The 461,373-nt window shown below is 72.4% G+C and carries 359 protein-coding genes, 2 tRNA genes, 1 pseudogene and 1 riboswitch (2 of these 363 running past the window's edge); of the genes and pseudogenes, 207 read left to right on the forward strand and 155 right to left on the reverse strand.

What is annotated here, in order from left to right; genetic code table 11:
• On the reverse strand, positions 1-1,563 hold the 5' portion of the coding sequence (locus O0S08_RS14800; RefSeq protein WP_269039783.1) for a response regulator. 432 nt of this gene lie to the left of the window's left edge; only the first 1,563 of its 1,995 coding nucleotides appear in the window; it begins with the start codon at positions 1,561-1,563; the stop codon falls past the left edge of the window.
• Between the two features lie 126 nt (positions 1,564-1,689).
• Here O0S08_RS14800 and O0S08_RS14805 point away from each other — a divergent pair, with 126 nt between their 5' ends.
• The 4 genes from O0S08_RS14805 to O0S08_RS14820 all read left to right on the forward strand — a co-directional run bounded on the left by O0S08_RS14805 (position 1,690) and on the right by O0S08_RS14820 (position 4,353).
• On the forward strand, positions 1,690-2,304 hold the full coding sequence (locus O0S08_RS14805; RefSeq protein ID WP_269039784.1) for a biliverdin-producing heme oxygenase: 615 nt from the start codon (positions 1,690-1,692) through the stop codon (positions 2,302-2,304).
• The gene (locus tag O0S08_RS14810) at positions 2,301-2,954 is read left to right on the forward strand and encodes a cobalamin B12-binding domain-containing protein (protein WP_269039785.1); all 654 of its coding nucleotides are present in this window, start codon (positions 2,301-2,303) and stop codon (positions 2,952-2,954) included. Before O0S08_RS14805 ends, O0S08_RS14810 begins: the two co-directional genes overlap by 4 nt.
• Positions 2,951-3,661: a hypothetical protein gene (locus tag O0S08_RS14815; protein WP_269039786.1), complete on the forward strand. Its 711-nt coding sequence runs from the start codon at positions 2,951-2,953 to the stop codon at positions 3,659-3,661. Before O0S08_RS14810 ends, O0S08_RS14815 begins: the two co-directional genes overlap by 4 nt.
• A gap of 173 nt (positions 3,662-3,834) precedes the next feature.
• Positions 3,835-4,353 carry a GNAT family N-acetyltransferase gene (locus tag O0S08_RS14820; RefSeq protein ID WP_269039787.1) on the forward strand — a complete coding sequence of 173 codons (519 nt, stop codon included), beginning with the start codon at positions 3,835-3,837 and terminating at the stop codon, positions 4,351-4,353.
• A gap of 105 nt (positions 4,354-4,458) precedes the next feature.
• Here the strand turns inward: O0S08_RS14820 and O0S08_RS14825 are convergent, their stop codons facing one another.
• Entirely contained in the window at positions 4,459-4,749 is a 291-nt protein-coding gene (locus tag O0S08_RS14825; RefSeq protein ID WP_269039788.1) for a hypothetical protein, read from the reverse strand.
• Between the two features lie 505 nt (positions 4,750-5,254).
• On the opposite strand from O0S08_RS14825, the gene O0S08_RS14830 reads away from it, so the two are divergent.
• Together O0S08_RS14830 and O0S08_RS14835 are read left to right on the forward strand one after the other, a co-directional pair.
• Positions 5,255-7,708, forward strand: coding sequence for an acylase (locus tag O0S08_RS14830; RefSeq protein WP_269039789.1), 2,454 nt, complete (start codon positions 5,255-5,257; stop codon positions 7,706-7,708).
• Between the two features lie 5 nt (positions 7,709-7,713).
• The gene (locus O0S08_RS14835) at positions 7,714-10,152 is read left to right on the forward strand and encodes a hypothetical protein (protein ID WP_269039790.1); all 2,439 of its coding nucleotides are present in this window, start codon (positions 7,714-7,716) and stop codon (positions 10,150-10,152) included.
• A 27-nt stretch (positions 10,153-10,179) separates the two neighbouring features.
• On the opposite strand, the gene cutA is transcribed toward O0S08_RS14835, so the two are convergent.
• Positions 10,180-10,512: a divalent-cation tolerance protein CutA gene (gene cutA, locus O0S08_RS14840; protein WP_269039791.1), complete on the reverse strand. Its 333-nt coding sequence runs from the start codon at positions 10,510-10,512 to the stop codon at positions 10,180-10,182.
• Between the two features lie 149 nt (positions 10,513-10,661).
• Here cutA and O0S08_RS14845 point away from each other — a divergent pair, with 149 nt between their 5' ends.
• A complete protein-coding gene (locus tag O0S08_RS14845) occupies positions 10,662-11,252 on the forward strand; it encodes a hypothetical protein (protein WP_269039792.1) in 591 nt (196 codons plus the stop codon).
• Positions 11,253-11,343: 91 nt separating this feature from the next.
• On the opposite strand, the gene O0S08_RS51045 is transcribed toward O0S08_RS14845, so the two are convergent.
• Entirely contained in the window at positions 11,344-12,873 is a 1,530-nt protein-coding gene (locus O0S08_RS51045) for a c-type cytochrome (protein ID WP_276082597.1), read from the reverse strand.
• Positions 12,874-13,062: 189 nt separating this feature from the next.
• Between O0S08_RS51045 and O0S08_RS14855 the strand changes: the two genes are divergently transcribed.
• From O0S08_RS14855 to O0S08_RS14870, 4 genes are all read left to right on the forward strand, one after another.
• Positions 13,063-14,496 carry an FG-GAP repeat domain-containing protein gene (locus O0S08_RS14855; RefSeq protein ID WP_269039793.1) on the forward strand — a complete coding sequence of 478 codons (1,434 nt, stop codon included), beginning with the start codon at positions 13,063-13,065 and terminating at the stop codon, positions 14,494-14,496.
• A gap of 172 nt (positions 14,497-14,668) precedes the next feature.
• Positions 14,669-15,271 (forward strand): hypothetical protein, encoded by a 603-nt coding sequence (locus O0S08_RS14860; RefSeq protein WP_269039794.1) that lies wholly within the window; start codon positions 14,669-14,671, stop codon positions 15,269-15,271.
• Between the two features lie 22 nt (positions 15,272-15,293).
• Entirely contained in the window at positions 15,294-15,998 is a 705-nt protein-coding gene (locus tag O0S08_RS14865; protein ID WP_269039795.1) for a hypothetical protein, read from the forward strand.
• Between the two features lie 25 nt (positions 15,999-16,023).
• Complete coding sequence (locus O0S08_RS14870; RefSeq protein WP_269039797.1) at positions 16,024-17,487, forward strand: ATP dependent DNA ligase; 1,464 nt, start codon at positions 16,024-16,026, stop codon at positions 17,485-17,487.
• Between the two features lie 82 nt (positions 17,488-17,569).
• Here the strand turns inward: O0S08_RS14870 and O0S08_RS14875 are convergent, their stop codons facing one another.
• The 4 genes from O0S08_RS14875 to O0S08_RS14890 all read right to left on the reverse strand — a co-directional run bounded on the left by O0S08_RS14875 (position 17,570) and on the right by O0S08_RS14890 (position 22,935).
• Complete coding sequence (locus O0S08_RS14875) at positions 17,570-18,346, reverse strand: SDR family NAD(P)-dependent oxidoreductase (protein ID WP_269039798.1); 777 nt, start codon at positions 18,344-18,346, stop codon at positions 17,570-17,572.
• A gap of 475 nt (positions 18,347-18,821) precedes the next feature.
• A complete protein-coding gene (locus tag O0S08_RS14880; RefSeq protein WP_269039799.1) occupies positions 18,822-20,192 on the reverse strand; it encodes a hypothetical protein in 1,371 nt (456 codons plus the stop codon).
• Positions 20,193-20,311: 119 nt separating this feature from the next.
• Positions 20,312-21,232 (reverse strand): hypothetical protein, encoded by a 921-nt coding sequence (locus tag O0S08_RS14885; RefSeq protein ID WP_269039801.1) that lies wholly within the window; start codon positions 21,230-21,232, stop codon positions 20,312-20,314.
• Positions 21,233-21,240: 8 nt separating this feature from the next.
• A complete protein-coding gene (locus O0S08_RS14890; RefSeq protein ID WP_269039802.1) occupies positions 21,241-22,935 on the reverse strand; it encodes a serine/threonine-protein kinase in 1,695 nt (564 codons plus the stop codon).
• 251 nt (positions 22,936-23,186) lie between these two features.
• Between O0S08_RS14890 and O0S08_RS14895 the strand changes: the two genes are divergently transcribed.
• The 4 genes from O0S08_RS14895 (at position 23,187) to darG (ending at position 27,159) form a co-directional block, all read left to right on the forward strand.
• The gene (locus O0S08_RS14895; protein WP_269039803.1) at positions 23,187-23,954 is read left to right on the forward strand and encodes a hypothetical protein; all 768 of its coding nucleotides are present in this window, start codon (positions 23,187-23,189) and stop codon (positions 23,952-23,954) included.
• 9 nt (positions 23,955-23,963) lie between these two features.
• Entirely contained in the window at positions 23,964-25,295 is a 1,332-nt protein-coding gene (locus O0S08_RS14900; protein WP_269039804.1) for an FG-GAP repeat domain-containing protein, read from the forward strand.
• A gap of 165 nt (positions 25,296-25,460) precedes the next feature.
• Positions 25,461-26,108, forward strand: coding sequence for a type II toxin-antitoxin system toxin DNA ADP-ribosyl transferase DarT (darT, locus tag O0S08_RS14905; protein ID WP_269039805.1), 648 nt, complete (start codon positions 25,461-25,463; stop codon positions 26,106-26,108).
• A gap of 7 nt (positions 26,109-26,115) precedes the next feature.
• Positions 26,116-27,159 (forward strand): type II toxin-antitoxin system antitoxin DNA ADP-ribosyl glycohydrolase DarG, encoded by a 1,044-nt coding sequence (gene darG, locus O0S08_RS14910; RefSeq protein ID WP_269039806.1) that lies wholly within the window; start codon positions 26,116-26,118, stop codon positions 27,157-27,159.
• A 59-nt stretch (positions 27,160-27,218) separates the two neighbouring features.
• On the opposite strand, the gene O0S08_RS14915 is transcribed toward darG, so the two are convergent.
• The 4 genes from O0S08_RS14915 to O0S08_RS14930 form a co-directional block, all read right to left on the reverse strand.
• Positions 27,219-27,521, reverse strand: a complete 303-nt coding sequence (locus O0S08_RS14915; protein WP_269039807.1) for a hypothetical protein — start codon at positions 27,519-27,521, stop codon at positions 27,219-27,221.
• A 1,393-nt stretch (positions 27,522-28,914) separates the two neighbouring features.
• On the reverse strand, positions 28,915-31,179 hold the full coding sequence (locus O0S08_RS14920) for a hypothetical protein (RefSeq protein WP_269039808.1): 2,265 nt from the start codon (positions 31,177-31,179) through the stop codon (positions 28,915-28,917).
• A gap of 122 nt (positions 31,180-31,301) precedes the next feature.
• Positions 31,302-33,080 carry a YsnF/AvaK domain-containing protein gene (locus tag O0S08_RS14925; protein ID WP_269039809.1) on the reverse strand — a complete coding sequence of 593 codons (1,779 nt, stop codon included), beginning with the start codon at positions 33,078-33,080 and terminating at the stop codon, positions 31,302-31,304.
• A 6-nt stretch (positions 33,081-33,086) separates the two neighbouring features.
• The gene (locus tag O0S08_RS14930; protein ID WP_269039810.1) at positions 33,087-33,263 is read right to left on the reverse strand and encodes a hypothetical protein; all 177 of its coding nucleotides are present in this window, start codon (positions 33,261-33,263) and stop codon (positions 33,087-33,089) included.
• Positions 33,264-33,450: 187 nt separating this feature from the next.
• On the opposite strand from O0S08_RS14930, the gene O0S08_RS14935 reads away from it, so the two are divergent.
• Entirely contained in the window at positions 33,451-34,020 is a 570-nt protein-coding gene (locus O0S08_RS14935) for a hypothetical protein (protein ID WP_269039811.1), read from the forward strand.
• Positions 34,021-34,281: 261 nt separating this feature from the next.
• On the opposite strand, the gene pssA is transcribed toward O0S08_RS14935, so the two are convergent.
• Complete coding sequence (pssA, locus tag O0S08_RS14940; protein ID WP_269039812.1) at positions 34,282-35,178, reverse strand: CDP-diacylglycerol--serine O-phosphatidyltransferase; 897 nt, start codon at positions 35,176-35,178, stop codon at positions 34,282-34,284.
• A gap of 123 nt (positions 35,179-35,301) precedes the next feature.
• On the opposite strand from pssA, the gene truA reads away from it, so the two are divergent.
• Both truA and O0S08_RS14950 read left to right on the forward strand, forming a co-directional pair.
• Positions 35,302-36,174, forward strand: a complete 873-nt coding sequence (truA, locus tag O0S08_RS14945; RefSeq protein WP_269039813.1) for a tRNA pseudouridine(38-40) synthase TruA — start codon at positions 35,302-35,304, stop codon at positions 36,172-36,174.
• Positions 36,175-36,184: 10 nt separating this feature from the next.
• Positions 36,185-37,009 carry an SDR family NAD(P)-dependent oxidoreductase gene (locus O0S08_RS14950; RefSeq protein WP_269039814.1) on the forward strand — a complete coding sequence of 275 codons (825 nt, stop codon included), beginning with the start codon at positions 36,185-36,187 and terminating at the stop codon, positions 37,007-37,009.
• Positions 37,010-37,078: 69 nt separating this feature from the next.
• Here the strand turns inward: O0S08_RS14950 and O0S08_RS14955 are convergent, their stop codons facing one another.
• The gene (locus O0S08_RS14955) at positions 37,079-37,489 is read right to left on the reverse strand and encodes a hypothetical protein (RefSeq protein WP_269039815.1); all 411 of its coding nucleotides are present in this window, start codon (positions 37,487-37,489) and stop codon (positions 37,079-37,081) included.
• Positions 37,490-38,079: 590 nt separating this feature from the next.
• Positions 38,080-39,222, reverse strand: coding sequence for an FG-GAP repeat domain-containing protein (locus tag O0S08_RS14960; protein WP_269039816.1), 1,143 nt, complete (start codon positions 39,220-39,222; stop codon positions 38,080-38,082).
• A 70-nt stretch (positions 39,223-39,292) separates the two neighbouring features.
• Here O0S08_RS14960 and O0S08_RS14965 point away from each other — a divergent pair, with 70 nt between their 5' ends.
• The gene (locus O0S08_RS14965; RefSeq protein WP_269039817.1) at positions 39,293-39,877 is read left to right on the forward strand and encodes a Uma2 family endonuclease; all 585 of its coding nucleotides are present in this window, start codon (positions 39,293-39,295) and stop codon (positions 39,875-39,877) included.
• Positions 39,878-39,983: 106 nt separating this feature from the next.
• Positions 39,984-40,667 (forward strand): class I SAM-dependent methyltransferase, encoded by a 684-nt coding sequence (locus O0S08_RS14970; protein WP_269039818.1) that lies wholly within the window; start codon positions 39,984-39,986, stop codon positions 40,665-40,667.
• 86 nt (positions 40,668-40,753) lie between these two features.
• Here the strand turns inward: O0S08_RS14970 and O0S08_RS14975 are convergent, their stop codons facing one another.
• The 4 genes and pseudogenes from O0S08_RS14975 to O0S08_RS14990 all read right to left on the reverse strand — a co-directional run bounded on the left by O0S08_RS14975 (position 40,754) and on the right by O0S08_RS14990 (position 46,159).
• Positions 40,754-41,764 (reverse strand): winged helix-turn-helix domain-containing protein, encoded by a 1,011-nt coding sequence (locus O0S08_RS14975; RefSeq protein WP_269039819.1) that lies wholly within the window; start codon positions 41,762-41,764, stop codon positions 40,754-40,756.
• Between the two features lie 206 nt (positions 41,765-41,970).
• Positions 41,971-43,272 (reverse strand): citrate synthase, encoded by a 1,302-nt coding sequence (locus tag O0S08_RS14980; RefSeq protein ID WP_269039821.1) that lies wholly within the window; start codon positions 43,270-43,272, stop codon positions 41,971-41,973.
• 1,376 nt (positions 43,273-44,648) lie between these two features.
• A pseudogene (locus O0S08_RS51285) lies at positions 44,649-44,957 on the reverse strand (DUF167 domain-containing protein); the annotation flags it as partial.
• Complete coding sequence (locus O0S08_RS14990; RefSeq protein WP_269039822.1) at positions 44,954-46,159, reverse strand: alanine racemase; 1,206 nt, start codon at positions 46,157-46,159, stop codon at positions 44,954-44,956. The pseudogene O0S08_RS51285 and the gene O0S08_RS14990, both read right to left, overlap by 4 nt.
• Before the next feature lie 101 nt (positions 46,160-46,260).
• Here O0S08_RS14990 and O0S08_RS14995 point away from each other — a divergent pair, with 101 nt between their 5' ends.
• The 6 genes from O0S08_RS14995 to O0S08_RS15020 all read left to right on the forward strand — a co-directional run bounded on the left by O0S08_RS14995 (position 46,261) and on the right by O0S08_RS15020 (position 54,688).
• Positions 46,261-48,081, forward strand: coding sequence for a hypothetical protein (locus tag O0S08_RS14995; RefSeq protein ID WP_269039823.1), 1,821 nt, complete (start codon positions 46,261-46,263; stop codon positions 48,079-48,081).
• A gap of 421 nt (positions 48,082-48,502) precedes the next feature.
• On the forward strand, positions 48,503-50,458 hold the full coding sequence (locus tag O0S08_RS15000) for an FG-GAP-like repeat-containing protein (RefSeq protein ID WP_269039824.1): 1,956 nt from the start codon (positions 48,503-48,505) through the stop codon (positions 50,456-50,458).
• 88 nt (positions 50,459-50,546) lie between these two features.
• Positions 50,547-51,254, forward strand: a complete 708-nt coding sequence (locus O0S08_RS15005; protein ID WP_269039825.1) for a hypothetical protein — start codon at positions 50,547-50,549, stop codon at positions 51,252-51,254.
• A gap of 408 nt (positions 51,255-51,662) precedes the next feature.
• Positions 51,663-52,331 (forward strand): response regulator transcription factor, encoded by a 669-nt coding sequence (locus tag O0S08_RS15010; RefSeq protein WP_269039826.1) that lies wholly within the window; start codon positions 51,663-51,665, stop codon positions 52,329-52,331.
• Positions 52,328-53,491, forward strand: a complete 1,164-nt coding sequence (locus O0S08_RS15015) for a sensor histidine kinase (RefSeq protein ID WP_269039827.1) — start codon at positions 52,328-52,330, stop codon at positions 53,489-53,491. Before O0S08_RS15010 ends, O0S08_RS15015 begins: the two co-directional genes overlap by 4 nt.
• Before the next feature lie 75 nt (positions 53,492-53,566).
• A complete protein-coding gene (locus O0S08_RS15020; protein ID WP_269039828.1) occupies positions 53,567-54,688 on the forward strand; it encodes an efflux RND transporter periplasmic adaptor subunit in 1,122 nt (373 codons plus the stop codon).
• 76 nt (positions 54,689-54,764) lie between these two features.
• Here the strand turns inward: O0S08_RS15020 and O0S08_RS15025 are convergent, their stop codons facing one another.
• The 8 genes from O0S08_RS15025 to O0S08_RS15060 all read right to left on the reverse strand — a co-directional run bounded on the left by O0S08_RS15025 (position 54,765) and on the right by O0S08_RS15060 (position 65,254).
• The gene (locus O0S08_RS15025) at positions 54,765-55,832 is read right to left on the reverse strand and encodes a hypothetical protein (RefSeq protein ID WP_269039829.1); all 1,068 of its coding nucleotides are present in this window, start codon (positions 55,830-55,832) and stop codon (positions 54,765-54,767) included.
• A 90-nt stretch (positions 55,833-55,922) separates the two neighbouring features.
• Complete coding sequence (locus tag O0S08_RS15030) at positions 55,923-56,855, reverse strand: hypothetical protein (RefSeq protein WP_269039830.1); 933 nt, start codon at positions 56,853-56,855, stop codon at positions 55,923-55,925.
• 92 nt (positions 56,856-56,947) lie between these two features.
• Positions 56,948-57,514, reverse strand: a complete 567-nt coding sequence (locus O0S08_RS15035) for a hypothetical protein (protein WP_269039831.1) — start codon at positions 57,512-57,514, stop codon at positions 56,948-56,950.
• A gap of 259 nt (positions 57,515-57,773) precedes the next feature.
• The gene (locus O0S08_RS15040; RefSeq protein ID WP_269039832.1) at positions 57,774-58,844 is read right to left on the reverse strand and encodes a tetratricopeptide repeat protein; all 1,071 of its coding nucleotides are present in this window, start codon (positions 58,842-58,844) and stop codon (positions 57,774-57,776) included.
• Between the two features lie 375 nt (positions 58,845-59,219).
• Positions 59,220-61,316 carry a sensor histidine kinase gene (locus O0S08_RS15045; RefSeq protein ID WP_269039833.1) on the reverse strand — a complete coding sequence of 699 codons (2,097 nt, stop codon included), beginning with the start codon at positions 61,314-61,316 and terminating at the stop codon, positions 59,220-59,222.
• Positions 61,317-61,674: 358 nt separating this feature from the next.
• A complete protein-coding gene (locus O0S08_RS15050; RefSeq protein WP_269039834.1) occupies positions 61,675-63,294 on the reverse strand; it encodes a sensor histidine kinase in 1,620 nt (539 codons plus the stop codon).
• A gap of 165 nt (positions 63,295-63,459) precedes the next feature.
• Positions 63,460-64,434 carry an electron transfer flavoprotein subunit alpha/FixB family protein gene (locus O0S08_RS15055; protein WP_269039835.1) on the reverse strand — a complete coding sequence of 325 codons (975 nt, stop codon included), beginning with the start codon at positions 64,432-64,434 and terminating at the stop codon, positions 63,460-63,462.
• Position 64,435: 1 nt separating this feature from the next.
• Positions 64,436-65,254 (reverse strand): electron transfer flavoprotein subunit beta/FixA family protein, encoded by an 819-nt coding sequence (locus O0S08_RS15060; protein ID WP_269039836.1) that lies wholly within the window; start codon positions 65,252-65,254, stop codon positions 64,436-64,438.
• Positions 65,255-65,510: 256 nt separating this feature from the next.
• Here O0S08_RS15060 and O0S08_RS15065 point away from each other — a divergent pair, with 256 nt between their 5' ends.
• The 4 genes from O0S08_RS15065 (at position 65,511) to O0S08_RS15080 (ending at position 68,691) form a co-directional block, all read left to right on the forward strand.
• Positions 65,511-66,446 (forward strand): DsbA family protein, encoded by a 936-nt coding sequence (locus O0S08_RS15065; RefSeq protein WP_269039837.1) that lies wholly within the window; start codon positions 65,511-65,513, stop codon positions 66,444-66,446.
• A gap of 67 nt (positions 66,447-66,513) precedes the next feature.
• Positions 66,514-67,464, forward strand: coding sequence for a homoserine kinase (locus O0S08_RS15070; protein ID WP_269039838.1), 951 nt, complete (start codon positions 66,514-66,516; stop codon positions 67,462-67,464).
• A gap of 214 nt (positions 67,465-67,678) precedes the next feature.
• Positions 67,679-68,167, forward strand: a complete 489-nt coding sequence (locus O0S08_RS15075) for a hypothetical protein (protein ID WP_269039839.1) — start codon at positions 67,679-67,681, stop codon at positions 68,165-68,167.
• A gap of 17 nt (positions 68,168-68,184) precedes the next feature.
• Positions 68,185-68,691 (forward strand): hypothetical protein, encoded by a 507-nt coding sequence (locus tag O0S08_RS15080; protein ID WP_269039840.1) that lies wholly within the window; start codon positions 68,185-68,187, stop codon positions 68,689-68,691.
• A gap of 74 nt (positions 68,692-68,765) precedes the next feature.
• On the opposite strand, the gene O0S08_RS15085 is transcribed toward O0S08_RS15080, so the two are convergent.
• Entirely contained in the window at positions 68,766-69,260 is a 495-nt protein-coding gene (locus O0S08_RS15085) for a hypothetical protein (protein ID WP_269039841.1), read from the reverse strand.
• A gap of 465 nt (positions 69,261-69,725) precedes the next feature.
• Entirely contained in the window at positions 69,726-70,904 is a 1,179-nt protein-coding gene (locus tag O0S08_RS15090; protein WP_269039842.1) for a DNA polymerase III subunit, read from the reverse strand.
• A 116-nt stretch (positions 70,905-71,020) separates the two neighbouring features.
• Here O0S08_RS15090 and O0S08_RS15095 point away from each other — a divergent pair, with 116 nt between their 5' ends.
• Both O0S08_RS15095 and O0S08_RS15100 read left to right on the forward strand, forming a co-directional pair.
• Positions 71,021-71,722 (forward strand): PspA/IM30 family protein, encoded by a 702-nt coding sequence (locus O0S08_RS15095; RefSeq protein WP_269039843.1) that lies wholly within the window; start codon positions 71,021-71,023, stop codon positions 71,720-71,722.
• Between the two features lie 57 nt (positions 71,723-71,779).
• On the forward strand, positions 71,780-73,558 hold the full coding sequence (locus O0S08_RS15100) for a hypothetical protein (protein ID WP_269039844.1): 1,779 nt from the start codon (positions 71,780-71,782) through the stop codon (positions 73,556-73,558).
• Between the two features lie 347 nt (positions 73,559-73,905).
• Here the strand turns inward: O0S08_RS15100 and O0S08_RS15105 are convergent, their stop codons facing one another.
• Positions 73,906-74,685 carry a hypothetical protein gene (locus O0S08_RS15105; RefSeq protein WP_269039845.1) on the reverse strand — a complete coding sequence of 260 codons (780 nt, stop codon included), beginning with the start codon at positions 74,683-74,685 and terminating at the stop codon, positions 73,906-73,908.
• An 84-nt stretch (positions 74,686-74,769) separates the two neighbouring features.
• On the opposite strand from O0S08_RS15105, the gene O0S08_RS15110 reads away from it, so the two are divergent.
• Positions 74,770-75,930, forward strand: a complete 1,161-nt coding sequence (locus tag O0S08_RS15110; protein ID WP_269039846.1) for a DUF7305 domain-containing protein — start codon at positions 74,770-74,772, stop codon at positions 75,928-75,930.
• Positions 75,931-76,100: 170 nt separating this feature from the next.
• Here O0S08_RS15110 and O0S08_RS15115 read toward each other — a convergent pair whose 3' ends face one another.
• Positions 76,101-77,894, reverse strand: coding sequence for a DUF2330 domain-containing protein (locus O0S08_RS15115; protein WP_269039847.1), 1,794 nt, complete (start codon positions 77,892-77,894; stop codon positions 76,101-76,103).
• 291 nt (positions 77,895-78,185) lie between these two features.
• Here O0S08_RS15115 and O0S08_RS15120 point away from each other — a divergent pair, with 291 nt between their 5' ends.
• From O0S08_RS15120 to O0S08_RS15145, 6 genes are all read left to right on the forward strand, one after another.
• Positions 78,186-78,464: an integration host factor subunit alpha gene (locus tag O0S08_RS15120; RefSeq protein WP_096333509.1), complete on the forward strand. Its 279-nt coding sequence runs from the start codon at positions 78,186-78,188 to the stop codon at positions 78,462-78,464.
• Between the two features lie 10 nt (positions 78,465-78,474).
• Positions 78,475-79,089, forward strand: coding sequence for a MerR family transcriptional regulator (locus O0S08_RS15125; RefSeq protein ID WP_269039848.1), 615 nt, complete (start codon positions 78,475-78,477; stop codon positions 79,087-79,089).
• Between the two features lie 205 nt (positions 79,090-79,294).
• A tRNA-Pro gene (locus O0S08_RS15130) sits at positions 79,295-79,368 on the forward strand.
• Between the two features lie 122 nt (positions 79,369-79,490).
• The gene (gene surE / locus O0S08_RS15135; RefSeq protein ID WP_269039849.1) at positions 79,491-80,300 is read left to right on the forward strand and encodes a 5'/3'-nucleotidase SurE; all 810 of its coding nucleotides are present in this window, start codon (positions 79,491-79,493) and stop codon (positions 80,298-80,300) included.
• Between the two features lie 28 nt (positions 80,301-80,328).
• Positions 80,329-80,901 carry an adenine phosphoribosyltransferase gene (locus O0S08_RS15140; RefSeq protein WP_269039850.1) on the forward strand — a complete coding sequence of 191 codons (573 nt, stop codon included), beginning with the start codon at positions 80,329-80,331 and terminating at the stop codon, positions 80,899-80,901.
• Positions 80,902-81,310: 409 nt separating this feature from the next.
• Positions 81,311-82,522 carry a patatin-like phospholipase family protein gene (locus O0S08_RS15145; protein ID WP_269039851.1) on the forward strand — a complete coding sequence of 404 codons (1,212 nt, stop codon included), beginning with the start codon at positions 81,311-81,313 and terminating at the stop codon, positions 82,520-82,522.
• Between the two features lie 168 nt (positions 82,523-82,690).
• On the opposite strand, the gene O0S08_RS15150 is transcribed toward O0S08_RS15145, so the two are convergent.
• The 4 genes from O0S08_RS15150 to O0S08_RS15165 all read right to left on the reverse strand — a co-directional run bounded on the left by O0S08_RS15150 (position 82,691) and on the right by O0S08_RS15165 (position 89,014).
• Entirely contained in the window at positions 82,691-84,685 is a 1,995-nt protein-coding gene (locus tag O0S08_RS15150; RefSeq protein ID WP_269039852.1) for a squalene/oxidosqualene cyclase, read from the reverse strand.
• A gap of 716 nt (positions 84,686-85,401) precedes the next feature.
• On the reverse strand, positions 85,402-86,511 hold the full coding sequence (locus O0S08_RS15155) for a HEAT repeat domain-containing protein (RefSeq protein ID WP_269039853.1): 1,110 nt from the start codon (positions 86,509-86,511) through the stop codon (positions 85,402-85,404).
• 729 nt (positions 86,512-87,240) lie between these two features.
• Positions 87,241-87,606, reverse strand: a complete 366-nt coding sequence (locus O0S08_RS15160) for an Mpo1-like protein (RefSeq protein ID WP_269039854.1) — start codon at positions 87,604-87,606, stop codon at positions 87,241-87,243.
• Positions 87,607-88,549: 943 nt separating this feature from the next.
• A complete protein-coding gene (locus tag O0S08_RS15165; protein ID WP_269039855.1) occupies positions 88,550-89,014 on the reverse strand; it encodes an NUDIX domain-containing protein in 465 nt (154 codons plus the stop codon).
• A 62-nt stretch (positions 89,015-89,076) separates the two neighbouring features.
• On the opposite strand from O0S08_RS15165, the gene O0S08_RS15170 reads away from it, so the two are divergent.
• The 3 genes from O0S08_RS15170 to O0S08_RS15180 are packed head-to-tail and all read left to right on the forward strand — an operon-like array spanning position 89,077 to position 92,088.
• On the forward strand, positions 89,077-89,589 hold the full coding sequence (locus O0S08_RS15170; protein ID WP_269039856.1) for a DUF507 family protein: 513 nt from the start codon (positions 89,077-89,079) through the stop codon (positions 89,587-89,589).
• Positions 89,589-90,395: a hypothetical protein gene (locus O0S08_RS15175; RefSeq protein ID WP_269039857.1), complete on the forward strand. Its 807-nt coding sequence runs from the start codon at positions 89,589-89,591 to the stop codon at positions 90,393-90,395. The genes O0S08_RS15170 and O0S08_RS15175 overlap by 1 nt, the downstream gene beginning before the upstream one ends.
• 13 nt (positions 90,396-90,408) lie before the next feature.
• Positions 90,409-92,088, forward strand: coding sequence for an acetate--CoA ligase family protein (locus O0S08_RS15180; RefSeq protein WP_269041963.1), 1,680 nt, complete (start codon positions 90,409-90,411; stop codon positions 92,086-92,088).
• A 338-nt stretch (positions 92,089-92,426) separates the two neighbouring features.
• Here O0S08_RS15180 and O0S08_RS15185 read toward each other — a convergent pair whose 3' ends face one another.
• The 4 genes from O0S08_RS15185 to O0S08_RS15200 form a co-directional block, all read right to left on the reverse strand.
• Positions 92,427-94,217, reverse strand: coding sequence for a HEAT repeat domain-containing protein (locus O0S08_RS15185; RefSeq protein WP_269039858.1), 1,791 nt, complete (start codon positions 94,215-94,217; stop codon positions 92,427-92,429).
• A gap of 406 nt (positions 94,218-94,623) precedes the next feature.
• Positions 94,624-95,595 (reverse strand): TerC family protein, encoded by a 972-nt coding sequence (locus O0S08_RS15190; protein ID WP_269039859.1) that lies wholly within the window; start codon positions 95,593-95,595, stop codon positions 94,624-94,626.
• A gap of 12 nt (positions 95,596-95,607) precedes the next feature.
• A complete protein-coding gene (locus O0S08_RS15195) occupies positions 95,608-96,129 on the reverse strand; it encodes a hypothetical protein (protein ID WP_269039860.1) in 522 nt (173 codons plus the stop codon).
• Positions 96,130-96,168: 39 nt separating this feature from the next.
• Positions 96,169-96,987: a competence/damage-inducible protein A gene (locus tag O0S08_RS15200; protein ID WP_269039861.1), complete on the reverse strand. Its 819-nt coding sequence runs from the start codon at positions 96,985-96,987 to the stop codon at positions 96,169-96,171.
• Between the two features lie 131 nt (positions 96,988-97,118).
• On the opposite strand from O0S08_RS15200, the gene O0S08_RS15205 reads away from it, so the two are divergent.
• From O0S08_RS15205 to O0S08_RS15230, 6 genes are all read left to right on the forward strand, one after another.
• Positions 97,119-98,123 carry an aspartate carbamoyltransferase catalytic subunit gene (locus O0S08_RS15205; protein WP_269039862.1) on the forward strand — a complete coding sequence of 335 codons (1,005 nt, stop codon included), beginning with the start codon at positions 97,119-97,121 and terminating at the stop codon, positions 98,121-98,123.
• A gap of 19 nt (positions 98,124-98,142) precedes the next feature.
• Positions 98,143-99,333, forward strand: coding sequence for a glutamine-hydrolyzing carbamoyl-phosphate synthase small subunit (gene carA, locus O0S08_RS15210; protein ID WP_269039863.1), 1,191 nt, complete (start codon positions 98,143-98,145; stop codon positions 99,331-99,333).
• Between the two features lie 68 nt (positions 99,334-99,401).
• A complete protein-coding gene (locus O0S08_RS15215) occupies positions 99,402-100,115 on the forward strand; it encodes a hypothetical protein (RefSeq protein WP_269039864.1) in 714 nt (237 codons plus the stop codon).
• A gap of 79 nt (positions 100,116-100,194) precedes the next feature.
• Entirely contained in the window at positions 100,195-102,054 is a 1,860-nt protein-coding gene (locus tag O0S08_RS15220) for an OPT family oligopeptide transporter (protein WP_269039865.1), read from the forward strand.
• A 105-nt stretch (positions 102,055-102,159) separates the two neighbouring features.
• On the forward strand, positions 102,160-103,818 hold the full coding sequence (locus tag O0S08_RS15225; protein WP_269039866.1) for an NAD(P)/FAD-dependent oxidoreductase: 1,659 nt from the start codon (positions 102,160-102,162) through the stop codon (positions 103,816-103,818).
• A 592-nt stretch (positions 103,819-104,410) separates the two neighbouring features.
• Complete coding sequence (locus tag O0S08_RS15230; RefSeq protein WP_269039867.1) at positions 104,411-105,790, forward strand: IS1182 family transposase; 1,380 nt, start codon at positions 104,411-104,413, stop codon at positions 105,788-105,790.
• Between the two features lie 293 nt (positions 105,791-106,083).
• On the opposite strand, the gene O0S08_RS15235 is transcribed toward O0S08_RS15230, so the two are convergent.
• From O0S08_RS15235 to O0S08_RS15245, 3 genes are all read right to left on the reverse strand, one after another.
• Positions 106,084-106,728 (reverse strand): M23 family metallopeptidase, encoded by a 645-nt coding sequence (locus O0S08_RS15235; RefSeq protein ID WP_269039868.1) that lies wholly within the window; start codon positions 106,726-106,728, stop codon positions 106,084-106,086.
• 236 nt (positions 106,729-106,964) lie between these two features.
• Positions 106,965-108,332: an FG-GAP repeat domain-containing protein gene (locus O0S08_RS15240; protein ID WP_269039869.1), complete on the reverse strand. Its 1,368-nt coding sequence runs from the start codon at positions 108,330-108,332 to the stop codon at positions 106,965-106,967.
• A 306-nt stretch (positions 108,333-108,638) separates the two neighbouring features.
• Positions 108,639-109,616 carry a hypothetical protein gene (locus O0S08_RS15245; RefSeq protein ID WP_269039870.1) on the reverse strand — a complete coding sequence of 326 codons (978 nt, stop codon included), beginning with the start codon at positions 109,614-109,616 and terminating at the stop codon, positions 108,639-108,641.
• A gap of 105 nt (positions 109,617-109,721) precedes the next feature.
• Here O0S08_RS15245 and O0S08_RS15250 point away from each other — a divergent pair, with 105 nt between their 5' ends.
• The 6 genes from O0S08_RS15250 (at position 109,722) to O0S08_RS15275 (ending at position 115,778) form a co-directional block, all read left to right on the forward strand.
• Complete coding sequence (locus O0S08_RS15250; RefSeq protein WP_269039871.1) at positions 109,722-109,877, forward strand: hypothetical protein; 156 nt, start codon at positions 109,722-109,724, stop codon at positions 109,875-109,877.
• Between the two features lie 173 nt (positions 109,878-110,050).
• On the forward strand, positions 110,051-110,485 hold the full coding sequence (locus tag O0S08_RS15255; RefSeq protein ID WP_269039872.1) for an acyl-CoA thioesterase: 435 nt from the start codon (positions 110,051-110,053) through the stop codon (positions 110,483-110,485).
• Between the two features lie 27 nt (positions 110,486-110,512).
• Positions 110,513-111,562 (forward strand): NAD(P)H-dependent glycerol-3-phosphate dehydrogenase, encoded by a 1,050-nt coding sequence (locus O0S08_RS15260; protein ID WP_269039873.1) that lies wholly within the window; start codon positions 110,513-110,515, stop codon positions 111,560-111,562.
• A gap of 259 nt (positions 111,563-111,821) precedes the next feature.
• Positions 111,822-113,414 carry a serine/threonine-protein kinase gene (locus tag O0S08_RS15265; protein ID WP_269039874.1) on the forward strand — a complete coding sequence of 531 codons (1,593 nt, stop codon included), beginning with the start codon at positions 111,822-111,824 and terminating at the stop codon, positions 113,412-113,414.
• Between the two features lie 101 nt (positions 113,415-113,515).
• Entirely contained in the window at positions 113,516-114,229 is a 714-nt protein-coding gene (locus O0S08_RS15270; RefSeq protein WP_269039875.1) for a hypothetical protein, read from the forward strand.
• Between the two features lie 370 nt (positions 114,230-114,599).
• On the forward strand, positions 114,600-115,778 hold the full coding sequence (locus O0S08_RS15275) for a coproporphyrinogen-III oxidase family protein (RefSeq protein WP_269039876.1): 1,179 nt from the start codon (positions 114,600-114,602) through the stop codon (positions 115,776-115,778).
• 532 nt (positions 115,779-116,310) lie between these two features.
• On the opposite strand, the gene O0S08_RS15280 is transcribed toward O0S08_RS15275, so the two are convergent.
• Together O0S08_RS15280 and O0S08_RS15285 are read right to left on the reverse strand one after the other, a co-directional pair.
• Positions 116,311-116,994 carry a hypothetical protein gene (locus tag O0S08_RS15280; RefSeq protein WP_269039877.1) on the reverse strand — a complete coding sequence of 228 codons (684 nt, stop codon included), beginning with the start codon at positions 116,992-116,994 and terminating at the stop codon, positions 116,311-116,313.
• 623 nt (positions 116,995-117,617) lie between these two features.
• Entirely contained in the window at positions 117,618-118,316 is a 699-nt protein-coding gene (locus tag O0S08_RS15285) for a pirin family protein (RefSeq protein WP_269039878.1), read from the reverse strand.
• An 85-nt stretch (positions 118,317-118,401) separates the two neighbouring features.
• Here O0S08_RS15285 and O0S08_RS15290 point away from each other — a divergent pair, with 85 nt between their 5' ends.
• The 6 genes from O0S08_RS15290 to O0S08_RS15315 all read left to right on the forward strand — a co-directional run bounded on the left by O0S08_RS15290 (position 118,402) and on the right by O0S08_RS15315 (position 126,779).
• Entirely contained in the window at positions 118,402-119,526 is a 1,125-nt protein-coding gene (locus tag O0S08_RS15290) for a LysR family transcriptional regulator (protein WP_269039879.1), read from the forward strand.
• 81 nt (positions 119,527-119,607) lie between these two features.
• Positions 119,608-120,675: a hypothetical protein gene (locus O0S08_RS15295; RefSeq protein WP_269039880.1), complete on the forward strand. Its 1,068-nt coding sequence runs from the start codon at positions 119,608-119,610 to the stop codon at positions 120,673-120,675.
• A gap of 87 nt (positions 120,676-120,762) precedes the next feature.
• Positions 120,763-121,332, forward strand: a complete 570-nt coding sequence (locus O0S08_RS15300; RefSeq protein ID WP_269039881.1) for a nucleotide exchange factor GrpE — start codon at positions 120,763-120,765, stop codon at positions 121,330-121,332.
• Between the two features lie 6 nt (positions 121,333-121,338).
• Entirely contained in the window at positions 121,339-123,174 is a 1,836-nt protein-coding gene (dnaK, locus tag O0S08_RS15305; protein WP_269039882.1) for a molecular chaperone DnaK, read from the forward strand.
• A gap of 19 nt (positions 123,175-123,193) precedes the next feature.
• The gene (locus O0S08_RS15310; protein WP_269039883.1) at positions 123,194-124,279 is read left to right on the forward strand and encodes a DnaJ C-terminal domain-containing protein; all 1,086 of its coding nucleotides are present in this window, start codon (positions 123,194-123,196) and stop codon (positions 124,277-124,279) included.
• A gap of 580 nt (positions 124,280-124,859) precedes the next feature.
• Positions 124,860-126,779 (forward strand): WD40 repeat domain-containing protein, encoded by a 1,920-nt coding sequence (locus tag O0S08_RS15315; RefSeq protein ID WP_269039884.1) that lies wholly within the window; start codon positions 124,860-124,862, stop codon positions 126,777-126,779.
• A 278-nt stretch (positions 126,780-127,057) separates the two neighbouring features.
• Here O0S08_RS15315 and O0S08_RS15320 read toward each other — a convergent pair whose 3' ends face one another.
• The 5 genes from O0S08_RS15320 to O0S08_RS15340 all read right to left on the reverse strand — a co-directional run bounded on the left by O0S08_RS15320 (position 127,058) and on the right by O0S08_RS15340 (position 135,771).
• A complete protein-coding gene (locus tag O0S08_RS15320; protein WP_269039885.1) occupies positions 127,058-127,756 on the reverse strand; it encodes a hypothetical protein in 699 nt (232 codons plus the stop codon).
• A complete protein-coding gene (locus tag O0S08_RS15325) occupies positions 127,753-128,352 on the reverse strand; it encodes an MYXO-CTERM sorting domain-containing protein (protein ID WP_269039886.1) in 600 nt (199 codons plus the stop codon). The genes O0S08_RS15320 and O0S08_RS15325 overlap by 4 nt, the downstream gene beginning before the upstream one ends.
• 280 nt (positions 128,353-128,632) lie before the next feature.
• Entirely contained in the window at positions 128,633-131,320 is a 2,688-nt protein-coding gene (locus O0S08_RS15330; RefSeq protein WP_269039887.1) for a hypothetical protein, read from the reverse strand.
• Positions 131,317-132,357: a hypothetical protein gene (locus tag O0S08_RS15335; protein WP_269039888.1), complete on the reverse strand. Its 1,041-nt coding sequence runs from the start codon at positions 132,355-132,357 to the stop codon at positions 131,317-131,319. The genes O0S08_RS15330 and O0S08_RS15335 overlap by 4 nt, the downstream gene beginning before the upstream one ends.
• Before the next feature lie 687 nt (positions 132,358-133,044).
• Complete coding sequence (locus O0S08_RS15340) at positions 133,045-135,771, reverse strand: trypsin-like peptidase domain-containing protein (protein WP_269039889.1); 2,727 nt, start codon at positions 135,769-135,771, stop codon at positions 133,045-133,047.
• A gap of 656 nt (positions 135,772-136,427) precedes the next feature.
• Here O0S08_RS15340 and O0S08_RS15345 point away from each other — a divergent pair.
• A complete protein-coding gene (locus tag O0S08_RS15345; RefSeq protein ID WP_269039890.1) occupies positions 136,428-136,952 on the forward strand; it encodes a hypothetical protein in 525 nt (174 codons plus the stop codon).
• A gap of 96 nt (positions 136,953-137,048) precedes the next feature.
• Positions 137,049-138,563 (forward strand): hypothetical protein, encoded by a 1,515-nt coding sequence (locus O0S08_RS15350; RefSeq protein ID WP_269039891.1) that lies wholly within the window; start codon positions 137,049-137,051, stop codon positions 138,561-138,563.
• Positions 138,564-138,733: 170 nt separating this feature from the next.
• Here O0S08_RS15350 and O0S08_RS15355 read toward each other — a convergent pair whose 3' ends face one another.
• Complete coding sequence (locus O0S08_RS15355; RefSeq protein ID WP_269039892.1) at positions 138,734-140,374, reverse strand: serine/threonine-protein kinase; 1,641 nt, start codon at positions 140,372-140,374, stop codon at positions 138,734-138,736.
• Positions 140,375-140,470: 96 nt separating this feature from the next.
• Between O0S08_RS15355 and O0S08_RS15360 the strand changes: the two genes are divergently transcribed.
• Entirely contained in the window at positions 140,471-141,373 is a 903-nt protein-coding gene (locus O0S08_RS15360) for a hypothetical protein (RefSeq protein ID WP_269039893.1), read from the forward strand.
• A gap of 87 nt (positions 141,374-141,460) precedes the next feature.
• A complete protein-coding gene (locus O0S08_RS15365; RefSeq protein ID WP_269039894.1) occupies positions 141,461-141,877 on the forward strand; it encodes an inorganic diphosphatase in 417 nt (138 codons plus the stop codon).
• Between the two features lie 207 nt (positions 141,878-142,084).
• Here the strand turns inward: O0S08_RS15365 and O0S08_RS15370 are convergent, their stop codons facing one another.
• From O0S08_RS15370 to O0S08_RS15390, 5 genes are all read right to left on the reverse strand, one after another.
• The gene (locus O0S08_RS15370) at positions 142,085-142,828 is read right to left on the reverse strand and encodes a hypothetical protein (protein ID WP_269039895.1); all 744 of its coding nucleotides are present in this window, start codon (positions 142,826-142,828) and stop codon (positions 142,085-142,087) included.
• Between the two features lie 9 nt (positions 142,829-142,837).
• Positions 142,838-144,418 (reverse strand): hypothetical protein, encoded by a 1,581-nt coding sequence (locus O0S08_RS15375; RefSeq protein WP_269039896.1) that lies wholly within the window; start codon positions 144,416-144,418, stop codon positions 142,838-142,840.
• Positions 144,419-144,457: 39 nt separating this feature from the next.
• A complete protein-coding gene (locus O0S08_RS15380; RefSeq protein WP_269039897.1) occupies positions 144,458-145,873 on the reverse strand; it encodes an Ig-like domain-containing protein in 1,416 nt (471 codons plus the stop codon).
• A gap of 77 nt (positions 145,874-145,950) precedes the next feature.
• Positions 145,951-146,781, reverse strand: a complete 831-nt coding sequence (speE, locus tag O0S08_RS15385; protein ID WP_269039898.1) for a polyamine aminopropyltransferase — start codon at positions 146,779-146,781, stop codon at positions 145,951-145,953.
• A gap of 120 nt (positions 146,782-146,901) precedes the next feature.
• Positions 146,902-149,067 (reverse strand): hypothetical protein, encoded by a 2,166-nt coding sequence (locus O0S08_RS15390; protein ID WP_269039899.1) that lies wholly within the window; start codon positions 149,065-149,067, stop codon positions 146,902-146,904.
• A gap of 297 nt (positions 149,068-149,364) precedes the next feature.
• On the opposite strand from O0S08_RS15390, the gene O0S08_RS15395 reads away from it, so the two are divergent.
• From O0S08_RS15395 to O0S08_RS15405, 3 genes are all read left to right on the forward strand, one after another.
• Entirely contained in the window at positions 149,365-151,167 is a 1,803-nt protein-coding gene (locus O0S08_RS15395) for a phospho-sugar mutase (RefSeq protein WP_269039900.1), read from the forward strand.
• Positions 151,164-152,480, forward strand: coding sequence for a carboxypeptidase-like regulatory domain-containing protein (locus tag O0S08_RS15400; RefSeq protein ID WP_269039901.1), 1,317 nt, complete (start codon positions 151,164-151,166; stop codon positions 152,478-152,480). Before O0S08_RS15395 ends, O0S08_RS15400 begins: the two co-directional genes overlap by 4 nt.
• Positions 152,481-152,665: 185 nt before the next feature.
• On the forward strand, positions 152,666-154,540 hold the full coding sequence (locus tag O0S08_RS15405; protein WP_269039902.1) for a serine/threonine protein kinase: 1,875 nt from the start codon (positions 152,666-152,668) through the stop codon (positions 154,538-154,540).
• 147 nt (positions 154,541-154,687) lie between these two features.
• Here the strand turns inward: O0S08_RS15405 and O0S08_RS15410 are convergent, their stop codons facing one another.
• From O0S08_RS15410 to O0S08_RS15465, 12 genes are all read right to left on the reverse strand, one after another.
• Positions 154,688-157,366, reverse strand: a complete 2,679-nt coding sequence (locus tag O0S08_RS15410) for a VIT and vWA domain-containing protein (RefSeq protein WP_269039903.1) — start codon at positions 157,364-157,366, stop codon at positions 154,688-154,690.
• A gap of 144 nt (positions 157,367-157,510) precedes the next feature.
• Entirely contained in the window at positions 157,511-157,942 is a 432-nt protein-coding gene (locus O0S08_RS15415; RefSeq protein ID WP_269039904.1) for a hypothetical protein, read from the reverse strand.
• A 74-nt stretch (positions 157,943-158,016) separates the two neighbouring features.
• Positions 158,017-159,909 (reverse strand): hybrid sensor histidine kinase/response regulator, encoded by a 1,893-nt coding sequence (locus tag O0S08_RS15420; protein WP_269039905.1) that lies wholly within the window; start codon positions 159,907-159,909, stop codon positions 158,017-158,019.
• 337 nt (positions 159,910-160,246) lie between these two features.
• On the reverse strand, positions 160,247-162,046 hold the full coding sequence (locus O0S08_RS15425; protein WP_269039906.1) for a Na(+)/H(+) antiporter subunit D: 1,800 nt from the start codon (positions 162,044-162,046) through the stop codon (positions 160,247-160,249).
• Positions 162,039-162,284, reverse strand: coding sequence for a hypothetical protein (locus O0S08_RS15430; RefSeq protein WP_269039907.1), 246 nt, complete (start codon positions 162,282-162,284; stop codon positions 162,039-162,041). Before O0S08_RS15430 ends, O0S08_RS15425 begins: the two co-directional genes overlap by 8 nt.
• The gene (locus O0S08_RS15435) at positions 162,281-163,858 is read right to left on the reverse strand and encodes a monovalent cation/H+ antiporter subunit D family protein (protein WP_269039908.1); all 1,578 of its coding nucleotides are present in this window, start codon (positions 163,856-163,858) and stop codon (positions 162,281-162,283) included. Before O0S08_RS15435 ends, O0S08_RS15430 begins: the two co-directional genes overlap by 4 nt.
• Entirely contained in the window at positions 163,855-165,375 is a 1,521-nt protein-coding gene (locus O0S08_RS15440) for a monovalent cation/H+ antiporter subunit D family protein (protein ID WP_269039909.1), read from the reverse strand. Before O0S08_RS15440 ends, O0S08_RS15435 begins: the two co-directional genes overlap by 4 nt.
• A complete protein-coding gene (locus tag O0S08_RS15445; protein ID WP_269039910.1) occupies positions 165,368-165,826 on the reverse strand; it encodes a cation:proton antiporter subunit C in 459 nt (152 codons plus the stop codon). Before O0S08_RS15445 ends, O0S08_RS15440 begins: the two co-directional genes overlap by 8 nt.
• Positions 165,823-167,031: a Na(+)/H(+) antiporter subunit B gene (locus O0S08_RS15450; RefSeq protein WP_269039911.1), complete on the reverse strand. Its 1,209-nt coding sequence runs from the start codon at positions 167,029-167,031 to the stop codon at positions 165,823-165,825. The genes O0S08_RS15445 and O0S08_RS15450 overlap by 4 nt, the downstream gene beginning before the upstream one ends.
• A complete protein-coding gene (mnhG, locus tag O0S08_RS15455) occupies positions 167,028-167,339 on the reverse strand; it encodes a monovalent cation/H(+) antiporter subunit G (protein WP_269039912.1) in 312 nt (103 codons plus the stop codon). Before mnhG ends, O0S08_RS15450 begins: the two co-directional genes overlap by 4 nt.
• Positions 167,340-167,341: 2 nt before the next feature.
• Entirely contained in the window at positions 167,342-167,605 is a 264-nt protein-coding gene (locus O0S08_RS15460; protein ID WP_267708687.1) for an MrpF/PhaF family protein, read from the reverse strand.
• A complete protein-coding gene (locus O0S08_RS15465; protein WP_269039913.1) occupies positions 167,605-168,081 on the reverse strand; it encodes a Na+/H+ antiporter subunit E in 477 nt (158 codons plus the stop codon). The genes O0S08_RS15460 and O0S08_RS15465 overlap by 1 nt, the downstream gene beginning before the upstream one ends.
• 251 nt (positions 168,082-168,332) lie before the next feature.
• Between O0S08_RS15465 and O0S08_RS15470 the strand changes: the two genes are divergently transcribed.
• From O0S08_RS15470 to O0S08_RS15480, 3 genes are read left to right on the forward strand one after another with little or no spacing between them, the layout of a single operon-like run.
• Positions 168,333-170,915, forward strand: a complete 2,583-nt coding sequence (locus tag O0S08_RS15470) for an endonuclease MutS2 (RefSeq protein WP_269039914.1) — start codon at positions 168,333-168,335, stop codon at positions 170,913-170,915.
• A 32-nt stretch (positions 170,916-170,947) separates the two neighbouring features.
• Positions 170,948-173,602 (forward strand): signal peptide peptidase SppA, encoded by a 2,655-nt coding sequence (sppA, locus tag O0S08_RS15475; RefSeq protein WP_269039915.1) that lies wholly within the window; start codon positions 170,948-170,950, stop codon positions 173,600-173,602.
• Positions 173,603-173,660: 58 nt separating this feature from the next.
• Positions 173,661-174,383, forward strand: a complete 723-nt coding sequence (locus O0S08_RS15480) for a TerB family tellurite resistance protein (RefSeq protein WP_269039916.1) — start codon at positions 173,661-173,663, stop codon at positions 174,381-174,383.
• Positions 174,384-174,498: 115 nt separating this feature from the next.
• Here O0S08_RS15480 and O0S08_RS15485 read toward each other — a convergent pair whose 3' ends face one another.
• From O0S08_RS15485 to O0S08_RS15515, 7 genes are all read right to left on the reverse strand, one after another.
• Positions 174,499-177,429 carry a M16 family metallopeptidase gene (locus O0S08_RS15485; RefSeq protein WP_269039917.1) on the reverse strand — a complete coding sequence of 977 codons (2,931 nt, stop codon included), beginning with the start codon at positions 177,427-177,429 and terminating at the stop codon, positions 174,499-174,501.
• 649 nt (positions 177,430-178,078) lie between these two features.
• Positions 178,079-180,697, reverse strand: coding sequence for a signal peptide peptidase SppA (sppA, locus tag O0S08_RS15490; RefSeq protein ID WP_269039918.1), 2,619 nt, complete (start codon positions 180,695-180,697; stop codon positions 178,079-178,081).
• On the reverse strand, positions 180,694-181,119 hold the full coding sequence (locus tag O0S08_RS15495) for a co-chaperone GroES (protein WP_269039919.1): 426 nt from the start codon (positions 181,117-181,119) through the stop codon (positions 180,694-180,696). The genes sppA (O0S08_RS15490) and O0S08_RS15495 overlap by 4 nt, the downstream gene beginning before the upstream one ends.
• Positions 181,120-181,187: 68 nt before the next feature.
• A complete protein-coding gene (locus tag O0S08_RS15500) occupies positions 181,188-183,539 on the reverse strand; it encodes a hypothetical protein (protein ID WP_269039920.1) in 2,352 nt (783 codons plus the stop codon).
• Between the two features lie 4 nt (positions 183,540-183,543).
• Positions 183,544-184,350 (reverse strand): DUF4159 domain-containing protein, encoded by an 807-nt coding sequence (locus O0S08_RS15505; RefSeq protein WP_269039921.1) that lies wholly within the window; start codon positions 184,348-184,350, stop codon positions 183,544-183,546.
• Positions 184,351-184,394: 44 nt separating this feature from the next.
• On the reverse strand, positions 184,395-185,075 hold the full coding sequence (locus O0S08_RS15510; RefSeq protein ID WP_269039922.1) for a CAP domain-containing protein: 681 nt from the start codon (positions 185,073-185,075) through the stop codon (positions 184,395-184,397).
• A gap of 114 nt (positions 185,076-185,189) precedes the next feature.
• Entirely contained in the window at positions 185,190-185,801 is a 612-nt protein-coding gene (locus O0S08_RS15515) for a CAP domain-containing protein (RefSeq protein WP_269039923.1), read from the reverse strand.
• A gap of 394 nt (positions 185,802-186,195) precedes the next feature.
• On the opposite strand from O0S08_RS15515, the gene O0S08_RS15520 reads away from it, so the two are divergent.
• Positions 186,196-186,741, forward strand: a complete 546-nt coding sequence (locus O0S08_RS15520) for an RNA 2'-phosphotransferase (protein ID WP_269039924.1) — start codon at positions 186,196-186,198, stop codon at positions 186,739-186,741.
• A gap of 284 nt (positions 186,742-187,025) precedes the next feature.
• Here O0S08_RS15520 and O0S08_RS15525 read toward each other — a convergent pair whose 3' ends face one another.
• The 10 genes from O0S08_RS15525 to O0S08_RS15570 form a co-directional block, all read right to left on the reverse strand.
• Positions 187,026-187,415, reverse strand: a complete 390-nt coding sequence (locus O0S08_RS15525) for a hypothetical protein (RefSeq protein ID WP_269039925.1) — start codon at positions 187,413-187,415, stop codon at positions 187,026-187,028.
• Positions 187,416-187,460: 45 nt separating this feature from the next.
• Positions 187,461-188,492 carry a 3-oxoacyl-ACP synthase III family protein gene (locus O0S08_RS15530; protein ID WP_269039926.1) on the reverse strand — a complete coding sequence of 344 codons (1,032 nt, stop codon included), beginning with the start codon at positions 188,490-188,492 and terminating at the stop codon, positions 187,461-187,463.
• 195 nt (positions 188,493-188,687) lie between these two features.
• Positions 188,688-190,199 (reverse strand): hypothetical protein, encoded by a 1,512-nt coding sequence (locus O0S08_RS15535; RefSeq protein WP_269039927.1) that lies wholly within the window; start codon positions 190,197-190,199, stop codon positions 188,688-188,690.
• A 198-nt stretch (positions 190,200-190,397) separates the two neighbouring features.
• Positions 190,398-191,471, reverse strand: coding sequence for a hypothetical protein (locus O0S08_RS15540; RefSeq protein ID WP_269039928.1), 1,074 nt, complete (start codon positions 191,469-191,471; stop codon positions 190,398-190,400).
• Positions 191,472-191,975: 504 nt separating this feature from the next.
• The gene (locus O0S08_RS15545) at positions 191,976-192,977 is read right to left on the reverse strand and encodes a FecCD family ABC transporter permease (protein WP_269039929.1); all 1,002 of its coding nucleotides are present in this window, start codon (positions 192,975-192,977) and stop codon (positions 191,976-191,978) included.
• Entirely contained in the window at positions 192,974-193,849 is an 876-nt protein-coding gene (locus tag O0S08_RS15550; RefSeq protein WP_269039930.1) for an ABC transporter substrate-binding protein, read from the reverse strand. Before O0S08_RS15550 ends, O0S08_RS15545 begins: the two co-directional genes overlap by 4 nt.
• 124 nt (positions 193,850-193,973) lie before the next feature.
• Positions 193,974-195,188, reverse strand: a complete 1,215-nt coding sequence (locus O0S08_RS15555; RefSeq protein ID WP_269039931.1) for a hypothetical protein — start codon at positions 195,186-195,188, stop codon at positions 193,974-193,976.
• A gap of 19 nt (positions 195,189-195,207) precedes the next feature.
• The gene (locus tag O0S08_RS15560; RefSeq protein WP_269039932.1) at positions 195,208-196,449 is read right to left on the reverse strand and encodes a hypothetical protein; all 1,242 of its coding nucleotides are present in this window, start codon (positions 196,447-196,449) and stop codon (positions 195,208-195,210) included.
• Positions 196,446-197,561 carry a TonB-dependent receptor gene (locus tag O0S08_RS15565; protein WP_269041964.1) on the reverse strand — a complete coding sequence of 372 codons (1,116 nt, stop codon included), beginning with the start codon at positions 197,559-197,561 and terminating at the stop codon, positions 196,446-196,448. Before O0S08_RS15565 ends, O0S08_RS15560 begins: the two co-directional genes overlap by 4 nt.
• The gene (locus O0S08_RS15570) at positions 197,558-198,541 is read right to left on the reverse strand and encodes a TonB-dependent receptor (RefSeq protein WP_269039933.1); all 984 of its coding nucleotides are present in this window, start codon (positions 198,539-198,541) and stop codon (positions 197,558-197,560) included. Before O0S08_RS15570 ends, O0S08_RS15565 begins: the two co-directional genes overlap by 4 nt.
• A gap of 408 nt (positions 198,542-198,949) precedes the next feature.
• Positions 198,950-199,181, reverse strand: a riboswitch (cobalamin riboswitch).
• A gap of 176 nt (positions 199,182-199,357) precedes the next feature.
• Here O0S08_RS15570 and O0S08_RS15575 point away from each other — a divergent pair.
• From O0S08_RS15575 to O0S08_RS15645, 15 genes are all read left to right on the forward strand, one after another.
• Positions 199,358-201,010 carry a hypothetical protein gene (locus O0S08_RS15575; protein ID WP_269039934.1) on the forward strand — a complete coding sequence of 551 codons (1,653 nt, stop codon included), beginning with the start codon at positions 199,358-199,360 and terminating at the stop codon, positions 201,008-201,010.
• A 190-nt stretch (positions 201,011-201,200) separates the two neighbouring features.
• Positions 201,201-201,632, forward strand: coding sequence for a tellurite resistance TerB family protein (locus O0S08_RS15580; RefSeq protein WP_224194965.1), 432 nt, complete (start codon positions 201,201-201,203; stop codon positions 201,630-201,632).
• Positions 201,633-201,720: 88 nt separating this feature from the next.
• The gene (gene rpoZ / locus O0S08_RS51055; RefSeq protein ID WP_276082599.1) at positions 201,721-202,281 is read left to right on the forward strand and encodes a DNA-directed RNA polymerase subunit omega; all 561 of its coding nucleotides are present in this window, start codon (positions 201,721-201,723) and stop codon (positions 202,279-202,281) included.
• Between the two features lie 24 nt (positions 202,282-202,305).
• Entirely contained in the window at positions 202,306-202,641 is a 336-nt protein-coding gene (locus tag O0S08_RS15590; protein ID WP_269039935.1) for a hypothetical protein, read from the forward strand.
• Positions 202,642-202,686: 45 nt separating this feature from the next.
• Complete coding sequence (locus O0S08_RS15595) at positions 202,687-204,201, forward strand: acetyl-CoA carboxylase biotin carboxylase subunit (protein ID WP_269039936.1); 1,515 nt, start codon at positions 202,687-202,689, stop codon at positions 204,199-204,201.
• Between the two features lie 89 nt (positions 204,202-204,290).
• Positions 204,291-205,922, forward strand: coding sequence for a CTP synthase (gene pyrG, locus O0S08_RS15600; protein ID WP_269039937.1), 1,632 nt, complete (start codon positions 204,291-204,293; stop codon positions 205,920-205,922).
• 214 nt (positions 205,923-206,136) lie between these two features.
• Positions 206,137-207,606 (forward strand): RNA polymerase factor sigma-54, encoded by a 1,470-nt coding sequence (gene rpoN, locus O0S08_RS15605; protein ID WP_269039938.1) that lies wholly within the window; start codon positions 206,137-206,139, stop codon positions 207,604-207,606.
• 96 nt (positions 207,607-207,702) lie between these two features.
• Entirely contained in the window at positions 207,703-208,356 is a 654-nt protein-coding gene (gene hpf / locus O0S08_RS15610) for a ribosome hibernation-promoting factor, HPF/YfiA family (RefSeq protein WP_269039939.1), read from the forward strand.
• Between the two features lie 65 nt (positions 208,357-208,421).
• A complete protein-coding gene (gene hprK, locus O0S08_RS15615; protein ID WP_096325960.1) occupies positions 208,422-209,453 on the forward strand; it encodes an HPr(Ser) kinase/phosphatase in 1,032 nt (343 codons plus the stop codon).
• Between the two features lie 2 nt (positions 209,454-209,455).
• Positions 209,456-210,334, forward strand: coding sequence for an RNase adapter RapZ (gene rapZ, locus O0S08_RS15620; RefSeq protein WP_269039940.1), 879 nt, complete (start codon positions 209,456-209,458; stop codon positions 210,332-210,334).
• Entirely contained in the window at positions 210,327-210,755 is a 429-nt protein-coding gene (locus O0S08_RS15625) for a PTS sugar transporter subunit IIA (protein WP_269039941.1), read from the forward strand. Before rapZ ends, O0S08_RS15625 begins: the two co-directional genes overlap by 8 nt.
• Entirely contained in the window at positions 210,752-211,027 is a 276-nt protein-coding gene (locus O0S08_RS15630) for an HPr family phosphocarrier protein (RefSeq protein WP_267708655.1), read from the forward strand. Before O0S08_RS15625 ends, O0S08_RS15630 begins: the two co-directional genes overlap by 4 nt.
• Positions 211,024-212,847: a phosphoenolpyruvate--protein phosphotransferase gene (gene ptsP, locus O0S08_RS15635; protein ID WP_269039942.1), complete on the forward strand. Its 1,824-nt coding sequence runs from the start codon at positions 211,024-211,026 to the stop codon at positions 212,845-212,847. Before O0S08_RS15630 ends, ptsP begins: the two co-directional genes overlap by 4 nt.
• A gap of 23 nt (positions 212,848-212,870) precedes the next feature.
• Positions 212,871-213,716, forward strand: coding sequence for an alpha/beta fold hydrolase (locus O0S08_RS15640; protein ID WP_269039943.1), 846 nt, complete (start codon positions 212,871-212,873; stop codon positions 213,714-213,716).
• A gap of 12 nt (positions 213,717-213,728) precedes the next feature.
• The gene (locus O0S08_RS15645) at positions 213,729-216,809 is read left to right on the forward strand and encodes a beta-propeller domain-containing protein (protein ID WP_269039944.1); all 3,081 of its coding nucleotides are present in this window, start codon (positions 213,729-213,731) and stop codon (positions 216,807-216,809) included.
• A 438-nt stretch (positions 216,810-217,247) separates the two neighbouring features.
• Here O0S08_RS15645 and O0S08_RS15650 read toward each other — a convergent pair whose 3' ends face one another.
• Entirely contained in the window at positions 217,248-219,275 is a 2,028-nt protein-coding gene (locus O0S08_RS15650; RefSeq protein ID WP_269039945.1) for a hypothetical protein, read from the reverse strand.
• A 165-nt stretch (positions 219,276-219,440) separates the two neighbouring features.
• Here O0S08_RS15650 and O0S08_RS15655 point away from each other — a divergent pair, with 165 nt between their 5' ends.
• Both O0S08_RS15655 and polA read left to right on the forward strand, forming a co-directional pair.
• Entirely contained in the window at positions 219,441-221,588 is a 2,148-nt protein-coding gene (locus O0S08_RS15655; RefSeq protein ID WP_269039946.1) for an SUMF1/EgtB/PvdO family nonheme iron enzyme, read from the forward strand.
• A 189-nt stretch (positions 221,589-221,777) separates the two neighbouring features.
• Positions 221,778-224,558 (forward strand): DNA polymerase I, encoded by a 2,781-nt coding sequence (gene polA / locus O0S08_RS15660; protein WP_269039947.1) that lies wholly within the window; start codon positions 221,778-221,780, stop codon positions 224,556-224,558.
• Positions 224,559-224,588: 30 nt separating this feature from the next.
• Here the strand turns inward: polA and O0S08_RS15665 are convergent, their stop codons facing one another.
• Positions 224,589-224,978 carry a hypothetical protein gene (locus tag O0S08_RS15665; protein ID WP_269039948.1) on the reverse strand — a complete coding sequence of 130 codons (390 nt, stop codon included), beginning with the start codon at positions 224,976-224,978 and terminating at the stop codon, positions 224,589-224,591.
• 63 nt (positions 224,979-225,041) lie between these two features.
• Here O0S08_RS15665 and O0S08_RS15670 point away from each other — a divergent pair, with 63 nt between their 5' ends.
• A complete protein-coding gene (locus O0S08_RS15670; protein ID WP_269039949.1) occupies positions 225,042-226,277 on the forward strand; it encodes a CCA tRNA nucleotidyltransferase in 1,236 nt (411 codons plus the stop codon).
• Positions 226,278-226,793: 516 nt separating this feature from the next.
• The gene (locus O0S08_RS15675) at positions 226,794-227,639 is read left to right on the forward strand and encodes a hypothetical protein (RefSeq protein WP_269039950.1); all 846 of its coding nucleotides are present in this window, start codon (positions 226,794-226,796) and stop codon (positions 227,637-227,639) included.
• A 395-nt stretch (positions 227,640-228,034) separates the two neighbouring features.
• Here O0S08_RS15675 and tsaB read toward each other — a convergent pair whose 3' ends face one another.
• Positions 228,035-228,775: a tRNA (adenosine(37)-N6)-threonylcarbamoyltransferase complex dimerization subunit type 1 TsaB gene (gene tsaB / locus O0S08_RS15680; RefSeq protein ID WP_269039951.1), complete on the reverse strand. Its 741-nt coding sequence runs from the start codon at positions 228,773-228,775 to the stop codon at positions 228,035-228,037.
• Positions 228,775-230,406, reverse strand: a complete 1,632-nt coding sequence (gene rseP / locus O0S08_RS15685) for an RIP metalloprotease RseP (RefSeq protein ID WP_269039952.1) — start codon at positions 230,404-230,406, stop codon at positions 228,775-228,777. Before rseP ends, tsaB begins: the two co-directional genes overlap by 1 nt.
• Positions 230,407-230,713: 307 nt before the next feature.
• Between rseP and O0S08_RS15690 the strand changes: the two genes are divergently transcribed.
• Positions 230,714-231,538, forward strand: coding sequence for a PA14 domain-containing protein (locus O0S08_RS15690; RefSeq protein WP_269039953.1), 825 nt, complete (start codon positions 230,714-230,716; stop codon positions 231,536-231,538).
• 88 nt (positions 231,539-231,626) lie between these two features.
• Here the strand turns inward: O0S08_RS15690 and O0S08_RS15695 are convergent, their stop codons facing one another.
• On the reverse strand, positions 231,627-232,910 hold the full coding sequence (locus O0S08_RS15695; protein WP_269039954.1) for a hypothetical protein: 1,284 nt from the start codon (positions 232,908-232,910) through the stop codon (positions 231,627-231,629).
• 54 nt (positions 232,911-232,964) lie between these two features.
• The gene (gene bioA, locus O0S08_RS15700) at positions 232,965-234,299 is read right to left on the reverse strand and encodes an adenosylmethionine--8-amino-7-oxononanoate transaminase (RefSeq protein WP_269039955.1); all 1,335 of its coding nucleotides are present in this window, start codon (positions 234,297-234,299) and stop codon (positions 232,965-232,967) included.
• 193 nt (positions 234,300-234,492) lie between these two features.
• On the opposite strand from bioA, the gene O0S08_RS15705 reads away from it, so the two are divergent.
• From O0S08_RS15705 to O0S08_RS15765, 13 genes are all read left to right on the forward strand, one after another.
• Positions 234,493-235,221, forward strand: a complete 729-nt coding sequence (locus tag O0S08_RS15705) for a hypothetical protein (protein WP_269039956.1) — start codon at positions 234,493-234,495, stop codon at positions 235,219-235,221.
• Positions 235,222-235,389: 168 nt separating this feature from the next.
• Positions 235,390-235,809: a hypothetical protein gene (locus tag O0S08_RS15710; RefSeq protein ID WP_269039957.1), complete on the forward strand. Its 420-nt coding sequence runs from the start codon at positions 235,390-235,392 to the stop codon at positions 235,807-235,809.
• Between the two features lie 22 nt (positions 235,810-235,831).
• On the forward strand, positions 235,832-236,254 hold the full coding sequence (locus tag O0S08_RS15715; protein WP_269039958.1) for a hypothetical protein: 423 nt from the start codon (positions 235,832-235,834) through the stop codon (positions 236,252-236,254).
• 3 nt (positions 236,255-236,257) lie between these two features.
• Positions 236,258-237,964 (forward strand): sigma-54-dependent transcriptional regulator, encoded by a 1,707-nt coding sequence (locus O0S08_RS15720; RefSeq protein WP_269039959.1) that lies wholly within the window; start codon positions 236,258-236,260, stop codon positions 237,962-237,964.
• A gap of 137 nt (positions 237,965-238,101) precedes the next feature.
• Positions 238,102-241,077: a tetratricopeptide repeat protein gene (locus tag O0S08_RS15725; RefSeq protein ID WP_269039960.1), complete on the forward strand. Its 2,976-nt coding sequence runs from the start codon at positions 238,102-238,104 to the stop codon at positions 241,075-241,077.
• On the forward strand, positions 241,074-241,541 hold the full coding sequence (locus tag O0S08_RS15730; protein WP_269039961.1) for a DNA-binding transcriptional response regulator: 468 nt from the start codon (positions 241,074-241,076) through the stop codon (positions 241,539-241,541). Before O0S08_RS15725 ends, O0S08_RS15730 begins: the two co-directional genes overlap by 4 nt.
• A gap of 32 nt (positions 241,542-241,573) precedes the next feature.
• Complete coding sequence (locus O0S08_RS15735) at positions 241,574-241,960, forward strand: acyl-CoA thioesterase (protein ID WP_269039962.1); 387 nt, start codon at positions 241,574-241,576, stop codon at positions 241,958-241,960.
• Between the two features lie 9 nt (positions 241,961-241,969).
• Positions 241,970-242,170: a hypothetical protein gene (locus O0S08_RS15740; protein ID WP_269039963.1), complete on the forward strand. Its 201-nt coding sequence runs from the start codon at positions 241,970-241,972 to the stop codon at positions 242,168-242,170.
• 13 nt (positions 242,171-242,183) lie between these two features.
• On the forward strand, positions 242,184-243,104 hold the full coding sequence (locus tag O0S08_RS15745) for a hypothetical protein (protein WP_269039964.1): 921 nt from the start codon (positions 242,184-242,186) through the stop codon (positions 243,102-243,104).
• 511 nt (positions 243,105-243,615) lie between these two features.
• Entirely contained in the window at positions 243,616-244,686 is a 1,071-nt protein-coding gene (gene argC, locus O0S08_RS15750) for an N-acetyl-gamma-glutamyl-phosphate reductase (protein WP_269039965.1), read from the forward strand.
• The gene (gene argB, locus O0S08_RS15755; RefSeq protein ID WP_269039966.1) at positions 244,683-245,516 is read left to right on the forward strand and encodes an acetylglutamate kinase; all 834 of its coding nucleotides are present in this window, start codon (positions 244,683-244,685) and stop codon (positions 245,514-245,516) included. Before argC ends, argB begins: the two co-directional genes overlap by 4 nt.
• 20 nt (positions 245,517-245,536) lie before the next feature.
• A complete protein-coding gene (locus O0S08_RS15760) occupies positions 245,537-246,751 on the forward strand; it encodes a M20/M25/M40 family metallo-hydrolase (protein ID WP_269039967.1) in 1,215 nt (404 codons plus the stop codon).
• Positions 246,752-246,803: 52 nt separating this feature from the next.
• Complete coding sequence (locus tag O0S08_RS15765; protein ID WP_269039968.1) at positions 246,804-248,090, forward strand: hemolysin family protein; 1,287 nt, start codon at positions 246,804-246,806, stop codon at positions 248,088-248,090.
• A gap of 126 nt (positions 248,091-248,216) precedes the next feature.
• Here the strand turns inward: O0S08_RS15765 and O0S08_RS15770 are convergent, their stop codons facing one another.
• Positions 248,217-248,684 (reverse strand): Smr/MutS family protein, encoded by a 468-nt coding sequence (locus tag O0S08_RS15770; protein ID WP_269039969.1) that lies wholly within the window; start codon positions 248,682-248,684, stop codon positions 248,217-248,219.
• A 496-nt stretch (positions 248,685-249,180) separates the two neighbouring features.
• Positions 249,181-250,623, reverse strand: coding sequence for an MYXO-CTERM sorting domain-containing protein (locus tag O0S08_RS15775; protein ID WP_269039970.1), 1,443 nt, complete (start codon positions 250,621-250,623; stop codon positions 249,181-249,183).
• A gap of 451 nt (positions 250,624-251,074) precedes the next feature.
• Here O0S08_RS15775 and O0S08_RS15780 point away from each other — a divergent pair, with 451 nt between their 5' ends.
• The gene (locus O0S08_RS15780) at positions 251,075-252,490 is read left to right on the forward strand and encodes a S1 family peptidase (RefSeq protein WP_269039971.1); all 1,416 of its coding nucleotides are present in this window, start codon (positions 251,075-251,077) and stop codon (positions 252,488-252,490) included.
• Between the two features lie 116 nt (positions 252,491-252,606).
• Here O0S08_RS15780 and ruvA read toward each other — a convergent pair whose 3' ends face one another.
• From ruvA to O0S08_RS15815, 7 genes are all read right to left on the reverse strand, one after another.
• Positions 252,607-253,236 (reverse strand): Holliday junction branch migration protein RuvA, encoded by a 630-nt coding sequence (gene ruvA / locus O0S08_RS15785; RefSeq protein WP_269039972.1) that lies wholly within the window; start codon positions 253,234-253,236, stop codon positions 252,607-252,609.
• Positions 253,233-253,736 (reverse strand): crossover junction endodeoxyribonuclease RuvC, encoded by a 504-nt coding sequence (gene ruvC / locus O0S08_RS15790; RefSeq protein ID WP_269039973.1) that lies wholly within the window; start codon positions 253,734-253,736, stop codon positions 253,233-253,235. Before ruvC ends, ruvA begins: the two co-directional genes overlap by 4 nt.
• Before the next feature lie 13 nt (positions 253,737-253,749).
• A complete protein-coding gene (locus O0S08_RS15795) occupies positions 253,750-254,496 on the reverse strand; it encodes a YebC/PmpR family DNA-binding transcriptional regulator (RefSeq protein WP_269039974.1) in 747 nt (248 codons plus the stop codon).
• Positions 254,497-255,049: 553 nt separating this feature from the next.
• Positions 255,050-257,302: an SF1B family DNA helicase RecD2 gene (gene recD2 / locus O0S08_RS15800; RefSeq protein ID WP_269039975.1), complete on the reverse strand. Its 2,253-nt coding sequence runs from the start codon at positions 257,300-257,302 to the stop codon at positions 255,050-255,052.
• Positions 257,303-257,344: 42 nt separating this feature from the next.
• On the reverse strand, positions 257,345-259,003 hold the full coding sequence (locus O0S08_RS15805; protein WP_269039976.1) for a hypothetical protein: 1,659 nt from the start codon (positions 259,001-259,003) through the stop codon (positions 257,345-257,347).
• 364 nt (positions 259,004-259,367) lie between these two features.
• Positions 259,368-260,387: an LLM class flavin-dependent oxidoreductase gene (locus tag O0S08_RS15810; RefSeq protein WP_269039977.1), complete on the reverse strand. Its 1,020-nt coding sequence runs from the start codon at positions 260,385-260,387 to the stop codon at positions 259,368-259,370.
• Between the two features lie 24 nt (positions 260,388-260,411).
• Positions 260,412-261,380, reverse strand: a complete 969-nt coding sequence (locus O0S08_RS15815; RefSeq protein WP_269039978.1) for an ATP-grasp domain-containing protein — start codon at positions 261,378-261,380, stop codon at positions 260,412-260,414.
• Between the two features lie 200 nt (positions 261,381-261,580).
• Here O0S08_RS15815 and O0S08_RS15820 point away from each other — a divergent pair, with 200 nt between their 5' ends.
• Both O0S08_RS15820 and O0S08_RS15825 read left to right on the forward strand, forming a co-directional pair.
• Positions 261,581-262,852: a BamA/TamA family outer membrane protein gene (locus O0S08_RS15820; RefSeq protein WP_269041847.1), complete on the forward strand. Its 1,272-nt coding sequence runs from the start codon at positions 261,581-261,583 to the stop codon at positions 262,850-262,852.
• Positions 262,853-263,045: 193 nt separating this feature from the next.
• Complete coding sequence (locus tag O0S08_RS15825; protein WP_269039979.1) at positions 263,046-264,134, forward strand: PAS domain-containing protein; 1,089 nt, start codon at positions 263,046-263,048, stop codon at positions 264,132-264,134.
• Between the two features lie 205 nt (positions 264,135-264,339).
• On the opposite strand, the gene O0S08_RS15830 is transcribed toward O0S08_RS15825, so the two are convergent.
• The 8 genes from O0S08_RS15830 to dacB all read right to left on the reverse strand — a co-directional run bounded on the left by O0S08_RS15830 (position 264,340) and on the right by dacB (position 273,840).
• Positions 264,340-265,089 carry a hypothetical protein gene (locus O0S08_RS15830; RefSeq protein ID WP_269039980.1) on the reverse strand — a complete coding sequence of 250 codons (750 nt, stop codon included), beginning with the start codon at positions 265,087-265,089 and terminating at the stop codon, positions 264,340-264,342.
• 109 nt (positions 265,090-265,198) lie between these two features.
• A complete protein-coding gene (locus tag O0S08_RS15835) occupies positions 265,199-265,924 on the reverse strand; it encodes a hypothetical protein (RefSeq protein WP_269039981.1) in 726 nt (241 codons plus the stop codon).
• A gap of 198 nt (positions 265,925-266,122) precedes the next feature.
• On the reverse strand, positions 266,123-268,030 hold the full coding sequence (locus O0S08_RS15840) for a sensor histidine kinase (RefSeq protein WP_269039982.1): 1,908 nt from the start codon (positions 268,028-268,030) through the stop codon (positions 266,123-266,125).
• Positions 268,027-268,722 (reverse strand): response regulator transcription factor, encoded by a 696-nt coding sequence (locus O0S08_RS15845; RefSeq protein WP_269039983.1) that lies wholly within the window; start codon positions 268,720-268,722, stop codon positions 268,027-268,029. The genes O0S08_RS15840 and O0S08_RS15845 overlap by 4 nt, the downstream gene beginning before the upstream one ends.
• 370 nt (positions 268,723-269,092) lie before the next feature.
• Positions 269,093-270,154, reverse strand: coding sequence for a diacylglycerol/lipid kinase family protein (locus O0S08_RS15850; protein WP_269039984.1), 1,062 nt, complete (start codon positions 270,152-270,154; stop codon positions 269,093-269,095).
• A gap of 473 nt (positions 270,155-270,627) precedes the next feature.
• Positions 270,628-271,197 carry a HEAT repeat domain-containing protein gene (locus tag O0S08_RS15855; RefSeq protein WP_269039985.1) on the reverse strand — a complete coding sequence of 190 codons (570 nt, stop codon included), beginning with the start codon at positions 271,195-271,197 and terminating at the stop codon, positions 270,628-270,630.
• Between the two features lie 48 nt (positions 271,198-271,245).
• Complete coding sequence (locus O0S08_RS15860; protein WP_269039986.1) at positions 271,246-272,310, reverse strand: DUF2167 domain-containing protein; 1,065 nt, start codon at positions 272,308-272,310, stop codon at positions 271,246-271,248.
• A gap of 39 nt (positions 272,311-272,349) precedes the next feature.
• The gene (gene dacB, locus O0S08_RS15865) at positions 272,350-273,840 is read right to left on the reverse strand and encodes a D-alanyl-D-alanine carboxypeptidase/D-alanyl-D-alanine endopeptidase (protein ID WP_269039987.1); all 1,491 of its coding nucleotides are present in this window, start codon (positions 273,838-273,840) and stop codon (positions 272,350-272,352) included.
• 161 nt (positions 273,841-274,001) lie between these two features.
• Between dacB and O0S08_RS15870 the strand changes: the two genes are divergently transcribed.
• The 3 genes from O0S08_RS15870 to O0S08_RS15880 all read left to right on the forward strand — a co-directional run bounded on the left by O0S08_RS15870 (position 274,002) and on the right by O0S08_RS15880 (position 278,014).
• Entirely contained in the window at positions 274,002-276,215 is a 2,214-nt protein-coding gene (locus O0S08_RS15870) for an MYXO-CTERM sorting domain-containing protein (protein ID WP_269039988.1), read from the forward strand.
• Between the two features lie 4 nt (positions 276,216-276,219).
• On the forward strand, positions 276,220-276,807 hold the full coding sequence (locus tag O0S08_RS15875) for a hypothetical protein (protein WP_269039989.1): 588 nt from the start codon (positions 276,220-276,222) through the stop codon (positions 276,805-276,807).
• Positions 276,808-277,021: 214 nt separating this feature from the next.
• Positions 277,022-278,014: an HTTM domain-containing protein gene (locus tag O0S08_RS15880; RefSeq protein WP_269039990.1), complete on the forward strand. Its 993-nt coding sequence runs from the start codon at positions 277,022-277,024 to the stop codon at positions 278,012-278,014.
• A 107-nt stretch (positions 278,015-278,121) separates the two neighbouring features.
• Here O0S08_RS15880 and O0S08_RS15885 read toward each other — a convergent pair whose 3' ends face one another.
• From O0S08_RS15885 to O0S08_RS15895, 3 genes are all read right to left on the reverse strand, one after another.
• Positions 278,122-279,423, reverse strand: coding sequence for a zinc ribbon domain-containing protein (locus tag O0S08_RS15885; RefSeq protein ID WP_269039991.1), 1,302 nt, complete (start codon positions 279,421-279,423; stop codon positions 278,122-278,124).
• A 661-nt stretch (positions 279,424-280,084) separates the two neighbouring features.
• Positions 280,085-282,184: a hypothetical protein gene (locus tag O0S08_RS15890; RefSeq protein WP_269039992.1), complete on the reverse strand. Its 2,100-nt coding sequence runs from the start codon at positions 282,182-282,184 to the stop codon at positions 280,085-280,087.
• The gene (locus O0S08_RS15895; RefSeq protein WP_269039993.1) at positions 282,181-283,530 is read right to left on the reverse strand and encodes a carboxypeptidase-like regulatory domain-containing protein; all 1,350 of its coding nucleotides are present in this window, start codon (positions 283,528-283,530) and stop codon (positions 282,181-282,183) included. Before O0S08_RS15895 ends, O0S08_RS15890 begins: the two co-directional genes overlap by 4 nt.
• Positions 283,531-283,811: 281 nt before the next feature.
• Between O0S08_RS15895 and O0S08_RS15900 the strand changes: the two genes are divergently transcribed.
• Genes O0S08_RS15900 through O0S08_RS15915 form a run of 4 tightly spaced genes read left to right on the forward strand, consistent with a single transcriptional unit; the run spans position 283,812 to position 287,473 of the window.
• On the forward strand, positions 283,812-285,149 hold the full coding sequence (locus O0S08_RS15900; RefSeq protein ID WP_269039994.1) for an FHA domain-containing protein: 1,338 nt from the start codon (positions 283,812-283,814) through the stop codon (positions 285,147-285,149).
• A gap of 1 nt (position 285,150) precedes the next feature.
• Positions 285,151-286,005 (forward strand): PP2C family protein-serine/threonine phosphatase, encoded by an 855-nt coding sequence (locus O0S08_RS15905; RefSeq protein WP_269039995.1) that lies wholly within the window; start codon positions 285,151-285,153, stop codon positions 286,003-286,005.
• Positions 286,006-286,027: 22 nt separating this feature from the next.
• A complete protein-coding gene (locus O0S08_RS15910) occupies positions 286,028-286,483 on the forward strand; it encodes a nucleoside deaminase (protein ID WP_269039996.1) in 456 nt (151 codons plus the stop codon).
• Between the two features lie 12 nt (positions 286,484-286,495).
• Positions 286,496-287,473, forward strand: coding sequence for an NAD-dependent epimerase/dehydratase family protein (locus O0S08_RS15915; RefSeq protein WP_269039997.1), 978 nt, complete (start codon positions 286,496-286,498; stop codon positions 287,471-287,473).
• Between the two features lie 183 nt (positions 287,474-287,656).
• On the opposite strand, the gene O0S08_RS15920 is transcribed toward O0S08_RS15915, so the two are convergent.
• The 4 genes from O0S08_RS15920 to O0S08_RS15935 all read right to left on the reverse strand — a co-directional run bounded on the left by O0S08_RS15920 (position 287,657) and on the right by O0S08_RS15935 (position 291,541).
• Positions 287,657-288,712, reverse strand: coding sequence for a hypothetical protein (locus O0S08_RS15920; RefSeq protein WP_269039998.1), 1,056 nt, complete (start codon positions 288,710-288,712; stop codon positions 287,657-287,659).
• 534 nt (positions 288,713-289,246) lie between these two features.
• Entirely contained in the window at positions 289,247-289,882 is a 636-nt protein-coding gene (locus O0S08_RS15925) for a hypothetical protein (RefSeq protein ID WP_269039999.1), read from the reverse strand.
• A 67-nt stretch (positions 289,883-289,949) separates the two neighbouring features.
• Positions 289,950-290,639, reverse strand: a complete 690-nt coding sequence (locus tag O0S08_RS15930; RefSeq protein ID WP_269040000.1) for an RNA polymerase sigma factor — start codon at positions 290,637-290,639, stop codon at positions 289,950-289,952.
• Complete coding sequence (locus tag O0S08_RS15935; RefSeq protein WP_269040001.1) at positions 290,636-291,541, reverse strand: carbon-nitrogen hydrolase family protein; 906 nt, start codon at positions 291,539-291,541, stop codon at positions 290,636-290,638. The genes O0S08_RS15930 and O0S08_RS15935 overlap by 4 nt, the downstream gene beginning before the upstream one ends.
• 213 nt (positions 291,542-291,754) lie before the next feature.
• Between O0S08_RS15935 and rimP the strand changes: the two genes are divergently transcribed.
• The 28 genes from rimP to glmM all read left to right on the forward strand — a co-directional run bounded on the left by rimP (position 291,755) and on the right by glmM (position 324,580).
• A complete protein-coding gene (gene rimP / locus O0S08_RS15940; RefSeq protein ID WP_269040002.1) occupies positions 291,755-292,420 on the forward strand; it encodes a ribosome maturation factor RimP in 666 nt (221 codons plus the stop codon).
• Between the two features lie 21 nt (positions 292,421-292,441).
• Positions 292,442-293,857 carry a transcription termination factor NusA gene (nusA, locus tag O0S08_RS15945; RefSeq protein ID WP_269040003.1) on the forward strand — a complete coding sequence of 472 codons (1,416 nt, stop codon included), beginning with the start codon at positions 292,442-292,444 and terminating at the stop codon, positions 293,855-293,857.
• A 1-nt stretch (position 293,858) separates the two neighbouring features.
• Entirely contained in the window at positions 293,859-294,272 is a 414-nt protein-coding gene (locus tag O0S08_RS15950; protein ID WP_269040004.1) for a YlxR family protein, read from the forward strand.
• Positions 294,273-294,275: 3 nt separating this feature from the next.
• The gene (gene infB / locus O0S08_RS15955) at positions 294,276-297,719 is read left to right on the forward strand and encodes a translation initiation factor IF-2 (protein ID WP_269040005.1); all 3,444 of its coding nucleotides are present in this window, start codon (positions 294,276-294,278) and stop codon (positions 297,717-297,719) included.
• A gap of 27 nt (positions 297,720-297,746) precedes the next feature.
• The gene (gene rbfA / locus O0S08_RS15960) at positions 297,747-298,175 is read left to right on the forward strand and encodes a 30S ribosome-binding factor RbfA (RefSeq protein ID WP_269040006.1); all 429 of its coding nucleotides are present in this window, start codon (positions 297,747-297,749) and stop codon (positions 298,173-298,175) included.
• On the forward strand, positions 298,153-299,175 hold the full coding sequence (truB, locus tag O0S08_RS15965) for a tRNA pseudouridine(55) synthase TruB (RefSeq protein ID WP_269040007.1): 1,023 nt from the start codon (positions 298,153-298,155) through the stop codon (positions 299,173-299,175). Before rbfA ends, truB begins: the two co-directional genes overlap by 23 nt.
• 135 nt (positions 299,176-299,310) lie before the next feature.
• Positions 299,311-299,580 carry a 30S ribosomal protein S15 gene (rpsO, locus tag O0S08_RS15970; protein ID WP_269040008.1) on the forward strand — a complete coding sequence of 90 codons (270 nt, stop codon included), beginning with the start codon at positions 299,311-299,313 and terminating at the stop codon, positions 299,578-299,580.
• 179 nt (positions 299,581-299,759) lie between these two features.
• A complete protein-coding gene (pnp, locus tag O0S08_RS15975; RefSeq protein ID WP_269040009.1) occupies positions 299,760-301,865 on the forward strand; it encodes a polyribonucleotide nucleotidyltransferase in 2,106 nt (701 codons plus the stop codon).
• Between the two features lie 4 nt (positions 301,866-301,869).
• Positions 301,870-302,322, forward strand: coding sequence for a dUTP diphosphatase (gene dut / locus O0S08_RS15980; RefSeq protein ID WP_269040010.1), 453 nt, complete (start codon positions 301,870-301,872; stop codon positions 302,320-302,322).
• A gap of 15 nt (positions 302,323-302,337) precedes the next feature.
• Positions 302,338-303,924, forward strand: a complete 1,587-nt coding sequence (locus tag O0S08_RS15985) for a protein kinase (RefSeq protein WP_269040011.1) — start codon at positions 302,338-302,340, stop codon at positions 303,922-303,924.
• Positions 303,925-303,967: 43 nt separating this feature from the next.
• Positions 303,968-304,960: a phosphoribosylaminoimidazolesuccinocarboxamide synthase gene (locus O0S08_RS15990; protein ID WP_269040012.1), complete on the forward strand. Its 993-nt coding sequence runs from the start codon at positions 303,968-303,970 to the stop codon at positions 304,958-304,960.
• A 157-nt stretch (positions 304,961-305,117) separates the two neighbouring features.
• Positions 305,118-305,483, forward strand: coding sequence for a phage holin family protein (locus O0S08_RS15995; RefSeq protein ID WP_269040013.1), 366 nt, complete (start codon positions 305,118-305,120; stop codon positions 305,481-305,483).
• An 86-nt stretch (positions 305,484-305,569) separates the two neighbouring features.
• Complete coding sequence (gene purF / locus O0S08_RS16000) at positions 305,570-306,958, forward strand: amidophosphoribosyltransferase (RefSeq protein WP_269040014.1); 1,389 nt, start codon at positions 305,570-305,572, stop codon at positions 306,956-306,958.
• Between the two features lie 13 nt (positions 306,959-306,971).
• Positions 306,972-308,121 (forward strand): peptide chain release factor 2 gene (gene prfB / locus O0S08_RS16005; RefSeq protein ID WP_269040015.1). Its coding sequence is split into 2 segments (ribosomal slippage): positions 306,972-307,058 and positions 307,060-308,121, totalling 1,149 coding nucleotides; the frame shifts between segments, so codons are not numbered across the junction.
• Complete coding sequence (locus tag O0S08_RS16010; RefSeq protein WP_269040016.1) at positions 308,118-310,187, forward strand: FtsX-like permease family protein; 2,070 nt, start codon at positions 308,118-308,120, stop codon at positions 310,185-310,187. Before prfB ends, O0S08_RS16010 begins: the two co-directional genes overlap by 4 nt.
• Positions 310,184-312,061 (forward strand): ABC transporter permease, encoded by a 1,878-nt coding sequence (locus O0S08_RS16015; RefSeq protein ID WP_269040017.1) that lies wholly within the window; start codon positions 310,184-310,186, stop codon positions 312,059-312,061. The genes O0S08_RS16010 and O0S08_RS16015 overlap by 4 nt, the downstream gene beginning before the upstream one ends.
• Before the next feature lie 158 nt (positions 312,062-312,219).
• Positions 312,220-312,921: an ABC transporter ATP-binding protein gene (locus O0S08_RS16020; protein ID WP_269041848.1), complete on the forward strand. Its 702-nt coding sequence runs from the start codon at positions 312,220-312,222 to the stop codon at positions 312,919-312,921.
• A 44-nt stretch (positions 312,922-312,965) separates the two neighbouring features.
• Positions 312,966-315,590, forward strand: a complete 2,625-nt coding sequence (gene bamA, locus O0S08_RS16025) for an outer membrane protein assembly factor BamA (RefSeq protein ID WP_269040018.1) — start codon at positions 312,966-312,968, stop codon at positions 315,588-315,590.
• Positions 315,591-315,812: 222 nt separating this feature from the next.
• Positions 315,813-316,325, forward strand: coding sequence for an OmpH/Skp family outer membrane protein (locus O0S08_RS16030; protein WP_269040019.1), 513 nt, complete (start codon positions 315,813-315,815; stop codon positions 316,323-316,325).
• Positions 316,326-316,348: 23 nt separating this feature from the next.
• Entirely contained in the window at positions 316,349-316,912 is a 564-nt protein-coding gene (locus O0S08_RS16035; protein WP_269040020.1) for an OmpH/Skp family outer membrane protein, read from the forward strand.
• A 139-nt stretch (positions 316,913-317,051) separates the two neighbouring features.
• Entirely contained in the window at positions 317,052-317,510 is a 459-nt protein-coding gene (fabZ, locus tag O0S08_RS16040) for a 3-hydroxyacyl-ACP dehydratase FabZ (RefSeq protein WP_269040021.1), read from the forward strand.
• Positions 317,507-318,145: a hypothetical protein gene (locus tag O0S08_RS16045; protein WP_269040022.1), complete on the forward strand. Its 639-nt coding sequence runs from the start codon at positions 317,507-317,509 to the stop codon at positions 318,143-318,145. Before fabZ ends, O0S08_RS16045 begins: the two co-directional genes overlap by 4 nt.
• A gap of 365 nt (positions 318,146-318,510) precedes the next feature.
• Positions 318,511-318,690 (forward strand): hypothetical protein, encoded by a 180-nt coding sequence (locus O0S08_RS16050; protein ID WP_269040023.1) that lies wholly within the window; start codon positions 318,511-318,513, stop codon positions 318,688-318,690.
• Positions 318,691-318,849: 159 nt separating this feature from the next.
• A complete protein-coding gene (locus tag O0S08_RS16055) occupies positions 318,850-320,238 on the forward strand; it encodes an FHA and sigma-54 interaction domain-containing protein (RefSeq protein ID WP_269040024.1) in 1,389 nt (462 codons plus the stop codon).
• A 21-nt stretch (positions 320,239-320,259) separates the two neighbouring features.
• Positions 320,260-321,234 (forward strand): dihydropteroate synthase, encoded by a 975-nt coding sequence (folP, locus tag O0S08_RS16060; RefSeq protein WP_269040025.1) that lies wholly within the window; start codon positions 320,260-320,262, stop codon positions 321,232-321,234.
• A complete protein-coding gene (locus tag O0S08_RS16065) occupies positions 321,228-322,220 on the forward strand; it encodes a diadenylate cyclase (protein WP_269040026.1) in 993 nt (330 codons plus the stop codon). The genes folP and O0S08_RS16065 overlap by 7 nt, the downstream gene beginning before the upstream one ends.
• Positions 322,217-323,215, forward strand: a complete 999-nt coding sequence (locus O0S08_RS16070; protein WP_269040027.1) for a YbbR-like domain-containing protein — start codon at positions 322,217-322,219, stop codon at positions 323,213-323,215. The genes O0S08_RS16065 and O0S08_RS16070 overlap by 4 nt, the downstream gene beginning before the upstream one ends.
• A gap of 9 nt (positions 323,216-323,224) precedes the next feature.
• Entirely contained in the window at positions 323,225-324,580 is a 1,356-nt protein-coding gene (glmM, locus tag O0S08_RS16075; RefSeq protein WP_269040028.1) for a phosphoglucosamine mutase, read from the forward strand.
• Between the two features lie 229 nt (positions 324,581-324,809).
• Here glmM and O0S08_RS16080 read toward each other — a convergent pair whose 3' ends face one another.
• The gene (locus tag O0S08_RS16080) at positions 324,810-326,168 is read right to left on the reverse strand and encodes a DUF1552 domain-containing protein (protein WP_269040029.1); all 1,359 of its coding nucleotides are present in this window, start codon (positions 326,166-326,168) and stop codon (positions 324,810-324,812) included.
• 31 nt (positions 326,169-326,199) lie between these two features.
• Positions 326,200-328,341 carry a DUF1592 domain-containing protein gene (locus O0S08_RS16085; RefSeq protein ID WP_269040030.1) on the reverse strand — a complete coding sequence of 714 codons (2,142 nt, stop codon included), beginning with the start codon at positions 328,339-328,341 and terminating at the stop codon, positions 326,200-326,202.
• A 190-nt stretch (positions 328,342-328,531) separates the two neighbouring features.
• Between O0S08_RS16085 and O0S08_RS16090 the strand changes: the two genes are divergently transcribed.
• Complete coding sequence (locus O0S08_RS16090; protein ID WP_269040031.1) at positions 328,532-329,545, forward strand: DUF4215 domain-containing protein; 1,014 nt, start codon at positions 328,532-328,534, stop codon at positions 329,543-329,545.
• 33 nt (positions 329,546-329,578) lie between these two features.
• Here the strand turns inward: O0S08_RS16090 and O0S08_RS16095 are convergent, their stop codons facing one another.
• Complete coding sequence (locus O0S08_RS16095) at positions 329,579-329,971, reverse strand: DUF423 domain-containing protein (protein WP_269040032.1); 393 nt, start codon at positions 329,969-329,971, stop codon at positions 329,579-329,581.
• Complete coding sequence (locus O0S08_RS16100) at positions 329,968-330,501, reverse strand: YfeK family protein (RefSeq protein ID WP_269040033.1); 534 nt, start codon at positions 330,499-330,501, stop codon at positions 329,968-329,970. Before O0S08_RS16100 ends, O0S08_RS16095 begins: the two co-directional genes overlap by 4 nt.
• 100 nt (positions 330,502-330,601) lie before the next feature.
• Between O0S08_RS16100 and O0S08_RS16105 the strand changes: the two genes are divergently transcribed.
• The gene (locus O0S08_RS16105) at positions 330,602-331,891 is read left to right on the forward strand and encodes a replication-associated recombination protein A (protein WP_371879546.1); all 1,290 of its coding nucleotides are present in this window, start codon (positions 330,602-330,604) and stop codon (positions 331,889-331,891) included.
• A gap of 326 nt (positions 331,892-332,217) precedes the next feature.
• Here O0S08_RS16105 and O0S08_RS16110 read toward each other — a convergent pair whose 3' ends face one another.
• Positions 332,218-332,520 (reverse strand): hypothetical protein, encoded by a 303-nt coding sequence (locus tag O0S08_RS16110; protein ID WP_269040035.1) that lies wholly within the window; start codon positions 332,518-332,520, stop codon positions 332,218-332,220.
• Positions 332,445-333,596, reverse strand: coding sequence for an FAD/NAD(P)-binding protein (locus O0S08_RS16115; RefSeq protein WP_269040036.1), 1,152 nt, complete (start codon positions 333,594-333,596; stop codon positions 332,445-332,447). Before O0S08_RS16115 ends, O0S08_RS16110 begins: the two co-directional genes overlap by 76 nt.
• 123 nt (positions 333,597-333,719) lie before the next feature.
• On the opposite strand from O0S08_RS16115, the gene O0S08_RS16120 reads away from it, so the two are divergent.
• The 7 genes from O0S08_RS16120 to O0S08_RS16150 all read left to right on the forward strand — a co-directional run bounded on the left by O0S08_RS16120 (position 333,720) and on the right by O0S08_RS16150 (position 342,950).
• Positions 333,720-334,454: a pyridoxine 5'-phosphate synthase gene (locus O0S08_RS16120; protein WP_269040037.1), complete on the forward strand. Its 735-nt coding sequence runs from the start codon at positions 333,720-333,722 to the stop codon at positions 334,452-334,454.
• 116 nt (positions 334,455-334,570) lie between these two features.
• Positions 334,571-334,816, forward strand: coding sequence for a (2Fe-2S)-binding protein (locus O0S08_RS16125; RefSeq protein WP_269040038.1), 246 nt, complete (start codon positions 334,571-334,573; stop codon positions 334,814-334,816).
• 64 nt (positions 334,817-334,880) lie between these two features.
• Positions 334,881-336,182, forward strand: coding sequence for an aspartate kinase (locus O0S08_RS16130; RefSeq protein ID WP_269040039.1), 1,302 nt, complete (start codon positions 334,881-334,883; stop codon positions 336,180-336,182).
• Between the two features lie 10 nt (positions 336,183-336,192).
• A complete protein-coding gene (locus tag O0S08_RS16135; protein WP_269040040.1) occupies positions 336,193-336,705 on the forward strand; it encodes a ComEA family DNA-binding protein in 513 nt (170 codons plus the stop codon).
• Between the two features lie 330 nt (positions 336,706-337,035).
• A complete protein-coding gene (locus O0S08_RS16140; RefSeq protein ID WP_269040041.1) occupies positions 337,036-338,817 on the forward strand; it encodes a DUF4215 domain-containing protein in 1,782 nt (593 codons plus the stop codon).
• 392 nt (positions 338,818-339,209) lie between these two features.
• Positions 339,210-340,988 (forward strand): DUF4215 domain-containing protein, encoded by a 1,779-nt coding sequence (locus O0S08_RS16145; RefSeq protein ID WP_269040042.1) that lies wholly within the window; start codon positions 339,210-339,212, stop codon positions 340,986-340,988.
• Positions 340,989-341,186: 198 nt separating this feature from the next.
• Complete coding sequence (locus O0S08_RS16150) at positions 341,187-342,950, forward strand: DUF4215 domain-containing protein (protein WP_269040043.1); 1,764 nt, start codon at positions 341,187-341,189, stop codon at positions 342,948-342,950.
• Between the two features lie 276 nt (positions 342,951-343,226).
• Here O0S08_RS16150 and O0S08_RS16155 read toward each other — a convergent pair whose 3' ends face one another.
• Entirely contained in the window at positions 343,227-347,285 is a 4,059-nt protein-coding gene (locus O0S08_RS16155) for a hypothetical protein (protein WP_269040044.1), read from the reverse strand.
• Between the two features lie 123 nt (positions 347,286-347,408).
• On the opposite strand from O0S08_RS16155, the gene O0S08_RS16160 reads away from it, so the two are divergent.
• The 15 genes from O0S08_RS16160 (at position 347,409) to O0S08_RS16230 (ending at position 361,135) form a co-directional block, all read left to right on the forward strand.
• The gene (locus tag O0S08_RS16160) at positions 347,409-348,392 is read left to right on the forward strand and encodes a YceD family protein (RefSeq protein WP_269040045.1); all 984 of its coding nucleotides are present in this window, start codon (positions 347,409-347,411) and stop codon (positions 348,390-348,392) included.
• A 119-nt stretch (positions 348,393-348,511) separates the two neighbouring features.
• A complete protein-coding gene (gene rpmF / locus O0S08_RS16165; protein ID WP_269040046.1) occupies positions 348,512-348,697 on the forward strand; it encodes a 50S ribosomal protein L32 in 186 nt (61 codons plus the stop codon).
• 3 nt (positions 348,698-348,700) lie between these two features.
• Positions 348,701-349,762, forward strand: coding sequence for a phosphate acyltransferase PlsX (gene plsX, locus O0S08_RS16170; protein ID WP_269040047.1), 1,062 nt, complete (start codon positions 348,701-348,703; stop codon positions 349,760-349,762).
• Positions 349,759-350,736 (forward strand): ACP S-malonyltransferase, encoded by a 978-nt coding sequence (gene fabD, locus O0S08_RS16175; RefSeq protein WP_269040048.1) that lies wholly within the window; start codon positions 349,759-349,761, stop codon positions 350,734-350,736. Before plsX ends, fabD begins: the two co-directional genes overlap by 4 nt.
• On the forward strand, positions 350,736-351,533 hold the full coding sequence (locus tag O0S08_RS16180) for a 3-oxoacyl-ACP reductase family protein (RefSeq protein ID WP_269040049.1): 798 nt from the start codon (positions 350,736-350,738) through the stop codon (positions 351,531-351,533). The genes fabD and O0S08_RS16180 overlap by 1 nt, the downstream gene beginning before the upstream one ends.
• A 58-nt stretch (positions 351,534-351,591) precedes the next feature.
• Positions 351,592-351,837, forward strand: coding sequence for an acyl carrier protein (gene acpP / locus O0S08_RS16185; RefSeq protein WP_269040050.1), 246 nt, complete (start codon positions 351,592-351,594; stop codon positions 351,835-351,837).
• A 9-nt stretch (positions 351,838-351,846) separates the two neighbouring features.
• Positions 351,847-353,085 (forward strand): beta-ketoacyl-ACP synthase II, encoded by a 1,239-nt coding sequence (gene fabF, locus O0S08_RS16190; RefSeq protein WP_269040051.1) that lies wholly within the window; start codon positions 351,847-351,849, stop codon positions 353,083-353,085.
• 7 nt (positions 353,086-353,092) lie between these two features.
• Positions 353,093-353,533 carry a ribose 5-phosphate isomerase B gene (gene rpiB, locus O0S08_RS16195; RefSeq protein WP_269040052.1) on the forward strand — a complete coding sequence of 147 codons (441 nt, stop codon included), beginning with the start codon at positions 353,093-353,095 and terminating at the stop codon, positions 353,531-353,533.
• Between the two features lies 1 nt (position 353,534).
• Positions 353,535-354,146 carry a transcriptional regulator NrdR gene (gene nrdR, locus O0S08_RS16200; RefSeq protein WP_269040053.1) on the forward strand — a complete coding sequence of 204 codons (612 nt, stop codon included), beginning with the start codon at positions 353,535-353,537 and terminating at the stop codon, positions 354,144-354,146.
• On the forward strand, positions 354,143-355,378 hold the full coding sequence (gene ribD / locus O0S08_RS16205; RefSeq protein WP_269040054.1) for a bifunctional diaminohydroxyphosphoribosylaminopyrimidine deaminase/5-amino-6-(5-phosphoribosylamino)uracil reductase RibD: 1,236 nt from the start codon (positions 354,143-354,145) through the stop codon (positions 355,376-355,378). Before nrdR ends, ribD begins: the two co-directional genes overlap by 4 nt.
• Before the next feature lie 60 nt (positions 355,379-355,438).
• Positions 355,439-356,182: a riboflavin synthase gene (locus O0S08_RS16210; RefSeq protein ID WP_269040055.1), complete on the forward strand. Its 744-nt coding sequence runs from the start codon at positions 355,439-355,441 to the stop codon at positions 356,180-356,182.
• 9 nt (positions 356,183-356,191) lie between these two features.
• Positions 356,192-357,352 carry a 3,4-dihydroxy-2-butanone-4-phosphate synthase gene (ribB, locus tag O0S08_RS16215; protein ID WP_269040056.1) on the forward strand — a complete coding sequence of 387 codons (1,161 nt, stop codon included), beginning with the start codon at positions 356,192-356,194 and terminating at the stop codon, positions 357,350-357,352.
• Entirely contained in the window at positions 357,345-358,652 is a 1,308-nt protein-coding gene (gene coaBC, locus O0S08_RS16220) for a bifunctional phosphopantothenoylcysteine decarboxylase/phosphopantothenate--cysteine ligase CoaBC (RefSeq protein ID WP_269040057.1), read from the forward strand. Before ribB ends, coaBC begins: the two co-directional genes overlap by 8 nt.
• Positions 358,653-359,577: 925 nt before the next feature.
• Complete coding sequence (locus O0S08_RS16225) at positions 359,578-360,279, forward strand: uracil-DNA glycosylase (protein WP_276082602.1); 702 nt, start codon at positions 359,578-359,580, stop codon at positions 360,277-360,279.
• Positions 360,280-360,484: 205 nt separating this feature from the next.
• A complete protein-coding gene (locus O0S08_RS16230; RefSeq protein ID WP_269040059.1) occupies positions 360,485-361,135 on the forward strand; it encodes an HU family DNA-binding protein in 651 nt (216 codons plus the stop codon).
• A 135-nt stretch (positions 361,136-361,270) separates the two neighbouring features.
• Here the strand turns inward: O0S08_RS16230 and O0S08_RS16235 are convergent, their stop codons facing one another.
• Positions 361,271-361,855, reverse strand: a complete 585-nt coding sequence (locus O0S08_RS16235; RefSeq protein ID WP_269040060.1) for a hypothetical protein — start codon at positions 361,853-361,855, stop codon at positions 361,271-361,273.
• 325 nt (positions 361,856-362,180) lie between these two features.
• On the opposite strand from O0S08_RS16235, the gene O0S08_RS16240 reads away from it, so the two are divergent.
• Positions 362,181-362,774: a TetR/AcrR family transcriptional regulator gene (locus tag O0S08_RS16240; RefSeq protein ID WP_269040061.1), complete on the forward strand. Its 594-nt coding sequence runs from the start codon at positions 362,181-362,183 to the stop codon at positions 362,772-362,774.
• Here the strand turns inward: O0S08_RS16240 and amrB are convergent.
• From amrB to O0S08_RS16255, 3 genes are read right to left on the reverse strand one after another with little or no spacing between them, the layout of a single operon-like run.
• Complete coding sequence (gene amrB / locus O0S08_RS16245) at positions 362,746-364,029, reverse strand: AmmeMemoRadiSam system protein B (RefSeq protein ID WP_269040062.1); 1,284 nt, start codon at positions 364,027-364,029, stop codon at positions 362,746-362,748. The genes O0S08_RS16240 and amrB overlap by 29 nt on opposite strands.
• Before the next feature lie 2 nt (positions 364,030-364,031).
• Positions 364,032-365,720, reverse strand: a complete 1,689-nt coding sequence (locus O0S08_RS16250; protein ID WP_269040063.1) for a hypothetical protein — start codon at positions 365,718-365,720, stop codon at positions 364,032-364,034.
• 28 nt (positions 365,721-365,748) lie between these two features.
• On the reverse strand, positions 365,749-367,113 hold the full coding sequence (locus O0S08_RS16255) for a hypothetical protein (protein WP_269040064.1): 1,365 nt from the start codon (positions 367,111-367,113) through the stop codon (positions 365,749-365,751).
• 81 nt (positions 367,114-367,194) lie between these two features.
• Between O0S08_RS16255 and queA the strand changes: the two genes are divergently transcribed.
• Positions 367,195-368,238, forward strand: coding sequence for a tRNA preQ1(34) S-adenosylmethionine ribosyltransferase-isomerase QueA (gene queA / locus O0S08_RS16260; RefSeq protein WP_269040065.1), 1,044 nt, complete (start codon positions 367,195-367,197; stop codon positions 368,236-368,238).
• An 82-nt stretch (positions 368,239-368,320) separates the two neighbouring features.
• Here the strand turns inward: queA and O0S08_RS16265 are convergent, their stop codons facing one another.
• From O0S08_RS16265 to O0S08_RS16290, 6 genes are all read right to left on the reverse strand, one after another.
• On the reverse strand, positions 368,321-369,034 hold the full coding sequence (locus O0S08_RS16265; protein ID WP_269040066.1) for a nucleotidyl cyclase domain-containing protein: 714 nt from the start codon (positions 369,032-369,034) through the stop codon (positions 368,321-368,323).
• A 458-nt stretch (positions 369,035-369,492) separates the two neighbouring features.
• Positions 369,493-370,488, reverse strand: a complete 996-nt coding sequence (locus tag O0S08_RS16270; protein ID WP_269040067.1) for an undecaprenyl-diphosphate phosphatase — start codon at positions 370,486-370,488, stop codon at positions 369,493-369,495.
• Between the two features lie 355 nt (positions 370,489-370,843).
• Positions 370,844-372,589: a GTPase HflX gene (hflX, locus tag O0S08_RS16275; protein ID WP_269040068.1), complete on the reverse strand. Its 1,746-nt coding sequence runs from the start codon at positions 372,587-372,589 to the stop codon at positions 370,844-370,846.
• 34 nt (positions 372,590-372,623) lie between these two features.
• Complete coding sequence (locus tag O0S08_RS16280; RefSeq protein WP_269040069.1) at positions 372,624-374,381, reverse strand: response regulator; 1,758 nt, start codon at positions 374,379-374,381, stop codon at positions 372,624-372,626.
• 147 nt (positions 374,382-374,528) lie between these two features.
• Positions 374,529-374,906, reverse strand: coding sequence for a response regulator (locus tag O0S08_RS16285; RefSeq protein ID WP_269040070.1), 378 nt, complete (start codon positions 374,904-374,906; stop codon positions 374,529-374,531).
• 159 nt (positions 374,907-375,065) lie between these two features.
• Positions 375,066-377,696, reverse strand: a complete 2,631-nt coding sequence (locus O0S08_RS16290) for an AAA family ATPase (RefSeq protein ID WP_269040071.1) — start codon at positions 377,694-377,696, stop codon at positions 375,066-375,068.
• 95 nt (positions 377,697-377,791) lie between these two features.
• On the opposite strand from O0S08_RS16290, the gene O0S08_RS16295 reads away from it, so the two are divergent.
• Positions 377,792-378,127, forward strand: a complete 336-nt coding sequence (locus tag O0S08_RS16295) for a (2Fe-2S) ferredoxin domain-containing protein (protein ID WP_269040072.1) — start codon at positions 377,792-377,794, stop codon at positions 378,125-378,127.
• Between the two features lie 221 nt (positions 378,128-378,348).
• Here O0S08_RS16295 and O0S08_RS16300 read toward each other — a convergent pair whose 3' ends face one another.
• Together O0S08_RS16300 and O0S08_RS16305 are read right to left on the reverse strand one after the other, a co-directional pair.
• Positions 378,349-378,861: a biopolymer transporter ExbD gene (locus O0S08_RS16300; RefSeq protein WP_269040073.1), complete on the reverse strand. Its 513-nt coding sequence runs from the start codon at positions 378,859-378,861 to the stop codon at positions 378,349-378,351.
• A 171-nt stretch (positions 378,862-379,032) separates the two neighbouring features.
• Positions 379,033-379,512 carry a cupin domain-containing protein gene (locus tag O0S08_RS16305; RefSeq protein WP_269040074.1) on the reverse strand — a complete coding sequence of 160 codons (480 nt, stop codon included), beginning with the start codon at positions 379,510-379,512 and terminating at the stop codon, positions 379,033-379,035.
• A gap of 356 nt (positions 379,513-379,868) precedes the next feature.
• Here O0S08_RS16305 and O0S08_RS16310 point away from each other — a divergent pair, with 356 nt between their 5' ends.
• Positions 379,869-380,858 (forward strand): hypothetical protein, encoded by a 990-nt coding sequence (locus O0S08_RS16310; RefSeq protein ID WP_269040075.1) that lies wholly within the window; start codon positions 379,869-379,871, stop codon positions 380,856-380,858.
• A 68-nt stretch (positions 380,859-380,926) separates the two neighbouring features.
• Here O0S08_RS16310 and O0S08_RS16315 read toward each other — a convergent pair whose 3' ends face one another.
• The 8 genes from O0S08_RS16315 to O0S08_RS16350 form a co-directional block, all read right to left on the reverse strand.
• Positions 380,927-383,170, reverse strand: a complete 2,244-nt coding sequence (locus tag O0S08_RS16315) for a chloride channel protein (protein ID WP_269040076.1) — start codon at positions 383,168-383,170, stop codon at positions 380,927-380,929.
• Positions 383,171-383,956: 786 nt separating this feature from the next.
• A complete protein-coding gene (locus O0S08_RS16320) occupies positions 383,957-386,074 on the reverse strand; it encodes a S9 family peptidase (RefSeq protein WP_269040077.1) in 2,118 nt (705 codons plus the stop codon).
• A gap of 209 nt (positions 386,075-386,283) precedes the next feature.
• Complete coding sequence (locus O0S08_RS16325) at positions 386,284-387,153, reverse strand: sugar ABC transporter permease (protein WP_269041849.1); 870 nt, start codon at positions 387,151-387,153, stop codon at positions 386,284-386,286.
• 310 nt (positions 387,154-387,463) lie between these two features.
• A complete protein-coding gene (locus O0S08_RS16330) occupies positions 387,464-389,767 on the reverse strand; it encodes an extracellular solute-binding protein (protein WP_269040078.1) in 2,304 nt (767 codons plus the stop codon).
• A gap of 354 nt (positions 389,768-390,121) precedes the next feature.
• On the reverse strand, positions 390,122-391,195 hold the full coding sequence (locus O0S08_RS16335) for an ABC transporter ATP-binding protein (RefSeq protein WP_269040079.1): 1,074 nt from the start codon (positions 391,193-391,195) through the stop codon (positions 390,122-390,124).
• A gap of 7 nt (positions 391,196-391,202) precedes the next feature.
• Complete coding sequence (locus O0S08_RS16340) at positions 391,203-393,167, reverse strand: alpha-amylase family glycosyl hydrolase (RefSeq protein ID WP_269040080.1); 1,965 nt, start codon at positions 393,165-393,167, stop codon at positions 391,203-391,205.
• Positions 393,168-393,189: 22 nt separating this feature from the next.
• Positions 393,190-394,818, reverse strand: coding sequence for a carbohydrate porin (locus O0S08_RS16345; protein WP_269040081.1), 1,629 nt, complete (start codon positions 394,816-394,818; stop codon positions 393,190-393,192).
• A gap of 57 nt (positions 394,819-394,875) precedes the next feature.
• On the reverse strand, positions 394,876-395,184 hold the full coding sequence (locus O0S08_RS16350) for a hypothetical protein (protein WP_269040082.1): 309 nt from the start codon (positions 395,182-395,184) through the stop codon (positions 394,876-394,878).
• Positions 395,185-395,279: 95 nt separating this feature from the next.
• Between O0S08_RS16350 and O0S08_RS16355 the strand changes: the two genes are divergently transcribed.
• The 3 genes from O0S08_RS16355 to O0S08_RS16365 all read left to right on the forward strand — a co-directional run bounded on the left by O0S08_RS16355 (position 395,280) and on the right by O0S08_RS16365 (position 399,770).
• The gene (locus O0S08_RS16355) at positions 395,280-397,418 is read left to right on the forward strand and encodes an alpha-amylase family glycosyl hydrolase (RefSeq protein WP_269040083.1); all 2,139 of its coding nucleotides are present in this window, start codon (positions 395,280-395,282) and stop codon (positions 397,416-397,418) included.
• A gap of 334 nt (positions 397,419-397,752) precedes the next feature.
• A complete protein-coding gene (locus O0S08_RS16360; RefSeq protein WP_269040084.1) occupies positions 397,753-399,132 on the forward strand; it encodes a cytochrome P450 in 1,380 nt (459 codons plus the stop codon).
• Between the two features lie 32 nt (positions 399,133-399,164).
• Complete coding sequence (locus O0S08_RS16365; RefSeq protein ID WP_269040085.1) at positions 399,165-399,770, forward strand: TetR/AcrR family transcriptional regulator; 606 nt, start codon at positions 399,165-399,167, stop codon at positions 399,768-399,770.
• 1,394 nt (positions 399,771-401,164) lie between these two features.
• On the opposite strand, the gene O0S08_RS16370 is transcribed toward O0S08_RS16365, so the two are convergent.
• Both O0S08_RS16370 and O0S08_RS16375 read right to left on the reverse strand, forming a co-directional pair.
• The gene (locus O0S08_RS16370; protein WP_269040086.1) at positions 401,165-401,764 is read right to left on the reverse strand and encodes a hypothetical protein; all 600 of its coding nucleotides are present in this window, start codon (positions 401,762-401,764) and stop codon (positions 401,165-401,167) included.
• Positions 401,765-402,069: 305 nt separating this feature from the next.
• Positions 402,070-402,954: a LysR family transcriptional regulator gene (locus tag O0S08_RS16375; protein ID WP_269040087.1), complete on the reverse strand. Its 885-nt coding sequence runs from the start codon at positions 402,952-402,954 to the stop codon at positions 402,070-402,072.
• Positions 402,955-403,050: 96 nt separating this feature from the next.
• On the opposite strand from O0S08_RS16375, the gene O0S08_RS16380 reads away from it, so the two are divergent.
• From O0S08_RS16380 to O0S08_RS16390, 3 genes are all read left to right on the forward strand, one after another.
• Positions 403,051-403,968 carry an NAD-dependent epimerase/dehydratase family protein gene (locus O0S08_RS16380; protein ID WP_269040088.1) on the forward strand — a complete coding sequence of 306 codons (918 nt, stop codon included), beginning with the start codon at positions 403,051-403,053 and terminating at the stop codon, positions 403,966-403,968.
• Positions 403,969-404,303: 335 nt separating this feature from the next.
• Positions 404,304-406,346, forward strand: a complete 2,043-nt coding sequence (locus tag O0S08_RS16385; RefSeq protein WP_269040089.1) for an alpha-amylase family glycosyl hydrolase — start codon at positions 404,304-404,306, stop codon at positions 406,344-406,346.
• Between the two features lie 366 nt (positions 406,347-406,712).
• Positions 406,713-408,713, forward strand: a complete 2,001-nt coding sequence (locus O0S08_RS16390; RefSeq protein WP_371879539.1) for an alkyl/aryl-sulfatase — start codon at positions 406,713-406,715, stop codon at positions 408,711-408,713.
• Positions 408,714-408,777: 64 nt separating this feature from the next.
• Here O0S08_RS16390 and O0S08_RS16395 read toward each other — a convergent pair whose 3' ends face one another.
• The 5 genes from O0S08_RS16395 to O0S08_RS16415 form a co-directional block, all read right to left on the reverse strand.
• Positions 408,778-409,764: a lysylphosphatidylglycerol synthase transmembrane domain-containing protein gene (locus O0S08_RS16395; RefSeq protein ID WP_269040091.1), complete on the reverse strand. Its 987-nt coding sequence runs from the start codon at positions 409,762-409,764 to the stop codon at positions 408,778-408,780.
• 294 nt (positions 409,765-410,058) lie between these two features.
• On the reverse strand, positions 410,059-411,120 hold the full coding sequence (locus O0S08_RS16400; RefSeq protein ID WP_269040092.1) for a lysylphosphatidylglycerol synthase transmembrane domain-containing protein: 1,062 nt from the start codon (positions 411,118-411,120) through the stop codon (positions 410,059-410,061).
• 619 nt (positions 411,121-411,739) lie between these two features.
• Complete coding sequence (locus tag O0S08_RS16405; RefSeq protein ID WP_269040093.1) at positions 411,740-412,054, reverse strand: YfhL family 4Fe-4S dicluster ferredoxin; 315 nt, start codon at positions 412,052-412,054, stop codon at positions 411,740-411,742.
• A 126-nt stretch (positions 412,055-412,180) separates the two neighbouring features.
• The gene (locus O0S08_RS16410; RefSeq protein WP_269040094.1) at positions 412,181-412,597 is read right to left on the reverse strand and encodes a roadblock/LC7 domain-containing protein; all 417 of its coding nucleotides are present in this window, start codon (positions 412,595-412,597) and stop codon (positions 412,181-412,183) included.
• A 26-nt stretch (positions 412,598-412,623) separates the two neighbouring features.
• Positions 412,624-413,883, reverse strand: a complete 1,260-nt coding sequence (locus tag O0S08_RS16415) for a hypothetical protein (RefSeq protein WP_269040095.1) — start codon at positions 413,881-413,883, stop codon at positions 412,624-412,626.
• A 146-nt stretch (positions 413,884-414,029) separates the two neighbouring features.
• Here O0S08_RS16415 and O0S08_RS16420 point away from each other — a divergent pair, with 146 nt between their 5' ends.
• The 8 genes from O0S08_RS16420 to O0S08_RS16455 all read left to right on the forward strand — a co-directional run bounded on the left by O0S08_RS16420 (position 414,030) and on the right by O0S08_RS16455 (position 423,881).
• Complete coding sequence (locus tag O0S08_RS16420) at positions 414,030-415,202, forward strand: hypothetical protein (RefSeq protein WP_269040096.1); 1,173 nt, start codon at positions 414,030-414,032, stop codon at positions 415,200-415,202.
• Positions 415,203-415,208: 6 nt separating this feature from the next.
• Complete coding sequence (locus O0S08_RS16425; protein ID WP_269040097.1) at positions 415,209-417,677, forward strand: TonB-dependent receptor family protein; 2,469 nt, start codon at positions 415,209-415,211, stop codon at positions 417,675-417,677.
• 40 nt (positions 417,678-417,717) lie between these two features.
• Entirely contained in the window at positions 417,718-418,200 is a 483-nt protein-coding gene (locus O0S08_RS16430) for a PepSY domain-containing protein (RefSeq protein ID WP_269040098.1), read from the forward strand.
• A gap of 18 nt (positions 418,201-418,218) precedes the next feature.
• The gene (locus O0S08_RS16435; protein ID WP_269040099.1) at positions 418,219-419,139 is read left to right on the forward strand and encodes a spermine/spermidine synthase domain-containing protein; all 921 of its coding nucleotides are present in this window, start codon (positions 418,219-418,221) and stop codon (positions 419,137-419,139) included.
• A gap of 25 nt (positions 419,140-419,164) precedes the next feature.
• On the forward strand, positions 419,165-420,187 hold the full coding sequence (locus O0S08_RS16440; protein ID WP_269040100.1) for a hypothetical protein: 1,023 nt from the start codon (positions 419,165-419,167) through the stop codon (positions 420,185-420,187).
• Positions 420,188-420,314: 127 nt separating this feature from the next.
• Positions 420,315-421,169 (forward strand): hypothetical protein, encoded by an 855-nt coding sequence (locus O0S08_RS16445; RefSeq protein ID WP_269040101.1) that lies wholly within the window; start codon positions 420,315-420,317, stop codon positions 421,167-421,169.
• 421 nt (positions 421,170-421,590) lie between these two features.
• On the forward strand, positions 421,591-422,220 hold the full coding sequence (locus tag O0S08_RS16450) for a hypothetical protein (RefSeq protein WP_269040102.1): 630 nt from the start codon (positions 421,591-421,593) through the stop codon (positions 422,218-422,220).
• A 422-nt stretch (positions 422,221-422,642) separates the two neighbouring features.
• A complete protein-coding gene (locus O0S08_RS16455; RefSeq protein ID WP_269040103.1) occupies positions 422,643-423,881 on the forward strand; it encodes an aminotransferase class V-fold PLP-dependent enzyme in 1,239 nt (412 codons plus the stop codon).
• Between the two features lie 310 nt (positions 423,882-424,191).
• Here O0S08_RS16455 and O0S08_RS16460 read toward each other — a convergent pair whose 3' ends face one another.
• On the reverse strand, positions 424,192-424,788 hold the full coding sequence (locus O0S08_RS16460) for a hypothetical protein (protein ID WP_269040104.1): 597 nt from the start codon (positions 424,786-424,788) through the stop codon (positions 424,192-424,194).
• A gap of 95 nt (positions 424,789-424,883) precedes the next feature.
• Complete coding sequence (locus O0S08_RS16465) at positions 424,884-425,240, reverse strand: Spx/MgsR family RNA polymerase-binding regulatory protein (RefSeq protein WP_269040105.1); 357 nt, start codon at positions 425,238-425,240, stop codon at positions 424,884-424,886.
• A 208-nt stretch (positions 425,241-425,448) separates the two neighbouring features.
• Here O0S08_RS16465 and O0S08_RS51155 point away from each other — a divergent pair, with 208 nt between their 5' ends.
• The 3 genes from O0S08_RS51155 (at position 425,449) to O0S08_RS16480 (ending at position 431,341) form a co-directional block, all read left to right on the forward strand.
• Positions 425,449-426,909 (forward strand): OmpA family protein, encoded by a 1,461-nt coding sequence (locus O0S08_RS51155; RefSeq protein ID WP_269040106.1) that lies wholly within the window; start codon positions 425,449-425,451, stop codon positions 426,907-426,909.
• Positions 426,910-426,988: 79 nt separating this feature from the next.
• Entirely contained in the window at positions 426,989-429,880 is a 2,892-nt protein-coding gene (locus tag O0S08_RS16475) for an AMP-binding protein (RefSeq protein ID WP_269040107.1), read from the forward strand.
• Between the two features lie 516 nt (positions 429,881-430,396).
• The gene (locus O0S08_RS16480; RefSeq protein ID WP_269040108.1) at positions 430,397-431,341 is read left to right on the forward strand and encodes a pirin family protein; all 945 of its coding nucleotides are present in this window, start codon (positions 430,397-430,399) and stop codon (positions 431,339-431,341) included.
• Between the two features lie 92 nt (positions 431,342-431,433).
• Here O0S08_RS16480 and O0S08_RS16485 read toward each other — a convergent pair whose 3' ends face one another.
• Both O0S08_RS16485 and O0S08_RS16490 read right to left on the reverse strand, forming a co-directional pair.
• On the reverse strand, positions 431,434-433,383 hold the full coding sequence (locus tag O0S08_RS16485; RefSeq protein WP_269040109.1) for an ATP-binding protein: 1,950 nt from the start codon (positions 433,381-433,383) through the stop codon (positions 431,434-431,436).
• 104 nt (positions 433,384-433,487) lie between these two features.
• Entirely contained in the window at positions 433,488-434,441 is a 954-nt protein-coding gene (locus O0S08_RS16490; RefSeq protein WP_269040110.1) for a serine/threonine-protein kinase, read from the reverse strand.
• A gap of 357 nt (positions 434,442-434,798) precedes the next feature.
• Here O0S08_RS16490 and O0S08_RS16495 point away from each other — a divergent pair, with 357 nt between their 5' ends.
• Positions 434,799-438,728 carry a serine/threonine-protein kinase gene (locus O0S08_RS16495; protein ID WP_269040111.1) on the forward strand — a complete coding sequence of 1,310 codons (3,930 nt, stop codon included), beginning with the start codon at positions 434,799-434,801 and terminating at the stop codon, positions 438,726-438,728.
• Positions 438,729-439,263: 535 nt separating this feature from the next.
• Here O0S08_RS16495 and O0S08_RS16500 read toward each other — a convergent pair.
• Positions 439,264-439,337: transfer RNA gene (locus O0S08_RS16500), tRNA-Met, on the reverse strand.
• Positions 439,338-439,610: 273 nt separating this feature from the next.
• Here O0S08_RS16500 and O0S08_RS16505 point away from each other — a divergent pair.
• From O0S08_RS16505 to O0S08_RS16550, 10 genes are all read left to right on the forward strand, one after another.
• Positions 439,611-440,792 carry a thiolase family protein gene (locus tag O0S08_RS16505; protein WP_269040112.1) on the forward strand — a complete coding sequence of 394 codons (1,182 nt, stop codon included), beginning with the start codon at positions 439,611-439,613 and terminating at the stop codon, positions 440,790-440,792.
• A 38-nt stretch (positions 440,793-440,830) separates the two neighbouring features.
• Entirely contained in the window at positions 440,831-441,727 is an 897-nt protein-coding gene (locus O0S08_RS16510; RefSeq protein ID WP_269040113.1) for a 3-hydroxybutyryl-CoA dehydrogenase, read from the forward strand.
• 4 nt (positions 441,728-441,731) lie between these two features.
• Positions 441,732-442,526 carry an enoyl-CoA hydratase/isomerase family protein gene (locus tag O0S08_RS16515; RefSeq protein ID WP_269040114.1) on the forward strand — a complete coding sequence of 265 codons (795 nt, stop codon included), beginning with the start codon at positions 441,732-441,734 and terminating at the stop codon, positions 442,524-442,526.
• Between the two features lie 20 nt (positions 442,527-442,546).
• Positions 442,547-443,692 carry an acyl-CoA dehydrogenase family protein gene (locus O0S08_RS16520; RefSeq protein ID WP_269040115.1) on the forward strand — a complete coding sequence of 382 codons (1,146 nt, stop codon included), beginning with the start codon at positions 442,547-442,549 and terminating at the stop codon, positions 443,690-443,692.
• Between the two features lie 108 nt (positions 443,693-443,800).
• On the forward strand, positions 443,801-444,346 hold the full coding sequence (locus O0S08_RS16525) for a hypothetical protein (protein ID WP_269040116.1): 546 nt from the start codon (positions 443,801-443,803) through the stop codon (positions 444,344-444,346).
• Between the two features lie 98 nt (positions 444,347-444,444).
• The gene (locus tag O0S08_RS16530) at positions 444,445-445,611 is read left to right on the forward strand and encodes an acyl-CoA dehydrogenase family protein (protein WP_269040117.1); all 1,167 of its coding nucleotides are present in this window, start codon (positions 444,445-444,447) and stop codon (positions 445,609-445,611) included.
• Positions 445,612-445,681: 70 nt separating this feature from the next.
• A complete protein-coding gene (locus O0S08_RS16535; RefSeq protein WP_269040118.1) occupies positions 445,682-446,275 on the forward strand; it encodes a hypothetical protein in 594 nt (197 codons plus the stop codon).
• Between the two features lie 4 nt (positions 446,276-446,279).
• Positions 446,280-447,653, forward strand: a complete 1,374-nt coding sequence (locus tag O0S08_RS16540; RefSeq protein WP_269040119.1) for a class I SAM-dependent RNA methyltransferase — start codon at positions 446,280-446,282, stop codon at positions 447,651-447,653.
• Between the two features lie 55 nt (positions 447,654-447,708).
• Positions 447,709-448,785, forward strand: coding sequence for a DNA polymerase III subunit delta (gene holA / locus O0S08_RS16545; RefSeq protein ID WP_269040120.1), 1,077 nt, complete (start codon positions 447,709-447,711; stop codon positions 448,783-448,785).
• 150 nt (positions 448,786-448,935) lie between these two features.
• Entirely contained in the window at positions 448,936-449,553 is a 618-nt protein-coding gene (locus O0S08_RS16550; RefSeq protein ID WP_269040121.1) for a hypothetical protein, read from the forward strand.
• A 222-nt stretch (positions 449,554-449,775) separates the two neighbouring features.
• Here O0S08_RS16550 and O0S08_RS16555 read toward each other — a convergent pair whose 3' ends face one another.
• Positions 449,776-450,285: a hypothetical protein gene (locus tag O0S08_RS16555; RefSeq protein ID WP_269040122.1), complete on the reverse strand. Its 510-nt coding sequence runs from the start codon at positions 450,283-450,285 to the stop codon at positions 449,776-449,778.
• Between the two features lie 249 nt (positions 450,286-450,534).
• On the opposite strand from O0S08_RS16555, the gene O0S08_RS16560 reads away from it, so the two are divergent.
• The 7 genes from O0S08_RS16560 to O0S08_RS16590 all read left to right on the forward strand — a co-directional run bounded on the left by O0S08_RS16560 (position 450,535) and on the right by O0S08_RS16590 (position 457,183).
• Positions 450,535-450,855, forward strand: coding sequence for a PilZ domain-containing protein (locus tag O0S08_RS16560; RefSeq protein ID WP_269040123.1), 321 nt, complete (start codon positions 450,535-450,537; stop codon positions 450,853-450,855).
• Positions 450,856-450,884: 29 nt separating this feature from the next.
• Positions 450,885-451,613, forward strand: coding sequence for a sigma-70 family RNA polymerase sigma factor (locus tag O0S08_RS16565; RefSeq protein ID WP_269040124.1), 729 nt, complete (start codon positions 450,885-450,887; stop codon positions 451,611-451,613).
• A 206-nt stretch (positions 451,614-451,819) separates the two neighbouring features.
• The gene (locus O0S08_RS16570) at positions 451,820-451,969 is read left to right on the forward strand and encodes a hypothetical protein (protein WP_269040125.1); all 150 of its coding nucleotides are present in this window, start codon (positions 451,820-451,822) and stop codon (positions 451,967-451,969) included.
• 110 nt (positions 451,970-452,079) lie between these two features.
• The gene (locus tag O0S08_RS16575; RefSeq protein ID WP_269040126.1) at positions 452,080-452,565 is read left to right on the forward strand and encodes a hypothetical protein; all 486 of its coding nucleotides are present in this window, start codon (positions 452,080-452,082) and stop codon (positions 452,563-452,565) included.
• Between the two features lie 25 nt (positions 452,566-452,590).
• On the forward strand, positions 452,591-455,050 hold the full coding sequence (locus O0S08_RS16580) for an Hsp70 family protein (protein WP_269040127.1): 2,460 nt from the start codon (positions 452,591-452,593) through the stop codon (positions 455,048-455,050).
• Positions 455,051-455,093: 43 nt separating this feature from the next.
• A complete protein-coding gene (locus tag O0S08_RS16585; protein ID WP_269040128.1) occupies positions 455,094-455,462 on the forward strand; it encodes a hypothetical protein in 369 nt (122 codons plus the stop codon).
• A gap of 242 nt (positions 455,463-455,704) precedes the next feature.
• Positions 455,705-457,183, forward strand: coding sequence for a hypothetical protein (locus tag O0S08_RS16590; protein WP_269040129.1), 1,479 nt, complete (start codon positions 455,705-455,707; stop codon positions 457,181-457,183).
• A gap of 447 nt (positions 457,184-457,630) precedes the next feature.
• On the opposite strand, the gene O0S08_RS16595 is transcribed toward O0S08_RS16590, so the two are convergent.
• Complete coding sequence (locus tag O0S08_RS16595) at positions 457,631-458,074, reverse strand: GNAT family N-acetyltransferase (protein ID WP_269040130.1); 444 nt, start codon at positions 458,072-458,074, stop codon at positions 457,631-457,633.
• 170 nt (positions 458,075-458,244) lie between these two features.
• Between O0S08_RS16595 and O0S08_RS16600 the strand changes: the two genes are divergently transcribed.
• On the forward strand, positions 458,245-460,050 hold the full coding sequence (locus tag O0S08_RS16600; RefSeq protein WP_269040131.1) for a serine/threonine-protein kinase: 1,806 nt from the start codon (positions 458,245-458,247) through the stop codon (positions 460,048-460,050).
• An 85-nt stretch (positions 460,051-460,135) separates the two neighbouring features.
• Positions 460,136-461,373: the 5' portion of a hypothetical protein gene (locus O0S08_RS16605; protein WP_269040132.1), read on the forward strand. 1,033 nt of this gene lie beyond the right edge of the window; the window shows 1,238 of its 2,271 coding nt (coding positions 1-1,238); its start codon is at positions 460,136-460,138; the stop codon falls past the right edge of the window.

The raw sequence follows: 461,373 nt of genomic DNA on the forward strand, positions 1-461,373 counted from the left end.
CAGCTTGCGGATCAGCTTGTCCTCGTCGACCGGCTTGAGCCAGAACTCGTCGGCGCCGAGGGCCCGCGCCCGCGACTCGCGGTTCATCACCGTGCACACCAGCACCGGGATGTCGTTGGTGGCCGGGTCGCGCTTGACGTCGGCGAGGAAGGTCCAGGTGTCCTCGCGCTCGAGCATGACGTCGAGCAGGATCGCCGAGGGCCGCACCGTCTTGAGGATCGTCCGCGCGTCCTCGGTGGTGCGCGCCGGCAGCACCTGGAAGCCGGCCATCGACAGGTAGCGCTCGTAGACGAACACCGAGGTGCGGTCGTCCTCGACCACCAGCACCGGCGCGCGGGTCGGGTCGGGCGTGCGCGCGGCGAGCTCGAGCTGGCGGAACGCGTCGATCTCGGCGTGCTCCAGCGGGATGGTGAGGCAGAAGCTCGAGCCGACGCCGGGCGTGCTCTCGAGCTCGATGCGGCCGCCGAGCGCCCCGGCCAGCTTCCGGGCCAGCGGCAGGCCGAGGCCGGTGCCGGTCGCGGCGTGCTGGAGGGCGCCGTCGATCTGCACGAACTCCTCGAAGACCCGCGCCTGATCCTCGGGCGCGATGCCGATGCCGGTGTCCTCGACGACCACGCGCAGGTCGTCGCCGTCCACGAGCCGCGCGGACACGCGGACCACGCCGCGCTCGGTGAACTTCAGCGCGTTGGCGATGAGGTTGCGGAGGATCTGCCCGAGCTTGCCCTGGTCGGTCTCGAGCTCGACCTCGGGCGCCGGCTCGAACACCAGCTCGACTGCCTTCTCGTCGCGCACCAGCGGGCGCATGGTGCCGCGCAGCGCCGCCCAGAAGTCGCGCAGGGCGAAGCGGGCGGCCCGGATCGGCAGGTTGCCGGCGTCGAGGCGCGACAGGTCGAGCATGTCATTGATCATCCGCGACAGCTCCTCGGCCGAGTCGCGGATGAAGGCGACCTGGGTCTGCTGCTCCTCGTTGAGCGGGCCGTCGGAGGCCGACAGGAGCAGGCGCGACAGGCCGAGGATCGAGTGCAGCGGGGTGCGGAACTCGTGGCTGACGCCGGCGACCAGGCGGCTCTTGATCTCGGCCGAGGTGCGCAGGCGATCGGCGTGTTGCTCGAGCTCGGCGTGCAGCGCCCGGATCGCCTTGTTCGACTCCTCGAGCCTGGTCTTCTGCCGCGCGAGCTGGCGGTTGAGGGTGACGATCTCGTGGACGGAGCGGGCGGCCTCGTGGAGCGAGTCGGCGTAGTCCTGCGACAGGAGGCTGCCGAGCAGGGCGACGCGACCGTCGACCGGCCGCGCCGAGAACGACACGGTGACCGGCTTGCCGCCGAGCACGAGCGCGACCTCCCACGCGGTCACCGGCTCCTCGGCCGCCTTGCGCAGCAGGTCGGTCCACTTGTCCTCGCAGCCGGGCACGACCGCCGCGCCGAGGTTGGTCGCCGCTCGCAGGCCGTGCTGCTGGGCTCGCGAGTCCGCCCAGTCGATGCGGCCGTCGTGCGTCACGATCAGCGCGAGCTCGCGGCTGAGCGCTTCGAACGTGGCTTCGAGTGTGGAGGGCGTCGCGTGCATACGGCTGAGCGCGGAGGCTCTCCCCTGTTTGGCCCATACACAGGCTCGCGTCGACCCACGAGGGAAAAATGTTAGGTAAGTCACCCTCGGCTTGACCCGGCGCCGAGAGCGGAGCACGGTGGGATCGTGATCGCCGGCCGCGAACCACTTCGCCGGCTCAAGGAAGACACGGCCGATCTCCACCAGCAGGCGGAGGTCCACGTGCGAATCCTCGACGCCGACGCGACGCTCACCGACTACCGCCACTACCTGGCGGCGATGCTCGGCTACCACGAGTCCGTGGAGGAGCTGCTGGCGGCGCACGAGGGTCTGCGCGCGGTCGGCTTCGACGCACCGCGGCGGCGCAAGTCGCCCATGCTCGCGGCCGATCTCGGGGCCCTGGGCGAAGACCCCAGGGCGGTCCCGCGATGCGGTGCGCTGCCGCGGGCGACCTCTCTGGCGCGCGCTCTCGGGGTCGCCTACGTGATCGAGGGTTCGACGCTCGGCGGCCGCTACATCCTCGCCAAGCTGCCGCCGCCGCTCGCCGCGCTGCGCGGCCAGGCGACGGCGTTCCTGGCCGGCTACGGCGCCGAGACGGGCGCGTACTGGCGGGCCTTCGCGGCGATCGTCGCGAGCGCCGTGGTCACGCCGGCCGACGAGGCCGAGGCGGTGGCCGGGGCCCGCGAGACGTTCGAGCGCTTGATCGGCTGGCTGGCCCCGCGGACGCGGGCGGCCGGGGCTTTGTGGCGGGAGGCGTCATGACCCCGGCGCTGCAGCAGCTGCGCGAGTGTTACCTGCGGGCCCAGCTGGCGGGCGACCGCCGCGAGGCCGTGCGATTGGTGCTCGAGGACGGCCTCGGCGCCGGGGCGCAGATCGACGAGCTGCAGACGCACGTCATCCGCGCGGCGCAGGACGAGATCGGCCGGCTGTGGCAGCTGAACCGCGTCAGCATCGCCCAGGAGCACATGGCGACCGCGATCTCGCATATCTCTCTGGCGGCGCTGTTCGAGCGCGCCACGCCGAAGGCGGCGCTCGGCAAGACCGTGGTGCTCGCGTGCGTCGAGGGCGAGCTGCACGAGCTGCCGGCGCGCATGGTCGCCGACGCGCTCGAGCTCGAGGGCTTCGACGTGCGCTACCTGGGCGCCAACGTGCCGACCGATGATCTCGTGGCGGTGATCCGCGACGAGCAGCCGGATCTGATCGGCCTGTCGGTGACGATGAGCTTCAACGTGCCGGCGCTGCGGGCCGCCGTCGCCCGCGTGCGCGAGGTCAGCGACCGACCGGTGTTCATCGGCGGGCACGCGACCCGCTGGTCGCCCGGCCTCGCGCGCGAGCTCGACGTGGCGCAGGCGGGTGACAGCGCGGCCGAGCTGGTGGCGACTGCGCGCCGCCTGGTGGAGGTCGAGCCGTGAACCGCCACGAGGCCCTGATCGGCCAGCTCGAGGCGGCCCGCGATCGCCTGACCGAGCGCGTGCTCGAGGAGATGTACGCCGACCCGTTCTGGCGCGAGCGCTTCGGCGAGCGCGCCGACAAGCACGGCCGCCAGGACGGTCGCTTCCACGTGCAGTACCTGCAGCAGGCGCTGGCCGAGGGTGACCCCGCGGTGCTGCAGAACTACGCGCGGTGGTTGCAACAGGTGCTCACGGCCCGCGGCATGTGCACGCTGCACCTCGCCGAGAACTTCGAGCGCCTGGCCATCGCCATCAGCCACGAGCCGTGGGCCGATCGGCAGGCCGCGGTCGATCTGCTGCGGGCCGCCAAGGCGGCGCTCGCGTACAGCGACGGGCTGGCCGGCGAGGTCCAGCACCGCTGCGACACGATCGTCCTGGGGGCGGCGGTGGCGCTGGCGGGGGCCGGCGACGACGAGCCCCTGCAGGTCGCGGAGCTCGCCACTCTGGTGTCGTACTGCGCCGACGCGCTGGCGCTGGCCTCGCCGCAGGTGCTGGCGAACCACGTGGCCTGGCTCGGGAGCTACTTCGACCGCCACGGCCTCCCGCGGGCGCGGCTGGTCCGCCGCCTCGAGGCGATCCGCACCGCCTTCGAGCAGCAGCTCCCCGGTCGGGCGGCGCTCATCGAGCTGTTCGAGCCGGCGCTGGCGGCGGCGAACCGCAGCGATTGATGTGGATGATGGGACATGTTCGTGAGGACATGTCTGATTCGCCATGCACGCCGGGTCGACGCGCGACGGCGGGGGCTCCCGGGACCCGGGCGGGGTCTGCGAGGGAGGCCTGTCGTCGCCATGGGTCGCCCGACGCCTACGCGAGAGCAGCGTGACGTGATAAGAGGGACGTCATGGGCTCGGACGCGCCTTCGATTCGACACGCACGACCGGAGGACGCTCCGGGGCTCGCGGCCGCCGAGCGGGCGATCGCGCGCGTGCCGGGGATGCTGGCGTCGAGGCCCGAAGAGATCGACGACGACGCGGTTCGAAGGATGATCGTCGACCTCGAGGAGCGCGGCCGCGGCATCTATCTCGTCGCCGAACGCGCGGGCACGATCGTCGGGCACGCGCTCCTGGAGCCGCTCTCGCTGGCGGTGACGGCACACGTGGTCCGCCTGACGATCGCCGTGCACGAAGGGCACCAGAGCCAGGGCGTCGGGAGGGCCCTCATGAACGAGCTCCTGCGCTGGGCGCGGTCGGACCCTCGCGTCGAAAAGGTCGAGCTCCAGGTGCGCTCGTCGAACGATCGCGCGCTCGCGCTGTATCGATCGCTCGGGTTCGTCGAAGAGGGGCGCAAGACGCGGCGCTTGAAGATCGGGCCGAACGCGTACATCGACGACGTCTACATGGCGCTGTGGGTCGGTCCGTAGCGCGTCGACGTCGGTGCGTCGCGAGCCGGTCCAGGGCCCTTGAATTCGCTTCCTCGCGCGGTGCGGCGCGACAGGCTGCGGGGCCGCCGTCATCACTGTTCGGCCTCAGCCGGGGCAACCGTCCTCGTCGTTCTTGCCGTCGATCGTCTCCGGGTGCAGCGGGCACTTGTCGTCGGTGCCGTGGATCCCGTCCCGATCGGGGTCGGTGTCCTTGCATGCATCGTGGGTGCAAAGGACGGATTCGGCGGGAGGGTCCACGGTCGCCGGCGCGCTCGCGGCGGGAGCGACCGGCGCTGCGGGAGGACGCGCGGCCTCCTGGGGGGCGCGGGCACAGGCGGCGAACGCGAACCCGAGCGCCAGCTCGACGAGGATGTTGCGACGGGGACAATGGTTCATGGCCGGTTCCAGAGTACCGAGCCCGGCGCGTTCGATCGATCTCGGCGGCGGGGTTCCTGCGTTCGGTGGAGAGCCGGGCGCACGTCACGGTCAGGCGCGTGACGACACGCTGAAGCGAGTCCATTCGCGGCCGCTCCATTGCGCGGTCTGTCTCACTGTGCTGATTCCGCGAGACATTCCATTGGGCGGCGCGCTTGTTCGTCGATGGGGCCGAGGGGCCCGACACGTTCGTCGACCTCGGGCCGGGACCTCCCGACCGCGAGCACCGCGACGCCCGTCGAGGCGCGGCCCGGCCGTTCGGCGCCCCCGAACCTCGCCTGGATCTCGCGTGAGGAACCGAGGCATGGGGGGCGCCGGGCGGCCTGCTCGCGGCCGTCCGGCCGCGCCCGGGGGTCGATGCACGGGAGCTCGCGGCGTCGGCCGCCGCCTCGCAGCGATGGCAGCCCGGGCCGGCGAGGGCGCCGCGCTTGCGCCGCTCTGCGGCGGCGCGTTAGCCTGGCGGGCGATGTTGCGCAAGCTCGCCGTCCTCGCGCTCGCTCCGCTGTTCGCCTGCGGTTCGACCACCGCCACCACCACCGAGACGGACGGCTCGAGCTCGACCGGCGACAGCGACACCGCGGGGACCACCGGTGAGCCGGCGTATCGAGCGACGATCCGCCGCACCAGCTTCGGCGTCGCCCACGTCCTGGCCGACGACCTCGGCAGCGCGCTGTTCGGCCAGGCCTATGCGTTCGCGCAGGACCACGCGTGCACTCTGGCCGATCAGATCGTCAAGGTCCGCTCCGAGCGCGCCAAGTACTTCGGCCGCGGCAGCGGCGACGCGCACCTGACCAGCGACTTCGCCTATCAGGCGCTCGAGGTCGGGCTGCGGGCGCAGCGGATGTGGGACGCGGCGCCGGCCGAGGTCCAGACCGCGATCGAGGGCTACGCCGCGGGGTACAATCAATACCTGCGCGACACGCCGCCGGGCGAGCTGCCGTCCGACTGCGCCGGAGCGCCGTGGGTGAAGGAGATCGAGGCGCTCGATCTGGTCCGCTACTACGTCGACCTCGGCCTGCTCGGCAGCGGCAATCAATTGGTCGGTTACATCGGCACTGCGCAGCCCCCCGGGGTGCCGTCGAGGATGCCCGGCGGGCCGCTCGCGGGCCTCGGCACGCTGACGAGCGGCGGCTTCGGCAGCAACGGCTGGGCCCTCGGCGCCGACAAGACCGCGAGCGGCGGCGGCATCGTCGTCGCCAACCCGCACTTCCCGTGGACCGGCGAGCTCAAGCTGTGGGAGAGCCACCTGACCGTGCCGGACGAGCTCAACATCTACGGCGTCGGCCTGATGGGCGTGCCCGGGGTGCTGATCGGCTTCAACGACGAGCTCGGGTGGACGCACACCTTCTCGGCGGGCACGCGCTTCACGTTCTACAAGCTGACCCTCGACCCGAACGACCCGACCGCCTACCTGTACGATGGGACATCCCGGCCGATGACCGCCAAGACCTTCGAGGTCGAGGTCGCGGGCGAGGGCAAGGTGTCGCGCACGCTGTGGTACAGCCACTACGGGCCGATGCTCAACGTCGACCCGATCGGCTGGTCGACCGACGTCGCGCTGACCTACCGCGACGCCAACATCGAGAACCCGCGGCTCATCGAGCAGTTCCTCGGCATGGACCGGGCCAAGAGCCTCGATGAATTCAAGCAGGTGTATCAGACGGTGCAGGGCATCCCGTGGGTGAACACCATGGCCGCCGACAAGCACGGCGACGCGTGGTACGCCGACGCCTCGGCGACCGCGCAGATCAGCGACGCCGCGATCGCCGGCTGGCAGGCGGCGATCGAGGACGACTTCCTCACCGGCCTCCTGTATCAGCAGGGCGGCCTGGTGGTGCTCGACGGCAGCGACTCGACCTACGAGTGGCAGGACAGCGGAGACGCGCGCGCGCCGGGGCTGGTGCCGTTCTCGGGCGTGCCGCAGCTCGCCCGCCGCGACTTCGTGTTCAACGCCAACGACTCGTACTGGCTGGCCAACCCGGCCGAGCCGCTCGAGGGCTTCTCGCCGCTGCACGGGTCCGAGCGCGCGCCGCAGTCGCCGCGCACGCGGATCAACGCGATGCTGCTGCAGAACGACCCGCGCTTCCCGGTGGCCGGCGACGACGGCAAGTTCTCGCTGACCGAGGTCAAGGCGGCGATCCAGGGCAATCATTCGCTGACCGCCGACCTCGTCCTCGACGACCTGCTGCAGCGCTGCGACGCGCAGCACCTGATCGAGGTCGCCGGCGCCACCGTCGACCTGCGCACGATCTGCGAATTGCTCGGCGCGTGGGACCGCCGCTTCAACCCCGACAGCGTCGGCGCGGTGCTGTTCCGCGAGTACCTGGCGGCCTACGGCGCCGACTCGGTGCTCGACCGCGGCTCGCTGTTCAACGCGCCGTTCGACCCCGAGGACCCGGTCCACACGCCGCACACGCTCAAGGCCCCGGCCGAGGGCCAGGTCGACGGCGCCCTGGTGGCGCTCGGCGAGGCGGTGATCAACCTCAAGACCGCCGGCGTGCCGCTGTCGGCCCCGCTCAAGCAATTGCAGCGAGCGCCGCGCGGGAGCGTCGAGATCGGGGTGCACGGCGGGTTCGCCAAGGAGGGCATCGCCAACGTGGTCGGCTACAACGCGGGCCTCAACTCGACGCTGCTGCCCAAGGTCTACCGGCCGGAGACGGTCGACGGCACCGCGGGTCTGACGGAGCGCGGCTACGTGGTCAACTACGGCTCCTCGTTCGTGATGGCGGTCGAGTTCGGGCCCGACGGGCCGCAGGGCGAGGCGTTCCTGACCTACTCGCAGTCGGAGGACCCGCGCTCGCCGCACTTCCGCGACCAGACCGAGCTGTTCTCGCGCAAGGAGTGGCGCCCGCTGCTGTTCCGCGAGGCCGACATCGCCGCCGACCCCAACCTGCACGAGACCGTGGTCGAGGGCGGGTGACGCCGATGCGCGCGTTCTTCCTCTACGCCGGGATCGCTCTGGTCGCGGGCTCGACGCTCGCGCTCGAGATCTTGCTGACGCGGATCACCAGCGTGATCGCGTGGTACCACCTGTCGTTCTTCGTCATCGCCCTGGCGATGCTCGGCATGACCGCCGGCGCGATCTACGTGTTCATGCGGCCAGGTCGCTTCGGCCAGGCGATGGTGGTCCGCCGGCTCGCCCGCAGCTCGGCGCTGTACGCCGCGCTGGCGCCGCTGGCGGTCGCGTGGACGATGTCGGGGCCGCTCCTGCCGGTCATCGACCTGATGGGCTTCTTCGCCCTGCTCGGCTTCGGCGCGGCGCTGGCGGTCCCGTTCGCGGCCGCCGGGGTGGCGCTGACGCTGGCGCTGACGCGGACCGGCCTGCCGCCGGGCCGCGCCTACGGCTGCGACCTGCTCGGCGCGGCGGCCGGCTGCGGCCTGGTGATCCCGCTGCTCGACGCGGTCGACGCCGCCAGCGCGGTGCTGGTGGTCGGCGCGATCGCGGCGCTCGGTGCCCTGGCCTTTGCGACATGTGACGAAGACCCTGGCGAAAGGCGCAGGTCCCTCGGGACATGCGGCGCGCTGGCGCTGGCGCTGCTGGCGTTCGCCGGCTTCAACGCGGCCGCCGAGGCGCCGCCGCTGCGCCCGGCGTGGGTCAAGGGCGTGCGCGAGGACCCGCGCGAGTTCATGCACGTGGCCTGGAACACGCACTCGCGGGTCACGGTGGGCACGCAGATCGCCCTGCCGCCGTACCTGTGGGCGCCCGGGCGCAACATGCCGCTGGAGGCGCGGGCGCCCATCCAGCAGCGGGTGCTGAAGATCGACGGGGCGGCGGCGACGCTGATGGCCGAAGGGGCGGCCTCGGACCACGCGTACCTCGACTGGGACCTCAGCACGTTCGCCCACCGGCTGCGCCCGCACGGGCCGGCGGCGGTGATCGGCGTCGGCGGCGGCCGCGACGTGCTGGCGGCGCTGCGCACCGGCCACTCGCCGGTGGTCGGGGTCGAGCTCAACGCGGCGATCGTCGACCTGCACCGGCGCTCGATGGCGGACTTCTCGAGCATCGCCGCGCGCCCGGGCGTCGAGCTGCACACCGACGAGGCGCGCAGCTTCTTCTCGCGCGACCGCCGGCAGTACGAGGTCATCACGATGTCGCTGATCGACACGTGGGCCTCGACCGGGGCCGGCGCCTACAGCCTGTCGGAGAACGGGCTGTACACGGTCGAGGGCTGGCTGGTGTTCCTGCGCCGCCTGGCGCCCACCGGGGTGTTCACCGTGTCGCGCTGGTACAAGAAGGAGTCGCCCGGCGAGACCGCCCGCATGCTGGCGCTGGCGATGGAGGCGCTGTGGCAGCTCGGGGTCGAGGAGCCGCGCGCGCACCTGCTGCTGCTGCAGGTCGAGAGCGTGGCCACGCTGCTGGTCTCGCCGACGCCGTTCACCGCCGCCGACCTCGACCTCATGCAGCGCGAGGCGGTCCGGATCGGCGTCAACATGGTGCTCACGCCGCGCCGCCTGCCGGCCCAGCCGCTGCTCGCCGAGCTCGGCGCGATCGAGGACCGCGCCGCGCTGTGGCAGTGGGCCGAGAACCAGACGCTCGACCTCACGCCGCCGACCGACGACCGCCCGTTCTTCTTCAACATGTTGAAGCCCGGGACCTGGCTCGAAGGACAGGAGGACGTCAGCGAGCTCGACCTCGGCTTCCTCGGCAACCTGCAGGCGACCCAGACGCTGGTCTACGCGACGCTGGTCAGCCTGCTGCTGACGCTCGCGGCGCTGCTCGGGCCGCTGGTGGCCCGGCGGCGGCCCGAGGAGGCGCGACCGGCCGAGCCAGGGGCGCGCGCGCTGGCGCCGGCGACCCTGGCGGCGGCGCTGGCCTACTTCGCGCTGATCGGCCTCGGCTTCATGTTCGTCGAGATCGCGCTGCTGTCCCAGGTCGGGGTGTTCGTCGGCCACCCGACGCTGTCGCTGGCGGTGGTGCTCGGCGGCATCATCCTGTCCGCGGGCGTCGGCAGCCTGCTCAGCGGCAAATTGGCGGTCGAGCGCGGCGGGGCGATCGCGTGGCTGTTCCCGCTGATCCCGGCGCTGATGGTGGTGGCGGCCCGGCTGGCGACCGGCCCGGTGACCGAGAGCTTCGCCGGCGCCGAGACCTCGGTGCGCGTGCTGCTGTCGATCGCCCTGATCGCCCCGCCCGCGCTCGGGATGGGCATCTGCTTCCCGCTCGGCCTCCGCCTGGTCGAAAGGGCAGGCGGCCACGCGGTCACGCCGTGGCTGTGGGGCATCAACGGGGCGTTCGGCGTGTGCGCCAGCGGCCTGGCCCTCGGGACATCCATGACGTGGGGCATCTCGACGACGATGGCCGTCGGCGCGGCCTGCTACCTCGCGCTCGTCGCCTGCGCGCGCAAGCTCGTGCGCGCGAGCGCGTGACGGGACGGGCCCCCTGTTTCTCCTCGCTCAACCCGGCCGGGTCACTGCGCGCAGCCACTGCAGGTAGGGCTCGCCGCAGGCGCTCGGCTGGAGGGCGACGACCTTGGGGACCGAGTAGGGGTGGACCTCGGGGATGGCCGCGTAGAGGGCGTCGAGGCGATCGGGGGTGGTCTCCAGGACGACGAGGGCCTCGTCGTCGCTGCAGATCCGGCCCTCCCACCAGTAACGCGAGCGCACCAGCGGGACGATGTTGCCGCAGCCGACGAGGCGCCGCTCGAGCAGCTCGAGGAGGATCTTCTCGGCCTGGTCGGGAGGACAGGTCATGAGGATGACCTGGATGTCGGGGGCGCCGCCGTGCATGGGTCGAGTTTAGCGCATCCGGGAGGATGACTCGTCGCCCCGGGACGCGTCCGGGACGCAGCGCGCGCGGGGATCCTCGGCGACCGCGCCGCTCCGGAGGCCTGGACGGGGACGCCCGCGAAACCGCCCCGCGGAGGAGCGGCCGAACCATGACCGCGATTCATCGGCGAGGCGCGAGCGGGATGATGGCGGGGAGAGAGGCGCTGGGAGCGATGAATCGGCGCGGCGAGGTCGCCGGGGCGGTCGCCGGGACCGCCGCCGATCTCTCGCGCTTGCCGGACGAGCACCCTCGTTCATTCTGCACGGTCGAGCCGCGTGCGGCCCACGTGCGCTCGAGAAGGAGGAGTCCGATGGCAATGCATAGCTACCTCGTCACCAACGGGGTGCCGATCCGGCGATCCGTGGGGGAACACCAGGTGATCTTCATCGAATGGAGCGACACCGTCGAGCTCGACGGGATGAAGCGAGTCATGATCTCGTCCGACGTGTCGGGGAGCGGCGGAGTGATCGTCGACAACGATATCATCGTCAATGGACGGCGAATCCCCAAAGGGTTCGATTCGACCTTCGCGGACCCGATGAAACGCCTCGGCCAGCCGGTGGAGGCAGCGTACGCGCCGATCCCAGCCGTCGATATCACGGGCGACATGCGGCACGACCGACGCGTCTACGTCCAGTTGGTCGATTTCGGCTATACCTACGGCAGCTCTCGGCTCTATGTGGTCGTCCTGACGGATTAGGCGGCGGACGGAAGTCGAGCCGTTCTTCCTCGGCCTCCGTCGGAATGAGAGGACCGCGAGCGCGGACGAGGGTCGCGCGCCGGTCCCATGCTCACAGCGTCTTGAGGTACTCGATCACCGCGGCCCGGTCGCTCGCGCTGAGCGCGTCGCCGAAGGTGTGGCCGCCGTTGCCGTAGCCGGGCTGGGTGGTGTCGTAGATCTTCTTGCGGACGTCGGCCGAGGGCTCGCCCGCCTGGCCGTGGTCGAGCGCCTGGTGCTGCCAGCCGAGGTTCGCTGGATCGTAGTCGGTCGATTCGTGGCTGCGCGTCCAGTAGGTCGGGCGCGAGGGGCTGTCGAGCAGGGCGGCGACCGTCGGCACCGAGCCGTTGTGCAGGTACGGCGCGGTCGCCCAGATGCCGTCGAGCGGCGGCGCGACGTAGCCGACCTGCGGCTCCAATCGAGACACCTCGCCGTAGAACCCGTCGTTGAACCAATCGACGTAGCGACCGGCGAATTGCGAGGCGTCGGTGGAGAGCGCGGCGTCGGTGCCGATGACGTCGAGGTCGACGAGCAGGTTGGGGTAGGTGTCGCTGTCGCCGTAGGTGCCGTGGCAGCCGCTGCAGGTGGCGGCGAACACCTCCGCGCCGGCGGCCGCGAGCTCGGCGTCGATCGCGAACGGATAGGCGGGCGCCTCGATGGTCAGGATGTAGGCGCGGATGTCGGGGAAGTACTCGTCGATCGCGCGCGCCTCGTCGATGTCGTCGGTGCACAGGGTCGACGCGGCCATCATCGTGCGGGCGTGGTCGCCCCGGCCGGCGCCGACGTAGAACATCGCGTGCTTCTTCTTCATGTGCCACCACGGCGGGACATCGACCGGGGTGACGACGACCGGCGGCAGGTCGAGCAGCGGCTCGTCGAACCATTCCATGGTGTCGGGGTCGCGGTGCGAGAACAGCACCGCGGCGATGTTGTCGGCCGGGTTGGCGCCGAGCGTGAGCGTCTGGGTGTACGGCTCGACGGCGTTCAGGCGGGCGACGAAGCGCTGCAGCTCGGCCTTCTCGGCCGGGTCGTCGAGGAGCAGGTCGGCCAGCGCCGCGCTGCCGCCGACCTTGACCGTGAAGTCGCCGCTGGCGTTGCCGAGGCCGACGAACAGCTTGCCGTCGATCTCGCCGGCGTGACATTGTAGGCAGTTGGCGCTCACGAGCTCGACCCCGCTGGCGCCGACGAAGGCGGTCTTGTCGTACGGCAAGGTCGCGTTCTTGCCGTCGCGCCCGGGCAGGCGCAGCGCCTCGGGGGCGTCGGTGAACACCTGCGAGTAGGCCGTCCAGGGGATCCCGCAACTGACGTAACCATTGTTGACGAGGGCGCGATAGCCCTCGTCGGGATCGCCGTCGCGCTGCGGGTCGGCGGGGATCGGGCGCAGCCCGTCGGTCGATTTGCCGGTGGTCGATGTGCCGGTGGTCGACGTGCCGGTGGTCGGCGCGCCGGTGGTCGGCGTGCCGGTGGTCGATGCGCCGGCGCCGGTGGTCGGGGTCCCGGTCTCGCTGCCGGCCGCCTCGCTGCCGCCGCCGGTCGTCGCGGCAGGGCTCGCGCACGCGAGGGGGAGGGCGCACGCCAGGGTGATGGAGAGGGGCCGGGGCATGGTCTCATCGTAACCGGATCTAGCGACCGACGCGACGCGACGGGAGACTTCGGAGCGCGATCGACATGGCCTTTCGGACATGTCAAGTCAGGCGCCGGGGCCGGCCCGCGGGCGCGCATTCTCGCGCGATTCCTGGATGGTGTGCCTCCGCGGTTGCTGACCCGAAACCGTCGCGGCTACTCTGGGCTCATGAGGCGATGGTTTGGTCTGGGAGTTGGGGTGGTGGTGGCGTGCGGGCCGACGCCGCCGCCGGAGAGCGACACCGACGGCGGCAGCTCGAGCGCGGCGACCACCGGCGGCGGGTCGATGACGGGCGGCGGGCCGACTTCCCCGCAGCCGAGCACCGATCCGACGATCACGACGGCCGCGCCGCCGACGACGGGCGCGGTGACGACCGAGATCGATCCGCCGACCACCGGCCTCGAGACGGCCACGGAGCCGCCGACGACCTCGAACACCTCGACCACCGGGACGACGGGCGAGGAGTGCGTCGACGCGAGCGGATGTCCTCCGGGACAGGTGTGCATCGCCGGCGCCTGCGTCGGCGTCGCGGAGGTGCCGAGCTGCGACGTGCCGTCGGTGGTGACGACGATCGTCCCGCTGATGCATCTGCCGACGTCGCTGGTCGCGGCGGACCTCGACAGCGACGGCGACGTCGACATCGCCGTGGGGGCGCCGGCGATCTCGGTGATCGAGGTGCTGTTCAACACCGGGGTCAAGGACTTCGTCACGAGCGAGCTGATCGCGCTGGTGCCGGCGACCGGCGACCTGCAGCTGGCCGCCGGCGACCTCGACGTCGACGGCGACACCGACCTCGCGATCGCGCAGGAGGTGGCGAGCGACGTCAACGTGCTCGTCGGGGAGGCCGGGCTATGGACGGTGAAGCCGAAGCTCGACGCGCAGAGCGGGACGCGGCGCGTCTGGTTCGCCGACGTCGACATCAACGGCAGCGTCGGCGGTGACCTGGTGACGATCGGCGAGTCGAGCCCCACGATCGGCACGTGGATCGGCGACGGCTTCGGCAACTACCAGGCGGGGCCGTCGTTCGACCTGCCGGTGTCGCTGGCGGTCAGCGTGGTCGACGCCTCCGGCGACGCGCTGTCGGATCTGGTCGGGCCCACGAGCCTCGACGGGTTCACCACGGTGCGCGTGTTCTCGCGGATCGACGGTGCGGGCTTCGAGGAACAGGCGACGCTCACGGCCGGCGGGACCGTGATCTCGCAGGCGCTGGCGGGAGAGCTCGACAACGTGGTCAGCCGCGAGATCGTCGCGTTGACGCAGGACGACGTCGGCGGCCTGGTGGCGGTGTGGCGGGCGCCGCAGCCCGGTCAGTGGGAGGCGGCGCCGCTGCTGGCTCGAGCGCCGGCGAGGTTCACGGGCGGCCTCCTGGCCGACGTCAACGACGACACCTTGCTCGATCTGGTGGTGGTCGGCGAACAGGCGACGGTGTCGGTGATGTTCGGCGGCGGCGACGGTTCGTTCTTCTGCGAGCACACCTTCGAGCTGCTGGCGCCGGCGCCTCGCGAGCTGCTGGCGGTCGGCGACGTCGACGGCGACGGTCGCCTGGAGATCGTCGCGGGCGCGCCTGATCTGAAAGAGATCCAGGTGATCGCGACGCTGTGATGGTCGTCGCTCGATTGCGCGTACAAGGATGCGGATCGGCTCGTGGCTGCCGACGTCGCAATGTCGATGGGCACTAATGAGCAGCGCGAACTCGCGCTGCGAATTTGCTCGGCTTGACACGGCTGCGCGGCCGGTCGGATAAGGCTTGGCGGCCGTTGCGGCCCTCGCACTTATGGCGAAACCGATCATCGTCACCTGGGGCGGCGTGCAGTCGACCTTCGATCACGAGAAGCTCGACCGCGCCAAGCTGTACGGCAAGCGTCAGCGGCAGATCCTCGACCCCCACGAGCAGCGCTGCGAGCGGGCCGAGCTGTCGCGCGACGGCACGCTGCTGATCCGCTCGGGCATGACCGCGCAGGGCTACTTCGACGAGGGCAACGCGTGGATCCCGAACGGCAAGCTGGTCGGGCTCGACGCCGACGGCAACCCGCTGCCGCACATCGGCAGCACGCTCGGCGAGCCGCAGAAGCTCGAGGGGCCGGTCGATCCGGGCGAGCTGCTCGACCTGGCGGTGCGGTCGGTCTACACGCTCGACCCGAACGGGCTCGACCCCAAGCTGGAGGGCGAGCTGCGGGCGGGCAAGGTGTTCCGCTTCGTGTTCTGCTACCGCGGCGGCTACGACACCGAGCTGGCCTACCTGGTGTGCAACGCGGGCGCCTACTTCGCGCTGGTCGGCTCGCCGGCGGTGAGCGAGTGGTGCGAGCTGCAGACCACCGTGGCCGACGATCCGGGCGGCGACGACGACGGCGACGAGCTCGACTTCGAGATGTTCTGAGGGACAGGTCAGGGAGACAGCCATGCGCAAGATCCAGCTGATGAACGAGGAGAAGCGCGACGCCACGCTCGCGCTCGAGTCGGTCAAGGAGAAGCAGGGGCCGGTGTCCGGCGTGCCCGGCAAGAAGCTCGAGTTCCGCCGCTACCTGGCGACCACCGAGGCCGGCACCTACGCCAAGCTGAGCGGGCAGCCGGGCGACCTGGCGCAGGCCCTCATCGACGGCGACCCGGAGATCGACATCGAGCAGGTCGGCAAGCAGGTCGGCGACACGCAGACCGTGTTCCTGTCGAGCAAGGGCGAGGTGCTGCACGCCTCGCCGAAGCTGGTCGACGTGCTGTTCGGGCCCGACGGGGCCGAGCGCGAGCGCAAGCCGGCGGCCGACATCCCGGCCAACACCAACGAGAAGGAGTCGCCGGTGCGGTTCACCCCCCGGCGCCTGCCCAAGGCCGAGGTGGTGACCAAGTTCGCGTTCCGCCGCACCATCCAGATCAAGCACGTCGACGGCCTCAGCTTCGACTTCCTGTTCAAGATGGCGAAGGAGCTGCACGACAAGGGCGAGATGGCGCTGCTCGGCGCCGGCAGCAAGGGCCGCGACCCGCTGATCTTCCAGGAGAACGGCACGCCGTACCGCGGCTTCCTCGAGGGCCGCGTCGACGGCCAGAAGTACAAGCTGCTGCTCCACCTCTCGAACCTCGAGCTGCGCGCCCCGGGCGCGGCGGCGACCTGACCTTTCGGACAGACTGGAGATTGTCATGAGCCTGTTCTCCACCGACAGCGCCCGTCCGCTCGGCAAGGGCAAGCAGAGCCCGGCCGGCAGCCTGCTCGATACCGAGCTGGCGGCCATGTTCCGCAACTACAAGCGCGCAGTGGCCGGCAGCTACCGCGCGCTCCCCTTCGAGGACCTGCAGCGCGGGGCGGTCCCGTCCGGCGCGCTGCAGGTGTCGCCGAAGATCGACGGCGAGCTGTGGTTCCTCGTGCTCGACGAGCAGCAGGCGATCCTGTGCTCGCCGACCGGCCGAGTGGTCTCGGGCGACGTGCCGGTGCTGCTCGAGGCCAAGGCGGCGCTCGGGCGCAAGCAGGGCCGCACGGTGCTGGCGGGCGAGCTGTTCGCCGCCAAGGCGCCGGGGCAGGGCCGGCCGCGCGTCGGCGACCTCGGGTCGGCGATGGGCGGCGAGGCGCAGGCGCAGGTCGAGCGCATGGCGTACTTCGCGTTCGACGTGCTCCACGGCGGCGACGCCGAGGCGCCGCAGCGGCCGCCGCTGTACGTCGACCGCCTGGCGCTGTGCCAGCGGCTGCTGGCCGGCGGCAAGCGGCTGCAGGCGATCAAGACCGAGCAGGCGACCAGCGCCGACCAGGTGATGCAGCGCTGGAACGAGTGGGTCGAGGGCGGCAAGGGCGAGGGCCTGGTCGTCCGCACCGCCGACAACCTGGTCTTCAAGCTCAAGCCGACCATCGACATCGACGCGGCGATCATCGGCTACACCGACAGCTCCGACGAGCCCGAGGCGGTCGGCTCGCTGCTGCTGGCGATGATGCGCGACGACGGCCAGTTCCAGGTCATCGGCGCCTGCGGCAACATGCCGACCGAGCAGCGCAAGGAGTTCTACCGGCAGCTGTCGGGCAAGAGCATCGCGTCCAACTACCGCTACGCCAACAGCAAGGGCGCGCTGTACCGCTTCGTCCCGCCCGAGACGGTGATCGAGGTCAAGGTCACCGACATCCAGGGCGAGGACTCGAGCGGCGACCCGATCCTCCGCATGGTGCTCGAGCACAGCCAGCCCGGCTGGCGCACGATCCGCGAGATGCCCGGCGTGTCGATCCTCCACCCGGTGTTCTCGCGCGTCCGCAGCGACAAGACCGTCAACCCGGTCGACATCCGCGTCGCCCAGGTGCTCGAGCGGGTCCAGATCGACAGCCTCAACAAGAAGGCCGAGCGCCTGGTCCTGCCGGCCTCCGAGGTGATCCGCCGCGAGGTCTACGCCAAGAGCGCCAAGGGCCAGCAGGCGGTCCGCAAGCTCGTCATCTGGCGCACCAACAAGGAGAAGGCCGACCCCAACTACCCGGCCTTCGTGGTCCACTGGACCGACTTCTCCGCCGGCCGCAAGACCCCGCTCGAGCGCGAGGTCCGGCTGGCGCCGACGCTCGGCGAGGCGCTCAAGATCGGCGACGACATGGTCGCCGAGAACATCAAGAAGGGCTGGGACAAGGTCGGCTGAGCGCCTGACCGCGAGGGCATGTCCCTCCGGGCATGACACGAGGGGCAGGTTCTTCGGGACCTGCCCCTTCGTTCATGTTGGGTCAGGCGGTCTCGCCGCCGTCGATCGCCAGCGCCTGGCCGGTGACCCCGCCGGCGGCGCGGCGGGCCAGCCAGGCGACCAGGTCGGCGACCTCGGCCGGGCTGCGCAGCCGGCCCTGCGGCGAGAAGCGGGCCAGGGCCTTGCGGGCCTCGTCCTCGCTGCGGCCGGTGGTCGCCTGGATGTTGCGCGCGGCGTCGGCGACGATGTCGGTGTCGGTGAAGCCGGGGCAGACCGCGTTGACGGTGACGTCCTTGCTGGCAAGCTCGACGGCGAGGGCCCGCGTCCAGCCGAGCAGGCCGGCCTTGCTGGCCGAGTAGGCGGCCGTGTACGCGTAGCCCTTGACCGCGGCGGTCGAGGCGACGTTGACGACGCGGCCCCAGCCCGCCGCGAGCATGCCGGGGACGAGGGCGCGGGTGAGGACGAACGGGGCGGTGCAGTTGAGCTCGAAGAGGCGGGCCCAGTCGTCGTCGCCGGTGCGCGCGAGCGGGGCCGAGTGGGCGGCCCCGGCGTTGTTGACCAAAACCTGGACGCGGCGTCCGAGCTGTCCCTCGAGACCTGTCACTTCGGCCAGGAATGACGAACGGGAGGCGGGGTCGCCGAGGTCGACGGCGAGGAGGTGAGCGCCGTGGGGGAGCGAGAGCTCGGCCTGCACGCGCTCCAGGGCGTGGCGGTCGCGGCCGGCGAGCAGGAGGGTGTGGGTCGGCGCGAGCGCCTCGGCGACGGCGCGACCGATGCCTCGGCCGGCCCCGGTGATGAGCGCGAGCGGTGCGTTCGACATGCGGGGGAGTGTAGCCGCGGGCGAAGCGGCGCGGGGCCGCGGCGGCGACGTCGGCTCACGCGCGGGTGATTCGACGGCCAGCGGCGCCCCGCAGGACCACCGGGGACAGGCCAAGCCCCCGGCGAGCACGACGCGACGGGCGGGCCGCTCGAGCACGAACGCGTCACGACAGTGCAGGCCACGCCCGGCGAGCATCGACGCGTCGGCGGCAGCTCGAGCACAACGAGGCACGGACGCTGCGCCGGTGCTGCCCGTGCATCGGTGAGCACGGCGCGTCGGCGGCAGCTCGAGCACAACGAGGCACGGACGGCTGCGCCGGTGCCGGGCATCGGCGAGCACGGCGCGTCGGCGGCAGCTCGAGCACAACGAGGCACGGACGGCTGCGCCGGTGCCGTGCATCGGCGAGCACGGCGCGTCGGCGGGAGCTCGAGCACAACGAGGCACGGACGGCTGCGCCGGTGCCGTGCATCGGCGATCACGGCGCGTCGGGCGGCAGCTCGAGCACGAACGCGATGAAGTGGCGCATCGCACCGTCGGTCCCGCGGGCCTGCGTGAACGCGAGGTCGACCGCGAGCGGCGCGACAGCGGGGCGCACGAGCTGCAGCAGGGCCGCGAGGTCGCGGCTGGAGGCGAGGCCGCTGTAGAACTTGCGGGTGGTGGTCCAGCGGGCGGCGATCCGGTCGACGCCGGGCTTGAGGGTCGCCATCGCGGCGTCGTCGGGTCGGGTTCGCAGAGCGTCGAGGATCGCCGCGAGTTCGCCGGCGGGCGCCGGTCGCTCGCGCAGGGCGGGCCAGCGCTCACGCATGAGCGCGAGCACGAGTTCGCGGCCGGCGGCGGGTGTCAGGGCCTGGAAGCGACGCAGGACGCGGAGCGCGACCCCGGCCTCGCGCGGACCGACCGGCGCGGCGGCGACCTGGACGATCGCCGCGTCGGGCTCGAGCAGCGCGTGGAGCTCGAGCGGGCGATAGCCGAGCTCGGTCGCCGCGTCTTCGACGGCGATCGACCACAGAGCGCTGCAGCGGGCCCGATCGGTGACGTCGACGCCGTCCACCGCCGGCGGGATGGCGGCGCAATCGCCTGGATCGCCGGTCTGCGCCAGCGGCGGACGACCGAGGCGGCGCCGGGCCTCGGCGACCGCGAGGGCGAGGGACGGCGCGGCGACGTCGACGAGGCCCGCGCCGTCGCCGAGGCGCACGCGCGCGGCCGGGCCGGTGCTGCGGCCGACGACCAGGGCGAGCTCGAGGTCGGCGGCAGTCGCTGATGGATCGAGGGCGAGCGCGAACCGGCCGTCCTGCAGCGGGACGTCGCGCACCTCGACGCCGGCAGGAGTGGCCTGGTACAGGCGCAGGGCGTCGGCCTGCACGAGCAGTCGGCCGGACAGCTGGGTCGCGCCGGCCCGGGGCAGCGCGAGCTCGACGGTCCGGCGGGCGGCGACGAGGAGGAGCGCCCCGGCGGGCAACGAGGCCGTGCCGAGCGCGATCGGGTCGTCGCCGGGCAAGAGTTTCGTGAGCTCGGCGAGCGCTGCGTCGACGCCGTCGGGCTCGACGATCCGCGCGTCGACGACCAGCAGCGGCGAGCCGCAGGCGATCGGGAGCCGGTGACGATGCGCGCGTGGGTCGAGCCGCGGCGAAGCGTCGAGGAGACCGGCGGCGACGCAGTCGAGCGCGGGATCGAAGACGAACGGCCGCGACGCGAGCATCGCAGTCTCGAGCGGTCCATGGGCGGGGCGGACGGCGACCGCATAGTCGGGCGGCGGGGGCGAGTCCGAAGGCGGGGGTGGCTCGACGGACGTCGCCCGACTGCAGGCGGCGAGGGCGAACAGGGCGAACAGGAGCTCGCGGCGCATCGCGGCGGAGGATCGCACGGAGCCGGGGCGGGCGACAACGGGAGGCCGGCGGTCGAACATGGCTGTCCGATCGGTCATGTCCGATCGGCCAGCAGCGGGCCGCACCTCCGGGGACGAGCTCAGGTCTCGCGCTCGACGGCGTCGAGGACGATGCGCGGGCCGAAACCCTCGGCGTAGCTCTCGTCGGCGAGGTCCCACGCCAGCGCGTACTCCTGCGCGCTCACTCGCGCCGACCTGGCCAGCCACCAGAGCAGATCGTCGCCCCAGTTCGCCGGCGGTTCGGGGGGCATCGCGTCGGGATCGGCGAGCGTCCGCGCGGCGGCCCCGGCGGCGTAGAGCTCGAACCATGGCGAGACGTGGCGCGCGGGCCGGGCGATCCACCCCGTCAGCAGGGTCTGCAGGCGAGCGTGGTCGGCCCGGCGATCGGCGGCGGTGCGCGGTCGCCAACCGAGCGGGGCGATCGCGGCGGCCACGTCGGGACGAACGACTCCCTCGCTCGCGCTGCAATAGAACGGGAGGTAGTTCTCGCCGCGGCCGCGCAACGCGGCCACGACCGCGCCGGCGTTGCGCAGCGAGCACTGGAAGCGGACGCCGGCGGGCCCGAGCCAGGTCATGTTGCCGAGGGCGGCGTACAGCGCCCGGGCGAAGTCGAGGTCGGTGAGGGCGAGCGCGACGTCGATGCTGCCGGCGAGCGCGAGCTCGAAGAAGGTCACGACCGTTCGAGATGGGTCCGGTACGAAGCGCGCCGGTCCGTCGCCGGCGAACGCGAGCGCGCCGCCGATGAGGTCGTGCGGGAGCGACACCACGGCCCAGGCGGTCGCCTCGTCGGCGTCGGGTTGCAGGTCCTCGAGCACGCGGGTCGCGGTCGCCGGGGTGCCGTCGGGCAGGACGATCGGCTCGGCCCGGCGGGCGACGCCGCGGAAGTAACTCACGACGGTCTCGCCGCGCCGGCGCTGCCATGCGAGCGGGCCCTGCCACGCGTCGCCGTCACCCGGGTGACCTGGATCGGGCTCGTCGTCTCGCAACAACTCGAGCGCCATGACGGTGCCTACTTCTTGAACGGCGAGATCAGGTCGGGCGAGGTCGTCGGCTTGGGCTCGGCCTTCGGCTTCGGCGCGGGCTCGGCGGCGGGCGGCGGCGGCGGCTCCGCTCTGGTCTCGGGCTTCTTGCTGCCCTTCTTGGCGGTCGGCTTGCCGGGGTGCAGCGGCTCGAGCGCGACCGCGACGGTCCGGTTCTCGCTGGGGACGAGCTTCAATCGGGTCTCGGCGCGGCCCTCGGCGCGCAGGCGGAGGACCCGTTCGGCCTCGCCGCGCGGGAGGAGCAATCCGTGCGGATCGGCGGTATGGCCGAGCAGCGCGCCGTGCTCGTCGAGGACCTCGGCGGCGACGCCGGCGGTGTCGATCCGGACAGTCACGGTCGAGAACGCCGGCGCGATCAGGTCGGGCGCGGGCGGCGGGGCCGGTGGGGTGGGCACGGGGGCCGGCGGGGGCAGCGGCAGCAGATCCGGCGAGCTGGCCACCGGGGCATGTTCCTTGGGACCTGTCCTTTCGGCGCTGTCCGAAGGTTCAGATTTCGTGAACAGCACGAGCGCGCCGGCGGCCAGGACGGCGCCGGCGAGACCGGCGACGAGGGCGAGGTTCCAGCGGCGGCGGGGCGGCGGGGCGAACGGGGCCGGGAAGGCCGGCGCGGTGGTCTCGGGCAGGGTCGGGCGCGACGGGCGGTCGGCGCCGCGGAACTGCATCGGCGCGCCGCGGGCCGGCTTGGCCTTGAGGGTCTCGGGGACCAGCTCGGGGGCGAGGCCGGCGTCGACGCCCTTGAGCGCGACGGCCAGCTCGTCCATGGTCTGAAACCGCAGGTCCGGGTCCTTCTGCAGCGCCTTGAGGACCACTGCCTCGGCAGCGGCGGGGATGTCGGCCTGCGGCGCGACGTCTCGCGGTCGCGGCGGGGCGTCGAACATGTGCTTGTTGAGCAAGCCCATGAAGGTGTCGGCGATGAAGGGCGGCTTGCCGGTGAGCAGCTCGAACAGGATCACGCCGACGGCGTAGATGTCGACGCGGTGGTCGTGGCGCTCGCCCTGGGCCTGTTCGGGCGACATGTACTCGGGCGTGCCGAAGATCATGCCGGTGCGCGTGAGCGCCTGGCCGACCCCCTCGTCGGGGTTTTGCAGCTTGGCGATCCCGAAGTCGAGGATCTTGATGACGTCGCGGCCGTCGCGGTCGAGGCGGAAGCAGTTGCCCGGCTTCATGTCGCGGTGGACGATCCCGCGGGCGTGCGCGGCCTGGAGGGCGCGGCACAGCTGCAGGGCGATGTCCCGCACGCGCGGCCACGGCAGCGGCGCCTCGCGCCGGATGACCGCGGCCAGGTCCTCGCCCTCGAGGTACTCCATGACGAAGAAAGCGGCGCCGCCCGCGGTCTCGCCGAAGTCGTGGATCTCGATCACCCCGTCGTGGTCGATCGCGGCGGCGGCCCGCGCCTCTCGCAAGAACCGCTCCTTGAGCTCGGGCTTGTGCGCGTACTCGGGGGCGAGGATCTTGATCGCCACCTTCTTGCGGATGAGCGCGTGCTGGGCCAGGTACACCGAGCCCATGCCGCCGGCGCCGAGCAGCCGCTCGATGGTGTAGGTGCCCTTCAGCAGATCGCCGATCCGCGGGTCCTTGCCGGGCGCGGCGGGGCCGGGATCGTCGGGGCGGAGGGTCTGCGCGGCGGCGTCGCTCGGCAGGGTCTTCGCAGTCGGCTCGGACATCGCGGCTCCGTGCGCGCGCAGGCGCCGGCGGTTCAGTGTGGCACTGTCGGACCGCGGTCGTGAAGGTCGGGCGGCGCCGGTGCGCACGTGCGGTCGATAACGCGCGGCGCGAACGCAGGTCGCTTGTCGCTGCTTCGCCGGTGGTGGTAGCGTCGGTCGTGCTCTCGCGCGGACGGACGCGTCGAAACGGCCGAATTCCCGCGCTGGCGCGCTGCTGTCGGCTCGCCGCCGCGATCGCCGGGTGCCTCGCGGTGGCCGCCCCGGCGACCGCGCGCCAGCCCGAGGCCGCGCCGGCCGCCAGCGACGAGGCCGAGGCGCAGCGGCTGTTCGAGGAGGGCTCGAAGGCCTACAACCTCGGCAAGTTCGACGTCGCCATCGCGCGGTTCGAGGCGGCGTACGAGCTGAGCCACGCCGAGGCGCTGCTCTACAACCTCGGCCAGGCCTACAGCAAGCGCTACGAGCTCGAGCCCGACCCGGCCTACCTGCGCCAGGCGCGGGTGCTGTTCCTCAACTTCGCCAAGATCGCCGAGGCCTCCGGCGGCGACAGCCGCGACGCGCGGGCCCATGTCGCGGCGATCGACGTCCAGCTGGCCGGGCTGGGCAAGGCCGAGGCCGAGCCGCAGCCCGAGGGGCCGGCGCCCGCGCCGGCGCCCGCGCCCGAGCCGCCGGCGCCGAAGCAGCCGTACCGGCCGCGGGCGGCCGGGATCGCCGGCTACGCGCTGATCGGCGGCGGCCTGGTCCTCGGGACAGGTCTGGGCGCGCTCGGGCTCGTCAGCGCGGCGCGGATCGACGAGCAGCGGCGCGACGAGTGGCAGTACGTGCCGCTGTCGGCCGCGCGCGAGCAGCAGTACGCCGACAGCCATCAATCCGCGCGGGCGCTCGCGTTCGCCGGCATCGGGGTCGGCGGCGCGCTGCTGGTGACCGGCGTCGTGCTGGTCGCAGTCGACGCGGCGCGCGGCGGCAAGGCCGGACCGCGGCGCGCCCAGCTGCGCCCCGGCGGCCTGGCGGTCGCGTTCTAGCGGAGGTCCATGCGCGCGCGCTTCGTATCGCTCCCCGTCGCCGCGATCGCCGTGGCCAGCTGCTTTCAGGTCGAGCCGTTGCCCGATTGCGGTGACAGGGCCGGCGAGGACGGCCTCCACACGCCCCACTACCTGTGCATGCCGCGGGCCGGCGAACCACTGCAGATGCCCGTGGCGCCGCGCCGGCTGCTGCGCGGCGACTTCGACGACGAGGGCGTCGACAACGACTTCGCCGTCCTCCTCGACCTCGGGCGCATCCAGATCCACACGACGCGCGACCAGAAGACGAAGCTGAGCGCCGAGCTCGAGATGGACGGCCAGATCGAGGCGATCACCGCGGCGCGCTTCTTCGACGGCGGCGAGCACGGCGACGACCTGCTCGGCGTCACCGCCGGCAAGCCGATGAGCGGCACCGCCGGCAAGGTGTTCGGGTTCCACAACGGCGGCGACGTGTTTGCGCTCGCGGTGAAGGAGCAGTTCGAGGCGGCGACGCTGTTCCCGTGGGGCAACTGCCCGGCGCCGAACAGCATCGAGGCGCCCGAGGTGGTCGGCACGAACCAGGCGGCCGGGCTGGCGATCGGCTGCGATAGCGGGCCGCCGCCGGAGGGCAAGCCCGAAGAAGAGCCGCTCGACGGGATGGTGGTGAAGGCCGACAGCGGGGTGCTGTTCGCGGCGCAGAAGCGGGGGGGGCTGCAGATCCCCGAGCTCACCGGCGTGCACGCGGTCAACGTCGCCCAGCTCGACGGGCTCGCCTTCGAGGACATCGTGTTCGCCCACCGGCCGATCGACAGCGAGCACGAGTCGCTGGCGGTCTACCTGGTGCAGGAGGACGCGTTCGGCGGCCAGCCCCAGGATCCCGAGCGCCTCGACATCCCGCTCGCGCGCTACGATATCCGCCGCGTCCTGCTCGACGATCTCGACGGTGACGGCGATGTCGACCTGGTCGCGGTGCACCCGGCCGCCCGCGGGCTCTCGGTCGTCCGTCAGCGCCGCAGCGAGCCGCTGCTGTTCGAGGACCCGCAGTACTTCGACGTCGGCCAGGAGATCCGCGACGCGGTGCTCGGCGACTTCACCGGCGACGGCGAGGTCGACATCGCCGTCGCCCACGACGTCGACGGCACCGGCCTCAACGGGGTCAGCGTCCTGATCCGGACCCCCGACCTGACGCCCGGCCAGGTCGACTACGCGCTCGCGCCCGCGGGCGAGGTCAGCGGCGAAATCGTCGACCTCGAGCCCCTCGACTACGACGGCGACGGCCGCATCGACATCGGCGCGGTGCTCAAGGTCGGCAGCGAGGGGCGGGTGTTCTTCTGGCTCAATCGCTCGCCCGCGGGCGGGTGAGGGACCGTGAGCTGTCCGATCGGCCAGGTAATCCGTGGTGTGAGCACCTCAGTCCCCAGTCGCGGTCGAGCATGGTGATGCGGGAGCAAACGCACAGCTTGTCGGCGCCGCACCCGTTATCGTGCGAGGGACGCCGCTCGCTGCTGCGGGCGGCGAGACCATGGCATGGCTGTTCTGTCCGCACGGCCGAAGATCTATCACATCACGCATGTGGAGAATCTCGCGGGGATTCTCGACGCAGGCGTGTTGTGGTCCGACGCTGCGATGATCCAGCGTGGCGGACCCTCGGCGACGATCGGGATCTCGAAGATCAAACAGCGGCGGCTCGAGCTGACGATCCCCTGTCATGCGCCGTGCACTGTCGGCGAGTTCGTCCCGTTTTACTTCTGTCCGCGCTCGGTCATGCTCTACGTGATTTCAAAGCGCTATCATCCAGAGCTCGCATATCGTGGCGGCCAGGAGCCGATCGTGCATCTCGAGGCTGACGTGCACGAGGTTGTAGCATGGGCGCGGCGCGCGAGGCGCCCATGGGCCTTCAGCCGTTCGAACGCCGGCGCCCGCTACGCAAGCTTCAGCGCAGACTTGTCGCAGCTCGGCGAACTGGACTGGGATGCGGTGCACGAGCGGAATTTCCAGGATCCGGCGGTCAAGGAAGCCAAGCAGGCCGAATTCCTGGTCCACGATTCGTTCCCGTGGACCCTGATCGAGCGAATCGGGGTCCACGACAAGGCGATCTACCACAAGTGTGCAACACTTCTCGCATCGGCGGGGCACAAGCCACGCCTCGAGCTCCAGCCTGGCTGGTATTACTAGAGGCTCCATGATCACGCATGTTCAGGGCGACATCTTGCGAGCGGACGCGGAGGCGCTCGTCAACACGGTCAACTGCGTGGGCTTCATGGGCCGTGGGATCGCCGCGCAGTTCAGCCGCGCCTATCCCGGCAATCTCAAGGCGTACGAAGCGGCATGCAAGCGGCAAGAGGTGCAGCCTGGGCGCATGCTGGTTTATGCGACCGGGCAGCTGATGAACCCGCGTTACATCATCAACTTCCCGACGAAGCGACACTGGCGGGGCAAGAGCCGGATCGAAGATGTCGAAGCGGGGCTGGGGGCGCTGGTCAGCGAGGTTCAAGGCCGCGGGATCCGCTCGATCGCTGTCCCTCCGCTCGGCTGCGGTCTGGGAGGTCTGTCGTGGGACGATGTCCGGCCGCGGATCGAACGAGCTTTCGCCGACCTTCCGGATGTTCGTGTGCTCGTGTACGGACCGGCCGGCGCACCCGCTGCGGACGTGATGGCCCGTTCTGTCTCGGTGCCGAAGATGACCTCGGGTCGCGCGGTGCTCATCGGGCTCATGCACAGCTATCTCGCCGGCTTGATGGAGCCGTTCATCTCGCTCCTCGAAGTTCACAAGCTGATGTACTTCGCGCAGGAGGCCGGTGAGGAGCTGCGACTGCGCTACACCAAGGCGACGTACGGGCCCTACGCCGAGAACCTGCGCCACGTGCTCAAGCATATCGAGGGGCACTTTGTGTCGGGATACGCGGACGGGGGGGATGCCCCCGACAAGCTTCTCGAAATCGTCCCGGGCGCGATCGATGACGCCAGGCGGTTCCTCGCGAGTGCGCCCGCGACGAACGCCTTGTTCGAGCGTGTGGTCGAGCTCGTCGAAGGGTTCGAGACGCCGTTCGGCATGGAACTCCTGGCGACTGTGCACTGGGTCGCAACTCGGGAAATGGCGACGGGAGCAGACGCGGCGATCGAGCTCGTCTACCGCTGGAACGCGCGCAAGCGGCGCTTCAGCGAGCACCAGATCCGCCTCGCTTGGGATACTCTGGCAGGCAAGGGCTGGCTGCGCGCCGCTTAGCCGGGATAGGTCCTATTGGACATGGCCTTTGGGACATGCCCGATCGGACAGTCGCCCGCTCACTTCTTCGAGAAGCGCGAGCCGATGGCGAAGCCGAGCATCAGGGGGACCAGGCCGAGGACGACCGCGACGGTGGCCCAGCCGGCCTCGGTCAGCTTGGCGCTCTCCGGCGGCTGGTAGTAGTCGCCCTGGGTCTGAAGCAGGCTGCAGGTGCTGCTGCTGGTGTCGAGGCGCCCCGTGCGGTTGTCCTCGGTGGTCTTGGTGCAGGGGAAGATGTCGAAGTGCGAGTTGCTGGCGACGAACCAGGCGCCGGCGACCAGCACGAGGCCGAGGATGAGCTTGAGGGGGGTCGGGCGGAACATGGCTCAGCGGTACCGCGGCGGTCGCGGGACGGTCAAGCGACCTCCGATGCGGCGGGGGGTCAGAATGTCCCGAGGGACAGGTAACGCTGTTATCCCGGCGTGGCCAGCAGCACCAGGTCGCGGAGGGCGACGTGGGCGTCGGGGAGCTCCGGATCGACGACCTCGACGCGGAGCTGCGGGGCCCGGCTCGGCAGGACCACCGGCGTCGGCGGCGAGTGCCAGGCGCCGTCGTGGCTGTCGGGCGGGTCGAGCTCGAGCAGCGTCACGTCGTCGGCCAGCACGCGCACGCGGCCGACCGGGCTCAGGCGGACGCCTCGCAGGGTGACTGCGAGGGTGATCGACGTGGCGCTCGGGACATGTTCGATGGGGAAGGTCAGCGGGGTGCCGGGGCGGACCACCAGCGCTGGGCCGTCGAGCTCGCGGGCGGGGTCGAGGCCGGCGCGCAGGCGGGTGAGGGCCCGGCCGGGGGCGAAGCGGGCCGGGGTGACGCGGTGGCCGAGGTCCTGCGGCGGGCTGTAGGTGCGGGTCCAGGCGGGCGTGCGGTCGTCGGGGCCGCGGTCGGGGCCGAGCAGGCGGACCTCGGCGAGGCCGCCGTAGGGGCAGGTGAGGTCGTCGCGCGGGCGCTGGCTGCCCCACAGCTCGACGCGGCGCGGCGGGGTGGCGAAGGCGATCGGGCCGAGAGTGTCGCGGGCGCGGGCAGGGCCGGGGCCCGGCGGGTCGAGGGGGACGGTCCGGCCGTCGACGACGACCCGCCAGCCGGGGGTGTCGCCGCCGGGCTGGGCGACCAGGACCAGCGAGCCGGGGCCGTCGCCGGGCGGGAGGTCGAGGACCAGCGGGTGCTCGACGTCGAGACACGTCTGTCCGTCGGGCAAGTAATAAGAGGACAGGTTCAAAGGGCCAGGTCCCTCGGCGCGGCCGTTGTCGATCCGCCAGCTGCGGACGGCGGCCCGGCGGGCCGGGTCGACGCGGACCTCGAGCAGGCCGACGCGCAGGTCGGTGCGGGTGACGCGGTCGGGGATCCGCTCGTCGACGGGGGTCAGGCGGTCGAGGTAGAGCTCGGCGAAGGCGACCGGGCGGGCGACGAACGGCGGCGGCAGGAGGTCGTCGACGAGCGCGAGCGGGGCGGCGGCGCCGGGGAGGCGCAGCGGGTGGGTGGCCTCGCCGAGCAGGAGGTAGACCGGCGGCGGGGGCTCGCCGCCGGCCGCGGGCCCGGCGACCAGCAGCTCGTGCAGGACGGCGTAGGCGGCCTCGCGGCTGCGGTAGGGCAGGACGGTGCGCCCGTGGCCGAACGCGAGGGCGCCGCCCAGCTGACTGAACACGTGGACGTGGTGCCAGCCCTCGCCGCCGGCCAGGACGACCGCGCGCTCCGGCAGCTCGGCGGCGAGGTCGTCGATCATCCGCTCGGCGCCGGCGAACTCCTGCAGGCGCGTGGCCGGGGCCCGCAGGTACGGCAGCGCCTGGGTGGCCAGCAGGCCGAGGCCGAGAGCGAGGCTGACCCATCGGGCATGTCGCTTGAGACCTGTGCGTTCAGACAGGAACCGATGGACAGAAGCGAGGGCGAGCGCGGCCAGCAGGCAGGCGGCCGGCAGCAGCTCGGGCACGAGGTAGCGGCCGTAGTAGTAGAGGCCGGCCTGGGGCAGGTTGCGCTGGGCGTAGAGGGCGAGCGCGGTGACGGGGAAGGTGGCGAGCGCGAGCAGCCAGACGCTGGTGGCGGTGGCGGTCGGGCGCAGGCGGCGAAGGCGACCAGGCCGAGGCCGGCGGCGATCAGCAAGGGGGCGCCGAGCAGCGGCAGCGCCGGGTCGAGCCGGCTCCACGGCGGACCGGGGGCCCATCGGAGCCACCAGGCGAGCGCGGCCAGAGCGGCGAGGCCGGCGAGGATCAGGGGGAGGCGGCGGACGCGGCCGCGGACGAGGTCGAGGGCGGCGTCGAGGGCGAGGTAGACGACGATGCCGCCGAGGCCGAGGACGACTGCGCCCGCGGGCGACAGGCCGGTGACGGGGCCGAGCTGGCGCTTGAACTCGTCGTGCAGGTACGGGTAGCCGGTGGCGAGGTGGAGCGCGAGGCTGGCGAGCAGGAGCCCCGAGAGCAATGTCGGAGCGGACATGCGCCGAAGGTCAGGTTCGGTGCGCAGCCACAGCACGACCAGCAGCGCCGGGGCGGACAGCCACAGGTTGCCGCGGACGAAGCCGGCGAGGCCGAGCAGCAGGGCGGCGGTGAGCTCGCGGCCGTGGGCGACGTCGCCGAGAGTCGAGGCGGAGGCGGCGGCGCCGGCGAGGCGGGCGGTCGAATCGGGGGCGCCGCGAGCGGTCGAGTCGAGCGCGGTGATTCTCGGGTCGCGTGGGTCGGAGGTCACTGCGACGCGCGAGGTCGAGTCGAGGGCCGCCAGCGCGGCGTGCAGGCCGGTCCGCCGGATGCTGCGGTCGGTGGCGTCGGCGGGGTCGCGCGTGCTCGAGTCGGCGGAGGCGTGGCGGCGGGGCGATTGAAAGTCGTCGGTGGGGCGCGTGCCGGAGGCGTGCCCGCGGGTCGGCTCGGCGACGTCGGTGGTGTTGGCGAGGTCGCGCGCGCTCGCGGCGTGCCCGCGGGTCGGCTCGGCGACGTCGGTGGTGTTGGCGAGGTCGCGCGCGCTCGCGGCGGGCCCGCGGGTCGGCTCGGCGACGGCGGTGGTGCCGGCGAGGTCGCGCGCGCTCGCGGCGGGCCCGCGGGTCGGCTCGGAATCGTCGGTGGCGACGGCGGGGTTGCGCGCGCTCGAGTCGGCCGAATTGCCGGACGCGATCCCTTGGGCTCGCTGCGCGTCGGTGCTCGGGGCGAGGCCGCGGGCGAGCGCCAGGGCGGCGGCCAGCAGCAACAGGCCGGTGAGCGACTCGGTCAGCGGGGTGCGGGCGGTCCAAACGGCGATCGGCGACAGCGCGAACAGGCCGGCGGCCAGCCACGAGGCGCCCGCGCGCGGCCACAGGCGCTCGCCGAGGGCCCACAGCGCGAGCGCCGAGAGGACGCCGGCGAGCGGGGCGACCAGTCCCATCGACCATGGCCCAAAGACCAGGCCGAACAGCGCCAGGAGCGACGGATGCAGGTGCAGGAACTGCGGCACGACCTCGCCGGCGTCGCGGCGGGTGAGGTAGAAGCCGGGGCGGTAGGCGCCCTCGTAGCGGCCGACGCGGGCCGGGCTGCGGTCGGCGTGGTAGAGGCCGAGGATGTCCCCGGGGCCAGGTCGCAATTCGGCCTCGGCGCCGGCGCGGGCGAGCACGGGGTCGGTGTGGCCGGTCCGGCCGGTGCGCAGGGTGTGGCGGGCGCGGAGGACGTAGGTGCCCTGATCGCGGCCGCCGAGGTCGGCGGGGATCGGCGGCCAGCGCAGGGCGGCGGCGGCCAGCAGCAGCGCGGTCAGGCCCGCGGCTCGCGGCCAGCAGCGGGTCCGGCGACGCGTGGGTCCTCTCTGTCCCCAGGGCCAGGCGAGCACCGCGAGCGCGATCGCGGTGAACGAGAACGACGGGGCGGAGAAGATGCCGGCCACGGCCAGCAGCGCGGCCAGCAGGCCGAGGCCGCCGAGGCTCAGCGCGGCGACCAGGGCGATCGACTCGGCGCTCGCCAGCGGGCCGCCGCGGACCTGCCAGCGCCGCGCGAACGCGACGACGACGGCGGCGAAGGCGATCACGGGCGGCACCGCGCGCGAGGATAGCGAAAAAATCCGCGCCCCTGGCGGGGCGCGGATCGGAGCGGACATGTTCTTTCGATCATGTCCGGCGAGGGCCCGGCCTATCGCCGCAACCCTCGCGGGTAAGCGGGTCAGCCGCCGGACGCGCGCCGCTTCTGGCCCTGCGGCGGCGGCGGCGGCGTCGGCCGGTTGGTGGTCGAGGGCTGACCGGTGCCGGTGCCGGTGCCGGTGCTCGCGACCTTGTGCATGGGCGTGGTCGACACCGTCTTGGCCGGCGTCTGCTCCTCGACCACCTCGACGTCGGTGCGCCGCACCTTGTCGCGCACCGTCTCGGTGTGCGTCTCGACCTCGCGGCCGACCACGACCTCCTCGACCACGCGCGCCTCCTTGGCGACCACCGCCTCCTCGGCGTACTCGGTCATCTCGACCGACGACTCGCGGAAGGCGTTCATGTCCTCGCCGGTGGCCGGGCGGTCGACGGGGCGGCGCTTCACGGTCACGTGCTCCTCGCGCAGGCTGACCTGCTCCTCGACCGGGCGCTCGCTGACGTGCGCGTAGATCCGGACGCGGCCGTGCTCGATGACCCGCTTGCCGACCAGCAGGTCCTCCTCGACGACCTTCATCTCCATCGAGGTGTCCTTGAAGTGCGGCTGCTCCGTCCTCTGCTGCGCGCCGGCGGCCTGTGGGGTCTGCCGCGCGGCGCCCGTCATGCCGGCGGTCTCGCTCGGTCGCTGGGTCTGCGGCGTCTGCTGCTGCTGCCCCCGCATCGTCGCCCCGGTGGCGGCCGGCTGGGCGCGGTAGGTCTGCCGCTCGCGCTGCAGCTGCTCCATCGTGTAGGGCTTGGCCGTCGGTTCGAAGCCCCCCTTGTAGCCGGTCGAGTGGAAGTGCTCGCGGCGGCGGTCGACGTCGACCGCGCCCGAGCCGCTCATCATCGACGCGACGTCGGCGGCCCGCTCGTCGGAGGTCTGGACCAGCACGAGGGTGCCGCCGCGGCGCACCGCCTCGGCGTAGAAGTGGGCGTCGTGCTCGGGCACGCCGGCCTGGGTCAGCGCGCCGACCAGGCCGCCGAGCGCGGCGCCGGCGGCCGCGCCGACGCCGGCGCCGGTGAGGGCCGCCAGCAGCGGGCCGGCGGCGACGATCGGGCCGATGCCGGGGATGAAGATCGAGCCGATGCCGGCGAGGAAGCCGAGCACGCCGCCGACGCCGGTGCCGACGATCGCGCCGGTGCCTGCGCCCGTCTTGGCGCTCTCGGCCATCGCCTCGTGGCGCCCCTCGGCCGGATCTTTGTCGAGGTTGATCGGGATATTCTCGAGGTTGTTGGCGATGACGCTGACGTCCGCGCGATCGATGTTGCGCTTGAGCAAGGCGGTGACGATCGCCTGAGCGTCGTTGAAATCATCGAACAGGCCGATGACGGTTTTCATGGCGGCTTCTCCTGGGGTGGTAGGGTTGTGGGTGATAGAGATCGCCTCGGAGCGGAGGCGCATCGTCTGCTGCTCGTGCAAGTGCACGCGGTGGACGCGGACGTGCAGCTCCTCGCGGAGGACGAGTTGCTTCTGCACGACCACGACCTCCTCGTGGATCGGCAGGATCATGGTGTCGCCGTCGTAGCGGACCGGCACCGGCGCCTCGACCGGGCGGCCCACCGGGACCCGCCAGCTGACGACGTGCTCCTCGACGCCGGCGAGCTCGACCGGTTCGTCGCGCTCCTCGACGGTCTTGTCGATGCGCACGCGGCCGTGCTCGCGCACGCGGGTGCCGACCCGCAGCCGCTCCTCGAGCCGCGGGATGACGGTCTCCTCGCGCGGGCCGGCGAGCGTGCGCCTGTCCTCGGGGACATGAGGCTCCCCCGCGCCGGGGCTCGGCGCGTCTCTGTCCCCGGGGACATGTTTGGGCGGCGGGGTCGTCATCGTCGGTCATCGCGCGGCGAACACGTAGATCAGGACGGTGGCGACCAGCAGGACCACCATCGCGGGGAGGACGACGGGGGTCAGCCACGGCGCGCGCGGGGCCGAGGGCTCGGCGGCCGCGTGCGGGGTCCGCTGCTCGAGCAGCTGGGCGCTGGACGGAGATTGAGTGCCGAGCTTGGGCATCGCGCTGCCTCGCCTCGGGCGGGTCGTCCTGGCGCGAGGTCCGCGGCCCGGCTCCGAGGCCCCTTGCTTGTGGGCCCGGTCGCGACACGGCGCCAGCGAGCGGGTGTGCGAAGCTTCGGCCGACGTCCGCCGTGACGGCGCCACGCGGACCGGACCCAGCCGATGCGAGATCCTCTATGCTGCCGCCGTGCTCCCGCGGACCCTCATGGTGGTGGCGATCGCGGCCGCGGCGGTCGTGTCGGCGCTGGCGAGCCCGGACGCGACCCGCGAGGTGCTGGCCAAGGAAGGGCCGGCGGAGCACGCGTCGCACGCCGTGCTGGCGGCGGCGGTGGTGGCGTGGGCGCTCGCGGGCCGGAGCGCGGGCAGGCGAGCGGTGCCGCTGGCGATGGCGGGGTTCCTGGCGCTGGTGCTGGTCGAGGAGATCGACTGGGGCAGCGTGTACGGCTGGACGGCCGCCGGCGAGCGGGTGGCGGCGGTGTTCGGCCACCGCAACATGCACAACGCCGCCCGCGGGTCGTCGTACCTGCTGTTCGCGCTGCCGCTGGTCGGTTATTACCTGGCCCCGGGGACAGGTCGATGGCTCGGCCGGCTCGCGCCGCTCCGCGACGAGCGGTGGGCGTTCGCCGCCGTCGCGGCGCTGTTCGTGGCCGGCAACATGTCCGCGGCGTGGGAGCGCGCGGCCCAGGAGCTGCTCGAGCTGCTGCTGTACGCGCTGCTGCTGGCGACCGGCCTGCGGCTGGCGCGGCGGGCTGGTTGAAGCGGCAGGTGCGGAGACAGGACCGAACGGTCAGGTGGTGCTGCGAGTCGGCGCGTGGACCTGGCCGATGGGGCAGGCGGTGAAGCGGCGCCGCGAGGCCCGGGAACCTGGCCGAAGGGACATGCCGTGAGCGGTGCAGCCAGGGGACCTGGCCGAATGGTCAGGTGGTAAGATCGCGCCGCGAGCCGGCGCCTGAACCTGGCCGAAGGGGCAGGCGGTGACGCGGCGGGGGCGAGGCCGCGAGCGGACCTGGCCGAAAGTTCAGGCGGTGGCCACGCCCTCGGGGCCGGGCGTGGCGCGGGCGGAGGCCTCGTCGTCGATGCCGAGCTCGGCGAGGACCTCGGACTCGCTGGCGACCTCCTCGGTCGGGGCGGGCGCGAGGGCCTGGGCGCGGGCGGCTCGCAGGCGCTCGACCCGGCCCTTGCGCAGCAGGTACATCTCCTCGATGAGGCCGAGAGTGATGTAACAGCCGACCAGCAGGATGAGCACCGCGGGCCGGGAGATCCGCACGGCCACGAGCACCCCGCTGGCGAGCAGCAGGCCGACCACCGCGGTGGTCCGCTTGGTCAGCTTGAGGTCCTTCATCGAGCGGAAGCGGACCCGGCTGATCATCAAGTAGGACAGGACGGTGACGAGGGTGGCGACGAGGATGTGATTGGTGGTCTGGTTGATGCCGATGGCGTGGAACGCCATGACGGTCGAGATCAGCACCGTGGCGGCGACCGGGATCGGCAGGCCGAGCATGTACTTGCCCGGCTTCTCGTCGATGGCCCGCAGCGACAGGACGTTGAAGCGGGCCAGGCGGAAGGCGCCTCCGGCGACGAACAGGAAGGCGATGAAGAGGCCGGCGCGGCCGAAGCCCTCGAGGCCCCAGCGGTAGATGACGAGGCCGGGCGCGACGCCGAACGTGACGAGGTCGCTCAGGCTGTCGAGGTGGAGGCCGAGCTCCGACTGCGTGCGCGTGAGCCGGGCGATCCGGCCGTCGGCGGCGTCGAAGAACAGGCCGAGCATGATCGCCAGCGAGGCCTTGTAGAGCGCGTCGCTGCCCCCGCCCTCGTCGCTCAGCCGCGCGCACACCGAGATCGCGTAGAAGCCGCAGAACAGGCCGGTGAGGGTGAACAGGTTCGGCAGCAGGAAATAGGTCTTGCGGAAGTCCATCGCCGGGGGCCTTCGAGGGTAGCAAGAAATCGCGCGCGGGGCGCTGCTTTCGACCGCCAGGTGCCACGAATGTCGAGTTCAGTTGACAGGTCGCCGGGGGCGGTCGATGGTGCGGCCGCGCTCATGACGCTGCTGCTGCGGCTCGCCTACGACGGCACCGATTTCCACGGATTTGCCCGTCAGGAGGGCACCAGGACGGTGCAAGGCGTGCTCGAGGCGGCGCTCGCGGAGCTCTACCAGGGGCCGCTGCGGACGCGGGCGGCCAGCCGCACCGACGCCGGGGTCCACGCATTGGGCCAGCTGGTGGGGTTCGAGCCGACGCTCCCGATCCCCGAGCGAGGCGTGGTGCTCGGACTCACGAGCAAGCTGCCGCGCGACGTCGGGGTGCTGGGCGCGTGGACCTGCGAGTTGCCCGATGGCCGGGCGGTCGACCCGCGGTTTTACAACGACGGCAAGACCTATCGCTACCGGATCCGCTGCACCCCGCACCGCGTGCCGACCACCGACCGCGGCGAGTGGCACCTGGCGCGGCCGCTCGACGTGGCGGCGATGCAGGCGGCGGCGGCGGCGTTCGTCGGCGAACACGACTTCGCCGGCTTCCGCGCCAGCTCGTGTCAGGCGCAGACGACGGTGCGGACGATCCTGGCGGTCGAGGTGGCGGCGGCCACCCCGGAGGAGCCGGCCGGGCTCAGCACGGTGGCGGCGAGCGACTCGCCGGCGATCGTGACTGTCACGGTGCGCGGCGAGGCGTTCTTGCAGAACATGGTGCGCATCATGGTCGGGACGCTGGTCGAGGTCGGGCTCGGGCGGCGAGCGGCGGGCCAGATCGCCGAGCTGCTGACGCGGCCCGATCGCCGCCGCGCCGGTCGCACGGCGCCGCCGCAGGGGCTGACTCTGGTCGAGGTCCACTGGCCCGATCCGTGGCCGCCCGCCGACTGGCAGAGCCGCGCGCGCCGCCCGGACGAGGAGCCGCAGCCGCCCGCCGATCTGGTGTAGCGTGCCGCGCATGACGCTCTCCTTCGACAAGCCGGTGCGCGCGGTGGTCACCGGCGCGGGTGGCGGCCTCGGCCGCGCGTTGTGCCTCGAGCTGGCCCGTCGCAACGCCCGGATCGTGGCCGCCGACATCGACCTCGCCGGCGCCGAGGAGACGGCCGCGATGGTCGAGAAGCTCGGCTGCAAGGCCCACGCGCGCGCCTGCGACGTGGCCCAGCGGACGGCGGTGGCCGAGCTGGCGGACGCGACGTCGTCGCTGCTCGGCGGGGTCGACCTGCTGATCAACAACGCCGGCGTGGCCACCAGCGGGCCGGTCGACGCGATCCCCCAGCAGGACTGGGAGTGGATCATGGGCGTCAACCTGTGGGGCGTGATCTACGGCTGCGAGCTGTTCGTGCCGAAGATGCGCGCGCAGGGCCGCGGCCACGTGATCAACGTCGCCTCGTCGGCGGGCCTGCTGTGCACGCCGACGATGGCGCCCTACAACGTGACCAAGGCCGGGGTGGTGGCGCTGTCGGAGACGATGGCGGCCGAGCTGGCGCCGGCCGGCATCGGCGTGACGGTCCTGTGCCCGACGTTCTTCCGCACGCGGATCATCGACGCCGGCCGCCACCACGGCGAGAACAACGGGGCGCGGCGCGCGGGCAAGCTGATGGACCGCGCCAAGCTGCAGGCGCCCGAGGTGGCCCGCTTCGCCCTCGACGCGGCCGCCGCCGGCACGCTCTACGCCCTGCCGCACGCCGACGGGGCGTGGCTGTGGCGGCTCAAGCGGCTGGCCCCCGAGCGCTTCTATCAGAAGCTGGTGCCGCGCTTCTTCGGCAAGCCGGCCGGCAAGTAGCGTGGACGGAGGGACATGTCCTGCGGGGCATGTCCTGTGGGGCATGCTCCGAGGGGCATGCCCGAACGCTCAGCCGAGCGAGAGCACGCCGTGGATGCCGATCGCCATGACGATGACGATGGCGGCCAGGACCAGGACCGTGCGCTGCAGCGAGAACACGCGGGTCAGCTCGCGCAGGGCGTCGAGCAGGTGGGTGATGTCGTCGCCGCTGGTGTCGACGACCCGGTTGAAGGCGTCGACCGCCCGCTGCAGCCACAGGCCGATGAGCACGAACACGACGGCCTCGGCGAAGTCGCCGAGCGCCGGGCCGATGGCCGCGCGACCCTGGGTGACGAGGCCGGCGATCCCGAGGATCAGGACGAAGGCGCCCACCGCCAGCGAGGCCGCGGCGACGAACCGCATGGCGTCGACCAACTGACGGATGATGACGTTCTCCGGGGCCGAGAACTCGTAATTGCGGGGGGAGCTCGAGGGGGGCATGGCGCGGCCAAGGGTATCAGCGGCGGCCGGGCGCGCGAAATTAGCGAGGCGCCGGCGAGCGGGCCCAGGCGGAGGCAAGAGGCCGCGGCGGCGGGAGAGGGCGGTGACGCGGAGACGGCGGCGAGGGTGACCGGCGCGACGCGTCAGGCACGGCGCGGCGAGCGGTGCGACGCTCGCGGACAGCGACCCGATGGGCCACGCAGCCCGAGCGTGAAGCGGGAGGACCGACGCGGGGCATGCGACCGGGACTGCTGCGAGGCTGCACAAGGTCGTGAGCCCGAAGTGCAGCCGTTCGCCCTGCCACGGCCACGGTCGGCTTGATACGGCCACGCAGCGCCCGCTCATGAACCCGCTCCTCTGACCTCGCGACCTGCTCTTCATCCGTCATCCCAATGGACGTCGCGTGGCCGGTAGGACAGTCTCGGAACGGCGATTGGCCCTACCTGTCAGCTCAACGGGCCGGTAGGACGGCGCGCGGCTGGCCGAAAGGACAGCTTCGGAGCGGCGATCGCTGTCGAGGCCGCTCGAGCGTCGCGTTTTTTATGGGGGGCAGCTGCCAGGACCGCCGGCGACGCGCCGGTGACCCGCGGTCAGGGGCCGCTGAGGCGGATGGCGAGGCCGCCGTCGGGGAACAGGCCGGCGACGACGTCGGCCCGGCCGTCGGCGTTGAGGTCGGGCAGGACGACCTCGACGACCTCCGCGGGGAAGTCGAGCTGGACCGCGGCGGTGAAGCGGCCGTCGCCGACGCCGCGCCACAGGCCGAGGCGGTCGCCGTGGAACAGGACGGCGTCGAGGCTGCCGTCGCCGTCGAGGTGGGCGAGGGCGATCGGGCCGGGGCGCGAGCCGAGGTCGGTACGTGGCCCTTCGGACAGGTCGGGGCCGAGCAGCGGCGCGAGGGCGGCGGGGGCGGTGTCGAGGACGAGGACGTCGAGGATGTCGTCGTCGTCGAGGTCGCGCAGGTAGAGGCCGCCGGGGCGCAGGCCGGTGGTCATGGCGACGAAGGGCCCGACCACGCCGGCCTCGATGGTGGCCCGCGCGAGGCCGTCGCTGCGCTCCCACTCGGCGAGGACCAGCTCGACCGGGCCGTCGCGGCGCAGGCGGCCGGCGACGAAGCCCCCGGGCCGCAGGCCGTCGAGGCCGGGGACCACCGCGAGCTGCACGTGCGGCGGCGAGAAGCCGCCGGAGGCGTCGGCGCGGACGATGCTCAGGGCTGGCTGTTCGGACATGCTGCCGAGGACCAGCAGGTCGCGCCGGCCGTCGCCGTCGACGTCGGTGACGGCGGTGGTGCGGATCTTGACGCCGACGTCGACCTCGACTGCCGGCGCGAAGCCGCCGGCCCCGTCGGCCCGGTAGACGAACACGCCGGCGTCGCAGGTGGGGAACAGCAGGTCGGCGGCGCCGTCGAGGTCGAGGTCGCCGACCACCGGATAGGCGCTGCAGCCGGCGACCCCGACGTCGCGCGGCTGGCCCAGCCCGCCCTCGCCGTCGCCGCGCCGCAGGTCGGTGGTGATGGTGCCCGCCTCGGCGCCGACGACCAGGACGTCGTCGACGCCGTCGCCGTCGAAGTCGCCCGTGCGCAGGGCCAGTGGACTGTTGGCCTCGGACTGGACCTCGAGGACATGTTCATTGAAACAGATCTCGCCGTCGTGGTACTCGCCGTCGCCGCAGTCGTCGCTGCAGCCGGTGGATGCGAGCGCGGCGCCGAGAACGAGGACCACGATGCGAGTCGCCACCTCCGCAGGCTATCAGGCGCCGCGGCGACGGCAAGCGCGAGGTCCTGGAGGATGGTGTATGCTGGCGAACATGACCGCCGCGCCGAAGCTCGCCACCTACGCGGATCTGCTCGCCACGCCCGAAGACGTGAAGGCAGAGATCCTCGGCGGCGAGCTGGTGACGCAGCCGAGCGCGCTGTTCGAGCACAGCTACGCGCAGAGCGGGGTGGTGGACGGGTTGCGCGGGCCGTTCGATCGTGGGCGTGGAGGTCCGGGCGGGTGGTGGATCGTGGTCGAGGTCGACGTCCGGTTCACGGACCACGACGTGGTCCGCCCCGACGTGGTCGGCTGGCGGCGCGAAAGGTTGCCGTCGCCCTGGGGCAAGAGGCCCATCGACGTGGTGCCCGACTGGATCTGCGAGGTCCTGTCGCCCAGGGGGGTGCGGCGCGACCGCGTGTTCAAGCAGGAGCTGTACGCCAGGCACGGCGTGCCCTTCTACTGGCTGATCGACCCGGTCGAGGCCGTGCTCGAGGCGTACGCGCTCGAGCGCGGGCGCTGGGTGCTGACGGGGACGTACGACCGCAGCGCTGTCGCCCGCGTGCCGCCGTTCGAGGCGATCGAGCTGGTCGTCGCCGACCTGTTCATGCCCGAGCAGGCCGAGGAGTCGGAGGGCTGAGCGCGCAAAGTCATTGCGGCCAGGCCGCGGAGCCGATGACGGGAACCCCTCGGCGCGGCCAGACGATTCGCGGGAGCGCAGGACGTTCGAACGAGAGCGAGGGACGATGACGGGTACGGACGATGGTGGCCAGGCGGAGATCGAGGCGACCTACGACGCGGTCGCGCAGCATTACGCGGCCGAGTTCGCCGATGACCTGACGGAGAAGATCCTCGATCGCGCGCTGCTCTCGGCGTTCGCGGAGATGGTCGGTCGCGCGGCGAAGGTCGCCGACCTCGGCTGCGGCCCGGGCTTCGAGGCGCGCTTCCTCGCGGAGCTCGGCCTCGCGGTGACGGGGGTCGATCTGTCGTCGGCGATGATCGCCGAGGCGCAACGCCGGCACCCGAGTGTGGAGGGCCTCGACGTCGATTTTATCAAAGGGTCGATGCTGGGGCTGCCGTTCGGGGACGCTTCGCTGGCCGGGGCCATCGCCATCTATTCGGTGATTCACCTCGAGCCCGCCGCGCGGGCGCGGGCCTACGCGGAGATGGCTCGCGTGGTGCGGCCCGGCGGGACGCTGCTGCTGTCGGTGCACACGTCGGCGGTCGGCTTCCCGGCCGGATCGACCCGCCGCCTCGAGGATTGGTGGGGCCAGCGCGTCGGCCTCGACGGCCACTTTATCGCCGCGGAAGAAGTGATCGACGGGCTCGAGCGCGTTGGTTTCTCGATCATGGCGCGGCTCGAGCGCGGGCCGAGCACGTCACGCGAGTTTGCCAGTCAACGCATCTACCTGCTGGCGCGGCGGCGGTGACCCGTGCGCGACGGCGTGATCGCGTTCAGCGAAGGGGCGATCGACGCGGCGAATGGCGACTACGAGCCCGGACACGACTCGTTGTGCTACTGAAACAGACGATTGAACAGATCCTTGTCAAGCCTATGTAGGCCATCAGCGAACTGATTGACGAAGTACATGTCCGGGGAGAATCGCTGTGCACGCATACGGGTCTTGAAATCCGGTCGCTGCGGATTCAGGCTGAACAGGACGAAACCGATCCCGAACAGCATACACAGTGCATCGAGGCGATCCTGGTCCTCCTCTCCGATCGTCTCTGGCATGACGATATAGCTCTTGGTCGAGAAGAGGCGATAGGCGACGGCCTGCCCGAACGCGACGACTGGTGCCTGAGGCTCGATCTTGATCTCTGCCGAGATGATCTCGTGAGGAAATTTGATACGATCGGAAGGCTGTGATTTGTAGACACCGATGACGTCGGGAGTGCTCCACTTGGTGCGAAGCCCTGCTCCCCCGAGCGATTCGGCGACCGTGGCCTCCTGAAGGTCTCGCTCCAGAAAATCAGCGAAGGCGTCGTAGAACGACTCTTCGCGGATACGGGGCGTCGGCGCGGCGGGAGGATCGCGCTGGGCGGGCGCTGCTCTGATGACGGGTTTGAAGAGTCCACGAGATGGCTTCTCGATCTCGTCAGGGAACTGGGCGTCCAGGTTCCAGATCGACGCCTGTATCGTTTTCCTTTGGGTCTCTGGATATTGATCGAGAATCCGCGTCTGGAGTTGGCCGTAGCGGATGCCCTCCGGATGTTGTTTGATGAGTTGAATGGCGAGGGTCTTGATGCCGTGAACGCCGAGCTTCCGCGTCGCTATGTCCGACGTGGATTGTCCGCGGTTTTGCGCCGTTCTGAGTACGAAGTGGCCGGGGGCCGGGCAGACGAATAGAGAATCTGAGCCGGCTTCTTGAATGTGTAGGGTGAGGGCCGAGTGCAAGGTCTCGTTCGCCTTCGGACCTTCTGCGCGCCATAACCCATGCTGGCGAATACGGTTCAGTATCTCCTTCGACGCCAAAGGACCTTCGGCGTCGCGGAGAACAGCTTCCACCGCCTCGAGCAACTTCATTCCGCCACTCTATCACGCCGAGGATCTGCGCAGTCGGATGACCAGTAGCGCCCGGGCCCGCCGACCAAGGCGCGCTCCCGCTCTGCGCTGATAGTTAGGGTCGGTGTCAGAGCAAAGCCGACGGCTCAATGAGCCCGCCAAGGAGCAGAAAGGGCCCCGGCGCGGTGCGGCGGGGCCCTTTCGGCGATTCAGCGACGTGCGAGGGTTCAGGTCGCGGGCTTGGTGGCGCGCTCGCTCATCGGCACGTAGGGGCGGAGCTCGGCGCCGGTGTAGATCTGGCGCGGGCGGGCGATCTTCTGCTCCGGGTCCTGCAGCATCTCCTGCCACTGGGCCAGCCAGCCGGAGGCGCGCGGGATGGCGAACAGGACCGGGAACATGTCGACCGGGAAGCCCATCGCCTGGTAGATCATGCCCGAGTAGAAGTCGACGTTCGGGTAGAGCTTGCGCTTGACGAAGTAGTCGTCGTTCAGCGCGATCTTCTCCAGCTCGAGCGCGATCTCGAGGAGCGGGTTCTTGCCCGTAACCTCGAAGACCTCGTGCGCCAGCTTCTTGATGACCTTCGCGCGCGGGTCGTAGTTCTTGTAGACGCGGTGGCCGAAGCCCATCAGGCGGCCGCTGCCGTTCTTCACGCCGGTGATGAACTCCGGCACGGCGCCGACGCTGCCGATCTGCTTGAGCATGTGCAGCACGGCCTCGTTGGCGCCGCCGTGGAGCGGGCCGTAGAGGGCGGCCGAGGCGGCGGCCAGGCTGCAGTACGGGTCGGTCTCGGCCGAGCCGACCGCGCGGGCGGCGTTGGCCGAACAGTTCTGCTCGTGGTCGGCGTGCAGGATGAAGAGGATGTCGAGCGCCCGCTCGAGCACCGGGTGCGGCTCGAACCGCGGCTCGGCCATCCGGAAGATCATGTTGAGGAAGTTGCCGCAGTACGACAGCTCGTTGTCCGGGTAGACGTACGGCCGGCCGACGGCGTGGCGGAACGCCCAGGCCGACAGGGTCGGCATCTTGGCGATGATGCGGACGATCTGCTCGCGGCGGGTCCTGTCGTCGCGGACCTTCTTCGCCTCGGGGTAGAAGGTGGACAGCGCGCCGAGCATGCTGACCAGCTTGCCCATCGGGTGGGCGTCGAAGCGGAAGCCCTCCATCGACTTGCGGAGGAACTCGTGGACGAAGGTGTGGTGCGTGACCTCGTGGGTCCACTTGCGCAGCTGGGCCTCGTTGGGCAGCTCGCCGTGGAGCAGGAGGTACGCGACTTCGAGGTAGGACGACTGCTCGGCCAGGTCTTCGATCGCGTAGCCGCGGTAGCGCAGGATGCCCTTGTCGCCGTCGATCAAGGTGATCGCGGACCGGCACGACGCGGTGTTCATGAAGGCCGGGTCGTAGGTCATCAGGCCGAAGTCGTCGTCGGACGTCTTGATCTTGCGCAGCGCGTCGGCGCGGATCGTTCCGTCCTTGATCTCGATCTCGTAGGTCTTGCCGGTTCGGTTGTCGGTGATCGTCAGAGTGTCGGCCATGGAGAGCCTCCGGGGGACGCCGCCTTCAGTGACGGCTACATGGGAGCCAAGCTGGGAGCGAAGATCCACCAGCGATCGACAGCGCGATCGTCCAGGTCTCGGCCGCCAACCAGGAAGGTAACACCGGTCCCCAGGGTGATGGAATGGCCGCCGTTCACGCGGGTCGCAACGGTCTCGGTGAGCTCGACGGCGAGGTTTTTGCGATCGACCCGCCACCACTGGGCGGCGCCCTGAGCGTACACGGCCAGATCATCTGCGAAGAGCCGGGGATCTGCGAGCGGCGCGCTGAGGAGTGCGGGCCGCTCCTCGACCTCGGTGTTCCCTGTGGCGGGTGGAATGTTCAGCACCAGCGCGTCGCCGGTGGGCTGTCCGCCGCGCGACCCGCCCAGGCAGAGCAGCTGCAACGTCGCTTCTTCTTCATCTTCGCCGTCGTCGAGACGGATGCACTGGATGTTCGTCCAGTCGCCGACCGGCCCGAAGGCGTGGCCCCCGTCGGGGAAATACACCGCGGGTGCGTCGGCCTCGGCGCCGCCGACGAGCAGCAGGACCTCGTCGTCGCCGCGAGCCAGGCTGAGGAAGCGGGCCCCGGTGCGCGGACCGTCGAGCGACCCCACGGGGGCGAGGGCGATCACGCCTTTGTCGTCGGGCTCGAGCGAGAGAGCGACGAGGTCGGTGCGGCCTCCGCCGCCCGCGAGGTAGATGCGATCGCGGGCGGCGCCGACGACCGTGGCGGCGCCGGGCCGGGCGCCGGTGTCGTCGCCGGTGACCGTGGCGACCCCCCACACGTCGGTGCCGGGATCGTACATGGCCGCGCCGACCTCGTCGGCGACGCCGACCCGCCACAACCGGCCGCGCGCGTCGGCGATGAAGGCGCCGTCATCCGGCTTCGGCGGGTTCGTCAGGCGGGCGCCGAGCTCGATGTCGAAGTTGGTCTCGTTGAGCAAGGCGATGTCGCCGGCGCTGCTCATCAGCACCAGGCCGCGCCCGGGGGCGTGGACGGCCAGCAGGTCAGGGTCGGGCTCGGCCGCCTCGCCAGGGTAGACCGACAGGACCCCGGGACGGGCCAGCAACACCGCCAGGTCGCCCGGCGGCGACAAGGTCACGAACGGGACGCTGCGGCCCCACGCGAGCAATTCTGTCCCATCGGCCAGGTAGAGCGAAAGCGTGCGCTCGACGGCGTCGGGCTCGAACTCGAGCTCGACCTCGAACTGGGTGCCGCGGACGGGGTAGCTGACGAAGTAGGCGTCGGGGCCGAGCTCGAGCGCGAGGTTGTCGGCGCGATTGAGGTCGGCAGAGTCGTCGGGCAGGACGACGTGGACCGGGAACGGCAGCTCGGTGGTGCAGGCGCCGAGGCCGAGGCCGAGGGCCAGGAGCGCCAGGCCGAGCTTGCCGCGCGCAACGGCTGCGCTCAGGCCGGCGACGCGGACGGTCTTGCGCCGACCGGTGGCCCCGCGGGCGATTTCGAGCGCGCTCGCGGGGACCTCGAGGCGATCGGCCAGCAGCTCGCGCAAGGCCTCGTTGGCGGCGCCGTCGACCGGCGGGGCCGCGAGCTGAACCTTGAGGCGGCCGTCGTGGAGGCCGACGAGCTGGCTGCGAGCGGCCCGCGGCGCGACCAGGACGTCGAGCTCGCAGCCGCGAGCGTGTTCGCGGACCGGACCGGGCGAGGCGGGAGGCGATGATGTCATGCGGAGGTGTCCTGGCCGTCCGGGGCGAAGTAGAGGCGGTGGCCGGAGGCGCCGATGACCGCGCGGACGGGCGCTTCATTCCGGCCGAGCAGCAGACACTCGCGGTAGAGGTTGACCGTGGTGCAGACGTGGTCGGGGACCAGGAGGACTGCCGCGCCGAGGTCGGGGAGCGCGCCGTGCTCGCGCCGCAGCGGCAGGTGCTCCTCGGAGGGCGACAGCGGGACGAGGCCCGGCCAGGCCGGCAGCCGACAATTCGGGGCCGGACGGTCGGGGGCGATCGCCTTGCTGCCGGCGTCGAGGGTGACGCGATCGCTGCCGCGACTGATGACCCGGGCGAGCACGTAGGCGGCCTGGCGCAGGTCGAGCAGGTCGGCGGCAGGCTCGCTGCGGAGGTCGCTGAGGACGACGGTGCCAGGGGAGATCCGGTGGCGCCACGGACCCCCATTGAGCCGCGGGTGATCGAGGGCGGCCGAGAAGCTGTGGGTGCCCGAGGTGACGAGCTCGAGCGGATCGGTGCCGATGCAAGCAACCGCGGCGGCCAGGTCGCACAGCTGATCGTAGGCGACCGCGGCTTCGCGGGTCTGGCTCCAGGCGAGGTGACCTTCGTAGCCGTGCAAGCCGGCGACGCGAAGACGTGACAGCGACGCAAGGTCGGCGATCGCCTCGCGCCAGACGGACGGCGGGCTGCCGGTGCGGGCCATGCCGAGATCGACGTCGAGGTGGAGGTCGAGCGGGGCGGCGGCGGTGCGGGCCCACCCGTCCATCGCCAGGGCGTGCGCGGGGCTGTCGGCGAGGAGCTGGACGCGGGCGGCCGGGTGGGCGGCGAGCAGGCGGCGGGCGACGCGGAAGGCGGCCTCGTGCAGCGGGTAGGCGAGGAGGACGTCGAGGCTGTCCTCGCGGCCATCTTCGGCGGCTGTCTCGAGGAGCATCTGAAGCTCGTCGAGGGTGGCGCACTTGCAACGGGTGACCCCCGCGGCCCACAGGCGGCGGACCAGCGCGGCGGTCTTGAGGGTCTTGACGTGCGGACGCCAGCGGTCGGCGGCGCGACTGCCGAGGCCGTCACCACAACGACGCAACACCGCGGCGATGTTGTGGTCGACGGCGGCGAGGTCGACGACGAGGGCCGGGGAGGCGAGGCTCGGCAGAAGCGGGCCGAGGTCAGCCAGGATGGCCGCTGCGCGAGCTGCGTCGGGACCGGGCACGGCGGGAGTGTGCAGCACCGGTTCAGCCGAGACAAGGGAGCGCCGGCCACGGCCCGGCGGCCGCGTTGTACTGCGAGCCGAGGTGGGTTTACCCTCCGGTCATGCGCATGACGCCTCGCTTGCTCCCGGCCACGCTCCTGCTCCTCTTCGCCTGCGGTGACGACGGCACCATCACGTCGACGTCGGCCACCGAGACCGCCACCTCGACGGCGACCGTCGGCGCGACGATGAACCCGACCGAGACGACGACCGAGAGCGTGCCGACGACGACCGCGCCGACCGAGGGCAGCGGCACGGCCGACGACTCGACGACGCAGGTGTCGACGACCGAAGGCGTGTCGACGAGCGACGGGACGACGACGACGACGACGAGCGACGGGACGACGACGACGACGACGACGACGACGAGCGAGAGCGACAGCGAGACGACGACGACCACGACCACGACCGGCGACGGCTGTTCCGAGGAGGTGCCGGACCCGAACTGTACCGGGATCGACGAGGGCCTCATCTTCGTCTCGACCCCGCCCGACGGCGGCAGCGACCTCAACGACGGCATCACCCACGAGACCCCGGTCGCCACCCTCGCCAAGGCGATCGAGCTGGCGCTCGCGTGCCCGGACAAGTGCGACATCGTCGTCAGCAAGGGGACGTACCCGAAGTCGGTGACGCTGGCCTCGGGCGTGAGCCTCTTCGGCGGCTACACCCCGAAGTCGTTCATCTACGACCTGCAGGCCAACACGACGACGATCGTCGGCAGCGAGGCGAAGGCGGTGCAGGCGACGGAGCTGACCGAGACGGTGCGCTTCCACGGGTTCACGGTCGAGGGCAAGGACTTCGGCGATCAGGGGCAGACGAGCTACGCGCTGTGGGTCAAGGACTCGGCCGACGACCTGCTGCAGGTCGAGCGCTGCACGCTGAACGGCGGCGACGGCGGGGCGGGCACCAGCGGCCAGGCCGGCACGAAGGGCGACGACGGCGGGCTCGGCAGCAACGCGAGCGACGCGAGCGGCGGAGCCGGCGGCTCGTCGAGCTGCGGGGCCAACGGCGGCGGGGGCGGGTCGGCGAGCGACTGCGCCAGCGGCAAGGGCGGCGACGGGCTGGCCGGCGGCGATGCGACCCAGGGCGGCGCGGGCGGGATGAACGGCGCCAGCCAGTGCAGCCTCAACGTGATCAATGGCTGCGACGACAAGGGCGGCGCCGGGCTGCAGGGCAGCGCCGGCGACAACGGCACGGCCGGCAACGCGGGCTCGGCCGGAGTGGCGCCGACCGGCGCGTTCGATGCCAACGGCAACTGGTCGGGCACCAGCGGCGGCAGCGGCTCGCGCGGGTCTCACGGGCGCGGCGGCGGCGGCGGCGGGGCCGGCGGCACCGACAAGGAGCCGTTCACGTGCGGCAACACGACCCACCTCGGCGGCGGCGGCGGCGGCGGCGGCGGTGCGGGCTGCGGCGGCGCCTCGGGCGGTCCCGGCGGCGCGGGCGGCGGTTCGTTCGGCATCGTGGTGGTGAACTCGTCGATCCAGGTCTCGAACTCGCTGGTCAACGCGGGCAAGGGCGGCAAGGGCGGCAAGGGCGGCAACGGCGGCAACGGCGGCGTGGGCAAGGCCGGCGGGAACTTCGGCCTGGGCAAGAACAGCGGCGATCCCAGCGACGGCGGCGGCAACGGTGCCGTCGGCGCGAAGGGCGGCGACGGCGGCGGCGGCGGCGGTGCGGCCGGCGGCTGCGGCGGCGCCTCGATCGCGGTGGCTCGCGTCGGCGGCGGCTTCGTCGGCCTGGCCAACACGCAGCTGCAGGCCGGGACCCCGGGCGAGGGCGGCCTCGGCGGCGAGGGCGGCTTCGAGGGCAACGCCGGCGGCAAGCCGCAGGCGCCCGACGGCGGCGACGGCTGCCAGGGCGCGGAAGCCGACGAGCAGGTGTACTAGCTCGTTCGGACAGGTGCTCCGGGGCATGGCCTCGGGGGCAGGTCCTCGAGGGCAGGTCCTCGAGGGCAGGTCCGAAAGGGCAGGTCAAAGACGGCGGCCGGCGCTTGAGCGCGGTCGCCGTCGTGTTTGGGCGCCAGGTGGGTGCCGGAGAGCTTGGGCGCGGCTCGCGGAGGCTGGCTTGTGGGACAGGTGAGGCGCGCTCTCGGGGGCGGCAGGGCGTGTGCGTTGGCGCGGCGCGGAGTCCGCGGCGGCTGGCCGGAGGGACAGGTCGGTGCGAGGCGGGCGAGGGCGTGATTCGAGATCTCGGCGCTCGCCGGCGCGCGGGTGGGCGGGTGACCTGGAGGGTGGGCGGCGCCGGGCGGCGGGCCGCCGGGACCGTGACCGGTTGCGCGGGTGCGTCCGGTCAGGCATCGCAAGGCGGGTGAAGAGGTGGGTCCGGAGCGCCGGGCGGCCGTCCCGGGTCGCTGCGCTGGCGATCGCCGCGCTCGTGAGCGGCTGCGAGCGGCCGGCGCTGATCGCCGACGACGGGTTCTGCGGCGGCGAGGCGCCCGAGGTGCTGGTGGGAGGGGGGCTGCGGCTCGCGGGCGATATCTTGTTGCCTTCAGGACATGTTGAAGAAGACATGTCTGAAGGGACATCGTACCGCAGCGCGGTGAAGTGCCGCGGGACGCTCGACCGCGCGTGGGACGTCGGCCGCAAGCTCGACCTGTCGTACTGCCTGGGCGAGTTCGCCGACGCGACGCTGGAGGCGCGCACGCGGGCGGCGCTGGTGCTGGCGACGGCGCAGTGGGAGCGGGCGTCGGGGGTGAACTTCATCCACCGCGCGGAGCTCGACGGGACGCCGGGCTGCGCGGCTCCGGAGCAGGTGGCGTTCACGGTCCGCCAGGGGGCGGCGGCGGAGTGCGGCGAAGGCGGGTGCCCGCTGGCGTCGGCGTCGTTCCCGGCGACGGAGCCGGAGGACGAGGGGGCGCGGCTGCTGGTGTGGCCGGACGCGCTGGTGAGCGAGATGTACTCGCCCGAGATGGTGGTGCTGCACGAGCTCGGTCACCTGCTGGGGTTCGTGCACGAGCACTCGCGGTTCGAGCAGTCGCGGGAGATCTGCGTCGACGCGGCCTCGACCGAGTTCCGCGGCCTGACGTACCCCGACCCGGCGTCGGTGATGGGCGACGCGCGCTGTCCGGGGATCTCGGCGGACAGCAAGCAGGGCCGGCTGTCGCGCGGCGATCGCCTGGGAGCGTCGATCCTGTACGCGCTGCCGCGCTCGCGCGTCGATGTCGACGGCGACGGCCGCGAGGACGTGGTGTGGTTCCAGCCCGGCGGCGAGACGTACGAGGTGTGGTACGGCGCGCCGGCGGGTCGATTCGTGCGGCGGGCGTTCAGCCTGTGCTCGCGCGACGGTCCGTGCCCGAGCCGGGCGCCGCGCTCGTGGCGACCGGTGGCGCTCGCCGGCGCCGACGGCCGGACCGAGGTGCTGATGTTCGGGCCGGAGGAGATCACGGACGAGCTGTGGCAGCCGCCGGCGGAGGGCCGCGGGGGGTTCGTGCGCAGCCGGATCGAGGCGCCGGGCAGCGCGGCGCCGATCGTCGGGGCGTTCGCGGCCGACGGCGGCGACGCGGTGTGGTGGTGGCGGCCCGGCGCGGAGGTCGACGCGCGGTGGGTCTGGCGCGCGGGCGACGGCGAGAACGAGCCGCTCGACGACCGCTTCGCGGCCGGCTACGGCTGGCCGCTGGTCGGGCTGTGGACGCCCGGCGGCGGGTCCGGGGTGCGCCGCAGCCAGGTGCTGTGGCTCGACGCGCAGCGCTTCACGGTCGACCTGTGGGCGTTCGGACATGACTCGGAGGACATGTTGCAGCGGTCAGGTCTTCCGGCCTGCGGGCTGCGCCGCGGCGACGAGCAGGTCGGACGCGTCGGCGACTTCGACGGCGACGGGGTCGACGAGGCGCTGTGGTGGGACCCGCGCGCGCAGGCGACGGTGCGCTGGCACCCCGACCGGCTGTGGGACGCGGACGGGAGCTGCGCGCCGTCCGGCTGGTCGCGCGGCGAGGGCGCGGGCGACCTGCTGGCGCGCGTCGAGGTCGGCGACTTCGACGGTGACGGAGCCGACGACGCGCTGTGGTGGACGGCGGGGCCCGACCGGGCGTGGTTGTGGCGGCTGGTCGGCCCGGCGAGCGAGCAGGTGCCGGCCCCGACGCCGCCGTCCGAGGCGACGGCCTGCGTCGGTGACTTCGACGGCGACGGCTGCGACGACGTGGTGTGGCACGCACCCCACGCGACGGCGCAGCTGTGGCGGGCGCTCTGCGCGGGAGAGATGCGCTTCGAGGCGATCGAGATCGCGGCGGGGCCGGTCGGCGGGTATCCGATCGGTTGCGGGGGGTGAAGGCGGGGATACGCGGCTGACCGAGTAAAACCGAGCGTGGCCGATGGCTCGCTCGCGTTCACTCGCGCGGGGGGCTAGGATCGTGGCGATGTCGTTCGCCGCGCTCGTGGTCGGGGGCACGCTCGTCGTCGGACAGGCGGTCGGGCTCGGCGAGCCGTCCGGGTGCGCCGCGACTGCGATGATCGCCGGCGCCAGGGCGAACGTGCCCGTCACCGCTGATTCGCAGCAGCGGCTGGCCCGGTTCGACGCGGCGAGCGCGTCGGCGCAGGCCGCCGAGCGGGCGACCGATCGGCACGAGCGGCGGAAGCGTTGCGCCGATGCGTTGCTGGCCTACGCCGACCTCGCGCCCGAGGTCTACGGACGAGAGCGCGGCGAGAGCGAGGCGAGCCGCGCGAGGCAGCTCGCGGCGGCAGCTTCGCTCGGGGTCGACGCGTACGTCTCGCCGCGCGCTCCGCTGCCCGCGCCGACGCCGGAGCAGCAGTGGGAGCGACGCCGTCGCCGCCTCGTGGGTCACACGGCGGCGTCCGGAGTGTTCACGGGCGTCGGTGTGGCGATGATGACCGTGCCGTGGATCGTCCTCGCCGCGTCCTGCCGCCCCGAGAGCTTCTGCGAAGGATACGGGGCGATCTGGCTGTCGGGGTTCGGCGCGCCGATCTTCGTCGCCAGCGTCATCCCGCTCGGGATCTGGGCGACGCGGCTGCACAGGCACCTGCGGGCGCGCCCTCCCGGCCTCGCCCTGTCCCGCGGCCGCGCGCGCCTCGAGCTCCACGGTTCAGGCCTCCGTCTCGATTTCTGATCCCGCTGCATCGGCGGAGATCGGCGCCGGAGGCTCCTTTCGTGCATGCGGCAGGGGAGCGGTGTGACGGTGCGTGCTGAGATGTCCTCGGGGACATGTTTGGCCATGAGGGCGTCGAGTCGCTCGCCGATCGCGTCGTCAGGGCGGGACATCACGTGTGTCTCTCGAGACAGGTTCATGTCGAGTCGTGCCAGGGCGAGATGGCGCGCATGTCCTTCGAGACATGTTGTTTCAAGACGTGCGATGAGGCGGGCGAGCGGGGGCGACGGAGATGTCCTTAAGGACATCTCCGTGCGCGACGAGGGCGAGGGCGGGGTCGGCGGCCAGGGGCGCGAGCGGACGGCTTAACGCGCTCTTAATCCGGCGGCCGCGGCGGGCGCCGGAACCGCGAGTACACTGCTGGGGTTCATGCGGATCTTGCTGATCGAGGACAACGAGCGGCTGGTGCGCGCGCTCGAGCAGGGCTTCTCGGAGGAGGGGATCGCGGTGGTGCACGCGCCCACGGCCGCGGCGGCGCTCGAGCAGTCGCGCGGGGCGAGCCTCGACGCGATCGTGCTCGACCTCGGGCTGCCGGACATGGACGGGATGGTGCTCCTCGAGCGACTCCGCGGCGAGCGGCTGCACATCCCGGTGCTGGTGCTGACGGCCCGCGACGCGATCGAGTCGCGGGTCGCGGCGCTCGACGCCGGGGCCGACGACTACGTGATCAAACCGTTCGAGTTCGCGGAGCTGCTGGCGCGCCTGCGGGCGCTGACGCGGCGGGCCGGCGGGCCGCGCTGGGCGGCGGTGGCCGAGGGCGAGGTGACGCTCGACGACGAGTTCGGGGTGCGCCACGGCGAGGTCCGGGTGGTGCTCACGCCGCGAGAGCACGCGCTCCTGGCGTATCTGTTGCGCCGACGCTTCGAGGTGGTGCCGCGGATCGACATCCTCCGCGAGGTGTTCGGCTACTCGCACGACCCCGGGACCAATGCGATCGATGTCCACCTGGCGCACCTGCGGCGCAAGCTGGCCGACCTGCCGATCGCGCTCGACACGGTGCGCGGGGCGGGGTTCCGCGCGCGGGTGACGGAGGCATGACGACGCCGCGCCGGCGCTCGCTCGGCCGCTGGCTGGGCTTCTGGATCGGCGCGTCGACGGCGCTGAGCCTGCTGGTGTTCACGGCCACTGCGGCGCTGGTGCTGTACGTGGACGAGCTGCGCGACGCGGCCGACGACGCGGCGGAGGTCGACGACGACGGCGGCGCGGGCGAGGTCGACGACGACGGGCCGGAGTCGATCGAGTTCCCGACCGAGACGCTGCTGGCGCAGGTGCTGGTGGCGTTCGCGATCGCGGCGCCGATCGGGCTGGTGCTGTCGATCGCGGGGGCGCGGTGGCTGACGCACCGGGCGACCGCGCGGATCGACGCGGTGATCGCCGCGGCGGCCCGCATGAGCGCGGAGGACCTGGGCGAGCGCCTGCCGGTGACGGGGACGGGGGACGAGCTCGACGCGCTGGCGTCGGCGCTGAACGCCCTGTTCGCGCGCATCGACGGCGGGATCGCGGCGCAGCGGCAGTTCGCGGCCGATGCCTCGCACGAGCTGCGCTCGCCGTTGACGGTGTTGTCGAGCACGCTCGAGGTGGCCCGGCGGCGCCCGCGTTCGCCGGCCGAGTGGGAGGACCTGGCCGACCGCACGCTCGACGAGGTGCGGCGGATGTCGGCCCTGGTGGAGGCGCTGCTGCAGCTGGCGCGCGCGAGCGGCGGGGTGAAGCGGACCCGCGTCGAGCTGATGGCGCGCCTCGACGGGCCGGTCCAGCGCTGGGCCGAGGCGGCGGCGCGGGCCGAGGTGAAGCTGGTGTTCACGGGACCCGACGAGCTGACGGCGCAGGTCGACCCGGACGCGCTCGAGATCGCCGTCGGCAACCTGGTGAGCAACGCGGTCGCGTACTCACCGCCGGGAGGGACCGTGACGTTGCAGGTGCATTGCGAGGACCAGGGGATCGAGGTCACCGTCGACGATCAGGGACCGGGGATCCCCGCGGGCGAACGCGAGCGGATCTTCGCGCCGTTCGTGCGCGCGACGGCACCCTCGGCCGATCGCACGCAGGGGCGCGCGGGGCTCGGCCTCGGGCTGGCCATCGCTCGCCGGCTCGTCGAGGGACACGCGGGGACGCTGTCCGTGGGCGAGGCGCCGGGCGGCGGGGCGAGGTTCACGATCCGGTTGACTCGCTCGACCGATCCGGGCTTTACCGTTTCTTAAACGGCGGAACAGGCGGCCGGCGATCCACAGTACTGAGAGCTCTGTATGCGAGGGATCTGGCCCCGAACTGCGCGAGTGACTGCCGGCCTGCTGCTGGGGCTGTCGGCGGTGGCCGGCTGCGGCGGCGGTGAGGCCGCGGGGCGGGAGAAGGCGGCGCCGCCCGACTTGCCGGTGATCCGCGACGGGGTGGTCGAGCTGCCGGCGGGTTACGCGGACCGGGTGGGGATCTCGGTCGCGCCGGCGCATTACGAAGATGTAAGGCCCGTCGTCCACGTGACCGGCGTGCTCGAGTTCGACGCCCAACGCCTGGCCGCGGTGGGTTCGCGGATCGCCGGGCGCGTGGCCGACGTCGACGTCATCGAGGGCAGCAAGGTCGAGGCCGGCGAGGTGCTGGGGACGATGGTCAGCGCGGAGCTCGGCACGGCGCAGGCGGACATCGCGGCGGTGGAGGCCCGGGTGCTGGCGGCCAAACGCGACGTCGAGCGCAAGCGCAGCCTGCTGGCCGAGGGCATCACGTCGCAGCGCGAGCTCGACCTGGCCATCTCGTCGGCGGCGATGTTCGAGGCCCAGCTGCGGGCGGCCCGGCAGCGGGTGGTGGCCCTCGCCAGCGCGCCCGCGAAGGGCAAGCTCGGGATCAACGCGCTGACCAGCCCGATCTCCGGCGACGTGGTCGGCGTGCACGTGTCGCGCGGGCAGGCGGTGGTGCCGAGCCACACTGCGTTCATGATCGCCGATCGCCGCAGCCTGTGGGTCCGCCTGTCGGTGTTCGAGGGCGAGCTGGTGCACGTGCAGGCCGGCGACCCGGTCGAGCTGACGCCGACCAACCACCCGGAGGAGGCGTTCGCCGGGGTGGTCGAGTTCGTCAGCGTGGGCCTCGATCCGATGACCCGCAGCGCCGAGGTGCGGGTGGTCGTCGACAACTCGTCGGGCAAGCTGCGCGCGGGTCAGGCGGTCCACGCCAACATCCGCCCGGCGTCGGCCCAGCGCCGCGCGGTGGTGGTCCCGCGCCAGGCGGTGATCCAGATCGACGGCGCGCCGATCGTGTTCGTGGCGATGAACGAGCGCACGTTCGAGATGCGCAAGGTGACGCTCGGGGTCGGCGACTTCGAGCGCGTCGAGGTCCGCGACGGGCTGCGGGAGGACGAGCAGGTGGCCGTGTCCGGGGTGTTCGCGCTCAAGGGTGAGCTGTACCGCTGAGGCGAACGTCAGGATATGTCCTCGGAGACATGCCCTTCGAGACATGCCGATGAGGGCATGTCGCAAGGGACATGCTCTAACCGACAGGGATGTGGACGCAGGCGTCGCCGAGGGTGGCGGCGAGGGCCTCGCCGACGATCTCGACGTAGCCGGCCTTGTCCTCGATGTCGCCCCAGATCGGCTCCTCGCCGAACGCCTTCATGAACTGCCACAGCTTCTGGTTCTCGGCCGGGACGCACTTCTTGATCAGGCCCGCGGTGAGGATGCAGGGGTCGCCGCCGCAGTCGGCCTTGGCGTCGCGGACCATGGCGGTGTAGGTCGACAGCACCTCGACCGAGGCGTCGGGGTCGTTGGTGAGGAAGAAGACGAGGAGGACGGCGTCCTTGTCGCGCAGGAAGCCCTCGTTGGCGCCGGCGTTGGCGGGGCCGGCGGCGTAGGCGGCGGCGGCGACCGGCATCTCGAGCGATGAGCCCTGCTCGCCGGCGGCCGTGGCGGCGCCGGTGAACCACGCCTTGAGCGGAGCGGGGTCGTCGTCGGTGTTGGTGGCGAAGTAGGCCATGCCCTCGTGGACGAACAGGCGGCCCTGCGAGCCGTTGGCGCCGTTGTTGCCGCTGGTCGGCGGGAGGTAGTAGGCGTCGATCGCCTCGACCTCTTCGGGGGTGGTGCCGATCTGGCACTGGGTGTTGCCGACCGGGCAGTTGTCGGGGCAGCAGGCCTGGCCGGCGCCGGTGCAGTAGAAGTCGGTGGTGGTGATGCCGACGTGGAGGTCGACGCTCTTCGGCAGGTTGGCGATCATGGCGTCGACGAACTGCGGGAACGCCTCGGCGAGCGCGCTCTGGTACTGCGCCATGGACTTCGAATTGTCGACGACGAACAGGACGTCGACGGCGCCGCAGCCGGGCAGATCCTCGTCGTCCGGCAGGTCGTACTTCTCGACGCCCTCGCTGGTGCCGGTGACCGACGCGCCGGTGGTGGTCGTGGTGGTCGTGCTGGTCGGCGGGACGACGAGGCCGGTGGTCGTGCTCCCCGTGCTCGCAGGCCCGCTCGGATCGCCGGCCTCGCTGGTGGTCTGGGTGGCGTCGCCGCAGGCGACGAGCGTGCCGAGAGCGAGGCCGCAGGCGGAAGCGAGGAGGCGGACGTGCACGTCGCGAGTATGGCGCGAAGGTGCGCGCGCGTCGACGCCCGCGGAGCGGCGGGGCTGCTTGCAGGCCGGACGGCGCGCGAGCTGCGGAGATCAGGGCGCAGGGGCGGGGGCAGGGGCCGGGCGCAGGGCCTCGGCGAGGCTGTGCAGGGCGGCGATCTCGGCCATGCCGAGGCGGACCTCGATGGTGACTTCGCGGGCGCTCTGGCCGAGGCTGACGCGGTCGAGGATCGCGGGCGGGATGCCGGCGCCGCGCAGGGCGTCGAACTGCTTCTTCAGCTCGGCCAGGGTGGCGCCGGCGACGTCCTCGCCGCGCATGCCGAGGGCGAGCTCCACGCCGAGGCCGTCGCGCAGGTCGAGGGCGCCGCGGACCTGCTCGAGGCCGGACAGGGCCGGCGCGAGCGAGACTGCGGCCCGCGTCGGGACCTGGCCCGCGAACCAGATCGGGCGGTCGGGGGCGACGCGGGCGACGAGCGGCTGCAGCGGACCTGTGGCCGCGCTGGGGCCGGTGCCGGCGCGCAGGGCGTCGAGCTGCTGGGACCAGCCCGCCGTGGCGAAGAGGAGGACGTCGGGCCCGACGATCCGCCCGCGCGCGCCGCCGAGGACGACGACCGGCTCGGGGCCGCTGGCGTCGAGCCGCAGGCCGCGATCGGGGAGCTGGCCTTCGAGACAGGTGATGCGCTCGCGGTCGCCGACGCCGTCGCCGACGAGGACGGCGGCGACGTCGACGCCGTTGGCGGCGACCGCGAGGTCGAGGCTGCGCAGGTTGTCGAAAGGGACGCGGCAGGCGGCCAGGGCGTCGAGGGTCTTCCGCGCGTCGGGGTCGGCGTCGAGGAGGGCGCGGTTCTGCTGCCACAGCGGGGCGGCGCGCAGGGCCTGCAGGTCGACGTGGGCGACCAGGCTGGCGTCGGCGGGCAGCAGGGTCAGCGGGTCCGGCCGCGCGGGCGCGGCCGGGCGCGAGCAGGCGAGGACGAACGCGAGCGCGAACAGGACCGACAGGCGGAACGAGCGCAGGACGCGGCGCATGTCCCGGTGATACTTCGCGCGGCCGGGCCGGTCAACCGCGGCGGCGGTGATGTGTCTCGTGGGGCATGTCCGAACGGACATATGATGCGGCGTCACCACGCCAGCGCCATGTCGCTGACCGTGACGTGGACGCCGTAGCAGGCGCGCGCGCCGTGGTCGGCCATCGCCCGATCGAGCCGGTCGGCGAGCGTGAACGGATCGCTGCCGGGGAGGATCGCGGCGCCCAGGCAGACCCCGCGGGCCGGGCCGACGGTGACGTCGCAGAGGCCGTATCCGAACGCGTGGACCGGCGGCTCGAGGATGGCGGGGCTGTCGAGGCGACGGCGCATGGCGGCGACCCGGGGCTCGTCGATCAGGAGCTCCGGGCCGTCGTGCTCCAGCAAGAGGGCGTCCCCGGAGACGCTGGCATAGAGCCGCCAGGTGCCGCGACGATCCAGGAGCCGGCCGTGCAAGTGCGCGGGCAGGCACCCGGCGGCGGGCGGGAGCGGCTGGGGCGGCGCGCTGCCGGCCGGGCCGACCGAGGCGGCGGCGGGCGGGAGCGGCTGGGGCGGCGCGCTGCCGGCGGGGCCGACCGAGGCGGCTGGGACGAGCGGCGCGACGGTGGCCGGCGGAGGTGAGCAGGCGAGGAGGACGAGCGCGAGGGCGAGGCGGTGGCGCATGCCCTGTCGAAGTACCGACCCAGGAGGTTTCGATCGGCGCGTCGGCGCAGCACGTCGACGAGAGAAGAGCTGAGCGCGGTGACGCATGCGTCCGTCGAAGTACCGAGCGCGGAGGTCTCGCTCGGCGCGCCCGCACGCGAGTCGAACAAAGGACGAGCACGACGTCGGGGTCCGCGCGGCGGGCCTCGGGTCGAGCGGACGTACGAGGTTCGGTGCTCGCGGCCTGCGCGGCGATGGGCCTCGGGAGGTCGCGCGAGCGTCAGCGCAGCCAGGAGCGGGTCGACTGGACGTGCGGGTGGTCGGCGCCGAGGAGGCGCTCGAGGGCCTCGGCGGCGGCGGCCATCTCGGCGGCGCCGACCGGGTCGCCGAGCTCGCGCAGAGCGGTGCCGCAGTTGAAGCGCGAGCTGACGGTCTGCCAGTGCTCGGAGCCGAGGACGCGCACGCGGATGTCGAGGGCCTGGCGGTAGTGATCGAGGGCGTCGCGGTGAGCGCCGCGGCCGTAGTGGACCTGGCCGATGGCGTTGAGGGTGGTGGCGACGCGGGCGTTGTTGTCGCCGTACAAGGCGCGCAGGCCGGCGAGGTTGCGCCGGAAGGCCTCGAGGGCGCCGTCGGGATCGCCGGCCCGACCGCGGGCGCGGCCGAGGTCGTGGAGGATCGCCAGGGTGTCCTCGTGGTGGGCGCCGCGGTGGGTCTCGGCGAGGGTGAGCGCGCGCTGGTAGTGGACCAGCGCCTCGGCGTACTGGTTCTGCTGGAAGAGGACCTGGCCGACGCCGACGATCACCGGGATCAATCGGCGATCGATGTCGGCGGCGTCGGCGGCGGAGCGCATCTGCTCGAGGCCGGTGAGGGCGGCGTGCAGGTGGCTGAGGGAGTCGGCGAAGTGACCCTCGGCGAGCAGGAGCTCGCCGATCGCCTGCTGGGTGCTGATGGTGCGCGCGTGGCCGGGGCCGAGGGCGCGCAGCTGGACCGTCAGGGCCCGCGTGTAGGCGGCCAGCGCCTCCTCGCGCTGGCCGGCGGCGAACAGGGCCAGGCCGAGGTCGAACAGGGTGTTGGCGGTGAAGATGTGGCTCGCGCCGAGCAGCTCGTGCTTGATCGAGAAGGCCTGCCGGTGGTGCGCGAGGGCGGCGTCGTGCTGACCCTGGGTGAAGAGGATCTGGCCGATCGCGCTCAGGGTGCTGGCGGTGTATGGGTGCTTGGCCCCGAGGACGGTCCGCTGCAGCACGAGCGCCCGGTTGTAGTGATCGAGGGCCTCTTCGAACTTGCCCTGACGCCGCAGCTCCTGGCCGACGGCGTGAAGGGCGATGGCGGTGTGCGGGTGTTCCTGGGACACGGTCCTCGCCGAGACAGCGCCGGCCAGTATAGTGGCTGGCCGCCGCGCGGCTCAACGCGCGAGCCTGCGCCGAATCGGCGCGTGATCGCGCGAGCGTGCGCGCGGGCGCGCGAAGGCGGACCGGAACGGACGCACGTCCGCGCGGCGCGCGGCGCGGGGCGGCATGGATGGTCGTTAGGACATGCCCTTCAAGACATGTTCTTTGGGGAATGTGCTCACAAGAGGTATCCGGGAGCACCTGTGTGCGCGTTGGGCGCGGCTGATAAATGCCTGGAAGACATGTCCTTCGAGGAATGTCTTTTCGAGCATGTCTATCGAGACATGTCCTGAGACGGGCCTAGCCGCCGCGCCGACGGCGGCCGAGGCCGGGGCGGCTCAGGCGGGCGGGGCGGTGCTGTCGGCGGCCGGGTGGGCGCGCTCGATCAGGGGGACGCGGCTGCGGGCCTCGGCGGCGGGCAGGTGGATCTTGAAGACCATGGCCTGGCCGACCTCGCGGACGTCGAGGCGGCAGCCCTCGATCTTGAGCAGGGCGTCGGCGATCGGCAGCTCGAGGCCGAGGCCGCGGTGGCCGGGCAGGCGGTGGAAGCCCTTGCGCGCGAGGCCCATCTGCTGCTCGCTGGCGGGCTTGAGCGGGGTGGTGACGTGGAGCTGGAGGCCGAGCGGGGCGTCGGGGTCGCCGCGGCGCAGCTTGATGTTGAGCGAGCCGGCGGTCAGGCGCTTGCCGGCGAACAGCAGCAGGTTCTCGAGCGCCTGCACGAGGTGGCGCGGGTCGATGTAGGCGGTCGGCAGGCCGGGCACGGCCTCGACGGTGTAGTTGAGGTGGTCGCCGCCGCGGTTGCGCGCCCTCTGCACGGCCTTGGAGATCAGCGGGGCCAGCGGGACGGGCTCGGCCTGCTTCTCGATCCGGCGGGCCTCGATGCGCGCCATGTCGAGGATGGCGTCGATCTGCTGCAGGAGGTCGCGGCCGGCGGCGGCGATCGTCTCGACCATCTCGCGCGTCTCGGCGTCGAGGGTGCCGTCGACGCCGCGCAGCAGCAGGGAGGAGAAGCCGAGGATCGAGTTGAGCGGCGAGCGCAGGTCGTGGCTCATGTTGGCGAGGAACTGGCTGCGCAGGCGGTCGGTCTCCTCGGCCTTCTCGAGCGCGACGAAGCGGGCGATGGTGGCCTCGTGCATGCGCGCGACCAGGGCCTCGATCGACTGCGAGAGCGCCTGCCACTCGGCGCCCTGCGGCGCGGGGGCCGGCTCCTCGGCGACCTGGGCGCGCACGCGGGCGAGGTCGCGTTCGCTGCGGCGGGCGTGCAGGCCGATCGCCAGCAGGCCGGCGAGCAGGGCGAGGCCGCCGGCGAGGACGAACGGGACGGCGTTGTCGACGGTGGCCCGGCGCATCGGCACGACCGCCCGCGCGCCGCCCCGCTGGACGGCGAAGCGGTCGAAGTCGCCGTCGCCGTCGGCGTCGAGGAGGCCGTCGTCACCTGGCTTGATAGACAGGTCGGGGCCGTAGACGGCGCCGCGCGCGGTCAGGACGGTGGCGCCCGGCGCCTGGGCGAGGCGACGGCCGAGGTCCTCCTCGTCGGCCGGACCGGCGACGTCGATCAGGCTCTCGGCGGTGCGCTGGGCGGCGACGATGGCGTCGGCGCGGGCGTGGGCGTGCAGCCAGAGGTGGGCGCCGAGCAGCGGAGCGGCGACGCCGGCGAGCAGCAGGAGGCCGGCCCAGCCGAGCCGGCCGGTCATGCTCGCGGGCCGATCGGCGAGCGGCAGCTGGGCGATCGGGCAGGCGAGGAGGTCGCCGCGCAGCGAACGGCGGGCCCAGTTGGCGGCCAGGGCGGCCAGCGGGGCCGCGATCGCGGTCCACAGGCAGGCGTGCGCGAGGGTGGTCGGCCAGGTCCACTGCAGCGGGTTGCGGGCGATCAGCGCGTCGCTGAGGGCGATGACGAGGAGGCCGCTGAAGACGGCGCGCGCGACCACCCGCGGGACCCGCTGCAAGGCCCCCGCGGCCTGCTCGACCTCGGACCGCGGGGCGACCCGCAGCAGCTCGTTGCGCTCGCGGGCGTCGAGCAAGGGGTGCAGCGGGACGGCGAGGAAGCCGAGCGCGCGCACCAGCCAGGCGCCGCCGACCGGCGCGGGCCGCCCGAGCTCCTCGGGCCGCAACCACCGCGCGGCCGGCAAGGCGGCGTAGACGGTGAGCAGGGCGGCGGTGAGGATGAAGAGGTGCGGGACGAGCAGGGCGAACAGCGGCCACGGAGCAGCCGCGCCGCGGCTGTCCCAGACGATCAGCGCCCAGGCGACGTCGAGGCCGACGGCGAGCGTGTAGGCCGCGGCGACGCCGGCGAGGACGTCGCGCTCGGCTCGCAGCCGCGTCGGCTGACCGGCGCGCGGGAAGCCGGGCGCGAGCTCGTCCACCTCGCGCGCGAGCTGGCCCAGATCCTCGGTGCTGCCCTCCCACTGCGACTCGGAGGCGCTGCGCTCGCTCACGGCCGCGCCTCCTCGCTCGCGCGCGATGTGGCGGCCGCGACGCGGGCAGTCGGTTCGCGCCGGTCGGCAGAGGGCGCTGTGCCTTCGGACAGGGATCCGTCGCGCGGGACCGCGGCGACGCGCGGCGCGGGGACGGATGACCCTTGGGGCATGCTCGAAGGGACAGCAGGCCTGGCGAGCGCGCGGGCAGTCGGTTCGCGCCGGTCGGCAGAGGGCGCTGTGCCTTCGGACAGGGATCCGTCGCGCGGGACCGCGGCGACGCGCGGCGCGGGGACGGATGACCCTTGGGTCATGTGCGAAGGGACAGCAGGCCTGGCGATCAGGAGAACTGTCTCGCGGGTCAGGTCGGGGCGGGCGCTCACGGGTCGACCTCTCCGCTCTGGGACGAGCTGCGCGGGCTCCAGAACCGCTGGCTGGCGCGGACGGCCTCCTCGGTCATGTCGATCGAGGCCGGCTTGCGCGGGGGGGTCAGCGGGAGCGAGAGGGTGAAGGTGGAGCCGCGGCCGAGGGTCGAGGTGACCTCGAGCGAGCCGGAGTGGTGGTTGGCGATGCTGCGGGCGATCGCCAGGCCGAGGCCGGTGCCCTTCTTGCGCTGGGCGAGGTTGCCGACCTGGCGGTACTCCTGGAAGATCTTGTCGATGTCCTCGGGGGCGATGCCGATGCCGGTGTCGGCCACGCGGATCAGCACGCGCCCGGGCAGCGGCTCGAACGTGGCCGAGATGATGATCGAGCCCTTCTCGGTGAACTTGGTGGCGTTCGACAGCAGGTTGTTGAGGATCTGGCAGATCCGCCGGCGGTCGCACACGAGCCGCGGGAGGTCGCCGGGCACCTCGGTGCGCAGCTCGAGGCCGGCCTCGTGCACCAGCGGCCGGTGCTGCCGCCACACCTCGTCGATCATGTCGGCCGGATCCTCGGAGGCGAAGTACAGCCGCAGCTCGCCCGACTCGATCATCGAGATGTCGAGGATGTCGTTGATGAGGCCGAGCAGCTGCATGCCGCTGGTGCGGATCAGGCGGATGTCCTCGCGCTGCTCGTCGGACAGCGGGGTCGACAGGCCCTCGAGCAGCAGCTGCGAGAAGCCGCAGATCGAGTTGAGCGGGGTCCGCAGCTCGTGGCTGACCGCGGCCAGGAACTCGGCCTTGGCCTCGGCGGCCTCGCGCGTCTGCAGCAGGGTCTCCTTGTAGAGGCGGTGCTCGCCGACGAGGTCGCGGCGCAGGCGCTCGAGCTCGCCCTGCAAGGCGCCGAAGCGGTCGACGCGGGTGACGACGAGCGGGCGGCTGCCGGCGGCGGTGTCGATGTTGACGCGGTCGAGCCGACGCGCGAGCGAGAGGACCTCGCCGCCGGTGTCGCGGGCGAACAGCTTGCCTGCGCGCGAGAACAGGGCGGTGAGCACGGCGAGGCCGAAGGCGGGCCACAGCTCGCGCGAGGTGGCCGCGGGCGCGGCGGTGGCGAGGATCCGTCCCATCGCCAGGAGGCCCGCCGAGCTGACTGCGCTGGCGAACAGCGAGCACCAGGCGGCGTGCGCAGTCTGGTGCTCGTCGCGGCCGGCCGGCCCAGGGTTGCCGCCGAGGTGCTGATAGCCGGCCATACACGCCGGCGCGAGCGCCAGCGCGACGCCCCACACGGCCGCCAGCACCGGTCCGAGCGAGGGCACCAGCTCCGGGACGCTGGTGGCCTGCAGAACGCTGCCCCACAGCAGCGGGACGGCGACCACCAGCGCGGCCGGCGGGGCGATGATGAAGGCCCGCACCGCGTCGCGCCCGGCGATCTCGACGGTACCTGTCCTCGTGGACAGGTAGACGGCGACCACCTGGACCAGCGCGACCAGACCGCCGACCACGGCGGTGGTGCGTCGCAGCGGCTCGTCGGTCATCCACGCCAGAGCGACCTGGGAGACGGCGAGCAGGACGATGCCGGCGATCAGGGCGATCGCGAGGGCGTACACGGTCTGCCGCCGCGATGCGGTCTGGCTGCCCATTGCTGCGGGCCGCGAGCGTAACATCCTTCGCACCGCGGCCGGGCGCAGGGCCGCGGCGCGGCAGCAGCAGGGACCCAACGGCCGCGGCCTCGGCCCTCACCCGCAGGGGTGAGGGGGCGAGGCCGCGCCGGTCGGACGACGATGCTCGGGGCGAACGCGCAGCGCTCAGGCCGCGCCCTTGCGGGCCTTGATCAGCTCGATGAGCCGCGGGACCGCCTCTTCCCACTTGGCGACCAGGCCGTAGTCGGCGACCTGGAAGATCGGGGCCTCGGCGTCCTTGTTGATGGCCACGATCGTCTTCGAGCCCTTCATGCCGGCGAGGTGCTGGATCGCGCCCGAGATCGCCACGGCGAAGTAGAGCTCCGGGGCGACGATCTTGCCGGTCTGACCGACCTGCAGGTCGGCGGGGACCATGCCGGCGTCGGTCGCCGCCCGGCTGGCGCCCAGAGCGCCGCCGAGCAGGTCGGTGAGCTGCTCGAGGATCTTGAAGTTGGCGCCCTCGCGCATGCCGCGGCCGCCGGACACGATGACCTTGGCCTCGGTGAGCTGCGGGCGCGACGACTCGGTCTTCTGCACGCCCTTGACGGCGGCGCCGCGGGTGTTGACGGCGGCGGCGGCGACGGCCTGGACGGGCGCGGCGCCGGCGGGCTGGGCGGGCTCGAACTCGGTGCCGCGCGCGGTGAAGAAGAACGTGCCGGCGTTGACCTTCTGGTCCTGGAGGGCGCGGCCGGCCGAGACCGGGCGGACGAAGGTGTCGCCCGACTTGACCTTGACGACCTCGGAGACGAGCGGCGCGTCGAGGATGGCGGCGGCGCGGGGCAGGGCGTCGCGCAGGGTCGACGAGGCGGTGCCGCCGATCACGCTGGCGCCGAGAGTGCGCGCGGCGTGGACGATGGCGTCGGCCCACGCCTCGGCCGTGAACGGCTCGAGCGCCGGCGCGGCCAGGGTGTGCACGGCGGCCGCGCCGTAGCCGGCGGTGGCGATCGCCTGGGCGGCGGCGTCGGGCTGGGCGCCGAGCACCAGCAGGTGCAGCGGCTTGCCGGTGGCGCGGGCGATCTCGGCCGCGCAGGTGATGCCGGGCAGGCAGTGCGGGCGCAGCTGGCCGCCGGCGGTTTCGAGGATGACGAGGACCTTGCTCATGTTAGATGACCTTCGCTTCCTTCGTGAGCTTCTCGAACAGCTCCTCGACGGTCTTGACCTTCTGACCCGCCTTGCGCGCCGGCGGAGCGGCGACGCCGACGACCTGCTCGTTGTTGCCGACGGCGACGCCGAGGTCGGACGGCTTCAGCACGGCGACCGGCTTGCGCTTGGCCATGGTGATGCCCTTGAGCGAGGCGAGCCGCGGGCCCTCCTGGTAGGCGTGGGTCGCCGGGGTCGAGCCGTTCTTGACGCTCTTCGGCAGGACGATGCGGAGGTCGACCGAGACGACCGCGGGCAGCGGGACGCGCTTGACCTCGACGCCGTCGTCGACCTCGCGGCCGACGGTCAGCGCCTTGCCCGCCTGGTCCCACTCGACGGTGGCGGCGAAGCTGGCCTGCGGGACGTCGAGGAGCCCGGCGACGCGCTGCGGCACCTGGCCGCCCTCGTTGTCCTGCGACAGCTTGCCGGCGATGAGGAGGTCACAGGCCTCCTTCTTGAACACGGCGGCGATCAGCTTGGACACGGTGGCGGTGTCGAGCTTGTCCGGGTCGGCGTCGACGATGACGCCGCGGTCGGCGCCCATCGCCAGGAACTGCGTGAGCTGCTGGCGCTGGCTCTCGGGGCCGATCCCGAGGACGATCACCTCGGCCAGCCGCTGCGTGCCGCCGACGACCTCGGCGAGGCGGAGGGCGGTCTCGATGGCGTACTCGTCGAAGGCGTTCGGGACCCACTTCGAGGCAGAGTAGTCGAGCCCGCCGCCCGCGAATTTCAGGCTCTCGTCGGGATCCGGGATCCGCTTGACACAGACCAAAATCTTCAAAAGGGACTCCTCCTGCGCGAGGCTGTATCGCCCGGGCTGGGAACCGTGTCAATGCGTCCGTACGAGTGAGTTTTTCCCCGAATGTGGAGCTTTCTCCGCGGTCATCCGCCGCAGCCGCGGTGTCCGGACAAAAGGCCGCGGCGGTCGGGGACGCTTGCGAGGCCGCGAGGCGTGCGTTAGCGTTGCGCGGCCAATTCTGCCGGACGCTGCGACCTTGCGGCGAACTCGCCGGCTGCGCCCGCCAGGATCGTCCGCGATGACCCGCTCCAAGTGCTCGCTCGCACCGCTGCTCCTCATCCTCTCGGCCTGTAGCCCCGCTTGCACCTCGGTGCCGGAGGCCGGTGCCCCCGAGAACAAGGGCGGGCCGGTCGCCGCGACCACCAAGGCCGAGGCGCCGCCGAGCGAGGTCACGCCGCCGCCCGGCGGCGAGATCACCGAAGCCAAGGGCGTCGACCTGTCGCGCCTGTCGGAGCCGCAGAAGACCAGCTTCTTCCAGCTCATCAACAGCGAGCCGTCGGCCTGCGGCAAGCCGCACAGCCTGGCCGTGTCGCTGCGCGACGACGCCGCCTGCCGCGACTCGCTCAGCGTGTCGCAGTTCATCGCCGACGCGCTGGCCTCGGGCGCCTCGCCGAGCGACATCAAGGCCAACATGGAGTACGTCGTCGGCGCGCTGCAGCCGCGCAAGATCGACATCGAGGGCCGCCCGGTCTACGGCAACGAGCGCGCGCCGGTGACGGTGGTGGTGTTCGCCGACTTCGAGTGCCCGCACTGCCGCGCCGAGGCGCCGGTGCTGCGCCAGGCGATCGACCAGTTCCGCGGCCGCGCCAAGCTGGTGTTCAAGCACTTCCCGCTGTCGGCCCACCCGCGGGCCAAGGTCGCCGCGATCGCCACGGTCGCCGCCCAGTCCCAGGGCAAGTTCTGGGAGATGCACGACATCGTGTTCGAGAACCAGACGGCCCTCTCCGACGCCGACATCCGCAAGTACGCGCAGAAGATCGGCCTCGACATGAAGCAGTTCGACGCCGACTTCGCCGCGCTCAAGGGCAAGGACCTGGTCGAGGCCGACCGCGCCGAGGGCGAGAAGCTCGAGATCACGGGCACCCCGGCGGTGTTCGTCAACGGCCGTTACTTCAACGAGTACATGTTCGGCGGCACGGTGGTCGGCTGGATCGACGACGCCCTGCGGCGCTGAGGCGAGCGGGGCGCCGGCCCGACCCGCGGCTTGACTTCGCACGGATCCTGAGCCTGACTCTTTGGACATGTCACGACCGCGACCATGGATCGAGGCGTTCGCGCCCGCGACGGTGTCGAACCTCGGGCCCGGCTTCGACTGCCTCGGCCTGGCGCTGCGGGGGCCCGGGGACCGCGTGCGCGCCCGTCGGGGCGAGCAGCCGGGCGTCGTGATCAGCAAGGTCGAGGGCGACGGCGGCAAGCTGCCGCGCACGGCCGACAAGAACACCGCCGGGGTCGCGGTCGCCGAGCTGCTGCGGCGCTTCGCGCCCGACGCCGGGGTCGAGCTCGAGGTCTACAAGGGCCTGCCGCTCGGCAGCGGCCTCGGATCGTCGGGTGCGAGCGCCTGCGCGGCGCTGGTGGCGGCCGACGCGGCGCTCGGCCTCGGGCTGCAGCCGACGCAGTTGGTCGACCTGGCCCGCGAGGGCGAGCGGGTCGCCTGCGGCGCGGCGCACCCGGACAACGTGGCGCCGGCGATCCTCGGCGGCGTGGTGCTCATCCCGCAGCTCGACCCGCTGCGCCTCATCACCCTGCCGAGCCCCGCCGACCTGTGGCTGGCGGTGTACACCCCGGGCTGCTCGGTCAGCACCGCCGAGGCCCGCGCGGTGCTGCCGGCCCAGGTGCCGCTCCAGGCCACCGTGCAGCAGGCCAGCCGGCTCGGGCTCCTGGTCCACGCGCTCCACTGCGGCGATCTCTCGCTGCTCGGCGAGGCGATCGTCGACGAGCTGGTCGAGCCCTGCCGCGCCCGCCTGATCCCCGGGTACCTCGACGCCAAGGCCGCCTGCTGTGAGGCCGGCGCCCTGGCCTGCAGCATCAGCGGCTCCGGCCCCACCACCTTCGCCCTGGCCGGCTCGCGCGGCCGCGCGGAGGCCATGCTCGCCATCCTCGAGGAGTGCTTCACCCTCGCCGGCGTGCCCGGCTCGGGCCTCGTCGATCAGGTCGGTCCCGGTGCGCGCGTGGTCTCGACGCTGCTGCACTGACATGTCCGCACGGGCATGTCTTGATGGTCATGTCGTGTAGGTCCTGTCGTCCAAGGCAGGACCGACGGCGCTGTCGGGATGATTTGTTTACGCCGTTCGCGTTTGACGCCGACGGCGGGCGTCTGTAGTTTGCCGCTCGTATGGCGCCGGCTCCGCCGGCCGGTGTCGACCCGCGATGCGTGTACGGCTCGAACGATTGCGCCCGGCCCGGTCCGTGTGGCTGTGGCTCAGCTTCCAGCGCTACGCGCTGCTCCTGGCGCTCGTCGCCGCGTCGCCGCTGGCGCTGACCTGGTGGCAGATGCCCGCAGCCTGGTGGGCCTGGTCGCTGGCGGCCGTGGTCGCGCTGCGCATCGGCGCGGTCGCGGTCGCGGTCGGCGGTCGGTGGCCGCGGAAGCTCCGGGCGCTGCGCGTGGCGACGCGACGCATCGAGCTCGGTCGCTTCGCGCCGGCGGACGTGCGCCGCTACTGCGGTGACCCGTGCTTCCGCGTGGTCGCCCGCGAGGCGCTGCGCCGGGCCGGGGTCCCCGCCGCGGAGGCCCGGCGGCTCGTCCGGGCCTACGCTCGCGAGCTGCGGATCGAGGCCTCCGAGCTCGTCGTCGTCGATCACGTCGGCGGGCAGATCCGCCGCGTCTCGGCCGGGCAGTCGACCGTCCTCTCGCTGCCGCCGCCTCCCGCTTCCGTCCTGTCACCTGACCACCCGTAGAAAGCGAAACACCCCCCATGAACATGCCGATGACCCAGCCGCAACCACCCCAGGGCCGACCGCTGTCGCCCGCCGCCCAGAAGATGCTCGCCGAGGTCGAGCTGCTGCCCGGGGAGGTGCTCCACTATTCGATCCAGGGCGACGGCTTTTTCCTGGGCTCCAACCCCCTCGTCAAGGCCGCCGCGGTCCTCAGTTCCTTTCTCACGACGATCACGGGCGGCCATATCCGGGTGTTCCTGTTCGTCACCAACATGCGGATCTTGCTGCTCGAGTCGCGGCAAGCGTTCTGCGGGTTCGCGCGGATCCGCAAGTTCAACGCGATCGCCCTCGCCTCGCTGGCGGAGGCCGGCAGCGGCAAGGAGACGCAGTGGTGCTGCATCCACACGCGCACGATCCACATCGAGTCGAAGACGCAGCGCTACACGATCGTGATCAAGCACCTCGACGACCGGGCGCTGCGAGAGTTCGTGCAGACCATGAGCACGGTCATGCTCGGCAACGCCTACGCGCGCACGACCACGTGAGCGCGCCGCGCGTGATGTGACTCCGAGGTCATGTCCTGCAGAGCATGTCCTTTGCGGCATGCTCGAACGGGCAGTCAGAAGGCGAGGCCGAGCCCGAGGCCGGCCCCGCGCGGCAGGGCGATCGGGCCGGCGGCCCGCAGCTCGACGCGGGCGGTCTGGCGGGCCTGCTTGAGCTTGTGCAGGCGGACCTGGCTGACCGGCCAGAGGATCGCCCCGGGCACGGCGAGGCTGAGGCCGGCGGTCAGCACGAGGGCGCCGCCGATGACGTCGACGTCGTTGTCGCGCTCGGCGGCGAGCAGGACGATGGCGAGGCCGGCGGCGCTCAGACCCAGGCCGGCGATGGAGAGGCCGATGCCGGCGCCGAGGCGGCGGCGGTAACGGGCACGGGCGAACTCGTAAAAGCCCTGACCGTCGCGGCGCTCGCTCTGGTAGTCGGTCCACACCCGCTCGAGATCGAGGCCGGTGCGGGCCTGGAGATCGCCGTAGACGACCGCCTCGTCGGCGGGCGCCGGCCCGGCGGGGGCGGCGAGCAGGAGGCTGGTGAAGACCCAGGCGAGGCTCGGCGACACACGGCCAGCGTACGCGAAGTCGGAGGAGGCCGCGCGACGCAGGCGGCCGCCGCTGAAACAGCGCTCGTGGAGTGAACTTCAGGGGCGGGGGCGACGGCCGGGTTCGCGCCGGACCGGCCGCGGACGCCGCCGAAGCCGGTGCTACCTCCAAAAGATGCCCAGGGGTGTCTGCGGGTCGGCGTGTCGTCTGCTTGCCCCGGGCGCCCGCTGCCGGGCGGGACCGCCGGCGAGTCCATCACGAGAACCGATGACATGTCCTTTCAGTCATGTCATCTCCGTCGCCGGTCTCGGGCGAGGCGGGTGCAAGCGCCTGGCCGAACGCAGAGGTCGCGCCGACGCGACGACGAGTGCGACTGCGGCTACGAACGGGGAGGCGCCGGGTCGGACGCCGGGCCTGACGCACTTCAGGACATGCCGTATGGGGCATGTCCCGAGGAGCATGCCCCTTCATGCATGTCGCAGCGGCTAGGTCCCGGAGAGCAGGGCGCTCTGCTCGAGCAGGCCCTGCTCGAGCATCAGGCGGACGTTGCCCATGCGCTCGATGCGGGCGCCGAGGCGCTGCAGGGCGGTGATGGCGGCGACCAGAGTGGCGGGGGCGACGGCCGGGGGCGGGGGCAGGCCGGGCAGGCCGGGGCGGCCGCGCAGCTGCTCGCGGACGTGGAGGATCCACAGCTCGACCAGGCGGCGCACGGCGGCCCGCTGCAGCGCGGGCGCGTCCTTCTTGCTCGCGCCGGCGGCCTTGTCGCCGTCGTCGCCGGCCTTGGCCGCCTTCTTGGCGGTCTTCTTCTTCTTCGCGCCGGGGGCCTCCGGCTCGGCCTCGGCGGGGCTGTCCTCGGGGACAGCTTCGCTCGGGGCGGTGGCGGCGGCCCAGGCCTGCCACAGCGGGTGGACGTCGCCGCCGAAGATCGCCGGCGGGCCGGCGCGCACGGCGGAGATGGCCTGCTTGACCAGCTCGAGGCTGCGCGCCAGCGACGGGTCGGAGGCCAGCTCGAGGGCCACGCCGGCGCTGCCCTCGGCGAGCAGCACCGCCATGTCGAAGCGCTCGGGCGGCGCGTCGGCGGCGCGGGCGTGGACGATGCTGCGGACGACGTCGTCGTCGAGGCGGCCGAGGCGGACCGGCAGCGAGCGGCTGAGGATCGTCGGCAGCACGCCCTGCAGGTTGGTGGTGAGCAGGGCGAAGTGGACCCCGGGGCGCGGCTCCTCGATGGTCTTGAGCAGGGCGTTGCCGGCGGCCTCGCCGAGGGCGTCGGCCGGGTCGACGACGACGAGGTAGGCGCGGCCCTCGTAGGGGGCGTGGGTCTGGCGGACGTGGCAGGCGCGGGCGGCGTCGACGGAGATCAGGCCGGCCTTGCTGTCGGGCACCAGCCAGTCGACGTCGGGGTGGTTGCCGGCGAGCACGCGCTGGCAGGTGGGGCAGGCGCCGCAGCCGAGGCCGGGGCGCTGCGGGCACAGGAGGGCGCAGCCGAGGCCGCGGGCGAAGGTCGCCTTGCCGACGCCGCGCGGGCCGACCAGCACGAGCGCGTGGTGCAGCTGGCCGCGGCCGAGCGCGCGCACCACGGCCGCCTGCGCCTGCGCGTGGCCGAGGACTCCGACGAGGCGCGAGCCGGGCTCGGCTCCGGGCGAAGGTGGAGGGTCGCCTGCCATCCGCGCGGCCTTGATAGGCGGTTACGCGGGCGGTTGCAAGGTCGGACGCGACAGGCGACGGCCCGCGCGCTAGACTGGGGCGACCGAAGGCGGGCGAGGCGCCCGCGAGGACGCGCATGTCGGAGAAACCGGGGCTGTTCCGCCGCCTGAAGAAGGCCATCCAGAGCACGCTGAACGACGCGGTCGAGGCCGTGTCCGACCCGGGCCAGGAGGTGGCCCTGATGCTCGACGACCTGGCCGAGAACATCCGCAAGTCGGAGCTCGACCTCAAGCAGTCGATCGTCGACCAGAAGATGATGGAGAAGAAGCTCGAGCAGCTGACGCGCGACGAGGCCGCGTGGCAGCGGCGGGCCGAGCAGGCGATCACGATCGGCGACGAGACGCTGGCCCGCGCGGCGCTGCAGCGCAAGGGCGAGCTCACGCAGGAGCGCCAGGCCACCGACGAGGCGCTGGTCCAGCAGCGCAAGCTGGTCGAGGACCTGCGCCAGGGCATCACCGACGCCAAGTCCAAGCTCAAGGCGCTGAACCTCCGCCGCGGCACCCTGATGGCCCAGGCCCGGGCCAGCAAGCAGAGCGGCGGCACCAGCACGATCCCCGGCGACGCCGGCGCGGGCGCCCGCATGGACGCGATCGAGAACAAGATCGCCCGCCTCGAGGCCCTCAACGAGGTCAGCGCCGAGGACATGGACGGCCGGATCCAGGAGGCCCAGATCGACGCCCAGCTGAACGGCCTCGGCGCCAAGAACGACCTCGACGACGCGCTGGCGGCCCTCAAGGCCAAGATGCAGGCCAAGCAGCTCGAAGAGGGCAAGAAGTAGGCGGTCCTCTCGGGCATGCCCGAACGGCCAGGTGTGATCGGGCAGGTCCCAAGGGGCATGTCCCCGAAGACATGCCCGCCCGGCGGGGCGGCCCTGCTGGCCGCGCTGGCGCTGCTGCTCCTGGCCGCGTTCCCCTACGCCGAGGCGACCCGCAACGCCAACGAGCGCCCGCGCCTGCTGCAGGCGGCCTCGCTGGTCGAGCGCGGCTCGTGGCGGATCGACGGCCTCGGCCTCGACCCCGGGCCCGACGTGGCCCGCGCGCCGTCGGGGGCGCTCTATCCCAACAAGCCGCCGGGGACCACGGTCGTGGCGGCGCTCGGCTACGCGATCGCGGGGGCGAGCGGGGGCGAGGGTGGCGCGGGCGACGTGTCCAAAGGGGCAGGCTCGCGCGATGGGTCCGGCGCGATCGCGGGCGGCAGGGATGGCCCGTCCAAGGCGCCGGGCGCTGGCGACGGGAGCGGCAGCGTTGCGGGCGGCGCGGACGGGGTGTCCAAAGAGACAGGTGCCCGCGACGTGGGCGGGGTGTCCAAAGAGACAGGTGCGCGCGGACCGACGCTGCGCGCGGTGACCTGGTGGGCGCGGCTCCTGGCCGGGGTGGCGCCGACTCTGGTGCTGTGCGGGCTGCTGTGGCGCTCGCTGGCGCCAGCGTACGGGGCGCGGGCGGCGGCCCTGGCGATCGGGCTGTACGCCCTGGCGACCCCGGCTGCCGCCTACGCGCACCTGCTCTACGGGCATCAGCTGGCGGCGTGCCTGCTGTGGGCGGGGCTGCTGGCGCTGGTGCGGGCGCGCGAGCAGACGCGGCCCGGTCTGGCGGCGCTCGGCGGGGTGCTGGCCGGGGCGGCGGTGCTGGTCGAGTACACCGCTGCGTTCGCCGGGCTGGCGGCGGCAGGGCTGGTGTTCGGGCTGCTGCGCGCGCGTGCGTGGGCGACTGCGGCGGCGGCGGCCGGCGGGGCGGCGGTGCCGGCGGGTCTGCTGCTGGCGTACCACGCGGCGGTGTTCGGCGGGCCGCTGAAGACGGGGTATCACCACAGCGCGACGGCGGAGTTCGCCGAGAAGCACGGCGAGGGCCTGCTCGGGCTGGTCGGGCCCAGCTGGCGCGCGATCGAGACGCACGCGCTGTCGCTGGCGTCCGGCTTGACCGGGTGGGCGCCGCTGTGGCCGCTGGCGGTGTGGGGGCTGTGGCAGCTGGCCCGGGGGACATGGGGAAAAGAACATGTCCTGAGGGGCAGGGTCGAGCTGGCGGCGTTCGCCGCCGTGCTGCTGGCGTGCGTGAGCCTCAACTTCGAGGGCGGCTGGCGGGTCGGGCCGCGCTACCTGGTGGTGGCGCTGCCGGCCCTGGCGCTCGGGTGGGCGGCCGTGGCGGCGCGCGCGCTGGCCGGGCCGCCGCGCGGGTGGGCGGCCATCCTGGGTCTGGGCGCGGCGGCGGCGCTGGCGAGCTGGTCGCTGATCGTCAACGGCCTGGCGGCCAACCTGTGGCCGCACTTCGACCTGACGAACGTGAATCAACCGGTCCCCGAGGTCCTGCTGCCGCTGTGGCGCGCCGGCTTCGCGCCCTACACGCTGACGGGGCTGCTCGGGCTGCCCGGGCTCGGGATCGGCTGGATCGTGGGGGCAGGGCTGCTCGGCCTGCTCGCGCTGGCGACGCCGCGTTCGCTCGGCCTGCGCGGAAGGATCGCGGTGCTCGTGGGGGCGCTCGTCGGCCTCGGGCTGGTGGCCGCGACGCAGGCGCTGCCGCCCCACCCGCGCGCGGCGGCGAACCTGCGCTACATCCAGAAGGTGTGGGAGCCGCAACGCCCGGGCGAGCCGGCGCCGAGCCGGCGGTTCTCGCTGCCCTGAAGGACATGTCGTGAGCGACATGTCTCATCGGGAAGCTATCGGCGCGCGCGGACGCGGACGGCGCCGAGGTCGGGGCGGCGGCGGTCGTCGAGGGTGAGGCTCGCGGGGACGAGGTCGAGCTCGGTCGACTCGATCGCGCGCCGCGTGCCGACCGTGCGGGTGCCTCGAGCCTGCCGAGGAACAGGTTGGCCATGACCTCGCCGCCGAGGTGCTGGACCAGCCGCGTAGGCGTCCTGCCCGCGGCCAGCAGGCCGATCAGGCCCACGCGGGTGTCATGTCCTGGTCGGTGAATCGCAGGGGCTGCAGCCGAGAGTGACGATGCCCTGGAACTCGTCCACGAGCGGCAGTCACGGGCGATGAATCGCTCGCAGATCACGAAGACCACGAACGAGCCGTGACGTCATCGTGGCATTCATCTCTCGATGCGAATCGTAAATAAGTATTCGAAGTGCCGATAATGAGGAATAGCTCGATGTGATGATCGAGGAAATACCTCGGCGGACATTCGGAGGTCCGCTCCATGTGGCAGGTGCGGCGGTGCTGGCGCGCGCGGCCTCGGAATCGAGCTCGTGTCGGGCCCGATCCTCCTCGGAGTCTGCCGATTGGACCGAGAGCAGGGAAAGATCGTGTTTTCCCCGGGAGAGATTCGCCTGGTGATGACGGTGTGTCAGGCGGGCGGCGCGCGAGTTCCTCGCGGGCAGGCGCGTCTGCAGGTGGGTCCTGCGATTGCAGCATTCACACGACCACGTGTCGCAGGCGCGGGCGATACGCGTACGTTGCGACGAGGACAGGTCCGCTGGCGCGTGGCCGGCGTCGTCGATACGCTGCGGAGATATGGCGAGACGCGGTGCGAGGTTGTTGGTGGCGATGGTGATGGTGGCCTGCGGCGAGTCCGGCGGGGACAGCGGCGGGACTGGGACGGGGCTCAGCGCCGGGACGACGATGACGGGCCCGACCGGCGCGCCGACCGGGACGGACAGCACGGGCACGGAGGTGCCGACGACGGGGACGACGGTCAGCGGCGGGGTCAGCGATTCGACCGGGACGTCGACCACGGGGCCGAGCACGGGCGAGCCGGGGACGTCGACGACGAGCACGAGCGCGGGCACGAGCACGAGCGTGGGCACGACGACGACCGGCGGCGAGACGACGGGGAGACGACGAGCGGGACCACCGGCGCGGTCGACTTCTGCGCGGGCGAGGGCGGGATCTTGCTGCCGGGCGACGAGGTGACGTGCACCGGCGACCTCGGCAAGAAGACGTTCTTGTTCGCGATCTGCTCGTGCAGCGGCCTGACCGCCAACAACAGCCTGAAGACCGATTCGTTCGACAGCAACGACCCGAACATGGTGCCGATGGACGGCGGGTCGGTCGGGGTCAACGGGCCGTACAGCGCGGCGTCCATGGTCGACATCGGCGGGTCGCTGTGGGTGGACGGGAAGATCCAGACGTTCAACACCCACGAGGTCGCGCAGCAGCTGAAGTGCAGCGACGACCTCACGGCGGGCTCGGCGTCGCACGTGGCCGACGACCTGTTCACCGAGGGCAACCTGTTCGCGCAGAACATGACCCTGACGATCGACGGCGACCTGCACATCCCGCCGAACAAGACCAACAACGGGGCGAAGGTGCTGGGGGCGACGATCAAGGAGCAGGTCGACGTCAAGACGCCGTGCGACTGCCAGGACCTGATCGACGTGCCGAAGATCGTCGGCGGGTTCATGCAGGACAACGACAACGACGCGCTGCCGATCGCGCCCGACGAGCTGGTCGGGCTGCCGCAGCCGAAGTCGGTCGAGCTGCCGTGCGGCCGCTACTTCTTCACGGCGATCGACAGCAACAGCAGCCTCGACATCACCCTGACCGGCCGCACGGTGATCGCCATCGCCGGCGACGTGCAGAACGCGGGGGCGTTCCACATCACTCTCGGGCCCGAGGCGGAGCTCGACCTGTTCATCGCCGGCAACGCCAATTTTAATAATGCGGCGACGATCGGCGACCCGAAGCGGCCGGCGGCGACGCGGATCTACGTCGGCGGGTCGTTCAAGTTCGCCAGCAACTTCACTCTCGGGGCCAACCTTTACCAGCCCAACGCGGTGTTCACCGCCAACAACATGTCGGAGATCTGGGGCGCGCTGTTCGTCGGCGGGCTGCAGCTGGCGAGCCCGCTGGTGGTCCACTACGACCAGGCGATCCTCGACCTCGACGGCTGCGACCCGCCCGACCAGGGCTGCGGCGACTGCCACGATTGCGCCAATCCGACCCCCGCCTGCACCGGTGACGGCACCTGCGGGCCGTGCATGGTCGACGACGACTGCTGCCCGCCGCTCGTGTGCGACGCGGGCGTTTGCAAGGCGATCATCCCGCAGTAAGCGTGTGGGGCGCGGAGGCGCGGGCGGTGGTTCGGCGACGCAGGGCGAGGCGTCGCGCGGGGATCGGCCTGTCCGCAAGGACAGGAGGCGTCCACGAGCGGCGAGGGCCGCGAGTGTGGGCGGGGAGCGCACGGCGATTGGTATGTCCGAAGGGACAGGCAGCATGTCCTTCAGACCCGGCGGCGGCGCGGGCGGACGGCGGCGAGGCCGAGCAGGGCGAGCAGCGAGGGGAGGGTCGGGGCGGTGCCGCGGCCGTCGCAGGCGCAGCCGCTGCCCTCGGCGCCGCCGACGTAGTTCGGGCTGCTGTCGCTCTCGGTCGAGTAGATGGTGGTGCCGGTGCTGTCGCTGCCGCCGGAGGGGTCGGGGCCGCTGGTGGGGCCGCCGGTGTCGCTGGTGGTGGGCGCGCCGGTGGTGCCGGACGGGGGCGGCGGCGGGTGCTGCTGGTTCCAGTCGGCCAGCAGCTGGTCGATGAGCGGGGTGTTGTCGACGAGCGGCTGGGGCATGCCGTCCATGACCATCTGGTCGACGTCCTCCTCCCACGGCATCTCGTCCTGGAACTGCGGCCACGGGTCGCCGAAGTTCATGTTGACCTGGCGGCCGTCGGGCAGGGTGACGACGGCGAAGTCCTCGCAGGAGATGTCGCGCTGGGCGATCCGGACGTTCGGGACGTCGGGGAGCTCGGGGTTCAGGAGGAACAGCGGGTCTTCGGTCATCTCGTTGGGCGAGATGGTGGTGTAGAGGCGCGTGAGGTACGGCCAGGTCTCGACCAGCGACTTGGCGTGCTCGGCCGGCTCGATCACGCGGGCCAGCAGATCCTTGGCGAAGCCGCTGCCGTCACCCCACGCCCCGAGGTCGATGTCGGCCTCGAAGCAGCTGAGACAGCTGTAGAACTGCTCGGGCGAGAGGCCGTTCGGCACCGGCAAGTAGGTGGCGAGCAGGCCCTCGACCAGCGGGTGGTTGAACTGACAGAAGAACTCGTCGCTGCAGTCGGTCAGGCCCTGCTGGTTGAGCTGGGTCATGACGTCGACCGCGGCCAGGCCGGTGAAGGGGTCGGCGTTCCAGGTGGACGAGTAGAAGTTGAGGGGCGAGAGGACGCTGCTGTCGCCGGCGAACTCGGTGACGAAGGCGTGGCCCTCGGCCATGAAGGCGTCGACGGCGAGGCTGACGACCTCCTTGTAATTGCCGCCGAAGTTGAGCCAGTCGATCTTGAGCGGATTGACGAGGACGTGGCGGTAGTTGGTGGGGATCGCCCGGCCGTCGCCGAGGCTGAAGGCGCGGATGTCCATGTCGTCGACCGCGGCGATCCGGGTCAGGCGGATCGGGACGCAGCCCTCGGGCTCGGCGAAGTTCAGGACGATCGGGTGGATGCTCTTGAGGCCCTCGCCGTTGTTGAGCTTGAAGGCGACGACGCTCTGGCCCTCGTCGAGGTACTCCTGAAGGATCGGCTCGGCGTTGGGGTCCTGCTGGTAGCCGTTGTCGCCCAGCCACTGCATGATGTCGCCGGCGTTCATGCCCGCGAGGACGACGACCTCGAAGGCGCCGACGGTCTCGATCTTCTTGACGTCGACGCCGGTGTCGGTGCCGCCCTCGGTGCCGTCGCCGGTGAAGGAGCCGCCGGAGGTGGTCGCCGGGAAGCCGCCGCTGTCGTCGCCGCAGAACTCGAAGCTGTCCTGCAGGCCGTAGGTCGGGACGGTGGCGTTCAGCAGCTCCTGGAACAGCAGCTCGCTGCCGACCGAGAAGGTGGGCACCTCGGGCAGCGGGATCAGCCAGGCGAATTGTTGGGCGTTGGTGTCAGGGTCGTAATTGATCTGGATGTGGACCTCGACCTGACCCTGGTCGATGACGAAGAGGATGTTCTCGCCGGTCTGGTCGACCGGCATGGCGTTGGGCCCAGGCTCGCAGACGGTGCCGCCGCAGGCGTCCGCCCGGCTCGGCGGCAGCGCGGACAGCAAAAGAGCGGTCAAAGGTAGGGCATAGGCGCAAGTCGATCGCAACATCGCCGCGATCGTCGCCCGTGGTCGCTGCCGGCGCAACCCTGCGGAGCGACGTTCTGCGAGGCTTCGCGGCGGCGGTTCACTCGTGAACAGGACGTCCCGGACGGGGGAGCGAGTCGCGCTTGCAAGGACGACTGCTCGTGCTCGGTGTGTGATGCTGCAAACAAGCGCGGCAGTTGAGTTTTTCACCCGCCCGGAGCTAGGTCCAAGGCGCGGCCGCCGGGCTTGCGCGGCGCCGAGTTTTTGCCAAAGATCCGCGCGATGACGAAGGCGGACATCATCGAGCGCGTATGCGAAGAAGTCGGCGGCTTCTCCAAGAAGGAGGCCGCCGACGTTGTCGAGGTGGTGTTCGAGCTGATGAAGAACACGCTCGCCGAGGGCGAGAAGATCAAGATCTCGGGGTTCGGCAACTTCGTCGTCCGCGCCAAGAACCCGCGTCCGGGCCGCAACCCGCAGACGGGCGTGCAGATCACGATCGACGCCCGCAGGGTGCTGACGTTCAAGCCGAGCAACGTGCTGAAGGCCGCGCTCAACGCGTAGCGAGACGGCGATGAGCGGCGCAGACGAGGACGCGGGACAGACGAGCCGGCGCAAGGCGGCGAGCGAGAGCGGCGCGAGCGAGGCCCCGGCCAAGCCGCGCGCGCGCGGGCGGACGAAGAAGGTCAGCGCGGCGGCGGGGCCCGACCTCGGGTCCGACAAGCTGTACTTCAAGATCGGCGAGGTGGCGCAGATCGTCGGTGTGCCGGCCTACGTGCTCCGCTACTGGGAGACCGAGTTCAAGGTGATCCGCCCGCAGAAGTCGCGGACGCAGCAGCGGGTCTACCGGCGCCGCGACGTCGAGACGCTGCTGAAGATCAAGCACCTGCTGTACGCGAAGAAGTTCACGATCGCCGGGGCGCGCCAGCAGCTGCGCCTCGGCGGCGACGCGGTCGAGATGGCGCCGCCCGCGAGCAGCTACCTGGCGTCGCAGTCGCTGGCGGCGCTGCGCGAGTCGCTCGACGAGATGATCGCGTGGGTCGAGAACGCCGAGACGATGGCGAGCACCGCCGCCGACCCGGTCGAGTTCATCCGCACACACGGCGGCGCCCGGGCCCTGATCGACGAGGCCGCGGCCGCGGGCGAGGCGCAGCCGCTGCTGCAGCGCACCGGCCGCGAGCCGCTGTGAGAGCCCCGCTCACGGCGGGCGGTGGGCGCCAAGGCGCCGAGGACGGCGCGTCCGCGGGCCCGGGAGGGCATCCGGAGCGCCCGGCGTGCGAGCGTCCGCCCGGGCGATCCGCGTCGGCCGGCGCGCTTCGTGAGTTTGCCGGCCGAGCCGGTGCGGCAGGGGGCTTGCCGGCGCGGGGCAAAGCACGTATACCGGCGCTCCGTTTCGGGGCGTAGCGCAGCCTGGTAGCGCACTAGACTGGGGGTCTAGGGGTCGGAGGTTCGAATCCTCTCGCCCCGACAAACGAGAAGAGCCGACAGGTTTCCCCTGCCGGCTCTTATTTTTTTGCGGTCTGTTCGCGGCGGGCGCTCGCGGGCTTTTCGCGGCCGGGCCGCCGGCTCGTCTGTGCTACAAGGCGCGGCGTGTCGCAAAGGCCGCTGATCCTGGTCACCAACGACGACGGCATCCTCGCGCCCGGGATCCTGGCCCTGGCCGAGGCGGTGGCGCCGCTCGGCGACGTGGTGGTGTGCGCGCCGGAGACCGAGCGCAGCGGCTCGTCGCACGCGATCACCCTCCACTCGCACCTGCGCGTCGACGAGGTCCGCCCGGGTTGGCACCGGGTCAACGGGACGCCGGTCGACTGCGTGTACCTGGCGTCGCTGCACCTGTGCGAGCGCCGGCCGGCCCTGGTCGTGTCGGGGGTCAACCCGGGCTATAACCTCGGCTCCGACGTGTTTTACTCGGGGACGGTCGGGGGCGCCGCCGAGGGCTTCATCCGCGGGGCGTCGGCGATGGCGGTGTCGGTCCACGCGCGCGAGTCGCCGCGGGTGGCGATCCCGGTGGTGCGGACGCTGGCCCGCATGCTGCTGGCCCAGCCGTCGCTCAGCCTGCTGAACGTCAACATCCCGTGGATCTCCCACAGCGCGCCGCCGCCGGAGGGGCCGCCGGAGGTGCTGGCGGAGGGGCTGCCGATCGTGGTCACGCGGCTGGGCGCGCGGCCCTACGTCGAGCAGGTCGAGCGGCGCCAGGACCCGCGCGGGATGGCCTACTTCTGGATCGGCGGGCCGCCCCGCGACGCCGGCGAACACGAGGGCGAGGACACCTGGGCGGTCAAGCGCGGCTTCGTGTCGGTGACCCCGCTGGTCCTCGACATCACGGCGCCCGATCTGTCACCGTGGCAGGCGATGCTCTCCGGCACGACCGTGCAGGTCGATCCGCAGAGCGAGCAGTAGAGCGAAGCGAGCAGTGAGGACCGAGACGATGCGCGAGAGCCTCGATTTTCGCATGTCCGAGTCGGAGCGCGCGGCGGCGCTGCGCGACGTCGGCAGCCTGATCCGCGGGGTGCCCGACTTCCCGTCGCCGGGGATCCTGTTCCGCGACATCACCCCGGTGCTGCGCGACCCGGGGGCGATGGCCGCGGCCCTGCGCCTCCACCTCGACGCGGTCGCCGACCTCGCCGGCTCGATCGACCGCATCGTCGGCGTCGAGTCGCGCGGGTTCCTGTTCGGCATGCCGATCGCCCACGCGCTCGGGGTCGGCTTCGTGCCCGCGCGCAAGCCCGGCAAGCTGCCCGCGGCCACTGTGACGCAGTCCTACGCGCTCGAGTACGGCGAGGGCACGCTGCACATGCACGCCGACGCGATCGACGCCGGCGACCGGGTGCTGCTGGTCGACGACCTGCTGGCCACCGGCGGGACCGCCAGCGCGGCGGCCCGGCTGGTCCAGCGCCTCGGCGGCGAGGTGGTCGCCAGCCTGTTCCTCATCGAGCTGCCGTTCCTGAAGGGGCGCGAGCGCCTGGCGCCGCTGCGGGTCGAGGCGCTGCTGCCCTTCTGAGCAGGTCCCGAGGGGCATGCTCTCGAGGGCATGCGCGAAAGGGCATGTGCGAAAGGGCATGTCCGTGAGCGCAGGCGATCCGTCTCGCCGCGGCGGGCCGTCCCTGTCCGCAGCTCGGCGGCAGCGACGCGCCCGAGGTGCAGGATGCGATGTTCGCGACCGGCGACCGGGGGCGCTGGCGTGGGGCCGCTGTCGCGGCCGGTCCGACCAGGAGACGCTCTGGTGCCATGCTGCGACGGGCGATGGCGGGGCGGCCGACTCGGGGCTCGCGGGCGCGCGGCGTGGGTGACGGCGATCGCACGCTGCGAGGGCTGACCCGCGGCAGGTGCCATACTGGGCGGTCGGGTGCGTCGCGGACGACGCCGGCGACGGGCTCGCAGCGGCCCATTCGGAGCAGACGGTCATGCCCTTGCCCAAGCCACCTCACACCGCGCTCGTGCTGTCGGCGGGCGGCGTGCGGGGCGCGTACCAGGTCGGGGTGCTCGACGGGCTGGTCGAGGTGCTCGGGCTGCGCGGGGCGAAGGGGCCGCCGATCTTCAGCATCTTCGCCGGGACGTCGGTCGGTGCGCTCAACGCCGCGTACCTGGCCGCCAACGCGCACCACGCCGATCACCGCGTCGCCGGGCTGGTGGACGTGTGGCAGCGGCTCGAGCTGCGCGACACCCTGCGCTTCACGCCGCTGTCGCTGTGGGGCTGGCCGTTCTGGCACCTGCCGGGGCGCTACGCGAAGTACGACAGCCGGATGTCGCCGTACGTGGGGCGCTCGCTGTTCGACCCGCGCCCGACCGAGCGCTTGCTGGGGCGCGTGATCGCGTGGGACCGGCTGCACGCGAACATCGACGCGTCGGTGGTCCGCGCGCTGACGATCGCGGCGCTCGACGTGTGCGACGGGCGGACGACGCTGTTCGCCGAGCTGGCGCCGGGGGTCACGCTGCGCCCGTGCCACACGCACCGGCGCACGCTGCTGAAGCCGATCGACGCCCAGCGGGTGCTGGCCTCGTCGGCGCTGCCGCTGGTGTACCCGGCGCGCAACATCGAGGGGCGCTACTACATGGACGGGGCGGTCCGCTTCGGCACGCCGATCGGCCCGGCGCTGCGGGCCGGGGCCGACCGGGTGATGGTCATCTCGCTGCTCGAGCGCTCGCCGGCGCCGGTGCCGATGGACGCGCCCGACTACCCCGGCTTCTTGTTCATGCTGGGCAAGCTCTGCAGCGCGCTGCTGCTCGACCCGGTCTCGCACGACATCGACAACCTGCTGCGCATCAACGAGATGTTCGAGGCGATCGACGAGGCGCTCGGCGCGGCGGAATTCAAGGCGGTGACGGAGCGCCTCGACGCGGCCGGCGACCTGCCGTACCGCCGGGTGCCCACTCTTGTGTTCAGGCCGAGCGAGGACATCGCGGCGCTCACCGCGGACTTCATCCGCCGCGACCTCGTCCGCTCGGGGATCGGACCGATCCGGCAGCTGCTCATCCGCGGCGTCAGCCGCTCTCACATCGCCCGGACGACGGAGCTGGCGTCGATCCTGCTGCTCGACGGGAGCCTGGCGACGCGGCTCATCGCGCTCGGCCGCCACGACGCTTTCGCGGCGAAGGACCGGATCCTCGAGTTCTTCGGGTGAGCCGCGGTGGTGCGGGACGAGCCGCGTCAGCCGGACACAGCTCAGGTGGGGAAGAACTCGGGCGTGCTCATCGAGAATGTTCGTGAGGACATGCTCGATCGAGCATGTCCTCATGAACATGGACGGCAGCGGCGCCCCACGCAGGCGGCGGGGCGAGCCGCAGCCGATTCACTCAGCGGCGCGGCCGAGGCGGCGGGCCAGGGCCCAGGCGGGGAAGATCTGGCGGTAGAGGTCGTAGTCGAGGACGGCAGTGTTGAAAAAGACGCCGCTGGCCCGCTCGCGCGGCCAGCTGCCGTCGGGCTGCTGGCGGGACTGCAGGTAGGCGATGGCGCGCTCGATCGCGGGCGCCTCTTCACCTGTCTCGGCGGCCATGAGCGTGAGGACAGCCCAGGCGGTCTGCGCGACCAGGCTCGGCTCGTGCGGCGGGAGCTGGACGTCGCGGCCGTCGAGCAGGCCCTCGAAGCTCTCGCCCCAGCCGCCGTCGGGTCGCTGGCGGCGGACCAGCCAGGCGACGGCGCGGCGGATCGCGGGGTGGTGGCGGGGGAGGCCGGCGGCGAGCAGGGCGTGGACGGCGAAGAAGCTGCCGTAGGTGAAGTTGATGCCCCAGAAGCCGAGCCAGCCGCCGTCGGGGTGCTGGGCGCCGAGGAGGAAGGCGACGCCGCGCTCGATGGCGGCGTCGACGTCGGCGAGGAGGCCGGGCGGGACGGCGTCGCCGAGGCGGGTGCGCGCGAGGGCGAGGCCGCGGACGCAGCTGGCGGTGCACTCGGTGTACGAGTACTCGAGCATGCAATTGCCGTAGATCTCGGCCGGGTTGAAGTGCTTGAGGACGAGGCTGCCGCGGCGCGGCTCGTAGGAGCCGAACCCGCCGTCCTCGTTCTGGCGGCGCAGGACGAACCGGATGGCGGCGAGCTGGCGCTCGCGCGGGAGCGGCTCGGCGAGCCGGTGATCGGCGCAGTGGATCAGGGCCTCGAGCGCCTCGGCGGTGCAGTCGCTGACGGGCCACGGGTGGCGCTCGTCGGCGAAGCCCCAGCCGCCGTCGGCGGGCTCGCGGTAGTGCTCGGCGCCGCCGGGGATGTCGCCGCGGATCTGCGCGGTCGCCAGCCAGGCGGCGGCGTCGCGGCCGAGCACCTGGCCGACGGGGCTGGTCGGGCCCTCGCACAGCGCCTGCAACAGGAAGGAGGTGTCCCAGATGTCGCTGCGGGCGCCGCAGATCCGCGCGCCGTCGACGTCGTCCTCCCAGAACCAGTACTCGAGGCCGCGGAAGGCAAGGTCTTGCTCGGGGTGGCGCGGGTCGTGGTGGTGCAGGGCGAGGTTGAACAGCAGGCCGTTGACGGGGCTGAGGCAGACGTGGCCGGTGCTGCGCAGCTCGAACAGGACGTGCTCGATGGCGCGGGCGAGGGCCTTCTTGCGCACGAGGCCGGGGGCGACGCGGTCGAGCGCCCGCATGGCGGCGAAGGCGGCGCGCAGGCCGGCACCTGGCGCTTCGTACAGATCGGTGGCAGCGATGTCGTCGCGGTGGGCGCGGAACGGGGCGCGGTCGTAGCCGCCGTCGTAGAGCTCGTCGCGGATGGCCCGAAGGACAGGTGAATCGGGGGCCTGGACGCGGGCGCCGTAGAGGTAGCTGAGCCCGAGGTAGATCAGGCGCATGTGGCAGTAGAGGCGGCGCGGGTGGACCGGCGCCGCGTCGGGCAACAGCCACATCTCGGGCAGGATCGGCTGGACGCACTGCCACGGGTAGAGGCCGAGGAGGGCCAGCCAGATCCGCCCCCACGTCGGGTTCTTCGTCACGCCGCCGTGGGCCCGGATCCACCGCAGCGCGCCGGCGGCCAGCGGGTCGTCCGGCGGGTAGTCGAGCAGGCGCAGGGCGACGTAGCCGAGCGTGGTGTGGAACAGCCAGCTCTCGCTGTCGGGGTGCATGCCCCAGCCGCCGTCGTCCCGCACTTGCCGCTCGAGCGCGAGGCGGATCCGCTGCCGTCGCACCGGGGCGATCGGCCGCCCGAGGACGTGACACGCGATCACGTACTGGCACACGAGCATCGGGTTCCAGATCACCTCGCCGCCGACTGCGCCCTTCTTCGCCTGCACGCCGCGGAGGTGCTGCAAGGCCCGCTCGTAGGCGTGGGCGAGGTCGCTGCGGGGATCGGAGACGGTGGCCGGGGTCACGAGGGGAGGGTGGCAAAGCGAGCGGCCAAGCGGTGTGCGCTGGATCGCAGGGCGCTCGGGCGAGCGCTCGGCTGCAGCAAGCGGCGAAGATGCTGCCGTCGACGGGGGCGCCGGCGTCGGTGGAGTGCGGCTCGTCGATGGACAGCGCGACCGTGGGCTCGAGCGCGGCGGACTGTGGGTGTGCACGTTCCTTGGGCGCGGTCATGGACCGCCGGATCCCCCGAGGTGAACCCGGACCCCTGAGACTCGGGCTGGAGCGCGAAGCGGATCCGTCCGCGGCAGCAGTCGGGCTCGAGGAAGTCGGTGGCGCAGGTCCAGGTCTGGCCCGAGCGGCGGAAGTCGTGCGAGTCGGCCGGCGGCGCTGCCAGCAGGCGGTGCAGCCCTCGTCGCAGTCGGGCCCGTCCGGGACGACCGAGAGCGTGTTCGCGCTGGCCTCGAGCGGAGCGCCGGTGCTGGACTGCTGAGGTCGAGGCGGCGACTGCCGGTCTGCCGGACGAGCCGGCCAGATCCGTGGCGACATCGGCTATGATCTTTAAGACATGTTCATAAGAACACGGCATTAAAGCCATGTTTTCATGGGCATGTCCTTGAAGGCGAGCTGGCGGGCGGCGACGGCCTCCCGGACGGGGGGCGACTGCGGGCGAGCTCGTCGACGGGCCGTGCGGAGCAGGACCTGGACGGGGTGCCCGCAGGGTCGTAAGGACATGTCGAAAAGGCTATGTCTTTTTGGGCATGTCCTTGAGGGCGAGCAGGGCGAGGGCGGCGCGGGCGTCGGCGACGGCCTCCTGGACGGCGGGGCGGCGGCTGCGGGCGAGCTCGTCGAACAGCGGCTGGCCGGTCTGCGGGGCCATGCGGAGCAGGGCGTAGGCGGCGCGGACGCGCATGACTGCGGGGGTGAGCCAGCCGCGGGCGATCTTCAGGGCCTGCGGGACGGCGGCTGGCGGGGCGGCGGGGCCGAGCGCGGCGAGGGCCTCGAGGGCGCGGCCGCGATCGTCCGAGCGCTGCAGGGCGAGCAGCAGGGGCGGGCCGCCGCGCGGGTCGCGGGCGGCGGCGAGGCCGAGCGCGGCGGCGAAGACGAGGTCGGCGGCGGCGCCGGGATCGGCGACCACGGCGGCGAGGCGGGCGCAGGCCTCGGGGCCGGGCGGGTCGAGCTCGGCGAGCGCGTGGACGAGGGCGAGGCGGACGTGCGGGTGCGACTCGCCGTCGAGGGCGGCGCACAGGGCCGGCTCGGCGGCGCGACCGGCGAGCTCGACGAGGCCGCCCGCGGCCTGGAACCGCAGGTCGGGCGCAGGGGCGCGGAGAGCGGCGGTGATCCGCGCGAGCGCGGCCTCATAGGTGACTCGGGACAGGTCGCTCGGGACATGTCCCGGAGGACGCAGGGGATGCGGCGCGGCCGGCGGGGCCTCGGCGAGGCGCGGGCCCTCGTGCTCGTCGGGCTTGAGGAGGTGCTCGGGGGCCGCGGCGAGGCCGAGGAGGACGCAGGTGATGGCGGCGCACTCGCGCAGGTAGCCGGCGTCGGGCCCGGGATCGGCGTCGCGCAGCCAGGGGTCGATGCGGGCGATGACGTCGGGCTCGCCGAGCTGACCGAGGCCGGTCGCGGCCATGGCCCGGATCGCCACGAGGGGATCCTCGAGCGCGGCGGTCAGGGCCGCGACCACGGCTTGGCCGCGCGGGTGGCCGCCGGCGAGGTGCAGCGCGGGCGGCGGATCGCCCAGCTCCGCCAGCAGGGCCGCCGCCAGGTGACGCACCGCGACGCTCCGCGACGTCGGGTCGGGCGAACGCGCGTCGCGCAGGGCAGCCTCGAGGGTGATGGGGAGCGACGGCATGGATTGGAAGGTGCGGTCAGGCCGGCTCAGGCGCCGGGAAGCGCGAAGAGCGGCGCGAGCAGGTCAGAAGGCGGGACGAGGCGGATCGGGCTGTCCTTGCGGACAGGCACGAGGACGAGGGGACGTGGCGGGCGAGCGGCGGAGCGGGCTGTCCTGGCGGACATGGGGCGAGGTCGGTCGTCCGGCGAGGGGGCGGGCTGTCCGTCGGGACAGGCATGAGGACGACGGCGTCGTGCGGGGCGAGCGGACAAGGGGCTGTCTTTGAGGACAGGCGGTGAGAGCGTCGTCCGAGCAGGGACGGAGCGGGCTGACCGCCGGGACAGACTGGACAGCCGGGGCGAGCGAACCGTGTGGGCTGGCCTTGAGGACAGGTGTGAAGGCGCGGAGGGGGCTGACCGTCGGGACAGGCGTGAGGACGACGGCGTCGTGCGGGGCGAGCGGGCGAGGGGCTGTCTTTGAGGACAGGCGGTGAGAGCGTCGTCCGAGCAGGGACGGAGCGCCGGGACAGACTGGACGGCCGGGGCGAGCGAACCGTGTGGGCTGGCCTTGAGGACAGGTGCGAAGGCGTGGAGCGGGCTGACCGCCGGGACAGACTGGATGGCCGGGGCGAGCGAACCGCGTGAGCTGGCCTTGAGGACAGGTACGAACGCGCCGGCGGGCGGGCCGGCGCGATCTCGCGGCCGCGCGGGGCGGGCTGTCCGCAGGGACAGGTCGCGGACGCGGGCCGTCTCAGGTGCGGGCGCGCTGGGGGGCGTCGGGGGCCGGGGCGGTGCTGCCGAACAGGCGGATCATCTCGCCGCGCATGCGCCCGGTGAGGCGGAGGCGCAGCATCTTCATGTCGCCGATGAGGGACCACAGCGGGTACTTGAAGCTGGCGGGCTTGTTGCGCTCGATGAAGAAGTGGCCGATCCACGCCGGGCCGTAGCCGATCACCAGCGCCAGCGGGAACAGGCTCCAGCGGCCGTGCCAGGCGATCCAGGCCAGGAAGAGGTAGGCGCTGCTGGTCCCGATGTAGTGCAGCGCGCGATTGACGGGGTGACGGTGCTCGCCGAGGTAGAACGGCCAGAACTCGGAGAAATCGCGGGGCGCGGGCATCGCCCCGACCATACGCCGCGGCCGGGCGGCCGTCACGCGCAGACGCGGAGGCTGGCCGAAAAGACAGGTTGTGCGCGAGATCGCCGGACCTGCAGGAGCCGGTGGCCCCGCGCGAGTGAACGCGCAGAGCGGGCCTCGCGCAGGGCCCTGGGGGCATGTGGCGCCAGGTCGACCGTCGTCCGCTCGCGGCCGTGGTGCGGCGACATTGTGCGCCGGGTGGGTAGAGGCGGCGAAGATGACCGCAAGGACAGGCGGAGCGCCTCGCCGCCGCGCTGGCGCCTGGGCGGGGACCGGCGGGCGACGGGCGGAGCCTCGCGGCCGCGCCGGGGCTCGCCTGACGCAAATGCCGGCGTGGTGGGGACCGGTGGGGCGGCGCGGGGAGGCGCGGGGGCTGGCGAGGATGACCGCAAGGACAGGCGGGAGTCGCCGCCGGGGGCCGCGCGGGCGCTCGCCCGCAGCAGTACGCCCGCGGGGGAGGACCTGCGGGGCTGCGCGGGGAGGGGCGGGGCCCGCGAGATGACCGCAAGGACAGGCGGGAGGCGCCGCCGGGGCCGCGCGGGGCTGACGTCGACCCCGCAGGCGGGAGTCGCCGCCGGGGCCGTGCAGGCCGACGTCGACCCCGCAGGCGGGAGTCGCCGCACGGGGCCGTGCGGGCCGACGTCGACCCCGCAGGCGGGAGGCGCCGCCGGGGCCGTGCGGGCTGACGGTCGACCCCGCAAGCGGGAGGCGCCGCCGGGGGCGTGCGGGCTGATGGTCGACCCTGCAGGCGCCGGGGCCGTGCGGGGCTGACGATCGACCTCGCAGGCGGGTCGGGACGCGCGGCGGGAAAGTTCGCCGCACTCGGGATCAGCGGGCGAGGCCGTCCTGGGACGCGTCGGCATGGCGCGTCGCAGGCGCACGACAGCGCGGGTGGCGGGGGACGGGTGGGGCCTGGTGGAGAGGCTCAGGGACGGATGGGGAGCGGCGGGGGCTGGATCCGTCCGGCGCGCACGTCGGCGATGAATTCGCGGTCGGCGGCCAGGAATTCGCCGACGGGGAGGGCGGCGAGATCGTGGGCGACGACCGCGGCGTCGGCCTCGAGGCGCAGGGCCGCGAGCCAGTCGGAGCCCTGCCAGGCGCCGGCGTCGACGTGGTAGACGATCAGCAGGACCTCCGGTCCGGGGCCGGGGTAGACGTGGTGCAGGACCTCGGCGACGGCGCCGATCGGCAGGTCGCCGGCGGCCGGACCCCACTCCTCGACGAGCTCACGCCGCAGCGCGGCGCGCGGTGACTCACCGGGCTCGACTTTTCCGCCGGGGAGCTCGAGGGCGCCGGCGCCGTGGCGGGCGCCGGCCGGACGGCGCTGGACGAGGAGGCGGTGGGGGCCGAGCCAGACGAGGCCGGCGGCGACGATGAGGCGGGGCTGCACGCCCGTGGTTGGTACCGCACCCTGGACGCTCGGAAAAGCTACGCCTATCCTCGGCCCACCCCATGCGTCTTTATTCAAGTAAGATCACGACGATCGTCGAAGCCGTGAACAAGACCCTGGTCGACGCGGGCGACCTCGAGGTCAGCGACCGCGAAGAGTTCAAACGGGATGTCGAGTCGATCCTCAAGGAGTACCGACGCAAGGACCGCGAGCTCACCGACCGGGCGAAGGACGAGCTCGAGCGGAAGAAGCTGGCCTACTCCGATCTGTTCAAGGTCAAGCGCTCGATGGCCGAGGAGCAGGACTTCGGGATCGGGGAAGAGGCCTTGAACTGGATCGCCAATCAGCTGCTCGAGCTGTTCATGCAGAGCAAGTTCGTGTCCGAGATCTACGCCGACGACTCCGTGATCCGGAAGAAGCTCAAGGAGATCCTCCGCCGCCACATGCAGGCCGACGAGGACCTCGACCGCGAGGTGCGGCGCCACCTCAAGCACCTCACCGAGAACACCTCCACGTTCGAGATCGAGTACCAGAAGCAGCTCGAGCTCATCAAACGGAAGCACGGTCTCGACTAATGGCTCATATCCTGGTCTACGCCCAGCGCACCCCGCAGGGGATCCATCCGGCCAGCGCCGCGGCCCTGTGCCTCGCCCGCGACATCGGCAGCGAGCGCGGCGCCACGGTCAGCGCGGTCTGTCCCGGCGACGCCGGACGCGCCGACCAGTTCGTCATCGGCGCGGTCAGCCGGTTCGGCGCCGACGGGCTGACGTTCCTCGGCCCCGCCGGCCTGCGGCCGCTGCAGGAGCGCCTGCACCCGCTGCTGGTGTTCGTGCCGCACACCGAAGAGGGCCTGGCCGCCGCGGAGACGCTCGGCGGCGCGGAGGCGCTGTGGCTGCAAGAGCCCGAGGTCGAGTGGGAGCGGCTGGCGTCGATCACCGCGATCGTCGCCGGCACGCTGCCGTGGTACGAGCTGCCGGCGATCATCGACGCCGAGTACGACAACGAGGCGAGCCTGGTCGACCTGCCCGAGTGGGTCGCCCGCCTCGAGCAACACAGCGGCCGCGGCCCGCTGCGTCACTTCGCCCGCGAGGACCTCGACCAGGCCACGCGCGCGGCCCTGGCGTCGATCGGCGCCAAGCCGGTCGGGCCGGAGTACCTCGACCAGCACACGGCCGGGACGCTGCTGTGGCTCGGCGGGGCCGACCAGCCGGTGCCCGAGGCGCTGGCCGCCCGCGGCCCGGGCGCCCGCGTGATCCTGTTCCCGGGCGAGGGCGCCGAGATCGACGTCAGCTGGACGCGCGCCGACTGGGTCCTGCCCGGCGCGTGGCCGGAGGCGGTCAAGCAGCTCCACAGCGAGCTGTGGAAGCCGGTCATCGTGTGACGGGCGCGCCTTGGTGACCGGTCCCGAACGAGCTGTCTCTTCGGCCAGGTCCGCCCTGCGGGCACTGCTCGCCGGCGAGGCGCTGGTCGGGGACGACGTCGGGGACGCGTTCGCCGGCGCGGGCGAGCTGCTCGGCGAGGCGGCGCTGGCCCGGCGCGTGCGCGAGCAGGGCGCGGCGGTGGTGGTCGCGCGCGAGCCGTCGCCGACGCTGCTGCGAGCGCTGCGCGAGCGACCGCCGGCGCTGCTGGTGATCACCGGGCCGGAGCTGCCGGCGGGGTTCACGTCGCGGACGCTCGGGCCGGCGGCGCAGCTGGCGATCGAGGCCGGAGAGCTGGTGATCGTCGGGCCCGACGCGGCGGCGCTGACCGGGCTGCGGGCCGCGTTCGCGGCCGCCGGGATGAAGCCGCGGCTGTCGCTGAGCCCGGCGCCGGCGTGGCTGCCGGAGTGGTTGGCGGCGCCGGAGCTGGCCGGGTGCCGCGTGGCCGGGATGGTGCCGGCGGCGAGCCTGCACGCAGGCTGGGCCCGCTGGGCCCGCAGCGCCGGGGCGCGCCAGGTGGTGGTGCCGCTCGGGGTCGAGGCGCCGCGCGTCGATACGCCGCGCCACCCGTCGCTCGGCCAGGCGGCGGCCGCCCACGCGCTCGAGCGCCTGACCGGGCCGGTGTTCCCGAGCCCGGGGGTGCTGGCGCTGCTGCTGGACGCGGAGAGCATGTCGCCGAGGACAGGTCCCTCAGGGCATGTCGCGGAGAGCATGTCCGAAGAGTCCGCCGCCGCGGCGCTGTGGCGCCAGGCCCGGCGGGCGCTGCCGCTGCAGGGCGACGACCAGGGGATGGAGGCGCCGCACCCGGGCCTGAGCCGGGGCGGGCCGGCGAACGCGACCACCGACGCGTTCCTGGCCCAGCGGGCGCTGCTCCGCCGCGAGCGCGCGGAGTCGCTGGTGCGCGCGGCCGCCGACGAGGTCGCGCCGTCCATCGATCCGGCCGCGCTGGGCCGGGCGGAGGAGGTGCTGCGCTCGGCCGGGCAGGCGCTGTCGGAGCACGAGAGCAAGGTGGTGCTGCGCGGGTTCGGCATCGAGGTGACGCGCCAGGCGGTCGCCGGCTCGGCCAGCGGCGCGGCCCAGTTCGCCGAGCAGATCGGCTTCCCGGTGGTGCTGAAGGCGGTCAGCCCCGACCTCCGCCGCAAGCAGGAGCTCGGGGCGGTGGTCCTCGACCTGACGACGTCGGCGGCGGTCCGCCGGGCCTACGCGACGGTCGTCGCCAACGTCGAGGAGCGGGCGCCGACGGCCCACCTCGACGGGGTGCTGGTGGCCGAGCAGATCGGCGAGGGCCTCGAGATCCACTGCGGCGCGGTGGCGCTGCAGAGCGGCGAGACGGCCCTGTTCGGGCGCGCCCTGGCCGGGCACCAGGAGGTGGTGCTGCGCCTGTCGCCGCTCGACCCGGCCGAGGCGATGCTGTTCGCCCAGGCGATCGTGGCCGGGGTGCCGCTGCGCCGCAAGGACGACCCGGGCCTGCGCGAGCTGGCCGGGCTGCTGCTCCGCCTCGACGCGCTGGTCCGCCACTTCGGGGCCGCCAGCGCCGACAGCGAGGGCCGGCTCGAGCTGGTCGACCTCAGCCCCGTGCGCCTGTGCGCCGGTCCCCGCGGCTACGTGACCCTCGACGCGCGCATCGTCCAGCGGGCGCATCTCGAGGGGCTGTAAGGCTGTACTCGGGGACATGCTCGAAGGGGCATGTCCCGTGGGGCATGTCCTGAGGTGGGGGGCGATGGGCGGGGGCGAGGCGCGTTGCATCTTCCAGGGTCGTCTCGACGGGCAGGAGGCGCGAGGTACAGCGGGGGCTTGTCTGGTCGGACCGGGATGCCGACGAGCGCATCTCCAGGGCACCGCGAGGAGCCAAAGGCGCGGTGGCATCGAAGGGCACGTCCGCGAGGAAAGGCAGGAGGCGCAGAGGACGCTCCGGCTCACATCAGGACATGTTCATGGGGGCATGCTTGAAGCGTAATGTCCAATGGGACATGTCTTTTTAGACAGACATTCGTTCAGCGCGGGCGGTCGTTGCGGCGCCAGCGGGCGTCCTGGGCGCTGAGCTCGCGGATGGTGGCGATGGCCTCGCGGACGGCCTCGCGGACCGGGAAGAACCGGCGGCAGCCGGCCTCGTCGCAGCGACGCTGCCCGTCGGGGGTGTAGGGGTCGCGCTGACGGGCGCGCAGGGCCGGCAGGGCGTCGCGGTGGCCGATCTTGCCGAGGGCGACGGCGGCGGCCTCGCGGGTGCCAGGGTCCTCGTCGCTGAGCCACTGCGTGAGCGAGCGGGCGAGCGGCGCCGACTCGTGGAGGCGCAGGGCCGTGTCGCAGCGCTCGCCGAGGCTGGCGACGTGGCGCGACCACTGGCTGCTGAAGCTGCCGAGGTAGATGCCGGCCTCGTTCGGGTCGCACGGGTCCCACGAGGGCCGATTGGCGACGGCGCCGATCGCCTCGAGCGCGCGCTGACGAGGACCGTCGGCCAGGTCCGGCAAGATGTGCCCGAGCTCGGTGAGGGCGGCGCGACCGGCGACGTCGGCCAGGCCCTCGATGGCGTGGACGCGGGCCTCCCAGGCCTCGGAGCCGCGACGACCGAGGCGAGCGAGGGCTGCGCTGCGCAGCGGCTCCGGCGTCCGCTCGAGCGCGGCGCGGAGCTCGGCGGGCTCCGCGTCGCGGCCGGCGGTGAGGAGGGCGCCGCGGTACATCCGCTGGACGTCGAAGCCGGCAGAGGCCAGGCGGGCGGGGCCGTAGTCCATGCTGTCGGGGGCTGGCTTCGGGACCATGTCCCGCGGGCCATCCACGTCGAGGAGCCGCTCGGGCACGGCGACGCGGCAGTCGCCGGCCCGCTCGGCGCTGCGGATCGCGCCGCGGACCTGCTCGCTCCAGCGGTACGAGACGCTGGTGCCGCACATGCCGCCGCCGGGGTCGGCGCGGCGGTAGAGCTCGCCGGCCAGAGCGGGATCGCCGAGCAGCTCGGCGCCGAGAGCGAGGTCGCGGAAGACGTAGGAGTAGCGGGCGCCGCCCCACGCCCAGTGGCTCTCCGCGCTGCCCTGGAGCGGGCCCGGGAAGCCGAGCCGGGCCAGGTAGGCGCGGCCGTTCTGCACGAGGCCGAGGACGTCGCCGCGGGCCCTGGCGTCGCTGGCGGCGGCGGCCAGGCGATCGTTCTCGGGATCGGGCGCGGCCGGGGTCAGCGGGCTGCCGGGGCTGGCCTCGACCGCGCCGCCGACGACCGGGCCGGCGTCGGTGACCGCGGCGAAGAAGTAGGCGAGGTCGTCGAGCTCGGCGGAGGTAGGCGCCTCGCCGCGGAGGACGCCGCCGTGGCGGCGGAGGACGGCGAAGTCGGCCAGGGCGAGGCGGGCGGCCGCGACCTCGGTGCGGGTCGGCGGGGCGCAGCGGGCCTTCGGGACCGCGTCGGCCATGGCGCGGGTGAGGATCGCCTCGAGGCTGCGCTCGGCGGAGTAGATGCCGATGGCCTCCAGGCGCAGGAGGACCGGCGCGTCGGCGGGCAGGCCGATCTCGCCGAGAGTGTCGAGGAGGTGGCCGGTGGCGGGCTCCTGGGCCAGCGCCGGGCAGGAGGTGGCGTTGCAGGCGGCGACCATGTCCTCGAGGACATGGACGACGTCGGCCCGCCCGAGACCCGCCGCGCCGGCCAGCTCGGCGCGGGTCTGCTGGCCCGGGTGGGCGAGCCCGGCCCGCTCGACCGCGGCCCGGGCGGCCTTCGCTGCGCTGTCCCAAGAGACCTGTCCCGAAGTGCTGGTCGATGCGGCGGCGGGAGCGAGGGCGAGGACGAGCGCGAACGCGGCGGGCGTCATGCCCGGTCAGACAGAGGCGCGGGGCGCCGGTTCCCGCGACGAAGCAGGCGCGTCTGCAGACGGTCCGCGGGGAGTGCAGGGACGCGCGGCGCCGGCGTGCACGAGGTCACGAGGTGACGCGGACACGGGCGCCGATGCAGGCAGCGGTGAAGAGGCATTGCCCGCGAAGCAGCGACCGAGATCGCTAGGCGAGGCGGGTACGAGCGGGAGTCGCCGTGGACTGATGCGGCGAACCCAGTGTATGCGCGCGAAGGACGGGCCTGGCTCGCCTTCGCCCTGGATTGCAGCCCCTGGATCGCCAGCGGCCGCGGGCCCCCGCGACGCGCAAGCCGCCGGTGCGCGACGCCGAGGGCGGCCGCGCATGTGCGAGGGGACATGTCCTCGCGGACATGCCCCTGCGGCCAGCCTACTTGTTCGCCTCGGGCGGGGCGCTGGGCGGGAACAGGAGGCTCAGGGTGATGGCGCCGCCGATCAGGACCGACACGACCCCGAGCGAGATGCCGATGGGGATGTGGAACGGCTCGATGTGGGGCGGGTAGCCGACGCCGAGCAGCATCTTGGCGCCGACGAACGAGAGCACCAGGCCGAGGCCGTACTTGAGCAGCCAGAAGCGGTCGATGACGTTCTCCAGCAGGAAGAACATCGCCCGCAGGCCCATGACGGCGCACACGTTGCTGGTGAAGACGATGAACGGGTCGGTGCTGATGCCGAAGATCGCGGGGATCGAGTCGAGCGCGAACACCACGTCGGCGGTCTCGACCATCAGCAGGGTGACGAACAGGGTCGTCACGTAGCGCTTGCCGTCGCGGCTGACGAAGAAGCGCGGGCCCTGGAATTCCTTGGTGACGCGGAAGTAGCGCTCGGCCCAGCGCTTGACCCAGTTGTCCTGGCCGGCCTCGTCGCCGTCGCCGCCCTCGCGCACGAACAGCAGGCGCAGGCCGGTGAACACCAGGAAGCCGCCGAACAGGTACAGCGACCAGGTGAACATCTCGATCAGCGCCAGGCCGGCGACGATGAAGATGCCGCGCAGGATCAGGGCGCCGAGGATCCCGGCGAACAGGATCCGGTGCATGTACTCCTGCTGCACCCGCATGTAGCGGAACAGCACGATGAAGACGAAGATGTTGTCGACCGAGAGCGCCTTCTCGATCACGTAGGCGCTGAGGAACTCGAGCGCCTTCTCCTCGCCGTAGGCGTGCCAGACCCAGCCGTTGAAGGCCAGGCTCAGCAGCACCCAGATGCACGACCACATCAGCGCCTCGCGCATCGACACGCGGTGCGGCTTGCGGTTGAAGAGCCCGAGGTCGATCGCCAGCAGGACGAGGATGCCGACGAGGAACGCGCCCCAGGTCAGGGGTGAGCCGACGGATTGAAACAAAGTGAGGCTCGCTCAGCTCGCGGGGGTCGTCTTGTCGGTGATCAGCGCCATCGAGTCGGCCTTGACCTGGATGGTCAGCTTGCGCGGCTTCGACTCGGCGTCGTAGCGCAGATCGACGAGCGTGCCCGTGAACGAGATCGGCAAATTGCGACCGAGCGGCCGGCCGAGCTCCTCCGTGGAGAAGATCCGGTAGTCGATGGTGATCTCGAACAGCACCGGCTCGGTGACGTGGGCGAAGGTCTCCCACGCGCCGTGCTCCGAGCCCTCGACGCCCGCCGCGAGGCCGTTGCCCGCCTCCGTGACCGCCTGCCCGCGGAAGCTGCCCGGCTTCTCCTGCAGCGACTTGACGAAGTCGTCGCGCTCCTGGGGCTTCATCGAGTTGAAGCTCTCCAGGTTCTTCTTGTTAAAGGTGAGGTCGGCGCCTTGCGGGTCGTACGCCGCGGGGAGCGCCAACAGGTCCTTCTTGGGCTGGCTGCACCCAGAGACGGCAAGCAATGCGCTGGTGAAGAAGAGCGCGGTCAGACTGCGGCGCATGGGCCGGAAGCTAGCACGGAACTTTCGGAGGAGGGATGGTCACAAGAGCGCACCGTCCGGCGGCACCGCCAGGACGGCCGCGTCGCCGAGCGCCCGGGCCAGCGCGGCCCGTGCGTCGCCCGCTCGCCCGGCATGCTCGCCGATGGCCTCAAAGGTCACGCGCACGACGCAGCGCAGCCGCCCGTCGTCGCCGCTCAGCCAGCGCGGATAGGACCCGATCTCGACGTCCGGATACTCGGCCACGACCCGGTTCAAGCTGGCCGCGAGGTCGGACTCGTCCATCTCCGTGTGCAGGGTCTCCAGCGCCCAACCACCGGCGTCGGGCAGCTCGCCGGGGATCTTCTCGAGCGCCTCGATCTTGGCCCGGCACAGCTCCGGGATGCCGGGCAGCACGTAGATCCGCCGCGCACTCGCCTGCGCACCCGCGGGCAGGTCGATCCGCATCACCGGCCAGCCGCGGGCGGCCGTCAGCGCGGTGCCCTCCGGCAGGTCGGCCATCTTCAGCGCGGCCTCGGTGATGCGCTCGCCGAAGTGGGCGCGCAGGGTCCGCTCCATGTCCGGGTCGCGCAGCAGCGGGCGACCGATCGCCCGCGCGATCGCCTCCATCGTCACGTCGTCGTGGGTGGGGCCGACGCCGCCGCTCGTGAACACCAGCGGCACGCGGCCGAGGAGGCGCAGCAGCGCCTCGCCGATCGCGCCGAGGTCGTCCTCGACGGTGCACATCTCGACCAGGCGGATCCCTCGCCGGCGCATCATCTTCGCCAGCTCGTGGCCGTTCTGGTCGCGGATCTTGCCGCTGAGGAGCTCGTTGCCGATGAGGAGGACGGCGGCGCTGGTGACGGTGGGTTCGCGGTCCATGGGGCCTCGTCGCAGGGTACCAGGAGTGACAGGCAGGTGAGCCAGGGCACCGCCGCGGTCCGGGCGCGAGGGGGTGCGCGGGTTGACGCGACGCGCAGGCCGGCGCTATCCCTCCGCGCCAGGTAGAGGCGATGCACCGCGCAGGCGACAGCGGCGACGGGGGCGCGGCAACGCGGCGGGGTCGTCGTCCCGGCCGCGACCTGTGCGAGATCGCCGACCTGTCGCCGGCAGAGGCCTGCGCCGTGCTCGCCGCCGCCACCCGCGTGTTGCCCCTCGCCGAGGGCACCGGGGCCCGCGAGCTGCCGATCCTGCGCGGGGCCCAGATCTTGAGCGTGTTCTCCGAGCCGAGCACGCGCACCCGCCTCAGCTTCGAGGTCGCGGCGCGCCGGCTCGGCGCCGAGGTCGTGCACTTCGTGCAGGACGCCGCCAGCTCGGCCAGCAAGGGGGAGAGCGAGCGCGACGCGCTGGAGAACCTCGACGCCATGGGCTTCGACGCGGTGGTCGTCCGCGACCGCCGTGACGGGGTCCCGCGCGCGTGGACCGAGGTCATGCGCGCCCGCGTCGTCAACGCCGGCGACGGCGTCAACGAGCACCCGACGCAGGCGCTGCTCGACGCGCTGACGATCCTCGAGGCGTTCGGCCGCGCGCCGGCGCAGGGGGCGATGACCGGGCTGCGCGTGGCCGTCTGCGGCGACGTCCGCCACGGCCGGGTCGCCCACTCCGATCTGCAGCTGTTCCGCACTCTCGGGGCCCAGTGCGTGGTCGCGGGGCCAGGCGACCTGGCGCCGCCCGAGCTGGCCGCGCGCCTGGGGGCGACGGCCGCGCCCACCCTCGACGACGCGCTGGCCGGGGCGGACGTCGCGGTGATGCTCCGGATCCAGCGCGAGCGCCTCGGCGCCGACGTGGCGATCCCCGACGCGGCCAGCTATCACGCGGCCTGGGGGCTGACGCCCGCGCGTCTGCGCCTGCTCGCACCCGGCGCGATCGTGATGCACCCGGGGCCGATCAACCGCGGCGTCGAGATCGCCGACGCGGTCGCCGACGGCCCGCACAGCCGGATCCTCCGCCAGGTCACTCTCGGCGTGGCGGTCCGCATGGCCGTGCTGGCGCGCGCCTGCGGGGTCGAGCTGCTCTGAAGAACATGTCTGGAGGACCATGACCCAAGCAACAGCCCGCCCCGATCTCGCCTCGCGTCCGCTCACCTCCGGAGGGCCCGCCGCGCGCCCGGGCGCGCTGGTCCTGGCCGACGGCCGGGTGTTCCGCGGGCTCGGCTTCGGCGCCGCGACCACCGTGGTCGGCGAGGTGGTGTTCAACACCTCGATGACGGGCTACCAGGAGATCGTCACCGACCCGTCGTACACCGGGCAGCTGGTGTGCCTCACCGTGTCGGAGGTCGGCAACGTCGGCGTCAACCCCGACGACGAGGAGTCGCGCGCGCACGGCTGCGCCGGCCTGATCGTCCGCGCGCTGTCGCCGGTGGTCTCGAACTGGCGCTCGCAGGAGGACCTGGGCAGCTACCTGGCGCGCAAGGGCCTGCCGGGGCTGGCCGAGGTCGACACGCGGGCGCTGACCCGCCACCTGCGCGACCGCGGCGCGGTGATGGCGGCGCTGTCGAGCGAGCACGACGACATCGAGAAGCTGCTGGCGCTGGCCCGCTCGGCGCCGTCGATGGAGGGCCAGGACCTGACCGGCCGGGTGACCACGGCGAAGTCGTACGGGTGGGACCAGCCGAGCTGGGAGCACGCGGCGCCGGCGGCCGACGTGCACGTGGTCGTGTGGGACTACGGGATCAAGCTCAGCATCCTCCGTCGCCTCCGCGACGCGGGCGCCCGCGTGACGGTGGTGCCGGCGAGCACGCCGGCGAGCGCGGTGTTGGCGATGCGGCCCGACGGGATCCTGCTGAGCAACGGCCCCGGCGACCCGGCGGCGGCGACGGCGGTGATCGCCGAGCTGCGCGGCCTGCTGGCGGCGCAGGGGCTGCCTCCCGTGTTCGGGGTGTGCCTCGGCCACCAGCTGCTGGCGCTCGCGCTCGGCGGCCGGACCTTCAAGATGAAGTTCGGACACCACGGCGGCAACCACCCGGTCCGCAACGAGGACGACAAGAAGGTGGCGATCACGTCGCAGAACCACGGCTTCGCCGTCGACCTCGAGTCGCTCGGCGCCGGCGCGGCGCTCACCCACCTCAACCTGTTCGACAGGACCTGCGCCGGCCTGCGCGTCCGCGGGCGCCCGATCGGCTCGGTCCAGTACCACCCCGAGGCCGGCCCCGGCCCCAACGACGCCACCGACCTGCTGGCCGGCTTCGTCGCCCAGGTCCGCCGCCTCCGCCGCGAGCGCGCCGGCTGAGGCGTGGCGGACAGGTCCGCGAGGACATGTTCGCAAGGGCAGGGCGTGAGGGACAGGGGTGAAGGGACATGTCCCGGGGGACAGGCGAGGACGGCGAGGCGGACGGCGCGAGGCCAGGGCGTGACGAGGGGCCTGTCCCCGAGGACATGGGGCGGGCGCGGCTGTCGGCGGCGCTCGACGAGCTCGGCGAGCGGGTGTTCGGCGGGCGCGACGGGGCCCGCAGGGCGGCGCCGCTGCTCGAGCGGTGGGACCGCGAGATAGGCGTGCACACGTCGCTCGACAGCGGCCACGAGGCGCTGGCGGCCGCGCGGGTCGACTGGGCCCTGTGCGACGCGGAGCCGCCCGGGGCCGCGCCCGGCGACACGTGGGCCTGGCGGGCGGCGACGGGCCGGGTGCCGGGGATCGAGCCGTCGCCGCTGTACCGCCTGCTGGCGACGACGCAGGCGGGGATCTTCGAGGTCTGGCCGGGGGCGCCGCTGCTCCTGCGCGATCGCCTGCGCGGGCTGTGCGTCCGCGTCGACGAGCCGGCGCCGTGGCTCGGCGAGTCGCGGCGGGCGGCCGCGCTGTGGGAGCTGCGTCTGGCCTTCGGGACAGGCGCCGCGTGGATCTGCCGGACGCCGATCGAGTACCCGCTGGCGATCGCGCCGCTGCTGCAGCGCGCCCACGAGGGCCACTGGCGGGCGCCGCAGCGGATCGACCTGACGCCGTGGCGCCGCCAGCGGCTCCGCTGGGCCCGCGACCGCCGCGGCGAGGACCCGCGCAGCTTCTTCTCGGGGCTGTGAGCGGCGCGCGAGGACCGGCGAGATCGGCGGGGTCCGGCTTCCGCCGGCGCGGGGACCTCTGGTATTGCTCGAGCTCGCCGTGACTGCCCCGACGAGCCAGCCCTCCATGCGCGAGTTCACGGTCCGGGCGGTCGTCACCGGCATCGCGCTCGGGGTCGTGTTCGGGGCCGCCAACGCCTACCTCGGGCTCAAGGTCGGGATGACCGTGTCGGCGTCGATCCCGGCGTCGGTGATGACCGTGGCGCTGCTGCGCGGGCGGGCCAGCCTGCTCGAGGCCAACCTGTCGCAGACGATCGGCTCGGCGTCGACGTCGCTGGCGACCGGCACGATCTTCACCATCCCGGCGCTGTTCCTGTGGGGCCTCGCGCCGCCGTTCTGGCAGATCGCGCTGCTGGCCCTGCTCGGCGGGGTGCTCGGGCTGGCGGCGATGATCCCGCTGCGGCGCATGCTGATCGTCGACGGCCACGGCGAGCTGCCGTACCCCGAGGGCCGCGCCTGCGCCGAGGTGCTGCGGGCGACGACCACCAGCGCGAGCGGCAGCGCGTGGATCTTCCGCGGCATGGCCGTCGGCGCGGGCATGAAGCTGCTGGTGGCGCTGCTGTTCGCGGTGCCGGGCGAGGCGGGCGCGGCGGTGCCGCTGTTGCCCAAGGCCGAGGTGGCGCTGGAGTTCGCGCCGGCGCTCCTGGCCGTCGGGTTCATCCTCGGCTATCGCCAGGCGGCGGTGGTGGTCGCCGGGGCGGTGGTTTCGTCGCTGGCCCTGATCCCGCTGATCGCGTGGATCGGCGCCGGCCTGCCCGGGCCGCTCTACCCCGAGCGCGAGCTGACGATCGCGCAGATGGACGCGTCGCAGATCTGGCGCCAGTACATCCGCTACATCGGCGCGGGGGCGGTGGCGACCGCGGGGATCCTGACTGTCCTCCGGAACATGCCCATGATGGCAGGTGCGTTCGTATCTGTCGCAAGGGGCATGCGCAAAGAGACAGGTGAAAAGGCGGCCGCCCGCGCCGCGACCGACCGCGACCTGCCGGGCGGGTTCATCGCCGCGGCCATCGCGGTGGTGATCGCCGCGGTCGCGCTGGTGCCGGGTCTGGTCGCCGGCGACCTCGGCTTCGTCGCCCGCCTGGTGTGCGCGCTCGGGGTGGCGGTGTTCGGCCTGCTGTCGGTGGCGGTGGCGGCCCGCATCGTCGGCATCGTCGGGGTGTCTTCGCAGCCGACGTCGGGGATCACTCTGGTGACGCTGCTCGGCACCGCGGCCGTGTTCGCGGCGCTCGGCTGGGACGACCTCGGGGCCCGCGCGGCGGTGCTGACCGTCGGCACCGTGGTGGCGGTGGCGACGTCGAAGGCCGGCGACATCTCGCAGGACCTGAAGACGGGCTACCTGGTCGGGGCGACGCCGGCGTGGCAGCAGCTCGGGCAGCTGATCGGGGCGGCGTGCGCCTGCTGGGTGGTGGCCGGCACGGTGCTGCTGCTGTCGAGCTACGGCTTCGGCGGCAAGGAGCTGGCCGCGCCGCAGGCGACCCTGATGAAGACGATCATCGAGGGCGTGCTGAGCGGCGAGCTGCCGTGGGGCCTCGTCGCCACCGGGGCCGGGATCGCGGGCGCGGCGATGCTGTGCGGGGTGTCGGGCCTGGCGTTCTCGATCGGGGTGTACCTGCCGATCGCGTCGATGCTGCCGATCTTCGTCGGCGGCTGCGTGCGCGCGCTGTCCGAGCGCGGCCGGCCGGCCGAGGGCGAGGCCCGCACCGGGATCCTCGCCGCCGCCGGGGTGGTCGCCGGCGAGGGCCTCGCGGGCGTGCTGGTGGCCGGGCTGGTGGTCGCGGGCCTGGTGCCGAAGAAGGCCCCGCCGCTGCTCGGCGGCGAGCTCGGCGAGCTGGCGACGCTGGCGCTGGTGCTGGCGATCTGCTTCTTCCTCTACCGCGGGGCGCGGGCGACCGCGTGAGGCTGCAGGTGCTTCAGGACATGTCCGGAGGTACAGGGGATGCGCGGGCGCGAGGAGCAGGACATGTTTGATGGGTCATTGCTCGAAGAGCAGGTCTGAGAGGACATGTCGGAAGAGTCATCCAGGGAAGGCGCGGTGACGGACGGCGCGGAGCTCGACGCGGTCGACGTGCTGGTGATCGGCGGCGGGCCGGCCGGCAGCACCGCGGCGGCGGTGATGGCCCGAGCGGGGCTGCGGGTGCTGCTGCTCGAGGCGGGGACGCACCCGCGGGCGCACGTCGGCGAGAGCTTGCTGCCGGGGATCATCCCGATCCTGGCCGAGATCGACGCGCTGGCCGAGGTCGAGGCCGCAGGCTTCGGCCGCAAGACCGGCAGCACCCTGTGGGGGTGGGGCAAGACGCCGCGCTGGGACCTGTGGTTCCACGACAGCGACGCGTACGACCACGCCTGGCTGGTCGAGCGGGCCCGCTTCGACGCGATCCTGTTCGCCGCGGCCGCGCGCGCGGGGGCGGTGGTGCTCGACCGGGCGGTCGCGCGGACGCTGCTGTGGGACGGCGAGCGGCTGGTCGGCGTCGCGTGGGAGCGCGCGGGGGCGCAGCAGGAGACGCGGGCGCGGCTGGTGCTCGACGCGACCGGTCAGTCGATGCTGCTCGGGCGCGCGAAGGACCGCCGCGAGGAGATCGCCGGGCTCAAGCACCAGGCGATGTGGGCCCACTTCACCGGCTGCGTCGGCGTGCCGCCGCCGCGCCACGAGCAGGCGCTGTTTTTGGCCGAGGCCGAGCGGTGGTGGTGGTTCTTCCCCGTCGGCGGCGGCAAGGCGAGCGTGGGCGTGGTGCAGCTCGACGCCGGCGAGGCCCGCGGGGCGCCGCGCCGCGACTTCGACGCGCTGCTGGCCGCGGCGAGCGAGCTGGGCCCGGTGCTCGGGCCGGCGGCGACGCGGGTGACGCCGGTCCGCCACGAGCGCGACTGGAGCTACCGCATGTCCGAAGTGACAGGTCCCGGGTGGATCCAGATCGGCGACGCGGCCGGCTTCATCGACCCGGTGCTGTCGACCGGGGTGCTGCTGGCGCTGCACTCGGCGTGGCACGCCGGCCGCACCGCGATCGCGGTGCTGAAGGGCGGCGCGGACGAGGCGAGCGCGCGCGCGAAGTATCAGGCCCACCACCGCGAGATGTTCGGCGACCTGCTGCGGATGGTCCGCTTCTACTACCAGCAGAACCTTTATCGCGACGACTACTTCTGGGAGTCGAAGCGGATCTTGCTGACCCGCGACACCGAGCTGAAGCCGCAGAAGGCGTTCGTGGTGCTGACCAGCGGGTTGGTGCAGAACCTGGCGCTCGACGAGGTGCGCGACGAGGCGACGGCGCGCCAGACGGCCCGCACGGAGGGCCAGGGGCGCGAGCTCGGCGAGGCCGGGGCGGACCGCCTCGGGTTCGTGTGCGTGCACCTGCGCGAGCGCGCGGCGGCGCCGGGGCAGGGCGACCTTTACCTGCTGATCGAGCCGCGCGACCCGGTGGCCCCGGCGCTGGCCCGCACCCGCAACTTCGACATCGGGGCGATCGCGCCCCGCCACGGCTCGGACCCGCTGCGCGTGCCGGCCCTGGCGCCGGCGATCCGCGGCTTCGTGGCCCTGGTGCAGGGGCTCGACGCGACCGCCGGCGCGACGCTGGCCGAGTTCTGGCGCGCGGCGCGGGGGCGCTTCGGGACATGGCTCAAGGAGCATGTCCCGGAGAACATGGCGCTGGTGCGCGTGTTCGGCGAGTGAGGCCGCCAGGCTCTTCGGACATGCTCTTTAGCACATGTCCGAAGGGCTAATGCCGCGACCGGGGCATTTCGAGCCTTCCTCGCGCCGGGATCCGGCAGCCTGGCGAGGCGCGAGGAGGGCGCATATCGGAACGCGGCCAGCGTGACGGAGAACAAGCGAGGAAGGGTCGAAACGCCCCGGTCGCGGCGCTAGGAGCCTGTCCAGGAAATCGCGCGTCCGAGGGCGCGGGGCCGTGGAGGGCTGGGTGACGGCGGGCACGGAGCGGCGGAGCGGGTCCCTCGCGACGGCGGGGCCCTCCCAGGCAACGTGCTCGGCGCCCTTGGGCTTCGATGGTGAGCTGTCGTTGAGGACAGGTTCGTTCGTGCTTCGCGGACGATGGCGCCTGCGCGCGGTTGCCTGCGGCCCCTCCCGCCTGCGTCCCACTCCGCCGCTCCGTGCCCGCCTGCGGAGAGCGTCGCGGCCCCGCTTGTCGCCGTGCGAGTTCATTCGCCCAGGCCATGAGCCCGGATGTCTCGAAGGACATGAGAATCCTTGCGACGAACCAACAATGTTAGCAGCTCGATTTCGCACGAAGGTGTTTCATGAAAGCGGCATGAGCAAGACATTCCGCCCGTGGGAGATCGACCAGCTCCAGCTCCTGCCGCCGTCCGTGCACGAGTTCGTGCCGGAGGGTCACGTCGCCCACTTTGTCCGGGAGCTGGTACGAGAGTCGCTCGACCTGTCGGAGATCTTCGGCGCGTACACAGAGGAGCGCGGGCAGCCCCCGTTTCACCCGGCGATGATGACTGCGCTGCTCCTGTACGCCTACTCGCAGGGTGTGTTCTCGTCCCGGAAGATCGCACAGGCGTGCGAGCAACGGGTCGACTTCATGGCCGTGACTGCGTGCCAGCAGCCGGATCATCGCACGATTAATGACTTTCGCCGGCGGCACCTCCCGGCGCTCGGCGGTCTCTTCGGCCAGGTTCTCCGGCTGTGCCAGAGAGCCGGACTGGTGAAGCTCGGACACGTCGCGCTCGACGGGACGAAGATCAAGGCGAACGCCTCGAAGCACAAGGCGATGAGCTACGCGCGGATGAAAGAGGTCGAGCCGCAACTCGCGGCCGAGGTCGCGCGGTGGTTCGCTGAAGCCGAAGACCTCGATCGTAGCGAGGACGACCGGCACGCTGATGGTCGCACCGACGAGATGCCGGCATGGGTGCAGAGCAAGCAGGAGCGCCTGGCAAAAATCCGTGCGGCGATGGCGGTGCTCGAGGCCGAGGCTGCCGCCGAGGCCGCCGCGCGTGAAGAGGACCGACGCGCAGCCGAGGAGGCCAGGGTTCGTGACGAAAAACGGCCGGAGCCGACTGTACCGCGGCCTCACCACATGGCTGATGGGACACCTTCCGACAAGGCCCAGCGCAACTTCACGGATCCCGAGAGCAAGTTGATGATGACCAAGGACGGCTTCGTGCAGGGCTACAACGCCCAGGCCGCCGTCGATAGTGCCTCCCAGGTGATCGTCGCCGAGATGGTGCTCGCCGAGCAGAACGACGTCCGTGCGCTCGCACCGATGCTCGCACAGATCAAGGCGAACACGGGCAGGCAGACGCGCGAACTGTCGGCCGACGCGGGCTATTGCTCGGAGGCGAATCTCCGCGAGCTCGGTCGCCGGCACGTCCGCGGCTACATCGCCACCGGACGGATCAAACACGGCGAGGGGAGCGCGAAGGGTCGCATTGGTCAGCTCCCCGGCACACAGGCCCATGACATGCGCATGCGACTCGCCCGCGCCGGATATCGGAGTCGCTATCGCCTGCGCAAGCAGGTCGTCGAGCCCGTCTTCGGCCAGATCAAGGCCGCGCTCGGCTTCGGCCGCTTCTTCATGCGCGGCATGAAGAAGGTGCAGCTCGAATGGCGGCTCGTCTGCACCGCTCACAACTTGCGCAAACTGCTGACCGCAATCGGTCGCGCCGCACTCGCCGCCGCTCGGTGAGCCTCCCGCGCGGCGACAAGCGGGGCCGCAACGCTCTCCGCAGGCGGGCACGGAGCGGCGGAGTGGGACGCAGGCGGGAGGGGCCGCAGGCAACCGCGCGCAGGCGCCATCGTCCGCGAAGCACGAACGAACCTGTCCTCAACGACAGCTCACCATCGAAGCCCAAGGGCGCCGAGCACGTTGCCTGGGAGGGCCCCGCCGTCGCGAGGGACCCGCTCCGCCGCTCCGTGCCCGCCGTCACCCAGCCCTCCACGGCCCCGCGTCTTCTGGCGCGCGTTTTCTCAGGCAGGCTCCTAGTACTCGACGTCGGTGTCGGCCTCGGCCAGGGCGGGCAGGCCGGGGTAGCCGTGGAGCGGGGCGCCGATGAGCCACAGCGGGTCGACGGCGAGCGCGCCGATCTTGACGGTGAGGTGGAGGTGCGGGGCCTCGCTGCGGCCGGTGTTGCCGACCAGGCCGAGGGCGGTGCCGCGGTCGACGGGCAAGCCGACGTGGACCAGGATGTCGTGCATGTGCCCGTAGTAGGAGGTGACGCCGAGGCCGTGGTCGACGATCACGAGGTTGCCGAGCAGCAGGTCCGGGCCGGCGAACGCGACCACGCCGGGGCCGATGCTGAGGATCAGGTCGCCGATGCCGCCGCGCAGGTCGAGGCCGCGGTGCAGCTTGGTGCCGATGCCCGTCATCGGGTTGGTGCGCCAGCCGAAGTACGAGGTGATGTGCGGGCTCTCGACCGGCCAGCCGAAGCGCAGGCCCGGACGCGCGGCCTCGATGCCCTCGGCGGCGAACGGGTCGCGCGGGGCCGGCGGCTCGGCCGGAGCGTCCGCCGCCGCCGCCGCGGGCTCCGTCGCCGCCTCGACCGCCGTCGCCGGCTCCTCGGCTTCTCCGCACGCGAGGACCGTTGCGAGGACGGCGAGCGAGGATGTCCGGAGGGACAGCGTCACGGCGCGCGCAGGCTAGCAGATCCGCGCGCCGCGGTCATCCCGCCCGAGCACGAGCTGCGCGCCCGATGCGAGGCACCTCTCGGAGTGCATGACCGGCTGCATGCGGAGCGCGGCCGCGGGATCAGGCATGAACCGGCGGGATCGACGGCCGCGGTGGGCGCCGCTCGAGCCGGTCGAGCGAGGCTCGAGCGGCTCGCCGCTCCGGCGTTTGTCCTCTCTCTCGGGTCGCACGCCGCTCAGGGCTCGTTGGTGGCGATGTAGTACCACTCGCCGCTCGAGCCGAAGACGCTGTTGGGGCCGCCTCCCGCGAAGTCGGTGATGAAGAACGGGTCACCCGCCTGCAGCGAAATCCCGGAAATGAGGTTGTGCTGGGAGAAACCGCCGGCGCCGTCGTTGCGGCGGACGATGATGGACTCCGCGCTGGCGGTGGCGATGTCGAGCCAGCCGTCGCGGTCGATGTCGCCGACGGCGACGAGGCTGGCGCCGCAGTTCACGAGGTGGCGGGTTCCGGCCGCGAAGCCGCCGTTCGCCTGGGTGTAGACGACGATCTCGCTGTTGTCGTCGCCGGTGTTGGTGGCCACGCCGACGAGGTCGCCGAGGCCGTCGCCGTCGAGGTCGGCGATCTCGAACTCGTGGAACGACAGCTCGGGCGGCTGGATCACGCCCTGCTCGGTCTGGACGCCGCCCGCGTGGCGGACGATCCGCGGCGAGCCGTCGGCGACGAACACGAAGTCGTCGCGCACGCCGTCGAGGTCGAGGGCGCCGAGGGTGTAGGTGGGCACGGGATCCGCGAGCACGGGGCCGGCGGTGGCGGCGAACATGCCGGCGCCGTCCCCGAGGAGCACGACGAGGTTGTCGACCCCGGGCTGGTCAGTGATGGTGACGACGATGTCGAGGTGACCGTCGCTGTCCCAGTCGACTGCGTCGAGGGTGAACACGCCGTCGCTGACGAGGACGATCCGGTCGTCGGCGAGGCCGCCCGCGCCGTCGAGCAGCAGCGCGTGGACGCTGAAGCCGTCCGGCCCGTGGGTGTGGGCGAGGACATCGACGACGCCGTCCTCGTCGAAGTCGCCGCTGGCGCGCAGCCGCAGCTCCGCGCCCGGGGACACCGGCCAGGGGTGCTCCGCGATGGTGTTGATCGCGAACAGGTAGTGCTGGCCGACGACGCTGTCGTCCTCGTAGGTCAGCAGGAGGTCGGCGCCGTCCTGGCCGTTGAGCTGCAAGGGCAAGCTCGAGGTGATGACGGGGCCCGGACTGCCGCCCTGGGACCCGACGAAGCAGATCTCGCCGAGCTGGTCGACGCCGTCGCGGCAGGTCGGAGGCCAGGTGTAGAGGAGCTCCGCGCAGCTGGCGGGCTCGCCGGTGGTGCCGGTGGACGAGTCGCTCGAACCGGCGGTGTCCGTGGTGGTGGAGGGCTCGGGCGCGCCGGTGCTGCCGGGGTCGGTGGAAGGATCGGGCGCGTCGGTGCCGGATGTGTCGGCGACGCCGGTGCCGTCGCTGGCGGTCAGCGGGGAGCAGTCGCCGATGCAGAGCTTGTTGTCGAACTCGCACGCGGGGAGCAGCGCGACGAGCGTGGTGAGGATCGTGAGCGGTCGAGGGTGCATGTTGGCCTTTCAGCGGTGAGTGCCGAGGGCGGCCGGATTCCGTGCGGTGAAATTCGAGGTCGTAGCGATCGGCTCGCGCTCGCGGTCGACGCGCTGAACCGCGAGGGCCCGTTCGCTGCACGCGGTGCGCTCGCGGAGCACGCGGTCCGCCGACGGTCCGATCGCTGCGAGGGGGCGCGCCTCCCCGCAGCGGGGTCGACGGCCCGCGGGGCTGTCGCCGAAGCATGTCTTCAAGGACATGCTTCAAGGAGAATGTTGTTCAAGGCATGTCGCCAGGAGCATGTCTCGGAAGACATGCCCGAGCGGTCATGCGGCGGCGGTGAGCAGCTCGAAGTCGACGAGCAGGCGCAGCAGGGCGGGGGAGACCTCGACGCCGAGGCCGCGCAGCTCGGCGAGCACGGCGCCGGTCGGGCGGCCGTCGAAGCGCGGCAGGAGGTCGAGGAGGGCGGTCGGCAGCTCGAGCGCGTCGGTGTCGAGGTAGGTGACGACGCGGCTGCGCTCGTCGCCGCGGTGCGAGACGCGGATCGTGCCGAGCTGGAGGGCGTCGGGCAGCGGCACGGTCAGGGCGGCGTGGGCGGCCAGGACGTCGTCGACCTGGGCCTCGATCGCGGGGCCGATGAGGGCCTGTACTTCGGACCAGCCGAGCGGCTCGACCAGCTCGGCGGCGCGGCGGAAGAAGTCGCCCTCGCGGCCCGCCCACCAGCTCCACGCGGCCTCGCCGGTGTCGTTCTGCGGGGTCTCCTCGAACAGGATCGTGCAGGCGCACCAGTGGCTGAGCTCGCGCTCGACGGCGGTGAGCAGGACCTCGAGCGCCTGCCAGAACCGCTGGCCGCGGGCGCCGCGGTCGTGCTTGCAGTACCAGGTGGCGCAGATGCCGTTGCGGTGGCGCCACACGCCGCACAGGCCGCCGGCCTCGCCGAGGTAGTAGGGGCAGAAGAGGGAAGGGTTGCGCCCGAATTGCTCGGCGGCCAGGATGTCGCGGTAGCGGTCGCGCTCGTCCTCGGTGGCGTCGAGGCCGTGCGGGGTGATGCTGCCCGGCTGCGCGGCCATGCGCCGCAAGAGCCGCTCGCGCCCGGCCAGCGAGCCCGCCTTGAGCGAGCCGCCGACGAGGTAGTTGGCCAGCGCCGGCACGTAGGTGCAGCACTTGGTGGCGTCGGCGAAGCGATAGCCCTCGGGCACGTGACTCTGACACTGCACGCAGTCGCTGCAGGTCGCGGCCTGTTCTTCGGGTAATGGCCCTCCGAGCAGGTCGGAGATCCAGCGGCCGTACAGCGGCGGGAGCATCGGCGGCGAGTCGGGCCGACGCTAGCACGCGCGCGCGAGCGAGGGCGCTCTACCACCACCCGCCGACCCTTGCGCGCAGGGCCGCCGCGCAGCTAGCTTCGCGCCATGGGTGGGGTGCAGGCGGGGCCGCGTCCGGCGGCGAAGAAGGTGTTCGATGTCGACGCGATCCGGCGGGTGCCCGGCGGGATCGCCTCTCACCGCGCGACGCTGCAGGTGCTGGGCCCGCAGACGCCGGGCCCGGCCGCCGAGGCGTCGCGCTGAGGCTCACGCCCGCGCCGGCGCCGCGACGGCGCAGGATCTGGCGAGCGCGAAGGAGACGGCGAGACGAGGCCGAGACGGGCCGGCGAGCGACGCGGCGAGCGCGGCGGGGACGAAGCGCGGCCGCGCGAAACGGCCGGTCGCGGCGCCGGGACCCGTGCTCTACTCGCGCCGCGATGACGGCGGACCTCACGGCGCTCCCGGGCGTGTTCGATCACCACCACACGGTCGCGCCCGAAGAGATCGACGAGCTCGACCACGTCAACAACCTCCACTACCTGGCGTGGACGCAGACGGCCGCGAAGGCCCACTCGATCGCGGTGGGCTGGCCGTTCGCGCGCTACCGCGAGCTCGGGGCGACGTGGGTGGTGCGCGCGCACGCGATCGAGTACCTCCGCCCGGCCCGCCTCGGCGACGCCGTGGTCGTCCGCACGTGGGTGACCGAGATGGGGAAGATCCACTCGCTGCGCCGCTACGAGATCGTGCGCTCCGAAGGCGGGGTGGTGCTGGCGACCGCCGAGACTCGCTGGGTGTTCGTCAAGATCGCCGGCCAGTCGCTGGCGCGGGTGCCCGAGGAGCTGCGCGCGGCGTTCCCGGTGGTCGCGCGCTGACGCGGGCGAGGTGTAAAACCAGTGGCGATGACGAACGCTCCCGCGTCCCCGCCGCCACCGACGGTCGCCGTGCTCGGCGCCGGCAGTTGGGGCACCGCGCTGGCCCTCCATTGCGCCCGCCGCGGGCTGCCCGTCCGGCTGTGGACCCGCAGCGTCGAACACTACGAGGCGATGGCCGCGGCCCGCGTCAACGCCCGCTACCTGCCCGAGTTCCCGTTCCCCGACAACCTCGCGGTCGAGCACGACCTCGGCCGCGCGCTCGCCGGCGCCGGCTTCGTGATCCTCGCCATCCCCAGCCACGGGCTCAGGGCGACGCTGCACCTGGTCCAGGCGGCCCTCGCCGAGCTCGCCGCGGCGGCGCCGCGGCCGTACTACCTGGTGGCCGCCAAGGGGGTCGAGATCGACAGCCTGCGGACCATGGCCGACGTGGTCCATGAGACATTGCCCAAAGAACATGCGGAGCGGATGGCGGTGCTCGGCGGGCCGAGCTTCGCCGCCGAGGTCGCGCGCGGGCTGCCGACGGCGGTGGTGATCGCCAGCGCCGACGCGGCGGCGGCGGCGGCGATCCAGCAGTGGATGCACGGCGACGGGCTGCGGGTCTACGCCACCGACGACGTCGTCGGCGTCGAGCTCGGCGGGGCGTTCAAGAACGTGATCGCGCTGGCGGCCGGCGTGTGCGACGGCGCCGGGCTGGGCCAGAACGCGCGCGCGGCCCTGATCACGCGCGGGCTGGCGGAGATCGGTCGCCTGTGCATCGCCCTCGGCGCCGATCCCGTGACGCTGTCGGGGCTGGCCGGGCTCGGCGATCTCGTGCTCACCTGCACCGGCGGTCTGTCGCGCAATCGCAGGGTCGGGCTGGCGCTCGGGCAGGGTCGGGCGTTGCAGGAGATCCTCGACGAGATGGGGATGGTCGCCGAGGGCGTCAACAACACGCTCAGCGCCCATCGCCTGGCCCAGCGCGAGCAAGTCGAGATGCCGATCACCCAGATCATGCACGCGATCCTCTACGAGGGCATGAGCGTGCGCCGGGCCGTGGCGGCGCTGATGCAGCGCGACCTGAAGCCCGAACGGGACTGACGCGCGGCCCGGGCCGTCGCGGCCGCCCCCTTGCCGTCGGCGGCGAAAGGTGGGTACCCGCCTACCAATGGGAGTGCGCGATCCCGGTTGCGGCCCGGGCGCAGGCCCAGGTCCTCATCGCGCGGGCCGCCGCGCCCGGGCCCCGCCGCCGGGATTTCGCCCGCAAGGCCGCGACTTTATCGCCGACGCCGCGGCCACCGGGCGCTAGAGGCCGCCGGGGCTTGGCGACAGATCGCAGATCCGTTAATCTGGGGCCGCCTTGAGCAACATTGAGCCAACGCCCTTCGGCGACAAATATGTGCTGGTCGAGCACATCGCTACCGGCGGCATGGCCGAGATCTATCGCGCCACGTACTCCGGCATCGAGGGGTTCGCCAAGGAGCTGGTGATCAAGCGGTTGCGCGAGGAGTTCGCCGAGCGGCCGAACGTCGTGCGCATGTTCCTCGACGAGGCCCGCGTCGCCGCCACGCTCACGCACCAGAACGTGGTGCACACCTACGACCTCGGCGAGATCGGCGGCGAGTACTTCATCGCCATGGAGCTCCTGAAGGGTCAGGAGCTGGTCGCGGTCCTGCGCAAGTCGGCCAAGACCGGGCTGCACCTGCCGCTTCAGATCTCGCTCGGCATCATCATGCAGGCCCTCGAGGGCCTCTACTACGTCCATTCGCGGGCCGACGACCGCGGGCGCCTGCTCGGGCTGTGCCACCGCGACATCAACCCGACCAACATCCACGTCGGCTACGACGGCACCTGCAAGATCGTCGACTTCGGCATCGCGGCCACGCGCGCGAGCGTGCAGGGCGGCGGCGAGGGCCAGTTCGCCGGCAAGCTGGCCTACATGGCCCCGGAGCAGGTGCTCGGCCACCCGATCGACGCGCGGGCCGACATCTTCGCGCTGGGCGTGGTGCTCTACGAGATGTGCCTCGGCCGGCGACTGTTCCGCGGCGCGGCCGAGGAGGTCGCCGAGCGCATCGTCGAGGGCGACATCCCGGCGCCGACGTTCGTCGACTCCGAGTTCCCGCCGGCGCTCGAGGCGATCATCATGAAGGCGCTCGAGGTCGACCCGGCCGAGCGCTACCAGAACTGCGACCACATGTTCCGTGACCTCGAGCGGTTCACGGAAGAGGCCGGCATCCGCAGCACGCCGCGCATCATCTCGAACTACATGTCCGAGATGTTCGGCGAGGGCGCGCCGGCCGAGGTCAACTACGACGACCTCTACGACGACCTCGCCGACGAGGCCCTCGACTTCGACCAGTTCGACCGCCTCGACACGCAGGCCGAGAAGGACGACGCGCCCGACTGGGCCAAGCCGGCGCAGTCCGACACGCGCAGCAAGAAGTCGATGACGATCGGCAACCTCGACGCGGTGCTCGCCGAGGCCCAGCGGCTGCAGCAGGTGCAGCAGCAGCAGCAACAGCAGGCCCAGCAGCAGGCGCAGCAGAAGCCGTCGACCGGGTCGGCGCCGACGACCCGCAGTCAGCGCGCGGCGTCCGAGGCGGCGGCGGTGGCCGGTGCCCGCCGCGCCCGCAAGCAGACGCCGTCGGCGCGGCACAAGACGGTGCCGCCGAGCGCCGCGCAGAGCATGGGCTCCGGGCCGCGCCGGCCGCCGACAGGGGCCAACCGCTCGCTGGCGTCGGGCCGCGCGCCGCTGGCGAAGCCGGGCGCGACGACGTCGACGTCGTCCGTGCCGGTGGTGGTGGTCGACCCGGGCGCGACGAGCACCACCTTCGGTCACGGCATCATGGCCGACCAGAGCAAGCGGGGCAGCGCGGCCATCACGTGGATCCTCGTGCTGTTCGGCCTCGGCGGGCTCGGCTACGTCGCGTACACGATGTTCTCGATGAAGTAAGACCGAGAAGAAGTTCCAGCGCGAGCCGACCGACGGGACGAGCCGAGAGCGGTCGGGGCGAGCGACACAAGAAGCGGGCGACGGGCGAGACGAGTAAGCCGATGCACAGCGTCGAGGTCCAAGGCAATCACACCTGGGGTAAGTTCTCTGCCTTCCGCGTGCTCGGCGATCACGAGCCGATGCCGGGGTTCCGTCTGGTGATGCAGTTCGCGCCGCGCCCCGAGGGCGTGGCCCGCCTGCTCGAGATGCGCGCTCGCGCCAACGACCCCCTCGACTCCGAGCTCGCCCGCCTCACCGTGCGCGCCGGCATCGGCCTGCTGCAGTCGCACAACGTGTCGTTCGCCTACGCCAGCGCCGAAGAGGTGGTGGCCCTGGTCCGCGCCGACGCGGTGTCCCGCATGGGCAGCTCCCTGGCGGTCTACGAGCAGCTGCTGTCGATGTACTCGGCCCGCCTGGCGGTGCTGCTCGGCGAGGAGCTGGTGGTCCACGGCCACATCTTCGAGTTCCCCGACATCGGCATCGCCCGCCGCGCCTTCGTGTCGGCGCAAGAGTGGCTCGAGGAGGCGACCCCGCTCCGCTCGTCCCGCCGCCTCGGCCTGCAGATGCGCGGCCTCGGCCAGCCGTTCCACCCGTCCAGCCTCGAGACCGTCGAGGCCCAGGCCGGCCTGCTCCGCTCGGCCGGCATCGACCTCGAGACGCTCCCCCACTGGTGGTGGCGCGGCGTGGCGGCCCGCTTCCGCTCGGACGGCGGCGTCGAGCTCTACGATGATGTCCCCCACGGCGCCGACTTCGCCGCGCTCGTCTCCGACGTGTAGCCAGCCGCGGGTCGGCCGCTGGGCTGGCCGATCGAGCAGGTCGTTGCGGACATGTCGATTCGGGCATGTCCCCTCGAGCATGGCGGTTCGGGCATGCCCTTCAGGGCAGCCCCGGCGGCGGGGCGCGGGACGCGGCGAGCTCCGGCTGCCGCGACCCGTCACGAGCCGGCGGACCGTGACACCCGCCGAGCCGAGGCACGACGGCCGGCTCGAAGCGGGCATGGCGGGGCGCGTCCGTGCGCTCTGGCTGCCGCGACTCGAGCCGAGTTCACCACCGCGACGGGCCGAGCCGAGCGCGCCGGAGCGACCGGCGGCGGCCGTCCGAGTCGAAGGCACGGCGGCCCGACCCGGCGCGCGGAGGAGGGCGTAGGTGCGCGGGATCTACGTGCACGTGCCGTTCTGCGCCCGGGCCTGCCCGTACTGCGACTTCGACTTCCAGGTCGGGCGCGCGCCGGACACCGAGGCGTTCCTCGCCGGGCTGGCGGGCGAGGCTGGCGGGCGGGCGCAGGAGCTGGCGGAATGGACAGGTCTTGAAGGACATGGCGATTCGGGCCTGTCTGAAGAGCCATGGTCGACGGTGTACCTCGGCGGCGGGACGCCGAGCCTGCTCGGGCCCGCGGGGCTGACCCGGCTCGGCAAGTGGCTGGCGCGCCGGTTCCCCGGCTCGGGCGCGCGCGAGTTCACGGTCGAAGTGAACCCCGAGCACGGCGATGCGGCGCTCTACGCGGCGGTGCGGGCGATCGGCGGCACGCGGGTGTCGCTCGGCGCGCAGAGCACCGAGGAGGAGGGGCTGCGCACGCTCGGGCGGGTCCACTCGCCGACGCAGGCGCTGGCGTCGATCGCGGCGGCGGCGGCGGCCGGACTGCGCGTCAGCGCCGACCTGATCGTCGGCTGGCCGGGGCAGACCGAGGCGGGAGTGCGCGCTGACGTCGAGCGCCTGACGGCCGCGGGCGCGGAGCACGTGTCGGTGTACGCGCTGACGATCGAGGCCGACACGCCGTGGCCGACTCTGGTCCGCCGCGGCAAGCGGCGCCTGCCGGACAGCGACCACCAGGCCGACATGCTGGCCGCGGCCGAACAGGCGCTGACGACGGCAGGGCTGCAGCACTACGAGGTGGCCAGCTACGCGCGCGCCGGCGCGGAGGCGCGGCACAACCTGCTCTACTGGACATGGCAGGACTACCTGGGGCTCGGCCCCTCGGCCCACTCGGCCCGCTTCTTCGCCGACGGCTCGGTGCTGCGCCGCGGCAACGTGCGCGGCCTGCCGGCGTGGCTGAAGGACCCGAGCGCGCCGGCGGAGGCGGAGCGATTGACGCCCGAGGCGGCGGCGAAGGAGGGGCTGTGGACCGGCCTCCGCGACCTCCGGGGGCTCGAGGTGGAGGCGTATCTGCGCCGCTTCCCGGCGGTGACGCACGCGTGGGTCGAACAACGCACCCGCCGACAGGTGGCACGCGGCAACCTCGAGTGGGCCGAGGAGGGGCAGATCTTGCGGATCGCGCCGGGCCGCTGGTACTGGCACGACGCGGTCGCAGCCGATCTGCTCGGGTGAGGGGGACGCGAGCTCGTCAGGCACGTCGAGCGGCCGGGGGCCAGCGCGTCGTGGCCTGGCTCGACGTGGGCGAGGCCGATCGGCGGATGGTACGAAAGGCATGTCCCATCGGACATGCTTCCGTGCCAGTTCTTGTGGGCGAGCTCGTCACGCGCACCGAGCGACGTGGACTCGGGTTCGTGGGGGTCGGCGGCGGATGGTGAAGTTGAAAAGCCCCCGATGACTGACACGCGGACGATGGTCAACGAGCGCCCTCGCCCGCACGCGGGCTGCCCGGCTTCAGCGTGGATCCCGGTTCCGCGTTCTGAACTGCGCCGGTACGAAAAGGCATGTCCCATCAGACATGCCTCCGTGACCGTGCAGGTTCTTGTGGGGCGAGCTCGTCACGCGCGCCGAGCGACGTGGACACGGGTTCGTGGGGGCGTGCTCGACGTGGGCGAGGCCGGGCATGTCCCATCAGACAGCCACTACGGTGTCCGTACCCGGACCTGGCTCCTCGATGGGACGTGTCCGTTAGAACATGACCGAAAGGTCACTCGGGCTTCGGCGGGTCGAAGCGCATCGACAGGGAGATGGCGTCGCGGCCGCCCTGTTCGGGCGGGGGCAGGGTGGTGGCGAGCAGCGACTCGCGGACGCACTCGAGCAGGGCGGGCTCGGCGATCTCGTTGCCCTTGCCGGGCTCGAGGGTGTTGACGACGCCGCCGATGTCCTCGTCGCCGAGGATCTCGAGGTCGAGCACGAGCATGCCGGCCAGGTCGGGGTGCTCCTCGCGGACGAGGGCGTGACACTCGTCGACCAGGGGCATGAGCTCCCGGCTGAGCACGCGGGTGAGATAGCCGTGGTTGCCGGTGCGGTCGAGGATGGAGTCGGCAGGCGCGTCGTCGGCTGCGGCACCGCGCGACTCGCCGGCGCGCGAGGGGTCGCGGGCGGTGGGCTCGGCAGCGGGGACGTGCGAGGCGGCCGCTTCGCGCGTGGCCATGGCGGCGGCGATCTGTCGCTGCATGGCCTCGCGCCGGGCGGCGCCGTCGCGCAGGCGCCGGGCTCGTTCGGGCTCGGCGTCGTCGAGCCGGGTCCGCCGCTCGGCGGCTTCGGCGACCGGCTGCGCGGACGCTGCCGCCTGCACCTCGGCCTCGACCGCGCGCGGGCCCGACCGAGTGAACCACCACGCGCCGAGGACGACGAGCACGACCAGGACGAGCGCGACCGACTTCCGCATGTTGCCTCGTCGGCGACTCTACGTCGCGATGAAGCCGATCTGACGCACGAGGTCGCCGGGGCTCCGTGCCGCGGGGCGACTGTGTTTGCGAGGGGCGTTACCGGTTCGTTCCGACGCCGGTGAGCTCGCGCGGCCGGGACCGTCGCGTGGACGTCGCGGGTGCCGATGCACGGCGGCGAGGGGCCGATGCCGACGGCCGGAGCGACGCCGAGGGGCGGGCTCGCAGTCGGCCTTCGAGGGGCAGTTCGCCGGCATGCACGTGTTCGCCGCCGGTGTCCGGCGTTGCCGAGCAACGGGAGGCTGGGGCCCCAAGGACCGAGCCAGCGGGGTTGATGGACAGTCGGGGTTCCGGCGCACGCGGGGACGTCTCGCTGACGCTGGAGTCGCCGTGCGCACCGCCGTTGCCCGGGTTCGGCCCGGAGTGACGGAGAGGATCGGCGATTTGGCCGAGTGTCCCGCGTGCGCGGGGCAGTTAAGGCTGGATCCGCCGCGAGGCCGGCCAGGCGGAGCGCCGAGCTGGGCTGAACCATAGAAAATGTCCTGATGGACATGCTCTTTGGAGAATGACCATCAGGACATGTATGATAGGGCATGTTCTTCAGGACATGCCCCTCGCGTGAGCCTTAGCCGAGGTCGAAGACCAGGACTTCGCCGCCGCTGGTGCCCTCGACGGTGACGGCGGGCTCGTTCGAGAGGGCGAGGGCGTCGCCGGCCTTGAGGTCGTGGCCGTTGACGCGAGCGGCGCCCCTGGCGACGTGGACCCAGGCGTGGCGTCCGGGCGCGAGCGGGAGCTCGGCGCGCTGGCCGGCGGCGAACACTCCGGCGTAGATGCTGGCGTCGGTGTGGATCGTGACGCTGTCGTCGCGGCCGTCGCCGCTGGCGACCAGACGCAGGTGGCCGTCCTTCTCGGCGGCGCCGAAGCTGCGCTGCTGGTAGCCGGGCTTGAGGCCGCGGCGCTCGGGGAGCAGCCAGATCTGCAGGAAGTGCACGGGCTCGGTGCGCGAGGCGTTGAACTCGCTGTGGGTGACGCCGGTGCCCGCGCTCATGACCTGCACGTCGCCGGGCCGGATGACCGAGCCGGTGCCCATCGAGTCGCGGTGCTCCAGGCCGCCCTCGAGCACGTAGGAGAGGATCTCCATGTCGCGGTGCGGGTGCGTCCCGAAGCCCCGGCCGGGCTCGACGCGGTCCTCGTTGATGACGCGGAGGTTGCGGAAGCCCATGTGCGCCGGGTCGTAATAGTCGGCGAACGAGAAGGTGTGGTGTGAGTCGAGCCAGCCGTGTTCGGCGTGGCCGCGGGAGTCGGCGAGGCGTTGGGTGATCATGACGGGCCCCATCATGGCCCGGGTTTTTATGCTGTAAACCGCTAAAAAACTGATGCCACCCATCAGTTCATGCGATACTTCGCGGATGATCGGGGAGGTCACGCTCGACCAACTGCGGGTCCTGATGGCGGTCGCGGAGGCCGGCAGCTTCTCGGCGGCGGCCAAACAGCTGCGCAGGGTCCAGTCGGCGGTCAGCCAGGCGATCGCCAACCTCGAGCGCCAGCTCGAGGTGGCGGTGTTCGATCGCTCGACGCGGGTGCCGACGCTGACCGAGCCGGGCAAGGCGATCCTGGCTGCCGCCCGCCGGGTCGCCGGCGAGGTCGACGCGCTGCGCGGGCTGGCGGCAGGGCTCGCGCGCGGGCTCGAGCCGTCGGTGTCGCTGTGCGTCGACGCGTTGTTCCCGTTGCGGGTGCTGGTGGCGCTGTGCCGCGAATTCGCGGCGGCGTTCCCGACGGTGGCGCTGCGCGTCGACACCGAGACGATGTCGGACGTGGCCGCGCGGGTGCTGGCGGGCGCGGCCACGCTCGGGGTGGCGGCGCCGATCGCCGTGGCGCCGGGGCTCGAGCGGCGGTCGCTGGCGCCGATCCGGATGATCGCGGTGGTGGCGGCAGGGCACCCGCTGGCGCGCATCGAGGGCAAGATCGCCGGCGCCCGCCTGGGCGAGCACGTGCAGGTGGTGCTGTCGGAGCGCGGGCCCGGCGGGGTGCCCGACCAGGCGGTGCTGTCGCCGCGGACCTGGCGGGTGGCCGACTTGCACACGAAGCAGGCGCTGCTGCGCGCGGGCCTCGGCTGGGGCAACCTGCCGGCGGCGATGGTGGAGGACGATCTGGCGGCCGGCCGGCTGGTGGCGATCCAGCCGGCCGCGTGGGCCGAGGACGAACACACGCTGCACCTGTCGGCGATCCACCGCGCGGACACGATCCTCGGGCCGGCGCATCGCTGGATCGTCGATCGGCTGGCGACGCTGTGCGCGGCCGAGACCGCGAGCGGGCCCGAGACGAGCACCGGCGAGGGCGCGAGCGGGTCGCAGGGCCGGGCGGAGAGGGCGAGCGAGGGCGCGAACAAGTCGGCGGGCCGGGGTCGCGTGGGAGCGCCGGGCAAGGGAGCGGCGAGCGAGGCCGGCATGGACGCGCGAGGGAGGCCGGGGTCAGGGCGCGCGGCGAGGAGGTCGAGCGCGGGCACGGCGAGGAGGGTGAAGTCGCCGAAGTGAGCGAGGCCCGGGCGCGGTCCCGCGGCGGGCGTGCGTGCGCCTGCTGGCGTCCGGCGACGAGACGAGGTAAATGCGGATCGAGTGGAGCTGAGCCCGAGACGCCAGCGGATCCTGTTCGCAGTGTGCCGCGAGTACATCGTCACCGGGCGTGCGGTGGCGTCGGGGGCGCTGGTTCAGGTCCACGGGCTCGAGTGGTCGCCGGCGACGATCCGCAACGAGCTGGTGGCGCTCGAAGAGGCGGGCTACGTGTCGCAGCCGCATCAGTCGGCCGGGCGCCTGCCGACGCCGCTGGCGATGCGCCTGTACGTGCGCTCGCTGGTGCGTCCGCCGCCGCTGCGCCCGGAGCTGCGCCGCGCGGTCGACGTGTCGCTGTCGGAGCCGGTGCACGGGCCCGAGAGCATGCGGGTGGCGGCGCAGGTGCTGAGCGAGGTGGCGAGCTGCGTGGCGGTCACGTTCGTCAGCGAGGACCGCGGCGGGAAGGTGTCGCAGGTCGACCTGGTGCCGGTGCAGGGCTGCCGGGCGATGGTGGCGCTGACTCTGGCGGGGATGCACACGCGGCTGCACCCGGTGACGATCGACGCCCGCTTCGCCGAAGGCGGGGGCCTGCTGCGGCTGCAGGAGCGGCTGCGCGGGCTGTGCGTCGGCAAGACGCTGGCCGAGGCGCGGGCCGAGCTGTCGCGGCTGTGGGCCGAACACGAGGCGCGCCTCGACCGCCTGCTGGCCGAGAGCCTGCGTATCGGCCTGTGGCTGTGCACGGCGGCGGCGCTCGATCCGTTGTGGGTGCAGATCGCCGGGCAACGCCTGCTGGCAGGTCAGAGCGACCAGACCCTGGCGCAGGTGCTGGCGCTGTTCGACGACTATCACGGGCTCGCCGAGCTGCTGTGTCAGCTGCTGCCCGAACACTCGCTCGAGCAGGCCCGCGCCGAGGTCCACGTGGCCGCGGAGCTGCGCCCGGCGCTGGCCGGCGTGGGGCCCACGGGGCCGTGCGTGCTGTCCGGCATGAGCCTCATCGGTTGCCGGGTGCAGCCGGTCGAGGACGGTCGCACCGCTGCGGTGGTCCTGCTGGGCTCGGACCGCATGGATTACGAGGCGGCGATCCCTCTGGTAGAATACGCCGCGCAAGCGCTGGCGGCGCGCACCAGCGAGTGATCCCTCACTGGCGGTTCGCACTCCGCGAATACGAGGTCGCGATTCGGGCTTGTCTCGCGCGCCCGCCGGCCTTAAAGCGGGAGCCGCATGAGCCAGGATCCACAGGAAGAGAAGGCGGACGGCGCGGGTGAGAACGGCAACGGCGCGCCCGTCGAGGCCGAGTTGGTCATCACTCCGGAGGAGCGGGCCGAGCTGGCCGAGGCCGAGAAGGCCGAGCTCAAGGACAAGTGGCTGCGCGCGCTGGCCGAGCTCGAGAACTACAAGAAGCGGACCCGCCGCGAGATCGACGACAACGTGTTCCGGGCCCAGCAGAACCTGCTGAACGCGTTCCTGCCCACGGTCGACAACCTCGGTCGCGCGCTCGATCTGGCGCGCGGCAACGAGCAGCTCCACAAGGGCATCCAGATGGTCGTCAACGACTTCATGAGCGCGCTGGGCCGCTTCGGCGTGGAGCCGGTGCCGAGCGTCGGCCACCCGTTCGACCCGGCCATCCACGAGGCGCTGCAGCAGATCGACACGCCCGACTTCCCGCCCGGCGTGGTCGCGCGCGAGTGGGAGAAGGGCTTCCGCCAGGGCGACCGGCTGCTCCGCCCGGCTCGCGTGGTCATCGCCGGCCCCGGCTCGACCGGCGGCAAGGCCGAAGGCCAAGCGTCGTAACAGCCGATGGCCGGTCCGCGACCGAGCCCGATCCTCGGCATCGACCTCGGCACCACCAACTCGTGCGCCGCGGTGATGGACGGCGGCGAGGTCCGCGTGCTCGTCAACGCCGAGGGCAGTCGCACCACCCCGAGCGTGGTGGCGTTCGCCGGCCAGGAGGTCCTGGTCGGCTCGCTGGCGCGGCGCCAGGCGGCGATCAGCCCGGCGACCACGATCTACGCGGCCAAGCGCCTGATCGGCCGCAGCTATTCGGCGGTCGCAGGGCTGCGCGCGCGGCTGACGTACGACCTGGTCCCCGGTGAGAACGGCGACGCGTGGATCGAGGTCGCGGGGCGGACGATCGCGCCGGCCGAGGTCGGCGCGCACGTGCTGGCCGCGCTGCGCGACGCGGCCGAGGCGGCGATCGGCCGGCCGGTGACGCGCGCGGTGATCACTGTGCCGGCCTACTTCGACGACGCGCAGCGCCAGGCGACCCGCGACGCGGGGGCGATCGCGGGGCTGCGGGTCGAGCGGATCGTCAACGAGCCGACGGCGGCGGCGCTGGCCTACGGACTGGCTGACCGAAAGGACAGGCCGCCGAAGATCGTGGCGGTCTACGACCTCGGCGGCGGGACGTTCGACCTGTCGCTGCTCGAGCTGCGCAGCGGGGTGTTCGAGGTGCTGGCGACCGCCGGCGACACGCTGCTCGGCGGCGAGGACTTCGACGCGGCGCTGGTCGACCACCTGGCCGAGGGGTTCCGGCGCGAGCACGGGATCGACCTCCGCCGCGACCGCCCGGCGCTGGTCAAGCTGCAGGACGCGGCCCAGAAGGCCAAGCACGAGCTGTCATGGTCGCTGGCGACGGACATCGAGGTGCCGTTCGTGGCGTCGTCCGGCGGGCGGCCGCTCCACCTGCAAGCGAGCCTGTCGCGGCTCGAGCTCGAGCGCCTGGTCCGGCCGCTGATCCAGCGCACGCTGGAGCCGTGCCGGCGCGCCCTGGCCGACGCCAAGCTGCGCGCGCGCGACGTCGACGAGGTGATCCTGGTCGGCGGCCAGACGCGCATGCCCCGGGTGGTCGAGGCGGTGGCGGAGTTCTTCGGCCGCGCGCCCAACACGTCGCCGAACCCGGACGAGGTGGTGGCCGTCGGCGCGGCGATCCAGGGCGCGGTGCTGGCCGGCGAGGTCGAGGAGGTGCTGCTGCTCGACGTGGTGCCGCTCGACATCGGCGTCGAGACGCAGGGCGGGGTGTTCACGCCCCTGATCCCGCGCAACACGACGGTGCCGACCCGCCGCGCGGAGGTGTTCGGGACGACGATCGACGGTCAGACGGCGGTCGACGTGCACGTACAACAGGGGCTGCGGGAGATGGCGGCCGACAACCAAACGCTGGCCCGCCTGCGCCTGTCGGGCATCGCCGAGGCGCCGCGCGGGGCGCCCCAGATCAAGGTGACGTTCGAGGTCGACGCCGACGGGATCTTGCACGTGTCGGCGCGTGAGCTCGGGGCCGACGCGGAGGTGGCGACGACGGTGCAGCCGGCGGCCGGGCTGACCCGCGCGCAGGTCGAACAGCTGGCCCGCGAGGCGGCGGCGGCCCGCCAGGCCGACGCGATCCGCAAGGACGCGGCGCTGCTGCGAAATCGCGCGGAGGCGCTGGCCTACGCGTGTGAGCGCGCAGCCGAGGGCCTGCCCGGGCTGCAGGCGTCGCAGCGGGCCGCGCTCCTGGCCGAGGTCGCCACGTTGCGCGAATTGCTCGCCGCGGCGGCGCCGGCGACGGCGATCGAGGCGGCCCTCTTGACCCTCGAGCGCTCCTCGCAGCAGATCTACGCGGCGCTGCTCGGCAGCGAATCCACCGGGAGCTCCTGACCTCGGGACCGAGAACTTCATGGCGCAGCACCAAGACCACTACGCCGTGCTCGGCGTGGCCTCCGACGCCACGCTCGACGAGATCAAGCACAACTATCGCCGGCTGGCGCTGGCCAACCACCCCGATCGCCACCCCGGCGACATCGAGGCGGAGGAGCGCTTCCGGGCCATCAGCACCGCGTACTCGGTGCTGAGCGATCCTGTCCAGAGGGCCAGGTTCGACACGCAGCGGCACCTGCCGGTCGGGCTGTTCGAGCAGCCGGTGACGATGCAGACCGCGCGCGACCTGCTGGCGGCGGTGGTCGGCGACGTGTTCGGCCGCCAGCGCCGCGAGCGTCGCCGCGGCCGCGACGTCCGCTACACGCTGACGGTCGACCTGGCCGAGGCGGCGCTCGGGTCGGAGCACGAGATCCAGTTCGAGGCGCTGGGGGCATGCGCCAGCTGCAACGGGACCGGCTCGAAGCCCGGAGGTCGGCCGCCGACGAGCTGCCCGCTGTGCCACGGCCGCGGCGAGGTCAAGGGCGAGGGCTTTTTGGCCCGCCACACCACGTGTGGCCGCTGCGCCGGCACCGGCATGGTCCAGCTCGATCCGTGCGAGACGTGCCGCGGCCGCGGGGCGCGGCGAGAGGCGCGGAGCTTCAAGGTCCGCCTGCCGCCGGGCACCGAGGGCGGGGCCGAGAAGGTGATCCAGAACCACGGCGAGCCCGGCCAGTTCGGCGGCGGCCCCGGCAACCTGCGCGTGACCGTCAGCGTGCGCCCGCACGCGTGGCTGCGCCGCGAGGGCCAGGACATCCACTGCGAGCTGTTCGTCAGCCCGGTCGAGGCGGCCCGCGGCGGCAAGGTGCCGGTGCCGACGCTCACCGGCTCGGCGCTGCTCGAGCTGCCCGCAGGGGTCGCGACCGGCGCCAAGCTGCGCCTGCGCGGCAAGGGCGTGCCCGCGGAGGGCGGCCGCCCCGGCGACCAACTGGTGACTGTGGTGGTCGAGACGGCCAACCTGTCCGCAGGGACATCCGCGGTCGGAGCCGCGCTCGACGGGCTCGAGCGCGCGCTGCAGAGCGAGCCGCAGGTGCTGCCCAAGCGCGCGGCCCAGCGCGGGCTGAAGTGAGGGGGTGTCCTTCGGGGCATGTCGATAGGGGCATGTTCGGATGGACATGCTCTTGGGAGCATGGCTTGATGGGCATGTTCCAGGGGACGTGCGGCGGCTCGCCGAGCGGCGCGCGCTGCCGGTGAACGAGGCCCTCGCTCTGCGAGCGCGGGTCGGTTCGCCGACCTGGGGTGCGCGGCCCGGTGAATGAGGCCCTCGCTCTGCGAGCGCGGTCGGTTCGCCGACGTGGGGTGCGCGGTCCGGTGAATGAGGCACTCGCTCGGCGAGCGCGGGTCGGTTCGCCGACGCGGGGTGCGGGGTCCCGTGAATGAGGGACTCGCTCGGCGAGCGTTCGTCGGTTCGCCGACGAGGAGCGGGCGACTCCGTGAATGAGGGACTCGCTCGGTGAGCGTTCGTCGGCTCGCCGACTCGGCGCGACCCCGTGAATGAGGGACTCGCTCGGCATGCACTGGCGCGACGGAGGCACTCGCTGGGCGCAGGCTCGGGTGAAAGTGCGCGGGGGCGCAGGGAGGGCGGCTCCCTCATCCGCTCGAGCGGCGCGGCGGGTTCCGCGGTACGCTGCCACATTAAAAAGGACGCCATGGCCGACGCGTTGCCAGACTTGATGGACCCGGGTGTGCTCGAGCGAGCTGCCGCTGACGGCGATCTCGACAGGCTGGTCGCCGGGTGGGCCGGGCGTCTCGCCGCCGCCGACGACAGCGCGCCGCGGCGGGCGGTGCTGGCGGCGCTGCGCGTGGACCTGGCGCTGATCGTGCGCGAGCCGGAGTTGCTGTTTCAGTGCGTGTACAACCGCGTGTACTGGCACGCGAGCGCCGAGGCGGCGGCGTTCTACGGCGAGGGGACCGACGAGGGGGCGCCGCTGCGGGCATGGGTCGAGCGCTGGCGGGCGGCGCGAGGGCGGCGCGGGCCGTGGGCGCGCTCGCTGCGGCCGCCGGAGTTTCCGCTGCTCGGGCCGCTGCGCGAGGAGTATCGCGGGGCGCGGCCGGGCGAGGGGGCGCCGGTGTTCTCGGCCGACGCGCAGGTCGTGGGGGGCGCGGGGGCGAGTGCGATCGCGTGGGAGCGAGCGACCGGCCGCGAGCTGTCGCCCGAGCTGGCGAGGCAGCGGCTCGGGGACCCGGGACCCGAGGTCGAGGTCCGGTTCGAGGTCCAGGCGTGGGGCCGGGCGCGGGTGTACGACCGCCAGAGCGGCGCGCTCCTGGTCGACCGCGACGTCGACAGCGACTCGAAGTTCGACTGCGCGATGCGCCTGGCCGATGGGACAGCCGTGGTGGTGGCCGGGTGGTGCGACGACTACGACGGGTCGATCGCCCGCATCGACCTCCCGGGCGCGAAGGTCCGCTGGCGCGTGCGGATCGGCGGGTCGATCCACGCGCTGGCGAGCGACCGTGCGGGGACGCTGGTGGCGGCGAGCGACGGGGCGGCGATCCACCTGCTCGATGGGACATCCGGGGCGACGCTGGCGAGCGCGCCGCTGGCGGCCCACTCGCTGGCGCTGTCGCCCGACGGGTCGACGCTGGTGACGCGCCACGAGGACGTGCTGCGAGTGTGGGACGTGGCGGCGCTGCGTCGCGGGCGACCGCTGCGGATCGGCGGGGCGCACGAGGGGTGGATCGACGCCGCGTTCTCGCCGGACGGGCGGCGGCTGATCACGGGGGAGCTGCTGTGCGACGGGCGCGACGGGCGGCTGATCGCGCGGCTCGACCTCGACGGGCCGGGCTACCTCGAGGGCGGACCACCGGTGGAGGGGCGCAGGCTGGCCGACGATCGCTTCGTCGAGATGGCGCCGGGGCGCGGGGTGGTGGTGTGGAACTCGCACGACGGCACGCAGCGGAGCGTCGACAGGAGCCGGCGTTACGGTCACACGCACACGATCGTCGTGTCGCCCGACGGCCGCTGGTACGTCAGTGGTCGGCGGCAGGCCAAGCCGACCGAGATGCGGCTGTGCGCGGTCGACGACGGCAGCGTGCGGGCGGAGCTCGGGTCGATCGCTCCGGACGGCGTCGCGTTCGCGCCGGACAGCCTTCGCTTGCTGGTCGCGTCGGGCGATGAGGTGATCGTGTGGAGCGTGCCGACGGGGACGCGCGCGGCGACGCTGCGGCATCCGGCTGCGGTGACCGGGGTGGGCGTGGCGTGCGACGGTCGCTGCGCGGTGACGGGGGCGAGCGACGGGGTGCTGCGGGTGTGGGAGCTGGAGAGCGGCGAGCTCCGAGGATCGCGCTTGCTCACGGCCGACGATCCGGTGCTTCGCTCGTACTCGAGCGGCGGCGAGGAGACAAGGGTCTGGCGTGCGACGCCGGAGGCGCTGGTGCGCCTGGAGGGCTGGCTCGGGTTCTCGCAAACGGGCCATGGCTCGACGCTGCGGCGGCGCGACGGGCTGACGGACATCGTCGCGGGCGGACGCGTGCGCGCGCGGGTGCCGGCGCAGGTGCGGCTGGTGGCGGCGCCGGACGGGTCGCGCTGGGCCTCGCGCGTCGATCACTTCGTGATCGCGGACGAGTAGCTCGGGTGGGTCCCCGAGCTCGTGCGGCGCTGGGCTTCCCGGGTGCTCGGGGACGAAGTGCTCGTGGCGGTTCGTCGAGCCCGTCGGAGGCTCGGGGCTTCTCGCGGCCAGGACGAGTCGCTCCGAAGTGGTGATGTTCATTCGCGCATGTCTTATCAGACATGTCCGTTTGAGCATTTCTCTCGGAGCATGTCCTTCAGAGCACGTCCGGTCAGGGCTTCGCGGCGAGGGTCAGCGGGAGGCCGAGCTCGTCGCGGAAGAACCGCTGCCACTCCCGATCAGGGCTTCGCGGCGAGGGTCAGCGGGAGGCCGAGCTCGTCGCGGAAGAACCGCTGCCACTCGGGGAAGACGCGCTTGTAGGCCTTCATCTGCTGGCGTTGGCGGCGCTCGGCGGTGGGGCCGGAGGCGGGCGGCTCGAAGTCGGGCCAGACCAGGATGTCGCCGCACTCGAAGCAGACGTTGACGCTGCCGACCGGCGCGTCGCCGGCGTAGAGCACCACTGCGTGGCGCGGGAAGGCGCACTTCGACACCTCGAGCTCGCCGCGAGTGGCGACGGTCCACTCCACCGCGCGCTCGGCCTGGGCCTGCGACAGCGGCTTGCGCTCGACGATGTTCGGGCTCCAGCCCTTCGTCGCCTCGTAGACGCGCAGCGGGACCCCGGGACCGTACTCGATGGGGTTGAAGGTGAACGCCTCGGCGCGATCCCAGGCGACGAACGGCCAGGTGCCGGTCGGTGTCGGCGGTGCGCTCGGCTCGTCGGTGGCGGCGGGCTCTGGCTGCGCCGAGGCGACAGGGTCGGGCGCGGGTGGGGCTGCAGGGTCGGGCGCGGGGTCGGGCGAGGCGTCGCCTGTGGGAGCGGGCGGTGTCGGCTCGGTCACCGGCGCCCGCGGAGCTTCACGCGGGGCGCAGGCGAGGAGGACGGCGGCCGCGACGGCGAGGCGAACGTGGGGCTCGTGCCCTTGCCGGGCGGCGTTCATGGCAGCCTCCGGGTGTCGCGTCGACGCCGGCGCACGAGGGCGGCGATCGCCAGGAGCGCGAGGGCCGAGGTGCCGGCGTCCGCGTCGGCGCTGCAGCTGCCGCATCCGCCCTTGCTGCCGCCGGTGTCGTCGCCGGTGCCGCTCGCGGTGTCGGCCGTGGCCGTTCCGCTGCCGCCGCTCGCAGTGCCGTCCGAGGTGGGGCCGCTCGCCGAGCCGCCGGTCGTCGGCTCGACCGCCGGCATGCAGAGCTTGATCGCCTGACAGGTCTCGTTCGCGGCGCAGGTGTCCTCGTCCTCGCACAGGGCCGAGAGCGTGGGCGTGGGCCTGGGCTCGCCGCCGCCGCCGCCGCACTCGACGCTGCCGATGCAGCCCTTGGTGTCCTGGCAGGTCGCACCGCCGGTGCACTCGGCGTCGGTGGTGCACTTGACCGGGCCGCAGAACGGGCCGCCGTGACAGGTGTCGCTTTTGGTGCCCGCCGGGCAGTCCGCCGGCGGCTGGTCGACCACGTCCGCGCGCGCCGTGCCGTGCAGCCAGAGGGACAGCGCGACGACGGCCCACCACGCTCGCGAACGGCCTTGCGTGCTCTCGCGTTGCATCGTCCCACGGTACCACCCAGCGATCGGCGACGACAACCACTCGTGACGGCCGGCGCGATCGCGCCCGGGACGATCGAGATGTCCTCGGGGACAGGCTCGCGAAAACGATCCGGCGCGAGGGGGAGGGTACGTCTCGAACTCGAGGAACGGCGATCGAGCCGCCGAGGACTGGTTCGACCTGCTCGACGAACAGCGATCGAGCGGGGTTCGCCCGCGTCGGCGTGTGTTCGCTGCCCGATGGGCAACGGTCTTGCTGCGAGCAGGCGCCGCCGCGTGAGCGTCAATACTCGAGGCGCACGCCGAACACCGGTAAGATCGGGACGCCGACGACGGTCTGGGTGCCGGAGTAGTCGGTGAGGTACCACAGGCCCTCGGCGTTCTGGCGGTTGTAGATGTTCTGCACGTCGAGGTACACCGAGACGATGCTGCGCGAGCGGATCCACGTCTTGTCGACGCGCACGTCGAGCTGGTGGAACACGGGCATGCGGGCGCTGTTGTACGGGCCGTAGATCGGCTCCGTGTACGAGAAGGCGCCCTCCGGCTTGACGCCGCCGACGACCGGGGTGAACGGCAGGCCGGTGACGAGGCGGAAGCGGCCGGCGAGCTGCCAGCGGCGCGGCAGCTTGACGCCGAGGACGGCGACGAGGTTGTGCCGCTGGTCGAAGTCGTTGGGGGCGCGCAGGGTGAGGCGGTCGTGGGCGTCGAAGGTGCCGGTGCGCGCGAGCATCAGCGTGTACGCGACCCAGCCGAACAGCCGGCGCGTCAGGTCGTGGCGCAGCATGACCTCGAGGCCGTGGACGACTGCGCCGGAGTCCGCGAGCGGCTGGCCGAGCCGGGTGACCAGGTCGGGGCGCCGGTTGTGGTCGCGGCGCCAGAAGCCGGTGATGTCGAGGCCGAGGCCGGCGGTGAGGCGGAGGTGGAGGTTGGCGCTGAGCTGGACGGCCTGCAGGAGGCCGAGGCGGCTGCGCGGGGCGGCGTCGATCCGCGGGTCGAGGTAGCGGAGCGCGCCGGGCAGGACGATCTGGTTGTCGAGGCCGAGGGCGTCGAGGGCGCTGAAGCTGGTGACGCCGGGGAAGTTTTCGACCGCGAAGAACGACGGCTGCGAGTAACGACCGGCGGCCAGCTGGAGGGCGACCCGCGGGTGCGGGGCCCAGCGGGCGAGCAGCCGCGGATCGATCGAGAACCTGGCCCCGCCGATGCCGGTGAACAGGCTGGCCCGAAGGCCAGGTGAGAAGGTGAAGCGGCCGGCGGTGAGGAGCGGGCTGACGTAGGCGCCGGTGGTGGTCGTGAGGCCGCGGGTGACCTCGTCGAACGAGTCGACGACGCCCTCGGGAGTGAGGACGCCCTGCGGCAGCTCGGCGTGGGTGCGCGTGCGGTGGCGATCGAGCTGGGCGTCGGCGCCGAAGGTCAGCTGGAACCGCCGCGACGGGCGCGTGGTGGCCTCGGCGCGCAGCAGGCCGACGACGTCGGTGCGGCGGCGGAGGAGCTCGGCGGTCTCGATGCCGCTGGAGTCGAGGCGCAGCGCCGGCGAGAGCAGGAAGTCCCACGGCCCGTGGCGCTTCTTGTAGACGAGGTCGAGGCGGTGAAAGCCGGCGCTGAGGGCGACGCCGCCGCGGTAGGAGTCGAAGCGGATGACGTCGCTGGCGCCGAGGAGGCGGACGGTGAGGCTCGCGCCGGGGCCGACCGGGTGATCGAAGACGACCTGGTAGTCGCTGTACTTGGGCCGCAGGTAGTCGTGGTTGAAGGCGAGCTGGCCGACGGCCCGGAGCGCGAGGTCGAGGTAGCCGCGCTGGGCGGCGATCATGAAGGAGCCGCGACCGACCGGACCCTCGACGAGCGCGCCGGCGGAGATCAGGTCGAGCTTGGCGTGGCCGTGCACGCCGTCGCGCCGGCCGACGCGCGGGGTGAGGACGACGATGCCGCCGGTGGCGTTGCCGTAGTTGGCGGCGAAGTTGCTGGGGACGTACTGCAGGCCGGACAGGGTGCCGGCGGGGACGATGCTGGCGAGGCCGGGGATGTGGAAGGCGCGCGGGACGGGGTGCTCGCCGAGGAACACCTGCGATTGATTGGGCGCCGCGCCGCGGAAGACGAGCAGGCCGAGGCCGCCGGGGACCCGCGCGGAGCCGGGCAGGTTCTGCAGGGCGCGCAGCGGATCGCCCTGACTGCCGGGCAGGGCGGCGATCTCGTCGGGCGCGAGCTGGACGCTGAAGGGGCTGGGCTTCGGCGCGCGCTCCTGGGCGACGATGGTGCGGTAGCGGCCTGCGCCCGCCGGTTGCAAGTAGATGACGGGGAGACGGCGGCGGCGCCAGAAGCCGGCGGGGGTCGGTTGCTCGAGGCGCTCGTGGCCGGCGGCGACGACGACGAGCTCGAAGTCGAGGGTCGGCAAGTCGGCGAGGACGAAGCCGCCGTCCTCGCCGGTGACTGCCGCGCGCGTCCACGCGGGGCCGCGGCGGGCGCGCGCGAACACCCGCGCGCCGACCAGCGGCTGACGCTCGCCGGCGCTGCGCAGGGTGCCGCGGGCTTCGAGGCGGCTGTCCGAAGGGACAGGTCGCGCGGAGGCGGTGTCACGGTCGCGGGGCTCGCTGCTGGAGGAGCTGGGGGGCGACGGGGCCGCGGACGGCGGACGGAGCTGGCGAGCGTGCGCGGTGACGGCTGCGCCCGGCGCCGGAGGGGCGCTCGAAGAGACAGGGGACGCGGGGGCCTGATGGTGGATGTTCGAAGGGACAGGTGCCGGCGGAGCTTGCTGGCGGATGTTCGAAGGGACAGGTGGTGACGGGCCCTGCTGGCGGATGTTCGAAGGGACAGGTCCTGGGCGGGAGGGCGCGGGTGGCGGCTGGATGTTCGAAGGGACAGGCCGTGCGGCGACCGACGCGGGGGGCGTCGCCGCGAGCTCCGCGTCGTGGATCGAAGGGACAGGGGAGCGGGCCACCGCCGGGGCGACCGCGAGGAGGAGGCCGAGGGCGATCATGGCGCGGGGCTGGCGTCCTCGACGACGAAGCGCAGGGTGGCGAAGGCGCGGCCCTGGCGCTGGTCGGACATATAGAAGTAGACGAGGATCGGCTCGGACTCGTCGGGCATGCGCCAGCCCGTCAGCATGTCGTTGTCCGGGTCACCCCGGACCTCGACCAGGCTGGAGATAGCGGTTCGGAATCGGATCGACTCGACATCAGGCGTCGCCTGCAGATGGTTCGGCTCGCCGGACACCGTCGAGAAGGCGTAGTAGCTCTGCTCGGAGTCGTCGGTGTACTGGAGTTGGAGAAATACGAAGCGCCCCGCCGGGACGTGCACGGTGTCGCCGGATTGCACGAGCTGGTCGACGAGGTCGCCCAGGCGCACGTACCTCACGCGGATGCCGGTGAGGACGGGATGGAAGTCGGGCGGCTCGTCGGCGAGGTCGGCGGGGGGATCCTCGACGGTATAGATGTTCGCCAGGGTGGGCACGGCGGTGAGCAGGCGGCTCCTGGGGCCGAGCTCGAGGAGCCGCTTCTGCACGAGGCATTGCTCGAGGTCGGTGCGCGGGATGGTGCGAAGTCGCTGCAGGCAGGTCTCGGCGTCGACGGTGCCGTCGCCGGTGACGCCCAGGACGCCGATGTAGCCGCGGAAGAACTCGTCGGCAGTGTAGGCGCCGCCGAGGCTGAGGCGGATCCGCTCGCCCTCGCCGAGGCGGCAGTTCTCGCGGCGCCCCAGCGGCAAGGGGAAGGGGCAGGCCGGGACAGGGTCGTCGCCGGGGAGGGAGCAGTCTCCGGGGCAGACGAACCAGATCGGCGGCGGGACGGTGACGCCGGGCGGGGTGGCGGTGAGCCACTGCAGCTCGAGGGTGTCGAGCGGGAGCGCCGAGGCCCGCACCCGATCCGCAGGGACGACGAGCTCGGAGGAATAACCGCCCGGCTCGACGACGCTGGCGACGATGCCCCACGGTATCGGGTGATCGACGAGCCACGAGGGGTGATCGTTGGGCACGCAGGCGCCGAGCAGGCCGACGCCGACGACCATCGCAATTCGCATGCGAGGTCAGCGTAGCGGGAATGAAGCGGCGAGGGAAGCGGTTGACCGTGCGCAGGCGAGGTGGAGAAGGATGTCCTGAGAGACAGGCAGAGCGCCGCGGGCTGGGCACGCTCGGACGCGGGGCGCCGCGACGTGCGGGGTGAGCGGGGGTGTCCCTCGGGACATGTCGATCTCGGCAGCCAGGGGAGATGTAGAGCGCGGCGCTGTGCGACCGAGTCGGTGCACGGCGAGAGACGAGGCCGAGGTCATGGATGTCCTTCGGGACATCGAGGGCGCGGCGGTGTGCGGCCGCGTCGGTGCACGGCGAGAGACGAGGCCGAGGTTCATGACGGTCCCTCGGGGACATGTGGAGCGCGGCGGTGTGCGCCCGCGTCGGCACGGCGAGAGACGAGGCCGCGGTTCATGAAGGTCCCTCCGGACATGTGATGGCGCCGTGTGCGACGGCGCCGGCGCAGGGCGGGAGACGAGGGGCGTTCCTGGGTGTCCCTCGGGACATGTGGACCGCGGCGGCGTGCGACTCGTCGGCGCACGGCGAGTCCGCGGTTCATGGATGGCCCTCGGGACATGTGCGGCACGGTGTCACGACGCTGCGCGAGAGACGAGCCCCGGAACAGGGGAACGCCTCGTGTTCGGAGCACGCCGCGCCGCTCGGAGCTTCTGTCTCTTGGGACAGGTTCCCTGCGGGCCTCAGCTGTGCTCGATGCGGATCCAGCCGTCGCGGGTGCGGCGGAGCTCGTAGGTCGGGAAGTACTCGAGGTCGAGGCGGAGGGTGAGGAGGTCGACCTTGCCGTCGAGGTCGACGGTCTTGAGGCGGACCGAGGCGCGGTCGGGCTTGCCGGCGACGGCGGCGAGGAAGCTGTCGATGTCGGGGGTCGGGCGGTCCTCGGCGGCGACGATCCGGCGGGCGGCGCGGAGGCGCGAGCGGCTGGCGGGCGAGCCGTACCAGTAGAGCGAGATGTACACGCCCTCGTCGGGGACGGCGCGCTGGATCAGCGCGGCGTGGTGCGGGGCCTGCAGCAGCGCGCCGGCCCAGTGGAGCACGCGGTCGGTGCCGCGGCCGTCGTCGGGCCGGGTCACGACCTCGAGGTCGAGCTCCACGCCGTCGCGCAGGAGGTGGACGGTGACCCGGCCGCCACGCAGCGACCGCTCGATCTCGCGGACCGAGGTGACCGCCGCACCACCTGCCCGCAAGACCAGGTCGCCGGCCTGCCAGCCGCGGGCGAACGCGGCCAGGCGCTGGACCACCAGCACCTGCCGCCGCAGCGGGTCGTGGCCCTCGAGCTCGGCGGCTGTCTCCGGGGTCAGGCCGCGATGGCGCGCCTCGGCGAGGGTGACGGTGCCGAACTCGACGCCGAGGTCGCAGACGAGCGGCGACTCGCCGCGGCGGAAGATCTCGACGGCCTCGGCGAACAGGTCGGCGGCGATGCCGTATTCGGCGACGCGGTGGTCCTTGCCGTCCTGGTAGGAGAAGCCGGCCCACAGCGCGAGGACGCGGGCCTCGCTGTCGACGATGGCGCCGCCGAGCGAGGCGGTGGCGCTGGTGAGGGAGATCCGCTCGAGGTTCATCGCGCGGAACCGCGGCGGGCGCGGCAGCGGCAGGTCGACGGCCTCGACGGCGGCGACGGCCGTGCTCTGGGCGAACACGCGGTGGCCCGACTTGAGCCCGACGAGCCACACCGGGTCGCCGGGGTGGAGCGGCCGCGGGGCGAGGTCGACGGCGCGGATCGGCGTGTCGCCGAGGAGGGCCGGGTCGTACGAGACGATGGCGTAGTTGTGATGCGGATGAAGGAAGGCGATCTCGCCGGGGATCTCGACCGCGCCGGCGACGGTGAGGGTGATGTCCGCGAGCGGGATCGGGACGGTGTTGCGGTCGACGAGCACGAGGCCGCGCCGGGCGTCGACGACGAGGCCGGCGCCGACGAAGCGGGTCGCGTGGATCCCATCGATCTTGTAGGGGATGTTGCAGGTGACCGTGACCAGCGACGGCTGGACCTGCTGCACGCGGACGTCGTCGGACGGGGGCAGGTTGGTGGTGACGGGCGTGCGTAGCGGCGGGGGCGGCGGGGGCGGGCCGTCGGTCGACGGCCAGCGACCGGAGGCGTCGTCGCGGGTCGAGCGGGTCATGGCGAACCACCGCCGATCCATGGTGACGACGGTGACGTGCTCGCGGGTCGGCTGGTCGAGGTCGATCCAGCGGACCATGAAGGGTGCCGCGTGCGGCAAGTTGCCGAGGACGGCCTCGGCGGCCGCCAGATCCGGCGTCGGCACGCCGGCGATGGCGCGGACGACGGCGCCCCGGTCGAGGTCGAGCGGCGAGAACAGGTAGCCGCTGTTGGCGAGGTAGACGCCGGTGAGCGGCACCTGGGGGTTGCGGGCCCGCTGGTACGAGAGGTCGTGGAGGATCGCGCCGCCGACCTCGAGATAGGTGCTGGGGGAGATGGCGTGGAGGTCGTGGACGCGGGCGCGGACGGTGAGCGGCCGGCCGCCGCGCTCGAGCTCGAGGGTGATGGTCTGGCCGACCGAGGCGTCGAGGCGCGCCTCGAGCGGGACGAAGCGCGGGATGAACTCGCCCTCGACGCGCAGGAGGATGTCCCCCGGCTCGAGCAGGCCGTCGGTGGCGCCGCCGGGGATCAGCTTGTCGACGATGAGGAGGCCGATCCCGCCCGGGTCGGCGGCGCGGCAGGCCTGCTCGGTCTCCGGGCGCAGGCCGAGGCGCGCCAGCTCGTCGAAGGGCGTATACGAGAAGGTCGTCATCAAGGTGCCGCGCGGGATCGGCTTGCCCGCTCGCAGCAGCTCGAAGGCGCGCAGCACCCGCTCCAGCGGGAGGAAGAAGCTCGAGGCGGCCTGGGTCCGGCTGCCGGCGTTGAGGGCGATGACGTCGCCCTCGATGTCGACCACCGGGGAGCCTGAAGATCCCCCTGTCGCACCACTTGCAGCTTGCAGGTAGAACGTATTGAAATCGTTGTACTTGCTCGACCCGTAGAGCGGTGCCGGGCGGTCGACGCGCGCGAGCGTGCCGGCGAGGATGGAGAGCTTCTCGCCGGCGTCGTTGCCGACCACGCGCAGCTCGGTGCCGACGAGGGCCTTGTCGGGGCGCAGGCGCAGCGCGGGCGGACGGATGAACCGCAGGGCCGCGGGGTCGTAGCGGAAGAAGCCGAAGTCGTGGACCGGGTCGCGGTAGACCGGTCGCAGCGGGATCTCCTCGTGGTTGAGGAACACCGCCTCGGCGACCACGGGGCCGGGCTGGACGACGTGGCGGTTGCTGAGCAGGAGGCCCTGTTCGGCGTCGACGACGAACGCGGTGGCCTGCGAGCTGCCGTTCCACTCGGTGTCGAAGGGGCGCGGGGCGTCGATCCGGACCGAGACGACGGCCGCACAGACGCGCTCCAGGCTCTCGCGCCAGGTCAGGGTCATGGCTGGAGCTTCGGATAGGGTCACGTGGAGCATCGTGGTAGCACTCGCGCCAGGGGGGGCGCAAAGGCGGTGATCCGGAGACTCGAAACTACATGATGTTTGTTGTCGTAAATATTTGAAACAATGCGATTAAAAATATACGGCCTGTTCAGTCGAGAAGACCGCGAATTCCGTCCGCTCCGCGGGCGGCACCGGGGTCGCGGCGGGGCGTGCGTCATTCACGACTGCGGGCGAGCGAGCCGAGCCGTCGCTCGCCTGGCGGTCGCGGTCGGGTGTCCGCGCGGACGCTCGGTCGAGGGCGACGCGGTGCGTGGCTGTCCCAAAGGTCATGTGGAGCGAGCTTGAGTCAGGCGAATGAAAGCGGCGCGGACGGTCGTCACCGAGGCCCTGCAGGCGGCGGAGAAGGCAGCTGGAGCGGTCTGTTCGCGGTTCGCCGTCTCGCTTCGCGGACTCCTTACTCACTGCGCACTCACCAACTACTGGGTCACTGCAGACGCTGCGCCTGTGCCAGTGATGACGCGTGGGTGCTCGCGGCTCCACTCGCCTGCGTGCGGCCAAAACCCGTGATGGAGGTCTCTGCGGGCCCAAGGACGCCATCTACGCTCGTGCTCGCTTTTCTCTTGACCCTCGGACTCGGCCGTTGGGATAAAGGCGCCATGATCTCGTGGCGTACGCTCGCTTGTTCCGTTTCCGTGCTGTGTCTTGCCCTTCCCGCGTGCGGGGACGATGGCGAGCCCGGTAGTAGCTTCGGCACGGCGAATAACAACAGCAACACGAACAACACCACGGATACGTCGAGCGGGACGGACACCTCGACCGGCGCGCCCGGCACGAGCTCCACGACCGGCGACCCGACGACCGGCCCGGATACGACCAGCACGACCGCGACGCCGACCACCAACGGGCCGACGACGACGCTGACCTCGACGACCCTGCCGGACACCACCACCACCGGCGATATCGACCCGTCGACGACGACCACCACGACCCAGACGACCGACCCGGCCGGCTGCGGCAACGGCCAGATCGATCCGAACGAGCAGTGCGACGGCGCCAACCTCAACGGGTTCACCTGCGAGTCGCTCGGCAACGCCGGTGGTTCGCTCGGCTGCGACCCGGTGACCTGCACGTTCGACACCTCGCTCTGCATGGGCAACAGCTCCAGCGGCACCTCCGGCTAGCCGCCGGGCTCGCCGAGGCTGAAATCGGCCCTGGACCCGAGATCCCCAAAACCGCGTACGCCCGGCGCAGCCGCCCTATTTGCGGCCTGCGCCGCGTTGTTTTTGTGGACCGCGCCGGGCCGGATTCAGTTCCCCGACGACGAGATCGTGTTCCAGACGACGGCGAGCCTGGTCGACCACGGCTCGCTCGCCATCGCCGGCATCGGCCATCGCACCGGTGAACCGCCCGGGCGACCGCCGGGGACCTTCGGCTGGGCCGAGGGCCAGGATGGTCGCCGCTACGGGTTCTTCGGCCACGGGCTGTCGCTGGTGGCGGCGCCGATGTACGCGCTGGCCCGCGTGACCGCGCCGGTGGTGCCGTTCGCCTGGACGCGCGCGGTCCGCTCCGACCACTTCACGTTCCATGTCCGCGAGGCCAGGTCGGACTGGTACCACCTGGTCGTCAGCCTGACGCACTGCTTCGTGACTGCGGCGACGGCCTGGCTGCTGGTCCGCTGGCTGGCGTGGCTGGGCTTCTCGGCGCGCGCTGCCCTGTGGACGGGGGTGGCCTACGCGACGGGGACGGCGGCGTGGCCGTACGCGCGCACGTTCCTCAGCGAGCCGCTCTCGGCAATGGTGCTGCTGGCCGCGGCCGTGGCCATCGCGCAGGCGCACGCGCTGCGCGCCGGCTCGCCGCGCGCGGCCGATTGCCGATTGTGGCTGGCCGGCGCGGCCGCCGGCTTCGCCGTCCACGTGCACGTGCTCAACCTGGTGGCCTGGCCGTGCCTGGCGGGGTACGCGCTCTGGCCCTTTGGGGCAGGTCTGAAAAGACATGAACTGAAGGGCAGGTTCTTCGGGACATGTCTGAAAGCGCTGGCGCCGGCGCGACGCGGGCTGATCGGGGCGGCGCTGCTGGCAGGGCTGGGCCTGGGCTCGTTGTTGCTCGGGCAGTGGCTGCGCTTCGGCGACCCGCTCGAGACGGGGCGCTTCGGTCACTACAGCGAGTGGACCTTCCCGTGGACGGGCCTGTGGGCGCAGATGGTCGCGCCGGGGCGGAGCCTGTGGCTGTACGCGCCGGCGGCGACGCTCGGGCTGGTGGGCCTGCGCGCGGCGCTGCGACGGGCGCCGGCGGCGACGTGGCTGGCGCTGTCGCTGCTGGCGACGCGCTGGCTGGTGGTGTCGGCGCGGACCGACTGGTACGGCGGATGGAGCCTCGGGCCGCGTCACCTGGTGCCGGCGATCCCGCTGCTGATGATCGGCTTCGCGGCGGCGGTCGAGGAGCTGCCGCGGCGGACGGCGGCGGTGCGCCGGCTGTTCTGGGCCGGGGTGGTCGCGAGCGCTGCGCTCACCGGCTGGCTGGCGACGCGATCGATCTTCGAGTGGATGATCGCGTTGACGAACGACCCTCGCTCGGCGGGGCAGGTGCTCGAGACGTCCCACTTCGCGTGGTCGGCCAGCCCGATCGCGGGGTTCTTCACGCTGAAGCCGGACGTGCTGGCGCTCGGGGCGGTGCGGCTTCAGCAAGCGGGACACCCGGGGATGTCGATCGGGTTCGGGATCGTGGCGCTGGTCGGGCTGGTGGCGGCCGGGCTGGTGGGCCGGGCGCTGTGGCGGGCACGCGCCGGGCGGTGAGCCGCGGAGGCGGAGGACGATGCCCGCGGCCGCAGGGCGAGCTGGCCCGAGAGACAGCCGGCGGGACGGATGCCGTCGAAGAGACAGATGACGGGGCCGGTGACGACGCTGGTCGGAGAGACAGGTGACGGGTCGGGGAAGAAGCTGGTCGGAGGGACAGGCGGGTGAGGTCAGCCGCTCTTGAACGCGTGGGTGTAGGTCTCGCCGGGAGTCCAGGCGAACTCGCTGCGGACGAGCTGGCGCAGGGCGCAGCTCTCGGCGTCGTTGTTCTGCGGGCCGAGTACCTTGGCCGAGCCAGGGATCAGGCGGCCGTCGGCGTCGGCCTTCCACTGCAGCTTGACGGTGTAGCCGAAGGCGCCGGCGCAGCGGCGGCGGATGGCCTTCTGGATCGCCGCGGGGCTGCCCTTCGGGAGGTCGCTGACGGCCGGCGATGCAGGCTCGTCGGGGCCGCTCGTCGCGGCGGCGGCGGTCGCCGGCTCGGCGTCGGCGCCGGTGGGAGGTTCGGTGGTCGCGGCCGCAGTCCGCGGCTCGGCGGGCGGTAGCTCGGCAGGAGCGGTCGGGCTGCGCGGCTCGGCCGGCGGCAGCTCGGTGGGCGCGGCCGGGACGGGCGGCGGCTCGGAGGATGCGGGCGCGGCGGCGACGACCGGCGGACCAGGATCGGCGGCGGCGTGGGCCGGCTCGACGGGGACGCCGGTGGGCTCGGCGGGCGGCAAGGAGCCGGCGCGCAGGCTGAAGAAGGCGAACAGGCCGAGGCCGAGCAACAAGGCGCCGAGCAGGGGGGCGCCGATGGTGAAGGAGATCCCGCGGGCGTCGCGGGTGACGGTCAAGATCGGGCCGCTGGCGCCCGGCGGCGTGGAGCCGGGGTCGAGGCTGACACCTGTCCCTGAAGCCAGGTGACGCAGGTCGGCGGCGAGCGCCTGGGCGGTCGGGTAACGCGCGGCGGGATCGTCGGCGAGGGCGCGACGCAAGATGGCCTGAAGGCCAGGTGGCACGGTGGACAGGGCGAGCTCCGAGGGACCGTCGCTGCCCAGCCGCATCGGCGGCAGCTCGCCGGTGAGGAGCTTGTGCATGAGCGCGCCGAGGGCGTAGATGTCGACGCGATGGTCGGCCGCGAGGCCGCGGTAGAGCTCGGGGGCGATGTAGCCGGGCGTGCCGAGCAAGGCGCCGGTCTGGGTCAGAGAGGCGTCGCCGCCCCGCGAGGCGCCGCCCACGACCTTGGCGAGGCCGAAGTCGAGGACCTTGATGTAGTCGGGGTCGTCGTCGCGGGTGAGGCGGAAGCAGTTGGCAGGCTTGATGTCGCGGTGGACGACGCCGTGCTTGTGGGCGGCCGCGAGGGCGCGGGCGATCTGCTCGCCGATGTGGACGACGCGCTGCCAGACGAGCGGACCCTCGCGCGTGACCGTGGCGGCGAGGTCCTCGCCCTCGAGCCGCTCCATGACGAAGAAGGCGGTGCCGCCGTCGGTCTCGCCGAAGTCGGTGATCTCGACGACGTGAGCGTGGGCGATGACCGAGGCGGCGCGCGCCTCCTGAATGAAGCGCTGGGCGATCCCGGGGTCGTCGCCGAAGCGCGGCTTGATGACCTTCACGGCGATCGGTCGATCGAGCATGAGGTGCGTGCCGGCGTAGACGGCCCCCATGCCGCCGGAGCCGAGGCGACGCTCGATGCGGTAGCGCCCGGCGAGGACTCCCCCGAGCAACGAGTCAGGCGCGTCGGCGCGGCGCGTGATGCCGGAGGCGAGATCGGTCGGGGCGTCGCCCTCGGCAGGAGTCGCCTGCGTGGGACCGGTGCCGTCGACGTCGTCGCCCGTCATGCGCCGAGTATAAAGGTGGGAGCGGCGGCGCCGGCGCGTCAGGTAGGGGCGGAAGCGACCGCTGCCTCGGGCGCCGAACTGGCCGATACTGGGGCGATGACGAGGCGCAGGGCGACGGCGCTGGCGTGCGCAGCGGCGCTGACGAGCGGTCAGGTCGAGGCGGCGAACCCCGCCACGGAGGCGCTGCGACGCGATCACGAGGGTTGTCAGGCGCTGCGCAAGGACGGTCGCAGCGGCGAGGCGGGGTCCTGCTTCGAGCGGGTGTACGTGGGCCTGACGGAGCTCGATCCGCGAGCGAGCCGCGACCTCTTCAATGTGCTGAGCGACACAGTGGCGGCGTACGAGCAGGCCCACGCGAGCGACGGCGAGACGGGCTCGATGTGCCGCGCGGCCGGGGTGGTCCGCGACTACCTCGAGCGGCCGCAGAAGGCGGAGGCGATCCGGCTCCGTCGCCGGGCGCTGGGGCTGGCCGACCGGATCGACCAGAGCCTGCGCGCGGCCAGCCAGGCGGCGGGTCGCGACGTGTGCGCCGATCCGCCGCCGCCGACCCCGACCCCGGAGGTCGAGAAGAGCCCGACGGGCGACGCCGCGCCGGCCGGCCCGACCACGCCGGCGCCGGCGCTGAAGCGGCTGCCGCCGCCTCGTCCGAGTCAGTGGCGGGGACAGACGAGCTGGGCGGCGCCGTCGGAGCCGTCGCTCGAGCTGCTGGCCGCGGGCTTCGGGGTGTCGATCGGCGGGGCGCTGACGTCGGCCGTGGGCGTGGGGCTGCTGCTGTACCGCGCGGAGTGCACGACGGCGACGCCCGACTGCTCCGACGCGGCGCTGGCGAGCTACCACGACGCGGGCTACCTGACTCTGGCGGCGGGGGCGGGGATCCTGGTGGCCGGCGCGAGCCTCCTCTTCGCCGACCGGGTGCAGGAGCGCAAGCGGCGGGCGGCCCGCGCGGCGCCGACGTTCGGGGCCGGGGGCGCCGGGATCGCGGCGTTCGGGCGGTTCTGAGGCGGACCGCAGGTGCTGCACTTCCGGACAGGAATGATGGGGCAGGTGAGAGTTGCGGGCGCGGCGGGGCTGGCGTAGACCTCCGCCGTGGACCTGCCGGAGATCGGGGCGCGCTGCCGGGTGACGATCGAGTACCCGCGCCTGAGCTTCGTCAAGCGCCGCAGCGACGGGCGGGTCGACTTCGTGTCGCCGCTGCCGTGCCCCTATAACTACGGACATGTCCCCGGGGTCATGTCCGGCGACGGCGACCCGCTCGACGCGGTGGTGCTCGGACGTCGCTTGCCCGCGGGGACCGAGGTCGAGCTGGCCGTGGTGGCGATCGTCGGCTTCGTCGACGCGGGCCAGGACGACCCGAAGGTGATCTTCAGCGCGACGCCGCTGACGCCGGCGCAGCGGCGCGGGCTCGAGCTGTTCTTTCGCGTGTACGCGCTCGGGAAACGGGCGCTGGCCGCGGCGCGCGGGGTCGAAGGGGCGACGCGGTTCGACGGCTGGCGCGCGGGGTGAGGCGGGCCCAGCGCGGGGCGCGGACGGGAATCACCTGTCTTTCAGGGCATGCGTGGAAGGACAGTAAGATCGGACTGCCACCGGCCGTCCGGCGCGGCGAGGTTCCCGAGGACATGCCGTCGCCGGGCTTCGCCGGCGTGATGCTTGGGGCACGCGAGAGCCGGCTGGCTCGGCATGTTCATTCCGCCATGTCCTTGGGGACATGTCTCAAGGTTTGGTGGCGGGCGCCTGGGGGGCGGCGATCGGGACCAGGCCGTCGCGGCGCGAGCCGGAGACCTCCTCGGGGGCGGCGATGATCTGGCGGAGCAGGCCGGCGACCTTGTCGTCGCTGCAGCTGGAGGTCTTCCACGCGAACATGCGGACGCCCTTCCACCCCGGCAGGAAGGCCCAGCGGTACTCGTTCTGCCGGGTCCAGAAGGCGCCGGGGACGTCCGGGACCGGGTCGACGGAGACGTTCGGGTCGGTGCGGCGCATGGAGTAGAGGTTGTCCTCGGCGGCCTTCTGCGGGGTGTCGCCGAGGATGGTGGCGATCCGGAACCACTGCGCCGGGCTGTTGGGCTCGGGCACGAAGTAGAAGCCGCAGCTGTTGTGGAACGACTCGCCGAGGTAGACCTGCAGGCCGCAGATCTCGGCGGCGGCCTTGCTGTCGAAGCCGAGCGTGTGCTCGCAGCACTTCGGGTTGGGCAGCTCGGGGGCGTAGAGGCGGCAGACGCCGTTGGTCTCGTCGGGGCGGCCGGTGCCCGGCGACTTCACGGGGTCGGGGTCGGGCTGCTTGGCCGCGCTCGGGGCGCTCTGGGCGGCGTAGAGGTCGCCGGTGTCCTCGACGACGCGCGGGTCGGACGGGGCCGGGTGTGCGCCGTCGACGGTCGGGGTGGGCGCGGGCGCCTGTGCTTGCGGACAGGCGGCGAGGAGCACGAGGGCGAACGGGGCGAGGCGCAGGCGGTGCGTCACGGGTCTCCTTTAGCGCGGCGCGGGCGGGGTGGCCAGAGCGGTGCAACGGACCGCGAGCGTTCGCCGGCGCCGGCGGCCCAGCGCGAGCACGACGAGCCAGGCGGGGCCGCTCGCGCTGACGCCGAGGTCGCAGCCCTGGGTCTCGGACAGGCCGCCGGTGTCGCCGGTGTCCCCGGTGTCGCCGGTGCCGTCGCTGTCGCCGGTGGTGCTGTCCGGATCTTCGCTGCCCTCGGGCAGGATCGTGAAGCGCACGCGGTCGCTGCCGGCGTTGCCGCCCTCGTCGCGGACGGTGACGAGGAGGTCGTAGGTGCCCGGCGGCGGGTTCTTGAGCCGCAGGTCGACGCGGATCGCCTCGTCGCTGAAGAGCGTCTGGCCGTCTTGCTGGATCTCCACGGCGTAGAACTGCGGCTCGAGGTCGTCGACGACGTCGCCGTAGAGCGAGAGCTCGACCGGCAGCACGTGGTACGAGCCGTCGACCGGGCTGGTGAGCTCGAGGGTCGGGGCGACGATGTCGGGCTGGGCCGGGCCGAACAGGTAGAGCAGCTCCTGGAAGGAGTTCTGGTAGCCGGTCTCGCAGAACATCTCGTGCACGAGGTTGCACACGCCGGCGGTCTCGACGAGGTCGGTGTTGGCGACGATCTTGTTGCACTGATCCTGGAAGTACGGCGTCGGCGCCTCGACGAACGGGTGCAGGTTGTCGAACGGGCTGTTGACGTGCTCGAGACCCCAGGTGTGCGCGGCCTCCTGCAGGATGATCGTGGCGCCGGTGTTCGAGCCCTGGAAGGCGCCGGCGAAGCAGGTGTCGTTGGCCCACAGGTTGCCGCAGTCGATGTACGGGGCGATGCCCGCGAAGTCCTGGGCGCCGATGTCGCCGTAGAGGACCATGGTGTAGCCGGGGTCGTCGGGCGGGCGCCGCCAGGTGGTGCGCACGCCGATCTCCCGCAGGTCCTTGCGCACCGACTCGATGATGGCGACCCGCCGCGCCTCGGTGCCGACGAACGGGCCGATGTAGCCGTCGAACAGGTCGGCCAGGGTGCTGCAGTCGTGGCGCGAGTCGTTGCCGCAGCCGCGCCGCAGGACTGCGCCGTCGAAGTTGACGTAGAGGGTGTGCGGGGTGCCGGGCTCGGCGGGCAAGGCGTCGAGGCCGCGGGTGGCCAGCGGCGGCGTGATGGCGGGGCGCAGCGGCTCGGCGGCAGGGCGGGCGGCGCGGTTGCGGAGGGACAGGTCGAGGGCTTCGGGGCCGGACGCGCCCGGCGACATGGCCTTCGGGACAGGCGACTGGGTGACCGTGGCCGCGCGCCGGAGGGTGCCTCGGGACAGAGCGCCGGCGGGCGAGCTTTCGTACATGTCCTCGAGGACAGGCGCACCGGAGGCCGAGGCGTCGGGGGCGAGTGAGCTTCGGGACAGGTCCTCGGGGACAGGTACGCCGGGCGCCGGGGTGCTGGGGGCACCTGGGCTTCGGGACATGGACTCGAGGACAGGTGACGCGGGGGCCGAATCAGCTGGCCTTCGGGACAGGGACGCGCCCGCGCCCGGGTCGCCGGCGCTGGCGAGCGCGGCGAGCAGGGCGGGGGCGAGGGCGAGGTTCACGGGGCCAGGGTACGCGGTTTGGCGGGGGCGCGCAGGGGGCTAGCCGCGGGCGCGCCGACGCCCCCGGGCGAGGCCGAGGAGGAGCAGCAGGGCCGGGGCGCCCGAGGTCGGAGCGAGGTCCGATCGGCAGGCGCAGCCGTCGTCGCCGCCGCTCTGATCGCCCGTGGTGGCCGAGTCCGTGACGCCGCCGGTCGCGCTGGTGACGCCGGTGGTGGGGTTGCCGCTGCCGCCCCCCGTGGTCGGCGCGTCGCCCGTGGTGTCGGGCTCGTCGCCGGTGGTGGTGCCGGGCTCGCCGGTGGTGGTGCCGGGCTCGCCAGTGGTGGTGTCCGGCTCGCCGGTGGTGCCGGGGACCGGCTCACCTTTGACCGTGAAGTGCACGGTGTCGATGGCCTCGTTCTTGTCCTCGTCGGTGACGGTGGCGGTGACGGTGTACTCGCCGGGGGCGAGGCCGGTGATCGGGAAGGTCAGATCGGAGGGGCTCGGCCACGAGGTGGGGTCGGTCTCGGCGGCGCTCGGGCCGTCGATCTTGAGCGTCAGCACGAGCAGCTGCGGGCTCTGGTTGTCGGCGGCGGTGAGCTTGAGGTCGAACTTGCCCTCGACCTCGGCGCCGTCAGCCGGGGCGGTGATCTCGAGCGTCGGCGCGGTCAGGTCGGGCGCACCGGGGCCGAAGATCTGGAGGAGCTCCTGGTAGCTGTTCTGGTAGTTGCTCCCGTTGCAGAACTGGGAGTGCTGGTTGGGGCACTCGATGTTGTTCTCGGGGACCGGCTCGTTGTTGTTGTCCAGGCGGACGATCTGGAAGCACTCGTCGACGTAGGTCGGATCGGGGACGCTCTGGGTGGTGGGGTAGAGGAGGTCGGACTTCGACTCGACGTGCTCGAGGCCCCAGGTGTGGGCGATCTCCTGCAGCACGGCCTTGGCGATGCCGGTCGGCGAGCTGGTGTAGTCGAGGGTGAAGCTGACCTCGCCGCCGTTGCCGTTGAAACAGTCGATGCTGGGCGCGACGCCGGCGAAGCCACCGCCGGGCGCGGGGTTCCAGTCGCCGATCATCTCCATGTCGTAGTCGCCGCTGGCAGGCCGGACGTCGGTGACGTGGATGTTGAACTTGCCGAGGTCGTTGCGCATGACCTGGACGACGGCGGCGCGTCGCCCGAGGTCGCCGCCGAACGGCAGGACCTGACCGTCGAAGATCGTGGAGCAGTTGTCCTGCGGGTCGTTGTTGCCCCAGCCGCAGAAGCTCATGTCGCCGCCGTCGAAGTTGGTGAAGACGATCCACTCGCCGGCCTGCACGGGCGGCTGCTCGAGGTCGGCGCCGAACACCAGCGGCTCGTGAAACGGCGAGGTGATCGGGATCGCCGCTGCGAGGTCATCGGGTTCGCCCGCCTCGGCCAACCCGGGCACGAACAACGTGGTCAGTACGAGGCAGGAAAGACGGGTGCGGGCGTTTTGACGGGCCATCGTGGCGACGGTACCAGACGGCCTCCAAAGCGACGCAGCGCGCGCTGCGTGTGTGTGATCACCCGTCGTCGGTGGTGTCAGTCGCCCTCAACGAGTCGCCGCACGAACTCGGGCAAGTTGAAGGCGCCGAGGCCGAGGCTCGGGCCGACGTAGCGCCCGGCGACCGCGGCGAGGCGCGAGGCGTCGAGATCGGTCAGGCGGAAGTCGTCGCCCGCGAGGGCGAAGGTCCAGCACCCGCTCGGATAGGTGGGGATGCAGCCGTAGTAGGCGTGAACCCCCTTGAAGACGCCGCGCAGCTCCTTGAAGACGCCGCGCACGGTGTCGGCGGCGTAGAACGGCGACTCGGTCTGGGCGCTGACGATGCCGCCGGGTCGCAAGGCGCGGCGCAGATCGGCGAAGAAGGCCCCGCCGAACAGTCCAGCCGCAGGACCGATCGGCTCGGAGCTGTCGACGAGGATGGCGTCGAAGCTGCCCGGATGGTTGCGGACGTATTCGACTGCGTCGGCGAACACGAGCTCGACGCGCGGATCGTCGAGGCGCCCGGCGACGGCGGGGATCCACTGCTGGCAGACGCGGGTGACTCGCTCGTCGATCTCGCACAGGACGACCCGCTCGACCCCGGGGTGTCGCAAGACCTCGCGCACTGTGCCGCCGTCGCCCCCGCCGACGACGAGCACGCGCCGCGGGTCGCGATGGATGCACAGCGGGACGTGGCTGATGAGCTCGTGGTACACGAACTCGTCGAGCTCGGTCAGCATGACCATGCCGTCGAGCATGAGCAGGCGACCGTGACCCCGCGTGTCGTAGACCTCGATGCGCTGGAAGGGGCTCTGCTCCTCGTGGACCTTGTCGGTGACGTGGAGGCCGATCGCGGAGAGGTCGTGGTAGTGCTCGTACAACCAGGGCATGGACGCAGGCTCGCTCGAGGGGGCGGTCAAAAAGGCTCCGGGCGGAGGCTGGGCCTTATAGCCCTGCCGCCGCCCGGGACTCAAGCCGCAGTCCAAGACCGCCGCCCGTGAGGCGCTGGATCAGTGCAGCCAGCGACCGCGACGCTCTTCCTCGGCGTCCTCGTCCGCCTGCTCGTCGGCGTCGGCCGCGGCCGCGCGGGCCTGGTCGCGCTCCCGCAGGAGGGCGGTGAGGATGAGGCCGAAGCCTGCCCCCCAGGTGAGGATCATGAGGGCGATCCAGTAGGGCGAGGCGTTCATGCCGTAGAGGAACGGCATGCCGGCGCTGTGCGTGAGGGCGACGTGGTCGACCTCGAGGCGGTAGACCAGCACGGCGAAGACGATCTGCAGGAGGAGCAGGGCGCCGCCCATCATGCCGATGCCGAGCTTGCCGTCACGCTTGCGCGAGGCGAGCAGCAGGGTGGCGACCGCGGTCTCGGCGATCAGCAGGACCTGCGTCAGGGTGGCGACCATGATCTCGCTCTGCTCGCCGGCGAGGCCGTTGCGCTGCATCACTGCGCTGTAGGCGAAGCCGACCACGAGCATGGCGACGGCGAGGACACCCTGGAACCGCAGGAAGGCGCCGCGGGCCTCGACGTGGCTCGGCACGGCGTGCGCGCGGGCCGGACGACGCAGGCTGGCGACCAGCAGCCACCCGAGCACCGGCAGCAGGAAGGCGCTGGCGAGGAAGGTGACGAGGTTGAGGCCGTCGAAGGTCTGCGTGTTGGTGCGCGACGAGAGGTCGAGCAGGGCGAGGCCCGAGCAACCGACGCACGCGAGCGCGAGCGCGATGCCCTCGGTCGGACGGAACAGCGGGGCCCAGGCCTGCTCGACGCGCCGGCGCCAGCTGAACAGGCAGATCGTGGCGAGCATGACCTGGGTGCCGACGGCGTAGGCGAGGAAGGAGGAGCCGAGCTCGGGGTCGCCGGCGGTCATGAGATCGGCGCTGCCGGGCAGGCCGGTGAAGCCGAGGACGCCGCCGAGGACCGCGGGCAGCGGGCCGAGGAGGAGGCCGGCGCTGGCGATGTTGGCGCCGACGAGCGCGGTGCCGAAGAGGCCGGCGCCGCCGATGCCGACGGCCATCAAGGCGCCGACGAGCAGGGCGTTGACCCGCTGGCCGAGCGCGTCGCCGAGGCCGATCGCGGTGAGATGCGTGGCGCCGGTGAAGAGCAACAGCAAGCCGAGCGGCAGCAGGAGCGGGCCGACGCCGACGGTGAGGCCGAGCAGGGCGAGCGCGGGCAGCAGCAGCAAGGCGCCGGCGACCATGGCGAACACGTTGGGCCCGACCGACATGGCGAGGGCGAGGTCACCCGCGGACAGGCCGGTCATGCGCAGGACGGGCAGGGTGCCGGCCTCGCGCTCGCGGGCGGTGTGCGTGGCGGTGACGACCGGGCCGACCAGCAACAACATGAAGGCGGCGAAGCCGAACAACACCGAGCCGATCAGCTGGCCGCGCTGGATGTCGGAGACCGGCGAACGGTAGCGGACCGACGGCTTCTGCAGCGCGGTGAACTCGGCGATCGGGTCGACGAGGCCGCCCTGCCACAGCGCGGCGCTCGGGTTCAAGACGGCCTCGGCGAGGGTCTTCAGGTCGCCCTGGGCCAGGTTGGCGAGGGTGTTGGAGATGTGCGGCAGGCCGCCCGAGCTCAGCACCCAGCCGGCGAGCTGGCCGCCGTCGCCGTACGGGTCGTTGTTGAAGAGGTCGGCCCACAGCGCCTGGCGATCGGTGCCGTTGGTGTCGATGGCGACCGAACCGTCGCGCCGCTCGAGGCGATCGATGCGGGCGCCGAGAGCGGTCAGCTGGCGGCGCTGGGCGTCGATCTCGCGGAGCAGCGGACCGGCGTCGCCGAGCTTGCCCTTGTCGACGTCGACCGCGAACGCGGCCGCCTGGATCGCGGCGGTGCGGGCCAGATCTTCGTCGCGCGTGGTCAGCGGGCGGAGATCGACGGTGGCGAGCAAGAGCTCGTGGAGGTCGCTGCGGCCGCCGAGGAGGTCGCCGCGCAGGTCGACGGCCTCGCGCTTCAAGATCGACTCGCCGCGGTCGAGGTTGCGGACGGCCTGCTCGACGCGGGCCCGCAGCTCGGTCAAGACGGCGATCCGCACGCGCTGCTGGGCCGCGAACTCGCGGTCGACGACGGCCTGCTCGCGGTCATCGAAGCTGCAGCGCGGCATCTGCGGGCCGTCGCACACGGCCCAGGCGTCTTCGAGGCCGATGGCGACCCGCACGTCCTGGGCGGCGGGGCTGTCCATGCGCGTCAGCGCGGAGGTCCCGAGCCATGTGAGGCCGCTGATCAGGGTCGCGGCGACCAGGGCCGAGGCGGTGCGCGACCGGAGGTCGCGGCGGAGGAAGGGACGAAGTCGTTGGGAGAGGGACCGCGTCGGGCTACGAGTCCCGGACGGTGGTGAAGGAGTACGAGGATCCTGGTTCGCCATAAACCCGCCTTGCGTGCTGGCCCGGACAACCGGCAGCCTTTGAGTGTTCCACAAAACGTAGGCGCGGCGCAGATGATTTCACTGGCGTGCATGTCGCTGAGGTAAGATCCGCCCGTGACCCCGAGCCCGAGCGCCCTCCGCCTCCCCGCTGATGTCGAGCGCACCCTGTCCCACTGGCTCTCCGAGCCCCGATTCGCCGGCGACCGCGAGGCGCTGCAGGCGCTGGTCGCCTCCTCCGAAGCGGGGTCGGCCGCGGCGCTGGCAGAGATCCTCGACGCCTTCTCCCAGGTGCTCCCGATCGGCACCGGCGGGCGCCGCGGCAAGGTCGGCCCCGGTCCCAACCGCTTTAATAAGGTAGTGGTGCGCGAAACAGCTCAGGGCCTGGTGCAGGCCATGCGCGCGGCCGGCGACACCCCCCAGGTGGCTGTCGTCTACGACACGCGCACCCACTCGCGGGACTTCGCGTTCGCGGTGGCCGAGCAGTGCGCGGCCGGCGGGGTGACGGTGATCCTCCTCGACGCGCCCAGGCCGACGCCCGAGCTGTCGTTCATGGTCCGCCGCCTCGGCTGCGGGGCCGGCGTGGTCATCAGCGCCAGCCACAACCCGCCGGAGGACAACGGCATCAAGATCTACGGGCCCGACGGCGCGCAGGTGCTGGGCGAGCGCGACGCGGCGCTGATGCGCGCGATCCTGTCGGTGCAAGAGTTGCCGGAGCTGCAAGAGGACCAGCGCAAGCTGATCCACGTGCTGCCGCCCGAGCGCGTGGTCGCCGAGGCGGACCCGCCGTACCACGCCTACGTGCTGGCGCAAGGCGTGGCGCCGCCCGACCTGTCGGCCGCGGGGCTGCGGGTCGCCTTCACGCCGCTGCACGGGGTCGGCCACACGAGCGTCTTGCCGGCCCTGCGCGCCCGCAAGATCGAGGTGCTGCCGGTCGAGCGCCAGTGCGACCCCGACGGCGGCCGGTTCTCGACGGTCCGCTCGGCCAACCCGGAGGCGCCGGAGTCGATGGCGATGGCGATCCAGCTGGCCGAAGAGACAGGTGCTCACCTGGTCCTGGCCACCGACCCCGACGCCGACCGCCTGGGCGCCTGCGTGCGCGGACGCGACGGCAAGTTCGTCCCCATCGACGGCAACCGCCTCGGGGTGCTGATGCTCGACCACGTGCTGGCGCACGCGACCATCCCCGAGAACGGGTGGGTGCTGACGACGCTGGTGACGACGCCGCTGCTGGCGACGATGGCGGCCGCCCGCGGGGTGATGGCGGTCGACGACCTGCTGGTCGGCTTCAAACACCACGCCGGCATGGCGGCCGAGCACCCGGAGCGCACGGTGGTGTTCGCCTGCGAGGAGAGCCACGGCTACAACCGCGGCGACGAGATCCGCGACAAGGACGGGTCGATCGCGGCGCTGCTGCTGGCCGAGGCGGCGGCGCTGGCCAAGCTGCGCGGCGAGACGCTGCTCGACGTGCTCGATACGATCTGGTGCCGCTTCGGCTACCACCGCGAGAAGACGCTCAACTACATGGCGCCGGGGCTGGCCGGGCGGCAGGCGATCGCGGCGCTCATGCAGGCGTGGCGGACGTCGCCGCCCGCAGGCTTCGCCGGCCTGACGACCCGCCGCTTCGAAGACCGGCTGCAGCCGCGCCACACCGGCTCGCCCACGCGCGACCTCCCGGGTGACGTGCTCAGCCTCGAGCTCGAGGGCGAGGGCGGCAAGAAGTGCCGACTGGTGCTGCGTCCGAGCGGCACGGAGCCGAAGCTGAAGATCTACGGGCTGGCCCGCAGCGCGCCCGGGATCGAGCCGGCGGCGTTGCCGGCGGTGGTGTCGCAGATCGACGGAGTGGTCGAGGCGGTGCTGGCCGACGCGCACGCGCAGATCGAGGTGATGATGCGGCCCTGGCTGGGTTCGGCTTCATGAGGCGTGCGGCGGTGGTCGCGGCGCTGCTGGCGTTGCTGGCGGCGCTGGCTGTCTGGCTCGGGACGCGCGAGCGCACGGCGTCCCGCCCGGGCCCGCGCAAGAACAGGTCCGCGACGGCGACGCAGGTGACGGCGGCGGTCGAGGGCGATGCGCCGGTCCAGGGCGTGGCGCGCCGGGCGGACGTCGATCGCAGCGGCCAGGGCGTCGTGCGCGGGCGGATCGTCGACCGCGACGGCGTCCCGGTGAGCGACGGCCGCGTCATCCTGCATTGCCTGGCGAGCGGGACGGACCGCAGCGCGCCGATCGACGGCGGCGTGATCGAGCCCGGGGCCGAGGGCGAATTCAGCGGCCCCGGCTGCCGCGGCGTCGTCTGTGCCGAGCTGCGGCACCCGACCCTGGTGCCGCGCGATCCGTGGGTGCTCGAGCCGAATCGACCGCCGGTGACGCTGGTCGCGCAGGCGCTGGGGCGCGTGGTCGGTTCGGTCAGCGACGGCGAGGGTCGAGCGGTGGCGGGGGCGCAGATCTGGGTCCGGCGCGGGGCCGACGACGATCCCGCGGCGCTGCCGCCGTTCACCTCGCGCAACACGGTCAGCGACGGCGAGGGCTTCTTCAGCTTCGCGCGGGTCGAGAAGCCGCCGTGCGATCCGTGCGGCGAGGCCAGCGGTCGCTGCGAACCGGGGGACCCGCGCGACGTGCCGACCTACGCGTCCCTGATGCTCATCGCCCGCGCGCCAGGGTTTCGCCCGACGGAGAAGGAAGTGTCGGTCGACGACGAGGAGGGCTGGCAGATCGTGCTGGCGCCGCCGCTGTCGCCGCTGCAGGGCACGGTGAGCGACGCGGAGGGGCGACCTTACGCGCGCGCGCGTGTGCTGGCGCGAGCGCACACGCGAGGCTACGAGGTGCACCAGGCGCGCGTCGACGGCGGGCAGTTCAGCCTCGCCGAGCTCGGCGAGGGCAGCTACGACCTGCGCGTGGTCCAGGACGGGGTCGAATTGGCGAACTCGGGCGGACACGTGGCCGGAGAGACGATCGCGCTGGTCGGGAACGTGCCGGCGCTCGGCCGCGCGGTGACGCTGGCGGTGGTGCGGCGCGGCAGCGACGAGGCGGTGGTCGGCGCGGTGGTCGACGGCGGGCCCTTCGCCGGCGCGCGCACGAGTGAGGAGGGCACGGTCGGCGCGGCCGACGTGTTGCCCGGGACGTACGCGCTCGGCGTCCGGGTGCGCGGGCTGCGTTCGCAACGGGGTCAGGTGACAATTCCCGATGACGACGCCGGCCCGTGGACGGGGCGGATCGAAGTCGACGACTCGCCGTAGACTCGTGGCCCGGCGGGCGGCGCGGAATATCTCCGCAGACATGTGTGCCGGCGGTTCGCGGGCGTCGGCCTGGCAGGTGGAAGGCGCGTCCTGCCTGAATTTGCGCGGGGGCACAAATTTGAGGGTGTGACCGGCTCGCGTTAGCCTTGGGGGCCCGGTGCTGCAGCGCCGGACAAGTTCGAATCATGGCGGATATCGAGAACGACGGCCTACTCAGCAACCCCAACAGGGCGATGATGTCGCCGCGCGAGGCCGCGGAGCAGCGCTGGGGCACGATGATCGCGCACCGCTATCGCGTCGAGGAGCTGCTCTCCTTCGACGAGATGGGGGCGCTGTACCGGGCCCGCGACACCGAACGCGGGGTCCCGTGCGCCCTGCGGATCTTGCCCGAGATCTACGCGCGCGACCCCGAGATCCGCGACCGCTTCCTGCGCGACGCCGAGGCGGCCCAGGTGCTGCAACACCCCAACATCATCGAGGTGTTCGGCACCGGCAAGCTCGACGACGGCGGCGTGTACTCGGTGATGCAGCTGCTCGACGGGCAGAACCTGCGCGCCGTCCTCGACGAGGAGCGACGCATCTCCGCCGGCCGGGCGGTCCACATCGCCAGCCAGGTCTGCCGCGCGCTGGGGACCGCCCACGACATGGGCATCATCCACCGCGACCTCAAGCCGAGCAACATCGTGCTCGTCACCCAGGACGGCGAGCTCGATGTCGTCAAGGTGCTCGACTTCGGCGTGTGCTCGCATATGGACAGCGAGCGCTCGGGCGTGTCGACGATCGACAAGCTGGTCGGCTCGACGGCCTACATGGCGCCCGAGCAGGCGGCCGGCGAGGAGGCCGACCCGGTCTCCGACATCTACGCGCTCGGCACGGTGCTGTTCGAGATGCTGACCGGGCGCCTGCCGTACACCGGCCGCAACGACTACGACATCATGATGAAGAAGGGCCGGCAGGAGGCCCCGCGCGTCGACGACCTGGTGCGCGACGTGCCGGGCGCGCTGGCCGACCTGGTGGCCCGCTGCCTCGCGCCCCGGCCCGAGAACCGGATCCGCTCGATGCGCGTGCTCGAGGTCGACCTGCTGCGCTCGCTCGACGCGCCGGCCGCCCCGCGCCCGCCTCGCACACCTGGCGATTCGGACAGGTCCGAAAGGTCCGCCGCGACGTCGCTCAGCTCCGGCTCGCTGATGCCACCGCCCGAGCCCGCGGCCGCGGTCTCGCACCCCAACATGCTGCTGGCCAGCGCGTCGATGAGCGCGCCGCGGCCGGCCCCGGAGCCGCGCACGATCACGGCGCCGGCGAAGGAGCACCCGCACGCATGGCTGTGGCTGGTCGGCGCCGGCTCGATCGCGGTGGTGCTGGTGCTGTTCGGGCCGCGCTTGTTCGGCCAGGCCGAGACGCCGCCGGACGAGCCGGCGGCGCCGATCGCGGTGACGCAGGACGTCGACGACTCGACGCCGCCCGAGCCGCCGAAGCCGATCGACCTGGCGATCCCGCAGGCGGTCGAGAACGTCGGCGACCCGCTGGTGCTGGCCGGGCGCGCCGACCTGGCGCTGGCCGAGGGCCGCTTCTGCCAGCCGTCCGGCGAGTGCCTGCGCGACTACCTGGCGGCGCTCAGGGAGATCGACCCGAAGCACGAGGCGCTCGAGCGGCTGACGCAGAAGATGCCGGCGGCGGCGCTCGACACCGGCAGGAAGGCGCTGACCGACAAGCGCTTCCACGACGCGGGCCAGGTGTTCCGCTGCGTGCAGGCGCTCGCGCCCGACACCGCCGGGGTGAAGGAGCTGCTGGCCGAGGCGCTGGTCGGCGAGGGCAAGATCCTGCGGCTGATGAAGGCCTGGGACGACCTGGTGGCGCTGCTCGAGGAGTACGACAAGCTCGGGGTCAAGCCCGGCTTCGACGCGCTGGTCCTCAAGGGCCAGGGCATGGCCGGCAAGGGCCGCTGGCAAGAGTCCGTCGACGCCTACTCGGCGGCCGCGAAGCTGCGGTCGAACGACAAGGACGTGAAGAAGGCGCTCGACGAGGCCAAGCAGCAGCTCAAGGCGGCCGGGAAGAAGTGAGCTGGTCTTCGGGGTATGTCCTCCAGGACATGTCCCGAAGATTCAATCACCCGTCGCGGCTCGAGCCGAACCGCTGCGGCGCGCGAGTCGGCGGGTGTTCGAGAGAACCATCGGACATGGTCGAGCGACCATGTCCGATAGTGCACGTCAGAACCGCATCCACACGCCGAGGTCGATCTCGACGGTGGTGCCCGGGGTGACCGCGCCCTGGACCCGCGGGTAGACGCGCTGGCGCAGGCAGGCGGTGAGGGCCGGGCTGAGCGCCCCGCGCCCCTTCACCTCCATGCGCGCGAGGCCGCCGGTGGCGGTGAGGTGGACGACGAGCACGAGCTTGCGGTGGACGCGGTAGGTGGTGCTGCCGGCGTCGAGGAAGCACTGGGCGAGCGGCTCGGCCTCCGCGCGCAGGAGGGCGCGCAGGCGGTCGCTCTCGGCCTCGCTGGCCCCGCGGACGGCGCCGATCCGGGCGCGCGCGTGCGTCTCGACGGCGACGAAGCCGCGGCCCGGGTGGCCCAGGGGGTCGGAGAGGAGGGGCGCGGCCGGGCGGGCGAAGTTCGGGGCTTGCGTGTGCTGGCCGTCGACGACGAAGCGCGGCTCGGCGCCGGTGCTGCCGCCGAGACGGATGGCGGCGGCGTCGCGGCTCGCGGTGGGCGACAGGTCGACGACCGCGGTGAAGTCGCGCGAGGTGCCGCCGACCGGGATGTTGCGGGCCTGGTCCAGGCGGATCTTCGTCACCTGGGCCGCGTCCGGGACGACGCGGCCGCCGTCCATGCCGGCGATCGCCTCGACCGGCTGGACGACCTCGACGGCGAGGCCGTCGATGCGGCGTGAGCGGTCGACTGCGACCAGGCTGGTGTAGGCGGTGACGAGGTGGTGCTGCAGGCCGAGCTGCAGGATGCCGCGACGTGCCTGTTGCTCGACGTCGGTCGAGGTGGTGGTCGCGCGGGTGAGGTCGAGCGCGCCGATCTGCTCGCGGGCCCACAGGCGCGCGAGCGTGCGGCTCGACTCGGCGCTGGCGACGACCTCGATCGGGAAGGTGACGGAGCGCTCGCCGGCGCGGGCGCGCAGGCGCAGCTCGGCCGGCGCGGCGCCGGTGTAGCGGCCGTGGACGACCAGGGGGTGGCTGGCCAAAAGGTCAGGTGGCAGCGAGACCGAGAGGTCGCGCGGCGCGAGGGTGCCCCAGTCGACGGTGACGTCGGTGAGCACGGGGGCGTCGATGATCCGCTCGAGCTGCTGGCCGGCCCGCGTCAGGTCGGCGGAGTGACGCACGTGCATGGAGGCGCCGTCGCCCGCTCTGGCCACGGCGCCGATCAGGTGGCTGTTCGGCGCCTCGCCGATGCCGACGCCGAACACCCGCGCGCGGCGCCCGTCGGCGCGCTGACGCTCGAGGAGCTGGCGGGCGGCGCGGGCGATCTCGTCCTCCTCGCCGATGTAGCCGTCGGTCATGAGGAAGACGTAGCGGTGTCGGCCGGCCTCGACCGGGCTGTCGAGCGCGGCGCTGACCCCCGAGAGCATCTCGGTGCCGCCGCCGGCGCCGAGGCCGTCGATGAAGTCGCCGGCCTGGCGGAGGTTGTCGGCGTTGGCGGGGCGCGGCTCGCCGAACAGCCGCGCGGTGCCGCCGGCGAAGGTGATGACGTCGAAGGTGTCGACCGGGCGGGCGCGGGCGAGGGCCTCGCGCATGGCGGCCTTGGCGAGGGCGAGCGGGGCGCCGTTCATCGAGCCGGACACGTCGACGACGAACAGGAGCTCGCGGCGGCCGACCGCCTGGTCGACGTCGAGGCGCGGCGGATCGACGACGAGGAGGAAGTGGCCGCCCGCGCCGTCACCTGGCCCGAGGAACAGCTTGGCGGTCGGCTGGGCGGCGGCGCTGCGGTAGCGGAGGACGAAGTCGCGGTTGGGGATCTCGTCGCGGCGGGCGAGGGCGAGGTGGAGACGGCCGTCGGCGGCGTGGGCGTCGACTGCGTGCGCGGGCGCGGCCCAGGCGGTGATCGGGGTCGCGGCCTCGGCGACGACCGCGATCGAGAGGTCGTGGCCGGTGCGCACGCCGTGGCCGAGGATCGGCGGGGAGATCCGCGAGGCGTCGGGGACGCGGGTGGTGTCGCTGCTGGTGCCGGCGCCGAGGTCGTTGCGCGCGAGCGGGGGGCCCGGGAGGTAGCGCGGACCGACGACCGTGGGGAACACGAACTCGTACTCGCCGGCGTCGTAGCTGAGGGTCTGCAGGTAGCGCAGCTCGACCTCGACGGCCTCGCCGGGCGGGATGTTGGCGAGCGACTGGGTGAAGACGTTGGGCCGCTCCTGCTCGAGCAGCGCCGCGGTGTGGCCGGCGTCGCGCGCCGCGAGGTACTCGGCCTGCGCTTGGCCGCGCTCGCGGATCTCGGCCTCGATCGTGCGGGCGCCGACGATCATCCGCATGTCGGTGACGGCGCTGTTCTCGGGCAAGGGGAAGGTGTAGATGGCGTCGAGCGCGGCGGCGTTGTCGTTGACGAAGCGCTGGCGGACGACGACCTCGGCGACGGGGCCCCGCAGGTGCGCCCGCACGTCGGTATGACGCAGCGGCAAGGCGACGCCGGCGTGCAGGAGCTGCGGGAGCGCGCCGGGATCGGTGTAGACGACGTCGCGCACCGCGTCGGGGTCGTCGGAGGTGATGGACGCCGGCGGCTCGCGCGGGACCTCGGCGCTGCGCACCGGGGCCTCGGCGCTGGGCACCGGGACCTCGACGTTCTGCCAGTCGGGCTCGGGCAAGAGCTCGGGGTACTCGACCGTGGTCGGGGTGTGACTGCAAGCGAGGAGGATGCCGAGACCGAACAGCGCGGACAGCCGGATCGTCATGATCCCGGGTGTAGCGCGTGGCGCCGGTGCGCGGCTCCGACTGCGATCGGACGATGGACGGGCGGTGGGACTCGGCGGTCTTGGAATGTCTATAAGGACATGTCTTTGAGAGCATGCCCTTTTAGACATTGCCGAATGTTTCGCTCACCAGAGGTGCCGCAAGACGTAGGCGGTGTTGCGCCCGTCGATCGTGTAGGGGAGCGCGCCCGGGCCGTCACCGAGCACCAGCGGCGGGCGGAGGAAGGGGGGCGGCCGCTCTTCGAGGCGGAAGCAGCCGCGGCGCTTGGTGAAGGCGGATAGCGGGTGATGGACGATGTCGTAGACCGAGACGTCGGGCGGACCGGGCTCGTACAGGGCGGTGCTCCCGCGCGACCCGGGAGCGCACGCGAGGAGGACCGACGGCGCGAGCCACAGGAGCTGGTGGACGGCGGCCGGCGAGGTGGACGGGTCGAGCTGGACGACGACCGGGCAGGCGGGTCTCGCTCCGCGGCCTGTCACCTGCCCCAGGCGCTCGTCGGGCGGCCGGGGCGCGGAGGACGGCGCGCAGGCGACCCAGGGCAAGAGCCACCGCAACATCGACCTCAGTGTGGTTCGCGCCGCGCGGGCGAGGTCCGGGCGGCGATCGGACCTCTGCGGCGCGCCACCAGCCGTCAGCCGGAGGACTTGGCGTGCACCAGCTCGTGGAGCATCTGCAGCAGCGCGTCGAGGTCGGGCGGCTTGCCGAGGTGGCGATCGAAGCCGGCTTCCCTGGCTCGCTGGCGATCCGCGGGCGAGGCGTAGCCGGTGAGCGCGACCAGCCGCGTCGAGCTCTGGGCCGGGTCGGCGCGGATGGCCCGCGCCACCTCGTAGCCGTCCATCCCCGGCAGGCCGATGTCGCAGACGACCACGTCGGGCCGGAGCGCTCGCACCTTGGCGAGCCCCTCGGGCCCCGAGTGAGCCAGGCAGACCTCGTGGTCGCCGAGCTCGAGGGCGTCCTTCAGGGTCTCGGCGGCGTCGAGGTTGTCCTCGATGACGAGGATCCGCCCCTGGGAGGCGTGGTTCGCCGGGTGACTTGTCGGCGCGTCGCTCGCCGGCGGCGCGATCGCGGGGAGGCGCACCGTGAACTCGGAGCCGCTGTCGGTCCCTTCGCTCGCGGCCCGGACGTCGCCGCCGTGCAGCTCGACCAGGCCCCGCACCAGCGCGAGGCCGAGGCCGAGGCCGCCGCGGCTGCGATCGAGGGTGGTGTCGGCCTGCATGAAGGGGTTGAAGAGGCGGGGCAGCATGTCGGGCTCGATGCCGATCCCGTTGTCGCGGATGTGGACGAGCACGTCGGCCTCGCGGGCCTCGACCGTTGCTCTGGCCCAGCCGCCGGGACCGGTGAACTTGGCCGCGTTCTGCAGCAGGTTGCCGACGATCTGCGACAGACGCGTGGGATCGCCGTCGACCCATGCGGGCCGGTCGGCGGGGACGAGCTCGAGCGAGACGCCGTTGCGCTCGAACACCGAGCGATGATCCTCGACGGTGCGGCGGACCAGCTCGTTCATCTCCACCGCCGTGCGCCGCAGCTGGATCTTCCGCCGGGAGATCCGGGTGACGTCGAGCAGGTCGTCGATGAGCCGCGTCATGTGCTCGATCTGCCGCTCGATCACTTGCTCGGCGCGGCGGGCTCGCTCGCTCCCCGGGGCCGCGCGCGAGAGGATGTAGAGGCTGTTCTTGATCGGCGCCAGCGGGTTGCGCAGCTCGTGCGAGAGCATGGCGAGGAAGTCGTCCTTGCGGCGGTCGGCTTCCTGCAGGGCCTCGGCGAGGGCGCGGTGGCGTTCCTCGCTGGCGCGCAGGGCCGCCTCGGTGCGCTTGGCGTCGTGGATGTCGGTCGAGGTGCCGTACCAGCGGACGATCCGGCCGGCCTCGTCGCGCACGGCCAGCGCGCGGCCGAGGAACCACCGATACTCGCCCGTGGTCGGGAACTTGAAGCGGTACTCGACCTGGTAGGGCTGGCCGGTGCGGACCGACTCGTACCAGACGTCGACGCAGCGCTGGCGATCGTCGGGGTGGAGGACGAGCAGCCAGTTGGCGTCGTCGACGTGCCCCTCGGGGACGCTGGTGAGCTCGTACCAGCGGCGGTTGTACCAATAGACGCTGCCGTCGGGCTGGCACGCCCAGACGATCTGGGGCATCGAGTCGGCGAGCTGCTGGAACTTCACCTCGCTCGCGCGCAGCGCCTCGAGCGTCATGCGGGTCTCGGAGGCCCGGCGCTCGGCCTCCTCGGCGGCGCGGGCGGCGGCGATCCGCGCCTCGACGTCACGCGCCCGGCCCGCGCGCAGCGAGCCGGACACGATGCTGATCACCGAGCCCGCGGCCAGGAACGCGACGAGCTGCAGGGCCTCTTCGCGGCCGGGGTCGCCGTCCGCGGCCAGCATCCACGCGGCGAGGCCCGTGGTCACCAGCGCGGTCGAGACCAGGGCGGGTGCGGCGCCCGTGACCTGCGCGGACAGGGACAGCACCGCGAGCGGCACGGAGAAGAAGATGCCGCCGAGCGGGCCGGCCAGCGCGAGGGCGAGGAGCACGGCCGCGGCTGCGGCGCTGATGGAGAGCGGCCAGCGGCTCGCGGGCTCGAGCCTCGCGCGCGCCGGCTGTTTCTCGCTGGGGGAACGGTCGCTGGTCGTCATCCCGACCTCGCGTCGACGACACAGGGTAATGCCACCCGCGGCGTCGTGCCGGTTTCCCCGGGGAGCGCCGAGTCAAGGCCGTGTCCGGGGAGCGAGCGGCCTCGACAGGGTCGACGTCGGCGCGAGCGGAGCGGCGAGATTCGGCGGATGTCCGAAAGGACAGGTCCGGGCCGAGCGCCGAGGCGTCGAGCTGCGGAGGTCGACGGCGCGGCGCAGCGAGCGGCGCGCCGGCGGCTCAAGCGGCGATGTAGCCGAGCACGAGGTAGACGAACAGGAAGCCGGTGATCACGACCATGGCGCCGCCGAGGCCCCACTCCTTGAACATGCGGGCCTCCTGCGGGGGCGAGTAGACGGTGTCCTTGGCCATCTGCGGCAGCTGGCCGAACAGGTAGTCGAAGAACTCGCGGAAGGCGAGGACGACGGGGCGCAGGAGGTGCTTCCACGTCCCGGGGAACAGCCGGCGGTAGAACCAGTCGGCGTCGAGGGTGATCGTGAGCGTGCGCTTCAGGACCGGTAGCAGGACGAAGAACGCCAGGCCCGAGAACAGCAGCAGCTGCAGCTGGTTGATGACGTGCGGGACGGTGTAGGGCGCGTAGAGGGTCTCGCCGGCGGCCGCGGGGAACGGGAGGATGGCGTAGAGCGGGCCGTAGAGGCCGGGGACGCCGAGGAGGATGCAGACCGCGGCGAAGAAGATCATCGCCGCGCGCATGTTCCACGGCGGGTCGGGCGGGCGCAGGCCCGAGTCCTTCTGGAAGAACACGAACCACGGGAACTTGATGCCGGCGTGCAGGAACACGCCCGCCGAGGCCGCGGTCAGCGTGAACCACGCGAGCGCGAGGTGCTGGTCGGCGGCGGCCTGGTTGATCATCGACTTGGTGACGAAGCCCGAGGTCAGCGGGAACGACGAGATCGCCAAAGCGCCGATGATGCCGCAGGTCATGGTGACCGGCATCGAGTGGTAGAGGCCGCCGAGGTCGGTGCACTTGCGCTTGCCGGTCATGTAGAGGACCGAGCCGGCCGACATCAGCAGCAGCGCCTTGTAGACGATGTGGGCGAAGGCGTGGGCGGCGGCGCCGTTGAGCGCCATGGCGGTGCCGATGCCGATCCCGCAGACCATGAACCCGACCTGGTTGACGATCGAGTAGGCGAGGATCCGCCGCATGTCGTTCTCGAGGATGGCATAAACGATGCCGTAGACCGCCATCAACAGGCCGACGTAGACCAGCAGCTGGGTGCCGGCGAACAGCAGCATCAGCACGTAGACTGCCGTCTTGGTGGTGAAGGCCGAGAGGAACACGGTGCCGCTCTCGGACGCCTCCGGGTAGGCGTCGGCCAGCCACGAGCCGAGCGGCGGGGCGGCGGCGTTGACGAGGATGCCGAGCAGGATCAGCCAGGCCGCGGCGTCACCTGTCCCGAGAGACAGCCCCTCGAAGCCGGCCGCGCCGAAGAAGTAGTGGTGCAGCGCCAGCGGGTCGGCCACGCCTGATGCTTGCAGCGCGAACACCTTGGCGAGGATGCCGGCCATCAGCAGCACGCCGCCGACGAAGTGGACCAGGGCGTAGCGGTAGCCGGCGCGCCCGGCCTCCTTGGTGCCGGCGCTCCAGATCACGGTGGTGGAGCCGATCGCCATCAGCTCCCAGAACAGGAACAGGCTGAGGATGTCGCCGGCGAAGGTGACGCAGATGGCCGAGCCGGCGTAGACGAAGGCGGCCGGCAGCTCGACGCGCCAGCGCCGGCCGCGTTCGCTGTCGAGGCCGGTGATCGGGTGGGCGAACAGGGCGCCGGCGAAGGCCATCACCGCGAAGATGGTGGCGAACACCTTGGTGGGCGGGTTGAAGGCCAGGACCGTGAGGTCGTACTGGCCCATGAACGGCATGGTGACGGTGAGGTCGTCGGGGATCGCCCAGATCGCCGCCAGAGTCAGCAGCGGCAGCAGCAGCGCGACGGCCGGGCCGAGCCCGCGGAGGAGCGGGAGCACGAGGCCGCCGAGGACCAGGATGATGCCCGGAGGAGGCAGGCCGACGGCTTCAGTCATCGTAGAAGGTGTCCTTCCGCTTCAAAACGAGGCCGATCACGAACTTCGACACCAGGACCATGACGGCGCACACGCCGAAGCCGTACCAGGAGTAGAAGCCGAACGTGCCGTCGACGCCGAAGTGCGCGTGGTGGTGCGGGTCCTTCATGACCCAAAAGTCAGCCAGCACCAGCAGCGCCAGCACGACCAGGGAGATGGTCCACAGCTTGCGAATGGTCCGAGGATCTTCGAGGCTCATGGCAGGCCGCTCCGGAGCTGGGTCGCCAGACCGATGGCGAGGTCGCTGTAGAAGAAGAACGCGATGGTGGCCGCGGCCGTGCACGACAGGGCGACGACGATCGGCCACGGGGCCTCGCCGTGGTCGTGGGCGTCGTGGCCGTGGTGGTCGGCGTGGTCGCCGAAGTCGCCGTCGGCCGAGGACTGGTGCGGCTCGCGGTGGTGCTTCGCCTCGGCGACGAAGAAGGCGCGGTAGACGATCGGCAGGAAGTAGGCGGCGTTGAGCAGGGTCGAGAGGATGACGACGATCAGGACGAACGGAGCGTCGGTCTCCCAGGTGGCCTGCAGCAGGTACCACTTGCTGACGAAGCCGGCGGTCGGCGGCAGGCCGATCATCGACAGCGAGCCGATGGTGAACGCGGCCATGGTGATCGGCATGCGCCGGCCGATGCCGTCGAGCTGGCTGATCTCGGTCTTGTGCGCCGCCGTGTAGATCGAGCCGGCGGCGAAGAACAGGGTGATCTTGCCGAACGCGTGGGCGGCGATGTGCAGGGCGGCGGCGGTGATCGACAGCGGCGACAGCAGGGCGGCGGCGATGATGACGTAGCTCAGCTGGCTGACCGTCGAGTAGGCCAGCCGCCGCTTGAGGTTGTCCTGGAACAGGGCGATGCAGGAGGCGATCAGGATGGTCGCGCCGGCGATGTAGATCAGCCACTCGCCCGCGCCGTAGCGGACCAGCACGGCCGGGCCGAACACGTAGACGATGACCTTGAGGACGGTGAAGACGCCGGCCTTCACGACCGCCACCGCGTGCAGCAGCGCCGACACCGGGGTCGGCGCGACCATGGCGGCCGGCAGCCAGCGGTGCACCGGCATCAAGGCCGCCTTGCCGATCCCGTACATGTACAGGACGAACAGGATGCCCAGAGTGGGCGCGGTCAGGCTGCCGTCGGCCAGCGCGCGCTTGAACACGCCGCCTGGCCGGAAGGTCATGTCGCCGCCGGTGAACACGTAGGTGCCGATGATGCCGGCCAGCAGGAAGCACACCGAGGTGACGACGAGGATCCCGAGGTAGGTGCGGGCCGAGCGGATGGCCTCGGCGGAGCCCTTGTGGGCCACCAGCGGGTAGGTGGTCAGCGTCAGCGCCTCGTAGAAGACGAACAGGGTGAACAGGTTGCCGGCGAAGGCGAGGCCCATGACGCTGGCGATCGCCAGGGCGAAGCACACGTAGAACCGGGTCTGGTTCTTCTCGTGGTTGCCGCGCATGTAGCCGATCGAGTAGATCGAGTTGAGGATCCACAGGCTGCTGGCGATCAGCGCGAACAGCATGCCGAGCGGCTCGACCTTGAGCTCGAGCCAGATGCCGGGCAGGACCTCGGCGATCTTGATCGCCGGAGCCCTGGCGAAGCTGGCCCAAAAGTCATCTGCGAGCACCGTCGGGGCGATGCCGGCGACCACCCACAGCAGGGTGCCGGCGGTCAGCAGGGTGACGAGCTCGCGCAGGTTGGGCCAGCGGCCCGCGAGCGAGATCAGCAGGGCGCCGAGCAGCGGGATGTAGACCGCCAGCAGCGGCGGGCTCACGTCGAGGTGGATCATGGGGCCCCTCCGAGCAGGCTCTTGGCGGCGCGCATGCTGATCTCGCCGGTGAAGGTGGCGGACACGCCGAAGTACACGCTGGCGCCGATGAGGATCCACATCGGCGCGACCATCGACAGCGGCGCCTCGGTGACGAGGGCGCTGTCACCCTCGGGCTCCTGGAAGTAGGCGGCCTCGACCACGCGCCAGGTGTAGGCGACGGCCAGCAGCGAGCCGACCAGGACGACCGCGGCGACCGGCCACATGTGCGGCGCCTCGAGGGCGCCCTGCACGAGGTACCACTTCGAGATGAAGCCGGCCGTCAGCGGGAAGCCGACCAGGCCGAGGCCGCCGGCCACGAACGCGGCCATGGTCAGCGGCATGCGCTTGCCGAGGCCGCGGACGGCCCGCAGGTCGCAGCGGCCGAGGCGGTACATGATCGCGCCGGCGGCCATGAACATGCCGCCCTTCATCATCGCGTGGTTGAAGATGTGGATGACCGAGCCGGCGACGCCGTGGACGTTGGCGAGCGCGAAGCCGGCGACGATGTAGCCGAGCTGGCCGACCGAGGAGTAGGCCAGCATGCGCTTGAGGTTGGTCTGGCGCACGGCGGTGACGCCGGTGACGAGGATGCCGGCGCACGCGGCGACGCTGAGGACCACGTTCGCCGGCATGGCCACGAACGAGAAGCCGACGCCGAAGATCGTGAACAGGAAGCGGAAGGCCATGTAGATGCCGACCTTCGTCGCCGTGGCCGACAGCAGGGCGCTGACGGCCGAGGGCGCGTAGGTGTAGGCCTTGGGCAGCCACATGTGCAGCGGGAACAGGGCCATCTTCAGGCCGAGGCCGCACAGCAGGAACGCGAAGGCGACCAGGACGGTGCGGTTGTGGACCGCGTCCGGCAGGGCCGCGAGGCGGTCGTGCATGTCCTCCATGTTGAGGGTGCCGGTGACCATCATCAGGTAACCGATGCCCAGGAGGATGAAGCTGGCGCCGACCGAGCCGAGGATCAGGTACCGCAGGCTGGCCGTGAGGGCCTGGCGGTTCATGTCCTTGCCCATGGCGATCAGCGCGTACACGGTCAGCGAGCTGATCTCGAGCAGGACGTAGACGTTGAAGGCGTCGCCGGTGACCGTGATGCCCAGGAGGCCGCACACCGCGAGGACCCACACCGCGTAGAAGAAGTTGTGGCGGTCCTGCGGGATCTCCTTCTCCACGCTCTTCTGGGCGTACAGCGTGGTGACGAACGCGACGCCGGCGACCGTGAGCAGGATGAAGGCGTTGAGCGCGTCGACGCGGTACTCGATGCCCCACTGGCGCGGCCAGTTGCCGAGCTCGTAGGAGATGAAACCTGTCTTTGCGGCCAGGACCTGCTGCATCAGCAGGACGGTGAAGTAGAACACCAGGCCGGTGATGAGGGTGGCCCACGCCCACGGGCCCTTGCCGCGGCCCATGGCGATCGTCAGGATCCCGCCGATCAGCGGGGTGGTGACGACGAGGACGGGGAGGTTGGGGACGATCTCGAACGCATCAAGCATGGTGATGCCCCTCCAGCTTGTGCTCGACGTCGTCGGCGGCGTCGACGACCTGGCCGCGCTGATAGTCGGCGCGCTTGTCGGCCTGGTCCATCGCCTCGATCTCGTCGTATTCGATGGTGCCGTAGGTGCGCTTGATGTTGATGATGAGCGCCAGCGCCACCGCGAGCACGCTGACGCTGACGACGATCGCCGTCAGGATCAGGACGTGCGGCAGCGGGTTGTCGTAGGGGCCCTCGTACTTCTGCGCCCCGTCGAGGATGGTGGTCCACACCGGCGCGGTGCCGCCGTCGATCACCGCCATCGAGATGTAGTAGAGGAAGATCCCCGTCTGGAACAGGCCCAGCGCGATCGCCTGCTTGATCAGGTTGGGCTTGGCGATCACGCCGTACAGCCCGATCATCATCAACAGGACGTAGATCCAGTAGTTGTAGATCCCGAGGGCACCGGTCACGTGGAGCGCTCCTCCGCGAGCTGATTGAAGATCGTGAGCATGACCATGCTGACGGTGATGCCGACGCCGTACTCGACGAGGGTCATCCCCAGCGACTCGCCGTCGCCCGGGAGAGCCGGGTTGAGCATCGAGTAGTCGAGGAACTTGCCGCCCAGCAGCATGCAGACCGCGCCCGTGCCGCTGTAGATCAGCACGCCCACGCCGGTGAGCATGTCGCTGACCGGCGGCGGGACCACGCGGTAGAGCGCGGCGCGGCCGAAGATGAGGGCGTAGAGGATGAACGCGGTCGCCAGCACCACGCCGCCCTGGAAGCCGCCGCCGGGGCCGAGCTCGCCGTGGGTGATGACGTAGAAGCCGAAGAGCAGGATGAAGGGGATCGACAGCTTGGCGACGACGCGGAGGATGACCTGGTCGCTCATCACTGCGCCGGGCTGCAGGTAGCCCTCGCGCCGCGGCCGACGCAGCAGGAGGATCAGGCTGACGCCGGCGGTGAAGATCACCGTGGTCTCGAACATGGTGTCGTAGCCGCGGTAGGCCGCGAGCAGCGAGGTGACCGAGTTCGGGACGTGGCCGTTGAAGTCGTCAGGCGGGTGGAGGTGATGGCCCGGCTCGGCGTGCGGCTCGTGGGCGGCGCGCACCTGCGGGACGATCAGGCCCTCGGTCTGCAGGATCGACCTCTCGCGCCAGGCGGTGTCCTTCGGGTCGTCCGGGATCGGGCCGGTGACCCGGCCGTCGAACCGCCGGTAGCGCTCGACGTCGAAGCCCTCGGGCGGCTTCTGCTTGCCGGGCGTGCCGTTCACGAAGCCGACGGTCTGGGCCATCATCTCCGGCACGCGGTAGTGATGGATCGGCGCCGCCGGGTCGCCGAAGCGCGGCATGTCGAGGGTGCCGTAGATCAGGGCGGCGCCGGTCAGGGCGGTGAAGATCAGGGCGGGGACGTGGAGCCGCTTCTTGATCGGCTTCTCCTCGCGGCCGACGTGGACCAGCGTGCCGATCAGGAGGATCGTGCTGATGCCGCCGCCGACGGCCGCCTCGGTGAACGAGACGTCCATCGAGTGCATGTTGACCCACACCAGCGCCATCAGGAGGCTGTAGATGCCGGTGAGGATCGAGGAGGCGTAGAGGCTGCGGACCTCGATGATCGCCACCGCGGTGGCGGTGACGAGGAGGAGGAGGAGGGTGTCGATGAGGACGACGGCGTTCACTGCCGGCCTCCTCGCGTCCACGGGGCCAGGCCGTCGAGGTGCGCGGCCTTGGTGATGGCGAAGGTGGCCGTGGGCGCGACGATCAGGAGGATGAAGGCGACCAGCATCAGCTTGACCTGCGTCAGCAGGTCGGGCGTGACGAACACGAGGCCCAACAGGATGAGCACCTGCGCCAGCGAGTCGGTCTTGCCGGCCGCGTGCAGGCGGGCGTAGAAGTCGGGGAACTTGAGGACGCCGTAGGAGCCGGAGAAGTTGATGACGCAGCCGAGCGCGAGCAGGACGGTACAGACGACTTCGTTCCAGTGCATGGCTAGTCGAGCCGACCTTTCTCGATGTACTTGAGGATCGCGATCGTGGTGATGAAGGTGATCAGCGCGTAGATGATCGCCATGTCGATGAACTCGGTCCGGCCGCTGATGTAACCGAGCAGGGTGACGAACACGATCGTCTTGGTCCCGATCGCGTTGGTGGCGAGGATCGTGTCGTAGACGGTGGGCCCGGCCAGCGCGCGGTAGAGCAGCATGAAGGCGCCGACGATCAGGACGACGGCGGTGATCAGGTAGATCGTGGACATCAACCGCCCTCCAGGCGCTTGCAGTGGCGCTCCATGTCACCCTCGATGAGGCCGTCCTCGCCTTCCTTCGTCAGCGAGTGGATAAGCATCTCGGTCTCGGTGACCTGCATGGTCACGGTGCCCGGGGTGAGCGTGATCGAGTTGGCGTAGGTGACGGTGACGAAGCCGGCGCGGGTGCTGTAGGGGATCCGCGTGAGGCGTGGATCGATGGGCATGTCGGCGGCCCAGATCCGCTTCAGCACGTCCCAGTTGGCGAGGAAGACCTGCCAGATGATGTAGGGGACGTAGAGCAGAAGCGCGCCGTAGTAGCGCGCGGGGGCGCCCTCGTCGTCGACCAGCCCCATCCGGCTCGCCATCCACAACACGAAGGCGATGCAGACGACGCCGCAGACGATCAGGAAGTTGTTGTGGAACTGTCCGGAGAGCAGCGCCCAGTAACCGGCCAGGAGGATGACAAGCGATAAGGCGCGCATCATCGGGTAACGTACCCTATCTCGTTTGCGCCATGCGTGCCTAGTCGAAAATTCGCTGCAGGCAAACCGTGACGCGGGCGACAGATCGCCGCGGCCGCGCGGCGGGCGGCGGGCGATTTCAGGCGCGACGTGTTCGCAAGCGACGCGCGCACGGAAGTCCCCGGCCGGGGAACGGGGCATAATCCGCGGCCGTGAACGGCCGGGACAATTCGCGATCCACTAAGACGAGCAAGAGCTCGCCGAACAGCCGCTCGGTGCTCGTGCACCTCGGCTGGCCGCTGCTCTGCGAGCGCCTCGCCGAACACCTGCGCACGCCGATGGCCCACGCGCTGCTGGAGGCCGAGGTCGCGGCGGAGCTGACCCAGAAGGCGTACGAGGCCGACGCGGCGCCGGTGCTGCGGCGGACGTCGGTGCCGGGCCAGGTGCGAACGCTGCTCGCCGAGCAGGACGGGCTGCAGGCGCTCCTGGCAGTGCAGGCGTCCCTGGCCCGCGAGTCAGGCGCGCCAGGGAATCTGGCGGACGCGCTGGGGGCTTTGACCGACATCTCCGACGCCGTCGTGCGCGCCAGCCGCGGGGTGATGCTGCTGCCGGCGGAACTGCTCGCAGCCCTGCGCCAATTGCAGGCGGTGAAGCTGTGCGTGGATCTGCACGCGCTGGTCGCGGCGGAGCGAGGCTATGCGAGCGATCCCGGGGTGCTCACTCTGGCGACACGGATCGGGGAGCTCCACCCCCAGCGAGATCTGGCGACTGCGCTCGGCCGCTCGATCGCCCCCGACGGCCCCGACGGCGAGCCGTGGGTGGTCGACGGCGCGAGCCCTGGCCTGCAGAAGGCCCGCCAGCGCGTGCGCGAGCTGAAGGCGTCGCTTATGAAGGCGGCGGGTCGCCTGGTCAAACAGACAGGTGTGGCGGAGGTGCTGCAGGACTCGTACTACACCGAGCGCGAGGGCCGGATCGTGCTGCCGGTCCGCGCCGACGCGTTCAACCGCCGCGGCTCGCTGACCGGCATCATCCACGACAGCAGCGCGACCGGGCAGACGCTGTTCGTCGAGCCTTCCGAGCTGATCGAGGAGAACAACTCGCTGCGCGCGGCGCAGATGCAAGCGGCGGCCGAGGAGCGGCGGGTGCTCGAGCAGCTGAGCCGCAGCGTCGGCCAGGCGGCGGCTCAGCTGCGCAGCAATCAAGGGCAGCTGATCGCGATCGATGCGATCCACGCGCGGCTGCGCTTCGCCGACGCGTACCACGGGGTGGCGCCCGAGGTCGGGGCGGCGCGCGCCAGTGAAGAAGAAGCGGCGATGGAGCGCTTCGAGCTGGTCGCCGCGCGCCACCCGTTGATGGTGCTGTCCGGGGTCGAGGTGGTGCCGAACGACATCGTGCTCGAGGTCGGCTCGGCGCTGGTGATCAGCGGGCCGAACGCGGGCGGCAAGACGGTGGCCCTGAAGACGCTGGGCCTGTGCACGTTGATGGCGCAGGCCGGCTTGCGCCTGCCGACGCGGCGACCGGCCCGGGTGCCGCTGGTGGGCGCGATCGTGACGGACGTCGGCGACGACCAGTCGATCTCGGCCAACCTCAGCACCTTCTCGGCGCACATGCAGCACGTGTGCGCGGCGCTGGCGGCGGCGCAGGTCGAGCCCACTCTGGTGCTGCTCGACGAGATCGCGGTCGGCACCGATCCGGAGCAGGGCGCGGCGCTGGCCGAGGCGATCCTGCTGGCGCTGACGGAGGCCGGGGCGACGGTGGTGACGACGACGCACTACGAGCGGCTGAAGCTGCTGGCGCAGCGGTTCCCCGGGCGCTTCGTCAACGCGTCGGTGGGCTTCGACCTCGAGAAGTTGATGCCGACGTTCCGCCTGCTGATCGGGGTGCCGGGGCCGTCGAGCGCGCTGACGGTGGCGCGTCGCCTGGGGCTGCCGGCGCCGGTGCTGGAGGTGGCGCAGGGGCTGCTCGACGAGGGGCGGCTGCGCGTCGACCAGCTGCTGCAGGAAGTGGTGGCGGAGCGCGACAAGCTGATCACTGCCCGGCAGGCGGTCGACCGCGAGCGGGCCGAGCTGCGCCGGCGCAATCAAGAGGTGGCGAAGCGCGAGGCTGCCGCGCTCGAGCAGGCGAAGAGCCGCAAGCAGAAGGCGTACGACGCGGCGTCGGCGGAGCTGCGGGCGCTGCACGCGGAGGTGGCCGAGCTGCGCAAGGCGGTGCGGAAGGCGGAGAAGGAGGGCAAGATCGACGCGGCGCTGGGGGCGGCCAAGGAGGGGCTGCAGTCCGGCCGCGAGCAGCTGGCGGAGCGCCGCGAGCCGGCGGCGAAGGCCCCGGGCGAGCCGCCGGTGCAGCTCAGCCCGGGCGACCGGGTGATGGTGGTGTCGCTCGGCAAGGAGGGCGAGGTGCTGGCGGTGAAGGGCGAGCGCGCGGTGGTGCAGGTCGAGGCGCTGCGGACGACCGTGCCGCTGACGGAGCTGCGCTCGCTGCGGGCGCCGGCGCGCACGCGCGCGAAGGTGAAGCCGAACGTGACGGCGCCGATCCACCGCTGGGAGGTGCCGGAGGCGCTGCCGTCGACGGCGGGGCAGCACTTCGGCGAGTCGGCGAGCGCGATCGAGGTGGGGATCGACAACAGCGTGGATGTCCGCGGGGCGCGGGCCGACGACGCGCTGCGGGCGATCGACCGCTTCCTCGACGAGGCGATGCAGAAGGACCGCGAGGTGGTGGTGGTGATCCACGGGCACGGCACGGGGGCGCTGCGCAAGGCGGTGCGCGAGTTCCTGGCCGAGCAGCCGTTCATCCGCCGGACCCGCCCGGGCATGCAGGCCGAGGGCGGCGAGGGCGTGACCGTGGTATGGGTTCAGCCGTGATGGCTGCTCGCCCCCGGTCGACCTGGTCGCCAGTGATTGCCCTGCTGGCGGTCGGCCTGGCGGCGACTGCCGAGGCGGCGCCGCCGGAGCCGGCGCCGTTCGGCGAGGGCGAGGGCCGTTCGCTGCTGCGCGACATCGACATGCCGCAGAGCCACGTGGCCGGCGAGGCCGACGCGGCGGCGGTGGCGGTCAATCCGGCGGCGATGGGCTTCCTGCGCGGGTTCAGCGGGGTGCTGGCCGGCAATTACACGCGCGCGGCGTCGCAGCGGCGCGGGGGAGGGTTCGGGGTGTTCGTGGCGGTGCCGCTGCAGCTCAAGCTGTTCGGGCAGAAGCTGGCCGACACCTTCCTGTCCCTCGGGGCAGGTTATCAGCGGCTGTGCCCGTTCGGCTGCGGGCGCCTGCCGAGCCAGGACTTCGTCGAGTGGTACCGCGACGACTGGTACCCGGCCGACCTCGACTACAACAAGTTGACGCTGGCGGCCGCGGTGCCGCTGATGCGCTGGGCCCCGGGGCTGTCGCTCGGCATCAGCTACGCGCGCACGTGGTCGGAGCACAACCTGTACGCGCAGCGGCTGCACCAGGCCGAGCTGTCGCTGGCGTACCACCCGAGCCGGGTGGTGGCGCTGGGGCTGGTGGCGCGGGCCATCAACACGCCGCGCGCGGGCCAGGACCTGCGGATCCCCGAGCCGCCGCGGCCGGCGCTCCTCGATCGCCGCCAGCCCTTCGAGCTCGACGCCGAGGTCGCGGTGCGGCCGATCAAGGGCTCGCGCTCGCTCGAGCTCGGGCTCGGGGCGCGCATCGTGCCGCTGCCCAACTCCGACCCGCGGTTCCACACCCCGGTGGTCTCGCCGCGCGGGCGGATCGCGGCGGGCGGCAAGAGCTGGCGGCTGTTCGGCGAGGTCGAGCGCTACTTCGTCAACACGATCGGCCAGCGCGAGGCGACCAATGCGGTGCGGGCGATGGTCGGGCTCGAGCTCGACTTTACCCACTTCGGCGTGGCGGCGGCGCCGGTGCTCGGGCCCAGCGGCGCCGAGGGCTACGGGGCGCAGGGCGGGGCGTTCAAGCTGCGCGCGTCGGCCGAGCGCTACGCGACGGTGGCCCAGCCGCCGCTCGAGGCGCTGCGCTTCGACGTCGACAAGTACGGCGGCGACCGCGGGGCGGGCCGGCTGATCGACGCGCTCGACAAGGTCTCGGAGCTGCGAGGCGCTCGCGCAGTGGTGGCGCTCGAGGTCGACGGCTCGAACAACGGCTGGGGCGAGATCGAGGAGATCCGCGAGGCCATGCTGCGGGTGCGGGCGCGCGGCGGGAAGGTGGTGGTGTACCTGCGCGGCGCGGGGCTCAAGGACTACTTCCTGGCGACCGCGGCGGACCGGGTGATTCTCCACCCGGGGGCGCGGCTGTCGATCGTCGGCATGCGCTCGGAGATTTTCTACTACGCCGAGCTGCTCGGGCGCCTCGGGGCCAAGGCCGAGTTCGTGCGCGCGTACGAGTACAAGTCGCGGCCGGAGCAGTGGGAGCGCAGCGGGCCGACGCCGGAGTCGGACGCGCAGCGGCGGCTGCTGCTGACCGACATCTGGAACCACGTGGTGCGGACGGTGGCGCAGGGCCGCAAGACGACGCCGGAGCAGGTGGTGAAGTGGATCGACACCGCGCCGCACACGGCCGAGCAGGCGCTACGGGCGGGGATGATCGACGCGGTCGGCTACGCCGACGAGCTCGAGGGCGAGCTCGAGAAGTGGCTGAAGCGCAAGGTGTCGCTGGAGGCCCCGAGCCGGCTGCCGGTGCATGACATGTCCTTTGGGCCAGGTCCGGCGATCGCGGTGGTCCACGTCGAGGGCACCATCAGCGACGGCGCGAGCCTGACCGTGCCGATCGTCGGCAGCGTGCTGGCCGGCGGCGACACTCTGGTGCGGGCGATCGATCGGCTGCGCGAGGACCGTCGGGTCAAGGCGGTGGTGGTCCGCATCGACAGCCCGGGCGGGTCGGTGGCGGCGTCGGACGACATGGCGCGGGCGCTCGAGCGGGTGGCCAAGCTCAAGCCGGTCGTGATCTCGATGGGCGACGTGGCGGCGTCCGGCGGCTACTACGTGGCGACCGCGGGCAGCTACATCTTCGCCGACGCGACCACCAAGACGGGCAGCATCGGGGTGTTCCGGCCCAAGGTCGACGTCTCGGGCGTGCTCGAGAAGTTCGGGGTCAAGGTCGAGTCGGTCGACTACGGGGCCCGCGCGGGGCTCTACACGTGGTTCAAGCCGTACAGCGAGGACGAGCGGGCGGCCGCCCAGGCGGGGGTCGACGCGAGTTATCAGGAGTTCACGGCGAGGGTGGCGAAGGCGCGCAAGCTGACCGCGGAGCAGGTCGACGCGCTCGCGCGCGGACGCGTGTGGAGCGGAGTGCGGGCGCGCGAGCTCGGCCTCGTCGACGCCTACGGCGGGTTGCGCGAGGCCATCGTCTACGCCCGTGAACAGGCGAAAATGAGGCCCGGCGAGGGCGAAGTGCGCCACGTCCCAGCGCCGCCGACTCTCGGCGACCAGATCAGCGCGCTGTTCGGGCTGAAGCTGCCGTCTCCGCTGGGCCTGGGGGAGTCGGGGCTGGTGTGGGTGTTGCGCCGGTTGCCCCCGAGCCTGTGGCTGGCCGAACGCCCGACCGAGCTGGCCCTGGCCGAGGAGACGCTCGTGGTCGAGTAGGCCGGCCGCCGCCCCGGTCGATCTGTTGTACCCTTCCGGGAGGCGAAAGAGAGGCAAGGTGGCGCTCACTTCCGAGCAAGAATGGATTTTGGTGGGCTGCGGGCTCATCGCCCACGCCGACGAGATCCTCGACATCGGCGAGTGGGACGAAGTGTTGCGCTACGTCGGCTCGGCGCTCAGCGAGCAGGACCAGATGATCTGGATGGAGATCCTGTCGCGCCAGGAGCAGCTCGAGCGCCGCTTCAACGACCTGCCGCCGCTGACCGACGAGGACAAGCAGGAGGACGTCCTGCGCCGCTGCTGGCAGATGGCCCTGGCCGACGGCACCGGCTCCGACGTCGAGGCGACCGTCCACGATCGCATCGCCCGCCGCCTCGGCGTCGACCTCGACGCCGTGGCGCGCCTGCGCGAGACCTGGACGCAACAGGCCCACCTCCGCGCGGAGCTGACCGTCGGCCTGGCGGCCATGTTCGTCAACCTCGACGGCCACCTCGACTTCCACGAGGCGATCCACTTCGACAACCTGCTCGAGCGCCTGCCGATCCCGGTCGGTCGCCGCGTCGAGCTGTCCGAGCTGCTGCACAAGCCGCCGAACATGGACTCGCTGGTCGAGCGCCTCTTGACCCTCGACCTCGGCGAGCGCGTGAAGGCGCTGCACTCGCTGGTGCCGATCCTCCGCGCCAGCCGCCGCGGCGGCCGCGAGCGCGAGCTGTACTTCGAGCTGTCCCGCCGGGTGCTCGGCTCGCAGACCGAGGTCGAGCAGCTGCTCGGCAACAGCTGAGAGCTCGGAGGCGCGACGAGGGGCATGTCCGCAGGGGCATGCCCCTCGATGCATGTGCGCTTCAGGGCATGCCCGAGCGGACATGTCGAAGAAGCCATGTCCGTTCGGACATGTCCTAGCGAGCGTACGGGAGCAGGGCGGCCGGGGTGACGACGTGGACCTCGCCGAGGGCGCGCAGGCGGTCGAGGTCGACGCGGCGGCGGTCGCCGAGGACGCTGATGATCGGGACCGCGCCGGCGAACTCGGTCAGGTAGGCCTGCAGGGCCTCGAGCTCGACGGTGCGGATCGTCTGCGCGGCGCCGAGGCGGGGGTCGCCGGGGTGGCCCAGGTCGAGCCACGACTGGACCCATCCGGGGCGCGAGCGCGGGGAGATCCGCTCGCTGGCGTACTCGCGCAGGAGGGCGAGGCGGGCCACCGCGACGCGGTCGGGGGCGAGCTCGGTGCGGCGCAGCAGGTCGAGCATCAGGCCGAGCGCGCCGCCGGCCTTGTCGCACTGGGTGCCGAGGCTGCCGATCAGGGCCGCGTCGTCGCCGACGCGGTCGCCGAGGTCGAGGTGCGCGCCGGCGTGGTAGGCGAGCCCGCGGGCCTCGCGGATCTCCTGGAACGCCATGCCGCTCATGTCGCCGCCGAGCACGTGTCCGAGCAGCTCGGCGCGCGGGCGTTCGCCGGCGGGCTGCGGCGGGCGCGGGAGGACGATGTCGATGCGGGCCTGGGCGACGTCCTTGTGGAGGAAGAAGATCGTCGGCGCGGTGACGCTGCGGTAGCGCAGGGCCGGCGGCGGCTCGACCGGCTTGCCCTCGCCCAGCGCCAGGGCGGCGGCGGCGACCTCGGCGGTGCGCGGGCCGAAGTACAGGGTGACGTGGGCGGCGTCGCGGAGGGCCCGCAGCTCGGCGACGAGCTCGGGGCCCCTGGCGCGCTTCAGCTGCTTGTCGCTCGGGCGGGTGAGCTCCGGCGAGGCGTCGCCGAAAGCGGCGTAGTCGCGCAAGGCGACCGCGAGGTCGTCGGGGTCGTCCTCCTCGTCGCGCCGGCCGCTGAGGGTGTTGGCGACCAGGTCGGCGAGGACCGCGTCGGTGAACACGGGGTCGGTGAGCCAGGCGTCGAGCAGCGCGAGGCTGGCGTCCATGTTGCGGTCGATGCCGGTGACCGTGATCTCGGTGCGGTCGGCGGCGACGTCGACGTCGATCTCGGTGCCGAGGGCGTAGAGGCGGCGCTGCAGCGCGGCGGCGTTCAGCGCCTGCTCGCCGTCCTTGACGCCGCTGCGGGCCAGCAGGTCGGCGGCGTGGCCGAGCAGCGGGCGGCGGCGGGTGCCGAGGTCGTAGCGGAGGACCAGGTTGAACAGCTCGCTGCGGTGGTTGCGGGCGGCGATGAGTGGCCCACAGGACATGTCCGAACGGACATAGTCGTGACCGGGCCGCAGGAGCTCGGCCGGCGGATCCTCGACGGGGCGGGCCAGGACCTCGGCGGCGTAGTGGCTCTGGCGCGTGGGGTCGATGGCGACCGGGGTGATCTGCGGCTTCGCGATCTCCGGCGGGGCGAAGCGGCCGCGGCGGCGCAGGACGACCACGACGTCGTCGGCGAAGTAGGTGCGGGCGACGCGGGCGAGGTCGGCCGGGGTGAGCGCGCGCAGGGCGGCGAGCCGGCGGGCGTGCTCGGGCCACGGGCGACCGCTGGTGTAGGCCTCGAGCATCTGCTCGACGCGGCGTTCGCCGTTCTCGAGGTCGTTCTGCTCGTCGATGCTGGCGTGGAGGACCGCGGCGTCGAGGTCGTCCTGGCCGATGGCGCCGTCCTTCGCGGCAGTGAGGACCTCACGCAGGAGCCGCTCGACCTCGGCCAGCGACTGGCCGTCGCGGGCGACGCCGGTGAGCGCGAGGTAGCCGCCCTCGTTCATCAGCGCGCCGTAGACCTCGGCCTCGGGCAGCCGCTGCGGCAGCACCAGGCGCGAAGCCACGAGGCCGCCGACGTCGTCGCCGAGCACCCGCTCGAGCGCGCGCAGGGCCGGCTCGTCGGGGTGTCCGATGGGTACTGTCCGAAAGGCCAGGGTGACCGACTGCTCGCCGTCGGCCAGGAGCTCGCGGACGACCCGGCCGCGCGGGCCGGCGAGGTCGCCGGGCGACGGCGGTGCGAGCGGCGCGGGCTGCCAGCCGGCGAAGGCCCGCTCGAGCGCCGGCAGGACGGTGGCGTCGACGTCGCCGGCGAGCAGGATGGCGGCGTTGTTGGGCAGGTAGTTGCGGCGGTGGTAGGCGACCATCTCGCCGTAGGCCGGGGTCTTGAGGTGCTCGGCGCTGCCGATGGTCGGCTGGGTGCCGTACGGGTGGCCGGGGAACAGCGCCAGGCGCATGGCCTCGTCGAGGCGATCGTCGGGCGCGTCGAGGCTCATGTTCTTCTCCTCGTAGACGGCCTCGAGCTCGGGGTAGAACAGGCGGAAGACCGGCTGGCGCAGCCGCTCGGCCTCGAGCTCGGCCCAGATGGCGAGCCGCCCTGACGGCACGTCCGCGTTGTAGACGGTCATGTCGTCGCTGGTGAAGGCGTTGAGGTCGGTGACGCCGAGCTGGGCGTAGAGGCGATCGACCTCGTTGGGGATCGCCAGCGCGGCGCAGGCCTGGGTGGCGCGATCGATTTCGGCGAGGATCTCGGCGCGCGCGGCAGGGTCGGCGGTGGCGGCCAGGCGAGCGTAGAGCTCGGCGATGGCGGCGACGTGCGGCGCCTCGGCCTCGCCGTCGAGGGTGCCGAGCCGCGCGGTGCCCTTGAACATCATGTGCTCGAGGTAGTGCGCGAGGCCGGTCGAGTGCGGCGGGTCGTGGCGGCTGCCGGCGCGGAAGGCGATCCACGCGGTGACCCGCGGTGCGGCGCGGTCGGTGCTGATGTAGACGGTGAGGCCGTTGCTCAGGCGGTGGATGGTGACGCCGAGCGGGTCGTCCGCCAGCGGCGTGGGCAGCAGCTCGGGCAGCCCGGAGCCGGCGAGGATCGCGGCGCGCTCCGGGTCGACGGCAGGGGCGGGCGCGGGCGCGGGGGCGGGGACGGGCGCGGGAGGTGTCTGTTCGAGCATGTTCGAAGGGGCAGGTGCGGCACGAGGCGGCGGGGCGGTCGACGCGTTGCAGGCGAGGAGGCAGAGGGCCAGGCTTGCGAGGCGCGTGCTCATGCGGCGGGTGCAGTGTGCGTCAGTGGCCGCGGGCGCGCCAGACGAAGGCAGTTGCGCGCGAGGGCGGCCCGGAGGCGGTTCGCCGAGGACCGCGCGCGGGCGGCGAGGGCGGCGCGGCTGCGATCCTCGCGCGGATGAAAGGTGAGCCGGCGCGGCTTCCTCCCCGTGGGTGCGCGGCGCGAGCTCGAGGGCTCCGCGCCGGCGCAGGTGGTCGCGGTGGCGTTCGCCGGCGATCGAGCGCGCGGGCCCGCGGGGCTGCAGGAGGCGCGAGGGATCGCGGCAGGCGAGGAAGACCTGGCCGACGGCGGCGAGGCAGGCGGCGCGCTGCGGCCCGGACAGGCCGGCGGGGAGCTCGTCGGCGAGTGTCGCGGGGTTGCAGGCGAGAGAGAAAAAGAGGCCGGCGAGGCGCTCCTCGCCGTGAGTCAGGTCGTCGGGCGCGACGACGCGGCCGTCGCGGCGCATGCCTGTGAAGGTGCACGTCGAACAGGAGGCCGCCGACGCCGAACTCCAGGTCGTGGAAGTCAGCGGCGGGGGTGACGTCGCGGGGCATCGAACGTCACTCGATCGTGTGCACGACCGGCATGAGGGCGCTCGGTTGATCTTGCGGGAGGAACAGCAGGCCCAGCGGGAGGCGGGCGAGCGCGGTGGTGAGGACGAGCGGGAGCGGGGGCTCGGCGTCGCGGCGGGCCTGGATCCGCCCGCGCAGGCCCTTGTCGCCGCGGTCGGGACCGAGCAGGTCGAGGACGAGGTCGACGAGGCTCTTGCGCGCGGGCAGGACGCGCAGCTGGAGGTCGCGGCGGTCGCCGACGCCGCTGCGCTTGCGCACGAGGGCGACGGCCTCGCGCAGGCCGCCGAAGGCGTCGACGAGGCCGAGCTCCTTGGCGTCGGTGCCGGAGTACACGTGGCCGCGGCCGAGCTCGTTCACCTGCTCGACGGTCTTGCCGCGCGCGTCGCCGACGCGCTTGAGGAAGAGGTCGTAGACGCGGCGGATCGAGGCGTCCATGCGGGCGCGCTCGTCGGCGCTGAAGGGGCGGTAGAAGCCGGTGATGTCGGCGTTCTTGCCGCGCTTGAAGGTGTGGGTGGCGACGCCGAGCTTGGCCAAGAGGCCGCTGACGTCGAAGTGCAGGCTGACGACGCCGATCGAGCCGGTGAGGGTGGTGGGCTGGGCGAACACGTGGTCGGTGCCGGCGGCGACGTAGTAACCACCGCTGGCGGCGACGTCGCCCATCGACACGACGATCGGCGGGCTCTTGCGCGGGTTCTTCTGCCAGGCCTCGTGCGTGCGCGAGACCTCGCGCCAGATCAGGTCGGAGGCGAGGGCGCTGCCGCCGGGGCTGTTGACGCGCAGGACGACGCCCTGACACGCGGGGTCGTTCCGCACGGCCCGCAGCTGGGCGACGATGGTGTCGGCGCCGGTGAACTGGGTGCCGAGCAGGGGGATCGTGCGGCTCTCGCCGTCGATGATAGTGCCCTCGACGAGCACGACGGCGACGTAAGGGGCGCTCGACCAGGTCCTCGGGTCAGGGGCGGTGTCGTCGAACTGGGCGAACTTGACGCGCGCGCCGACGGCGGTCCCGATCTTCTCGACGACCTGGTCGCGGTAGACGACTGCGTCGACGAGGCCGAGCTCCTCGGCCCGCGCCGGCCCGTAAGGGGCGTCGTCGACGAGGTCGCGGACCTGGGCGAGGCTGAGGCGGCGGGCCTGGGCGATGTCGTGGACGATCTGGGCGAAGGTGTCGTCGAGGATCGCCTCGCGCTGCTCGCGATCCTTGTCGGACGGACCTGTCCGCGAGAACATCTCGTGCGCGGACTTGTACTCGTCGATGTGGAGGGCCTCGACCTGGACGCCGAGCTTGTCGAGGAGGCCGCGCAGGTAGAAGCTGGTCGACTTCAGGCCGAAGGTGGCGAGCTCGCCGGCGGGGTTGAGGAAGACCTGCTCGGCGGCGCTGGCGAGGTAGTAGTCCTTGAGCTTGGTGTCCTCGAGGTAGGCGAAGACGTGGCCGCCGGCGTCGCGGATCCGCACGAGCGCGCTGCGGACCTCCTGCAGGCTGGCCCAGCCGAGGCCGGTGCTGCGCGCGTCGACGAGGAGGATGGTGCGCTTGCCGGCTTTCTCGGCCCGCTCGAGCCGCTGCAAGAGGCCGAGGAGCTGGCGCTCGCCCTTGATCGCGGAGAGGTCGACGCGCTCGACGTCGACGAGCCGCGGCCAGAACACCCGACCCTGGCGGGCGGTCGAGAAGCGGGCGGCGAGGCCGTAGCCGTCGAGGCCCTCGCCGAGGCCGGCGTGCACGCCGCCGCTGGCCTTGACGAAGTCCCAGGCGACCGCGAGCTGGACCGAACCGCGCACTGCCTTGTCGGCGCGCACGAAGTTGTAGGTCGAAGGATCGAGGGCGTGGACGCGGACCTGCTCGACCTCGGCGGCCAGCTCGAGGCCCTTCCAGCGCACGGCGATCCGGCCGCGCGGCATGGCGCCGAGGTTGTCCCACTGGCTGACCCGAAGGCCAGGTGCGTCGGCGCGGAAGCGGCCGCGCACGCCGCCCGCGAGCTCGAGGGTGCGGTTGCCGAGCGGCCGCACGGCGAGCTCGCCGATCAGCGAGAGCTCGCTGGCGAGGTCGCCGTAGGCCTGAAGATCGGCCGGGCCGAAGCGGGCGACTGCGCCGACCGAGGCGTAGTTGCGGAGCCGGAACAGGAGGCCGACGTCGAGGTCGGGGGCGCGCAAGAGGCCGCCGGCGCGCAGCCAGTGGACGCCGAGGCCGAACGCGGCGACCTTGCCGTCGCCGCCGGAGAGGGCCCACGAGATCTTGGTGACGTCGGGGTTGCGCGCGGCGAACGGATCCGGGAAGCCGCCGCCGAAGCCCGGCCGCAGCGCCTGCACGCCGATGCCGGTGGCGAGGCCGAAGCCGAGGTTGAAGCTCATGAAGCCGCCGAGGCCGCCGCCGCGGGTGAACGGGCTGACCGCGCGGTAGCCCATGACCACGAGGTCGAGGCCCCGCACCGCCGAGAGCAGCGCAGGGTTGAGCTCGACGCTGCTGGCGTCGCCCTCGCCCGAGTAGTCCTTGATCGGCCGATCGACGCCGTCGGAGGCGGCGCGGTCGAGGGCGCGCGGCTCCTGGGCGCGAGCTGTCCCGAAGGACAGGATGAGACCGAGGCTGCCGACGAGGGCGGCGCGGCGCTTCACTGCAGGTGATCCTCGGAGATGATGTCGACGATGGCGAGGACGTGGCGCACGCCGAGGATCCGCAGGCTGTCGTCCCACGGGACGGTGATGCCCTGATCCTTGGCGAACAGGACCTGGGCGCCGACGGGGATCCCGCTGACGTTCTCGCCGAGGTCGGCCTTGGGCTCGTCGTCGTCGTCGTCGTCGCCGTCGACCACGAAGCCGGGCTTGGGCATGGTCCGCGCGACCTCGACGACCTCGGCGAGCAGGGCCTCGCTGTGGCTGTCCTTCGCGCCGGCCGGGAGGAACAGCCCGGATTCGCTGCGATCGGGGCTCTTGATCACGCGCACGAGGACGCGCGGGCCGAGCGGTTGGATGTGCCGCGAGACCCGGCCCGGCGGGGCGCGGTCGTCGTCGGCGGGCGGCTTGCTGCGAGAGGGCATCGGCCCGGGACTTTAGCCGAGACGGCCGCGACAGTGCACGGGCCGCTGCCGGCGGCGCGCGTGCGCGTTCAGGCGAGGCCGATCCGGCGGCGCACGAGGACCTCGCCGCCGAGGCAGACCACGAGCAAGACCATGGCGATGCCGCCGCTCCACACCGGAATGTCGCGCCGGCTGTCGACGCGCTCGCGATCCTGGCGATCGGGGGCGAGCGGCGGCGAGGCGGGCAAGTCACCGCCGGCTGCGCGCAAGAAGCGGCCGCCGGTGGCCTCGGCGAGCCGCTGGAGCCGCTCGTCGCCGGGGCCGCTGGCGAGGCGGGTGAGCTCGCGGCCGGCCGCCTGGACGAGGAAGACGCGGCGCGCCTGCTGCGGGGCGGCGGCCGCTTCGTCGCCGCCGGCGCGCTGGGCCACGGCCTCGTAGGCGCCGACCGAGAGGCCGCCGCCGAGGGTCTCGCTGGCCCGCCCGAGGGCGTCGGTGGTCCATGTCCCCTGGGACAGGATGGTGACGGGGGCGTTGGGGTCGGCGCCGGGGTCGTCGGCGGCCCGCCCGAGTGGTTGCACGCGCCAGGCGACCTCGACGCCGGCCTCGGGGGCGTACGAGGGCGAGAGGGCGGCGGCCCGCAGCGTGATCGGGGCGCCCAGGAGGTAGGTGGGCCGGTCGGTCTCGAGCGTGAGGCGGTCGGCGGCGCTGTCGCGGAGCAGCCAGCGGATCGCGCCGAGCCACAGGAGATCGTAAGGACGGGCGCCGTCGACGATCGGGAGGTCGGCGTGGAAGCCGAGCCGCCAGCTGGCGCCGGTGCTGAGGACGAGGACGCGGCCGCGGCCGGGCTCGGCGATGGTGAGCAGCGGGCCGCCCGCGGGGTGACGCAGCAGGACGGCGCTGCCGATCTCGGCCTCGTGGCGGGCCAGCTTGGCCGGGTTGTAGCTGTCGAGCGGCGGCAGGGCTGACCAATCGGACAGGCCGCTGTGATCGATCCACGCGGTGATCGGGTGGCGGCGACCGGCGTCGGTGACCCCGGGGCGGAACGGCTCGGTGTCGAGGCCGGTGGGCACGCGCAGGTCGACCGGGACGACCGCCGAGAGCGCGGGCGCCGGGTAGTCGCCGGTGGCGAGGCCCATGTCGCCGCCGATCATCACCAGCGCGCCGCCCTCCTCGACGTAGCGGCCGATGTCGGGCAAGTAGCGGCCGACCTGGTGGTTGAGGGCGTCGAAGTTGTGGAGGATGACGAGGTCGAAGCTGCCGAGCTGCTCCTTGAACAGCTCGTCGGTGGGGAAGGCGATCAGCGACAGCGGGGCGAACGGGTCCTCGCGGTCGGCGTCGTCGGCCCCGCGCAAGATGTAGTAGCTGAGCAGCTCGACGTTGGGGTCGCGGCCGAGGAGGGTGCGGAGGGCCCGGACGTCCCAGTCGGGCCGGCCGGCGACGTGCAGGGCGCGGACCTTGTCGCGCAGGACCTTGACGACGAAGGCGCGGCGGTTGTTGTGCGGGCTGGCCTCGCCCTCGACCGGGCGCACCTCGATCTCGTAGACGAACTGGCCGACGCGGTCGGGCGCGACCTCGAAGCGGACGGTGGTCTCGCCGCCGGCGGGGGCGACGAACGGCTCGGTGGCGACGACCTGGCCGTCGCGGCGCAGGACGACCTCGGTCTTGACGCCCTCGAGGCCGTGGGCCTCGATGTCGGCCGAGAACTCGACGACGTTCTCGACGAAGGCGAACTCGCCGGCGCGCAGCTCGGTGAGCGCGAGGTCGACGAGGTGCGGGGCGCCGGCGGCGACGGTGGTGACGGGGACGCCGAGCTCGCGGGCGGCGAGGACCAGCGGATCGTCGGCGCCGCGGTCGGCGCGGTCGAACAGGCCGTCGGAGACGACGACGACGCCGGCGAGCGGGCGCGGGTCGACGGCGGGGTCGACCGCGGCGAGCTCGGCGAAGGCGCGCGTGAGGTCGGAGGCGGGGTCGCGGGCGGCGAGGTCGAGCGTGGCCTCGGCCTCGCCGGTGAGCCCCTCGCTGCCCTCGCCGAAGCGGCGCACCTGCACGGCCAGGCCGGCCTCCTTCCAGGCGGCGCGCGCGGGCTCGGAGCGGCGCCACAGCTCGCGCACGCGGTCGATCCGTCGCATGGCCTTTTGGCCAGCCGATTCCGAGTCGGCGACGCCCATGCTGGCGCTGTCGTCGACGAGCACGACCAGGCGCGGACCGGCGGCGCTGGTGGTCTCGAAGCTGAGCGAGAGCTCGAGCGCGACCGCCAGCAGGGCCAGGGCGCCGGCGCAGCGCAGGGCGAACAGGCCGGCGCGCAGGCGCGGGCTGACCCCGGGGACAGGTTTGCGGTAGGCCCGCGCGGCCTCGACGATCGCCAGGACGACGGCGGCGAGCACCAGCAGGAGGCCGAAGGGGCCGGGGACGTGGCCCGCGGTGATGCGCCAGCGCTCCATGGTCTCAGCGCCACCGCCGGTTGCGGAGCAGGGTCTCGACGTGGGCGCGGTCGGCCTTGTAATCGGTGCAGGTGGCGTAGAGGAGGATGTTGACGGCGAAGCGGAAGGCCCACTCGCGCTGGTCGGCGCCGCCGGGCACGCACGGCCAGGTGAACAGGCCCGACTCGCCGCGGGCCAGCGCGCCGCCGAGGTCGTTGCGGACCAGCAGGGCCTTGAGCCGGCCCTCCTCGTGGATCCCGAGGACATGGTCGAAGGTGCTGGTGCGACCGAGCGGGGTCTCGACGAGGTAGAACGAGCGGTAGAGGACGTGGTCGGCGGCGACGCGGGTGAGCGCGGCGCCCGGCAAGATCCGGCCGAGCAGGGCGGTGACGTCCTTCTCGAAGCCGAGGTCGGCGCCGCCGTCGGCGGAGTCGAACAGGATCATGCCGCCGAGGTCGAGGAAGCGGCCGAGAGCGGTCTCGGCGGCGGCGCCGAGCGGCGGCAGGCTGCCCTCGCCGGCGACGTAGAGGAACGGGGTGTCGAACAGCCGGCGCGAGTCGGCGGTGACGACGCTGGGCTCGCGCACCGGCTCGAGGCGGGTGCGCAGGCGCAGCTCGACGGCGAGCTCGCGCATCGCCCCGGGGCGTGGGTTCCACTTGCCCGGGTACTGCAGCTGCGGCAGGTCGACGGTGAGGACGGCGGTCGGCTCGCGGAACTCGTCGCCGACCAGCGGGCCGAACAGGCCGGGCTCCTGGGCGCGCAGGGGGCGGGTCGCGGCCGCCGCGCACAACCCGGCGGCGCCGGCGAGCAGGCTGCGACGGGTGGGAGGCATGGGTGGCGAGGATAGCACCGCGGCGGTGCGCGGGTCAGGCCGCTTCACGGGGTGCCGAAGGTCTGGGTCCAGTAGTAGGTGAGGTTGCCGGTGCCCTCGTAGAAGCCGACGCCGGTGTGCTGGTACTGCGGGTTCATGAGGTTGGCGCAGTGGCCGTCGCTGTCGAGCCAGCCCTGGACGGTGGTGGCGGGGTCGTCGGAGCCGGCGGCGATGTTCTCGCCGGCGGCGATCCAGCCGGTGTAACCGGCCTCTTCGATGCGGGCGAACGGATCCTCGCCGTCGGGGTTGATGTGGTCGAAGAAGCCGCGCTCGGCCATGTCCTGCGAGTGCTTGCGCGCGGCGCAGTGGAGCCGCACGTCCATGGTGAGCGCGGGGGCGGGGCCGAAGCTGCCCATGGTCCCGCAATCGGCCCCCTCGGCCCGCGCGGCGTTGATCCGCTCGAGCACCTGCTGCTCGCGCTCGATCCACGGGGCCAGCCACTTCTTGTCGGCGACCGTGTAGCAGTACGGGGTCATCCACGCCGGGTCCTCGGCGGCGCCGCCGGTCGTGTCGTCGCCGGGGCCCTCGGTGGGGTCGGCGGTCGGATCGGTGGTGGGATCCGCGGTGGGATCCGTGGCGCCTTGTTCGGTCGCGGCGCCGCCGTCGTCGCTGCAAGCTGTCCCGAGGAACATGGCTGAACAGACTTGCACGAAGAGACAGGTGAGCTGGACGCCGCGGACCGACATGCCGGCAGGGTAGCAGAGGCGCGCGCAGGACGGCCGGGCAACGGCGCGGCGCGGGTCGCGGAGCGGGCGAGCGCCCGCAGGGGACGCCTCGTCGGCCTCGCGGCCGCCGGGTCGTCAGCGCGGGGCCGCCAGGGAGAGCGTCCAGTAGGCGGCGCGCTGCGGCGCCTCGGCTTCCTTGGCCATGTAGGTGGCCTCGCGGCCGCCGACGCCGACGTCGGTGAGCTCGCGCGCGTAGAGCTGCCAGCAGCTGGTGAGGTTGTCGCGCCAGGCGGTGACGACGTCGGCGGCGTCGTCGAGCTCGTCGACCTCGTCCTCGGTGACGACCGCGACGACCTCGGCGAAGGTGGCGGCGGGGTACTCGAGGCTGCCGAGGCGCGCGCCGAGGCCGAGGCCGTCGGGGTCGACCGAGCTGACGTAGGCGCGCTCGATCATGTCGGCGGTGTGCAGGCGCGCGGCGCAGCGCAGGTTGGGGTGCATCCGCAGGGGCGGCGCGGGCGCGAACTGCAGCTCGCCGCAGCGGCCGCCCTCGGCCCGCAGCTCGTTGATCCGCGCCAGGACCTCGGCCTCGGCCTCGGCCCACGGCTCGGGCCACTCGCCGTCGGCGACCGGGTCGCAGGCGCGGAGATCGGGGACCTCGGGCGGGGACTCCTGCTCGGGCGGCAGCGGAGGGTCGCAGGCGAAGACGAGGAGCGCGCCGACGCACGTCCCGCGGAGCGCGGTGGCCATGGCCCGTGACGATAGCCGAAAACTCCGGCGCCGACGCCGTCAGGCGACCAAAGAGCATCGGGCCGAGCATGGCTCGACCCGATGGGGTGGTGCGGATGGCGGAGGGCTAAGTTAAGAAAAGGGCTAAGTTCGAAGGTAAGCCAGTGGGCAAGCCAAGTAAGCTAAGGCCGGGCGACTCGCAAAGAAGCGGAGGAAGCTGCTCGCCGCCCGTGCCAACCCAGGTTTGCAACGCCGGGGCCGAGCTCGGATGTGCTTGAAATGACATCGATTTGTAGTAGGCGCGGAGACCGGGCGGGAGATCGCGCGACGCCTGTGCCCGGGCGGCGGCCCGATCGCGCGACAGGCCTGTCAGGGGGGTTTGCTGCCGGCGCCGGATCGACGATCGTGACCGTCGATGGACGCGACCACGCGGGTCCGGCTCAGCAAGTTCCTCGCGCTGCACCTGCGCCACGACCCGGCCGGCCTCGGCCTCGAGCTCGAGCCCGGCGGCTGGGTGACGGTCGAGGCGCTGCTCGCCGCCTGCGCCCACAAGCGGCGGCCGATCTCGCGGGCGCAGCTCGAGGAGGTCGTGCAGTCGAGCGACAAGCAGCGCTTCGCGTTCGACGCGACGAAGACGAAGATCCGCGCCAACCAGGGCCACTCGGTGGCGGTCGACCTGCAGCTGGTGCCGACGACGCCGCCGCCGGTCCTGTACCACGGGACCGGTGAGGGGACAGTCGCGGCGATCCTTCGCGAGGGCCTGCTCAAGATGCGTCGCCACCACGTGCACCTGTCGGCCGACGCGGTCACGGCCCACAAGGTCGGCGCCCGCCACGGACGCCCTGCTGTGCTGCGCGTCGACGCGGCGGCGATGGCGGCCGCCGGGTTCGTGTTCTACCGCGCGGAGAACGGGGTCTGGCTCGTCGATCACGTGCCGCCGAGCTACCTCAGCGGGCCGTGACGAGCTCTCTCCGTACAGACGCCGCGAGCTCGGCCACGCCGGTCGAACGACGCCGACCGCGTCGCTCGTCGGCCCGCCCGAGCGCGACACCCGAGCGCGGCGCTCGCTCTGCGGGTCGTCACGCACCGCCGAGCTCGTCCGCCGGACGGGCCGCTTCGGAGGGGCGCGCGGGCCCGGAGAGCGCGCGGCCGGCGAGCGCCGCTCTCGAGGATCCCATCGGACATGCTCGAAAAGAAATGTCCGTCGAGACATGCTCATTCGGGCATGTCCCGGCGGACATTCGATCACTGCGGCATGTAGGCGTGGATCGTGTGCAGCCCGACGCCGCTGGCCGGGGCCGCCGGCGGGACGAAGAAGTGGAACTCGACGCTGCGGGCGACGGGCTCGACGGGGTCGGTCTCGGCGACGATCCGGGCTTCGTCGACGCGGCCCCGGGCGGCTCTCAACATGGCTTTTCGGACAGGCTCCGCGCGCGGGCCGACCAGGCGGAGGCAGAGGTTGGGGTTGCGCTCGAGCTCGGCGAGGGCCTGGACGAACGCGGGCGGCGGGCGGCGCGGCTGGGTCCGCGCCGGCTCGGCGCGGGCCTCGGGTCGTTCCGGCGGCGCCTGCGTCGTCGTCGTCGGGGCACACCCGAGAACGGCGAGGACGAGGAGCAATGCGGCGCGGCGTACCACGCCGTCACCTTGATCGGTTTTTAGCGGGATGGGGTGTGCATGCCCTCACCAGTCGGCGATAGCGGCGCCCCAGGTGAATCCGCTGCCGAACGCGACCATCGCGACCTTCTTACCGCGCACAAGGCGCCCGTCTCGCGCGCTCTCCGCCAACAGCAGCGGGATGGTGGCGGCGGTGGTGTTGCCGTAGCGCTCGATGTTGTGGGGGACTTTCTCTTCGGGGATCTGCAGCTGCTGGGCGATGAACTGGTTGATGCGCAGGTTGGCCTGGTGAAAGAAGAAGAGGTCGATGTCCTGCAGGTCGACGGACAGCGACGAGCAGGCGCGCATCAGCGAGCCGACCATGGCGGCGACGGCGTGCTTGAACACGACCTTGCCGTCCATCTGCGCCCACAACATGTCCGCCGGGACAGTGCCGCTGCGGTCGGGGTTCTTCGGCACGAACGGGCGCTGGCGGATGTCCCAGATCTTCTGGCACAGGACCTCGGCGAAGCGGCCGTCGGCGCCGAGGTAGACGCCCCGCACGCCGCGGTCCTCGTCGGTGGCGGAGACGATGACCGCGCCGGCGCCGTCGCCGAACAGCGACGAGACCGCGCGGCCCTCGGGCGAGAGGTCGAGCGCGGCGGAGTGGGTCTCGGCGCCGACCACGAGGACGTGGCGAGCCATGCCGGCGCGCACGTGGGCGACCGCGGTCGACAGGGCGTAGAGGAAGCCCGAGCACTGGTTGCGGACGTCGAGCGCGGGCACGAACTTGGCGTCGTCGCCCTCGCACAGGCCGAGCTTGCGCTGCAGGTAGACGCCGCTGCCGGGGAAGGCGTGCTCGGGCGAGAGGGTGGCGACGACGATGAGGTCGAGGTCGTGGGCGGCCAAACCGGCCTCCGCCAGGGCGGCGCGGGCGGCCTCGGCGGCCATGTCGGCGGTGCCGACCCCGGCCTCGGCGAAGCGCCGCGTCTCGATGCCTGTGCGCTGGACGATCCACTCGTGCGTGGTGTCGACGCCGAACTCGTGGATCAAGGCGTCGTTGCTGACGACCCGCGGCGGCACGTAGGAACCTGTCCCTGAGATGTAGGCGTTGACCACGGCGGGTCCTCCGGCGGCGCAGTCTAACACGCAGGTCCAACCCGGCCAGGTCGCGTCACGCGGTCGCGTTCGACCGGCGCTGCTCCGCTCTCGCGGGCCGCAGAGGCCGAAGCAACGCGTGTGTGCGCGACGAGCGTGGCGCCGCGTGACCGAAATATGACGGTCACGCGCGCGGCAGCGCCGGGGCGGCCGCGCTCAGTGCCCGCTGCGCGGGCCGCCGATCGTCATGCCGTCGACGCTGTCGAAGCCGTCGGGCAAGAACTTGCTCGGGTCGGGCGGACCGAACTGCTTCACGCCCTTCTCGGTGCACGGGTCGCAGGCGGTCTCGCTGAGGAAGTTCTGCATGACCTCGCCGCGGTGCGGGAGGAACACGAAGCGGACCGCGTCAGACAGCGGGAAGCGGGTGCCGAACGGACCCTCGGCGGTGAACTCCTCGCTGATGTGGACGAACCCGAGGCTCGGCTCCCACGGCAGGCCGTCGCCGAAGTCGAGGTTGTCGCCGAAGTTGTTGTGCTCGTGGCAGCCGGCGCACGACAGCGCGAGCGCGCGGTTCATGATGTTGTCGGCGGTCAGGCCGGGGAGCGTGATCGCGTCCTCGATCTTCTGGCGGAACGAGCCGCCGAGGCCGGACTGCAGGCGGTAGTTGTCGAAGTCGCCCTCGGAGTTGCTGGCGCCGGAGGCGAAGGTGCCGACGTCGGTGGTGAAGAACAGGTTGCTGCCGGCCTTCTCGAGGTTCGGCACCTGGCGCACGAACCACTCCTGGAACGCCTCGGCGCCCTCCCACGGCGAGTCGTCCTGGAAGAGCTCGGGGAACGGGTTGTCCTTCAGCAGCGTCGGCCGGATGCAGGCGAAGTTGCCGCAGTCGTGGACGAACTCGAACTGGCGCAGCTGCCAGGCGTTGGGCCCGTTCATGAACATGTTGGTGCGGATCTGGCCGCCCTTCGGGCCGTAGTTGTCGGCGTGCACGACCGGCCCGGCGCCGGCGGCGTCGACGAAGTAGAAGTCCTCCACGCGGTCACGGATCTCCGTGATGTCGTCGATCTCGCTGAGGTCGGCCCAGAACTGCACGATCGGCCGGCAGCCCTCGATGCCGCAGCTCGGATTCGGGTTGGGCAGCGCGGCCTCGAAGATGATGAGGTTGCGATCGTTGGGGTCGAACAGGCCCGACTGCTTGGCGAACACGATGCGGTACTCGCCGCAGTTGCTGCCGTCGAGCGGGGCGAGGTCGAAGCGGTTGAACACGCCCAGCGGGATGTACGAGTCGAAGTTGTTGGCCGGGTCGCTGAACGGATCGGTGTCGGCGAGCCGACCCTCGGGGCGCGGACAGGCGTGCGGGAAGGCGCCCATCGCCGGGCCGCCGTCGACGAGCTCGTCGTCGCAGTGGAAGGCGTCGGGGTGGACGCCGGGCTTCTCGTTGAAGAAGTCCCACCAGCGCTGGTAGAGCAGCGTCGGCGTGACCGCGGGCGCGGGGCTGGTGTTGATGATCTGCGTCATCACCCGGGTGAAGGTGAAGGGCTCCACCACCGTGAACTCGCTGAGGACGAGCGAGCGCCGCAGGTCGAGCTCGATGTCGTCGCCGCACAGCTGGCCGCCCTCGTCGGGGGCCGCCAGCGCGGCAGGTCCGGGCGACTTCGGCGACGGGTCGGGCTTCGGCTCGAGGCTGGCCGAAGGGTCACATCCCGCCGCGGCGACGGCCGCAGTCAACATCCATAAGTTAAGGTGCAACGTACGAGCGAGCACAGGCACAAGATAGCGGGCGCGCCGCCTGTCCGCCAGCGGGGACGGCGCGCGCCCACGAACGGGGGGGCCGCCGGGCAGGCGAACAGGGGGCCGTACGGGCCCAGGCGGGCCGGGCCGGGCGGCCGGGTCCGACCGGGGTCGGGTGCGCAGCCGCCGTCCGCGGCCTCACGAGCCGGTGCGCGCGATCTTCACCGGGTCCGGGGCGTCGACCGGGTGCTCGGCCCACTCGGCCTCCAGCTCGGCCCACAGGCCCATGACGACGGCCTCCTGGTCGGCCCAGATCTCGCCGCCCAGGCCCTTGCTCGGCTCGACGCCCAGCATCTTGAGGGTGACCGACTTGTCGGGGTCGAGCCCGAACTTGGCCGCGCGCGAGCGGAAGTACTTGCCCATGATGGCGGCCACGTTCTCGCTCTTGCTGGGGCACAGCTTGCCGCCGCTGACGGCCCGGTGCACGGTCTCCCAGGTCGCCCTGGTGGTGTGTTGATAGCGGCGGCCCGCGGCGTCGGTGCACTCGATGGCCGCTCCCGCCTTCTTGATCACGCGGACGACGGCGCGGCGGTAGACCAGGATGTCGACGATCGCGTCGCAGAGGACGCGGGGGTCGGCCTGGTTGTCCCACACCTGCGTGAAGTAGTTGGAGTTCATGCCGAATAGGCCGTAAGTCTGCCAGTGCTCGGGTTCGGCGTGATGCGGATTGCCCTCGTAGAGCTTGGCGGTCTTGCGCCACGCTTGTAGGCTGGCCTCCAGGTCAGGTGACAGGCGGTGCACGAGTCCTTGCTGCAGGCTCGACTCGCGCGCGGCGACCAACTGGAGCAGCTTGAGAAAATCGTCGCTGGCCTTGAGCCGCTTGACGACGTGGGCGAGCACGGCATAGGTCCGTTTCTGCTCGTTCCGCGTCAGTCGCGGGCGCTGGTCCTCGACGCCGTGAACGCACTGCCGGGGTAGGAACTGCTCGACCTGTGCGCGGTCGGCGGCGACCTGCGCGGCCTCGTCCGCGTCGGCTGCGACGGGCACAGGCGCCGGCGCCTCGATGATGCGGGTGGGCGCTCGCAGAACGTTGTCCAGGCGGCTCGGGGCGGTCCGTTCGACGCTGCCGAGGTCACCGTCGACGTCGTAGCGGTCGCCGTCGACGTCGTAACGGTCGTCGAGCCTGACCTCGTGGGCCGCTTCCGCGCTGGCCCCGTCGTCGAAGACGTCGGTGACGACGGCGACGATGTAGGCCAGAGCTGTCAGTTGCACCAATCTCATTCCGCAACACTCCTTCGTCTCCGCTGAGCTCGCTGAGGTGGTTCGGCGGCTTGGCTCATCAGGCCGACAAGAAGAAACCGAAAGCGGTGGTCCGTCCAGTGCGGGCGTGCAGGAAATTGCCGCGCGCACGAGCGTGCGGCCGCGTGGCTCGCGTGCATGTGCACGAGCGACCGGCGTGAGAATGTGACAGTCGCTCGTCTGTGTCCGCGCGTCGGCTTTGCTGCAGGCACAAGATTTGGACAGCGCTCTACGCGTGCACCCAAGATGTTGTATGTGATGCGACTTCGACGTCGCGCACATCAGCGCCGTGGTCTGAAAGCCGCACGCGTCGCGACGCGCCTCGAACACGCCGCACTCGCGCAGCGCAGGAACGCATGCTCTGGCTCAGACAAAGTCACTCAGATCGGCGTGCGCGTGCTGCGGTGCGGTCACTTGACCGCGTTCGATCGTACGACGCGCGGACACGCGACGACGATGCATGTGCAACCGTCGCGCTCAGCCAGCGAGCCCGCGCAGGCCTCGACGCCGCAACAACCACAAGAAGAACGGCGCCCCGACCAGGCTGGTGATCACTCCTGGAGGGATCACGACGCCGCTGGCCGAGCGAGCGACCGCGTCCACGAGGATGGTCGCGCTCGCGCCGACCAGCGCCGCCAGCGGGACGAGTCGGCGATGACCTGGCCCCGAGGACATGCGAGCGACGTGCGGCGCGACCAATCCCACGAACGCGAGTACGCCGGTCAGCGCGGTCGCGGCGCCGACGAGCAGGCCGACCGCGAGGACCACGAGCAGGCGGAGGCGCGGGAGGTCGACGCCGAGCGAGGCGGCCGCGTCGCTGCCGAGGTGGAGCGCGTCGAGGTCGCGGCGCAGCCACAGCGCGAGCGCGAGCCCGAGGCCGCAGGGGGGCAGAGCCCACGACAGGTGCGGCCAGCTGCGGCCCTCGAAGCTGCCCATCAGCCAGTAGACGACCTTGAGCCCGAAGTCCCACTGATGCGAGGCGAGGGCCTGGCACACGGTGATCAGCGCCGAGCACAGGGCCGCCAGCGCGACGCCGGCCAGCAGGAGGACCGCGAGGCTGGCCTGTCGCCCGGCGGCGGCGAGCAGCAGGCCCATGGCCGCGGCCGCGCCGACGGCGGCGACGACGGGGATCGCCCACAAGCCGGCGCGGTCGAGGCCGAACAGCAGGCCGACGACGGCGAACAGGGCCGCGCCCGAGCTGACGCCGAGGACCCCGGGATCGGCCATCGGGTTGCGGAACAGGCCCTGGCACAGCGCGCCCGCGGCCGCCAGGGCGGCGCCGACCAGGCCGGCCAGCAGCGCCCGCGGCAGCCGCAGGTCCCACACGATCGCGCCGCGCAGCCCGAGATCTTCGCCGAGCAGGCGGCGGCCGATCACGCCCAGCGCCTCGCCGAGGCCGATGTCCCCCGGACCTGTCCCGAGAGACACGAGCAGCGCGATCGGGATCGCGGCCGCGGCCACCCAGGTGGTGCGCGTCACGGCCGCTCCGCGAGCAGGCGGTCTTGCAAGATCTCCGCGGCCCGCGCCATGCCTTCCCCTGTGCTGGCGAGCGCGCGTCCGGGCACCGCGACGATCCGCCCGTCGCGCGCGGCCGCGGTCGCGCGCACCCCGGGCAGCGCGGCCACGGCCGCCTCGGCGGCGCGGCAGGCCGGGTCGTCGGGCTCGGGCGCGGGGCAGCCGGTGACGATCACCGGCGGGTCCCACGAGACCATCAGCTCCAGGGCCACAGGGACATGTCCTTCGAGACCTTTCTCTTTGGCCATGTTCGAAAGGCCAGCCACCTCGGCGACGTCGTCGAAGCTGGTGCCGCCGGCCGCCGCGTGGCCGTCGGCCCAGCTGACCGCCGCCAGGGAGGCGGCGGGCCGGCGCGCGGCGAGGCGGGCGAGGCGGGCGTCGAGGTCGCTTAGCAGGCGCTCGCCGGCGGCCGGGTCCTCGACCACCGCGGCGAGCCGGCGCACGTGCGCGCGGTAGTCGGCGAAGCCGGTGAAGCGGGTGAACTCGAGCAGGCGGACGCCGTGGCTCGACAGCAGCTCGCGCACCTCGGGCGAGGTGAAGCTGGCGATGATCGCCAGGTCGGGCTCCAGCGCCAGCAGCCCCTCGGAGGTGAGTGCGCGGCGCGGGACCGCGGGCGGCCACACGCCGGCGACCCCGGAGTAGCGGGGGTCGTCGGCAAGCGAGCTGACGCCGACCACGCGGGCCTGCGCCGCCGGGCCGAGCGCCCACAGCACCTCGTCGGCGAGGATCGTCTGCGAGACGATCCGCCGTGCGGGCGCGTCGCCGGCCTCGCGCGCCGGCGCGGGTGCACCTGTACAAGCAGACAGGGCGAAAAGGACAGCGAGGCCGCGCGCCACCGCGGGCAGTCTAGTGTCGCGCGGGCGGCATTTCGACCCCTTTTCGCCCGGCGTGACGCGAGCGCACGCGCGGCCTCGCGGGACCGTGTGCACGGGAGAACTCGTGGGCGCGGCGGGCATGGCGTCAGGGGATCGCCACCGCGGCGTACGGGGCGAGGCCGAGCGCGAGCGGGGCGCCGGGCAGCTGGGTCGGCGGGCTCTGGCGCAGGTCCCACGCGCGCAGGCCCGAGGCTCCGTGGGCGCGGTCGCCGAAGTAGAGGACGTCGCCGACCACCTCGAGGCTCTGCTCGACCGACTGCAGGCCGGCCGCGATCTCCACCAGCGGCTCGTCGCGGTCGAGGGCGGCGCGGAAGAGCGCCAGCTCGCTGAAGTCGACGCGGTAGGCCGCGAGGTAGATGTCGACCTCGCCGGGCCCGAGGTCGAACGCCTGCGGCTGGCGGTAGTCGGTCAGGCCGGCGGCCTGCAGGCGGGTGTCGGCGACCGCCCACTCGGATGTCCCGGAGGACAGGTCGACGCGCTCGAGCCCGGTGGTCAGGACCAGGGCGGTGCGGCCCGAGGCGTCGGCGGGGTCGAGGCGGAGCTGCCGGGCCCACGCGCCGCGCAGCGCCAGACCCTGGGCGCCCGGAGCCGCGGGCTCGAGGTCGTGGACCGCGCCGCTCGCCAGGTCGACGGCCGCCAGGCGCGCGTGCGGCTCGTTCGGCACCAGGCCGGCGTTCTGGTCGACGCGGTCGACTGCGACGAACAGCACGTCGCCGCACAGCAGGAGGTCGGAGGCCTCGGGGTTGCCGTCGGCGTCGGCCAGCGGGGACAGATCGATGCGCCCGGTGAGCGCGGGAGCTGTCCCATCGGCCAGGTCCCACACCTGCACCTCGGGGGCGCCGAACAGGCTGACGTAGCCGCGGCCGTCGGCGCCGACCACCAGCGCGTGCGGGTTGGCGCTGACGACCGCGGGATCCTCGGCGACGATCGCCCGCTGGGCCAGCAGGCGGAAGCCGTCGTCGGGGTCGAGCACGTCGAGCGCGTCGAGGCCGTAGCGGTGCAGCACGTAGGCGACGCCGTCGTAGTAGAACGGCTTGGCGTCGGTGCTGCCGACGGCGACGTCGGCGCTGGCGGTGAAGCCGTCGAGCGCGACGGTGCTGACCCCGCCCGTGGCGAAGTCGGTGGTGGTCATGAGCAGGCGGGTCGGCGCGGCCGCCTCGCCGACGCAGGCGCCGACCTCGCGCGGCCAGCCGGCGATCGGGGTCGGCGCGTCCGAGGCCGGCGGCAGCTCCTCGGCCGGCGCGCCGCCGACGTCGCAGGCCGCGACGACCAGCGCGAAAGTACAGGTGCGAACGGACATGTTCATGGAGACCTGTCTCTCAGGGCATGGGGATGAAGGTCCAGGGCGCGACCGCGGTCTTGAGGCCGTCGGCCTGCGTCTCGGCGCCGGTGGAGACGTCGTAGACGCGGACGCCCGGCTCGGCGGGGTCGGCGTCGCCGATCCACAGGCGGCCGTCGAGCTGCTCGAGCATCTTCTCGCCGGACTGCAGGCCCTCGACCACCTTGACCGGCGCGGCCGGCTCGCCGCCGTCGAGGCCGACCTGGAACACGGCGGCGGCCGGGAACTCGCCGTCGGTGGCGGTGAGGAAGATCGAGGCGCCGTCGGGCGCGAGCGCGAACGCCTGCGGGTCGAAGCCGTCGATGCCGGCCTCCGCCAGCACCTCGGGCGCGACCGCCCACTCGGATGTCCCACGGGACAGGTCGACGCGCTCGACGCCGGAGGTCAAGACCAGCGCGGTGTGGCCGCTGGCGTCGGCCGGGTCGCGGCGGAACTGCTTGGGGTAGGGGCCGAGCAGGGCGATGCCCTGGGCGCCGTCGGTCGCCTCGTCGAGGTCGAGGACGGCGCGGCCGGCGAGGTCGACGGCGACGAGGTAGCTCTTGTCGACCGGGGCGAAGTCGACGAGCCGCTGGACGCCGACGAACAGGACCCCGCCGCAGGCGAGCGCGACCCCGGCCTCGGGGCTGCCGTCGGCGTCGGCGAACGGCGAGAGGTCGATCTCGCCCTGCAGCCAGGCCGACGACTCGGCGGCGGAGAAGTCGTAGATCTGGACCGCCGGCGCGGCGAACAGCGGCACGTAGGCGAGGCCGTCGGCGGCGAAGGTGACGCCCTGCGGGTTGGGATCGTCCGAGGCGGGGTGGGTGACGTCGACCGAGCCGCGCTGCAGCCACTCGCCGGCGCGGTCGACCACGTCGATGCGGTTGAGGCCGAAGCGGTGGACCATGACCAGCCAGTCGGCGGTCGCGCCGAGGACGGTGTCGGTGGTCGCAGGCAGGATGTCGGCGGTGACCTGCATGTCGCCCATGGCGACGCGCCCGAGGCCCGCGGGGGCGACGAAGTCGTTGGTCACCAGCGCCAGCTGTTCGGCGGTCTCGAGGCCGAAGTCGCAGGGGGCGTCGAGCTCGACGACGATCGGTGCCTCACCTGTCGTCGGGGACATGTCCGTGGTGCCATGTCCTTCGGTGTCGGTGCCGGTGTCGGTGTCGCCGGCGGTGTCGCCGCTGGACGGGTTGCAGGCGGCGAGGGCGAGGGCGGTGGTGAGGAGGGCGGGGCGGCTGATCATGACGGTCTCTCGGTGGTTCGCGGGCGGCGCGGCGGCTGGAGATCGACGCGCAGGGTGGTCCAGAGGCTGGTGCCGGGGAGCGGGAAGAAGAAGAAGTCGCTGATCGGGACGGTCACCGGGGCGCTGCCGGCGACCGGCGGCTGCCAGGTAGCGACGCGCGCGCCGAGCAGGTTGCGGACCTCGAGGGCGAGGTGGATCCGCGCGAGCAGGTGCAGCTCGAGGAAGGCGCCGACGAGGGTGCGCGCGGGGACCTCGAAGCGGCCGCTCGGGTCGAGGAAGGTGCGCGCGGCGTGCTCGAAGGTGGCGCCGAGGCGCGGGATGAACTCGCGGCCGCGCAGGTCGTAGGCGTGGCCGGCGGCGACCTGCACGAACAGCTCGTGGCGCGGCCTGCCGGGCAGCGGCTGACCCCGCATCGACGGCTCGGCGCTGCCGTTGCGGGTGGCCAAGAGGGTGTAGTTGCCGCGCAGCTCGAGGTCGCCGTCCAGGAGGCGCAGCGCCGCGGCGGTCTCGAGGCCGGCGACGCGGGCGCGATCGAGGTTGGTCGGGCGCAGGTACGGGCCGGTCTGCGTCCACGCGATCAGGTCCTCGGACCAGGTGACGAACCCGGCCGCGTGGGCATAGAGGCTGGTGCGCCCGCGCGGCGTGCTGACGACGAGGCCGCCGTCGAGGCCGGTGCCGCGCTCGGGCCTCAGGCCCTCGTTGCCGACGGCGTAGCCGCGATCGCCGAACAGCTCGACGAGGGTCGGCGGCCGGAAGTAGCGGCCGGCGCTGGCGCGCAGGCTGATACCTGGCCGAAGAGACAGGCGCATCCCGAGCCGCGGCGAGACGCCGACGCTGGTGTGGTCGCGGCCCTCGTCGCTCTGCTCGCCCTGGCCGGCCGGGACGGCGAAGGCGCTGCGCAGGACGTCGAGGCGCACCGCCGGGGCCAGCTGCAGGCGCCCGCCGAGCAGCCGCTGGTCGAGCTCGAGGCCGAGGCCGCCGGCGATCCGCCTGCGGTCGGCGTCGCCGGTCGCCCCGAGCGGGCCGGTCGAGGCGGCGCGCTCGTCGACGCGGACGAGCTCGCCGCGGACGTCGCCGACCAGGCCGATCTCGGCGCCGCGCCAGACCGTCACGCGGCCGCGCGGCGAGGCGTAGAGGTCGAGCGCGCGCGTGCGCTGGTCGTCGCGGGCGAGGCCGATCTCCCCGGCCGGATCGCGGAAGCGGACCTGCTCCGCGAGGACGCCGAACACGCCTCGATATGTCCTTTAGACCAGGTCCGGCGGACCCTCGCGACCGTCCGCGCCGACACCGTCCCCAGCCGGGTGCGCCGCGCCTGGGCCCCGGTCGCCATGCTCGGCACGCCCTGCTCCTTGACGAACACCAGCTCCTGCACGCTGTAGCGCAGGCCGCCGACGCGGCCGTGAACGGCCACCTGGGTCAGGGCGCGGTCGTAGCCGTTGTTGAGCCGGCGATCGAGGCGGTCGTCGCTCGGGTCGAGCGGGGTCTCGCCGATGTTGTGGAACAGGAAGTCGCCGGCCGCGCCGGTGTAGCCGGCGCGCAGGTCGAGGCAGTGCGCCGGCGCAGATGTTTTTGGGGACATGCTTGATTGGACATGTCTCGAAGACCTGGATCGCAGCGGCACGCTGGCGCCGACGCGGGCCTCGCGGGCGGCGAACGAGCCGGCGCCGACGACTGCGCGCAGGCGCGGGGCAGGGTCGCAGCGGAGGTCGGAGCCGAGGTCGACCGCGCCGCCGAGCGCGGCCCCGCCGTAGGCGATCGGGACCAGGCCGCGGTAGATCGTGACCGCGCCGAGGGCGTCGAGCGGCAGATCGGCGAGGTTGACGACGCCGCCGCTGCCGGCCGACAGCGGCACGCCGTCGAGGAACAGCGCGACCTGCTGCGCCGACGAGCCGCGCAGCGACAGCGCCGAGTACTGCCCGAGCCCGCCGAGGCTGCGCACCGTGGCGCCGGCGCTGCGCGCGAGGATCTCCGGCAAGCCGTCGGCCGACCGCGCGCCGCGCTCGGCGGCCAGCTCGATCGCGGTGTGAAACCCCGGCCGCTGGGCGTCGAGGCGGCGCTGGGCGTCGAGGCCGTCGCCGTGTCCGGCGCGCACGACGGTGCGGTAGGGCCCGGCGAGGCCGCGACGGGGACGAGAGGCCGGCTCGGTGCGCGTCGGTTGCGGCGAGGCGTCGAGCGCAGGCGCAGAGCTCGAGTCACTGCGCCGCGCGAGGCGATCGGCCTCGTCGGTCGCAGGCGCGCGGGAGGGCAGCGCGCGAGCCGTCGGCGGACGCGCAGCGGCGCTCGGGATGACGACGAGCGCGGCGACGACGGCACGAACGAGGCCGCGGAGGCCCGGTATGAAGGGGGCGAGGGCGATGGCGAGTGACTCCCGTCTCACCAGGCTCTCGAGGGTCGAGAGCCGTCACGGCCGGAGCCGTGCGTGCGATCGCAGGAGCGGGGCCACGCCGAGCGCGCCCGAGGTCGAACTCCCGCGACCTCCCGCCGCGCGCCGATGCGGCGCGCGCGGACGTGGCACACGGCAGGTCTCCTGGCTCACGGGTCATCCTCGACCGGCGCCTTCCCACGGCCCATGGCCGCAGTGGTCCCCATGCGGGGTCGCCGGTCTCGTCGCCGTTTACAGTGGCGGGAGCCGCATCGGACTGGGTGTCGTCGACGTGAGTCGAAACACCGCACCGATTTCCCTCTTCGAACCGGGCTGGAGATCCAGCCCGACCGCGTGCGTGGATGGCTTGTCAAGCAGCGCGCCTCGGACCCGTTTCCGGCGAGGCGAGGGCCTTACTGCGCTTTCGGGCGCGCGATTGTCAACGGAGCGATCGCGCGCTGACTCACACATGCCGCACGCGCTTTCCCCGATTTGTCAGGGTTTTGCGAGTTGAGAGGCCAATAAAAAAAACGTAAGTTCCGAAACATGCTGCGCTCCTACATCGCCCTCGCGCCTCTCCTCTGCCTGTCGGTCGCGTCCGCGTGTTCGATCGACGTGAACATCTCGGGTACGGAAGGACCCGACACGGGCGTCTTGAGCGCCACCGACACCGACGCCGACCCGACCAGCGGCACGACCGCCGAGCCGACCACGGGCGAGCCGTTCGAGGCGTTCCCGGCGCGCGGGGGGATCGTCATCGACCGCGTCGAGGCCAACTCGGGCGTGGCCGTGGCGATCGGGAAGGACGGCGCCGAGGTGGGCGGGGCCGATCGCGTGGCCTACCTGCCGGCGCGGCGCGACACCCTGATCCGCGCCTACGTCAAGCTGCCCGAGGACTGGGTGCCGCGCGAGCTCGAGGCCCAGCTGAAGCTCAGCGGCGGCGGCGTCGACAAGGTCTACACGGCCAAGATGCTGGTCGAGAACGACTCCCGCGACTCGGACCTCACCAGCACCTTCTCGTTCGGCGTCAAGGCGGAGCACGTCCAACCTGGCCTCAAGTACAGCATCACTTTGTGGGAGACGGCGCCTGGCGCGGAGGACATGCCCGAGGGCGACGTGCCGCCGCAGTCGCCGCACAGCGGCAACGCCTTCGTCGGCATCGAGGACGCGATCGCCAACATGCGCGTCGTCCTCGTGCCGGTCGCCTACGACTTCGGCGGCTGCCAGGCGACGGTGGACGGCGCCGCGATCGAGGGCAAGTTCAAGCAGGCGCTGTTCCAGCAGAACGCGCTCGAGTCGCTCGACTTCACCGTCCACGAGCCGTACCCGGTGACCTTCGACATGACGCAGTACCAGGGTCTGTCGCGGCTCGTCAGCGAGATGAGCCAGCTGCGCACCGCCGAGGGCGCCGACCCGAACGTCTACTACTACGGCATCTTCGACAACTGCGGCGAGTGCATCGGCGGCGGCGACGGCATCGCCACCGGCTGCACCGTCGGCCTCGCCGCCGACATCACCGGGCCGGACAAGTCGGACGCCTCGCGTCGCGCGGCCGCGGGTCAGATGACGGGCAAGCCCGAGGACACCTTCGTCCACGAGATCGGCCACACCCAGGGCCGGCGCCACATCGAGTGCCCCGGCGGCAACTCGCAGGGCAACGACGGCACCTACCCGCACGCCAACGGCATCATCGGCGTGTGGGGCTTCGGCATCCAGGACATCCGCCTGCGTCACCCGAGCACGCACTCGGACTACATGAGCTACTGCGGCTCGACGTGGGTCTCCGACTGGCAGTGGAACAACACCTACCAGCGGATCCGGACCCTCAGCGGGTGGGACCTCGAGGGCGCGCCTGCGCCGGGTCACGATCACCCGGGCGAGGGCGGCCTGCTGCTCGGCGCCATCGACGACGGCCAGCAGATCTGGTGGACGGCGCCCGGCTCGCTCGGCGACGACGTCCCGCGCAGCGCCACCCACACCGTCGACTTCGAATTCGCCGACGGCACCATGCCGGTGGCCGCCCAGGTCAGCGTTCGTCCGCACGGCACCACCCTCAACATCGTCGCGCCGCTGCCGGCCGACTTCGATCAGCGGCAGCTTCAGGGGCTCACCTTGCGCGCGCCGGAGGGCGACAGCGCCGTCGAGCCGACCGCTGTCCGCTGGCTTCACCGCCCGGATCGCCTCAAGGCCGCCGAGTGAGTCCGCGGGTGACCGGCCGCGCGGCGCAGGAGATCTACTCCGCGCGCGCGGTCGCGGCGCGCGGTCCGCTCGCTGCCCGCACGCCCGTCCGCGTCGGCGCGGGCAGTGATTTTCAGGCCGACGACGCGCGGCCGCGCCGGCTATCCAGGGACCTGGACTTGGGTTAGCCTGGGCCGACTGGAGTAAGCGGATGCTCGACTTCCCGATCGCAGAGCTCATCACCCCCGAGGAGCAGGTGGCTGTCGCCCGCGCCGTGGCGATCATGGCATCCCGCGACAATCAGGTCTCCGACAGCGAGCGCCACTTCGTCGAGGAGCTGATGGGTCAGATGATGCTCCTCCCCGAGGAGCGCGACCTGGTCCGCCGCGAGTTCTCCCACCCGTCCGACCTGTCCAACGTGGCGCGGTCGGTCCAGCACCGCGAGGCGCGGATCTTCCTGTTCTACCAGGCCGTCTGCGCCGCCCTCGCCGACAACAAGATCGTCGACGGCGAGATGGAGGCGCTGCTGTTCCTGGCCGAGGCGTTCAACTTCCGCCGGGAGCACGCCACCGCCTTCATCGCCTGGGTCCGCGACACCCTCGACCTGCGCGAGCGCGGTCAGCAGCTCCTCATCGAGATGTGAGTCGCCGCGGATCCGCGGTTCGGCGGCCGTTCAGGCCGCCCGGCCGGGACTTGCGCCTTCGCCCCTCACCCCCCATACTCCGCCCCCCATGGCCCGCGTCACCGTCGAAGACTGCCTCGAGCTGATCCCCAACCGCTTCGCCCTCACGATCCTCGCCGCCCGTCGGGCTCGGGCGCTGCTGGAGGGCAAGGGCACCGCCCAGGTCGTCTGCGACAACAAGCAGGCCGTCACCGCCCTCCGCGAGATCGAGGGCGGCCAGGTCCGCTACCAGGAGCAGATCACCGGCGTCATGCTCGAATACATCGAAGAGCAGCGCCAGAAGCTCAAGCTCACCAGCAACGACAACACCTTCCTCGAGGCCGCGGCCTTCAGCGTCATCGAGGGCGAGGAAGAGTCGGAAGAGGGTGACACGATCCCCGAGCTCACGGCGGACTTCGAGAAGGTCGGCATGGCCCCCGAGACCACCGAGGGCGACGAGAACGTCGACGTCGAGGAGACCGAGACCGAGACCGAAGAGGCCACTGAAGAGGAAGAGGAGCTGGGCCCCGCGCCCGACCTCGACGACGCCGCCGGCCTCGAGGACCTCGACGACGCGGGCCTCGACGACGAGGAGCTCTCCGGCAGCGAGACCGAAGAGGACGACGAGTAGGCGAGTCGGCGGGAAAGAAGCCCCGTGCGTCCGTCCGGCCCGAACTCGCGCCGCAGCACCGCAGGGGTGCTCGCCGCGCTGTTCGGGCCGTTCGTGCTCCTTGCGCTGACCGGCTGCGTCGACAAGACGCCGCCGCCGCTGTGGCCGACGCCGCCGCCGCCGCCGATGGCCACGCCGATCGGCGTGCCCGAGCGGGCCGCGAGCGGCGGGGGCGGGCAGCCCGGCGAACATGAAGATGCGTCCATGAAGCCCGAGAGCGCGGCGCCTGCAGTCGACGCGCCTGCGGCTCACGAGCCCGAACGGTCGCCCGAGCAGCCGGGTGCGCTCGGTCCGTGGCAGCCCACGCGCACGCACCGGTGACGCCGCGGCGTCCGGCGTTTTGTGCTACCGATCCGGCGTTCCGTCATGACGCCGCCCTTTCGCAAGATCCTGGTCGCCAACCGCGGTGAGATCGCCCTGCGCGTGTTCCGGACCTGCGCCGAGCGTGGGATCGCCACGGTGGCCGTGTACAGCGACGCCGACCGCGACGCCCTCCACACCACGATGGCCGACGAGTCGGTGCACATCGGCGCCGCGCCCGCTGCCGAGAGTTATTTGCGCGTGGACCGGATCCTCGCCGCCGCCAAGGCCACCGGCGCCGAGGCCATCCACCCCGGCTACGGCTTCCTCAGCGAGCGCGCCTACTTCGTCGAGGCCTGCAAGGAAGCGGGCGTGGTGTTCATCGGCCCGAGCGCGCACGCGATGAACGTGATGGGCGACAAGGCCGGCGCGCGCAAGGCCATGCGCGAGGCGGGCGTGCCGGTGGTCCCTGGCTTCGACGACATCGCCGACGCCGAGCAGGCCGAGTCCGCGGCGCGCGAGATCGGCTTCCCGGTGATGCTCAAGGCCTCGGCGGGCGGCGGCGGCAAGGGCATGCGGATCGTGCACGAGGCGGCCGATCTGCGGCGGGCCTACGAGGGCGCCGCGCGCGAGGCCAAGGCCTCGTTCGGCGACGACCGCATGCTGATGGAGCGCGCGGTGCTCAGCGCGCGCCACGTCGAGATCCAGCTGATGGCCGACCGTTACGGCGAGACCGTCTACCTCAACGAGCGCGACTGCTCGGTCCAGCGGCGCCACCAGAAGGTCATCGAGGAGAGCCCCAGCCCGAGCCCGCAGATGACCCCCGAGGTGCGCAAGGCCATGGGCGAGGTGGCGGTGCGCGCGGCCAAGGCGGTCGACTACACCGGCGCGGGCACCGTCGAGTTCCTGTTCGAAGAGACAGCCAAGGGTCCGCGCTTCTACTTCCTCGAGATGAACACGCGGCTGCAGGTCGAGCACCCGGTGACCGAGGCGACCTGCGGGCGCGACCTGGTGTGGGACCAGATCCGCGTCGCCGCCGGCCAGCCGCTCGGCTACACCCAGGCCGACGTCGAGCTGCGCGGGCACGCCGTCGAGTGCCGCGTCTACGCCGAGGACCCGCGCAAGTTCCTGCCCTCGCCGGGCCTCGTGCGGCTGGTCCGCTGGCCGGTCGGCGCCAACATCCGCATCGACACTGCCGTCGCCTCGGGCAGCGTCGTGTCGCGCTTCTACGACCCCATGATCGCCAAGATCACCACCTGGGGCCCCGACCGCGCCGCGGCGCTGGCCCGCATGCGCGAGGCGCTGCGCGAGACGGTCCTCCTCGGCATCGAGACCAACCTCGCCTTCCACCTGCGCTGCCTCGACGAGCCCGACTTCCTCGCGGGCGACTTCTCGACCCGCTACATCGACAAGCACCCCGACCTCGTCGCCGAGCACGTCCCGAGCGACGCCGACGCGCGAGCGATCGCCGCGGCCGCCGCGGTGCGGGCCGCCGAGTCGCTGTCGCGTGCAGGTGCGTCGACTCAAGGCGGCGAGGCCGACGTGTCGGCCTGGCGCCGCTCGGCCCGCTGGCGCGGCTGACGACGCACGATCTTCGTGCACGTCGCGTGAGCTAGGCACGCGGCGACGACGATGGATCCGGGCGCGCTTTTTTGCCATACCACGGGCCCGTGGCAAGCAGTCGCGGGAAGCACACCAAGTTCATCTTCGTCACGGGCGGCGTGGTTTCGTCGCTGGGCAAAGGGCTGTGCGCAGCGTCGATGGGCGCGCTCCTCGAGGCGCGCGGGCTCAACATCGGCCTGCAGAAGCTCGATCCGTACCTCAACGTCGACCCGGGGACGATGAACCCGACCCAGCACGGCGAGGTGTTCGTCACCGACGACGGCGCCGAGACCGACCTCGATCTGGGTCACTACGAGCGCTTCGTCTCGCACCGGATGTCGCGCCACAGCAATTATACTTCGGGGCAGATCTACGAGGCCGTGATCCGCAAGGAGCGGCGCGGCGAGTACCTCGGGCAGACGGTCCAGGTCATCCCGCACGTGACCAACGAGATCCGCAGCTGCATCCTCGCGGCGGCGGAGGGGCTCGACCTCCTGATCGTCGAGATCGGCGGGACCGTCGGCGACATCGAGAGCTTGCCGTTCCTCGAGGCGATCCGGCAGCTGCGGCTCACGCTCGACCCGCGCGACACCGTGTTCGTCCACCTCACGCTGCTCCCGTTCATCCGCACCGCGGGCGAGCTCAAGACCAAGCCGACCCAGCACTCGGTGATGAAGATGCGGGAGATCGGCATCCAGCCCGACCTGCTGGTGTGCCGCTCCGAGCAGCCGATCAGCAAGGGCACGCGCGACAAGCTGGCGCTGTTCACCAACGTGCGGGCCGACAGCGTCATCTCGCTGCCTGACCAGGAAATCATCTACAAGGTCCCGATGGTGCTGCGGGCCGAGGGTCTCGACGACAAGATCTGCGAGATGCTCAACATCTGGAGCCGCGAGCCGCCGCTGGAGGAGTGGCGGCGGATCGTCGACACGCTCGAGCACCCGCAGCACCGGGTCTCGATCGGCATCGTCGGCAAGTACGTCGACCTCGCCGAGAGCTACAAGAGCCTGCACGAGGCGCTGGTCCACGGCGGCCTGGCGTGCAACGCCGCGGTCGACATCGTCTACGTCGACGCCGAGCAGATCCAGGCCTCGGGCGCCGAGGCGCTGCTCGGCGGGCTCGGCGGCGTCCTGGTCCCGGGCGGCTTCGGCTCGCGCGGCAGCGAGGGCAAGATCGCCGCGATCCGCTACGCCCGCGAGCGCAAGATCCCGTACCTCGGCATCTGCCTCGGCATGCAGATGGCCGTCTGCGAGTTCGCCCGGCACGTCGGCGGCATCGCGGGGGCCCACAGCACCGAGTTCGACCCCTCGCTCGACGGGGCCGTGATCGCGCTGATGGCCGAGCAGGAGGACGTGGCCGACAAGGGCGGGACCATGCGGCTCGGCGCCTACGACTGCGACCTCGCGCCCGGCAGCCTGGCCGCGCGGATCTACGGCCGCGGCCGGATCTCCGAGCGCCACCGCCACCGCTACGAGGTCAACAACCGCTACCGCGAGCGGCTCGAGGCCAGCGGGCTCGTGCTGTCCGGTCGTTCGCCCGACGGCACTCTGGTCGAGATGATCGAGCTGCCGCAGGACCGGCACCCGTTCTTCGTCGGCTGTCAATTCCACCCCGAGTTCAAGAGCCGGCCGACCGCGCCGCATCCGTTGTTTACTGCGTACATCGCCGCGGCTTTGCAGTACCAGCGCGAGCGCGCCTGAGGCCCTGGCGGCCCGCTCCGGGGCCCGCAAGGCCCCGGGTCGGCGCGGGGGATGGGTCGCCGGAGTCTGGGCGACGCCGCGGAAATCCCCGGCCAGTCACCGCGAGCGAGCGGCCGAGGTGGGTGCGGGGGGCACCCGCCTCGTCGCCGTTGGTTCCAGGTGTTGGCTCTGCTAAATTACTGGTTTAGCGAGGCGACGGACCATGGCACTTCAGATGCGCCAAGACCTGCGGATGAGCACGCAGCTCGTGATGACGCCGCAGCTCCAGCAGGCGATCAAGCTGCTTCAGCTGTCCCGTCCCGAGCTGGTCGACCTGGTGCGCAGCGAGCTGATGGAGAACCCGCTGCTCGAGGAGGCGCACGAGATCGGCACCAGCGCCGAGGAGCCGGTGAGCTCGGTCGAGCTGCAGGACGCGGTCGACGCGCCGCAGAACGAGCCGGCGCCGACGGAGCCGGCGAGCAGCGCCGAGGTCAAGGCCGACGAGGTCCCGAAGGAGGGCGCCGACTGGGAGGCCTACGCCGACTCGATGGAGTACATGCCGCCGTCGGCCGGGAGCGCGACGCGCACCAACAACGACGACGAGGAGGGGCCGTCGATCGAGGCGACCCTGACCCGCGCCGAGACCTTGGCCGAGCACTTGATGTGGCAGGTGCGCCTGTCCAACTTCGGCGAGACCGGCGAGGACGTCGCCGAGTACATCGTGCGCTGCCTGTCGCCGGCGGGCTACCTGCAGGAGAGCGCCCCGCAGATCGCGCGCAAGCTCGGCGTGTCGACGCTCAAGGTCGAGACGCTGGTGCGGAAGATCCAGCAGCTCGACCCGGTGGCGATCGGCTCGCGCAACCTCGCCGAGTGCCTGTGGGTGCAGGCCAACCACCCCGAGCACCCGGTCGAGGATCCGCTGGTGCGGGCGATCATCGCCAAGCACCTGCACAACCTCGAGATCCGCAACTATCAAGCCGTCGCCAGGGACACCGGCGAGGCGCTCGAGGAGGTCTACGAGGCCACCAAGGTGATCATGGGCATGGACCCGAGGCCGGCGCGGGCCTACGGGGTCGAGACGCCGCAGTACATCACGCCCGACGTCTACATCATCAAGGTGGGCGACGAGTTCGTGGTCACGCTGAACGACGACGGCCTGCCGCGGCTGCGGATCAGCGGGCTCTACAAGGAAGCCGTGGGCGAGCACCCGAAGGCCAAGGAGTACATCCACGAGCGCATGCGCTCGGCGCAGTGGCTCATCCGTTCGATTCAGCAGCGCCAGCGGACGATCGTCAAGGTCACGCGCAGCATCCTCAAGTTCCAGCGCGAGTTCTTCGAGCGCGGGCCGCAGCACCTGCGGCCGCTGATCCTCAAGGATGTCGCCGAGGACATCGAGATGCACGAGTCGACGGTCTCGCGGGTGACCACCAACAAGTACGTGCACACCCCGCAGGGCATCTTCGAGCTCAAGTATTTCTTCAACGCCGGCATCAGCCGCACCACCGGCGACGACCTCGCCAGCGAGGCGGTGAAGGAGCGGATCAAGAAGCTCATCGACCTCGAGGACGAGGCTCATCCGTACAGCGACCAGCGCCTCGTCGAGCTCTTGCAGGAGGAAGGCATCGACATCGCCCGCCGGACGGTCGCCAAGTATCGCGAGCAGCTCGGCGTGCTCTCGAGCGCGAAACGCCGTAAGCTCTTTTAAGCCCAATTTGCCTGGCCTTTCCTGGCCTTCCGGTCAGACAATCAATACGAGCCGGCCCCCTGCCGGAGCCAAACCCACCAAGAAGGTGCCCGATCGATGCAGACTCACTTCGTTTTCCGCCAGATGGAGTCTTCCACCGCCCTGCGCGGCTACGCCGAGGAGCGCCTCGAGAAGATCAAGCGCTACTTCGCCGAGCCGTTGCGGGTGAGCTGCACGTTCACCGTCGACAAGGTGATGCACATCGCCGCCTTCGACGTCACCCTGCGCAACGGCCTGCAGCTGCACGCGCAGGAGTCGACCGAGAACATGTACTCGTCGGTCGACATGGCGCTGGCCAAGATGGAACGACAGGTGCGGCGCTACAAGGCGCGGATCAAGCACCACAAGGGCAGTGAGGGCCGTTCGGCCAAGGTCCGCCTCGGGGTCATCGCCGCCGAGAGCATGGTCGACCAGATCGTCGAGGAGGAGGACGCCGCCGCCGAGGCCGCCGCGACCGTCGCCGCCCTCGCCAACGGCAACGGCCACGCCAAGCCGGAGTCGCGCCCCGTCATCATCCGCCAGACCGAGGTCACGACCGAGCGCATGACCGTCGACGGCGCCATCATGCAGATGAACCTGCTTCACAAGCAGTTCTACGTGTTCACCAACGCCGGGTCCGGCGAGATCAACGTCGTCTACGTGCGCGAGGACGGCAATTACGGCCTCATCGAGCCCAACGGGACCGAGGCCGAGGCCGCCGCCGCCACGTGACCGGCCCCGCAGCGCGCCCCGCGGGCTCGCGCCCGCCGGGCGGCCCCTGCTAGACTGCGCCCACCATGCGCAGAGACGCCTCGATCGAGGTCGGCAAGTTCCTCGACGCCGCCGCCGAACCGCTCCAGTTGACCTTGCTGTCCGACTGGGGCGAGCTCGACCGCAAGATCACGAGCATGCGGATCCAGAAGCCCGGGCTCGCGCTGTCCGGCTTCGTGAAGCACGTCTTCCCCGACCGGATCCAGGTCCTGGGGCTGACCGAGATCGACTACCTGCTCAGCTGCTCGCCGGAGCAGGCGAGGGCGGGTCTCGAGGCGTTCTGCAGCAAGCCGCTGTGCTGTCTCGCCATCTCTCGCGGCCTCGACCCGCCGGACTTCCTGATGGACGTCGCCCGCCGCCACGGCGTGCCGGTGCTGCGCAGCCCGCTGATGAGCTCGGTCTTCATCTCTCGCCTGACGCGCAAGCTCGAGGACCTGCTGTCGCCGCGCGCCACCATCCACGGCGTGCTGATCGACGTGCTCGGCGTCGGCCTGCTGCTGATCGGCCGCAGCGGCGTCGGCAAGAGCGAGGCGGCGCTCGACCTGATCCTCAAGGGCCACCGCCTGGTCGCCGACGACATCGTCGAGGTCTCGGTGCGCCCGCCCGACACGGTGTGGGGCGCCGCCCTGGAGATGCATCAGCACCACATGGAGATCCGCGGCCTCGGGATCCTCAACATCACCCACCTCTTCGGCGTCGCCGCGGTGCGCGACAACAAGAAGATCGAGGTCGTCGTCGAGCTCAGCGAGGCCCAGGAGGAGGACTACGATCGCCTCGGCACCGAGCCGCAGGTGTGGCCGATCCTCGGCGTGGATGTCCCTCTGGCCAGGATCCCCCTGCGACCCGGGCGCAACATCGCCTCGCTGATCGAGGTCGTCGCCCGCAACCAGGTGCTGAAGTTCCGCGGCCACGACTCGGCGCGCGAGTTCCAGGAGAAGATCAACGCCCGGATCGCCGCCAGCGCCCGCGGGGCCAACATCCGCGGGCCCGGGCCGGACGTGCCGGTGCCGACTCCGCGGGCCAGCTCCGGCGCCGTGCCTTCCCCCGAGGTCGAGTAGTCGTGGAACTGCTCGTCGTCACGGGCATGAGCGGGGCGGGCAAGTCGACCGCCCTCGCGGCGCTGGCCGACATCGGCTTCTACTGCGTCGACAACATCCCCGTGCTGCTGCTGCCGCAGCTCGTCGACGTCCTGGCCGCCGAGGAGGCTCCGCGGCGGATCGCCGTCGGCATCGACGCGCGCGAGGTCGGCCACCTCGGCGCCTTCGCCGGCGTCCACTTGCAGCTGGTCCAGGCCGGCCACCGCGTCGAGATCTTGTTCCTCGACGCCCCCGACGACGTGCTCGTGCGTCGCTTCGCCGAGACCCGCCGGCGCCACCCGCTCGGCGAGCTGCCCGACGCGATCACGGCCGAGCGCGCGGGCTTGCGCTCGTTGCGGGTGCGCACCACCGCGACCATCGACACCGGCGGCCTGCGGGCGCGCGAGCTCCGGCAGATGATCCGCGACCGCTACAGCGCCGCCTCGGTGCTGCACCTCGTGTTGACGTCGTTCGGCTTCAAGACCGGCCTCCCGAGCTTCGCCGACCTCGTGTTCGACGTCCGCTTCCTCGCCAACCCCTACGACGTCGCGGTCCTGCGCCCGCGCACCGGCCTGGACGCCGAGGTCGCCGCCTTCGTCCTCGGTCAGAGCGACGCCATGGTGTTGCTCGACCACCTCGAGGGCCTGCTGCGCTTCGTCGTCCCGCGCAGCGTGCGCGAAGGGCGCTCCTACCTCACCGTTGCGCTCGGCTGTACTGGCGGGCAGCATCGTTCCGTGGCCTTGACGGAAGCCCTCGCGCAACGGCTGTCCGCGGGCGAACCGCTGTCGCGGCCGCCGCCGCAGCTCATCATCCGCCACCGCGATCTCCCGGACGCGGCGGCCAAGGAGACGGTCCATGCCTGAAGCAGTCGGCATCGTCCTCGTGGGTCACGGTCGCAGCGCCAGCGCCTTGTTGGAGGCCGCGCGCGGCGTGTGCGGCGAGGCGGGTCTGGTCGACGTCGTCGCCATCGACGCCGGTCGCGGCGAGACCGACGACCTCAAGTCGCGCCTCAAGGCCGCGCTCAAGGCCGTCGACCGCGGCCGCGGCGTCCTGATGATCGCCGACGCCTACGGCGCCAGCCCGTGCTCGTGCGGGATCCGCGAGGCGACGGCGCCGCCGGTGGTGCTCAGCGGGCTCAGCTTCAACATCCTGCTCAAGCTCGCCAGCCTCGACCGCACCGCGCTGTCCCCCGAGGAGCTCGCGCGCGCCTGCGCCGACTCCGCCAAGCGGGCCCTCGCAGTCCACGTCCCGGCGCCCGCGCCCGCCAAGGAGAGCACCGCATGAGCAAGCAGATGCAGGGTGAGTTCGAGATCGTCAACAAGCTCGGGCTCCACGCCCGGGCCGCGAGCAAGCTGGTGAACCTCGCCAACAAGTTCAAGTCCGACGTCTGGATCGCGCGCGAGGGCACCGAGGTCAACGCCAAGAGCATCCTCGGCGTGCTCATGCTGGCGTGCGGCCAGGGCAGCCGTGTCATGCTTCGCGTCGAAGGTGCCGACGCCACCCCGGCCTTCGACGCCCTGAGCAAGCTGATCAAGAGCGGATTCGGAGAGCTGTGAACGACGGAGCGGAGAGCGCCGCTTTCTCGGGCCTGTTTCGTCAGGCCGACCTCGGCCTGCGCCGCGAGCTCGACGGCGCGGCCGCCAGCCCAGGCGTCGGCATCGGTCCGGCCTACGTCGTCGATCGTCGGCGCGTCCACGTCCTCCACACGCACATCGATCGCGACCTCGTCGAGGCCGAGATCGAGCGCCTGCACGAGGCCCTGCGCGCGTGCCGGCAGCAGATCGAGGTCGTCAAGAGCCGCCTCCCGCACGGCGAGCACCGCCAGATCTTGAAGGCGCAGCAGATGATCCTGCGCGACCCCGACCTGATCCAGCGGACCGAGACCTTGATCCGCGAGGAGCTCGCCAACGCCGAGTGGGCCCTCACCACGGTCACCGACCAGATCCTCGAGGTCCTCGGCAACGCCGACGACAACTACTTCCGCGAGCGCGGCAGCGACCTCACCTACTTGATCGAGAACGTCTTGCAGGCGCTGCTCGGCGAGCACGGCGACGAGATCGACCCACCGGCCGGTTCGGTGGTGGTGGCCCAGGATCTGAGCCCCGCCGACACCGCCAGGATGCACCGCTGCCAGGTCGCGGGCCTCGTGACTGGCGTCGGCGGCAAGACCTCCCACAGTGCCATCATGGCGCGCTCGCTGCAGATCCCCGCGGTCGTCGGCGTCGACGACGTGCTGGCGGCGGTCGACGCCGGCGACCTCATCGTCGTCGACGCGGTACGCGGGCGAGTCATCGTCCGGCCCGCGCCGGAAGAGGTCGCTCATTTCCAGGCCGAACGCGACCGTCACCTCGCCTTCGAGCAGAAGATCCGCAAGGAGCACGCCTTCCCCGCCGTCTCGCTCGACGGCCTGCACGTGCGCGTGCGCGCCAACATCGCCATCTCCGAGGAGCTCGACCTCGCGTTGCGCCACGGCGCCGAGGGCGTCGGCCTCTATCGCAGCGAGTACATGTTCATGAACCGCGACACCCTCCCGAGCGAGGAGGAGCACTACCGCATGGCGAAGCACGTCCTGCGGCGCTGCGCCCCCTACACGGTGGTGTTTCGCACCTTCGACCTCGGCGCCGACAAGCCGACGAAGCTCCTCGAGCTCGAGGATGAGCGCAACCCGGCGATGGGCATGCGGTCGCTGCGGCTCGCGCTGCGCGAGCGCGACATGTTCCTGGCCCAGCTGCGCGGCTTCCTCCGCGCCGGCGTGCACGGGCCGCTGGCGATCATGTTGCCGCTGGTCGGCGGGGTCGACGAGCTCGGAGCCGGCCTCGACGCGATCGAAGAGGCGCGCGACCAGCTGGCGACCGCCGGGGTCGCGCACGCCGACGACATCGACATCGGCGTCATGATCGAGACGCCTGCTGCTGCGCTGACCGCCGAGCACTTCGCCCGGCGCGTCGACTTCCTCAGCATCGGCACCAACGACCTCATTCAGTACACGCTGGCGATCGATCGCGAGAACGAGGCCGTCTCGTACCTCTACCAGCCGATGCACCCGGCGATCCTCCGGCTGATCAAGGAGGTCGCCGAGGCGGGCGCGCGGCACCACGTGCCGGTCAGCCTGTGCGGCGAGATGGCCGCCGACCCGCGCTACACCTGGGTCCTCCTCGGCCTCGGCGTCGCCGAGCTGTCGATGCACCCGAGCGCGATCCCGGTCATCAAGCACATCATCCGCTCGTCGAAGACCGACGACATGAAGGACCTGGCCGAGCGCGTGCTCAAGGTCGACTCCGCCAGCGAGGCCGACGAGCTGGTGCTGGCGACCATGCGCACGCGCTTCCCCGAGCACCTCCGCCACGGCTGCAGCGAAGGGGAGGGCGGGCCGTGAAGGCCCCGGGCTATCAGCCCGTCGTGCCCGACCGCTCCCGGCTGGTGTCGCTCGACTTCGGCCGCCTCTACCTCCGCGACATCGGCCCCGCCGCCGGCCCGCCGCTGCTCCTGATCCACGGCCTGATGGTCTACGGCTACGCCTTCCGGGCCCTCGTCCCCGAGCTCGCGTCGACGCGTCGCCTCCTGATCCCCGACCTCCCGGGCGCCGGCGACAGCGACCGTCCGCCGCCGGTCCACTGCGCCGGTTACAGCCCGACCTGGCTCGCGCGCACCTTGCTGGCGCTGCTCGACGACCTCGGCCTCGAGCAGGTCGACGTCCTCGGCCACAGCTGGGGCGGCGCGATCGCGGTCTGCCTCGCCGACGCCGCCCCCGAGCGGGTGCGCCGCCTGCTCCTCGTCGACGCCACCTGCTTCGCCATGCCGTTGCCGCTCGAGGGCCGCCTCGCCCTGGTCCCCGGCCTCGGCCCGTATGTCTTCAAGAACCTGTACCGAAGGGCAGCTCTGGCGCACTACCTGGCGCGCGCCCTCGCTGACCCGCGCCGGCTCGGCGACGACGACCTCGACCTCTACTGGGACCGCCTCGCGCGCACCGGCGGGCGCGAGGCGGCCTACGCGATGTTGACCCAGCTCGCCAACGACGAGCGCATGGCCGCCATGTTGCCGCGGCTCAAGGCGCTGGCGTGTGACACGCTCGTCATCTGGGGCGAACGCGACGCGATCGTCCCGCGCGAGCACGCCGAGCGCCTGCGCGGCGCCATCAGCGGCGCGGGCCTCGTATGGGTCGACGGTTGCGGTCACGCGGTCGCCGAGGAGCGGCCCGCGGCGCTGACGGCGCTGGTCCGCGAGCACCTCGGCGCAACGGCCTGATACCATCGGAGCGTGTCTGCATCACGCCCCGGCCGCGCGCGATGGTTCGCGTTGGGGTGCCTGTTGCTGCTCACGCTGGTCGCGACGGTCGCGGAGGCGGGCACCCGCGATCAGCGGTGGCGCACCCTCGAGACCGAGCACTTCGTCATCCATTACTACCAGGGCAACGAGGTCGCCGCGGAGCGGGCCGCGGCGACGATGGAGCGGGCCCACTCGCGGCTCGCCCCCGACCTCGGCCACAGCCCGTTCCTGCGCACGCAGGTGATCCTCACCGACGACACCGACTCCGCCAACGGCAGCGCCTCGGTCGTCCCGTACGCGCACATCAACGGCAACGTCACCGCGCCCGAGTCGATGTCGGTGCTCGAGAGCTACGACGACTGGCTCGACGTGCTGCTCACCCACGAGTACACGCACATCGTCCACATCGACACGATCCACGGCATCCCGCGCCTCGTCAACGCGCTGCTCGGCTTCGGCGTCCTCGGCAAGGTGTGGCCGCCCAACGGCGCCCAGCCGCGGTGGTTCATCGAGGGCCTGGCGACCTACGAGGAGTCGCGCCTGTCCTCGCAGGGCCGCCACCGCTCGGCCCAGTTCGACACCATGATGCGCATGCACGTGCTCGAGCACGGCTTCCAGCCGATCGACCGCGTGTCCTCGCCCGGCACGATCTTCCCCAACGTCACCACCGTCTACCTCTACGGCCTCCACCTCGTCGACTACATCGGCACGCGCTACGGCCACGACAAGCTGCGCGAGCTCAGCCACACCTACGGCGGCCAGGCGGTGCCGTACGGGATCCACCGCGCAGTCTCGCGGGTGCTCGGCGTCACCTATGAGCAGCTGTGGAAGGAGTTCGAGCTGCACATGACGCGCCGCTTCGAGGCCCAGGCGCGGGCGATCCGCGGCCGGGGGATCCGCGAGGGCCGGCGCCTCACCTTCACCGTCGCGTCCGAGGCCAGCAACGCGTTCACGCGCCGACCCTTCTGGTCGGACGACGATCGCATGATCTACTTCTACGACGACGACGGCCACTCGAACCCGGGCATCCGCCGGATCTCGAGCCGCGGCGGACGGATCCGCGAGGGCGTCGGCGTCGGCCGCCAGGGCCAGAGCACCGACATCGAGCGCGTCGTCGAGGTCCAGGGCGCGACCACCGGCTCGTTCCTGCCCGGCGGCAAGGACATCGTGTTCGAGCAGTGGTCGCTCCACGACCTGCGCTACTCGTGGAACGACCTCTACCTGTGGCACGGCGAGCAGGGGGCACCCAACGCCCGCCAGGGCCCCGCAGACACCGAGCAGCTGACCTTCGGCCTGCGCGCCCGCGACGCCCAGGTCTCGCCCGACGGCCGCACAGTCCTGTTCGTGCGCAACGACGCCGCCCAGTCGCGCCTCGCCTTCCTCGACCTGCACACCCGCGAGGTCACCGAGGTCGCCCCGCTCGAGCGCATGCAGCAGGTCTACACCCCGCGCTGGTCGCCCGACGGCCGCAAGGTCGCCTACTCGATGCACCGCGGCGGTGGTTACCGCGACCTCTACGTCTACGACCGCGAGGCCGGCACGCACACGCGCATGACCGCCGACCGCTGGCTCGACATCACCCCCGCGTACTCGCCCGACGGCCGCTGGCTGCTGTTCTCGTCCGACCGCGACCACGTGATCAACGTCTACGCGATCGACCTCGCCACCGGTCGCACGCACCAGGTCACCAACGTCCTCGGCGCCGCCTTCGACGCCGTCGTCAGCCACGACGGCACGCGGATCGCCTACATCGGCGCGAGCTCGACCGGATATGACCTTTGGGTCATGAAGTTCGACCCGACCAGCTTCCTCGAGCCGCTGCCGACCGTCGACGACCTGCCCGTCGCCGACGAGCCGAACCCGCCGCTGCCCGAGGATCGCGGGCGGCCTGCGAGCGCCCGCAGCAAGCGCTACCGGCCGATCCGCACCATGTACCCGCGGGCGATCGCGCCGGCCTCGCTCGACTTCGGCGGCGCCGGCCAGGGCCTCGAGCTCGGGGCCAAGCTCGAGATCGCCGATGTCGTCGGCTACCACCGCCTCACCGGCGTGTTCCGCCAGTTCGTCGATCACCAGCAGCCGACCGGCTCGGTCGAGTACACCTTCGCCCGCCTGGTGCCGACCTTCCGCTTCGCCTTCCGCCGCGACTTCCGGATCCACGACAGCAGCCAGCGCTACAGCTACGACAACATCTCGGCCGACGGCAGCTTCGCCCCCTACGCGGTGTCGGGCTACCGCGAGCGCCAGACGTCCGTGCGCGCCGGCGTCGACGTGCCGATCGTGCGCCACGCGATCCACAACGCCAGCGCCAGCCTCGACTACGTGTTCACCCGCTTCCGCGACCTCGACCGCGACCGCGAGCGGATCGACCCCAACGCCCCCGCGAGCACCCCGCCGGCCGCCGGCGACCTCGGCCGCGTCGACCTCGAGCTGCGCTACAGCAACCTCCGCGGCGTCCGCCACGGCTACGCCGAGGAGACCGGCCGGGCGGTGAGCGTGCGCCTGTCGGTGGTCGACCCGCACCTCGGCGGCCAGTACGGCGACATCCAGGTCGGCGCCGCTTACACCGAGCGGATCCGCATGCCCTGGCGCGGCCACCAGGTGCTCGCATTCCGCCTCGGCGGGGGCGCCTCGGCCGGCGGCCTCGGTCGGCTCGGCGGCTTCCGCCTCGGCGGCCTGCGCGACCAGCCCGACGTCATCCAGTCGTTCCTCCGCCGCGAGGCGTTCGGCGAGGCCGGCTACCTGCGCGGCTTCGCCTGGCGCTCGCTGCCCGGCGACTACTACGCGGTGCTCAACACCGAGTACCGGATCCCGCTCGTCGACATCGAACGGGGCATGAGCGCGCTGCCGCTGTACCTGCGCCGCATGACGACGATCCCGTTCGCCGACGTGGGCATGGCCTGGACCGAGCGGGTCAGCCGCGAGGCCCTGCGCTGGAGCCTCGGCATGTCGCTCGTGTTCAGCTTCCGCATCGGCTACCGCGACACCATCGACCTGTTCTTCACCTACGCCCACGGCTTCGCCCAGCGCGGCGACGTCAATTATTTCCGGGCGCTCATCGCCCGCAGCTTCTGACCTGCAGGTCTGAACGGTCATGTCTCTTGAGCCATGGCTATGACGACATGTCATAATAGACATTTCCTCGGGGACATGTCCTGTCGACGCTATGGCCAACGGAGTACGCCGCTCCTCGCAGGGACCGAGCGCAGGCGTGCTGCAAGCGAGCAGACCCGCAGCGAGGTAGGGAAGACCGCGCAATCAGCAAGCCGGGCGAACCCCGGTTAATCCGATGCATTCGTGGGCCAGCCAGGGAGCCACGCCGCACGGAGGACCAGGCGACCCTCGGCCGCGCAGCCAGCGAGCCGAGCCGGGCAGGGGCGCTCTTGGGACCGAGCGCCAGGCGACCCTCGGCCGCGCAGCGAGTGAGCTGGTCCGCCGCAGGTGCGCGCCTCGGGACAAAAGTATGAAAGGCCATGTCCTGAAGGACATGGCCTTTCAAGCATGCCCAAAAGCTCAGGGCCGGAGCGACGTCTCGGTCGGGTCGTCGAGCACGCTCGGCAGCTGCGGTCCGGTCGGCGCCTCGGGCTCGCGGCGGACGGGCGTGTGCGCCAGCGGGCGCGGGGCCTCGGCCGGCTCCTCGGCGACGGGCTTCGCCTGCGCGGGCGCGGGGGCCTCGGGCTCGCGGGCGGGTTCGGCGGGCGTCGCCGCGATCATCGGCGCGGGCGCGGGCGCCGGCGCCGACTCGAGCTTCTTCTGCGCCGGGAAGCGCAGCGGCTGGCTCGGGACGGGCAGGGGGGACATCGGATCGCCGCGGCCCTTCCAGCGGGCGAGGGCCGCCATCACGCGCTCGTCGCGGCGCTGGGCCAGCTCGCCCTGCGGCGTGCCGTCGGGCCCGCCGAGCAGCTCGCCGACGATCAGCTCGGTCACCAGATCGGCCGGGTCGTCGGCCGCGTGGTCGAGCATGCGACCCTCGTAGCGCGGCCGGTCGCGGTCGATCGCCGCGGCCGCAGTCGCGCCGCGGATGGCGGCCACCGGATCGCGCAGACCGGCCTCGATCGAGTCGGCGTGGCCCCGCCGCACGCGCAGGCCGGCGACGAGGGCCCGCACCCGCGCGTCGAGCCCGGCCTCGGTCGCCAGCGTCCGCAGCAGGCTGTCGTAAGCCTGCGGATCGGCGGCGGCCAGGCGCGAGCGGGCCTGCAGCGCGTAGTCGCCGAGCGGGCGGAACACCAGATCTTCGCCGTGCTCGACCGCCACGCTGCGGTCGTGGATCGCCGCCTCGACGTCGCGGCCGTCGAGCTTGACCAGAGTGCACGCGCCGGACGGCGTCGTCGCCAGCCACGTCCACACGTGGGCCCGCAGCGTCGGCGAGTCGGCCTGCAGCAGCGTGGCGATCGCGGCCGGGCTCGCCCCCGCCAGCGCCTTGTCGATGCGCACCAGCTCGCGCTCGGTCAGCAGGTCGACCGACTGCGCCTGGGCCAGCGCCTCGAGCGGCCGCCGCGACAGGCCCGAGCGCCGGATCGCCTCCTCGGCCGGCAGCGCGCCCTCGCGGGCCACCTGCCGCGGCTCCGGCTCGGCCTCGTCGGCCGCGGTCTCGAAGAAGTAGGCCATGTCGGCCCACGAGAACTCGCGCAGCGACGTCCGCGTGCGGTCGAACTGCAGCGCCGGCGCGGCCCCCAGGCCGGACGCGCAGCTGCTCGCCGCGGTCGCCCTGGGCCCCGAGGCCACCGCCACCGCCTCGTCCTCGTCCGCGGCTTTGCGCCGCTGCTTCTTCGAACCGGCCTTTTGGACCATGTCGGAAGAGTCAGGTCCCTTGACCACCGCCGGCGCCGGCTCGGCCTCCGGCTCACGCGCCGGCGGCGCCGAGATCGGCTCACGCGTGACCACGGCCGGGGTCTGCCGACCGGACGGGCTCGCGTCGATCTTCTTGCGTTCGGCCGCGCCCGTCGCCCCGTGGTCCTCGCGCCGCGGCTCGGCCGGCGCCGCCTCCGGGCGGCTGGTCCCGCGCGCCGCGGCGGTCGTCGCAGCGGACGGGCGGTTCGCCTCGCGGGTCCCGGCCTCGGCGGGTCGGCCCGATTTCCCGGGTCGGGCGGCGGTCGCGGTCTGAGAGGTTTCGGCTCGCCGGCGATCGCGGGCCGGCTTGCGGCGGTACAGCTCGCGGAGCGCGGCCGCATCCCGGCCGTCGATCACGTCGGCGCGCTTGCCCGGTCCGCGCCCGTCGACCGCGTCCGTCTGCCCGCGTGACCTGGTCGTCACGTTCGCCGGCGCCGCCGTGCTCGATCGCACATGCGTCGCGGCCGGCGAGCTGCCTGGCCTTTTCACCATGTCCTGACGGCCAGGCGGCGCCGCGGCGGTCGGCCGGGCCGGGGCCGCGGCGGTGGCAGCCGGCCGGGTCGCAGCCGCCTTCTGGCGCCCGGCCGAGGCCGTCGCGGCCTTTTGTGCGGATCCGCGCGTCGCCTCCCTGGCGGTGCTGGCGGAGGCCGGTGGCGCGAGCAGGGCCGCCAGCAGGGCGGCGCAGACGAACAGCGACGGACGGGCCGACATTGGCCGGACCCTACGAGTCCGGGCGGCGGAGGGCAAAAAAAGGGCTGGCTGCCGCGACAACCGCCGCGGTGCGCGCCGCGCGACGCTGGCGTACAATCGCGCCGCTGATCATGCACATGCGGGCGCTCGATCCAGACCGTACCTCTGTCCGTAAGGAGAGCCGCCATGGCTGAGGCAGGCGACCGATTCGGGCTCGTCGGCACCCTCGTCGCCGACAAGTACTTCATCGAGCGAGTGGTCGGGGAGGGCGGCTTCGGCATCGTGTACCGGGCCGTCCACCGGATCTGGGACGAGCCGGTGGCCGTCAAGTGCTTCACGGCGCTGTCGAACGCCCCGGTCGAGATGCGCGAGGAGCTGCTCGAGGCGTTCGTCCGCGAGGGCAAGCTGCTGACCGCGCTGTCGAGCCGGACCACCGGCATCGTCCAGGCGCGGGACATCGGCACCCTCACCACGCCCGGCGGCGTGTGGCTGCCCTACATGGTGCTGGAGTGGCTCGACGGCCGGCCGCTCGAGTCGTGGATCGGCCACGACGACGGCAAGCCGCGCTCGCCCGAACGCAGCGCGCTCGAGACCTTCAACCTCATGGACGGCTGCGCCCGCGCCCTCGCGCTGGCCCACGGCCGCGGCGTCGCCCACCGCGACATCAAGCCGGCCAACTTCTTCGTCCTCGGCGACACGCTCACCCCGGGCGTCGTCATCAAGGTCCTCGACTTCGGCATCGCCAAGGTCATGCAGAGCCAGGCCCGCACGGCGATGCAGGCCACCGGCACGCAGATCTCGAGCTTCACCCCGACCTACGGCGCGCCCGAGCAGTTCGACCGCAGCTACGGCGCCACCGGGCCGTGGACCGACGTCTATCAAATGGCGCTCGTGCTGGTCGAGATCATGCGCGGCGGCCTGCCTGCGCTCGAGGGCGAGCAGTTCATCCAGTTCGCGTTCGCGACCCAGAACACCCAGCGGCGGCCGACCCCGCGGACCTTCGGCGTCGCCACCACCGACGCGGTCGAGGCGGTGTTCCAGAAGGCGCTCGCGGTCAAGGTCGTCGACCGCTACCCCAACATGGGCGAGTTCTGGACCAGCCTCGCCGCCGCGCTCGAGCTCAAGGAGTACCCGGCGATCCAGGCCGCCGAGACCTCGATCGGCCAGACCGTCGTGCCGGACGGGCAGGGCGGGGCGCTCAAGACCCGCCGCTCGGGCGAGCTGCTGGCGCAGCAGCCGGTGCTGACCATGTCTGCGCCGCCGACCCCGGCCTCCCCGCCGGTCCCGGCCACCGTCGTCACCCCGCCCGCGCCCACGGTCAAGCCGATGGCCGCCGGCGCGATCGCTGCGATCGTCGGCGCCCTCGTGGCCGTCGGCGTCGCGGTGTTCGTCGCCACCCGCGGCGGCGGCGAGGCCGAGAAGCCGCCGGAGCAGCCGCCGCCCGCCGAGGTCAAGAAGGTGGTCGAGGCGCCCAAGCCCGAGACCCGGGTCGAACCGCCGCCCGCCCCGACCTCGTGCCCCGACGGCATGGCCTTCGTGACCGGCAAGAACTTCTTCATGGGCACCGAGTCGGAGAAGCCGGTGCTGGCGCTGGCCCGCCCGCTGCACAAGGTCGAGATCCGGCCGTTCTGCGTCGACATCTACGAGGTGACCACCGAGCAGTACGAGAATTGCTCGGACAAGGGCGAGTGCAAGCGGGCCTACCGCGACAGCTTCTGGCCGCAGGGCTCGAGCAAGCGGGCCGACTGGGAGAAGGCCAAGACCGCCTACTCGACGCTGTGCAACGCCGGCAACCCCGAGCGCAAGCAGCACCCGATCAACTGCATCACCTGGTCCCAGGCCGACGAGTACTGCCGGGTCCTCGGCAAGCGCCTGCCGAGCGAGGCCGAGTTCGAGTTCGCCGCCCGCGGCTCCGACGGCCGCGTGTACCCGTGGGGCGATGGCGCCCCGAGCCCCGAGCACCTCAACGCCTGCGGGGCCGAGTGCGTGGCGTGGCGCAAGCAGAAGGGCCTGCCGCCGGTCGAGCCGATGTACGCCGCCGACGACAAGTTCGTCGGCACCGCGCCGATCGGCAGCTTCCCCGGCGGCAAGACCGAGAACGGCCTGTTCGACCTCGTCGGCAACGTGTTCGAGTGGACGGCGGACCGCTTCGAGCGCTACCCCACCACCGAGGGCGAGCCGGCCCCGCCCATGCCCGGCAACAACCGGGTGATCCGCGGCGGCGCTTTCAACAGCTCCGAGCCCGAGCACACCGACCCGGCCCTGCGCTTCCCCAACGACGCCGACGCCCACACCCACGGCATCGGCTTCCGCTGCGCCGCCGACCCGCGCTGACGTCGCATGTCCCGCGGGACAGGTCCAAGCACCTGCCTCTCGGGACATGTCCAGGGGCCGAGTGCGCTCCCTTGACCTGTCTCCGAGGACAGGTCAACCCGGCCTGTCGCCGCATCTGCGTGCGGCGACGCAGGTCGTCGGGCCCGGGACCGGGTCGACCGGCCGCTCGCATGTGGTAGAACCCGCAGCGTGAGCACTAACGCGCGTCCTCAAGGCGGCCCTGGCAGCGTCTTCCTCATCGACGGCAACAACTTCATCTTCCGCGCCTTCCATGCCATGCCGAGCCTGAGCGCGCCCGGCGGCGTGCCGATCAACGCCGTGCACGGGTTCGTCCGCATGATCCAGGCCATGCGGAAGGAGTTCCAGCCGGAGGTCTTCGTCGCGGTGTTCGACCACAGCGAGGAGACCTTCCGCAACAAGCTCTACCCGCCGTACAAGGCGCACCGCCCGCCGATGCCCGAGGACCTGGTGCCGCAGATCCCGCTGGTGCGGCAGGCGACCGCCGCGCTGGGCCTGCCGGTGATCGAGGTCCCCGGCGTCGAGGCCGACGACGTCATCGCCTGCTACGCCCTCGCCGCGCAGAAGGCCGGGCGCTCGGTCGTCCTGCTCTCGACCGACAAGGACCTCATGCAGCTCATCGACGCCGGCGACGGCGAGCGCAAGCCGATCCTCATGTGGGACTCGATGAAGTCGAAGCTGATCGGCCCGGCCGAGGTCGTCGAGAAGTGGGGCGTGCCGCCGACCAAGCTCGTCGACCTGCTCGCGCTCACCGGCGACAGCTCCGACAACGTCCCCGGCGTGCCCGGCATCGGCCCCAAGACCGCCGCCCAGCTGCTCGAGGAATTCGGCGACCTCGAGGGCCTGTTGAACGGCGCCGCCGGCATCAAGCAGGCCAAGCGCCGCGAGTCCCTGCAGGAGCACGCCGCCAACGCCCGCCTCAGCCGCGAGCTCGTGCAGCTGCGCTGCGACATCCCGCTGCCACGCCCGCTCGAGGAGCTCGCCGACCACGGCAGCGACCAGGCCACCCTCGAGGCGTTCTTCGGGCCGCTCGGGTTCAAGAGCCTGCTCGGCCTCCGCGGCAAGGCCGTCGAGCACAAGCCGCCCGAGGGCCCGCTCGAGCTGCGCCCCGGCGCCCCGCTCACCCTCGACAAGTCGCGCTACCAGCCGCTGACCAGCGAGGCCGAGCTGGTCGCCTACGTCGACGCCGTCCTGGCCAGGAGCAGCATCCTCGCCCTGCAGATCGTCGTCGACGTCGCCGACTCGATGCGCGCCGCGCTGGTCGGCGTGGCCCTCGCGCCCGGAGGCGAGGACGCGCCGGCGCCGGCCTACGTCCCGGTCGCGCACGAGGGCGACGCCTTGCTCGTGAAACATGTCGCGAAGGACATCATCGCCGCCCAGCTGCGGCGGCTGACCACCGGGGCCCTGCCGCTGGTGGCCCAGGGCTCCAAGTTCCAGGCGATCGTCCTGCGCCGCCACGGCGTCGAGCTCGGCCCGCTGGTGATGGACCCGAAGCTCGCCTCGTACACCCTCGACCCGGCGCGCTCGTCCCACAACCTCGCCGAGCTGGCCAAGGACCTGTTCGCCTACACCGCCGGCGCCCAGGAGGACGTGCTCGGCAAGGGCAAGAAGGCCGTCACCTTCACCCGCGCCCCGGTCGACCGCACCACGCTCTACGCCTGCGAGCGCGCCGAGCTGGCCTTGAAGGCAGGTGCCCACCTGCGCCCGCAGCTCGACGAGTCGAGCGCCCTGCGCTCGCTGTTCGACGAGCTGGAGATGCCGCTGGTGCGCGTCCTGCAGCGCATCGAGGAGACCGGCGTGCGCGTCGACGCCGGCGTCCTGGCCAAGCAGGGCGAGGTCATGGGCGCCGAGATCGCGACCCTGCGGGCCCAGATCGCCGAGCACGCCGGCTACGACCTCAACCCCGACTCGCCCAACCAGCTGCAGAAGCTGCTGTTCGAGGACCTCGGCCTCGAGGCCTCGCGCAAGACCAAGACCGGCTTCTCGACCGACGCCACGGTGCTCGAGGAGCTCGCCGCCTATCACCCGGTGGTCGGCCTCATCCTCGAGTACCGCGGCCTCACCAAGCTCAAGGGCACCTACCTCGACACGTTGCCCGGCGAGATCAACCCGGTCACCGGGCGCCTGCACACCAACTTCCGCCAGGCAGTGGCCCAGACCGGCCGCCTCTCGAGCAAGGACCCCAACCTGCAGAACATCCCGATCCGCAGCGAGGTCGGCCGGCAGATCCGCGAGGCCTTCGTCGCCGCGCCGGGCAAGCAGCTGGTCGCGCTCGACTACTCGCAGATCGAGCTGCGGATCCTGGCCCACCTCTCGGGCGACAAGAACCTGGTGTCGTCGTTCCGCGACGGCGTCGACGTCCACCGCCGCACCGCCGCCGAGGTGTTCGGCGTGGCCGAGCAGGACGTCACCGCCGATCAGCGACGGATCGCCAAGGCCGTCAACTTCGGCGTCATCTACGGCCAGTCGGCGTTCGGTCTCGCGCGCCAGCTCGGCATCCCGCGCGGCAAGGCCGGCAGCTACATCAAGGTCTACTTCGAGAAGATCCCCGGCGTGTCGCGTTACATGGAGGAGCTGATCGACGTCGCCAGCGCGCGCGGCTACGCCGAGACCATCTTCGGTCGCAGGCGGCGGATCCCCGAGCTCGCGCGCAAGGGGGCCTCCCGCGCCTACGGCGAGCGGATCGCCCGCAACACGCCGATCCAGGGCAGCGCCGCCGACATCATGAAGCGGGCCATGATCGCCGTCGACGCCGCGCTGGTCGACAAGCCGTGGGTGCAGATGCTGCTCACCGTCCACGACGAGCTCATCTTCGAGTGCGACACCGGCCGCGTCGACGAGCTCATCGCCCTCGCGCGTCCGCTGATGGAGGGCGCTGCGGGTGACAAGCTACAGGTCCCGCTGCACGTCGAGTCCGGTCACGGCCCGAGCTGGGCCGCCTGCAAGGGCTGAGCTCGCGCTGGGTGCAACTACTTGGGTGTGCTAGGCCGCGGCCATGTGGGCCTCGGCCTCGACAGTGGCGATGAAGCCGTCGGGGTCGTGGAGCGAGAGGTACAGCTCGCGGCAACGCCAGGGGAGGGGCGCGCGTACGCGCTGAGGCCGGTTGAAGTGGACGCAGACCACGCCTTCGAGCGAGCCGATGAGGCCGACCCGACCGCGGGCACCGATCCTCAGGCCGAGGCCGCTCCACCACGGCCAGGTCGAGCGGCTCACGTGCTCGATCTGCTCGAGCGCGAACCGGCCGTGGAACAGCACGCCGAACTCGACCTCGACGTGCCCGCCGCCGATGTGCACCGCGGCCCGCTCCCCCGAGGCCCGGAGCGGAAAGAGCAGGGGGCGGAGGAGGGGCATGATCCGGATGGGGAAGTCCATGGCCAGGGTCAACCATAGCACCGGGCGTGCGAACTCGGCCGCGCGAGTGATAACGTCGATGGCATGATCCCCACGCCCTCGCAGGCCGCGGCGCTGCTGCGCGCCGCGCCGATCCCCGCCGCGCTCCGCGAGATCGCCCAGATCCTCCACGACGCCGGACACGAGGCCGTGCTGGTCGGTGGCGCCGTCCGCGACGTGCTCCTCGGCCGGCTCCACGGCGACTGGGACCTCGCCAGCAGCGCGACCCCTGACGAGGTCCAGAAGCTGTTCAAGAAGACGATCCCCACCGGCGTCGCCCACGGCACGGTGACCGTCGTCCATGGCCGCGGCCCCAACAAGGTGCACGCCGAGGTCACGACCTTCCGGGGCGAGGGCCGCTACGACGACGGCCGCCGCCCCGCCGAGGTCCGGTTCCTCCGCGACCTCCGCGAAGACCTCGCGCGCCGCGACTTCACCATCAACGCGTTCGCCTGGAACCCCATCCGCGAGATCTTCACCGACTGCTTCGACGGCCTCGGCGACCTCGGGCGGGGGGTCATCCGCGCCGTCGGCGACCCGGCCCAGCGCTTCCAGGAGGACGGACTCCGGGCCATGCGCGCGGTCCGTCTGTGCGCCGTCCTCGAGTACAGGCTCGACCTCGACACCGCCGCCGCGATCGGCGGCGCGCTGGACGTCCTCGACAAGGTCAGCCGCGAGCGCGTCCACGTCGAGCTGTTCAAGCTGCTGGCAGCCGCGCGGCCGATCCTCGGCCTCCTGCCGATGGCCGAGACCGGCATCTGGGCGCGCATCCTCGTCCCGCTCGAGCGCGAGACGCTGGACGCCGCGATCGAGCACGTGGACCGTCTGCCGCGCGATCCGGTGATCCGTCTGGCCCGGCTGTTGTGGCCGCTGCGCGCCGACAAGGCCGTGATCGAGAAGGTGGTCGACAACCTGCGCCCGAGCCGGGACGAGCGCGCGCGGATCCTCGCGCTCACCAGCCCCGCGCTCGAGCCGCTGGGGTCCTCGAGCGACCCGCTGCAGATCCGTCGCACCCTCGCCAAGCTCGGCCGCAAGTACGCCGCCGACGCTGCCGCCTTGCACGCGGTCGAGTGGGCGCAGGCGGTGACGATCGAGGAGGCGATCCGCGGCGCGCCGCTGGCCATCGGCGAGCTGGCCATCGGCGGCAACGACCTGGTCCGCGAGGGCCTCGCCACCCCCGGCCCGCAGATGGGCAAGACGCTCGCCGAACTGCTCGACTGGGTGCTCGAGGATCCGCGCCGCAACACCGCCGCGCAGCTGCTGGAGCACTTGCGCGGCTGAGCCGAGCGGGCCGGATCTCCTACAGCCTGTCCTTGAGGACAGATGAGGCGGGCTCATGGAAGGCTCGCGGAGGGGGGCGTATTTTCATATGTCCCGAGAGACATGTCTCAAGGCGGCCTCTCGCTGGGAACGTCGGTGCCGGCGAACGGGGCCCGAAAGCCACTCCTCTGCCGGTACGCCGTCTCGCCGGGACATCTGACATCGCGCCCTGCTGGCAGTAGGACCGACACACCGTCGTCGCCGAGACGCCGGACGTGGGCGCGCGAGGCATCCCACAGCTTGCCCGCGTCGTGACATGGGCGCGCGAGTGCGACGCGGGGCTCCTTCGTGGAGTGCCTTGTCGGTCGGTGTTCTCGTCCACGCGTCGCGCCAGTCCGCCCGCAATTTCAGGCACCCGGAGCGGCGGCGCATGCGAGGGGCACAAGCGTACGAGGGGCGAGCGCCTCCGCCGTCGCCCGGCGCCCCGGCCCGCGGGCGGACTGGCGCAGCGCGGCCGCCGGCGGTAGGCTGGTGGTCATGCGCGGTGTCCGGGCGGTCGCCTGCGGGCTCGTGGTGGCGTTGAGCGCCGGTTCTGTCTCCGCGCGGCCGGCCGAGGGCCCCGTCAGTGAGAGCGTCCTGTGGAGCGACAACCTGACCGGCTACGCCGACCAGCGCGCCGCCGAGGGGGATCACGCGAGCGCGGCCGACTTCTACTTCCGCGCCCATGATCGACTCACGAGCAGCGCCGCGCCGCAGCGGTTCCTCGGCAGCGCTCACGAGCCGCTCGAGAAGGGCGTCAACGCGGCCGCCGAGGCGCAGGCGATCGATCCCACGCGCACCGACCTGCTGTGTGACGCCGACCTCCGGCTGATCCGCCACGCCCGGCTGCTGGAGTCCGCCGACGTGCTCACGCCCGCGGCTGTCGTCCTGCTGCGCGGCGCCCGGTCTCGCATCGACGCTCGCCTGCGCGGCGCCGGTGCGGTGTGCAGCGGCCCCGCGGCCGAGCCGCCGGCTTCCGTCGCGCTCAGCGCGGTCGCCGGCTATCCCGAAGGACATGTCCTCACCGACCGGATCCTCGAGCCAGGCGCGCTCGCCCGCGCCGCCCCGCTCGACACCCCGTACGTGCCGGCCATCCCGCCGCGCTCGGGCAAGCGCGGCAAGCTGTGGACCAACCTCGGCGTCGCCTTGATGGCCGGCGGCCTGCTGGTGGTCGGCCTCGGCGTCGGTCTGGCCGGCCGCGAGCGCGACGCCTCGGCCGCGCTCAGCATCGTCACCGGCGCCACCGCCTTCACCGTGGGCATGCCGATGCTCATCATCGGCGACAAGCGCCGCCGGGCGGCCGCGCTCGCGCTCGGCGGCCGCGGGCTCTCGGTGGCGTTCTAGCATCGTCACCGGCGCCACCGCCTTCACCGTGGGCATGCCGATGCTCGTCATCGGCGACAAGCGCCGCCGGGCGGCCGCGCTCGCGCTCGGGGGCCGCGGGCTCCCGGTGGCGTTCTAGCGCGAGGTCGCGGGTGCCGGCCGCGGTTTTCGCGGGGAGTGATCGATGGGGCGTCGACCCGCGCGACGTCCTCCGTGACCATGGGCGGCCTGGTTGTGGCGCTGCCTCCTGCCTCTGAACGTTCACCCGGGGGCTGCGAGGGCGAACGCCGGGTCCTGCTACGGGGCTGACCCGCCGCTCATCTCGGGATGCACGAGAGAGTATGTCTCCGAGCACATGCTCTTAAAAACATGCCCGATCGAGCATGTCGCATCGGACATACCGCCACCTCCGGAGCTCACACGAACGGCGAGCGGTACGGCGGGCGCTTGGGCGTGTTGAGCCCCAGCTCGGCGTAGCTGGCGCGCAGGTAGACCGCGTCGACCGTGGCCACGTCGGCCGGGGCCTCGCGCAGCGCGGCGCGGGCGGCCGCTGCCCACAGCCCGGGCCCGTCGGCGCCGGGGACCGCGAGCGAGCGCGCCCGCAGCTCGGCCGGCAACGCCGAGGCCACCGCGGACACGCCGGGGCCGACCGCGCGGGCGCGGGCGACGAACTCGGCCGGCAGCTCGGCGAGGACCTGCTCCAAAGGACAGCAGCGATCGTCGGCCAGCCGCTCCGGCCCGTCGTCGCCGAGGTGGAACGGCGCGGCGTAGACGTCGCCGCGACGGGCGTCGAGCAGGCCCAGGACCGGCCCGCGGACCCGCTCGGCGCCGGCGACGATCGCCAGAGTGCTGAGGCCGAACAGCGGGCAATCGAGGCCGAGCGCCAGCCCCTTGGCGGTGGCGAGGGCGACGCGGCTGCCGGTGAACATCCCCGGCCCGAGCCCGCAAGCGATCGCCCCCAGCTCGCGCGGCGCGACCCCGGCCGCGGCCAGCAGCGCGGAGATCCGCGGCGCCAGCTCGGCCGACGCCGGGCGCCCGCGATCGTCGTGGGTCGCCTCGGCCACCGGCTGCGCGCTCCCGGTCGCGCGGTCGATGCGACCGACCGCCAGCGCGGTGCGCGGCGTCGACGTGTCGAGCGCGAGCAGCCAGGTCGTCACTAGTCCATCCAGAAGCGGGTGATGTCGTTGCGCAGGGCGATCAGCAGCAGCACCAGGATGATCACCAGGCCGACGGCGCTGGCCACCTCGCGCGCGCGCTGGCCCAGCGGTCGCCGGCGCAGCGCCTCGAGCGTGAAGAACATCAGGTGCCCGCCATCGAGGATCGGGATCGGCAACAGGTTGACGAACCCGAGGTTGATGCTGAGCAGCGCCATGAGCAGCAAGAACTGCCCCGGGCCTTGCTCGGCGGCGGTGCCGGCGACGTTGAAGATCCCGACCACCGAGCTGAGCTCGTCGACGCCGCGCTCGAGCGTCACCATCTGCCGCAGGCTCGTCCACATCATGCCGAGCATCGACAGCGTCTCGTCGACCGCGGAGCGGACGGCGTAGGTCACGCGCCCGCGGATCGGCTCGGGCGGCGGCACTTCACGCTTGGCGTAGGGATCTGCCCCGAAGAACAGGTAGCTGCGCTCTTGCTTGTAGATCCCCCGGTGGGTGCGGATCTCCTGCTCGACGCGGACGGTGCGCGGCGCCTCGCCGGGCGACTGCACGCGCAGGTCGATCGGCTTGGTGCCCTGGCGGTCGAGCATGACCGCGACCGTCTCCCAGCGCGTGACCGGCCGGTCGTCGACCGCGAGCACGCGATCGCCCGGAGCGATCCCCGCCTTGGCCGCGGGCGAACCGGACGCGACCGTGCGGACGAAGGTGTTGGCCGGGAGCAGCCCCGTGCTCGCGCCGCCCTCGTGACGCGGCAGCAGGCGAGCGTGGTGCGACGCGTACCACCAGTACGTGCCGAACTCGCTGCGCACCGGGACCGCGCGGAGGTACGTCAGGCGCAGCAGCGCGGTGCCCTGGCGCGTCAGCTCGCGCTCGAGGTCCTCGACGGTCTCGATCGGCTCGCCGTTGATCGAGGTGATGATGTCGCCGGTCTGCAGGCCTTGCTCGTGCGCCGGCGAGTGGGTGTCGACGATGCCGATCGGCGGCGCGTAGACCCACGGGAACACGCCCAGCATGCCGCGCGCCTCGGGCTCGTCGACGGCGTTCTTGACGACGCTGCGGCGCGGCGTCACGAAGCGGTCGAAGCGGACCCCGTCGCGCTCGATCTGCAGCTTGACCTCGCGGTCGGGCGCCGCCCGCACGTGGTCCTGCATCTCGCCCCACGAGTGGATGTCGGTGCCGTCGATGGCGACGATCCGGTCGCCGGACTGCAGCTCGCTGGTCGCGGCCGCCGAGTCGTCGAGCACGGTGCCGATCACCGGCGGCGGGATCACCGTGTGCCCGAGGTAGAACGTGAAGTAGAGCAGCAGCGGCAGCAGCAGGTTGAACAGCGGCCCGGCGCCGAGGACCAGGTAGCGGGCCCACAGCGGGCGGTTGCGCAGGGCCCGGTGGGCCTCGTGCGGGGCCAGTGGTTCGTCGGGCGACTGGCCGAGCAGCGTCACGTAGCCGCCGAGCGGGATCGGAGCGATCCGGTACTCCGTCTCGCCGAGCTGGACCCGCGCGAGCGCCGGCCCGAAGCCGAGCGAGAAGCGCACGACCTTGACGTCGACCAGCTTGGCCGCCAGCAGGTGGCCGAGCTCATGCACGAAGATCAGCGGGCCGATCAGGAGGATGAACGCCAAAAATTGCGTCATCGGCCGCCTCCGCGGCGTCGCTCCTGGACTCCGGCGCGGTCGCGCCCGGCTGCCTCCGTCCTGGACATGGCTGACTGTGGATACTCGACCCGAGGCTCCCGGCCGAGCGCGGGGGCAGTGATGCGTCTCACAGCTCGCACAGGGGCGCTGGGGTCGCACGGACCCGACCATTTTCGCCACCGCGAATCAATTCAGCGCCGTACACTCGCCCAGCGCAGACTCCCCGTTCCTGCGGGCCCGAGCCCGCCTGAATCCCTGCGCCGAGGGCGTCGTCACAGCGCCACGTACTGACCTCCAGAGGATTTTCATGCTTCGCACGTCCGTGATCCTGGTCGCGAGCTTCGGGCTGCTCGCTGGTTGTGCCTCTTCTTCGGCGAACGCGCCGCAATCGAACTCTCCCGACGCCGGCAAGGTGGACTACGACGTCGGGACGCCCAGCGGCGGCAACGGTGGCAGCAGCACGCCGGCCGAGTCCGACGGCAACGGCAGCGAGCCCGCGATCAAGGGCCGCGACTCCACCACCACGCGCGGCGCCTCGGTCGGTCCCAAGGTCGTCAAGCGGATCGCGGCGAGCAAGCCGCCCAAGGCCGAAGAGCCGGAGACCCCCGCGCCGGCCAAGCCCAAGCCGGGCCGCGCCACCAGCCCCAACGGCCTGCTCGCCGAGGCCTTCGTCATCCCGGCGGCGACCGAGAAGCTGCCCGACTTCGCCGGCCTGACGCCGAAGAAGCTGTTCATCGCCAACACGCTCGACGCCTCGGGCACCACGCCGCTCGCGGGCCTGCCGCGGGGCCTCGCCGCCCCGCTGGCGCTCCGCTTCACCGGCACGGTCAACGTCGTCACCGCCGGCGAGTACAAGCTGTGCTCCGCCAGCGTCGACGGCAGCCAGCTCTACATCGAGGACACGCTCATCGTCGACAACGACGGCGTCAAGACCGAGGCCGCCGAGGTCTGCGAGCTCGTCAGCCTCGACCCCGGCGAGTACAAGGTCGAGCTGCGCTCGTTCCACGTCAGCGGCCCGATCGTCGTCCGCCTGGCCTGGGCCGAGGGCAAGGACGGCACCCCCGCCGCCATCCCGCTCAAGAGCCTGTACAAGCCCGAGGACGCGGACGCCCGCGTCAAGGCCGGCAAGTAGGCTGTCTCTTCGCGCAGGTCCTCGGCGACATGTCCCCGAGGACCTGTGCGATCGCGCCGCCGACCGCTCGGCGGCCATGTCTTCGCGGTCAAGGCGCGTCGACCTGTGAGCCGTCGTCGGCGCACGCGATCCGCACCCGGCGAGTCGGCGCCGACTCGCCGACCACGACGACCTGCCCGCGCCCGGCGCGGAGGAGCGACGCGTGCTCGCCGACCTCGAGGGTGCCGACGATGTCCTCGTCGACCGTCACGCCCTCGATCGGCGCGACGTACCAGTGCTTCGTCGGCAGCTGACCGATCGCCACCCGGCTGCCGAGCTGCAGCAGGTGCGAGTGCAGATCCTTGTCGAGCAGCGCGATCAGGTCGCCCTCGTCGGTCGTGTCCGGCCCGAGCAGGTCGGTGCGGAACAGGTAGTCGGCCGGGGTCGCGTCGGCGCTCGAGCCGTCGGGGCCGGGGACGAGCCCCGCCAGCACGTAGACTCCGAGCGGGTCGGCGGCGAGCTGCGCGGGCGAGGGCAGCGCCGGGCCGGAGGTCGGCCAGGCCACGTGATCGCGGCGGGTCAGCACCGGCTTCTCCGCCGTGGGGTCGCGCTGCAGCGCGAGGCTGAGGATGTGCGTCTCGAACATCGCCGGCGGCGCGGCGGGATCGGGCATCGCGTCGGGGCGCGAGGCGATCGAGATCAGCAGCGCGGCCCCGGCGACGCTGCCGGGTTCGGCGACGTCGAGCACGCTGAGCTCGCGCAGGTCGTCCCACAACAGCGGGCAGGTCAGCTCGCTGAGCGGTGGGCAGGTCACCGTCGCAGTCAACGTCCAGCGTTCGCCGAGGCCGAGCTCCGGCGTCACCGCGGCCACGTGCACCGGCACCTCGCCGACCTTCGTCAGGCGCGGCAGCGCGAGTAGGTACGGGCTCTGGCCGAGGAACACCAGGCGATGAAACCACTCCGTCGACGCGTCGCCCGGGAAGCCCGCGAGCGCCGGTCCGGCGGACACCGCCGCCGCGTCCTCGTCGATCCGCCACAGCTGCGCCGCGTCGTCGCGGTCGAGCGTCAGCCACAGCTGACCCTCGATCGCGCTGCGCGTGAGCGTGAACTCGTGCGGCGCGCCCACGGTCGACAGATCGACGCCGGGGATGTCCTCCGGGGCCCGTCGCAGCTCGAGCTCGCCCGGGTGTTCGCTGGCCAGGAACCACGCCGCGTCCGCGCCGCTGCGGGCGATCGCCGCCGCGTGGATCCGCCAGCCCGGCAGCACGTCAGGGTCGGCGACCGCGAGCTCGATGTCTTCGCACGTGCGACCGACGTCGAGCACGAGCCCCGGCGGCGTCACCGGGCTGCACGCGCCGAGCAGCGCCGCGCCGACGAGTCCGCGAGCCCGCATCCCCGCGATGATAGCCGCTCGACGGCCTGACCGCGACCACCGCGACGGGGCGCCTCACTCGAGCACGGCGCGAATGGTGGCGATCGTCGCCTCGGCCAGGCGGTCGAGCTCGTCGTCGTCGATCACCAGCGGCGGGAACCAGTAGATCGTGTCGTGCAGCGGCCGCAGGAGCACCCCCCGGGCCAGCGCGGCCTCGCGCAGCAGCAGGCCGAGCCGTCCGTCGCGCGCCCCCGGGCTGCCCGGCGCGGGCCTCACCCCGAGGGCCGCGATCATGCCCGCCTGGCGATGGGCCACCACCGCCGGACACGCCGACGCGACCGCCCGGCGGCGCGCCGCCATCGCCTCGACGCGGCCCGGCAAGCGGGCCAGGAGGTCGGTCGCGCGGAACAGCTCGAGCCCGGCGATCGCCGCCGCGCAGGCGATCGGGTTGGCCGTGAACGTGTGGCTGTGGAGGAAGCTGCGGGTCGGCGCGCCGCGGAAGTCGACGTCGAAGCCCTCCCGCACCAGCACCGTAGCGAGCGGCAAGATCCCTGCCAGGCCCTTGCTGAGGCACAGCAGATCGGGCTGCACTTCCGACCATGTACTTGCGAACATGTGGCCGGTGCGGCCGAACCCGACCGCGATCTCGTCGGCGATGACGTGGATCCCGAGGCGCTGGGCCGCGCGGGCCAGCTCGCGGTAGAAGCCCGCGCCGGTCATCGTCATCCGGCCCGCGCACTGCACCAGCGGCTCGATCACGACCGCGGTCAGCTCGTGCGCGTGCTCCTCCAGCGCCGCGATCGCGGCCGCGGTCTCGGGCGCGTCGCGGCCGAGGTCGGACGCGAGGTCGGCGTGCTCGTGCTGCGGATGGCTCGGAGCCGGCAGCTCGAGCGGCGAGAAGAGCAGGGGCGCGAACGTGTCGCGGTACGCGCTGGCGCCGCAGAGGGCCAGGGCGCCGAGGGTCTCGCCGTGATAGCCGTTGCGCAGCGTGGCGAAGCGGCGGCGGTCCGGTTCACCGCGCTGTTGTCGGGCCTGATAGCTGAGCTTGAGCGCCACCTCGACCGCCGCCGAGCCGCAGTCGGCGTAGAACACCCGCTCGTAGCCGGGCGGCGCCGCGGCGAGGAGCGCCTCGGCGAGCGCGACCGCCGGCTCGTGGGTGAAGCCGGCGAACATCACGTGGTCGAGGCGTTCGACCTGCTCGCGGATCGCAGCGACGATCGCCGGGTGGCCGTGGCCGTGCACGCACGTCCACCACGACGCGATGGCGTCGAGGATCGCCCGCCCGTCGGCGTCGTAGAGCCAGCATCCGCGGGCGCGTTCGACGGCGATCGGGGGCAGGCGGTCGAGATCGGCGAAGTGCGTCGCCGGGTGCCAGACGTGCGCGCGATCGCGGTCGATGAGCCTCGCCACGGCGGCGAGGCTGACCTCAGGCGCGCGCGGCCGTCAAGCCCGTCCGGCCGCCCGGGGGAGGAGCTCCGCCGTCCGCGCCGGCTTTGGCGGCGACAGCCCGCCTCCGTGCGGTCCCCATTGCGTAGGCCGGGCCGCTCGCGCACCCTTGCGGTGGGCGCGGCTCGCGACCGGTCGCGCCGCCTCGGGTTTCGCCATGCAGCGCACGCTCTCGACCCTCCGCACCGCCCTCCGTTCGTTCCCCTTGTTCGCCGGGCTGTTCACCGCCGCCGTCGCCGGCGGCTGCGTGCTCTACGGCGAGCCCGACGACTACAAGACCTGCCAGGAGGTCGCGTGCGGCAACCATGCCAGCTGCGGCGACGGCAAGTGCTTCTGCGATCCCGGCTACGAGGGCAACCCGTACACCGGCTGTCAGGACGCCACGCCCGCCGTCGACGAGGAGTGCGCCAAGGACTGCGGGCAGAACGCCTACTGCTCCGAGGGCGAGTGTTACTGCGAGCTCGACCACGTCTACGTCTGCGGTGAGAACGCCGGGTGCATGCCGACCGAGCGGCTCTGCGACAAGACCGCCGACTGCCCCAACGGCGCCGACGAGGCCACTGCAGTCTGCGCCGCGCCGGTCTTCCAGGAGTGGCTGCTGACGGACGACTGCGACGACGGCCTCGACATCGAGTGGAAGCTGTTCGCGCAGGACCGCGATTGGGCCTGGCCCGACTCCGAGACGACCTTCCGCACCGCCGGCCGCGGCGTCGATGTCTACCAGACCATTCAGTGCTTCGAGGGCGAATGGATCTGCTTCGCCGGCGCCTCCGGGGACGTCACCTGGGGCTTCAACCTCGACGGCACCGGCGAGTGCGAGGCGTGTTGTGCCGCCTGCGGCTCCCAACCGCTGCTGGATCTCGGGTTCCTCACCTGCGAGGGTTGACAGCCGGCGAGGGCGCGGGGGTGCGCCGGCCCCTTGCTTTTGCGCCTGATTGCCGCTACGTCTCCCCCGTCACGTGTGTGTCCGTGAGGCCCGCACGCGGCGTGGTGGACTTCCATGACAGAGATCGCCCAGCTCTTCGAATCTGCGCTCCGACAGAATCGGGCCACCTTGCTGCGCAAGGCCGCGATCAACACGGTGGCGCGGATGCCGGCCACCACCAAGCTCAGTGAGCTCCTCAGCAGCGAGGCCGGCGCCTCGATCCGTCAGCTCAGCATCAGCGAGCTGCGCGAGGCCCTCGCGGCGCTGCTCCCGGCGCGGCCCGCCCGCCCGGCGGCGAGCGCGGCGGCGGCAGCGAGCGAGAGCGAGGGCGCGGCCAACGGCGCCGGCGAGGCGCGCGAGGTCCAGGTCTACAAGCAGATCCTCACCGCCATCGAGGACGAGCCGCTCACCATCGGCCAGCTGGCCAAGCGCATCGACTGCGACATCGCCGAGCTGCGCGGCTACCTCGCGTGGATGAAGAAGATGGGCAAGATCGACAGCACGGGGCGCGCCCGCGCGACCCGCTACCACAAGCCGGCCGGGGCCTGAGCTCCGCGGGCGCTCGCACGCCATGGCATTCGCGGTCGCCGACTTCCCCGAGCAGGTCGCCGCGCTCAAGCACGACCTCGGCAAGTACGTCGCCTGGATGTCGGCCAACCTCGGCGACGACGACTGGCGCGGCTCGCTGCGCGACGAGCTGATCGAGGCGCTGCGCCGCGACATCCTCCGCACCCGCAGCGGCGGCGACGGCACCGTCGAGACCGCGTGGGAGCTGTGGTCGCGCTTCGCCGCCGCCTGGCCGCGGCCGTTGCCTGCGCCCGAGCTCGTCGACGTCGAGGCCGCCGTCGAGGTCCTGCGCGCGCACGGCCCGGCGCTCGTCCGCGGCGACCGCGACGCCATCGCCGCCGCGCGCCCGCAGATCCGCGCCGCGCAGCAGACGATCCGCAGCGCGCTGCAGCAGCTGCATCGGCGGCTCCAGTCTCAGCGCGGGTGATTCGTGCCGTCGATCCTCATCATCGACGACGAGGACAACTACCTCGAGCTGTGCCGGCGCTACATGCCCGAGCACAGCTTCTTGCCGCCGGCCCGCAACTACCGCGAGACGGCGGCCGCGCTGCGGCGCTACGCCGGCCAGGTCGACCTCGTCCTGCTCGACGTCCATTTCAACATCCCCGACGCCGAACTGCTGCCGCACGACAAGCAGCCGCTGCTCACTCGCGGCGGCGATCCGGCCAAGGTGTTCGAGCGGCTGCGGCGCAGCCAGGGTCTCTACATCCTCGACCAGATCCGGCAGAGCCACCCCGACCTGCCGGTGATCGTCATGACCTCGCGCGACGACCTCCCGCTCGAGGCCGACGCCGAGCGCCTGCGGGCCGAGGATTACACCTACCTCCTCGCCGACGACTACCTCGACGCGCGCGCGCTCAAGCTGCAGATCGACGGCATCCTCGCCCAGCGCGAGCGCCACGTCGCCGCCGCCAGCGAACCGTTCTATTGGGGCAACTCGGCCGCCATGATCGGCCTGCGCCGCCGCCTCGGGATCCTCGCGCGCGGGCGCCTGCCCGTCATCATTCAGGGCGCCACCGGCACCGGCAAGAGCCTCGTCGCCCGCGAGTTCATCCATCCTCGCTCCGAGCGCGCCGGTCCGTTCGTCGCCGTCGACCTCTCGACCTTGCCGAACGACCTCATGGCCGCGCACCTGTTCGGCGTCGTCAAGGGCGCCTACACCGGCGCGACCAGCTCGCGCGAGGGCGTGCTCGCGCGGGCCCACGGCGGCACCCTGTTCCTCGACGAGATCGGCAACCTCGGCCTCGAGCTGCAGAAGTCGCTGCTGCTCGTGCTGCAGGAGGGCGCCTACCGGCCGATCGGCGCCACCAAGGAGCTGCAGACCGACATCAAGCTGGTCGTCGCCACCAACGAGAACCTCGCCGCCATGGTCCGCGCCGGCCGCTTCCGCGAGGATCTCTACATGCGCCTCAACCCCGCGACCGCGGTCACCTTGCCCGGTCTGCGCGAGCGTCGCGACGACTTCCAGGAGCTGCTCGAGTGGTTCATGCGCGGCGTCACCGCCGAGGCGTATAACCGCGATCTCCTGGCCCAGTACGCGCTGCAGCGCGGCCTCCCGGCGCCGGGGCCCAACGACAACCTCGCGGTCACCGTCGGCCGCTCGATCCCCCCGCGCGGCGACGCCCGGCGCATGCACGTCCTCCTGCACCCGAGCAGCTTCAAGCTGCTGCAGGAGTTCGACTGGCCCGGCAACTTCCGCCAGTTCGAGATGACCCTCTCGAACCTCCTCACCTTCACCCTCGTCGACCTCGTCGACCGGCCCGAGCGGATCGAGCCGGAAGATCTGGGCGAGGCCGGGCGTCCTGACATCATCCCGATCTTGCCGCGCACCGTCAGCGACCTCTTGCGGCCGATGACCGCCCCCACCGTGTCCGAGGCGCCGGTCGAGGAGGTCGCGGCCGACGGCGCCGACCTCGCGCGCCTGGCGATCGTCCTGCGCCCGGCCGAGTCGCTCAACGCAGTCTCGTGCGCGGTCGAGCGCCAGTACCTGGAGCACCTCTACGAGCGCTGCGTCGGCGACCTCGGCAAGATGGGCGAGATCCTCCTCAACGACGCCGGGGCGGGGCGGAAGATCCAGCTCCGCATGAACCAGCTCGGGATCAAGCTGCGCCGGCTCAAGCGCCGCGCCGACGGCTAGCAGGGGGTCATGCGACGCTCGCCGCCCGCGCCTGCTAACCTGTCGCCTCGGGCCGGTCGGCGCGCGCCGCTCGGCCCGGGCTCCACCTCTCGGGCGAAGGGCTAGCGACCGTGCGCAAGGGACATGTCGGATCGGCAATGCGCCTTGGAGCATGTCTGTTCGCACATGTCCTGTTCGCCAGCCCCGCTCTCGCCGCCGCCGCGCCGACCCCGACGGTCAGCAAGGCCGGCAAGAAGCCCGGCAAGGCCGAGGAGAGCTCGATCAAGCCGGTCTACGACCCGCTGGCCGAGCTGCCGCTGCCGCCCGAGGACGACAGCGCCGGCGCCTTCGAGGAGCCCGGCGGGCTCACGCCCGAGCAGCGGATGGAGCAGTTCGACGTCAGCATGAGCCGGGCCGCGCGGTTCGAGCGCGAGGGTCGGCCGGACGACGCTCTGCGCGAGTACAACAACGCCCTCAAGCTACAGCCCGGCGACCCGGGCGCGCTGCGCGGGCGGGCCTACCTGCGGGCCCGTCGCGCGCGCGAGAACACCTGCCCGCGGCGAGCCATCGACGACCTCAAGCTGCTGCGCACCTACGACCCGCGCGGCCTGTGGCTGGCCGAGCGGCGCACCCTCGTCGAGTGGATGGGCCGCTGCGAGGAGCGCTACGACGACGAGCGGCTGAACCTCGCGCTCGAGATCGCCGAGCAGGACCCGCGCACCGAGGGGCGGCCGCCGGAGATCCGCTACACCGTCGCCTCCTTGCTGAGCCGCCAGGCCGAGAAGGCCGCCTCGACGCGCGAGCGCGACAGCCAGCGCGAGGCGGCGCTCAAGCAGCTCGACCTCTACCGCCGCGAGTGCGTCGCGGGCGGGCGCAAGCCGGGCGCCGACGCGCTGCGGCTGCAGGCCGACCTGCTGCTCGAGCAGAACGACCTCGAGGGCGCGATCGCCATCAACGAGGAGCTCAGCGCCGCGTACCCCGGCACGCCGCTGGCCAAGCGGGCCAAGGAGCAGGTCGACGATCTGCGCCTGCAGGTCGAGCTCAACAAGCTCGAGAAGGAGCAGGGCGGGCGGCCGAGCGAGCTCGCCGAGCAGAGCTACCGGCGCGCGCTCGCGTCGATGCGGGCCGGCGATCTCGACGCCGCCGAGCGCGAGCTCCTGGCCGCGATCGAGAACTCGCCGTGGTACCCCAAGGCGCACTACACCCTCGGCGTCATCTATGCGCGCAAGGGCCGGATCCCCAAGGCAGTCGATCAGCTCAAGCTCGCAGTGCGCATGGATCGCTTCGACTACGAGGCGCACATGGCTCTCGGCCTCGTCTACAAGAAGCAGTTCGCCGGGGCCGAGGACGTGCGGGCCATCGAGCACCTCGAGAAGGCGCTGCTGCTGCGCCCCGACCTGCATCACCTCCACATCCTGCTCGGCGAGCTCAACGCCCGCACCAACCGCGAGGCCGCGCGCCGGCACTACGAGCGGTTCCTCCGCACCGCGCCCGACGACGATCCCGATCGCGCGCAGGCCGAGCGCGCGCTCAAGGACCTCACGCAGGAGGTCAGCCCCGAGGAGCCGCTCTACCTCAACGAGCCGCCCGACAACCTCCAGCGCCTCGACCCGTCGCTGCAGCGCATGATCAACGAGGCCTACCTGCGCGTCTCGGAGGAAGGCGACCTCAATCAGGCCGAGAAGATCCTGCAGCGCGCGCGCGAGCGGTTCCGCAGCGAGCCGGTCGTCTACAACGAGCTCGCCAAGGTCGTCTACGCCCAGGGGCGCATCGGCGACGCGCGGCAGTTCTGGGAGCAGAGCCTCGCGCTCGCCGAGGAGCAGATGGAGGTCCACGAGCGCCTCGGCATCCTGCTCGAGCGCGACCTGCCGGCGCAGTCGACGGTGCACCTGCGCCGCGCCGCCGAGCTCGGCTCGGCGACCGCCCGCTTCCGCCTGGCCAAGCGGCTGTGGGACGACTACCACCTGATCGAGGCCTCGGAGCAGCTCGACCAGTTCCTGCGCGAGGCCGACGAGTACAACCTCCACTGGGACGCCGCGCACCGCCTGCGCGACCGCATGGACGCGACCTTCCTGCGGATCTACCTCGGCGCCGGCGCGCTCGCGTTCTTGCTGGTGGCGATCCCCGCGTGGCAGGTCTACCGCCGGCTGCGCGGGGCCTCGCTGGCGCAGATGCTCGAGCGGGCGCCGAAGAGCTTCCCCGAGGTCGCGCGGATCTTGAGCCTCATCCGCCACGAGATCCTCAAGCACAACACCTCCTTCCTGTCCGACGTCGGCCGCGCGCTCGAGATGGACGAGCCCGACGCCGAGGCGCGCACTGCGGTGGTCGCCGCGCGGCTGTTCGGCGCCCCGCGCGACCGCGACGAGGCCACCCCGGCGCCGGGGCGCAGGTCACTGCGCGAGCGCGGGATCCACGGCCGCTTCCTCGGCTACGTCGACGAGCTGCAGAAGGTCGGCCGCAGCCACAACATCAACCTCAACCTCTACCGCAAGGACCCGATCTTCAGCGCCATGATCGCCGCCTTCGAGGACCTGCGCGGGCTCGAGGGGCTGCAGCGGGCGCCGAGCCGCGAGCGTCACGCGCTCAAGCTCGAGTGGGCCCGCCGGCTCAGCCGCAGCGGCCACGTCCTCGGCCGCAAGGCGTTCGAGGAGCTGTCCGGCGTCATCCGTTCGCTCTGCATCGTCGCCGTCGACCCGGCGACGATCCGCGAGATCTTCGCCCAGGTGGTCGCCGAGCCGCAGTTCGCCAAGGTGCAGATCGCCGAGCCGCAGATCGGCGGAGAGGGCGCCAAGATCCGCGTGTTCCACACCGACCTCGAGGACATCGTCACCAACGTGCTGCGCAACTCGTTGCAGTCGAGCGTGCTGTACGGGCCGAAGCCGATCGCCCTGGGCATCGACCTCGTCACCGAGATGGACGAGATCACCGGCCTGTCGACGCTGGCGATCCGGATCAAGGATCGCTCGACCGAGCAGCTGAGCAACGAGATGTTGCGCGGTCGCTACGTCGAGCGCGGCATGGGCATCACCGCCGACCTCCTGTCGCGCTACGACGGCTCGATCGCCGTCGAGCCCGAGCGCGGCTGGCAGAAGGCGGTGGTGCTGCGCTTCTTCACCGTGGAGGAGGGGCCATGAGCGAGATCAAGGTCCTCGTCGTCGAGGACGGGGACGAGTACCTGACCAACCTGTCGACCTTCGTGTCGCGGGGGATCCGCTACACGCAGGCCAAGAGCGGCGAGCAGGCGTGCGCGCTGCTGTCGTCGCTCGCGCCGGACCTCGTGTACCTCGACATGCGCTTCGACCGCACGCCGATCGAGGCGCTGCTCGGCGACCTCGTGGCGCTGACCGCCCGATTCAACGGCGACGTCGCCCGCGCGCGCGCCTTTCAGCAGGACAACCAGGGCCTGTTCGTGCTGCGGGCGCTGCGGGACGCCGGCTTCCGCGGCCCGGTGATCCTGTCGTACGACTTCGGCGCGGAGGAGCGGCGCTTCCGCGCGCTGTCCGAGCGAGATCCGGCGCTCAGCTACTGCCCGGACTACGCCGACGCCGACACGATCTACGCCGCGATCCAGCGCGCCGTCGGTCGCGCCCCCGCGTGACAATCGGCGGCGATTGGCGCATCGTCCGCCTCATGCAGCCCGCGATTCGGGTCATGATGATGCCGCGCGACACCAACGCGCACGGCACGATCTTCGGCGGTCACATCCTCAGCCTGCTCGACCAGGCCGGCGCGGTCGCGGCCCACGCCATCGGCGCGCGCAAGGTCGTGACCGTGGCGGTCCGCGAGGTCGTGTTCAAGGAGCCGGTGCACGTCGGCGACATCGTCAGCCTCTACGCCGAGGTCACCGACGTCGGCACGAGCTCGCTGACGATCCGCGTGCGGGTCGAGGCGCACGAGCCGATCGGCGGCCGCAGCGTCGAGGTCACCACCGCCGAGCTGGTCTACGTGCAGGTCGACGACCGCGGCCGTCCGGTGCCGATCCAGCGCATACTTCCGCCGCGCGACGCGGAGTGCTAGCTTGCCGGCATGAAGCGTCTCACTTGGACCCTGTTCGCCCTGTCCCTCGGTTTCACCGCCGGCTGCGCCGAGCAGCCGGGCAAGAAGAAGGAAGAGACCGAGGCGAAGACCGTCGACGGCAAGAAGGCCGACGCGAAGCCGGCCGACGCGAAGCCGGCCGACGCGAAGCCGGCCGACGCCGCGCCCGCGCCCGCGCCCGAGGCGAAGTAGTCCGGCGTCGGCGATGCGGCTGCCGCTCCGTCATCCGCCGCACGGGCGCGACGCCCCGCTGCGGCGCTGCGCGTACCTCGAGGCGCTGGCCGAGCACGCGCGCGGCCTGGCCTTGGGGCCAGCCGCAGATCTGGTCACGCCTCGCGGCTCGCGCGGGCGCTTCGGCAGCGCGCTGCAGTGGCACTTCGGGCTCGAGCCGCACGACGGCCTCGATCGCCTCGACTGGGAGGACCGCATCGAGCTCAAGCTGGTGTCGGTCTGGCGCGCGCGAGAGGGCCTCGCGTGCGACAAGCTCAAGGTCTGCGACCTCACGATCGACCCGTGGCACAAGCTCGGCAACGTCCTGTGGGTGTTCGCCGATCGCCTGACGCGGGTGGTCGTCGGCCATCGCTTCACGCAGATGGTCGGGCCGATGCGCGAGCGGCTCGAGGCCTCGTGGTCGATCGATCCGCACTTCGAGCGGCCGTCGCTGTTCGTCGAGGCCCGCGAGCAGGAGCAGCGGCAAGCGCCGGCGTACTACCTCAGCGCCGCATGGTTCCGCGCCGAGGGTCTGCTCCCGCGCGAGCTGCCGGGGGTGCTGCCGTTCGACTCGCGCTGGTGGTCGAGCGCGCGGACGGGCGGGCGCGATCCGCTGATCACCCTGTGGCGCGGGGAGCCGCAGGGCGAGCTCTCTTGTCCGCGCTGCGGCGGGCCCATCCGCGCCGACCACGAGCGGCTCGGGCGCGACGGCTGGGCCCCGGCGGTCCACGCGATGCCGTTCGGTGAGCGCTGCGGTCTGCGCGGGCACTTCGCGGTGGCCGCCTCGCACCTGGCTCTCGGGCCAGGTGAGCCGGGCCGCGGCGAGCTCGAGTCGGCGCTGCAGGGGCTGCTCGGGCCCGACCAGGTCGAGCGTCTGGCCGACCACGTGGTCGAGCCCGACGACCACCTGCACTGAGGCCCCTCCGGGGGCTTAAAATCGAGAACCCGAGATGCCGACCAAAGCATCCCGGGTCCCCCCCCAGATCTAAGATGTTGCTACTGCACCGACCAAGCGAAGCGCGACAAGCTCAAACGACTCGATAAGTCAGGAGAAGTCGTAAGTTAAGCGCGAAGGGTTCAAGCCAGAAGAAGCCAAACTAAGCGGTAAGCGACGTAAGAAGGGCAAGCTAACGAAGGCCAAGCGGAAGGGCTAAGACAAGCGGAAGGCCAAGGAAGGTAAGTAGGGTCGACAGCGTCGTTCCGTCGACACCGACCTAGGAGTGCAGGTCATGAGCCAGGTTGGCAAGTTGCCGAGATCATTGATGACAGGTTGTCAGGGGCGGCGCCGCTCCGCCCCGGTATGACATCTCTGTCAGGCCTGGCCCGCCGGCCGCCGCGACAGGCCATGACACCGATGTCGTGCGCGTGCGAGGCCGGACATCGCGCGTGCCCCGGGCATCTGCTAGGAAGTCCCGCACAGAGGCCCCATGTCCACGAATTCGCGGCCACGCGTGACGATTATTGGTGGAACCGGCTACGGCGGCGCCGAGCTGATCCGGTTACTTCGTTGGCACCCCGGCGTCGAGCTGGTCCGGGTGACCAGCATCGACCAGGTCGGCGAGCCGCTCGAGGCGGTCCACCGCAACCTGCCGAAGACCGGCCTGGTGTTCGAGAACATCCCCGCGGCCGAGGCCGCCCGGGACGTCGACGTCGTCTTTCTCGCGCTGCCGCACAAGGTCAGCGCGACCATGGCGGGCGAGCTCGCCGGGGTGCCGGCGCGGGTGATCGACCTGTCCGGGGACTTCCGCCTGCGCGACAAGGAGGCCTACCGGATCTTCTACGGCGACGTGCATCCGCACCCCGAGCACCTCGGCACGTGGGTCTACGGCCTGCCGGAGCTGCACAAGGAGGCGATCCGCGAGGCTCGCCGGGTCGCCTCGCCGGGCTGCTTCGCCACCGCGATCGCCCTCGGCTTGCTGCCGCTGGCCCAGGCGGGCCTGTTGCGCGGGTCGGTCCACACGGTCGCCATGACCGGCTCGTCCGGCTCGGGGGCCTACGCGCAGATCGGCACGCACCACCCGCTGCGCGCCGGCAACCTCAAGACGTACAAGGTGCTGAACCACCAGCACACGCCGGAGATCGAGCAGACGCTGCGCGACGCGGCCGGCCGCGGCGGCCACGGCGGCGAGTTCTCGCTCGCGTTCGTGCCGGTGTCGGCGCCGCTGGTGCGCGGGATCCTGGCCACCAGCATCGTCCCGGTGCCCGGCGATGTCGACGTCAAGGCGCTCTTCGGCGACTTCTACCGCGACGCCCCGTTCGTGCGCGTGCTCGGCAGCAAGGTCGGCGCCGAGGTCGTGGCGATCAAGGGCAGCATGTACGTCGACCTGTCCTGGACTTTGGGACAGGTCGATCCGGCGACCGGTCAGCGCCAGCTGGCGGTGGTCACCGCGCTCGACAACCTCGTCAAGGGCGGGGCGGGGCAGGCGGTGCAGTCGATGAACCTGATGCTCGGCCTCGCGGAGACGGCCGGCATCGACGCCCCGGGGCTGTGGCCATGACGACGGCGGTCCTCAAGTTCGGCGGCGAGGTCATCGCCGACGCGCCCGCGCTGGCGGCGGTGCTCGCCGATGTCGCCCGGCTCACCGCGGCCGGGTGGAAGTTCGCCATCTGCCACGGCGGCGGGCCGCAGGCCAACGCGCTGCAGGAGCGGCTGGGGCTGCAGCCGCTCAAGGTCGGCGGCCGGCGGGTCACCGACGAGGCGACCTTGCAGGTCATGAAGTACGTCCTCGCCGGCGAGCTCTCGGTCGACGTCGTCGCCGCCGCGCTCGCGGCCGGGCTCGGCGGCGCGCTCGGGATCTCGGGCGTCAGCGCGGGCCTGGTGTCGGCGCGCCGCCGTCCGCCCACGCGCGTGAGCGGCGGCGGCGAGGAGCTGGTCGACTTCGGCCTCGTCGGCGACGTGGTCGAGATCCGCACCGCGCTCATCGAGCACCTGTGGGCCGGCGGTTACACGCCAGTGATCAACACGCTCGGCGTCGGCCTCGAGACCGCGGGCTTCGCCTATCCGGTCTACAACATCAACGCCGACACCGTGTCGTCGGCGATCGCCGGCGCGCTCAAGGTCGACCACCTGTTCCTCATGACAGGTGTGCCCGGCGTACTGCGCGACAAGGACGACCCGAGCACGCGGATCGCTCGCCTCAGCGCGGCCGAGGCCCGCGGGGCGATCGAGATGAAGGTGATCGTCGGCGGCATGATCCCCAAGGTCGAGGAGGCGCTCGCCAACCTGGCCCTCGGGATCGGCGCAGTGCACATCCTCGGCGCGACGGCCGGCGCGCTGCAGGCCGAGGCGGCCGGGCCCGGCAGCGTCGGCACCGTGCTGGTGGCCTGAGGCTGCTACACTCGCGGGCCATGCGCGACCCACTCCTCGGCGCCGCCCTGCGCGCGGCCGTCGACGCCGCCTTCGAGACCGAACAGGTGCCGCTGCTGCAGCGGCTGGTCGACCTCCCGAGCCACACCTACGCCCGCGACGACGTCGAGATCGCCGCCGCGGCGCTCGACGAGGCGGCCGTGGCGGTCGGGCTCACCTGTACCAAGATACCTGATCCTTCGGGCAGGTTCGCCGATCACCGGGTGTACGCTGACCCGAGCGTGGGCGACGGCCCGTCGCTGGCGCTGGTGGGGCACATCGACACCGTGTTCCCGCGCTCGCTCGGGTTCCTCAGCTTCCGCCGCGACGGCGACGTCGCCCGCGGCCCCGGCGTGCTCGACATGAAGTCGGGGCTCACGTCGGTGATCTTCGCCTTGCGGGCGCTGCGAGCGGTGACGCCGGCGCGCGCGAGCGTGCCGGTGCGCTTCATCGTCGTCAGCGACGAGGAGGTCGGCTCGCCGAGCAGCGCCGCGATGTACCGCGAGCTGGCGCCGCGGCTGACCGGCGCGCTGGTGTTCGAGTCGGGCCGCGAGGGCGACACCATCGTCACCCGGCGCAAGGGCGGCGGGCTGTTCACGATCAGCGTGCGCGGGCGAGCGGCGCACGCGGGCAACAACCATCACAAGGGCGTCAACGCTATCCACGCGCTCGCGCTGCTCGTCGATCGCGTCGAGCGGCTCACTGACTACTCGCGCGGCGTCACGCTCAACGTCGGGCTCATCGAGGGCGGCACCGCCAAGAACACGGTGCCCGCGAGCGCCAAGTGCCAGGTCGACGCGCGCTTCGAGACCGTGGCCGACGCCCAGCGCGTGGCCGACTTTCTCGCGGCGCTGCAGCGCGAGCCGTTCGCCGGCCTCGCCGACGTCCCCGAGCGGCTGCGCGAGGTGGTCGTCGAGGTCAGCGGCGGCATCACGCGTCCCCCGATGGAAGCGTCGGCGGCGAGCCAGCGGCTGCGCGGGGTCTACGAGCCCTACGCCGCGGCATGCGGCCTACAAGTCGGGGAGTGCCCGCTCCAGGGCGGCGGGTCCGACGCCAACTTGCTCGCGGCCGACGGCGTACCCTGCGTGGACGGCCTCGGGCCCTACGGGCAGCACTTTCACGAGACCGAGGAGTGGTGCAGCCTCGACAGCCTGCGGCGTCGGACCGCGGCGCTGGCGTGCTTCCTTGCGGAAGAGGCCGGTACGTGCTTCCGTTGACGCCCGCTTGCGGAGGTCTCGCGCCTCGTGAGAAATTCGTCGGGACGCGCCGATGAGCGATGCCGACGTCCTGGGGCTGTTGATCGTCGTCCTTTGTCTGGCCGCGAGCATGTTCTTCTCCGGCTCGGAGACCGCGATCACCAGCCTCGACGCGCACAAGGCCAAGCGCCTGGTCGAGGACGGCGGTCGGCAGGGTCGCGTCGCGGCGTTCTGGGTGCGTGAACCGGTGCGGGTGCTGTCGACCATCCTGGTCGGCAACAACATCGCCAACACGCTGATGGGCGCGGTCGTGACGGCGCTGGCGATCCGTCACCTCGAGGGCGGGCCGTGGGGCGGCTGGGCGGTCGGGGTCGCCACGTTCGTGACCACGGTGATGCTGCTGATCCTCGGCGAGATCACGCCGAAGGCGCTCGGCCGGATCTACTCCGAGCGGCTGGCCCTGCCGGCGCTGTGGGTGCTGCGCGGGCTCAGCAAGATCATGGCGCCGGCGCTGTGGCTGCTCACCGCGATCACCGGCACGATCGTGCGGCGCTTCGATCCGAAGGAGGGCGCGGAGGCCGGCAGCAAGGTCACCTCGGACGACATCGGTTACCTCGTGCAGGTCGGCCAGCGCGAGGGCTCGATCGATCCGGGGCAGGCCATGCTCCTCGCCGGCATCGTCCGCTTCGAGGCCAAGATCGTCCGCGACATCATGATCCCGGCCAGCCGGATCATCGCGGTCAACCTGGCGTGGACCGTCGCGCAGGTGCGCGAGGTGGCGCTGCGCTCGGGTCACAGCCGGCTGCCGGTCTACGAGGGTCAGCTCAACAACATCAAGGGCATCCTGCACATCAAGCAGCTGGTCGACCTCGCCGACAGCGAGCGGCTGGCGCGGGTGGTGCGTCAGCCGGTGTTCGTCAGCCTGACGATGCGGCTCCACGATCTCCTCCAGCGGTTCAAGGAGCAGCGGGTGCACCTGGCGATCGTGGTCGACGACGCGGGCGACGCCGTCGGCATCGTCAGCCTCGAGGACGTGCTCGAGCAGATCGTCGGCCAGATCTTCGACGAGAGCGACCGGGCGCCGCTGACCCCGGTGCCCGACGTGAGCGGCGCCCTGATCGTCGAGGGCCAGGACAGCCTGACGCGGGTCGAGGAGCGCCTCAACGTCGAGCTGTCCGACGTCGAGGGCGTCATCAGCGTCGGCGACCTGCTGACGCACCTGGCCGGCCAGATCCCGATCGCCGGCTCGGTGTTCGTGTGGGAGAGCCTGCGCTTCCTCGTGCTCGAGGCCGACGCCCGCCACGTGATCCGCGTCCGCGTCGAGCCGCACGGCGGCGACGAGGCGGACGACGACGACTGACCGCCCTGGGGGTCGTCAGGGGCATGTCTCTCGGGGCATGTCGATGAGGGCATGTCGTCAAGAGCATGCCGCCATGGACATGTCTGGAAGTGCATGGCCCGCGCGCGGCGTTCCGACGGGGCGAGGTCACGCTCGCGGGCGCAGCTGGAGGATGACCGAGCCGTACTCCCCGCGGACGTCGAGCTCCGGCGCCCAGGCGGCGACGTCGGCCTCGCCGGCCGGGGAGGCGCACCACTCGGCCAGCGCCTCCTTGAGGACCGGGTCGCCGGGGCTGCCGAGGCCCTTGCCGGTGACGATCCGGACGTAGCGGGCGTGGGCGGCCCGCTCGCGGGCGACGAAGGCCGTCAGGGCCTCCACGGCCGGTTCGCGCCGCAGGCCGCGGAGGCGCAGGGTCGGGAGGCGACCGCGGCGGGCGCGGGCGACCAGCTCGGCGGCCGCGCGAGCGTGCTCGTGGGTGCGGCCCGGCTCGTCGCGCCAGCCCGAACCGGCCCAGGCGCGCTTCTGCAGGGCCGCCACCGGGCTCGCGGGGCCGGCCGGCGAGGGCGGGACGACCGGCCCTGCTGCGGGGAGCTGTGGGTCAGCGGTGGGCGCCACGGCTTCGCCCGTCGCCGGTCTGGCGCTGTCGGAGGGGTGGGAGGCCGGACGGTCCGGAGCGGTCGATGGGCGGCCTGGCGGCGTGGGCGAGGGGGCCCAGCTCGTGGGGGACGAGGCGCTGGCCTTCGCCGGGCCGGCGGTCGCGCTCGCGACGGGCGAGGCGCTCTTCGTCGGCTGCGGCCCGGCGGATGAGCTGCTCAAAGAGACATGTCTCTTCGGGCCTGTCGCCGAGGGCAGGCTCGCAACCACCCGCACGGCGTCGAAGTCGAGCGCGTCGCCGGTGGCGAGGGCGGCGAAGGCCCGCGCCATCAGCTCGCGCTCGGTGACGGGCTGCGGCTGGGGCGGAGGCGGAGGCGGTGGCTGCGGCGGCGCGGGCAGGCCGTCGGGGAAGAGGGCCGCGAGCGGGGCGCGCAGGCGACCGTCCGGCTCCGGCGGCGCGGACCTGGGCTGAGGGCGGGTCCGGCCGGGACGTCGGCGACGCGGCATGGCCGCGAGGTCAGCTGCGGCGGCGACGGACGAGGCCGAGGCCGGCGAGGGCGAGCATCCAGAAGGACATGTCGCGAGAGACAGGCGCGGTGACGCAGTTGCAGCCGCTCTCATCGGCGCCGGGGTCGATCGGCGCGGTGGTGCTGGCCGAGGCGGAGGTGACGTTGGAGCCGTCGCCGCCGGTGTTGTCCTCGGTGTCGCTCCCGCTCGTCGGGTCGTCGCCGGTGGTCTCGGTGTCGCCGCCGGTGGTCGGGGCGCCGGTGGTCGTGTCGGGCGTCGGCTCGACGCCGACGTGGATCACGGCCTCGGCGAAGCCGATGTTGCCGTCGTGGTCGAGCGCCTCGACGCGGACCGTGTAGGTGCCCTTGGGCGGCTTGATCGACCAGCTCTTCTCGCCGGAGTAGGCGGGCGCCTCGAGGTCGGCCTCGGGGATCATCATGCGCCAGCCGTAGCCCTCGAAGTTGTCGCTGATCTCGGCCTGGACGAGCACGTCGGTGCCGGGCTCGAACATCGCGCCGTCCTCCGGCGAGAGCAGCTTGACCGTCGGCGGCACGTCGTCGACCGAGTTCGCGCCGAAGTACGCCATCAGCTCGGCGACGTCGTTCTGCGCGCCGCCGTTCTCGCCGCAGAACTCGTCGTGCACGTACTCGCAGCCGATCGGGCCGGTCGCCGCGTTGTACGGCGTGCAGGTGTCGGCCCACACCTTCTTTCCGAAGGTGGCGTACGGGTACATGATGTTGTCCTCGCCGTCGATGTGGTCGAGGCCCCACGCGTGCGCGGCCTCCTGCAGCGCGGTGGTGCCGAGCACCTGGATGTCGCCGGCGACCTCGGTGAAGGCGAAGGTCGTGTCGCGCCACCAGGTGTCGCCGCAGTCGAGGTTGCAGGCCACGCCGAGCACGCCGTTCGGCAGGCCGATCACCTGCGGCTTGCCGCCCATCATCACCATGCTGTACGGCAGGTGCTTCGGCGGCGCCTTCTCGTAGGCGATCCGCACGCCGAACGGGTTCATCGCGTCCTGGAACACCTGGATGATCGCCAGCGCCTCCTGCTCCGAGCGCAGGAACTGCGGGTACTGGACGGTGCCGCCCTGAATGCACGGCGACTCCATCAGCGCCGAGTTGGTGCCGCCCGTCATCTCGCCGCCGAAGAAGTTGAGGAAGACGGTGTGGCGCTTGGGCGGGGTGTCCCAGGCGTACGTCGGCCGCGGGCCGGCGTTGAGGTCGTCCTCGGCCATCGAGCGCGGGACCACGAGGCCGCCGGCGTGGATGAGGTCGTTGTCCTCGAGGTACTTCTCGAAGGCGGCCCGGCGGGCCGCGATCTCCTCCTCGGTCAGCTCGGGCGCGGCCTGCACCGGCCTGCCGAAGAGCGTCTGCTGGCCGGGATCGGCCGCCGCGGTGAGCGGTGCAAGAGCGAGCGCGCAGGGGATCGAGATGTAGGCGATGGAGCGAGTCATAGGGGTCCGACAGCACGCTATCACAGCGATGCCGCGACGATCTCGACCGCCGCCGCGGGCCAGCGTGTGGCAGAGCATGCGCCGCCGCGTGGGCCGGGAGCGACAGGGGCAGCCGCTTTCCCGGGATTGCGGGCGCCTGTGCGGCCGATGAACGCCGGCTCATGATCTCCAGCGCGGACGAGAGATCGCGGACCGCTGCGTCGGCTTCACGCCCACCTCGCCGCGCGCCCGCCGCGGACGATCGTCATGCTGTCTCTTGGGCCAGGTACTTCGGGACCGGTCACATGTGGGCCCCGGCGACGACGGGTGCGGGCTCGGCCGCCAGGACCCGGCGCGGACGCGGAAGTTCGCGCGGCGGCGCGCCCGGGCCGCGAGCGCGTCCGTGGGCACCACCACACGGGAATTGGCTTCGGGCTGGCCGGCGCCGCGGGCGTGCCGTAGCCTGGAAGTTGTGCCTGCTGCGCTCCGGATCCTGTCGCTCTGCGCCGCCCTCGTCGCCCTGGGCTGCGCGAGCCGTCCGATCGGCGACGTGACGCTCGAACGCGGCAAGTCCGGGCGCGCGCTCGAGGATCTCGCGTTGGCGCAGAAGGGGGCCGCGGCGGTGGCCGTGGTCTCGACCGACGTCGGCCGCGGCCTCGCGTTCGTGGTCGACCCCGACGGCTATCTCATCACCAACCGCCACGTGATCGAGGACGCCGACCACATCGAAGACGTCTCGTTCCCGGCGCTCCGGCCCCCGCGCAGCTTCGCGGCGGTCCGCATCGTCTACATCGACCCGAGCCGCGACCTCGCGCTGATCAAGCTCGACGTCGACGCGCCGCTGCCGTCGCTGCCGCTGGCGACCGTCGGCTCGACGCCGATCGAGGACTACCTGCACCAGAAAGACCACGTGCTGCTGCTGGCGCGCCCGAGCGAGGACGACGGCGCGGGCGAGGGCGGCAAGCGGCCGACGGGGTTCGTGGCCCGCACCGGCAACGTCCGCGAGCTCGAGGTCTACAACCAGGCGGTCGGGCCGGGGGCGTTCTTCGAGCTGTCGCAGGCGGTGCGACGCGGGCAGAGCGGCGGGCCGGTGCTCGACCGCTTCGGCCGCGTGGTCGGGGTGGTCAGCTGGACGTGGAAGCACCGCGTGGGCGGCTACGCGATCCCGATCACCGAGGCGGCGCAGATGTTGAACGAGCGCCCGGCCATGGACACGCCGGCCGAGCAGAGCGCCCGCGCGGCGGAGCGGGCCCGCGGCTTCCTCAAGGCGCTCGACGGCGGTGACCTCGAGATCGCGCGGCGCATGATGTCGCCGACCTACAGCCGGAAGATCCGCCAGCGCACCATGACCACCATCGCCGAGCAGCTGCCGGGCGACGGACGCGCGGCGGTCCAGCAATTCGTGGCCGCGCTCGAGGACATCGTCGACTCCGAGCCCGCCGACGCCGAGGAGCTGCCGTTCTCCAAGGTCCAGGACGTCGTCCTCCGCACCGGCACCCGCGGCTTCATGGAGGCGCTCGGGGTCGAGGGCGCGCTGTCCAAGGACCAGGTCATCAGCTTCTTCTTCGAGTTCGCCCAGGCCTACGTCGGCGCCCGCTACTTCGCCGAGAGCGACCCCGACACGGCCATGAACGCGGCCATGATGCGGCTGCAGACCGTCGACGCCGCCCGCACCTTCGCGTTCGCCGAGGCCACCGGCCGCTTCAAGCGCGGCGCCCATCTCCAGGTCGAGCGGCTGGAGATCGTGCCCGGCGCCTACGCCCCGCACGCGGTCGTCACGCTGCGCAACAGCGACACCGACGGCCGCCAGCCGGCGACGCTGGTGATGCAGATGCGGCTCGAGTGGGGCGACTGGTACGTCGCCGAGCTGCAGACGGCCGGCGGCTGAGGCGAGCGAGGCGGGGCCGGCGATTCGCCGGGTATGTCTCGGACGACATGCCCGTTCAGGCATGTTCTTTCAGACATGCGCTCGGAGGCATGTCCCGACGGACACGCCAGAGCGCCTCACCGCTCCATCAGCTGCGCGAGGGTGCGGCGGACCAGGTCGTCGAGCGAGCTGGTGACGGGGCCGCTGGCGGTGAGCTTGGCCAGGGCGACCTCGACCTCCTTGACGCGCCAGCCGAGGTCGACCAGCACCTGCTTGGCCTCCTCGACGATCGCCGGCGACTCCGGCTCGGCCTTGGCGGGGGTCGGGCCGCGCGGGCCGCCCTCGAGCTCGGTGGCGAAGACCGCGACCTTGTCGCCGAGCGACAGCAGGATCTGCTCGGCCGTCTTCTTGCCGATGCCGGGGATCTTCGTCAGCATGACCTCGCGGCCCTGCGTCAGGTGGTCGACCAGCTCGGCCAGCGGGAAGCCGCCGAGGACCGCCATCGCGTGCTTGGGGCCGACCTTGGGCACGCCCTGCAGCAGCAGGAACAGCTGCTTCTCGGCCTGGGTGGCGAAGCCGAACAGCAGCAGCGCGTCCTCGCGGGCGTGGGTGTGGACCCACAGCGCGCAGTGCTCGTCGGGGTCGCCGACGGCGGCGAGGGTCTGCAGCGACACGCGCAGCTCGTAGCCGACGCCGCCGACGTTGAGGACGACGACGCCCTGCTTGGGGTCGCGATGGACGACGATGCCCGACAACCAGCCGATCATGGACCTGTCCTCCGGGGCAGCTTGGGCGCGTGCGCGTGGCACAGCGCGATGGCGAGGGCGTCGGCGGCGTCGGCCGTGGGAGCGCGCGCCAGGCCGAACAGCAGTTGCACGCGGGCCATGACGTCCTGCTTGCTGGCGCGGCCGTGGCCGACGACGGCGCGCTTGACGTAGGCGGGCGGATACTCGGCGACCTCGAGGCCGCGCTCGGCGGCGACGGCCATGACTGCGCCGCGGGCCTGGCCGAGCTTGAGCGCGGAGCTGGCGTTGACGCCGTGGAAGGCTGCCTCGAGGGACAGGACGCGCGGGCCGAACTCGACGATGAGCTCGGCGATCGTGCGGGCGAGGACGGACAGGCGGACGGGCATCGGGTCTTCCTCGCGCAGGCGAATGACGCCGCACTCGACGTAGGCAGGGCGGGTGCCGTGCCGGTGGTCGAGGAGGCCGTAGCCGACGATCCGCGTCCCGGGATCGACGCCGAGGATCCGCGTGGCGCCCGACAACGAAGTCCGCGGCCTAGGGGCCGTGCTCCTCCATGACTTCGTCAGGGAGGGTGGCGTTGGTGTAGCAGCTCTGGACGTCGTCGTGCTCGTCGAGCTTGGCCCACAGCTTGGCCACCGAGACCGCCACGTCGCCGTCGAGCGCCTTCTCGTTCTCGGGCTTGGCGATCCACTGCACGCCGCCGGTCGGCTCGAGGTCAGCGAGCTCGGTCTGCAGCCCGGCCAGGTCGCCCGGCGACGACATGATCGCCCAGGTCTCGCCCCAGTCCTGAATGTCCTCGCCGCCGGCCCCGAGCGCGCGCTCCATCAGCGCTTCCTCGCTGATCTTGGTCTTCGGGATCTCGAGCACGCCCTTGTGGTCGAACATCCAGGCGACCGCGCCGTTCGACACCATCTCGCCGCCCGACTTGCCGAAGGCGGTGCGGATCTCCGCGACCGTGCGGTTCTTGTTGTCGGTCAGCACCTCGACGATGAAGCACGAACCACCGGGACCGCGGCCCTCGTAGAGCACGTTCTCGAAGATCACGCCGGCCAGCTCGCCGGTGCCCTTCTTGATCGCCCGCTCCTGGTTCTCCTTCGGCATGTTGGCGGCCCTGGCCGCGAGGAGCGCGGTGCGCAGGCGCGGGTTGCCGGCCGGGTCGCCGCCGCCGTCCTTCGCGGCGACCATGATCTCGCGGGCGATCTTGGTGAAGATCTTGCCGCGCTGGGCGTCGAGCGCCCCCTTCTTGCGCTTAATCGTGGACCATTTGCTGTGGCCGGACATCCTGACGCAGGTCAGTACCACACGCGCCAGGCGGAAAAAAGCACCCCGCGGCGTGACCGACGCGGACCTCCCGGCCGCGTCCTCGCGGCCGCCCCGGGCGCGCGGGCGGTGGCGTCCGGAACGTGCGTTCGGCCCATGTGAGGTGCGCTGCGCCGGCCGGCGGCGATCGCGGCCAGGCTCGCTCGAGGCTGCGACGATCGGCGAGACGGCGAGCGCGGACGGGGTCGGCGAGGCGGAGCGGTCGTGGCGACGACCGGGGCACCGGCGAGACGGGCTGGCGTTGACGCCGTTCCGCGGCTCGCTCATGCGGCCTGCCGTCGCGGCCTAAAGGCGTCGCGCGGGCCTTCTCCGAGGGCGCCGGCGATCGCGTGGACTGCGGCCAGGATGCGGATCGCCGGACGGCGGATCGAGCCGCAGGGCGGCGACGCGGGTGGAGAGAGGGGCGATGCCGAGGCGTGCTTCCAAGAGCACGCGCGCCCGACGACGCTCGCGACCGCGAAACGGTCGGGCTCAATGCTCGATAGGACATGTCTTTCGAGACATGTCCTATCGCTCACGCGCCGTCGATGTGGCGGACGGTGCGGCGCTCGCCGAGGCGCTCGCGCAGGGCGGTGAGCAGGCGCTCGCGCAGGCCGGTGAACCGGCGCGCGGCGTCGCTGCGGTGGACTGCCTGGGTCAGGGCGCGGGGGTCGGCGACCAGGACGCACAGGCGGCGGGCGCGAGTGACCGCGGTGTAGAGCAGGTTGCGGCGGAGCATGACGTGGTGCTCGCCGAGCAGCGGCACGACCACGGCCGGGAACTCGCTGCCCTGGCTCTTGTGGATCGAGACGGCGTAGGCGAGCTGCAGCGCGTTCAGCTGCTTGCTGTCGTAAGGGACAGGGTCGCCGTCGACCTCGACGGTGAGGATCTGCCGCTCGGGATCGACGGCGGTGACGAGGCCGATGTCGCCGTTGAAGACGCCGCGCTCGTGGTCGTTCTTGGTCTGCATCACGCGGTCGCCGACGCGGAAGACCCGCGGCGGGCGGCCGGGCAGCACCAGCTCGGGCGCGCCGGCGGTGTGGTGGGCCTGGAGCGCGGCGTTGAGGGCCTCGGTGCCGGCCTTGCCCTTGTGCATCGGGCACAGCACCTGGACCTCGGTGCGCGGGTCGAGGCCGTAGGCCTTGGGGATCCGCTCGGTGATCGCCTTGAGCACGAGCTCGTGGGCGCGCTCGCTGTCGCGGGCCTGGACCACGTAGAACTGGCCGCCCTCGCTGCGGTCGGACTCGGGGACCTTGCCGCGCAGGATCGCGTGGGCCGAGGTGACGATCGACGAGCCCTCGGCCTGGCGGAAGATCTGGGTCAGGCGCACCACCGGGATCGGCGAGTCGGCGCGGTCGGCCGCGGCGAGGACGTCGCGGAGGACGTTGCCGGGGCCGACCGAGGGCAGCTGATCGGCGTCGCCGACCAGCAGGAGGCGGTGCTGGGGCGTGAGCGCCAGCAACAGCGCCTCGGCCAGCGGGAGGTCGAGCATCGACGCCTCGTCGATCACGACCAGGCCCTCGGGCAGCGGGTTTTGGGCGTTGTGGAAGAACTCGCCGGTGCCGCCCTCGATCTCGAGCAGGCGGTGGATGGTGGTCGCGCGCTGGCCGGTCGCCTCGGCCAGGCGCTTGGCGGCGCGGCCGGTCGGCGCGGCCAGCAGCACCGGCGACTCGTTGGCGAGCGCGGTGTCGATGATGGCGCGGGTGACGGTGCTCTTGCCGGTACCTGGCCCTCCGGTCAGGATCACCAGGCCGGCGTCGCGGATCGCCGCGATCGCGGCCAGCTGGCCCGCCGACAGGCCCGGCGGCGGGTCGACGGCGGTCCAGCGGCCGCGGCCCTTGCCGGCGCCGAGGGCGATGTCGGTGAGGATCTCGGCGACGTTGCGCTCGGCGTCGTAGAAGCGCGGCGGGTAGCACAGCGGCGGCAGCGGCTCGCCCTCGTCGCTCTCGCGCTGATCGAGGACGAGCGCGCCGGAGCGGACCAGGGCCATCGCGGCCGGCTCGATGCGGGCGGGCGGCAGCTCGAGCAGGCGCTCGGCGTTCTGCACGAGGATCGGCATCGGCAGGGCGCAGTGGCCGTTCTGCTCCGACTGCTCGAGGGTGTGGAACAGGCCGGCCTCGATGCGCTCGTCGCTCTCGAGGTCGACGCCGAGGGCGCGGGCGATCTTGTCGGCGGTGATGAAGCCGATCCCGCGGACCTCGCGGGCCAGGCGGTAGGGGTGCTGGCGCAGGACGTTGAGCGCGGTCTCGCCGAAGCGCTGGCTGATCGCGTCGGCGAAGTGGGTCGGCAGGTCGAGCTCGAGCAGTTGATTCTCGATCTCCGCCGTCGGCCCGCCGCGCGCGGTGTGGTGGGCGACGATCCGCTCGAGCGTCTTGGGACCGATGCCCTCGACCTCGAGCAGGCGGCGCGGCGACTTGTCGAGGATCGCCAGGGTGTCGAGGCCGAAGCGCTGGACGATCCGCTCGGCCTTCTCGGCGCCGAGGCCGGGGTAGCGCTCGAGGCGGCGCTGGATGCCCGGCAGGGTGGTCGGGGCCTTGGCGGCGATCCTGGCGAAGTTGAACTGCTTGCCGTAGTTCGGGTGGTGCGTCCACTCGCCCGCGGCCGTGACCTGCATGCCCTCCTCGATGCCGGTCGAGCGGCCGACCCACGTCTGCGGCGCGACCTCGCCGGGCCGCACGACCCGCAGGACGGTGTAGCGGGTCTGCGGGTTGTGGTGGACGACGCGGAGCACGGCCCCCTCGATCCGCTCGCCGGCGGCCTCGTTCTCGGGGGTCTCGGGGGTCGCCATGCGGCGGCGGAGCATCGCCGATCGCGCGCCGATCGGCAACGTTCACGGCCCGAGGCCCGGGTTCGCGCGGCCGCTCGGGTGCGGCGCCCAGGCGGCGGGGGTGTCGCAGCCGGCCGGGTCACGGGCAAGCGAGCGCCCCGGGAGATCGCCCGGGTCGTGCCAGCCGCCGTAGCTGTCCAATACGACAGGTCCTTTCGCACCTGCCTCGAAGACCAGGGCGAGCGCCTCGCCGGGGCTGTTCTTGAGCCCGCCGGAGCCCAGCGAGGCGTCGACCCGCAGCAGCGAGGCGCCCGGCGGCGGGCCCGGGTCGTCGCCCTGGGCCGGGTCGTAGGCGGCCGGGACGACCAGGTGGCGCTGGCCGGGCGCGGAGGTGAACGGGGGCAGCGGGTCGCCGCCGCCGGGGTCGAGGGCGCCCGCGGGGCCGTCGACGAGGCGCAGGCCGGTGACGAGCAGGGGCTCGCCGGCGGCGCGGAGGTCGGCCAGTTCGACGAACTCCTGGACGGGCTCGCGGCCGCGCGGGTTGGCGAGCACCTCGGCCAGCGCCAGCGGCGGAGCGGCGCGATCGAAGCTGTCCCCGAGGACATGTTCCTCCGAGATCTCCGCGGCGCGACCCGCGAGGTCCCAGGCCTGCAGCATGGCGGTGACGCGCGCGCCGGGGGGCGCGTCGAGGCGGAGGCCGAGGTCGACGGGGCCGGCCGGGGCGACGACCTCGCGCGCGCGGGGGCCGACGGCCAGACGCAGGCGCAGGGGCTCGCGGGCGTGCAGGCGGGCGTGCAGGCAGCGGCCGACCAGCGCGAACGACAGGCCGGTGAGGTCGGGCGGGGCGCGGTCGGGGCCGGGGCCGGTGCGGAAGGCGGCGAACTCGCGCGGGGCGACCGCAGGGCGGCCGGCGCGGTCGCGCAGGCTGCCGCCGCCCAGCTCGTAGACGACGCCGGGGGCGAGGGGCTCGGAGGGCCTCCAGGACAGGCACAGGCCGGGCACCCAGCCGGGACAGGGGACCGGGTCGCGCAGCTCCAGCGGAGCGGCGTCGGCGCTGCGCAGCTCGAGGGCGTCGCCGGGGGCGGCGACGACCGGACGGGCGAAGGCGGTCTCGACGCGGGCGAGATCGGTGGGCACGAGATCGGCGCCCGGCGGCGGCGAGACCAGCCGCGGCGCGGGGCCCGAGCTGGCAGGACCGGCGGTGACGAGGTCGCGCCGCCACACCGCGGCCTCGCCGTCGTCGTCGACCAGCGGGGCGCCGCGGCGGTCGCGGGCGAACACCAGCAGGCTGTGCCGGGCGTGCGCCGCGAGCGGGCGCTCCGGGCTGATGCGCGCCCGGGTTCCTGGTCGATCGGGCATGTCCTCGAGGACAACCGAGACTGCGATCGCCCCGTCGAGCGGGTCGCCGCGCTCGAGCGCGCGCAGGTCGGCGTCGCGGACCGGGTCGATCTGGCAGCGCCCGCGCTCGCAGCTGCCCTCGTCGCACTCGGGGGTGAGCTCGCAGGCGCCGACGGTGTCCCAGGCCAGCAGGGCGACGCGCAGCCGCCTGCCGTCGAGCGGCTCGCTGAAGTCGACCCGCCACGGACCGGCGACGGGGACCTCGACGGCGCGCGGGCCGGGGAAGTCGCTGGCGACCACCCGCGGGCCGTCGAGGTCGGCGTCGAGGACGAAGTCGATGCAGGAGGGCGCGAAGGCGAGGGCGAGGAGCAGCCGGAGTCTCACACCGAGAGGTCGCTCGGCGGCGGGGATGGTTTGCACGCAGGCGATGTGAGGAGAGGCGCCAACGCGAGTTGGGGGGGGCGCAGGGGGCGTCGAGGCGGCGGAGCTGGTCGGCGAGCACCGCCGTCCAGGGCCATTCGGACATGTCTTGGAGGTTATGTCCAAGAGGACATTCACGACCGCAACGCAACGGCATCACGCCGGCGGTGAAGCGCTCCTCCTCGAGCTGCGGGCTGTCCTGCAGGCGCAGGAGGTCGACGCCGCCTGGGCGACATCTCGTCTGATTCTACCCGACGTGCCCGTCGCGCCGCCGAGATGACCCTTTCGACATGTCCTTTAGAGCATGGCGAAATGGACAGGCTCATGGTCAGCGCAGCAGCGGCATCACGTCGGCGGCGAAGCGCTCCATCTCCTCGAGCTGCGGGCTGCACTGGAGGAGCAGGAGGTCGACGCCGGCGGCCTCGAAGCGGCGGATCTGGTCGGCGACCTGGGCGGGGGTGCCGACCAGGCCGGCGCGCAGGCCCCGGTTGGAGACCGAGTAGTCCTCGCGGCTGACCTGCTGCTCGAGCTGGGTGTTCTGCAGGAAGTCGCGGTAGTTGGCGTAGCCGGGCGAGCCCTCGGAGACGTCGGTGATCCGCGCGCGCTCGCGTTCGGCCTCGGCCTCGCTGGCGCGGACGATGACGTAGGCGGCCATGCCGTGCTGCATCGGCGGCAACGCGAGGGCGTCCCGGCGGCGGCGCATGTCGGCGATCTTCGGGGCCACCCGCTCGGGCGGGTCGCCGTGCATGACGTAGGCGTCGCAGGCGCGGGCGATCAGCGACTTGGCGGCCTCCGACTCGCCGCCGGCGTAGAGCACCGGCCGGCGCGTCGGCTTGGGCTCGAGCACGCAGCCGTCGACCTCGTAGTACTGGCCGCGGAACGAGAACTCGGGCTCGCTCCAGGCGCCGGTGACGACGCGCAGCCACTCGTCGGTGCGGGCGTAGCGGTCGTCGTGGCGCTCGAAGCGGACGCCGTAGCGGCGGGCCTCGTCGGACCACCACGAGGAGACGACGTTGAGCGCGAGCCGGCCGTTGCTGATCCGATCGAGGTTGGCGGCCTGCTTGGCGAAGATCGCCGGGCTGTGGAAGGTCGGCCGCACCGCGACCATGAGCTCGAGGCGGCTGGTGACCGCGGCCAGGGCTGCGGCGGTGGTCCAGGCGTCGAGCGCCGGCGCGGCCGGGCCCTTGATGTCGTTGAGGAACAGCTCGGCGACGAGGGTCAGGTCGTAGCCGAGCTCCTCGCTGCGCACCGCGAGCCTCCGCGCGTAGTCCCAGGTGGCCGCCATGCCCTCGTCGGGCACGTTGCGCAGCCAGCCGCCGAACACGGGGAGCCAGTAACCGAAGCGCATGTCCGTTCCTACATGGTCGAAAGGTCAGATTCCGGCTTCCCAGCGCGCCTGCAGGTAGTCGACGCAGCGGGCGAAGGCGTCGAGGCCGACGACGTTGGGGGCGTCGGCGACGAAGTTCGAGAGGGCGTTGATGTCGTAGTAGTAGATCTCGCCGTCGCGGTCGTCGACGAGGTACTCGACGCCGCCGACGTCGAGCGCGGCGGCCTCGGCGATCGCCTCGACGGCGCGGATGACCTCGGGCGGGGGCGTGTAGCCCTGGACGCGCATGCCCGTCTTCGGGGCATCGAGGGCGCACGCCGAGCGCACGAGGTCGCGGCCGTCGGCGGTCTGACAGGCGTCGGCCGGGCACAGGTTGAACGACGAGGGCGGGGGGAACACCTCGATCGCGTAGAGGAACTTGCGACCGACGACCTCGACCCGCACGATCCGCCCGCCGCGCAGCGGGCAGAGCTCCTGCACGAGCGCGGTCTGGTCGACGCCGAGGTCGAGCTCGCCATGATCGGTGGCCTCGGCGGCCTCGGCGAGCTCGCCCGGCGTGTCGAAGCGGCGGATGCCGGCCCCGCTGCCGCCGACGTTGGCCTTGACGAGGATCGGCCAGCGCAGGCCTTCGGCGGCCGGGAGCGCCTGGCTGGCGTGGTTGATGACGCGCGCCCGCGGATAGCCGAGGCCGAGGTCGTCGAGGAGGCCCAGCTGATCGGCCTTGGAGACCTCGTAGCGGTAGACGGCGCTGCCGTTGACGACGGGGATCTTGCGCCGCTCCCAGTGCCGCAAAATTGCGAGGGTGTAATGCGTGGTCTGGCCGCGGCCGCGCAGATAGGCGGAGGGGCTGGCGCGGTTGAACACGAGGCCGTAAGGCGGCTCGCGCTCGGCCGGGTCGAAGCAGCTCCGATCGGCGGCGAGACGCACGACGGGCAGGCCGCGCCGCTCGAGCTCGCTGAACAGGGGGCGAAACCAGTCGGGGTGCTCGTAGAAGATGGCGATGGGACCAGGCATCTTCGCAGTGCGCGCAAGTTAGCGCGCGGCGCGCTGCATGGGCAAGCGGGTCCTTGCATCGAGTGCGCGCGCGGTCGACACTGCCCCGGGCCCGAGAATCCTTGTTCGCCGCCTGCGCCATCGCCCTCGCGCTCGCGCCGTCGCCCGTCGCCGATGCGACGCCGGCGACGCCTCCGGGCGTTCCGCAGGAGCCGTCCTTGGTGCCGGGCGCGACGCCGGCGACGCCGCCGGGCGTGCCGGAAGGGCCGAAGCTGCCGCCCAGCACGCCGCTGGCGGTTCAGGTCGAGCAGGGCCCGCCGGTGCCCGAGCTGCCGGAGGCGAGCGTGCCGGTCACGCCGCCCGCAGGTCGACGCTTCCGCAAGCGGACCCGTCGTCAGCGCGACAATCGCCACCGACTGCTGCCGCTGCCGCACCTCAGCTCGCAGCCGGCCACCGGCCTGACTCTCGGCGGCTCGCTCAACTACGCGTACCGCCTGCCCAACGACAACTTCAACCGCGTGTACGGCCTCGCGTGGTCGCGCGTGTCGACCAAGCTGGTGCAGGACCACATCCTCAGCGCCCGCATGCGCGACATGCTGGGCCGGCGCGAGATCTTCAACTTCGGCTTCTGGGCCTCGCTCGACCCCGTCTATCCGTTCTACGGGGTCAACAACCACGGCACGATCACGCCGGCGGAGCTGACGTCGCCCTACAACCTGGTCCGCATGGACAACTGGGGCGGGTGGTTCACCTTCGAACACCCGCTGTACACCGTCGAGCGCCCGGGCCGCGCTCCGGGCACGCTGCGCCACTACTCGGGGATCTTCTACTACGTCGACGTGATCCGGGGGTACCCGAACAGTCGACTCGTGGAAGAGCTGCCGAGCGCGGAGGGGACGTGGCGGCGCGGGATCGTCCGCCTCGGCCTGACGTGGGACAGCCGCGACAACGACTGGAGCCCGACCGAGGGCAGCCTCATCGACGTGACGTTCGACGCGGCCGGCAAGTGGACCGGGTCGACGTCGAACTGGGGCCGCTTCCACTCGACGATCCGCCACTACTGGACGCTGGGCCAGTCGAAGGTGGTGCTGGCCCACCGCTTCACGTTCGACACCCTGTGGGGCGAGCCGCCGCTGATGACGCTCGGCGAGTTCGGCGGGCTGTTCCCGATGGACGCCTACGGCGGCGCGTACGTGGGTCGCGGCTTCGGCCGCCGCCGCTTCATCGGCAAGCACAAGGCGACGGCCGCGTTCGAGCTGCGGTTCGCCCCGGTGGAGTTCAAGATCCGCCGCCACACGCTCGGGGTCGGCCTCGAGCTGTTCGTCGAGGCCGGCCTGGTGTCGCAGACGATGGCGGACCTCCTCAAGTACTGGTACGTGTCCGGCGGCCCGGGCCTCCTGCTGATCTGGGACCGCTTCGTGGTGTTCCGCGTCGAGGGCGGTTTCGGCAAGGAGGGCGGGGCGCTCTACCTGCAGAGCGAGCACGCGTTCTGAGGACATGTCCTCAGGGACATGTCAGGAAGAACCTGCTCCGATGCCGGTCCCGGCGCCGCGTGTCGGACGAGGTGCGGCGGCCTGGCGCGCGGTGCTCCCCGGCGCCATGGACGGCCCCGCGCGCGTGAGTCGGCTGCGGCGCCGGTCGGTGGATCGGCAGCGGGGCGGCCGGAGGATGTGGTCCAATGCGGATATGGAACGACGTATCGGGGGCCATCGGGTCCCCTTCGCGGTGGTCGGGCTGGACCTGGAATTGCGGGTCACCGAGTGGAACGAGAGCGCCGAGCAGCTGCTGGGAGCGACGCGCGACGAGGCGATCGGCCGCGAGATCGCGGCGCTGGTGCCGACGCGTGGCGGTGACTGGCGAGCTGTCCTCGAGGACAGCCGAGTCGCGCGCACGACGCTGGCCGACGGGCGCACGATCGAGTGGACGCCCGCGGCGGAGCACGACGACGCGGGCGCGCGGATCGGGGCGGTCTGCTACGGGCGCGAGGTGACGGAGGCGGTGGCGGCGGAGAAGCGGGTGCAGATCGAGCAGGCGGCGCTGGGCGCGTTCGTGAGCCACTTGCCGACGGTGGTCAGCGTGTTCGACCGCGACGGCAACTACATGCTGCTCGAGGGCAAGGGGCTCGAGTCGATCGGCCTCACGCGCAATCAGTTCGTCGGTCAGAGCGCCTACGCGATCTACGGGGAGTCGGACTCGTCCGAGTTCATCCGCCGCGGCCTGGCCGGCGAGATCATGCCGATGACCGTGCTCGAGGGGTTCGAGAAGATCTGGGAGAACTGGCACATCCCGCTCCCTCTGGGCGGCGACGCGGGCCTGGTGACGATCTCGCTCGAGGTCACGGCCACCCGCATGCGCGAGCGGGAGCTGCTCGAGAAGATCGAGCTGATCGAGCGCCAGCAGCGGGTCATCCGCGAGCTGTCGACGCCGATCATCGAGGTGTGGGAGGGCGTGCTGGCGCTGCCGATCATCGGCCTGGTCGACAGCGTGCGCACGGCGGAGATCATGGACAGCCTGCTGCAGCACGTGTCCCGCATGCGCGCTCGCCATGCGATCCTCGACATGACGGGGATCGAGGTGGTCGACACGTCGACCGCGAACCACTTGATCGCGATGATCCGCGCGATCCGCCTGCTCGGCGCGGAGGGGGTGATCACCGGCATCAACCCCGGCATCGCCCAGACGATCGTCACCCTCGGCGTCGACCTGCGCGGGATCCACGTGTTCGCCACCCTGCGCGAGGCGCTGAAGCACTGCATCGGCGCGGCGAAGGCGTGAGCGCGAGGGGGCGCGGTCCGACTTGCCCGCACAGCGGGGCCGCGGGGCGTCGCGGCCGTGCTGGCGCGAATGAACCGAAGGACATGTCCTCGGGTACAGCTTTCTGAGCAGGGCGGAGCCCTCGGGAGGCCGCGGCGGAGGCCGGACGCGCGTCGGCCCGCGGGGCAGGGCGCCGCGGGCCGAGCTGGCGGGCGAGGAGCCGCGCTCAGAAGCGGTAGTTGAGGCCGAGGCCGCCGCCGTCGAAGCGGGGCATCGGCTGGACGGCGAGGCCGGACTTGCCGAGCGGGATGCCGGCGAGGCCGCGCTCCCACCGCTTGAAGCGGGAGTAGCGGACGGCGCCGACGAGGCCCATGGCGAAGGTGGCGATCTGGATGCCGGAGACGAGGAACAGGCCGAAGGTCTCGCGCGCGCTGTCGGAGTTCTGCGAGGCCAGCATCGGGCCGATGAACGGGACCATCAGCGCCTTGCCCATCTCGCGGCAGTCGTACTTGGTGCGGTTGCAGCCGCCGTGGCCGTCGTGGCTCATGGCGCCGGCCCAGGCGGTGAGCAAGTAGGTGGTGCCGAACATCGAGAAGCCGGCGATCATGAGGCCGAGGCCGCGCTTGGGCGGCGGGGGCGGACGCCGCGGAGCCACGGGCGGGGCCGGCGGCGGGGCGACGATCACCGTGGTGGTGGTCGGGCCGCGCAGCGAGGGGTCGTTGTACGGTTGCACCGTCGGCGCGGTGACGACCACGGCCTCGGTCACCACCGGCTCCGGCGGGGCCGGCGGCGCCTCGGGCACCGGGACGGCCTCGACGATCACCTCGTGCGTGCCGGCCGGGGCGTAACCCGCCGGGACGTCACCGTCCGCGTGCAGCTTGAGGAGGTAGGGGCTGGCGGCGGCGGTGTTCGGGACCAGCGGGAGGCCGACGAGGCTGACGGCGGCGGTGAGGGCGGCGATGCGTGACGTGAACATGAGGACAGGTCCTTGCGTTCAGGTGACCGTTTGCGAGGGGTGGGCCGCGGAGCGTGGTGAAGACGCAGAGCGTGGCGAGGACGCGGAGCAGAAGACGCGGAGCGTGAGGTCAGAAGCGGGCGCCGAGGGTGAGGGTGCCGCCGTCGAGGAAGCGGGTGGGGGCGACGCCGAGGCGCAGCTTGTTGCCGAGCTTGAGGCCGTCGACGCCGACGTAGCGCGGCTCGCGGCCGTCGCGGACGAACTGGACGGTGCCGATGATGCCCATGGTGAGGCCGGCGATCTGGACCAGCGCCGGGAAGGCCATCAGGACCTTCGGCGTGATCGCGTCGGTCTCGATGTACGGGATGGCCATGAACGGGCCGATCGCGGGGATCAGGCTGAAGGCCGCGGCGTTCTTGCAGTTGGGGTTGCGGGTCAGGTTGCAGGTGTCGTGGACGATGGCCGCGACGAAGGCGGTCGCCAGGTACGACGAGCCGAACATGACCCAGCCGCCGATCATCAAGCCCTTGCGGCGCTTGCGGGGCATCGGCGGAGGCGGCGCGTAGCCGACGGTGGGGGTGGTGCCGGGGTCGGCGTAGGGCTGCGGGCCCTCGGCGACCGGGGCGGCCGCGGCGGGGTCGGCGTAGGGCTGGGGCGCGGCGACGGGGGCCGGCGCGGCGGGGGCCGGAGCGGCCGGCGCGGGGCCGGTCTCGACGGTGACGGTCGTCTCCGTCGGCTGGACGTTGGAACGAAGGGACAGGTTCGCAGGGACATGTCCCCAAGGACTGGCGAAGACCTCGGGGCAGGCGAGCGTGACGGCGAGAGCGGCGGCGAGCGGGGCGGCGCGGCGGATCATGCTGAGCTCCTCAATGGGGGCGAGCGTGCATTAGTTTGCCCCCGGCACCTGGCCTCAGCAAGACGCGTACTTCCGCCCGACGCCGAGGGGCCGGCCGCAAGTCTGCGAGATTGTTCGAGGCCGGCCGGCTGCGCGCGGCGACGGGCGGCCGCGGTGTGGCGAGACGCAGCGCCGCCGCGGCGTGGCGCGACGCGACGATCAGGTGGCCGCGGCCGGGGCGGGGGTGAGCGGGAAGCGGACCTGGAGCTCGGCCCCGCCGCCCGGCCGCGCGACCGCCACGGCCTCGCCGCCGTGCCCGCGGGCCAGCTCGCGCACGAGGGCGAGGCCGAGGCCGGTGCCCGGGGTGTGGGCGTCGCGCTCACGGGCGACGCGGTAGAAGCGGTCGAACACGCGGTCGCGGTCGGCCTCGGGGATCCCAGGGCCGCGGTCCTGGACGCGCAGGACCGCGTGGTCGCCCCGGGCTGCGAGCTCCACGCGCAGGCCGGCCGCGCGCGCGTCGGCGGCGTACTTGAGGGCGTTGTCGAGGAGGTTGACGAGGATCTGCTCGACGGCCTGCGGGTCGCTGCGGACGGTCACCGGCTCGTCGGGCAGAGCGAGCTCGACCGGGGGGAAGCCGCGCCGCTCGACGTGACGCGCCTGGTCGTCGACGATGTCGCGGATCTGCGCGGCGAGATCGCCCGGCCGCAGCTGCAGGACGCGCCGGCCCTCCTCGAGCTGGGCGACCGCGAGGACGTTCTCCACCAGGCGGCTCAGTCGCACGCTCTCGTGGGCGAGGTCGTCGTAGAAGACGGGCAGCCGCTCGGACGCGACGAGGCCCTCCTGCAGCATCTCGGCGTGCATCCGCAGGGTGGTCAGCGGGGTCCGCAGCTCGTGCGAGACCGCCGACACGAAGGCGGTCTTCTGCGCCGACAGCTCGTCGGACCGCCGCGCGGCCCGGGCGATGGCGACGATCGCCGCCGCGACCACGCCGCCGAGGCCGAGCAGGACGCCGAGCTGCAGCGCCAGCGAGCCGCCGGGCGGAGGCGCCGGGGCGGGGAAGCAGAACGAGAGGTCGGGCAGGACCTCGTCGTGGACCGGCCGCGCGAGCGCGCAGGAGGCGGTGGCGGCGGACGCGGCGAGCGTCGGGGTGGCCTCCGGCAGGGCGTGGCGGGCGACCAGCGCGGTGAGCCACTCGCCCGCGAGCCGACCGCGGTCGAGCACCGCCCCCTGGACCGAGCCGGCGCCGGCGTGGCTGACGACCCGCTGGAGGACGACGGTCTCGCCGAGCCGCAGGTAGGCCATCGGCGAGTAGTCGAGGCTCGGACCTGACTCTTGGGGAATGTCCTCGACGACATGTTTCTTCGGCAATGTCCTACCGGACCCGTCCGAAGGGACATTGCCCTTGAATGAGGCCGGGCGCTGCTGCTGCTGGATCGCCTCGAACACCGGCTCGGCGCTGGCCTGCTGCGGCGGGGGGGCGCTCTGGGCCTGCTGGCTCTGGATCGCGTCCCAGGTGACGAGGTTGCGGCTGGTCTGCGGCAGGCGGACCTTCTGGGCCCGCTCGGCGGCGAGGGCGTCGCCGCGGCGGGCGTCGGCGAGGTCGCGGTAGGCGGCGTTGCCCATGTCGTTGAGGGCGAGGGTGAGCGACTGGTCGCCGGCCGGGGCGGCGCTGCCGAAGCTGAGGGCGCGCAGCGGGGCGAACTCGGGGCCCGCGACGGTGGCCTCGACGGCGAGGGCGCGCGGCGACCCGCCGGGTTCGAGCGCGTAGGGGGTGCGCACGCGGCCGTCGGGATCGAGCTGGAAGTAGGCGGAGATCCGCGGGTCGTCGGGCTCGCCGGCCAGCGGCGAGAGGGCGACGGCCTCGCCGAGCGCGAGCACCTCGGGCGGGCGGTAGAAGCGGCCGTAGTGCTCGAACGGGCGCGCGTCCTCGCGGCGGCGCAGCTCCTCGAGGCTCTCGCGCACGGCGGCCCGCAGCAGCTCGGCGGCCTGGACCAGCTCGTCCTGGCGCTGCTCGGCGAGCATGGTGCGCTCGCGCAGGCCGGCGAACAGCCAGCCGAGAGCGAGGGCGAGGGTCGGCGCGGCGACCCCGAGGCCGAGGGCGAGGGTGCGGCGGCGGGCGGGGCTCATCGCGCGTCCCAGCGGTAGCCGCGGCCGCGGACGGTGCCGATCCAGTCGTCGCCGCCGGGCAGCTGGCGCAGCTTGCCGCGCAATTGGAGGATGTGGACGTCGACGGTGCGGGTGCGGACTGTGCCGTCGTGGTAGCCCCACACCTGGGTGAGGAGCTCCTCGCGGGTGACGCCGACGCCGGGCCGCGTGCGCAGGAAGTCGAGGATCAGGCCCTCGCGGGCGGTGAGCTCGAGCTGTCCCCCGGGCCAGGTGATGCCGAGGCGGGCGAGGTCGACGAGGACGTCGCCGACGCGGAACGACTGACTGGCAGGCGCCGGCCGGGCGCGGCGGAGCAGGCCGCGCGCGCGGGCGAGGAGCTCGCGGATCCCGAACGGCTTGGTGACGTAGTCGTCGGCCCCGGCGTCGAGGCCGGCGACGATGTCGGCCTCGGCCCCGCGCGCGGTGAGGACGAGGACCGGCACGAGGTCGCCGCGGGCCCGGGTCTGCCGCAGGACGCCGAGGCCGTCGACGCCCGGCAGCATGATGTCGAGGAGGACCAGGTCGAACTCGGCGCAGGCGAGCCGCGCGAGCGCGGCGTGGCCGTCCTCGGCGACCTCGAGGTTGTAGCCCTGCGAGCGGAACAGCTCGACGAGGCCGTGACGGATCGCCGGCTCGTCCTCGACGATCAAGATCCGCGGGGCAGGCTCGGTCACGCCGAGGATCGTGGCACAGATCGCGGCGGCGTCGGTAAGAGGTCGGTAAAAGCTCGCGGGCGGGGAGCAGAGGGGCCCTCCGGCGAGCTCGGTGGGGGCGCGGGCGCACAAAGGGGCGACGCGCGCCTCACCGCGGTCGCGGTGGCAGGTTCGGCCGAGGTGCGGGTGGGATGTCCGCGGGGACAGGTGATCGGGGCGCGGGAGGGATGTCCGCGGGGACAGGTGAGCGGGGCGTGGGAGGGATGTCCGCGGGGACAGGCGGAGAGCATGCCGCGGACGGGTGACATGACCTTTGGGACATGTCACTCGATCGTCGTCGCGACGAACCCCGGCGGCCCGAGGGGAAGCCGGGGTCCGCGGCGGGGCGCGATCAGTTGGAGGCGAAGGTGGGCAGCTCGACGCGGGGGCCGAGGGTGAGCTCGACGTGGCCGAGGCCGTGGAACTGCTCGCCGTCGATCACGGGGTTCAGGGCCTCGCCGTCCTCGGCGGTGATCCGCACGCGGCGGGCCTTGTCGTCGTAGACCTTGCGGCCGAGGATCGGGGTGCCGAGGACGATGTTGGGGACGTTGGCGACGACGCCGATCGGGGTGGTGTCGAGCGCCTGGAAGTGGAGCACGCCGCCCTCGCGGGCGTGGCGGAAGCAGCGGACGACGCCGGCGAGGTTGATGTCGATCGCGCCGACCTGCATCGAGGCGAAGCTGGCGAACGGGAGCTCGCGGCCGTCGACCTCGACCCGGGCGCGCGTGGGCCGGAAGAAGTCGGTGGCGTAGCTGCGCATCTCGTCGGGGATGAAGCGCTGCAGCGGCGGGGCGAGGTTGCTGGCGAGGGTGCTGACCAGGGCGCCGCCGGCCGCGGCGCCGATGACCCCGGCGATGGCGAGGGCGCCGCGCTCCTTGGGCAGGGCGTAGAAGCGGTCGAAGAACGCCTGGGCGACGCCGCCGAGCGCGGCGGCCAGGCCGACGCGCTCGAACGCGGGCGCCTGCGGGCTGTCCGAAAGTTCCTGTCCGATCGGCCTGCCGACGATCTTGCAGGTGTCGATCGTGACGGTGGGGATCGGCTCGCCGCGCTCGAGCCGGCCGACCAGGCGGCGGACGATCGAATCGGCGTCGCCCTTGAGCCCGGCCTTGCGGGCGACGAAGTCGACGGTGCCGCCGTTGGTGGGGACGACGATCGGGAGGCGGGCCGCGCCGGTCTGCTGGGCGTCGGCGTGGAGGGTGTTGAGGACCCAGTGGAGGGTGCCGTCGCCGCCGTCGCACACGAAGTAGCGGCAGCCGGCCTCACGCAGGTTACGAATTGCCCGCGGGAGTTCGTCGAGGCGGCGGGTCTCGACGACCGCGCCGTAACGGCCGACGGCCTGCTCGAGGGCGCGCCGACGCTGCGGCCGGCGGTAGTTCTTCTTCGAGTTGGGGTTGGTGATGATGCCGACGTCCATTGCGACCCCGAAGTGCCGAGGGATGACGATACGCGCCCCGATCGGGAGGGACAAATTCTGACGCAGGCTTGCTGAGCACGCCGTCCTGCATGACGCAGGCGGTGTGCAATCGAATGCGCAGTGCGTCACTCCGACAGCGCGGCGCAGCGGCGGCGGAACATCGATCCCGCGGCGAGATGCTCCGCCGCGTCGAGCGGCTGCGCAGACCGGTGCGCACGGCGATCGCGGCGCTCGTGAGCGAAGGTCGGGCGCCGCCGCGTCCGCAAGCCCGCGGGCCAGGGCCGATCCCCCCGAGCGAGCGCCGCGCGCAGTGACGCGCGCCGACGAACTGCTTTCTCAGGTGTCCCGAAAGTCAGGCACGGAAGCCGGCGGGGGCGGCGCCCGCCGGGCGGCCGAGTCGGGCCTGCCTCCGAGGGCATGCCCTTAAAAACATGTCCCGAGAGACCGATCGAAGCGGACCGCCGTCGCGGTCGTCATGTCGCTGCGCCGGAGAGGTGGCGGCGGAACGCGGCCAGGGCGACGGCGGCCCGCTCGCGCACCGCGAGGTCCGGGTCGTCGTTGGCCATCGCTTCCAGCAGCGGCAGGAACTCCGGCCAGGTCGGATACGCGGCGGCGTTGAGCGCCTTGCTCCGCAGCGACGGCTCTTCGTCGGCCAGCAGCCGGGACAGATGGTCGAACACGCGGGGCTCGAACGAGGGCGGCGCGAGCACGCCGAGCGAGGCGATCACCGGGAAGGCCCGCGCCGCGCGCGGGTCCACGGCCAGGGCGGCGAGGAGCGTCGCCAGCGACAGGCCGTCGAGCTCGTCGATCGCCCCGGCGGCCAGGCTCGCCTCCTCCGCGCCGTCGACGACGAGGTAGGCGATGCTCAAGAAGCGATCGTCGAGCCGGTGCAGCCGCGTGGCCCCGTCGCGGCTGGCCCAGATGACCTCCTCGGGGTTGGCGTCGCTCTCGGGGATCTTGTCGTAGAAGACGAGGCCGCGGTCGGCCGCGAAGCAGGCGACCTTCCACTGGGTGAAGCGATCCTCGATGACGATGCGCTGCATGGTGCGGCTATCCCGAAGGACATGCTCTCAGGGACATGTCCCGAGAGGCTAGTCCTTCTTGCGCGTGAACCAGGCGCGGATGCCGGCGAACAGGCCGACGATGGCGAGGACGATGAACTTGCCGCCCTTGGCGAGGAGGGCGAACAGGCCGGCCTTGGCGGCCAGCTTGCCGGCGATCAGGCCGCCGATGCCGTAGGCGGCGACGGTGTCGATGTCGGGGTTGAAGTCGCTGTAGCGGTTGCCGTCGTCGAACTCGACCAGGCCGTAGATCTTCTCCATCTCGGGGCGGATGTCGGCCAGCTGGCTCATGCCGGACACCGCGTTGAGCTCGAGCACGCCCTTGCGGCCGAGCACGCGCACCGCGTAGTTGAGCGAGTTCTCGCCGCCCTCGTCGCCGCCCAGCTCCTTGGCCCAGTAGAGGCTGTGGCGCGCCTGGTCGTAGTGCGGCGGCTCGGCCCAGCCGACCAGGTGCATCGCGGGGAAGCCCATGGCCTTGCGCGACTCGTTCTCCTTCTCGGTCGCCTCCTTCATCTGCGCCAGCAGCTCGTCGTAGTCGATGCCGGCGGCGTCGGCGTCGTCGACGTGGCCCTCCTCGACGTAGGAGACGACGACGCCCCAGCCGCGCGGGTCGGCCGGGCTCAGCTTGGCCGGGACGATCATGCCGAGCGGCTGCTCGCCGGGCGGGTTGTGCCACGCCTCCTCGATCACGCGCCGGGCGTCGGCCGGGCCGAGGAAGCGGTAGTCCTGGCCGAGGTGCAGGGTGGCCAGGCCGTCGCCGACCTTGATGTCACCTGTCTGATAGGTCAGCTTGCCGTCGAACTCGGCGGTCATGAGGGTCGCCAGGCCCTCGGCGATCATCTTCTCGTCGTCGCTGAGCGCCTCGCCGCGATCCATCTTGCCGGCCAGCGCCTGCAGGCCGGCCTCGTCGAGCTGCGCCAGCTTCTCCTGCTGCTGCGGGCTGAGGGCGTCCCAGCCCGGCGGCGGGGCCTCGGCCTGCGCGGCCGCGTCGGCCTGCGGGGGCGCGGCGCTGTTGCCGTCCTCGAACACTGTGGCGCGGGCGGTGAGCGGGGCGCCGGCGAGGAGCGCTCCGAGGACGAGGGCGACGTGCTTCATCGCCGCAGGCTAGCACCGGGCTCAGGCGGACGATAGTAGTCAGGGCCGGGCCGCGACGGTGCCGGCGAGCAGCTCTGCGATCTGGTTCTGGAGATCGCGCGCTTGCGAGGCGGCGAACACGTCGAGGTCGTTGAAGAGGATGGCGAAGGCGAGCGGGGGGCGGCCGACCGCGCCGGCGTAGCCCGAGAGCGTGGAGACGCCGTCCAGGGAGCCGGTCTTGGCGCGCACGAACCGGGCGGCCCGGCCCTCCTGCATGCGCGAACGCAGGGTGCCGTCGACGCCGGCGATCGGCAGCGAGGCGAGGAAGTCGGCGCCGTAGCGGAAGTCGCGGTGGACTGCGATCAGCAGCTGCACCAATTGCGCGGCGCTGATCCGGTTGGCGTCGTAGAGGCCGGAGCCGTTGTTGTAGACGAAGCCGTCGACGCCGACGCCGACGCCCGCGAGCCAGGTGCGCACGCGCGCGAGGCCGCCGGCGAAGCTGGCCGGGGTGTGGTCGTCGAGGCTCTTGAGGATGTGCTCGGCGACGTAGTTGTTCGACAGCTTGTTGACGCTGCGGACCAGGACGCTGAGCGGCTCGCTGCGGACCAGAGCCAGGCGCTCGCTGTCCTCGGGGACAGCTTCGAACTTGACCGCGCTGCGCCCGAGGCCGACGCCGCGCTGCTTGAGGACCAGGCGGAACACCTCGCCGGCGTACTCCGAGGGGCGCGCGACCGGGTAGCGGTACTCGGCCGCGGCGGCGTCCTTGCCGATGGCGCCGTCGACGGCGATCTCGACCACGCCGTCGTCGGTGGTGCCGATGGCGAGCTTGAGCTGGTTGCGCGCGCCGGTGGCGGTGGTGGCGGTGTTGCTCTTGAGCTTGAGCGAGGGGACCGGCGGATCGATCGCCACGATCGCCGGGTCGCCCTCGCCGGCGCCGGGGCGGGCGAGGACCACGTAGGTGCCGAAGTTGACGGCAGTGGCCCCGCCCGGGGCGCGGAACGAGGCCAGCTCGTCCTTCTGGTCGAACAGCGGCGGCAGCTCGTCGCGGTCGTAGGCGCTGCTGTCGATCACGAGGCCGCCGGTGACCTTGGTGACGCCGAGGGCCCGCAGGTCGCTGGCCAATTGATAGAGGTCGGCGGTGACGAGCGACGGGTCGCCGCCGCCTTTGAGGTAGATGTCGCCGTCGACGGTGTGGCCCTTGAGCGCGCCCTTCTTGGCGTACACGCGGGTGACGTAGCGGTGCTCGGGGCCGAGGAGCGACAGCGCGGCGGCGGTGGTGACGAGCTTGATGTTGCTGGCCGGGTTGAGGCCGAGGTCGGGGTTCTTCTCGTAGAGGCGGGCGCCGGTGGCCATGTCGACCACGAGCAGACCGATGCGGGCGCGGGCCAGGAATTTGGCCTGCAGCAGGAGGTCGATCTGGCCGGCGAGGTCGGTCGGCGCGGCGGCAGGCGCGGACTCGGGGGCAGGGGCCGCGGCCGAGCTGGGCGGAGCGAGGCAGCACACGCCGAGCGCGGCGGCGATTGCGAGGCGCTGGCCGAACGAGGGGCGCACCCGGCCAGGCTAAGTGATTTGCCGGGGGAACGTCCAATTTGCGTCGCGCCGCGCGCCGTGGCAGGCCCGGCCGGCGCGACCTGGGGTGAGAGGAGGCGGCGGTCTTCGCCGCCGCCCGGCCGGCGATCTTGGGTATGCTGATGACCTCGGCAGGAGCGCTCATGACGGTCGCGCGGAGCTTGCGGTGGTTCGGGTTCGGTTTCGGGCTGTGCGTCGCGTGGCCGCGCGCCTCCGCCGGGCCGACCCCGACGGATCTGGCCGCGGAGGCCCGCGCGCTGCCGATGGCGCTGCGCGACGGGGCGGCCACCGTGGCTCACAAGTCGTACACGCTGCACGGGCTGCCGGTGCGCGGGGCGTTCGCCACGGTGCTGTCCGATAAGACAGGTGAGCGCGAGGTCGCGTCCTCGCGGCCGCTCGCGGGTCCGCAGCTGCGGCCGGAGGAGGCGCGGCTGGGGGCCGCGGAGGCGGAGGCGATCGCGGCGGCCCACGCGAGCGCGGAGGGGCCGGAGGAGCCGGGCACTCTGGTCTACAAGCTGATCCTCGGCGAGCCGGTGCTGGCTTACGAGGTCGAGCTGCCGCTGCAGTGGGACCCGGAGCCGAGCAAGAAGACGATCTGGGTGTCGGCCAGCTCGGGCATCGTCCTCGACGAGTGGGAGCACGTGCGGTCGTCGCGGGCGCGGGTGTTCAAGACCAACCCGGCGTCGACGCCGGTGCCGGTCGAGGTCGAGCTGGCGGGGATCCACGCGACCGGGCCGGGGCAGCCGCTCGAGGGCGACCGGATCCGCTCGTTCAACTGCACGCTCGAAGCGCCGCCCGAGGACCAGATCCAGCCGTGGTGGGCCGAGGGCAAGTGCTACGCGCTCCACCGCGCGATGTCCGACGACAACGGCGATTTCTTCCTGCCGCTGCCCGACGTCATCTTCCCGGAAGACAACGCCGACGACGACGACCTCTACGCCGAGCTGTCGATGTACTACCACGCCGAGCGCTTCATCGACGAGATGGCGCGCTTCGGCGTCGACGCGTTCAAGTGCGAGCTGTCGACGATGCTCGCCAACTACCGCACGACCGAGCTGTCGACGGCCTACCCGGACCTCGACTACACGCCGCTCAACAACGCCTACTGGACCAACACCTGCGACCCGGAGAAGGGGCCGACGATGATCTTCGGCCAGGGCGCGGCGGTCGACTTCGGCTACGACGGCGACGTGGTCTACCACGAGCTCGGCCACGGGATGGTGTCGCTACTGACGCCGAACGGGCTCGGCGACCGCACGCTGCGCAGCGACGGGGTGCTCAACGACGCCGGCGGGCTCAACGAGGCGATCGCCGACTACTTCTCGGTGATCCTCACCAACGAGCCGCTGCTCGGCGACTACGTGGCCCGCTTCTGGCCGGGCTACGGCAACGCGATCCGCAACGCCGAGAACACCAAGCGCTGCCCCGACAACACCGTCGGCCAGGTGCACAACGACGGCGAGCCGTTCATGGGCGCGATGTGGGCGGCCCGCAAGCGGATCGGCCGCGAGAAGATGGACCCGGTGGTGTTCGAGCTGCTGCCGCGCCTGCCGAGCGACGCGGACCTCGAGACGGCGAGCCTCGCGGTGCTCGAGATCGCCGAGGAGGCGCTGGCGCGCGGCGAGTGGACCGAGAGCGACGTCGATCAGCTGGTCCGCGGCTTCGACGCGCGCGGGCTGTACGACTGCCCGCGCGTGCACGTCGACCCGGACAAGGTCGCGGCCGGGGCGTCGCTGTACCTGCGCGGGAAGACGACCGCGGTGACGCCGTTCTTCCCGGGGCCGATGCAGCTGCGCCACGAGGTGCCGCAGGGCAGCGACAACGTGATCGTGCGCTTCCGCCTCGGCGGCGACGCGGGGCCGCCCGGCAACCCGGCCGGGGTGGTGGTGCTGCTCAAGCGGGCCGACGAGCCGATCGCGTTCGAGTACACGCTGACGGCGGTCGACAAGAACCCCGACGGCTCGAACAAGGGCTCGGTGCGCGAGGTGATCCAGGTGACCGGCGACTGGGACCACCAGCTGGTGGCCAGCCGCCTCGGCGAGTCCGACAACCAGCTGGTGCTGCGCGGGTTCCGGCCCGGCGAGGTGGTCCACGTGGCGCTGGCCAACCTGACCTCCGGCGAGCAGGTCGCCAGCGGGACGTCGATCGTCAGCGTGCCGCCCGAGTTCCTCGACGAGGGCACGGTCACGGTCGACGTCGGGCCGCCGGAGGAGGTGACCGACGGGCAGGGCGTCGACGCGTCGGAGGTCCACACCTCCGAGCCGGAGGCGAGCTGCGCCTGCCGCAGCGAGGGCGCCCCGGCGCCGCTGGCCCTGCTGGCGCTGCTCGGGCTGCGGCGCGCGCGGAGGCGGCGCTAGCGACATGGCTGGCCTTCGGGACAGGTTGTCGACGGCCTGGAACACGCTCCTGCCGCTGGCGCTGGCGCTGCTGATCGTCGGGCCGTCGCTGCCGAACGCGGCGCTCGGCGAGGTGCCGTCGACGCTGGCGCAGTGGCAGAAGAAGATCAGCGTGGTCCAGACCTGGAACATGTACGCGCCCGACCCGACCCGCGCGCACACGTACCTCGCGGTCTACGCCGAGTTCCAGGACGGCCGCCGCGAGGCGCTGGTCGAGGCCGAGCAGGCGCAGAGCGGCTGGGGCACGACGTGGGCGTGGCGCAAGACGCGGGTCGACATCTGGCGCTACTACGCGGTGCTGAACCCCGACAAGCCCAACAACAACCGCCTGTGGTACCTGCGCTCGCTGTGCGTCCGCGAGGCCCTGGCCCGCGAGGAGCCGCCGCGCAAGATCGTGGCCGAGCGGGTCCGCCGGCGCTTCACCCCGCCCGACCGGGTGCTGGCCGGCAAACCAGGGCTCGGGCCGGTCGACCGCAAGCCGCTGGCGACCGTCGACTGCAAGACCTGGCCGGTGCGCGACATGCTGGCAGACGCGCGGGCGCGACATGGCTGAGGCGATGGGGCCGGGAGAGCAGGACGCGCAAGGGCCCGGAGCGCGGCGTGAGTTGGATGCTGCGACAGGTCCGGATGGACATGGCGCGAAGGACAGCCGCGAGCGAGCGGCTGCGACGCTCGAGTCGGCGGGGCCCGGCGGCGGGGCGGGGGACGGGGCGGAAGGCGCAGGTCGTGAAGGACATGGCGCGAAGGACAGCCACGGGCGAGCGGCCGTGACGCTCGAGTCGGCGGGGCCCGGCGGCGGGGCGGGGGATGTGGCGGAAGGCGCAGGTCGTGAAGGACATGGCGCGAAGGACAGCCGCGGGCGGCTGGCCCGGCTGCGCGACGCGCTGCTGACCGGCCGCGAGGACCCGGCGGCGCTCGGGCTGCTGCGGATCGGGCTGGTGGCGGTGTTCACCGCCAGCCTCCTGTCGCACGTCGGCGCGGTGGCGGAGTACTTCTCCGCCGCGTCGCCGCTGGCCGGACAGTACGCGCGCCAGGCGTTCCCGACCCGCTGGTCGCTGTTCTTCATGATCGACGACCCGCTGGCGGTGCAGGCGATCTTCGCCGCGGGAGTGGTGGCGCACCTGCTGTGGCTGGTCGGGCTGTTCACGCGGCCGGCGGCGCTGTTCAGCGCGCTGGTGTGGGTCAGCATGGTCGGCCGCAACCCGCTGCTCTACGCGATGCCCGACCAGCTGCACTCGGCGCTGATCGTGTGGCTGGCGCTGATGCCGACCGGCCGCGGGCTCAGCCTCGACGCCCGCTGGCGCGGCAAGGGCGGGCCGGTGCCGGTGTGGTGCCGGCGGATCGTGCACCTGCAGCTGGCGGTGATGTACACGTCGACCGGGCTGGCCAAGCACGGGGCGACCTGGAAGTCCGAGGGGACCGCGATCTACTTCTCCCTGGTCAGCCCCTACAACCGCCACTTCGACCTGACGCGCGCGCTGGCGATGTTGCAGCCGTACGTGCTGCGCCCGATCACCTGGCTGGTGCTGGCCTGGGAGGTCGGGTTCAGCGGGTTCGTGCTGGCCCACTGGCTGCGCGAGCGCTGGCGGAAGATCCCCGACATGCGCTGGCTGTTCCTCGGCTTCGGCGTGGCGATGCACGTCGGCATCCAGATGATGATGTACGTCGAGTGGTTCACGCCGATGACCCTGGCCAGCTACCTGGCGTTCCTGCGCCCGGACGAGGTGCGGCGGCTCGTCCGGCGATTTTCTCGACAATAAGGGGGCATGAGCGAAGGTGCATGTCCGATCGGGCATGCGCGATCGAGCATGTCCATTTGGGCATGTCGTGAGGGACATGCCCGCGGGGCGGCGGAGCGGCGCCGGGCTCAGGAGGCTGGCGGCGCGGCGGCCCGGGTCGACTCGGCGGGGTCGGGCTCGCCGGCGTCGGGGTGAGCGCGGCGCCACGCGTCCTCGGCGGCCAGGCGCTCCCGCGGGTGGTGGATGACGCCGACGACGTCGCCGCCGCAGCGCGGGCAGACCTTGTCGCCGGGGGCGAGCGAAGCGCCGCAGCGCGGCTCGGAGCAGCGAGACTCGCGGAGGAAGCGGCCGAGGACGAGGCCGCTGACGCCGAGGCCGACGGCGATCATGGGGATGGTGCCGGCCTCGAGCTGCAGGCCGCCCTTCATGCCGGCGACCACGCCGCCGAGCATGAGCGCGCCCATGCCGAGGGTGCGACCGAGCCGCGCGGCCATGCTGCGCTCGACGCGGAACACGGGCTTGCCGGCGTTGATGCCAGCGATGCCGGGATCCTCGTCACGCCGGGCCTCGGGGGCGACGTCGGGGTCGTCTGCGAACGGGACGGTGAGCGCGGCGAGGTCGGGCGCGGCGGGCCACTGCTCCGGCGGCGGCAGGCCGAGCTGTGCACCGACCGGCGGCTCGGCCCGCTCGAGCGCGACGTAGGCGTGGCGCAGGAACGCGGCCTGGTTGGCCTGCAAGAGCTTGCCGATCCGCTGCCGCTCGGCGCGCGGGAGGCCGCGCGCGTGCAGCTGGGCGGCCAGGAGAAAGCACAGCGCCTGCGGCGAGAGGACGCCGAGCCGCACGGGGGTGCGGCGGGTCTGCATCGGGCCGGCGGCGGTGCGGACGGTGTAGCGCAGCGCGGCGTCGGCAGTGAGCACGCCGAAGCCGAGGAAGACTCCCGTGAGGTCGATGCGCGGGTCGAAGGCGTCGGCGGTGGCGAGGCCGAAGTGGCGGCGATAGACGTGGGCGACCACGCGCGCGGCGGCGGCGACGATGGTGTGCGGGTCGACCATGGCCGAGCTCTCGGCGCCGACCTTGACGAGGTCGCGCTCGAGGCCGGCGAACCAGACGACGAGGTCGTGGCCGCGCGCCGAGCTCGGCTTGCCGATCACCTCGCCACGACGAGATGGATCGGCGTCGTAGATGGCGACCTCGACCCGCAGCTGGCCGAGACCGGCGTAGCTGAGCAACCGCCGCACGAGCCGCCGCAGGCTGCCCTCGCCGCCTTGCCAGCGATCGGGGAAGAACTTCGCGCTCGGCTCGAGCAGCGGCGCGACGAGCAGCGTCGCGGGACCCCGCGCCTTGACGAGCGCGGCCAGCTGGTCGAGCAGCGTGCGCCGCTCGTCCAGGGGCGGCAACATCAGGCCGTCGTCGTCTCGCTCGGTCGACACGGCGGGGAGGTGTAGCACAGCCGCCTGGGCGCCTGACGAACCCCCGCGGGGCGCAGCCGCGGCAGCCGATCCGGACGGTCGCCGCGGCGGGCGCCGGTACGGACGGCCGGCCTGTCGCGGTCGTCGGCTCCAGGGAGTCGTGTGTGCCGTCTCGCGGTGACGACGGCGTCCGGCGTGCCGCTCCGCACTCCGCCGACACGGCGTGATGCGAACGATGTTCAGGTCGCAGCCATGGTGGTTCCGCGAGGCGCGAGTGGGAGCGGCGGGTCTGCCGGGGCCGGTGACCGCGGGATGCCGTCTGTCGGCATCGGTCGATGAGCTGCCCCTGAGGACAGGTGAGCGGTCGCGCGAGACTGGAGCGGCGAGGGGGCTGCTGGTGATCTCGGAGACCGTCCGCCGTCGCGCCGATGAGCTGACCTTGAGGACAGGTGGTCGAACGCGCGATAGGGGAGCGGCGAGGGGGTCTCTTGGTGACCTCGGAACCGTCCGTCGTCGGCATCGGCCGATGAGCTGCCTCTGAGGACAGGTGACCGGTCGCGCGAGACGGGAGCGGTGAGGGTGAGATGCTCGCCGCCGTGCTTGCGAGGGTCCGATGAGCTGTCTTTGGAGACAGCTGCAGGGATGGACCGCTCGTCTCGCGGAGCGGTCCGCCAGGAGGCGCTCAGCCCTTGCTCTTGCCGCTCGGAGACGCCTGTCCCTTGGGGCTGGTGGCGTCGGCCGGGGGCTTGGCGGCGGGCTGTCCCTTGGGACTGGTGGCGTCGGCCGGGGGCTTGGCGGCGGGCTGTCCCTTGGGGCTGGTGGCGTCGGCGGGGGGCTTGGCGCTCTTGCCGGCCGGCTGTCCTTCGGGACTGGTCGGCTCTGCGGGCTGGCCCTTGGCCTTGGCGGGCTGTCCCTTGGGGCTGGTCGCCTTGGCGGCGGGCTGACCCGTGGTGCCGGTGGCGGGCTCGACCGGCTGACCCTTCGTCTTGCTCGGCGACCTGGCGGGCTGTCCCTTGGGACTGGTCGTCGGCGCGAGCTCGGGCTCGGGCTCGGGCTCGGGCTCGGCGACGGGCTCGGGCTCCGGCTCCGCCTCGACTTCGGGCGCGGCGGGCTCTTCCGGCGGCGGCGGGACGTAGGGCGCGGGCACGATCGGGTAGACCTTGCTCTCGCCGCCGAGCACGTGCTCGAGCAGGAGCGGCTCGCCGCCGGCTCGCTTCGCGCGCAGGACCACGACTGCGCGCTCGCCCTCGCCGAGGCCGGTGGGGACGCCGGTGACGCGGTTGCGCTCGCCGGGGCGGAGGGCGATCTTGCGGACGATCGTGCGCGCGCCGGCGGCGTCCTGGCGGAGGACCAGCACCACCGCGTCGACGAGGCCGGGCGGGACCACGAAGTCGAGGTTGCCGGCGGTGGCGTCGAAGGTCAGCTCGGGCCAGGTCGGCCACATCCAGTCGAGCAGCGAGCGGGTGACCTCGATGGCGCGCGGGGCCAGGTGGACGAACTGCTCGCGGTAGACGGCCTCGTCGACGTAGGGGCGGACGCGGCCGTCGTCGTCGGTGTCGAAGGCGGCGAGGGGGCGGCCGGTGCCGCTCTGGATGTAGCCGCGAGGGGCCGGCCACGGGTGCAGGCGGGCGCCCTCGAGCTCGGCGGGGTCGAGGCGGCTGCCCTGCAGCAGCTCGGCGGCGGCGGCCTCGGGCGTGAGCTCGGCCTCGAGGAAGCGCGGGGCCGGGACGCTGGCCTCGGACAGGAACCGGCGGGCGGTGAAGAGCGCCAGGCCCTCGTAACCTGTCCCTTCGGGCAGGACCAATGCGCCAGGCTCCTTGCTGGCCGCGGCGCCGCCGAACAGGTGCTCGGCGAGCGAGCCGGCCAGCGGGATGCCGCGGGCGCGGCCGACTTCCTCCTGGGTGGGGCGGCCGGGCAGGGCGCTGCGGCCGAACGCGAGCCGGGCCAGCTCGGCGAACGGCAGGCCGCGGTCGCCGGGGCTGGGCGACAGCGGGCTGAAGAAGCCGCTGACGTCGCCGCGCGCGTGGGCCGGGACAGCGAGGTCCTGGACGACGTGGAGCAGCGCGCCGAGGCCGACCAGCGCGAGGGCGAGGTGGTGGGCGCGCGCCGCCGGGTCGGCCAGAGTCGAGGACAGCTCGAGGTGGTGCCACATCTGCGGCGGGGCCAGCGGGTCGGCCTGGTCGCGCAGGAAGGAGATGACCGAAGGGCCCTGTCCCGAGAAACCTGTCTGTGTGGCCAGGGCCGCGGCCGAGCCGCCGTTGTGACGGACCTGGCGCAGGCGGAGCACGCCGGGGCGCGGCTGCGGGTCGCTGAAGTCGCGGCGCAGCGGATCGTCGCGGTCGACGAAGTGATGGACGGCGCGGGCGGAGGGCACCAGCTCGGCGAGCACGCCCACCTGCAGCCACTGCAGCGCAGGCAGCTCCCACAGGTCGCCCTGGACGCAGTAGCGCTGGGTCTCGATCGGGGCGCCGAGGCCGGGGCACGAGCCGGGGCCGCCGAGGGCCTGGAGGCCGCCGTGCTGCAGGGCGGCGGTCAGCATGCGCCGCTCGGGCGCGCTGAGGCGGTTCGGGTCGACGCGCAGCGGGGTGAAGAGGCCGCGCTGGAGCTCGCTGGCGGCCATCCAGCGCAGGTGCAGCGCGCTCTCGACGAGCGCGCGGTCGACCATGCCGAGGTGGGTCGCGCGGGCGTCCCACGCGGCCGCCGGCGCGGGCGCGGCGGCGACGGCGAGCGCGGTCGCGAGGGCGGAGCGCCGCAGCCAGGCGCGCAGGCGACCGCCGCTCATGGCCGCTTGCCCTTCCCGGCCGGCTGGCCTGACTCGGGGGACATGGTCGAAGCGCCCTGGCCCTTGGGACCGGTGGCGCCGGTGGTCGGGCCTGACTCGGGGGACATGGTCGAAGTGCCCTGTCCCTTGGGACTGGCGACGCCGGCGGGGTTGCTCGCGCCCGCGCCGCTCGGCGCGGCGGTCTTGCCGGGGACGGCGCCGCTCGGGACGCTGGACGGGGCGGCCGGGGGGTTCGAGCCGGGCGCGGCGGGGGTGGCCGTCGCCGCGTTCGGGTCGGGGACGGACTTGAGGCGGTCGAGGCTGCGATAGACGTGCTTGGCGAGGATCAGCGCGCTGTCGAGGTCGTGGCACTGCTGATCGCCGCAGGTCAGCAGCACGCCGATCTTCTGCTCGCGATCGACGAAGCCGATCGCGTGCACGCCGTCGGCGGTGGTGCTCCACGTCTCCGGGGTGATGTCGCCGGCCGGTTTGACCTTGCCGAAGGTCTCCTGGATCGTCGCCGCGACCGGGTCCATGCCGCCGGGCGGGGCGCTCCAGACGCGCAGGGCGAGGTCGTGGCGCTCGTCGCTGGCGATCGCCTGCAGGTGGACGCCGTGGTAGAAGTGCGTGCGCTTGAGGTCGGTGAGGTCCTTGACCTCGAAGGCCTCGGTGTAGCCGGTGCGCTGGCGGACCTCGTCGGGCGTGAGCAGGCCGCTGGCGTCGAGCACCTCGGCGACCACCGGCGCGGTCGCCTTGCCGGGCTCATCCTCCGCGGTCGCGACCGCCGGGCCGCCGGCGCCGCCGAGGGCGCGGAACAGGTCGAGGTTGGCCAGCTCGGCCTCCCAGCGCACGGCCTTGTGGAGCGGCCGCGGCGGGTCGAGGAACAGCAGGTGCTCGGCGTGCGAGTCGCTGTTCTGCCACTTGCGCAGCTCGACCCGGTTGTGGCGCACCGTGAAGTCGGAGCGCGGGCCGCCGGTCGGCACCGCGTCGGAGCGGTAGCCGGCGTAGCCCCGCTTGTAGACGATGAGGTAGGCGTCGACGAGCCGCGCGGTCGAGGCCCGCACGGACAACTTGGCCGCGGGGATCCGGTAGCGGCCCGCGGCGTCGGTGGTGACGCTGGTCGTTTCCGCGCCCCACGGGCCGATGAAGCCGTCGCCGCGGTCGTACGACCAGACGGCAACCACATTGGCCTCGGCGATCGGCTCGCTGGTGGCGGCGTCGACGACCTGGCCGTCGAACGGGCCGATCAGCGAGGCGTCGGTGACCATGTCGCGCGCGCCGACGAAGCTCGGGGGGCGCACGATCGGGGCGCAGGCGGCCAGCAGCGGGGCACACAGCCCGGCGACCACGAGCAGGGCGGCGCGCACGAGGCCGGGGGCGCGAGCCGGAGGCGATCCGGGGCCGCCGGTCCGTGAGGACGGGGCCGAAGTGAGTGCGCAGCGGTCGGCGCGGGAGAGCCACGCGCGCCCCGAAGCCCGCGCGGACTGCTCGGGCCCGGCGGGCGGCGGCGACGAGCCTGAGTTTGCGATGGCGACGCTCAATTGACGCGGTCCGAGCCGGACGGGTACCCTGACGGGGCGAATAGCGGGCGAGCGCGGGTCTATCCCACGCGCGCGACCCTGGCAAGCCTTCTCCAGGCATGAGGCCGATGACGGAGTGGATCCCCTGTCCCGCCTGTGGCACCGAACACGCCCCGGAGGCCGTCGCGTGCGAGATCTGCGGTTATCGTCTGTCGCCGCCGGCGCCAGTGAGCGGGGTCCCGAAGTGCGCGCGCTGCGGGCAACCACTCGGCGACGGCTTCGAGTTCTGCCAGATCTGCGGCCTCCGGGTGCACTCCCGCCGGCCGCGCCCCACCACCCAGAGCATGAAGTTGATCCCTCGGCGCTTGCTCGAGGGCTCGGGCGAGGTGGAACTGGCACGTCTCTCGGTACCCGATCCGGCGCCGCGTTCTTCCGCGGTCGAGCCGACGGTCGCCCAGGCCGCTGAACCCGCGACGGGGATCGCCCCCGCGGCGGTGACCGCGAGCCCGGCGCCGCAGGTCGTCGTACCTGTCCCGAACGCCAGCCAGGCCGAGGCCGACAACCAGGCCCCGGCCGGCTCCGACGACGGCGGCTCGTGGGGTCAGGCCCGCGTGATCCCGCGAGCGGCGGCGGACGACGGCGTGCCGGTGCCGCGCGAGTCGCCCGGCCCGGGGGACACGGCGCGGATGGGTCAGGCGGCGCTGCCGGCCGAGCAGGCGTCGGTGTCGGTGACGGGCTCGCCCGGCGGTCCGTCGTGGTCGGCGCCGATGGCGAGGCTGGCGGTGGAGTCGTCGCGCCGGTCGGCCGGGGCGGCGCCGCTGCGGATCGTGCTGGTCAAGCGCGACGGCTCGGAGGGCGAGTCGGTGGCGCTGCGCGGGACGCTGGTGGTGGGCCGCAAGCAGGGCGACCTGATGTTCCCGAGCGACGAGTTCCTGAGCCCGGCCCACGCGCGGCTCGAGCCGGCGCCGGGCGGCGGGGTCCGCCTGGGCGATCTGGGATCGCGCAACGGGGTCTATGTCCGGATCTCGCGGCCGGAACCGGTGTTTCCGGGCGATCTCTTCCTGGTGGGTCACCATTTGCTGCGGCTCGAGAACCTGCCCCCGGGCGGCCGCGAGCAGGAGCTCGACGGCGACTCGACCCGCCTGTTCGGCACGCCGATGCAGCCGGCCTGGGGCCGTTTGACGCTGATCGGGGTCGGCGGGGCCGAAGCCGAGGTCCACTGCCTGCGCGCCCCGCAGATCGTGTTCGGCCGCGAGCTCGGCGACATCATCTTCCCCACCGACCCATTCGTCAGCTGGCAACACGCGCAGTTGGCGATGGAGCTGCGCGGAGACGCGATGACGGTCCTCCTCACCGACCTCCGCTCGGCCAACGGGACCTATCTCAGGATCCGCGGGGATGTCATCCTTCAACCAGGCGACATGTTCCGGGTCGGGGACCAGATCTTCCGCGTGAGGATGCACTGAGGTGGCGCAGCTCGAGGTGTTCGCAAGGACCGAGGTCGGTTGCGTCCGCAAGCGCAACGAGGACCACTTCGTGGTCCAAAACCTCCAGACGGGTGAGCGGGGGCTCTTGCCGCATCAGCGCGTGCAGCCGCTGACGTCGCGCGGGACGCTGATCGCGGTGTGCGACGGGATGGGCGGGGCGGCGGCCGGCGACGTGGCGTCGGCCATCGCCGTCGACGTGCTGTCGGCCGTGGTCCACAGCAAGGCGCCGTTCGCCAGCACCGCCGCGGCCCAGGACGTGATGCACGAGGCGATCACGGCGGTCAACGACAAGATCCGCGCGGCGGCGGTCGAGGACCCGGCGCGCCACGGGATGGGCACGACGCTCACCGCGGCCCTGGCCTTCGGGCCAGAATTGCTGATCGGCCACGTCGGCGACTCGCGGGCGTACATCCGCCGCGGCCGCTCGCTGACGCAGATCACCACCGACCACAGCGTGGTCGGCCAGCTGATCGCCGCCGGCCGCCTGCGCCCCGACCAGGCCCGCGACTACGAGCACCGCAACGTGCTGCTGCAGGCGCTCGGGGTCCAGCCGCGCGTGGGCCCGGAGTTCGACGTGGTCCAGCTGCGTGCCGGCGATGTGCTGCTGCTGTGCAGCGACGGCCTCACCGGGCCGGTCACCGACGAGCAGATCCTCGGGCTGATGCTCCGCTACGAAGACCCGCTGCGCTGCTGCCGGGCGCTGACCGAGGCGGCCTGCGCCGCCGGCGGCCCCGACAACGTGACGGTGGCGATCGCGCGGTTCTCCGGCGAGGGCCTCGAGCTGCCCCACGGCCGCGAAGAGGTGGCCGTGAATCGCGTGCAGCTGGCAGTCTGACCGGCGCGTGCATGCTGAAGCCGTGACCGACGACGACCAGTTCCTGCGCCGCGCGCTCGAGCTCGCCTGCGCCAACGTGCGCGCGGGCGGACGACCCTACGGCGCGGTGGTGGTGCGCGCGGGCCAGGTCGTGGCCGAGGGGGTGAACGAGCTGCACCTGCGGCCCGACCCCTCGGCCCACGCGGAGATGCTGGCGCTGCGAGCGGCCGGCGCGGCGCTCGGGCGGGCGCGGCTCGACGACTGCACGGTGTACGCGAGCGGCCAGCCGTGCCCGATGTGCCTGGCGGCGCTGCACCTGGCGAGCGTGCGTCGGGTGGTGTTCGCGTACAGCAACGCCGACGGCGAGCCGTACGGGTTCACGACTGCGGCGCTGTACCGGCAGATGGCGCTGCCGCTGGCGGAGCAGCAGCTGGAGATCGTGCAGGGCGACGCGTCGCTGTGGCCGGACAACCCGTTCGCGCTGGCGTCGCAGCGCTGATAGGCTGGGCCGATGAACGAGGCGGTGCTCGTGACCGGCGGGGCCGGGTTCATCGGCTCGCACACGGTCGCGGCGCTGCGTGCGGCCGGCCGGCGGGTGGTGGTGCTCGACGACTTCAGCACGGGGCGGCGCGAGAACCTGGCCGAATGGACAGACGACCCGGCGGTCGAGGTGATCGAGGGCGACGTGCGCGGCGAGGTCGGGCTGCTGCTCGCCGGCCACGGGCCGTTCGCGGCGGTGGTCCACCTGGCGGCCCAGACGTCGGTGGTGCGATCGATCGCCGCGCCGATCGACGACCTCGACGTCAACCTCCGCGCGACCGCGCGGCTGATGCTGTGGGCGGCCGCGGCCGGGGTGCGCAGGTTCGTGTTCGCGTCGTCGGCGGCGGTCTACGGCGAGCCGCGCCGGGTGCCGGTGGCGGAGACGGAGCCGACGACCCCGCTGTCGCCCTACGGCGCGGCCAAGCGGGCGGCCGAGCTGTACCTCGGCTGCCTCGGGCCGCTGCACGGGGTGAGGACGGTGTGCCTGCGCCTGTTCAACGTCTACGGGCCGCGGCAAGACCCGGGGAGTCCGTACTCGGGGGTGGTGGCGATGTTCCTGGCGCGCGCCCGTCGCGGCGAGCCGCTGACGATCTTCGGCGACGGGACGCAGACGCGCGACCTGATCTACGTCGGCGACGTGGCCCGCGCGATCGGCCTGGCGATCGAGGCAGGTGCCGAAGGACATGTTTTAGGGGGCATGTCCGAAGAGCCGGGCGGGATCAACGTCGGCACCGGGCGCGAGGTGGCGATCGTGGAGCTGGCCGCGGCGGTCCAGCGGGCCTGCGGCGCGAGCGAGGGGACGATCGCGTTCGCGCCGGCGCGCCCCGGGGAGATCGCGCGCTCGGCGGCAGTGACCGAGCGCGCGGCGGAGGTGCTGGGGTTCCGCGCGGAGGTCGAGCTCGACGAGGGGCTGCGGCGGACGGCGGTGTGGCTCGCCAGCCAGCGGTGAGGGGGTCACGCTGTCCGCCGCGAGCGACTCCCTCTGCGCCCGGGATGCAGGGGCGCTGGCCGAGGTGCACGCGGTGCAGGTGACAGCGCTGCCGTGTCGGTCGTGCCGCACCGGAGACGCGCCTGCCCTGATGGGCATGGCCTCCTGGACATGCTCCGTAGAACATGTCCGGAGGGACATGCCTCACCACTCCTCGTAGACGCTCGGCAGCAGCTGGTCGGGCAGCTCGTCGCGGTCGATGATGCGCGGCAAGATCTCCACGACGCGCTCGGCGGCGTCGTCGGACAGGTCGTCGACGAGCGGGAGGGCGAGGCGGCCGAGGCGGCCGAGGGCGTCGGCGCGGGCTCGCAGGACGTCGAGCAGGTCGTCCTCGTCGCGCAGGACGCCCTCGACCGAGAGGACGGTCCACGGGGCGGGCAGCGGCGTCGCGGCCAGCTCGTCGAGCAGCGCCACGAGGTCGTCGCTGCCCGACAGGTAGACGTGACGCAGCGCGGGCGCCCGCAGCCGCCGCAGGGCGCGGACGACGTCGCGGGTCGCCACCGGCTCGTCGTCGCGGCTGAGACACAGCACCAGCCGCTCGAGCGCGGGGAACTCGCTGGCGCCGAGGCCGTCGAGGGCGTCGGCCGGCAGCGGATCGCCGAGCAGGTGCAGGTGCTTGAGCCGGGCATGCCGGCAGCCGCGCAGCTCGACGGCGCCGGTGACGTAGGCCGACTCGAGCGCGGGCAGGCCTTGCAGGACGAGCTCGAGTCGGCCGGGGGAGTTGTCGCGCTGGCGCGTGACGGTCTGAAACGGCGTGTCGAAGACGAAGCTGCGCACCCGCGGGAGCGGCCGTTCGGTCAGCGCGACGGCCAGCGCGTTGCCGGGGCTCGCCGGGTCGCACACGACCTGCAAGCCGACGGCCTCGCGCGCAGCGGCGACGTCGTGGAGAAGCTCGCAGCGGATCCGCACGCCGGGGTCGTCGGTGAAGACGCAGCGGAGGCGGTGATGCTCGGAGTCCCACTCGAACAGGCCGTCGGCGACGTCGTGCGAGATCTGCTCGGGGGTGAAGTGACGACTGCTGACGCCGTAGCCGTTGCGGCGCAGGCGCTGCAAGACGTAGTCGAGGTGCGAGCGGGCCTCGGCGTCGTCGTCGAAGGTCTGGGTCACGCTGTGCTCGCCCTCGCCGGTGACGAGGTCGCAACCGTCGTGGACGATGCGAATGGTGTCGGTGCCGCGGGTGAGGATGTGCTCGGTGGCCACGCGCGCGCAGCCTATCGCAGATCGCGAGGCGTGCGCCGGCCTCGGTGCACGGCCCGGCCGGGCAGTGACGAGGAGCGTCGGCTCCAGGAAGGAGGGCGCGCCGGATGGCAGGGAGGCCGCGGCGATGGGCGTCGGGCGGGCTCGGAGCGCACGGCGGTCGACGAGGTGGTCGAACGAGGGGCCGCGGCGGTCCGGGCGAACAGGAGGTCGATCGGCGCGGTGCCCGGCAGTCGACGAGGGCTTCGAACGATGGGCCGTAGTGATTTGGCGTCGGCGGGCTCGGAGCGCACGGCGGTCGACGAGGTGGTCGAACGAGGGGCTGCGGCGGTCCGGGCGAACAGGAGGTCGATCGGCGCGGCGCCCGGCGGTCGACGAGGGCGCAGAGCGGTGGCTGCAGTGATTGGCGTCGGCGGAGTCGGACCGGGGAGGTGCACGGCAGGCGACGAGGGCGCAGAGCGGTGGCTGCAGCGAACGACGTGGCCCGGGGCCGCATCGACCGCTGCGCCGGGGTGCAGGACGCCGCCGCGAGCGGCGTCAGGGCTCGCGCTGACGGCGGTGCAGGGCGGCGCCGACGAGGCCGGCGACCAGCAGCATGAGGACGCCGGCGCCCAAATGCGAGGGCAAGGTGTGATCGAGGCCGGTGATCACGCAGTGCCAGGTGGTGGTGTCGATCCCGATCAGGGCGATCGCGGCGGCCAGCCACAGCGCCCCGGCCGAGCGCCGGCGCTGGGCGAAGGCGCCGCTCATGGCGCAGACCGCCAGCACCAGCGCGCCGGCGGCGAGGGTCAGGGAGGCGCAGCCGAGCTGGTAGATCGGGTGGTCTTCAAGACCTGTCGGATAGGACATGTCGAAGAGGGCAGGTCCGGCGGCGACCAGGAAGGCGACCGCGGCGGCGAGCAGGCCGAGGACGACCCGGGCGGCCCGGCCCGGGAACCACAGGCCGAGCCCGAGCGCCGGCAGGACGAACAGCGCGAGGCCCCACACGAGCGCCTGGAGGGCGAGGATCCAGGTCGGCTGGGCCCAGAAGTCGTCGCGCGTGCCGCTGGCGAGCAGGCCGACGATCGGGACGGTCACCGCGACCAGCCAGGCCGGGCGGAAGTGCTGAAGACGCTCGCGCCGGCGGTCGGCGAGGTCGCCGGCGATCAGGGACTTGGCGTCGATCCCGGTCACGCGTGGCCTCCTCGCGCCGCCGGCGCGCGGGAGAGATCGCTGCGCGGGGCCCGGGCGACGCTCGCGGTCATGCCCCACCTCGCGCGAGCAGGACGAGCAGGGCGCGCAGGGACGGGGTCAGCCAGCGCGCGAGGGCCTTGTAGGCGCGGTGGGCCCGGACCCGCACGGCGCCCTCGCGGATCCGCAGGCGCGCGGCGATCTCGGCCATGCTCAGGCCCTGGAACTTGTGCAGCTCGACGATCTCGCGCTGACCGGCGGGCAGCTGGGCGAGGGCGTCGCGCACCCGCGAGGTGATCTCCTGCGCCTCGGCCTCGCCGATCTCCAGCTCCTCGGCGGTCGGCAGGTCCGACGGGATCTCGGCCAGCCGGTCGCGCTCGCCGCCGTCGGGGTCGCCGGGCTCGCGGCGCCGGCGCTCGCGGACCTGCGCCCGCAGCCAGTCGACCGCGAGGTTGCGCGCGATCGTGAAGTACCAGGCCTGCACCGCGCCGTCGGGGCTGGCGCCCTGGACCTGGAAGCGGGCCCGGGCCAGGTGCGCTTTGAGCCAGGTCGCCTGGACCAGGTCATCGGCGGCGGCGGTGTCGCGGACGAGGTGCACGAGGAAGGCCGTGAGGCGAGGGGCGAGGGCGGCGTGCAGCGCGGCGAAGGCCCGCGCGTCGCCGTCGAGGTAGCGGTCCATCAGGGCGTGGAGGCCGGGGGGCGCGCCGCGGCCCGTGCCGGGGGCGCGACCGGGGTCGGAGGTACCGCCGGGAGCGGTCACGCCGGGGTCTCGTCGGCCGACAACGTGACGACCTCGGCCGGAGTTACGCCGTGGAGGCGGCGGTGCGTCAGCGCGGGCAGGTCGCTGCGGACGCGCTGGAGCAGGTCGGCGCGCAGCCAGGTGAGGGCCAGGCCCTCGCCGCGCGAGACCTGGGCGATCACCGCGCCCCACGGGTCGACCGCGAGGCTGTGGCCGAAGCTGTGGCGGCCGTGGCCGTGGGGCCCGTACTGCGCCGGCGCGAGCACGTAGGCCTGATTTTCGATGGCGCGCGCGCGCAGGAGCGGCTCCCAGTGGTCGATGCCGGTCAGGAGGGTGAAGGCCGAGGGGACGACGAGGATCTCGGCGCCGGCGGCGGAGAGCGCGCGATAGAGCTCGGGGAAGCGGAGGTCGTAGCAGATGCTGAGGCCGATCTTGCCGAACGGCGCCGCGAGCACGTGCGGAGTCTCGCCGGCGAGGATCACGTCGGACTCGGAGGCGCGCGAGCCGTCCGGCAAGGTGGCGTCGAAGCGGTGGATCTTGCGGTAGACCGCGACCACGCGGCCGCCGAACAGGGCGACGAGGGTGTTGTAGAACTTGCCCTCGCCGCCTGCCGGCGGCAGCTCGGGCAGGCCGCCCAGGATGATCACCGCCGCGGGGTACTCATGCGAGAGGGAGAGGAAGGGCCGCAGCACCGGCGGCGGGTCGCCGTGGAGATCGCCGCCCGGGCCCAGGGCGCTGAGATCGACCGCCCACGGCCGGCGGTCGAGGCCCGGCGGGGCAACGGCCCAGAAGTTCTCGGGCAACACGACGAGCTCGGCGCCGTGCGCGAGCGCCTCGCGCGTGAGTTCGGCGGCGCGAGCGAGGCTCGGCACGGGGTCGGCCCCGCTTCCGAGCTGGATCAGGGCGGCGCAGAGGTCTCGCACGGGGCGATGGTAGCGAGAAAACGCCCGTCGCCAAGCCTCCCGGCGGCCCTGACTCCAGGTCCTGCCCCCGCGGGGGGGAAAGACCCCACGCCCCGGGAAGGGGGTTGCTCGCCTTCAAGCGCCGTGCTACAGGCCCGGCCAGCAAATTGCCTTTCGCAAGCGAGCAGGCAACTGGCCGAGCTCGCTTTTTCGTTTGTCTCGACTCCCACGCGCATGGCCAACAGGCGCCCGACACACAACAAGAGCCCGAAGCACCCGCCGCAGCCCGCGGCGGTCGACGACGTCGCCGGCACCGAGGCCGAGCACGACGCGCACGAGGGGCACGAGGGGGCGGTGCGCCTGCTCGAGACGGCGGTCGAGCCGGTGGCGCGAGCGATGGGCTTCGAGGTCGTGCTGATCGAGTGGGCGGGCGGGCGCGGCGGCCGGGTGGCGCGGGTGTACCTCGACCATCCCAACGGCGTGTCGCTCGACGACTGCTCCCGCATGAGCGGGGTCCTGAGCAACGCGCTCGACGCCGCCGAGGCCGATCCCGAGACGCCGGAGCTGACCGCCTTGCTGTCGCAGCCGTACACGCTCGAGGTCAGCTCGCCGGGCGTCGACCGGCCCCTGGTGCGGCTCAGTCACTTCGCCCGCTTCGTCGGCGGGCGGGTCGTGGTCCGCACGTTCCACCCGCTGCCGGGCCAGGGCAGCGCCGACCAGCGGACCTTTCACGGGCGGATCGTCGGCACCGAGGTCGACGCCGCCGATCCTGCCGACGATCGCCGCGGCACGGTGCTCTTGCGATCGCTGGACAGTGATACCATCTACAAGATCTCGCTCGCCGACATCCGGCGGGCCAACCTCGTGTACTCCCCCCCGAGTACGGGGGGGCACGGCTAGGACAGCAGAGGTCATCCGGTTATGGAAGAACAGCTCAACCTCAGTGCAGTGCTCGACCAGGTCTGCGACGAGAAGAAGATCTCGCGCGAGGTCCTGATCGAGACGGTCGAGCAGGCGGTCGCCACCGCCGCGAAGAAGGTCTTCGAGGACAAGGAGATCGAGGCCAGCTTCGACCCGGAGACCGGGCACGTGAACCTGTTCCAGGTGCTCTACGTCGTCGACAAGGTGACCGCGCCGCACCGCGAGATCAGCCTCGAGCAGGCCCACCGCGCCGGCCTCGAGGCCGAGATCGGCGACGAGCTCCTCTTCCAGATCTTCTATCTCGAATCCGACAAGAAGCGCGCCGAGCAGCAGGCCAAGGACTACGCCGAGATCGAGGCGCTGCAGTTCGGCCAGCACGGCTTCGGCCGCATCGCCGCCCAGACCGCCAAGCAGGTGATCATCCAGCGCGTCCGCGAGGCCGAGCGCGACAACCTGTTCGACGCCTACAAGGACAAGAAGGCCGAGCTGATGACCGGCATCGTCCGCCGCTTCGAGCGCGGCTCGATCGTGGTCGAGGTCGACAACGGCAAGGCCGAGGCGATCCTGCCGGCGCGCGAGCAGGTGCCGCGCGAGTCGCTGCGCCCCGGCGACCGCGTGGTCGCGTTCGTCAAGGACGTCGACAAGTCGGCCCGCGGCCCGCAGATCATCCTGTCGCGGACCCACCGCGGCCTGGTCGAGAAGCTGTTCGAGCACGAGGTGCCCGAGATCTACGAGGGCATCGTCCGCATCGAGGCGTGCGCCCGCGAGCCGGGGGCCCGCAGCAAGATCGCGGTGTCCTCGCGCGACCGCGACGTCGACCCGGTCGGCGCCTGCGTCGGCATCCGCGGCAGCCGCGTCCAGGCCGTCGTGCAGGAGCTGCGCGGCGAGAAGATCGACATCGTCCCCTACAACGACGACCCGGCCCGCTTCGTGTGCAACGCGATCCAGCCGGCCACCGTATCGCGCGTCCTCATCGACGCCGAGCGCCACACGATGGAGCTCGTGGTGCCCGACGACAAGCTGTCGCTGGCGATCGGCAAGAAGGGCCAGAACGTGCGCCTGGCCTCGCGCCTGACCGGCTGGCGCATCGACATCTACTCCGAGTCGAAGCTCAAGCAGATGGAGCGGCGCTCGCTGGCCGAGATGGCGGCGATCCCCGGGGTCGGCGACGCCGTGGCCCTGGCGATGTTCCAGATGGGCTGGCGGAACCTCCGCGACGTCGCCATCGCCGACGCCGAAGAGCTGGCGCAGGTCCCGGGCGTGGGCTCGGTCGAGCGCGCCGAGCAGATCATCGAGGTCGCCGACGACGCCGCCTCGGGCAAGCTCGAGCTCAACGTCAAGTACCCCGAGCTTCCGCCGGAAGAGACCGGCGAGGAGCATCACTACAGTGACGACGGCGACGGAGGTGGCGAGTAACATGCACGCGCCGATGCGCACTTGCGTGGGCTGCCGCGCCGTCCGTCCGCAGGCCGAACTCCTGCGGGCGAGGATCCTGCTCGCCGACGACGGCGAGAAGGTGCTGGTCGTTCCGGACGAGTTCGTCCGGACCTGTTCGAAGCGCCATGGCCTTTCGGCCAGCGGGCGCTCGGCCTACGTGTGCCCGGCGCGCGCCTGCTACGAGCGCGCCGCCCGCCGCGGCGGCTTCGCCCGCGCGTTCGCCCGCAAGATGCCGGCGGTGGACCCCGCTGCGCTGTGGAACGCGCACGGTGAGGCGCTCGCGGGCATGATCGATCTCCTGAACCGCAGCGGCGGCATCGCCACTGCGCCGCGCGTCCAACGTCTCGCTGCCCTGGCGACCGCCATGCGCGCCGCGGTGGGGAGGGTTTCCTGAGTTATGGCCAAGATTCGCGTCTACGAGCTCGCCAAAGAGCTGGGCAAGGACAACAAGGTGATGGAGAACCTGATCCGCGGCCTCGGGGTCGAGATCAAGGGCGTGATGAGCACGCTCGACGACGACCAGGCCGAGCTTGTCCGTCGCCACATTCAAGGCGGCGGCCGCCGCGAGCCCGAGCGTAACGACTCGCGCGCCAGCGGTCCGGCAGCGGTCATCCGTCGTCCCGGGCGTGGCCCGCGTCCCGAGGAGGAGGAGGCCGAAGTGGCCACTCGCCCCGCGCCGCCGGTCGTACGTCCCGCCGCACAGCCGCAACCACAACCGCAGCAGCCCGCGCCGGTGATCCGCCGGCCCGTGCCGCCGCCCACGAGCGGTCAGCCGCAGGTGCGTCCGAGCGCGCCGGTGGTGCGCCCGAGCGAGCCGTCGCGCCCGCCCGAGACGCCGTGGTCGACGCCGGTGCAGTCGCAGCCGCGCGAGCCGCAGCGCGAGGTCCGGGCCACCGCGGAGCCGATCGAGGTGCGTGAGCGCCCGAGTGAGGCGGTGGAGGTGCGTCCGAGCCAGCCCGTGCAGCCCCCGGTCCAGCCGTCGGTCCAGGCCGAGCCGCCCGCTCCGCCGGCCCCGCCGCGCCCGGTCACGCCGCCGAGCGAGCCGGTCGTGGCCGAGCCGCGCCCGGAGCCGGCCCCTCCGGCTCCTCCGGTCGAGCCGGTCGTGGTTGCGCCGCCGCCACCGCCCGTGGCTGCGCCGCAGCCCGTCACGCCGCCCGCCCCGGTACCGCCCCCGCAGGCGAAGCCGGTCCAGCCCCCGGTGCCGCAGCGCCCCGTGGCGCAGGCGCCGGTGCAGCAGCAGCGTCCGGCGCAGCCGGTGACGCGTCACGGCGGGGAGTCGCGTCCGGAGGTCCGTCGTCCCGAGCAGTCGCGGCCGCAGCCCCAGGCTGCCGCCCCGCGGGCGCCCGCGCCCGAGGTGGGCACGCGGATCCAGCTCCCGCCGGGCACCAAGCGCCTGCCGGGCGGCGTCGCCTCGCGCATGGAGGACACCCCGCGGGGTGACGTGCGCGCGGAGTCCCGCGGCGAGCCGATGCGGAACGAGCCGCATCGCCGCGGCCCCGACGGCCCGCGCGGCACCCCGCCGCAGGGCCAGGTCGGGCCCGTCGGGACGCCGCTGCGTCCGGGCGTGCAGACCCGTCCGGGCCCCGGCAAGCCGGGCGCGCCGACGCAGACCGGCACGCGTCCCCTGGGCACGCAGATGGGCCAGACCGGCCCGCGCGGCCAGGTCGTGCAGCCGGCGCCGGTCACGGGTCGTCCGGGCGAGCGCCAGGGCGCCGGTCCGGTCGGCCGTCCCGCGCCCGGGGCCCCGCAGGCGCAGCAACAGCCGCCGCAGCAGGCCCAGCCGCCGGCTGCCCAGGCCGAGGCGGCCGACGCAGCCAACCGCCGCGTCGTCCGCGACGAGTCGGGCGTGATCGTCGGTGCGGCGCCGCAGCGGTCGAGTCCGACGATCCTCGGCTTCGTCCAACTGGCCAACCGCCCGCGCCCGCAGCAGGTGATCATCACCGACGCGAGCGACAGCCAGCAGCGCGGCCGCGCCACGATCCGCAAGGAGCGTGAGGAGCGGGCGCAGCAGCAGGGCCGCAAGCGCAAGACGATGGTCCGCAACGTCCGCGGCCGTCCCAGCGCGCCGGGAGCCCGACCCTCCACGCAGGAGATGTCGGAGTCGAAGAAGCGCATCCGCGTCGACGAGGCGATCCCGGTCGCCGACCTCGCGCACCAGATGGGCAAGAAGGCGACGATGCTGCTGAAGACGCTGTGGGGCATGGGCCTGCGCGGCGTCACCATCAACAGCTCGATCGACGCCGAGACGGCGGAGCTGGTGGCGGCCGAGTACGGCTACACCGTCGAGAACGTGGCCTTCCAGGAGGACCAGTACTTCGACGAGGACACCGAGGAGGGGGCCGGCGACGCGCGCGCGCCCGTGGTCACCATCATGGGCCACGTCGACCACGGCAAGACCTCGCTGCTCGACCGGATCCGCAAGGCCACGGTCGCGGAGGGCGAGGCCGGCGGCATCACCCAGCACATCGGCGCCTACAAGGTCAGCACGGCCAAGGGCGACGTGGTGTTCCTCGACACGCCCGGTCACGAGGCGTTCTCGGCGATGCGCGCCCGCGGGGCGCAGGTCACCGACGTCGTCGTGCTGGTCGTCGCCGCCGACGACGGCATCATGCCGACCACGGTCGAGGCCATCAAGCACGCGCGGGAGGCCAACGTCCCGCTGGTGGTGGCGCTCAACAAGATCGACAAGCCCGACGCCAACCCCGGCCGCGTCAAGCAGATGCTGATGGAGCACAGCCTGGTCGGCGAGGAGTACGGCGGCGACACCATCATCTGTGAGGTGTCGGCGAAGACCGGCAAGGGCATCGACCACCTGCTCGAGATGCTGGCCATCCAGTCGGAGATCCTCGATCTCCGGGCCACCACCGAGGGCCGGGCGATCGGCGTCGTGCTCGAGGCGCGGGTCGACAAGGGCCGCGGCCCGATCGCCACCGTCCTCGTCGAGGCCGGCACGCTGCGCAAGGGCGACATCGTGGTCGCCAACGAGTTCAGCGGCAAGGTCCGCGGCATGCTCGACGACCGCGGCCGCGCGCTCGAAGACGTGGGCCCCTCGACTCCGGTCGAGGTCCTCGGCCTCGACGGCGTGCCGTCGGCCGGCGACCGCTTCAACGTGGTCGAGAGCGAGAAGGCCGCCCGCCAGCTCGTGACGCACCGCCGCGAGGTCCGGCGCCGCAAGGAGAGCGCGCGCTCGGGTCCCAGCATCGCCGACTTCATCCAGCGCAAGAAGACGCCGACCCTCAAGATCGTCCTGCGGGCCGACGTGCAGGGCTCGGCCGAGGCGCTCAAGCAGGCGCTGCTCGAGCTGTCGACCGACAAGGTCAAGGTCGAGGTCATCTCGTCCGGCGTCGGTGCCATCACCCAGACCGACGTGAAGACCGCGTCGGCCGGCGAGGCCGTGATCATCGGCTTCAACACCAAGCCGGTCGGCAAGGCCGGCCAGATCGCCGACGCCGAGAAGGTGCCGGTCCACACCTTCAACGTCATCTACAACGCGCTCGACAAGACGCGTGAGTTGATGGTCGGCCTGCTCGAGCCCGAGTACCGCGAGCGCGATCAGGGCGAGGCCGAGGTGCGGGCGCTGTTCCCGATCCCGAAGGTCGGTGTGGTCGCGGGTTGCCGCGTCATGCGGGGCCTCATCCAGCGCACGAGCCACGTCCGCGTGGTCCGCGGCGGCACGGTCATCCACAAGGGGAGAATCTCGAGCCTGCGCGTCGTCAAGGAGGACGTGAAGGAGGTCCGCGAGGGCTTCGAGTGCGGCATCGTGATCGACTCGTTCCCCGAGGTGGAGCCGGGCGACATCCTGCAAGCGTTCGAGATCGAGACGATCGCGCCGACGCTGTGAGGCGCCGGAGAGGGCAGGGGAGCGCGTATGGCGAGTAACCGGATGCAACGGGTCGAGGAGACCCTGCGCCGCGGGATCGCCGACGCGCTCCTGTTCGGAGCGATCAGCGACCCACGCCTGCAGGGCGTGAACTTCAGCGTCACCGGCGTCAAGGTCGACACCGAGCTGACGCTGGCCCGCGTGTTCGTCGACCTGCTGTCGCCCGACCGCGACCGCGCCACGGTGCTGGCGGGGTTGCGCTCGGCGGCGGGGGCCGTGCGCCGCGAGCTGCAGGGGCGGGTGCAGCTGCGCCGGATCCCCGAGCTGCGGTTCGAGTTCGACGAGAGCATCCAGCGCGGCCTGCGGATCGAGACGATCCTGTCCGAGATCGCTACGCCCCCCGCCGCGCCGAAGGTCGATGAGACAGCCGGCGAGGACGGCGAGGACGACGACGGTGGCGAGGGCGACGCGGACTGAGCGCTGCGGCGTCCTGCTCGTCGACAAGCCGGAGGGGCCGACCTCGCACGACGTGGTCGGCTTCGTCCGCTGGGTCCTCGACGAGCAGCAGGTCGGTCACTGCGGCACCCTCGACCCGCTCGCCTCGGGCTTGCTCGTCGTGTGCGTCGGCGCGGCGACGCGGCTGGTGCCGTACCTCAGCGCCGTCGACAAGATCTACCGCGCGCGCTTCGGCCTCGGTCGCGCGACGACCACGGCCGATCGCGCCGGCGAGACGATCGCCGAGGTGGCCGTGGCGCGAGAGCAGGTGCGCGCGGCCGCGGATGTCCTGAAGGACATGTGCGGCGCGCTCGAGCTGCCGCCGCCCGCGTACTCGGCGGTCAAGCTCGAGGGGCGACCGGCCCACGCTCGCGCCCGCCGCGGTGAGGTCCTGGCGCTGGCGCCGCGGCCGATGGAGCTGCGGTCCGTCGGCGATCTCGAGGTCCACGACGACGCGATCGACGCGACGTGTGCCGTGAGCAAGGGCACCTATATTCGCAGCCTCGCCGAAGAGCTCGGTCGACGCGCCGGGCTGCCGGCTCACCTCGCGGGCTTACGCCGTTCGGCCTGCGGCGGCCTCGACCTGGCCGGCTCCGTACCGGTGCTCGTTTCCGCGCGGCTGCCGGATCGGGCCGGCTCGCCGCCGAAGTACCGCCTCGGCCTCGCCGACGCCGGCGACCGCGAGTCGATGCGGACCCGGCTCGAGGCGGCGCTGCGAGCTCCGGGCGAGGTCTTGCCGTTCCCGGTCCGCCGGCTCGACCGGGCCGACGCCGACGCCCTGGCGGGGCTGCTGCACGGCCGAGTGGTCGGCGCCGACGCCTTGCCGGCGGTCGCGCCGACTCTGGCCGAGGGTCACGAGCCGGCGGCGAGGCAAGCGCTGTGGTTTCCGGACGCGCTGGTCGTAGTCCGCCTGGACGGGCCCGAGTGGCGGCCCGAGAAGGTTCTTCATGTCGCGGCGCCCGCCCATGTCGCGGACTCGTGACCGGGCCGACGGAAAAGCGTCGACCCGTGCGCGAGCGGCCTTGACACGCCGGGGTTTTGCCTGGATTTTCCGCCTACACAAAAAAGCACAACACCTTCTGCGGGGGCACGGGCCGCCCGCACCCGAGAATCCGAAATGTCTCTCTCTCCTGATCGCACGGCCGAGATCGTCAGCAAGTTCCAGACCCACCCGAACGACACCGCGTCCCCGGAGGTGCAGATCGCCCTCCTCACGTCGCGGATCAACTACCTCACCGAGCACTTCCGCGGCCACGCCAAGGACTTCCACTCGCGTCGGGGTCTGCTGAAGCTCGTCGGTCAGCGCCGCCGCCTCCTCGACTACCTGCGCAACCGCAGCGTCGACCGCTACCGGAACCTGATCGGGGCGCTCAACATCCGCAAGTGAGGCCGAGAGCAGAAGGGGGACTCGTCCCCCTTTTCGCTTTTGTGGCCTCTGGCGCCCGCGTAGGTCAGCCGCGCTGATCGGCCGTGGGAACGCGCCGGCACGCCGGCGCGGGCGCATCGTGTCCGCCGCCCAATGGGCAGGACCAGAAGTTTCGTACCACGGCGGAAAGTTTTCCCCCAATGAACGTCATCACCGAGACCTGCGCCGTCGGCGAGGTCCAGATCAGCATCGAGACCGGCAAGCTCGCCAAGCAGTCCAGCGCCGTCGTCGTGCGCTGCGGCGAGACAGCCGTGCTCGTCACGGCGGTCAGCAGCAAGGAGCCGAAGGACCTGCCGTTCCTTCCGCTCACCTGCGAGTACCGCGAGTACCCGGCCGCCGCCGGCAAGATCCCCGGCGGTTATTTCAAGCGTGAAGGTCGCCCCACCGAGTGGGAGACGCTGACCTGCCGCTTCATCGACCGGCCGATCCGGCCGCTGTTTCCCAAGGGCTACCGCAGCGACACCCAGGTGATCGCCACCGTCCTGTCGCACGACAAGGTCCACGAGCCCGACATCCTGGCGATCACCGGCGCCTCGGCGGCGCTGCACATCAGCGACGCCCCGTGGGCCGGCCCGATCGCCGGCGTCCGCGTCGCCCGCGTGCAGGGCAAGCTGGTCGCGTTCCCGTCGTGGGACCAGATGAAGGTCGCCGACATCCTGCTGGTCGTGGCGGCCAGCCGCGACGCGATCGTCATGGTCGAGGGCGGTGGCGATCAGGTGGCCGAGAAGGACATGATCGACGCCCTCATGTTCGCGCACGAGGCGGCCCAGCCGCTGCTCGAGGCGCAGGAGCGCCTGCGCGAGCACGCCGGCAAGCCCAAGCGCGTGCACGTCGACCCGGTCGTCGACGAGGCGTTCCGCGCCGAGGTCATGACCGCGGCCGACGCCGACGTGCGGGCCGCGTTCTCGATCACCGGCAAGCACGAGCGCCGCGACGCGCTCGCGGCCGCCAACAAGAAGGTGCTCGAGCGCTTCGCCGCCAGCCACCCCGAGCGCACCGGCGAGGTGCTCGCGGCGCTGGGCAAGCTCGAGAAGAAGGTCGTGCGCAGCCGCGTGATCAAGGAGGGCCGCCGGCTCGACGGTCGCGGCACCCGCGACGTGCGTCCGATCTACATCGAGGCCCACCCGTTCCCGCGGCCGCACGGCTCGGCGCTGTTCCAGCGCGGCGAGACGCAGGCGCTGGCGACCGTCACTCTCGGCACCGAGAGCGACGCGCAGCGGCTCGACACCATCCGCGGCGACGTCACGCGCAACTTCATGCTGCACTACAACTTCCTCCCGTTCTGCACCGGCGAGGCCAAGCCGATCCGCGGCCAGTCGCGCCGCGAGGTCGGCCACGGCGCGCTGGCCGAGCGGGCGCTGAAGTACGTCCTGCCGGCGCACGAGAAGTTCCCGTACACCATCCGCATCGTCAGCGAGACGCTCGAGTCGAACGGCTCGTCGTCGATGGCGGCGGTGTGCGGCGGCTGCCTGGCGATGATGGACGCCGGCGTGCCGATCAAGGCGCCGGTCGCCGGCGTCGCCATGGGCCTGATGCAGGAGGGCGGCGAGATCGCCATCCTCTCCGACATCCTCGGCGACGAGGATCACCTCGGCGACATGGACTTCAAGGTGACCGGCACCAAGACCGGCATCACCGCGCTGCAGATGGACATCAAGATCGAGGGCCTGACCCGTCAGATCCTCGAGGCCGCGCTGGACCAGGCGCGCGAGAGCCGGCTGCACATCCTCGGCAAGATGCTCGAGGTGCTGGCCGAGCCGCGCGCGGACATCAGCAAGCACGCGCCGCGCATCGTCACGATGCAGGTCAAGGTCGACAAGATCCGCGAGGTCATCGGCCCCGGCGGCAAGACGATCCGCGCGATCATCGAGCAGACCGGCTGCGTCATCAACATCGAGGACTCGGGCCGGGTGGCGATCGCCAGCAACGACATCGCCCAGATCGAGCGGGCCAAGCGGCTCATCGAGGGCCTCATCGCCGAGCCCGAGGTGGGCGCGACCTACCACGGGGTGGTCAAGCGGATCGTCGACTTCGGCGCCTTCGTCGAGATCCTCCCGGGCACCGACGGCCTGGTCCACATCTCGGAGCTCGAGGACAAGCGCGTCGACCGCGTGACCGACGTGGTCCAGGAGGGCGACGAGGTGGTCGTGAAGGTGATCAATGTCGATCCCACCGGCAAGATCCGCCTCAGCCGCCGCGCCGCCTTCGGAGTCGACCCCTCCGAGGTCCAGAACCTGCGAGGGTGAGGGAATGTCGCACGTCCAGCCGACCTTGCTGGTCCGCAAGGTCCATGCCCGGGCCGAGCTGCCGCGCCGGATGAGCGCAGAGGCGGCCGGGATGGACCTGGCGGCCTGTCTGCCGGACGGGCCCGTCGAACTGGCGCCCGGGGAACGCCGTTTAATTCCCACGGGCGTCGCCGTCGCTATCCCGAGCGGACACGAGGGTCAGGTGCGTCCGCGATCGGGGCTGGCCCTGCGGCACGGGCTCTCGATCGTGAACGCACCAGGTACAATCGACGCCGACTATCGTGGGGAGCTCAAGGTCATCCTCGTCAATCTCGGGGCCGCGCCGTTCGTCGTCGCGCACGGCGAGCGGATCGCTCAGCTCGTGGTCGCCCCTGTCGTCTTCCCCGCGGTCGTCGAGGTCGAGGACCTCCCGACGGCCGCTCGTGGTGATGGTGGCTTCGGGAGCACCGGCGTCTAGCCGCGGGAGCGTCTCATGGATTTGAGCGCCGGCACTTCGTTCGAACAGCACACCACGCTGTGCGGCCGCTTCGAGCTCATGCGCGAGGAGCCGGCCAACACCGGCGTGCAGTTGTTCGGCCCCACGCTCGCGGTCCTCGACACCCAGACCGGCGAGCCCGCTCGCGCCTGTGTCCTCGACGCCGCGCTGTTGCCCACGCCCGAGGCCCGCGCCGCGTTCGTGCGCGAGCTCGGCGAGCTCGGCGAGCTGCAGGACTCGGCGCTCGTGCCCCAGGTCTTCGTCGGCCAGGACGGCGAGCGCGTGGTCGTCTGTTACGACCCGCTGCAGGGCGCCTTCGCGTTGCGCGACATGGACGACGGCCCGCGCTCGTCGGACCTCGCCAACGAGCTACTGCGGCTCGCGCGGCAGCTGGCGCGCGCCCTCGCGACCTTGCACGACCGCGGCCGCGTCCACGGCATGCTCGCCGGCGAGGCGGTGTTCGTCGGCCCACGCGGCCCCGCGGCGTTCCAGCACGGGTTCGCCCCGCTGTGCGCCCGCGCCGAGCTCGAGCGGCGGTGGAGCTCCATCGATCAGGCGCTGCTGGCCCCCGAGGTGCTGGCGGGCGGCGGCTTCACGCCGGCGTCCGACACCTACGCGTGGGGCGTGGCGCTGATGGAGTTCGCCTCCGGTCTGCGCGGCGCCGCGGCCCTCCGCGCCGCCGAGCCGCCGGGGCTGCAAGCCGGCCTGTGGGCGCTGATCGGCGCCAGCCTGGCCAGCGATCCGGCAGCGCGTCCGCAAGGCGGCGCCGAGCTGGTGCGTCGCCTCGAGGCGCTCGCGCTGGCCGGCACCGCCGAGGCCGCGCCCGAGCCAATCATCGACCTCACGCCGAGTTCGCCGCCGCCGCCGCCGCCGCGGGCCGCCAAGCCTGCCGGCGAGGTCTCGGCGCCGTCGATCGCGGTGCCGCCGGTGCCGCCGGCGGCTGTCGTTCCGCCTGTCCTCGAGACCCTGTCCGTTCCGACAGGTACTTCGGTTCCTGGCGTCTCGAACAGAGAGCCGCCGAAGGTCACCGCCTCGGCGCCGGTCGAGCAGCCGGTGATGGGCCTCGAGGATCTGCTGTTCGGCGAGGGATCGATCCGCCCCAACAGCGTGGCGGCGCTGCGCTCGAGCTCGATCCCCTCGGGCACCTTCGCGGCCGTCAGCGCGGGCGGCTTCGCCAACCCGCAGGACGCCTCGGGTCGCTCGAACAGCGGCCTGCGCCGCGTCCACGTCCTCACCGAGGACAGCATCGTCCGCCGCGGCTCGCCGTCGCGGCCCGACATCGTCATCGAGCCGAGCAGCGGCGACTCCATGCCGGCGGCGGCCCGCTCCGACGTGCGCGAGGTCGAGGCGCCGGTGGCCCCGGTGCCGGCTCCGGCGCAACCGGTGAGCGCGCCGCCCGTCGAGACGAAGCCGTTGCTGGCGGAGCCGAGGCCGCTGCTCGCGGAGCCGAAGGCGCCGTCGGCTTCCTCGTCGCTCGTCTCGCGCCCGCCGGAGGTGCCCGCGCCGCGCCGGACCGACACCGGCTTCTGGCTGGTGATCGCCGCGCTGCTGGTCGCGGTGGTGCTGGCGTGGGCGTTCACCTGAGCGCGCCCCCCGCGCGGCGCGGTCCGGGTATGGTCCGCGCCGCATGGCGGTCACCGACACCGAGTCCCCCGAGATGCGGCGCGCGCTGGCGCCGGGCGGCACCCTCGACGCGCTGCCGGACGACTTCGACGTCCTCGGCGCGCGCTACAGCGGCAAGGTCCGCGAGAACTTCACGCGCGGCGGCGAGCGACTGATCCTCGTCACCGACCGCGTCAGCGCCTTCGACGTCGTGCTCGGCACCATCCCGTTCAAGGGCCAGGTGCTCAACGGCCTCGCGCGCTTCTGGTTCGACGCCACCGCCGGCATCTTCCCCAATCACATGCTCGGCGTACCTGACCCTCAGGCCATGCGCGCCGTCGAGTGCGCCCCGATCCCGGTCGAGTTCGTGGTCCGCGGCTACCTCACCGGCGTCAGCGACACCAGCATCGCTCGCGCCTACGAGCGCGGCGAGCGGACCTTCTGCGGCCACGCCTTGCCCGACGGCCTGCGCCGCCACGAGAAGCTGCCCCGCAGCCTGCTGACGCCGTCGACCAAGGCGCCGAAGGGCGAGCACGACATCAGCGTCAGCCGCGACTGGCTGGTCGAGCGCGGCCTCATCGACCGCGAGCGCTACGACGTGCTCGAGCGCCGCTGCCTCGCGCTGTTCGAGGCGGGGCAGAAGATCGCCGCCGAGCGCGGCCTCATCCTCGTCGACACCAAGTACGAGCTCGGCGTGCGGCCCGACGGCGAGGTCGTGCTGATCGACGAGATCCACACGCCCGACAGCTCGCGCTACTGGTACGCCGACAGCTACGCCGAGGCGATGGCGCGCGGCGAAGATCCGCGCAGCCTCGACAAGGAGTACCTGCGGCGCTGGCTGGTCTCGCAGGGCTTCCGCGGCGAGGGGCGGCCTCCGGTCCTGCCCGACGAGATCCGCGCCGAGGCGGCGCGGCGTTACATCGAGGTCCACGAGCTCATCACCGGCCGTCGCTTCGAGCCGGACACCGAGCCGCCGGTCGCGCGGCTGCGGCGAAACCTCGGCCTGCCGCAGCGCTAGGTCCGCGGTCGGGTCCAGTCGAGCTCGCGGCGAAAGCCGACGGGCTGGCGAGCGAGGAGGGGAGCCGAACACGGGACCGACGAGCGACGGCCCGCTCGTACTGCCCGGTCCCTGCGCTGGCTTGCAAACGGCGCGCGGGCGGGTCACGCTGGCGGCGATGACGTCGCTCGTCGCCTCCTGCCTCGCGTTCACCTTCGGCCTGATCGTCTGCTCGGCGCTCCTGCCGGGAATGATGGTGCGAGACCTGTGGAGCGCCTTCAAGGCCGCCGTGATCTGCGGCCTGCTCAGCGCCGTGCTCGGCAAGCTGCTGTTCTTCCTGCTGTCGCTGGTGTTCTTCTTCCCGATCCTGATCAGCGGTCCGCTGGGCGCCTTCCTGGTCCAGGCGTTCGTCAACGCGATCCTGCTCGTCATCACCGAGAACCTCGTCGACGGGGTGCGGTTCGTCCGCTGGCGCACGGCGCTGTGGGCGGCGATCGGACTCACGTTGTTGCAGATGTTGGTCACGCGGGCCGTCGCCGGTTAGCGAGCACCTGTCCGCGCGTCGGCTCACGGTCTCGGCGCTGCCGCCGCCCGGCCCCGTTGCGCGCCGGCTGCTAGGCTTCGCGCGCCATGTGCGGTGTGTTCGGCGTCTTCAATCACCCCGAGGCTGCGAACCTCACCTATCTGGGCCTGCACGCGCTGCAACACCGCGGGCAGGAGTCCGCGGGCATCGTCACCAGCCAGGAGGGCACGCTGCACGCGGTGCGCAAGATGGGGCACGTCGCCGACGTGTTCGTCAACGGCGCCTTCGCCCAGCTGCCCGGGCGCATCGCCATCGGTCACGTCCGCTACACCACCGCGGGCGGCTCCCTGCCGAAGAACATCCAGCCGCTCACTGCGGAGTACCGCCACGGCTCGGTCGCGCTGGGGCACAACGGCAACCTCGTCAACGCCGAGCAGCTGCGCGAGGAGCTCGAGCAGGACGGCGCCATCTTCTCGAGCCAGAGCGACACCGAGGTCATCTTGCAGCTGCTCGCGCGCAGCCGCGAGCCGACCTTCGTCGAGCGCCTGTGCGACGCGCTCGGCCGGGTCCAGGGCGCCTACAGCCTGGTGCTCGTCACCGAGGACAAGCTGCTGGCCGTCCGTGACCCGCACGGCTTCCGTCCGCTGGTGCTCGGCCGCCTGCGCAACCACCCCGAGTGCTACGTCGTCGCCTCCGAGACCTGCGCCTTCGACCTCATCGAGGCCGACAAGGTCCGCGACATCGCCCCCGGCGAGATCCTCGTCATCGACCACACCGGTCTGCGCAGCGTCCAGCTGCGCCGCGACAACCGCCGCTTCTGCGTGTTCGAGCACGTCTACTTCGCCCGCCCCGACAGCGTCCTCGACGACCTCGCGGTCTACGAGGCGCGGATCGCCATGGGCGACCAGCTCGCGCGCGAGGCCCCGGTCGACGCCGACGTGGTCGTGCCGGTGCCCGACAGCGGCGTGGTCGCGGCGCTCGGGTTCGCCAAGGCCAGCGGGATCCCGTTCGAGATGGGGCTCATCCGCAATCACTACGTCGGCCGCACCTTCATCGAGCCCAAGGACTCGATCCGCCACTTCGGCGTCAAGCTCAAGCTGAACCCGGTCCCGCCGGTCCTGCGCGGCAAGCGGGTGGTGGTGGTCGACGACTCGCTGGTGCGCGGCACCACCTCGCGCAAGATCGTGAAGATGATCCGGGCCGCCGGCGCCAGCGAGGTGCACCTGCGGATCTCGTCGCCGCCGGTCGTCAGCCCCTGTTACTACGGCATCGACACGCCGACCCGCTCCGAGCTGATCGCCGCCAGCCACACGCCCGACGAAATCGCTCGCTACCTCACGGCCGACAGCCTCGCCTACCTCTCGCCCGAGGGGCTGATGAAGGCGGTGCGCGGCGATTCTGGTACAACTTACTGCGACGCGTGCTTCTCCGGCCGCTACCCGATCCGCTTCATCCCCCCGCCCGGGCGCCGTCAGCTCCGTCTGATCGAAGCCTGAGCCCTGGAACGCCATGAACGACGCCACCAGCATCCTCCCCGAGCACAACAAGGTCACCGAGCAGCTCGCCCGCCTGGCGCACCGCCTGAACGAGCTGCGGAGGCATCTTTGACTACGACGGCAAACGCGAGAAGTTGGAGGAGCTGGACGCGCAGACCGCCGACCCGGCGTTCTGGGGCAACGCTGATCGCGCCCAGGACGTGCTGCGCGAGCAGTCGACGCTGAAGAAGGTCATCGCCGACCTCGACGAGGCCAAGACCCGCTACGACGACGCGCAGACGCTGTACGAGCTCGGCCGTGAAGAGGGCGACGACGCCAGCATCCGCGACGCCTGGTCGGCGCTCGAGTCGCTCGACGCGCGCGTCGGCAAGATGGAGTTCCGCCGCATGTTGTCGGGTCCACACGACGACAAGGGCGCGCTCGTCACCATCAACGCCGGCGCCGGCGGGGTCGACAGCCAGGACTGGGCGCAGATCCTCATGCGCATGTACATGCGCTGGGGCGAGCGCCACGGCTTCAAGGTCGAGGTGCTCGACGTCCAGGACGCCGAGCAGGCCGGCATCCGCAGCGCCGAGCTCGCGATCAACGGCGAGTTCGCCTACGGCTACCTGCGCTCGGAGATCGGCGTGCACCGGCTGGTCCGGATCTCGCCGTTCGACGCCAACGCGCGCCGGCAGACCAGCTTCGCCAGCGTGATGGCGCTGCCCGACCTCGGCGAGGACGAGATCGACATCGAGGTCAACGAGGCAGACCTCGAGGTCGACACCTTCCGCTCGAGCGGCGCCGGCGGTCAGCACGTCAACAAGACCGACTCGGCGGTGCGCCTGCGCCACTTGCCGACCGGCATCGTCGTCGCTTGCCAGGTCGAGCGCTCGCAGCACAAGAACAAGGCCACGGCGATGCGCATGCTCAAGGCCAAGCTGTGGGACCTCGAGCAGCAGCGCCGCGAGGCCGAGCGCGAGAGCCTGCAGGGCGAGCGCAAGAAGATCGAGTGGGGCAGCCAGATCCGCTCGTACGTGCTGCAGCCGTACCAGCAGGTCAACGACCACCGCACCGAGCTCAAGAGCTCCGCGGTGCACGGCGTCCTCGACGGCGACCTCGACGAGTTCATCGAGGCCTACCTCCTGCAACAGTCGCAGTCGTCCGCGGAATCGCCGTCGTGATCCGACCCCGTCCTGCCGCGTCGTCCCGCTCGGAGGCTCCGCCGAGCCTCCACTGGCAGATCGCGTGGCGGCACCTGCGAGCGGGCGATCGCCCGCCGTCGTGGGCGTGGCCGGCCGTCGGCCTCGCCCTCTACTTGCTCGTGGTCGGCGGCGGCTTCGTGCTCTACGCGCTCTACGGCTTCTCGCCGGTCGAGGCGGGCCTGCCCGAGCGGGTCGCCCTCGACTCGAGCCTCGTCGGCCTCGGCTTCGACCCGACGGCCGACCTGCCGCCGCCAGCCCAGGCCTACTTCGGCGTCCTCGGCGCGATCACCTTGCTGCTCGGCGCGGGCCTGTTGCTCGGCGCCGTGCTGTCGCTGGTGTTCACGCTGCTCGCCACGGTGATCACCGTCAGCGTCATGCTCGGCTGCATGGCGCTGGTCGTCGTGCTCAGCCTGATGACCGGGCTCGAGCTCGAGCTGCGCGACAAGATCCTCGGCCAGCGCGCGCACATCCGCGTGGCGGCGGCCGACGGGCGGCCGTTCGCCGACTACCGCGACCTCGCCAAGGCCATCGCCGACAAGCCGGGGATCCTCGGCGCCAGCCCTTACCTTCAGGGCGAGGTCATGGTCCGCAGCGGCTTCCAGCGCCAGGGCGGGATCCTCCTCGGCATCGACCCCGAGCTGCACCGCAGCGTGTCGAACCTGCCCGACATCCTGCGCGAGGGCGACTACGAGTTCCTGTCGCACCCGGAGAAGATCCCGGAGTCCGAGTTCGGCTTCGAGATCACGCCGGTCGAGCCGCCGCCCGCGCAGGGCGAGGTCGACGAGGCGAAGGGAGGGCAGGGCGCCACGGCCCTGCCTCTTCCGACAGGTGCCGAAGGACATGTCCCGGAGGACAAGCCGCAGCTCGTCGACGACGACCCGGACAAGGGCTGGGAGGATCCGGAGGTCGAGATCCCGGCGCTGCGCAAGAAAGGCGCGCTGCCGCCGGCCAAGCCCGAGCCCGCGGCGAGCAAGCCCGAGGCCGTGAAGCCAACGGCGACCAAGTCCCTCGGCGTGCCGACCTCGCCGGCCGCGGCGATCCCGACCATCCCGCGCAGCCCGTTCGGCATCGTCCCGGCGGGTGAAGAGGACGAGGGCTGGGAAGATCCGGAGGTCGAGATCGGCAAGCTGCGCGCCTCCGGCAAGCTGCCGGCGGCGGCGCCGCCGAGCGAGAGCCCGACCGAGCCCGCGCCCGAGCCCGAGCCCGAGCTCGAGGAGCCGGCGGCGAAGACCGCGGTGGTCGACGGCCTTTTGATCGGCAGCGAGAAGGCCAAGGAGCTGGCGGCGCGCACCGGCGATCAGGTCCAGCTGATCACGCCGATCGGCCGCATGACCCCGGCCGGCCGGATCCCCGGCGTCATGGCCGTGCGGATCGCCGGGGTGTTCGACGCCGACCACTACGACTACGACCGCTGGCTGGTGTACGCCTCGCTCCCGGTGGCGCAGGCGTTCCTCCGCGCCGGCGACCGCGTCACCGGCCTCGAGGTCAAGGTCGACGACCTCGAGCAGCTCGACGTCCGCCGCCAGGAGGTGCAGGACGCCGTCGACGCGGCCGGCCGCGACGACCTCATCGTCCAGGACTGGCAGGAGCTGAACCGCAGCCTGTTCTCGGCGATGGCGCTGGAGAAGATCGCGGTGTTCGTCGCGCTGCTGTGCGTGATCCTGGTCGCCTCGTTCGGCATCCTCGGCTCCAACTTGATGAGCGTGATCGAGAAGTCGAAGGAGATCGCGATCCTCAAGACGATGGGCTGCACCGACACGCTCATCCAGCGGATCTTCATCTCCGAGGGCCTGTGCCTCGGGATCCTCGGCGGCCTGCTCGGCATCGCCACCGGCATCGGCCTGTGCGGCCTGCTCGATCGCTTCGGCCTGCCGCTCAGCGGCTCGCTGCAGAGCTTCGAGCAGCTGCCGGTCGCGATCGACGCCTTCGAGGTCGTCCTCGTCGGCGTGTCGTCGCTCGTCATCGTCTGGCTGTCGAGCCTCTACCCGGCGCGGATCGCCTCGCGCATGCGCCCGGTCGACGCCCTGCGACAGGCGGAGCGATGAGCCTGTCGCTGCGGGTGACCTGGCGGCACCTGCGGACGCGCCGCCCGCCGCGCTGGACCCGGACGGTCGGCGTCGCCTCGCTCGTGCTGGTCATCGCCGGGGCCGGGGCCGTCGCCTGGTCTTTCGGACAGCCTGCCCCCGAGCCCGGCGGCGAGCTGTCGACCGCCGACCTCGCGTACGTGAGCGGCAGCTTCGCCGCGGCGATCGGCCTGCTGGTGTTCAGCTTCGCCGCGACCGTCCGCGGCTTCACCTTGCTGGTCGCGATCACCGGCTACTCGGTGGCCCAGGGCTGCGCCGCGCTGGTGCTGGTCCTGAGCCTGCTCGGCGGCCTCGAGGGCGACCTGCAGCGGCGCCTGCTCGGCCACCAGGCGCACCTGCGGATCTCGCCGCCGGCCGGCTCGGAGATCGTCACGCCCGGGCCGCTGGTGGCGCGCGTGCAGGGGGTGCCGGACGTCGTCGGCGTCAGCCCCGAGCTCGCCGGGCCGATCATGATCCGCAGCGGCTTCGGTCGCGCAGGGGTCAACCTCGTCGGCATCGATCCGATCCTGCACGCGGCCGCCTCCGGCCTGCCCGACGAGGTCGTCGAGGGCGACTACGCCGCCTTCCTCGACCCCTCGCGGCTGCCCCGGCGCCCGTTCCCGGTCCTCGACGCGACCCACGTCGAGTTGCCCGATGACCCTTCGGACATGGTGGAAGAGACAGGCTCCGAAGGACAGCTCGAGGCGCCTCCCGCCGAGGCCGAGCCCGCGGAGGAGGTCGCGGCGCCGGAGGCCGACGACTCGGGCGGCTGGGAAGATCCGGCGCAGGAGATCCCGCGGCTGCGCGCCGAGGGCAAAATCCCGCCCGCACGCGCTCCGGTGCCGCCGCCGGCGCCTGCCGCCGACGAGGACGACGGCGGCGGCTGGGAAGATCCGGAGCAGGAGATCCCGCGGCTGCGCGCCGAGGGCAAGATCCCCGCTGCTCGCCCGCCGGTGGTGGCCGCCGACGAACCGGCCGGCGACGAGCCGTCGCTCGCCGACCAGCTTCCGGCGCCGCCGGCCGCCGAGCCTGCGGATGACCCCATCGCGGCGGACGAACCGCGGACCGTGCCGGTGCTCCTCGGCATCGAGCTCGCGGCCGAGCTCAGCGTCACTGCCGGCGACCCCGTGCAACTCATCACGCCGGAGGGACGCATGACCCCCGCGGGGCTGGTGCCGGGCGTCCTCCAGGCGCGGGTCGCCGGCGTCTACGCCACCGGCGTCTACGACGACGATCGCGACTACGCCTACGTCCCGCTGCCCGACGCGCAGGCGTTCTTGCGGGCGCCGGACGCGGTGACCTCGGTCGCCGTCCGCCTCGGCGACCCCGACGCGCTCGCGGCGGCCAAGGCCGGCGTGGTCGCCGTCGCCGGGCCGTCGCTGGTGGTCGAGGACTGGCGCCAGATCCACCGCGGCCTGTTCTCGGCGATGTTCCTCGAGAAGGTCGCGATGTTCGTCGCGTTGCTGTTCGTGATCCTCGTCGCGGCCTTCGGGATCCTCGCCACCAACATGATGAGCGTCATGGAGCGGTCGGCCGAGATCGCCATCTTGAAAGCCATGGGGGCCCGCGATCGCCTGATCGCCAAAATCTTCCTGCTCGAAGGAATAATCGTCGGCGGCGTCGGTTGTGTCGGTGGGATCGCCGCGGGTCTGGCCCTGTGCGCGTGGTTCAGCGAGCGCGGCATCCCCTTGCGCAGCGACGCCTTCACCCTCGAGGCCTTGCCGCTGCGCGTCGATCCGTGGGAGGTCGCGCTCGTCGCTGCCGCCGCGCTCGTGCTCGTGGGCCTGGCTAGCGTGCTCCCCGCGCGTGCCGCGGCGGTGTTGCGGCCCGTCGACGGTCTCCGGCGCGGCGAGTGACCCGCAAGCCGCATTGACAGGGGAATGGGGCGCGTCTAGGGTTGCGCCGGCAACGGCCCCCCATGAGTGCGAGTGCTGATCGAGCTGTACGGCCCGTGGCGGGCAGTCCCGCGGGTTCTGTGGCGCCGGGCGTCACGCCGCTCGTGCGCGTCGTCAACATGGTCAAGGAATTCACGCACGGCGCCCAGGTGCTGCAGGTGCTGCGTGGCGTCGACCTCACGCTCGAGCCGGGAGAGATGGTCACGATCATCGGCGCCTCGGGGGCGGGCAAGTCGACCTTGCTGCACTGCCTCGGCACGCTCGACCTGCCGACGCGCGGCAGCATCTACTTCGGGGACACCGACATCACGCGCCTGTCGCCGCCGGAGCTGGCGAGCTTCCGCAACCAGACGATCGGCTTCGTGTTCCAGTTCCACCACTTGCTGGCCGAGTTCACGGCGCTGGAGAACGCGATGATGCCGGCGCTGATCGGGCGCGTGGCCGTCAAGGAGGCGCGCGAGCGGGCGGGGGAGATGCTGGCGGCGGTCGGTCTGTCGCACCGCCTCAATCACCGGCCGGGCGAGCTCTCGGGCGGTGAGCAGCAGCGGGTAGCGATCGCCCGCGCCCTGGTCATGCAGCCGGCGCTGCTGCTGGCCGACGAGCCGACCGGCAACCTCGACACCCGCACCAGCGACGAGGTGCACGACCTGTTGTTCCGGCTCAACGACGAGCGGAAGATGACGCTGCTGATCGTCACCCACAACATGGAGCTGGCGCGCCAGGTCCCGCGCCGGATCCGCATGGAAGACGGACGTCTCGTCGACGATCAGCGCGGCCCGGGTCGCGCAGGCGACGAGCGGAGCGCCGCGAAAGGCCCGTGACGGAGCGTCGTCCTCACAGCTCCGCGCGCGGAGAGCCGCATCGCGTGCACCTGGCCCGTCGCCGGCCGGCAGCCCGCGGGCTGGCGCTGCTGGTGTCCGCGCTCATCTGTCTCTTCGGCCAGCTCTTGGGCCCGACCGCCGCCGCCATGCCGAGCATGGCCGACATCGGCAGCGAGTTCTTCTTCCGCGCCGCCGCCGCGGGCGTGCCGCAGGAGCTGTACGGCCAGCCGATCGTCGACATCCGCTTCGAGGGCAACCGCCGGGTCGAGAGCGAGGCGATGCTGCTCGAGCTCGAGAGCCACGTCGACGCGGTGGTCAACCCGCGCAACCTGGCGACCGACATCAAGCGGCTGTGGGGCCTCGGCAAGTTCGACGACATCCGCGTCGAGGGCGAGCTGACGCCGTCGGGCGTGGTCCTGACGTACATCGTCAAGGAGCGGCCGACGATCCGGAAGATCGTGGTCGAGGGCAACAGCAAGATCAAGCTCGACGACATCAACGAGCAGCTCGACCTCAAGCTCAACTCGATCCTCGACGTCGGCGCGGTGCGGGCCAACGTCGAGAAGGTCAAGCAGCTCTACGTCGAGAAGGGCTTCTTCCTGGCCGAGGTGACCTACGGCCTGCGCCCGGTCGAGGACGAGATCGGCAAGGTCGACATCCAGATCGTGATCAGCGAGGCGGCGGAGACCATCGTCCGCAAGATCACCTTCATCGGCAACCAAGCCTTCACCGACGACGAGCTGCGCAAGCACATGATCACGCGCGTCGGCGGCTACCTCAGCGTCGTCACGAAGAAGGCCGGCGGCGTCTTCAACAAGGAGGCGTTCGCCGGCGACTTCCAGATGTTGAAGCAGTTTTACACCGACAACGGCTACCTCGACGCCAACGTCAAGGACCCGGAGCTGAGCCTCAGCCCCGACCGTCGGTTCGTCTACGTCACCGTCCCGGTCGACGAGGGCCCGCAGTACCGCGTCGGCAAGATCCGCGCGAAGGAGGTCCTGGGGCGCGGCGAGAAGGCCCTCTACAACGAGAACGTCCTGGCCGACTCGATCAACCCGGTGATCAAAGAGGGCGACGTCGCCTCGATGGGGAAGATCCAGACGATCATCCAGGACATCGAGCGCCGCTACAAGGACGCCGGCCACGCCTACGTCAACGTCATCCCCGACGGCCGTCAGGACCGCGAGAACCTCAAGCTCTACATGACGCTCGAGGTCGGCAAGGGCCCGCTGGTCTACGTCGAGCGCATCAACATCAGCGGCAACGACAAGACCGCCGACAAGGTCATCCGCCGCGAGATGGCGCTGCGTGAGGGCGACCTCTACGCCGAGAGTGGCAAGGAGCAGTCCGAGTTCAACGCGATGCGGCTCGGCTACTTCAACCAGGTCACGATCTCGACCAGCAAGGGCAGCGCCGAGGACAAGATCGTCCTCAACGTCGAGGTGACCGAGCGCCTGACCGGCACGTTCCAGGTCGGCGCCGGCTTCAGCACGATCGAGAACTTCGTGCTGCAGGCGCAGATCCAGTACGACAACTTCCTCGGCCGCGGCACCACGGTGACCCTCGTGGCCCAGATGTCGAGCCTGCGGCGCCTGTTCAACCTCGCCTACATCACGCGCTACTTCCTCGACTCGCGCTGGAACTTCTCGTTCAACATCTTCAACTCGCGCAACGTGTTCCCCGGCTTCTCGCGCGAGAGCACCGGCGTGCGCCTGTCGTGGGGTTACCCGATCCCGCGGGTCCCGAACCTCATCCTGTTCGCCGGCTACTCGTTCGAGTACATCAAGGTCGGCTTCGGCAACTTCGGCTCGTTCGGCGGCTACTACGGCGGCGGCGCCGGCCTGTTCACCGGCGGCGCCTACTCGACGCTCTACAGCGGCTCGGCGCTGATCTCGAACCTGTTCAACAACGGCATCACCTCGGCGATCACGGCCAGCCTCCGCTACGACACGACCGACAACTACCTGTTCCCGACCGAGGGCATGCGCCACGAGATCCGGGCCGAGTTCGCCAACAAGTACTGGGGCTCGCAGAACCGGTTCAACCGCTACGACGCCAACTTCCGCTTCTACTTCCCGATCATCCGCAGCAAGCAGGCCTTCCGCGCCTGGTTGGTGTTCAAGACCCGCCTGCAGGTCGGCTTCATCCACAGCCCGCAGGACAAGGGCGTGCCGGTGTTCGAGCGCTACTTCCCCGGCGGTATCTTCGGCGACGGCGGTATCCGCGGCTATCGCCTGCGCAGCCTCGGTCCGGCGATCAAGGTGCTCGGCAGCTCCGACCCGACGGCGACGCTCATCCCGTACACCATCGGCGGCAACTTGCTGACCGCGTTGAACCTCGAGCTCGAGTTCATGATGGTCCCGCCCGCCAACATCAAGGGGGTGGTCTTCATGGACATCGGCAACGCCTACAACACCGAGCCGCTGTACTGCGTCGAGGCCAACCCGGTCGAGCAGCCGAAGAGCGATCCGTGCACGCTCTTGCGCCCCGGCGCGCCGGGCTTCCTCAAGTCGCTGCGCCGCTCGGTCGGCTTCGGCTTCCGCTGGCAGTCGCCGATCGGCCCGCTGCGGTTCGAGTGGGGCTTCCCGCTCGACCGCCTGCCGCCCACCGAGTTCTATTACGGCGACGAGCCGGTCGTCTTCGAGTTCAACGTCGGCAACAGCTTCTGACGTTCCGCGGGAAATTCCCGCCAGGGCCGGTTTTCGGCGCGCGCAGCGGCGAATCGGGTGAGCTAGGCCACACCCTGACGGCCGCTCCAGGTCGGCAGGCCGCATGAATGTGCCCGCAGGTCCCCGCGTCCGAGGTCAGCCCGGTTGCCCCCCTGCGCGGCCCCGGCTAAGGTCCCGCCCATTATGCCCTGTACCTCCCGCGTCCTCCTCCTCGCAGCGGCAATGACAGCCGGCGTACTCGGCGCCTCCCCGGTCGCCGCCGCGCCGGCTGCCACCGTTAACGCCCTCAAACAGGTCGCCCTCGTCGACCTGCAGCGCTGCCTGCTGGAGACCACGCAAGGCACCAAGGGCAAGAAGGACCTCGAGTCGGCGTTTGCGAAGGGTCAGTCGCAGCTCGACAAGAAGACCGAGGACCTCAAGAAGAAGTACGAGGACCTGATGGCCAAGCGGGCGATGCTCTCCGACGAAGAGATCGCCAAGCGCCAGCAAGAGCTCGTGGTCAAGGACCAGGAGCTGCAGCAGCTCTACGCCCAGCTCCAGGAGGACGTGGCGACGAAGGAGGCGCAGCTCACCGAGAAGATCTACAAGAACGTCGCGGCCCTCGTGAAAGACATCGCGGCCGAGGAGGGTCTTCAGATCGTACTGGTCCGCTCGCCGGCGACGGTCCTGTACGCCAACCCCAAGCTCGACATCACCAATCGCGTGATCGTCGCCTACGACAAGAAGCACAAGTGACTCACCTGAAGGATCGCCCCGCCATGTTCACCCCCCAGCGTCGTCTCGCTCGTCTCTTGTCCGCCGCCGCCGTCGCGCTCGCCTTCGCCGGCGGCGCCGGCCTCGCCCCTGGCGCCGTCACGCCCGCCCAGGCCACGATCCCGCAGGTCCGCGGCGTCGCCGTCGTCGACATGCAAAAGGTCCTCGCCGACACCAAGCAGGGCCAGGCCGCCCGCAAGAAGCTCGAGGACAGCTCCAAGGCCAAGCAGGAGAAGCTCGAGCAGAAGCGCAAGAAGCTCGAGGCCGACACCGGCAAGCTCAAGAGCCTCCAGGGCGAGAAGCTCGCCGCCGCGGAGGAGGCGCTGCAGAAGGAGTACATGGAGATGCAGCAGATCTACATGACCATGCAGCAGGAGCTCTCGCAGCAGGAGTCGCGTGTCCTCGAGGACATCTACAAGAACTGCCAGACGATCATCGACAAGCTGGCCGCCGAGAAGAACGTCGACCTCGTGCTGATCCGCGACGACTCGACCGTGCTGTTCGTCGAGCCCGGCCTCGACATCACCGTCGAGCTGGTCAAGCGCTACAACGCCAAGTACCCCTCGTAGGCCGCTCCAGGCCGCTCGTCCCGGGCTCGCGCACGACGCTGCGCGACCCGGGACTTTCGCATTTAAAGCCGGCGTGGCGCTCGCCTCGGCGCGGGCGGTGGGCGCGGACCCGGCGGGCTGATAAGCTACGCGCCGACCGATGCTCCTCGACGCCGTTCAGCTCCAGAAGATCTTGCCGCACCGGTACCCCTTCCTGTTCCTCGATCGCGTGCTCGCGGCGACGCCCGGCGAATCGATCGTGGCGCAGAAGCTCGTGTCGATCGGGGACCCGATCCTGCAGGGCCACTTTCCGGGCTATCCGATCCTCCCGGGCGTGGTGCAGGTCGAGGCGATGGCGCAGGCCGCGGTCGTGCTCGCCAACCTGTCGGGGGTGTTCGACCCGGCGCTGCACAACTGCTTCTTCATGGGCATCCAGGAGGCCAAGTTCCGCGCGCCGGTGGTGCCCGGCGACGTGCTGACGATCGAGGTGAAGGCGCAGCGCCTGGGCCGGATCGGTAAGTTCTCCGGCGAGACCCGCGTCGGCGATCAGGTGAAGAGCTCGGGCGTCTTCACCGCGATCGTCGAGCCCAAGCGCGCGGATGCTGGAGGCGCTGCGTGAAGATCCCCGCGGTGTGCGTGGCGCTGCTGCTCGCATCCTGCGCACAGCGAGAGGTCCGCGGCCTCGCGCACGCGAGCGAGGCCGCCGCCGGTGCGGTTCGTCGCGGCGACGCGAAGGAGCTGGCGAGTCATGTCCTCGTGGGGGCGCGCGCGCGAGTCGATTACGCGGCGATCCTCGGCGACAAGGCGGCGCGTCAGCGCTGGTCGAAGACGTTGAAGAAGCCGGCGGAGATCCGCCCGCGTGCGGTGGTCTTCCTCGCGCCCGACTCGCCGGTCGACGTGCGCTGGACGCCGCGCGGCTGGGTGTTCGCCGAAGACCCGACCCTCGTGTACGACCAGTCGACGCCCCGCGCCGCGCTGCGGAGCCTGGTGCGGGCGAGCCTCCAGCGGCGCTGGGACGTGCTCCTCGGCCTCGCTCCCGAGCGGTACCGGCTCGGTCTGTCGGAAGACGATCTCCGCGCGGCGTGGACCGAGGGCGAGCATGCCGACGCCTTGCAGACGGCCCGCGATCGCCTCGCGGCTCGCCTGAGCGATCCCATCGTCGCCGACGCGCACGAGGCCGTTCTCGACCTGGGAAACGCCGAGGTCGCCCGACTCGAGCGGGAAGGTACCCGCTGGGTCGTGGTTGACTTCTGAGTTTGTCCCCACGAGCGCGGACGGGCAAGGTCGTCCGCGCCGCCTGGACTCAATTCGAGCGTCGTAGGACCGGTGCCCGTGTACGCCTGACGCACACCGGAACGGCGCTAAACGGCGCGAAGACAATTCTTGCCAACAAGCGTGGCGGCGTTAGTCTCAAACGTAAGGTGGCCAACCAAGAATTCAGGCGCTCCGAACCGGATGGTGGGCACATCAGGGTCGAGGCTGCAGGTCGAACGAGCCACCTCGTTCGTGGGGAGGATTGGTACTCCCCGCGGGATGGCGGTGCAAGCGCCGATCTCGTGAGCTTTGAGACAAACAGCCCGGTAGCTTATTCGGATTTCTGGCGAAAAAGGCAGGTGTTCATGCGACCAGCCCTCGAGAAGCAGAAGCAAGTCCCGACCAAAAAGATCCCGGGCAAGCGGACTCCGACGCTGCAGATCGAGCTCGAATTGCCGCGTGTGCCCGCCGACGAGCTCGATGAGCGGCCGCCGCTGCCGGAGCCGTCGGAGCGCGGCGTGGCCATCGTCGACTTCTACGTCTGAGGAGTTTTTCGCGCGAGGTTCGGGGTGCTTCGGGGCCGAGGCACCCCGAATTTTTTTCTGTGCGGCCGAGCGACCTCAACGCTGTAAATCTTCGCCAAGCGCTTCGTACCGGCCGTTGTGTGCTTCCCGCAGGAAGAGCCCCCTGGTAGCGTGGGGGACATGGCGCACGAGATCGAAGCAGCGGTGGATTCGACGGTGGTCCAGGACGATGCCGAGCCCATGCGGCACTCCGGTTTTCGGCTGGTCGTCCTGAACGGCGAGCTCCGCGGCCGCGAGATTGATGTCACTCAGGATGTCGTCCAGCTCGGCAAGTCACGCCAGTGCGACGTGGTGTTGCCCGACGAGTCTGTGAGCCGGATCCACGCGGAGATCCGGCGTCAAGGCGACAGCTATCGGGTCCTGGATCAACAGTCCACGAACGGCATGTTCATCGGCGGCGTGCGGGTCAGCGACGGTTTCCTGCGTCCGGGCGATGTCCTCGGCCTCGGCAAGGTCCAGGTCCGATTCATGCCCAGGGACTCGCGTGTCGAACTTCTTCCTAGCGAAGCCGACAGCTTCGGTCCGGTCTGCGGACGCAGCCTTGCGATGCGCAAGATCTTCGGTGTCCTCGAACGCGTCGCAGGCGCCGAGGCGACCATTCTTCTGGATGGAGAGACAGGCACCGGTAAGGCGCTGCTTGCTAGGGCGATCCACGATATGTCGCCGCGGAAGGACGGCCCCTTCGTGGTCGTCGACTGCGGTGGCACGGCCGCGGCTCAACTCGAGGTCGAGCTGTTCGGCCACGAGGACCGGCGCGGCGCCTTCGAGCTCGCGCACGGCGGCACTCTGGTGTTCGACGACATCGGCGAGTTGCCCGCAGACCTCCAGCCGAAGCTCACGCGCGCCCTGGAGAACGGCAAGGTCCGTCGCCACGGCGTGACCGAGGAGCTCGAGGTCGACATCCGCGTGCTGGCGACTGCGAGCCGTGGGCTGCGGGAGCAGGTCAAGTCGGGCGAGTTCCGCGAGGACCTGTACTTCCTGCTCGCCGTGGTCCACATCGAGGTGCCCGCGCTGCGCGACCGTCGCGAGGACATCCCGATGCTCATCGACCAGTTCTCGCGCCGCTTGCCTCCAGGCATGTGGCGCGCGCCTGGCCCCGAGGCCATGGCCCGCCTCGTCGGCTACGACTGGCCCGGCAACGTCCGCGAGCTCCGCAACGTGGTCGAGCGCTCGGCGTACCTGTCGCCCGACGGCGTCATCGACCTCATCACGACCGGCAACCTCGGGCGCGCCGGGCGCGAGCAGCAGGTCGCGTTCGACCCGACCCTGACGTTCCGCGAGCAGAAGGAACGCGCGGTCGAGCTGTTCGAAGAGACGTACCTGAACTGGCTGCTGCAGCGGGCCGAGGGCAACATCTCGCGGGCCGCCCGCGAGGCCGACATGGACCGCAAGTACCTGCACAAGCTGCTGCGCCGCTACGGGATCGACGCCAAGCAATTCGCCGCGGGGCGGGGCGGGGCGGCTGGCGGGCACAGCGACAACAGCGACCCGGGCGTGTCATTGGCGTAATGGCGCGCTACCATGGCGGCGATGTCCTCCGCCGCCGACCGCGCCTCCGCCCGTGACGCTGGCGCGCGGCCCGAGCTCGCGCCGCCGTGGGTGCACGCTCGCGGAGCGCTCGATGTGAGCGCGCCGCGAGTGATGGCGATCGTCAACGTCACGCCCGACAGCTTCTTCGACGGCGGCAACCTGCTCGCGCCCGAGACCGACGACCCGAGCGTCAGCGTGGCGGCGCGGCTGTGCCGATCGTATCGCCAGCAAGGCGCCGACATCCTCGACGTCGGCGGCGAGTCGACGCGGCCGGGCGCGACGCCCGTGGCGCCCGACGTGGAGCTGCGCCGCGTGCTGCCGGTGATCCGCGGGCTCGTGGCCGATCCGGAGCTCGCGGAGGTGCCGATCAGCGTCGACACGCGACACGCCGCGGTCGCGGCGGCGGCGATGGAGGCGGGCGCGGCGATCATCAACGACGTCAGCGGGCTCGCCGATCCGGAGATGGCGCGCGTGGCCGCGGCGAGCGGGGCCGGCCTCGTGATCGGTCACCTGCGCGGCGAGCCGGCGACGATGATGCGGGAGATCCGGTTCGAGCGCGTGCTCGTCGAGGTCGCGGCCGAGCTCGCCCGCGCGGTGGAGCTGGCGCTGCGAGCCGGCGTCGCCGCCGAGCGGATCGCCGTCGATCCGGGCATCGGCTTCGGCAAGACCGCCGAGCACAGCGCGGCGCTGGTCGGCGCGGCCGACTACCTGATGCGAGAGACAGGTTGTCCGGTGATCGTCGGCGCCAGCCGCAAGGCGTTCCTCGGGGTCGTCAGCGGCCGTCCGCGACCGGTCGGGGAGCGGCTCGTCGGCAGCGTGGTGGCGGCGGTGATGGCGGCGCTCGGCGGCGCGGCCGTCGTGCGCGTCCACGACGTCGCGGCGACGGCCGAGGCGCTGCGCGTGGCCTGGGCGATCCGCACCGCCTCGGCGGCGGCCCGCGACGAGGCGGAGGAGGTCGAGCGAGCGCGATGGTGACGCCGCGGGACTTCATCGAGGCGCTCACGTGGCGCGACGGGCTCGACTTCGGGATCCTGCTGATCCTGGTCTACGCCGCGCTGCGCCTGCTCCAAGGGACACGTGCGGTGCCGGTGTTGCTGTCGGTCGCGGTGTTCGGAGGCATCGCCGCCGCCGCCAGCGCGCTCGACATGGTCGCGGTGGCGGCGCTGGTCCGTTACTTCCTCGAGTACGTCATCATCATCCTCATCGTGGTGTTCCACCAGGAGCTGCGGCGGATCTTGCTGCACATGGGCCAGCGGCTGTTGCCGCAGGGGCACCGCGACGCGGCCCGCAGCGCCGTCAGCGAGCTGGTGGTGGCGGTCGAGCGGCTGCACCGCGCGCGGCTCGGGGCGCTGTTCATCCTCCAGGGCGAGATCGACGTCCTCGACGTCGTCAGCGACCGCGGCCGCGAGATCGACGCGTCGCTGCACGCGGACACCTTGGTGGCGCTGCTGATCCCGTTCTCGATCAACCTCACGCACGACGGCGCGGTGTTGATTCAGAACCTGCGGATCGCCCGCGCCGGCGTGATCTGTCCGCTGACCCAGCGCGATCGGCTCGACCCGGCGTTCGGCACGCGCCACCGGGGGGCCATCGGCGTCAGCGAGGAGAGCGACGCGCTGGTCGTCGTGCTCAGCGAGGAGCGCGGCGAGATCCGCACCGTGCACCGCGGCGCCATCTCCGAGCCGCTGACGCCCGAGCAGCTCGAGGAGCGGATCTCTCGCTGGCTCGAGCAGCCGCGCGCCGAGGCGTCGCGGCCGGCGCCGCCGAGCGAGAGCCTGGCGGTCGCCAAGGGCGCGGCCCGCAGCTACATGGACCTCCGCAAGGCCAGCGAGAGCGCGACCGACATGCGCCGCCGCGGCAAGGACGCGCCGACCGACGAGAAGTGGAACGACAACGACTTCCTCCACGCGCCGTCGGTCACTGACTTCACGCCGGCCGCGCGCAAGGGAGGTGAGGGGTGACGCGCGCGCTGCGGTGGCTCTACGGGGCCCTGTTCAACCACCTGCTCACCAAGCTGACGGCGCTCGTGCTCGCCAGCGGGTTCTTCATCTTCACCCGCGACGACGTCACGCGGCGCTTCACGATCCCGCTCAAGGTCAACACCGACCCGCGGCGGGTGCTGCTGACGAAGCTGCCGGAGACGGTGACGGTCGAGCTGCACGGCTCGTGGGCGCGGATGAACCGACTGTCGAACCACGACCTCGGCAGCGCCCAGCTCGACCTCGCGGGCGCGCGGCCGGGGCCGCTCGAGCTCGACCCGGCGACGATCGTGATGCCGCCGGGGGTCATCTTCCGCGGCATGGACTACGAGAAGGTCGACCTGCGCTTCGACCCGGTGATCGAGCGCGCAGTGCTGATCAGCGCCGCGGTGCGCGGGCTGGTCCACCCCGACTACGAGCACACCGGCACGCGCGTCGACCCGCCGCGCTGGCGCGTCCACGGCGGCAGCAAGATCGTCGGCGAGCTGGCCAACCTCAACACCGACCCGATCGACGTCAGCGGCGCCACTGCCGACGTCGAGATGGTGGTCGGCCTCGGTCAGCTGCGCGAGGGCGCCGAGTACACCGGCGTGGCGCCGGGCGAGGTGCCGAAGGTGACGGTGTCGGTGGCGATCCGGCCCAAGCTCAGCGAGCGCCGCTACGAGGTCCCGCTGACCTGGCCCGTAGACCAGGAAGGGCCGTACGGCGCGCCGCTCAAGGTCGCCGCGGTGGTGCGCGGGCCGGTGCCCTCGCTGCGACAGATCGACGCGATCCCGAGCGCGGTGGTGGCGACGGTGCAGCTGCAAAAGCCGCAGGAGGACGCGCCGGCCGGCGCGGTGCTGGTCGATCTCGGCCTGTCGGAGGCGGTCCCCCCGGCGCTGCGAGCCAACCTGACCTTGGAGCCACCTCAGGAGCGGATCATCCTTCCGCCGCCGCCCGTCGAAAAGCCGCTGGACGGCGCCGGTCGCGGCCATTAAGAAGGGCGCATGGCGAACGAGCGTCGGTTGTTCGGCACCGACGGGATCCGCGGCCCCGCGGGCGTCCCGCCGATGACCCCTGAGATCGCGTTGCGGCTGGGCATGGCCGTCGCGGCCCACTTCGGTCGACGCGGCAGCGTCGTCATCGGCAAGGACACGCGGCTGTCGGGCTACATGTTCGAGACGGCGCTGGCCGCCGGGGTGTGCGCGATCGGGGCGGAGGTGCTGCTGGTCGGGCCGCTGCCGACGCCGGGCATCGCCTACATCACGCGTTCGATGCGAGCCGACGCCGGCGTCGTCATCTCGGCCAGTCACAACCCGTTCGCCGACAACGGCATCAAGCTGTTCGCGGCCGACGGCTTCAAGCTGCCCGACGACGTCGAGGCCCACCTCGAGCAATTGATGGAGCCCGGGGCCGTCGACGAGCGGGTCGCTCGCGGGCGAGAGATCGGCAAGGCCGCGCGCATCGACGACGCGGCCGGCCGCTACCTGACCCACCTCAAGCACAGCTTCCCGTCGTCGCTCGAGCTCGACGGCCTCAAGATCGTCGTCGACTGCGCGCACGGGGCCGCCTACAAGGTCGCGCCGACGGTGCTGCGCGAGCTCGGCGCGACGGTGATCCCGATCGGCGTCAGCCCTGACGGCGTCAACATCAACGACGCGTGCGGGGCGGTGCATCCGCAGGCGATGTGCCGCGCGGTGGTCGAGCACGGGGCCGACCTCGGCGTCGCGCTCGACGGCGACGCCGACCGCGTGGTGTTCAGCGACGCCCGCGGGGCGGTGGTCGACGGCGACGCGATCCTGGCCATGTGCGCGCTCGACATGCACGCGCGCGCGGCCCTGCGCGGGGCCGCGGTGGTGGCCACGGTGATGTCCAACATGGGCCTCGCGCGCTGCCTGGCCGGCAGCGGGATCGGGGTGGTGCGCACGCCGGTCGGCGACCGCTACGTCGTCGAGGCGATGGTCCAGGGCGCCTACAACCTCGGCGGCGAGCAGTCGGGCCACGTGGTCTTCCTCGACCACGGGACCACCGGCGACGGCATGGTCGCGGCCCTCCAGGTGCTGGCGATCATGCAGCGCAGCGGCCGCTCGCTGTCCGACCTGGCCGGGGTGATGACGCGCTACCCGCAGCTGCTCAAGGCGATCCCGGTGGCGCGCAAGGTCCCGCTCGATCTGCTGCCGGAGCTCGGCGCAGTGGTGCGCGCGGTCGAGGCCGAGCTCGGCGACGACGGTCGCGTACTGGTCCGCTACTCCGGCACCGAGTCCAGCCTGCGGGTCATGCTCGAGGGCCCGGACCTCGCGCGCCTCGAGGAGCTGGCCGGCCGCATCGACGAGGTCGCCCGGCGCGAGCTGGCCGCGCCGTAGTCCGCGTGCGCCTCGGGACATGTGCTTTCGTACATGTCCTGAAGCGCATGAGAAACGGAGCGCGGCGAGCATCACCGCGGCCCGTCCTTGCCGGGGGCCCCCGAACTGGAACATGTCCGACGAGTCCCACGGGGCGTCGCCGCGGCCCTCGGGCGAGTCGGCCTGACCCAAAAGGCACGCCGCGCGGACGCCTCCTCGACGAGGGTCCGCGCGGCGCTTCGTCGGGTCCTCAGACCTTGAGGTTGGGCAGCGGGCCGACGCCGTCGTCGCCGAAGCCGTCCACCGGCACCCCGAACATCTCGGCGATCGAGATGAACAGGTTGGAGAGCGGCGGGGTCTCGCCGTACTTCACGTGGCGGCCGGGCGTCAGCTGGCCGGCGCCGCCGCCCGCGAGCAGCACGGGCAGGTTGTTGTGGTTGTGGGCGTTGCCGTCGCTGATCTCGGACGACAGGAACACCACGCAGTTGTCGAGCAGCGTGCCCTCGCCCTCGGGCGAGGTCTTGAGCTTCTGCAGCAGCTTGGCGAACTGGACCATCTCCCAGCGGTCGATGATCACCAGCTTGTCGAAGTTCTCCTGCTTGTCCATGTGGTGCGAGATCTCGTGGTGCGCCCCCTGGGCGCCGATGAACGAGTAGTCGCGGTAGCTGCCGGCGTTCTCGAGCATGAAGGTGATGATGCGGGTCTGGTCGCACTGGAACGCCAGCACCATCAACTCCGTCATGAGGTCGACGTGGGTGGTGAAGTCGGGGTAGGCGCCCGAGAACATCGCCGGCAGCGAGCACACCGGGTCGGTGTTCTCGGCGGTGAGGCGCTTCTCGAGGTCGCGCAGGCCGGTGAGGTACTGGTCGAGCTTCTCGCGGTCGGTCTTGCCGAGCTTGGTCTGCAGCGACTCGACCTGGCCGGTGGCGTAGTCGATGACGCTGATCCGGTTGGCGCGCCGCTTGGCCTGCTCCTCGGCGGTGGCCTCGGGGTCGAAGCCGGAGAACAGCAGGTCGAAGATGACCTGCGGGTCGTAGAGCTTCGGCAGCGGGGTCTTGGCGTCCGCCCACGAGATGTTGCTGGTGTAGGCGCAGCTGTAGCCGCTGTCGCAGTTGCCCATGGTCGCGCCGTTGGCGGTCCCGAACTGCAGCGAGCGGTGCGGCGTGGCGTCGCCGATGAAGTTGGCGATCACCTGGTCGATCGAGATGTCGTTGTTGATGTCGGTCTCGGACTTGGTGACGTGCGTGCAGGTGAGGAACGCCGAGGTGCCGCCGGCGTGGTCGCCCGGGCCCTCCGGCTTGGCGGGCAGGTTCTGCAGGCCGGTCAGGACCAGGATGTCGTTCTTGAGATCGACCATGGCCTGTGGGTCGACCAGCGGCGCGAGGATCGGCGTGATCTCGAAGCCCGGACCTTCGGTCGCGGGCGTCCAGGACTGCATGTGGATCCCGTTGGGGAGGTAGTAGAAGAGGGCGCGCAGCGGCGGGGGCTCGGGGTCGGCCCCGCGAGCCCGCCGGGCGACGGGCGCCATCGCCTCCAGCCAGGGCAGGGCGATCAGGGCACCAGCCCCGCCCAGGAGGGTACGGCGCGAGAGGGAAAAGCGACGCGGCATCGTGATGTCTCCGGAGAATGGGGTGGTGGGTTCACATCGCGGGGTCGCCGCGGCGCATGCGGAACGGCTCGCTGGTGACCAGCGAGACGACGAGGTCGGAGAAGTGGCGGTCGTTGGCCGAGAAGGTCTCCGTGACGTCGTCGAGGTACGGGATGTCCTGGAGCCCGACGGCCCGACCGAGCGCGTAGATGAAGGTCTTGCGGGCGACGCAGCGCAGGAAGTCGGGCTCGTCGGCGATCAGGGTCTGCATCTCGAGGCCGTCGGCGAACTTGGTGCCGTTGGGCAAGGTGCCCGACGCGTCGATGGGCAGGCCGTTGTCGAGGTCGCGCCAGGCGCCGAGCGGGTCGTAGTGCTCGAGGCCGAAGCCGAGCGGGTCCATGGTGACGTGGCAGCTGATGCACTCGGGCTTCTCGCGGTGCGCCTCGAGGATCTCGCGCTGCGTCTTGCCCTCGACCGGGGTCAGCTTGGTGTCGACGCCCGGCGGCGGCGGCGGCGGGACCTGACACAGCAGGCTCTCGAGCACCCACTTGCCGCGCTTGACCGGCGAGGTGTGGTCGGCGTGCGAGAGCACCGTCATCAGGCCGGCCTTGTTGAGGATGCCCTGGAACGGCAGCTCGCCGAAGTCGACCGGGGTGAACTCGGCGCCGAACTGGCCCTCGATGCCGTAGTGCTGCGCGAGCGTGGCGTCGACGGAGGTGTCGGTGGCCGTCAGCATCTCGAGCATGTCGCGGTCGTCGGAGAAGAAGGCCTCGGCGAACAGGCGCATCTCGGTCCGCATCGACTCGCGCATGGCGTCGTTCCACTGCGGGAACAGGGCCACGTCCTTGAAGGCGACGGCGATGTTGCGGATCAGCCACCACTGACCGGCGAAGTTGTCGATCAGCGCGCGGGCGCGGTCGTCCGTCAGCATGCGGCGCGCCTGGGCCTCGAGCGCGACCGGGTCCTGCAGGGTCCCGGCGGCCGCGGCGGCGAACAGCTCGTCGTCGGGCATGCTGCTCCACAGGAAGTACGACAGGCGCGAGGCCAGCTCGAAGTCGCTGAGCGGGTGCGGCGTGAGGTCGGTCGGCGCCGGATCGAGCTCGACGCGGTAGATGAAGTAGGGCGAGACGAGGGCGGCCTGGAGGGCGATGCGGAGGCCGGCCTCCCAGGTGTCGCCGGCGCCCTTGGCGTCGGCGACGAACTTCATCAGGGCGTCGAGCTCGGCGCCGGTGACCGGGCGTCGCCAGGCGCGCTCGGTGAACGTGGTCAAGATCTGGCGCAGACAGACCTCTTCGCCGTCGACGTTCGGGTCGCACACCATGATGCGCGTGCGCAGCGGGTTGTCGCCGTCCGGCAGGTTGATCGGACCCTCGACCTTGAACCAGTCGACCAGCAGGTTGCGGTCGGCCATGTTCGGCTCGTCGTAGTAGTCGTTGGTGAACTCGACCGCGAACTTGTGCACGCCGGCGGTGGCGTCGATCGTGATCTCGTAGACCTGCGCGCCGTTCTGCACCGCCTCGACGTCGAACATCGCCACCGGCGCCTGATCGACGGTGAGGTTCATGTGCGGCAGGTCGGGACCGGCCTGCTGGCCCCACACGCGGGCGCTGAACTTGTACTGGCCGTCGTAGGGCAGCTCGATGGTCTGGTACACCTCGCCGTTGCTGTAGAGGTTCCAGGCCTCGCCGGCAGCGCCGCCGACGGAGGCGAGCGCGTCCTCGGCCTCGATCTGCCAGGAGCCCGGATCGGTGATCGGGATCTCCATCGCCTCGAGGATCAGACCTTCGGCGGCCCGCTCATAGAGCTCGGCCTGCAGCGGCGAGGTGCTGAGGACGTCGGAGATGTTGTCGAAGCCGAGGCCGAAGTCGTCGGCGGGGAAGCTGTCCGCGGGCCGCTGCGCGGTGCCGAGGAGGTCCCGGACGGTGTTGTTGTACTCGGTGCGGTTGAGCCGGTGGACCGTCACTCGCCCGGGGTCCGCCTCCTCGCCGCCCTCGGTCGGATCTCCGGCGGTCGGGTCGTCGGCGGTGTCGCTCGCGGTGCCCTCGGTGGGCGCGCCGGTCGGCGACGTCATCGACGTGTTACCAGTCGCGGTCGGGTCGTCGGTGTCGTTGGCGTTCGGGCTGCTCGGACAGCCCGCGAGCCACACGAGCCCGAGCGCGGCCCCGAACCAGGGGCGGTGCGTTTGCCTCGTCATCAAAGCCTCAATCGGGCAAGGCCCGCCGGCTGTCAACTGACGCCGAAAGCCCGCACCTCTCGTCGCCACAAACCACGCGCGATCGCGTCGTGCAGGCCCGGGCGAGCCTGATCGGTGGCTCGGCCTTGCACGGGTATAGGGCCCGCGAGTACCTTGAAGGCCTATGTTACTCGCTTGTAGACGGTGGGGGTTGGCGACACGAGGGATTGTTTTTGCGCACCTCGTCAGCGGCTGCTTCGCGGTCAAGATCGACACGACGGACACGCTCTCGACCTCCATCACGACCGATACGCTTACCGACACGATCACCGACACGCTGCCGACGACGATCACGACGCCGACCACGGTCGACCCGCCGACGACGATCGACCCGACCGACACCGCCCCGACGACGATCGATCCGACGACGATCGATCCGACCGACACCGACCCGACGACGATCGACCCGACCTTCACGACCGTCTTCACCGACCCGACCATCGGACCCACGTCGGTGACGGTGACGGTGACGGTGACGACCGAGCCGCCGTCCGAGTGCGGCAACGGGATCTTGGAGGACGGCGAGGAGTGCGACGACGGCAATTCCTCCGACACCGACGAGTGCCCGACCAACTGCAAGATCGCGGTCTGCGGCGACGGCTTCGTCCGCGCCGGCAGCGAGGTGTGCGACGACAAGATCAACGACGGCTCCTACGAGGGCTGCGCGCCCGGCTGCTCGGCGCTCGGGCCCCGCTGCGGCGACGGCGTGCTGCAGGCCGACGAGGGCGAGCTGTGCGACGACGGCAACCAGACCGCCGGCGACGGCTGCAACGCGTGCCTGACCGAGAACCTGCCCGGCGAGTGCGGGCAGGCGGTGGCGCTGGCCCAGCCGGGGCGCAACGTGGCGTCGCAGATCGAGGAGGTCGAGTGCGACCTCGACCTGCCGGCGGAGGGGCAGTGGTCCCGCTTCGTCGGCTCGGCCGGGTCACGCATGCCGACGGTCGCGCCGCCGCAGTTCTCGTGCGGGACCCACGCGCCCGGCTGGCTCAACGGCACGGAGCCCGCCCCCGCCGACGGGGTGGTCGCGCGCGAGGTCTGCTTCCACTGGGAAGGCGAGTCCTGCCACTTCAAGGTGCCGATCGCGGTGCAGAACTGCGGGCCGTTCGTGATGTACCGCCTGCCGACCCCGCCGACCTGCGCGCTCCGCTACTGCGGGGTCGACTGAGCGGCGAGCGACAGGACGCGCGTGGTGCCGTGGTTACGCGACCTGGCGCAGGCCGAGGACGACGATCGTCAGCCAGCCGGCGAGCAGGCACAGGCCGCCCAGCGGGGTGACTGCGCCGAGGACCCGCGGGCCGCCGAGGGTGATGGCGTAGAGGGTGCCGGAGAAGATGGCGATGCCGGCGACGAACAGCGACATGGCGACGCCGTGGAGGCCGGTCGGCTCGCCGCGGGCCTGCAGGGTGAGGGCCCACAGCGCGACGGCCAGGAGGACGACGGCGTGCAGCTGCTGGTACTGCGCGCCGGTGTGCCAGATCTCGAGCTCGCGCGGGCCGACGCGGTCGCGCAGGCCGTGGGCGCCGAAGGCCCCGGCGGCGACGCCGAGGAAGCCGAGGAGGCCGGCGATGATGATGCCTGTCTTTGCGGTCATGGTGACTCCGTGGCGGGGAGGGCGGTCGGCAGGGCCGCGATCTCGGCCTCGAGCCAGCTGCGGAAGTTGATCTCGCGGCCGTCGGGCAGACGGACGAAGTAGGCGCGGCCGCCGAAGAAGGTGCGGCCGCCGATCTGGTCGAGCCAGCCGGGCAGCTCGTCGAGGCCGCGGCCGAGCCAGCGCGACTTCGTCTCGAGCATGGCGGCGAAGTCGATGCCGCTGTAGCGCTTGCGGGTGCCGTCGGACTTGACGGACACGAAGTCGTAGTCGCTGGCGCGGACGAGGGCGATCGCGGCGCGCACGGGCGGCGAGATCACGGCCTCCTCGGCGGCCTGGCGCTCGACGTCGCTTTCCTTCTTCTTCTCGCGCTCGACGTGGCGGTCGGAGGCGTTGCGCAGGAAGGACTGGAACTTCTCGTCGCAAGCGGGCCCGGCGGCGGCGGCGACGGCGACCGCGAGGGCCAGCGCACGCGGCGAAGCGGCCCGCAGGCGGGCGGTCGCAGGCGCGGAAGGAGCGGCGCGGCGCGTCACGCCTGGTAGGCTACCACGCACCGTGCAGTCCCACGCGAGCGACGACCTCTTCGAGCGCGCCTGGCAACGCGACCCCACGCTGGTGCCGCTGGCCGAGCGCATGCGGCCGCGCCGCCTCGACGAGGTGGTGGGGCAGACGCACTTGCTCGGGCCGGGGAAGATCTTGCGGCGGATCGCCGACACCGGGCGGGTGCCGAGCCTGATCTTGTGGGGGCCCCCGGGGACGGGCAAGACGACCCTGGCGCGGCTGCTGGCCGAGCACACGCAGAGCGCGTTCTGCGTGCTGTCGGCGACCTCGGCCGGGGCCCGCGAGCTGCGCGAGGTGGTCGAGGCCGCGCGCCGGCGGCGGGCCCACGAGGGTCGCGGGACGCTGCTGTTCGTCGACGAGATCCACCGCTTCAACAAGGCGCAGCAGGACATCCTGCTGCCGCACATCGAGTCAGGGGTGTGCTCGCTGGTCGGGGCGACCACGGAGAACCCGAGCTTCGAGGTCAACGCGGCGCTGCTGAGCCGGGTGCGGGTGCTGCAGCTGCGGCCGATCGAGGTCCGCGAGCTGGTGGCGCTGCTCCGGCGCGCGCTGTCCGACGAGGAGCGCGGGCTCGGGTCGCGCAAGCTCGAGGCGGAGGACGGGCTGCTGGCGGCGATCGCCCACACCGCCCAGGGCGACGCCCGGCGGGCGCTCGGGACGCTCGAGCTGGCGGTCGACCTGGTGCCCGAGGGCGAGACGCGGCTCAGCCGCGAGGTCGCGCAGCAGGCCGTCGGCGGCCGCGCGCTGCGCTACGACAAGGCCGGCGAGGAGCACTACAACGTGGTCTCGGCCTTCATCAAGAGCATGCGGGCCAGCGACGCCGACGCGGCGGTGTACTGGCTCGCGCGCATGCTCGAGGCCGGCGAGGACGTCGACTTCGTGGCCCGGCGGATCGTGATCTTCGCCGCCGAAGACGTCGGCAACGCCGAGCCGCAGGCGCTGCCGGTGGCCGTGGCCGCGGCCCAGGCGGCCCACCAGATCGGCATGCCCGAGGCCGTGCTGCCGCTGACGCAGGCGGCCCTGTTCCTGGCCCTGGCGCCCAAGAGCAACACCGCCCTGACGGCCTACGCCAACGCGCGCAAGGACGTGCTGCGCGCGGGCAGCCTCGAGGTGCCGCTGGCGGTCCGCAACGCAGTGACGCCGCTGATGCGCGAGGCGCAGTACGGGGTCGGCTACAAGTACCCGCACGACTTCGAGGGCGGGGTGGTCCCGGGCAACGAGAGCTACTTGCCCGAGGCGCTCCGCGGCCAGCGCTACGCCCACCCGGGCCCGCGCGGGTGGGAAGCGGCCGCGTGGGCCCGCCTGCTGCAGCTGCGCCAGGGGACAGGCGCGGGCGAGGAGCCGGAGCCGGCCGGCGAGTGAGGGATGTCCTCCGGGACAGGATGGGTGCGCAGGCGAGCTGGACGTTGGCTGTCCTGAGGGACAGGTCCATGGAGCGCGGGGGGCCTTCTTGCCGCAGGCAGCGCGCTTGATGCTGTCCTCTGGGACAGGCGCGGGCCGGGGCTCCGGTCAGGCGAGCGGCCGAGACGGCGCGGCGAGGAAGCCGCCCGGAGAGACAGGGTCGGTGGTGTGATTTATGATGTCTCTTGGGACATGTACGGGAGGCCAGAGCGACGCTCCTGGGGGGCGAGGCTGTCCGAAGGAGGCGTATTGCCTGTCCTCTTGGACATGCTGTCCGCACGGCCGGGTCAGCCGCTGAACCCGCCCGCTGCTCCGCCGAGGTCGCGCAGCCGCCCCGCGAGCGCCTCGCACTGGGGCGCCAGCTCGAGCACGGCGGTCGTCTCCCACAGCTGCGGCCGGCGCAGGTTCCCCACCGCGTGCAGCCAGGTCGAGGCGCGGCCGTGGGCGTCGATCAGCGCGCCGTCGTCGGTGATCGCCGCGCCGAGCGGCTCGGGCACCAGGAGCCCGCGCGCGATCAGGCCGCGCAGCAGCGGGTCGTTCGAGTCGCGCGGGTCGGGGGAGGGCCCGGTCGCGTTGAGCAGCGCCTGCACCCGCAGGTCGATGCGCGTCGCGCTGCCGCGGGGGCGGATCTTGGCGGCGATCGCGTCTGTCCCGAGAGACAGGTCCTCGACCCGCCCGGCGTGGACCTGCAGGGGCCCGACGCGCGCAGCGCGGCGATCGCCGCGGCGGTCGCCGGCGCAGCGCGGTGGCGGTGGGCCTCCCAGTAGACGCGCAGGTGACGGACGAACCGCTCGCGCTCGTCGGCCGGCCAGCGGCGCCAGATCGCCTGCGTCACCGGTCGAAGGTCGGCGAGCACGTCGCGCCAGTCGCCGCCGCGGGCCGCCTCGGCGCGGGCGGCCCCTCGCAGGGCCTGCAGGGCCCCGCGCGCGGTGGCTGACCAATCGGCGAGGGCGGGCGGGTGCGGCTCGGGCGGACGGGCCGGGGCGCGGTGGGCCTGCGGCAGCAGGCCGTGGCGCGAGAGCAGGTGGATCGGGCCGCGGTGGCCGGCGCCGTCGAGCCCGAGCGCGAGGTCGAGCGCCGACAGACCTGTCCCGAAGACCAGCACACCGGCGTCCCGCGCGAACACCGGGCCGGTCGCCGTCCACGGGTCGTGGACGTAGCGCGGATCGGTGCGTACGCGCGGATCGAGGCCCGCGGGCAGGCGCGGCGGGAGGTTGCCGAGCGCGAGGACGACGTGGTCGGCGACGAGCCGGGTCGCGTCGGTCAGGACGAGGGTGGCGGGGCCGTCGGGCGTGGGCGGCAGGACCTCGACGACATGTCCCGTGAGACATGTGATTGCCGGACCGGCGGCGGCGACCAGCTCGCGCAGGTAGTCGCCGTAGACCCCGCGGGGCAGGAAGCTGCCGCCGCCGACCTCGCGGCCGCGCCCGCGAGCCCAGCGGACGAAGTGCTCGGGGTCGTCGGCGAGCGCGCTCATCCGCCCGGCCGGGGTGTTGAGGAGGTGGCGCGGGTCGGCTGTCCGATAGGCCAGGCCGGGGCCGAACCGCCCCCGCCCGTCGATCAGTGTCACGCGCGGGCCGCCGGCGCGCGCGAGGTGCCAGGCGACGGCCGCGCCGCAGAAACCCGCGCCGACGACGGCGACTGCGGGCGCGGACGTGGACGACACGCCCCGAGCCTAGTGCCGGGGCCGCTCGGCTTCAATGGGGGGACGCGCAGGCCGCCCTCGGGGTCCGCGGGCGCCGGCGACAAGGGAGGTGACAAGCGCGCGCGCCGGTGCTATCCGCGCGGCATGGCCGCCCGCCTCAGCGTCAACGTCAACAAGGTCGCGACTCTCCGCAACGCCCGCGGCGGCGACGTTCCGAGCGTGATCGCGGCGGTGCGGACGATCCTCGCGGCCGGGGCGCCGGGGATCACTGTGCACCCGCGGGCCGACGAGCGCCACATCCGGGCCGCCGATGCGCGGGCGATCGCGGCCGAGCTGGCGCCGCTGCGCCAGCAGGTCGAGTTCAACATCGAGGGCGATCCGCGGCCCGACCTGCTGGCGATGGTCGAGGAGCTGCGGCCGCACCAGTGCACGCTGGTGCCGGTGCGGCCGGGGGAGATCACGAGCCAGGCCGGGTGGCCGCCCGACACCTCGCGCTCCGAGCTCGGCGCGATCGTGGCCCGCCTGCGCGGCCACGGGGTCCGGGTGTCGCTGTTCATCGAGGCCGACCTCGAGGCGGTCCGCTGGGCCGCCGACGTCGGCGCGCAGCGGATCGAGTTGTACACCGAGCCGTACGCGCGGGACTTCGCGGCCGGCGGGGGCGAGGCCTCGCTGGCCCGGTTCGCCGCCGCGGCCGAGCTGGCGCACGCGCTCGGCCTCGGGATCAACGCCGGCCACGACCTCGACCTCGACAACCTGCCGCTCTTCAGCCGCCTGCCGCACCTCGACGAGGTCTCGATCGGCCACGCGCTGATCAGCCACGCGCTGTTCGTCGGCCTCGACCAGGCCGTCCGCGAGTACCTCGCCGTCCTGGCCCAATAGACATGGCGCCAGGGACATGTCCCTGGAGACAGATCGCTCGGCGCGGGGGTGCGCGCGTGCGCCCGCGCTCGCGGCGGGGCGTCGACGGCCGGCGGCGGCTGCGGTATCCCAGAGGGGTGCGGGTGCTGCTGTGCCAGTGCAACACGGTCTTCGAGCACGAGGTGATCGCCTGCGTGCGCCGGGGGGCCCGGTCCGTCGAGGAGGTCGGCGACGACTGCGAGGCCGGCACCGGCTGCGGCAGCTGTCGCGGGGCGATCAAGACCATCCTCGAGGAGGAGGCGGAGCGGCGGCGCGGTGGTCGCGACGGCGGGGCGCCCGAGGCGCTGTTTCAGTTGCCGCTGTTCAAGACGCGAAAAGATTAGTGCCCGGGCACCGCAATTGCGGTACAGCAACGGCGCACGGGACTGCGCGTCCCGATCGAAAGCCATGCTCATCGTGCAGAAATTCGGCGGCTCTTCGGTCGCCACTCTCGAGCGGATCCGCAACGTCGCGGAGCGGGTGCTCGCCACGCAGCGCACGGGTCAGGACGTGGTCGTCGTCGTCTCGGCGATGGCGGGCGAGACCAACCGGCTGATCGGCCTCGCCAACCAGCTCGCGAGCGAGGGCGACGCGCAGACCGGGCGCGCCAACAAGGGGCCGTACGTCGCCAGCGAGCGGGCCGGCGATCGGGCCCACGAGCGCGAGCTCGATCAGCTGGTGAGCACCGGCGAGAACGTCAGCGCGGCGCTGCTGGCCATGGCGATCCAGAACGCGGGCGGGCGGGCCATCTCGCTGGTCGGGCCCCAGATCGGCCTGCAGACGGACGCGACCTACACCAACGCGCGGATCCTCGGGTTCTCCCACGGGCGCATCCGCCAGGAGCTCACCGCCGGCAACGTGGTGGTGTGCGCCGGCTTTCAGGGGCTGAACGCCGCCGGCAACATCACCACGCTCGGCCGCGGCGGCTCCGACACCTCGGCGGTCGCGCTGGCCGCGGCGCTGAAGGCCGACGCTTGCGAGATCTTGACCGACGTCGACGGGGTCTACACCACCGACCCGCGGATCGAGCCGCGCGCGCGCAAGATCCACCGCATCACGTACGAAGAGATGCTCGAGCTGGCGAGCCTCGGCGCCAAGGTGCTGCAGATCCGCAGCGTCGAGTTCGCCATGAAGTTCGGCGTGCCGGTGCACGTGCGATCGAGCCTGAACGAGAGCGAAGGGACGTGGATCGTGTCTGAGCAGAAGAGTCTGGAGTCCGCGGTCGTGACCGGCGTCGCCCTCGACCGCAACGAGGCCAAGGTCACCCTCACCAACGTGCCCGACGTCCCGGGCACCATCGCGTCGATCTTCGGCGTGCTCGCCGGCGCCGACATCGTCGTCGACATGATCATCCAGAACGCGAGCCGCGGCGGGTCGACCGACGTCACCTTCACGGTGCCGGAGAACGACCTCAAGAAGGCGGTCGCCGGTCTGCGCAGCCTCGACCTCCCCGGCGCCGGGCCGATGGACATCCTCAGCGATCCCGACATCTGCAAGATCTCGATCGTCGGCGTCGGCATGCGGACCCACGCGGGCGTGGCGGCCACGGCGTTCGAGATCCTCGGCCGCGAGAACATCAACATCCAGATGGTCTCGACCTCCGAGATCAAGGTGTCGGTGATCGTCCACGAGCGCTACGGCGAGCTGGCCCTGCGGGCGCTCCACGACGGGTTCGGTCTCCACGAGGGGCCGACGAGCAGCGCCGCCTGAGGTCGTCGAGTTGGTCCGCGTCGGGGCGATCGTCGCGCTGGTCGCCGCGCTCGTCGTGGCGCTGGCGGCGTGGCTGCGGCCGGGCGCGCCGGAGCTGCTGGTGCGCTCGGCGTGCGCCTTCGCGGTCGAGGTCGACGGCGTGCTGCGCTGCGACGACGAGGCGCCGCGCGACGTCGCGGCGCTGTGCGGCGCCGGTCCGTCGAGCGTCGCGCTGTCTCATGGCGACTCCGTCACGCGCGAGTCGCTGTGCGCCGCTGCGTCGCCGCGACCGGGCGTCGACGGCTGGGGCCGGATGCGCGGCGAGGATCTCGAGGCGCTGGCGATCCCCGTAGATCTCAATCGAGCGTCGGCCAGCGAGCTCGAGAGCTTGCCGGGGATCGGTCCGGAGCTGGCGCGGCGGATCATCGAAGGAAGACCTTACGCGTCCGTCGACGAGCTCGACCGCGTGCGCGGGATCGGGCCCGCGCGCTTGACCGCCGTTCGCCCGCGGGCTCGCGTGGAAACAAGCGGACAGGCTCCTTAGGACAGGTACGAAAGTACAGGGCGGAAAGGTCCTATGGTGAGCCTGCGCGCGTACGCGGCGGCGTCCGCGCGTGAGGATGCGACGATACGAAAATCACAGGAGTGGAGCGGGCGAGCGAGCGTCCTCGCGCCGGAGGCGCCCCTGCGCGTCCGAATTGGCTGGAGGTGCTCTACGGCTCAGCCTGCGAGTACCACGTCGGCCGAGGCTTGATCGAATCGACGAAGTCCGAAATCGTGGCGCGGTTGTTTCAGGTCGTGCCGCGCGGACGCCGCTGCGACACGAATGTCCGCGCTCGGTAACGGGCGCACCACGTTCAGGATTTTACTGACCATGAAGACTCGACCGATCATTCGCCTTCTCACTGCAGGATTCTGCGCTGCCACGCTGGCCGCTTGCGGCGACGACGGCGGCGAGCTCACGGGAGCCACCGCCAACAACACCGAGGGTGCCACCACCGACGACGGGGAGACCACCGCGGGTCCGGGCGGGCAGTCGGAATCGCAGACCGGGCCGACCACGACCGCGCCGACCACCGGTATGGGCATGAGCGACACTCAGGCCACGACCGAGCCGGCGACGACGACGGAGGGGGAGACGGGGACCTCGACGACCGCCGAGACCTCGACCACCGAGGGCGTGACCGAGGGTTCACCGGTCTGCGGCGACGGCGTGCAGGAGGGCACGGAGGAGTGCGACGACGGCAACCAGGACCCCGGCGACGGCTGCGAGCCGGGTTGCGTGGTGTCGGCGGTGTGCGGCAACGGCAACGTCGAGGCCGGCGAGGCTTGTGACGACGGCAACACCGAGGACGGCGACGAGTGCAGCGCCGACTGCCAGACCGCCTCGATGCCGCAGGTGTGCGGCAACGGGGCCGTCGAGGACCCGGAGCAGTGCGACGACGGCAACCAGGACGCGGGCGACGGTTGCGAGCCCGACTGCACGTTCACGCCGGCGGAGTGCGGCAACGGCATCAAGGAGATGGGCGAGCAGTGTGACGACGGCAACATGGTCAACGGCGGGCCCAACGACTTCTGCAAGAACGACTGCACGCCGTACGCCCCGCCGCAGTGCCAGGCGCCGGCCGACTACGTCAACTGCGACGACGCGGTCAACCTGACCGACAAGGCCGACAAGACCAACGCCCTCAAGGCGATCGGCATCTGCAACGATCAGCCGAACAACTCGATCCAGGTGTCGGACTTCGTGTTCGACCCCGCGGCGCAGAACAACACCTGGCAGGTGGCCAAGGGCTTCGGCAGCTACACCTACGATCACGACAACGACCCGAACACGCCGAACCAGCTGCTCTACAGCCCGCGCGAGGGCAGCACCTTCCTCATGCTGTCGAGCGGCACGATCAACGCGCCGAACGGCCAGGGCGTCGTCACCCACGCCGTCAACTCGCAGGTCGGCAACGGCGACAACTTCAACTCCGACGACAACGCCCTGCCCGCGCCCTTCAAGGTCGGCATGGGCAGCAACAACGGCGCCGGCGGCACTCCGTTCAAGAGCTGCGACAACGGCGTGCCGAACGGCGACAAGGACTGCTCGGACACGCTGCAGGCGCAGTGGTCGCTCGGCGCGAGCAACCCGAACGACCGCATCTACTTCACGTTCAAGACCACGGTGCCGCAGGGGACCTTCGGGTACTCCTTCGACTTCGTGTTCTGCTCGGCCGAGTGGCCGACCTACGTGAACACCTCGTTCAACGACATGCTGATCGCGTACCAGGTCGACCCGACGCCGGACGACCCGCTCGCCGACCCGCCGGTCGATCCGTACAGCGGCAACGTCACCTTCATCCCCAACCCGAACGACATGACGAAGGGCCTGCCGCTGACGATCACGGCGCTCGACCCGTACTACGACGGCCCGGGTTACACCTTCAACGAGCCGCAGCTGGCGGGCACGGGCTTCGAGCAGCACGCGTGCTCCGACTGGTTCACGGCCAAGGGCGGCGTGCAGCCGGGGGCGCAGGTCACGATCGGCTTCTACCTCGCCGACATGCAGGACAACATCCTGGCGACGCTGGCCCTGATCGACAATTTCCGCTGGGACTGCGAGGGGTGCGTCCCGAGCGAGGTCGACGACTGCGGCGTCCAGCCGATGTGATCGTCGCACGAGTGTGACGAGAGGCGAGGCGCGCACGGCGACGTGCGCGCCTCGTCGCGTCTCGAGACTGTGACATTCGTGAATGTGATGTTGCGTCGAGTCGAGCGACTCGAACAATCGCGACGTCGAATCGACGCCGCGACGGTCGAGTTGCGGAGCGGCCGCCGAGCCTGTCGCGGCCTTCCCGGGCGGGATCGGACGGCGCGCGCAAATACGGGCATCTTGCGCCGGAACGGCGGTCCAGTGACGAAGGTCGGGGTTGAGATCGATCTGTTGCGCCGCGGACGGAGTCGCGGGTGTCTTGGCTTGATCAACCGCGAAAGATGAGAAATCGTGGCGAGGCCGTCACGCATTCGCGGACGGCCGCACTTTTCTGCGAGCAGGACACCACCATGACCATTCGACCGATCATTCGACTCCTTACGACAGGTTTCATCGCCTCGGCGCTCGCTGCGTGCGGGGACAACGGCAGCAACGTCACGGGCGCATCGGAGGGACAGACCGAGGGCGACGAGACGTCGACGACGGTCGACTCGGGCCTCACGCCGGGCAGCGCCACCGACACCGCCAGCTCGCAGCCGACGACCGAGACGCCGACGACCGGCGTGAGCGACAGCGACACGCAGGGCACGACGGAGGGCACGACGGAGGCCTCGACCACGTCGACGGGGACGGAGACGGAGGGCTTGACCGAGTCGATCCCCGAATGTGGCAACGGCGTGCAGGAGGGCAGCGAGGAGTGTGACGACGGCAACGACGTCGAGGGCGACGGTTGCGAGCCGACGTGCACGATCACCGCGGTGTGCGGCAACGGCACGGTCGAGGGCGGCGAGGCCTGCGACGACGGCAACACCGAGGACGGCGACGAGTGCAGCGCCGACTGCCAGACCGCGACGCCGCAGCAGGACTGCGGCAACGGCATGGTCGAGGACCCCGAGCAGTGTGACGACGGCAACGTCGATCCGGGCGACGGCTGCGAGCCCGACTGCACCTTCACGCCGGCCGAGTGCGGCAACGGCATCAAGGAGCGGGGTGAGCAGTGCGACGACGGCAACGAGGTCAACGGCGGCCCCGGTGACTTCTGCCTCAACGACTGCACGCCGTTCGCCCCGGCCAACTGCCAGGCGCCGGCCGACTACGTGACGTGCGACAACACGCCGGACGTCATCAGCAACAAGGCCGACAAGACCAACGCCCTCAAGGCGATCGGCATCTGCAACGCCGCGCCGAACAACTCGATCATGACGAGCAACTTCCAGTTCTCGCAGGCGGTCGACAACACCTGGCAGGTGGCGAAGGGCTTCGGCTCGTACACGTACGACCACGACAACGACCCGCAGACGCCGAACCGGCTGCTCTACAGCCCGCGCGAGGGCGACGCGTTCCTGATGCTGTCGTCGGGCTTCATCGCCGCGCCGAACGGGCAGGGCGTGGTGGTCGAGGCGCCGAACTCGCAGACGCACGACAACAACGGCAACCCCGACGGCAACGTCAACCAGGTCCCGCTGCCGCCGCCGTTCAAGAACCAGAACGGCAGCAACAACGGCGCCGGCGGCACCCCCTTCAAGAACTGCGACAACGGCGTGCCGAACGGCGACAAGGACTGCTCGGACACGCTGCAGGCGCAGTGGGCGATGACCAACGGCAACGCCAACGACCGCATCTACTTCACCTTCAACACGACGGTGCCGGCGGGCACGTACGGCTACACGTTCGACTTCGTGTTCTGCTCGGCCGAGTGGCCGACCTGGGTCGGCTCGTCGTACAACGACCTGCTGATCGCGTACCAGGTCGACCCGACCCCGGACGACCCGAACCAGAACCCGCCGGTCGATCCCTACAGCGGCAACGTCACCTTCATCCCCAACCCGAACAACCCGGACAGCGGCCTGCCGCTGACCATCACCGCGCTCGATCCGTACTACGACGGCCCCGGTTACACCTATGCCGAGCCGCAGCTGACGGGCACGGGCTTCGAGCAGCACGCTTGCTCCGACTGGTTCACCGCCAAGGGCGGCGTGCAGCCGGGTGCCGAGGTCACGATCGGCTTCTTCCTCGCCGACATGTCCGATCAGTACCTGACCACCGTCGCGCTGCTCGACAACTTCCGCTGGGACTGCGAGGGGTGCATCCCGAGCGAGGTCGACGACTGCGGCGTCCAGCCGATGTGAGAGATGTAGCGTGCGACGCGGGCCGCACCTCCGGGTGCGGCCCGCGTCGCCGTTTAATTGCGTGATGTGTCGCGAGCACGACGTCGCGCGTCACGCACTTACGCTCTTGAAAGGGGGTGGCGAATGGGAAACGCTGGCTTGCGATCGCCCCCGCGCGTGCGGTGGGCCACGAAACTTAGCGACCCCAGGACCATGACCATGAAGACTTCCATGCTTCGACTCTTCTCCACCGGGCTGTGTGTGACTGCGCTCGCGGCGTGCGGTGACGCCGTCGACAACGTCACGGGCGTCACGGATGGCCAGACCGAGGGCAACACCTCGAGCGACTCCACCGACACAAACCCGACGCCGGGCAGCAACAGCAACTCGGAGAGCGACTCCACGCCGACGACGACCACGCCGACGACGGGCATGAGCATGGGCGAGACCCAGGCCACGACCGACGCCACGACCACCACCACCGAGGGCACGACCGATTCGACGACGACGATGGGCGTGACCGAGGGGGACCCGGAGTGTGGCAACGGCGTGCAAGAGGGCAACGAGGAGTGCGACGACGGCAACCAGGACGCGGGCGACGGTTGCGAGCCCAACTGTGTCATCACCGCGGTGTGCGGCAACGGCACGGTCGAGTCCGGCGAGGCCTGCGACGACGGCAACACCGAGGACGGTGACGAGTGCAGCGGCGACTGCCTCACCTCCACGCCGCAGCAGAACTGCGGCAACGGCACCGTCGAGGACCCCGAGGTGTGCGACGACGGCAACCAGGACGCGGGCGACGGTTGCGAGCCCGACTGCACCTTCACCCCGGCGATGTGCGGCAACGGCGTCAAGGATCGGGGCGAGCAGTGCGACGACGGCAACATGACCAACGGCGGTCCGAACGACTTCTGCCTCAACAACTGCACGCTGTACCAGCCGGCCAACTGCCAGGCGCCCGCGGACTACGTCGTCTGTGACAACACGCCCGAGGTCATCAGCGACAAGGGCGACAAGACCAACATGTTGAAGGCGATGGGCATCTGCAACGCCGCGCCGAACAACTCGATCGTCACGACGGACTTCCAGCACTCGAACCCGGTCAACGTCAGCTGGCAGGTGGCCAAGGGCTACGGCACCTACATGTTCGACCACGACAACGATCCGGTTACGCCGAACCAGCGGCTGTACAGCCCGCGCGAGGGCGACACCTTCCTCATCATCTCGAACGGCGAGATCAAGGCGCCGAACGGGGAGGGCGTGGTCATCGAGTCGCCCAACAACCAGGGCACCACCGACAACGGCAACCCCGACAACCAGCCGTTGCCGATGCCCTTCAAGGCCAAGAACGGCAGCAACAACGGCGCCGGCGGCACCCCGTTCAAGGACTGCGACAACGGCGCCGGCGACAACGACTGCTCCGACACCATCCAGGCGCAGTGGGAGATGACGAACGCCGACGGCAACGACCGCATCTACTTCAGCTTCAAGACGCTCGTGCCGCCGGGGACCTTCGGCTACACCTTCGAGTTCGCGTTCTGCTCGGCCGAGTGGCCGGTCTACGTCGACACCGTGTGGAACGACCTGCTCATCGCCTACCAGGTCGACCCCACGCCCGACGACCCGAACGCCGTCCCGCCGATCGACCCGTACAGCGGCAACGTCACCTTCATCCCCGACCCGAACGACCCGGCCAAGGGCCTGCCGATCACCATCACCGCGCTCGACCCGTACTTCGTCCAGAAGGGCTACACCAACAACGAGCCCCAGCTGGCCGGCACCGGCTTCGAGACCCACGCCTGCTCCGACTGGTTCACCGCCAAGGGCGGCGTCCAGCCCGGCGCGGAGATCACCGTCGGCTTCTTCCTCGCCGACATGTCCGACGAGTACCTGTCGACCGCGGCGCTGCTCGACAACTTCCGCTGGGACTGCGAGGGCTGCGTCCCCAGCGAGGTCGACGACTGCGGCGTCCAGCCGATGTGAGCCGCGCGTCTCCACGCGCACGACGAGGGCTCCGGAGCGCCGCTCCGGGGCCCTCGGGCTTTTGCGGGGGTCGTGGGGCCCGAGCCGTCGTCGCTAGGCCAGGCCGGCCGTGCGAGGCGAGAGCGGGCTCGGCGGGCTCGACGTTCTTGCGGTTCGCGAGGGGCGCTCGCCTATGTCCCTGCGAACATGACCGAACCAGCATGTCCTGATGGGCATGTCCTCACGGGAATGCTCGTCGGGACATGTCTCGCGGGCCAGCGGCCGACGCGCCGGCGCTCAGGGCTTCTTCTCGACCGGCGTCGCGGCCGGGCTCACCGGCTTCGCCGCGGGCAGGGCCTTGGGGGCGGGCGGCTGGGCAGCCTTGAGGCGCTTGCGGCGGGGCTCCCACACGGCCTTGGGGCGCAGGGGGATCCGGCCGCCGAACAGCGAGAAGTAGCGCTGCACGCCGTCGTTGCCGCCGCCGAGGATGCCGAACAGGGCGCGCCAGTGGAGGCCCTTCTTGGTGCCGATCGACTCGCCCTGGGCGTCGCGGATCGGCTGCTCGTCGCGCCACCACCAGCCGAGGCCGGGGCCGACGACCTGGACGTCGCGGCCGCGACCGCGATGGCGCGCCCACAGGGCCGGCACGACCTGGGTGATGCGGCCCTTGCGGCGGATGTCCCACCACAGGAAGGCGCCGAAGGTGCCCGAGCTGTCGCCGCGCTCGATGTGCCAGACCAGCGGGAACTGGACCCAGTCGTTGTCCTGGCCGCGCCGGCGCTGGAACAGCAGGGCCGGGAAGACGCTGGTGAAGGAGGTGTCCTTGGCCCAGTTGTTGTCGCGCAGGAACAGCGGGAGGAGCCACGTCATGCGCCGCTCGGCGTAGCTGTGCGCGGTGTAGAAGAGCGGCGGCGCGACCACGGTCGTCACCTTGTGCGGCCGGCGGAAGTTCCACACCATCAGGCCGGCCTGGAACCACCGGTAGTCCTCGCGGTGGGCGCCGACGAACAGCGGCGGCAGCACGACGGTGGTGCTGCGGTCCTTGGTCCGGTAGGCCTTGCGGAAGAACAGCGGGAAGAAGACGGTGGTCTTGAACTGCCGCGTCGTGGTGTGGCCGAAGTTGAGCGCGTACCAGGTGAGGCGCTCGCCGGGCCGCACGTTGGCGCCGCCCAGGAGGGTGAGGAACCGGCGGCCGCCCGGGTCCTTGTCGAAGTAGTAGAGCATCAGCGCGCCGTGGCTGGTGCGGCCCTTGCCGTCCTTGCCGTAGAGGAACAGCGGCCACGAGCCCCACAGCGTGTAGCGGCAACGATCGTCGTCCTCCTCGCGGAAGCCGCACTTCTGGTAGCGGAACGCGAACGGGACCACGCCGGTGAAGCGGAAGTTCTTGTGGAGGCGGAAGATGTCGAAGAAGATCGGCGGCGTCAGGCTGAAGCGCGTGAAGTTGAACTGACCCTTCACGCCGACCACGAACGGGAACGCGACCCACGAGCGGCGACCGTTGGCGCGCCGGCGGTCGAACCACAGCGGCACCGCGATGGTGGTGTGCTCGAGCTTGTTCTTGTCGGCCTGGTGGAAGATGAGCGGCAGCGAGACCAGGCGCCGCTTGTCGACCGAGTCGTGCCACCAGTAGAGCGGGACCACGCCGGCGTTGAGCGAGGTGCGGGTCAGGCGGTGGAACGCCGGGCCGGCGATGAGCGTGTGGGTGCGCCGGACCTTGTCGCGGCTGTAGAAGAACGGCAGCACGAGCCCGGCGTCGACGTCGATGCCCTCGGGCTGGCGCTGGCGGAAGTAGAACGGGACGACCGCGAGGTTCTTGCGCGGCTTCTCGCCGCGGGTGGCGGTGCGCCAGACCAGCGGCGACCACATGTCGAGGTCCTCGCTCGGCGCGCGGTGGCGGGCGAACAGCGGCGCGACCACGAGGTTGCTGGCGACGCCGCCCTCGACCTTGCGGCGGTCGTAGAAGACCAGCGGGATCAGGCCGAAGCCGCGGCGGGTCGGATCCTTGTAGCCGCGGAAGCCGTACAGAAGCGCGGCCGCCGACCAGGTGCGCTGCTCCGGCGTGCGGTAGGCGCCGCCCAGCGGAGTGAGGGTGAGCGTCTTGCCCTCGCGCTGGCGGCGGTAGAACAGCGGGAACAGGGCGGTGTGACGCTCGCCGCCCGGGCGCTTCACGTCCCAGAACAGGTTGAGGACGCCGAGAGTGCGGTGGTCGGGGCCCTTGTCGCGCGCGAACACCAGCGACACCGTGCGCGAGCGCTGGGCCTCGACGTCGTGGACGTGCCCGAAGAGCAAGGGCGGGACGATGCCGTAGCGGAACTTGTCGTCACGGCCGGCGAACACCAGCGGGGCGAGGCCGCCGTGGCCGCCGCTCTTGACCTTCTTGGCGTAGATCGGGCCGAGCACCCACAGGTCGCTCGGCTTCTGCGGGTCGGTGTCGCGGCGGTGCCAGAACAGCGGGGTGATGGTCTGGTACGAGCGGGTGCCGTCGCGGCCGACGAACGCCAGCGGGGCGAAGCCGGCGTCCCAGCGCTCGCCGCGGCGGCGGTAGTAGCCGAGCACGCCGGCCGAGACGGTGCGCGAGCCCTTGCCGTCGAAGGCGCTCGGGTCGTGCGAGTGGCCGAACAGCGGGGTGACGACCTGGAAGCTCTTGCCGCCCGGCTCGTTGCGCACGAAGGTGAGGAGCGGGGTGATGCCGAAGCCCCAGCGGCCGTTCTCGCCCGAGCGGCCGCCGCCGAGCAGCGTGTAGACCCGCGTGTCCTGCGGGCTCTTGCGCGCGTAGACGAGGGGCACGAACACGCTGCTGGTGACGCCGGCCTTGACGTCGCCGAACTGCCAGAACAGCGGGAAGAACACCCGGTTGCGCTGCTCGGGGTCGCGGTAGCTGACCCACGGGAACACCGACCAGGCGACGCTGCCGCGGTCGCGGTTCTCGGACCGCCACACCAGCGGCGTGGCCGAGAACAGCTTGCGCGTCGGGGTCTGGCTCGAGAACGTGAGGAGCGGCGGGACGGCCCACGCGCGCCGGCTGCGGGCCTTGTCGCTGCGCTGCACGTACAGCAGCGTCCACAGGTCCTTGCGGTTGCCGTACTCGCTCGACTGCCAGTGCACGAGCGGCAGCACCGTGTGCCACTTGACCCCGCGGGCCTTGTTCTGGCCGCCGAGGTACAGCGGGACGCCGACGTTGACGGTGCTCGGGCCGCGGGTGACGCGGTAGAACAGCGGGAAGCCGACGAAGTAGCGCAGGTCGTTGAGCGGGTCCTTGTCGGTGGTGTTCTTGTGGCCGTACCAGAACAGGATCGCCGAGAAGCCGCGCAGGCTGTCGGGCGTCTTCTGGTGGTAGTGGAACGGGACGACCACCAGGTTCTTGACCGACTTGTTGCCCCACCGCCAGACGAACGGGAACTGGCCGAAGCTGTACTGCTCGCCGACCCGCTTGTAGCCCATCAGCAGCGCCACCGCGCCCCAGCTGGTGGTGCGCTCGCTGAACGAGCCGAAGAACAGGATCGCCGGCGACAGCCAGCGCCGCTTGGCGGTCCGCTGGCTGTACCAACCTGTCGTCAAGGACAGGTCGAAGTGGAACAGCTTCTCCGGGTGGTTGGCCGCGGGCGTGCGGTGGAAGAACAGCGGCGGCAGCGTCAGCGCGCGCGTGCGGTGCGTCGTGTAGGTGCGATCGATCCAGAACGGCGGGACGCTCTTGCCCTTGACGAAGCGCGGGGCCTCCTCCTGCGGCTCGGGCTCCTCCTTCGGCTCGGCGGTGGCGATCGGCGCGTACAGCTGGCCCTCCGCGACCTCCGCGGGGGCAGGGGCGGGCGTCGGCGCGTCGGCGTCCGCGTCGGCTTCGCCCTCCTCGGCCGGCGCCGGCAGGTTGGGCGCCGGGCGCGTCAGCGGGCTGCCCGTGGGGACAGGTCCTGAAGGCGCTGGCGCTTCGGACATGTCCTCGGGGGCAGGTTCGACGGGCGCCTCGGCGGCGGGCGGTTCGCCGGCAGGCGCCTCGCCGGGCAGGCGGCGCGGGGTGGTCCGCGGCGGCGGCCCGAGCAGCAGCGGCGCGCCGAGGCCGGTGACCAGGTCGGCGGCGCGCAGGCCCGGGGCGGCGCGCAGGCTCGGCAGCAGCGGCGGCGCCGGCGGAGCGACGACCCCGAGCGCGCCGGTGCGGGTGCGTGCCTGGCTGTCCTGAGGGACAAGTCCGATCAGACAGGCGCCGACGAGGCACGACACCGCGAGCACGCGCGAGCGAACGACGCCGGACTCGAGCACGCGGGCGAGAGGCGGCGCGGCGATCGACTGGACGTCGCCGGGCGCGTCGGGTCGGGGACTCGCGTCGGCGCCTCCGAGGCGCGCAGTGGGCTCAGAGGCGACCAAGGGCCGGGAGGCAATAGCCAATCCGCGTTTGTCGTGTCAACCAAAGGATCTGGGGCTGGCGGCGAAAGGATCCGGGCTGGCGGCGGTTTGACAGGCCTGGCGCCACGCGCTACATGCGGCCGGATGAAGGCCGCGACCCGCGACGACGGCACGCAGCTCCCGCCGGAGCTTGACCTCGATCTGGTGGCCCTGGCTCGCTCCGGGCCGGGTCCCTACGTCATCCAGGCGGAGCTCCCGGCGCCGTGGATGGCGACCGTGCTGGCGCATACCGACGCGGAAGTCACGAGCGCCGGGTCCACGTCGCTCGAGGTCACGCCGATCGGCGAGGGCACCAGCTATTTGGTCCGCGGCACCATCCAGGGCGGCTACAGCGTCCCCTGCGCCCGTTGCCTGGCGCCAGCGGCGGTCTCGGCGGGCGGGGAGATTTGCGTGCACTTCGTCCGCGACCGCGTCGGCGACGCCGACGACGAGGAGAGCGAGACCGAGTCGCCGGACGAGCGCAGCTTCTCGGGCACGCGCATCGACCTGCGGCCGCTGCTCGTCGAGCAGGTGCTGCTCAGCTATCCGATCCGGGCGCTGTGCGCCTACGGCGAGGCGTGCCGCGGGCTCTGCATGCGTTGCGGCGCCGAGCTGAACGGTCAGCCGCTGGGGCCGTGCGCGGCGTGCGGAGCGGCCGACGCCCAGGTGCCGCTCGTCACCCTTGAGGATAAGGACGAGGGCGAGGGTGAGGCGCCGGCCAAGCCCACGACCTCATGGCAAGCGGCCTTGCGGCAGCTGGCCGACTCCGGCGTGGACGAGGACGACGACACCTCCGCCGACAACCAGGGCTTCGCCGGCCCTATTCCCGGCGATGAAGAATTCGATCCCGGGTTCGGCGAGCCCGAGCCGCGACCCGGCGACAAGGTCCCCTCGGCCGGCAAGAAAGCCGGCAAGATCGCAAAGCCGGCGAGCAGATCGTCCTCTGCGCCCGCGGGCAAGTCGGGCGGCGCCGGCAAGTCGGCCGGGCCGGCCGGCAAGTCGGGCAAGTCGGGCAAGGCGCCGAGCAAGGCCTCGGGCAAGCCCGCGGCGAAGTCGTCGCCGAAGCCGTCCGGCAAGAAGAAGCAGTGATCCCTGCCCGGAGGTTTGAGTTATCTCAGGTCCTCCGGGCGCTCTACCGCCCCCTGCGCCGATTGTGGCGCCGGGAAAAGCGCTAGACTCCCGCCCCCGCTTCCAAGGCGGTACGTGTCATGGCTGTCCCCAAGAAGAAGAAGTCCCAGTCCCGTCGCGACATGCGGCGTGCCCACCACGACAAGCGCTCGGCGCCGACCCTCGTCGCCTGCCCGAACTGCCAGGAGCGCGTGCGTAGCCACCACGTGTGCCCGGCCTGTGGCCACTACAAGGGTCGTGAGGTGATCGCGATCGCGCAAGAGTAAGAGGTGGCGGCGACGAGGAAGATCGCGCTCGACGCCTTCGGCGGTGATCACTGTCCCTTCGTCGAGGTCGAGGCCGCAGTCCTCGCCGCGCGCGCCGGGCAAGAAGTGATCCTCGTCGGGGACCGGGCGCGTCTCGTGCCGCAGCTCGCGCTCCTCGGGATCTCTCGCTTCGACGGCGAGGACGGGATCACCGTCCATCACGCGTCCGAGACGATCACCATGGAGGACACACCCTCCAAGGTGGTGCGCTCGAAGCCCGACGCGTCGATGCTCGTGTGCTTCGACCTGGTCCGCCGCGGTCAGGCTGCCGCGGTGGTCTCGGCCGGCAATTCGGGGGCGATGCTCGCGTGCGGGCTGTTTCGCTTCGGCCGGCTCAAGGGCATCGATCGCCCGGCGATCGTCTCGAGCTTCCCGCGGCCGAAGGGCGGCCCGTGCGTGCTCATCGACATGGGCGCGAACGTCGACTGCAAGCCGATCAACCTCGTGCAGTTCGCGGTGATGGGGGCGATCTTCGCCAACACCGCGCACGGCAAGAAGCCGCGCGTCGGGGTGCTGTCGAACGGCAGCGAGGAGGGCAAGGGCACCGACCTCACGCGCGCGGCTCACCGCCTGCTGTCGGCCCACCCGAGCCCGGCCTTCACCTTCCACGGCTACGTCGAGGGTAAGGACTTCTTTAAGGACACGGTCGACGTCATCGTCACCGACGGGTTCACGGGCAACGTCGCGCTCAAGGTGATGGAGGGCACCGCGAGCGGGATCGTCGGGTTCTTGCGCGCGGCGGTGATGAAGACCGCGCGCACGAAGCTCGGCGGGCTGATCCTGCGCCCGGCCTTCCGCGCCCTGGGCGACCAGCTCGACCCCGACTCGTACGGCGGCGCGCCGCTGCTCGGCGTCGACGGGGTCGCGATCATCTGTCACGGCGGCGCCGGGCCAAAGGCGCTCGCGGGCGGGATCCGGCTCGCCGCCGACTATGCGGCGCGCGACCTCACGCCGGCGCTGCGGGCCGCGATCGGCGATCACCGCGAGCTGTTCGCCGCCGCCAAGCGCGAGGATTCACCTGCATGAATGAACATGTCTCTTCGGACAGCGCCGGGGGCACCCGGCCGCTCGCCTTCATGTTCCCCGGCCAGGGCAGCCAGGAGCCCGGCATGGGCAAGGCGCTCGCCGAGGCGTTCCCGGCCGCGCGGCGCGTGTTCGCCGAGGCCGACGAGGCGCTCGGCGAGTCGCTGTCACAGCTGTGCTTCGAGGGCCCGGCCGAGGCGCTGGCGCGGACCGCCAACACCCAGCCGGCGATCCTCACCTGCAGCATCGCCGTGTGGACGGTGGTCACGAGCGAGCTCGGGCTGCAGCCGGCCGCGCTGCTCGGTCACAGCCTCGGCGAGTTCTCGGCGCTGGTCGCCGCGGGCGCGCTGTCGTTCGTCGACGCGGTCAAGCTGGTGCGTCTGCGCGGCCTAGCGATGCAAGAGGCCGTGCCCGCGGGCGTCGGCGCGATGGCGGCGGTGATGGGCGCCGACCCGGCCGCGCTCGAGCAGTGGTGCGAAGAAGCGAGCGTGGGGGGCGAGGTCGTCAGCCCCGCGAACGAGAACGGCGGCGGACAGATCGTGATCGCCGGTCACGCGGCGGCGGTCGACCGAGTGGTCGCGCGCGCGAAGGAAGGTCGCGCGAAAGCGATGAAGCTCAACGTGTCGGCGCCGTTCCACTGCGCGTTGATGCAGCCCGCGGCCGAGCGCGTCGCCGCTGCGCTCGCCGACATCGCCATCGCCGCGCCGCGTGCGCCCGTGATCGCGAACGTCGATGCCGAGCCGTATCCGCTGACGGAGGACCCGCAAGCCGTCCGCGATCGACTCGTTCGCCAGATCACCGGCCGCGTCCGCTGGGAGGCGAGCGTGCGAACGGTGATGCGCATGGATATCTCTCGCGGGCTCGAGCTCGGGCACGGCAAAGTGCTCAGCAACTTGATTAAACGCATCGACAAGGGCTTCTCGCTCGTCGCCGTCGGTTCCCCGGCGGACCTCGATGTGCTAAAGCTCGGCACCTAGTGTCGGGCCACGAAGCCAATCCTCAAGCCAGGGCGCTGCCGCCGTCGCTCGCGCTCACCGGGCGCGTCGCGCTCGTCACCGGCGCCTCGCGTGGCATCGGGCGGGCGATCGCTCGCCTGCTGGCGCAGCGCGGCGCGACGGTGGCGGTCAACTACGCCGCCCGCGAGGACGCTGCCCGCGAGCTGTGCGACGAGATCGTCGGCGAGGGCGGCGCGGCCAAGCCGTTCGGGTTCGACGTCGCCGACGCCGCCGCGGTGGAGGCCGGTGTGCAGCGGGTCGTCGCCGAGCTCGGCGGCCTGCACATCCTCGTCAACAACGCCGGGATCTCGATCGACGCGCTGCTCATGCGCGCCTCGCCGGCCGACTTCCAGCGCGTGCTCGACGTGAACCTCAAGGGCGCGTTCTTCTGTGCCAAGGCGGCCGCTCGCCATTTGCTCAAGGCCAAGGCCGACGGCCGCATCATCAACATCAGCAGCGTGATCGGCGAGCAGGGCAACGCGGGGCAGGCGATGTACGCCGCCGCCAAGGCCGGCATGCTCGGCCTGACCCGCTCGCTCGCCCGCGAGTTCGCCAGCCGCGGCGTGACCGTCAACGCCGTCACGCCGGGCTTCTTCGAGACCGACATGACCGCCGCGAGCGTCCACGGCGACGCCCGCGAGGCGCTGCTCAAGCAGATCCCGCTCGGCCGGATCGGCCGGCCCGAAGAGGTCGCCGAGGCCGTCGCCTATCTGGCCGCGCCGGCCGCCGCCTACGTCACGGGGCAAGTCCTCGCGATCAACGGCGGCCTGCGCATGTGAGAGCCCGAGTTCATCCGCTTTGTTCGCCGCTTGTGACCCGTCTGGAGAGGGAACCAGTATGACGACATCCGACATCGAGAAGCAGGTCATCGAAATCGTCCGTGAGCAGCTCGACGTGAAGCCCGAGGACTGCACGCTGGACAAGATCTTCACCGACGACCTCGGCGCCGACTCGCTGGCGATCGTCGAGCTCGTCCTCGCGTTCGAGGAGCACTTCGAGATCAAGATCCCCGACGAAGAGGTCGAGAACATCAAGACCGTCGGCGACGCGGTGAACTACATCCGCGCGCGCCGCAAGGCCTGAGAGGTCCATGTGACGGGGCGTAGGGTCGCGGTCACGGGAGTGGGGCTCATCAGCCCGCTGGGCGTCGGCAACGACGAGAACTGGCGGAGCTTGTGCGCGGGCAGGTCGGGGATCGGGCCGATCACGCGGTTCGACGCGAGCGCGATGACGACGCGCATCGCCGGCGAGGTGCGTGACTTCGACCCGACGCGCTGGATCCCCAAAAAAGAGGTCCGGCAGATGGACCTCTTCATCCAGTACGCGATCGCGGCCGCGGCGATGGCGGTCGAGGACGCGAAGCTGGGGCCGCCCGACGACCCCGAGCGCTTCGGCGTCTACGTCGGCGCCGGCCTCGGCGGCCTGCCGGTCCTCGAGGCGACGCACGACTCGCTGCGCGAGAAGGGGCCGCGCCACGGCATCAGCCCCTACTTCGTGCCGGCGATCATCGTCAACCTCGCGCCCGGACAGATCTCGATCCGCCACAACTACCGCGGGCCGAACATGAGCCACGTGTCGGCCTGCTCGACCGGCGCGCACAGCATCGGCGAGGCGTTCCACCTGATCGCCCGCGGCGGCGCCGACGTGATGATCGCGGGCGGCACCGAGGCCACGGTCTCGCCGCTGGCCGTCGGCGGGTTCGCGTCGATGCGGGCGCTGTCGACCCGCAACGACGAGCCGACGAAGGCGTCGCGGCCGTTCACGCTGAGCCGCGACGGCTTCGTCCTCAGCGAGGGCGCGGGGCTCGTGATCCTCGAGGAGTGGGAGCGCGCCAAGGCCCGCGGGGCCCGGATCTACGCCGAGATCGTCGGCTACTCGGCCACCTCGGACGCGCATCACATCACCGCGCCGTCGCCCGACGGCGAGGGTGCGCAGCGGTGCATGCGGCTCGCGCTGCGCGACGCCGGGCTCGCCCCCGAGGCGGTCGGCTACATCAACGCGCACGGCACCTCGACCAGCGCCGACGCGACCGAGACCGGCGCGATCAAGGCGGTGTTCGGCGAGCACGCGCGCAAGCTGGCGGTGTCGTCGACGAAGTCGATGCACGGCCACCTGCTCGGGGCCACCGGCGGGCTCGAGGCGGCGATCTGCGCCCTCGCGCTGCACCACCAGGTGCTGCCGCCGACCATCAACCTCGACGACCCCGATCCGGAGTGCGACCTCGACTACGTGCCGCACGAGGCGCGCAAGGTCGCGGTCGACGTCGCCCTCTCCAACAGCTTCGGCTTCGGCGGCACCAACGCGTGCCTCGTGCTCAAGCGAGTAGGCTAGGACGACCATGCGCGTGCACCTCGGCAGCGACCACGCGGCGATCGACCTCCGGCGCGAGCTCGCGGCCGCGGTCGCGGCGTTCGGCCACGAAGTCGCGAGCGAGACGGGGCCGTCGGCGGCCAGCGAGTCGGTCGACTACCCGGACGTCGCGGTGGCCGTCAGCGGGCGCGTGAAGGCCGATCCGGGCTCGCTCGGCCTCCTGGTCTGTGGGACAGGTCAGGGCATGGCCATGGCGGCCAACAAGCAGGCGGGCATCCGCGCCGCGGTGGTGATGGATCCGTTCAGCGCGGCGATGGCCCGCGAGCACAACGACGCCAACGTGCTCTGCCTGGGCGCGCGGGTGGTCGGCGTCGAGCTGGCGAAGGTCCTGCTCAGGACCTTCCTCGACGCCCGCTTCGCCGGGGGGCGACACGCCCGGCGGGTCGAGAAGCTGGAGCCCGGGGGGTAGGTTGCTCTGCCCGGTCTGCCGCAGCGGGAGCATCAAGGTCCTCGACTCGAGGGAGAGTCGGGACGGCGGTGCGATCCGGCGGCGGCGGGCGTGCCTCGACTGCAACCACCGCTTCACGACGTATGAGCGCATCGAGACGACCCCGCCGGTCGTGCTCAAGCGCGGCGGCGGCAAGCAGGCGTTCGACCGCAACAAGATCCGCGCCGGGCTGCAGCGCGTGTGTCACAAGCGGCCGGTCGACGACGAGCAGATCGAGGCGCTGATCGGCGCGGTCGAGCTGTGGGCCGCGACACGCGGGGAGCGGGAGATCCGCGCCGAAGAGATCGCCGATCGCGTCACCCGACTGCTCCGTCCGCTCGACCTCGTCGCGTACGTCCGCTACCTCGCCAGTCACGGCGTCTATCACAACGTCGACGAGTTCGTGCACCTCTTGAACCAGATGGAGAAGGCCGCGCACACCAGCCCCGAGGGCCAGCGCACGCTGTTCGAGATCGACGCGCGCGGGCAGATCCAGGTCAGCGCGCCGAGCCGGCTGTTCGTCGAGGCCGAGGACGAGGCTGACTCTGGGGACAGGTCGGCCGCGGCCGCGGTGCCGGACAGCGAGGTCTCGTGATCACGCCGGAGCTGGCCGATCTGCTCGGCGGAGCGAGCGGGGTCGCCGACGACGGGCCGGCCGCGCTCGCGGCGGCGCTGGCGAGCGTGCCGACGGTCGGCGAGTCGGCCGAGGCGCGGGACGTTCGACTGATGGGCGCGGCCGTTGCCCTGGCCCGCTCCGGCACCGGCGCGACCTACCCGAACCCGTGCGTCGGCGCGATCGTCGTGCAGGGCGAGCGGGTCGTCGGCGCCGGCCGCAGCGCGGTCACCGGGGGGCCGCACGCCGAGGTCTCCGCGCTTTCGCAGGCCGGTGCGGCCGCGCGGGGCGCGACGGTCTACGTCACGCTCGAGCCGTGCTCGCACTTCGGTCGCACGCCGCCGTGCACCGGGGCGCTGATCGCCGCCGGCGTCGCCGAGGTCGTGGTCGGCGCGCTCGATCCGGCCGCCCACGCCGGCGGACGCGGCCTCGAGCTGCTGCGCGCGGCGGGCATCCGCGTGCGCCACGGCGTGCTCGCGGGCGCGTGCGCGTCGGCGCACGAGCACTACCTGCACCACGAGGCGACGCGGCTGCCGTTCGTGACGTTGAAGATCGCCTCGTCGCTCGACGGCCAGATCGCGGCTGGCTCGGGGGACAGCAAGTGGATCACCGGCGAGCCGGCGCGGCGGCTGGGGCACTGGTTGCGGGCCCGTCACCACGCGATCGCCGTCGGCGCCGACACTGTGCTGCGCGACGATCCCGCGCTGTCGGTGCGCATGGTCACCGGCGTCGATCCGCTGCCGGTCATCTTCGACAGCGCGCTGCGCGTGGCGGGGGCAGTGAGGCGGCCGACGCTGTTGCGTCCGGGCACTGTGGTGCTGCACACCGGGCGCGCGCCGGCCTCGGCCCAGCGGGCCGTGGAGGAGCTGGGCGTGCGGCGCATCGAGCTGGCCGGCGACGCCGAGGGTCGGGTCGACGTCGGCGGGGCGTTGCAGGCGCTGGGCCAGCTGCCGCTGCGTTCGCTGCTGGTCGAGGGCGGCGGGCGGATGATCGCCAGCTTCGTCGCCGCCGGCGCGTGGCAGCGGTTCTATTGGTTCCATGCGCCGGTGGTGCTCGGCGACGGGAGGCCGGCGGCGGCGGGGCTCAAGGTCGCGGCGGTCGCCGACGCCATGCGGCTTCGTCCGCTGCTGCGCACCGACGTCGGGGTCGACGGGCTCACCGTCCTGAGCCCGCCCGGGGACCCCGCCGTGGACCCCGCTGAACGCGAGAGATGACGCGAGCGGCGGCCGCTGCGGGCCGTCGCACCGGCCGGTGATCTGTGCCATAACCCCCGCATGTTCACCGGCCTCGTGCGCGGCGTCGGCACTGTCGAGCGCGTGATCCCCGGCGCGCAGCGACGCACCTTCGTGATCGCCTACGCCCTGTCCGAGGGCGATCGCAGCCTCGGCGCCAGCGTAGCGATCTCCGGCGTGTGCCTCACCGTGGTCGCCTCGACCGCGCGCGACTTCACGGTCGAGGCGGCGTTCGAGACGCTGGCGGTGACGACTCTCGGCGAGCTGCGAACGGGCAGCCGCGTCCACCTCGAGCCGGCGCTGCGCCTCGGCGACGCGCTCGGCGGGCACCTCGTGTCGGGCCACGTCGACGGCCTCGCGCGCGTGCGCAGCCGGGTCGTCCGCGGCGACGCGCTCGAGGTGTGGTTCGACGTGCCGGCCGAGCTGGCGCGCTTCATCGCCGTCAAGGGCAGCGTGTGCGTCGACGGCGTCAGCCTCACCGTCAACGAGGTCGACGCCCGCGGGTTCGCCGTCGGCCTGATCCCGCACACGCTCGCGGTGACGACGCTGGGCGAGCGCAAGGTCGGCGACGCGCTCAACCTCGAGGTCGACCTGATGGCCCGCTACGTCGCCCGCCTGCTCGGCGCCGGCGACGAGCCGGCCCGCGCCGCCGCGCCGCCGCTGACGCGCGAGGCCCTGGCCCGCGCCGGCTACCTCGGCGCGGCCGACTACCATGGCACACCTGACTCTGGGGACAGGTCCGAAGCGCCATGTCCCGAAGCACCTGTCTCTGAAGACAACCAGTAGCACACCATCATGAGCGAAACGACCAACTACGAGCACGTGGAGCGCTGCATCGAGGTCATCCGCCGCGGCGGGATGATCGTCCTCGTCGACGACAAGGACCGCGAGAACGAGGGCGACCTGGTGACCGCGGCCGAGCACTGCACGCCGGAGCAGGTCAACTTCATGTGCCGGTGGGGCCGCGGGCTGATCTGCCTGGCCCTGACGGCCGACCGCGTGCGCGAGTTGCGGCTGCCGATGATGGTGCCGACCGATCCGGGGCACATGGGCACCGCGTTCACCGTCTCGATCGAGGCCCGGAGCGGCGTGACCACCGGCATCTCGGCGGCCGACCGTGCGCAGACGATCCGCGTCGCCAGCGACGAGAAGTTCGGCCCGCACGACGTGGTCAGCCCGGGCCACATCTTCCCGCTGCGGGCCCAGACGGGCGGCGTGCTGGTCCGCTCGGGTCACACCGAGGGCTCGGTCGACCTGGCCCGCCTGGCCGGCCTGCGCCCGGCCGGCGTGATCTGCGAGATCATGCGCGACGACGGCGAGATGGCCCGCATGGACGACCTCGAGGCGTTCGCGCGCACGCACGACCTGCCGATCCTGACGATCGCCGACCTGATCGGCTACCGCCTGCAGCGCGAGACGCTGATCGAGGAGATCGCCCGTCAGCCGCTCGAGTCGCCGATCCTCGGCATCACCGCGCAGGACGGGTGGACGATGCACACGTTCCGCTCGACGGTCGAGCCGGCCAGCTTCTACGTCGCGCTGTGCAAGGGCGACCTCCACCAGCGCGAGGACGGCGACGACGCGGTGCTGCTGCGGGCCCAGCGGGCGCAGGTGCTCGAGGACGTGTTCGGGGTGACGGGCGACGGCGCGGCCAGCCGGATGCGCGCGAGCCTGAAGCAGATCGATCGCGCCGGCCGCGGGGTGTTCCTGTACGTGCTCGGCCACCGCTGGCCGTCCGACCCGCTGCTGACGTCGCGCAACGCCGAGGCGGCGCCGGCGCTCAAGCCCGCGGAGGCCGGCTTCCGCGACTTCGGCCTCGGCGCCCAGGCGCTGCGCAGCCTCGGCATCCACCGCATCAAGGTGATCACCAACAACCCGCGCAAGATCGTCGGCCTGTCCGGCTTCGGCATCCACACCGTCGGCGCCGAGCCGCTCGAGGAGGGGGCGGTTGGCTGAGGCTGGCACGACGGACATGTCCCAGGGGACACGTCCGCGCGGCCGTCGCGTCCTGCTGATCGTCAGCGGCGGGATCGCGGCCTACAAGACGCCCGAGCTGGTGCGTGCGTTCGTCGCCGCCGGCTGCGAGGTCCAGGTGGTGATGACGCCGGCGGCCGCGGCGTTCGTCAGCGAGCTGTCCCTGGCGACGGTGTCGACCCGGCCGGTGCGCAAGCGGCTGCTCGACCCGGAGGAGGAGGGCCACGTCGGTCACATCGAGCTGGCCGACTGGCCCGACCTGGTGGTCGTCGCGCCGGCGACCGCCGACCTGCTGGCGCGAGCGACCGCGGGGATGGCCGACGATCTGGCGGCGACGGTGCTGCTGGCCACGCGCGCGCCGGTGCTGTGGGCGCCGGCGATGAACACCAACATGTGGCGCCACCCGGCGACGCAGGCCAACCTGGCGACGCTGCGCAGCCGCGGGGCCGAGTTCGTCGGGCCCGACCGCGGGCAGCTGGCGTGCGGGTGGATCGGCGAGGGCCGCATGATCGACCCGCCGCTGATCGTCGCCGCCGCGCTGGCGAAGCTCGAGGCTCGCGGTCCGTGGGCCGGCAAGCGCGTGCTGGTCTCGGCCGGGCCGACGCGCACGTACATCGACCTGGTCCGCTTCGTCACCAACGCGTCGACGGGGGCGATGGGGTTCGCGCTGGCCGAGGCGGCCCGGCACGCCGGCGCCGAGGTGACCCTGGTGGCCGGGCCGGTCGAGCTGGCGACGCCGCAGGGCGTGCGCCGCGTCGACGTCGAGACCGCGGAGCAGATGTACGCCGCGCTGGAGGGCGAGCTGTCCCAAGAGCCCTATGACTGGGTGGCCATGGTCGCGGCGGTGCAGGACCTCGAGGTCGACGGCGGGGCCGCGCGCAAGCTCGAGAAGGCCGAGCTGCTGACCCGGCTGCCGACGCTCGGCTGGCGAACGGCGCGCGACGTCCTCGCCGCGCTCACTGCCCGCTACGGCCGCGGCGCGCCGGCCGGGGCCCCGCGCTCGCGCTTCCTCGGGTTCGCGGCGCAGACGGTCGAGGATGGCCCCGAGGACAGGTTGCAGCAGGAGCTGATCCGCCTCGGCGAGGCCAAGCTGCGGGCCAAGGGCGCCGACGCGATCTTCGTCAACCGCGTCGGCGCGCCCGGGGTCGGCTTCGCGTCGGCGACCAACGCCGGGCTGCTGCTCGCGTACGACGGCGAGGCGATCGCGGTGCGCGCCTCGGGCCCGCCGATCGCCAAGGCCGCGCTGGCGACCTGGCTGCTCGACGCGCTCGTCACCACGTGAACGGGAGGATCTCGTGGAGGGCGATCGACGCGAAGCGACGCGGAGGCTGGCGGTCCAGTTCGTCGCGCATTTGCGCCACCTCCGGGAGTTCCGGGGTCTGGCGTACGTGTCCGCCGCGCCGTCCCCACGTCGCGCGCCCGAGCCCGAGCGCGCGGTCGCGGATCCGACCTGGCCCTCCGGACAGGTGACCGCCGAGCGAACCGCGAGCGCGCGCGCACCGACCTGGCCCGAAGGCCAGGCCGGATCCGCCCCGGCGCCGCGCGAGTCGCACGAGTCACCACCAGGGCGCGCACAGCCCGGTCCGCCGCCGCGCGAGCGGCCACAACCTCGCGCTGCGGGTCCGACGCAGCCGTCCTCGGCGGGTGAAGAGCTGCCGCCGAACGAGTGGTCGCGCGAGCGGCCACAACCTCGCGCTGCGGGTCCGACGCAGCCGTCCTCGGCGCGCGAAGAGCTGCCGCCGAACGAGTGGTCGCGCGAGCGGCCGCAACCTCGCGCCGCGGGCCCGACGCAGCCGTCCTCGGCGCGCGAAGAGCTGCCGCCGAACGAGTGGTCGCGCGAGCGGCCACAACCTCGCGCCGCGGGCCCGACGCAGCAGTCCTCGGCGCGCGAAGAGCTGCCGTCGAGCGACTGGTCGCGCGAGACGCCGCCGCAGCGGCCCGCGAGCCCGGCGCAGCCGTCCTCGTCGCGCGACGGCCCGCCGCCGAACGACTGGTCGCGCGAGACGCAGCGGCCCACGAGCCCGACGCAGCCGTCCGCGATGCACGACGGTCCGCCGCCGAACGACTGGTCGCGCGAGGTGCCGTCGCAGCGGAGCGCGCCGCAGCCGTCGCGACCTGCGAGTCCGGAGCCGCCGCGCGCCGCGAACCCGCCGCAACCGTCGCGCCCGGTGGAGGCGCCACGGCCCCGGAACGTCAGCCTGCCGCTGGTGGATCCGTCAGGGCCGCCGCGCGCGGCCGAGGGCGGAGGTCCGCCGCGCCCGGCCGGCGACGCGGGGCTGCGCGCGCAGGCTCAGGCGTGGACGCCGGCGCAGAAGCTCGAGTACCTGCAGACTCGCAACGTCGGCGACTGCACGCGTTGCAAGCTCGCCAAGACTCGCACGAACATTGTATTCGGGGTCGGCGACCCGAACGCCCGCGTGATGTTCATCGGCGAGGCGCCCGGCGCGGACGAAGATCGGCGCGGCGAGCCGTTCGTCGGCGCGGCCGGTCGGCGGCTCACACAGTGGATCGAGCGCCTGGGCATGAAGCGCGAGCAGGTCTACATCGCCAACGTGCTCAAGTGTCGCCCGCCCGGCAACCGCGACCCGGCCGTCGAGGAGATCGAGAAGTGTTCGCCGTTCCTGCGGGCCCAGGTGCGGGCGATCCGTCCCGACGTGATCGTGGCGCTCGGCAGGTACGCGGGGATATTGCTGATCGGCACCGAGCAGGATCTGAAGTTGGCACAGATGCGCAACCGTCGTTGGACCTACGACGACGCCGGTGCGGGCCTGCAGATCCCACTTCACGTCACGTATCATCCATCGTACGTGATCCGACGCGAGGGTGAACTCCCTCCGGGTCAACGAAACCCGGCCGACGACACGGTGATGTCGGACCTCGAGCGAGCGCTGCGCGTGCTGCGAAGTTGATCTCCTCATGCACATGCAATGCCCGGATGAACGACGGAATTTCACCTGCGAAGCGCTGTGGAGAATGTCGTTGCGAGCGCGTTGCGCCGCGAAATTCCAGGCGTCCAAATTTTCGGCGCGCGTCGTGTCAGCGGCTGGTGCTGTTCGGCAGTACAGTTGACGTGTCGCGTCGCCACTTCTACAGTCACGGTTCTGTGGCGACGCGATGACGAAGGCTGAACTCATCGAAAAAATCGCACGTAGTCGTGACCTGCCGCCAGACATCACGAAGAAGTGTGTCCAGCAGATCCTCGAGATCGCCTTCGGGGAGCTCTCCGCTTACTTCGTCAAGGCGCGGGTCACCCGGGCCCAGAGCCCGCGCTTCACGTTCCCCGGCTTCGGCACCTTCACCAAGAAGAAGCGCTCGGCTCGCAAGGGCGTCAACCCGCGGACGCTCGAGCCGATGACGATCGACGCCGCGTTCACGATCGACTTCCGCCCGGGCGTCGAGCTGCGCGCCAGCCTCAACGCCCCGGCCGGCAAGTCCGCCCCGGCGGGCCGCAAGCGGCGTACGAGCCCGGCGCAGCTGGAGCTCCAGCCGCCGAGCGTCGACCCGACCGAGCTCGACGAGGTCGACGAGGACGAGATCGCCGAGGAGGCCGACGAGGCCGATGAGGCGCTGATCCTGCGCCGCCGCTTCACCGCGCGCGAGGACCTCGACGAGGACGACGCCGACGACGAGTTCGACGAGGTCTCGCTCGCGGTCCTGCGCCGCCAGGAGCCGGCCGACCCGCGCCTCGAACTGCCGCCCGCGCCGATGCAGCGCGCCGACCTGCCCGGCCGCCGCGCCCACGCGCGCACCGGCTCGCGCTCGTAGGGCTGTCCGAACGGACATGAACGAAGGGCCATGGCCTCGCGGTCATGGCCCTTCGAGCGTGCCCGAACGGACATAAAAGAAGGGCCATGACCTCACGGTCATGGCCCTTGTTTCACTGCGGGACGGGCGAGGGGATCACTGCGGCGCGGCCAGCTTGGTGTCGTTCTTCGGCGGCTCGGTGGTCTTCGGCGCGGCGGTCAGGCCGACGGGGCTGGTCTTCTTGGGCTTGGCGGTGCCGGTGGCGATGGTGCCGGGGCCGGTCTTCGGCTTGGTCTCGCCGGCGCTGATCGTACCGACGCCGGGCTTGGGCGCCTCGCCCTCGCGCGTGGTGACGAGCGACGCGCTCCGCGGCTCGGTCGGCTGGCTGCCCGGAGCGGCGAGCCGCGCCGAGGTGGTGACGGCGGTCGGCGTGCCGGCGCGGGTCGGCTTCGGATCTGCGGTGTCGGCGCGGGCCGGAGCGGGCGCGGGGTCCGGCGTGGCAGCGGGCTCGGTCGTCGCAGCGGGCTCGGGCTCAGGTGCAGGAGCGGGGGCAGGCTTGGCCGCGGGAGCCGGAGCAGGTGTGCTCGTATCGACCGCGGCCTGGCGCGCCGGCTTGCCCTTGCCCTTCTGGGTCCCGTTGGTGGTCCCCGGTGTCCCTGAGCCGCGAGACGACGAATACGAGAAGGAGCAGGCGGGCAGGGTGAAGGCGAGGGCCATGAAGACCGGAAGCAGCTTGCGCATAAAACCTCGGCGTCCAGGACGCGCGACTTAGTGTCTTATTCAGGAGGGGGTCGGGCCAAGGGGTAGCGTCGCGCAGGGCGGCATCGCCCTCTGGCAGCGAGCTCACGACGACGGAGATCGACGCACGCGAGGGCCGATACCGCCCGCGAAACGCGGTCGGGTCGATCCGCGGGCCTGGCTGGGTCTCCGCGGCCGTTGGCGGCGAGAGGGCCGATATCACCCGTCGTTTGTGAGGCTGCGAGGCGGCTTTACAGACCGGTGGGGGTCTCCGTTAGCGTGGTGACCAGGGGGCGCCGCCGCGGCGCCGGGAGGGTGGGGAGCAGCGATGACACGCCAGAAGATCGATGACCAGCGCAAGCAGCAGATCCGGGCTGCAGCGACGCGGTGCTTCGTGCGCCGCGGCTACTCCTCGACGCGGCTCCTGGACATCGCCCGCGACGCCGGTCTCAGCAAGGGCGGAGTTTATTTCCACTACAAGGCCAAGGAGTCGCTGTTCCACGACATCCTCGACGCGCAGCTGCAGGCCCTGCAGGAGCGCTGGGCGGCGGACGTGCCGCCGGACCTGCCGGCCGACCGGGCGCTGGCGCAGGTGGCCTCGAACCACCTCCGCCTGTTCGTCGAGCACGGCGACGAGGCGAAGCTCTGCAACCTGCTGGTGACGATGTCGGGCCAGATCCAGGAGTACCGCGAGAAGCTCGAGCGCACCTTCGCCGAGATGCGGACCGCCTACGCCGAGATCGTCCGCCGCGGCGTCGAGCAGGGCGTACTGAGCGGCGACCCGCAGGTGGTCGCTCGCGGCATCATCGCCGTGATCTACGGCCTCGCGGCCCAGGCCTCGGTCGACCCGCAGGGACGGATCCCGCTGACGGTCGAGCAGGCCGTCGAGCAGATCATGCGACTCGCGGGCTCGAAGGCGTGAAGTCGTCGTCGCCGGGGTCGCCCACCGGCCGGGTGAAGCGGACCCCGCCGAGGCCGACCCAGCCCTCGTCGCCGCCGACCGGTCGGCCGGCCGCGTAGGCGACGAGGTCGGCCCCGTAGCCGACGGGGAACAGGCGCGCAGCGGTCAGCAGCGCCGCGGTGCCGCTCGGCGGGTCGAGGCCGGGGACGTCCTTGCAGCAGCGGCCCAGCTGGTCGGCCCGGCCATCTGCCAGGGCGGCCAGGACGGCCCGGTCGCGGGCCATCAGCGCCGCGACCCGATCCCTCGTCAGCGGCGGCCGGCCGTACGCCGGGCCCTCGTGCCCGAGCTCGGCGGTCACCCACCACAGGACGCGCCTGTCCTCGAGGACATGTTCCATGGTGGCGAGGAAGGCCTCGACCGGCCCGCCCTCGTCGAGGTCGACTGCGCCCGGGCCGCACAGCACCGGGAGCACCGGAGGACATGCTCCATCGTACAGGTGCTGAAGGACAGCCGCGGCGAGCTCGAGGCTCATCGCCTCGCGGTGGCGGATCTCCTCGCGGCGGATCCACGGCAGCCGGCGGTCGAGCGCCCGCACCAGCGCCGGATCGGCAGGCAGCTCGCCGCGCGGGGTGGAGTAGCGCTTGTCGGTGATGACGAACGGCTGCAGGCCGGGGTGGTAGTCGGTGCCGAGGACGACGACGAGGTCGATGTCGCGGGCGCGCGGGAGGCCGCGCAGGACCTCGTCGCACAGGCCGGCGGCGGCGCGCGCGGCCGCATCGGCGGGCGCGTCGGGGGCGGGCAGCGGCTGGTGCGGGAGCAGCACGCCGAGCGTCGCGGGGCCGTCGCTGAACCTGGCCGAAGGGTCAGGTATGGCCGAGGTCAGCAGTTCGGCGAGCGCGGCCGGATCGTCGGGGTAGAGCAGGCCGGCCCAGCGCGGGCGGCGGACCGGGCTGGTCAGGAACTCGCGGTGGATGGCCTCCCAGCGGGCGCGGAAGGCGGCGTCGTCGAGGTAGCCGGCGGCCTCGAGGTCGCGCACCAGCGCCTCGAGGTCGGCGAGCTCGATGTCGAGGATCCCGCGCATCGCCAGCGACTGGCGGATCTGCGGGACCGTGCGCTGGCCGTCGAGCGCGTCGAGCACGACCGAGGCCTCCTGCGGGAAGGCGATCTGTTCGCTGAGACCCGTCGGATCGCGCAGGACGAGCAGCGCCTCGTCGCCGCGCTGCAGGTTGAGGCGCTCGACCTTGCGGAGCCTGGGCTTGTCGCGGCCGGTGGACATGGTCAGCTGCCCGCGCAGGGGTCGTCGAGGTCGGGGAAGAGGCCGCGGACGGCCCGTTGGGCGCTGGTGGCGAGCTCCTGGCGCTTGCCCGCGGCGCACAGGGCCTGGCGCACGTCGTCGGTGGCCGGGCCCTCGAGCCGCTGCAGCGCGCGCACGAGGCGGAGCGCGACCGCGAGGTCGTCGGTGCTGCGCAGCACCGCGGCGACGACGTCGGCGCCGCCGGAGCCGTGACGATCGACGAGCTGACGCGCGGCCTCGGCCCGGCGGTCGACGTTCTGAGTGGCGTCGACGACCACGGCCTGCAGCGCCGCGAACGCGTCCGGCCCGCCGCAGCGGCCGAGCGCGGCCAGGACCTCGCGCGCGACGGTGGCGTCCGGCTCGAAGGTGTTGCCGCTGGTGGTGGTGCCGTCGCGCAGGCGGCGGAGGATCGCGGTGCCGCACGGGCCGTCGACGCGCGCGAGGGCGGCGGCGCGGACCTCGGGCCAGGCGTGGCGTTGACTGAGGTCGAGCCAGGCGCCGTCGCCGGGCAGCGCGGCCACGGCGAACGCCGCGGTGGCGACGCGCGGGGCCTCGGCGCCGATGAGCTGCAGGCGCTCGACGAGGGCGGCGGCGCGGGTCGGATCGAGGCCGGCGAGCGCGAGGCTGCCGAGGATCTCGCTGCGCAGCTCGACGCGCTTGTCGGCAGGCAGGTGCTGCTCGGCGAGGCGCGCGAGCACGTCCTGCGCGGCGGGCTCGCTGCGGCGAGCGACGAGCACGCGGATGGCGGCGACGCGGGCGGCGAACTCGCTCGCGACGTCCTCGGCGAGGGCGGCGGCGCGGCTGGTGAAGGCGCTGTCGTCGGCGCCGCCGAGGGCCGCGCGCAGGAGCACGAGGCCGGGCAGGCGCGCCGGCTCGCCGACGGCGAGGGCCGCGTCGACGACCTGGATCAGCTGCGCGCGCTCGCTGAGCGAGGTATGAGCGCGGCGGACGATCGCCTGGCGCAGCGCGGCGCGCAGGCTCGGCGCGCCGAGCCCGACCAGCGCGACCAGCTCCGGCAGCTTGTCGGCCGGGGTGACGGCGACGAGGTCGGCGATCAGGAGCCCGCGCAGCTCCTCGCTGAACGACTTCTCGGCGATGAGGCCCGTCAGCGTCGGCGCGGCCGCGGGGCCCTGCGCGCGCAGGATCTCGCGCCACGGCTCGGCCGCCGGCAGCTCGATGCCCTGCTCCTGCGACTGCTTGACCGCGGCGGCGACGTCGCGGCGCAGGGCCTCGGCGAACAGCGGGATGTCTTCGGGTCGGGCGATCCCGCCGAGCAGCGCGAGCAGGCGGCGCTGCTCGGTGGTGGTCGGCGCCGGCGTGGCGGCCATGCGCGCGGTGACCAGCGGGGCGGCGACGCCGGGGTTCTGCTCGAGGCGGGCGCGGGCCTGCAGGTAGTCCTTGCCGCGGCCGGTCAGCACGACCTCGATGTCGGCGGCGGCCTGCTCGGGGCCGTAGACCGGCGGGGCGGCGACCGGCGCGGGCGCGGGCGCGGCGGGCTTGGCCTTGCCGCCGCGGGCCGGGGCGAGGGCGGCGATCAGGGCTGGCCGTTCGGACATGCCCGAACGCACCTGGCCCATCGGACCTGGTCTCTGGAGCATGCTCGAACCGCCAGGTGCCGCGCCGGCGAGCGCGAGCCAGGCGAGGAGCGGGACGGCGGACAGGGGGGTCGCCACGGGGGACAAGACTGCCACGCCTCGGCGTTCAGCGCAGCACGATCGTCTCGATCTGCCGGCGCGACAGGACGTACGAGAGGAGCAGCGCGCGCTTGTCCGTGGCTTGAGTCACGTCGAGCAGGCGCAGGAACTCGGCGCTGTCGGAGTCCGACTCGGCCTGGTTGGCGATCATCCGCTGGACCACCTCGACCAGCGCGCCGGCCTTGAGCGGGGTGTCGGTCGGCATGCGGAGGAAGAAGCCGAAGTACTCGTGGGCGACGCCGGCCATCTGCAGGCCCTCGGGGCGGGGCAAGAGCAGCTGGAGCAGGCCGCGGCGGCCCTTCGACATGTTGCCGAAGCCGAGCTCCTGCACGGCGGACTCGGTGGCGACGGCGAAGAAGCCGGCGTCGACGGGCACGCCGACGACGAGGCGGTCGACCTCGCGGGGCAGCGTGCGCTTGCCGCGGGCGAAGTTGGCGGCGATCTCCGCTATCACCGTCGGCGGCGCGACGATCAGGTCGTCGCCGTCGAGCACGCGCAGCAGCACCTCCTCGCCCTGGTAGCGCAGCGGGGTGAGCGCCCAGGTGTCGCTGCCGCGAGTGATCAGCCGGCCGGCGGCGGCCGCGGCGGCGAGCTTGGCGGCGAGATCGGGGATCTCGAGGATCGCCGCGGAGCGGCGGAAGTCGCGGTGGGCGAGGGCGAACGCGCCGCGCGTCCAGGCCGCCGCGGTGTCGTCGCCGAGCGCGCGCGCGACCTGGCAGGTGGCGTCGGCGAACACCGGCTCGGGCCGGCGCGGGCGGCCCTCGGCCTCGGCCTGGGCGCGCCGCTTCTTGTACGCCTCGGTCCGCTTCTTCTCCTCGGCGACGACGTCCGACATGGCCTTTTGGACAGTCACACCTGTCTCTCTGGCCTTGCGCTGGGCCTTGCGGAGGATCCGCAGGTCGTCGAGCTGGTCGCGCACGTGCGGGTCGCAGGTCATGACGTACTCGGCGATCTCGTCGAGCTGCTTGGCCAGCGGCGCGGCCATGAGGCGCTGGATGTGGGCGTGGAAGACGACGTCGAAGTCCTTGGGCAAGAAGCGGGCGGTGTACGGCAGGTGCCCGCGGCGGGTGTCGGTCTTGCCGGCGTCCCAGAAGCGGCGCAGCGCGGCCTTGAGGTCCTCGGGCCGGTCCTCCTTCTCGTACAGCTTGACCAGGCGGAGGAGGCCGTCGGTGACGAGCTCGCGGCGATCGGTGCGCTCCTCGAGCAGCGCCTCGAAGTGCTCGATCGCGCAGTCGCGGCGCTCGATCTCCTCCATGCAGTGCACGCCCTTGCGGTGCAGGCGCTCGGCGCCCGATTCGCCGCCGCGGGCGGGCGCGGGCGCCACGGCGAGCAGGGCGAGGGAGGCGGCGGCGACGAGTGTGCGGGGGGACACCGGGGCGAGCATGGCACTTCCGCCGCGGCCGCGACCACTTGTGCGCGGCGGCGCGGGTGTGTCAAAACCCGCGCGTCCTTCATGGGTCCGGAAGCCTACGACTACGTGTTGCCGCAGGAGCAGATCGCCCAGACGCCCGCGGCGCGGCGCGGCGACGCTCGCCTGCTGGTGGTGCGCGACGCGGGGTCGCCGGTCCACGCCCGTGCGCGTGAGCTGCCGCGCTTCCTCGATCCGCGGGCGCTGGTGGTGGTCAACGACTCGCGGGTGGTGCCGGCGCGGCTGCGGGTGCTGCACGGCACGCGCGAGCTGGAGCTGCTCGTCTGCGATCCGCGGCCGGGGCTCGGGCCCGGGCAGACGTTCCGCGCGTGGGTCCGCGGGGCCAAGCGGCTGCGCCCCGGCGACGTCGTGCGCTGCGGCGAGTGGGCCGCTCGCTACCTCGAGCCCGACGTCGTCGACCCGCGCGCGCGCGTGTTCGCGGTCGAGGCCGGCGAGTGGATGGGCGCGCTGCAGAGCCGCGGGGAGGTGCCGCTGCCGCCGTACATCCGCCGGCCCGAGGGGCCGACCGCCGACGACGCGAGCCGCTATCAGACGATCTACGCCGCGCAGCCGGGCTCGGTGGCGGCGCCGACGGCCGGGCTCCACTGGGAGCCCGAGGTGCTGGAGCAGCTCGACGTCGTGCGCGTCACTCTCCACGTCGGGCCGGGCACGTTCCTGCCGCTCGAGGCCGAGGACGTGCGCGAGCACAAGGTCGGCGCCGAGCGGGTCGAGGTCGACGCGGCGGCGGCGGCCCGGATCGCGGCGGCCAAGGCGGAGGGGCGGCCGGTCGTGGCGGTGGGGACCACGGCCACGCGCGCGCTCGAGGCGGTGGCCCGCGCCGGCGGCGGGATCGTGGCGCCGTTCTCCGGCAGCACCGACCTGGTGATCGCGCCGGGCTTCGAGTTCCGGTTGGTCGACGCGATCGTGACCAACTTCCACCTGCCGCGCAGCTCGCTGCTGATGCTGGTGTGCTGCCTCGGCGGGCGCGAGCGGGTGCTGGCGGCCTACGCCGAGGCGGTCGCGGCCGGCTACCGCTTCTACTCGTACGGCGACTGCATGCTGCTGACGCGCGCCGACGCGCCGCGGTAGACAGGCTGTCCTCGAGGGCATGTCCTCGAGGGCATGTTCATAAAGGTATGGCTATCAGGACATGTCCTGGGGATCATGTCCTTTAGGGCTCGAAGGTCGCCGACCACGCCTCGGTGCTCGCGCCGCAGCGGTCCTCGAGGCGGAGGGCGGCCCGGTGCATGCCGTCGCGGACGATGACGCCGAAGTCGAGCGCGAGCCACACGTTGCTCGCGGCGGTGCCGCACGGGAGGTCGGGGGGCAGGTTGCCGGCGCCGGCGCCGCCCTCGACCTCGTCGAGCACCTCCGTCACCTGCAGGCCGCACGCGAGCGCGCAGCCCGGGTGCTCGTACGGGACGAGGACGGCGACGCGGGAGCCGATCTCGATGGCGTCGAGATCGGCGAACTCCCCGTCGACGAACCATCTCGGCTCGCCGAGGGTCGGCGCGCCTCCGCATGGCCCGGCGTCGGTGCACCACTCGGCGAAGGGGTCGGACTGCCAGCTCTCGAGACCGTCGAGCCCGCTGGCCTGACTGGGTCGCATCTCGACGACATAGATCCGGAGCGGCAGGTCCTCGGGCGGCGCCGTTTCGCTCGAGTTGCCCGTCGCTGTGCCGGGCTCGAGCTCGGTGGTGCCGGTCGCGGTGGTGCTCGTCGGCGTGGGATCGGCCGTCGTGCCGGTGGTCGCGGGCGAAGGGCTCGAGGTGCTCGTGGCGCCGTCGCCCTGCGAGGTGGAGGTGGCGTCGCCGTCGGTGTCGGCCGGGGGCTTCGGGGCGCAGGCGAACAGGGCGAACGAGACGAGGGCCGAGCGGCGGTGCATGGGCCGATGATAGCGAGGCGGGCGCAACGGCCTCGCCCGGCGATCGGACGTCGCGTGGCGATGCTCGCGGTCCGGCGCGCAGGTTCAGCAGAAGCAGGCGCACGCGGAGGAGCTTCGTCCGCGAAGCCGTCGCGGATTCAACCGCTCGACGAGGCCGTCCTCGAGCTCGAGGAAGTACAGGCGGCTCGCGCGAGGCCGAGGACCACGAGGTAGGGCACGAAGGGCATCACGCCGACGCGGACGAGCAGGACCAGGAGCACGCGCAGGGTGGCGACGCCGACGACGAAGTGAGCGGTTCGGCGGCTCGAGTCGGCTCAGCCGAGGGCGAGGACGGCGAGGCCGAGGACCACGAGGTAGGGCACGAAGGGCATCACGCCGACGCGGACGAGCAGGACCAGGAGCACGCGCAGGGTGGCGACGCCGACGACGAAGTGAGCGGTTCGGCGGCTCGAGTCGGCTCAGCGGAGGGCGAGGACGGCGAGGCCGAGGACCACGAGGTAGGGCACGAAGGGCATCACGCCGACGCGGACGAGCAGGACCAGGAGCACGCGCAGGGTGGCGACGCCGACGACGAAGCTGACGAAGAAGCCGATGGCGAAGGCGAGGGGGTCGGCGGCGGGGAAGCCGTCCTTCATCAGGCCGATGGCTTCCTTGAGCGAGGCGCCGAGGATGGCGGGGATCGCCAGGAGGAACGAGAACCGGGCCGCGGGCAGGCGGCCGAGGCCGAGGGCCATGGCGGCGGCGATCGTCGAGCCGCTGCGCGAGATGCCGGGCAGGATGGCGACGAGCTGGGCGAGGCCGATGAGCACGGCCTGCTGCGGCCGCGGGACCTCCAGCGGCCGCTGCTCCCGCCGGGTGCGCCACTCGGCGAAGCCGAGCATGGCCGCGGTGACGAGGAAGCAGACGCCGATGGCCTTCGGGTGGTGCTCGGCGGCGATGACGAGGTTCTCGACCGGCGGGGCCAGAGCGGCCGCCAGCGGCAAGGTGCCGAGGACGAGCGCGAGCAGCAGGGCGCGCGCGTCGGTGGGGGCGCTGCCCGAGACGGCGTTGCTGTCGGGATGGACATGTCCTGAGAGACTTTCACTGCCGACGGGGCCGGTCGCCGCGCGAGCCGCGGGGTCGGTGGTGGCACGAGCGGCTGCCACGGTCGGGCTGACTGATCGGGCATGTCCGGAAGTGCCTGGCGTATCGGGCATGCTTCGAGGGACATGTCCGGGACGCAAGACGCCGCGGGCGATCGCCAGCAGGTCGTCGCGGTAGTGGATCAAGACGGCCAGCAGGGTGCCGGCGTGGACGACGATGTTGAAGGAATGGCCGCCGGCGCCGGCTTCCAGGCCGGCGACGCGCTCGGCCAGGGCGAGGTGCCCGGAGGAGGAGATCGGCAGGAACTCGGCGACGCCCTGGAGGGCGCCGAGGAGGGCAGCGAGGCCGGGAGTGAGCTCGGTCGCAGGCATGGCGTTCAGGCGGTAGGAGCGGGCGCCCGGGCGGGTACGTCTCGGGGCGGCCGGGCATTTCGCGTGGTCGGTGGGGACGCAGCGAAGGGCGAGTCGCGGTGCACGGGGGACGCAGCGAAGGGCGAGCGCTGGACGAGGAAGTCGCGGTGCACGGGGGACGCAGCGAAGAGCGAGCGCTGGACGAGGGAGTCGCGGGGCACGGGGGACGCAGCGAAGGGCGAGTGCTCGACGAGGGAGTCGCGGTGCACGGGGGACGCAGCGAAGGGCGAGCGCTGGACGAGGGAGTCGCGGTGCACGGGGGACGCAGCGAAGGGCGAGCGGTCGGCGGCGACGGACTCGCTATGCACGGCGGACGTCACGACTCGTCGTCGCCCGGGAACGCGGCGGGTCGCTCGATCTTCCCGCGCTCCCACAGGTGATTCTCGATCGCCTGCATCAAGGGGAAGGTGCTGCGGCGGTCGAGGGCGCTGATGAAGAAGGTGTCGGGACCGGCCTCGGCGCGGCGGACCGCGAGCTCCTCGGGGTCGAGCAGGTCGCACTTGTTGAAGACGAGCAGGCGCGGGACCTTGCCGGCGCCGAGGTCACCGAGGATCCCCTCGACGGCGGCGCGCTGCTGGTCGCGGTCGGAGTCGCTGGCGTCGACGACGAGCAGCAGCAGGTCGGCGTCGGCGACCTCCTCGAGGGTGGCGCTGAAGGCCTGCAGCAGCGCGGGCGGGAGGTCGCGGATGAAGCCGACGGTGTCGAGCAGGACGACCTCCCGGTCCTCGGGGAAGCGGATCCGCCGGACCGTGGGATCGAGGGTGGCGAACAGCTTGTTCTCGGCCAGGACCTCGCTCTGGGTGACCGTGTTGAGCAGGCTCGACTTGCCGGCGTTGGTGTAGCCGACGATCGCGACCACCGGCACGTTGGTGCTGCGGCGCAGGGCGCGGCGCTGGTCGCGACGCTGGCGCAGCTCGTCGAGGCGGCGCGTGAGGGCGTTGATGCGCTCCTTGGCGCGGCGGCGATCGATCTCGAGCTTGGTCTCGCCCGGGCCGCGCCCGCCGATCCCGCCGGCCAGCCGCGACATCGCGGTGCCCTTGCCGATCATCCGCGGCAGCATGTAGCGCAGCTGGGCCAGCTCGACCTGCAGCTTGCCGTCGGCGCTGCGGGCGTGCTGGGCGAAGATGTCGAGGATCAAGGTGGTGCGGTCGATGACCTTGAGCTCGGTCTCCTCGGCGATCGCGTGCGCCTGCGAGGGCGTGAGGTCGGGGTCGCAGATCAGGAGCTCGCAGTCCTGCTCGAGCGCGCGGACGATGACCTCGCGCAGCTTGCCGGCGCCGAGGAAGGTGCGCGGGTCGGGCTGCGGGCGCCGCTGGGTCACGAGGTCCATCAGCTGGATGCCGGCGGTGCGGCACAGCTCGCGCAGCTCGGCGATCCGCGCCGGGACCTCGGGGCCGCCGCCGTGGACCATCAGCGCGGTGGCCTTGGTGCCGCGCGCCTCGGCGCGGGCGTCGGTGGTGGCGGCGACGAGCCGGGCCTCGAGCTCGCGGATGAAGGCCGTGAAGTTGATCGGGAGGTCGGGCGCGCCGGGCGGCGGCGGGGTCTCCTCGTCGGGCCGCGTCGACAGGTCGGGGCTGAGCGTCGAGACAGGAACTCTGGGCCAGGTCCGCAGCGTGAACACCTCGGCGGCGCCGGGCGCCGCCGGGGTGAGGTTGGCGAGGTCGAGCTGGATGCCGGCGGGGCCGCGGTGGACGGCGGCGACGAGGTCGAGGCGCAGCTTGGCGAGGTCGGCCAGCTCCTCGCGCGTGAGCGGGTCGGGCACCAGGTGGGTGACGATCAGGCGGATGCCGCGGAGGCGGCCGAGGGCGCCGCGGACGCGGGCGAACTCCGGCAGGCTGAGGCTGTGCGCGTCGCCGAGGATGACGCGCTCGACCTGGCCGCGCCGGTCGATGAAGAGGCCGAGCTGGCGGCCGAGCTGGTGCGAGAGGTCGAGCAGGTCGCGCGCGAGGGCGGCCGAGATGACGCGGTCGGCGGGCACGCGGCGCTCGCCGAGCCGCTGCAGGGCCCGCGACTGGCTGCTCTTCAGGTTGGCGGTGTCGCCGTGGAGGCGGTCGGCGCTCAAGCGGTCGTTCCTCGAAGATGGCCTTCAGGACAGGTCAGAGGTCGTCGTCTTCGAGCAGCTTGAGGCCGACGGCGAGGGCCTGCTGGGCGCGCTGGGCGGCGTCGCGGCGGCGGGCGAGCAGGGCCTCGGAGCGGTCGAGCTGGGCGCCGAGCTCGTCGACCTGGTGCTCGAGGCCGGCGATCCGGCGGTTGGCGTCGCCGGCGGCGTCCTCGGCCTGGGCGCGGCTGTCGGCCAGGGCGTTCTGCAGCGCGCCGAGCTCGCCGCGCGCGGTCTCCTCGGCCTGCGCCAGCGTCTGCTGCAGCTGCTGGATCTCCCGCCGCGCCGCTTCCTCGGTGGCCGCCAGCGTCTGGGTCAGCTGGCTGACCTGCAGCCGCGCGTTCTCCTCGGTCTCCATCAGCGCCTGCGACATGCGCTCGCGCTCCTGCTGGGCCTGGTCGCGCAGGCTGTTCAGCTGGCTTTGCAGCTGGCCGAGGGCGGCGCGGTGGTCGGCCTCGCGCTCGTCGATCTCGCCATGGTGCTGGCGCGCGAGCGACTCGAGGGCGGCGACCCGCTCGGTCTCGGCGTCGGCGAGGGCGCGCTCGACCTCCTGGCGGCCGTGCTCGAGCTGCGACTCGAGCTCGGCGACGCTCTTGCGCGCGCTCTCGAAGCCGTCGACGAGGCTCGCGACCTGGCCGTTGGACTCGATGAGCTGGTTGGTCAGGCGGTCGCGCTCGCTCTCGAGCTCGGCGACAAGGCCAGCCTGCATCTCCATGCGCTGCTGGGCCTCGGCGAGGGCGATGGCGGCCTTGTCGCGGTCCTGGGCGTTCTGGGCGCGGAAGGCGGCGAACTCGGTCTCGGTGTCCTTGAGCTTCTTCTGCGTGACCTCGAGGCGGGTCTTGACGCCCTCCTCGCGCTTGAGCGCGGTCTGCTTGTCGCGCACCGCGGCCTCGACGTTCTCGCGCGACGACAGGATCTGCTCCTGGGCGGCGAGGACCTGGTTCTCGAGCTCGGTGATCTGGGCCTGCAGCTCGCGCTGGAGCTTCTTGGCGTCGATGATGGTGCGCTCGCGCGACTCGAGCTCGTCCTTGAGCGTGAGGATCTCGCGGCTGCGGGCGTTGAGCTGGCTCTTCAGCTGCAAGACCTCGCGCTGGGCCTTGAAGCCGCCGGGGGCGAGGGAGGCGTCGGACATCTCCGAGTCGGGCGGCGGCAAGGCGCCGGAGCCCTCGCGCGGGATGGCCGACGAGGGCTCGTCCTGGAGGGCGTTGAAGCCGTCGGCGAACTCCTGCTCGAAGGCCTGGCGGTTGTCGCCGCTGCGCGCCGGGGCCTCGCGCAGCTCGATCTCCAGGCGCTCTTTCGGGCGGCCGGAGCGGGCCGGCTTGGCAGCCGCGTGGGGCGGGTTCGCGCTCGCGCCGCCCTCGCCGGTGGAGGCGGCCTTGGCCTCGCCGATCGACAGGACCGGGCGGATGGCGGCGACCAGGCGCGACTCGTCGAGCGGCAGGCGCAGGTAGTCGTCGGCGTGGGTCTTGAGGTTGCGGTGCTGCTCGAACACGTCCTCGCTGACGTTCGAGGAGTACATGATGAGCGGGATGCGCTTGGTGTCCTCGTGACGCCGCAGGCGGTTGCACACCGAGAAGCCGGACGTCAGCGGCAGCTCGGCGCGCAAAAAGATGATGTCGGGTGCAGCCTGGCGCGCGACGTTGACAGCCTCCGGCCCGTTCTCGGTGATCGTGAACTCGAAGCCGTAGGGGGCCAGGATGTTCTTGAGGGTGGCCGGGGTCTTGCCGTCCGCGTCGATGATCAGCGCTGAGTGCACGTGGGCCAAAATATCCGGCCTTGCTCGCTTCTACCAGGGGCGACGGGCCGGTCGCTGGCTGCCTGCATAACGACGTTCTACGGGGCAAGGCGAGGATCCGCGGCGGTGGCTTCGGCGGCCTCGTCGCGCGGTCACCGCGAGACCGCTTCACGCGCTCGCGGGCAAGCAAGCGGCCACGGCGGCGAGGACGCGGGCGGGGTCGAAGGGCACGTGCAAGTAGGCGCTGGCGCGGGTCCGCAGCTTGCTGTGACCATCGAACACTTCGGGCGAGACGTCGCTGGCGTAGAGAATGAGCGGGATCGCCCGGGTGTCGTCGTCGCGTCGCAGGCGGTTGCACACCGAGAAGCCGGACGTGCCCGGCAGCTCGACGCGCAGCAGCACCAGCGCCGGCGCGTCGGCCCGCACGCGCGCGACGGCCTGCTCGGGGTCGGTCAGCACGACCGCCGGCAACGAGCGCGCGGCGAGGATCGTCGCCAGCCGGATCGCCAGCCGCGGGTCGGCCTCGATGATGAGCGCGGGCGACACCGCGGCGCACGGTAGCACGCAGGCGGCGTCGCCGACGAGGGCCGTGTGCGGGGCGTGTCGACCCTGCCTCGCTCGCGTCGCTCGCCTGTGACGCGAGCGAGGCGCGTGGCCTCGGTCTTCTGGCCTTGTGCGAGCACGGGGCCGCGAGCCCGAGCGAGGTCAGGCGCGCGAGGCTAGCAGGACCAGCGCGCCGGCGTGGTCGAGATCGACCTCGACCTGCATGCCCGCGCGGATCTGGCCGCGCAGGATCGCGTCGGCGAGCAGGGCTTCGACGCTGCGCGTAAGGACATGTCTCAAAGGACGTGCTCCGAGGGACATGTCCTTTCCGCACAGGCCGACGACGTGGTGGGTCGCGGCCTCGGTGAGGCGGTAGCGGATCCCGCGCTCGCGCAGCAGGCGGTCGGAGGAGGCGCGGACCAGGCGGGCGCAGATCCGGGCCAGCTGGGCCTCGCCGAGCGGGTGGAGCACCAGCGGGGCCTCGATGCGGTTCCACAGCTCGACCGGGAAGGCGGCGCGGGCGGCCTCGAGCACGCGGGCCTCGTCGAGGCGGGCGTCGCCGGTGGCGTCGAGGCAGGTGGCGCCGAGGTTCGAGGTCATGAGGATCGCGGCGTGGCGGAAGTCGATGGTGCGGCCGCGGCCGTCGGTCAGCCGGCCCTCGTCGAACACCTGCAGCAGCAGCTGGTGGACGTCGCGGTGGGCCTTCTCGATCTCGTCGAGGAGGACGACGCAGTGCGGCTGTTTGAGCAGCGGGTCGGTCAGCGCGCCGCCCTGCTCGTGGCCGACGTAGCCGGGCGGGGCGCCGACGATCCGCGCGACCGCGTGGGCCTCGGCGTACTCGCTCATGTCGAGGCGGACGAACGCGTCGGGGCGGTCGAACAGGGCGCCGCACAGGGCCTTGGCGATCTCGGTCTTGCCGACGCCGCTGGGGCCGAGCAGGAGCACGGTGGCGATCGGGCGCTGCGAGCCGAAGCCGGCGCGGTTCCTGCGGATCAGCTGCGAGATGGCCGACAGCGCGTGCTCGTGGCCGACGACCTTGCGCGCGAGCTCGGCCTCGAGCTCGAGCATGTCCTGGTGGCCCTGGCCCTCGAGGCGCTCGCGCGGGACGCCGCTGCGCTCGCAGACGATGTCGATCCAGGTGTCGCGCTGGACGGCGCCGCGGCCCTCGCGGGCGGTGCGGGCGCAGGCGAGGTCGAGCAGGTCGAGGCTGCGCCCGGGCTGGGCCAGGCCGGCGAGGAAGCGGTCGGCCAGGCGCACGAGCTCGGCCAGGCGGCTACCTGACCCGAGAGACAGGCCGTGCTGGGCCAGCACCGCGGGCGCGGCCGCGGCGACGGCGGCGCGCAGGTCGTCGCCCTCGAGCGGCTGCAGGGTGACGAGGTCGAGCGCGGCGGTCAGGCCGGGCGCCCAGGCGCCCAGGCGGGCCTGGCCCTCGGGCGAGGCGACCGCGACGATCGGCGGCTGTCCCGAAGACCAGGCCTTGGCGAGGGCGCCGAGCAGCGCCGGCGGGCCGTCGCCGCCGAGGCGGTCGAGGTCGTCGAGGATCGCCACGCCGCCCTGCTTGGCGACGGCGGCGAGGTCGGCGCGCAGGCCGTCCTCGTCCTCGTAGCGGGTCGCAGACAGGTAGAAGACCGGCTGGTGCAGCAGGCCGGCGAGGTGCTTGGCCACCAGGGTGCGCCCGCTGCCGGCGGGGCCGACGAGCAGCGGCGGGCGCGGGGAGCGGCGCAGGACCGCGTCGGCAAGGCGCGCCAGCTCGCCCTCGCGGCCGTGCAGCGGCGGCAGGGCAGCCGGGTCGATCGGGACCAGGCGGTGGTTGCGGGGCTCGGGCTGGGGCGCGGGAGCGGGGCGCGCCTCGGGCTCGGCGGCGGTCGCTACCTGCGCGTTCGCACCTGGCCGCGGGGACAGGGCAAGAGCGCGGCCGGGACGGGGCTCGGGCCGGGCGAGCAGGCGCGGCTGCTCGCGCGCGGGGCGGCGGGCGCCGGGGGCGTCGGGCTGACCTTGGGGCCAGGTGCGATTCGGCTGGTCTTCGGGCCAGGTGCGGGCGCGGGCCGGGGGATCGTCGGGCCCGCGGGCGGCGTCGAGGCGCTGCCGCGCAGGATGGTCTTCGGGCCAGGTGCGGAGGTCGACCGGACGGGCCGGTTCGAGCCGGGTCCGAGGCTGGTCTTCGGGCCAGGTTCGGGCGCCGCCGCGGGTCGGCCGGGCGCCCTCGTCGGACCAGCCGCGAGGCTCGGCGCGGGCTGGAGCGGCGCGCGCGGACAGGTCGGCGGCGCGGCCGTCGGTCAGGGAGCGGCGCACCGGGCGGTCGCCGCGGGCGGTCGACATCCGCTGGACGACGGGGCGGCGCGGCCCGGCTGTCTCTCCAGACATGGCTGATCCGACATGGCGAGCGGGACCTGTCCCATTGAGCGCGGCGGCCTCGAGCGCGCGCAGGCGATCGATGAGGAGCTTGCGCAGGGCGCCGCAGGCGGCGCCGGCCCGCTCGAGCAGCTGGTAGGCGTGCGAGTCGGCGGAGCGGACGAGGGCGAGCAGGAGATCGAGGTCAGGATCGGCCGCGCGGCCGCCGCGCTGGGTGATCCGCAGGCGCCAGTCGGCCGGCTCGGTCTCGACGTCGGCGTGCAGCTCGTCGACGATGGCGCGCAGGCGGGCGACGTCGAGCCCGTGCGCGGCGAGGACGTCCTGGACCGAGTCGGCGGCGCACAGCGAGATCAGCAGCTCGCACGAGCAGCCGGCCCGCGGCCCGGCAGGCGAGGTTCGGCGCGAGCCGCTGCGCACGCCAGGCTCCGGGGGTCCGATCATGGAGCGACGCTACTCGCCGCGCGCCGGACCGCCAAAAAACCGGCAGACGAGCGACTTGCGGGGCCTGGGCGTTGTTCGCTACAAGGCCCGGCGCCATGCGTAGGTTCCAGATCCTCGTCTGCGACGGTCCGAGCTGCGGCATCACCCACGAGAGCGACCGCCTGGTGACGCTGCTCAAGGCGGGGATCGCGGCCGACCAGGAGCTGAAGGCCCGCTGCCACGTGGTGGCCTACAACTGTTTCGGCCGCTGCAGCGAGGGCCCCAACATGTTCGTGCGGCCGCTGGCCCCCAACGAGAAGGGCGAAGTCGAGCCGCGTGAGGTGAGCGGGCCCGGTTTTTACCCGGGCGTGGATGAGGAGAAGGCGACGCGCATCCTCGAGCAGCACGCGGGCGAGGGGACGCCAGTGGCCGAGTGGGTCGAGGAGTATTGAGCCGGCGCCGTGGGCGCGAAAATTCGCTGCCGAGGTACGGGTCGCCGCGGGGCGGCGACGCGGACCTGGACATGTCGTTCGGGGCATGTCCTTTAGGACATGCCGATCGTCGCGCGGCGGCGACGCTCACGCGGCTCGGGCCCCGTGAGCGGTCCGAGTGAAGATCAGACATGTCCTCGAGGACATGTCGATCCTCGCGCTGCGCGAGGTCGGCGGTCCGATCAGCCGACGCTCTCGATCACCGGCGACCAGAACATGCACTCCTCGCCGGGCTGCTCGCCGCGGGTGTACCCGCCGAGCTTGCAGCGATCGCCGCGGAGGACGTCGATGGTGCGCACCAGGACGTCCATCGGCACGTCGCCCTCGGCGGTGATCGTGACGGTCGACTCGGCGGGGAACAGGTGCTTGAGGTCGCGGGCGGCGGCGGCCAGGGCGGCGTAGTCGTAGTCGCCGCCGCTCATGGGGATCGTGCCGGGGCCGGCGTCGCCGCCGCCGGAACGGGTGCGGAAGCCGTCGCGGCCGATCGTGACCTTGAAGCCGAGCTCGGGCTGGGTCGGGTTCTGCGGCTGCGAGGTGGGGCTGCTGATGCTGCGCGGCACCGCGATCGAGATCTGGGCCATGCTCGCGAACTCCATCGCCAGCAGCAGGGCGGGGATCAGCAAGAACATGACGTTCATGACGGGCAGGAGGTCGGCGTTGACGGTCTCTTCCTCGGTCGGCTTGCGGGTGGGCACGGCGGGATCCTCCACGGAGATGCAGCTGTCTAATAGGACATGTCGCGACGGACAGCGCGGCCGCACACCGGCCGCACGCGTCGCTTCGGATGGTCAGACAGCGGGCTCCGGGCGAGGTTCCCGGGGAATATTCATCGGCCCTCGCGCGTGACCGCGATCTTCGGCCGCGGGTCAGGTGAGGCGGGTGATGACGTCGGCGTGGCCCGGGAAGGCGCGGACCAGCGCGTCGCGGTCGGCGAACTCGAGGTCGGCGAACTCGAAGCCCGGCGCGACCGTGCAACTCACCAGAGCCCAGTCGCCCGGTCGCTCGACCTCGGCGCCGAACCACGCGCCGGCGGCGACCCACTGCTGCGGGGCCTCGGCCGCGGCGAGGTCGAGGCCGAGGCGGAGGACGCGGTGCTCGCCTTCGTCGAAGACGTGGACCTGGAGCCCGCCGCCGGCGTGGAAGTGCCACAGCTCGTCGCTGCAGATCCGGTGCAGGCGCGAGCGCTCGCCGTGGCGGAGCAAGTAGTAGATCGCCGTCGAGGCGCTGCGCGGCTGACCGTCGCGGACGACGCCGAGCGCGGCCCGATAGGTCTCGCGGTAGTGCCCGCCCTCTGGATGTGGGACGAGTTGAAGCGCGTCGATCCAGCCCTGAGCGTCGTGCGGCACGCGCGGAGGGTAGCGCGAACGGGTGGCGAAGTCCGCGGCGTGGGATGCGTCGGGCGTCGCTCAGGTTCGACGGGGCTCAGCGGGGCAGCTCACGACGGCGAGAGCTTCAACCGGCACCTCTTAGGCGGTCGACGAAAAGCTCGGCGTGGTTTTCGCCGTGAAGACGATGTGTTCGCGGAGGGCCGGCAGCTGGCGAGATCCACGAGGCTCGGGTCGCGGTGCGACTTGCGATTGCCCCCGATGCTCGTTGCAAGTCGCCGCGCCGGCGACCTCGTGGCTTGTCGTGTAGTCGCGGCGAACAGTCGAGCGGTGAAGACGCAGTTGCCCTCGCTCGGGCTCGGCTGTATCGGTGGAGGATGAGGATGGCTCGATGGTGGTGTTGGATGATGGTGACGTTGCATTCGTGCGGTCCGTCGCCGGCTGATACGACGACGGACGGTCCGGGTCCGGGGACGACGGGCACGACGGGCACGGCGGGTCCTGTCACGACGACGGCTTCACCGACGACGTCGACGACGTCGAGCACGGGCACCAGTCTCGATGTCACGACGACGGCGACCACGGACGACGCGACGAGCACGACCTCGAGCGCCGAGACGACGGGCACGACCTCGACCTCGACGAGCACGACCTCGACGACGAGCACGACCGACGAGCCGGCGCTGTGCTTCGACACCGACGAGACCACGGGCGAGGCGCGGGAGACCACGGGCGACGAGACCGGCGGCGAGCCGGTCGTCTGCCCGCCTCGCGCCGATCAGCCTTGCACGGCGCCGGTCGAGTGCACCCCGGAGATGTTCTGCGGGAGCCACGTCTCCTCGCTCGACGAGCACGGCTGCCCGCGCCTCGGCTGCCTCGACGACGCCGACTGCGGCCCGGACGAGAAGTGTTGGTCGGCCAATGCCGACGGCGCGCCGATTTGCGTCGAGAAGGACGGCGCGTGTGAATGCTCGGTCGACCCGTTCGTGAGCAGCAAAAGGTGCCTGCCCAAGACGTTCGGCGACATCCCCGCGCTGTGTCCGACGCTGACGAACGAGGCGGACTGCAACGTCTTCAGGGTGCCGAAGTGGTTGGATTACTGCGAATGGACGGCGATCGAGCAGTTCTGCCCCGGCACCTGCGGGTCGCGCACGGTGCATCGCTGCGTTAATTTCAGCTATCACGGAGATGGCTGCCTTATGGCCTCCGCCTGCCCCGAGCGCGGGCAGCTCGGTTTCTTCCGCGAGGGGCCGCTCGGCCCCGAGCTGCTGATCGCTCAGAAGTGCGAGGACGATCCCCCGGGGTGGGCGCAGTGCGGCGTGGAAGACGACCCCGGCGTCTGCGACTGTCGCTGCACCCTGTTCTGACCTCGTACCTCACGCGCGAGGTGTCACGAAGGAGATGTCCTAGCAGATGACATGTCCCGAGGGACACGTCACCTTCGCGGCGCGCCGACCGGCACTCCGGGGCGCGTGGGGCCCATGCGGCGGGCGGCGAGGATCTGCTCGCGCGTGCCGACCACCGCGAGGACGTCGCCCTGCTGCAGCGGGGAGTTGGGATCGATCGCCAGCGGGGCCTCGCCGCGCAGCCACTCGACCACCGTCGCGCCCGTCTCGGCGCGCAGCGCGAGGTCGGCGAGCGTGCGGCCGGTCCAGCGGCGGCCGACGACGAGGTGGTCCAAGATCATGCCCTTGCCGAGGCCGACCTCGTGGCCGTGGACGGCGCCGCCGGTGGTGTGCAGGTGCACGGCTTCTTCTTGCTGGCCGAGCACCTTGTCGCTGTAGTGGGCCAGCAGGTCGCCGCGGCGGAGGACGCCGATCAGGCGGTGCTCGGGATCGACGACCGGCAGCAACTCCGCGCTCGAGCGCGCCGACGCAAGCATCGCGCCGGCGAGGGTGTCGGTCGGGTAGAGCAGGGCGAGCTGGACGTCGGCCATCAGGTCGCGCGCGGCGGCCTCGGCCGGGACCTCGCCGTGCAGGACCCGCTTCGCCAGCAGGTCGGCGTCGATCCACCCGATCACCGCGCCGGTGTCGTCGACGACGAACGGCGAGCGGCCCTCGTCGAGCGCGATCCGCCGGACCTCGGTGGCGCCTGTCCCTTCGGACAGGGTCCGCGGCGGCGGGAGCATGAGGTCGGCGACGTGGCCGCGCTTCATCACCTCGACCTCAGCCTCGTGACCCATCACCACGCCCTGCTGGTGGAGGGCCTCCTGGAACAGGCTGCGCGGGGTGATCCTGCGGGCCACGAACACGGCGAGGATGCAGCCGAGCATCAGCGGGAGGATGAGCTGGTAGTCCCGGGTGAGCTCGAAGATCATCACGATCGGCGTCAGCGGGGCCTGCATGGTGGCGGCGAAGATCGCCCCCATGCCGACGAGCGCGTAGGCGGCGGTCGACTCGGCGGCCGGGCCGAGCGCGAAGTGGGCGAGCGCGCCGACGACGGTGCCGAGGCAGGCGCCGATGTACAGCGAGGGCGTGAACACCCCGCCGAAGCCGCCGCTGCCGACGGTCAGCGCGGTGGCGACGAGCTTGAGGCCGAGCAGCGCCAGCGCGAGCTGCCAGCCGAGGTTGCCCTGCAGCGCGTCGTTGATCGTGGGGAGACCGCCGCCGAGGACGTCGTTGGAGACGAGGGCGGCGAGCAGACCGACGCCGAGGGCGCCGAGCGCCGGCTTGAGCAGGGCGGGTGCCTTCAAGTTCTGGAACCACCGGGTGGTGCCGAGCACCGCGCGACCCATGAGGGTGCCGAGCACGCCGGCGAGCGCGGCGAGGGCGATGAACAGGCCCATCTCGGCGAGCATGGCGTCGCCGTGTTGGACTGTCGTAAAGGTCAGGTGCTCGCCGCGAATGGCGTGCGAGGTGAAGGTGCCGGCCACCGCCGCGACGATCAGCGGCACGAACACCGACATGGTGCCGATGTTGCCGCCGATGGCGCCGCCGAACACGATCTCGACGGTGAACACGACGCCCGCGAGCGGAGCGTTGAAGGCCGCCGCGAGGCCGCCGGCGCACCCGGCCCCGACCATCGCCAGGTGCCAGCGCATGCGCAGGCCGAAGAAGCGGGCCAAGACGCTGCCGACGGCCGCGCCGATCGCCACGCTCGGGCCCTCGTGCCCGCACGAGCCGCCGCTGCCGATCGTGATGCCGGTGCCCACGCCGACGACGACTGCCTGACGCCCGCGGATGGTGCCCTGCTTGCGGGCGATGGCCTCGATGACGGCCGGGATGCCCATCACCGGCGGCTGCTGGAGGATCCGCCGCAGCACGAAGTGCAGGCCGCCGGCCGCGAGGCCGCCGAGCACCGGGACGCCGATGACCGCGGCCCAGCGGACCAACGCGCTGCTCTCCTCGGGCCGCGGGAACAGGCGGAAGGCGTAGTCGATCCACGCCAGCAGGGCGCCGGCCGCGACGCCGCTGGTGGTGCCGACCACCGCGGCCATGACGATGAGGAAGACGTGGTCGTCGTGGACGACCCGCGCCAGCTGCTGGCCCATCAGCAGGCCGAAGCGCGCCCACAAGCGCATGAGCAGGCTGCCGTGCGGCAAGGCGTCGAAGAAGCCGGTCGCCTCGGCGCTGGCGACCCGGTGCGCGCCGGTCGGCCGGGTGGAGGTCGCATGACCGGAGGCCGCGGCGGGGTCGGGGGGCGAACCTCGCGCGGGCGCTGAAGGCTCCGTCTCGGGCACGGGAGATCGAGGATAACAAAAACGCCGCGCGTCCGCCCGGGCCGCAACCGCATGTCCTTCAGGACAGGATGAATGTGGGCATGACCTTGAGGACAGGTCGAGACCGCGCGGCGAACGGGCCCTGGACGCGCGCGCAGCAGCGTGTGGTTCGCAGGCCACGCGCGCCTCGGGTGGCAAGGAGTCGCTTAACACCTCGAGGGTTCGCACCCGGGCGCAGGGCACGATCTCGCGGCACCGTCGCGTCCGCATCCGCGAGCGACGGTCGTGCGCCGCGACGCGGCCGACCACGATCGCCGCGCCGCTTCTCCAGCGGGCATGGCCCCTGGAAACGCGGTGCGGCGACGGTAGCGCTCGGTGGCGAGAGGTCGTGCTCGCAGTCTGCGCGAGGGCGTAGCGATCGATGTTCCGTATGCATTCGACTCACGCCCGAAGGGGCGCACGAAGAGCAGCGATCGCATCACTCGCGCTGCGATCGCTGCACGGGCGCGTAGTGAGGGTCTGACTCCCTCGGCGCTCGGGCGCGGCGATGCGGCGCACGAAGAGCAGCGCTCGCAGCGCTCATGGCTCGTCGGGCGTCGTGACGCACGGGCGTGTCGCGGGAGTCGTGACTCCTCCACTCACGCCCCGAGGAGCGCACGAAGGGCGGCGCTCGCATCACTCGCGCTGCGATCGATGCGCGGGCGCGCCGCGGGTCGTGGCTCCTCGGCGCTCACCCGCGGTGAGGCGGCGGACGAGGAGCCGCGATCGCGGCGCAGGCTGCGATCGCTGCGCGGGCTCGTCGCGCCGTTACTGCTTGATCGCCTGCGTGTGCGAGCGCAGCGCCTCGGCCAGGCCGGGGACGCTTTCGGCGCCGACCGGGACGGTGATGCTCGAGCCGGTGAGGTCCTTGCCGATCGGCTCGACGCGGCCGCCGAGGCAGGTGCCGAGGAAGCCCTCGGCCGCGGCGGTGAACGCCTTGCTGTTCTCCGCGCGGGCGAAGCCGTGGCCCTCGTCGGGGAACAGCACGTAGGTGACGGGGATGTTCTTGGCCTTCATGGCCTCGACGATCTGGTCGCTCTCGGCCTGCTTGACGCGCGGGTCGTTGGCGCCCTGGGCGATGAGGAGCGGCTTCTTGATCTTGTCGACGTGGCTGATCGGCGAGCGGTCGAGCAGCTTCTTCTTGCCGTCCTCGGTGCGCGGGTCGCCGACGCGCAGGTACCACTGCTGCATGAAGCTGGCCCAGTAGGCGGGGAAGGTGTTGAAGAGGGTGATCAGGTTGGACGGGCCGACGACGTCGACGCCGCACTTGAAGGTGTCGGGCGTGAAGGTGAGGCCGACCAGGGTGGCGTAGCCGCCGTAGCTGCCGCCCATGATCGCGACCTGGTCCGCGGTGGTGACGCCCTGCTTCACCGCCCAGTCCACGGCGTCGACCAGGTCCTCGTGCATCTTGCCGGCCCACTCGAAGTTGGACTTGTTGACGAAGTCCTTGCCGAAGCCGGTCGAGCCGCGATAGTTGACCTGCAGCACGGCGTAGCCGCGGTTGGCCAGCCACTGCGGCGAGGGGTTGTAGCCGTAGGAGTCGCGCGCCCACGGGCCGCCGTGGACGTAGAGCACCATCGGCGCGGGGGTGTTCGGCTTGCCGTCCTGCTCGGGGTCGGCCTGCAGCGGCAAGGTCAGGTAGCTGACGAGGGTGAGGCCGTCGCGCGCCGGAATCTCCTGCGGCCATTGCTTGGCCAGCGGCTTGCCGTCGAGCGCGGGCCGGGCCGAGAACAGGCGCGTGAGCTCGCCGCTGGCCCGCGTGTAGCGGTAGTAGACGGACGGCGCCTCGGCGGCCGAGTAGGCGACGATCCAGGTGCTGTCGTCGAGCGTGCTCGAGTTGACGTTGATGACGCCGGGGCCGATGGCCTGCAGCTTCTTGAGGTCGCCGGCGACGCTGTCGTCGAGCGCCTTCCACTCCTCGCGCAGGTAGTTGGTGGCGACCGCACGCACCACGCCGGTGCGCGGGTCGGCGAGCGCGCCGCTGATGTCGGCCCGCGGATCTTCGAGCAGCAGCTTCTTGTCGCCGGTGGCGAGGTCGACCGCGACCAGGGCGACGGTGTTGCGGTCGCGAGAGTCCCGCAGGTAGAGGGTCTTGCCGTCGGTGGTGATGTTGCCGAAGTTGGTGCTGAGGGAGTCGTCGAACGGGACCTCGGTGAACGGCTTCCACTTGCCCTTGCCGTCGGGCTGCAGCACGTCCATGCCGCCGTCGTCGCGCGTGCGCGTGGCCAGCCGCACCTTGAGCTCGGGGTCGGTGATGTAGCCGGCGAACTTCTGATCGTTGCGCTCGACCAGGGTCCGCTTGCCGGTCGCCAGATCGACGCGGTAGAGGTCGTGCCACTGGGGATCGCGGTCGTTCATGCCGACGAGGACGACGTCGGGGTGGAGGTGGCTGACGCCGTTGACCATGGCGCGCGTCTTCGGATAGGCCGACAGGTCGCGGCTCTCGCCGGTCTTGAGGTCGAGGGCGTGGAGGTGGAAGTCCTCGTCGCCGCCGCTGTCGCGCATGAAGAGCAGCGTATCGGGGCGGTACGACCAGAAGTACTGGGTGATGCCCCGCGCCTTGTCGGCGGTGACCGCCCGACCCTTGCCGGGATCGTCCGCCGGCGCGACGTGGACGTTGAGCACGCCGTCGACCGGCGCGACCCAGCTGAGGTGCTTGCCGTCGGGGCTGATCTGCACGTTGACACGCTCGGGGTTGCCGAACAGGAACTCGCGCGGGATGAGCTCGGGCGCCTCGACGGGGGGCGCGGTGGTCGGCGGCCCCGCCTTCGCGTCGGCGGGCGCGGCCTTTTTGGCCGGGGGGGCCTTCCCGGCGTCGGCCGGCGGGTTACTACAGGCGGCGGGAGCGACGGCCAGGCCGAGGGACAGGAGCAGGAATCGACGCATTGCGGGGCACCTCCAGGGGTTCGTTGTTGGAATGCGATCGCGGCGGGTTGGATTCACGCCTGGGTGAAATGTCACCGATTGTGGCTGGGCGAAACCGCGCCCGGCAGCGGGCTCAGCCACGCGGACTGGCACGATTCGGCCCGCTGCCGCGGGTATGTGCATTGTGTTTCGTGGGACGGAACGCCGATCACTGTGTCGACAATCGTGGTTCAGCCCTTCACGCCGCCGGCGGTGAGGCCGGCGATGAGGTGGCGCTGGGCGATGTAGAAGAGGATCATCACGGGGATCGAGACGATCAGCGAGCCGGCGGCGAACTTGGGCCAGTCGGCGCTGAACTCGGAGATGTAGCGCTGCAGGACCACGGGGACGGTGTACATCTCCTCGCGGCCGAGCATGGTGTGGGCCAGCACGAACTCGTTGTAGGCGCTCATGAAGGCGAACAGGGCGGTGACCGCGATCGCGGGGCGAGCGGCCGGCAGGACGACCTTGCGGAAGGCCTCGAAGCGGGTGGCGCCGTCGACCATGGCGGCCTCCTCGAGGTCGCGCGGGATGGTCTCGAAGGCGCCGCGCAGCTGGAAGATGGCGAACGGGACGGCGGTGGTGGCGTAGCAGAGGACGAGGCCCGAGCGGGTGCCGAGCAGGCCGAGGCCGTCGAGGATGATGTAGAGGGGGATCGCGCTGGCGACGGCCGGGAACATCTGCGTGGCCAGGAGCGCCCGCACGCCGCCCTCCTTGCCGACGAACTCGAAGCGGGCCAGGGCGTAGGCGGTCGGCACGGCGATGACGACGCCGACGAAGGCGGTGGCGAGGCTGATGACGATCGAGTTGGCCAGCTGCAGGCCGAACAGCCAGCGGTCGGGCTCGCCCGGGACCTCGAGGGTCGAGAAGGCGACGCCGCGCAGGTGCTCGAGGGTCGGCTCGATCGGCACCGGCAAGACCCGCGGGGTCGGCTCGACCGCGCCGGAGAAGGCGAGAGAGACGACCCAGAGCAGGGGATAGAGCGCGAAGGCGACGGCGACGACGAGCAGCAGGTGGGCGCCGATCGACTCGGCGAGGCTGACCCTTCGACCCTGTCCCATGGCGCTCATCGGCGGACCTCGCGGCGCGGCGGGGAGACCCTGGGGAGCGGGGCGGGGCCGGCTCCTGCGCCGGAGCGGGCGGGCGTGGCCACTGGGACCGGCCAGCGAGCCGGGCTCGGCCGGGGAGGCCGGGGGAGTCGAGCGCGAGTGGCCTTTGGGACAGGTCCGGAAGAAGGCGCCGCGCTCGCCTCGCCGGGCCGGGGGCGCCCGCGGGGAGCCGCCGCGAGGGGCCGGATGGGCATGTCGCCCAGGACATGTCCGAGGGGACCTGGCCGATCGGGCATGGCGATCAGGACATGTCTTGAAAAACTCATCGCGCGCCTCCCGGCTTGCGCGCCAGCCAGGCCGGCAGGCGGGTGGTGACGAGCAAGAGGAGGAAGATCAGGACGGCGTAGGCGGCGGCGTAGCCGTACTGGGCCTCGCGGGTGAAGGCCCAGCGGTACGCCTCGCTGACGAGGATGTCGGTCGAGCCGTCGGGGTCGCCGCCCGAGACGAGGAAGACGACGTTGAACATGTTGAAGGTCCAGATCGCGCCGAGGGTGACGGCCGGGGCGAGGGCGGGGCGGATCATCGGCAGGGTGACGCGCGTCAGCCGTTGCCAGCGCGAGGCGCCGTCGACCTCGGCGGCCTCGAGCACGTCGGCGGGGACGGCCGTGAGCGCGCCGAGGGTGACGACCATCATGAAGGGGAAGCCGAGCCAGACGTTGGTGGCGACGTTGGCGGCGAAGGCGGTGGCGAAGCGCGAGAACCAGGCGATCGGCTCGATGCTGGTGCCGAACCACTCGTTGACGGCGAGGACGAGGCCGGTGACCGCGCCGTACTGCTGGTGGAACATGCCCTTCCACGCCAGGGCGGTGACGTAGCTCGGGACGGCCCAGGGGAGGATGAGGAGCACGCGGTAGAGCGCGCGCAGGCGCAGGGTCGGGCGCGACAGGACGAGGCCGAGGGCGAGGCCGATGGCGAGGTGGAGGACGACGTTGACGGCCGTCCACAGGAAGGTGACGAGGAGGACGAACCAGAACGAGCCGGTGGCCAGCAGCGGGCCGCCGCGGGCGGTGAGGATCTCGACGAAGTTGGCGAGGCCGACGTAGTAACCCTCGCCCGGCCGGCCGGCGAACAGCGAGGTGGCGGCGCCGACGATCAGCGGGACGAACACGAGCAGGCCGACGACGACGACGCTGTGGGCGACGTAGCGGTAGGCCGGCAGCGAGGCGCGGAGGGCCTGGCGGGCCTCGGGGTCGCGGGCGCGGCGGACCAGGTGGAAGGCGACGAGCAGCAGGCCGAGGCCGAGGACGAGCAGCGCAGGGGTCGACGAGGCGGGCGCGGGCGGGGGGCGGCGGACGTCGGCGAAGCGATGCGCGGCCTCGGCGAGGGCGTCCTCGGGGCTGGCCTGGCCGCGCAGGACCTTGCGGATCGCGCGGAAGGCCGGCTCCCAGGTCGAGCGCATGGCCGGATCGGCCGACATCGGCTCGGCCAGCTCGGCCTGGGCGCGGAAGCCGGCGAGGACCGGGCTGTCCTCGGGGACAGGTACGTCTGTCCTCACGGACAGGGTGCCGGCGAGGCGCTGGCGCAGCTCGGCCGCCTCGGCGCCGCCGAGGGCGCGGGCCAGGGCGAGCGCGGCCGGGGAGGCGGCCCCCTGCGGCGAGAGCATGGCGGCCTCGACGGTCAGCGGCGGGCGCATCGGCAGGCCGGTCTCGCCGACGACGGGCAGGGGGACGACGCGCCAGGCGAATTCGACGCCGGCGAGCTGGCCGACCAGCCAGGGGCCGCTGATGGCGAAGGCGGCCCGACCGCTGCGGAACAGGTCGGAGACGAGGGCGCCGTCGGCGTCGCGGGGGACGGCGCCGCGATCGACGAGCTCCCTGGCGAAGGCGAGCGAGCGCGCGGCGGCGGGGCCGACGAAGCCGAAGCTGCCGTCGCCTTCGAGCATGCGCCCGCCGAAGGCCGCGAGCAGCGGCATGTGGCCGTAGGCGCTCTGGGCCTCGTAGGCCAGCGGATAGACGCCCGCGGGCAGCTTCAGGGCGGCGATGTCCTCGAGGGTCGAGGGGACGTGGTCGGCGAGGCGGGTGTTGACGAACAGCGCGACCGACTTGGCGCTCAGCGGGACGCCCCAGCGCGCGCCGTCCTGGGTGACCGCGGCCAGCGACTGCGCGGTGTAGACGGCGTCGGGATCGAGCGCGGGGCCGGCGTCGCCGACGAGGGCGCGCAGGCGGTAGTCGCCGAGCCGCTCGTGCGAGTCGATGAAGACGTGCGGGCCCTGGCCGCGCGGGATGGTGGCCGCCAGCTTGCTGCCGAAGCTCTCGTGCGCGACGGCGAGGAGCTCGACGCGGTGGCCGGTGCGCGCGGCGAAGTCCTCCACGATCGCCACCAGGGCGGCGGCCTCGGCGTCGCGGTAGGCGTGCCACAGGCGCAGCTCGTCGGCCCGCGCGAGCGCGGGGGCGAGGGCGGCGAAGACGACCAGCAGGACGCCGAAGAGGCGGGCGCCGGCGCGGGCCGATGCGGCGCAGAGGACGTGTCCTCGGGGACCTGTGCGGGAGGACAGGTTCGCGGCAGCCGCGGAAGCGAGCGCGGGCGTGCTCGCCCGCCTCCGAGCCGATCCCGCGCGCTTCAGCAACCGGACCTCACGGGCATGTCGCACGAGACATGCATTGAAAGACATGCTCGATAGGACAGGTGGGCGACGTTCCTACCAGGCGGAGAGAGCGAGTGGGTGCGAGCTTGACCGCGGGCGGCGAGGAATTCAGGCGAGAGGCCCGGGCGGACCGCAGACGAGCAGGCCGCCGCGGCCGCGGTCCGACGAGCTCTCGCCCGGGGCGAGCCCGGCCCGCGCGCAGCCGCGCCGGGGCTGGGGCCGGGACGGGCCGCGGCGCTCCGCCGGCTTCGAGCGGGCTCGGCGCGCCTCAGCAAGCGGGCCTCCGCGACATGTCGTCCGAGACATGCGCCGAGAGACATGCTGTCGAGGACATGCTCATGGGCGCAGGCTGAGGCCGGTGGCGGGGTCGAACAGGTGGAGGGCGCGGACGGCCAGGGGGAGGGTGTCGCCGCGGGCGACGCCGCTCTGGCTGTCGAGGCAGACGGTCAGCGGGACGCCGCCGAGGCGGGCGTGGATCTGCAGCTCCGGGCCGAGCAGCTCGACGAGGTCGACCTCGACGCGGACGTCGGGGGCGTCGGGGCGGACCACGAAGTCGTGCGGGCGCACGCCGAGGCTGACCGTTCGGCCGGGCTGGAAGTGGTCGCCGAACGCCGCGGGGTCGCGCACCGCGAGGCGCTGGCCGCCAGGCAGGGCGAGGCCGGCGGCCTCGACCTGGACGTTCTCCAGGAAATTCATGGCCGGGCTGCCGAGGAAGCCGGCGACGAAGCGGGTGCGCGGGTGCTCGTAGACCTCGCGCGGCGGGCCGACCTGCTCGACCACGCCGCGGTTGAGGACGAAGATCCGGTCGGCCAGGGTCATGGCCTCGACCTGATCGTGGGTGACGTACACGCTGGTGGCGCCGAGCTGATCGTGGAGCTTGCGGATCTCCACGCGGACCTGGGCCCGCAGCGCGGCGTCGAGGTTGGACAGCGGCTCGTCGAACAGGAACAGCTGCGGGCGGCGGACGATCGCGCGGCCCATGGCGACGCGCTGGCGCTGGCCGCCGGACAGCGCGCGCGGCAGGCGGTCGAGCAAGTGCTCGAGGCCCAGCATGGCGCTGACCTCGGCGACGCGGCTGGCGACGGTGGCCGCGTCGGTCTTGCGCAGGTTGAGGCCGAACGCGAGGTTGTCGCGCACCGTGAGGTGCGGGTAGAGGGCGTACGACTGGAACACCATGGCGATGTCGCGGTCGCGCGGGGCGAGGCGGGTGACGTCGCGCTCGCCGAAGCGGATCTCGCCGGCGGTGACCTCCTCGAGGCCGGCGAGCAGGCGCAGGAGGGTGCTCTTGCCGCAGCCGCTCGGGCCGACCAGCACCGCGAAGCCGCCGTCGGGGACATGCACGTCGACGCCACGCAGGACCTCGGTGGCCCCGAACCGCTTCACGATCGTGCGCGCGGTGACTGCGACCATGGAGCCGTCAGACGTCCTGCTGCGGGACCAGGAGCATGCCGGACACCGGCGGGAGGGTGAGGTCGAGGACGCCGCCGGCGCCGACGGTGTACTTCTTGTTGCCGCCGAGGACGTCGACCAGCACCGCGCCGGCGGGCGCCGAGACGGTCATGGTGGCGCCGTCGAACTGGGTGCGGCTGTCGTGGTTCTGGTTGGTGTTGAAGACGACGAGCACGTAGTTGTTGCCCGCCTCGCCGCCGGCGCGCTCGAAGGCGAAGATGCCGGCGTCGGTCTCGTCGCCGGTGCGCGTGGTCGACCACACGACCTTGGTGTCGCCGCGGCGCAGCGCCGCCAGCTTCTTCCTGTACTCGATCAGCTTCTTGGTGAAGACGAAGGTCGGCCCGGTGGTGTCGAACGCCGGCGGCGCGGCAGATTCGCCCAAATAGGGGTAGGGCCGCCACATGTCCTCGCGGTTGCTCGGGTCGTTGCCGCCGCGGTACTCGAGCTCGGTGCCGTAGTACAGGCAGGGGACGCCCTCGGCGGTCATGAGCATCAGCAGGGCGTTCTGCAGCATGGCCCGCAGGCGCAGCTCCTTGTCGCGCAGCGACTTGCCGGCGAACGCGGGGTCGTTGTCGACGCGCTGGCGGGCGAAGTAGAGGAAGCGCGCGACGTCGTGGTTGTCGATGAAGTTGACGAGGGCCTTGTACGGCGGGATGCCGGCGCTGTCCTTCGGCGCGACGGTGCCGTAGTTGACGGTCTTGTTGGCCCACAGGTTGGCGATCCGGTCGGTCGACGCGGCGTCCTGGAACACGTCGCGGAACACCTGGTAGTGCTGCGGGAAGTAGAAGGCGCTGTCGAGCTGGTCGCCGGTGAGCTTGGGGCCGTCGTCGCACGAGTTCTCGCGCGCGAGCTCGGCGTCGCTCGGCAGGTCGTTCTTGGTGAACGAGCCGACCAGATCGTCGCGGCCGTCGAAGGCCTCGCCGAACATGAAGAACTGGGTCTTGCCCTGGGCCGCCAGCCGCTGGCGCACGCGCTGGGTGAAGTAGCGCCAGAACTCGCGCTCGACGTGCTTGACCGTGTCGATGCGGAAGCCGTCGGCGTCGGTCAGCTCGATCCACCGCGCGTACGAGTCGACGAACGCCTGCTTGACGTCGCAGCGGGTGGTGTTGACGTCCTTGAGGCCGCCGGGGAAGTCGCCGGTCAGCAGCTGCTGCGGGTCGTCGTAATTGAAGGTGCGACCCCTGCGGTTGTAGATCTCGGGGTTCTGGAAGATCGGCGGCATCGGCGTGACGTGGCCGCTCTTCGGGTCGTACGGGAAGACGATCGGCGCCGGCCCGGCCGGGCCCAGCGAGGTGAAGGCCTGGATGCCCAGCGGGTTGAAGTCGGGGTCGTACTCGGTGATGTGGGTGAAGCCCGACTGGTCGAAGCCCGGTGGCACCGGGGTGCCCTGCGGCCGGGTGCCCGTGCCCTGCAGCAGGATGTCGGGCACGCCGTTGAGGTTCATGTCGTAGAAGAACAGCTGGCCCATGTGGTTGGCGACGATGTCGATCACCACCAGCATGTCGCGCTCGTGCGCGGCCCGGACGAGGCTGCGCAGGTCGTCGAGGTTGCCGAAGTGGGCGTTCGGCTGGGTCAGATCGACGGCCCAGTAGCCGTGATAACCATCCACGTTGGCGTCGGTCTCGATGTTCTTGATGACCGGCGAGATCCACAGCGTGTTGACGCCGAGCTCCTGGATGTAGTCGAGCCGGTTCTCGAGGCCGATCCAGTCGCCGCCGTGGTACCGCGCCATGTTCTCGCGGTCGAGCAAGTAGTTGTTGCCGTCGTCGCCGTCGTCGAAGCGATCGATGAGCACCTGATAGATGACGGCCTCGCGCCAGTCCTGGGCGTGGGTGGCGATCTTGACCGGCTCCTCGAGGGTGTCGAAGTGCAGGCAGCCGGCGGCGGCCAGCAGGGCCGGGGCGAGGGCGAGAGAGAGTCGGCGGACGTGCATTGGTCGAGTCTCCGAGGTCGCGTCAGCGGAAGTAGCTGGTGCTCCCGAACCACCACTCGGCGCCGACGCCGATGAAGTGGTCGACGCCGCGGCGGGCGAACACGTCGTCGGCCGGGTAGAACGAGCGCGTGGCGGCGTCGCGCACGGTGAGGAGGTAGATCAGGCGGATGTGCGGGCGCTGGAACGCGCCGGGGCCGCCCGGGGTGATGAACGGGATCAGGCCGAAGCGGCCCATCTGCGCGAACACCGGCTTGAACAGGTTGGGCGCGTCCTCGGTGGCGACGCCGCGCTGCTGGGCCTGGTAGGACGCCTCGAACGCGACGCCGGCGATCTTGGCGAACCACACCTGCGGGCGGACGATGACGATGCCCTCGTTGAGGTCGTCCCAATCGAGCGAGCGGCTGGCGTTGCGGAACTGGCGATAATAGGAGCCCATCAGCAGGCCGAACGGGCCGCGCTCCCAGTTGCCGCTGAGGGTGACGAGCAATTCGTAGGCGCCGGTGGTCAGGCGATCGGGCCGCAACTGCCGGGGGGCGTTGAGCTCGCCGTAGGCGGCGAGGCCGGAGGCGAACCGCGCGGTGAGGTTGACGTAGGTGCTGCGCTTGCCGGTGAAGGCGCCGACCTGGGCGCCGCCGACGAAGCCCTTGTCCCTGGGGACGCTCTCGTAGACCTTGCTCTCGACCTCGCGCTGGCCCTCGGGCACGTAGTGCAGCTCGCCGTAGAGGATGCCCTTGACGCCGCCGCTCTCGCCGACCGGCCACACGTGGCTCAGCTTGATGCTGCTGACCAGCTTCTGGCGATCGAGGATCGCGACCTCGGCGGCGCCGAATTGATTGTAGGCCGGCGGCCGCAGGATGGTCTGGCGATAGTAGGGATCGGTCGGCTGATTGAGGCCGGCGTGGAACTTGAGCTCGGTGCCGGTCTTGAAGGTGTAGCCGACGCCGCCGCCGATGGTGTTGAGGTTGTCGAGCGGCCAGAAGTCGAGCAGGTAGATGTCGTCGCCGCGGTACATGCGTGAACCTGCCCAAAAAGACAGGCCCTTGACGCCGGCGTTGCGGACCTCGAGGTAGAGGTTGCGGATCGCCAGGGCGGCGGAGAACTGGCCGTTGTAGTGGAAGATCGGGGTGGCGAACGCGGTGGTGGCGACGATCCGCGTGTAGGCGCCGGTCGACTTCCAGTAGTCCTCGCGCCGCAGCTCGAGCTCGGCGTAGTTGGCCTCGTCGAGCCGCGAACCACGGGCGACGATGTCGCCGTTGCGGCCGGCCCGACCGGTCGAGTCGCCGCCGGCGATGACCCGGCCGTACGAGCCGAAATGGAAGCCGTCGGCGAGGCCCGGCGGCGAGTTCGGATCGTGCGGGTGCGGGGCGGCTGGCTTGGTCGGCTTGGGCTCCGGCACCGGGGTCGGCGGCGGGGCCTCGGGCGGCGGCGCGGCGGTGGTCGCAGGGACCGCGTCGGGCGGGGCCTCGGGGCCGACTGCCGAGCTGTCCTCAGGGGCAGGTTCGGTCTCGGCCGGGGTCACCGGCGGCGTGGAGGCCGTGGGCTGCGAGGTGGTGGGCGGCGCGGCCGGGCTCTGAGCGGCGGCCGCAGGCGAGACGGCGGCGCCGAGGAACGCGACGGCGAGGGACAGGAGCGGACGTAGATCGCGGCGCACGGCGTCGTCGCATTGGTACTCCGAAGCGACGACGCTTGTCGAGCGTGGATCGCGGGATCAGCCGAGGCGCTGCTTCAAGGCCCGCAGCAGCTCGCGGTCGCCGGGATCGTCGGTCTCGGCGACGAGGGCCTGGATCGGCCCGACGGCGGCGTCGTGGGCGACCCGCATGGTCCGGGTGAACTGGGGCGGGGCGCCCTGAGTGTGGACGAACTGCCGCAGGGCGTGTCGCCGATCCTCGGCGCTGCCCTGAGAGAACGCGGGGCTGCTGAACAGGTCGCGATAGCCCTGGTAGGCGGCGTCGACGTCGCCGCGGCGAAAGTCCGAGGTGATCTGCGCGAGGGCCTGGATCATCTGTTGTGACTGCATGAGTGGCTCCGCAAGACCCGTAGCACCACAAGGCAGACGCGCACGAGGCTGCACGGGGCGGCCGGCAGCGAGGCCTTCGTGATACGCTGGCGCGGATGCAGAGGCGAGGCAGGTCCGCCAGGGTCGCGGCCGCGGCGATCGCGGTCGGGCTCGCTGCGTGCGAGGATGCGGCGCCACCGCGACGCGACTGCGCGGCGACGGTGTGGGCGCAGCCGCAGCGCCCGGGGGCGTCGCTCGAGATCGTGGGCTCGTGGAACTCGTGGTACGTGCCCGGGATCCCGCTGCGGCCGAGCGCGGAGGACCCGGAGTGGCTGGTGGCCCGCGTGGAGCTGCCGCCGGGCGAATACGGGTACTTGATCGTCGAGGACGGGGTCGACCGAATCGACGCACACAACCCGCTGTCGACGTTCTGGCAGGAGCAGGACGACCTCGAGGTGTCGCTGCTGCGGATCGCCGATTGTGAACAGCCGCAATTGGTGGTGGACGGCGTGGCGGCGACGCCGACGGGCGAATGGACGGCGTCGGCGCGGCTGCTGGCGGCCGGCGACGGATCGCCGCTGACGCGCGCAGAAGGGCGCGCGGGCGACGGGACCGTGGTGCCGGCGGTGATCGATCGAGCGAGCGGGGCGATCACGATCGAGCGCGCCGGACTGCCGCGCGGCAAGCATTCGCTCGAGCTGGTGGCGGTCGACGAGGCCGGACGCGAGGCAAGGGGGCGGGCGGTCGGTTGGGTCGAGCCGGCGGCGGAGCGGCCGCAGGAGGGGCTGCTCGTGCAGATCATGATCGACCGCTTCCGCGGACCGAACGGAGCGCCGCTGGGGCCGCCGGCGAGCCCGGGCGGTCGCGCTGGCGGGACGCTCGACGGGATCGAGGCGGAGCTCGACGGGATCGAGGCGCTCGGGGCGACCGCGCTGTGGCTGTCGCCGGTCTACGTGAACCCGGAGGAGGCCCGCGAGGGCCGCGGCGACGGGCATCTGTACGAGGGGTATCACGGCTACTGGCCGCTCGAGTCGCGCGGGGTGGACCCGCGGATCGGCGGCGAGGCGGCGCTTCGGTCGCTGGTGACGGCCGCGCACGCGCGGGGGATCCGGGTGCTGCTCGACCTGGTGCCCAACCACGTGTACGAGGACAACCCGCGCTACCGCGAGTCGCAGTCGAGCGATCTTTGGAACATGTCCGATCCGCCATGCGTGTGCGGGCTCGGCAGCTGCGACTGGGGGCGGTACATCCAGACCTGCTGGTTCACGCAGTACCTGCCCGACCTGCGGCTCGAGCGGCCCGAGGCGCTGCGCTGGGCCTACGAGGACGCGGTGTGGTGGATGGAGGCGTTCGACGTCGATGGGCTGCGGGTCGACGCGGTGCCGATGATGCCGCGGGCGGCGACCCGGCGGATCGCGGCGGAGGTGCGCGAGCGGCTGGCGCCGCGCGAGGCGAGCTTCTTCGTCGGCGAGGTGTACACGGGGCCCGGGTCGTGGGGGATCGAGGTGATCCGCTACTACCTCGGGCCCGACGGGCTCGACAGCGTGTTCGACTTCCCGCTGATGTGGGCGCTGCGCGACGCGATCGCCCACGAGTCGGCCGGCTTCGCGGCGGTCGAGGCGTCGCTGGTCGAGGTCGAGGCCAAGACGGCCGGCAGCGGCGGGACGCTGACGCGGATGATCGGCAACCACGACGTGACGCGGTTCTTGTCGGAGGCGGCCGGCGGGACGGCACCTGACCCATGGGCCAGCCCGGAGCCGCAGCCGATCGAGGCGCTGCCGTACGAGCGCCAGGAGCTGGCGCTCGGCCTGGTGCTGACGCTGCCGGGGCTGCCGGTGATTTATTATGGTGACGAGGTCGGGCTGGCCGGGGGGCAGGACCCCGATAACCGGCGGGTGATGCCGGCCTGGGACGCCCTGTCGTCCCCGCAGGCGCAGCTGCTGGCGACCGCGCGCGCGCTCGGGACGCTGCGGCGCTGCTCGCCGGCGCTGCTCCGCGGGGCGCGGCGGGCGGTGACTGTGACTGCCGATACGTATGCGTTCGAGCGCGAGACGCCGGCGGGCGAGCGCGCGCTGGTGCTGGTGTCGGGGGCGGGCGAGGGGCGAGAGGTCGGGCTGGCGGGGCTGTCCCTCGCCGCAGGGGAGTACGTCGACGCGCGGACGGGGGAGGCGTTCGCGCTGAGCCCCGGCGCGGCGGTGCCGATGGCGCCGCGCTCGCTGCGGGTGCTGCTGCCGGCCGGCGATCCGTGCCTGTGAGGAGGCGGTGCTCTCCGAAGGGCATGTCCGTGGGGACATGTCTTCATGGGCATGTTTTTTCAGACATGTCCAAACGCGCAGGGGCGATGAGAATTTGTGTCTCTGGGGGCATGTCCTTGCGGGCAGGTCATGGTCGCCCGGGAGGGCGGGTCGACGCCGCGCTGCGCGAAGTCGCTCGCGCCCGTCGAGCCGTCGACGTGCTCGCCGACGGTGGTCTGCCGGCTTAATTCTCGCTCATGATGCCCAATGCTCGAAGTCGAGCCGGGGTTCCGCTTGCCGTGGAATGAAACATGTTCTAGGGGTGTAGAACGCGTTTCAAAGAAGGATGACAACCGTGCTGCAAGCCCTGCTCGACCGTGTCTCGCCGCCCATCGATTCGATCCCGACGCCGACGCGGTTCCCGGTGTTCGGCCACTTGCCGATGCTGACCTGGCACGGGCTCATGCCGCTGGTCGAGTCGGCGCGGAAGAAGCACGGCGACTTCTTCCGCCTGTGCGTCGGCAAGCACTCGCTGTTCGTGGCGCTGCACCCGGACGCGGTCGAGCAGATCCTGCTCACGGACAAGGACTCGTACGGCAAGCGCGACACTTATGATTCGATCCGCATGCTGGTGGGCGACGGGATCCTGACCAGCGAGGGCGAGCTGTGGCGGCGCGAGCGGCGGATCGCCCAGCCGTCGTTCAACAAGGGCAGCGTGGCGGCGCTGGCCGGCAAGATGACGCGCTTGACCGAGCGGACGCTGGCCGAGTGGACCCGCCGCTTCCGCGTCGGCGACGAGTTCGACGTGTACTCGGAGCTGCTCGGGCTGGCGATGGAGATCATCGGCGAGACGCTCTTCAGCCTCGACCTGCGCGCGCGCGTGGGCGAGTCGGCGGCGGCGTTCACGGTGGCGCTCGAGCAGGTGTCGGGCCGCGGCAACCAGATGCTGCAGCTGCCGCTGGCGTGGCCGACGCCGGGCAACCTGCGCCTGCGCAAGGCGCTGCGGACGCTCGACGCGGTGACGTTCGACATCATCGCGCGCCGGCGGGCGGCGGGCACGCACGGCGACGACCTGCTGGCCGCGTACCTCAACGCGCGCGACGAGAACGGCGCGCCGCTCGACCCGCGGCTGGTGCGCGACGAGATCGCCACGTTCTTCCTGGCGGGCCACGAGACCACCGCGATCGCGCTGGCGTGGACGTTCTACCTGCTGGGGACGCACCCGGCGGTGTGGGACAAGCTGATCGCGGAGGTCGACCGACTCGAGGGGCGCGTGCCGACCGCCGAGGACGTGCAGTCGACTCTGGTCTACACGAAGGCGGTGCTGCAGGAGTCGCTGCGGCTGTATCCGCCCACGTGGAGCGGGGGCCGCGACATCGTCGCCGAGACGGAGCTGGCGGGCCATCGCGTGTACCCGGGCGATCGCGTGCTCTACCTGCCATTCCTGATGCACCGCGACCCGCGCTTCTGGGACGAGCCGGAGCAGTTCGAGCCGGCGCGGTTCCTGCCAGGGCAGCCGCAAGGCCGGCACAAGCTGGCCTACATCCCTTTCAGCGCCGGTCCGCGCATGTGCATCGGCAATCACTTCACGCTGCTCGAGGGCACTCTGGTGCTGGCGATGATCGCCCAGCGCTTCCGCCTGTCGCTGAGCGCGCGCGCCCGAATCGCGCAGGAGTTCCAGATCACGATGCGCCCGCGCCACGGGGTCCTCGTTCGCGTCGAGGCCAAGCGTTGACGCCGTCCCCGGGGACGCATACACCCAGGGGGATGACCGCAGTTCCGCTCCCCGGTGAGCTCACCCTGGTCGACGACCGCGCCCGTCGAATCCTCGACGCGGCGGTCCGACTCGCCGAGACCGGCGGCTTCTCGGCGGTGCGCCTGCGCGACGTGGCCCAGGCGTCCGGCGTGGCCCTCGGCACGGTCTACAAGCGCTTCCGCAGCAAGGAGGACCTGCTGGTCGGGGTGCTGTCGCTCGAGCTGGTGGCGCTGCGCGAGCGCTTCGCGGCCGAACCACTGCAAGGCGCGACCCGCCTCGAGCGCCTGGTCCAGTGCTTCGCGGCGCTGACCGAGACGCTGTGCGCGAGGCCCCACCTCGGTCGGGCGGTGATCCGCTCGGCGGCGACCGGGGAGAACGCGCTGGCAGAGCGGCTGCAACGGTTCCACACGGCGTTGATGGAGCTGATCGTGGGGGCCATCCGCGGCCGCGAGGACGGACCGGTCAGCGCGATCGAGCTCGAGCGCCTGACTGTCCTCGAAGACGTGTGGTTCTCTCGCCTGGTCGGCTGGACGGGGGAGCTCTACGGGCCCGAGCTGGTGGTCGAGCAGGTGGCGCGCGCGGCCCGGCTGCTCTACGGGGCCGAGGGCGACGTCTGAGCTGCCCGTTCGGCTCGCGTCTCGGGCGGGCTGGTTAGGCTGTCTTTTGGGGCATGTCTCGGAGGACATGCTCGCGTGGGTCGGAGGCGAGCGGGGGCTGGTGAGGCGAGGTCGGGCGCGAAGGCGATCGCACGCCGCGAGCGGGCCCCGGATCGATGCGCGGCGAGGGTCGCGGGGCCGGTGTCCGGGACGCCCTGTCCCCTCAAACAGTTGCTCGGACTTCGTGAGGGACAGGGAGCTTCGAGGCTGCTGTTGCCTCGTCCTGCGCAAACTCGGTGCCAGGGCGTCCCGGCCCCCGTCCTCCGGGAGCTCTCTTTGGGCGGTGACGGTCGGCGAAGCCGAGATCCGGGGCCCGCTCGCGGCTGAACGACGAGTGGGGTGCGCGGCGAAGGCGGGGCGGAGGTCCGGGCGTGTGCCTCATCCGGGGATGGCCCGCGAGTGCGGTGCGCGACGATCTGAGGGCGGAGGTCCGGCGGGTTTGTTCGTCGCGGGCGATCGGGGCGAGCGGGCGTCTGTTCGTGCGTGGGGCGATCGCACGCCGCGAGCGGGCCCCGGATCGATGCGCGGCGAGGGTCGCGGGGCCGGTGTCCGGGACGCCCTGTCCCCTCAAACAGTTGCTCGGACTTCGTGAGGGACAGGGAGCTTCGAGGCTGCTGTTGCCTCGTCCTGCGCAAACTCGGTGCCAGGGCGTCCCGGCCCCCGTCCTCCGGGAGCTCTCTTTGGGCGGTGACGGTCGGCGAAGCCGAGATCCGGGGCCCGCTCGCGGCTGAACGACGAGTGGGGTACGCGGCGAAGGCGGGGCGGAGGTCCGGGCGTGTGCCTCGGACGGGGATGGCCCGCGAGTGCGGTGCGCGACGATCTGAGTGCGGAGGTCCGGCGGGTTTGTTCGTCGCGGGCGATCGGGGCGAGCGGGCGTCTGTTCGTGCGTGGGGGCGATCGCACGCCGCGAGCGGGCCCCGGATCGATGCGCGGCGAGGGTCGCGGGGCCGGTGTCCGGGACGCCCTGTCCCCTCAAACAGTTGCTCGGACTTCGTGAGGGACAGGGAGCTTCGAGGCTGCTGTTGCCTCGTCCTGCGCAAACTCGGTGCCAGGGCGTCCCGGCCCCGTCCTCCGGGAGCTCTCTTTGGGCGGTGACGGTCGGCGAAGCCGAGATCCGGGGCCCGCTCGCGGCTGAACGACGAGTGGGGTACGCGGCGAAGGCGGGGCGGAGGTCCGGGCGTGTGCCTCGGGGGGCCGAGCCGTGAGTGGGGTGCGCGGCGAGCTGGGCGCCGAGTCCGGGCGCGTGCCTCGCGGCGAGAGGCGCGGGGCTGGCGGTCGGCGGAGAGTCTGACTGGATGGGCATGTCGCATCGGGCATGTCGGCGAGGACATGGCGCCTGGGACATGTTCTTAAGGTCAGCGGGAGTCGGCGGCCTCGGCGAGGGCGCACAGGGCCGAGTCGCAGTGCTGGCTGGCGATCGGGCTGCAGTCGTCGGGGAGGGCGTCGACGCGGGTGAGCTGGGCCCGCTGGGCGGGGGAGCGCAGGAGGTAGGCGAGGCCCTGGCGGGTGACGTAGTAGGTCTCGCCGGGGCGGGTCCAGAAGCCGGGGCGCGGGCGCGGGGGGCTGTTGGCGGGCGGGGCGACGTCGATGAGGAGGAAGTCGTCGCCGTGCACCACGGGCTCCACGAGGCCCGGGGGGCTGACGGCGGTGAGGCGCTCGGGAGCAGGGCGGCCGACCTCGACGAAGTGCCGCTCCTCGCGGAAGTCGCCCGGGGCGTAGAGCTTGAGGTGGTGGCGGGTGACGAGCCGGTACAGGGCCGCCAGGACCGCCAGGGGGAACAGGACGATGAAGCCGACGAGGACGCTGCGCTGGCCGTCGGTGAGGTGATCGACGGCGACGCCTCCGAAGGCGCCGGCGACGCCGTAGGAGAACACGAGGCACAGCGCGAGCAAGCCGAGCGGGCCGCGGGCCAGCGCGGCGGCGGTGCGCCCGAATCGTGCCGGCTCGAGGGTCATGCCACGCGTCGGTCATACCACGCAGCGCGCGGAGGCGACGACCGGGATGCGCAACCAACAAGATAGAGGAGGACGAGGTGTGAAATTATTGTGATCGGAATTACGGATTTGGCAGACGGTGAGGCCTGCTCGCTGGAGCGGCCCGATGGGCCGCAACGTCCAGCGCAGGGCAGCGGAGCTTCGCATGCCTCGAGTCGTGGCGCGCCGCACTGCCGCGGGGTCATGAGCCCGACCTGTTCGCATGGACATGCTCTCTTCGCCATGTCCTGAAGGACATGAGAATGAATGTGTCGCAAGGGACAGGTTCAGGCGGGCATGGTGGTGCGGGCGGCGGCGGCGAGGAAGTCGACGACGGCGCGGACGCGGGGGGCGAGCAGGCGGCCCTGGGGGAACACGAGGTGGATGGGCAGGCCGTCCTCGGGGGTGTCGGCGAACAGGACGCGCAGGGCGCCGCGCTTGACGTCGGCGGCGATGGTGACGTCCGGCAGCCAGGCGATGCCCACGCCGGCGAGGGCGAGCTGGCGCAGGGCCTCGTTGCTGTCGGCGGCGAAGGGACCCTGCGGGACGAGGCGGCCGCCGCCGGGCAGCTCCCACGGGACGCGCAGGCCGCCGCGGAGGATGGCGAGGTGAGCGTGGCGCGACAGGGCGTCGGGGGAGCGCGGGACGCCGTGCGACTTGAGGTAGGTCGGGGTGGCGCAGAAGTTGCGACGCAGGCGGCCGATCCGCCGCTGGACCAGCCGGCCGTCGCCCTCGCCGCCGACGCGCAGGGCGACGTCGAATTGCTCGGCGTGCAGGTCGACGAAGCGGTCGGCGAGGCCGAGCTCGAGGCCGATCTGCGGGTGGGCACGGTGGAGCGCGGGCAGCCGCGGGACCAGCCAGGCGTGGCCGAGCTCGACCGGGGCGCTCATCCGCACGACGCCGCGCGGACCGGTGGCGCGCGCGGCCTCCTCGCAGGCGTCGGTGATGTCGTCGAGCGCCCGCTGGACCCGCTCGAACAGGGCCTCGCCCTCCGGGGTCGGCTGCAGACCCAGGCCGGTGCGCACGACCAGCGGCACGCCGAGCTTCTGCTCGAGCCGCGCGACCTGCTTGCTGAAGGCCGAGGGGGTGGTGCCAGCCTCGCGCGAGGCGGCGCTGAAGCTGCCGGCGCGCACGCTGCGGACAAACGCCTGGAGTTGCGGGGTCAGATCCACGGGCAGCTTTGCCTCTCGGGCACAGGACGTGTGCCAGGAATCAAACTACCATGCGCGAACGGAACAGACCAGACTGGCGGCACGAGGGACTTCGAGATGAAGCGTGCATTCGTGACAGGTGTTTCCGGTTATATCGGCGGGTCGGTGGCGCGGCGGCTGGTGCAGGACGGCTTCGCGGTGGTCGGACTGGTCCGCGATCCGGCCGCGGCGGGGCGCATCGAGGCGACGGGCGTGCGGCCGGTGATCGGCGGGCTGGGCGACGCGCCGCTGCTGGAGCGGCTGGCGAGCGAGGCCGATGTGGTGGTCAACACCGCGGACTCCGATCATCGGCCGGCGGTCGAGGCGCTGATCGCGGGCCTGCGCGGGACCGGCAAGACGCTGGTGCACACGAGCGGGTCGTCGATCGTGGCCGACGAGGGCACGGGGGAGTACTCGGAGCGGGTGTTCACCGACGACACGCCGAACACGCCGATCCCGGCGAAGGCGGCGCGCGTGGCGATCGATCGGCGCGTCCGCGACGCGGCGAGCGAGGGTGTGCGCAGCGCGGTGATCTGCCCGACGATGATTTACGGCCGCGGCTCCGGCAGCAAGCGCGACTCGATCCAGGTGCCGATGTTGATCGGCGCGGCCCGGCAGCGCGGCGCGGGGGTCCATATCGGCCCGGGTCGCAACATTTGGTCGAATGTACACATCGACGATCTGGTCGACCTGTACGCGCTGGCGATCGAAAAGGCGGAGCCCGGGAGCTTCTTCTTCGCCGAGAACGGCGAGGCGGCGCTGGGCGAGGTGGCGCGATCGATCGGGCGCATGCTCGGGTTCGGCGAGCGCACGGTCGAGTGGCCGCTCGCCGAGGCTGTCGCGGCGCTCGGCGTCGAGGCGGCGAGCCTCGGCCTGGCGTCGAACAGCCGCGTGCGAGCGACGCACGCGCGCGCGCTCGGCTGGCTGCCGCGGCAGATCGGTCTGCTCGCGGACATCGAGGGCGGCAGCTATCGCCAGGACTTCGGGCCGAAGTGAGGCGCGAGCGCCGAGGATGAGGACTCGCGCCTGCGTGTGCTCGAGCGAGCGCGACGGATCGATCGCGGAGCTTCGGCGTCCGCGCGGCCAGGGGCGCTCGGAGAGGTCGCGCCCGACCGGCGTGGTCGGCTGCAGGTCGACGGGGCCGCGGACATAGGCTGACTGATTCGCCATGTCCTGAAGTTCATGTTTGAGCGGCCGGGGCTGGGCGGGCCGCGAGCGAGCCCGGCCTTGACGACGTCGGCCCGCGATCGGGCCTGCCGGGCCTGCGAGGGCGGGTAGGAGGCGACCGGATGCTTGACCCCGGGCGGGCAACGGCGCCATCCTGGGCCCGCGTGGCCCGCTCGCTCCGGATTCTGCCTGTCCTTTCGATCTTGTTGGTCGGCTGCACCGATCCGCCGCTCGAGTCGGAGACGACCGAGACGGCGACGATGCCGCCGAGCACGATGCCGTACGACCCGTCGATGGGGGGCGGCGTGACCGGCTACGCGACCGGGGGGCAGGTCGATCCGACGACGGGCGGGGAGCCGACGACGGGCGAGCCGCCGCCGCCGATGTGTGACGACGCCCTCAAGCGCTGCGACTACGAGTTCACGTACCCCGACATGGGCGAGACGTCGGTCGAGGTGATGGGGAGCTTCGCCCCCGACGGCTGGACGAAGGGCGCGGCGATGAAGACCGACGGCACGACCTGGCGCGTGACCGTACCTGTCCCATGGGACACGTCGGTGCAGTACAAGCTGCGCATCGACGGGTCGATGTCGTGGATCCCCGACCCGAACAACCCCGACCAGGTCGACGACGGGTTCGGCGGCTACAACTCGGTGCTGCAGCCGATGACCTGCGAGATGTTCAGCTGCGAGGCGGCGTCGTGCGCGGTCGAGCAGGAGGGGGCGTTCGACTGGCGCGACTCGGTGATCTACTTCGTGTTCGTCGATCGCTTCAACAACGGGGACCCCGGCAATGACGCGCTGATCGGGGTCGAGACGGCGGCCGACTGGCAGGGCGGCGACTGGGCCGGGGTGACGGCGAAGATCGAGGAGGGCTACTTCACCGAGCTCGGCGTCAACACCCTGTGGTTGACGGTGCCGATGAACAACACGTCGGACGACGGCATCGGCACCGACGGGCACCTGTACAGCGCGTACCACGGCTACTGGCCGACCGACCTGTCGCAGACCGAGGAGCACTTCGGCTCGCTGGCCGAGCTGCAGGCGCTGGTGACCGCGGCCCACGCGGCCGACCTGAAGGTGATCCTCGACTACGCGATGAACCACGTGCACGTCAGCGCGCCGGTGTACGCGGAGCACCCGGACTGGTTCAACCCGAACGACAACGGCAACGGCGGCGACTGCGTGTGCGGGGCCGGCTGCTCGTGGGACGGGGCCGACGGCGAGCGCTGCTGGTTCACCGATTACCTGCCCGACTTCAACTTCAGCAACCAGGCGGCCCGCGACTACTCGGTGAACAACGCGCTCCAGTGGATCAAGGACACCGGGGTCGACGGGTTCCGCCTCGACGCGGTCAAGCACATCAAGATGGAGTGGCTGACCGACCTGCGCGCGCGCGTGAAGGCCGACGTCGAGCCGATGTCGGGCCAGCACTTCTACATGGTCGGCGAGACGTTCACCGGCGACAAGCCGACCATCAACAAGTACGTCGGCTGCGACAAGCTCGACGGCCAGTTCGACTTCCCGCTGCGCATGCAGATGGCCTACAACGTGCTGATGCGCCAGGGCTCGATGACCGAGCTGGCCGACTTCATCGACGGCAACAATAACTATTACAACGGCGGCGCGGCGGTGATGAGCACGTTCATCGGCAATCACGACATCCCGCGCGCGATCCACCTGGCCGAGGACACGCCGGTGTGGAACAACCAATGGGCCGACGGCAAGGACAAGGCCTGGAACGACAAGCCCGGCCTGCCCGGCGGCGCGGCCGCGTTCGAGCGGCTCGGCCTGGCGTTCACGATCCTCTACACGACGCTCGGCGCGCCGCTCGTCTACTACGGCGACGAGGTCGGGATGCCAGGCGCCGGCGACCCCGACAACCGCCGCTTCATGCAGTGGGACGGCTACTCGAGCGGGCAGAGCTGGCTCCTGGGCCATGTGCAAGACCTGGGGACGATCCGCGCGGCCCACCCGGCGCTCCGCCGCGGCTCCTACACCCGCCTCGGCGCCGACGCCGACAGCCTGGCCTACTCGATGGCCGGCGAGGGCGAGACGGTCTCGGTCGCGGTCAACCGCAGCGACGCGGCGAAGTCGATCGGCGGGCTGCCGGCGATGGCGCTCAAGGACGAGCTGACGGGCGAGATGGTCGAGGGGCCGACGGTGATGGTGCCGGCCCGCTCGGCGCGGATCCTCGTGGCGCCCTGAGCTTCGGGGCATGTCCTCCGGGACAGGTGATTTCATCGCGGTCCCGGCGCCGACGTCGGCCACGCATCGCTCGCGGGTGAACCACGAGCGCGAGGCCGGCGGGCCGTCGGCGTCGCTGCCGCCGTGAGCGACGGCGAGCCCGGGCGAGGCGCGGGCGAGGCTGGCTGGCCGCTCGCTGTCGCGATTGCAAGGATCCGTGCAGACTGCATCGGCAGGCGGCGGGGGGCGCGGCGAGTGTGGTGATTGCTGTTCGCAAGGACAGGTGTGGCCATTGCCGGGCTGCAGGCCTCCGGAGGCCCCGGCGGGCGCGAACGGGCGGGCGGGCGGTCACTGGCGCGGGCGCAGTCCTCGGCCATACGTCGGACCATGCGGCCCCGCAGACCCGGTGCAGTACGAATCACGATGGGCGTCCTCGCGTCGCTGCTGGCGGGAGCCACGTACGCGGTGACGGCCGCGGGCCCGGCGGGGCCCAAGCCGGCGACGGAGGCGACGCGCCAGGCCAACGAGGCGCTGCTCCATCGACTGCCGTTCGACGACCGCTCGGACTTCGAGGACGCGGAGCGCGGACTCATCGCCCGCCCGCACACCCTGACCATCACCGACGGCGACGGCAACGTGGTGTGGGACCTCGAGCCCTTCAAGAAATTCATCCGCCGCGACGCGCCGGCGCCCGACACGGTGAACCCGAGCCTGTGGCGACAGGCCCAGCTGAACCTGATCTACGGGCTGTTCAAGGTGTCGGAGCGGATCTATCAGGTCCGCGGCTTCGACCTGGCGAACATCACGTTCATCAAGGGCGACCGCGGGTGGATCGTGATGGACCCGCTGCTGACGATCGAGACGGCGAGGGCCGCGCACGCGCTGGTCAAGCAGCACCTCGGCGACCGGCCGATCGTGGCCGTGATCTACAGCCATTCGCACCCCGATCATTACGGCGGGGTCCGCGGCCTGGTCGACGAGGCCGACGTGCGCTCGGGGCGGGTGCGGATCGTCGCACCCGAGGGCTTCATGGCCCACGCGGTCAGCGAGATGGTGCTCGCGGGCACGGCGATGACGCGGCGCGCGTCGTACATGTACGGGCTGTTCCTGCCGCGCGACCCGCAGGGCAACGTGGGCAGCGGCCTGGGCATCGCCACCGCCGGCGGGACGGTGTCGCTCATCGCGCCGACGCAGTCGATCACGAAGACCGGGCAGGAGCTGACGATCGACGGGGTGAAGATGGTGTTCCAGCTGACGCCGAACACCGAGGCGCCGTCGGAGATGAACACCTACTTCCCGCAGTTCAAGGCGATGTGGATGGCGGAGAACGCGACCCACACGCTGCACAACATCCTGACGCTGCGCGGGGCGCCGGTGCGCGACGCGCTGGCGTGGGCCAAGTACCTGCAAGAGACGATCGAGCTCTACGGCGACGGGATCGAGGTCAAGTTCCAGGCCCACCACTGGCCGATGTGGGGCCCGAAGACGGTGCGCACCTACCTCGAGCAGCAGCGCGACCTCTACAAGTACATCCACGACCAATCCTTGCACATGCTCAACTTCGGCTACCTGGGGTCGGAGATCGCCGAGTACCTGCAATTGCCGCCGGCGCTGGCGCAGTACTGGCCGAACCGCGGCTACTACGGGACGGTCCGCCACAACGCGCGGGCGGTGTACCAGCGCTACATGGGCTTCTACAGCGGGAACCCGTCGGACCTCGACGAGCTGCCGCAGGAGCCGGCGGCCCGCAGGTACGTCGATTACATGGGCGGCGAGGCGGCGGTGATCGAGCGCGCCCGCGCCGACTTCGCGCGCGGCGAGTACCGCTGGGTGGCGCAGGTGCTGCGGCACGTGGTGTTCGCCAACCCCGACAGCGTCGCCGGCAAGGAGCTGCTGGCGGACGCCTACGAGCAATTGGGCTACCAGGCGGAGTCGGGGCCGTGGCGCTCGTCGTACCTGCAAGGCGCCAGCGAGCTGCGCAACGGCGTGCCCGAGAGCCCGCCGACGAACACGAGCGGCAGCGACACCCTGCGCGCGCTGACGCCGACGCTGCTGTTCGACTACCTGGCGGTCCGCCTCAACGGCGCGCGGGCGGCCGCGAAGACGCTGAAGCTCGACGTCGAGCTGACCGACCTCAAGGAGCGCTACGAGCTGACGGTCGACCGCGGGGTGCTCAACTACTCGCGCCGCACCGCCGAGGTCGCCGGCGCGGACGCCAGCCTGGCGCTGACGAAGATGGCGCTGATCGAGCTGCAGCTCGGGGAGACGACGCTCGAGGAGGCGATCGCGGCCAGGACGCTCAAGCTGCGCGGCAACCGGGCGGCCGTCGAGGAGTTCCTCGGCCTGCTCGATCGCTTCCCGCCGACGTTCAACATCGTCACGCCGTGAAAGATATGTTTAATAAGACATGGTGAATCGGACATGCCGCCGGGGGCATGTCTGAAGAGACAGCTCATTGCCCGGGCCCGGCGGCGGCGCGGCTGCGGCGGAGCAGCGGCCAGCTGACGAGCGCGAGCACGGCGAACGAGGCGGTCATGATCAGCCGCGAGCTGAGGACGAACAGCGCGATCGCGGCGTCGTCGGCCCCGACCCACTTGAAGCCGCCGACCCACCCGGCCTCCTGGATCCCCAGCGCCCCCGGCGTGAAGCCGAGCATGCCCGCGAGCTGGCCGATCGGGGTGGCGGCGGCGATCTGGAAGAAGCTGAAGTCGACGCCGATGCCGGCGGCGGTCGACCAGAACAGCAGCATGGCGGCGAGGTAGCGCAGCAGGCTGTAGACGCCGATCTGCACGGCCAGGCGGCGGTCGACGACGGGCGGGTCGAGCTCGGCGTCGTCGACGGCGACGCGGCGCAGGCGGGCCCGCAGGGCGCGGGCGGCCGCGTAGGTGCGCAGGGCGAGGCGCGTCAGCGGGGCCAGGCAGACTGCGGCGAGGGCGGCGAACAGCAGGCACACGCCGGCGAACGAGCCGGCCGCCTCGGCGCCGGTGAAGCCGCCGCGCCAGGCGACGAGCGCCCAGGCCAGCAGCATGACCGGCAGGACGAGGTCGAACACCCGCTCGAGCACCGCCTGGGTGATGGCGTGGCCGAGGCCGCGCTGCGAGCCGGCGGCCCGCAGGGCGACGCCGCGGCCGACGATGTCCATGACGAACGCGGAGCTGACCTGGCCGAGGATCTTGGTCAGCGCGAGGCTGTGGAAGTAGGCGACGAGCGGCAGCCGGTTGCCGCCCATCGCCTCGGCCATCAGCCGCCAGCGCGCGCTGGTGACGAGGGTCGCGGCGAAGGTCGCCAGCAAGCACACGCCGAGCCACCCGGGCCGCAGCTCGGCCCGCGCGAACGCGGCCCGCAGCTCGTCGCCGCCGGGCACCAGCCACCACACCAGCCCGGCCAAGAGACCCAGGCCGAGCAGCAGCTTGAGCGCGGTGCGCAGGCGCGGGCTCACGCGCGCGGCCTCCTCGAGGACATGTCCGAAGAGACCTGTTGTCGCGGGCAGGGTGAAAGGGACATGTGCGAAGGGATCGGTGCGGCGCCAGGCTCTGCCCGGCGCACGACGGCGCGTCGCCGCCGGCTGGTGCCCGGAGGGACCTGTCGCGGCGGGCAGGGGGAGAGGGACATGTGCGAAGGGCCGGAGGCTCGCGGCCCGGGGGCGGACGGGCGCAGGACGGCGCGTCGGCGCCGGCTGGTGGCCGAAGGGACCTGTTGTATCGGGCAGGGTGGAAGGGACATGTGCGAAGGGCTAGGCATTCGCGGGGGCGCCGGCGCGCGGCTCGGAGGACGGGCGCAGGTCGAGGGCGGCGCGCCAGCCGAGGCGCAGGCGCAGGCTGGCGCCGATGCCGAGGGCGGCGATCATGGCGAGCTGGCAGGTGTAGAGGAAGAAGGCGTAGGTCGAGCCGCCGGCGCGGACGACGTCGGGCGGGAGGAACAGGCCGAGGCCGGCAGCGACGCCGAGCTGGAAGGTGCCGACGTGGGCCGGCGGGCCGGGCACGAGCAGGGTGAGGTTGAGGACGGCGAGGACGGCGAGCGCCTCGAGCGGGCCGAGGTCGAGGCCGCAGGCGCGCGCGAGCAGGGCCATGCCGAACACGTTGGTGCCCCAGTAGGCGACGGTGCCGACCAGGAACAGCAGCAGCGGGCGCAGCGAGGGCAGGGCGCGCAGGCCTTCGGCGAGGCCGCGGGCGACGTCGGCGAGGATCGCGGCCGGCCGCGCGGCGATCCGCCCGAGGCCGCGCCGCAGCAGCAGCTCGAGCGCGGCCGGCCAGCGCGCGAGGACGACGAGGACGGCGAGGGCGGCGGCGAACAGGGCGAAGGCGGCGGTGCAGGCGGCGTAGAGGCCGGTGAGCGCCGGGACGTCGGGGGCGCCCGCGGCCGCGACGAAGAAGGCCGCGCACACGCACAGGCCGTCGACGACGCGCTCGATGGCGACGGTGCCGAGCAGCTGGCTGGCCGGGATGCCGCTGCGCCGCGCGAGCAGGGCGGGGCGCACCAGCTCGCCCAGACGCCACGGCAGGGCGACGATCCACAGGGCGCCGGCGAGGCCGACGAGCATGACGTCGCCGAACCGCACCTGTCCCAAAGGTCTGACGAGGAACCACCACCGCGCCGAGCGCAGGAAGGCGTACAGCAGCAGGGTGGCCAGGTAGGCCGGGAGGCCCCAGGCGGCGATCTCGAGCTCGTCCGGGACGGGATCGAGCTGGCGCTGGACCAGCCACAGCGCGAGGCCGGTGATCACCAGCGACAGACCGACGCGCAGCCACGCACGCGCGGGCGCGGGGGTGGGCGCAGTGGCGGGCGAGGCGGTCACGCTGGCGAGAGTGTCCCCGGGGCGCGCGCGAATGTCAGGGCCCTGGCTCGGACCCGGGCGATCGCCGCGTCGCGCGGCGGCGGGGGATGCTCACGCGGCGCAGCGGGGCGGCGATCCGGCCCGCGTGGCCAGGGCCGCACGACCCGGCTGGACGAGGGAGGCGCCGCGCTCGCCGGCGAGGTGATGCACTCGCCAGGTCCGGGACTCACGCGGGCCCGCGGTCCCAGTGCGGTGAGGCGGGCTCGTGGCCCGAAGGCTGGGAGGAGGGAGTGACTCGTGGCGTGCGACCTGCTCGCGAGCGAGTCGTTACGGTCGCGTGAGGGGATCGCAGGGCACGGCCGACTCGCCGGTGCAGCGCCGTCGTGCGGGCGAACCAGCCGCTCGCGCGCCCGCTCGCGTGGCGGGTCGCGGGAGGCGATCGCGGGACGCGGTCGACTCGCCGGCGCTCGACCTCCTGCGGACGAACCAACGCGGTCGAGCACCCGCTCGCGAGGGCAAGTTGCGTGAGGCGATCGCTCGACCACGTCTTGCAGGCCGACCAACGCGAAGAGCGGCGTCGTGGCGCCGCTCTCGAGGGATGCAGGTTGTTCGGATACCGGGGCGGCGGACCGCGCCGGGTTCACTTCTTCTTGGCGCTGCGGAAGCGGCTCAGGTCGCTGGGCAGGTCGGCGACCTGCGGGAAGCTCTTCTCGGGGTGCAGCTTGCGGGCGCGCTCGAGGAGGGTCTCCTCGGACTCGCGGCGCTCGGGGTCGGGGACGCAGCACTCGACCGGGCACACGGCCTGGCAGGCCTCGTAATCGTGGAACCCGACGCACTCGGTGCAGAGGTTGGGGTCGATGACATACCTGTCGTCGCCCTCCGAGATCGCCTCGTTGGGGCACTCCGGCTCGCACGCGCCGCAGTTGATGCACTCTTCAGTGATGTGGGTCGCCATGGGTAAAACTGGGCTCCTTCTTGGCCGGGGCCACGCGCCCGCAGTGTGCCACGCCTGGACGGCGGCGGCGCAGCGGAAGATGTGACCTTGCGTCAAGATCGCGCGCAGCCCCGCAGGGGGCCGCTCTCAGACCTGCAGTAGGGCCTCGATGTCGCGGCGCAGGCCCCGGAAGCCCGCGAGCACGCGTTCGGCCTCGGCGGTGCGGGCCTCGTCGTCCCCCTGGGCCGGGTCGGCAACGACGGCCAGGACGTAGGCGCCGCCGACGAATGCGCAGCAGAGGCGGCTGTGACTTGCCTCAATCAAGATCTCACAGCCCCCTCGCCCGCGATCTTGGAACCAAGCGGCCAGCCGCTCGGCGGCCCGGTCGAGCTGGGCGCCGAGGATCTGGACCTCGAGCGCGGTGGTGCGGCTTTCATCGAAGGCGAGGTCCACGGCGTCGCCCTGGTCGTCGCTGAGCACCGCGCCGCGGGCTGCGGCCTCCCGAGTGATGTAGTCGGCCAGCACGTGGCCGAACTCGCTGTAACCCGAAAAAATCTCGGCCATGCAGTGCGGCCATATTGCGCTGATGGCTACATCTCGTCATCGCTGCCGGTGCAGGCGGCGATTCCGAGCGCGGTCTGGTAAGCGCAGGTGGCATCGATCAGGCGCTGGCTGACTTCCATGGCCGCCGCCTCGTCCTCGCCGGTGCGCACCAGCTCGGCGTAGGCCTCCCAGTCGGCCAGGTAGGCCTCGGTGTTCATCATCGCCGAGCCCATCCCGGCGACGATGAGCTTGGCGTAGGTGCGCCCCTCGACCGCGCCCTTGTAGCTCGGCGGGATCCCGAGGCCCTCGCTGAACGCCTGGTCCGCGTAGTTGCGGGTGCGCTTGGCGAACGCCTTGTCCATCTCGATGGCGATCAAGGTGCCGCTCACCATCGCCGGGTCGCCGGCCAGCATGCCCTCGATGACGGCGATGCCGGGGGTGTTGCGGTCCTGCAGGCGGTCGCGGACGAGCCCGAACACGCCGAGCGCGCGGGCGGCCGCGGTCGCGTCGGCGCCGTCGGCGGCGGCGATCGCCTGGCCGACGATGTCGCGGTGGGCGGCCCGGAAGAGGGTCTTCTCGATGATCTGCTTGGTCGGGGGGATCCGCCAGTCGTCGATGGCGGTGGCCGGGGGCTCGCCGCTGATGGCGTCGTGGCCGGCGGCGAAGGCGGCGTCGATGTCGGCGACCATCGGGTCGCCCTCGGCGCTCCAGCCCTCGCTCTGGGCCCGCGTGGCGAGGGTCCGGAGGCCGCCGTCCCACACGCAGTGGGCCTCGTCCCAGGCGGCGTACTTGTCCTCGGAGCCGGTCTCGACGGCCGAGAGGTTGCCGCGCAGGTGGAACATGAGGCTGGTGTAGAGGTGGCCCTCGGCCAGGGCGGCCCCGGGGCCGTCCGCGTCGGCCAGGGCGGCCGTGATGGCGCTGTCGTCGTCGCGCATGTTGGCGGTGTCGAGCGACTGCACGTAGACCTTGAGCGCGTCGGTGTAGGCGGCCGAGGCGGCGGCGGCGTCGGCGTCGGCGGTGGCGGCGAGGAAGGTCGCGGCCCCGGCCATGGCGTCCTTGCAGGCCTGGCTGGCGTGGTCGCCGAGGGTGTGCGGGTTCAGGTCGCCGCCCGGCTCGCCGGTGGTGCCGGCGGTCGGCTCGTCCTCGGTGGTCGTCGGGCCCGCGGTCTCGGTGCCCTCGGTCGCCGGCTCGGCGGTGGTCGGTCCGGCCGTCGAGGCGTCGGTGGTGCCGTCGGTCTCCGATTCGTTGCCAGGACAGGCGGCGAGACCGAGCGAGAGGGCGAGTAGGGGAAGGCTGCGCAGGCGCATGAAAGTCTCCTGATGGGCGGCTTTGGGGCGGACGGCGCCGGTCATAATGAAAAGGAAAATCATTTGCAAGGTCATTTGTGTCCTGTCTCTTGGGTGGAGCACCTCGCTTGACCCCCGGGGGACTGCGGTGCTACAGAACCCGCAAAATGAAAACGATTTTCAATATTGCCCTCGCCACCGCGGCGACGGTCGCGGGGGGATGCGTGGGCTACGAGCCGATGCAACCGCCCACGTTCGAGGGCGACGGGCTGCCGCCGGAGGTCGACCTCTGCGAGGGCTGTCCCGAAGACCAGCCGCTCCGCGGCGAGCTGATGCTGCTGGTCAACACCAAGCCGACCGACGGCGGGGCCAACTTCCAGTCCAACTTCGCGCTCGACGACAAGGGCCGGTTCGTCGGCAACGCGCTGTACCTGTACGACCCGTCGCGCAAGTGCGACGGCGAGGGCTGCCTGGCCAAGGTCGGCAACCTGTGGCTCGACGAGAAGATGGGCCCGATCTCGCTGGCCGACACGTCGCTGCTGCGGTTCACCGTGCGCGACCTGGCCTGGCACCCCGACCAGGGCCTGTGGGGCCTCAGCTACGACCCGCTCAACGACGAGTGGGGGCTGATGACCCTCGGCGTACCCGACTGGACCCGCGCCGACAACCGCATCGAGAGCGTCCGCTACGCCTTCAAGTACGGCGACGTGAAGGACCCGGCGACCGACGCCTGCTACTGGCGCCAGAGCATGACCGGCCTCGAGTTCGTCGGCGACTCGCTGTTCGCCGGCTCGGCCGGCAAGCCCGGCAACGGCCTCGACGCCCGCGGGGCGCTGTTCCTGCTCGACCCCGAGTTCATGGCCGCGCCCAGGCACTGCGTGCTGCCGAGCGACATCAGCCACGACCCGGTCTACTACGCCTGCGACCCGATCTGCTCGGTCCACGCCGAGTTCGAGGAGAAGGTGGGTGTCTCCGGGGACATGGCCCCCGGGCCAGACGGTGACGTGCTCGCGCTGGTCCGCGGCGAGATGTCGGAGACCTTCCCCGCGGGCCGGCACGAGCTCCTGCGGGTGGCGGCGACCGGCGAGCTGCCGGAGCCGCGCTCGTACGGGCCGTTCATCGACGACATCCCGGCGGGCCTCGAGATCGAGGGCCTGGCGCGGGTCCAGGGCGCGCTGTACGGGGTCGGCATCGGCGGCACGGTCTACAAGATCACCGAGCCGACGGCCGAGTCGCCGAGCTCGTGGAGCTTCGCGGTCCACGACGAGCTCGGGCCGCTGTTCACCGATCCCGATCGCAGCCTGCGGATCCGCGGGGCCACGGCCGTCGTCGTGCCCTGAGCCGTCGTGTCGTCGCTCGCGCTCCACCTCGCCCTGCTGCTGGCGGCCGACCCTCGCGCGTACGAGGGGCCCGACGCCGCGCCGGACGTACCTGCCCCCGAGGACAGGCCCGATTGGACATTCTCCAAGGGACCTGCCCCAGAGAGCATGCCCGAAGAGCCAGCCGCGGTCGGCGCGGTCGAGCCGGCCGGGGCGAGCGGCGGCGGGCCCGTGAGCGCGCCGCCGGCGGCGACCGGGGGCACCAAGCTGCTGCCGGGCGAGTCGCGCGACATCGAGGTGACGACCGACCTGCTCGGCCGCTCGACCCGGGTCGACGCCCACCGCCACGCGGGCGGGCGGCAGGTGGTCGACGTCGACCAGTCGAAGGCGGAGGGCGCGAGCGGGGTGGCCGAGCTGCTCGACAAGGTCCCGGGCGTGCGCGCGGTCGAGGGCGCGTCGGGGCTCGGGACGTCGGCGACCAAGCTGAACCTCGCGGTCCGCGGCGCCGACCCGCGGCTGTCGGAGCAGGCGACGATCCTGCTCGACGAGGTGCCGGTGGCGCCGGCGCCGTACGGCGCGCCGTCGATGGTGCTGTTCCCGCTGTCGCTGTTCCAGATCGCCCGCGTCGACACGGTCCGCGGCGGCTCGTCGGTGCGCTTCGGGCCGTGGACGTCGGGCGGCGTGTTCAACATGGTGTCGCACCCGATCCCGAAGAACCCGACGGTGTCGGTGTTCGCCCAGTCGGACCAGTTCGGCGACGCCGGCGCGGCGGCCTCGTACGGCGGCACGCACAAGGGGATCGGCGTCTACGTCGAGTACGCGCCGCGGTTCGGCAAGACGTACCGCGAGCACAGCGAGTTCCAGAGCCACGGCGGGATCCTGAAGCTCGCGGTGCCGGTGACGAAGCGGCTCGAGCTGCTGTCGAGCACGCACCTGTTCTGGGAGAAGACCAACCTGCCCGGCGGCGTCGACTCCGAGCTCTACGCCGAGGACCGGTTCGCCAGCAAGCGCCCGTACGACACCTTCAACGGCCACCGCGAGGGCACCAGCCTCAAGCTGCACTGGCGACCGAAGGCCGAACACGAGCTGCAGGTGATCGCGTTCTACAGCCACACGCTGCGGCGCGTGGTCCAGGCGACCAACGAGGACCGCAACCTCGGCGCGGCGTCGACGTTCCTGCTGGTGCAGCCGCGGGCGTTCGACGTGGTCGGCATCGAGCCGCGCTACGCGTTCCGCGTGCGCCACCGCGGCGGCTTCCACGACCTCTCGATCGGCACCCGCGGGGTGTTCGAGACGGCGCGGATCCGCGGCTTCCGGGTCGAGTTCCCCGAGCGGCCCGGCGACCCGCTGCAGGCCGACGGCGACTCGCGCGTGTGCCCGCGCGGGACGATCCTGCCGGAGGGCTCGCCCAACGCGCTGCGCTGCTTCGACGGCCGGATCGGCGGCTACTCCCTGTACCTCGAGGACAAGATGTACCTGCTCGACACCAAGCTGGTGTTGACGGCGGGCGTGCGCCTCGAGCTGACCAAGCAGAGCTTCTACAACGTGCTCGAGGGCCTGAGCTACCCGCGGCCGCTGTACGGCGGGCCGCTGCCGGCGGCGTCGCTGTGGTACGGCGGCGACCACGTCGGGCTCTACCTCGGCTACGGGCGCTCGTTCGGGGCCCCGAGCTACCTCTCGGGGGCGATCCAGCCGATCAACCCCGGCGAGGCGATGGGCCGGGCGCTGCGCTTCATCAAGCCCGAGCTGGCCGACACCGTCGAGGCAGGCGTGAAGCTGATGGAGCTCGGCGGGGTGTACGCGACGGTCGACGGCTGGTACCGCTACTTCAACAACCTCCGCGACGAGGGCGAGAACGCGATCGACATCATCCCGGCGGCCCACACCTACGGGGCCGAGGTCGACCTCGAGTGGCTGCCCGGCGAGGTGTGGGAGAAGGTCGACGGCCTCGAGCTCAACGTCGGCTACGCGTACAACGGCAGCCGGGTGCTGCGCGACCTCTACACCGGCAACCGCATGCCGTGGTACCCGGCGCACGAGGTGTGGGGCTCGGCCAGCTACGAGGCGCCGTTCGGCCTGCGCGTCGGCACCAAGGTCGAGTTCGTCGACAAGCAGTACACCGACTACGCCAACTGGGACGCCCCGCGCGCGACCGGCGAGGTCGGGACCATGCCGGCCTACACCCTGATGGGCGCGTGGCTCGGCTACCGCACGGGCCTGCCGTCGGGCTGGCGGCTCGAGGCGACCGTCGGCGTCAAGAACCTGCTCAACGAGGTGTGGTTCACCCGCTCCGACGACATCAACGGCGGTATCCTGGCGATGCGCCCGCGGACCTTCTACTTCAACCTGGGCTTCGCCCACGAGTGGATCCGCGGCAAGGCCGGCGAGCAGGCCCGCACCAGCTGGAAGCGCGGCAAGGTCAACCGCCGGGTCTGGACGGCCGGGGTGCGCCGGATCGAGCGGTGGTTCTGGCGCACGTGGGGGGCCTTGATGTGAGGACATGTTCGCAGGAACATGACCGAAGGGGCATGTCCGTATGAGCACGCGACGCAGGCTGTTCAAGCTGCACCAGGCGGTCGGCGCGACGCTGTCGGCGGTGTTCGCGGTGATCGCGTTGACGGGGGCGATCCTGGTGTTCCGCGGCTGCATGAAGACGCCGCCGCCGAGCGCGCCGGGGGTCGAGCAGCCGCTGCCGCTCGTGGAGCTGCTGGCGCGCGCGCAGCGCGAGGCCGGCGACGAGGTGATCACCGACATCGGCCTGGCCACCGAGCCCGACGAGCCGTGGGTGTTCTGGCTCGACGACGACGACGAGACGGTGCTCTACTTCGCCGGCGACGGGGCGCTGATCGAGCGCCGGCGCACCGCGGGCGGGCTGACGCAGCTGCTGTTCAAGCTGCACACCGGCGAGATCGTCGGTCTGCCGGGGCAGGCCGCCGCGCTGGCCGCGGGCCTCGGGATGCTCGCGCTGGTCGCCACCGGGCTCGGTATGATCGTCAGCCGCCGCCGCTCGCGCGGCTGAGCGAAAGGACAGACGCGAATGCACCTGGTGCTGCAAGAGCCCGAGATCGAGGGCGTGTCGATCCTCTACAGCGTCGAGCGCCTGGTCGCGCACGTGAAGACGCGCTACCAGGAGGCGATCGTCGCCGACACGAGCGCGTACGGGCGGATCCTGTTCCTCGACGGCCTGGTCCAGTCGGCCGAGGCCGACGAGGCGCTCTACCACGAGGCGCTGGTCCACCCGGCGCTGGTGCTGCACGGCGGGCCGCGCCGGGTGCTGGTCGGCGGGACGGGGGAGGGCGCGGCGCTGCGGGAGCTCCTCCGCCACCGCTCGGTCGAGAAGATCGTGTCGGTCGACCTCGACGCGGAGGTGGTGGCGCTGTGCAAGGAGCACCTGCCGTCGTGGCACGCCGGCAGCCTCGACGACCCGCGGGTCGAGCTGCGCACCGAGGACATCTTCGACACCCTGCGCCAGGCCGCGCCCGGCAGCTTCGACGCGATCGTCCTCGACGTCACCGACCCGACCGACGAGGGGCCGTCGGCGGCGCTGTTCTCGACCCGCTTCTTCGAGCTGGTCCTGCGCGCGCTCGCGGACGACGGGGTGTGCGTGCTGCAGGCCGGCGAGCTCGACCCGCTCGACCTCAAGCTGGCCCGCACCGTCCGCAGCACCCTGCAGGCGGTGTTCCCCCACGTCCGCTTCGCCCACGGCTTCGTGCCGTCGTTCCACTGCCTGTGGGGCTTCGCCCTGATGTCGCGCCGGCCGCTCGACCCGGACCCGCCCGACCTGGCCGCGCGGATCGCCGCGCTCGGCGAGCTGCAGTGGTACACGCCCGTCAGCCACCGCGCCGCGCTCGAGCTGCCGCCGATCCTGCGCCGCCGCATCGAGCAGCCGGGCGCGGTGATCACCGGCGAGGGCGAACTGCTGTCCTATACGACAGGCCCGAAGGGCCAGGGCGATTAGGCCAGGTCCGAAGGGACATGTCCGTATGGTCTGGAGCAGGACGAACCAGCTGATCGCGGCGGCGGCGGAGGGGCTCGGGGCCCGGGCCGAGCCGCTCGGGCGCGAGCACACCGACTACTTCATGCGGCTGTCGCTCGGCGAGCGGCGGGCGATCGTCAGCAAGACGCGCTCGCCGTTCCTGACGCAGGTGGCCCAGGGCCTGGCGAACAACAAGCACCTGAGCCGCGAGCTGCTGCGCGCGCGGGGGCTGCCGTGCGCCGAGGGGGTGCTGGTCGACGAGTCGGGCGACATCCACGGGCCGGCGGTGCGCGAGCTGCTGGCGCGCCACGGGCGGCTGGTGGTCAAGCCCAATTGGGGCAACCGCGGGGTCGGGGTGGCGACGGACGTGCGCGACCTGGCGACGCTGGCGCGCGCGCGCGACCGGGCCCGCGGGCTCGACCTCGACGAGGAGGTGCTGGTCGAGCCGTTCATCGCCGGGACCAACCTGCGGGTGGCGGTGATCGGCGGGCAGGCGGTCGCGGCGGCGGAGGTGGTGCGGCCGAAGCTGCAGGTCGGCCGCAGCGCCGAGGCGCAGGTGGCGGCGCTGAACGGCGACCCGCGGCGCGGGACGTGGTCGGCGCCGAGCCTCTGTCCCATGGACCAGATCGAGGCGGAGGAGGATCTCGCAGGGCACCTCGAGGTCTACGGGCTCGAGCTCGAGGCGCCGATCCCGGCCGGGCGCGAGGTCGAGATCACGGGCGAGGAGCTCGAGGTGATCGATCGAACCGACGAGGTCCACCCGGAGTGGCTGGCGGTCGCGGCGTCGGCGTGCGATCTGCTGGGGGTCGACGTCGGCGGGGTCGACCTTCGCGGGCCGATGGCCGCGTTCGCAGGTCCTCCCGCCTCGGCCGCGGGCGCGGCGCTGTTGCTCGAGGTCAACGTGGTGCCCGCGCTGCACCTGCACGCGCTGCCGACCCAGGGCCGGGCGCGCCCGGTGTTCGCGGCGTTCGTCGCCTATTGCCTGCAGCTGCCGGGCGCGCCGCCGCCCTGCGCCGTCGTGGGGGTCTAGATCGCCGCGTCGCGCCGGCGCGCGGCGACGGGGCGCATGCGCGTGACGATGCTGCCAGCGGCGCGGTGCGTCGCTTGTCGGTCCCGGCATCGTCGGCTATGCCGCGATGAGAGGAGTTTAAATTAGGATGACGAAATCTGAAATTGTTTGGGCGCGTGCAGCGAGCTGGGCGGTGCTGGCGATCGCGGTCGGCTGCGGTCAGACCGGCGGCACCACCGAGGCGAGCGAGACCGGCGAGAGCACCGCGGGCACTGCGGCGACCGCCGACACCAGCTCGAGCACCACGACCACGACCGGCTCCGGCGGGCCGACCGAGGGCGGGATCACCGGCGGCGAGACCGAGGGCACGTCGGACAGCGGCGGGCCGCAGACGGCCGGCGAGACGACGAGCACGACGACGACGGGCGAGACGACGACGACGGGCACCACCGACGCGACGACCACGGAGACGACGACGACGACGACCTCCGAGACTTCGACGACGAGCGAGACCACCACCGGCGGCAACATCTGCGAGGACTTCGAGCAGCCGGGGTGCATCGACAAGGGCTGTCCCGAGGGACAGATGTGCAACTTCGAGGTCGACTGCGTGCCGTCGGCCTGCATGTGCGACGAGGAGAGCCAGCAGGTGATCTGCACGCCCGACTGCGGCGGCGGCACCTGCGTCGACGCGGCCCTGTGCGACCCGGTGCTCTGCGACCTGTTCTGCGAGTTCGGGTTCCAGAAGGACGAGATGGGCTGTGAGATCTGCGCCTGCAACCCGCCGCCGGAGTGCGGCTGCCAGGTCGACGCCGACTGCGTCAAGGCCAGCCCGGGCTGCTGCTCGTGCAACATGGGCGGCGCCGAGGTGGCGGTCGCCGCCGCGTGCCTCGACCAGCTCGAGCCGTGCCCGCTGCCGCCCGACCAGGTGTTTTGCCCGGCAGTGTACCTGTGCACCGATGCGCAGGCGGTGTGCGTGCAGGGGCAGTGCGTGCTGCAGTAGCCGCGCGCAGGCGTGCGGCGCACGTGGTGACGCCGCGCCGCTCGCCGGTCGCATATCGGTCCGAACGTCCATCCTCGCGCCTTGCGGGCCTGTCCCGCACGGAAGGGCGACAGCGACCCGATAGGCCGCACGCTCGCGAGCGGCCGGGTGACGCGTGCGCGAGTCGGCGGGGCGGGGCCGAGGCTGCGACCGAGGACATGTCGTAAAGAGAATGTCCTTTTGGACAGGTACTTGTGGGCATGTCCTTGAGGCCGTGCGGCTCGGGTCGGCGGGCAGCGGGCGGACCGCCGGGGCGGCAGGCTGCGGACGGGCAGCGGGCCGAGCGGGGGCGCCGGGGCCCCCGGAGGCCGGCGGACGGCGGGCGGCTCGCGGGCTTGCGCGCGCGGGGGGCCGGGCCACGCTGCGTCGAAGGAGTCCGATCATGCGATCTCTGCCATTGTCGGTGGTCCTGTGCGCGGCGGCCCTGGCGTGCGACATCCTGCCCCCCGGCGTGGCCGTGCGGGCGGCGCAGGCGGTGCCGGTGGCGGCGGAGACGAACGCGGCGGACACCGCCACGACCGGCGATTTGTGCGAGGGCTTCACGCAGCCGGGCTGCGTGCAGACGGGCTGTCCGGAAGGACAGGTGTGCCAGCAGGGCCTGCAGTGCGTGCCGTCGCTGTGCAACTGCGATCCGCAGACGGGCCAGACGATCTGCAGCCTCGACTGCGGCGGCGGGGTCTGCGTCGACGCGGCCTCGCAGTGCGAGCCGGTGCTGTGCAAGCTGCTGTGCCCGTTCGGGTTCGCCACCGACGACCGCGGGTGCGAGGTCTGCCAGTGCAAGCAGGAGCCGCGCTGCGGCTGCGTCGACGACGAGGACTGCACCAAGGTGGTCGGCGGCTGCTGCCCGTGCAGCCTCGGCGGGCGGGAGCTGGCGATCGCCCACGACTGCGTCGACCAGCTGGTCCAGTGCCCGGTGCCTCCCGACCAGGTGCCGTGCGTGGCGATCGACGAGTGCACGACCAAGGTCGCGCGCTGCGTCGCGGGGGAGTGCGTGCTGCAGAACTCCCTGTGAGGGCGAGTACTGGGGGCGGTGAGCCCGGTGTCGTGGGCCGCGAGTGCACGACCAGGGGTGGGCGCTGCGTGCTGCAGAACCCCGTGCGGGGCCGTGGGGCGGCGGACCCGGCGTCGTGGGCCGCGAGTGCACGACCAGGGTCGCGCGCTGCGGGCTGCAGAACCCCGTGCAGGGCCGTGGGGCGGCGGACCCGGCGTCGTGGGCCGGGTCGGAGGCTCGTCGTCGCGGCTGGCCGGGGCATGCCGGAGGTGTCTAAAAGGTCATGTCCGAATGGACATGCCTGAAGATGCACGATCGAGGCCGCGCCTCGCGGGCGCGCGGGGACGCGCGGGTGCGCGGATGCGGACGCACGCCTCGGCGCGGATCGACCCCCCGCGGCGGCGCGCGGCGGTCTACTCTGATGGCGTGGCGGAGGGCGTGCGGTGACGGAGGCGAGCGGGCGGCGGCCAGCCGGCGAGTCGCTGCTGGGCGCGCTGCGCGAGCGTCCCGAAGACCAGGACCTTTGGGACAGGTTGCGCGTGCGCCAATTCCCGGGGGCGCGCATCAACCTCGACCCGGGGTCGATCGCCACGCCGGCGCAGGCGGTGCGCGCGGCGATGCAGGGGTTCTGGGACGACGAGCTGTTCGCCTATCCCGAAGGACAGGTGCAGCGCGGGCGGGCCGAGCGTCGGCGGGTCCGCGCGCTGGCGGCTGCGCTCTGGGGCGGGCAGCCGCCGGCGCTGACGGCGGGCACCAGCGAGGCGCTGCGGACGATCGGGCAGGCGCTGCGCGAGCGGCTCGGCGGCAGCGAGGGGCCGCTGGTGCTGATGAGCGAGCATGAGCACCCGTCCGCGACGGCGGCGTTCGAGCCGGGCTTCCGCGCGGCGATCCTGCCCGACGCGGCGCTGCGCGATCCGGCGGTCGCGGGGGCGGTCGCGGCGGCGCAGCGGCCTGCCATCCTGCTGCTGTCGCAGGTGACCTATACGATCGGACAGGCGATCGCTGCGCGGGAGATCGCGGCGGCGGTGCGGGACGCGGCGCCGGAGGTGTTCGTGATCGTCGACGCGGCGCAGGCGGTGGGGCTGGTGCCGCCGGCGCTGACGGGGGCCGACTTCGTGGTCGCGAGCGGGCACAAGTGGTTGTTCGGGCCGCCGGGCGTCGGCTTCGCCTGGACGTCGTCGCGGGCTCGCGCCGAGCTGCCGCTGCTCGCCGGCGAGGGCGAGGAGGGCGGGTGCGCGGGGCTCGAGCGCCGCGGTGCGCATGACTTCTCGGTGTACGCGGGGCTGGCTGCGGCGCTCGATCTGCACGCGGCGCTCGGGCACGTGGCGCTGAAGCGGAGCCGCACGCTCGCGGCCTGGTCGGCGCGCGAGCTGCACGAGCGGCTGCTCGCGGCCGGAGCGGCGCATCGCTTCTTCGACCCGAGCACGGGCGAGGAGCGCGAGGGGCCGCCGACGGCCGAGCAGTTGTTGGCGACGGTGAGCGTGGCGCTGCCAGGGGTCGACCTCGAGGCGGTGTGCACGGGGCTGCACCGGGCGGGGATCCACGTGCGCTGCGTGTTCGAGCGGCGCGCGGGCAAGCGAACACCGCTGCTGCGGCTGGGCGCCCCCTGCTACGAGAGCACTGCGCGGGTGCGGCGGGCGATCGAGGCGCTGGTGGCCGCGGTGGCTGCGAGTCGCTCGTGAGGGGCTGCGCGGCCCGAGGACGAGGGGCGATGACGATTGCGTCGGTGCGTGAGCGGGTACGTGGCGGCTCGGCCGAGGACGAAGGTGCCGCGGGGCTCGCCGGCTCAGTCGAACACGACGGGAGCCGATGGAAAGAGCGGGCGCGTCCTTGCTCGGCCGGACATGAGGTCGCGGCGGCGCTTTGTCGCTGATGCGCCGGAGGTCGTCGTCGGGAGAGAAGCGCGGGCGCGTCGTTGCTCCGTCGAACATGAGGGGGCGAAGAAGTCGCGGCGGCGCGTGTCGGGCGAGGAGCCGGAGGTCGCGTGGCGGCTCAGCCGAACATGAAGGTGAGGCCGAGGACGAAGATGCCGCGGCGGCGCTTGTCGGCGAGGATCCGGAGGTCGTAGTCGGCGCCGAGAGCGAGCGCCACGCCGTTGGCCTTGCTGCGGTCCTTGCCGAGGCGGAAGGCGTAGCCGAGGCCGACCTGGCCGCCGTAGCCGGGGGTGCGCGCGGTGAACTCGCGGGCGACCGGGACGTGGCTGATGGCGCCGGCGCCGGCGCGGAGATAGAAGCCGCGGACGACGTTCACCTGGATCATCGCGTCGAGGCCGACGCCGACCTTCTGATCCTTGTCGAAGTAGATCGTCACGTGGCCCATGGTGCCGAGAGTGACCGCGGGGGACAGGCGGGCGCCGAGGATGAAGTGGGTGCGCGCGGCCGGCATGGCGTCGTTGCGCAGCGGCACGAGCGCGGGGCGCCAGCCGAACTCGGCGAACGGGCCGCGCTTGAAGTCGGTCGCGACCTCGCCCTCGCTCGCGCGCGCGGGCCGGGGGGTGATCACGGCGAGGGCGGCGAGGAGGGCGAGGAGGGCCAGCTTGACGGAGGCCGGCAGGCGGACGGGGCGGGGATAAGCGAGGGCGGTCGTCATGGCGTACCTGTGGACCGGCGGGCCGCGAGGCGATTCCTCGCGGTGCCGGCCGGCGTCGCCCCAACGACCCGCTCGCGCGGGCACTTACAGGCCGTTCAGGCGAGCGCGCGCGCGTAGGCGTCCGCAGAGAAGCCGACCAGGGCGAGGCCGTCGCGGGTGAAGATCGGGCGCTTGACGAGCAGACCGTCGGCGGCGAGCGCCGCGATCATGGCGTCGTCGTCCATGGTCTTGAGCCGCTCCGCGAAGCCGCCGGCGCGGTAGGCCTGACCGGAGACGTTGAACAGCTTGCGCGCGGGCAGACCGGAGTTCTGCTGGATCGCGCGCAGCTCGGCGGTGGTCGGCGCGCGGGCGGTGAGGTCGACGACGTCGTAGGCGACGTGGTGCGTGTCGAGCCAGCGCCGCGCGTTGCGGCAGGTGTCGCAGCGAGGATGGGCGAAGAGGACGGCCTTCATGGCGCGCGGGACCGTACCACAGGGGCGCTGGCGCGCGCGGGTCCGCCGGGGGGTCGCCCGCGCCTGTCCGGAGAAACAGGCGCGGCGGGCCGCCCCGGCTCTTCAGGGTCGCACGGGGGGCTGGCGCTGCCTAGGCAACGCCGGCCAACGCATGTACAAGTGTTTTGCCGCGCTGTGCCGGCGCGGCGCTTCCCCACGAGTCCGCGCCATGTCCAAGCTCTCGCTCCCCGTCGCCGCTGCTGTGGTCCTCTCGTCGCTGTCGCTGCCGGCGGCGGCGCAGGAACCGGAGGGGGCGAAGGCCGAGGGGTCGATCTCGCTGTCGCCGGCCGGCGCCGACGCCAAGGGCGACACCAAGGCCGGCAAGAAGAAGCGCGAGAAGAAGGCGAAGGATCAGAGCGGGGTGCCGTGGATCAAGCGCTACCGGCCGACGGCGATGTCGGGCGAGTTCGGGATCTTCGCCGGCCTGATGTTCCCGGCCCGCGACCACGAGCTGTACCTGCCGCCGCTGCCCGGAGAACCGCCCAACTGGCAGACGTACAAGCCGGTCGCGCCCGACATCGGCCTGCGCGCGGGCTTCTATCCGCTGTCGTTCCTCGGCCTCGAGCTCGAGGGCGCGATCATGCCGACGAAGACGGAGAACGACAACAAGGGCGCGGTGCTCGGCGGCTTCCGCGGCTACGCGCTGGCGCAGCTGCCGTACCGGATCTCGCCGTTCGTGCTGTTCGGCGCCGGGCTGCTCGGGACGTCGGGGCTCGGCGGCGACGTCGACCCGGCGATCCACTTCGGCGGCGGCGTGAAGTTCTACATCAACAACTACCTGGCGCTGCGCCTCGACGTCCGCGACAACGCGAGCGCGCAGTTCGGCGTCGACGGCGGCCGCACGCACCACCTCGAGGTGCTCCTCGGCCTGTCGTTCGTGCTACGCAAGAAGCAGCCGGTGAAGGACGATCCGGACAGCGACGGCGACGGGTTCAAGGACTCGGTCGACAAGTGCCCGACGATCCCGGGCGTGGCGCCCGACGGCTGCCCGGTGGCGGTCGAGGGCGACGCCGACGGCGACGGCTTCCTCGACTCGGTCGACGCCTGCCCGCAGGAGCCGGGCATCGCGCCCGACGGCTGCCCGGAGAAGGACCGCGACGGCGACGGCTTCGTCGACAGCAAGGACAAGTGCCCCGACGAGAAGGGCATCGCGCCCGACGGCTGCCCGCTGCCCGACAAGGACAAGGACGGGATCCCCGACCGCGACGACAAGTGCCCGGCGATCCCGGAGACCCGCAACAACTACCAGGACGACGACGGCTGCGCCGACGAGGTCCCGCGCGCGGTCACCAAGTTCACCGGCGTCATCAAGGGCATCTACTTCGACAGCGACAAGGACACGATCAAGAAGTCGTCGCGGTCGACGCTCGACAACGCGGTCAAGGTGCTGAAGGACTTCCCGTCGGTGAAGGTCGAGATCAGCGGCCACACCGACAGCTCGGGCGACCGCGACCACAACATCGACCTGTCGAAGCGGCGCGCCGACGCGGTCAAGAAGTACCTGACCGACAAGGGGATCGACTCCGCGCGGATCACGAGCCGCGGCGCCGGCCCCGACGAGCCGATCGCCGACAACAACACCAAGGACGGCAAGGCCAAGAACCGCCGCATCGAGTTCAAGCTGCAGTGAGCCGCGGCCGCACGTGCGTGCGCTTGGGCCCGCCGCCGCGGTGACGGCGGGCGGCCGCGGATCGGGTATCGTCCCCCGCATGTCAGGCACGCCCTCCGCCCCGAGCCCGATCGAGGAGGCCACGGTCCTCGCCGTCGTCGGCGAGCTCATCTCCGCCGTCGGCGACGGACGCGGCCTCGGCCACCTCAACCTCGACGCCTCGCTCGAGCGCGAGCTCGGCCTCGGCAGCCTCGAGCGGGTCGAGCTGCTCGGCCGCCTCGAGGCCCGCCTCGGCGTGGTCTTCCCCGAGGAGGCGCTCAGCGTCGCCGACACCCCGCGCCAGCTGGTCGCGCTGGCCCGCCAGGCCCGCGGGGAGGGCGCTTCGGACATGTCCCCGAGCGCAGGTCCGAAGGCGCATGTCTCCGAGGACCTGTCCTTGCCGACAGAGCCGCCGTCGCCGGCGCCCGCGGCCGCGCAGACGCTGATCGAGGCGCTCGAGTACCACGCGGCGCGCACGCCGGGGCGGGTCCACGTCCTGCTGCTGCGCGAGGACGGGCGCGAGGAGGCGATCACCTACGCGGCGCTGCGGCGCGACGCCGGGCGGGTGGCGGCGGCGCTGCGGCGGCGCGGGCTGAAGCCGGGGGCGAAGGTGGCGATCATGCTGCCGACGTCGCGCGGGTACTTCGCGGCGTTCATGGGCGCGCAGCTGGCCGGCGGGGTGCCGGTGCCGCTGTACCCGCCGTTCCGTCTCGACCGGATCGCCGAGTACATCCAGCGCGAGGCGAAGATCCTGGCCAACGCCGAGGCCGAGACGCTGATCACGTTCGCGCGCGCGGCCAGGGTCGCCGAGCTGGTGCGCGACCAGGTGCCGGCGCTCGGCCAGGTGGTCGACGTCGACGAGGCGCTGGCCGACGCCAGCCTCGACTCCGCGGTCGCGGCCGACCTGCGCGGCGAGGACACTGCGCTGCTGCAGTACACGTCGGGCAGCACCGGCGACCCCAAGGGCGTCGAGCTGACGCACGCCAACGTGCTCGCCAACATCCGCGCGGCGGCCGAGGGCTGCGCGTTGCGGGCCGGCGACGTGATGGTCAGCTGGCTGCCGCTCTACCACGACATGGGGCTGGTCGGCGGGTGGCTGATGAACCTGTACTTCGGGACACCCACCGTGATCCTGTCGCCGGTGACGTTCCTGGCCCGGCCGGAGCGGTGGCTGCAGGCGTTCTCGCAGTACCACGGCACGATCTCTTGCGCGCCGAACTTCGCGTTCGACCTGTGCGTCAAGCGGGTCTCGCTCGAGGCGATCGCGCCGCTGAAGCTGGGCCAGATCCGGGCGATGCTGAACGGCTCCGAGCCGATCCTGCCGGCCACGCTCGATCGCTTCGCGGCCCACCTGGCGCCGGCCGGCTTCCGCCCCGAGGCGCTGTTCTGCGCCTACGGCCTGGCCGAGAACATGGTCGCGGTGACGTTCCCGCCGCCGGACCGGGCGCCGCTGGTCGACAGGGTCGAGCGCGCGACCTTCGAGGCGACCGGCGAGGCGCGGCCGGCCGCCGCGGGCGCGCCCGAGAGCGAGGTGCTGCACTTCGTCGGCTGCGGCTCGGCGGTGCCGAACCACGAGGTGCGGATCGCCGACGAGGCCGGAGCGCCGCTGCCCGACCGCCGCCAGGGCCGGATCCTGTTCCGCGGGCCGTCGGCCTTCAAGGGCTACTACCGCAACCCGGAGGCGACTGCGAAGGTCAAGCTGGCCGACGGTTGGGTCGACTCCGGCGACCTCGGCTACCTGGTGGACGGCGAGCTGTTCATCTCCGGCCGCGTGAAGGACCTGATCATCAAGGGCGGCCGCAACTACTACCCGCACGAGCTCGAGGCCGCGGCGGGGGCGGTGCCGGGGGTGCGCCAGGGCTGCGTGGCGGCGTTCGCAGTGCGCGACGAGGCGAGCGGGACCGAGTCGATCGTGGTGGTCGCGGAGACGAAGGAGGAGCGGCCCGCGGCCCGCATCGCGCTGCAGCAGAAGATCGGCGAGGCGATCGCCGGCACCGTGGGCGTGCCGCCCGACCGCGTGGTGCTGACTGCGGCGGGGGCGGTGCCGAAGACGTCGAGCGGGAAGATCCGCCGCGGCGACACGCGCCGGCTGTACCTCGCGGGCGAGCTCGGCCGCGGCCACGGGTCGTTCGCCCGCCAGGCCGCGGGGCTCTACTTGCGCGGGCTGCCGCGCCGCGCCCGCGCGCTGGCCGGTCGCGCCGGCGAGGTCGCCTACGGCGGCTTCGCCCTCGGCACCTTCGGCGGGATGCTCGCGGCCTCGACCGCGGCCGGGCGCCTGATCCCTTCGGGCGCGCCGCTGCGCAAGTTCTCGCGCAACGTGGCGCGCGCGACGATGACGACCATCGGCCTGCGCCCGCAAGTGACTGGCCTCGAGAACATGCCCGAAGGGCCATGTGTCCTGGCGCCCAACCACTGCAGCTACCTCGACCCGTTCGTGCTGCTGGCGGCGCTGCCGGACACGATCCGCTTCGTGGTCAAGGGCGAGTGCCGCGACAACCGGGCGTTCGGGCCGCTGATCCGCCGGGCCGGTCACGTGCTGATCGAGCGGCTGCAGGCGGAGCGCGCGCTGGCCGGGCTCGAGGCGGTGGCCGAGGTGCTGCGGGCGGGCGCGCCGGTGGTCGTGTTCCCCGAGGGCACGTTCAGCCGCGAGGCCGGGCTGCGGCCGTTCAAGCTCGGCGCGTTCCGCCTGGCCTGCGAGACAGGGGTGCCGGTGGTGCCGATCGCGCTGCGCGGCACCCGGGACGCCCTGCACGACGGGACATGGCTCCCGCGACATGTCCCGATCGAGGTGCAGGTCCTGCCGGCCATCGCGCCGGAGGGCAAGACCCTCGTCGACATCGTCCGCCTGCGCGACCGCACCGCCGACGCCATCGCGGCCCACATCGACGAGCCGCGGCTGCACGCGGTGGTGGTCGCGGGGATCCAGGGCCTCGATCCCAGCGAGCGCGGCTGAGCGCCGACGAGGTCGCTCCGGGGACCGCGAGGCGTCCTGGAGTCCGAGTCGCGCGCGCCCGGTTCGCACCAGGCTCGAGCTCGGCTTCCTGGAGCGCCGCGCGCGACGGGTCGCGGAGATCGATCGGCCCTCGGTCGTCGCGACCCCGGCCCGCGAGCAGAGCTCGGCCGATCGAGCGGACAGTTCGACCGTGCCAGTCGCGTGAGCCTGGTTAGCGAAGGCCGTTGCGCTCCCCTGTCGGAGCCTTCGAGCGCGCCGGACTCGGCCCTCGCCGCGAGGACGTGAAACGCGAGGAGGACGGTCCGTGGTCGCGGCGGATCGGCGATGGCTCGCGTCTTGCTGTCGCCTCGATCGCGGCGACGGACCTGTCGCCCGGGCCGCGGGGCTGGTCGGTGGATCCATGGGACGACGCGTCCGGCGGACTCGCCGCCGCGGACACATGACCGTTCGGCCACGTGACATGAGGCGCATCGCCAGGTTGTTGAAACGCTGTGCGCGCGGGCTTAGCGTGAGGGCGTGTCTGCCACGACGCGCCGCGCGCTCTTGAAGGCCGCTCCCGCTCTGCTGTTCACCGGCTGTACGCCGCCGGCGATCACCACGCCGCTGGTGAAGAAGAGCGCGACGGTGCGAGAGCTGACGGCGGTGCACGGCTTCCAGCCGTCGCGCGACGGGGCCGGTGTCACGATCCGGCGCGCGCTCGGGCACCGCGGACTTGCGGCGCTGGACCCGTTCCTGTTGCTCGACGAGATCCGCAGCGATCGGCCCGACGAGTATCAGGCCGGCTTCCCCGAGCACCCGCACCGCGGCTTCGAGACGGTCTCGTACGTGCTCGCGGGGTCGTTCGAGCACCGCGACAGCGTCGGCAACCACGGGCGGATCGGGGCCGGGGCGGCGCAGTGGATGACGGCCGGCCGCGGGATCGTGCACGAGGAGATGCCGCGCCCGCAGGACAGCGGGCAGCTGTGGGCCTTCCAGCTGTGGGTCAACTTGCCGGCGGCGGAGAAGATGACGAAGCCCCGCTACCAGGAGCTCGGGTCGGAGACGATCCCGACGCTGATCGTCGACGACGCGCAGGTGCGCCTGGTCGCCGGCAACTTGGCCGGCAAGCGCGGGCCCGTCGACGGGGTCACGGTGAAGCCGCTGCTGATGGACGTGACCCTCGCCGCCGGCGCGGCGATGCGGCAGCCGATCGCCTGCGACCTCACGTCGTCGTTCGCCTACGTGCTCGAGGGCGCGGCGCGGATCGGCAGCGACGGCCGCGAATTGCTCAAGGGACAGGTCGGCGTGCTCGGCCACGGCGACACTCTGGCGGTCTCCAGCGACGCGGGCGCGCGCCTGCTGGTGCTCGCCGGCCGGCCGCTGGGCGAGCCGGTGGCCCGCCGCGGCCCGTTCGTGATGAACACCGACGACGAGCTGCGGCAGGCGTTCGCCGACTACCGCACCGGCCGCCTCACCGGCTGAGCGGGCGCGCCTGCCCGGAAGGGCATGTACGAAGGGACAGGCCCTTCAGGACATGCTCCTGGCGGCATGCCCCGGAGGCCATGTCCTTCGGGTCACTCGGCGGCTTCGACGCTGTGGAGGGCGATCGGCAGCGTCACGGTGAAGGTCGAGCCCTGGCCGGGGACGCTGCGGGCCTCGATGCGGCCGTGCATCATCTCGGCGTAGTGGCGGCTGATCGACAGGCCGAGGCCGGTGCCGCCGTACTTGCGGGTGGTCGACTCGTCGGCCTGGCGGAACGGCTGGAACAGCTCCTCGAGGCGGGCGGGGTCGATGCCGATGCCGGTGTCCTGGACGGCGACGACGAGCTGCTCGCCGTGGACCCCGGCCTCGCGCGAGACCCGGAGGCCGACGACGCCGCGGTGGGTGAACTTGCAGGCGTTGCTGAGCAGGTTGATGAGGATCTGCTTGACCTTGGTGCGGTCGAGGGCGACGGCGCCGAGGCCGGGGCGGGCGGCGATCTCCAGCTGGTTGTCGTTCTTGCGCGCCAGCGGCTCGATGGTGGCGACGACCTCCTGGACCAGCTCGTCGACCGCGAAGTCCTCGACGAACAGCTCCATCTTGCCGGCCTCGATCTTGGAGACGTCGAGGATGTCGTTGATGAGGTCGAGGAGGTGGCGGGCGGCGCCCCGGATCTTGCCGAGGTCGCCGAGGTCGAGCCGGTCGCTGTCGCCGCTCTCGTCCTCGAGCAGCTCGCTGTAGCCGATGATGGCGTTGAGCGGGGTCCGCAGCTCGTGGCTCATGTTGGCCAAAAAGGCGCTCTTGGCCCGGCTGGCGTCGATCGCCGAGTCGCGCGCCGAGACCAGCTGGCTGTTGAGCAGGTGCAGCTGCTGGTTGAGCCGCTCGAGCTCGGCGGTGCGCTCGCGGACCCGCTGCTCGAGCTCGTCGTGGGCCTGGCGCAGCGCCAGCTGGGCCCGCTTCTGCTCGGTGATGTCGGTCAGCACGGCCAGCAGATGGTCGCGGTTCTGCAAGCGGAAGCGGGCGCCCCGCAGCTCGACGACGTAGGTCCGCCCGTCGCGCGCGGTGGCTGTCCCTTCGGACAGGAAATGGCCGTGCTCGTGGACGGCGGCGCGCATGCGGGGGAACAGGTCGGCGCCGCCCGAGGCCGCCAGAAGGTCGGCGAAGCGCCGCCCGGCGAGGTCGTCGCGCGAGCAGCGGAACAGGCGCGAGGCGGCCGGGTTGGCCTGCACGACCAATCCGGCCTCGTCGAGGATCAGCAGGGCGTTGGTGCCGGCCTCGAAGATCCCGCGGTACTGCTCCTCGCGGCTGCGCAGCTCGTCCTCCTGCTGCTTGCGCGAGAAGAAGCCGGGGATCTCGTAGCGCGTGACGTGGTCGGCCAGGTGCGGCTGGCCGTGGAGGTAGTCGTGGATGTAGCCCTCGATCCGCGAGGGGTGGCCCATGATGAAGCGACAGTGCTCGTCGCCCTTGGCCCGGCAGAGGATCTCCGTCGCCACCAGCGGGACCCCGAAGCTGGCTTCGCACCAACCCGAGGAGTAACCCGCGTTCATCACGCACACCGGAAAGTCGGTGCGCTTGCCGGCGTCGATCCACGAGTCCGACTCGAAGGAGTAGGGGTGGTCGTAGAGGAGATAGAAGCTCTCGTTCGGGGCCGGACGACTGTCGGGCGAGATGTCCACGAAAGCCCAGCCCGAGTGCGAGAAGTGGATCGGCCCCGCGGACAGCCGGGCGATCGGATCTTGCAAATGCATGCGCTCGGCAAAGTCGTTGGCGTCGGCCAACCCCATGGCGTGAGCGATGTCGAACAAGAGGCTACGGGCGACCCCCAGGGCCTCGTCCTGGCCCTTGTCGCGGTACAGGCGCTGGACCATCTCGAAGAACTCGACCGACATGGCCCGCGCCCGCACCAGCATGTAGCGCTGGCCGAAGACCTCGATCGTGGCCTTGTCGGGGACGTCGCGCCGCTCGGCGAAGATCCGCCCCACGTACTCCTGCGCCTGCTCGAACAGCGGCTCGAAGCGAGGCGGGACGCGAACGGTCTTCAGCACGCTGCGCGATCATACGCATCGGCGATCGACGTCGGCAAGCGAGGCTCCCAGGCCGCACCGGGTCCGCGATCGGGGGCAACCGACCGCGAGCGGCGTTCACTCGATCACTCGGTGTGCAGCGCGGCCTGCATCGCTCGCGCGCTCGGATAACGGCGCGCAGGATCCTTCGCGCAGGCGCGGCTGAAGATCCAGTCGAGCCTGTCCGCAAGTTCAGGCGGCGTGCCGGCCGGCATGCGCGAGCTCGGCGGCGGCGGCGTCCGGTCGCGCTGGGCCAGCAGGAGCTCGTGTAGCGGCGCGCTCGTCAGCTCCTCGAACGGCAGCACGCCGGTGGCCAGCTCGTAGAGGCTGACGCCGACGGCGTAGATGTCGGTGCGCGGATCGATGACGCCGCCGTGCACGGTCTGCTCGGGGGCGATGTAGTTGGGGTCGCCACAGAGCGGCTCGGTCGGGCCGGGCCGGGGGCCGTCGAGGTCGTAGGCGATGCCGAGGTCGAGCAGCTTGGTCGTAAGGAACCGCGTGTTCGGGTCGCGGGTCACGAACATGTTGGCCGGCTTCACATCGCAGTGAACCACCCGGCAGTCGTGCAGGTACTGCAGCCCCATGAGCACCTGCGTCAGGCCGCGCACCAGCGCCGGCCACGGCAGCGCCTGCCGGCGCGCGCGAGTGGCGTCGAGCAGCTGCAGCATGTCGGTGCCCGGCAGGTACTCCATCGCCATCCACTCGGTCTGGCCGCGCGCGTCGACCCCCATGTCGTACACGCGCACGAGGCACGGGTGCAGGAGGCGCGCGCCGAGGATCGCCTCGCGGCGGAAGCGTCGCTGCTCGCGCGGCGGGATGTCGGCGTGCATGACCTTCAGCGCCACGTTGCGCTCGAGCAGCCTGTCGTACGCCTGGTAGATCTTGCCCATCCCGCCGGCGCCGACGAGGCGCAGCACGGTGTAGCGCTCGAGGTGCTCGAGCGGGCTGTCGATCTCGATCGGCAGCTCGATGACCTCGCCGCCCGGCAAGTCGTCGCCGAGGTCGGAGAGGGTCGGACGCTGCGCGGTTGCGAGTTCCACGGTCGCGGAGCGTAGACCGGCCGCGGAGGCCGACCAAAAAAAACGACGAAAGCGCGCCGCCGCGGGCCGTGCCGGCGCCGTGGATCTGCCCGAACGGCGATGCTCGGGTCGGTCGCCGCGGTTTCGGGCGGAACCGCCCGGGCCGCTGCGCAGGAGGCAGGCGAGCGCCGTTTCGCCGCGCATGAGCCCGCTGTCACGGGCCGGACAGGGCGGCGAACGCGGCTCCGCAGGCGGACAGCGGCCAAACTGCGGCGCGTGCCCCCCAGTGCGCTTGACACCTCGCGCCCTCAGTCGTGATCCTGGGCCCGCTTGGTCGGGGGCAGCAGCACGAGGTTCTTGTCGGAGGCCCAGAGTCGCGTGGGCCGGTGGCTGCGAAACAAGTGGCACCTCGACAGCCTGATCGCCATCGGCGGGATGGCGTCGGTGTACGCGGCCACGCATCGCAACGGCAACCGCGCCGCGCTCAAGGTGCTGCACACGCTCTTCCTCCGCAACGAGCAGGCGCGCCGCCGCTTCCTGCGCGAGGGCTACGCGGCCAACAGCGTCGGCCATCGCAACGCGGTCCACGTCCTCGACGACGACATCACCGAAGAGGGCGACGTGTACCTGGTGATGGAGCTGCTCGAGGGCGAGTCGCTCGAGGGGCGCCTGGAGCGATTGGGCCAGCTCCCTCCGGTGGCCGTGCTCGAGATGACGGACGCGCTGCTCGAGGTGCTCGCGGCCGCCCACTCGAAGGGCATCCTCCACCGCGACATCAAGCCGGCCAACATCTTCCTGTGCCGCGACGGCAGCGTGAAGCTGCTGGACTTCGGGCTCGCCCGCGTGCGCGAGCTGTCGGCCGAGGCGCTCGACCAGAGCGACGGCATCGTGTTCGGCACGGTCTCGTACATCGCGCCCGAGCAGGCCCGCGCCGACAACGACAACCTCGACGCGCGCAGCGACCTGTGGTCGATCGCCGCGACCATGTTCCGGGCGATGTCGGGCGAGACGGTCTTCCCGGCCATCGGCCCGGTGATCGAGCGCCTGCTCGCGGTGGCTCGCACGCCGGCGCGCTCGCTGGCGACGCTGCGGCCCGACCTGCCGCGCCCGCTGATCGAGCTGGTCGATCGAGCGCTGGCGTTCGAGCCGATGGCCCGCTGGCCGAGCGCCAACGTGATGCGCGTGGTGGTCCAGGATGTCCTGAACCAGCTGTGCGAGGAGGACGACTGGGAGGAGCCGCAGCGGTCGCCGCTGCGCCCGGCGGCGGCGCCCACGAGCATCAGCAGCGTCGGGCCGCGGCCGAAGACCGATCCGATGGCGGGCTCGATCCGCCCGCGCAGCCTGCCCGCCGCGCCCCCGGCCCAGAAGCCGCCGCCGCGGGTCAGCGGGCCGTTCGCCAACCTGTCCGATGGGCCAGTCGCCGAGGACTTCGAGATCAACGTCGACGAGACGCTGCGGACGAAGGCGCTCGCGGCCGGCAGCGGCGCCGGAGCGAGCGTCAGCGAGACGCCCAAGGCGCGCTCGCGCACGCTGCTGACCCGCGAGGGGCGGGCCGAGCTGCGCAAGATCCTCGAGGAGCGGCGCGCGTCGCTGGGGATCCCCGCGCGCACCGACGGGCGGCCGGACTCGAAGCCGGTCAAGGCCGCCGGGCCGGACTCGAAATCGGTGGAGATCGCTGTCGAGGCCGACGAGGCTCCCGCGAGCGCGCCGGCGCCCGAGGTCGATGACGAGGCGGCCGAGGCGGAGCGCGACGCGACCGCGGCCGAGACGATCGCCGCGGCGGCGGCCGAGGACGAGCCGCTGGCCGAGAGCGGCACGTACGCCAGCGAGGGCGCGTACGGCGAGGGCGAGTACGGCGAGGGCGAGGCGGCCGAGAGCGCCGGCGAGGGCGAGCAGGGCTACGCGGACGCGGAGGACGTCGCCGAGGTCGACGCCGACGAGGTCGACGAGCTCGAGGACGGCGAGCCCGACCCCAACGAGGACACGGTCCAGATGATGATGCCGGCCGAGCTGCCGGTGCCCGAGAGCGTGCGGGCAGCCCAGGGGACAGGTTTTCCGGGACAGGTTCCCGGGGACATGTCGCGTGGGGCAGGTGCTCCGGGACCTGTCCCTTCGGGCATGCGCGCGGGGGCAGGCGTGTCGGGGCCGACGCCGGCGGCGGGCAAGCCGCTGCCGCAGACCGTGGTCGGCCCGGCGCCGACGCGGCCGGCCGTGCTCGGCGCGCCGGCGACGGGGCTGGGGAGCCGGCCGACGCCGGGGCTGGGGCAGCCGGCGGCGGCGCCTCCGCCTGGGGTGTCGGGGAGCAGGCCGACGCCGGGGCTGGGGCAGCCGGCGGCGGCGCCTCCGCCTGGAGTGTCGGGGAGCAGGCCGACGCCGGGGCTGGGGCAGCCGGCGGCGACGCCTCTGTCCGGAGGGACAGGTGTTTCGGGGCCGGTTCCTGCGAGCAGGCCGGCGACGCCGGCGCACGGGCAGCCGGTGGTGTCTCCAGGGACAGGTGCTTCGGGACCTGTTCCTGCGGGCAGGCCTGCCGTGTCCCCGGGGACAGGTGCTTCGGGACCTGTCCCTGCGGGCAGGCCGATGACGCCGGCGCACGGGCAGCCTGCCGTGTCGCCCGGGGCTGGTGCGTCGGGGCCGATCCCCGCGCGGACGTTCGCGCCTCCGGGCGGGACGCTGCCGACGAGACCGGCGACCTCGGAGACGAACGTGGGCAAGCCCGGCGAGGCGCCGCGCTGGACCGCGCCGGCGCCGGGACGGCCGCCCGCAGGGGTCGGTGCGACCGTTTCGGCCGCGGCAGGTCGGGCGGGCTCGGGGCCGTCGCCGGCGGCGTCGAGCGAGCCGAACGCTGCGAGCGGGACCACCACGCCGGCCGCTCCTGCGGCGAAGATGGTGGGCGTCGCCAGCGGGCCGGTGAAGGCCGCCGGTTCGGGCGCGGTGAACCCGAGCGGGCCGGTGAAGGCGAGCAGCACGGTCGAGTCGGCCAAGCCGACCGCCGGCGCAGGCCCCGGCGGGGCGGTGAAGTTCGGGGCGCCGAGCGAGCCGGTGAAGCCGAGCGGCGTCGGTGCGAGCGCCACGAGCGGGCCGGCCAAGCCAGTTGCGCCGGGGCTGAGCGGGCCGGTGAAGGCGGCCCCGGGCGCGACGCAGCCGGCTCGACCGGCGAGCGGACCGACGAAGGCTGCGGGCAGCACCGCGGGCCAGGCGCAGGCGCCGAGTCGACCGGCAAGCGGACCCGTGAAGGCCGCGAGCGGGTCGGCCGCGCCAGGCGTGAGCGGGCCGGCGAAGGCCGCGAGCGCCGCTCCGGCAACGAGCGTGTCCACCGGGGCGACTAAACCCGCGAGCGCCACGCCTGGAGCGCCCGGGGCCGCGACCGGAGGGCAGAGGTCGGGCATGAGCGGGCCGACGAAGGCGGCGAGCGCCGCTCCGGGCGCGAGCGGGCCGGCGACGGGCATGAGCGGGCCGACGAAGGCGGCGAGCGCCGCTCTGGGCGCGAGCGGGCCGGCGACGGCCACGAAGAGCGGGCTCCCGGCGAGCGGCGCGGTGAAGCTCCCCTCGGCCGCACCCGGCGACGCGAGCGCGGCGAAGAGCGCCGGGCTTCCCACCGCGAGCGGGTCGGCGAAGCCGGGGACGCAGGCCGCGGTCGAGGTCGGATCGGCGAAGACCGCGAACACGACTTCCGGGTCGCCGGCCGCAGCTGGCACAGCGGACAGGTCCGCGGGGACATCCTCGCCGGCGAGCGCCGCGCCGGGTGTGAAGCCGGCGACCAGCGGCGTCGCGCCTGCAGCCGCGGGTAACAGCGCGGCCGCTCCGGCGCCGGCCGGCAAGCCGCAGGGCGGCGGAACGGACCCGGCGAAGTCGACTGAATCCGGCGCCAAGCCGGGGCCAGGGAACCTCGGGCGGGCCGCGCAGCCTGGCACTTCGGGCATGTCCTCCGGGACCGGTGCGAAGACCACGAGCGCGACCTCGGGCACTCCGGGTCTGTCCTCCGGGACAGGAATGAAGCCGTCGACGAGCGCAACCCCTGGCGCTTCGGGCATGTCCTCCGGGACAGGCGGGCAGGCCACGCCCGGCGCCAAGTCCGTCGCCGAGCCGGCCGCGGCGGCACCGGAGCCCCCGGTGCCGGCCAAGCCCTTCGAGCCGCTCGGAGGGGCCGGCTCGCGGTCGTCGCAGGGCAAGTCGGGCCTGTTCGACATCCCCGGGCCGAGCGGACTGGGCAACCTGCTGCCGCGCGCGCCGCTCGGACCGAAGAGCGCCGAACCCGACGACGCCCCCAAGCCGGGCGCGAAGCCCAACCCGCGCGACAAAAAGGCGTGAGCCCCCGCCGCTGGTGAGCGCGGGGGGCGGGACGTCGCAGCTCGTCCGCGCGGAGCTCGGCTCGTGCGCCTGGGCGTGGCCCTCGGGAGACGACCTCGAGCACGACGAGCCGGGCCGAATCGCAGTCCGTCAGCCTGCACCCGGGTCTGCGAGGGCCGGCAAAGTCGGCGGTGAGAGTCGCTCGCGCGAATGACCCCCCACGCCGTGCCAGGCACGGCGACGCCCGCGAGCACGACGCTTCATTCGCAGCCGGTCGACCTGCACTCGGGTCTGCGAGGGGGCGGCAAAGTCGGCGGTGAGAGTCGCTCGCGCGAAGGACCCCTGCGCCGTGCCAGGCACGGTGACGCCCTCGAGCACAGCGAGCCTGATCCTTGCGCGCCGCGTGTTGCGCGCCGCGTGTCGCGCTCGAGCGTGTCGCGCTCTGTCCGAAAGAGCAGACCCTCTCGCCCCGCGCCGGCTGCGAACGACATGTCCCTCGGGACATGTCATTCAGCTCTTTAAAAGAAACAAGCCCGCCTGGTGGGGCGGGCTTGGGTGCCGAAGGGCGGAATCGAACCGCCGACCTAGGGGTTATGAATCCCTCGCTCTAACCATCTGAGCTACCCCGGCATCGAGGGCGCACGTGGGTACCCGATCTGAGCCGCCATCGTCAACCGCAAAGCTCGAGCTCCGGCGCCCACGCGGTGATTTTCTCGAACGGACGCGGATGCGCCAGCGCAGTGAGTCAGCGCAAAGGCCGCGCCGCAGGCGCTCCCGGCTCCAGGGCTTCAGATCTTGCATCCCCGCGTGCTAAGCCGACCTTGCGAACCATCCGGCGCCGCGACGACGAACCCGCCGCCGCGCGCACCGCCGGTTCAAAGGCTGCGCAAAAGGAGTTTCGTGATGGCCCGGGAAGTCGTGATCGCCAGCGCTGCTCGCACCCCCATCGGCGCGTTTCAGGGGGCGCTCGCGCCGCTCGCCGCCCACCAGCTCGGCAGCGTCGCCGTCCGCGCCGCGCTCCAGCGGGCTGGCGTCGACGGCAAGGACGTCGAGGACGTGATCCTCGGCTGCGTGCTGCCGGCCGGGCAGGGCCAGGCGCCCGCCCGCCAGGCCAGCCGCGGCGCCGGCGTGCCCGACCACGTCGGTTGCATCACCATCAACAAGGTCTGCGGCTCCGGCCTCAAGGCGGTCATGCTCGCCGCCCAGGCGATCCGCGCCGGCGACGCCGAGATCGTGGTCGCCGGCGGCATCGAGAGCATGTCCAACGTGCCGTACCTGCTGCCGCAGGCGCGCGCCGGCTACCGCCTGGGCAACGGCACGCTCGTCGACGGCATGATCCACGACGGCCTGTGGGACCCGTACAAGAACTTCCACATGGGCATGGCCGGCGAGCTGTGCGCCCGCGAGTGCGCGATCCCGCGGGAGCGCCAGGACGGCTACGCCGCCGAGAGCTTCCGCCGCGCCCAGGCAGCCGTGAAGGCCGGCCTGTTCCGCGAGGAGATCGCGCCGGTCGAGGTGCCCGGCAAGAAGGGCTCGGTCACCGTCAGCGAGGACGAGCAGCCGTTCAAGGGCGACATCGAGAAGCTGCCCGGCCTGCGCCCCGCGTTCGACAAGAACGGCACGATCACGGCCGGCAACGCCTCGACGATCAACGACGGCGCGGCCGCCCTGGTCGTCATGTCGCGCGCCGAGGCCGACAAGCGCGGCATCACCCCGCTCGCCACCATCGTCGGCGACGCCGGCTTCGCCCAGGCGCCCGAGTGGTTCACGACCGCCCCGACCGGGGCGATCGAGCGGCTGCTCGCCCGCACCGGCAAGACGGTCGCCGACGTCGACCTGTGGGAGATCAACGAGGCGTTCGCGGTGGTCGCGCTCGCCAACGGCGACAAGCTGGGGATCCCGCACGACCGCCTCAACGTCCGCGGCGGGGCGATCGCCCTCGGCCACCCCATCGGCTGCTCGGGCGCCCGCGTGCTCGTCACCCTGGTCCACGCGCTCAAGCAGGAGGGCAAGCGCCGCGGCGTCGCGTCGCTGTGCCTCGGCGGCGGCGAGGCCGTGGCCCTGATGGTCGAGCGGCCCGCCTGAACTTTCGGACATGAAAGAAAGCACACCGGAGATCGGACATGACCCAAGGGACTAGCGCAGACGAGATCCTCGCGAGCGTCCGCACCATCGGGGTGCTGGGCGCGGGACAGATGGGCGCCGGGATCGCCCAGGTGGCGGCCCAGGCCGGCTACCGGGTGCTCCTGGCCGACGTCGACCAGGCCCGCGCCGACGCCGGCAAGGCCGGGATCGCCAAACAGCTCGGGCGCCTGGTCGAGAAGGGCAAGCTGGCCGAGGCCGAGCGGGCCGCGATCGTCGAGCGGATCACCGCGGTGGTCGGCGCGGCGGGCCTGGCGCCGTCGGACTTCGCGGTCGAGGCGGCGACCGAGAACATCGAGCTCAAGAAGAAGCTGTTCCGCGAGCTCGACGCGGCCCTCGGCGACGGCGCGGTGTTGGCGACCAACACCAGCTCGATCAGCATCACCCTGCTGGCGGCGCAGACGAAGCGGCCCGACCGCGTGGTCGGCATGCACTTCATGAACCCGGTCCCGCTGATGAAGCTGGTCGAGATCATCCGCGGCCTGCAGACCGCCGACGCCATCTACGGCGCGACGGTGGCGCTGGCGCAGAAGCTCGGCAAGACGACGATCACCAGCAAGGACTGCCCGGGCTTCCTCGTCAACCGCGTGCTGATCCCGCTGATCAATGAGGCCTGCTTCGCCCTGCAGGAGGGCCTCGGCACGCCGGAGGACATCGACACCGGGGCCAAGCTCGGCCTCAACCACCCGATGGGCCCGCTCGAGCTGGCCGACCTCATCGGCCTCGACACCTGTCTGGCGATCGCCGACGTGCTCCACCGCGAGCTCGGCGACGACAAGTACCGCGCGGCCAATATCCTGCGCATGCACGTGGCGGCCGGCTGGCACGGGCGCAAGACCGGGCGCGGCTTCTACGACTACTCGAGCAAGGGGAAGTAGGCCGATGCTCGGCACCGACTCCCTGCTCGTCAGCGACGACGCCCGCGTCCGCGTCGTCACCATCAGCCGGCCCAAGGCGCTCAACGCCCTCAACCCCGAGGTCATCGCCGGCCTCGCGCACCTGCTCGACGACACCGCCGCGGCGGCCCGCTCGGGCGAGGTGCGCGCGCTGGTGCTGACCGGCGCCGGCGAGAAGTCGTTCGTCGCCGGGGCCGACATCGCGGCGATGGCCGACATGTCCGTCGGGACAGCCCGCGAGTTCGCCCGCGCCGGCCACGGCGTCGGCGAGGCGCTGGCGGGCCTGCCGATCCCGACGATCGCGGCGGTCAACGGCTTCGCGCTCGGCGGCGGCTGCGAGCTGGCGCTGGCCTGCGACTTCATCTACGCGGCCGAGAACGCCAAGTTCGGCCAGCCCGAGGTCAAGCTCGGCGTGATCCCCGGCTTCGGCGGGACCCAGCGGCTGGCGCGGCGCGTCGGCCTGGCCCGCGCGATCGAGCTGTGCCTCACCGGCGACACCATCGACGCCGCCGAGGCGGCGCGGATCGGCCTCGCCAACCGCGTGCTGCCGGCCGCCGAGCTGCTGCCGGCGGCGATCGCCACGGCCAAGAAGATCGCCGAGATGGGCCCCGTCGCGGTCGCCGAGGCCAAGCGGGTGCTGCACGCCGGCGCCGGCCTGCCGCTGGCCCAGGCCAACGCGCTCGAGATCGAGGCGTTCGCCGGCCTGTTCGCCACCGCCGATCAGAAGGAGGGCATGGCGGCCTTCCTCGGCAAGCGCAAGCCCGACTTCAAGGGCGAGTGAGAGAAGGAAGCGGAGACGCGATGGACCTGTCGTTGACCGAAGACCAAGAATCGCTGCAGAAGATGGTCCGCGAGTTCGCGGCGCGCGAGGTGAAGCCGCTGGCGGCCGAGCTCGACCGCGAGGCCCGGTTCCCGAAAGAGTTGGTCAAGCGGATGGCCGAGCTCGGGCTGCTCGGCATCGAGGTCCCCGACGCCTACGGCGGCTCCGAGCTCGACCCGATCTCGTACGTGATCGCGATGGAGGAGGTCTCGGCCGCGTGCGCCTCGACCGGCGTGATCATGAGCGTCAACAACTCGCTCGTGTGCGACCCGCTGCTGAAGTTCGCGACCGACGCGCAGAAGCACAAGTGGCTGACGCCGCTGGCCCGCGGCGAGAAGCTCGGCTGCTTCATGCTGTCGGAGCCCAACGCCGGCAGCGACGCCGCGGCGCAGAAGACCACCGCGGTGCGCGACGGCGACGGCTGGGTGATCAACGGCGTCAAGAACTGGATCACCAACGGCCCGCAGGCCGACACCGGGATCCTGTTCACCATGACCGACCCGGAGCGCGGCAACTCGGGCATCACCGCGTTCGTGGTCGACATGCACGGCGAGGGCGTGTCGCGCGGGCCGAAGGACGACAAGCTCGGGATCCGGGCCAGCCACTCGTGCCAGGTCTTCTTCACCGACCACCGCGTGTCGGACGACCAGATCCTGGGCCAGGTCGGCGGCGGCTTCAAAGTGGCGATGGCCACCCTCGACTGCGGGCGGATCGGCATCGCCGCCCAGGCTCTCGGGATCGCCCGCGCCGCGTTCGAGGCCGCGGCCGAGTACGCGCTCGACCGCAAGACCTTCGGCCGCCGGATCATCGACCACCAGGCGGTCGCCTTCATGCTCGCGGACATGCAGGTCGGCATCGACGCCGCCCGCCTGCTGACCTATCGGGCGGCGAGCCTCAAGAAGCGGGGGCAGCGGCACTCGGTCGAGAGCTCGATGGCCAAGCTGTTCGCCTCCGAGACGGCCAACAAGGTCGCCAAGGACGCGATTCAGGTGTTCGGCGGCAACGGCTACGTGACCGAGTACCCGGTCGAGCGCCACTTCCGCGACGCCAAGATCACCGAGATTTACGAGGGGACGAGCGAGATCCAGCGCGTCGTCATCTCCGCCGGCCTGATGCGCCGCAAGTGACCGCCGGGCGGGCCGCCGGTGACCGCCGGCCCGCGGCGCGCTATCATGCCCCGGATCCCCAGGCTCGCCGGGCGCAGCTCCTGCCACGAGCCTTCACGAGGAACCATCATGCGAACCACGACCGTGATCCTGCTCGCCGCCGCCGTCGCCGTCCCGGGGTGCGCCAAGCGCCACCTCAACAAGATGGACAACAACGAGGACGCCATGTACGCCGAGTACACCAAGACGGAGTACGACAAGGACATGGTGAAGTCCGAGGAGGGCCTCGACGAGTACGACCGCACCGCGCAGGCGTCCGTCTCGCCGAAGACCCTGGCGTCGATCCAGGACACGATGGAGAGCGTCTACGAGCGCGACTTCGGCCGCTGCCTGCAGAAGGACATGGAGGCCTACGAGAACCGCTGGATCGCCGGCACCTTCTCGGCCGAGGTCACCATCGCCACCAACGGCAAGGTCACCAAGGTCAACATCCCGACGATCGACATCAAGGAGCGCCGGCCGCCCAAGGGCGTGCCGAAGGACAAGTTCCAGCCGCGCGAGGCCAAGCTGTTCGCCGGCTGCGTCGAGGAGTCGGCCTTCAAGTGGGAGTTCGACCCGGCGCCCGAGGTCGAGTACGTCTACACGTACACCGGCAAGGTCGGCGAGGCCTACTGAATATCCATCTGCCTGAAGGGGCAGGTCCGAAGGGACATGGACGTTCGGTCCTGTCCTTCAGGCCATGCCCCTCCGGGCATGTTCTTTCAGTCTCCGTCATGTACGACTTCACCCCGACCGAGAACCAGGAGCTGATCGTCGGCACCGCGCGGCAGTTCGCCGCTCGCGTGCTGGCGCCGCGGGCGGCCGAGCTCGACGTCACCGGCGGGTTCCCGCGCGAGAGCCTGGCCGAGGCGGCCGAATTGGGCCTCCTCGGCATCAACGTGCCCGAGCGGCTCGGCGGGGTCGAGGCCGGCGCGGTGGCCTACGCCCTGGCGGTGATCGAGCTGGCCAAGGCCTGCGCCGGCACGACCGTGGCGATGACCGTCAGCAACATGGTGGCCGAGGTCGTCACCAAGTTCGGCACGCCGGAGCAGCAGCAGGAGCACGTGCCGCGGCTGTGCTCGGGCGAGTACGTGGTCGGCGGCTTCGCCCTGTCGGAGGCGGGCGCGGGCAGCGACCCGGCCGGCATGCGCACGCGGGCCGTGGCGAACGGCCGCGGCGGGTGGGTCCTGAGCGGGCAGAAGCTGTGGATCACCAGCGGCACCGACGCCGGCCTGTTCGTGGTGTGGGCGCGCACCAGCGACGCCCCGGGCTCGCAGGGCATCTCGGCGTTCCTGGTCCGCGGCGACGCTCCGGGCCTCGTGCGCGGCAAGCCGGAGCACAAGACCGGGCAGCACGCCAGCACCACCACGCCGCTCGAGTTCAACGACATCGAGCTCGGCCCCGAGGCGCTGCTCGGCGAGGAGGGCAAGGGCTTCCGCGTCGCCATGATGGCGCTCGACGGCGGCCGGATCGGCATCGCCGCCCTGGCGCTCGGCTGCGGCCTGGCCGCCACCGAGTTCGCCTGCGGCTACGCGCTCGAGCGGCAGCAGTTCGGGCGCCCGATCGCCGACTACCAGGCGATCCAGTGGATGCTCGCCGACAGCGCCACCGAGCTCGAGGCGGCGCGGCTGCTCACGCTGCGCGCCGCCTGGCTCAAAGAGCAGGGCCGGACGTTCACGCAGGAGGCGTCGATGGCCAAGCTGGCGGCCAGCGAGCGCGGCTGGGCGGCGTGCGACCGGGCCGTCCAGGTGCTGGGTGGCTTCGGCTACACCCGCGAGTTCCCGGTCGAGCGCTACCTCCGCGATGTCCGCGTGACCCGCATCTTCGAGGGCACCAGCGAGATCCAGCGCATCGTCATCAGCCGTGAGATCGCTCGCCGCTTCGCTCGCACCGCCGGCTAGCGCTGCTACGCTGCTATGCTGCGAGGGCGCGCCCGAGCGGCGCAAGAGACCCCCAGAGAAGCCCACGACCATGGCCCAAGTCCCGCCCCAGATGCCCTTCGACCTCAGCAAGCTCCCGCCCGACGCGATGAGCCTGATGAAGAAGGAGATGCAGCGGCGCTTCTCGCTGTTCCTCCTCGGCGCGGTGGTCACCATCGTCGGCCTGTTCCTGAACGGCCCGCCGCCGTACCTGCCGACGCTGGTGATGGTGGGCGGCGGCGCGGTGGCGATCCTGGGCCTGTTGGGCCTGGCCCGCGGGTCCGGCTGCTTCGCCATCGTGCTGTTCTTCTTCTGGCTCGGCGCGGTCGCCTGCGGCGTGGCTCGCGGGTCCGACCCGACGGTCTACATCCTCGGCCTCGGGGCCCTCGGCTTCGCGCTGCTGGCCCAGTTCGCGCCCAAGCCCAAGGCGACCGGCCCGCTCGCCAACCTGCAGGCGGCGATGCAGGCGATGCAGCAGGCGCAACAGGCGGCGCAGCAGCAGGGCCGCGGCGGTCCGGGCGGGCCCGCCGGCAACCCGGGCTTCGGCAGCTTCCCGTTCGCGCAGATGGGCGACGGCAAGCAGCGGCCGGCGCGCGACCGCGTCATCGACGTCAACGCCGAAGAGACCAACAAGAAGAAGAAGTGAAGTGATGAAGACGGAGGCCACCGAGGCCACGGAGGCCGCGGCCGGCGAGCGCGTCGAGGTCCGCGGGATCGCCCACGGCGGCGAGGGGGTCGGCCGGGCCGTCGGCGACGGCGCCGACACGCGCACCTGGCTGGTCGAAGGGGCATTGCCCGGAGAACAGGTCCTTGCGGCCAGATCGGAGGAGCGCCGGCGGATGATCCGCGGGCGGACCTTGCAGGTGCTGGCGCCGAGCCCCGATCGCGTGGCGCCGCCGTGCCCGGTCGAGGGCGTGTGCGGCGGCTGCGGCCTGCAGCACGCGCGGGCGCCCGCGCAGGCCGAGCTGAAGCGCCAGATCGCCGAGGGGGCGCTGCGCCGGCTCGGGATCGCCGTGCCGCACGCGCTGTCCAGCCCGCGCGCGCTCGGCTACCGCCGGCGGGCCCGGCTGCACGTCGAGCGGGCGGGCGACGAGCTGCGGCTCGGGCTGCACCGCCGGCACTCGCACGAGGTGCTGGCGCTGTCGAGCTGCCCGGTGTTCGACGCGCCGCTGAACCACGCGCTGGCGCGGCTGTCCGCGCTGGCCGGCGGCGACGGGGCGTTCGCGCAGGTGCTGCGGCAGCTGCGGCGCGGCGAGGTCCACCTGCTGTCCGACGGCGCCGCGGTGGTCGTGGGGATCCCCGGGCTCGCGCCGCGCGAGGGCGACACCGGCGAGGCCGGGCTGCGGGCGGCGCTGGGCGAGGCGCTCGACAACGTGGTCGTCGGGGTGGTCGCGCGCGGCGGTCGGCGCGAGCTGGTGGTCGGGCGCGGGCGCCTGGCGCTGGCCGATGCTGGCCCCGAGGACATGGCCATTCCGACAGGTCCTTTCGAGTTCGCGCAGGCCCAGGCGGCCCAGAACCGGGCTTTGGTCGAGCGGGTGGTCGCGCTGGCCGACGCGCGCGGCGGCCAGGTGCTCGAGCTGTTCGCCGGCGGCGGCAACTTCACCCGCGCGCTGGCCCGCGAGGCCGCCGAGGTGGTCGCGGTCGAGGAGGACCGCGGCTCGGCGGCGGCGCTGCTGCGCCTGGCCAAAAAGACAGGTGCGAGCCGGCAGGCCCGCCTCGAGGTGCGTCGGCTCGACGCGACGCGGGCGCTGACCCGCTACGCCGCCGAGGGCCGCAGCTTCGACCGGGTGGTGCTCGACCCTCCGCGCTCCGGCCTCGGCCTGGACGGGGCGCGGGCGCTGGCGCGGGTCGCCAGCGGGCGCACCGTGTTCGTCGCCTGCGACCCGGCCACGCTGGCGCGCGACCTCGAGCCGATGCTGGAGGCGGGCCACCGCGCCGTGTCGGCGCTGGCGATCGACATGATGCCGATGACGCCCGAGGTCGAGGTGATCGTCGCGCTGGACGCCCCGAGGGACAGGTCATGAGCGAGCTGTCCGGCGGGACAGGTCGTGACGCCGCTGTCCGAAAGGCCGGGTCGGCGTGAGCGACGAGGTCCGCGCGCTCGAGCGGGCGATCGGCGCCGGCAAGCTCGACCCGGTGTACGTGCTCTACGGCGACGAGCCGGCGGCGATCCGGGCCGTGATCACGGCGCTGCGCAAGGTCGTGGTCCCGCCCGACGACGCGACCGCGCAGGCGATGGCGGCCTTCAACCACGAGCGCTTCGACGGCGTCGACCTCAGCGGGGCAGGGCCGGTGCTGTCGGCCTGCGCGCAGATCCCGATGATGAGCAAGTGGCGGCTCGTCGAGCTCGCCAACCCCGACGACCTCGGCAAGGGGCCCGAGGCCGAGAGCACCGCGGCGGCGGCGATGGACGCCCTCGCGACCTACATCAAGGCGCCCAGCCCGAGCACCGTCCTGGTGATCAGCGGCGGCGGCATCGACGGCCGCTCGAAGCTCGTCACCGCCTGCAAGACGAACGGCTGGGCTCACAAGTTCGAGGCCTACAAGCGCGACGACGACGCTGTCGGCTTCGTCATCGGCGAGGCGCAGGCCCAGGGCCGCAAGATCTCCCGCGACGCCGCGGCCGCTCTGGTCGCCTCCGTCGGCACCGGGCGCAGCGAACTGCTGGGCGCGCTGGACCAGGCGCTGCTGCACGCGGGCGACGCCCCGGCCGGTCTGGCCGACGTCGAGGCGATCGTGGCCCACACCCGCGAGGCGCGGATCTTCGACCTCACCGACGCGGTGGGCCGCGGCGAGGCCGACACCGCCCTCGCAGTGCTCGCGCGCATGTTCTCGGCCGGTGAGAAGGACGCCGGCGTGTCGATGCAGGTGCTGGCGATGCTCACCCGCCAGATCCGCCTGATCTTCACCGCCAAGGCCAACCCGGGCCGCGTCGCCGACGCGACCAAGTTGCCGCCGTTCCTGGTGCGCGGGCTCGAGGCCCAGGCGCGTGGGTTCAGCGAGCCGCGCCTGCGCTCGGCCTACGCCGCGCTGGTCCGCCTCGACCAGGACCTCAAGGGCGGTTCGCATGTGGCCTATGCGTCGCCCTACCTGGCGCTGCAGCGGTGGATCCTCGACACCTGCCGGGCGCTGCCGGGCGTCGACGCGCGCACCTGAGCCTGGCGGCGTCGACGAGCTGTGATTCGGCGAGAACGCCGTGCAGTCACGGCCGAGCTCGCCGCAAGACCTGTCCTCGAGGACAGGACATCTGCGGCACGCGAGTGCCGCGGCGGACGTGATACGGTCGCGCCGACAGGAGTGCTGGGCATGCGCGTAATTTCGTTCGTCGCCGCGATCGCGGTGGTTTCGTTGTTCGGCTGCGACTCGAAGCCGGCGGCCGAGGGCGAGCAGAAGGCCGCGGCGGCCGCGACGCCGGCGGTGGCCGCTGCCGACGTGTCCGTCAAGCCAGGCGAGGTCGACGTCAAGGCCGGGCCGGTGGCCGTCGAGGTCAAGCCCGGCGAGGTCAAGGTCAGCGGCACCGAGGTCGGCGACGTCAAGGTGACGGCCGCGGGGGTGAAGGCGGGCGACGTCGAGGTCAACGCCGACGGGACGATCAAGCTGCCCGGCGGCGCGGTGATCGTCGCCCCGACCGACCTCGACAACGACGAGCCGGCGGCCGCCGGCGGCAAGGACTGCGACGACGGCGGCTGCCGCCAGACCTGCGGCAGCGGCACCTGCGAGTACACGTGCGGCGGCGGGGGGTGCACCCAGGCCTGCGAGGCGGGCGCGACCTGCAAGTTCACCTGCAGCGGCGGCAACTGCACGCAGAACTGCAAGGCCGGCTCCGACTGCGACCTGACCTGCTCGGGGGGCACCTGCGCCCGCGGCTGCGAGGGCGACGCGAAGTGCAAGAAGAGCTGCTCGGGCGGCAGCTGCAGCGGCTGAGCGTAGGGCGCCCGAAGAGCTGCTCGCGGCAGCAGACTGTTCGACCCAGGGCGCGTCCCGGAGAGATGCGCGGGTGGGCCGCGCGGCGGCTGACGCTACTTCGCTCGGGCGGCGGCCGTGGTGGTGTGCGCGGCTGCTGCCAGCCTGTCCCTCAGAACAGGCTCTGTCGCACATGCGCGAACGGGCAGGTCCCGAGGGACCTGCCCGAGGGGACAGGCGGGCTCAGATGCCCTTGGTGATCAGCCAGGAGTCGCCCTCGCGGATCAGCTCGAACTTGGCGTAGTCCTGCTTCGGGACCACGCGCGGCGGGAAGCGGGGCATGCCGTCGTCGCCGAGGATCGGCTTCAGGCGGAAGGTCGCGTCGATCCACACGTTGACGGTGGCGCGGTCGCGGCGCAGGTAGACCTCGAGGTACTCGATGGTGAAGCGGACCGACTCGAGCTGGGCGATCCGGCGGCGGAGGATCGGGCCGAGCTCCTCGTAGACGATGTCGTCGCTGGGGTCGTCGGTGCCGGACTCGTCGTAGTAGGTCGGGTGCGCGGTGGCGAGGATGCCGGCCGGGTCCTGACGGACGAAGCTGGTCCGGAAGCGTTCGATGACCTGCAGGATCTCGCGGTTGTCGGGGGTATCCGGGATCTCGGTCCCGGGGATGATCGAAGTGTTCTTGCAGCCGGCGACGGCGGGCGCGGCGAGCACCACAGCGAGAGCGAGGGCGAGGGAACGTCCGGGCATGGGTCGAGCGAGGTCGCATTGTGCAAGCACGCGGCCACGGGCGCCAGTTCTGAAAGTCGCTTCTTCGAACAAGGACTTAGCGCACGCGTAGGGTGCGCGGCCGGGGGGCCTGGAGTGCCAATTTGGCACAAGGCGCGAGAGCGCCGTGCCAGCGCGTCGCGTCGGCGTGACGGCTCGTCCGCGGCGGGTGCCAGCGGGTCGCACGAGGCGGCCAGGTCGCTCGCGTGAGCGCGCGGCTATCATCGCGGGGTGACGGACGCCCGCTTCCACCCCCGCCTGCGGATCCACGCCCACGCCGACGTCATCGGCACCGAGGTCGTGCTGGCCCGCCCCCTCGACGACCTCAGCCTCGGCGGCTGCAAGTTCGTCGGCCCGGCGTGGGAAGAGGCGGGGCAGCAGGTCGCCCTGGTGCTGAGCTTCCCGACCCTCTCGGCCAGCTTGCCGCTCTCCGGCATGGTCGTGCGCGGCGGCGACGACGACATGGCGGTCCGCTTCGTCCACATCACCGACGAGCAGAAGGGCGCGCTGCGCAAGCACATCCTCGACAGCCACGAGGCCGCCGGCGCCTGAGCCGGCCGCTGTCCGCGAAGACATGTCCCATGAATCAGCCTCACGACGAGGTCTTGCACGTCACGGACGACGGCGAGCCGGCCGCCTGCGAACCCCCGCGGGGGCCCGGCCTCAGCCCCGAGCAGCGCGCGCGGGTCGAGGCGTTCGCGCCGCGGGTGCCCGGCATCGCGCGCAGCCTGCGGCGGGTCGTCGGGATCGCGCCCGACGAGTGCGAGAGCGCCGGCTACGAGGCGCTGGCGCGCGCGGCCCTGCGCTACGACCCGGCCTCGGGGGTGCCGTTCGCCGCGTTCGCGTTCTACCGGGTCCGCGGGGCGATGATCGACGCCGCCCGCAACGCCTTCCCCGACCACAAGCGGGCGCGACGGATCCTCAACACGCTCGAGGTGACGCAGGAGCTGGCGGAGATCCGCCTGCGCCCCGGCGACGACCCGCGGCGGATCGGGGAGCGCTTCGGCGACGCCGCCGAGCTGGTCCGCGAGGTCACCGCGGCGGCCGTGCTGTCGCGCCTGTTCGCCGGCGACGACGACGACGCGTTCGGCCCCGAGGTCCGGCTGTCGCTGCGCGCGCTGGTCGAGCGCTGCGACGCCGACGAGCAGGCGCTGATCGACGCGGTCTACGTGCGCGGGCTGACGCTCACCGAGGTCGCGGCCGAGCTCGCCACCAGCGTCAGCACGATCTCCCGCCGCCACCAGCGGCTGCTGCGGCGCCTGGCCGAGCTGCTGGCCGCGGAGGCGCGGCCCGCGGAGGCAGGGCCGTGAGCGGCCCTCGCCTCCAGAGGTGCGAGGGCGACGAGCGGCCGGAGCTTCGTCGCGAGCGCGGCCAGGCTCGCCGCCAAGGGACGCCCGAGCTGCCGCCCGCACGAGTCGATGTTGCGGCGGCGGGCCGCGCAGGTCGCGAGCTGCCGCCCGCACGAGTCGATGTTACGGCGGCTGGCCGCGCAGGCGCGGCCTTCAAAAGAAGGCACGTGAGCGGCCGTGACGAACGGATGTTCGGCGCGGCCTGCCCGCGCGGTCCGAACTTCCTCGCCGGCGCGGTCGACCTCGCCGCGAGCGTCGACGCCCGCGAAGCGCTGCGACGACCCACAGCGCTGCAGAGCGCGGAGGCCGGTCCGTGAGCGGCGGCGATCCGGCCGGGCAGGCTCAGGCCGACGTGGCGGATAGATTTTCACCTGGCCCTGTGGACCGGCGCGAAAGAACAGGTCTTTGGAGACATGTTGCCTGGGGCATGCTCTTCGGGGCAGCTTTGAGCGGGTGCGCCGGTGAGCCGCGGGCGCCCGAGGTCCGCGGGGTCCGCGGCAAGCGCGAGCTGTTCGGCGATCCGGCGCTGGTGCCCACGCGCGCGGGCGAGCGCGCGCGGGAGGAGCTGGCGCTGGCGGACGCGGTGGTCGCGGCCCTGCGGGCGCTCGGAGGCGAGGCGCTGGCGGTCGAGGTGCGACTGCCGCGAGCCGGCGATCCGGGGGCGGTGGTGGTGACGGGGCAGGGGCCTCCGGGCTGGGACGAGGCCGCGACGGCGTCGCTGGTGAGCGAGCTCTGCGGGCCGTGGAGCGCGGGGGTGGTGCGCGTGGCCTGGCGCGGCGCGGCCCCGAGCCGGCCCGCGCGGGGCGCAGGCGATCTGCCGCTGGTCCTCGCGCTGGTCGGCCTGGGCGCGGCCGGCGGCGTGACGGTCGACCGACTTCTGCGCCGGCGCGCTCGCTCGCCGCTGCGAGGCTGAGGGCGCCCGGGTACACTTGCCCGCGATGACCAGCGCGCCCCTCTACGTCGGGATCGATCTCGGGACCACGAACTCCACCGCGGCCGTGTTCGACGGCGAGAAGGTCACCCTCGTCCGCAACGCCCAGGGCTCGCCGATCACGCCGTCGGTGGTCCGCATCGACGCGCGCGGCAACGTGACCGTCGGCGCCCGCGCGCGCCGCTTCCTCGACACCGACGCCGACAACACCCGCAGCGAGTTCAAGCGGCTGATGGGCACGGCCCAGGGCATCCGCTTCCAGGGGGCGGGGGTCGAGCGCCGGCCGGAGGAGCTGGCGGCCGAGGTGCTGCGCTCGCTGCGGGCCGACGTGCGCGACCAGATCGGCGTGCTGCCGGCGCGCGCGGTGATCTCGGTGCCGGCGCTGTTCGAGCTGCCGCAGACCAGCGCGACGTCGGAGGCGGCGCGCCTGGCCGGGTTCGAGCGCGTCGAGCTGCTGCAGGAGCCGATCGCGTCGGCGCTGGCGGCCGGCTGGACGGTCGAGGACCAGGGCGGCGCGTGGCTGGTCTACGACCTCGGCGGCGGCACCTTCGACGTCTCGCTGCTCGAGACCCGCGACGGCCTCTTGCGCGTGGTCGGCCACGACGGCGACAACTTCCTCGGCGGGCGCGACTTCGACTGGGCGATCGTCGACTGGGCGATCGCCCAGGCGGCGCGCGACGGCGTCGTCATCCGCCGCGGCGATCCGGCCCACGCGGGCGCGGTGCGCAAGATCAAGCTGGCGGCCGAGGAGGCGAAGATCGAGCTGTCGCGGGTCGAGTCGGCCAGCATCACCGTGCCCGGCCTCGACGTCGCCGGCGCCGGCTACGACCTCGACGTCACCCTCGACCGCGAGACGCTCGAGCGCCTGTGCGCGCCGGCGATCGACCGCTCGATCGCGGTGTGCCGCCGGCTGCTGCAGGCCCACGGCGTGGCCGACGGCGGGTTGACGCGGGTGGTGCTGGTCGGCGGGCCGTCGGTGATGCCGGTGGTGCGGCGCCTGGTCAGCCAGCAGCTGGCGGTGCCGCCGGCGGAGGGGCTCGACCCGATGACTCTGGTCGCCCAGGGCGCGGCGATCTTCGCCGCCACCGCCGGGCTCGAGGCGCGCCCGAGCGCGATCGAGGCGGTCCGCGGGGCCAAGGTGTGGCTGCAGTACCCGGCGATGTCGTCCGACCTGACGCCGCACGTGGTGGGTCGCCTGGTCGAACGGACAGGTCCGGTCAATTCGGTGCCGACCGAGGTCCAGCTCGGCCGCGCGGACGGCCTGTGGGACAGCCCGTGGACGCCGCTCGACGAGGAGGGGGCGTTCGTGCTGCCGGTCTCGCTGGTGCCGCGCAAGCCCAACGTGTTCCGCCTGACCGGCAAGAACATCCAGGGCAACGCGGTGACGATCGACCCGCCGACGCTGACGATCGTGCAGGGCCTCACCATCAGCGACCCGCCGCTGTCGCGCACGATCGGGGTGGCGCTGGCGAGCAACGACGTGCGGGTGTACTTCGAGCGCGGGGCGCCGCTGCCGGCCCGGCGCACCTTCACCCTGCACACCGTCGACAGCGTGGCCCGCGGGGCCGAGAAGGCGGTGATCAAGATCCCGATCGTGCAGGGCGAGTACGAGCAGGCCCACCTGTGCCGGCTGGTCGGCGCGCTCGAGATCGGCGGCAAGGAGCTCAAGCAGACGCTGGCGTCCGGGGCCGAGGTCGAGCTGACGATCGAGCTCGACCGCGGCGGCAGGATGTCGGCGCGCGCGCTGATCCCCGCGATCGGCCAGGTGTTCGAGCACGTGGCCCACCTGCTGGTGCCCGAGGCCGATCCGGAGGTGCTGGCGTCGACGGTCACGGCCACGCGCGCGCGGCTCGGCGAGCTGCGCACCGACGCGTTCCGCCGCCAGGCCCGCGACTCGATCGAGCGCCTGGGCAAGGTGGAGAGCGCGCTCGACGACGTCGGCCGCGACATCGACGCGGCCCGCGGCGGCGACACGGACGCGGCGCAGAAGGCCCGCCGCACGCTGATCGAGGTCGACGCGCAGATCGAGGCGGTGGAGCTCGACCGCCGCTGGCCCGAGCTCGACCGCGAGGCCCGCGAGGCGCTGATCTGGACCACCGGGTGGGTCCAGGACTACGGCCAGCCGCACGAGCAGACGCTCTACCAGGAGACCGCGAAGGCGGTCGACAAGGCCCGCCAGGGCCGCGACCCGCTCGAGCTGCAGCGCCAGCTGCGGCTGCTCCGCCGGCTCGGCTCGTCGGCGTACGGCCGCCACCCCGAGGCGTGGAAGCACCGCTTCGAGGACGCGGCCGCCGACGTCGGCAACGCGACCGACGTCGCCCGCGCCCAGGCCCTGGTCAAGGAGGGCCGCGAGGCCCTGGCCAAGGGCGACAACGAGGCGCTGCGGCGGGTGACGCAGAAGCTGTGGCAGCTGCTCCCGAGCGCGGCCGAGGACCGGCGCAAGGGCCACGAGTCGGGGGTGCGCTGAGCGGACCTTTCGTCCATGTCCCCAGGGACCTGTCGGGAATAACATGTCGCAAAAGCCAGACGACTTCGAAGCCTTGGCCGACAACCCGTTCTACGTGCTCGGCCTGCGGCCGGACTGCAGCCGGATCGACATCGAGCGCGAGGGCCAGAAGCTGCTCGGGATGCTCGGGCTCAAGCTGAAGTCGGCCGCGACGTACATGAGCCCGCTCGGGCCGCGCCCGCGCACCGAGGACAAGGTCCGGGCGGCCATGGCCGCCCTGCGCGACCACGAGAAGCGGCTGGCGCACGAGTTCTGGGCCAGCCTGCCGCCGCCCGCGGCGCCGCCGAAGCCGCCGCCGATCCCCGAGACGAAGGGCCCCGGTCCGGCCCCGTTCGCCGGCGCGTTCGCGGCGCTCGGGTGGAGGCGGTCATGAGTCGGGCCGGGAGGGAGCGGACGCCGAGGTGCGAGGCCGCGAGCGCGAGCCCGCGGCGCTCGCTCGACGGGGCCGCGGAGCATGGATGTGCGAATGGACATGTCCGTCCGGACATGGCTTTCAGCGCATGCTCTGACGGGCATGCCCGTTCGCACATGCGCGGGAGGGCAGCTGCCGCCGCTCGCGGCCGCGGCTCCGCGTCGCGGAGGCGCCCGCGTCGTCCCGGGCCGTGGCCGGCGTTCGTGCTGCTCGCGCTGTGGATCGTGCTCGGCGGGCCCGACTTCGTCGCCCAGGCCTACGCGATCGGCAGCGTGCTCGGCGTCCTGATCCTTCTCATCGCGCTCGGCGGGTGGATGCTGGCGCTGCTCGACCTGGTCGGCGGGGTCGTCTGGCCGGCCCTGCGGCGCACGGTGGTCGCGGCGGGGCTGGTGCGACCGAGCTACTGGCTGGCGCTGCTGGCCCGCGCGAGCTGGGAGCGCGAGCCCGGGGGCGCCCAGGTCGTCGCCGCCGCGCTGGCGCTGCTGCACCGCCCGCACGACGCGGCGCTGGCGACCTGGCTCGAAGGCAAGATCCAGGCGCGGGCCAGGAGCGGGGTCGGCGGGGTGGTCGCGACCGGCCTGCTCGCGGCCAGCCGCGGCGACCGGGACGGCGCGCGCGACATCCTCGTCGGCGTCGACGGCTTCGACCCCGACTTCGCGCCCCGGGCCGCGCGACGGGCCGCCAACGACTGGCTGGTGGCCGACGCGGCGGCGCGCGGCGACTGGATCACCGTGATGCGCCGCGGCGTGCAGCCGGGGCAGGCGACCGCGTACACCCGCTTCCTCGCGCGCGCTGCGGCGCGGATCCGCGGCGAGGCGCTGGCCGGCGAGCCGAACCCGACCGACTTCGGCCTGTGGGTCTCCTGGCTCTCGGCACCTGGCCGAAAGGCCATGCGACCCTTGCTCGACCAGGCCCGGGCGGCGCCGCGGGTGCTGCACCAGCGCAAGCCGCCGCCGCCCGCGTCGCCGCCCGCGACGGCGCCGCTGATCGATCCCGCGACCCACGCCGACGATCCGGTGGCCCACGCGCAGGCGCTGCACGCGACCTGGCTGGCGCTGCGGCCGAAGACCGCCGGGCAGCCGGCGACGGAGCTCGAGCAGCGGCTGTCGGCCACGCGGATGCAGGAGCTCTGCCGCGCGTGGGAGGCCGCGTGGGCGCCCGCGGAGCGACGCATGCGTCAGCGGGTCGCGGTGCTCACGGCCCAGATGCGCGCCGAGGAGGCGCTGGCGCCGATCCGCCGGGTCGTCGCGGGCGAGCTGGCCGCGCTGGCGCGGGCGGCCAAGCTGCCGCTCGACAGCTTCGAGGCCGAGGTGCCGACGGCGACGCTGGCGGCCGCCGAGCTGCGGGCAGAGCTGCTCGGCGGGGTCGAGGCCGGGTCGGAGGAGCTGCGCGCGCGCACTGCCGCCGACCGCCGCCTGCCGCCGGCCGAGGAGTCGCGGGCGTGGAACCAGTTCCGCCGCCGCTACGAAGAGGCGGTCCTGCTCGGCGGGATGGCGCTGCGCTACCTGATGTTCCCGCAGGTCCACCGCGACGTGTGCGGCTACGCGGTGTGGCTGTGGAACGACCGCAAGGAGTACGGCCTGTCGGGCCCGATGTTCCAGTGGCTGCTGGCCGAGGCCGAGGCGGTCGGCGACGTCGAGGCGATCGAGCTCCAGCGCAAGAACGTCGGCGCGAAGAAGTGAGGCGGCCGCGCTCGTGTCGCTCGCGGGCGCGTTCGTGCCTCGTCAGAGCATGCGATCGTCAGCGGCGCGCGGAGGCGTCGAGGCTCGAAGGCTGGCGAACGCCCGACCGCTCGGCGCTTGATGGGGCAGCGGTTGCACTGTCCCGAAGGACAGGCGAGCGCCTTCCGCTCGACAGAACCGGATGGGACTCGGGGGCCGCGGGCGAGTTATGTCCCGAAGGACAGGTTCTCGTAGGGCACTCGATGGAGCGGAAGGGGCTCGGAGGTCTGCGGACGCGGTGTGTCCCGCAGGACAGAGAAGCGCCGGAGGACTCGCCTGTGCGCCGAGACGCTCGATCTTGAGATGTCCAGGAGGACAGGCGAGCACTCGGGGCGAAGTGTTCAAGGCATGTCTATGAAGACATGTCCTCGAGGACATGACCGATAGGACATAATTTTCAGGGCATGTTCAATCGAGCGGCCGCGTCATCAGCACCCGCGGGGGCGCGGTGAAGCCGGAGCGGCGGTAGAGCTCGATCGCGGGGGTGTTGTCGGTGCGGACCATCAGGTGGACCGCGCGGGCTCCGTGGGCGCGGGCGGAGGCGAGGGCGGCGTCGAGGAACAGGCGGCCCCGGCCGGCGCCGCGGACTTCGGCGCGGAGATAGAGCTCGGTGAGGAAGGCGTCGCGGCCGCCCCACTCGAGGTCGAAGCCCCAGGTGAGGATGAAGTAGCCGAGCGGGTTGTCGCCGTCGAGGCCGAGGACGACGGTGCCGAGCGCGGGCGAGCCGATCAACGTGCGCAGCGGCGCCTCGCCCGGACCGCGCCGCCAGGGGATGTGCTCCAGGCGGTTGAAGTCCTCCATCATGTCGAGGATCGCGGGGACGTCGGAGCTCGTGGCCGGGCGAAAGTGCATCGTGCCGGCACTATAGGGCGCACCGCGGACCTTGCGCGCCTTGGGTCGGTTTCGGCCGCTGCGGCGCCTCCGGGCCCGCCGGGCGCCGATCCATGCGCGGAGAGCGGCGCCGCGCAGGCGCGCGCGCGGGCGTTGTCGCCGGACGGCGTTGCCGGCAACATTGCTGGGGCGTGGAAGGACGCGAGATTCAGGCGAGCGCCCTCGAAGACACGGCGACGCGCCAGCGGACGCCGCCGCCGGGGGCCTCGCTCGCCAACGCCCCGACGCTGCTCGGCGACGCCACGCCGCGGCAGCCGTCGGACGCGCCCGAGCTGCCGATCGGCGCCGAGGTCGGCCGCTACAAGATCACCGGCCGGATCGGGGCCGGCGGCATGGGTGTGGTCTACCGCGCCTACGACCCGCAGCTCGACCGCGAGATCGCGCTCAAGCTGCTGCTCGCGGGCGCCGAGGGCGGGAGCGAGGGCCGCAGCCGGATGCTGCGCGAGGCCCAGGCGGCCGCCAAGATCCGCCACCCCAACGTCGTCACGGTGTTCGACGCCGGCGAGGTGAACGGCCGGGTGTTCATCGCCATGGAGCTGATCGCCGGCTTCACGCTCAAGGGCTGGCTGCGCCAGTCGACGCGCACGTGGCGAGAGATCCTCGCGATCATGCTGATGGCCGGCGAGGGCCTGGTCGCCGCGCACACGGCCGGCCTGGTCCACCGCGACTTCAAGCCCGACAACGTGCTCGTCGGCGTCGAGGGCCGCGCCCACGTCCTCGACTTCGGCCTGGCCCGCCCGGCCCTCGACGCCGCGTCGCTGCCGACGGCGCCGGCGCCGGCGCTGGCCCTGAGGCCCGGGCACGAGGCGCTGCTGCAGTCGCTGACGCTGACGGGCATGACCGTGGGCACGCCGGCCTACATGGCCCCGGAGCAGCACCTGGCGCGCCCGAGCTCGGCCCGCTCCGACCAGTTCTCGTTCTGCGTCGCCACCTACGAGGCGCTGTACGGTTTGCGGCCGTTCCGCGGCGAGAGCTACAGCGAGCTGTCGATGGCGGTGATCGACGGGCGGATGATCGCGCCGCCGCGGCGCTCGCCGGTGCCGCCGGCGGTGTGGCACGTGCTGCGCCGCGGCCTGCAGCCCGACCCCGACGCCCGCTACCCGAGCCTGGCGCAGCTGCTCGCCGACCTCGACGCGGCCATGCGCGCCGACAAGACGCGCCCGCGCTACGGCCTCTACACGCTCGGGCTCGCGGCCCCGCTGCTGGCTGGCCTTGTGTACATGTCCGGAATGACAGGCGACGAGCCGGACCCCGGCGACCTGCCGCGGCCGCCGCCCGCGACCGCCGTGCCCGACGCGCCCGAGGCCGTGCACATCCCGACGCCGGCGCCGCCGATCCCGCCCGCGGTCGGCCAGGCCGGCGTGGCGCTGATGAAGACCCAGCACGTCGACCTCGCCGCGCTGTACCAGCTGCTGGCGCCGGTGGTCCCGGCCGAGGCGGCCCAGCTCGAGCTCGGCTCGGAGGGCCTCGGCCTGGTCGGCCCGGCCGCGAACGCGTGGAAGGAGCCGCTCGACCAGCTGGCGCAGGCGATCGACTCGCAGCGGCGCACGATCGGCGAGCTGGTCCGCGTCAGCGCGCCCAACGGCCTGTGGGCCGCCTACGAGGTCGGGGTCGACGGCGTCGACCGCAAGGCCGCCGCGATCGCGACGCTCGACGACGTCGAGGCGACCCTGTCGGCGCCCGCTCTCGGGGTGCTGCTGGTCCGCGCGCCGTTCAAGGCCCAGGAGGGCGTGACCCGCTGGCTGCGCTCCGGCGGCGGCGAGGCGCAGCAGTTCAAGGAGTGGTGCTACAACAACCCCAGCCTCAAGAAGACCGAGTGCGCCAGGACCCTGCGCGACTGCGAGTACAACGCGATCTCGTGGGAGGAGGGCGCCGAGGCGGCGGAGGCGGCCAAGAAGGGCCGGCCCAAGCGGAAGTACTGCTATGGCAAGGCGTGAGCGCCGGTTGGCGCTGGCCCTGCTGGCGGCGGTGAGCTGCGCCCCGCGGGCGCCGACGACCGCGGCCCCACGTGCCCCTCAGAACATGTCCGCAGAGACATCCGGGGCGTCGGCGGTGGCCGCCTGCGACGAGCAGGCGAGCGCGGTCCAGGACGGGCTGGTGCGCCTGGCCGACCGCTACCTGTGGGAGGAGATCGAGCTGCTCGTGCAGGCCCACGTGGCCACGCGCGGCCGGCCCGACGGCGAGCGCTGCGCGGAGGCGACGCGCGAGGCGCTGACGACGGTGACGCTGCGCTGGGCCGAGCAGGGCGCCGAGTCGGGCGGGTCGCAGAGCCACGCGCTGGCCCGCCAGGCCTACGCGGCGCTGCGCCAGCACTTCCCCGCGGCCGCCGAGTCGCCGCTCTTGCACCACGCGATGGGCAAGCTCGAGTGGGCCCGCGCCGAGCGGCTGACGCTCGAGATCGGCGAGCGCACCCTGACCGACGACGCGCTGCGCGAGGCCCACGCCCACCACCGCGCCGCCCTCGCCGGCGGCCTGCCGGCCGAGCAGGCCGCCCGCTCGGCCCGCGCCCAGCTCGACGCGGTCCGCCGCGTGCGCGAGGGTGAACCCCGCCCTTGGGACATGTCTGAACAGACATGTCTCCCGGACCCGCGCGGCCGCTGCACCGACCCGGTCCCGCGCGTCGCCCCCGGCGAGCTGACCGCCGGCGACCGCGAGTGGCTGGCCGCCTACGACGCCTTCCTGGCCGAGCCGGGCCTGCAGAACACGCCCGAGGCCGGGCAGGTCGCCGTCGAGCGGGCCCAGCTGCTGATGCTGTACCGCCGCTGGGACGAGGCCGAGGCCGGCCTGCGCGCGGTCACCGGGCCGGCGCGCGAGCAGGCGCGGGCGCTGCTGGTCGGCCTCCTGCTGGCGCGCTGGATGGAGGCGGCCAGCGCCGGCGAGCGCTCGGCGGCCCGCGTCGCATTGGTCGCCGCCGCGACCGAGGTCGAGGCCGCAGGCGGGCCGCAGTCGGCCCAGATCGCCGCCCTGCGGCGCGCGGCGCTGTGGGCCCAGGCCGAGGAGTCGGAGGCCATCGGCGACGACGCCCGCTGCGGCGAGGCCTTCGAGGCGCTGTACGCCGACCTCGGCGCCGACCTCGACGCCGCGGCCGAGGCGGCCGACGGCGCGGGCCGCTGCTACGAGCGCGCCGGCATGACGCAGAAGGCGATCGACTGGCTCGAGCGCATGGCCGACGTCCACCGCGAGGACGCGCGCGCCCCCGACGCGGTGCTGCGGCTGGCCCGGCTGCACGAGCGGATCTTGAACGACGAGCAGGCCCGCGA

The organism is Nannocystis punicea (assembly GCF_026965555.1).
GTDB classification, from domain to species: Bacteria; Myxococcota_A; Polyangia; order Nannocystales; family Nannocystaceae; genus Nannocystis; species Nannocystis punicea.

Excerpts from the sequence above, each read along its gene's own strand:
- O0S08_RS15330 (WP_269039887.1), bottom strand. The coding sequence starts at position 131,320 with ATGATCGCCCTCGGCCTCCTCCTCGCGGTCGCCCCGGCGGTGGCCCGC.
- fabD (WP_269040048.1), top strand. The coding sequence starts at position 349,759 with ATGAATGAACATGTCTCTTCGGACAGCGCCGGGGGCACCCGGCCGCTC.
- O0S08_RS15240 (WP_269039869.1), bottom strand. The coding sequence starts at position 108,332 with ATGCACCCTCGACCGCTCACGATCCTCACCACGCTCGTCGCGCTGCTC.
- O0S08_RS15415 (WP_269039904.1), bottom strand. The coding sequence starts at position 157,942 with ATGTTGCGGTGGCTCTTGCCCTGGGTCGCCTGCGCGCCGTCCTCCGCG.
- O0S08_RS16530 (WP_269040117.1), top strand. The coding sequence starts at position 444,445 with ATGTACGACTTCACCCCGACCGAGAACCAGGAGCTGATCGTCGGCACC.
- O0S08_RS15485 (WP_269039917.1), bottom strand. The coding sequence starts at position 177,429 with ATGCTCGAACAGACACCTCCCGCGCCCGTCCCCGCCCCCGCGCCCGCG.
- O0S08_RS14875 (WP_269039798.1), bottom strand. The coding sequence starts at position 18,346 with ATGTCGAACGCACCGCTCGCGCTCATCACCGGGGCCGGCCGAGGCATC.
- O0S08_RS16540 (WP_269040119.1), top strand. The coding sequence starts at position 446,280 with ATGAAGACGGAGGCCACCGAGGCCACGGAGGCCGCGGCCGGCGAGCGC.
- O0S08_RS16340 (WP_269040080.1), bottom strand. The coding sequence starts at position 393,167 with ATGCACGTCCGCCGACTCTCTCTCGCCCTCGCCCCGGCCCTGCTGGCC.
- O0S08_RS15595 (WP_269039936.1), top strand. The coding sequence starts at position 202,687 with ATGACGCCGCCCTTTCGCAAGATCCTGGTCGCCAACCGCGGTGAGATC.
- O0S08_RS16510 (WP_269040113.1), top strand. The coding sequence starts at position 440,831 with ATGACCCAAGGGACTAGCGCAGACGAGATCCTCGCGAGCGTCCGCACC.
- O0S08_RS16020 (WP_269041848.1), top strand. The coding sequence starts at position 312,220 with ATGGTCAAGGAATTCACGCACGGCGCCCAGGTGCTGCAGGTGCTGCGT.
- O0S08_RS15310 (WP_269039883.1), top strand. The coding sequence starts at position 123,194 with ATGGCGCAGCACCAAGACCACTACGCCGTGCTCGGCGTGGCCTCCGAC.
- O0S08_RS15555 (WP_269039931.1), bottom strand. The coding sequence starts at position 195,188 with ATGTCCGTTCGCACCTGTACTTTCGCGCTGGTCGTCGCGGCCTGCGAC.
- O0S08_RS16240 (WP_269040061.1), top strand. The coding sequence starts at position 362,181 with ATGACACGCCAGAAGATCGATGACCAGCGCAAGCAGCAGATCCGGGCT.
- O0S08_RS14835 (WP_269039790.1), top strand. The coding sequence starts at position 7,714 with ATGCGCGCGTTCTTCCTCTACGCCGGGATCGCTCTGGTCGCGGGCTCG.
- amrB (WP_269040062.1), bottom strand. The coding sequence starts at position 364,029 with ATGTCCACCGGCCGCGACAAGCCCAGGCTCCGCAAGGTCGAGCGCCTC.
- O0S08_RS15495 (WP_269039919.1), bottom strand. The coding sequence starts at position 181,119 with ATGCCCTCTCGCAGCAAGCCGCCCGCCGACGACGACCGCGCCCCGCCG.
- O0S08_RS16355 (WP_269040083.1), top strand. The coding sequence starts at position 395,280 with ATGCAGAGGCGAGGCAGGTCCGCCAGGGTCGCGGCCGCGGCGATCGCG.
- O0S08_RS16350 (WP_269040082.1), bottom strand. The coding sequence starts at position 395,184 with ATGCAGTCACAACAGATGATCCAGGCCCTCGCGCAGATCACCTCGGAC.
- O0S08_RS15745 (WP_269039964.1), top strand. The coding sequence starts at position 242,184 with ATGCGGCTGCCGCTCCGTCATCCGCCGCACGGGCGCGACGCCCCGCTG.
- O0S08_RS15505 (WP_269039921.1), bottom strand. The coding sequence starts at position 184,350 with ATGCCTCCCACCCGTCGCAGCCTGCTCGCCGGCGCCGCCGGGTTGTGC.
- O0S08_RS16520 (WP_269040115.1), top strand. The coding sequence starts at position 442,547 with ATGGACCTGTCGTTGACCGAAGACCAAGAATCGCTGCAGAAGATGGTC.
- O0S08_RS16310 (WP_269040075.1), top strand. The coding sequence starts at position 379,869 with ATGAGGATGGCTCGATGGTGGTGTTGGATGATGGTGACGTTGCATTCG.
- O0S08_RS15215 (WP_269039864.1), top strand. The coding sequence starts at position 99,402 with ATGTCCCGGGGGACAGGCGAGGACGGCGAGGCGGACGGCGCGAGGCCA.
- glmM (WP_269040028.1), top strand. The coding sequence starts at position 323,225 with ATGGCGAACGAGCGTCGGTTGTTCGGCACCGACGGGATCCGCGGCCCC.
- O0S08_RS15360 (WP_269039893.1), top strand. The coding sequence starts at position 140,471 with ATGACGAGGCGCAGGGCGACGGCGCTGGCGTGCGCAGCGGCGCTGACG.
- rpoN (WP_269039938.1), top strand. The coding sequence starts at position 206,137 with ATGCGCCAAGACCTGCGGATGAGCACGCAGCTCGTGATGACGCCGCAG.
- O0S08_RS16210 (WP_269040055.1), top strand. The coding sequence starts at position 355,439 with ATGTTCACCGGCCTCGTGCGCGGCGTCGGCACTGTCGAGCGCGTGATC.
- O0S08_RS15735 (WP_269039962.1), top strand. The coding sequence starts at position 241,574 with ATGCAGCCCGCGATTCGGGTCATGATGATGCCGCGCGACACCAACGCG.
- ruvA (WP_269039972.1), bottom strand. The coding sequence starts at position 253,236 with ATGATCGGCTGGTTGTCGGGCATCGTCGTCCATCGCGACCCCAAGCAG.
- O0S08_RS15675 (WP_269039950.1), top strand. The coding sequence starts at position 226,794 with ATGCGCGGTGTCCGGGCGGTCGCCTGCGGGCTCGTGGTGGCGTTGAGC.
- O0S08_RS15670 (WP_269039949.1), top strand. The coding sequence starts at position 225,042 with ATGATCCCCACGCCCTCGCAGGCCGCGGCGCTGCTGCGCGCCGCGCCG.
- O0S08_RS16410 (WP_269040094.1), bottom strand. The coding sequence starts at position 412,597 with ATGGCCGAGATTTTTTCGGGTTACAGCGAGTTCGGCCACGTGCTGGCC.
- O0S08_RS15795 (WP_269039974.1), bottom strand. The coding sequence starts at position 254,496 with ATGTCCGGCCACAGCAAATGGTCCACGATTAAGCGCAAGAAGGGGGCG.
- O0S08_RS16325 (WP_269041849.1), bottom strand. The coding sequence starts at position 387,153 with ATGGGACAGGGTCGAAGGGTCAGCCTCGCCGAGTCGATCGGCGCCCAC.
- O0S08_RS16085 (WP_269040030.1), bottom strand. The coding sequence starts at position 328,341 with ATGACGAGGCAAACGCACCGCCCCTGGTTCGGGGCCGCGCTCGGGCTC.
- O0S08_RS15380 (WP_269039897.1), bottom strand. The coding sequence starts at position 145,873 with ATGGCCCGTCAAAACGCCCGCACCCGTCTTTCCTGCCTCGTACTGACC.
- O0S08_RS15170 (WP_269039856.1), top strand. The coding sequence starts at position 89,077 with ATGCGTCTTTATTCAAGTAAGATCACGACGATCGTCGAAGCCGTGAAC.
- O0S08_RS15850 (WP_269039984.1), bottom strand. The coding sequence starts at position 270,154 with ATGGACGTCGGCATCATCACCAACCCCAACTCGAAGAAGAACTACCGC.
- O0S08_RS15440 (WP_269039909.1), bottom strand. The coding sequence starts at position 165,375 with ATGCTTGATGCGTTCGAGATCGTCCCCAACCTCCCCGTCCTCGTCGTC.
- O0S08_RS15340 (WP_269039889.1), bottom strand. The coding sequence starts at position 135,771 with ATGACCCTGACCTGGCGCGAGAGCCTGGAGCGCGTCTGTGCGGCCGTC.
- O0S08_RS15875 (WP_269039989.1), top strand. The coding sequence starts at position 276,220 with ATGGCTGGCCTTCGGGACAGGTTGTCGACGGCCTGGAACACGCTCCTG.
- O0S08_RS15300 (WP_269039881.1), top strand. The coding sequence starts at position 120,763 with ATGAGCCAGGATCCACAGGAAGAGAAGGCGGACGGCGCGGGTGAGAAC.
- O0S08_RS14995 (WP_269039823.1), top strand. The coding sequence starts at position 46,261 with ATGCGCATGACGCCTCGCTTGCTCCCGGCCACGCTCCTGCTCCTCTTC.
- argC (WP_269039965.1), top strand. The coding sequence starts at position 243,616 with ATGTCCACGAATTCGCGGCCACGCGTGACGATTATTGGTGGAACCGGC.
- O0S08_RS15730 (WP_269039961.1), top strand. The coding sequence starts at position 241,074 with ATGAGCGAGATCAAGGTCCTCGTCGTCGAGGACGGGGACGAGTACCTG.
- O0S08_RS16130 (WP_269040039.1), top strand. The coding sequence starts at position 334,881 with ATGCTCATCGTGCAGAAATTCGGCGGCTCTTCGGTCGCCACTCTCGAG.
- O0S08_RS16320 (WP_269040077.1), bottom strand. The coding sequence starts at position 386,074 with ATGCGTCGATTCCTGCTCCTGTCCCTCGGCCTGGCCGTCGCTCCCGCC.
- O0S08_RS14825 (WP_269039788.1), bottom strand. The coding sequence starts at position 4,749 with ATGAACCATTGTCCCCGTCGCAACATCCTCGTCGAGCTGGCGCTCGGG.
- rpsO (WP_269040008.1), top strand. The coding sequence starts at position 299,311 with ATGTCTCTCTCTCCTGATCGCACGGCCGAGATCGTCAGCAAGTTCCAG.
- O0S08_RS15520 (WP_269039924.1), top strand. The coding sequence starts at position 186,196 with ATGGACGCGACCACGCGGGTCCGGCTCAGCAAGTTCCTCGCGCTGCAC.
- O0S08_RS16230 (WP_269040059.1), top strand. The coding sequence starts at position 360,485 with ATGACGAAGGCTGAACTCATCGAAAAAATCGCACGTAGTCGTGACCTG.
- O0S08_RS15625 (WP_269039941.1), top strand. The coding sequence starts at position 210,327 with ATGCCTGAAGCAGTCGGCATCGTCCTCGTGGGTCACGGTCGCAGCGCC.
- O0S08_RS14870 (WP_269039797.1), top strand. The coding sequence starts at position 16,024 with ATGAGCCTGTTCTCCACCGACAGCGCCCGTCCGCTCGGCAAGGGCAAG.
- O0S08_RS14855 (WP_269039793.1), top strand. The coding sequence starts at position 13,063 with ATGAGGCGATGGTTTGGTCTGGGAGTTGGGGTGGTGGTGGCGTGCGGG.
- O0S08_RS16370 (WP_269040086.1), bottom strand. The coding sequence starts at position 401,764 with ATGACCCTCGAGCCGGCACGATTCGGGCGCACCGCCGCCGCGCTGGCC.
- O0S08_RS14885 (WP_269039801.1), bottom strand. The coding sequence starts at position 21,232 with ATGGCGCTCGAGTTGTTGCGAGACGACGAGCCCGATCCAGGTCACCCG.
- cutA (WP_269039791.1), bottom strand. The coding sequence starts at position 10,512 with ATGCACGGCGGCGCCCCCGACATCCAGGTCATCCTCATGACCTGTCCT.
- O0S08_RS16160 (WP_269040045.1), top strand. The coding sequence starts at position 347,409 with ATGAAGGCCGCGACCCGCGACGACGGCACGCAGCTCCCGCCGGAGCTT.
- O0S08_RS15435 (WP_269039908.1), bottom strand. The coding sequence starts at position 163,858 with ATGATCCACCTCGACGTGAGCCCGCCGCTGCTGGCGGTCTACATCCCG.
- O0S08_RS15870 (WP_269039988.1), top strand. The coding sequence starts at position 274,002 with ATGACGGTCGCGCGGAGCTTGCGGTGGTTCGGGTTCGGTTTCGGGCTG.
- O0S08_RS15285 (WP_269039878.1), bottom strand. The coding sequence starts at position 118,316 with ATGATCACCCAACGCCTCGCCGACTCCCGCGGCCACGCCGAACACGGC.
- O0S08_RS15725 (WP_269039960.1), top strand. The coding sequence starts at position 238,102 with ATGCGCCTTGGAGCATGTCTGTTCGCACATGTCCTGTTCGCCAGCCCC.
- O0S08_RS15100 (WP_269039844.1), top strand. The coding sequence starts at position 71,780 with ATGTCCCCGAAGACATGCCCGCCCGGCGGGGCGGCCCTGCTGGCCGCG.
- O0S08_RS15460 (WP_267708687.1), bottom strand. The coding sequence starts at position 167,605 with ATGTCCACGATCTACCTGATCACCGCCGTCGTCCTGATCGTCGGCGCC.
- O0S08_RS15325 (WP_269039886.1), bottom strand. The coding sequence starts at position 128,352 with ATGCAACGCGAGAGCACGCAAGGCCGTTCGCGAGCGTGGTGGGCCGTC.
- O0S08_RS16015 (WP_269040017.1), top strand. The coding sequence starts at position 310,184 with ATGAGCCTGTCGCTGCGGGTGACCTGGCGGCACCTGCGGACGCGCCGC.
- O0S08_RS15195 (WP_269039860.1), bottom strand. The coding sequence starts at position 96,129 with ATGCGCCGCAGTCTGACCGCGCTCTTCTTCACCAGCGCATTGCTTGCC.
- O0S08_RS15055 (WP_269039835.1), bottom strand. The coding sequence starts at position 64,434 with ATGAGCAAGGTCCTCGTCATCCTCGAAACCGCCGGCGGCCAGCTGCGC.
- O0S08_RS15225 (WP_269039866.1), top strand. The coding sequence starts at position 102,160 with ATGTCGGAAGAGTCATCCAGGGAAGGCGCGGTGACGGACGGCGCGGAG.
- O0S08_RS16465 (WP_269040105.1), bottom strand. The coding sequence starts at position 425,240 with ATGAAGGCCGTCCTCTTCGCCCATCCTCGCTGCGACACCTGCCGCAAC.
- mnhG (WP_269039912.1), bottom strand. The coding sequence starts at position 167,339 with ATGCACTGGAACGAAGTCGTCTGTACCGTCCTGCTCGCGCTCGGCTGC.
- argB (WP_269039966.1), top strand. The coding sequence starts at position 244,683 with ATGACGACGGCGGTCCTCAAGTTCGGCGGCGAGGTCATCGCCGACGCG.
- fabZ (WP_269040021.1), top strand. The coding sequence starts at position 317,052 with ATGCTCCTCGACGCCGTTCAGCTCCAGAAGATCTTGCCGCACCGGTAC.
- O0S08_RS15140 (WP_269039850.1), top strand. The coding sequence starts at position 80,329 with ATGCGCGAGAGCCTCGATTTTCGCATGTCCGAGTCGGAGCGCGCGGCG.
- pssA (WP_269039812.1), bottom strand. The coding sequence starts at position 35,178 with ATGGACTTCCGCAAGACCTATTTCCTGCTGCCGAACCTGTTCACCCTC.
- O0S08_RS16460 (WP_269040104.1), bottom strand. The coding sequence starts at position 424,788 with ATGACGACCGCCCTCGCTTATCCCCGCCCCGTCCGCCTGCCGGCCTCC.
- O0S08_RS16580 (WP_269040127.1), top strand. The coding sequence starts at position 452,591 with ATGACCAGCGCGCCCCTCTACGTCGGGATCGATCTCGGGACCACGAAC.
- purF (WP_269040014.1), top strand. The coding sequence starts at position 305,570 with ATGTGCGGTGTGTTCGGCGTCTTCAATCACCCCGAGGCTGCGAACCTC.
- O0S08_RS15715 (WP_269039958.1), top strand. The coding sequence starts at position 235,832 with ATGGCATTCGCGGTCGCCGACTTCCCCGAGCAGGTCGCCGCGCTCAAG.
- O0S08_RS16080 (WP_269040029.1), bottom strand. The coding sequence starts at position 326,168 with ATGCCGCGTCGCTTTTCCCTCTCGCGCCGTACCCTCCTGGGCGGGGCT.
- O0S08_RS14925 (WP_269039809.1), bottom strand. The coding sequence starts at position 33,080 with ATGACGACCCCGCCGCCCAAACATGTCCCCGGGGACAGAGACGCGCCG.
- truA (WP_269039813.1), top strand. The coding sequence starts at position 35,302 with ATGACGCTGCTGCTGCGGCTCGCCTACGACGGCACCGATTTCCACGGA.
- O0S08_RS15335 (WP_269039888.1), bottom strand. The coding sequence starts at position 132,357 with ATGCGAATTGCGATGGTCGTCGGCGTCGGCCTGCTCGGCGCCTGCGTG.
- rpoZ (WP_276082599.1), top strand. The coding sequence starts at position 201,721 with ATGGCCCGCGTCACCGTCGAAGACTGCCTCGAGCTGATCCCCAACCGC.
- O0S08_RS16430 (WP_269040098.1), top strand. The coding sequence starts at position 417,718 with ATGAGCACGCGACGCAGGCTGTTCAAGCTGCACCAGGCGGTCGGCGCG.
- O0S08_RS15740 (WP_269039963.1), top strand. The coding sequence starts at position 241,970 with ATGAAGCGTCTCACTTGGACCCTGTTCGCCCTGTCCCTCGGTTTCACC.
- O0S08_RS15035 (WP_269039831.1), bottom strand. The coding sequence starts at position 57,514 with ATGCGCCACCGCCTCGCCCTCGCGCTCGTCCTCCTCGCCTGCTCACCT.
- O0S08_RS16145 (WP_269040042.1), top strand. The coding sequence starts at position 339,210 with ATGACCATTCGACCGATCATTCGACTCCTTACGACAGGTTTCATCGCC.
- O0S08_RS15990 (WP_269040012.1), top strand. The coding sequence starts at position 303,968 with ATGGCGGTCACCGACACCGAGTCCCCCGAGATGCGGCGCGCGCTGGCG.
- O0S08_RS14950 (WP_269039814.1), top strand. The coding sequence starts at position 36,185 with ATGACGCTCTCCTTCGACAAGCCGGTGCGCGCGGTGGTCACCGGCGCG.
- O0S08_RS15425 (WP_269039906.1), bottom strand. The coding sequence starts at position 162,046 with ATGACTGAAGCCGTCGGCCTGCCTCCTCCGGGCATCATCCTGGTCCTC.
- O0S08_RS16435 (WP_269040099.1), top strand. The coding sequence starts at position 418,219 with ATGCACCTGGTGCTGCAAGAGCCCGAGATCGAGGGCGTGTCGATCCTC.
- darT (WP_269039805.1), top strand. The coding sequence starts at position 25,461 with ATGGCTGTTCTGTCCGCACGGCCGAAGATCTATCACATCACGCATGTG.
- O0S08_RS15690 (WP_269039953.1), top strand. The coding sequence starts at position 230,714 with ATGCTTCGCACGTCCGTGATCCTGGTCGCGAGCTTCGGGCTGCTCGCT.
- rpmF (WP_269040046.1), top strand. The coding sequence starts at position 348,512 with ATGGCTGTCCCCAAGAAGAAGAAGTCCCAGTCCCGTCGCGACATGCGG.
- O0S08_RS15345 (WP_269039890.1), top strand. The coding sequence starts at position 136,428 with ATGATCTCGTGGCGTACGCTCGCTTGTTCCGTTTCCGTGCTGTGTCTT.
- O0S08_RS14930 (WP_269039810.1), bottom strand. The coding sequence starts at position 33,263 with ATGCCCAAGCTCGGCACTCAATCTCCGTCCAGCGCCCAGCTGCTCGAG.
- acpP (WP_269040050.1), top strand. The coding sequence starts at position 351,592 with ATGACGACATCCGACATCGAGAAGCAGGTCATCGAAATCGTCCGTGAG.
- rimP (WP_269040002.1), top strand. The coding sequence starts at position 291,755 with ATGGCCAACAGGCGCCCGACACACAACAAGAGCCCGAAGCACCCGCCG.
- pnp (WP_269040009.1), top strand. The coding sequence starts at position 299,760 with ATGAACGTCATCACCGAGACCTGCGCCGTCGGCGAGGTCCAGATCAGC.
- O0S08_RS15175 (WP_269039857.1), top strand. The coding sequence starts at position 89,589 with ATGGCTCATATCCTGGTCTACGCCCAGCGCACCCCGCAGGGGATCCAT.
- folP (WP_269040025.1), top strand. The coding sequence starts at position 320,260 with ATGTCCTCCGCCGCCGACCGCGCCTCCGCCCGTGACGCTGGCGCGCGG.
- O0S08_RS16365 (WP_269040085.1), top strand. The coding sequence starts at position 399,165 with ATGACCGCAGTTCCGCTCCCCGGTGAGCTCACCCTGGTCGACGACCGC.
- O0S08_RS15120 (WP_096333509.1), top strand. The coding sequence starts at position 78,186 with ATGACGAAGGCGGACATCATCGAGCGCGTATGCGAAGAAGTCGGCGGC.
- O0S08_RS15810 (WP_269039977.1), bottom strand. The coding sequence starts at position 260,387 with ATGCGCTTCGGTTACTGGCTCCCCGTGTTCGGCGGCTGGCTGCGCAAC.
- O0S08_RS16065 (WP_269040026.1), top strand. The coding sequence starts at position 321,228 with ATGGTGACGCCGCGGGACTTCATCGAGGCGCTCACGTGGCGCGACGGG.
- O0S08_RS15005 (WP_269039825.1), top strand. The coding sequence starts at position 50,547 with ATGTCGTTCGCCGCGCTCGTGGTCGGGGGCACGCTCGTCGTCGGACAG.
- hprK (WP_096325960.1), top strand. The coding sequence starts at position 208,422 with ATGCGCAGAGACGCCTCGATCGAGGTCGGCAAGTTCCTCGACGCCGCC.
- O0S08_RS15760 (WP_269039967.1), top strand. The coding sequence starts at position 245,537 with ATGCGCGACCCACTCCTCGGCGCCGCCCTGCGCGCGGCCGTCGACGCC.
- O0S08_RS16415 (WP_269040095.1), bottom strand. The coding sequence starts at position 413,883 with ATGCGCCTGCGCAGCCTTCCCCTACTCGCCCTCTCGCTCGGTCTCGCC.
- rpiB (WP_269040052.1), top strand. The coding sequence starts at position 353,093 with ATGCGCGTGCACCTCGGCAGCGACCACGCGGCGATCGACCTCCGGCGC.
- O0S08_RS15355 (WP_269039892.1), bottom strand. The coding sequence starts at position 140,374 with ATGACGGGCGACGACGTCGACGGCACCGGTCCCACGCAGGCGACTCCT.
- O0S08_RS15205 (WP_269039862.1), top strand. The coding sequence starts at position 97,119 with ATGCACCGCGCAGGCGACAGCGGCGACGGGGGCGCGGCAACGCGGCGG.
- O0S08_RS15815 (WP_269039978.1), bottom strand. The coding sequence starts at position 261,380 with ATGCCTGGTCCCATCGCCATCTTCTACGAGCACCCCGACTGGTTTCGC.
- O0S08_RS14980 (WP_269039821.1), bottom strand. The coding sequence starts at position 43,272 with ATGGCCGACACTCTGACGATCACCGACAACCGAACCGGCAAGACCTAC.
- O0S08_RS16035 (WP_269040020.1), top strand. The coding sequence starts at position 316,349 with ATGTTCACCCCCCAGCGTCGTCTCGCTCGTCTCTTGTCCGCCGCCGCC.
- O0S08_RS15280 (WP_269039877.1), bottom strand. The coding sequence starts at position 116,994 with ATGCGGAAGTCGGTCGCGCTCGTCCTGGTCGTGCTCGTCGTCCTCGGC.
- O0S08_RS15260 (WP_269039873.1), top strand. The coding sequence starts at position 110,513 with ATGACGAACGCTCCCGCGTCCCCGCCGCCACCGACGGTCGCCGTGCTC.
- O0S08_RS15985 (WP_269040011.1), top strand. The coding sequence starts at position 302,338 with ATGGATTTGAGCGCCGGCACTTCGTTCGAACAGCACACCACGCTGTGC.
- O0S08_RS14830 (WP_269039789.1), top strand. The coding sequence starts at position 5,255 with ATGTTGCGCAAGCTCGCCGTCCTCGCGCTCGCTCCGCTGTTCGCCTGC.
- O0S08_RS15535 (WP_269039927.1), bottom strand. The coding sequence starts at position 190,199 with ATGTTGACTGCGGCCGTCGCCGCGGCGGGATGTGACCCTTCGGCCAGC.
- O0S08_RS15650 (WP_269039945.1), bottom strand. The coding sequence starts at position 219,275 with ATGTCGGCCCGTCCGTCGCTGTTCGTCTGCGCCGCCCTGCTGGCGGCC.
- dut (WP_269040010.1), top strand. The coding sequence starts at position 301,870 with ATGTCGCACGTCCAGCCGACCTTGCTGGTCCGCAAGGTCCATGCCCGG.
- O0S08_RS15160 (WP_269039854.1), bottom strand. The coding sequence starts at position 87,606 with ATGCCCGCGCCCCGCGATTTCTCCGAGTTCTGGCCGTTCTACCTCGGC.
- O0S08_RS15580 (WP_224194965.1), top strand. The coding sequence starts at position 201,201 with ATGCTCGACTTCCCGATCGCAGAGCTCATCACCCCCGAGGAGCAGGTG.
- O0S08_RS14820 (WP_269039787.1), top strand. The coding sequence starts at position 3,835 with ATGGGCTCGGACGCGCCTTCGATTCGACACGCACGACCGGAGGACGCT.
- O0S08_RS15830 (WP_269039980.1), bottom strand. The coding sequence starts at position 265,089 with ATGTTCACGTCACGCATCGCCGCCCTCACCGCCGCCGTCAGCCTCGTC.
- nusA (WP_269040003.1), top strand. The coding sequence starts at position 292,442 with ATGGAAGAACAGCTCAACCTCAGTGCAGTGCTCGACCAGGTCTGCGAC.
- O0S08_RS14915 (WP_269039807.1), bottom strand. The coding sequence starts at position 27,521 with ATGTTCCGCCCGACCCCCCTCAAGCTCATCCTCGGCCTCGTGCTGGTC.
- O0S08_RS15430 (WP_269039907.1), bottom strand. The coding sequence starts at position 162,284 with ATGAGCCTCGAAGATCCTCGGACCATTCGCAAGCTGTGGACCATCTCC.
- O0S08_RS15250 (WP_269039871.1), top strand. The coding sequence starts at position 109,722 with ATGGGTGGGGTGCAGGCGGGGCCGCGTCCGGCGGCGAAGAAGGTGTTC.
- O0S08_RS15995 (WP_269040013.1), top strand. The coding sequence starts at position 305,118 with ATGACGTCGCTCGTCGCCTCCTGCCTCGCGTTCACCTTCGGCCTGATC.
- O0S08_RS16575 (WP_269040126.1), top strand. The coding sequence starts at position 452,080 with ATGCTCTTCGGGGCAGCTTTGAGCGGGTGCGCCGGTGAGCCGCGGGCG.
- O0S08_RS15320 (WP_269039885.1), bottom strand. The coding sequence starts at position 127,756 with ATGAACGCCGCCCGGCAAGGGCACGAGCCCCACGTTCGCCTCGCCGTC.
- O0S08_RS15065 (WP_269039837.1), top strand. The coding sequence starts at position 65,511 with ATGACCCGCTCCAAGTGCTCGCTCGCACCGCTGCTCCTCATCCTCTCG.
- O0S08_RS15825 (WP_269039979.1), top strand. The coding sequence starts at position 263,046 with ATGGAACGACGTATCGGGGGCCATCGGGTCCCCTTCGCGGTGGTCGGG.
- O0S08_RS15400 (WP_269039901.1), top strand. The coding sequence starts at position 151,164 with ATGAGGCGTGCGGCGGTGGTCGCGGCGCTGCTGGCGTTGCTGGCGGCG.
- O0S08_RS15560 (WP_269039932.1), bottom strand. The coding sequence starts at position 196,449 with ATGATCAGCCGCCCCGCCCTCCTCACCACCGCCCTCGCCCTCGCCGCC.
- O0S08_RS16585 (WP_269040128.1), top strand. The coding sequence starts at position 455,094 with ATGTCGCAAAAGCCAGACGACTTCGAAGCCTTGGCCGACAACCCGTTC.
- dnaK (WP_269039882.1), top strand. The coding sequence starts at position 121,339 with ATGGCCGGTCCGCGACCGAGCCCGATCCTCGGCATCGACCTCGGCACC.
- O0S08_RS51155 (WP_269040106.1), top strand. The coding sequence starts at position 425,449 with ATGTCCAAGCTCTCGCTCCCCGTCGCCGCTGCTGTGGTCCTCTCGTCG.
- rbfA (WP_269040006.1), top strand. The coding sequence starts at position 297,747 with ATGGCGAGTAACCGGATGCAACGGGTCGAGGAGACCCTGCGCCGCGGG.
- O0S08_RS16405 (WP_269040093.1), bottom strand. The coding sequence starts at position 412,054 with ATGGCGACCCACATCACTGAAGAGTGCATCAACTGCGGCGCGTGCGAG.
- O0S08_RS15665 (WP_269039948.1), bottom strand. The coding sequence starts at position 224,978 with ATGGACTTCCCCATCCGGATCATGCCCCTCCTCCGCCCCCTGCTCTTT.
- O0S08_RS16270 (WP_269040067.1), bottom strand. The coding sequence starts at position 370,488 with ATGCCTGCGACCGAGCTCACTCCCGGCCTCGCTGCCCTCCTCGGCGCC.
- O0S08_RS16030 (WP_269040019.1), top strand. The coding sequence starts at position 315,813 with ATGACAGCCGGCGTACTCGGCGCCTCCCCGGTCGCCGCCGCGCCGGCT.
- O0S08_RS16295 (WP_269040072.1), top strand. The coding sequence starts at position 377,792 with ATGCGTAGGTTCCAGATCCTCGTCTGCGACGGTCCGAGCTGCGGCATC.
- queA (WP_269040065.1), top strand. The coding sequence starts at position 367,195 with ATGGGTCCGGAAGCCTACGACTACGTGTTGCCGCAGGAGCAGATCGCC.
- O0S08_RS15090 (WP_269039842.1), bottom strand. The coding sequence starts at position 70,904 with ATGGCAGGCGACCCTCCACCTTCGCCCGGAGCCGAGCCCGGCTCGCGC.
- hpf (WP_269039939.1), top strand. The coding sequence starts at position 207,703 with ATGCAGACTCACTTCGTTTTCCGCCAGATGGAGTCTTCCACCGCCCTG.
- O0S08_RS16050 (WP_269040023.1), top strand. The coding sequence starts at position 318,511 with ATGCGACCAGCCCTCGAGAAGCAGAAGCAAGTCCCGACCAAAAAGATC.
- O0S08_RS15155 (WP_269039853.1), bottom strand. The coding sequence starts at position 86,511 with ATGCCGTCGCTCCCCATCACCCTCGAGGCTGCCCTGCGCGACGCGCGT.
- O0S08_RS16265 (WP_269040066.1), bottom strand. The coding sequence starts at position 369,034 with ATGCACCGCCGCTCGGCCCTCGTCTCGTTCGCCCTGTTCGCCTGCGCC.
- O0S08_RS14810 (WP_269039785.1), top strand. The coding sequence starts at position 2,301 with ATGACCCCGGCGCTGCAGCAGCTGCGCGAGTGTTACCTGCGGGCCCAG.
- O0S08_RS15575 (WP_269039934.1), top strand. The coding sequence starts at position 199,358 with ATGCTGCGCTCCTACATCGCCCTCGCGCCTCTCCTCTGCCTGTCGGTC.
- O0S08_RS15030 (WP_269039830.1), bottom strand. The coding sequence starts at position 56,855 with ATGCGCCGCGTCCTGCGCTCGTTCCGCCTGTCGGTCCTGTTCGCGCTC.
- O0S08_RS14865 (WP_269039795.1), top strand. The coding sequence starts at position 15,294 with ATGCGCAAGATCCAGCTGATGAACGAGGAGAAGCGCGACGCCACGCTC.
- O0S08_RS16450 (WP_269040102.1), top strand. The coding sequence starts at position 421,591 with ATGCGATCTCTGCCATTGTCGGTGGTCCTGTGCGCGGCGGCCCTGGCG.
- O0S08_RS16565 (WP_269040124.1), top strand. The coding sequence starts at position 450,885 with ATGAATCAGCCTCACGACGAGGTCTTGCACGTCACGGACGACGGCGAG.
- O0S08_RS15255 (WP_269039872.1), top strand. The coding sequence starts at position 110,051 with ATGACGGCGGACCTCACGGCGCTCCCGGGCGTGTTCGATCACCACCAC.
- O0S08_RS15840 (WP_269039982.1), bottom strand. The coding sequence starts at position 268,030 with ATGAGCCCCGCCCGCCGCCGCACCCTCGCCCTCGGCCTCGGGGTCGCC.
- O0S08_RS15270 (WP_269039875.1), top strand. The coding sequence starts at position 113,516 with ATGCACAGCGTCGAGGTCCAAGGCAATCACACCTGGGGTAAGTTCTCT.
- O0S08_RS16595 (WP_269040130.1), bottom strand. The coding sequence starts at position 458,074 with ATGCACTTTCGCCCGGCCACGAGCTCCGACGTCCCCGCGATCCTCGAC.
- O0S08_RS15390 (WP_269039899.1), bottom strand. The coding sequence starts at position 149,067 with ATGGACAGCCCCGCCGCCCAGGACGTGCGGGTCGCCATCGGCCTCGAA.
- O0S08_RS15125 (WP_269039848.1), top strand. The coding sequence starts at position 78,475 with ATGAGCGGCGCAGACGAGGACGCGGGACAGACGAGCCGGCGCAAGGCG.
- O0S08_RS16105 (WP_371879546.1), top strand. The coding sequence starts at position 330,602 with ATGCGGCCGCGCCGCCTCGACGAGGTGGTGGGGCAGACGCACTTGCTC.
- O0S08_RS51045 (WP_276082597.1), bottom strand. The coding sequence starts at position 12,873 with ATGCCCCGGCCCCTCTCCATCACCCTGGCGTGCGCCCTCCCCCTCGCG.
- O0S08_RS14955 (WP_269039815.1), bottom strand. The coding sequence starts at position 37,489 with ATGCCCCCCTCGAGCTCCCCCCGCAATTACGAGTTCTCGGCCCCGGAG.
- O0S08_RS15245 (WP_269039870.1), bottom strand. The coding sequence starts at position 109,616 with ATGCTCCCGCCGCTGTACGGCCGCTGGATCTCCGACCTGCTCGGAGGG.
- O0S08_RS16555 (WP_269040122.1), bottom strand. The coding sequence starts at position 450,285 with ATGCCCGGACGTTCCCTCGCCCTCGCTCTCGCTGTGGTGCTCGCCGCG.
- recD2 (WP_269039975.1), bottom strand. The coding sequence starts at position 257,302 with ATGGCGACCCCCGAGACCCCCGAGAACGAGGCCGCCGGCGAGCGGATC.
- O0S08_RS15095 (WP_269039843.1), top strand. The coding sequence starts at position 71,021 with ATGTCGGAGAAACCGGGGCTGTTCCGCCGCCTGAAGAAGGCCATCCAG.
- O0S08_RS15070 (WP_269039838.1), top strand. The coding sequence starts at position 66,514 with ATGTCACGACCGCGACCATGGATCGAGGCGTTCGCGCCCGCGACGGTG.
- O0S08_RS15950 (WP_269040004.1), top strand. The coding sequence starts at position 293,859 with ATGCACGCGCCGATGCGCACTTGCGTGGGCTGCCGCGCCGTCCGTCCG.
- O0S08_RS15230 (WP_269039867.1), top strand. The coding sequence starts at position 104,411 with ATGAGCAAGACATTCCGCCCGTGGGAGATCGACCAGCTCCAGCTCCTG.
- O0S08_RS15630 (WP_267708655.1), top strand. The coding sequence starts at position 210,752 with ATGAGCAAGCAGATGCAGGGTGAGTTCGAGATCGTCAACAAGCTCGGG.
- O0S08_RS15410 (WP_269039903.1), bottom strand. The coding sequence starts at position 157,366 with ATGACGATCCGGCTGTCCGCGCTGTTCGGTCTCGGCATCCTCCTCGCT.
- O0S08_RS15765 (WP_269039968.1), top strand. The coding sequence starts at position 246,804 with ATGAGCGATGCCGACGTCCTGGGGCTGTTGATCGTCGTCCTTTGTCTG.
- O0S08_RS14880 (WP_269039799.1), bottom strand. The coding sequence starts at position 20,192 with ATGCGCCGCGAGCTCCTGTTCGCCCTGTTCGCCCTCGCCGCCTGCAGT.
- O0S08_RS16290 (WP_269040071.1), bottom strand. The coding sequence starts at position 377,696 with ATGATCGGACCCCCGGAGCCTGGCGTGCGCAGCGGCTCGCGCCGAACC.
- O0S08_RS16235 (WP_269040060.1), bottom strand. The coding sequence starts at position 361,855 with ATGCGCAAGCTGCTTCCGGTCTTCATGGCCCTCGCCTTCACCCTGCCC.
- O0S08_RS15775 (WP_269039970.1), bottom strand. The coding sequence starts at position 250,623 with ATGACTCGCTCCATCGCCTACATCTCGATCCCCTGCGCGCTCGCTCTT.
- O0S08_RS15515 (WP_269039923.1), bottom strand. The coding sequence starts at position 185,801 with ATGGCCACCGCGCTCCGCGGGACGTGCGTCGGCGCGCTCCTCGTCTTC.
- darG (WP_269039806.1), top strand. The coding sequence starts at position 26,116 with ATGATCACGCATGTTCAGGGCGACATCTTGCGAGCGGACGCGGAGGCG.
- O0S08_RS16390 (WP_371879539.1), top strand. The coding sequence starts at position 406,713 with ATGCGGCCCCGCAGACCCGGTGCAGTACGAATCACGATGGGCGTCCTC.
- O0S08_RS16515 (WP_269040114.1), top strand. The coding sequence starts at position 441,732 with ATGCTCGGCACCGACTCCCTGCTCGTCAGCGACGACGCCCGCGTCCGC.
- O0S08_RS14975 (WP_269039819.1), bottom strand. The coding sequence starts at position 41,764 with ATGAAGTTGCTCGAGGCGGTGGAAGCTGTTCTCCGCGACGCCGAAGGT.
- O0S08_RS16150 (WP_269040043.1), top strand. The coding sequence starts at position 341,187 with ATGAAGACTTCCATGCTTCGACTCTTCTCCACCGGGCTGTGTGTGACT.
- O0S08_RS15290 (WP_269039879.1), top strand. The coding sequence starts at position 118,402 with ATGATCGGGGAGGTCACGCTCGACCAACTGCGGGTCCTGATGGCGGTC.
- O0S08_RS16380 (WP_269040088.1), top strand. The coding sequence starts at position 403,051 with ATGAAGCGTGCATTCGTGACAGGTGTTTCCGGTTATATCGGCGGGTCG.
- O0S08_RS16055 (WP_269040024.1), top strand. The coding sequence starts at position 318,850 with ATGGCGCACGAGATCGAAGCAGCGGTGGATTCGACGGTGGTCCAGGAC.
- O0S08_RS14845 (WP_269039792.1), top strand. The coding sequence starts at position 10,662 with ATGACCGCGATTCATCGGCGAGGCGCGAGCGGGATGATGGCGGGGAGA.
- O0S08_RS16095 (WP_269040032.1), bottom strand. The coding sequence starts at position 329,971 with ATGACCGCAAAGACAGGCATCATCATCGCCGGCCTCCTCGGCTTCCTC.
- ribB (WP_269040056.1), top strand. The coding sequence starts at position 356,192 with ATGAGCGAAACGACCAACTACGAGCACGTGGAGCGCTGCATCGAGGTC.
- O0S08_RS15500 (WP_269039920.1), bottom strand. The coding sequence starts at position 183,539 with ATGGAGCGCTGGCGCATCACCGCGGGCCACGTCCCCGGCCCCTTCGGC.
- O0S08_RS15200 (WP_269039861.1), bottom strand. The coding sequence starts at position 96,987 with ATGGACCGCGAACCCACCGTCACCAGCGCCGCCGTCCTCCTCATCGGC.
- O0S08_RS16335 (WP_269040079.1), bottom strand. The coding sequence starts at position 391,195 with ATGGTCGCAGTCACCGCGCGCACGATCGTGAAGCGGTTCGGGGCCACC.
- O0S08_RS15915 (WP_269039997.1), top strand. The coding sequence starts at position 286,496 with ATGAACGAGGCGGTGCTCGTGACCGGCGGGGCCGGGTTCATCGGCTCG.
- O0S08_RS15900 (WP_269039994.1), top strand. The coding sequence starts at position 283,812 with ATGACGGAGTGGATCCCCTGTCCCGCCTGTGGCACCGAACACGCCCCG.
- O0S08_RS14970 (WP_269039818.1), top strand. The coding sequence starts at position 39,984 with ATGACGGGTACGGACGATGGTGGCCAGGCGGAGATCGAGGCGACCTAC.
- O0S08_RS15405 (WP_269039902.1), top strand. The coding sequence starts at position 152,666 with ATGGCGGATATCGAGAACGACGGCCTACTCAGCAACCCCAACAGGGCG.
- carA (WP_269039863.1), top strand. The coding sequence starts at position 98,143 with ATGACCCAAGCAACAGCCCGCCCCGATCTCGCCTCGCGTCCGCTCACC.
- O0S08_RS15010 (WP_269039826.1), top strand. The coding sequence starts at position 51,663 with ATGCGGATCTTGCTGATCGAGGACAACGAGCGGCTGGTGCGCGCGCTC.
- O0S08_RS15465 (WP_269039913.1), bottom strand. The coding sequence starts at position 168,081 with ATGATGCGCGCCTTATCGCTTGTCATCCTCCTGGCCGGTTACTGGGCG.
- O0S08_RS14890 (WP_269039802.1), bottom strand. The coding sequence starts at position 22,935 with ATGTCCGAGCCGACTGCGAAGACCCTGCCGAGCGACGCCGCCGCGCAG.
- O0S08_RS16525 (WP_269040116.1), top strand. The coding sequence starts at position 443,801 with ATGCGAACCACGACCGTGATCCTGCTCGCCGCCGCCGTCGCCGTCCCG.
- O0S08_RS15855 (WP_269039985.1), bottom strand. The coding sequence starts at position 271,197 with ATGCAGCGCATCGTCATCGAGGATCGCTTCACCCAGTGGAAGGTCGCC.
- O0S08_RS15835 (WP_269039981.1), bottom strand. The coding sequence starts at position 265,924 with ATGATCCGCCGCGCCGCCCCGCTCGCCGCCGCTCTCGCCGTCACGCTC.
- O0S08_RS14860 (WP_269039794.1), top strand. The coding sequence starts at position 14,669 with ATGGCGAAACCGATCATCGTCACCTGGGGCGGCGTGCAGTCGACCTTC.
- O0S08_RS16440 (WP_269040100.1), top strand. The coding sequence starts at position 419,165 with ATGGTCTGGAGCAGGACGAACCAGCTGATCGCGGCGGCGGCGGAGGGG.
- O0S08_RS15015 (WP_269039827.1), top strand. The coding sequence starts at position 52,328 with ATGACGACGCCGCGCCGGCGCTCGCTCGGCCGCTGGCTGGGCTTCTGG.
- O0S08_RS16140 (WP_269040041.1), top strand. The coding sequence starts at position 337,036 with ATGAAGACTCGACCGATCATTCGCCTTCTCACTGCAGGATTCTGCGCT.
- O0S08_RS15695 (WP_269039954.1), bottom strand. The coding sequence starts at position 232,910 with ATGCGGGCTCGCGGACTCGTCGGCGCGGCGCTGCTCGGCGCGTGCAGC.
- O0S08_RS16550 (WP_269040121.1), top strand. The coding sequence starts at position 448,936 with ATGCGCGTAATTTCGTTCGTCGCCGCGATCGCGGTGGTTTCGTTGTTC.
- O0S08_RS15315 (WP_269039884.1), top strand. The coding sequence starts at position 124,860 with ATGGCCGACGCGTTGCCAGACTTGATGGACCCGGGTGTGCTCGAGCGA.
- O0S08_RS15890 (WP_269039992.1), bottom strand. The coding sequence starts at position 282,184 with ATGAGCGGCGGTCGCCTGCGCGCCTGGCTGCGGCGCTCCGCCCTCGCG.
- O0S08_RS15705 (WP_269039956.1), top strand. The coding sequence starts at position 234,493 with ATGCAGCGCACGCTCTCGACCCTCCGCACCGCCCTCCGTTCGTTCCCC.
- O0S08_RS15860 (WP_269039986.1), bottom strand. The coding sequence starts at position 272,310 with ATGAAGCACGTCGCCCTCGTCCTCGGAGCGCTCCTCGCCGGCGCCCCG.
- O0S08_RS15050 (WP_269039834.1), bottom strand. The coding sequence starts at position 63,294 with ATGGGCAGCCAGACCGCATCGCGGCGGCAGACCGTGTACGCCCTCGCG.
- O0S08_RS14900 (WP_269039804.1), top strand. The coding sequence starts at position 23,964 with ATGCGCGCGCGCTTCGTATCGCTCCCCGTCGCCGCGATCGCCGTGGCC.
- rseP (WP_269039952.1), bottom strand. The coding sequence starts at position 230,406 with ATGACGCAATTTTTGGCGTTCATCCTCCTGATCGGCCCGCTGATCTTC.
- infB (WP_269040005.1), top strand. The coding sequence starts at position 294,276 with ATGGCCAAGATTCGCGTCTACGAGCTCGCCAAAGAGCTGGGCAAGGAC.
- O0S08_RS14965 (WP_269039817.1), top strand. The coding sequence starts at position 39,293 with ATGACCGCCGCGCCGAAGCTCGCCACCTACGCGGATCTGCTCGCCACG.
- O0S08_RS16475 (WP_269040107.1), top strand. The coding sequence starts at position 426,989 with ATGTCAGGCACGCCCTCCGCCCCGAGCCCGATCGAGGAGGCCACGGTC.
- O0S08_RS15185 (WP_269039858.1), bottom strand. The coding sequence starts at position 94,217 with ATGACGCCCGCCGCGTTCGCGCTCGTCCTCGCCCTCGCTCCCGCCGCC.
- O0S08_RS16120 (WP_269040037.1), top strand. The coding sequence starts at position 333,720 with ATGGCCGCCCGCCTCAGCGTCAACGTCAACAAGGTCGCGACTCTCCGC.
- O0S08_RS15655 (WP_269039946.1), top strand. The coding sequence starts at position 219,441 with ATGGCTGAGGCAGGCGACCGATTCGGGCTCGTCGGCACCCTCGTCGCC.
- O0S08_RS15080 (WP_269039840.1), top strand. The coding sequence starts at position 68,185 with ATGAACATGCCGATGACCCAGCCGCAACCACCCCAGGGCCGACCGCTG.
- O0S08_RS16445 (WP_269040101.1), top strand. The coding sequence starts at position 420,315 with ATGACGAAATCTGAAATTGTTTGGGCGCGTGCAGCGAGCTGGGCGGTG.
- O0S08_RS15510 (WP_269039922.1), bottom strand. The coding sequence starts at position 185,075 with ATGTCGGTCCGCGGCGTCCAGCTCACCTGTCTCTTCGTGCAAGTCTGT.
- O0S08_RS16505 (WP_269040112.1), top strand. The coding sequence starts at position 439,611 with ATGGCCCGGGAAGTCGTGATCGCCAGCGCTGCTCGCACCCCCATCGGC.
- speE (WP_269039898.1), bottom strand. The coding sequence starts at position 146,781 with ATGCCCTGGTTGTACGAGCACTACCACGACCTCTCCGCGATCGGCCTC.
- O0S08_RS16420 (WP_269040096.1), top strand. The coding sequence starts at position 414,030 with ATGAAAACGATTTTCAATATTGCCCTCGCCACCGCGGCGACGGTCGCG.
- O0S08_RS16535 (WP_269040118.1), top strand. The coding sequence starts at position 445,682 with ATGGCCCAAGTCCCGCCCCAGATGCCCTTCGACCTCAGCAAGCTCCCG.